This window comes from Paracidovorax avenae ATCC 19860, assembly GCF_000176855.2.
Classification (GTDB): domain Bacteria; phylum Pseudomonadota; class Gammaproteobacteria; order Burkholderiales; family Burkholderiaceae_C; genus Paracidovorax; species Paracidovorax avenae.
The window spans coordinates 1,909,916-2,369,887 of record NC_015138.1 but is presented as its reverse complement, the minus strand read 5'-3'; the positions used below and the strand labels follow the sequence as shown (position 1 = coordinate 2,369,887).

At 68.1% G+C, this 459,972-nt stretch carries 398 protein-coding genes, 10 tRNA genes, 1 other RNA gene, 6 pseudogenes and 2 riboswitches (2 of these 417 only partly in view); of the genes and pseudogenes, 192 read left to right on the top strand and 223 right to left on the bottom strand.

The features are described from left to right. Positions 1–902: pseudogene (gene aepX / locus ACAV_RS10480) on the bottom strand (phosphoenolpyruvate mutase); its annotated part reaches 13 nt to the left of the window's first position; the annotation flags it as partial. A gap of 806 nt (positions 903–1,708) precedes the next feature. Between aepX and ACAV_RS10475 the strand changes: the two are divergent. The 3 genes from ACAV_RS10475 to ACAV_RS10465 all read left to right on the top strand — a co-directional run bounded on the left by ACAV_RS10475 (position 1,709) and on the right by ACAV_RS10465 (position 4,511). Further along, positions 1,709–2,701 (top strand): ABC transporter substrate-binding protein, encoded by a 993-nt coding sequence (locus ACAV_RS10475; protein WP_013594546.1) that lies wholly within the window; start codon positions 1,709–1,711, stop codon positions 2,699–2,701. A gap of 117 nt (positions 2,702–2,818) precedes the next feature. Next, a complete protein-coding gene (locus ACAV_RS10470; RefSeq protein ID WP_013594545.1) occupies positions 2,819–3,703 on the top strand; it encodes an ABC transporter permease in 885 nt (294 codons plus the stop codon). Positions 3,704–3,716: 13 nt separating this feature from the next. Next, positions 3,717–4,511 (top strand): ABC transporter ATP-binding protein, encoded by a 795-nt coding sequence (locus ACAV_RS10465; RefSeq protein ID WP_013594544.1) that lies wholly within the window; start codon positions 3,717–3,719, stop codon positions 4,509–4,511. 91 nt (positions 4,512–4,602) lie between these two features. Here the strand turns inward: ACAV_RS10465 and ACAV_RS10460 are convergent, their stop codons facing one another. Then, the gene (locus ACAV_RS10460) at positions 4,603–5,061 is read right to left on the bottom strand and encodes an Lrp/AsnC family transcriptional regulator (RefSeq protein WP_013594543.1); all 459 of its coding nucleotides are present in this window, start codon (positions 5,059–5,061) and stop codon (positions 4,603–4,605) included. A gap of 240 nt (positions 5,062–5,301) precedes the next feature. Next, positions 5,302–5,400: riboswitch (glycine riboswitch) on the top strand. Between the two features lie 19 nt (positions 5,401–5,419). Further along, positions 5,420–5,549, top strand: a riboswitch (glycine riboswitch). Positions 5,550–5,606: 57 nt separating this feature from the next. On the opposite strand from ACAV_RS10460, the gene gcvT reads away from it, so the two are divergent. The 11 genes from gcvT to ACAV_RS10405 all read left to right on the top strand — a co-directional run bounded on the left by gcvT (position 5,607) and on the right by ACAV_RS10405 (position 20,353). Further along, positions 5,607–6,743, top strand: a complete 1,137-nt coding sequence (gene gcvT / locus ACAV_RS10455) for a glycine cleavage system aminomethyltransferase GcvT (RefSeq protein WP_013594542.1) — start codon at positions 5,607–5,609, stop codon at positions 6,741–6,743. A gap of 109 nt (positions 6,744–6,852) precedes the next feature. Next, on the top strand, positions 6,853–7,227 hold the full coding sequence (gcvH, locus tag ACAV_RS10450; protein ID WP_013594541.1) for a glycine cleavage system protein GcvH: 375 nt from the start codon (positions 6,853–6,855) through the stop codon (positions 7,225–7,227). Positions 7,228–7,325: 98 nt separating this feature from the next. Continuing rightward, positions 7,326–10,292, top strand: coding sequence for an aminomethyl-transferring glycine dehydrogenase (gcvP, locus tag ACAV_RS10445; protein ID WP_013594540.1), 2,967 nt, complete (start codon positions 7,326–7,328; stop codon positions 10,290–10,292). Positions 10,293–10,396: 104 nt separating this feature from the next. Continuing rightward, positions 10,397–10,858 (top strand): FKBP-type peptidyl-prolyl cis-trans isomerase, encoded by a 462-nt coding sequence (locus tag ACAV_RS10440; RefSeq protein WP_013594539.1) that lies wholly within the window; start codon positions 10,397–10,399, stop codon positions 10,856–10,858. Positions 10,859–10,872: 14 nt separating this feature from the next. Then, complete coding sequence (locus tag ACAV_RS10435; protein ID WP_013594538.1) at positions 10,873–11,898, top strand: MerR family transcriptional regulator; 1,026 nt, start codon at positions 10,873–10,875, stop codon at positions 11,896–11,898. 34 nt (positions 11,899–11,932) lie between these two features. Further along, positions 11,933–13,234 carry an MFS transporter gene (locus ACAV_RS10430; protein ID WP_013594537.1) on the top strand — a complete coding sequence of 434 codons (1,302 nt, stop codon included), beginning with the start codon at positions 11,933–11,935 and terminating at the stop codon, positions 13,232–13,234. Positions 13,235–13,370: 136 nt separating this feature from the next. Beyond that, positions 13,371–15,623 carry a PAS domain-containing hybrid sensor histidine kinase/response regulator gene (locus ACAV_RS10425; protein WP_013594536.1) on the top strand — a complete coding sequence of 751 codons (2,253 nt, stop codon included), beginning with the start codon at positions 13,371–13,373 and terminating at the stop codon, positions 15,621–15,623. After that, positions 15,620–16,345 carry an RluA family pseudouridine synthase gene (locus ACAV_RS10420; protein ID WP_013594535.1) on the top strand — a complete coding sequence of 242 codons (726 nt, stop codon included), beginning with the start codon at positions 15,620–15,622 and terminating at the stop codon, positions 16,343–16,345. The genes ACAV_RS10425 and ACAV_RS10420 overlap by 4 nt, the downstream gene beginning before the upstream one ends. 89 nt (positions 16,346–16,434) lie before the next feature. Then, on the top strand, positions 16,435–17,187 hold the full coding sequence (locus tag ACAV_RS10415; protein ID WP_041829131.1) for an SDR family NAD(P)-dependent oxidoreductase: 753 nt from the start codon (positions 16,435–16,437) through the stop codon (positions 17,185–17,187). Positions 17,188–17,259: 72 nt separating this feature from the next. After that, on the top strand, positions 17,260–18,255 hold the full coding sequence (locus tag ACAV_RS10410) for a Bug family tripartite tricarboxylate transporter substrate binding protein (RefSeq protein WP_013594533.1): 996 nt from the start codon (positions 17,260–17,262) through the stop codon (positions 18,253–18,255). Positions 18,256–18,478: 223 nt separating this feature from the next. After that, positions 18,479–20,353, top strand: a complete 1,875-nt coding sequence (locus tag ACAV_RS10405) for a potassium transporter Kup (protein ID WP_013594532.1) — start codon at positions 18,479–18,481, stop codon at positions 20,351–20,353. A 59-nt stretch (positions 20,354–20,412) separates the two neighbouring features. On the opposite strand, the gene ACAV_RS24605 is transcribed toward ACAV_RS10405, so the two are convergent. Further along, positions 20,413–20,808 (bottom strand): hypothetical protein, encoded by a 396-nt coding sequence (locus ACAV_RS24605; RefSeq protein WP_013594531.1) that lies wholly within the window; start codon positions 20,806–20,808, stop codon positions 20,413–20,415. A gap of 92 nt (positions 20,809–20,900) precedes the next feature. Between ACAV_RS24605 and ACAV_RS10400 the strand changes: the two genes are divergently transcribed. Next, positions 20,901–21,863: an IS5 family transposase gene (locus ACAV_RS10400; RefSeq protein ID WP_013594530.1), complete on the top strand. Its 963-nt coding sequence runs from the start codon at positions 20,901–20,903 to the stop codon at positions 21,861–21,863. A 404-nt stretch (positions 21,864–22,267) separates the two neighbouring features. Here ACAV_RS10400 and ACAV_RS10395 read toward each other — a convergent pair whose 3' ends face one another. After that, positions 22,268–22,705, bottom strand: a complete 438-nt coding sequence (locus ACAV_RS10395) for a universal stress protein (protein WP_013594529.1) — start codon at positions 22,703–22,705, stop codon at positions 22,268–22,270. A 79-nt stretch (positions 22,706–22,784) separates the two neighbouring features. Next, entirely contained in the window at positions 22,785–23,576 is a 792-nt protein-coding gene (locus tag ACAV_RS10390; protein ID WP_013594528.1) for a 2OG-Fe dioxygenase family protein, read from the bottom strand. A gap of 152 nt (positions 23,577–23,728) precedes the next feature. On the opposite strand from ACAV_RS10390, the gene ACAV_RS10385 reads away from it, so the two are divergent. After that, positions 23,729–24,136 (top strand): PilZ domain-containing protein, encoded by a 408-nt coding sequence (locus tag ACAV_RS10385; RefSeq protein ID WP_013594527.1) that lies wholly within the window; start codon positions 23,729–23,731, stop codon positions 24,134–24,136. Positions 24,137–24,173: 37 nt separating this feature from the next. Here ACAV_RS10385 and ACAV_RS10380 read toward each other — a convergent pair whose 3' ends face one another. Then, positions 24,174–25,895, bottom strand: a complete 1,722-nt coding sequence (locus ACAV_RS10380; protein WP_013594526.1) for a long-chain fatty acid--CoA ligase — start codon at positions 25,893–25,895, stop codon at positions 24,174–24,176. A gap of 384 nt (positions 25,896–26,279) precedes the next feature. Between ACAV_RS10380 and ACAV_RS10375 the strand changes: the two genes are divergently transcribed. Continuing rightward, positions 26,280–27,287, top strand: coding sequence for a D-2-hydroxyacid dehydrogenase family protein (locus tag ACAV_RS10375; RefSeq protein WP_041829129.1), 1,008 nt, complete (start codon positions 26,280–26,282; stop codon positions 27,285–27,287). A gap of 71 nt (positions 27,288–27,358) precedes the next feature. Here the strand turns inward: ACAV_RS10375 and ACAV_RS10370 are convergent, their stop codons facing one another. Beyond that, the gene (locus ACAV_RS10370; RefSeq protein WP_013594524.1) at positions 27,359–28,792 is read right to left on the bottom strand and encodes a CoA transferase; all 1,434 of its coding nucleotides are present in this window, start codon (positions 28,790–28,792) and stop codon (positions 27,359–27,361) included. Between the two features lie 103 nt (positions 28,793–28,895). On the opposite strand from ACAV_RS10370, the gene ACAV_RS10365 reads away from it, so the two are divergent. Beyond that, a complete protein-coding gene (locus ACAV_RS10365; protein WP_013594523.1) occupies positions 28,896–30,182 on the top strand; it encodes a citrate synthase family protein in 1,287 nt (428 codons plus the stop codon). An 80-nt stretch (positions 30,183–30,262) separates the two neighbouring features. Here the strand turns inward: ACAV_RS10365 and ACAV_RS10360 are convergent, their stop codons facing one another. The 5 genes from ACAV_RS10360 to ACAV_RS10340 all read right to left on the bottom strand — a co-directional run bounded on the left by ACAV_RS10360 (position 30,263) and on the right by ACAV_RS10340 (position 34,836). After that, the gene (locus ACAV_RS10360; protein ID WP_013594522.1) at positions 30,263–30,886 is read right to left on the bottom strand and encodes a LysE/ArgO family amino acid transporter; all 624 of its coding nucleotides are present in this window, start codon (positions 30,884–30,886) and stop codon (positions 30,263–30,265) included. Between the two features lie 138 nt (positions 30,887–31,024). Then, positions 31,025–32,155: a branched-chain amino acid ABC transporter substrate-binding protein gene (locus ACAV_RS10355; protein ID WP_013594521.1), complete on the bottom strand. Its 1,131-nt coding sequence runs from the start codon at positions 32,153–32,155 to the stop codon at positions 31,025–31,027. Positions 32,156–32,314: 159 nt separating this feature from the next. Continuing rightward, a complete protein-coding gene (locus ACAV_RS10350) occupies positions 32,315–32,836 on the bottom strand; it encodes a hypothetical protein (protein WP_013594520.1) in 522 nt (173 codons plus the stop codon). A gap of 3 nt (positions 32,837–32,839) precedes the next feature. After that, entirely contained in the window at positions 32,840–33,274 is a 435-nt protein-coding gene (locus ACAV_RS10345; protein ID WP_013594519.1) for a DNA polymerase III subunit chi, read from the bottom strand. Between the two features lie 35 nt (positions 33,275–33,309). Further along, a complete protein-coding gene (locus tag ACAV_RS10340) occupies positions 33,310–34,836 on the bottom strand; it encodes a leucyl aminopeptidase (RefSeq protein ID WP_013594518.1) in 1,527 nt (508 codons plus the stop codon). A gap of 23 nt (positions 34,837–34,859) precedes the next feature. On the opposite strand from ACAV_RS10340, the gene lptF reads away from it, so the two are divergent. From lptF to ACAV_RS10315, 5 genes are all read left to right on the top strand, one after another. Then, positions 34,860–35,957, top strand: a complete 1,098-nt coding sequence (gene lptF / locus ACAV_RS10335; protein WP_013594517.1) for an LPS export ABC transporter permease LptF — start codon at positions 34,860–34,862, stop codon at positions 35,955–35,957. Further along, the gene (lptG, locus tag ACAV_RS10330) at positions 35,954–37,051 is read left to right on the top strand and encodes an LPS export ABC transporter permease LptG (RefSeq protein WP_013594516.1); all 1,098 of its coding nucleotides are present in this window, start codon (positions 35,954–35,956) and stop codon (positions 37,049–37,051) included. The genes lptF and lptG overlap by 4 nt, the downstream gene beginning before the upstream one ends. Before the next feature lie 2 nt (positions 37,052–37,053). Further along, positions 37,054–37,458 carry a sirohydrochlorin chelatase gene (locus ACAV_RS10325; RefSeq protein ID WP_013594515.1) on the top strand — a complete coding sequence of 135 codons (405 nt, stop codon included), beginning with the start codon at positions 37,054–37,056 and terminating at the stop codon, positions 37,456–37,458. Between the two features lie 114 nt (positions 37,459–37,572). After that, positions 37,573–38,514 (top strand): CysB family HTH-type transcriptional regulator, encoded by a 942-nt coding sequence (locus ACAV_RS10320; protein ID WP_011796239.1) that lies wholly within the window; start codon positions 37,573–37,575, stop codon positions 38,512–38,514. A 19-nt stretch (positions 38,515–38,533) separates the two neighbouring features. Further along, entirely contained in the window at positions 38,534–39,703 is a 1,170-nt protein-coding gene (locus ACAV_RS10315) for a pyridoxal phosphate-dependent aminotransferase (RefSeq protein WP_013594514.1), read from the top strand. A 13-nt stretch (positions 39,704–39,716) separates the two neighbouring features. Here the strand turns inward: ACAV_RS10315 and ACAV_RS10310 are convergent, their stop codons facing one another. From ACAV_RS10310 to ACAV_RS10245, 14 genes are all read right to left on the bottom strand, one after another. Beyond that, a complete protein-coding gene (locus ACAV_RS10310) occupies positions 39,717–40,583 on the bottom strand; it encodes an alpha/beta hydrolase (protein WP_013594513.1) in 867 nt (288 codons plus the stop codon). A 16-nt stretch (positions 40,584–40,599) separates the two neighbouring features. Continuing rightward, positions 40,600–40,992, bottom strand: a complete 393-nt coding sequence (locus ACAV_RS10305; protein WP_013594512.1) for a RidA family protein — start codon at positions 40,990–40,992, stop codon at positions 40,600–40,602. A 55-nt stretch (positions 40,993–41,047) separates the two neighbouring features. Continuing rightward, positions 41,048–41,758, bottom strand: a complete 711-nt coding sequence (locus ACAV_RS10300; RefSeq protein ID WP_013594511.1) for an ABC transporter ATP-binding protein — start codon at positions 41,756–41,758, stop codon at positions 41,048–41,050. After that, positions 41,755–42,522: an ABC transporter ATP-binding protein gene (locus ACAV_RS10295; RefSeq protein WP_013594510.1), complete on the bottom strand. Its 768-nt coding sequence runs from the start codon at positions 42,520–42,522 to the stop codon at positions 41,755–41,757. Before ACAV_RS10295 ends, ACAV_RS10300 begins: the two co-directional genes overlap by 4 nt. Beyond that, positions 42,519–43,520, bottom strand: coding sequence for a branched-chain amino acid ABC transporter permease (locus tag ACAV_RS10290; RefSeq protein ID WP_041828713.1), 1,002 nt, complete (start codon positions 43,518–43,520; stop codon positions 42,519–42,521). Before ACAV_RS10290 ends, ACAV_RS10295 begins: the two co-directional genes overlap by 4 nt. Then, on the bottom strand, positions 43,513–44,433 hold the full coding sequence (locus ACAV_RS10285; RefSeq protein WP_013594508.1) for a branched-chain amino acid ABC transporter permease: 921 nt from the start codon (positions 44,431–44,433) through the stop codon (positions 43,513–43,515). Before ACAV_RS10285 ends, ACAV_RS10290 begins: the two co-directional genes overlap by 8 nt. A gap of 21 nt (positions 44,434–44,454) precedes the next feature. Beyond that, on the bottom strand, positions 44,455–45,657 hold the full coding sequence (locus tag ACAV_RS10280) for an ABC transporter substrate-binding protein (protein WP_013594507.1): 1,203 nt from the start codon (positions 45,655–45,657) through the stop codon (positions 44,455–44,457). A 79-nt stretch (positions 45,658–45,736) separates the two neighbouring features. After that, a complete protein-coding gene (locus ACAV_RS10275) occupies positions 45,737–47,356 on the bottom strand; it encodes an AMP-binding protein (protein WP_013594506.1) in 1,620 nt (539 codons plus the stop codon). Positions 47,357–47,432: 76 nt separating this feature from the next. Then, positions 47,433–48,602, bottom strand: coding sequence for an acyl-CoA dehydrogenase family protein (locus ACAV_RS10270; RefSeq protein ID WP_013594505.1), 1,170 nt, complete (start codon positions 48,600–48,602; stop codon positions 47,433–47,435). Between the two features lies 1 nt (position 48,603). Next, entirely contained in the window at positions 48,604–49,458 is an 855-nt protein-coding gene (locus ACAV_RS10265) for an enoyl-CoA hydratase family protein (RefSeq protein WP_013594504.1), read from the bottom strand. Next, positions 49,455–50,036: a MarR family winged helix-turn-helix transcriptional regulator gene (locus ACAV_RS10260; protein WP_013594503.1), complete on the bottom strand. Its 582-nt coding sequence runs from the start codon at positions 50,034–50,036 to the stop codon at positions 49,455–49,457. Before ACAV_RS10260 ends, ACAV_RS10265 begins: the two co-directional genes overlap by 4 nt. Before the next feature lie 29 nt (positions 50,037–50,065). After that, positions 50,066–50,830, bottom strand: coding sequence for an SDR family NAD(P)-dependent oxidoreductase (locus ACAV_RS10255; RefSeq protein ID WP_085944770.1), 765 nt, complete (start codon positions 50,828–50,830; stop codon positions 50,066–50,068). A 2-nt stretch (positions 50,831–50,832) separates the two neighbouring features. Continuing rightward, the gene (locus ACAV_RS10250) at positions 50,833–53,172 is read right to left on the bottom strand and encodes a bifunctional salicylyl-CoA 5-hydroxylase/oxidoreductase (RefSeq protein ID WP_013594501.1); all 2,340 of its coding nucleotides are present in this window, start codon (positions 53,170–53,172) and stop codon (positions 50,833–50,835) included. Between the two features lie 137 nt (positions 53,173–53,309). After that, on the bottom strand, positions 53,310–54,695 hold the full coding sequence (locus tag ACAV_RS10245) for a hypothetical protein (RefSeq protein ID WP_013594500.1): 1,386 nt from the start codon (positions 54,693–54,695) through the stop codon (positions 53,310–53,312). 311 nt (positions 54,696–55,006) lie between these two features. Between ACAV_RS10245 and ACAV_RS10240 the strand changes: the two genes are divergently transcribed. Next, the gene (locus ACAV_RS10240) at positions 55,007–55,810 is read left to right on the top strand and encodes an alpha/beta fold hydrolase (RefSeq protein WP_013594499.1); all 804 of its coding nucleotides are present in this window, start codon (positions 55,007–55,009) and stop codon (positions 55,808–55,810) included. Next, positions 55,804–57,327 (top strand): sensor histidine kinase, encoded by a 1,524-nt coding sequence (locus ACAV_RS10235; RefSeq protein WP_013594498.1) that lies wholly within the window; start codon positions 55,804–55,806, stop codon positions 57,325–57,327. Before ACAV_RS10240 ends, ACAV_RS10235 begins: the two co-directional genes overlap by 7 nt. Positions 57,328–57,666: 339 nt before the next feature. Here the strand turns inward: ACAV_RS10235 and ACAV_RS24085 are convergent, their stop codons facing one another. From ACAV_RS24085 to ACAV_RS24595, 3 genes are all read right to left on the bottom strand, one after another. Then, positions 57,667–59,364 carry an esterase/lipase family protein gene (locus ACAV_RS24085; RefSeq protein WP_013594497.1) on the bottom strand — a complete coding sequence of 566 codons (1,698 nt, stop codon included), beginning with the start codon at positions 59,362–59,364 and terminating at the stop codon, positions 57,667–57,669. A 69-nt stretch (positions 59,365–59,433) separates the two neighbouring features. After that, a complete protein-coding gene (locus tag ACAV_RS24600; RefSeq protein WP_157768756.1) occupies positions 59,434–59,973 on the bottom strand; it encodes a hypothetical protein in 540 nt (179 codons plus the stop codon). A gap of 24 nt (positions 59,974–59,997) precedes the next feature. Then, entirely contained in the window at positions 59,998–60,645 is a 648-nt protein-coding gene (locus ACAV_RS24595) for a hypothetical protein (RefSeq protein ID WP_157768755.1), read from the bottom strand. 339 nt (positions 60,646–60,984) lie between these two features. Here ACAV_RS24595 and ACAV_RS10225 point away from each other — a divergent pair. From ACAV_RS10225 to ACAV_RS10200, 6 genes and pseudogenes are all read left to right on the top strand, one after another. Continuing rightward, positions 60,985–61,859 (top strand): annotated as a pseudogene (locus ACAV_RS10225) (DUF6402 family protein). Then, complete coding sequence (locus ACAV_RS10220; RefSeq protein WP_013594494.1) at positions 61,859–62,266, top strand: hypothetical protein; 408 nt, start codon at positions 61,859–61,861, stop codon at positions 62,264–62,266. The pseudogene ACAV_RS10225 and the gene ACAV_RS10220 overlap by 1 nt, the downstream one beginning before the upstream one ends. Positions 62,267–62,304: 38 nt before the next feature. Beyond that, positions 62,305–62,712: a hypothetical protein gene (locus ACAV_RS10215; protein WP_013594493.1), complete on the top strand. Its 408-nt coding sequence runs from the start codon at positions 62,305–62,307 to the stop codon at positions 62,710–62,712. Positions 62,713–62,771: 59 nt separating this feature from the next. Then, a complete protein-coding gene (locus ACAV_RS10210; RefSeq protein ID WP_013594492.1) occupies positions 62,772–63,179 on the top strand; it encodes a hypothetical protein in 408 nt (135 codons plus the stop codon). Positions 63,180–63,217: 38 nt separating this feature from the next. Then, positions 63,218–63,625: a hypothetical protein gene (locus tag ACAV_RS10205; RefSeq protein ID WP_013594491.1), complete on the top strand. Its 408-nt coding sequence runs from the start codon at positions 63,218–63,220 to the stop codon at positions 63,623–63,625. 38 nt (positions 63,626–63,663) lie between these two features. Further along, entirely contained in the window at positions 63,664–64,071 is a 408-nt protein-coding gene (locus tag ACAV_RS10200; RefSeq protein WP_013594490.1) for a hypothetical protein, read from the top strand. A gap of 3 nt (positions 64,072–64,074) precedes the next feature. Here the strand turns inward: ACAV_RS10200 and rng are convergent, their stop codons facing one another. Together rng and ACAV_RS10190 are read right to left on the bottom strand one after the other, a co-directional pair. Further along, positions 64,075–65,562: a ribonuclease G gene (gene rng / locus ACAV_RS10195; RefSeq protein WP_013594489.1), complete on the bottom strand. Its 1,488-nt coding sequence runs from the start codon at positions 65,560–65,562 to the stop codon at positions 64,075–64,077. 101 nt (positions 65,563–65,663) lie between these two features. Continuing rightward, a complete protein-coding gene (locus ACAV_RS10190; protein WP_013594488.1) occupies positions 65,664–66,389 on the bottom strand; it encodes a Maf family protein in 726 nt (241 codons plus the stop codon). A 46-nt stretch (positions 66,390–66,435) separates the two neighbouring features. On the opposite strand from ACAV_RS10190, the gene ACAV_RS24080 reads away from it, so the two are divergent. Then, positions 66,436–67,068, top strand: coding sequence for a GNAT family N-acetyltransferase (locus ACAV_RS24080; RefSeq protein ID WP_013594487.1), 633 nt, complete (start codon positions 66,436–66,438; stop codon positions 67,066–67,068). On the opposite strand, the gene rlmH is transcribed toward ACAV_RS24080, so the two are convergent. From rlmH to ACAV_RS10160, 5 genes are all read right to left on the bottom strand, one after another. After that, on the bottom strand, positions 66,974–67,441 hold the full coding sequence (gene rlmH, locus ACAV_RS10180; protein ID WP_013594486.1) for a 23S rRNA (pseudouridine(1915)-N(3))-methyltransferase RlmH: 468 nt from the start codon (positions 67,439–67,441) through the stop codon (positions 66,974–66,976). The genes ACAV_RS24080 and rlmH overlap by 95 nt on opposite strands. An 80-nt stretch (positions 67,442–67,521) precedes the next feature. Continuing rightward, on the bottom strand, positions 67,522–68,340 hold the full coding sequence (rsfS, locus tag ACAV_RS10175) for a ribosome silencing factor (protein WP_013594485.1): 819 nt from the start codon (positions 68,338–68,340) through the stop codon (positions 67,522–67,524). Positions 68,341–68,536: 196 nt separating this feature from the next. Next, the gene (gene hemF / locus ACAV_RS10170; RefSeq protein ID WP_013594484.1) at positions 68,537–69,508 is read right to left on the bottom strand and encodes an oxygen-dependent coproporphyrinogen oxidase; all 972 of its coding nucleotides are present in this window, start codon (positions 69,506–69,508) and stop codon (positions 68,537–68,539) included. Continuing rightward, on the bottom strand, positions 69,508–70,788 hold the full coding sequence (gene purD, locus ACAV_RS10165) for a phosphoribosylamine--glycine ligase (RefSeq protein ID WP_013594483.1): 1,281 nt from the start codon (positions 70,786–70,788) through the stop codon (positions 69,508–69,510). The genes hemF and purD overlap by 1 nt, the downstream gene beginning before the upstream one ends. A 23-nt stretch (positions 70,789–70,811) precedes the next feature. Further along, positions 70,812–71,531 carry a YebC/PmpR family DNA-binding transcriptional regulator gene (locus ACAV_RS10160; RefSeq protein WP_011796273.1) on the bottom strand — a complete coding sequence of 240 codons (720 nt, stop codon included), beginning with the start codon at positions 71,529–71,531 and terminating at the stop codon, positions 70,812–70,814. A 236-nt stretch (positions 71,532–71,767) separates the two neighbouring features. Here ACAV_RS10160 and ACAV_RS10155 point away from each other — a divergent pair, with 236 nt between their 5' ends. Further along, positions 71,768–73,291 (top strand): helicase HerA-like domain-containing protein, encoded by a 1,524-nt coding sequence (locus ACAV_RS10155; RefSeq protein WP_013594482.1) that lies wholly within the window; start codon positions 71,768–71,770, stop codon positions 73,289–73,291. A 154-nt stretch (positions 73,292–73,445) separates the two neighbouring features. After that, on the top strand, positions 73,446–74,147 hold the full coding sequence (locus tag ACAV_RS10150; protein ID WP_013594481.1) for a glutathione binding-like protein: 702 nt from the start codon (positions 73,446–73,448) through the stop codon (positions 74,145–74,147). A gap of 34 nt (positions 74,148–74,181) precedes the next feature. On the opposite strand, the gene ACAV_RS10145 is transcribed toward ACAV_RS10150, so the two are convergent. After that, positions 74,182–75,057, bottom strand: coding sequence for a LysR family transcriptional regulator (locus ACAV_RS10145; protein ID WP_013594480.1), 876 nt, complete (start codon positions 75,055–75,057; stop codon positions 74,182–74,184). A 141-nt stretch (positions 75,058–75,198) separates the two neighbouring features. On the opposite strand from ACAV_RS10145, the gene ACAV_RS10140 reads away from it, so the two are divergent. From ACAV_RS10140 to upp, 4 genes are all read left to right on the top strand, one after another. Further along, positions 75,199–76,143 (top strand): AEC family transporter, encoded by a 945-nt coding sequence (locus tag ACAV_RS10140; RefSeq protein WP_041829125.1) that lies wholly within the window; start codon positions 75,199–75,201, stop codon positions 76,141–76,143. Between the two features lie 84 nt (positions 76,144–76,227). Further along, positions 76,228–77,079 (top strand): enoyl-CoA hydratase-related protein, encoded by an 852-nt coding sequence (locus ACAV_RS10135; RefSeq protein ID WP_013594478.1) that lies wholly within the window; start codon positions 76,228–76,230, stop codon positions 77,077–77,079. 128 nt (positions 77,080–77,207) lie between these two features. Further along, entirely contained in the window at positions 77,208–78,182 is a 975-nt protein-coding gene (locus tag ACAV_RS10130; RefSeq protein ID WP_013594477.1) for a threo-3-hydroxy-L-aspartate ammonia-lyase, read from the top strand. A gap of 34 nt (positions 78,183–78,216) precedes the next feature. Then, entirely contained in the window at positions 78,217–78,864 is a 648-nt protein-coding gene (gene upp, locus ACAV_RS10125; RefSeq protein ID WP_013594476.1) for a uracil phosphoribosyltransferase, read from the top strand. A 117-nt stretch (positions 78,865–78,981) separates the two neighbouring features. Here the strand turns inward: upp and ACAV_RS23815 are convergent, their stop codons facing one another. From ACAV_RS23815 to ACAV_RS10090, 10 genes are all read right to left on the bottom strand, one after another. Beyond that, positions 78,982–82,893, bottom strand: coding sequence for an SPM autocatalytic domain-containing protein (locus ACAV_RS23815; protein ID WP_157768754.1), 3,912 nt, complete (start codon positions 82,891–82,893; stop codon positions 78,982–78,984). A 359-nt stretch (positions 82,894–83,252) separates the two neighbouring features. After that, positions 83,253–83,705 carry a hypothetical protein gene (locus ACAV_RS24590; protein ID WP_157768753.1) on the bottom strand — a complete coding sequence of 151 codons (453 nt, stop codon included), beginning with the start codon at positions 83,703–83,705 and terminating at the stop codon, positions 83,253–83,255. A gap of 15 nt (positions 83,706–83,720) precedes the next feature. Beyond that, positions 83,721–84,359 (bottom strand): hypothetical protein, encoded by a 639-nt coding sequence (locus tag ACAV_RS10115; protein ID WP_013594474.1) that lies wholly within the window; start codon positions 84,357–84,359, stop codon positions 83,721–83,723. Between the two features lie 180 nt (positions 84,360–84,539). Then, the gene (locus ACAV_RS23810) at positions 84,540–88,052 is read right to left on the bottom strand and encodes a calcium-binding protein (RefSeq protein WP_049791086.1); all 3,513 of its coding nucleotides are present in this window, start codon (positions 88,050–88,052) and stop codon (positions 84,540–84,542) included. A 120-nt stretch (positions 88,053–88,172) separates the two neighbouring features. Next, positions 88,173–89,258: an IS5 family transposase gene (locus ACAV_RS10105; protein WP_049791218.1), complete on the bottom strand. Its 1,086-nt coding sequence runs from the start codon at positions 89,256–89,258 to the stop codon at positions 88,173–88,175. An 18-nt stretch (positions 89,259–89,276) separates the two neighbouring features. Next, positions 89,277–89,837, bottom strand: coding sequence for a hypothetical protein (locus ACAV_RS24580; protein ID WP_157768751.1), 561 nt, complete (start codon positions 89,835–89,837; stop codon positions 89,277–89,279). A 184-nt stretch (positions 89,838–90,021) separates the two neighbouring features. Beyond that, positions 90,022–90,864 (bottom strand): hypothetical protein, encoded by an 843-nt coding sequence (locus ACAV_RS24575; RefSeq protein ID WP_157768750.1) that lies wholly within the window; start codon positions 90,862–90,864, stop codon positions 90,022–90,024. Between the two features lie 283 nt (positions 90,865–91,147). Then, positions 91,148–91,795: a hypothetical protein gene (locus tag ACAV_RS10100; protein ID WP_167539389.1), complete on the bottom strand. Its 648-nt coding sequence runs from the start codon at positions 91,793–91,795 to the stop codon at positions 91,148–91,150. Positions 91,796–91,845: 50 nt separating this feature from the next. Continuing rightward, positions 91,846–93,366 (bottom strand): HlyD family type I secretion periplasmic adaptor subunit, encoded by a 1,521-nt coding sequence (locus ACAV_RS10095; RefSeq protein ID WP_013594469.1) that lies wholly within the window; start codon positions 93,364–93,366, stop codon positions 91,846–91,848. Beyond that, positions 93,363–95,666: a type I secretion system permease/ATPase gene (locus tag ACAV_RS10090; RefSeq protein WP_013594468.1), complete on the bottom strand. Its 2,304-nt coding sequence runs from the start codon at positions 95,664–95,666 to the stop codon at positions 93,363–93,365. The genes ACAV_RS10095 and ACAV_RS10090 overlap by 4 nt, the downstream gene beginning before the upstream one ends. A gap of 286 nt (positions 95,667–95,952) precedes the next feature. Between ACAV_RS10090 and ACAV_RS10085 the strand changes: the two genes are divergently transcribed. From ACAV_RS10085 to ACAV_RS10065, 5 genes are read left to right on the top strand one after another with little or no spacing between them, the layout of a single operon-like run. Beyond that, a complete protein-coding gene (locus tag ACAV_RS10085) occupies positions 95,953–96,963 on the top strand; it encodes a BMP family protein (RefSeq protein WP_013594467.1) in 1,011 nt (336 codons plus the stop codon). Between the two features lie 18 nt (positions 96,964–96,981). Continuing rightward, complete coding sequence (locus tag ACAV_RS10080) at positions 96,982–98,649, top strand: ABC transporter ATP-binding protein (protein ID WP_013594466.1); 1,668 nt, start codon at positions 96,982–96,984, stop codon at positions 98,647–98,649. After that, positions 98,646–99,707, top strand: a complete 1,062-nt coding sequence (locus tag ACAV_RS10075; protein ID WP_013594465.1) for an ABC transporter permease — start codon at positions 98,646–98,648, stop codon at positions 99,705–99,707. The genes ACAV_RS10080 and ACAV_RS10075 overlap by 4 nt, the downstream gene beginning before the upstream one ends. Then, positions 99,704–100,627 carry an ABC transporter permease gene (locus ACAV_RS10070; RefSeq protein ID WP_013594464.1) on the top strand — a complete coding sequence of 308 codons (924 nt, stop codon included), beginning with the start codon at positions 99,704–99,706 and terminating at the stop codon, positions 100,625–100,627. The genes ACAV_RS10075 and ACAV_RS10070 overlap by 4 nt, the downstream gene beginning before the upstream one ends. Positions 100,628–100,659: 32 nt before the next feature. Further along, complete coding sequence (locus ACAV_RS10065; RefSeq protein WP_013594463.1) at positions 100,660–101,286, top strand: GNAT family N-acetyltransferase; 627 nt, start codon at positions 100,660–100,662, stop codon at positions 101,284–101,286. A 22-nt stretch (positions 101,287–101,308) separates the two neighbouring features. On the opposite strand, the gene ACAV_RS10060 is transcribed toward ACAV_RS10065, so the two are convergent. After that, positions 101,309–101,695: a VOC family protein gene (locus tag ACAV_RS10060; protein WP_013594462.1), complete on the bottom strand. Its 387-nt coding sequence runs from the start codon at positions 101,693–101,695 to the stop codon at positions 101,309–101,311. 178 nt (positions 101,696–101,873) lie between these two features. Here ACAV_RS10060 and ACAV_RS10055 point away from each other — a divergent pair, with 178 nt between their 5' ends. Continuing rightward, entirely contained in the window at positions 101,874–102,497 is a 624-nt protein-coding gene (locus ACAV_RS10055; protein ID WP_013594461.1) for a DUF4230 domain-containing protein, read from the top strand. A 102-nt stretch (positions 102,498–102,599) separates the two neighbouring features. Then, the gene (locus ACAV_RS10050; protein WP_013594460.1) at positions 102,600–103,877 is read left to right on the top strand and encodes an amidohydrolase family protein; all 1,278 of its coding nucleotides are present in this window, start codon (positions 102,600–102,602) and stop codon (positions 103,875–103,877) included. Between the two features lie 37 nt (positions 103,878–103,914). On the opposite strand, the gene ACAV_RS10045 is transcribed toward ACAV_RS10050, so the two are convergent. Then, positions 103,915–105,456, bottom strand: a complete 1,542-nt coding sequence (locus ACAV_RS10045; protein ID WP_013594459.1) for a winged helix-turn-helix domain-containing tetratricopeptide repeat protein — start codon at positions 105,454–105,456, stop codon at positions 103,915–103,917. A gap of 385 nt (positions 105,457–105,841) precedes the next feature. On the opposite strand from ACAV_RS10045, the gene ACAV_RS10040 reads away from it, so the two are divergent. Together ACAV_RS10040 and ACAV_RS10035 are read left to right on the top strand one after the other, a co-directional pair. Next, complete coding sequence (locus ACAV_RS10040; protein WP_049791083.1) at positions 105,842–106,258, top strand: hypothetical protein; 417 nt, start codon at positions 105,842–105,844, stop codon at positions 106,256–106,258. Positions 106,259–106,293: 35 nt separating this feature from the next. Continuing rightward, entirely contained in the window at positions 106,294–106,587 is a 294-nt protein-coding gene (locus ACAV_RS10035) for a hypothetical protein (protein ID WP_013594457.1), read from the top strand. 64 nt (positions 106,588–106,651) lie between these two features. On the opposite strand, the gene ACAV_RS10030 is transcribed toward ACAV_RS10035, so the two are convergent. From ACAV_RS10030 to ACAV_RS10005, 6 genes are all read right to left on the bottom strand, one after another. Next, positions 106,652–107,287: a LysE family translocator gene (locus ACAV_RS10030; RefSeq protein ID WP_013594456.1), complete on the bottom strand. Its 636-nt coding sequence runs from the start codon at positions 107,285–107,287 to the stop codon at positions 106,652–106,654. A gap of 97 nt (positions 107,288–107,384) precedes the next feature. Next, complete coding sequence (locus ACAV_RS10025; RefSeq protein WP_013594455.1) at positions 107,385–108,218, bottom strand: helix-turn-helix transcriptional regulator; 834 nt, start codon at positions 108,216–108,218, stop codon at positions 107,385–107,387. Next, positions 108,215–109,510, bottom strand: coding sequence for a hypothetical protein (locus ACAV_RS10020; RefSeq protein ID WP_013594454.1), 1,296 nt, complete (start codon positions 109,508–109,510; stop codon positions 108,215–108,217). The genes ACAV_RS10025 and ACAV_RS10020 overlap by 4 nt, the downstream gene beginning before the upstream one ends. A gap of 16 nt (positions 109,511–109,526) precedes the next feature. Then, the gene (locus ACAV_RS10015) at positions 109,527–110,282 is read right to left on the bottom strand and encodes a hypothetical protein (RefSeq protein WP_013594453.1); all 756 of its coding nucleotides are present in this window, start codon (positions 110,280–110,282) and stop codon (positions 109,527–109,529) included. A gap of 5 nt (positions 110,283–110,287) precedes the next feature. Further along, positions 110,288–110,875, bottom strand: a complete 588-nt coding sequence (locus ACAV_RS10010; protein ID WP_013594452.1) for a hypothetical protein — start codon at positions 110,873–110,875, stop codon at positions 110,288–110,290. After that, positions 110,872–111,153, bottom strand: coding sequence for a DnaJ domain-containing protein (locus ACAV_RS10005; protein WP_011796297.1), 282 nt, complete (start codon positions 111,151–111,153; stop codon positions 110,872–110,874). Before ACAV_RS10005 ends, ACAV_RS10010 begins: the two co-directional genes overlap by 4 nt. A gap of 373 nt (positions 111,154–111,526) precedes the next feature. On the opposite strand from ACAV_RS10005, the gene adh reads away from it, so the two are divergent. The 4 genes from adh (at position 111,527) to ACAV_RS09985 (ending at position 115,151) form a co-directional block, all read left to right on the top strand. Beyond that, positions 111,527–113,047, top strand: a complete 1,521-nt coding sequence (gene adh / locus ACAV_RS10000) for an aldehyde dehydrogenase (RefSeq protein ID WP_013594451.1) — start codon at positions 111,527–111,529, stop codon at positions 113,045–113,047. 119 nt (positions 113,048–113,166) lie between these two features. Next, entirely contained in the window at positions 113,167–114,201 is a 1,035-nt protein-coding gene (gene adhP, locus ACAV_RS09995) for an alcohol dehydrogenase AdhP (RefSeq protein ID WP_013594450.1), read from the top strand. Between the two features lie 121 nt (positions 114,202–114,322). After that, a complete protein-coding gene (locus tag ACAV_RS09990; protein ID WP_013594449.1) occupies positions 114,323–114,745 on the top strand; it encodes a DUF779 domain-containing protein in 423 nt (140 codons plus the stop codon). 10 nt (positions 114,746–114,755) lie between these two features. Next, complete coding sequence (locus ACAV_RS09985) at positions 114,756–115,151, top strand: hypothetical protein (protein WP_013594448.1); 396 nt, start codon at positions 114,756–114,758, stop codon at positions 115,149–115,151. Between the two features lie 16 nt (positions 115,152–115,167). Here ACAV_RS09985 and ACAV_RS09980 read toward each other — a convergent pair whose 3' ends face one another. The 3 genes from ACAV_RS09980 to sbcB form a co-directional block, all read right to left on the bottom strand. Continuing rightward, positions 115,168–117,291, bottom strand: coding sequence for a sigma-54-dependent Fis family transcriptional regulator (locus tag ACAV_RS09980; RefSeq protein WP_013594447.1), 2,124 nt, complete (start codon positions 117,289–117,291; stop codon positions 115,168–115,170). 112 nt (positions 117,292–117,403) lie between these two features. Beyond that, positions 117,404–118,309, bottom strand: coding sequence for an NAD-dependent protein deacetylase (locus ACAV_RS09975; protein ID WP_041828707.1), 906 nt, complete (start codon positions 118,307–118,309; stop codon positions 117,404–117,406). Beyond that, positions 118,281–119,717: an exodeoxyribonuclease I gene (gene sbcB / locus ACAV_RS09970; RefSeq protein ID WP_013594445.1), complete on the bottom strand. Its 1,437-nt coding sequence runs from the start codon at positions 119,715–119,717 to the stop codon at positions 118,281–118,283. Before sbcB ends, ACAV_RS09975 begins: the two co-directional genes overlap by 29 nt. Positions 119,718–119,796: 79 nt before the next feature. Between sbcB and ACAV_RS09965 the strand changes: the two genes are divergently transcribed. The 3 genes from ACAV_RS09965 (at position 119,797) to ACAV_RS09955 (ending at position 123,176) form a co-directional block, all read left to right on the top strand. Next, entirely contained in the window at positions 119,797–121,212 is a 1,416-nt protein-coding gene (locus tag ACAV_RS09965) for a lytic murein transglycosylase (RefSeq protein WP_013594444.1), read from the top strand. A gap of 111 nt (positions 121,213–121,323) precedes the next feature. Then, positions 121,324–122,190 (top strand): AraC family transcriptional regulator, encoded by an 867-nt coding sequence (locus ACAV_RS09960; protein WP_013594443.1) that lies wholly within the window; start codon positions 121,324–121,326, stop codon positions 122,188–122,190. Next, positions 122,187–123,176 carry an alpha/beta hydrolase family protein gene (locus ACAV_RS09955; RefSeq protein ID WP_013594442.1) on the top strand — a complete coding sequence of 330 codons (990 nt, stop codon included), beginning with the start codon at positions 122,187–122,189 and terminating at the stop codon, positions 123,174–123,176. Before ACAV_RS09960 ends, ACAV_RS09955 begins: the two co-directional genes overlap by 4 nt. A 104-nt stretch (positions 123,177–123,280) precedes the next feature. Here ACAV_RS09955 and clpA read toward each other — a convergent pair whose 3' ends face one another. The 3 genes from clpA to dnaE form a co-directional block, all read right to left on the bottom strand. Beyond that, the gene (gene clpA / locus ACAV_RS09950; protein ID WP_013594441.1) at positions 123,281–125,629 is read right to left on the bottom strand and encodes an ATP-dependent Clp protease ATP-binding subunit ClpA; all 2,349 of its coding nucleotides are present in this window, start codon (positions 125,627–125,629) and stop codon (positions 123,281–123,283) included. 58 nt (positions 125,630–125,687) lie between these two features. After that, on the bottom strand, positions 125,688–126,047 hold the full coding sequence (gene clpS / locus ACAV_RS09945; RefSeq protein ID WP_404821595.1) for an ATP-dependent Clp protease adapter ClpS: 360 nt from the start codon (positions 126,045–126,047) through the stop codon (positions 125,688–125,690). 200 nt (positions 126,048–126,247) lie between these two features. Next, positions 126,248–129,793 carry a DNA polymerase III subunit alpha gene (dnaE, locus tag ACAV_RS09940; protein ID WP_013594439.1) on the bottom strand — a complete coding sequence of 1,182 codons (3,546 nt, stop codon included), beginning with the start codon at positions 129,791–129,793 and terminating at the stop codon, positions 126,248–126,250. Between the two features lie 143 nt (positions 129,794–129,936). Between dnaE and ACAV_RS09935 the strand changes: the two genes are divergently transcribed. Continuing rightward, positions 129,937–130,734, top strand: a complete 798-nt coding sequence (locus tag ACAV_RS09935) for an outer membrane protein assembly factor BamD (protein ID WP_013594438.1) — start codon at positions 129,937–129,939, stop codon at positions 130,732–130,734. Here the strand turns inward: ACAV_RS09935 and ACAV_RS09930 are convergent. Next, positions 130,697–132,928, bottom strand: coding sequence for an ATP-dependent DNA helicase (locus tag ACAV_RS09930; RefSeq protein WP_013594437.1), 2,232 nt, complete (start codon positions 132,926–132,928; stop codon positions 130,697–130,699). The two genes, ACAV_RS09935 and ACAV_RS09930, sit on opposite strands and share 38 nt — an antisense overlap. Positions 132,929–133,056: 128 nt before the next feature. On the opposite strand from ACAV_RS09930, the gene ACAV_RS09925 reads away from it, so the two are divergent. Continuing rightward, positions 133,057–133,860, top strand: coding sequence for a PP2C family protein-serine/threonine phosphatase (locus tag ACAV_RS09925; RefSeq protein ID WP_013594436.1), 804 nt, complete (start codon positions 133,057–133,059; stop codon positions 133,858–133,860). A 49-nt stretch (positions 133,861–133,909) separates the two neighbouring features. Here ACAV_RS09925 and ACAV_RS09920 read toward each other — a convergent pair whose 3' ends face one another. The 5 genes from ACAV_RS09920 to ACAV_RS09900 form a co-directional block, all read right to left on the bottom strand. Further along, a complete protein-coding gene (locus ACAV_RS09920; protein ID WP_013594435.1) occupies positions 133,910–134,659 on the bottom strand; it encodes a hypothetical protein in 750 nt (249 codons plus the stop codon). A 23-nt stretch (positions 134,660–134,682) separates the two neighbouring features. Then, positions 134,683–135,780: a cell division protein ZapE gene (zapE, locus tag ACAV_RS09915; protein WP_013594434.1), complete on the bottom strand. Its 1,098-nt coding sequence runs from the start codon at positions 135,778–135,780 to the stop codon at positions 134,683–134,685. Positions 135,781–135,900: 120 nt separating this feature from the next. Next, entirely contained in the window at positions 135,901–137,328 is a 1,428-nt protein-coding gene (lpdA, locus tag ACAV_RS09910; protein ID WP_013594433.1) for a dihydrolipoyl dehydrogenase, read from the bottom strand. A 252-nt stretch (positions 137,329–137,580) separates the two neighbouring features. Beyond that, positions 137,581–138,858 carry a 2-oxoglutarate dehydrogenase complex dihydrolipoyllysine-residue succinyltransferase gene (gene odhB, locus ACAV_RS09905; RefSeq protein WP_013594432.1) on the bottom strand — a complete coding sequence of 426 codons (1,278 nt, stop codon included), beginning with the start codon at positions 138,856–138,858 and terminating at the stop codon, positions 137,581–137,583. Positions 138,859–138,932: 74 nt separating this feature from the next. Beyond that, positions 138,933–141,812, bottom strand: a complete 2,880-nt coding sequence (locus ACAV_RS09900) for a 2-oxoglutarate dehydrogenase E1 component (RefSeq protein ID WP_013594431.1) — start codon at positions 141,810–141,812, stop codon at positions 138,933–138,935. A gap of 225 nt (positions 141,813–142,037) precedes the next feature. Here ACAV_RS09900 and ACAV_RS09895 point away from each other — a divergent pair, with 225 nt between their 5' ends. Together ACAV_RS09895 and ACAV_RS09890 are read left to right on the top strand one after the other, a co-directional pair. Further along, entirely contained in the window at positions 142,038–143,090 is a 1,053-nt protein-coding gene (locus ACAV_RS09895; protein WP_013594430.1) for an AI-2E family transporter, read from the top strand. A gap of 75 nt (positions 143,091–143,165) precedes the next feature. Next, positions 143,166–145,478, top strand: a complete 2,313-nt coding sequence (locus ACAV_RS09890; protein WP_013594429.1) for a diguanylate cyclase domain-containing protein — start codon at positions 143,166–143,168, stop codon at positions 145,476–145,478. 55 nt (positions 145,479–145,533) lie between these two features. On the opposite strand, the gene ACAV_RS09885 is transcribed toward ACAV_RS09890, so the two are convergent. The 4 genes from ACAV_RS09885 to ACAV_RS09870 all read right to left on the bottom strand — a co-directional run bounded on the left by ACAV_RS09885 (position 145,534) and on the right by ACAV_RS09870 (position 151,416). Beyond that, complete coding sequence (locus tag ACAV_RS09885) at positions 145,534–147,243, bottom strand: ABC transporter ATP-binding protein (protein ID WP_013594428.1); 1,710 nt, start codon at positions 147,241–147,243, stop codon at positions 145,534–145,536. Further along, positions 147,240–148,331, bottom strand: coding sequence for an ABC transporter permease (locus ACAV_RS09880; RefSeq protein WP_013594427.1), 1,092 nt, complete (start codon positions 148,329–148,331; stop codon positions 147,240–147,242). Before ACAV_RS09880 ends, ACAV_RS09885 begins: the two co-directional genes overlap by 4 nt. A 4-nt stretch (positions 148,332–148,335) precedes the next feature. After that, on the bottom strand, positions 148,336–149,379 hold the full coding sequence (locus tag ACAV_RS09875) for a microcin C ABC transporter permease YejB (protein WP_013594426.1): 1,044 nt from the start codon (positions 149,377–149,379) through the stop codon (positions 148,336–148,338). Positions 149,380–149,604: 225 nt separating this feature from the next. After that, entirely contained in the window at positions 149,605–151,416 is a 1,812-nt protein-coding gene (locus ACAV_RS09870) for an extracellular solute-binding protein (RefSeq protein WP_013594425.1), read from the bottom strand. 146 nt (positions 151,417–151,562) lie between these two features. Between ACAV_RS09870 and fabI the strand changes: the two genes are divergently transcribed. Next, entirely contained in the window at positions 151,563–152,360 is a 798-nt protein-coding gene (fabI, locus tag ACAV_RS09865; protein WP_013594424.1) for an enoyl-ACP reductase FabI, read from the top strand. 159 nt (positions 152,361–152,519) lie between these two features. Here the strand turns inward: fabI and ACAV_RS09860 are convergent, their stop codons facing one another. Continuing rightward, positions 152,520–153,080, bottom strand: coding sequence for a fasciclin domain-containing protein (locus ACAV_RS09860; protein WP_013594423.1), 561 nt, complete (start codon positions 153,078–153,080; stop codon positions 152,520–152,522). A gap of 176 nt (positions 153,081–153,256) precedes the next feature. Continuing rightward, a complete protein-coding gene (locus ACAV_RS09855) occupies positions 153,257–155,638 on the bottom strand; it encodes an arginine/lysine/ornithine decarboxylase (protein ID WP_013594422.1) in 2,382 nt (793 codons plus the stop codon). A gap of 154 nt (positions 155,639–155,792) precedes the next feature. On the opposite strand from ACAV_RS09855, the gene ACAV_RS09850 reads away from it, so the two are divergent. The 3 genes from ACAV_RS09850 (at position 155,793) to ACAV_RS09840 (ending at position 157,495) form a co-directional block, all read left to right on the top strand. Then, positions 155,793–156,233 carry an NfeD family protein gene (locus ACAV_RS09850; RefSeq protein ID WP_013594421.1) on the top strand — a complete coding sequence of 147 codons (441 nt, stop codon included), beginning with the start codon at positions 155,793–155,795 and terminating at the stop codon, positions 156,231–156,233. Between the two features lie 137 nt (positions 156,234–156,370). Next, positions 156,371–157,285, top strand: a complete 915-nt coding sequence (locus ACAV_RS09845; protein WP_013594420.1) for an SPFH domain-containing protein — start codon at positions 156,371–156,373, stop codon at positions 157,283–157,285. A 120-nt stretch (positions 157,286–157,405) separates the two neighbouring features. Next, a tRNA-Ser gene (locus ACAV_RS09840) sits at positions 157,406–157,495 on the top strand. A 76-nt stretch (positions 157,496–157,571) separates the two neighbouring features. Here ACAV_RS09840 and ACAV_RS09835 read toward each other — a convergent pair. Next, entirely contained in the window at positions 157,572–158,471 is a 900-nt protein-coding gene (locus ACAV_RS09835; protein WP_013594419.1) for a LysR family transcriptional regulator, read from the bottom strand. A 103-nt stretch (positions 158,472–158,574) separates the two neighbouring features. Here ACAV_RS09835 and ACAV_RS09830 point away from each other — a divergent pair, with 103 nt between their 5' ends. The 3 genes from ACAV_RS09830 to ACAV_RS09820 all read left to right on the top strand — a co-directional run bounded on the left by ACAV_RS09830 (position 158,575) and on the right by ACAV_RS09820 (position 161,675). After that, positions 158,575–159,549 (top strand): Bug family tripartite tricarboxylate transporter substrate binding protein, encoded by a 975-nt coding sequence (locus ACAV_RS09830; protein ID WP_013594418.1) that lies wholly within the window; start codon positions 158,575–158,577, stop codon positions 159,547–159,549. Between the two features lie 49 nt (positions 159,550–159,598). After that, a complete protein-coding gene (locus ACAV_RS09825) occupies positions 159,599–160,438 on the top strand; it encodes a substrate-binding domain-containing protein (protein ID WP_013594417.1) in 840 nt (279 codons plus the stop codon). Between the two features lie 172 nt (positions 160,439–160,610). Next, a complete protein-coding gene (locus ACAV_RS09820) occupies positions 160,611–161,675 on the top strand; it encodes a porin (protein ID WP_013594416.1) in 1,065 nt (354 codons plus the stop codon). A gap of 31 nt (positions 161,676–161,706) precedes the next feature. Here ACAV_RS09820 and ACAV_RS09815 read toward each other — a convergent pair whose 3' ends face one another. From ACAV_RS09815 to ACAV_RS09805, 3 genes are all read right to left on the bottom strand, one after another. After that, positions 161,707–162,723, bottom strand: coding sequence for a Bug family tripartite tricarboxylate transporter substrate binding protein (locus ACAV_RS09815; RefSeq protein WP_049791080.1), 1,017 nt, complete (start codon positions 162,721–162,723; stop codon positions 161,707–161,709). A 132-nt stretch (positions 162,724–162,855) separates the two neighbouring features. Further along, positions 162,856–164,373 carry a tripartite tricarboxylate transporter permease gene (locus ACAV_RS09810; RefSeq protein ID WP_013594414.1) on the bottom strand — a complete coding sequence of 506 codons (1,518 nt, stop codon included), beginning with the start codon at positions 164,371–164,373 and terminating at the stop codon, positions 162,856–162,858. A gap of 18 nt (positions 164,374–164,391) precedes the next feature. Then, positions 164,392–164,814 (bottom strand): tripartite tricarboxylate transporter TctB family protein, encoded by a 423-nt coding sequence (locus tag ACAV_RS09805; protein WP_013594413.1) that lies wholly within the window; start codon positions 164,812–164,814, stop codon positions 164,392–164,394. 158 nt (positions 164,815–164,972) lie between these two features. Between ACAV_RS09805 and ACAV_RS09800 the strand changes: the two genes are divergently transcribed. Further along, positions 164,973–165,665 (top strand): response regulator transcription factor, encoded by a 693-nt coding sequence (locus ACAV_RS09800; protein ID WP_013594412.1) that lies wholly within the window; start codon positions 164,973–164,975, stop codon positions 165,663–165,665. Then, positions 165,655–167,097, top strand: a complete 1,443-nt coding sequence (locus ACAV_RS09795; RefSeq protein WP_013594411.1) for a sensor histidine kinase — start codon at positions 165,655–165,657, stop codon at positions 167,095–167,097. The genes ACAV_RS09800 and ACAV_RS09795 overlap by 11 nt, the downstream gene beginning before the upstream one ends. Before the next feature lie 3 nt (positions 167,098–167,100). Here ACAV_RS09795 and ACAV_RS09790 read toward each other — a convergent pair whose 3' ends face one another. The 5 genes from ACAV_RS09790 to ompA form a co-directional block, all read right to left on the bottom strand. Next, complete coding sequence (locus ACAV_RS09790; RefSeq protein WP_013594410.1) at positions 167,101–167,679, bottom strand: SGNH/GDSL hydrolase family protein; 579 nt, start codon at positions 167,677–167,679, stop codon at positions 167,101–167,103. 465 nt (positions 167,680–168,144) lie between these two features. Further along, positions 168,145–168,523, bottom strand: a transfer-messenger RNA (tmRNA) gene (gene ssrA / locus ACAV_RS24070). Between the two features lie 12 nt (positions 168,524–168,535). Then, on the bottom strand, positions 168,536–169,219 hold the full coding sequence (gene gph, locus ACAV_RS09785) for a phosphoglycolate phosphatase (RefSeq protein ID WP_013594409.1): 684 nt from the start codon (positions 169,217–169,219) through the stop codon (positions 168,536–168,538). After that, entirely contained in the window at positions 169,219–169,935 is a 717-nt protein-coding gene (gene ubiG / locus ACAV_RS09780; protein ID WP_013594408.1) for a bifunctional 2-polyprenyl-6-hydroxyphenol methylase/3-demethylubiquinol 3-O-methyltransferase UbiG, read from the bottom strand. Before ubiG ends, gph begins: the two co-directional genes overlap by 1 nt. 82 nt (positions 169,936–170,017) lie before the next feature. Continuing rightward, positions 170,018–170,677, bottom strand: a complete 660-nt coding sequence (ompA, locus tag ACAV_RS09775; RefSeq protein ID WP_013594407.1) for an outer membrane protein OmpA — start codon at positions 170,675–170,677, stop codon at positions 170,018–170,020. A gap of 234 nt (positions 170,678–170,911) precedes the next feature. Between ompA and gyrA the strand changes: the two genes are divergently transcribed. The 15 genes from gyrA (at position 170,912) to ACAV_RS09700 (ending at position 189,319) form a co-directional block, all read left to right on the top strand. Further along, complete coding sequence (gyrA, locus tag ACAV_RS09770; RefSeq protein ID WP_013594406.1) at positions 170,912–173,566, top strand: DNA gyrase subunit A; 2,655 nt, start codon at positions 170,912–170,914, stop codon at positions 173,564–173,566. Positions 173,567–173,663: 97 nt separating this feature from the next. Further along, positions 173,664–174,773, top strand: a complete 1,110-nt coding sequence (serC, locus tag ACAV_RS09765) for a 3-phosphoserine/phosphohydroxythreonine transaminase (protein WP_013594405.1) — start codon at positions 173,664–173,666, stop codon at positions 174,771–174,773. A gap of 55 nt (positions 174,774–174,828) precedes the next feature. Beyond that, positions 174,829–175,929 (top strand): prephenate dehydratase, encoded by a 1,101-nt coding sequence (gene pheA, locus ACAV_RS09760; RefSeq protein ID WP_013594404.1) that lies wholly within the window; start codon positions 174,829–174,831, stop codon positions 175,927–175,929. Continuing rightward, a complete protein-coding gene (locus ACAV_RS09755) occupies positions 175,926–176,822 on the top strand; it encodes a prephenate dehydrogenase (protein WP_013594403.1) in 897 nt (298 codons plus the stop codon). The genes pheA and ACAV_RS09755 overlap by 4 nt, the downstream gene beginning before the upstream one ends. 13 nt (positions 176,823–176,835) lie before the next feature. Beyond that, a complete protein-coding gene (locus ACAV_RS09750) occupies positions 176,836–178,875 on the top strand; it encodes a bifunctional 3-phosphoshikimate 1-carboxyvinyltransferase/cytidylate kinase (RefSeq protein ID WP_013594402.1) in 2,040 nt (679 codons plus the stop codon). 156 nt (positions 178,876–179,031) lie between these two features. After that, a complete protein-coding gene (gene rpsA / locus ACAV_RS09745; RefSeq protein WP_013594401.1) occupies positions 179,032–180,717 on the top strand; it encodes a 30S ribosomal protein S1 in 1,686 nt (561 codons plus the stop codon). A 186-nt stretch (positions 180,718–180,903) separates the two neighbouring features. Beyond that, entirely contained in the window at positions 180,904–181,233 is a 330-nt protein-coding gene (locus ACAV_RS09740) for an integration host factor subunit beta (RefSeq protein WP_041828702.1), read from the top strand. An 84-nt stretch (positions 181,234–181,317) separates the two neighbouring features. After that, the gene (locus tag ACAV_RS09735) at positions 181,318–181,650 is read left to right on the top strand and encodes a LapA family protein (protein WP_013594399.1); all 333 of its coding nucleotides are present in this window, start codon (positions 181,318–181,320) and stop codon (positions 181,648–181,650) included. Then, a complete protein-coding gene (gene lapB, locus ACAV_RS09730; protein ID WP_013594398.1) occupies positions 181,640–182,797 on the top strand; it encodes a lipopolysaccharide assembly protein LapB in 1,158 nt (385 codons plus the stop codon). Before ACAV_RS09735 ends, lapB begins: the two co-directional genes overlap by 11 nt. Before the next feature lie 111 nt (positions 182,798–182,908). Further along, on the top strand, positions 182,909–185,929 hold the full coding sequence (locus tag ACAV_RS09725) for a monovalent cation/H+ antiporter subunit A (RefSeq protein WP_013594397.1): 3,021 nt from the start codon (positions 182,909–182,911) through the stop codon (positions 185,927–185,929). Further along, positions 185,929–186,294, top strand: a complete 366-nt coding sequence (locus tag ACAV_RS09720) for a Na+/H+ antiporter subunit C (protein ID WP_013594396.1) — start codon at positions 185,929–185,931, stop codon at positions 186,292–186,294. Before ACAV_RS09725 ends, ACAV_RS09720 begins: the two co-directional genes overlap by 1 nt. Before the next feature lie 76 nt (positions 186,295–186,370). After that, positions 186,371–188,170 carry a monovalent cation/H+ antiporter subunit D gene (locus tag ACAV_RS09715; protein WP_013594395.1) on the top strand — a complete coding sequence of 600 codons (1,800 nt, stop codon included), beginning with the start codon at positions 186,371–186,373 and terminating at the stop codon, positions 188,168–188,170. Beyond that, on the top strand, positions 188,167–188,661 hold the full coding sequence (locus tag ACAV_RS09710) for a Na+/H+ antiporter subunit E (RefSeq protein WP_013594394.1): 495 nt from the start codon (positions 188,167–188,169) through the stop codon (positions 188,659–188,661). Before ACAV_RS09715 ends, ACAV_RS09710 begins: the two co-directional genes overlap by 4 nt. Continuing rightward, positions 188,658–188,948 carry a K+/H+ antiporter subunit F gene (locus ACAV_RS09705; RefSeq protein ID WP_013594393.1) on the top strand — a complete coding sequence of 97 codons (291 nt, stop codon included), beginning with the start codon at positions 188,658–188,660 and terminating at the stop codon, positions 188,946–188,948. The genes ACAV_RS09710 and ACAV_RS09705 overlap by 4 nt, the downstream gene beginning before the upstream one ends. Further along, a complete protein-coding gene (locus tag ACAV_RS09700) occupies positions 188,945–189,319 on the top strand; it encodes a monovalent cation/H(+) antiporter subunit G (RefSeq protein WP_013594392.1) in 375 nt (124 codons plus the stop codon). Before ACAV_RS09705 ends, ACAV_RS09700 begins: the two co-directional genes overlap by 4 nt. 51 nt (positions 189,320–189,370) lie before the next feature. On the opposite strand, the gene ACAV_RS09695 is transcribed toward ACAV_RS09700, so the two are convergent. Next, the gene (locus tag ACAV_RS09695) at positions 189,371–193,030 is read right to left on the bottom strand and encodes a hydantoinase B/oxoprolinase family protein (RefSeq protein WP_013594391.1); all 3,660 of its coding nucleotides are present in this window, start codon (positions 193,028–193,030) and stop codon (positions 189,371–189,373) included. Positions 193,031–193,158: 128 nt separating this feature from the next. On the opposite strand from ACAV_RS09695, the gene ACAV_RS09690 reads away from it, so the two are divergent. From ACAV_RS09690 to ACAV_RS09660, 7 genes are all read left to right on the top strand, one after another. Then, positions 193,159–194,967, top strand: a complete 1,809-nt coding sequence (locus ACAV_RS09690; protein ID WP_013594390.1) for a M14 family metallopeptidase — start codon at positions 193,159–193,161, stop codon at positions 194,965–194,967. Positions 194,968–195,166: 199 nt separating this feature from the next. Beyond that, a complete protein-coding gene (locus tag ACAV_RS09685; RefSeq protein WP_013594389.1) occupies positions 195,167–196,168 on the top strand; it encodes a TRAP transporter substrate-binding protein in 1,002 nt (333 codons plus the stop codon). 7 nt (positions 196,169–196,175) lie between these two features. Continuing rightward, positions 196,176–196,709 (top strand): TRAP transporter small permease, encoded by a 534-nt coding sequence (locus ACAV_RS09680; RefSeq protein ID WP_013594388.1) that lies wholly within the window; start codon positions 196,176–196,178, stop codon positions 196,707–196,709. Positions 196,710–196,766: 57 nt separating this feature from the next. After that, complete coding sequence (locus ACAV_RS09675; protein WP_174270271.1) at positions 196,767–198,080, top strand: TRAP transporter large permease; 1,314 nt, start codon at positions 196,767–196,769, stop codon at positions 198,078–198,080. 40 nt (positions 198,081–198,120) lie between these two features. Further along, complete coding sequence (crcB, locus tag ACAV_RS09670) at positions 198,121–198,501, top strand: fluoride efflux transporter CrcB (protein WP_013594386.1); 381 nt, start codon at positions 198,121–198,123, stop codon at positions 198,499–198,501. 73 nt (positions 198,502–198,574) lie between these two features. Then, the gene (locus ACAV_RS09665; protein WP_013594385.1) at positions 198,575–199,438 is read left to right on the top strand and encodes an LOG family protein; all 864 of its coding nucleotides are present in this window, start codon (positions 198,575–198,577) and stop codon (positions 199,436–199,438) included. Between the two features lie 436 nt (positions 199,439–199,874). Beyond that, on the top strand, positions 199,875–200,924 hold the full coding sequence (locus ACAV_RS09660) for a hypothetical protein (protein WP_157768747.1): 1,050 nt from the start codon (positions 199,875–199,877) through the stop codon (positions 200,922–200,924). A 20-nt stretch (positions 200,925–200,944) separates the two neighbouring features. Here ACAV_RS09660 and ACAV_RS09655 read toward each other — a convergent pair whose 3' ends face one another. From ACAV_RS09655 to pncB, 4 genes are all read right to left on the bottom strand, one after another. Further along, entirely contained in the window at positions 200,945–202,144 is a 1,200-nt protein-coding gene (locus tag ACAV_RS09655) for an MFS transporter (protein ID WP_013594383.1), read from the bottom strand. Position 202,145: 1 nt separating this feature from the next. Next, positions 202,146–203,570, bottom strand: coding sequence for a DNA recombination protein RmuC (locus tag ACAV_RS09650; protein ID WP_013594382.1), 1,425 nt, complete (start codon positions 203,568–203,570; stop codon positions 202,146–202,148). Positions 203,571–203,680: 110 nt separating this feature from the next. Next, complete coding sequence (locus ACAV_RS09645) at positions 203,681–204,661, bottom strand: 2-hydroxyacid dehydrogenase (protein ID WP_013594381.1); 981 nt, start codon at positions 204,659–204,661, stop codon at positions 203,681–203,683. Positions 204,662–204,733: 72 nt separating this feature from the next. Then, on the bottom strand, positions 204,734–205,942 hold the full coding sequence (gene pncB / locus ACAV_RS09640; RefSeq protein ID WP_013594380.1) for a nicotinate phosphoribosyltransferase: 1,209 nt from the start codon (positions 205,940–205,942) through the stop codon (positions 204,734–204,736). 293 nt (positions 205,943–206,235) lie between these two features. On the opposite strand from pncB, the gene ggt reads away from it, so the two are divergent. Then, entirely contained in the window at positions 206,236–208,245 is a 2,010-nt protein-coding gene (ggt, locus tag ACAV_RS09635; RefSeq protein ID WP_013594379.1) for a gamma-glutamyltransferase, read from the top strand. Positions 208,246–208,307: 62 nt separating this feature from the next. On the opposite strand, the gene ACAV_RS09630 is transcribed toward ggt, so the two are convergent. Next, positions 208,308–208,793 carry an acyl-CoA thioesterase gene (locus ACAV_RS09630; protein WP_041829113.1) on the bottom strand — a complete coding sequence of 162 codons (486 nt, stop codon included), beginning with the start codon at positions 208,791–208,793 and terminating at the stop codon, positions 208,308–208,310. A 225-nt stretch (positions 208,794–209,018) separates the two neighbouring features. On the opposite strand from ACAV_RS09630, the gene ACAV_RS09625 reads away from it, so the two are divergent. From ACAV_RS09625 to hemP, 6 genes are all read left to right on the top strand, one after another. After that, the gene (locus ACAV_RS09625; RefSeq protein ID WP_013594377.1) at positions 209,019–209,597 is read left to right on the top strand and encodes a phasin family protein; all 579 of its coding nucleotides are present in this window, start codon (positions 209,019–209,021) and stop codon (positions 209,595–209,597) included. A 228-nt stretch (positions 209,598–209,825) separates the two neighbouring features. Next, entirely contained in the window at positions 209,826–210,101 is a 276-nt protein-coding gene (locus ACAV_RS09620) for a (2Fe-2S)-binding protein (RefSeq protein ID WP_013594376.1), read from the top strand. 120 nt (positions 210,102–210,221) lie between these two features. Then, positions 210,222–210,923 carry an energy transducer TonB gene (locus tag ACAV_RS09615; RefSeq protein WP_013594375.1) on the top strand — a complete coding sequence of 234 codons (702 nt, stop codon included), beginning with the start codon at positions 210,222–210,224 and terminating at the stop codon, positions 210,921–210,923. 36 nt (positions 210,924–210,959) lie between these two features. Further along, the gene (locus tag ACAV_RS09610; protein WP_013594374.1) at positions 210,960–211,676 is read left to right on the top strand and encodes a MotA/TolQ/ExbB proton channel family protein; all 717 of its coding nucleotides are present in this window, start codon (positions 210,960–210,962) and stop codon (positions 211,674–211,676) included. 6 nt (positions 211,677–211,682) lie between these two features. Continuing rightward, entirely contained in the window at positions 211,683–212,090 is a 408-nt protein-coding gene (locus ACAV_RS09605) for an ExbD/TolR family protein (protein WP_013594373.1), read from the top strand. A gap of 94 nt (positions 212,091–212,184) precedes the next feature. Next, positions 212,185–212,403 carry a hemin uptake protein HemP gene (gene hemP / locus ACAV_RS09600; protein ID WP_013594372.1) on the top strand — a complete coding sequence of 73 codons (219 nt, stop codon included), beginning with the start codon at positions 212,185–212,187 and terminating at the stop codon, positions 212,401–212,403. A gap of 194 nt (positions 212,404–212,597) precedes the next feature. Here the strand turns inward: hemP and ACAV_RS09595 are convergent, their stop codons facing one another. Next, positions 212,598–213,005, bottom strand: coding sequence for a GlcG/HbpS family heme-binding protein (locus tag ACAV_RS09595; protein ID WP_013594371.1), 408 nt, complete (start codon positions 213,003–213,005; stop codon positions 212,598–212,600). Between the two features lie 236 nt (positions 213,006–213,241). On the opposite strand from ACAV_RS09595, the gene ACAV_RS09590 reads away from it, so the two are divergent. Then, positions 213,242–213,934: a Bax inhibitor-1/YccA family protein gene (locus ACAV_RS09590; RefSeq protein WP_013594370.1), complete on the top strand. Its 693-nt coding sequence runs from the start codon at positions 213,242–213,244 to the stop codon at positions 213,932–213,934. 139 nt (positions 213,935–214,073) lie between these two features. Then, positions 214,074–214,484: a hypothetical protein gene (locus ACAV_RS09585; protein ID WP_013594369.1), complete on the top strand. Its 411-nt coding sequence runs from the start codon at positions 214,074–214,076 to the stop codon at positions 214,482–214,484. Positions 214,485–214,588: 104 nt separating this feature from the next. On the opposite strand, the gene rlmD is transcribed toward ACAV_RS09585, so the two are convergent. The 4 genes from rlmD to ACAV_RS09565 all read right to left on the bottom strand — a co-directional run bounded on the left by rlmD (position 214,589) and on the right by ACAV_RS09565 (position 217,760). Continuing rightward, positions 214,589–216,061, bottom strand: coding sequence for a 23S rRNA (uracil(1939)-C(5))-methyltransferase RlmD (gene rlmD, locus ACAV_RS09580; protein WP_013594368.1), 1,473 nt, complete (start codon positions 216,059–216,061; stop codon positions 214,589–214,591). 44 nt (positions 216,062–216,105) lie between these two features. Beyond that, the gene (locus ACAV_RS09575) at positions 216,106–216,795 is read right to left on the bottom strand and encodes a hypothetical protein (protein ID WP_013594367.1); all 690 of its coding nucleotides are present in this window, start codon (positions 216,793–216,795) and stop codon (positions 216,106–216,108) included. A 56-nt stretch (positions 216,796–216,851) separates the two neighbouring features. Beyond that, the gene (locus ACAV_RS09570; RefSeq protein ID WP_013594366.1) at positions 216,852–217,181 is read right to left on the bottom strand and encodes a hypothetical protein; all 330 of its coding nucleotides are present in this window, start codon (positions 217,179–217,181) and stop codon (positions 216,852–216,854) included. A gap of 96 nt (positions 217,182–217,277) precedes the next feature. Then, a complete protein-coding gene (locus tag ACAV_RS09565; RefSeq protein ID WP_013594365.1) occupies positions 217,278–217,760 on the bottom strand; it encodes an Lrp/AsnC ligand binding domain-containing protein in 483 nt (160 codons plus the stop codon). 129 nt (positions 217,761–217,889) lie between these two features. Between ACAV_RS09565 and putA the strand changes: the two genes are divergently transcribed. Then, positions 217,890–221,633, top strand: a complete 3,744-nt coding sequence (putA, locus tag ACAV_RS09560; RefSeq protein WP_013594364.1) for a trifunctional transcriptional regulator/proline dehydrogenase/L-glutamate gamma-semialdehyde dehydrogenase — start codon at positions 217,890–217,892, stop codon at positions 221,631–221,633. Positions 221,634–221,656: 23 nt separating this feature from the next. On the opposite strand, the gene ACAV_RS09555 is transcribed toward putA, so the two are convergent. The 7 genes from ACAV_RS09555 to ACAV_RS09525 form a co-directional block, all read right to left on the bottom strand. Next, positions 221,657–222,379 carry a DUF2325 domain-containing protein gene (locus ACAV_RS09555; RefSeq protein WP_013594363.1) on the bottom strand — a complete coding sequence of 241 codons (723 nt, stop codon included), beginning with the start codon at positions 222,377–222,379 and terminating at the stop codon, positions 221,657–221,659. A 252-nt stretch (positions 222,380–222,631) separates the two neighbouring features. Continuing rightward, on the bottom strand, positions 222,632–223,618 hold the full coding sequence (locus ACAV_RS09550) for a FecCD family ABC transporter permease (protein WP_013594362.1): 987 nt from the start codon (positions 223,616–223,618) through the stop codon (positions 222,632–222,634). 41 nt (positions 223,619–223,659) lie between these two features. Further along, complete coding sequence (locus ACAV_RS09545; protein ID WP_013594361.1) at positions 223,660–224,652, bottom strand: ABC transporter substrate-binding protein; 993 nt, start codon at positions 224,650–224,652, stop codon at positions 223,660–223,662. After that, on the bottom strand, positions 224,649–225,422 hold the full coding sequence (locus ACAV_RS09540; protein ID WP_013594360.1) for an ABC transporter ATP-binding protein: 774 nt from the start codon (positions 225,420–225,422) through the stop codon (positions 224,649–224,651). The genes ACAV_RS09545 and ACAV_RS09540 overlap by 4 nt, the downstream gene beginning before the upstream one ends. 14 nt (positions 225,423–225,436) lie before the next feature. After that, positions 225,437–227,650 carry a TonB-dependent receptor gene (locus ACAV_RS09535; RefSeq protein WP_013594359.1) on the bottom strand — a complete coding sequence of 738 codons (2,214 nt, stop codon included), beginning with the start codon at positions 227,648–227,650 and terminating at the stop codon, positions 225,437–225,439. Positions 227,651–227,754: 104 nt separating this feature from the next. Next, on the bottom strand, positions 227,755–228,522 hold the full coding sequence (locus tag ACAV_RS09530) for a coniferyl-alcohol dehydrogenase (protein WP_013594358.1): 768 nt from the start codon (positions 228,520–228,522) through the stop codon (positions 227,755–227,757). Between the two features lie 28 nt (positions 228,523–228,550). Beyond that, positions 228,551–230,032 (bottom strand): aldehyde dehydrogenase family protein, encoded by a 1,482-nt coding sequence (locus ACAV_RS09525; protein WP_013594357.1) that lies wholly within the window; start codon positions 230,030–230,032, stop codon positions 228,551–228,553. Between the two features lie 248 nt (positions 230,033–230,280). Between ACAV_RS09525 and ACAV_RS09520 the strand changes: the two genes are divergently transcribed. From ACAV_RS09520 to ACAV_RS09500, 5 genes are all read left to right on the top strand, one after another. After that, the gene (locus ACAV_RS09520; RefSeq protein ID WP_041828696.1) at positions 230,281–232,077 is read left to right on the top strand and encodes a sigma-54-dependent Fis family transcriptional regulator; all 1,797 of its coding nucleotides are present in this window, start codon (positions 230,281–230,283) and stop codon (positions 232,075–232,077) included. 285 nt (positions 232,078–232,362) lie between these two features. Next, on the top strand, positions 232,363–232,995 hold the full coding sequence (locus ACAV_RS09515) for a glutathione binding-like protein (protein ID WP_013594355.1): 633 nt from the start codon (positions 232,363–232,365) through the stop codon (positions 232,993–232,995). Positions 232,996–233,044: 49 nt separating this feature from the next. Further along, the gene (locus ACAV_RS09510; protein WP_013594354.1) at positions 233,045–234,013 is read left to right on the top strand and encodes a Bug family tripartite tricarboxylate transporter substrate binding protein; all 969 of its coding nucleotides are present in this window, start codon (positions 233,045–233,047) and stop codon (positions 234,011–234,013) included. A gap of 20 nt (positions 234,014–234,033) precedes the next feature. Then, on the top strand, positions 234,034–235,020 hold the full coding sequence (locus ACAV_RS09505; protein ID WP_013594353.1) for a Bug family tripartite tricarboxylate transporter substrate binding protein: 987 nt from the start codon (positions 234,034–234,036) through the stop codon (positions 235,018–235,020). Positions 235,021–235,045: 25 nt separating this feature from the next. After that, complete coding sequence (locus ACAV_RS09500) at positions 235,046–236,038, top strand: Bug family tripartite tricarboxylate transporter substrate binding protein (RefSeq protein WP_013594352.1); 993 nt, start codon at positions 235,046–235,048, stop codon at positions 236,036–236,038. A 21-nt stretch (positions 236,039–236,059) separates the two neighbouring features. Here the strand turns inward: ACAV_RS09500 and ACAV_RS09495 are convergent, their stop codons facing one another. The 3 genes from ACAV_RS09495 to ACAV_RS09485 form a co-directional block, all read right to left on the bottom strand. Beyond that, positions 236,060–236,863 carry an IclR family transcriptional regulator gene (locus ACAV_RS09495; protein WP_157768746.1) on the bottom strand — a complete coding sequence of 268 codons (804 nt, stop codon included), beginning with the start codon at positions 236,861–236,863 and terminating at the stop codon, positions 236,060–236,062. Between the two features lie 232 nt (positions 236,864–237,095). Next, on the bottom strand, positions 237,096–238,004 hold the full coding sequence (locus ACAV_RS09490; RefSeq protein ID WP_225981526.1) for a GGDEF domain-containing protein: 909 nt from the start codon (positions 238,002–238,004) through the stop codon (positions 237,096–237,098). A 136-nt stretch (positions 238,005–238,140) separates the two neighbouring features. Next, on the bottom strand, positions 238,141–238,365 hold the full coding sequence (locus tag ACAV_RS09485; RefSeq protein ID WP_013594349.1) for a hypothetical protein: 225 nt from the start codon (positions 238,363–238,365) through the stop codon (positions 238,141–238,143). Positions 238,366–238,702: 337 nt separating this feature from the next. Here ACAV_RS09485 and ACAV_RS09480 point away from each other — a divergent pair, with 337 nt between their 5' ends. Next, positions 238,703–240,319, top strand: coding sequence for a hypothetical protein (locus tag ACAV_RS09480; RefSeq protein WP_013594348.1), 1,617 nt, complete (start codon positions 238,703–238,705; stop codon positions 240,317–240,319). Positions 240,320–240,376: 57 nt separating this feature from the next. Here the strand turns inward: ACAV_RS09480 and ACAV_RS09475 are convergent, their stop codons facing one another. Then, on the bottom strand, positions 240,377–242,245 hold the full coding sequence (locus tag ACAV_RS09475; protein ID WP_013594347.1) for an amidohydrolase: 1,869 nt from the start codon (positions 242,243–242,245) through the stop codon (positions 240,377–240,379). Positions 242,246–242,717: 472 nt separating this feature from the next. Between ACAV_RS09475 and ACAV_RS24570 the strand changes: the two genes are divergently transcribed. Both ACAV_RS24570 and ACAV_RS09470 read left to right on the top strand, forming a co-directional pair. Then, complete coding sequence (locus tag ACAV_RS24570) at positions 242,718–243,098, top strand: hypothetical protein (RefSeq protein WP_013594346.1); 381 nt, start codon at positions 242,718–242,720, stop codon at positions 243,096–243,098. 218 nt (positions 243,099–243,316) lie between these two features. After that, on the top strand, positions 243,317–243,898 hold the full coding sequence (locus ACAV_RS09470) for an NUDIX domain-containing protein (protein WP_013594345.1): 582 nt from the start codon (positions 243,317–243,319) through the stop codon (positions 243,896–243,898). A 17-nt stretch (positions 243,899–243,915) separates the two neighbouring features. Here ACAV_RS09470 and ACAV_RS09465 read toward each other — a convergent pair whose 3' ends face one another. Continuing rightward, positions 243,916–246,081: a hybrid sensor histidine kinase/response regulator gene (locus ACAV_RS09465; protein ID WP_013594344.1), complete on the bottom strand. Its 2,166-nt coding sequence runs from the start codon at positions 246,079–246,081 to the stop codon at positions 243,916–243,918. 323 nt (positions 246,082–246,404) lie between these two features. Here ACAV_RS09465 and ACAV_RS09460 point away from each other — a divergent pair, with 323 nt between their 5' ends. The 3 genes from ACAV_RS09460 to ACAV_RS09450 are packed head-to-tail and all read left to right on the top strand — an operon-like array spanning position 246,405 to position 248,461. After that, positions 246,405–246,848: an Rrf2 family transcriptional regulator gene (locus tag ACAV_RS09460; RefSeq protein WP_013594343.1), complete on the top strand. Its 444-nt coding sequence runs from the start codon at positions 246,405–246,407 to the stop codon at positions 246,846–246,848. A 6-nt stretch (positions 246,849–246,854) separates the two neighbouring features. Continuing rightward, positions 246,855–247,757 carry an NAD(P)/FAD-dependent oxidoreductase gene (locus ACAV_RS09455; RefSeq protein WP_013594342.1) on the top strand — a complete coding sequence of 301 codons (903 nt, stop codon included), beginning with the start codon at positions 246,855–246,857 and terminating at the stop codon, positions 247,755–247,757. Between the two features lie 17 nt (positions 247,758–247,774). Then, positions 247,775–248,461: a class I SAM-dependent methyltransferase gene (locus ACAV_RS09450; RefSeq protein WP_013594341.1), complete on the top strand. Its 687-nt coding sequence runs from the start codon at positions 247,775–247,777 to the stop codon at positions 248,459–248,461. Positions 248,462–248,547: 86 nt separating this feature from the next. On the opposite strand, the gene ACAV_RS24565 is transcribed toward ACAV_RS09450, so the two are convergent. The 9 genes from ACAV_RS24565 to ACAV_RS09425 form a co-directional block, all read right to left on the bottom strand. Then, positions 248,548–248,940 carry a hypothetical protein gene (locus ACAV_RS24565; protein ID WP_157768745.1) on the bottom strand — a complete coding sequence of 131 codons (393 nt, stop codon included), beginning with the start codon at positions 248,938–248,940 and terminating at the stop codon, positions 248,548–248,550. A 37-nt stretch (positions 248,941–248,977) separates the two neighbouring features. Beyond that, positions 248,978–249,439 carry a hypothetical protein gene (locus ACAV_RS24560; RefSeq protein ID WP_157768744.1) on the bottom strand — a complete coding sequence of 154 codons (462 nt, stop codon included), beginning with the start codon at positions 249,437–249,439 and terminating at the stop codon, positions 248,978–248,980. 7 nt (positions 249,440–249,446) lie between these two features. Beyond that, positions 249,447–250,001, bottom strand: coding sequence for an RHS repeat-associated core domain-containing protein (locus ACAV_RS25070; protein WP_157768743.1), 555 nt, complete (start codon positions 249,999–250,001; stop codon positions 249,447–249,449). A gap of 236 nt (positions 250,002–250,237) precedes the next feature. Then, the gene (locus ACAV_RS09445; RefSeq protein ID WP_049791218.1) at positions 250,238–251,323 is read right to left on the bottom strand and encodes an IS5 family transposase; all 1,086 of its coding nucleotides are present in this window, start codon (positions 251,321–251,323) and stop codon (positions 250,238–250,240) included. A 192-nt stretch (positions 251,324–251,515) separates the two neighbouring features. Continuing rightward, on the bottom strand, positions 251,516–251,869 hold the full coding sequence (locus ACAV_RS24550; RefSeq protein WP_157768742.1) for a hypothetical protein: 354 nt from the start codon (positions 251,867–251,869) through the stop codon (positions 251,516–251,518). Between the two features lie 14 nt (positions 251,870–251,883). Continuing rightward, positions 251,884–256,638 carry an RHS repeat-associated core domain-containing protein gene (locus ACAV_RS09440; protein WP_013594340.1) on the bottom strand — a complete coding sequence of 1,585 codons (4,755 nt, stop codon included), beginning with the start codon at positions 256,636–256,638 and terminating at the stop codon, positions 251,884–251,886. Between the two features lie 52 nt (positions 256,639–256,690). Further along, positions 256,691–257,122, bottom strand: coding sequence for a DcrB-related protein (locus ACAV_RS09435; RefSeq protein WP_013594339.1), 432 nt, complete (start codon positions 257,120–257,122; stop codon positions 256,691–256,693). Between the two features lie 70 nt (positions 257,123–257,192). After that, positions 257,193–259,739, bottom strand: coding sequence for a type VI secretion system tip protein TssI/VgrG (gene tssI / locus ACAV_RS09430; protein WP_013594338.1), 2,547 nt, complete (start codon positions 259,737–259,739; stop codon positions 257,193–257,195). Positions 259,740–259,933: 194 nt separating this feature from the next. Further along, positions 259,934–260,488 (bottom strand): TetR/AcrR family transcriptional regulator, encoded by a 555-nt coding sequence (locus ACAV_RS09425; RefSeq protein WP_041829106.1) that lies wholly within the window; start codon positions 260,486–260,488, stop codon positions 259,934–259,936. A 97-nt stretch (positions 260,489–260,585) separates the two neighbouring features. Here ACAV_RS09425 and ACAV_RS09420 point away from each other — a divergent pair, with 97 nt between their 5' ends. After that, on the top strand, positions 260,586–261,776 hold the full coding sequence (locus ACAV_RS09420; protein WP_013594336.1) for an FAD-dependent oxidoreductase: 1,191 nt from the start codon (positions 260,586–260,588) through the stop codon (positions 261,774–261,776). Positions 261,777–261,795: 19 nt separating this feature from the next. Here the strand turns inward: ACAV_RS09420 and ACAV_RS09415 are convergent, their stop codons facing one another. After that, positions 261,796–262,245: a VOC family protein gene (locus ACAV_RS09415; protein ID WP_013594335.1), complete on the bottom strand. Its 450-nt coding sequence runs from the start codon at positions 262,243–262,245 to the stop codon at positions 261,796–261,798. Between the two features lie 81 nt (positions 262,246–262,326). Next, entirely contained in the window at positions 262,327–263,043 is a 717-nt protein-coding gene (locus tag ACAV_RS09410; protein WP_218918162.1) for a helix-turn-helix domain-containing protein, read from the bottom strand. A gap of 291 nt (positions 263,044–263,334) precedes the next feature. Between ACAV_RS09410 and ACAV_RS09405 the strand changes: the two genes are divergently transcribed. From ACAV_RS09405 to ACAV_RS09390, 4 genes are all read left to right on the top strand, one after another. Then, entirely contained in the window at positions 263,335–264,186 is an 852-nt protein-coding gene (locus tag ACAV_RS09405; RefSeq protein WP_013594333.1) for an AraC family transcriptional regulator, read from the top strand. Between the two features lie 144 nt (positions 264,187–264,330). Further along, on the top strand, positions 264,331–266,616 hold the full coding sequence (locus ACAV_RS09400) for a TonB-dependent siderophore receptor (protein ID WP_013594332.1): 2,286 nt from the start codon (positions 264,331–264,333) through the stop codon (positions 266,614–266,616). 43 nt (positions 266,617–266,659) lie between these two features. Continuing rightward, positions 266,660–267,115 (top strand): hypothetical protein, encoded by a 456-nt coding sequence (locus ACAV_RS09395; RefSeq protein ID WP_013594331.1) that lies wholly within the window; start codon positions 266,660–266,662, stop codon positions 267,113–267,115. Continuing rightward, the gene (locus ACAV_RS09390; protein ID WP_244875532.1) at positions 267,108–267,506 is read left to right on the top strand and encodes a hypothetical protein; all 399 of its coding nucleotides are present in this window, start codon (positions 267,108–267,110) and stop codon (positions 267,504–267,506) included. Before ACAV_RS09395 ends, ACAV_RS09390 begins: the two co-directional genes overlap by 8 nt. A gap of 84 nt (positions 267,507–267,590) precedes the next feature. Here the strand turns inward: ACAV_RS09390 and ACAV_RS09385 are convergent. After that, positions 267,591–268,047: pseudogene (locus ACAV_RS09385) on the bottom strand (oxidoreductase); the annotation flags it as partial. Between the two features lie 255 nt (positions 268,048–268,302). Between ACAV_RS09385 and ACAV_RS09380 the strand changes: the two are divergent. Further along, on the top strand, positions 268,303–269,091 hold the full coding sequence (locus tag ACAV_RS09380; RefSeq protein WP_013594328.1) for an SDR family NAD(P)-dependent oxidoreductase: 789 nt from the start codon (positions 268,303–268,305) through the stop codon (positions 269,089–269,091). Positions 269,092–269,145: 54 nt separating this feature from the next. Further along, positions 269,146–269,964: an oxidoreductase gene (locus ACAV_RS09375; RefSeq protein WP_013594327.1), complete on the top strand. Its 819-nt coding sequence runs from the start codon at positions 269,146–269,148 to the stop codon at positions 269,962–269,964. Here ACAV_RS09375 and ACAV_RS09370 read toward each other — a convergent pair. Genes ACAV_RS09370 through ACAV_RS09360 form a run of 3 tightly spaced genes read right to left on the bottom strand, consistent with a single transcriptional unit; the run spans position 269,940 to position 271,763 of the window. Beyond that, positions 269,940–270,875 (bottom strand): MBL fold metallo-hydrolase, encoded by a 936-nt coding sequence (locus tag ACAV_RS09370; protein ID WP_013594326.1) that lies wholly within the window; start codon positions 270,873–270,875, stop codon positions 269,940–269,942. The genes ACAV_RS09375 and ACAV_RS09370 overlap by 25 nt on opposite strands. A 1-nt stretch (position 270,876) precedes the next feature. Then, positions 270,877–271,203 carry a hypothetical protein gene (locus ACAV_RS09365; RefSeq protein WP_013594325.1) on the bottom strand — a complete coding sequence of 109 codons (327 nt, stop codon included), beginning with the start codon at positions 271,201–271,203 and terminating at the stop codon, positions 270,877–270,879. Between the two features lie 11 nt (positions 271,204–271,214). Continuing rightward, positions 271,215–271,763, bottom strand: coding sequence for a hypothetical protein (locus tag ACAV_RS09360; protein WP_013594324.1), 549 nt, complete (start codon positions 271,761–271,763; stop codon positions 271,215–271,217). Positions 271,764–271,867: 104 nt separating this feature from the next. Between ACAV_RS09360 and ACAV_RS09355 the strand changes: the two genes are divergently transcribed. From ACAV_RS09355 to ACAV_RS09330, 6 genes are all read left to right on the top strand, one after another. Further along, positions 271,868–272,782 (top strand): LysR substrate-binding domain-containing protein, encoded by a 915-nt coding sequence (locus ACAV_RS09355; protein WP_013594323.1) that lies wholly within the window; start codon positions 271,868–271,870, stop codon positions 272,780–272,782. 137 nt (positions 272,783–272,919) lie between these two features. Continuing rightward, positions 272,920–273,420 (top strand): MarR family winged helix-turn-helix transcriptional regulator, encoded by a 501-nt coding sequence (locus ACAV_RS09350; RefSeq protein WP_013594322.1) that lies wholly within the window; start codon positions 272,920–272,922, stop codon positions 273,418–273,420. Between the two features lie 43 nt (positions 273,421–273,463). Further along, positions 273,464–275,608 carry an FUSC family protein gene (locus tag ACAV_RS09345; RefSeq protein WP_013594321.1) on the top strand — a complete coding sequence of 715 codons (2,145 nt, stop codon included), beginning with the start codon at positions 273,464–273,466 and terminating at the stop codon, positions 275,606–275,608. Next, positions 275,605–275,823, top strand: coding sequence for a DUF1656 domain-containing protein (locus tag ACAV_RS09340; protein ID WP_013594320.1), 219 nt, complete (start codon positions 275,605–275,607; stop codon positions 275,821–275,823). Before ACAV_RS09345 ends, ACAV_RS09340 begins: the two co-directional genes overlap by 4 nt. After that, positions 275,820–276,734 (top strand): efflux RND transporter periplasmic adaptor subunit, encoded by a 915-nt coding sequence (locus ACAV_RS09335; protein ID WP_013594319.1) that lies wholly within the window; start codon positions 275,820–275,822, stop codon positions 276,732–276,734. The genes ACAV_RS09340 and ACAV_RS09335 overlap by 4 nt, the downstream gene beginning before the upstream one ends. Next, positions 276,731–278,254 (top strand): efflux transporter outer membrane subunit, encoded by a 1,524-nt coding sequence (locus ACAV_RS09330; protein ID WP_013594318.1) that lies wholly within the window; start codon positions 276,731–276,733, stop codon positions 278,252–278,254. Before ACAV_RS09335 ends, ACAV_RS09330 begins: the two co-directional genes overlap by 4 nt. Before the next feature lie 101 nt (positions 278,255–278,355). Here ACAV_RS09330 and ACAV_RS09325 read toward each other — a convergent pair whose 3' ends face one another. Next, on the bottom strand, positions 278,356–279,303 hold the full coding sequence (locus ACAV_RS09325) for a LysR family transcriptional regulator (RefSeq protein ID WP_013594317.1): 948 nt from the start codon (positions 279,301–279,303) through the stop codon (positions 278,356–278,358). 137 nt (positions 279,304–279,440) lie between these two features. On the opposite strand from ACAV_RS09325, the gene ACAV_RS09320 reads away from it, so the two are divergent. After that, positions 279,441–280,658 carry an FAD-dependent monooxygenase gene (locus tag ACAV_RS09320; protein ID WP_013594316.1) on the top strand — a complete coding sequence of 406 codons (1,218 nt, stop codon included), beginning with the start codon at positions 279,441–279,443 and terminating at the stop codon, positions 280,656–280,658. Positions 280,659–280,849: 191 nt separating this feature from the next. Here ACAV_RS09320 and ACAV_RS09315 read toward each other — a convergent pair whose 3' ends face one another. After that, the gene (locus ACAV_RS09315) at positions 280,850–281,245 is read right to left on the bottom strand and encodes a hypothetical protein (RefSeq protein WP_013594315.1); all 396 of its coding nucleotides are present in this window, start codon (positions 281,243–281,245) and stop codon (positions 280,850–280,852) included. Between the two features lie 416 nt (positions 281,246–281,661). On the opposite strand from ACAV_RS09315, the gene ACAV_RS09310 reads away from it, so the two are divergent. The 3 genes from ACAV_RS09310 to ACAV_RS24055 all read left to right on the top strand — a co-directional run bounded on the left by ACAV_RS09310 (position 281,662) and on the right by ACAV_RS24055 (position 283,486). Continuing rightward, entirely contained in the window at positions 281,662–282,381 is a 720-nt protein-coding gene (locus ACAV_RS09310) for a hypothetical protein (protein WP_013594314.1), read from the top strand. After that, positions 282,299–283,000 (top strand): hypothetical protein, encoded by a 702-nt coding sequence (locus ACAV_RS24545; RefSeq protein ID WP_157768741.1) that lies wholly within the window; start codon positions 282,299–282,301, stop codon positions 282,998–283,000. The genes ACAV_RS09310 and ACAV_RS24545 overlap by 83 nt, the downstream gene beginning before the upstream one ends. Before the next feature lie 111 nt (positions 283,001–283,111). Continuing rightward, entirely contained in the window at positions 283,112–283,486 is a 375-nt protein-coding gene (locus ACAV_RS24055; RefSeq protein WP_244875556.1) for a helix-turn-helix transcriptional regulator, read from the top strand. A 294-nt stretch (positions 283,487–283,780) separates the two neighbouring features. Here the strand turns inward: ACAV_RS24055 and ACAV_RS09305 are convergent. The 3 genes and pseudogenes from ACAV_RS09305 to ACAV_RS09295 all read right to left on the bottom strand — a co-directional run bounded on the left by ACAV_RS09305 (position 283,781) and on the right by ACAV_RS09295 (position 289,343). Continuing rightward, a pseudogene (locus tag ACAV_RS09305) lies at positions 283,781–284,868 on the bottom strand (IS5 family transposase). Between the two features lie 132 nt (positions 284,869–285,000). After that, positions 285,001–286,938 (bottom strand): ATP-dependent helicase, encoded by a 1,938-nt coding sequence (locus ACAV_RS09300; protein ID WP_013594312.1) that lies wholly within the window; start codon positions 286,936–286,938, stop codon positions 285,001–285,003. After that, positions 286,935–289,343, bottom strand: coding sequence for an AAA family ATPase (locus tag ACAV_RS09295; RefSeq protein WP_013594311.1), 2,409 nt, complete (start codon positions 289,341–289,343; stop codon positions 286,935–286,937). The genes ACAV_RS09300 and ACAV_RS09295 overlap by 4 nt, the downstream gene beginning before the upstream one ends. Before the next feature lie 355 nt (positions 289,344–289,698). Between ACAV_RS09295 and ACAV_RS09290 the strand changes: the two genes are divergently transcribed. Continuing rightward, positions 289,699–290,904: a hypothetical protein gene (locus ACAV_RS09290; RefSeq protein WP_218918160.1), complete on the top strand. Its 1,206-nt coding sequence runs from the start codon at positions 289,699–289,701 to the stop codon at positions 290,902–290,904. A gap of 29 nt (positions 290,905–290,933) precedes the next feature. Here the strand turns inward: ACAV_RS09290 and ACAV_RS09285 are convergent, their stop codons facing one another. The 7 genes from ACAV_RS09285 to guaB form a co-directional block, all read right to left on the bottom strand. Continuing rightward, on the bottom strand, positions 290,934–291,458 hold the full coding sequence (locus ACAV_RS09285) for a helix-turn-helix transcriptional regulator (RefSeq protein ID WP_013594309.1): 525 nt from the start codon (positions 291,456–291,458) through the stop codon (positions 290,934–290,936). 4 nt (positions 291,459–291,462) lie between these two features. Further along, on the bottom strand, positions 291,463–291,738 hold the full coding sequence (locus ACAV_RS09280) for a hypothetical protein (protein WP_013594308.1): 276 nt from the start codon (positions 291,736–291,738) through the stop codon (positions 291,463–291,465). A 58-nt stretch (positions 291,739–291,796) separates the two neighbouring features. Next, positions 291,797–293,053 (bottom strand): tyrosine-type recombinase/integrase, encoded by a 1,257-nt coding sequence (locus ACAV_RS09275; RefSeq protein WP_013594307.1) that lies wholly within the window; start codon positions 293,051–293,053, stop codon positions 291,797–291,799. 300 nt (positions 293,054–293,353) lie between these two features. Continuing rightward, positions 293,354–294,979 carry a glutamine-hydrolyzing GMP synthase gene (guaA, locus tag ACAV_RS09270; protein WP_013594306.1) on the bottom strand — a complete coding sequence of 542 codons (1,626 nt, stop codon included), beginning with the start codon at positions 294,977–294,979 and terminating at the stop codon, positions 293,354–293,356. Positions 294,980–295,034: 55 nt separating this feature from the next. Next, positions 295,035–295,475 carry a type II toxin-antitoxin system VapC family toxin gene (locus ACAV_RS09265; RefSeq protein WP_026431879.1) on the bottom strand — a complete coding sequence of 147 codons (441 nt, stop codon included), beginning with the start codon at positions 295,473–295,475 and terminating at the stop codon, positions 295,035–295,037. 2 nt (positions 295,476–295,477) lie between these two features. Beyond that, complete coding sequence (locus ACAV_RS09260; protein ID WP_013594304.1) at positions 295,478–295,741, bottom strand: type II toxin-antitoxin system Phd/YefM family antitoxin; 264 nt, start codon at positions 295,739–295,741, stop codon at positions 295,478–295,480. A gap of 275 nt (positions 295,742–296,016) precedes the next feature. Continuing rightward, on the bottom strand, positions 296,017–297,486 hold the full coding sequence (gene guaB / locus ACAV_RS09255) for an IMP dehydrogenase (RefSeq protein WP_013594303.1): 1,470 nt from the start codon (positions 297,484–297,486) through the stop codon (positions 296,017–296,019). A gap of 107 nt (positions 297,487–297,593) precedes the next feature. Between guaB and ACAV_RS09250 the strand changes: the two genes are divergently transcribed. Both ACAV_RS09250 and ACAV_RS24050 read left to right on the top strand, forming a co-directional pair. Next, a complete protein-coding gene (locus ACAV_RS09250) occupies positions 297,594–298,112 on the top strand; it encodes a DUF4124 domain-containing protein (protein WP_041829098.1) in 519 nt (172 codons plus the stop codon). 405 nt (positions 298,113–298,517) lie between these two features. Further along, complete coding sequence (locus tag ACAV_RS24050) at positions 298,518–300,149, top strand: hypothetical protein (RefSeq protein WP_157768740.1); 1,632 nt, start codon at positions 298,518–298,520, stop codon at positions 300,147–300,149. A gap of 115 nt (positions 300,150–300,264) precedes the next feature. On the opposite strand, the gene ACAV_RS09245 is transcribed toward ACAV_RS24050, so the two are convergent. Next, on the bottom strand, positions 300,265–300,615 hold the full coding sequence (locus tag ACAV_RS09245; protein WP_013594300.1) for an RnfH family protein: 351 nt from the start codon (positions 300,613–300,615) through the stop codon (positions 300,265–300,267). Further along, positions 300,608–301,048, bottom strand: a complete 441-nt coding sequence (locus tag ACAV_RS09240) for a type II toxin-antitoxin system RatA family toxin (protein ID WP_026431883.1) — start codon at positions 301,046–301,048, stop codon at positions 300,608–300,610. Before ACAV_RS09240 ends, ACAV_RS09245 begins: the two co-directional genes overlap by 8 nt. 122 nt (positions 301,049–301,170) lie before the next feature. Here ACAV_RS09240 and smpB point away from each other — a divergent pair, with 122 nt between their 5' ends. The 4 genes from smpB (at position 301,171) to ACAV_RS09220 (ending at position 303,757) form a co-directional block, all read left to right on the top strand. Continuing rightward, positions 301,171–301,644 (top strand): SsrA-binding protein SmpB, encoded by a 474-nt coding sequence (gene smpB / locus ACAV_RS09235; protein WP_013594298.1) that lies wholly within the window; start codon positions 301,171–301,173, stop codon positions 301,642–301,644. Positions 301,645–301,757: 113 nt separating this feature from the next. Beyond that, positions 301,758–302,153, top strand: a complete 396-nt coding sequence (locus ACAV_RS09230) for a COG4315 family predicted lipoprotein (protein ID WP_013594297.1) — start codon at positions 301,758–301,760, stop codon at positions 302,151–302,153. Positions 302,154–302,310: 157 nt separating this feature from the next. Beyond that, complete coding sequence (locus ACAV_RS09225; RefSeq protein ID WP_013594296.1) at positions 302,311–302,856, top strand: RNA polymerase sigma factor; 546 nt, start codon at positions 302,311–302,313, stop codon at positions 302,854–302,856. A gap of 16 nt (positions 302,857–302,872) precedes the next feature. After that, the gene (locus ACAV_RS09220) at positions 302,873–303,757 is read left to right on the top strand and encodes an anti-sigma factor family protein (protein WP_013594295.1); all 885 of its coding nucleotides are present in this window, start codon (positions 302,873–302,875) and stop codon (positions 303,755–303,757) included. A gap of 1 nt (position 303,758) precedes the next feature. Here ACAV_RS09220 and ACAV_RS09215 read toward each other — a convergent pair whose 3' ends face one another. Beyond that, complete coding sequence (locus tag ACAV_RS09215) at positions 303,759–304,850, bottom strand: enoyl-CoA hydratase/isomerase family protein (protein WP_013594294.1); 1,092 nt, start codon at positions 304,848–304,850, stop codon at positions 303,759–303,761. A gap of 249 nt (positions 304,851–305,099) precedes the next feature. Between ACAV_RS09215 and ACAV_RS09210 the strand changes: the two genes are divergently transcribed. Then, a complete protein-coding gene (locus ACAV_RS09210) occupies positions 305,100–306,692 on the top strand; it encodes a TerC family protein (RefSeq protein ID WP_013594293.1) in 1,593 nt (530 codons plus the stop codon). Positions 306,693–306,808: 116 nt separating this feature from the next. Here the strand turns inward: ACAV_RS09210 and typA are convergent, their stop codons facing one another. The 13 genes from typA to ACAV_RS09145 form a co-directional block, all read right to left on the bottom strand. Next, positions 306,809–308,635, bottom strand: a complete 1,827-nt coding sequence (typA, locus tag ACAV_RS09205; protein WP_013594292.1) for a translational GTPase TypA — start codon at positions 308,633–308,635, stop codon at positions 306,809–306,811. Further along, complete coding sequence (gene truB / locus ACAV_RS09200) at positions 308,632–309,630, bottom strand: tRNA pseudouridine(55) synthase TruB (RefSeq protein WP_013594291.1); 999 nt, start codon at positions 309,628–309,630, stop codon at positions 308,632–308,634. The genes typA and truB overlap by 4 nt, the downstream gene beginning before the upstream one ends. Then, a complete protein-coding gene (gene rbfA, locus ACAV_RS09195; protein WP_013594290.1) occupies positions 309,627–310,004 on the bottom strand; it encodes a 30S ribosome-binding factor RbfA in 378 nt (125 codons plus the stop codon). Before rbfA ends, truB begins: the two co-directional genes overlap by 4 nt. Before the next feature lie 167 nt (positions 310,005–310,171). Then, positions 310,172–313,012: a translation initiation factor IF-2 gene (gene infB, locus ACAV_RS09190; protein WP_013594289.1), complete on the bottom strand. Its 2,841-nt coding sequence runs from the start codon at positions 313,010–313,012 to the stop codon at positions 310,172–310,174. A 25-nt stretch (positions 313,013–313,037) separates the two neighbouring features. Then, positions 313,038–314,522: a transcription termination factor NusA gene (gene nusA / locus ACAV_RS09185; RefSeq protein ID WP_013594288.1), complete on the bottom strand. Its 1,485-nt coding sequence runs from the start codon at positions 314,520–314,522 to the stop codon at positions 313,038–313,040. Between the two features lie 81 nt (positions 314,523–314,603). Beyond that, a complete protein-coding gene (rimP, locus tag ACAV_RS09180; protein ID WP_013594287.1) occupies positions 314,604–315,209 on the bottom strand; it encodes a ribosome maturation factor RimP in 606 nt (201 codons plus the stop codon). A gap of 223 nt (positions 315,210–315,432) precedes the next feature. Continuing rightward, positions 315,433–315,837, bottom strand: a complete 405-nt coding sequence (locus tag ACAV_RS09175; RefSeq protein ID WP_013594286.1) for a thioredoxin family protein — start codon at positions 315,835–315,837, stop codon at positions 315,433–315,435. Positions 315,838–315,900: 63 nt separating this feature from the next. Beyond that, positions 315,901–317,223 carry a cytochrome c gene (locus tag ACAV_RS09170; protein WP_013594285.1) on the bottom strand — a complete coding sequence of 441 codons (1,323 nt, stop codon included), beginning with the start codon at positions 317,221–317,223 and terminating at the stop codon, positions 315,901–315,903. Then, positions 317,220–317,942, bottom strand: coding sequence for a c-type cytochrome (locus ACAV_RS09165; protein ID WP_244875555.1), 723 nt, complete (start codon positions 317,940–317,942; stop codon positions 317,220–317,222). The genes ACAV_RS09170 and ACAV_RS09165 overlap by 4 nt, the downstream gene beginning before the upstream one ends. A gap of 312 nt (positions 317,943–318,254) precedes the next feature. Beyond that, positions 318,255–320,414, bottom strand: a complete 2,160-nt coding sequence (locus tag ACAV_RS09160; RefSeq protein WP_013594283.1) for an alpha/beta hydrolase domain-containing protein — start codon at positions 320,412–320,414, stop codon at positions 318,255–318,257. Positions 320,415–320,582: 168 nt separating this feature from the next. Then, complete coding sequence (locus ACAV_RS09155) at positions 320,583–321,575, bottom strand: Bug family tripartite tricarboxylate transporter substrate binding protein (protein WP_013594282.1); 993 nt, start codon at positions 321,573–321,575, stop codon at positions 320,583–320,585. Positions 321,576–321,627: 52 nt separating this feature from the next. After that, the gene (locus ACAV_RS09150) at positions 321,628–322,020 is read right to left on the bottom strand and encodes an AtuA-related protein (protein WP_013594281.1); all 393 of its coding nucleotides are present in this window, start codon (positions 322,018–322,020) and stop codon (positions 321,628–321,630) included. Positions 322,021–322,033: 13 nt separating this feature from the next. Beyond that, positions 322,034–323,386, bottom strand: coding sequence for an acyclic terpene utilization AtuA family protein (locus tag ACAV_RS09145; RefSeq protein WP_013594280.1), 1,353 nt, complete (start codon positions 323,384–323,386; stop codon positions 322,034–322,036). Positions 323,387–323,522: 136 nt separating this feature from the next. Between ACAV_RS09145 and ACAV_RS09140 the strand changes: the two genes are divergently transcribed. Further along, the gene (locus ACAV_RS09140) at positions 323,523–324,419 is read left to right on the top strand and encodes a LysR family transcriptional regulator (RefSeq protein WP_013594279.1); all 897 of its coding nucleotides are present in this window, start codon (positions 323,523–323,525) and stop codon (positions 324,417–324,419) included. 45 nt (positions 324,420–324,464) lie between these two features. Further along, positions 324,465–326,072 (top strand): sensor domain-containing diguanylate cyclase, encoded by a 1,608-nt coding sequence (locus tag ACAV_RS09135; RefSeq protein ID WP_013594278.1) that lies wholly within the window; start codon positions 324,465–324,467, stop codon positions 326,070–326,072. Between the two features lie 19 nt (positions 326,073–326,091). On the opposite strand, the gene ACAV_RS09130 is transcribed toward ACAV_RS09135, so the two are convergent. The 4 genes from ACAV_RS09130 to ACAV_RS09115 all read right to left on the bottom strand — a co-directional run bounded on the left by ACAV_RS09130 (position 326,092) and on the right by ACAV_RS09115 (position 329,373). After that, positions 326,092–326,406, bottom strand: a complete 315-nt coding sequence (locus ACAV_RS09130) for a hypothetical protein (protein ID WP_013594277.1) — start codon at positions 326,404–326,406, stop codon at positions 326,092–326,094. Between the two features lie 126 nt (positions 326,407–326,532). Beyond that, entirely contained in the window at positions 326,533–327,546 is a 1,014-nt protein-coding gene (locus tag ACAV_RS09125) for an expansin EXLX1 family cellulose-binding protein (protein WP_013594276.1), read from the bottom strand. Between the two features lie 382 nt (positions 327,547–327,928). Further along, positions 327,929–328,885, bottom strand: a complete 957-nt coding sequence (locus ACAV_RS09120) for a phytanoyl-CoA dioxygenase family protein (RefSeq protein WP_041828678.1) — start codon at positions 328,883–328,885, stop codon at positions 327,929–327,931. Positions 328,886–329,079: 194 nt separating this feature from the next. Beyond that, a complete protein-coding gene (locus ACAV_RS09115) occupies positions 329,080–329,373 on the bottom strand; it encodes a DUF2789 domain-containing protein (RefSeq protein WP_013594273.1) in 294 nt (97 codons plus the stop codon). Between the two features lie 161 nt (positions 329,374–329,534). Between ACAV_RS09115 and ACAV_RS09110 the strand changes: the two genes are divergently transcribed. The 4 genes from ACAV_RS09110 (at position 329,535) to ACAV_RS09095 (ending at position 333,115) form a co-directional block, all read left to right on the top strand. Further along, complete coding sequence (locus ACAV_RS09110) at positions 329,535–330,401, top strand: DNA/RNA non-specific endonuclease (protein WP_041828676.1); 867 nt, start codon at positions 329,535–329,537, stop codon at positions 330,399–330,401. An 82-nt stretch (positions 330,402–330,483) separates the two neighbouring features. Beyond that, the gene (locus ACAV_RS09105) at positions 330,484–330,792 is read left to right on the top strand and encodes a hypothetical protein (protein WP_013594271.1); all 309 of its coding nucleotides are present in this window, start codon (positions 330,484–330,486) and stop codon (positions 330,790–330,792) included. Between the two features lie 69 nt (positions 330,793–330,861). Next, on the top strand, positions 330,862–331,800 hold the full coding sequence (gene lhpI, locus ACAV_RS09100; protein WP_049791076.1) for a bifunctional Delta(1)-pyrroline-2-carboxylate/Delta(1)-piperideine-2-carboxylate reductase: 939 nt from the start codon (positions 330,862–330,864) through the stop codon (positions 331,798–331,800). A gap of 175 nt (positions 331,801–331,975) precedes the next feature. Beyond that, positions 331,976–333,115, top strand: a complete 1,140-nt coding sequence (locus ACAV_RS09095; protein ID WP_013594269.1) for a branched-chain amino acid ABC transporter substrate-binding protein — start codon at positions 331,976–331,978, stop codon at positions 333,113–333,115. Positions 333,116–333,196: 81 nt separating this feature from the next. On the opposite strand, the gene ACAV_RS09090 is transcribed toward ACAV_RS09095, so the two are convergent. Then, positions 333,197–333,631, bottom strand: a complete 435-nt coding sequence (locus tag ACAV_RS09090) for a DUF1810 domain-containing protein (protein WP_013594268.1) — start codon at positions 333,629–333,631, stop codon at positions 333,197–333,199. A gap of 297 nt (positions 333,632–333,928) precedes the next feature. Beyond that, positions 333,929–334,167, bottom strand: a pseudogene (locus ACAV_RS24375) (transposase); the annotation flags it as partial. Positions 334,168–334,781: 614 nt separating this feature from the next. Between ACAV_RS24375 and ACAV_RS24540 the strand changes: the two are divergent. After that, complete coding sequence (locus ACAV_RS24540; RefSeq protein ID WP_013594266.1) at positions 334,782–336,497, top strand: hypothetical protein; 1,716 nt, start codon at positions 334,782–334,784, stop codon at positions 336,495–336,497. 638 nt (positions 336,498–337,135) lie between these two features. On the opposite strand, the gene ACAV_RS09080 is transcribed toward ACAV_RS24540, so the two are convergent. The 5 genes from ACAV_RS09080 to tolB form a co-directional block, all read right to left on the bottom strand. Further along, positions 337,136–337,211 (bottom strand) — tRNA-Lys (locus ACAV_RS09080). A gap of 45 nt (positions 337,212–337,256) precedes the next feature. Further along, complete coding sequence (locus ACAV_RS09075; protein WP_013594264.1) at positions 337,257–338,156, bottom strand: tRNA threonylcarbamoyladenosine dehydratase; 900 nt, start codon at positions 338,154–338,156, stop codon at positions 337,257–337,259. Further along, on the bottom strand, positions 338,153–338,959 hold the full coding sequence (gene ybgF / locus ACAV_RS09070) for a tol-pal system protein YbgF (protein WP_013594263.1): 807 nt from the start codon (positions 338,957–338,959) through the stop codon (positions 338,153–338,155). The genes ACAV_RS09075 and ybgF overlap by 4 nt, the downstream gene beginning before the upstream one ends. Next, entirely contained in the window at positions 338,959–339,504 is a 546-nt protein-coding gene (gene pal, locus ACAV_RS09065) for a peptidoglycan-associated lipoprotein Pal (protein WP_013594262.1), read from the bottom strand. The genes ybgF and pal overlap by 1 nt, the downstream gene beginning before the upstream one ends. Positions 339,505–339,569: 65 nt before the next feature. Then, complete coding sequence (gene tolB / locus ACAV_RS09060; protein WP_013594261.1) at positions 339,570–340,889, bottom strand: Tol-Pal system beta propeller repeat protein TolB; 1,320 nt, start codon at positions 340,887–340,889, stop codon at positions 339,570–339,572. A 136-nt stretch (positions 340,890–341,025) separates the two neighbouring features. Between tolB and msbA the strand changes: the two genes are divergently transcribed. Further along, complete coding sequence (gene msbA / locus ACAV_RS09055; RefSeq protein ID WP_013594260.1) at positions 341,026–342,828, top strand: lipid A export permease/ATP-binding protein MsbA; 1,803 nt, start codon at positions 341,026–341,028, stop codon at positions 342,826–342,828. A gap of 17 nt (positions 342,829–342,845) precedes the next feature. Here msbA and ACAV_RS09050 read toward each other — a convergent pair whose 3' ends face one another. The 6 genes from ACAV_RS09050 to mltG form a co-directional block, all read right to left on the bottom strand. Then, positions 342,846–343,541: an ankyrin repeat domain-containing protein gene (locus tag ACAV_RS09050; protein WP_013594259.1), complete on the bottom strand. Its 696-nt coding sequence runs from the start codon at positions 343,539–343,541 to the stop codon at positions 342,846–342,848. After that, entirely contained in the window at positions 343,538–344,347 is an 810-nt protein-coding gene (locus tag ACAV_RS09045) for a TatD family hydrolase (RefSeq protein ID WP_013594258.1), read from the bottom strand. Before ACAV_RS09045 ends, ACAV_RS09050 begins: the two co-directional genes overlap by 4 nt. A gap of 165 nt (positions 344,348–344,512) precedes the next feature. Then, complete coding sequence (locus ACAV_RS09040; RefSeq protein WP_013594257.1) at positions 344,513–344,872, bottom strand: PilZ domain-containing protein; 360 nt, start codon at positions 344,870–344,872, stop codon at positions 344,513–344,515. Positions 344,873–344,891: 19 nt separating this feature from the next. After that, on the bottom strand, positions 344,892–345,893 hold the full coding sequence (locus ACAV_RS09035) for a DNA polymerase III subunit delta' (protein ID WP_013594256.1): 1,002 nt from the start codon (positions 345,891–345,893) through the stop codon (positions 344,892–344,894). Continuing rightward, positions 345,890–346,555 (bottom strand): dTMP kinase, encoded by a 666-nt coding sequence (gene tmk / locus ACAV_RS09030; protein WP_013594255.1) that lies wholly within the window; start codon positions 346,553–346,555, stop codon positions 345,890–345,892. Before tmk ends, ACAV_RS09035 begins: the two co-directional genes overlap by 4 nt. Before the next feature lie 41 nt (positions 346,556–346,596). Next, entirely contained in the window at positions 346,597–347,631 is a 1,035-nt protein-coding gene (gene mltG / locus ACAV_RS09025; RefSeq protein ID WP_041829091.1) for an endolytic transglycosylase MltG, read from the bottom strand. Positions 347,632–347,678: 47 nt separating this feature from the next. On the opposite strand from mltG, the gene ygfZ reads away from it, so the two are divergent. Next, positions 347,679–348,593, top strand: a complete 915-nt coding sequence (gene ygfZ, locus ACAV_RS09020) for a CAF17-like 4Fe-4S cluster assembly/insertion protein YgfZ (RefSeq protein ID WP_013594253.1) — start codon at positions 347,679–347,681, stop codon at positions 348,591–348,593. Between the two features lie 181 nt (positions 348,594–348,774). On the opposite strand, the gene ACAV_RS09015 is transcribed toward ygfZ, so the two are convergent. From ACAV_RS09015 to ACAV_RS09005, 3 genes are all read right to left on the bottom strand, one after another. Further along, positions 348,775–349,659, bottom strand: a complete 885-nt coding sequence (locus ACAV_RS09015) for a YbgC/FadM family acyl-CoA thioesterase (RefSeq protein ID WP_013594252.1) — start codon at positions 349,657–349,659, stop codon at positions 348,775–348,777. Further along, entirely contained in the window at positions 349,646–350,602 is a 957-nt protein-coding gene (locus ACAV_RS09010; RefSeq protein ID WP_013594251.1) for an alpha/beta hydrolase, read from the bottom strand. Before ACAV_RS09010 ends, ACAV_RS09015 begins: the two co-directional genes overlap by 14 nt. A gap of 196 nt (positions 350,603–350,798) precedes the next feature. After that, positions 350,799–351,668: a 2-keto-4-pentenoate hydratase gene (locus tag ACAV_RS09005; protein ID WP_013594250.1), complete on the bottom strand. Its 870-nt coding sequence runs from the start codon at positions 351,666–351,668 to the stop codon at positions 350,799–350,801. 81 nt (positions 351,669–351,749) lie between these two features. On the opposite strand from ACAV_RS09005, the gene gbd reads away from it, so the two are divergent. Continuing rightward, positions 351,750–352,886, top strand: coding sequence for a 4-hydroxybutyrate dehydrogenase (gene gbd, locus ACAV_RS09000; RefSeq protein WP_013594249.1), 1,137 nt, complete (start codon positions 351,750–351,752; stop codon positions 352,884–352,886). A gap of 28 nt (positions 352,887–352,914) precedes the next feature. Here the strand turns inward: gbd and ACAV_RS08995 are convergent, their stop codons facing one another. The 3 genes from ACAV_RS08995 to ACAV_RS08985 are packed head-to-tail and all read right to left on the bottom strand — an operon-like array spanning position 352,915 to position 357,290. After that, positions 352,915–354,048, bottom strand: a complete 1,134-nt coding sequence (locus ACAV_RS08995) for a patatin-like phospholipase family protein (protein ID WP_013594248.1) — start codon at positions 354,046–354,048, stop codon at positions 352,915–352,917. Beyond that, a complete protein-coding gene (locus ACAV_RS08990) occupies positions 354,045–354,872 on the bottom strand; it encodes an HDOD domain-containing protein (RefSeq protein ID WP_013594247.1) in 828 nt (275 codons plus the stop codon). The genes ACAV_RS08995 and ACAV_RS08990 overlap by 4 nt, the downstream gene beginning before the upstream one ends. Positions 354,873–354,923: 51 nt before the next feature. After that, a complete protein-coding gene (locus tag ACAV_RS08985; protein WP_013594246.1) occupies positions 354,924–357,290 on the bottom strand; it encodes a Tex family protein in 2,367 nt (788 codons plus the stop codon). Positions 357,291–357,576: 286 nt separating this feature from the next. On the opposite strand from ACAV_RS08985, the gene ACAV_RS08980 reads away from it, so the two are divergent. Together ACAV_RS08980 and ACAV_RS08975 are read left to right on the top strand one after the other, a co-directional pair. Then, positions 357,577–358,149 (top strand): hypothetical protein, encoded by a 573-nt coding sequence (locus ACAV_RS08980; protein WP_157768739.1) that lies wholly within the window; start codon positions 357,577–357,579, stop codon positions 358,147–358,149. 50 nt (positions 358,150–358,199) lie between these two features. Beyond that, entirely contained in the window at positions 358,200–359,408 is a 1,209-nt protein-coding gene (locus tag ACAV_RS08975; RefSeq protein ID WP_013594244.1) for a DUF72 domain-containing protein, read from the top strand. Positions 359,409–359,450: 42 nt separating this feature from the next. Here the strand turns inward: ACAV_RS08975 and ACAV_RS08970 are convergent, their stop codons facing one another. From ACAV_RS08970 to folC, 15 genes are all read right to left on the bottom strand, one after another. Further along, complete coding sequence (locus tag ACAV_RS08970) at positions 359,451–360,959, bottom strand: MFS transporter (protein WP_013594243.1); 1,509 nt, start codon at positions 360,957–360,959, stop codon at positions 359,451–359,453. Continuing rightward, a complete protein-coding gene (locus ACAV_RS08965) occupies positions 360,956–362,176 on the bottom strand; it encodes a multidrug effflux MFS transporter (protein ID WP_013594242.1) in 1,221 nt (406 codons plus the stop codon). The genes ACAV_RS08970 and ACAV_RS08965 overlap by 4 nt, the downstream gene beginning before the upstream one ends. Before the next feature lie 87 nt (positions 362,177–362,263). Beyond that, the gene (locus ACAV_RS08960; RefSeq protein WP_013594241.1) at positions 362,264–363,472 is read right to left on the bottom strand and encodes an acetyltransferase domain-containing protein; all 1,209 of its coding nucleotides are present in this window, start codon (positions 363,470–363,472) and stop codon (positions 362,264–362,266) included. 120 nt (positions 363,473–363,592) lie between these two features. Continuing rightward, positions 363,593–363,669: transfer RNA gene (locus ACAV_RS08955), tRNA-Asp, on the bottom strand. Positions 363,670–363,720: 51 nt separating this feature from the next. Then, positions 363,721–363,796: transfer RNA gene (locus ACAV_RS08950), tRNA-Glu, on the bottom strand. A gap of 33 nt (positions 363,797–363,829) precedes the next feature. Then, positions 363,830–363,905, bottom strand: a tRNA-Ala gene (locus ACAV_RS08945). A gap of 73 nt (positions 363,906–363,978) precedes the next feature. After that, positions 363,979–364,055 (bottom strand) — tRNA-Asp (locus ACAV_RS08940). A gap of 52 nt (positions 364,056–364,107) precedes the next feature. Beyond that, positions 364,108–364,183 (bottom strand) — tRNA-Glu (locus tag ACAV_RS08935). A 32-nt stretch (positions 364,184–364,215) separates the two neighbouring features. Next, positions 364,216–364,291 (bottom strand) — tRNA-Ala (locus ACAV_RS08930). 67 nt (positions 364,292–364,358) lie between these two features. Then, the gene (gltX, locus tag ACAV_RS08925) at positions 364,359–365,798 is read right to left on the bottom strand and encodes a glutamate--tRNA ligase (protein WP_013594240.1); all 1,440 of its coding nucleotides are present in this window, start codon (positions 365,796–365,798) and stop codon (positions 364,359–364,361) included. After that, positions 365,795–367,030, bottom strand: a complete 1,236-nt coding sequence (locus tag ACAV_RS08920) for an O-succinylhomoserine sulfhydrylase (protein WP_013594239.1) — start codon at positions 367,028–367,030, stop codon at positions 365,795–365,797. The genes gltX and ACAV_RS08920 overlap by 4 nt, the downstream gene beginning before the upstream one ends. An 11-nt stretch (positions 367,031–367,041) precedes the next feature. After that, positions 367,042–368,547: an amidophosphoribosyltransferase gene (gene purF, locus ACAV_RS08915; RefSeq protein WP_013594238.1), complete on the bottom strand. Its 1,506-nt coding sequence runs from the start codon at positions 368,545–368,547 to the stop codon at positions 367,042–367,044. 100 nt (positions 368,548–368,647) lie between these two features. Further along, the gene (locus ACAV_RS08910; protein WP_013594237.1) at positions 368,648–369,136 is read right to left on the bottom strand and encodes a CvpA family protein; all 489 of its coding nucleotides are present in this window, start codon (positions 369,134–369,136) and stop codon (positions 368,648–368,650) included. 20 nt (positions 369,137–369,156) lie between these two features. Then, entirely contained in the window at positions 369,157–370,062 is a 906-nt protein-coding gene (locus ACAV_RS08905) for an SPOR domain-containing protein (RefSeq protein ID WP_013594236.1), read from the bottom strand. Between the two features lie 32 nt (positions 370,063–370,094). Continuing rightward, positions 370,095–371,420, bottom strand: a complete 1,326-nt coding sequence (gene folC / locus ACAV_RS08900) for a bifunctional tetrahydrofolate synthase/dihydrofolate synthase (protein WP_013594235.1) — start codon at positions 371,418–371,420, stop codon at positions 370,095–370,097. A gap of 35 nt (positions 371,421–371,455) precedes the next feature. Here folC and ACAV_RS08895 point away from each other — a divergent pair, with 35 nt between their 5' ends. The 4 genes from ACAV_RS08895 (at position 371,456) to argG (ending at position 374,554) form a co-directional block, all read left to right on the top strand. Continuing rightward, positions 371,456–371,854 (top strand): ArsC family reductase, encoded by a 399-nt coding sequence (locus tag ACAV_RS08895; RefSeq protein WP_013594234.1) that lies wholly within the window; start codon positions 371,456–371,458, stop codon positions 371,852–371,854. A 132-nt stretch (positions 371,855–371,986) separates the two neighbouring features. Beyond that, positions 371,987–372,640: a glycine zipper 2TM domain-containing protein gene (locus ACAV_RS08890; RefSeq protein ID WP_013594233.1), complete on the top strand. Its 654-nt coding sequence runs from the start codon at positions 371,987–371,989 to the stop codon at positions 372,638–372,640. Between the two features lie 195 nt (positions 372,641–372,835). Then, a complete protein-coding gene (gene ppnP / locus ACAV_RS08885) occupies positions 372,836–373,153 on the top strand; it encodes a pyrimidine/purine nucleoside phosphorylase (RefSeq protein WP_013594232.1) in 318 nt (105 codons plus the stop codon). Between the two features lie 57 nt (positions 373,154–373,210). Continuing rightward, complete coding sequence (gene argG, locus ACAV_RS08880) at positions 373,211–374,554, top strand: argininosuccinate synthase (RefSeq protein ID WP_013594231.1); 1,344 nt, start codon at positions 373,211–373,213, stop codon at positions 374,552–374,554. A 106-nt stretch (positions 374,555–374,660) separates the two neighbouring features. On the opposite strand, the gene murB is transcribed toward argG, so the two are convergent. Next, positions 374,661–375,734: a UDP-N-acetylmuramate dehydrogenase gene (murB, locus tag ACAV_RS08875; RefSeq protein ID WP_013594230.1), complete on the bottom strand. Its 1,074-nt coding sequence runs from the start codon at positions 375,732–375,734 to the stop codon at positions 374,661–374,663. A gap of 66 nt (positions 375,735–375,800) precedes the next feature. On the opposite strand from murB, the gene ACAV_RS08870 reads away from it, so the two are divergent. From ACAV_RS08870 to ACAV_RS08860, 3 genes are all read left to right on the top strand, one after another. Beyond that, positions 375,801–376,286, top strand: a complete 486-nt coding sequence (locus tag ACAV_RS08870) for a YajQ family cyclic di-GMP-binding protein (RefSeq protein WP_011794984.1) — start codon at positions 375,801–375,803, stop codon at positions 376,284–376,286. An 85-nt stretch (positions 376,287–376,371) separates the two neighbouring features. After that, positions 376,372–377,016 carry a retropepsin-like aspartic protease family protein gene (locus tag ACAV_RS08865; protein ID WP_041829088.1) on the top strand — a complete coding sequence of 215 codons (645 nt, stop codon included), beginning with the start codon at positions 376,372–376,374 and terminating at the stop codon, positions 377,014–377,016. A gap of 14 nt (positions 377,017–377,030) precedes the next feature. Next, complete coding sequence (locus ACAV_RS08860) at positions 377,031–378,080, top strand: HD-GYP domain-containing protein (RefSeq protein WP_013594228.1); 1,050 nt, start codon at positions 377,031–377,033, stop codon at positions 378,078–378,080. Here ACAV_RS08860 and plsY read toward each other — a convergent pair whose 3' ends face one another. From plsY to ACAV_RS08845, 3 genes are read right to left on the bottom strand one after another with little or no spacing between them, the layout of a single operon-like run. Next, positions 378,081–378,713: a glycerol-3-phosphate 1-O-acyltransferase PlsY gene (gene plsY, locus ACAV_RS08855; RefSeq protein ID WP_013594227.1), complete on the bottom strand. Its 633-nt coding sequence runs from the start codon at positions 378,711–378,713 to the stop codon at positions 378,081–378,083. Between the two features lie 55 nt (positions 378,714–378,768). Next, on the bottom strand, positions 378,769–379,272 hold the full coding sequence (gene ybaK / locus ACAV_RS08850; protein ID WP_013594226.1) for a Cys-tRNA(Pro) deacylase: 504 nt from the start codon (positions 379,270–379,272) through the stop codon (positions 378,769–378,771). Beyond that, positions 379,269–380,330 carry an aldo/keto reductase gene (locus ACAV_RS08845; protein ID WP_013594225.1) on the bottom strand — a complete coding sequence of 354 codons (1,062 nt, stop codon included), beginning with the start codon at positions 380,328–380,330 and terminating at the stop codon, positions 379,269–379,271. Before ACAV_RS08845 ends, ybaK begins: the two co-directional genes overlap by 4 nt. Positions 380,331–380,402: 72 nt before the next feature. Here ACAV_RS08845 and ACAV_RS08840 point away from each other — a divergent pair, with 72 nt between their 5' ends. The 14 genes from ACAV_RS08840 to ACAV_RS25230 all read left to right on the top strand — a co-directional run bounded on the left by ACAV_RS08840 (position 380,403) and on the right by ACAV_RS25230 (position 395,841). After that, a complete protein-coding gene (locus tag ACAV_RS08840) occupies positions 380,403–381,152 on the top strand; it encodes a DNA-formamidopyrimidine glycosylase family protein (protein WP_013594224.1) in 750 nt (249 codons plus the stop codon). 61 nt (positions 381,153–381,213) lie between these two features. After that, positions 381,214–382,140, top strand: coding sequence for an alpha/beta fold hydrolase (locus tag ACAV_RS08835; RefSeq protein ID WP_013594223.1), 927 nt, complete (start codon positions 381,214–381,216; stop codon positions 382,138–382,140). Positions 382,141–382,263: 123 nt separating this feature from the next. After that, a protein-coding gene (gene prfB, locus ACAV_RS08830) for a peptide chain release factor 2 (protein WP_013594222.1) occupies positions 382,264–383,368 on the top strand; the annotation gives its coding sequence in 2 pieces (ribosomal slippage) (positions 382,264–382,344 and positions 382,346–383,368; 1,104 coding nt in all). A gap of 7 nt (positions 383,369–383,375) precedes the next feature. Continuing rightward, positions 383,376–384,605: an AAA family ATPase gene (locus ACAV_RS08825; RefSeq protein WP_013594221.1), complete on the top strand. Its 1,230-nt coding sequence runs from the start codon at positions 383,376–383,378 to the stop codon at positions 384,603–384,605. Continuing rightward, positions 384,602–385,195 (top strand): DUF4276 family protein, encoded by a 594-nt coding sequence (locus tag ACAV_RS08820; RefSeq protein WP_013594220.1) that lies wholly within the window; start codon positions 384,602–384,604, stop codon positions 385,193–385,195. The genes ACAV_RS08825 and ACAV_RS08820 overlap by 4 nt, the downstream gene beginning before the upstream one ends. A gap of 60 nt (positions 385,196–385,255) precedes the next feature. After that, entirely contained in the window at positions 385,256–387,967 is a 2,712-nt protein-coding gene (gene pepN, locus ACAV_RS08815) for an aminopeptidase N (RefSeq protein ID WP_013594219.1), read from the top strand. A gap of 51 nt (positions 387,968–388,018) precedes the next feature. Continuing rightward, entirely contained in the window at positions 388,019–389,026 is a 1,008-nt protein-coding gene (locus ACAV_RS08810; RefSeq protein ID WP_013594218.1) for a class 1 fructose-bisphosphatase, read from the top strand. An 11-nt stretch (positions 389,027–389,037) separates the two neighbouring features. Continuing rightward, positions 389,038–389,113 (top strand) — tRNA-Thr (locus ACAV_RS08805). A gap of 233 nt (positions 389,114–389,346) precedes the next feature. Then, complete coding sequence (locus ACAV_RS08800) at positions 389,347–389,865, top strand: sigma-70 family RNA polymerase sigma factor (RefSeq protein ID WP_013594217.1); 519 nt, start codon at positions 389,347–389,349, stop codon at positions 389,863–389,865. 67 nt (positions 389,866–389,932) lie between these two features. Next, positions 389,933–391,093 carry a FecR family protein gene (locus tag ACAV_RS08795; protein WP_081463123.1) on the top strand — a complete coding sequence of 387 codons (1,161 nt, stop codon included), beginning with the start codon at positions 389,933–389,935 and terminating at the stop codon, positions 391,091–391,093. Between the two features lie 116 nt (positions 391,094–391,209). Beyond that, positions 391,210–393,639, top strand: coding sequence for a TonB-dependent receptor (locus tag ACAV_RS08790; RefSeq protein WP_013594215.1), 2,430 nt, complete (start codon positions 391,210–391,212; stop codon positions 393,637–393,639). Next, on the top strand, positions 393,640–393,951 hold the full coding sequence (locus tag ACAV_RS08785) for a hypothetical protein (RefSeq protein WP_013594214.1): 312 nt from the start codon (positions 393,640–393,642) through the stop codon (positions 393,949–393,951). It begins immediately after the preceding gene. A gap of 32 nt (positions 393,952–393,983) precedes the next feature. Beyond that, positions 393,984–395,489, top strand: coding sequence for a PepSY-associated TM helix domain-containing protein (locus tag ACAV_RS08780; protein ID WP_041828672.1), 1,506 nt, complete (start codon positions 393,984–393,986; stop codon positions 395,487–395,489). 1 nt (position 395,490) lies between these two features. Then, positions 395,491–395,841: a DUF3325 family protein gene (locus ACAV_RS25230; protein ID WP_353611305.1), complete on the top strand. Its 351-nt coding sequence runs from the start codon at positions 395,491–395,493 to the stop codon at positions 395,839–395,841. A gap of 73 nt (positions 395,842–395,914) precedes the next feature. Here the strand turns inward: ACAV_RS25230 and ACAV_RS08775 are convergent, their stop codons facing one another. The 16 genes from ACAV_RS08775 to rpsB form a co-directional block, all read right to left on the bottom strand. Continuing rightward, positions 395,915–396,709, bottom strand: coding sequence for a TrmH family RNA methyltransferase (locus ACAV_RS08775; protein WP_013594212.1), 795 nt, complete (start codon positions 396,707–396,709; stop codon positions 395,915–395,917). Beyond that, a complete protein-coding gene (rnhB, locus tag ACAV_RS08770; RefSeq protein WP_013594211.1) occupies positions 396,706–397,428 on the bottom strand; it encodes a ribonuclease HII in 723 nt (240 codons plus the stop codon). The genes ACAV_RS08775 and rnhB overlap by 4 nt, the downstream gene beginning before the upstream one ends. Then, positions 397,397–398,548, bottom strand: coding sequence for a lipid-A-disaccharide synthase (lpxB, locus tag ACAV_RS08765; protein WP_013594210.1), 1,152 nt, complete (start codon positions 398,546–398,548; stop codon positions 397,397–397,399). The genes rnhB and lpxB overlap by 32 nt, the downstream gene beginning before the upstream one ends. 16 nt (positions 398,549–398,564) lie before the next feature. Next, positions 398,565–399,353, bottom strand: a complete 789-nt coding sequence (gene lpxA / locus ACAV_RS08760; RefSeq protein ID WP_013594209.1) for an acyl-ACP--UDP-N-acetylglucosamine O-acyltransferase — start codon at positions 399,351–399,353, stop codon at positions 398,565–398,567. A gap of 18 nt (positions 399,354–399,371) precedes the next feature. Then, positions 399,372–399,812, bottom strand: coding sequence for a 3-hydroxyacyl-ACP dehydratase FabZ (gene fabZ / locus ACAV_RS08755; RefSeq protein ID WP_013594208.1), 441 nt, complete (start codon positions 399,810–399,812; stop codon positions 399,372–399,374). Next, entirely contained in the window at positions 399,809–400,810 is a 1,002-nt protein-coding gene (gene lpxD, locus ACAV_RS08750) for a UDP-3-O-(3-hydroxymyristoyl)glucosamine N-acyltransferase (RefSeq protein WP_013594207.1), read from the bottom strand. The genes fabZ and lpxD overlap by 4 nt, the downstream gene beginning before the upstream one ends. 39 nt (positions 400,811–400,849) lie before the next feature. Next, the gene (locus ACAV_RS08745) at positions 400,850–401,377 is read right to left on the bottom strand and encodes an OmpH/Skp family outer membrane protein (protein ID WP_013594206.1); all 528 of its coding nucleotides are present in this window, start codon (positions 401,375–401,377) and stop codon (positions 400,850–400,852) included. Beyond that, positions 401,377–403,674 carry an outer membrane protein assembly factor BamA gene (gene bamA / locus ACAV_RS08740; RefSeq protein WP_013594205.1) on the bottom strand — a complete coding sequence of 766 codons (2,298 nt, stop codon included), beginning with the start codon at positions 403,672–403,674 and terminating at the stop codon, positions 401,377–401,379. Before bamA ends, ACAV_RS08745 begins: the two co-directional genes overlap by 1 nt. Positions 403,675–403,717: 43 nt before the next feature. Beyond that, complete coding sequence (gene rseP / locus ACAV_RS08735) at positions 403,718–405,085, bottom strand: RIP metalloprotease RseP (protein ID WP_013594204.1); 1,368 nt, start codon at positions 405,083–405,085, stop codon at positions 403,718–403,720. A 34-nt stretch (positions 405,086–405,119) separates the two neighbouring features. Further along, positions 405,120–406,298, bottom strand: a complete 1,179-nt coding sequence (ispC, locus tag ACAV_RS08730) for a 1-deoxy-D-xylulose-5-phosphate reductoisomerase (protein WP_013594203.1) — start codon at positions 406,296–406,298, stop codon at positions 405,120–405,122. Then, entirely contained in the window at positions 406,295–407,149 is an 855-nt protein-coding gene (locus ACAV_RS08725; RefSeq protein WP_013594202.1) for a phosphatidate cytidylyltransferase, read from the bottom strand. The genes ispC and ACAV_RS08725 overlap by 4 nt, the downstream gene beginning before the upstream one ends. Positions 407,150–407,160: 11 nt before the next feature. Continuing rightward, positions 407,161–407,895, bottom strand: a complete 735-nt coding sequence (gene uppS / locus ACAV_RS08720) for a polyprenyl diphosphate synthase (RefSeq protein WP_013594201.1) — start codon at positions 407,893–407,895, stop codon at positions 407,161–407,163. 34 nt (positions 407,896–407,929) lie between these two features. Then, complete coding sequence (gene frr, locus ACAV_RS08715) at positions 407,930–408,490, bottom strand: ribosome recycling factor (protein ID WP_013594200.1); 561 nt, start codon at positions 408,488–408,490, stop codon at positions 407,930–407,932. A gap of 70 nt (positions 408,491–408,560) precedes the next feature. Continuing rightward, positions 408,561–409,283: a UMP kinase gene (gene pyrH, locus ACAV_RS08710; RefSeq protein ID WP_013594199.1), complete on the bottom strand. Its 723-nt coding sequence runs from the start codon at positions 409,281–409,283 to the stop codon at positions 408,561–408,563. Positions 409,284–409,333: 50 nt separating this feature from the next. Then, positions 409,334–410,230 carry a translation elongation factor Ts gene (gene tsf, locus ACAV_RS08705; protein ID WP_013594198.1) on the bottom strand — a complete coding sequence of 299 codons (897 nt, stop codon included), beginning with the start codon at positions 410,228–410,230 and terminating at the stop codon, positions 409,334–409,336. A gap of 103 nt (positions 410,231–410,333) precedes the next feature. Continuing rightward, entirely contained in the window at positions 410,334–411,086 is a 753-nt protein-coding gene (rpsB, locus tag ACAV_RS08700) for a 30S ribosomal protein S2 (protein ID WP_013594197.1), read from the bottom strand. A 310-nt stretch (positions 411,087–411,396) separates the two neighbouring features. Here rpsB and ACAV_RS08695 point away from each other — a divergent pair, with 310 nt between their 5' ends. From ACAV_RS08695 to ACAV_RS08685, 3 genes are all read left to right on the top strand, one after another. Continuing rightward, the gene (locus tag ACAV_RS08695; protein ID WP_013594196.1) at positions 411,397–412,644 is read left to right on the top strand and encodes an FAD-dependent oxidoreductase; all 1,248 of its coding nucleotides are present in this window, start codon (positions 411,397–411,399) and stop codon (positions 412,642–412,644) included. Positions 412,645–412,676: 32 nt separating this feature from the next. After that, positions 412,677–414,248 carry an NAD(P)H-hydrate dehydratase gene (locus tag ACAV_RS08690; protein WP_013594195.1) on the top strand — a complete coding sequence of 524 codons (1,572 nt, stop codon included), beginning with the start codon at positions 412,677–412,679 and terminating at the stop codon, positions 414,246–414,248. Between the two features lie 169 nt (positions 414,249–414,417). Next, the gene (locus ACAV_RS08685; protein WP_013594194.1) at positions 414,418–414,603 is read left to right on the top strand and encodes a hypothetical protein; all 186 of its coding nucleotides are present in this window, start codon (positions 414,418–414,420) and stop codon (positions 414,601–414,603) included. A gap of 66 nt (positions 414,604–414,669) precedes the next feature. Here the strand turns inward: ACAV_RS08685 and ACAV_RS08680 are convergent, their stop codons facing one another. The 4 genes from ACAV_RS08680 to ACAV_RS08665 form a co-directional block, all read right to left on the bottom strand. After that, entirely contained in the window at positions 414,670–415,383 is a 714-nt protein-coding gene (locus ACAV_RS08680) for a hypothetical protein (RefSeq protein WP_013594193.1), read from the bottom strand. Continuing rightward, positions 415,380–416,399: an MlaD family protein gene (locus tag ACAV_RS08675; protein WP_013594192.1), complete on the bottom strand. Its 1,020-nt coding sequence runs from the start codon at positions 416,397–416,399 to the stop codon at positions 415,380–415,382. Before ACAV_RS08675 ends, ACAV_RS08680 begins: the two co-directional genes overlap by 4 nt. A gap of 29 nt (positions 416,400–416,428) precedes the next feature. Then, positions 416,429–417,229, bottom strand: a complete 801-nt coding sequence (locus ACAV_RS08670) for an MlaE family ABC transporter permease (RefSeq protein WP_013594191.1) — start codon at positions 417,227–417,229, stop codon at positions 416,429–416,431. 78 nt (positions 417,230–417,307) lie between these two features. After that, a complete protein-coding gene (locus tag ACAV_RS08665; protein WP_013594190.1) occupies positions 417,308–417,772 on the bottom strand; it encodes a Cd(II)/Pb(II)-responsive transcriptional regulator in 465 nt (154 codons plus the stop codon). A gap of 94 nt (positions 417,773–417,866) precedes the next feature. Here ACAV_RS08665 and ACAV_RS08660 point away from each other — a divergent pair, with 94 nt between their 5' ends. The 12 genes and pseudogenes from ACAV_RS08660 to ACAV_RS08610 all read left to right on the top strand — a co-directional run bounded on the left by ACAV_RS08660 (position 417,867) and on the right by ACAV_RS08610 (position 430,192). Next, positions 417,867–419,984 (top strand): heavy metal translocating P-type ATPase, encoded by a 2,118-nt coding sequence (locus ACAV_RS08660; protein ID WP_013594189.1) that lies wholly within the window; start codon positions 417,867–417,869, stop codon positions 419,982–419,984. A gap of 294 nt (positions 419,985–420,278) precedes the next feature. After that, positions 420,279–420,911 carry a YitT family protein gene (locus ACAV_RS08655; protein WP_013594188.1) on the top strand — a complete coding sequence of 211 codons (633 nt, stop codon included), beginning with the start codon at positions 420,279–420,281 and terminating at the stop codon, positions 420,909–420,911. A gap of 34 nt (positions 420,912–420,945) precedes the next feature. Beyond that, on the top strand, positions 420,946–421,371 hold the full coding sequence (locus ACAV_RS08650) for a hypothetical protein (RefSeq protein ID WP_013594187.1): 426 nt from the start codon (positions 420,946–420,948) through the stop codon (positions 421,369–421,371). A 109-nt stretch (positions 421,372–421,480) separates the two neighbouring features. Beyond that, positions 421,481–422,014, top strand: coding sequence for a hypothetical protein (locus ACAV_RS08645; protein WP_013594186.1), 534 nt, complete (start codon positions 421,481–421,483; stop codon positions 422,012–422,014). Next, complete coding sequence (locus tag ACAV_RS08640) at positions 422,011–423,498, top strand: TolC family protein (RefSeq protein ID WP_013594185.1); 1,488 nt, start codon at positions 422,011–422,013, stop codon at positions 423,496–423,498. The genes ACAV_RS08645 and ACAV_RS08640 overlap by 4 nt, the downstream gene beginning before the upstream one ends. Positions 423,499–423,501: 3 nt before the next feature. Further along, the gene (locus ACAV_RS08635) at positions 423,502–424,941 is read left to right on the top strand and encodes a multicopper oxidase family protein (RefSeq protein WP_013594184.1); all 1,440 of its coding nucleotides are present in this window, start codon (positions 423,502–423,504) and stop codon (positions 424,939–424,941) included. 84 nt (positions 424,942–425,025) lie between these two features. After that, positions 425,026–425,553 (top strand): annotated as a pseudogene (locus ACAV_RS25065) (DUF411 domain-containing protein); the annotation flags it as partial. Further along, complete coding sequence (locus ACAV_RS25060; protein WP_244875552.1) at positions 425,539–425,853, top strand: copper-binding protein; 315 nt, start codon at positions 425,539–425,541, stop codon at positions 425,851–425,853. The pseudogene ACAV_RS25065 and the gene ACAV_RS25060, both read left to right, overlap by 15 nt. 191 nt (positions 425,854–426,044) lie before the next feature. Next, positions 426,045–426,398 carry a cupin domain-containing protein gene (locus ACAV_RS08625; RefSeq protein ID WP_013594182.1) on the top strand — a complete coding sequence of 118 codons (354 nt, stop codon included), beginning with the start codon at positions 426,045–426,047 and terminating at the stop codon, positions 426,396–426,398. 264 nt (positions 426,399–426,662) lie between these two features. Further along, positions 426,663–429,029, top strand: a complete 2,367-nt coding sequence (locus ACAV_RS08620; protein WP_013594181.1) for a S1C family serine protease — start codon at positions 426,663–426,665, stop codon at positions 429,027–429,029. A gap of 2 nt (positions 429,030–429,031) precedes the next feature. Then, complete coding sequence (traT, locus tag ACAV_RS08615) at positions 429,032–429,751, top strand: complement resistance protein TraT (RefSeq protein WP_013594180.1); 720 nt, start codon at positions 429,032–429,034, stop codon at positions 429,749–429,751. Between the two features lie 15 nt (positions 429,752–429,766). Continuing rightward, positions 429,767–430,192 carry a hypothetical protein gene (locus ACAV_RS08610; protein WP_013594179.1) on the top strand — a complete coding sequence of 142 codons (426 nt, stop codon included), beginning with the start codon at positions 429,767–429,769 and terminating at the stop codon, positions 430,190–430,192. Positions 430,193–430,210: 18 nt separating this feature from the next. Here the strand turns inward: ACAV_RS08610 and ACAV_RS08605 are convergent, their stop codons facing one another. From ACAV_RS08605 to ACAV_RS08595, 3 genes are read right to left on the bottom strand one after another with little or no spacing between them, the layout of a single operon-like run. After that, positions 430,211–432,733 (bottom strand): flavin-containing monooxygenase, encoded by a 2,523-nt coding sequence (locus tag ACAV_RS08605; RefSeq protein WP_013594178.1) that lies wholly within the window; start codon positions 432,731–432,733, stop codon positions 430,211–430,213. Beyond that, positions 432,720–434,378 carry a GMC family oxidoreductase gene (locus tag ACAV_RS08600; protein WP_013594177.1) on the bottom strand — a complete coding sequence of 553 codons (1,659 nt, stop codon included), beginning with the start codon at positions 434,376–434,378 and terminating at the stop codon, positions 432,720–432,722. Before ACAV_RS08600 ends, ACAV_RS08605 begins: the two co-directional genes overlap by 14 nt. A 29-nt stretch (positions 434,379–434,407) precedes the next feature. Continuing rightward, positions 434,408–435,838: a coniferyl aldehyde dehydrogenase gene (locus ACAV_RS08595; RefSeq protein ID WP_013594176.1), complete on the bottom strand. Its 1,431-nt coding sequence runs from the start codon at positions 435,836–435,838 to the stop codon at positions 434,408–434,410. Between the two features lie 180 nt (positions 435,839–436,018). On the opposite strand from ACAV_RS08595, the gene ACAV_RS08590 reads away from it, so the two are divergent. The 3 genes from ACAV_RS08590 to ACAV_RS08580 all read left to right on the top strand — a co-directional run bounded on the left by ACAV_RS08590 (position 436,019) and on the right by ACAV_RS08580 (position 439,537). Then, positions 436,019–437,050, top strand: a complete 1,032-nt coding sequence (locus tag ACAV_RS08590) for an AraC family transcriptional regulator (protein WP_013594175.1) — start codon at positions 436,019–436,021, stop codon at positions 437,048–437,050. A 67-nt stretch (positions 437,051–437,117) separates the two neighbouring features. Then, positions 437,118–438,164, top strand: coding sequence for a P1 family peptidase (locus tag ACAV_RS08585; protein WP_013594174.1), 1,047 nt, complete (start codon positions 437,118–437,120; stop codon positions 438,162–438,164). Next, positions 438,161–439,537, top strand: coding sequence for a TAXI family TRAP transporter solute-binding subunit (locus ACAV_RS08580; protein ID WP_013594173.1), 1,377 nt, complete (start codon positions 438,161–438,163; stop codon positions 439,535–439,537). Before ACAV_RS08585 ends, ACAV_RS08580 begins: the two co-directional genes overlap by 4 nt. Positions 439,538–439,553: 16 nt before the next feature. Here the strand turns inward: ACAV_RS08580 and ACAV_RS08575 are convergent, their stop codons facing one another. From ACAV_RS08575 to atpC, 3 genes are all read right to left on the bottom strand, one after another. Next, positions 439,554–441,956, bottom strand: coding sequence for a DUF1631 family protein (locus ACAV_RS08575; RefSeq protein ID WP_013594172.1), 2,403 nt, complete (start codon positions 441,954–441,956; stop codon positions 439,554–439,556). A gap of 83 nt (positions 441,957–442,039) precedes the next feature. Continuing rightward, positions 442,040–443,701: an energy-dependent translational throttle protein EttA gene (gene ettA, locus ACAV_RS08570; RefSeq protein WP_013594171.1), complete on the bottom strand. Its 1,662-nt coding sequence runs from the start codon at positions 443,699–443,701 to the stop codon at positions 442,040–442,042. Between the two features lie 138 nt (positions 443,702–443,839). Beyond that, positions 443,840–444,295: an ATP synthase F1 subunit epsilon gene (gene atpC, locus ACAV_RS08565; protein WP_013594170.1), complete on the bottom strand. Its 456-nt coding sequence runs from the start codon at positions 444,293–444,295 to the stop codon at positions 443,840–443,842. Positions 444,296–444,659: 364 nt separating this feature from the next. Between atpC and ACAV_RS08560 the strand changes: the two genes are divergently transcribed. Both ACAV_RS08560 and ACAV_RS08555 read left to right on the top strand, forming a co-directional pair. Continuing rightward, positions 444,660–446,477 carry a DEAD/DEAH box helicase gene (locus ACAV_RS08560; RefSeq protein ID WP_013594169.1) on the top strand — a complete coding sequence of 606 codons (1,818 nt, stop codon included), beginning with the start codon at positions 444,660–444,662 and terminating at the stop codon, positions 446,475–446,477. A gap of 211 nt (positions 446,478–446,688) precedes the next feature. Continuing rightward, complete coding sequence (locus ACAV_RS08555) at positions 446,689–448,545, top strand: M14 family metallopeptidase (protein WP_013594168.1); 1,857 nt, start codon at positions 446,689–446,691, stop codon at positions 448,543–448,545. Between the two features lie 44 nt (positions 448,546–448,589). Here the strand turns inward: ACAV_RS08555 and ACAV_RS08550 are convergent, their stop codons facing one another. Further along, a complete protein-coding gene (locus tag ACAV_RS08550; protein ID WP_013594167.1) occupies positions 448,590–450,347 on the bottom strand; it encodes a cation:proton antiporter domain-containing protein in 1,758 nt (585 codons plus the stop codon). 185 nt (positions 450,348–450,532) lie between these two features. Here ACAV_RS08550 and ACAV_RS08545 point away from each other — a divergent pair. Further along, positions 450,533–450,609 (top strand) — tRNA-Arg (locus tag ACAV_RS08545). Between the two features lie 241 nt (positions 450,610–450,850). Next, positions 450,851–451,273, top strand: coding sequence for a hypothetical protein (locus ACAV_RS08540; RefSeq protein WP_013594166.1), 423 nt, complete (start codon positions 450,851–450,853; stop codon positions 451,271–451,273). A gap of 28 nt (positions 451,274–451,301) precedes the next feature. Here the strand turns inward: ACAV_RS08540 and ACAV_RS08535 are convergent, their stop codons facing one another. Continuing rightward, the gene (locus ACAV_RS08535) at positions 451,302–451,517 is read right to left on the bottom strand and encodes a hypothetical protein (RefSeq protein WP_013594165.1); all 216 of its coding nucleotides are present in this window, start codon (positions 451,515–451,517) and stop codon (positions 451,302–451,304) included. A gap of 159 nt (positions 451,518–451,676) precedes the next feature. After that, on the bottom strand, positions 451,677–452,129 hold the full coding sequence (locus ACAV_RS24535; RefSeq protein WP_013594164.1) for a hypothetical protein: 453 nt from the start codon (positions 452,127–452,129) through the stop codon (positions 451,677–451,679). Between the two features lie 486 nt (positions 452,130–452,615). Between ACAV_RS24535 and ACAV_RS08525 the strand changes: the two genes are divergently transcribed. Continuing rightward, entirely contained in the window at positions 452,616–453,356 is a 741-nt protein-coding gene (locus tag ACAV_RS08525) for an IclR family transcriptional regulator (RefSeq protein ID WP_013594163.1), read from the top strand. 78 nt (positions 453,357–453,434) lie between these two features. On the opposite strand, the gene ACAV_RS08520 is transcribed toward ACAV_RS08525, so the two are convergent. From ACAV_RS08520 to ACAV_RS08505, 4 genes are all read right to left on the bottom strand, one after another. Then, on the bottom strand, positions 453,435–454,805 hold the full coding sequence (locus tag ACAV_RS08520; protein ID WP_013594162.1) for an aspartate aminotransferase family protein: 1,371 nt from the start codon (positions 454,803–454,805) through the stop codon (positions 453,435–453,437). Between the two features lie 143 nt (positions 454,806–454,948). After that, positions 454,949–456,508 carry a methyl-accepting chemotaxis protein gene (locus tag ACAV_RS08515; RefSeq protein ID WP_013594161.1) on the bottom strand — a complete coding sequence of 520 codons (1,560 nt, stop codon included), beginning with the start codon at positions 456,506–456,508 and terminating at the stop codon, positions 454,949–454,951. Between the two features lie 30 nt (positions 456,509–456,538). After that, the gene (locus ACAV_RS08510) at positions 456,539–458,011 is read right to left on the bottom strand and encodes an APC family permease (RefSeq protein ID WP_013594160.1); all 1,473 of its coding nucleotides are present in this window, start codon (positions 458,009–458,011) and stop codon (positions 456,539–456,541) included. A 270-nt stretch (positions 458,012–458,281) separates the two neighbouring features. Next, complete coding sequence (locus ACAV_RS08505) at positions 458,282–459,250, bottom strand: helix-turn-helix domain-containing protein (protein WP_013594159.1); 969 nt, start codon at positions 459,248–459,250, stop codon at positions 458,282–458,284. 374 nt (positions 459,251–459,624) lie between these two features. Between ACAV_RS08505 and ACAV_RS08500 the strand changes: the two genes are divergently transcribed. Next, positions 459,625–459,972, top strand: the start of a protein-coding gene (locus ACAV_RS08500) for an aldehyde dehydrogenase family protein (protein ID WP_434799803.1). Its footprint extends 1,110 nt past the window's final position; only the first 348 of its 1,458 coding nucleotides appear in the window; it begins with the start codon at positions 459,625–459,627; its stop codon lies off the right edge, out of view.

Below are 459,972 nucleotides of genomic sequence, written 5' to 3'. Positions count from 1 at the left end.
AGGTAGCGATGCTCGGCCTGCGTGAGTTCATCCTGCTCGACGAGATCGAAGATCTCCTTGACCCGCGGCAGATCGTTCTCGATGTCCTTGAGCGATCGCTCGCGGTAGATGGTCTCGCAAACGCGCCTCATGCTCGCCACCGAGGCGCGCAGGTTGTGGTTGGCCCAGATGATCGCGGCGATCTTTGCGTCGATGAAGCGCTCCGTCGGCACCGCGTAGTACATGGTCGGAACGATGATCAGGGGGCCCCGGTCCTGCCAATGCTCTGCGAACTGCAGGATCTCGGCAGCATCGCTCTTTTTCGAATGGATGAGGATCGCATCCGCCCCGGCCGCGTGGTACTTCTCTGCCCGCTTGAGGGCCTCCGTCAGGCCTCGTCCGGCAATCAACGCCTCGACACGCGCAACGATGCAGAACGCATCGTTGAGCTGGCTGTCCTTGGCGGCCTTGATCTTTCCTGCGAACTCGTCCGGATCCGCAAGCTCCTGGCTTTCACCAATGAAGGAGTTCGTTTTCGGAAAGATCTTGTCCTCCAGGCACACGCCCGCCACATTGCGCTGGCACAGCTTGCGCACGAGGCGGCGCACGCTGTTGAAGTTGCCATACCCCGTGTCGCCGTCCAGCAGCACGGGCAGATCGGTGCTGTCGGTCATGAATTCCACCACCTCCAGCGTCTGGGTCCAGGACGCCTCGTTGGCATCGCGCACGCCCAGCGAAGCGGAGATCGACAGGCCCGATGCCCAGATCCCCTTGAAGCCGGCCTCCGCCACGATGCGCGCGGACAGTCCGTTGTGCGCCTCCATGAGAAATCCCGTTTGCGGGCCGGAGATGAGGGCACGCAGTTTGGAAGCCAGTACCTCATCGCGACGTTGCAACGCGTTGCGCTCGATTGTCAGAGTCATTTCACCTCCTTCGGCTGTTGGAACCGCTATCCGACCGGCAGACCGCTGCCGCCATGCAGGACGCAGCCCATCCCGCAATGAAACATCAGCTCGGCCCAGCGCCTCGCCAAGTAGTCTCAACCACAAAAGCGTTGCAATAATATTTCAATTTCTTGAAATTCCTCATTACGGAATTTCTCACTATTCATAACGCTAACACTTACCAGAGAAGGGAACTTATCCAAGCTTCCAGACTCGCGCCCTTCAACCCCATAACTTATTGATTTACATATATCCCAAGCGATCTACGTGGAAGTTTCGAGGAGCTTCCGGAAGCACTGACACACCCTGAATACGATAGAAATGACCTAAAAACCCGGTCTACAGACCCGTACTGGAGCCTCCACAATTTCACGACCCAGCAGTAATTTCCTGAACCAGTTCATCTCTTATTGACCTTGCAGATCAGGAAAGCAAGAAAGTTGCGCAATCCCGTGAAGTTCGATGGACCGACCCGGCGCTGGGCAAACAAACCCTGCGCTCGCGCGACCCCGGATCCGGGCGCCGAACACGCGCCGCAGAACCAGCGAACCGGCGGCCCGCCACGGGGATTCCGCACCGCCGCGCTGCGCCATCGGGGCACGCGTGCGAGCCCGCGGGCGACACAGTCGCTAGACTCCCGGGCTCCAGGCAGCGGCCTCCGTCCCTGCACGCGTCTGGTCCATCTCTGCAGGGACGATCACACCGGCGGGCCGCCTTCGGGCCGCCCGTGCACGCCACCGCCCATGGCGCGCCCCGCGCGGCCGGGCGGACAGGAAATTTCGAGCATGAAGCATTCGTTTGGCGCGCCCTGGGGCGCTCTCGCGCTGGCCGTGGCGGCTGTCGTCGCCGGCACCCCGCCGGCCGTCCTGGCCCAGCAGGCCTCCACCCCCAAGTCCGTGGCAGTGACGGCCATCGTCGAGCACCCGGCACTGGACTCGATCCGCGACGGCGTGAAGGCCAGCCTGCAGGCCGCCGGCTACGAAGAGGGCAAGACGCTCAAGTGGCAGTACCAGAGCGCCCAGGGCAACACCGGCACGGCCGCGCAGATCGCGCGCAAGTTCGTGGGTGACCAGCCCGATGCCATCGTGGCCATCGCCACACCCTCCGCGCAGGCCGTGGTGGCCGCCACCAAGAACGTGCCGGTGGTGTTCTCCGCCGTGACCGATCCGGTGGCCGCCAAGCTGGTAGCGAACTGGGAGCCCTCCAAAACCAACGTGACCGGCGTGTCCGACGTGCTCGCGCTCGACAAGCAGATGGAGCTGGTCCGGCAGGTGGTGCCCGGCGCCAAGCGCGTGGGCGTGGTCTACAACCCCGGCGAGGCGAACTCCGCCGTGGTGGTGAAGGAGCTCAAGACCCTGCTGCCCAAGCTGGGCATGACCCTGGTGGAGGCCGCCGCGCCGCGCTCGGTGGACGTGGGCGCCGCCGCGCGCAGCCTCGTGGGCAAGGCCGACGTGATCTACACCGGCACCGACAACAACGTGGTCTCGGCCTACGAGGCGCTGGTGAAGGTGGGCCAGGAGGCCAAGCTGCCGCTGGTGGCCGCGGACACCGACAGCGTGAAGCGCGGCGCCATCGCCGCCTACGGCATCAACTACCGCGACCTGGGCGAGCAGACGGGCCGCATGGTGGTGCGCATCCTCAAGGGCGAGAAGCCCGGCGACATCAAGCCAGAGATCAGCACGAAGATGGAGCTCTTCGTGAACCCCGGTGCCGCCGAGAAACAGGGCGTGAAGCTGTCCGACGCGCTGGTGAAGTCGGCCGCGCAGGTCGTCCGCTGACGCCCGGGGGGCGCACGCGCCCCCTCCCCGCCCTCGCCATCCCCCTGCCCGCGGGCCGCCGCGGCGCGGTGGCGGCGAGGGCGCTTTCCTCCCTCCACGCCGTTTTTACGCCGCGCCATGTCCCTGTTCTCTTTCCTGGGCGCCATCGAGATCGGGCTGATCTTCAGCCTCGTCGCGCTGGGCGTCTTCATCTCGTTCCGCCTGCTGCGCTTTCCCGACCTGACGGTGGACGGCAGTTTCCCGCTGGGCGGCGCCGTCTGCGCCGTGCTGATCGCGGGCGGCCACGGCCCGGCCGTGGCCACGGTGGCCGCGACGGCCGCGGGCGCGGCGGCGGGCCTCGTCACGGGCTGGCTCAACGTGCGCCTGAAGATCATGGACCTGCTCGCCAGCATCCTGATAATGATTGCGCTCTATTCGATCAACCTGCGCATCATGGGCGGGCCCAACGTGCCCCTCATCACCGAGCCCACGCTGTTCACGCAGCTCCAGCCGGGGGGCATGGCCGACTACGTCGCGCGGCCGCTGCTGCTGGCCGTGATGATCGTGGCGGCCAAGCTGTTCATGGACTGGTTCTTCGCCACCGAGAAGGGCCTGGCGATCCGCGCCACGGGCTCGAACGCGCGCATGGCGCGCGCCCAGGGCGTGAACACCGGCGCGATGGTGCTGCTGGGCATGGCGGTATCGAACGCGCTGGTGGCGCTGGCCGGCGCGCTCTTCGCGCAGACCCAGGGCGGCGCCGACATCTCGATGGGCATCGGCACCATCGTGATCGGGCTGGCGGCGGTGATCGTGGGCGAGAGCCTCCTGCCCTCGCGGCGGCTGGCCTGGGCCACGCTGGCGGTGATCGTGGGCGCGATCGTGTACCGCTTCTTCATCGCGGCGGCGCTCAACAGCGATTTCATCGGCCTGAAGGCGCAGGACCTGAACCTCGTCACGGCCGTGCTGGTGACCATCGCGCTGGTGATCCCGCAGCTGCGGCGCAAGCGGGCCTCGCGCCGTTGAAAGGACACGCACCATGCTGAGCGCACAAGACCTGCACATCACCTTCAACCCCGGCACACCGATCGAGACGCGCGCGCTGCGCGGCATGTCACTGGACATCCCGGCCGGGCAGTTCGTCACCGTCATCGGCTCCAACGGGGCCGGCAAATCCACCTTCCTCAACGCCATCTCGGGCGACCTGGGCGTGGACGCGGGCCGCATCGCCATCGACGGCGAGGACGTCACGCGCCTGCCCGTGTGGGAGCGCGCGCCGCGCGTGGCGCGCGTCTTCCAGGACCCCATGGCCGGCACCTGCGAAGACCTCACCATCGAGGAGAACATGGCGCTGGCCCGCCAGCGCGGCGCGGGCCGGGGCCTGCGCGGCGCCGTGAAGGCGACCGACCGCGCCCTCTTCCGCGAGCGGCTCGCCACGCTGGGCCTGGGGCTGGAGAACCGCCTGGCGGACCGCATCGGCCTGCTCTCGGGCGGGCAGCGGCAGGCCGTGAGCCTGCTCATGGCCGCGCTGCAGCCCTCGCGCATCCTGCTGCTGGACGAACACACCGCCGCCCTCGACCCGCGCACGGCCGACTTCGTGCTGCAGCTCACCGCGCGCATCGTGGCCGAGAGCCGGCTCACGGCGATGATGGTCACGCACAGCATGCGGCAGGCGCTGGACGTGGGCGACCGCACGGTGATGCTGCACCAGGGCCAGGTGGTGCTGGACGTGTCGGGCGAGGAGCGCAGCCGCCTGGACGTGCCCGACCTGCTGCGCATGTTCGAGACCGTGCGCGGCGAGAAGCTGGCGGACGACGCGCTGCTGCTCGGCTGAACTCGTCCACCGCCAGATGCTACTTATTTAATAGCGAACAACATAGCAAATACGGCGACATGGAGCATCCCCGGCTCCCAAAAGGCCCGATTCAGTCCGTGCGCAGCGGCAGATCGGCCTTCTTGAGCGTGCGCAGCACGAAGCTGGAGCGGCTGTGGCGAATGCCCTTGATGCGGTAGAGCTTCTCGCGCAGCAGGCGCTCGTAGTCGCGCGTGTCCTTGACCACCACGCGCAGCAGGTAGTCGTAGTCGCCGGAGACGAGGTGCGCCTCGATCACCTCGGGAATGCTCGCGAGCGTTTCGCCGAACTTCTCCAGGGTGTTGTCGGAATGGCTGTCGAGCGTGACCTGCACGAGCACGGTATCGGCCAGGTCGAGCGCCTGGGCGTTGAGGCGCACGGTGTAGCCCTCGATCACGCCGGCCTCTTCCATCTTGCGGATGCGGCCCCAGCACGGCGATGGGCTCAGGCCCACGGCCTGCCCGATTTCCTGCAGGCTCGCGCGCGCGTCGGCCTGCAGGACGGCCAGGATTCTTCGGTCGATGCGGTCCATGGATGCATTGTGCGCGTGGCCGCGCGGCGGCAGAAGAATTTTCTGCAGCAGCGCCCATTCCCCGCAAATTCAAAAAATCCATCGGCGCCCCGCCCCGCATACTTTCCGCCACGGGACGCCCTTACCCGGGCGCACGCAACGGGCAAGGCCCCGGCCGGTTACCGCCGGCCGGGGTGCTTGGCACCAGGATCGGAAAACATCCGCGCGAACGACCCCGCCCCCCGCGCGCTGCCGTTAGAATCCGCCCCGTCAGGAGAGAGCGCCGCGCCCGCAACGGGCCGCCGGCGCCGCCGAAGGCGCAGGGGATTCCCGAACGCTCAGGCAAAAGGACTGGCAAGGCGCCCGCAGGGATGCGGGCGTTCCCCCGGCTGGAGAGAGGCCCGCCCCGTGCGGGTCCACCGAAGGAGCAAGCCCCACCCGGGCGCCGCGATGTCCGCGAGCGCCCAGGCGGCGTGAATCTCTCAGGTAAAGCGGACAGCGGGCAGATCGCGTGGCGCACCGATGGCGCCGCGCGTGCCCCATTGCCCTTGCCCGAAAGCCCGCCCATGTCCGCCGACGCCTCCCCCTCCGCCCTGCTTTCCACGCCCCTGCACGCGCTGCATCTCGAACTCGGCGCCCGCATGGTGCCCTTCGCGGGCTATTCCATGCCCGTGCAGTACCCCGCCGGCCTGATGGCCGAGCACCTGCACACGCGGCAGGCCGCCGGGCTGTTCGACGTCTCGCACATGGGCCAGCTGCGCCTCGTGGGCGCCGACGCCGCCGCCGCGTTCGAGACCCTGGTGCCCGTGGACGTGATCGGCCTCGGCGTCGGAAAACAACGCTACGGCCTGTTGCTGAACGACGCGGGCGGCATCATCGACGACCTGATGTTCGTGAACCGGGGCGACGACCTGTTCGTGATCGTCAACGGCGCCTGCAAGGCCGGCGACATCGCCCACATCCAGGCGCGCATCGGCCACCGCTGCGAGGTGGTGCCGATGCCCGAGCAGGCCCTGCTGGCGCTGCAGGGCCCGCAGGCCGCCGCGGCGCTGGCACGCCTCGCGCCCGCCACCGCCGCGCTGGTGTTCATGACCGGCGGGCGCTTCGAGATCGCCGGCTGCGACTGCTTCGTGACCCGCAGCGGCTACACGGGCGAGGACGGTTTCGAGATCTCCGTGCCCGCCTCCCAGGCCGAGGCGCTGGCCCGCGCGCTGCTGGCCCAGCCCGAGGTGAAGCCCATCGGCCTGGGCGCGCGCAATTCCCTCAGGCTCGAAGCGGGCCTGTGCCTCTACGGCAACGACATCGACACCACCACCACACCGCCCGAGGCCGCGCTGAACTGGGCCATCCAGAAGGTGCGCCGCACGGGCGGCGCGCGCGCGGGGGGCTTTCCCGGCGCGGACCAGGTGCTGGCGCAGATCGACGACCCGGCCCGGCTCGCGCGCCGCCGCGTGGGCCTCGTCGCCCGCGAGCGCGTGCCGGTGCGCGAGCACACGGCCCTGCAGAGCCCCGAGGGCGCGGCCATCGGCGAGGTGACCAGCGGCCTGCTGGGCCCGAGCGTGAACCAGCCCATCGCGATGGGCTACGTCGCCCCGGCGTTCGCCGAACTCGGCACCGTGGTGCACGCCATCGTGCGCGGCAAGGCCGTGCCGATGGAAGTGTGCGCCCTGCCCTTCCTGCCGCCGCGCTACCACCGCGGCTGAAAAAGGCCGCGGCCCGCGGCTACAGTCGCCATTCCCTGCCGAGGGATTTCTTTTCTTCCCTGTTTTCGTCCGCCCCGGCGGACACCCACTTTCTCATCCAGGAGCCCCCATGACCATCCAGTATTCCCGCGACCACGAGTGGATCAACGCCGCCGATGCCGGCGCCGCCGTCGTCGGCATCACCGTCCATGCGCAGGACGCGCTGGGCGACGTGGTGTTCGTCGATCTGCCCGAGGTGGGCAAGACCTTCGCGCAGGGCGAGGTGGCCGGCGTCGTCGAATCGGTGAAGGCCGCCGCCGACGTGTACATGCCCGTGTCCGGCGAGATCGTGGAGGTGAACGAGGAGCTGCGCGCCGACCCCGCGCTCGCCAACTCCGACCCGCTGGGCGCGGGCTGGTTCTTCAAGGTGCGCCTCTCCGATCCGTCGCAGCTCGCATCGCTGATGGACGAGACGACCTACACCGAGTTCGCCAAGAACAGCTGAGCCCCGCGCCGGTGCGCGGCGCTCCGCCCGACGCCGCGCACCCTTTTCCTTTTTCCTTTTTCCTTTCCCTTCCCCGCCCGCTGAACGGGACCCTCCCCATGCCGACGCCCACCTTCCCGCCGCTTGGCGCGCTTGAAAACGCCGCCGAATTCCAGCCCCGCCACATCGGCATCGATGCCGCGGACGAACAGCGCATGCTCTCGGCCATCGGCGAGGCCTCGCGCGCGGCGCTGGTGGAGAGCATCGTGCCGCGCTCCATCGCCCGCACTGCGCCGATGGAGTTGCCGCCCGCCACGACCGAGGCGGTGGCGCTCGCGGAACTCAAGGCCATCGCCTCGAAGAACCGCGTGCTGCGCAGCTTCATCGGCCAGGGTTACTACGGCACGCACACGCCGGGCGTGATCCTGCGCAACATCCTGGAAAACCCCGCCTGGTACACCGCCTACACGCCCTACCAGGCCGAGATCTCGCAGGGCCGCATGGAGGCCCTGGTCAACTTCCAGACGATGGTGTGCGACCTCACGGGCATGCCCATCGCCAACGCCTCGATGCTGGACGAAGCCACGGCCGCGGCCGAGGCCATGACACTCGCCAAGCGCTCCGTCAAGTCGAAGAGCCAGACGCTCGTCGTCTCGGGCGACACGCATCCGCAGACCATCGAGGTGATCCGCACGCGTGCCGAACCCCTGGGCATCACGGTGGTGGTGGCGGACTCCGAGGCCGAATGGAACGCCGCGATCGAGGGCGACTTCTTCGCCGCCGTGATCCAGTACCCTGCCAGCAGCGGCTGGCTCGCCGACTGGAGCGCCGACGTGGAGAAGATCCACGCGAAGCAGGCTGCCGCGATCGTGTGCGCCGATCTGCTGGCGCTCACGCTGCTGGTGCCGCCCGGCGAATGGGGCGCGGACATCGTCGTGGGCAGCACGCAGCGCTTCGGCATGCCGATGGGCGCGGGTGGCCCGCATGCCGCCTTCATGGCCTGCCGCGACGACTTCAAGCGCTCGCTGCCCGGCCGCCTCGTGGGCGTGAGCGTGGACGCGCACGGCCAGCCGGCCTACCGCCTCGCGCTGCAGACGCGCGAGCAGCACATCCGCCGCGAGAAGGCCACCTCCAACATCTGCACGGCGCAGGTGCTGCCGGCGGTGATCGCCAGCATGTATGCCGTCTACCACGGGCCCGAAGGCCTCAAGCGCATCGCACAGCGCGTGGCGAGCTTCACGGCCATCCTGGCCAAGGGCCTCGTGGCGCTCGGCCATACCGCGCACCACCACGAGTCGGCCTTCGACACGCTGTGCCTGCACACGAAAGAGCAGACCGGCGCGCTGCTGGCGCGCGCCGTGGAGCGCGGCGCCAACCTGCGCGTGGCCTGGAACGACTACCTCTGCATCTCGCTCGACGAAACCACGACCCGGGCCGACATCGAACTGCTCTGGTCGATCTTCGCCACCGACGGGCAGGCCCTGCCCCGCATCGAGGATTTCGCGGATGGCGTGAACCCGCTGATCCCTGCAGAACTGCTTCGCAAGAGCGCCTTCCTCACGCACCCGGTGTTCAACACCCACCATTCCGAGACGGGCATGCTGCGCTACATCCGCCAGCTCTCGGACAAGGACCTGGCGCTCGACCGCAGCATGATCCCGCTGGGCAGCTGCACCATGAAGCTGAACGCCACGAGCGAGATGATCCCGATCACCTGGCCGGAATTCGCGCAGGTGCACCCGTTCGCGCCCGCCGACCAGCTGGAAGGCTACCGCCAGCTCGACGAGCAACTGCGCGCCTGGCTCTGCCAGGCCACGGGCTACGCCGGCATCAGCCTGCAGCCCAACGCCGGGTCGCAGGGCGAATACGCGGGCCTGCTGGCCATCCGTGCCTACCATGCGGCGCAGGGCCAGGGCCACCGCAACATCTGCCTGATCCCGAGCAGCGCGCACGGCACCAACCCGGCCAGCGCCCAGATGGTGGGCATGCAGGTGGTGGTGACGGCCTGCGATGCGAACGGCAACGTCGACATGGACGACCTGCGCGCCAAGTGCGAGCAGCATGCCGAGAAGCTCGCCTGCGTGATGATCACCTACCCCAGCACGCACGGCGTGTTCGAGACGCAGGTGAAGGAACTCTGCCAGCTCGTGCACCGCCACGGCGGCCGCGTGTACGTGGACGGCGCCAACATGAACGCCATGGTGGGCGTGGCCGCGCCCGGCGCCTTCGGCGGCGACGTGAGCCACCTGAACCTGCACAAGACCTTCTGCATCCCGCACGGCGGCGGCGGCCCCGGCGTCGGCCCCGTCTGCGTGGTGGAAGACCTCGTGCCCTACCTGCCGGGCCATGCCACTGCTGGCGCACAAGGTGCGCTTGAGCCAGCGCCGGGCCGCCCCAAGCTGGCGAAGGCCCCCCTGGGGGGCAGCGAACCACACGCAGTGGGTAGCGTGGGGGCTGTCAGTGCCGCCCCGCTGGGCAATGCCGCGGTGCTGCCGATCAGTTGGATGTACATCCGCATGATGGGCCCGGACGGCCTGCGCGCCGCCACCGAGACGGCCATCCTCTCGGCCAACTACATCAGCGCGCGCCTGAAGGACCACTATCCCACGCTGTACGCGAGCGCCAACGGCCATGTGGCGCACGAGTGCATCCTGGACCTGCGCGGCTTCAAGGAGACCAGCGGCGTGATGGCCGAGGACGTCGCCAAGCGGCTGATCGACTACGGCTTCCACGCGCCCACGCTCTCCTTCCCCGTGCCCAACACGCTCATGGTGGAGCCCACCGAAAGCGAGACGCTGGCCGAGCTGGACCGCTTCATCGACGCGATGATCGCCATCCGCGGCGAGATCCGCCGCATCGAGCAGGGCGAGTGGCCGCAGGACGACAACCCGCTCAAGAACGCGCCCCACACCGCGCACAGCCTGCTGGGCGGCGAGTGGACGCATCCCTACCCGCGCGAGGCGGCGGCCTATCCGGTCGCGGCGCTGCGGCAGGCCAAGTACTGGTCGCCCGTGGGCCGGGTGGACAACGTCTACGGCGACCGCAACCTGTTCTGCAGCTGCGTGCCGGTGTCCGACTTCGCGTGAGCCAGAGCCGGAGCCAGAGCGTGGACCGTGCCTGTGCACGCCGGCAGCGATGCCCGGCGGCGCAGGCCGGCTACCATCGCGTCTTTTGACCGGAGACCCGAACCGTGAAGAAGACCTTCCTGCCCGCTCTCGCCGCCGTCCTGCTGGCCGGTACCGCCTGCGCACAGAAGCCGACCGCCGCCCCTGCCGCACCCGCTGCACCCGCCGCTTCGGCCGCTGCCGCACCGGCACCCGTCACCACCGCCAGCGGCCTGGTGTACGAGTCGATCAAGGAAGGCACGGGCGAATCGCCCAAGGCCACGGACGTGGTGAAGGTGCACTACCGCGGCACGTTCCTGGACGGCAAGGAGTTCGACAGCTCCTACAAGCGCGGCGAGCCCACCGAATTCCCGCTCAACCGCGTGATCCCCTGCTGGACCGAAGGCGTGCAGCGCATGAAGCCGGGCGGCAAGGCCCGCCTCACCTGCCCGCCCGCCATCGCCTACGGTGCGGCCGGCGCCGGCGGCGTGATTCCGCCCAATGCCACGCTGCGCTTCGAGGTCGAACTGGTCTCCGTGCGCCGCTGAGCGGAGCGCGTGCCATGCAGCGGCTGCGGGTGGGCGAGCTGGCCCGGCGCACCGGCCTGACGGTGCGCGCGCTGCACCATTACGACGAGATCGGGCTGCTGCGGCCCTCCGCGCGCTCGGAATCCGGCTACCGCCTCTACAGCGAGGCGGACGTGCAGCGGCTGCATGCCATCCAGACCCTGCGCCACCTCGGCCTGGCGCTCGGCGACATCGCAGGCCTGCTGCAGGGCGGGGGTCCGGACCCTGAGTCCATCATCGCGCAGCAGATCCAGGCGCTGGACCGGCAGATCACCCAGGCCACCGAGCTGCGCGGCCGGCTGACCCTGTTGCGCAACGGGCTGGTGGCCGGCCCTGCGCCCGGCATGGGGGACTGGCTGGAGACGCTGGCCCTGATGGGCACGTACGGCAAGTATTTCAGCGCCGCCGAGCTCCAGAAGATCTTCGGCAACTGGAAACGCATCGAGGCCGACTGGACCGTGGTACGCGACCTCGTGCGCGCCGCGATGGACCGCGGCCTGCCGCCCCAGGATCCGGAGGTGCAGCGGCTGGCCTACCGATGGATGGGGCTGATGCTGCACTGGATGGACGGCGACATGGCGCTGCTGGACCGCTGGGGCCACATGTTCCGCACCGAGCCGGGCACCCAGGGCCGCAACCATGCGCCTTCCGGCGACATGATCGCCTACATCGAATCCGCCATCCAGTTGCGCGTGGCGCTGCTCACCCGCTACATCGACCTGCCGGACCTGTACCGCCTGGGGCACGTTCCCTACACGGACTGGGCGGCGCTCGATGCGCAAGTGCAGGCCCTGGTCGCACGGCAGGTACCGCCGGACAGCGCTGAGGCCCGGGCCGCGTGCCGTCGCTGGAGCGAGCTGCTGGACACTCTGACATGCCGGGACCCGGAATTGCGGCGCAGGCTGCTCACGGCCGCGGCCAGCGAGCCCCTGCTGCGCGCGGGCACCCCCTTGAGCGAGGTGGCGCGCGCCTACCTGGAATCCGCGCAGGCATTCGCACAACAGGCGCCAGGGCCCGCTTGACCCTCACGCAACGTGAGGCTTCACAGTCGGGGCCATGGCTACTGAATCGAATTCCCCATCCTCCGCGCCCCTGCCGCCCGGCACGCCGCTGTCGCGCAACGCCGGCTTCCGCTGGCTCACGGCCAGCTCGGCGCTGTCCTTGCTGGGTGACCAGTTCTCGCTGATCGCCATGCCCTGGCTGGTGCTGCAGACCACGGACGACACGCGCGTGCTGGGCACCGTGCTGGCCCTCATGAGCGTGCCCCGCGCCGTCTTCATCCTCGTGGGCGGTGCCATCGTGGACCGGCATTCGCCGCTGCGGGTGCTGCGCCTGACGCGCTGGCTGAACGCCGCGCTGACCGGGCTGCTGGCCGCACTGGTACTGGCAGGCCACTGCCCGCTCTGGGCGCTCTACGCGCTGTCGCTGGCGCTCGGTATCTCCACCGCGTTCAGCATCCCGGCCGCTACCTCCATCACGCCGCGCGTGGTGGGCCGGGCGCAGTTGCATGCGGCCAACAGCATCGGCATGGGATTGCGGCAGGTCGGCATGTCCGTGGGCCCGCTGCTCGCCGGCCTGCTGATCGCGGGCTTCGGCGGCGCGGGCACGAAGGCGGCGGACCGCACGGGGATCGGCTTCGCCTTCGCGGTGGACGCGCTCAGCTTCGTGGTGTCCGCATGGATGCTCGGCCGGGTGCGGCTGCATGCACCCGCGCCTGGAGCGGTTCCGGGCGGGGGCGCGGTGCTGGCGGCCGTCGCCCAGGGTCTTTCCCATGCCTGGCGCGACCGGCCGCTGCGCACCTGCTTCCTGTACTGGGGGCTGCTGTCGATCCTGGTGATGGGACCGACGCAGATCGCCCTGCCCGTGCTCACCCACGGCCAGCCGCAGCTCGGCGCCGCCGCGTTCGGCATCCTGGTGGGCATGCACGGCGCGGGCACGCTGGCGGGCATGGTGGCAGCGGGCGCGCTTCCGCGCCTGCGGCTCGTCAACCTGGGCACCACCCTGCTGGCGGTGGATGCCGTGGCGGGCCTGCTGATCGCGCCGCTGGGAAGCATCTCGGCAGTCTGGCAGGGGGCTCTGCTCCTGGGCAGCGTGGGCCTGCTGGGCGGTTTCATGCAGGTCGGATTGTTCACGTGGATCCAGCAGCGCGTGCCGCCCGCGCTCCTCGGGCGCACCATGGGCCTGTTCATGTTCATTTTCATGGGCCTGCAGCCGGTGGCCGCGGCGGCGACGGGCTGGCTGCTGCAGGTCGTGCCGCCGGGCCGGCTCTTCCTGCTCTGCGGCGGCACCCTGGTGCTGCTGGCCGCCCTGGCGGCGGTGGCCACGCCGATGCGCCGCATGCAGGACGCCGCGCCCTGACCGGCCCACCGCCCTGCCCGGACCATGGCCGCGCCGCTGTACCGTTGCAGGGGCGCGTACACTGAAAGGCTCGCCCGCGGCACCGCCGCGTTCCGCACACCGCCCGGCATGAACCGCCGGGCCGCCCGAGCCGCCCATGAGCCGCCCCGACCTGTCCTTCCTGCTGCCACCCGACCCGGAGGATGACCGCGGGGCCGCGTCCGGCGGCGAGCCTGCGGGCACGGCCGGCGAGCCCGCCGTGCCGTCCGGCGAGGGCGGCGGCCACCGCCGCCAGCCGCCCCACCCGGAAGGCCCCGTGGCCGCGCTCATCGCGGAACTGCGCGCCTACCAGGCCGAGCTGGAGGTGCAGAACAAGGTGCTGCGCTACAGCCAGACCGCCGCGGAGAGCGCATCCGAACGATTCGAGACGCTGTTCGCCAGCGTGCCGCTGGCGCTCATGGTGCTGGACGAGCACGACATGGTGGTGCAGGCCAATTCGATGGCGCACCGCTGGTTCCAGCCCACCGAGTCCGACCGCCCCCTGACCTCGCTCATGCCCTTCGTCAGCGCGGCGGATGCCGCCCGCGTGCGCGCCACGTTCGAGCAGGCCCGGGACCATGGGCACGGCGAGGCCAGCGAGGTGCTGTTCCCCATCGGCGACGGAGACGCGGGCATCACGGGCGACCTGTACATCGCGCGCATCGAGGCCCCCCAGGCCGATGGCGCACCGGAGCAGTGGCAGTTCCTCTGCGCCGTGGTGGACCAGGGCCCGCTGGTGGCCGAGCGCCGCGCACTGCAGCACAGCGCCACGGCCCTGCAGGAGCGCAACGCCCAGCTGTACGCCAGCGAGCGCCGCCTGGAGGCCGTCATCAACTCCGCGCTGGACGCCATCATCTGCGTGGACCAGAACCAGCGCATCACCGTCTTCAACCCCACGGCCGCAGCCCTGTTCCAGTGCGCCACGGCCGACGCGCTGGGCAGCCCGCTCGACCGCTTCCTGCCCGATGCCGTCCAGGCCCTGGCCTTCGCCCAGCTGGCCACCCAGGCCGTGCTCGGCGAGATGGTGGCGCTCACCGCCAGCGGCAAGGAGCTGGCGGTGGAGGTGAGCGTGTCCTTCGAGCGGCATGCCGAGGGCGAGACCACCACCGTGTTCGCACGCGACCTCACCGGCCGCAAGAAGGCCGAGGCGCACCGCAACGAACTGGAGGCGCAGCTGCGCGAATCCCACAAGATGCAGGCCGTGGGCACCATGGCCGGCGGGATCGCGCACGACTTCAACAACATCCTGAGCGCCATCCTCGGCAACGTGGAACTGGCCAAGGCGGACTGCGCTGCCGGCTCACCGGTGCTGGAGAGCCTGCGGGAGATCGAGAAGGCCGGCCGGCGCGCGCGCGACCTCGTCCGGCAGATCCTCACCTTCAGCCGCAACGAGCCGCCCCGGCGCACCGCCGTGCCGGTGGCCGAGGCCATCCACGACACCGAGCGCCTGCTGCGCGTGACCCTGCCGCCGGCCATCGAGTTGCGCCTGCACCTGGACCGCGATCTGCCCGCCCTGCTGGCCGATGCCACCCAGGTGGAGCAGGCCCTGCTGAACCTGTGCACGAATGCCATCCATGCCCTTGGCGATGCGCGCGGCACGGTGTGCGTGGAGGCGTCGGCCATGCAGCCCGACCACCGCCTGTGCGAGCGCCTCGCACTGCCGCCCGGCGAGTACGTGGCCATCAGCGTGGTGGACAACGGCCCCGGCATCGATGCCGCCACGCAGCTGCGCATCTTCGAGCCGTTCTTCACCACCAAGCCCGTCGGCCAGGGCACGGGACTGGGACTGGCCGTGGTGCACGGCGTGATGCGCACCCACGGCGGCGCGGTGGACGTGCAGAGCGCGCCCGGCGAGGGCAGCCGCTTCACACTGTATTTCCCGGCGGCGGAGGCCGAAGCCGCACCGGCGCCAGCCGCCGCGCCCGCGGGCGATACCGCACCGGCGGCCGGGGCGGCCAGCCCCGCCGCGCCTGCCGCAGGCGTGCCCGACGAACGCCAGCGCCACGTGATGTACGTGGACGACGACCAGGCCCTGGTCTTCCTCGTGCAGCGCCTGCTGCGCCGCCGCGGCTACCGCGTGACCGGATTCACGGACCCGCGCGAGGCCGCCGTGGCGCTGGGCGCGGACCCGCAGGCCTACGATCTGGTCGTGACCGACTACAACATGCCCGGCTACTGCGGCGTGGACCTGGTGCGCGAGGCCAAGCGCATCCGCGCCGACCTGCCCGTGGCGCTCGCCTCGGGGCACGTGACGGCGGAGATCGAGCGCGATGCGCTGGCCGAAGGCGCGAGCGCGCTGATCCACAAGCCCAACGATGTGGACGAGCTGTGCGCCACGGTGGACCGCCTGGTCCACGGCGGTCCGGCGTGAGCGCGGCCCTGCCGGCGCAGGCACCGGCCGATGCCGACGCCGATCCCGGCGCGTCCCCTGCCTGCCTGCATGCGGACGATGACCTGCTGGTGCTGGCCAAGCCTTCCGGCCTGCTCTGCGTGCCCGGCCGCGGTCCGGACAAGCAGGACTGCCTGAGCGCCCGCGCCGCCCTGCACTGGCCCGGTGCCTGCATCGTGCACCGGCTCGACCAGGCCACCTCCGGCATCGTGGTCATGGCGCGCCACGCCCAGGCCCAGCGCGCGCTTGGCGACGCCTTCGCCGCGCGCCAGGTGCACAAGCGCTATGTCGCGGTCGTACATGCCCCGCACCCGGCCGGGGACGGCGCGGCCTGGCGGGAGATCGACCTGCCCATCGCCGCCGACTGGGAGCGCCGGCCGCTGCGCGTCGTGGTCCCGCACGGCGCCCCGGGCGGCAAGGCCAGCCTGACGCGCTGGCGTCCCGCCGCGCCCGGGGACGGTGCCGTAACCTGGCGGGCGACGGAAGGCACTCTGCGCGTGCTGCTGGAGCCCGTGACCGGCCGCACGCACCAGTTGCGCGTGCACATGGCGGCCGTGGACCAACCCATCCTCGGCGACACGCTCTACGCCCCGCCTGCCATTCAGGCGCTCGCGCCGCGGCTGCTGCTGCATGCGCAGCACATCGCCTTCGCCCATCCGCGCACCGGAACGCCGCTCGCCTTCGACCTGCCGGCGCCGTTCTGATCGCCATGCCGCAGTACCATCGCGACACCATGCAGGACACCTCCGCTTCCCCCTCTTCCTCCCCCAGCTTCGCGGCCGCGCCCGGGCCGATGCCCCTGGTCGTTCTCACCGGCGCCTCGCGCGGCATGGGCCTGGCCATGGCCCGGCAGTTGCTGCAGGGCGGGCATGCGCTCGTCACCCTGTCGCGCGGCACGAGCAGCGAACTGGAAGACGTCGCGCGGCACGCCGGCATGCCGCTGGCGCAATGGCCGCAGGACCTCGCCGATGGCGCCCAGGCCGCCGCGCGGCTGCGTGCCTGGCTGGAAAGCCAGCCGGCCAGCCGCTACGCCAGTGCCACCCTCATCAACAACGCAGGCGTGGTGCCGCGCATCGCCCCGCTGGCCGACAGCGACCCGGCCGATCTCGCCAGCGCGCTGCGCATCGGGCTGGAGGCGCCCATGCAGCTCACCGCCGCGTTCCTGGCCGCCACGCGCGGCTGGGGCGTGCCGCGCAAGGTGCTCAACATTTCCTCCGGCCTCGGGCGGCGGCCGATGGCCTCGCAATCGGCCTACTGCGCGGCCAAGGCCGGCATGGACCATTTCACGCGGTGCCTGGCGCTGGACGAGGCACGGCAGTCCGGAGGCGCCCGGGTGTGCTCGCTGGCACCCGGCGTGATCGACACGGACATGCAGGTCCATTTGCGCGGCGCCGACCCCGGGGCGTTCCCCGATGTCCAGAACTTCGCCCAGTTGAAGGCGACCGGCATGCTCACCTCGCCCGACGAGGCCGCGGCGCGCGTGCTGGCCTGGCTCGCGCGGCCCGATTTCGGCGACGCGCCGGTGGCCGACGTGCGCGAGGCCTGAGCGCCCCGTGCATGAGAAACTAGGCCACCTGTCCGTCCGCAGCAGGCGTTCCTTTCCCGGAGACAAGCACCCATGATCCGTTCGCTGATTTCGTTCACCGCCCTCGCCTTCGCGCTGGGCACCGCCATGGCCCAGACCGCGCCGGCCGCCTCCGCGCCCGCGGGCGCCGCCTACCCGGCCAAGCCGGTGCGCCTCATCGTGCCCTTCCCGCCCGGCGGCGGCACCGACATCCTCTCCCGCCTCGTGGCGACCAAGCTGACGGAGACGCTGCACTGGACCGTGGTGCCCGACAACCGTGCCGGCGCGGGCGGCACCATCGGCATCACCGAGGCCGTGAAGGCCGCGCCCACGGGCTACGACCTCGTCATGGGCCAGAAGGACAACCTCGTCGTCGCGCCCTACCTCTACAAGAACCTGCCGTGGGACCCCACGAAGGATCTCGTCGCCATCGCCCACGTGGCCTATACGCCCGTGATCATCGCCACGGGCGCCAACTCGCGCTTCAAGACGCTGGCCGACGTGGTGGCCGCAGCGCGCGCCGAGCCCGGCAAGATCACCTACGGCTCGCCCGGCAACGGCACCACCATCCACCTGGCGGGCGACCTGTTCGAGAAGGCCGCGGGCATCAAGCTCAGCCACATCCCCTACAAGGGCTCCAACCCGGCACTGATGGACGCGCTGGCCGGCAACGTGGACCTGCTCGTGTCCTCCGTGCCGTCCGCCATGGCGCAGATCAAGTCCGGCAAGCTGCGCCCGCTGGCCGTCACCTCGATCAAGCGCAGTTCGTCCCTGCCCGACGTGCCCACCGTGGCCGAGTCCGGCTACAAGGGTTTCGACGTGAGTTCGTGGTACGGCATCCTCGCCCCCGCCGGCACGCCCGCCAACGTGGTGACCACCATCAACACCGAGGTCAACAAGCTGCTCGCCCAGCCCGACATGCGCGCCGCCATCCAGGCCCAGGGCGCCGAGGCCGAAACGATGACCAGCGCGCAGTTCTCCGCCCTGATCAAGGCGGACTATGCCAAGTGGAAGGGCATCGTCGAGGCGTCCGGCGCGAAGATCGAGTAAGGGGCCGGGGCCGCCCCCCGCCCTGGCGGGCGGCACCCGCCCCCGTCCGCCTGGAGGGCCCGACCCACCGGTCGGCCACGGCCGTGCCTTACCTGGCCGTCGGGTCCCCGCTCGCAGCCCCTGGGGAAGATTGCCCTCCTCATGGCTCTGCCATGATGTGTCGAAATGTGTTCTGATGCGGTCCTGTCCACCCGTCGCCGACCCAGACACTTTCCCATCCGCCATGGCAGACACGAAAACGCCGACTTCGCTCACCGCGCTCACGATCGCCGCGATCGGGGTGGTTTACGGAGACATCGGCACCTCGCCGCTCTACGCCTTCAAGGAGGTGTTCGCCGCCGGCCGGCTGGAGATCACGCCGGCGAACGTGATCGGCATCCTCTCGCTCTTCTTCTGGACACTGACCGTGATCGTCTCGGTCAAGTACGTGGCCCTGATCATGCGGGCCGACAACCATGGCGAGGGGGGCCTGATGGCGCTGCTGGCCCTGGCCACGCAGTCGGTGCAGGACCAGCCCCGGCTGAAACGGGCCCTGATGACCCTCGGTGTCTTCGGAGTCGCGCTGTTCTTCGGCGATGGCGTCATCACGCCTGCGATCTCAGTGCTGTCGGCCGTCGAGGGCCTGGAGGTCGTCACCACGCGGGCCACGCCGTACATCCTGCCGATCTCGCTCACCGTGCTGCTCGCGCTGTTCCTCGCCCAGCGGTGGGGAACGGCGCGGCTCGGGCGGTTCTTCGGCATCGCCATGCTCGTGTGGTTCGCATGCCTGGGGCTCGCAGGCATTCCCCACATCGCCGCGCGCCCGGAGGTCCTGACCGCGCTCCTGCCCCACCACGCGCTGGCGTTCTGCCTGGATCACTACGGCATCGCGTTCATCACGCTGGGCGCGGTCTTCCTGTGCGTGACCGGCGCGGAGGCGCTCTATGCGGACATGGGGCATTTCGGCGCCCGGCCCATCCGGCTGGCGTGGTTCCTGCTGGTCATGCCCTGCCTCACGCTCAACTACCTCGGCCAGGGGGCACTGGTGCTGGATACGCCTTCCGCCGCCGCCAACCCGTTCTTCCTCATGATGCCCGGCTGGGCCACGCTGCCGATGGTGGTACTGGCCACGGCCGCCACCGTCATCGCGTCGCAGGCATTGATCTCCGGCGCATTCTCCGCGGCCAAGCAGACCATCCAGCTGGGATACCTGCCGCGCCTGTCGGTGCGCCATACCTCGGAGAACGAATCCGGGCAGATCTACGTGCCCATGGTGAACTGGACGCTGCTCGCGGGCGTGGCGCTGGCCGTGGTGGCGTTCCGCAGCTCCAACGCCCTCGCCGCGGCCTACGGCATCTCGGTCAGCCTGGTCATGGTCATCACCACCACGCTGACCTTCTTCGTCATCCGCCATGGCTGGAAGCTGCCGCTGCCGCTATGCATCGCCGCCACGGGCGCATTCCTCTGCGTGGACGTGGCCTTCTTCGCCTCGAACTCGCTCAAGATCGCTGAAGGCGGCTGGTTCCCCCTGCTCATGGCCGGTGTGCTGTACCTGGTCATGTCCACGTGGCACGACGGCCGCGGACTGCTGCGCCAGCGCCAGAACGCCGAGGCGATCGAGCTCCTGCCCTTCCTGCAATCGATCCTCGCGGCCGGAACCACCCGCGTGGACGGCACCGCCGTCTTCCTCACGGCCCATGCCGGCGTGGTGCCCGGGGCCATGCTGCACAACCTCAAGCACAACAAGGTGCTGCACGCCCACAACCTGTTCGTCCATGTCAAAGCCGGAGATGTGCCCCGCATCCCGCTGCGGGAGCAGGTGGCTGTCCAGCCGCTCGCCGACGGGGCCTGGAACGTGCGGATCCGCTTCGGCTTCATGGACGAGCCGGACATCCCCCGGGCCCTCCAGCAGGCCGGGGAGCTGGAAGGCCTGCTGGATCCCATGCGCACCAGCTACTTCCTGGCGCGAGAGACCGTCGTTCCCACGCTGGGTGCCGCCATGGCCGTCTGGCGGCAGAAGCTCTTCGCCCAGATGCACCACAGCGCCAGCTCCGCGGCGGATTTCCTGAAACTGCCGAACAACGCGGTGGTGGAGATGGGGTCGAAGACGGAGATGTAGCCCGGAGACACGGCACGGACAGGATGCAGGCGCTCGGCCAGGGGAGCGCCCGGAATGTGTCAGCAGCTGACCTTTCTCGACGTGGGGACCAGCACGTTGTTGCTCCCCCATAGCTCGAAGCAATGGTCCGTGCCCAGCGGAAGATTGAGGTACTCGAATTGGTTGACCCCCGTGGGATGGATCCACACGTAAAGCCTGCCATTATCATGGCCATCGCAATATTCCCAATACGTGCTGCTTCCGTATGGTTTGTCGGTTTCTTCCCAGTGATATACCTTCACTCCGTTGCCAGCCGCCAGATCCGCAAAGACAGACCATTTATAGCCGGTCTGGCCGGATGATGAAACCTTGATGTAATGCTTGGTCTGCCCAGCTCCGCAATTCACTGCATAGGCATTGCCGGACATGAGTGCCACGAGCACACCGAGTCCGGCGAGGTGTTTTTTACCGATCATGAATTTCCTTGCATCGATTCTTAGGGAAGGTCTGCATAAACCGCCCCGCGACGTGCTTGGCATCGACGTGAAGCCCTGAGACGATACGGCACATGAAGCAGCACAGCCTGGGCTTGGGAATGACGGCGAAGCGAACGCGGCGCCGGGAGTTTCTGGATGAGATGGAGAAGGTCGTACCGTGGGCCGAGCTGGTGGCCCTGGTGTCGCCGTACCTACCCGAAGGCAGGCGGGGACGTCCTCCATTCCCATGCGAGACCATGCTGCGCATCCATTTCATGCAGCAGTGGTTCGCGCTGAGCGACCCGGCCATGGAGGAAGCGTTGCACGACATGCCGGTGTTTCGTGAGTTCGCAGGGCTCGGAGGCTGGGATGAGCGGTTGCCCGACGAGAGCACGATCCTGCGGTTCCGGCACGTGCTGGAGAAGCACAAGCTGGCGGTGCAAATCCTGCAGACCGTCAACGATCTGCTCAGCGCCAAGGGCATGATGCTCAAGAGCGGCACGGTGGTGGACGCCACCTTGATCGCAGCACCCAGCTCGACCAAGAACAGCAGCGGCGAGCGCGACCCGGAGATGAAGCAAAGCCGCAAGGGGCAGCAGTGGTACTTCGGTATGAAGTGCCACATCGGAGTGGACGCCGACTCGGGCCTGGTGCATACAGTGCGCGGCACCAGCGGCGCGGTCAATGACGTGATCGAGGCCAACAGTCTGCTGCGTGCAAGCGACCTCGATGTTTATGCCGACGCTGGCTACCAAGGCGCCGGCCAACGTCCTGATTCCAGGCGCGACGTGAGCTGGCACATCGCCATGCGGCCCGGCAAACGCCGCCTGCTGGATCCGTCCAAACCGATCGAGGCCTTGACCCGGCAACTCGAGCGCGTGAAGGCCGGCATCCGGGCGCGGGTCGAACACCCATTCCGAGTGCTCAAGCGCCAGTTCGGGCATGCCAAGGTACGCTACAGAGGACTGGCCAAGAACACCGCGCAATTGCACACGCTGTTTGCGCTGGCCAATCTCTGGCTGGTACGGCGCAAATTGTTGGCTGCCTTGGCATGAGTGCGCCCGCAGTTCACCAAGCAGGTCACCTCGGCTGCCAATCCGCAGCCGCGGACGCTTGAACTGGGGTGAAACAGGCCTTTGCCGCGTTGCAGATCGATAGGTTCAGACGTCAGCACGCTTATGCGTGTGTTGTGCAGACCTTCCCTAGCAAATCAAATTACGCACACGCAAAAAACACCGGAAAATCATCTCCGGTGAATTAACGCGCCGAGAATACCTCCGCAGCGCATCCGGATTATTCATGAACAAAACCCCACCCACCGCCAGGAACAATTATCCAACGCATAAACAAACCGCCGAACCCTGTATCGGTAATCGCGCCGTGCGCGGGCCCACGAAAAAGCGGCTCCACGAGGGAGCCGCTATCTGCCGCAGCGCGATGCTGCTGCTGCCGGGGCGCGTCAGTCGCGCACGACGAGCACCGGCACGTGGACCACGCCCAGCACGCGCTGGGTGACGCTGCCCAGCACCAGCTTCTCGAGCCCGCGGCGGCCATGGGAGCCCATGACGATCAGGTCGGCGCCGGTGCTCTCCAGCGCGCGCAGGATGCCGTCGTGCACGGCGTGGCCCTCTCCGATCACGGTGGTCACGGCCACCCCGGCTTCTTCCAGGGCCTTGCGCGTGGCGTCCAGCGCGGTGTTGGCCTCCGAGGTGGCGGCATTCATGTACTGGGACTGGCCGTAAGCGAAGTCCGCGCCCACGCCGGTGAAGGGATAGGGATCCACCACGTAGACGGCGGTGACCTGGGAGCCGAAGGTCTTGGCGAGGCCGGCCGCCTTGATGACGGCCATCATGGAAGTGGGCGAACCGTCCACGGGAATGAGGATGTGCTTGAACATGAACTTCTCCTTCGTCGATGGTGGTGTGGAACCGATGGGACCAGTGTGCCGCAATGCGCCGGCCACGGGTTGATTCGCATCAAGCAGCAGGGGTTGTTGCGGCCTTGTCCCCCGCCTTGTCCCCGCCCTCTTCCTGGAACCCGCCGCGCCGGCAGGTCACCACCAGCGTGTCGCGGTAGCCCGGCGCATCCCCCAGGGGCTGGATGGGCGTGGTCTCGTGGATCATGCGGGCATCGTCCAGCAGCATGAGCGACCAGGGCTCGCTGAGGGTGAAGCGGTGGCCGCTGGGGCCGGCCGCCTCGAAGATGCGGGTCTCGCCGCCCTTCACCCCCTCGCGCCCCACCAGGAACACGGCCACGAGGTCCACGCCGTCGCGGTGCGCGCCCTCGGGCGTGGGCCGCCCGATGCCGTCGGTGGTGTCGATACGGAACTGGTGGGCCTCCAGGAACCAGCGCGCCGGGGCGTCCGCCAGCGCCTGCTGCGACAGGCCGGCCAGCGCAGCCAGCAATTGCTGCCAGGCAGGCTGCGCCACGGTCGCATCCTGCATGGGCGCGAACCAGCGCTGCATTCCGCCATGCAGGGCGTTGTAGTCCAGCGGCTGCCAGTGGGCGCGGTGGGGCACCTGCCGCAGTCCGGACTCGTCGGCCACGAAGCAGGAATGCCGCCGCCGGCGGTAGCGTCCGCCATCCTTGAGGAATTCATCGGGCGGCAGCGAGGGCCAGTCCGCATGCAGCGCCTGCAGCGCCGCGAGCGGCACGCCGATCCAGGCAGCGGTGTCCTCGGGCCGCAGCACGGCGTAGCCCGTGCTGCGCAGGTGGTCGGCGACCTGTTCGGGCCGCAGGTAGGGAGGGGGAAACGTGATGTGCGCCATGTGGCGCGAGCTTACCCCCGCCCGGCATGCCGTGCGCGCACCGGAAGAACGCGGTGCCGGAATTTCAGCGGCCGGTTGCGCCGCGGCAAACCCGGCTGCAGTAGCATCCGTGGGCGCCGCGCCGGCAGTGGCGCGCGCACCAGGAGAACACCATGGCCCATGAACGCCGCCACTATGTCCGAGTCGCCTTCGAGGCGCCCGCGCGCCTTGCCGTGAGCGGCCACGGCACCTTCGACGTGCAGGTGCTGGACGTGTCCCTGCGCGGCGCGCTGCTGGAGCTGCCCGCCGGCCAGGCCCTGCCGCCGGGCGCCCCCTGCGCGCTCTCCATTCCCCTGATGGCGGGTGAGGAGCAGATCGCGATGTCCGGCGAACTGGTGCACGTGGAAGGCCACTGCGCGGGCCTGCAGGGCCACACCATGGACCTCGACAGCGCCACCCACCTGCGCCGCGTGATCGAGCTGCAGCTCGGCGACCCGGCCCTGCTGGAGCGCGACCTGCAGACGCTGGTGTCGGCGCACCGCGGCCGGGGCGTGCCGGCGCAGCCGGCGACCGGGCACTGAACCGGCCGCCCGGCCCCGCCCTTTTCCCGGGTGTTTTTCAGGCCGCCGGGGCCTCCGAGGTGGCCGGCGCCGCGCCCCGTTCCGCCTCCTGCAGCTGCCGCCACATCACCTTGCCGCTGCCGCTCTTGGGCAGCGCATCGGCGAACTGCACGATGCGCGGCACCTTGTACACGGCCATGTTGTCGCGGCACCAGGCGATGATGTCGGCCTCGGAAACCTGCCCCCGGTGCGATGGCCGCAGCACCACCACGGCCTTCACCGTCTCGCCGCGGTAGCTGTCGCGCGCGGCGATCACGCAGGCCTCCTGCACGGCGGGGTGGCGGAACATAAGCGCCTCCACCTCGGCCGGCCAGACCTTGAAGCCGCTGGCGTTGATCATGCGCTTGAGGCGGTCGGTGATGAAGAAATAGCCATCCTCGTCCACGCGGCCGAGGTCGCCCGAGCGGAAGAACCGCTTGCCGTCGATCTCGATGAAGGCAGTCTCCGTGGCGGCAGGCTGCTTCCAGTACCCGCTGAACACGCCCGGGCCGTGTATCACGATCTCGCCCTGCTCGCCCACGGGCACCTCCCGCAGGGTGTCCGGGTCGATCACGCGCGAATCGGTGCTGATGAACGGCACGCCCAGGCACTGCTGCTTGGGGTGGTCCGGCGGGTTGGTGTGCGAGGGCGCGGCCGTCTCCGTCAGGCCGTAGCCTTCGCAGAAGCGCAGGCCGAACTGCTCCAGCAGCCGCTGCGCCACGGCCTGCGGCATGGCGGCCCCGCCGCCGCCGATATAGACCAGGCTGGAGAGGTCGTACTCCGAGAAGCGCGGGCTCGCCATCAGGTCGATCACCATCGTGGGGATGTTGGTCCAGTTGGTCACGCGGTAGCGGGAGATGAGGCGGCCGGCGAGGTCCCGGTCCCAGCGCGGCATCATGACCAGCGTGGCGCCGGCATAGATGGACGAATGCATGAGGCTCACCATGCCGGTGATGTGGAACATGGGCACCACCGCCAGGGTCACGCTTTCGGAGGTGGCCGTGCCCCAGAGCGCGCTGGCGACGGCGTTGTGCATGATGCTGCGGTGCGGGTGCATGCAGCCCTTGGGCAGGCCGGTGGTGCCGCTGGTATAGGGCAGCACGGCCAGGTCTTCCGGGCCCACCTCGCAGGCCGGCGGCTCGGCGCTGCAGGCCACGGCCTCGCTCCAGGCATGCACGGCGCCGCCTTCGAGCACGGGCAGCGGGCGCACCGGGCAGAGCCAGTCGCGCCAGGCCTCGGGCATGGCCTGGGCCTCGGGCGAAGCCGGGTCGAAGGCGTCGGTGAACTGGGAGACCACGAGGTGCTGCAGGCGGCGGTCCGGCGGCAGCGCATCGCTGGCGGCGGCCAGCTCGGGCGCGAGATCGGCGGTGGTGATGGCCACGCGTGCGTCCGGGTCCGTGATGTAGTGCTTGAGCTCCTCGGCACGGTTCATCGGGTTCACGGGCACCACGACGGCGTTGGCGCGCAGGATGGCGAAATGGGCGGCGACGAGCTGCGGGCAGTTCTGCATGCACAACAGCACGCGGTCGCCCCGGCGCACGCCCAGGGCGTGCAGGTGCGCGGCCAGCCGCTCGGCCGTGCGCGCCAGTTCCCGGTAGCCCAGCGCCGTGCCGAAGAACACCGTCGCCGGCTTGTCCGGGTAGCGCTGGGCGCTCACGGCCAGGTTGGTCCAGAGCGAGGTGGCGGGCGGAGTGAGGGCGGGCGGCAGGCGCTTGGGCCAGAAGGCGTGGTGTGCGGGCATGGGAAGGCGATGGTTTTCCGTGGATCGGTACGAACCCGCATCCTGCGGCCCACGGGCCGGGCACGTATTGGGGATGGTCCCAATCGCCCGTCACCCATGCGACGCCGCGGCGGCCGCCAAAAGCCTGTGCTCCGGGGCACGGGCAGCAGCCCGGGTTTTTGTAACGGCTTGTCCCGGCAGGGGGGCTTTGGGGGCCCTGCGCGCGCCGGGCGGCCCCACCATGAACGACAATGGCGGCTACGCCTGCACGCCGCCCGGGCCCGGCGCCCCTGTCGAGCCCTGCCCGGCCGGCGCAGCACTTCCCTTTTCTCGCACCTGCATCGCCATTTCGTGCCGGTCCGCGCGGCGCCTGCGCGCGGCCACGGCCTGCGGCCCATGGACTCCATGAACATTGTCATCCTCGACGACTACCAGGACGCCGTCCGCAAGCTCCATTGCGCCGCGCGTCTCGACGCCTACTCCGCCAAGGTCTACACCAACACCGTCAAGGGCCTCGGCCAGCTTTCCGTGCGGCTGCGGGATGCCGACATCATCGTGCTGATCCGCGAGCGCACCCAGATCACCCGCCAGCTCGTGGAGAAGCTGCCGCGGCTGAAGCTCATCGCGCAGACCGGCAAGGTGGGCCCGCACGTGGACGTGGCGGCCTGCACCGAGCGCGGCATCGCGGTGGCCGAGGGCGTGGGCTCGCCCGTCGCCCCGGCCGAACTGACCTGGGCGCTGATCATGGCGGCCATGCGGCGACTGCCGCAGTACATCTCCAACCTCAAGCACGGCGCCTGGCAGCAATCGGGCCTGCGCGCGGCCTCCATGCCGGCCAATTTCGGCATCGGCACGGTGCTGCGCGGCAAGACGCTGGGCATCTGGGGTTACGGGCGCATCGGCCAGATCGTGGCGGGCTACGGCCGCGCCTTCGGCATGAACGTGCGCGTGTGGGGCCGCGAAGCCTCGCGCGCCCAGGCGCTGAGCGACGGCCTGCAGGTGGCGACCACGCGCGAGGAGTTCTTCTCGCAGTGCGACGTGGTGTCGCTGCACCTGCGGCTCAACGACGAGACGCGCGGCATCGTGCGCCTGGAGGACCTCTCCGCCATGAAGCCCAACGCCCTGCTGGTGAACACCTCGCGCGCGGAACTGATCGAGCCGGACGCACTGATCGCCGCACTGAACCGCGGGCGCCCCGGCATGGCCGCGGTGGACGTGTTCGAGAGCGAGCCCATCCTGCAGGGCCATGCGCTGCTGCGCCTGGAAAACTGCATCTGCACACCCCACATCGGCTACGTGGAGCAGGACAGCTACGAGCTCTATTTCGGGGCCGCGTTCGACAACGTGATCAACTACATCCGCGGGACGCCGACGAACATCGTGAACCCGGGCGCGCTGCAGGTGCGACGCTGACGGGAACGGCCTGCGCCGCTACCGCCCTCGCTCCGCGCCGCCGCTGACCTGTTCAACGCTCCTCACCGCGCTCACAGTTCTTCGTTCGAAGACAGCCATTCAGGTGCATCCGTGCCCAGCGCGCGCGCCGGATAGTGCCATGCGAGCGGTGCCCCCTCGATCTCCAGCGGAGGCAGCAGCCGGGCGGCCGGCCCCCAGGACGTTTCCTCGACGTGCCCGGAACGATCGCCGGGCGCATCCGCCGCCAACCTGACCACCTCGCTCATGCGCCCGGGGCGCAGTTGCAGAACCGCGGCGGTACGTCCCAGCGAGGCGCGCGCCTCGGTTCCGGCCCCCTGCACCATCCGCGTCGTCAATCCGCGCAACGCTGCCGCCGCCATCAGGTAGCCCGTCGCATGGTCGATCGCCTGGACCGGCAGGTTGAGCGGCTCATCGCGGTGCACCGCGCGCATGCCCGCCTCGGCGATGCCCGTGCTCATCTGGATGAGGCTGTCGAAACCACGCCGGCAGCGCCACGGCCCGGACCAGCCATACGCATCGAGCGATACGTCGATCAGCGCAGGATTCAGCGCGCGCCGCTGTGCGGCATCGAGACCCAGCCGGGCGAGCGCATCGGACCGGTAGCCGTGGACAACGATGTCCGCGCTGCGCAACAGCCGCCGGAGCGTGTCGAGATCCGCGGCATTCTTCAGGTCCAGCCGCGCACAGCGCTTGCCCAGGACGACTTCGGGCACCGTGCCCGGCTCTTCCCAGCCGTGGGGATCGATCCGCAACACCTCGGCACCCAGGCCAGCGAGGAATCGCGTCGCAACGGGCCCCGCGAGGATGCGCGTCAGGTCGAGCACGCGAATGCCGCGCAGCGGACGGTCCGGCGACGGCTGCCAATCGCGCGCCGCGACGCGGCTCTCCGTGTGGATGTGCAGCAAAGGCTCGGATGCGACGGCCTGGCCTTGCGGATGATCGGCCCATTCCTGCCGCGAGTACATGACGGCGGCACAGCCGCCGCGCGCGACCACTGCGTCCTCGAGTGCAGCGGCCTCCCAGCCGCTCACCGCCTGCGCGACGGATTGCGCATCGGTGGCGCAGCCGAGAACGGACAGCGCGGCATCGCGATGGTGCGGCGCGTTGGTGTGCAACCGGATCCAGCGATCGCGCGCCCGGTAGTTGCCGGCGATCGGGTCCCATTGCGGCGGCAGCGTCCATCCCTGCGGACGCAGCGACGTGCCGAACCACAGCGACGCCATGCGCCGGTCGACCCGGACGGACGGCAGCCTGCCGGTCGAGGCCTGCAACAGCTCAGCGACCGCGGTTCCCGCCGCGCCGATGGCCGCCGCTGCCAGGTCGGTCACGCGAAACGGAGAAAACAGTTCCCCCGTTCCGGCAAAGCTGCAGGCGTCGAGGAACCGGGACGCCCCGCCCAGCGACGCCCAGAACTCCCGCAAATGGTCCGGCGCCGGACTCTCATCGCCCACGACGGTACTTTGTGGCACTTGATCGACACGCATGTTCACCTCGGATGGTTCAGGTGGAGCGAAGATCGGCGGGCTGGCATGGATTGTCAATGTTGATTATCTTGATCAACCCATCGAACGAATCCCCCCGATTGCCATGCCGAATTACCTCAATTCATCCGAAGCCGCGGCAAGGCTCGGGGTGTCGCGGCAAACGCTCTACGCGTACGTCAGCCGCGGCCTGCTGCATGCCGAGCACGGCGACAATCCACGCGAAAGCCGTTATCTCGCGGCCGATATCGACAGGTTCGCGGCACAGCGCGCACGCGGCCGCAAGCCGAAGGAAGTGGCGAAGGCTGCACTGAACTGGGGCACGCCCGTGCTCGAATCGGGCATCACGCTGATCGATGGCGGGCGGCTCTTCTATCGCGGCGTGGACGCACTGGGGCTCGCCGACCATGCGAGCCTCGAGGACGTCGCGGCGCTGCTCTGGCAATGCCACAGGCAGGCGGCCTTCGGCCCCCGGGCTGCCGCCGCGCCTGCCGTCTTGCGATCGCTCTTCAGGCACTACCAGGCTCAGCGTGCCGAGGAAGCCCTCCTGCCGCTTTTCGCCGTCGCGAGCGACGACGCGTCCACCGCCATCTGGCAGAAGGCGGCCGGGCGGCAGGCGCAAGGCTGCGGAGATCTGGTGCGGATCCTGGCTGCCTGCCTGTTGCGCACCCGTCCCGACACGAGGCCGATCCACGAGCAATGCGCGCGGGCATGGGGTTTGGACCCTGCGGGCGCCGAGCTGATCAGGAAGGCCCTCGTGCTGGGCGCGGACCACGAACTCAATGCATCCACCTTCACGGGCCGTTGCGTGGCCTCGACCGACGCGAGCCTGCGGGCCGTCGTGATCGGCGGCCTGGCCGGGCTGTCCGGAGGACGGCACGGCGCGACCACTGCGCGCGTCGAGGCGTTGTGGGATGAGCTCGGTACGCGGGATATCGAACGCAGGATGCGGGACCGGCTTTCGAGGGGCGACGATTTGCCGGGCTTCGGGCATTCGCTCTATCCCGACGGCGATGCGCGCGCGGCTTACCTGCTGGCGCGCCTTATGCCGCGCCATCCCCCATGGGCACGCATGATCGATGCCGGGACGGCGCTGGTGGGCCAGAAGCCGTCGATGGACCTCGCACTCGTGGCGTTGCGCAGGCATCTACGGCTCCCCATGGGTGCCGCGTTCGGCCTTTTCGCGCTGGGCCGCTCGATCGGGTGGATTGCCCACGGACTGGAGCAACGCGGGCAACCCGGACTGATCAGGCCCCGCGCCGTGTATGTCGGCCCCCCTGTCGAGCTGGGGAAGCCTCGAGCCCATGGACGATCGCCCCAGCGGCCAACGCCGCCGCATGCGGCGCCAGGCAACGACCTGGCGGCCGCTTTCTTCAGGCCCCGATCGCCTTGATGGACGGCCGCGCGCCTTGCCGCCTGCACCGGCGCGAGTCCAGGTGGGTGGGGCGCGGCCCATGCGCGGCTCCAGGGCGGTCAGAGCCCGGCAACGAGGTCCGCGGCCAGCCAGAGCGCCATGCCGAGCATGGCGATCGCCGTCACTGCATCCACGATCCGCCAGCTCCTTGGCGAAGCCAGCCAGTGGCTGGCACCTCTGGCCAGCGAGACCCACGCGGTGAACCACACGATGGACGCGCATACGGCACCGGCGGAGAACGTCACGCTGGCCGAAGCAGGAAGCGTGGCCCCCACCGATCCCAGGATGACCACGGTGTCGAGCCAGGAAGCAGGATTGCCCAGGGACATCACCAGGAGGCGACGCACCCAGCTCCCGTCGCCGGCCCGGGCCGCAAGGACCGGGGCACCGGCAGACCCTCTGGATGCCGCACGCGCCGCGTGCACGGCGTGGCCGACGAGCAGGACGACACCTGCGGCCTGCAGGAGCACCTGGAGAGCGGGAAAGGCCTTGAGCGCAGCGGAGACACCCGAAACGCCCACGGCAATCAGGACCAGGTCGCTGCCGCTGCCGATGGCGACGAGCACCGTCCGGGAGCGTCCCAGGAGTGCCTCGCGAAAGACCAGAACGTCCTTGGGGCCAGGACAAATGAAAAGGCCCAGGGCCAGCAGGAAGCCTTGCGCGGCAGCGGAGAGATCGGGCATGTCGGGAAAACCGACAACCTCTCAAGCTGAACCGGGTGAGTCAATGGATGCCCGCATCTTATCTGCAGCGGCGCCCCTGCGGAAATGAAAAAAGGCCTCCGCGCGCGGAGGCCTTGTCGCTGAAACGGGCGTGCAGTATCAGTTCAGGGGCGTCTTCTTGCCGTCCTTGTACGTGTACAGGGTGATGGCGGGGTTCTTCAGCTCGCCGTTGGGCTCGAAGGCGATGTTGGCCGTCACGCCCTTGTAGTTCGACTTCTGCAGCTCGGGGATGTACACCTTCGGATCCCAGGAGTTGGCACGCTTCATGGCATCGACCAGCAGCATGGTGGCGTCGTAGGTGTAGGGGCTGTACACCTGGAACTGGCCGGGGTACTTGGCGTCGTACTTGGCCTTCCAGGCCGTGCCGCCGGGCATCTTGGCCAGCGAGGCGCCGCCTTCGGCGCAGATCACGTTCGCCAGGGTCTTGGCACCGGCGGCCAGCTTGGCCACTTCGGCCGTGCAGATGCCGTCGCCGCCGAAGTACTTCACGTTGGCCATGCCCAGCTGTTCCATCTGGCGCAGCATGGGGCCGGCCTGCGGGTCCATGCCGCCGTAGAAGATGGCGTCGGGGTTCTTGGACTTGATGGCCGTCAGGATGGCCATGAAGTCGGTGGCCTTGTCGGTCGTGAACTGCTCGTCCACCACCTTGATGCCCTTGGTGGCGGCGGTCTTCTTGAACACGTCGGCCACGCCCTGGCCGTAGGCCGTGCGGTCGTCGATGATGGCGACGGTCTTGAGCTTCAGCGTGTCGGCCGCGTAGGCGGCCAGGCCGGCGCCCAGCGCGTTGTCGTTCGCGATGATGCGGAACGTGGTCTTGTAGCCCGGCTTGGTCAGGTTGGGGTTGGTGGCGGCGCCGGTGACGTGCGGGATGCCGCAGTCGTTGTACACCTTCGATGCGGGGATCGTGGTGCCGGAGTTCAGGTGGCCCACCACGCCGGCGACCTTGGCGTCGCACAGCTTCTGGGCAGCGGCCGTGCCCTGCTTCGGATCTGCAGCGTCGTCTTCAGCCTGCAATTCGAACTTGATCTTCTTGCCGCCGATCGTGACTCCCTGGGCATTCAGTTCCTCGACGGCCATGCGGGCGCCGTTTTCGTTGTCCTTGCCGTAGTGAGCCTGAGGGCCAGAAACCGGTCCCACGTGGCCGATCTTCACCACCTGTTCTTGTGCAGAGGCGACACCGGCAAACGCCGCGATAGCGGCAACCACGGTCAGTTTCAACTTCAATTGCATATGAATCTCCATAAAGGGTGATCGCTGAGAACCTTTGTTTTTTCCCCCAGCGCCGGAAACATATCGCAATTTATGGGCCAGGGCACCCGTAGATGCGAGGGAAAGTGACCGAAAACCACAGGGAGTTACCCCTAGGGACGCGCCCAAGGGCGCCCGGCCTCAGCGTTGCGAGGGGCTGCCGGGCGAGGCCAGTTCGTCCGCCACGGCTTCGTACACGGCATGGCGCACGACGGATTCCACCTCTTCGCGCAGGCGCGGCACCATGGAGCGGGTCTGCTCCTGGACCACCGTGGCGATGGCCTCGCGCAGGCGCTGGTCCAGCACCACGTCCACGCGCTGAATGATGCGGTGGATGACCACCTCCTCGATGCCCGAGAAATCGGGGGCCGGCACGGACTGCGAAGACGGGGGAGAGGATGGAGGCGCTGCAGGCACCGGCGCGGCGAGTACCGGGCCGGGAGCGGCGGCCAGGGCGGCGGCGGGAAGATGGCCCGCCGGGGCCGTGGCAGGAACCGGTTCGCCCACTGGCGGCATCGCCGGCCACGGCACCATGGCCGGAACAGGAACCGGCGACTGCGCGCCCGGCAGCGGGCCGCCCCCGGGCACGGCGGCCTCGGTCACCTGCACCACATCGGTGAGCGTCGGCACGAATCTGGGGGGCTGCTTCGGCGGCACGGGCATGGCTCAGCCTCCCTTCAGCACCAGGTCATGGCGGACGATGCCGTAGCCCCGCTGCGCGTAGTGCCGCCAACGCTCGCGCGCGCCGGCCCGGTCCCCCTCGTCGTGCGCGCTCACCACCTCGACGAGCCGCGCGAAGCGCTCGAACCCCTCGGGCACGGAGGCCCCGAGGTTCAGCAGGACATCGGGGCGCGCGACGGTGCGCGGGTCGGCCGCCAGCAGGACGGGCGAGGCCTCGCGCAATTCGGGCTCGTCTTCCTGGCGGCAGTGCGCCAGGAAGTCCTGCGGGCTCAGGGCCCACAGCGCGCGGTCCATCGCGTCGAGCACGGGCGCGGGCCCGGTGATCACCAGGAGCGCGTCGTTGCGCAGGGCCTTGCGCGCAAACCGGCACGCATAGGCCAGCTTGTCGGGCGCGTTGAAGTGGAAGGCGATCTCGGTCATGCCGGGATCCAGGGGCGCGGCGGCGGCATCCGCGTTCAGGCGGCGCGGGCCGCGCTGCGTGCCCGGCCCGCGCCGGAGGCCGGCGCCACGGCCGCACCGGAGCGCGCACGGGACGCCGAGGCCTGCGCGGAGTCGAGCAGGAACTGCACCAGCAGGCCCACGGGGCGGCCGGTGGCCCCCTTGGCGCCGCCGCTCTTCCACGCCGTGCCCGCGATGTCCAGGTGGGCCCAGGGCTTGCCGTCCACGAATTTCTGCAGGAACTTGGCGGCCGTGACGGCCCCGGCCGCGCGCCCCGCCACGTTGCCCATGTCGGCGAAGTTGCTCTTCAGGCCTTCGGCATATTCGTCGTCCAGGGGCATGCGCCAGCAGGGGTCCAGCGCTGCCTCGCCCGCGGCCTGCAGGCGGGCCGCCAGGGCCTCGTCGTTGGCGAACAGGCCGCTGCGCACCCCGCCGAGGGCGACCACGCAGGCACCGGTCAGCGTGGCGATGTCCACCATGGCCGAGGGCTTGAAGCGGGCGGCGTAGGCGATGGCATCGCACAGCACCAGGCGCCCTTCGGCGTCGGTGTTGAGCACCTCGATGGTCTGGCCGCTCAGGCTGGTGACCACGTCGCCCGGCTTGACGGCGCGGCCATCGGGCATGTTCTCGCAGGCGGGGATGAGGCCGACCACGTTGATGGCGGGCCGCAGTTCGGCCAGCGCGCGGAACACGCCCAGCACGCTGGCGGCACCGCCCATGTCGAACTTCATCTCGTCCATTTCGCCGGCGGGCTTGATCGAGATGCCGCCGGTGTCGAAGGTGATGCCCTTGCCGATGAGCGCCACGGGGGCCTCGGAGCGGCTCGCGCCCTGGTAACGCAATTCGATGAAGCGCAGGGGCTCCTCGGAGCCCCTGGCCACCGCCAGGAAGGCGCCCATGCCGAGCTTCTGCACTTCCGCGGGGCCCATCACCTTGACCTGGATGGGCCCGTGCTTGGCGAGCGCCTTGGCGGCGCCGGCCAGCAGGGTGGGCGTGGCGTGGTTGCCGGGGCGGTTGGCCCATTCGCGGGCGTATTCGATGCCCAGCGCCAGCGCCGTCCCGCGCGCGAAGTCGGCCTTGGCCGCCGCGGCGTCGGCCACGCCGATCACCACGCGCGAGAGCGCCCGCGGCTCGGCCTGCGACTTGGTAGCCGTATAGACATAGCTGGCTTCCGCCACGGCCTGCACGGCCGTGCAGGCTGCCGCGCCGCCGTCGGCCAGGGCCGCGAGGCACACGGCCGCGCGCTTGACCTGGGGCGCCTTCCAGTGCGCCGCCGCACCGGCCAGCGCCTGGCGCACGGCGCGCGCGCCGCCGTCGCCGGCCCCCAGCAGCAGCACGCGCCGCGCCGCGACGGCGGGTGCCTGGTAGAGCGCGAGGCTCTTGCCGGGCTTGGGTTCGAAGTCCCCCTGGCGGATCGCCAGCGCCACCAGGGCGGAGAGCGCGTCGCCGCCGGGCTTGAAGCCTTCGGGCACCAACACGGCGAGCAGGTCGCATTTCTCGGCGGCGGTGGAGGCCAGGGACAGGGTCTTCAGATCGAAGTTCATAATCGGCGTTTTCCTTCGAGCCAATGTTATTCGATTCATCCATTCGCAAGGAACTGGCCCGCAGCTTCGGAGCGACGCTGGTGGTGCTGGTCACCGTGGTCATGACCATGATGCTGATCCGCACGCTCGGCCAGGCGTCGCGCGGCAGCGTGAACCCCTCGGACGTGATGCTCGTCATGGGCTTCACCGTGCTCGGCCAGTTGCCCACCATCCTCACCCTCAGCCTGTTCGTGGCCGTGGTCGGCGCCCTGGCGCGCATGTACCGCGAAAGCGAGATGGTCATCTGGTTCGCGAGCGGGCGCGGCATGCTGCACCTGCTGCCGCCGCTGCTGCGCTTCGCCTGGCCGGTGATCCTGGCGATCGCCACGCTGGCGCTGCTGATCTGGCCCTGGGCCAACCAGCAGATCCAGGAGCTCAAGGTGCAGTACGAGCAGCGCAGCGACGTCGACCGCATCGCCCCGGGCGAGTTCCAGGAGTCGGCCAACGGCGCCCGCGTGTTCTTCATCGACCGCGAGACGCCTGACAACCAGCAGGCCACCAACGTGTTCATCGCCTCCAGCGAGCACGGCCGCGAGACCGTCACCTCGGCCCGCAGCGCGCGCCTGGAAACGCAGGGCAGCCAGCGCATGGCCCTGCTGAGCGACGGGCAGCGCCTGGAGACCACGCTGGACAAGCCGGGGCTGAAGGTGAGCGAGTTCACCGAGTACGGCACGCGGGTCGGCGGCGCCGCCAGCAGCTCCAGCGACGACGCCGCGGTGAAGACCCGCAGCACGGCGCAGCTGTTCGCCTCCAGCGACCCGGTGTTCCGCGCCGAACTCGGATGGCGCTTCGGCCTGGCGTTGGCCGCGCTCAACTTCGTGGTACTGGGGCTGGCCGTGGCCAGCGCCAACCCGCGCGCCGCGCGCAGCACCAGCCTGGTGTTCGCGCTCTTCGCCTTCGTGGTCTATTACAACCTCATGACCTTCGGACAGAACTGGGTGGGGGCGGGCCGCCTGAGCCTGGGCGCCTTCATGGTCGCGCTGCACGGCGGCACGCTGGCGCTGGCGATGCTGCTGCTCGTGGCACGCCACAACCGGTGGTCGCCGCGGCTGCCGTCCCTGCGCGCGCGGAGGCCTGCATGAAGACGATTCGCGGACTCATCTACCGCGAGGCCCTGGCCGCCGTGGGCTTCGTCACCCTGGGCTTCCTGGCGCTGTTCTTCTTCTTCGACATGGTGGACGAGCTGCGCTACGTGGGACGCGTCCAGGCCTACCAGATGTCGCACGCGCTGCTGTACGTGTCGCTCGGCATCCCCAGCCACCTGTACGAGCTGCTGCCGATCACCGTGCTGATCGGCACGATCTTCGTGATGGCGCGCTTTGCGCAGAGCTCCGAATTCACCATCATGCGCACCAGCGGGCTGGGGCCGTGGCGCGCCCTGCGCACGCTGCTGGTGCTGGGCCTGGGCTTCGTGATGCTCACCTTCACCGTGGGCGACTACCTCGCGCCCGCGACGGACCGGCTCGCGCAGCTCGTGCGGGCCCGCTACCTGGGCCAGATCACCACCGGCGCGACGGGGGCCTGGCTGAAGGAGCGCCAGGGCGACCGCTCCGTGGCGGTGAACGTGCGCGCGCTGCGGCACGACGGCGGCATGAGCAATGTGCGGATCTTCGAGTTCGACGGCGACGGCCGCCTGGCCTCCACCCTGCAGGCAGCAGCGGGCGAGTTCGGGACGGACGCCTGGGAGCTGAGCGATGTCAAGCGCAGTGTCTTCCACCGCCGCGGCGAGGCCGAGGCGCACGTGGAGCGGCTGCAGGAGTCCCGCTTCCGCTGGCCCACGCACATCAGCGCCGACATGGTGGCGGCGTCGCTGCTCAAGCCCGACCGCATGGCGACGATCGACCTGTTCCAGTACATCCGCCACCTGGAATCCAACGGCCAGGCGGCGCAGAAGTACGAGATCGAGTTCTGGCGCAAGGTCTTCTATCCCCTGAGCTGCCTGGTGATGGTGGTGCTGTCGCTGCCCTTCGCCTACCTGCACTTCCGCTCCGGCGGCATCGCCGGCTACGTGTTCGGAGGGGTGATGGCGGGGATCAGCTTCTTCCTGCTCAACAACGTGTTCGGCTATGCGGGCAACCTGCAGAACTGGTCGCCCTGGCTCACCGCGGCCGCGCCGGGCATCATCTATTCGCTGCTGTCCCTCGGGGCATTCGGCTGGCTGGTGCTGAGGCGATGAACATGGCACACGACACATCCGGGGCCGATGCCCTCCGCGGCGTGGTGCTGTTCGCCCACGGCTCGCGCGACCCGCTCTGGCGCGCCCCGATCGAGGCCGTGGAGGCCCGCATGCGGCAGCAGGCGCCCGGGCTGGAGGTGCGCTGCGCCTACCTCGAACTCGCCGAGCCCGACCTGCCCACGGCGGTGCGCGGGCTGGCGGCGCGCGGCGTGCGCCGCCTCACCGTGGTGCCGATGTTCCTGGGCACCGGCAAGCATGCGCGCGAGGATCTGCCGCAGCTCGTGCAGGCGCTGCGCGCCGAGCACCCGGACATGGCCATCACCGTGCAAGGAGCCATCGGCGAGGATGTGCGTATGACGGCGCTGATGGCGGAGATCGCATCGGCCGAGACCGCCACGCAGGGGTGAAGCGCTGCCAGTGGGCGCCCCCACGGCGCAGCGCAGCGCATTTTTGCGAGCGGGTCACGCCAATGGCTTAGACGATTGCCGCATAATCAAAGAAATCCTTAGCAGCAATCAGATATGAACCTGCACCAGTTCCGCTTCGTCCAGGAAGCCGCCCGCCGCAACCTCAACCTGACGGAAGCCGCCAAGGCGCTCCACACCTCGCAGCCCGGGGTGTCCAAGGCCATCATCGAACTGGAAGACGAGCTGGGCGTGGACATCTTCGCGCGCCACGGCAAGCGGCTCAAGCGCATTACCGAGCCGGGGCAGCACGTGCTCAAGAGCATCGAGCTGATCATGCGCGAGGTGGGCAACCTCAAGCGCATCGGCGAGCAGTTCAGCGCGCAGGACAGCGGCACGCTGAGCATCGCCACCACCCACACGCAGGCGCGCTACGTGCTGCCGGTGCCCGTGGCGAAGCTGCGCGAGGCCTATCCCAAGGTGAACGTGAGCCTGCACCAGGCCACGCCGCACGAGGTGGCGCGCATGGTGATCGACGAGGTGGCGGAGATCGGCATGGCGACCGAGTCGCTCGCCGACTACCCGGACCTCGTCACCCTGCCCTGCTACGAATGGCAGCACGTGCTGGTGATGCCCTCGGGCCATCCGCTGGCGCAGCAGGAGCGCATCAGCGTGGACGACATCGCCCACGAAGCCCTCATCACCTACCACCCCTCGTTCACGGGGCGCGGCAAGATCGACCAGGCCTTCGCCGCGCGCAAGCTGCAGCCGCGCATCGTGCTGGAGGCCATCGATTCGGACGTGATCAAGACCTACGTGCGCCTCGGCCTGGGCGTGGGCATCGTGGCCGAGATGGCGATGCGCGACGACCCGCTGGGCGACCTCGTCGTGCGGCCGGTGGGCCACCTGTTCGGCCAGAGCGTGGCGCGCGTGGCGTTCAAGCGCGGCGCCTACCTGCGCAACTTCGTCTATAAATTCGCGGAGCTGCTCAGCGACCGGCTGAACCGCGAACTCGTGGCCCGCGCGATGACCGGGCACGTGAACGACTACGAGCTTTGATTCCTTGCCTTCCTCGCACATGACCACCACCGCTGCCGCGCGTACGCCAACCCTCCCCAGCAAGCTGCCCCAGGTGGGCACGACGATCTTTGCCGTGATGTCCGCCCTGGCGGCGGAACACGGCGCCGTGAACCTGGGCCAGGGCTTCCCCGATTTCGACTGCGACCCGGCCCTGGTGGATGCTGTGGCGGGCGCCATGCGCGCAGGCCACAACCAGTACCCGCCGATGCCGGGCGTGCCGGCGCTGCGCCAGGCCGTGGCGCGCAAGATCGAGGCGCTGCACGGCCGGGCCTATTCGCCGGACACCGAGATCACCGTGACGGCGGGCGCGACGCAGGGCATCCTGACGGCGATCCTGGCAGTGGTGCAGGCGGGCGACGAGGTGATCGTGCTGGATCCCTGCTACGACAGCTACGTGCCCAACGTGGAGCTGGCGGGCGGCACGGCGGTGCGGGTGCCCCTCACGCCCGGCACCTTCCGGCCGGATTTCGGCCGTATCGCCGCCGCGCTCACGCCGCGCACGCGCGCGATCATCATCAATACGCCGCACAACCCGTCCGCCACCGTGTGGACGGACGAGGACATGCGGGCGCTGGAGGCGCTGCTCGCCCCCACCGACGTGGTCGTGGTCAGCGACGAGGTGTACGAGCACATGGTGTTCGAAGGTGCGGAGCACCAGAGCGTCGCGCGCTTTCCCGGGCTGGCCGCGCGGGCCTTCATCGTGTCGAGCTTCGGCAAGACCTTCCACGTCACGGGCTGGAAGGTGGGCACGGTGGTCGCGCCCGCGCCGCTCATGGCCGAGTTCCGCAAGGTGCACCAGTTCAACGTGTTCACGGTGAACACGCCCGTGCAGCACGGGCTGGCGGCCTACCTGGCCGATCCGGCGCCCTACCTGCAGCTGCCGGCGTTCTACCAGGCCAAGCGCGACCTGTTCCGCCAGGGGCTGGAAGGCTCGCGCCTGAAACTGCTGCCGAGCACGGGCAGCTACTTCCAGTGCGTGGACATCTCGCAGGTGAGCGACCTGGGCGACGTCGAGTTCTGCCAGTGGCTCACGCGCGAGATCGGCGTGGCCGCCATACCGCTGTCGCCGTTCTACGGCGACGGGTTCGACCAGCGCGTGGTGCGCTTCTGCTTCGCCAAGCGCGACGACACGCTGCGCGAGGCGGTGCAGCGGCTGCGCAGGCTCTGACCAGAGCCCTTCCCTACCCTTGCGCCATGCGCGCGAGGGCACGGCATGGCAGGCTGGCCGGGTCCTCGAACGCCCGGACGGCATCGAAGTGGTCGGCTCCCGGCATCGGATGCAGCTCGGCCGCATTGCCGGCCGCACGCCATGCGGCATGGAAGTCCTGGGATTGCTGCGCGAAGGCGTCCTGCTCGGCCCCGCCCCAGCAGAGCGTGACGGGCGTGGCGCTGGGCCGTGCATGCAGCACGGGCGAATTGCGGCGCACCATGCCCTCGTCCAGCTGGATCGCCGGCTGCAGGTAGCCGTAGCGCAGCGGCGCGATGTCGTAGAGGCCGCTCACCAGCACCGCGCCCGCGAAGGGATCGGCAGGCAGGCCGTAGTCTTCCGCCCAGGGTGTGCACAGCAGCATCGCGCCCAGGTGCCCGCCCGCGGAATGCCCGCCGACGACAATGCGCGCCGGGTCGCCGCCGTGCTCGCCGATGTGGCGCACCACCCAGGTCGCCGCGGCACGCACCTGCCGCACGATCTCGTCGATCGTGACGGCCGGGCACAGCGCGTAGTCCACCACCACGGTCGTGAAGCCCAGCGCATGCGGGCCCCGCGCCACGCAGCTGAAATCGCGTGCGCTGCGGGCACGCCAGTAGCCGCCGTGGATAAAGAAGAACACCGGCGCGCCGGGCCGGTCGGCCGGGAAGATGTCCAGCGTTTCCGCCAGCGTCGGGCCGTAGGGCACGGCAGGCCGGTACGGCAGCGCCTGCCGCGTGGCCTCGCTGCGTTCGGCGAAGTGCCGGTTCGAGGCGGCGGCATCGTGCGCGCGCTTCAAGGGGTCGTAGGCCTTGTCGATCGCAGCCTGGCTCGCGAAGCCGTGCGGGAAGGTCATCGCCATCGAGGGCTCCCGCGCATCAGTCCGGCACCACGGCCGTGACCTCGATCTCCACCTTGGCGCGGTCCTCGATCAGCGCCGAGACCTCCACCGCCGTCATCGCCGCGTTGAAGTTGCCGATGATCTCGCGGAAGTCCTGGCCGATCTGCCGCAGCGAGGCCACATAGTCTTTCTTGTCCGTCACATACCAGGTCATGCGCACGATGTGCTCGGGGCGGGCGCCGCCTTCCTTGAGCACCTCGACGATGTTCTGCAGCGCCTGCCGCACCTGTCCGCACAGCGTGTCGGTGTGGAAGACGCCCTGCGCGTCCCAGCCGATCATGCCGGCCACGAAGACCATGCGGCCGCGCGCCGCGACGCCGTTGGAATAGCCCTTGGGCCGGGGCCATCCGGGGGGAAGAAGGACTTGCATGCGAATCTCCTGTCCGTTCGGTTCTCGAAAAATCGGTATCGTTTTTGCGCGAGGGTCACACGCCCACGTAACGCTGCCACAGCGCCGGGTCGGCCGCGAGCGCGCCCGAATCGCCCTGCCACACCACGCGGCCGCGCTCGATGATGGTGTGGCGGTCGGCGAGCCGGACGAGGCGGCGCACGTATTTGTCGATGACCAGGATGGTCTGCCCCTGCGCGCGCAGGGCGTCCAGGCAGCGCCAGATCTCCTCGCGGATCAGCGGTGCCAGCCCTTCCGTCGCCTCGTCGAGCACGAGCAGGTGCGGGTTGGTCATGAGCGCGCGGCCGATGGCCAGCATCTGCTGCTCGCCGCCCGAGAGCTGCCCGCCCATGTGCGAGGCGCGCTCGGCCAGCCGCGGGAACAGCGCGTGCACGCGGTCCAGCGTCCACGGATCGGCGGCGCCGTTGCGGCGTGCGGCGAATGCCACGAGGTTCTCGCGCACGGAGAGGTTGGGGAAGATCTGCCGGCCCTCGGGCACCACCGCGAGGCCCATGCGCGCGATGCGGTCCGGCGCCAGCCGCTCGATGCGCTCGCCGCGGAAACGCACGGATCCGGCCTTGGCGCGCGTGAGCCCGAGCAGCGCACGCACCGTGGTCGTCTTGCCCATGCCGTTGCGGCCCAGCAGCGTGGCGACCTCGCCGGCGCGGATGTCGAACGCGATGCCGAACAGCACCTGGCTGCTGCCGTAGGCGGCCTCCAGCCCTTCGACTTCGAGCAATGCGCTCATGGCGTGGCCTCCTCCAGTTCGTCGCCCAGGTAGGCGCGGCGCACGTCCGGATGCTGGCGGATCTCCTGCGGGGTGCCGGTGGCGATCACGCGGCCCGAGACGAGCGCGGAGATGCGGTCGGCCAGACGGAAGACGGCATCCATGTCGTGCTCGACCAGCAGCAGCGTCACCTCACCGCGCAGCCCCTGCAACAGGCCGACCATGCGCCCGGATTCCTCCGGCCCCATGCCGGCCATGGGCTCATCGAGCAGCAGCAGCCGCGGCCGCAGCGCCAGCGCCAGCCCCACTTCGAGCTGCCGCTGCTGGCCGTGCGACAGCGCCCCGGCCAGTTGCGACGATTGGTCGCCCAGGCCGACGCGCTCCGCCACGGCCTGCGCCTCGGCATAGCGCTCGCGCTCCGCGCGCGCCGGGCGCCAGAAGCCGCGGGCGCCGCCGGTGCGCGCCTGCACGGCGAGCGCGAGATTGTCCAGCACCGGCAGCCGGGGAAAGACGCTGGTGATCTGGTAGGAGCGCACCAGCCCGCGCCGCACCCGCGCATGGATCGGCAGGCCGGTGACGTTCTCGCCATCGAAATGGATGTGCCCGCTGGTGGGCGCGAGTGTGCCGGAGAGCTGGTGGATCAGCGTCGTCTTGCCGGCGCCGTTGGGGCCGATGAGCGCATGCACTTCGCCTTCGAGCACCGACAGCTCCGCATGGTCGGTGGCGAGCAGGCCGCCGAAGCGGCGCACCAGCTGCTCGGTCCGCAGGAGAACGCGCGCGCTCATGGCCGCCCCGCTTTCACACTGCGGGCCCGTGCGAGGCTCAGCAGCCCGTTCGGCGCCACCAGCACCACGGCGAGCAGCACCGCGCCCAGGCCGAACTGCCAGTGCATGGTGTGGGCCGCGAGCACCTCCTCGATCAGCAGGAAGGCCACCGCGCCCACGAAGCCGCCGTAGAGCCGCCCCACCCCACCCAGGATCACCATCACCATCAGCATGCCCGACTGGCTCCACTGCAGCGCCGCGGGGCTGACGAAGCCGGCCTGGTTGGCCAGCAGCGCGCCTGCGAGGCCGGCGATGGCGCCCGCGAGCGTGAAGGCCGCGAGCTTGGTGCGATAGACGGCAAAGCCCAGCGCGGCCATGCGCGTCTCGTTCTCGCGGATGCCCTGCAGCGCATGGCCGAAGCGGGCATTGAGCAGCCGCGCCAGACCCACGAAGACCAGCACGCAGATCGCCAGAACGCAGTAGTAGAAGCGCGCGTCATCCGCCAGATCGAGCCAGGGGCCGACCTGCGAGCGCGATGCGAGCGAGAGGCCGTCTTCGCCGCCATAGGCCTTGAGCGACACCATCAGGTAGAACAGCATCTGCGCGAACGCGAGCGTAATCATGATGAAGTACACGCCCTGCGTGCGCAGGCTGACCCAGCCGATCACGAGGGCGAACAGCGCGCCCGCGGCGATGGCGGCCGGCCAGGCGATCCAGGCGGAGGCGATGCCCTCCTGCATCAGGATGCCCACCGCGTAGGCGCCCACGCCCACGAAGGCCGCGTGCCCGAAGCTGACCATGCCGCCGAAGCCGAGGATCAGGTTCAGGCTGGTGGCGGCCAGCGCGAAGACCAGGATGCGGCTCGCGACGCCGATGTAGAAACCCTCGTCCAGCGCCTGCGCGATGGTGGGCAGCAGTGCCAGCAGCACCAGCAGCGGGATGCTCCAGCGCGGATGCAGGCCGTGGTCCAGCAGGCTGGGGGGCTGAGAGGGATTGGGTGGCATGGTGCTTTCAGCCATGGGAAGGGAACAGGCCGCGCGGCTTCCAGAACAGCACCGCCGCCATCAGCACGTAGATCAGGATCGAGGCCACGGCCGGGCCCGCGCCCGCCGCGGCGGCGGGCCCCAGCAGGCGCTCGGCGAGCAGCGGCACGAGGGTGCGCCCGGCGGTGTCCACCAGCCCGACCAGCAGCGCCCCCACCAGCGCACCGCGGATGGAGCCGATGCCGCCGATCACGATCACCACGAAGGCCAGGATGAGAATGCTCTCGCCCATGCCCACCTGCACGGCCAGCAACGGCCCGAGCATGCCGCCCGCGATGGCGCAGAGCGCAGCGCCCAGCGCGAAGATGCCGGTGAACAGCCGGCGCACATTGGTGCCCATGGCCATCGCCATCTCGCGGTTGGAGGCGCCGGCACGCACCTGCATGCCGACGCGCGTGCGCGTGACCAGCACATAGAGCAGCAGCGCCACCGCCAGCCCGACGCCGATGATGAAGAGCCTGTAGGCCGGGTAGGAAAAGCCCGGCAGCAACTCCACCGGGCCGGCGAGCGCGGGCGGCGGGTTGAGCGGCACCGGCTGCGAGCCCCAGACCATGCGCACGGCCTCGTTGGCCATCAGCAGGATCGCGAAGGTGCCCAGCACCTGCGAGAGGTGGTCGCGCCGGTAGAGGCGCCGCAGCACCGACACCTCCAGCAGCACGCCGATCGCCGCGGTGGCCAGCGTGCCGCCCGCGAGGCCGATCCAGAACGAGCCGGACGCCGTGGCGATGGCCGCGATCAGGTAGGCACCCACCATGTAGAGCGAGCCGTGTGCTAGGTTGATCATGTCCATGATGCCGAACACCAGCGTGAGGCCGGCGGCCAGCAGGAACAGCATCAGCCCGAACTGCAGGCCGTTGAGCGATTGCTCGAGAAGCAGGAGCCCCGTCATGCGCGCGACCGGCCCGCGGCCTCAGGAGGGCATGCGGCATTCGCCGGCGTAGGCATCGGCATGCGCCTCGAACACGCGGCCGACGGTCTTGTTGGTGATGCGGCCCTGCCCGTCCTTCACCACTTCGCGCAGGTAGTAGTCCTGCACCGGATAGTGGTTGGTGTTGAAGCGGAACGGCCCGCGCACCGATTCGAACGGCGCGGCCTCCAGCGCCTTGCGAAGTGCGGCCTTGTCCTCCAGCTTGCCGCCCACGCGGCGCACGGCGCCGTCGATGAGCCGGGCAGCGTCGTAGCCCTGCGCGGCGTAGAGCGTGGGCAGGCGGCCGTATTCCTTCTGGAAGTCGGCCACGAAGCGCTTGTTGGCGGCATTGTCCATGTCGTGCGCCCACTGCGAGCTGTTGAAGATGCCCACCATGGCATCACCCACCGCGCGGATCACGTCCTCATCGGCCGAGAAGCCCGGTGCGAAGAGCTTCATTTCCTTGCCCAGGCCGGCGCCGGTGAACTGCTTGACGAAGTTCACGCCCAGGCCGCCCGGCAGGAACACGAACACCGCGTCGGCACCGGAGGCGCGTATCTTGGACAGCTCCGCGCCATAGTCGAGCTGGCTCAGCGGCGTGTAGGCCTCCATCACCACCTCGCCCTTGTAGAACCGCTTGAAGCCGGCCAGCGCGTCCTTGCCCGCCGGGTAGTTGGGCGCGAGCAGGGCCACCTTCTTGAAGCCGCGGTCCTGCACGGTCTTGCCCACGGCCTCGTGCATGTTGTCGTTCTGGTAGGAGGCACTGAAGAAATACGGGTTGCACTGCGCACCCGCATACTGCGACGGCCCGGCGTTGGCGCTGATGTAGAAGGTGCGGGACTGGAACACCGGCTGCCCGACGGCCAGCATCACGTTGGAGAACACGATACCGGTCATGAAATCCACGCGCTCGCGCTTGACCAGCCGGTCGGCCGTCTGCTTGGCGGCGTCGGGGCTCTGCTGGTCGTCCGCCACGGTCACTTCGGCCGGCAGGCCGCCGAGCTTTCCGGCGCCCTGCTTCACGGCGAGCTGGAAGCCGTCGCGGATGTCGATGCCGAGGCCCGATCCTGGGCCGGACAGCGTGGTCAGCAAGCCGACCTTCACCTTGTCCGCCGCCTCGGCGCCACCGGCGAGCAGGGCGATGGCCGCGCCGATGGCGGCGGCGAATGTCGAGGAACGGTGCGCGCGGGACGGGAGGAATGGCATCGAAGGCTCCTTGGCAGTGGGCGGGAGACGGTGGATGGAAGGGATGGGTGGCGCGCGACGGCAGCCCCGCGCGCCGGCATCATGCCGGGGCGTGTAGCTTAAAGCGCTGCAGCTTCCCCGTTTGCGTGCGCGGCAGCCGATCGGTGAATTCCACGGCGCGGGGGTACTTGTACGGAGCGACCGTGCGCTTGACGAAATCCTGCAGCAGCTGCACGGTGGCATCGTCCGCCGCGGTGCCGGGACGCAGCACCACGAAGGCCTTGACGATCTGGCCGCGCTGCGCGTCCGGCACGCCGATCACGGCGCATTCCGCCACCGCGGGGTGGGCCAGCAGCGCCTCCTCCACCTCGGGCGCGGCGATGTTGTAGCCGGCCGAGACGATCATGTCGTCGGTACGCGCCTGGTAGAAGAAGTAGCCGTCCGCATCCATCAGGTAGGCGTCGCCCGTCAGGTTCCAGCCGTCCTGCACATAGGCCCGCTGCCGCTCGTCCGCGAGGTAGCGGCAGCCCGTCGGCCCCTGCACCGCCAGCCGGCCCACGGTGCCCGGCGGCACCTCGCGGCCCGCCTCGTCCACCACACGGGCCCGGTAGCCCGGCACGGGCCTGCCCGTGGCACCGGGCCGCGCGCCGGCCTCGTCGTGGGAGATGAAGATGTGCAGCATCTCGGTGGCGCCGATGCCGTCGATCAGCTCGATGCCGGTCGCTTCCTTCCACAGCGCGCGCGTCGAGGCGGGCAACGCCTCGCCGGCGGACACGCACTTGCGCAGCGGCGTGCCGCGCAGCAGCGCACCATCGGCCGCCAGCGCGCGGTACGAGGTGGGCGCCGTGAACAGCACCGTCGCCCCGAACTGCTGGATGGCCTCCAGCAACTGCGGCGGCCCGGCCTTTTCGAGCAGCACCGTGGAGGCGCCGATGTGCATCGGAAAGAGCAGCAGCCCGCCCAGCCCGAAGGTGAAGGCCAGCGGCGGACTGCCGATGAAGACGTCGTCCGCACGCGGACGCAGCACATGCGGCGGCCAGCAGTGGCAGATCGCCATCACATCGCGGTGGTAATGCATCGTCGCCTTCGGCACCCCCGTGGTGCCGGAGGTGAAGCCCAGCAGACAGCAGTCGTCGGAGGCGGTGTCGACGTTCGTGAAATCGGCCGAGGCCCCGGCCATCAGCGCCTCCAGCCCCTCCGGCCCGGCGTCATGGAAATGCCGCACCGCGCGCAGCGGCGAGCCGGGCTCCTGCGCGGCCAGCGCCAGTTCCTCGGCCAGCGACGCGTCGCACAGCGCATGCGTGACCTGGGCGATGTCGATGATGGCCTTCAATTCCTTGGCGCGCAGCAACAGCATGGTGGCCACGGCGATGCCGCCAGCCTTCATCACCGCGAACCAGCAGGCCGCGAGCATGGGATTGTTGGGCGCGCGCAGCAGCACGCGGTTGCCGGGCTGCAGGCCCATGCGGTGCACCAGCACGTTGGCGATGCGGTGGGCCTTGTCCTGCAGGTCGGCATAGGTCCAGGCGACACCGCCCGGCGCCCGGATGCACAACCGCCCGCCCCGCCCTTCGCGCACATGCACGTCCAGCAGCGGATCGGCGCAGTTCAGGCGCTCGGGGAACTGCAGTTCCGGCAGTTCGAACAGGTACTCGGGCTGCTGCGCGGCCGGCGGAAGGCGGTCGCGCGCGAAGGTATCGGCGTGGGCGCTGGCATGCATGGCGTCTTCCTTGTCCTTTCCGGGGTCCGGATCGATGGGCCGTCGTGCGTAAAGGCCGTCGTACGACAGGGCGGCGTCAGCCGGCGGCGGCCCCGGCAGCCGCTGCGGACTTGAGCAGGTCGCGGCCGATGATGAGCTGCTGCACCTCGGTCGCCCCTTCGTAGATGCGCAGTGCGCGGATCTCTCGGTAGAGCCGTTCCACCGGCTGCCCGCTCACGACGCCCAGCCCGCCGAAGAGCTGCACCGCCGCATCGATCACCTGCTGTGCGTTCTCGGTGGCCGTCATCTTGGCCATGGCGGCCTCGCGCGTGACAGTCGCGCCGCGGTCGCGCAGCCAGGCGGCGCGGTAGGTGAGCAGCGCCGCGCTGTCGATGGCCGTGGCCATCTGCGCGAGCTTCGCCTGGGTAAGCTGGAAGTCGGCCAGCACGCCGCCGAACATGCGGCGCGTGGTGGCGCGCGACAGCGCCTCGTCCATCGCGCGCCGAGCGAAGCCCAGCGCCGCCGCGGCCACCGAGGTACGGAACACATCCAGCGTGCGCATGGCCACCTTGAAGCCCTCGCCGGGCGCGCCCAGGCGCTGCGCGGCGGGCACGCGGCAGCCGTCGAAGCGCAGCCGGGCCAGCGGGTGCGGTGCGATCACCTCGATGCGCTCGGCAATCGAGAAGCCCGGCGTGTCGGCATCGACGATGAAGGCGCTGATGCCGCGCGCCCCGGGCGCCTCGCCAGTGCGTGCGAACACCACGTAGAAGTCCGCGATCCCGCCGTTGGAGATCCAGGTCTTCTCGCCGTCGAGCACATAGTCGCCGCCTTCCGCGCGGGCCGTGCAGCCCATGGCCGCGACATCGGAGCCGGCCTCGGGCTCCGACAGCGCGAAGGCGGCGATTGCCTCGCCGCGCGCCACGCGCTCCAGGTAGCGCGCGCGCTGCTGCGGCGTGCCGTGCAGGCTGATCGCACCGCTGCCCAGGCCCTGCATCGCGAACGCGAAATCCGCCAGGCCCGCATGGCGCGCCAGCGTCTCGCGGATCAGGCAGAGCGTGCGCGTGTCGATGGCGGCGCCGGATTCGCCCACGGCGTGCCGCAGCCAGCCGCCATCGCCGAGCGCGCGCACCAGCGCGCGGCATTCGGCGTCCACGTCGGGGCCGTGCTGTGCATGCAGATGGGCCCGTGCCCAGGCGTCCAGGTCGCGGGCCAGCTGCGCGTGCCGCGGCTCGAAGAACGGCCAGTCGAGGTAGGTGGTGTCCGCCATGTCAGTTCCCCTCAAAGCGCGGTTTCTGTTTTGCGACGAACGCGTGGTAGGCGCGCGAGAAGTCCTCCGTCAGCATGCAGATCGCCTGCGCCTGCGCCTCGGCCTCGATGGCCTGCTCGATGGTCATGGCCCACTCCTGGTGCAGCATGGTCTTGGTGATGCCGTTGGCAAAGGCCGGCCCTTCGGCCAGCTGCGTGGCGAGCGCCTGCGCCTCGGGCAGCAGCGCGTCCGATTCGCAGAGGCGGTTGAAGAAGCCCCAGCGCTCGCCCTCCTCCCCGCCCAGGCTGCGGCCGGTGTAGAGCAGCTCGCTCGCGCGGCCCTGGCCGACGATGCGCGGCAGCATCGCGCAGGCGCCCATGTCGCAGCCCGCCAGCCCCACGCGATTGAAGAGGAAGGCCGTCTTGCTGCGCGCCGTGCCCAGGCGCAGGTCCGAGGCCATCGCCATGATCGCGCCCGCACCGGCGCACACGCCATCCACCGCGGCCACGATCGGCTGCGGGCAGGTGCGCATGGCCTTCACCAGCTCGCCCGTCATGCGGGTGAACATCAGCAGTTCGGGCGCCTTCAGCGCGACCAGCGGCCCGATGATTTCGTGCACGTCGCCGCCCGAGCAGAAGTTGCCGCCCGCGCCCACCAGCACCACCGCCCGCACGTCGTCGGCCAGCCGCAGCCCGTGGAACAGGTCGCGCAGCTCGGCATAGCTGTCGAAAGTGAGTGGGTTCTTGCGCTCGGGCCGGTTCAGCGTGATCGTGGCCACGCCGGCCTGCACGCTCCACAGGAAGTGTTCGGCCTGATAGCCGGCAAGCGGCCGGCGGTTGCCGGCGACGAGCCGGGGATCGATGCGGGGTTCGGTCATGGGAGGGATTTCCTGCTGCGTTTCGATGGGGTGTCGGGAAGGCCGGCCGCTTCGCCCGGGACTGGCCGCTGCACGAGGTGCACGCGCAGCAGGCCGAGGTGTTCGTAGAGCGCGTCCTTGCTGGCCGACGGCAGGCCGTCGAACAGGCCGGAGAGCCAGCGCTCGTGCTCCGCCGCCATGGCCGCGAAATCGGTCCGGCCCTTGTCCGTCAGGCGCACGCGCCAGGAGCGGCGGTCTTCCGGATCTTCGGCGCGCTCGACCAGCCCTTCCTTCACGAGCTGGTCCGTCAGGCCCGTGACGTTGCCGCCCGTGACCATGAGATAGCGCGAGAGCACGTTCATGCGCAGCCCGTCGGGATGCCGGTCCAGCTGGGCGAGGTAGTCGAAGCGCGGCAGCGTGGTGTCGAAACGGGTGCGCAGCCACTGCCGCACCTGCTGCTCGATCTGCGTGCTGCAGGCCAGCAGCCGCAGCCAGATCTTGATGTCCAGGTGGTCGCCGGCCTGGGCGCGCGCCTCCAGGCCGATGTGCTCGTCGCCCAGTGCCTGCACGAGGCGGAAGCTCTGCTTGCGGGTGGCCATGGTGCGGTTCGTTCTTTCCGGCCGGCTGCTCACATGACCTCGCCGCCGCTGACCGAGACGGACTGCCCGTTCACCGACCGCGCACCATCGGTGCACAGCCAGGCCACCGCGTCGGCCACCTCGTCGGGTGCCACCAGCCGGCCCTGCGGATTGGCGCGCACGAAGCCTTCCCGCGCGGCCTCGGCGCTGCGGCCGGTCTTGGCCACGATGCGGTCGATGCTCTCGCGCACGATGTCGGTATCGGTGTAACCGGGGCAGACGGCATTCACCGTGACGCCCTTCGCGGCCAGCTCCAGCGCCAGCGCCCGCGTGAGGCCGATCACGCCGTGCTTGGCCGCGCAGTAGGCCGCCACGTAGGCGTAGCCCACCTGCCCCGCCGTGCTCGCCACATTGACGATGCGGCCCCAGCCGGCCTCCAGCATGCCGGGCAGCACGGCCTGGGTACAGACCATGGTGCCGGTCAGGTTCACATCCAGCATGCGCTGCCACAGCCTCGCGTCGGTCTTGAGGAATGGGGCGCTCTCGGCCTGGCCGGCGTTGTTCACCAGCACCTGCACCGGGCCGAACCGCTCCCGGGCGGACGCCAGCGCCTGCGCCACCTGCCGCGCATCGGCCACGTCGGCGGCCACGCCGTGCAGGTGTGCCGCATCGCTGGCGGCGAAGTCCTGCGCGGCCTGCGCATCGCGGCCGAGCACCGTCACCTGCAGGCCATCGGCCGCGAGCCGCCGGGCGATGGCGGCGCCGATGCCGCGCGTGCCGCCCGTCACCAGGGCATGCCGTCTGGATTGGTCCATCATCAGCCCTTTCCGCCCGCGGCGGCCGCCATGGATTTTTCGCGCTCGAAATGCGCCTCCAGCTGCTGCTTGCCCGAGCGGTATTGCCGCGGCCACTCCACCGCGGTGTAGCCGATGCGCGCGGCCTCGGTCAGCGTCCAGGCCGGGTTGGCCAGGTGGGGCCGCGCCACGGCGCACAGATCGGCGCGGCCGGCGGCCAGGATGCTGTTGGCATGGTCCGCCTCGCTGATCGCACCGACGGCGATGGTGGCGATGCCCGCCTCCTGCCGGATGCGGTCGGCGAACGGCGTCTGGAACATGCGGCCATACACCGGCTTCTCGCGCTTGCTCACCTGGCCCGAGGAGCAATCGATCATGTCCGCACCGGCCGCCTTGAACGCCCGGGCGATTTCCACCGCATCCTGCGGCGTGGTGCCGCCCTCCACCCAGTCGTGGGCGGAAATGCGCACCGACAGCGGCTTGTCCTGCGGCCAGGCGGCGCGCACCGCGGCGAACACCTCCAGCGGGTAGCGCAGGCGGTTCTGCAGCGGACCGCCGTACCCGTCATCGCGCTGGTTGGTGAGCGGCGAGAGAAAGCTCGACAGCAGGTAGCCGTGGGCGCAGTGCAGCTCCAGCCAGTCCGCGCCCGCGGCATCGGCGGCGCGCGCGGCCTGGGCGAACTGCTCGCGCACGGCATCCATGTCGGCGCGCGTCATCTGCCGCGCGCGCTGGCTCACGCCTTCGAGGTACTGCTGCGGCGAGGCGGACACGATGGGCCAGTTGCCTTCGGGCAGCGGCTGGTCGATGCCCTCCCAGGCCCGGCGCGTGGAGGCCTTGGCGCCTGCATGGCCGATCTGGATGCCGAACTTCGCGTCGGTGTTCGCATGGATCCAGTCGGCGATACGGCGAAATGCCACCGTGTGTTCGGGCCGGTACAGGCCCGGGCAGCCCGGGGTGATGCGGCCTTCGGCGCTCACGCAGGCCATCTCGGCGAACACGAGGCCGGCACCGCCCATGGCGCGCGCCCCCAGGTGCACCAGGTGGTAGTCGCCCACCAGGCCGTCTTCCGCCGAATACTGCGCCATGGGCGAGACCACGATGCGGTTCTTCAGCGCCACGCCGCGCACGGTGAGCGGCGTGAACATGGGCGGCGGCGGCCGGCTGCCAGCCGGCACGTCGATGCCCGCGCGGTGCGCGAACCAGCGCTCGTAGCCTTCCAGCCAGCCCGCGTCGCGCAGCCGCAGGTTCTCGTGGCTGATGCGCTGGCTGCGCGTGAGCATGGAATACATGAATTGCTCGGGCTCCAGCTGGTCGCAGTAGCGATCGCCGCACACCTCGAACCATTCCATCGCGTTCCAGGCCGCGTTCTGGATGCGCAGCGTCTCCACGCGGCGCGCTTCCTGGTAGGCCGCGAGCACGGCGGGGATGCCCTCGCGGCCACCGCCCAGGCGGCCGAACTGGCGCGCGAGCTCGATCGCATCCTCGATGGCGAGCTTGGTGCCCGAGCCGATCGCGAAATGCGCCGTGTGCACCGCGTCGCCCATCAGCACCACGTGGCTGCCGCGGGGGTTGCGCAGCCACCACTGCGCGCACACCACGCGCTGGAAGTTCAGCCAGGCCGAGCCGCGCAGGTGGCGCGCATTGCTCATCAGGGGCGCTCCGCCCAGCGTGTCGGCGAACACCCGCTCGCAGAAGGCAATGGACTGGTCCTGGTCGGCCCCGTCCAGGCCATGCGCCTTCCACACCGCCTCCGGGCACTCGACGATGAACGTGGTCGTGCGGTCGTCGAACTTGTAGATGTGCGCCTGGAACCAGCCGTGCTCCGTACGCTGGAAATCGAACGTGAAGGCATCGAACAGCTTGTGCGTGCCCAGCCAGATGTAGCGGTTGGGCCGCGTGACGATGTCGGGCTGGAACACGTTGGCGTAGCGGCCCCGGATGCGGGAGTTCACGCCGTCGCAGGCGACGACGAGATCGGCGTCGGGATAGTCCTCGTCGGAGGCGGCCTCGGTCTCGAACACCAGCTTCACGCCCAGGCGCTCGCAGCGCGCCTGCAGGATGTTGAGCAGCTTCTTGCGCCCGATGCCCACGAAGCCATGCCCGCCCGAGCGGATCGTGCGGCCCTTGAAGCGCAGCTCGATGTCGTCCCAGTGGTTGAAAGCCTCCTGGATCTCGTCGGCAGTCTCGCGGTCCCACGTGCGCATGTGGTCCATGGTGGCGTCGGAAAACACCACGCCCCAGCCGAAGGTGTCGTAGGGCTTGTTGCGCTCCACCACGGTGACGTCGTGGGCGGGGTCCTGCTGCTTCATGAGCAGCGCGAAATACAGGCCCGCCGGGCCGCCACCGATGCAAACGATCTTCATGCGCAGGTCTCCAGGGCCGTCCGGGCCTGCAGCAACTTTAGGAATAGATGATTTAGATGTCAACTAATTGCGTGAACATCTTCCTCGGGGAAAACGCGCAGACCGCAGGCCCGGGGCCGGGCCGCGCGTCACCCGCCCTACCGCGGCCGGCCCGCTTCCAGGTCCGGCTCCGCGGCGCCGAAGCGGGCCTGGGCCCAGGCCATCAGGTTCGAGGACGTCTGCTGCAGGCCCTGGTGGATCGTGCGGGCCACATAGGCACCGCCCCGAGCGGCATAGGGCGCGCCCAGCTCGATCGTGCCGGACATCAACCCCATGATCAGCACCGACGACGCCCGCTTGCCCGAGAGCATGCCGGCGTCCGCCCGGTCCGCCGGCAGCCCTGCGGGCGACCCGGCGCGGTCGATGGACGCATTGGCCGCGAACAGCTCGGCGATGAAGCACCCCACCGTGGCCACCACCGCCACGGGCACGGGAGAGGTCACGAGCGACTTAGCGCCCTCGAGCGCCGCGGAGCCGACGCCCTGCAGGGATTCCTTCCACGGGCGCCGGGTCTGGTCGATGACCTCGCCCAGGTCGCTGCGCAGCAGCATGCGCGCATCGTAGGGCACCGCCTGCGAAAGCCTGTGCACGCCCCGGGCGCCTGCGGCCAGCATCCCTCCGAAGCCGTCGAGCAGCGACGCATCGATGCGGTCCGCCCACACGCGGCTCACGCTGTTGTCGCCCCGGCCCTCGATCGCGGCCTGCACGAACGGCTCCACCACGCGCGGCAGGTTCTTCGCGACGTTGAACCCTGCTGCCAGGCCGGCATTGCGGATCTGCTCGGCATGGGGATCCGGACGCAGCGCGGCGGGCAGGCGGTCCAGCCCGGAAGGGCCGTTGTAGAGGCGCGGCGCGACCACCGCATTGCCGACCGCGCTCACCAGCACGTCCAACGCGCCGACGCCCAGGCCGACCACGAAGCCCAGCCGCGGCGTATTCCGCAGCAGGTCCGTGGGCAGCAGCGACACCAGCTTCTCGTTGGCTGCCGTGATGCCGGCCATGTACCCCGCCCCGTTGCTGAAACCCAGCCCCGCGAAGCCGAGCACCGCGTCGTGGCGCCAGGCAGCGGAGAGAAAGCGCTGCAGCTTTTCCGGGGTGTCGATGCCCTTGTCCAGCAGCACCTGGGTATTGCGCTGCAGCCGCTGAACAACCTCCGCGTCCCGCGCCTGCGCGGGTGCTATCAGGGCATGGACCAGCCCCTGCGCAGCCTGCAGCACCGGCAGCGCCTGTGCCGGCAGCGCGACGGCATCGCTGGCGGGGCGCGTGGGCAGGGACGCCCGCAACAGGGCGTCCGCGGCCTGCGGCGACGGCATGGAATTCGCGCGCCGCAGGCTGCGGAGGGACCCCGCATCCAGGGCCGGCAGGGAGCCATGTGGGGTTTCGGGCGCCGCTCCGGCCGCGCTGTCGTCGCCCCCGTGGGGCAACAGCGCTGCAGCGGCGTTGGTGGGTGACGCGGTAGCGTTACGCAGGGATGAAATGGGCATGGCTGCAAGGAAAGGATGGGTGTGCAGGAACGGCCTCCCGCGTTCTCGGGGGAGGCCTGCGATCAGCCCAATCTACGGACCAGGGCCGCCGCCGCGCGCCGTGCCCGCGAAGCGGATCGGACAGGCACGAAACACCCCGCGGAAAAAGCCGCCATCGCGCACCCGTGCGGCCCCTTTTCTGCCGGATTCCACGGCGCGCGCCGTTTCACCCACGGCCCCACTGGTCATGCCCCCTCGCCAACTGGACAGATGTCCCATAATGGTTGCGTCGTACCGCGGCTGGCATCGCCCGGGCATTACCAGGAGCTTGCATGTCGGTCGGGCGCAGAAACAATGTGAAGGTCCAGGGCCAGGGCACCGGATGCCTCGTGTTCGCCCATGGCTTCGGCTGCGACCAGAACATGTGGCGGCTGCTGGCACCGCGCTATGCAGCGCGCTGCCGCACCATCACCTTCGACATGGTGGGCAGCGGCCTGTCCGACCTGGGCGCCTACGATCCCGGCAAATACGCCTCGCTCCACGGCTATGCGGACGACGTGCTGGAGATCATCGACGAATTCGCGCAGGGCCCCGTGGTCTTCGTGGGGCATTCGGTGGGCGCCATGATCGGCCTGCTGGCCGGCACCCACCGCCCCGGAAGGATCGCCGGCCACGTCATGGTCGGCCCCTCCCCCTGCTACATCGACGACGGCGACTACGTGGGCGGTTTCTCCCGCGAGGACATCGATTCCCTGCTGGACACCCTCGACTCCAACTACCTCGGCTGGGCGAGCCAGATGGCGCCCGCCATCATGGGCGCGCCCGACCGGCCCGAGCTGGGCGAAGAGCTCACGGCCAGCTTCTGCCGCACCGATCCCGACATCGCCCGGCAATTCGCGCGCGTCACCTTCCTCTCCGACAACCGGGCCGACCTGCACCGTTTGAAGGAGCCGGCGCTGGTCATCCAGTCCAGCGATGACATCATCGCGCCGCGCCCCGTGGGCGACTACATGCTCCGCCACCTGCCCCGGGGCATGCTGCGGGTGATCGAGAACGTAGGGCACTGCCCGCACCTCAGCGCACCCGGCGCCTGCAGCGTGGTGATGGACGAATTCCTCGGCTCGATCGGATGGTAGAAGCGGAAGAACTCTTCGACCGCATGCCCTGCGGGCTGCTGGTGACCAGCACGTCCGGCCTGATCCTCAAGGTCAACCGGACCCTGTGCCAGTGGACCGGCATCCCCCCGCACGAACTGGTACGGCAAAAGAAGCTGCAGGAGCTTTTCACCGTGGGCGGCCGGATCTTCCACCAGACCCACTGGCAGCCCATGCTGGCAATGCAGGGCGCCATCTCGGAGGTCAAGCTCGACATCCGCCGCGGCGACGGCAGCACCTTCCCCGCCCTGCTCAACGTGGTGCGCCGCACCAGCGGCGAGGACGCCTTCGACGAGATCGCCGTGATGGTGGCCGAGGAGCGCAACAAATACGAGCGCGAACTGCTGGCCGCCCGCAAGCGCGCCGACGACATGGTGGCCAAGGAGCGGCAGGCGCAGCAGGCCCTGCAGGCGTCCCGCTCGCGCCTGCGGCAGGCCATGCAGTCCGGGGCCATCCATATGTGGGACCTGGACCCCGCCACCGGCCGGCGGCGCTTCGGCACCGACGTCGCCGTCCTGCTGGGCCTGGACCCGGAGCGGCCCGTGGGCGAGGACGACTTCGTGGCCCACGTGGTGCCCGAAGACCGCGCCGCGGAACGCGCCGCACTCGACCGCGCCCTGCGCACCGGCGAGCCCTACCAGTTCAAGCACCGCATCACCGACGCGAAGGGACACCGCCGCGTGCTCGTCTCCTCCGGCCAGGGATTCCGGGGCGAGGACGGCATGCTCACGGAATTCGTGGGCATCTTCAGCGACATCACCGAAGCCGAACAAGGGCGCGCCCTCGCGGAAGACCGCGCCGTGTTCGCCGAGCAGATGATCGGCATCGTCAGCCACGACCTGCGCAACCCGCTCACCACCATCCTCCTGGCCGCCGACATGCTTACACGGCAGGCGGCCTCGCCCACGCCCACCCCGCCGGAGACGGCCGCGCGCATGCTGGGCAACATCACCCGTGCCGGGCAGCGCGCCAAGCGCCTCATCGCCGACCTGCTCGATTTCACGGTCGTGCGCCTCGGCGCGGGCCTGAGCGTCTCGCGCCGCCCCACGGACCTCCACCAGCTCGCGGCGCGGATCATCGAGGAGCTCTCGGTGGCCTTCCCCGGCCGCACCATCGAACACATCGCCACGGGCGGCGGAGAGATCAGCGCCGACCCGGACCGCATCGCCCAGCTCCTGGGCAACCTCGTGGGCAATGCCATGGCCTATGGCACGCCAGGCAGCACCGTCACGGTCGCCACCGCGGTGGAATCGGGCACCGCCCGCCTGGCCGTGCACAACCATGGCGACCCCATCCCCCGGCACACCCTGGGCCGCCTCTTCCAGCCCATGGTGCGCGGCGTCACCGCGGAAGACACCTCCGCGCGCAGCGTCGGGCTCGGCCTGTTCATCGTGCGTGCGATCGCGCAGGCGCACGGCGGGCAGGTGGTCGTGCAGTCCAGCCACGAGCACGGCACCGAGTTCGCGTTCTCGTTCCCGGTACGGGCCACGGACCCTTAGCCGATGGTTCGCCATGGCGCTCTTCCAGGGCTCATGCCACTGACGTGCTCCCCGATAGCCGTACCAGCTGGATGGAAGTGAAGTCCGTCAAATTAGAAAATGACGAAAATAAGGAAGAATCAAGTCACCCCCCTCAACTCCTGTAACACCGCTTGGGCCATGAATAGCGGATAGCAATTTGAATTTATGCAATCACTCAGGATGCGACATTAACGCTGATATTCATATCAGTCAGACGAACTTTGCGGCCTTATTCAAATGACACCATGAGAGACACCCAGTTGTACACATAGCTCGAATTCCAGCCCGACCTGTAGTGGCGCGTCAATGGCATTCGTACTACGACCACGCCCTCGCCTCCATCCGCAGCGTTGCGCTAATCGCGCCAATCCCACCATGCATGTCATCCGTATGCAGAGGAATATCTAAAGAAAATGGTTTGGAAATTTCGTTGACCGGGAATACCTTTTCACTACCCCGTTCTGCGGGCGCAATGCGCGCATTGTTCTGCCGCTTCGCCCAGCTGTAGCGCACCAACCAGTCGCTGGTAACTGTGTTTATCTCTTCGGAATGCGCCTTCGGATCAAAAATGGTCACGATGAGAGAGTCATTAAAAAGTGAAACTCCCTCGTAGTGGCCATCACGCCAAAACGCTCGCTCCACTTCGTAGTCCGGCACCTTAATGCCGAGCGTGACGGCGTAGGAGAGGCCAGGCCGATCAGGTTGAACCTTTGCCGAATTCATAAGAAAAACCGTTGAAAGATGTATGGGCTCCGAAACACCTTTCTTGATCTCCTGATATGTTCTGCACGCCGGCGAGTCCTCCTCCGATTTGCGTCGACTGAGCGCCCAAGATTTTCCACGAGGGGCTGCGACCAATTCCACCTGATAGATTGCATCCACTTTCCGCCCTTGCCACTCCTGCTTCTGCACATCCAGCGGCAGGCGCACGTCATGAATATCCAGCCAAAGCTCGACACGAAAATTTCCGAAAAGAAATCGGCGCAGGCACTGATATGCCTCTTCACTGTTCACGATTCCGAAAGGGCCAGAATGTGCACGGTAGGCATACGCGCACGCAACAGGCATATCCCTGAGTGTGGCTGAGTCCGTCCTTGCCTCCTGATACCAGAGCTTTGCGTTGTCGATGCGCACGAGACCATCGCTACCCCGTCCTACGAATGTGCGCGACAGTCCTGCCGCGACGTCATAGTCCAACCGATTTGTTCCGACCATGGTGAACCAGTGCGATGGAGGCGGAATAATGTCTGCAGGGAGATAATTTACTTTTCCATCGATCGGAGCATTATTCAGATAAGCCTGCATTTTTTCTCTATTGAAGTTGCTGACATCCTTCAAGAACTCCGGAACATTTACCCCAGCAAACTCAATCCCGTTATGGGGCGTAGCGTAGGTAAAAACCTTGGCTACGCAGCTTCGAACAGGAGATACCTTTCTGCGCTGCCCTGAGAAATCAATTTCGGAGACATCATTCCCAGGGTCCTGCAGTAAGGCTCGTACGATCAGTCCGCCCATGGAGTGAGCCACAAGATAACATTTGAATTGTTCATCCGTGTAGCCTGCGAGACTCTTTTCAGCTTTTGGCCGCACCAATTCACGCACTCTTGCAATTAGTATGCCGAGCTCCTTCGCATAATCTACGATCGAAGAAGACTTCCCGCCACCCCTCAGATTTGAGCCAGCGTCGTAGAAACGATGAACAATAATGGAAGCGAGATCAATGCCTTCTGCTGCACGCCTTTCACCCTCAGCGCCGCTGGTCCAAGCGGGGTCTGCGATCTCCAATCCATCACGATATAGCACTTTGTAACCATGATCCGACGCGAGGCGGACTAATGGAGATTCAAAAAAGAACGACTTTGCTTTTTCTTTGTCCACCGTCGCTCGGTAGACCGTTGAGCCGACATTGAATCCACAGTATGGATCTGCAGCGGTAGCGTCTCTCTCACTCGCCGAGAAAGCAAATCCTCTGACATAAATAATCGGCCAATTTATTGAATCATTTGTGTTTGCCATTTTCCATCCCCTCCAAAGGTAAGTAACCTATAGCCTCGTACCTTCGTCAAACGAAGATCAATCAACAAATTATTTTGCCTTGTTTTCCGTAAAAGCTGCTTCGACCGCCGCGCACATATTTGTCTTTAACTCGCCGCCCGCGATCAGTCGCTTCTGCTCCTCTAGACACAGCGGAATAGCCAACTGGGTGAAATAAATAGCGTAGCGCTCCTCGGATTTTTGAGCCACCTCGAATCTCTTCTTGTACACACCTCCGATAAGCAATCCGAGCAGGATTGCCGACAGCAGCGCGATCAGTGCAATCGATGAAAAAGTACGCAATCCTTGTGACTTCATGCTGTCCTTGGTATGCACGTAAGCAACCAACCCCGTTATGAGCCCAATCATTGCCGTCAACAGTGACTCAATGATGGGGGATCGGCTGTTTCCCGCTACCACTCCAACGACATACCCACAAAAGCTAAGCCCGATGATGAGAATTGAAGATTCCTTCCTGGGTACTGGCGACAGTCTTCCTATCGCCATTGACGATGGAAATGCCAACAGCAAAACCACCAGAAATCCCGGGAGATAGAGGTAAAGCAGACTAATGATGAGATCGTTTAACATATTTTTACCCCAACCTTCCCGGTTTTATTTTTGCAACTCGCGATACGCATCAATGGAACGACGATAGCTTTCCATATCCCTCACATACTCCTCCTTTGTGATATTTTTGTCGCGTCTATCTTGCTCCAGAGTACGCCGGGCCTGCTCCATCGCAATGCGGAAATCCTCCAGATTTTTCTGCGGATTTTCAGAATTTCTAATATGAAATTTTATCTCAGCGGAGTCCGTGATAAATCGATCCTTGGCAATTATCAACCACGGCAATCCCCCTATGACCGGATCAGGCGGGGAAATGACTGGAAGGGTTCCCGACTTAGATGTCATCGGCGCAACAGGAAAGGATGCCGGCTCAGATGTTGACTGGGCCTTCGGTTGTGCGATCACGCTACAAGATGCCAAGAGCAAGACAAGCCACAAAAAGCAAAGCCCGTCGCTGTGCCCACGCATTTTCATGGAAATATGCATACCAATCCTCCCCCGAGCCTTGGTTTGTAATTTGGCGGCAGGAACTCTTTCCCGCGGCAGCCATTTCTCATCATTTACCCTATACTTGGTTGCAGACTCCTCTGGCCCACGCCGCCTACCTTCGGCAACACGTGGAATGCGGCGCCGCATGGCAAGAAGAGTGCGGACAAAGCCACGGCCATGGCGCCGTGGCGACAGTTCGCCCATGCCTTGAACTGGTTCATCGGGACCCCTCCCAAGAGTTTTCTTATGACGGGCCTTGTAGCCCTTTGTGAAAACTATTGCCGTATTCGCGGCGATTTGCAACCCCGTTTTTACGCGTACGGTAAAAAAATCTGGTTAGGCGGCCGTCCAGCAGTGACGGACCTTCGCTGCACGCACGGGACTTCGGACCCCAGTGAGGCACCGCCCCGTCCCTGCAGGCGGGGAGGTTCGTCAGCGCGGCAGTTGCGCTTCGTAACCATACCGCAACCCCACTTTTGTGGCACCCGCAGATGTTTGCCTCCAGAATCCGGCCCCAAGAAAAACAGCAGAGGGAAGGGACACATGAACGGCATCGTCCATGTCGATACGGAGCGCCTGCGTGCGCAATTGGAAGACAAGCTGCCGCCGAAGGTACGGCGGTTCCGGCTGGATGACATTCCGGGCGTGATGCGCTCGCGCCTGGGGTGGCCGGTGGCGGCAGCGTTGATGGAGCGGTGGTTCAGGGGCGCGGCGTTTGAGATCACGCTGCCGATCAAACTCAGTGCCCCTCCTCAGCGGCTACACCCGCTTCGCAGCTGGAAGAAAACACGGTCACCATGCAGTGGGCGCTGGGCTTCACCCGTGTGCAGACTGCAGTGTCGAGATTGCAAGCGCAATGGAGCAGCCATGCCGGGATAGAACAGTTGCAACGGAAGGTTGCACAACAAGCAGTCGGACAAATCCAGCCATGGCGTTTCGGAGACTTGAACCCACCGGCCAAAGTCTTGGACAGCACCTGCCAGGTGAATTTCCTGGACGTAGGCCGGTTCGGCGACCCCATGGATGATTTCTACGGCGCCATTGGCGAGGCCACGCTCAAGATCGCCGTCTCAGGCATGGTGACACCTAATGGGCATGGCAAGGCTGCCATCGCGGTCGATGAGTTGGCCTTCTACCTGCGCGATTCCTATGACTTCAATGACGATTCCTTCATATCTCAGCCGCTGGGCTTCTGGGGGCCGCATGGTGTGGGCCGCGCCCCCCGGTCCGCGATGGACGTCCCCCTCAACGAGCGATGGATGTATGCCGATGCCGACGACGCAAGCCTCCAGAGCTACTTGGTGCAGAACCGGCATTTCAGACAATGGCGCGCCCTGCACGGGCGAGGTGGAGATTTCATGATCGTCTCAGACGTGCATCGTGTTCGCCTTCCTTTTCCGATCAAGCTGGAGTGGTAATGAAGCTGTCCGATCTCAAGAACGTGCCCTGCATCGTCTGGTGTCTCGCGTTGAATGTTTGCGTGGTACTGGGCTGGTATGCGACCACGCCGACGCTCTTCAACAGCTACAACAGCCCCCACTACGTCTATCGGCTGGAGCTCTATCACGCATCTCTGTGGCAGCGCATCTTGCATTACGACCAGAAGGCTCCTTTCATTGTCCGGCTGCACCGGGTCGATCCCAAGGAGCTGCTGGGCGAAAGCCAAGTGGTCGATCTTCGGAGCGGGATCGATATCGATTGGCAACTCGATCCACCCGTACAAGCCAACAAAGTCTATGTGGGCAGGGATGTCATCTTCAAAAACATCCAGTCGGAATGCACGGAAGCGGCACAGATACCAGGTTGCCCCAACACCAGGCCCTGAAGATCTCTCCCGACGGCACGACATCGCACGCACCGGCAATGAAACTTTCCAATCTCAAGAAAGTGCCCTGCATCGTCTGGTGTCTGGGCCTGAACGCGTTGTTCCTGGCGGTATGGGCTCTGGCAACGCCCACCTTCGCAGATGCCGAAAACAGCCCGCACCGGGTGTACCGCCTGGAGTTCCACAAAGCCTCTTTCCTGCAGCGCATCACGCACCCGAGCTTCAAGATGCCCTATGTGGTGCGGTTGTATCGCATCGAGCCCAAGACCTTGCTGGGCCAGAGTGAAGTGGTCGATCTCTGGCTGAACGGCGAAATCCAGTGGTACTTGGATCCGCCCGTAGAACTGAACCGGGTACACGTAGGCCAGGATGTCACCTTCGAGAACATTCCACCGGAATGCACGAAAGAGGCGCAGATACCGGGCTGCCCTGATACCAAGCACTGAATATTGCGCCCAGGTACGCACCACGTGAGCTACCCACTCCTGATCCCAGTGCAGTGGTGATGAAACTGCCCAACCTCAAGAATGTGCCTTGTCTCGTCTGGTGCCTGGCGTTGAATGCCTGCGTGGTATTGGGCTGGTATGCGACCACGCCAACGCTTTTCATGACCCACAACAGCCCCCATTCCGTCTATCGATTGGAAATTCACCGTGCATCGCCATGGCAGCGCATCGTGCATCGCGACCAGGAAGCCCCTGCCATCGTCCGCCTGTACCGGGTTGATCCCAAGGAGCTCCTGGGTGAAAGCAAGGTGGTCGATCTCATGGATGGCAGCGAAATCGACTGGCAACTCGACCCGCCTGTGCAAGCCAACAAAGTCTATGTGGGCCCGGGAGTCGTTCTCGAAAACATCCCGTCGGAGTGCACAGCGGCAGGCGATATGCCAGGTTGCCCCAACGCCAAGCCCTGATGCTCGCTTCCCACGGCGCCACATCGCATGGAGCGGTAATGAAGCTATACAACCCCAAGAAAGTGCCCTGCATCGTCTGGTGCCTCGGCCTGAACGCGTTGTTCCTGGCGAGCTGGGCCCTGGCAACGCCCACTTTCGTCGATGCGGAAAACAGCCTGCATCGGGTGTACCGCCTGGAGTTTCACAAAGCATCCTTCCTGCAGCGCGTCACCCATCCACGCTTCAAGATGCCCTATGTGGTACGGCTTTATCGCATCGAGCCCAAGACCTTGCTAGGTCAGAGTGAAGTGGTGGATCTCTGGTTGAACGGCGATATCGATTGGCAACTCGATCCGCCCGTACAAGCCAACAAGGTCTATGTGGGCAGAGATGTCATCTTCAAAAACATCCCGTCGGAATGCACGGATGCAGCACAGATACCGGGCTGCCCCAACACCAAGCCCTGACGATCGCTCCCGTTGGCACCACATCGCACGGAGCGGTAATGAAGTTTTCCCACCTCAAGAACGTGCCCTGCATCCTCTGGTTCCTCGGCCTGAACGCGTTGTTCCTGGCGGGATGGGCTCTGGCAACGCCCACCTTCGCAGATGCCGAAAACAGCCCGCACCGGGTGTACCGCCTGGAGTTCCACAAAGCCTCTTTCCTGCAGCGCATCACCCATCCGCGCTTCAAAATGCCTTATGTGGTCCGGCTCTATCGCATCGAGCCCAAGACCTTGCTGGGCGAGAGTGAAGTGGTTGACCTTTGGCTGAACGGCGAGATCCACTGGTATTTGGACCCGTCGGTTGACATGAACCGCGTACGCGTAGGTCGCGATGTACTCTTCGAAAGCATCCCGCCGGAATGCACGAAAGAGGCGCAGATACCAAGCTGCCCCGACGCCAAGCCCTGACCCTCACAACAACACGATGTCGTACTGCTCCTGCCCCAACCCACTCTCCGCCTGCAGCGATATCGGCTTGCCGATGAAATCCGACAGCCCCGCCAGGTGCTGGCTCTCCTCGTCCAGGAACAGCTCCACCACCTTGGCGGAGGCGACCACCCGGAACTCGCGCGGGTTGAACTGGCGGGCCTCGCGCAGGATCTCGCGCAGGATGTCGTAGCAGACGCTGCGGGCGGTTTTCACTTGCCCCGAGCCCTGGCAGTGCGCGCAGGGCTCGCAGAGCATGTGGGCCAGGGATTCACGGGTGCGCTTGCGCGTCATCTCGACGAGGCCGAGCTGGGAGAAGCCGCCGGTCATGGTCTTGACGCGGTCGCGGGCGAGCTGCTTGCGGAATTCGGCGAGCACGGCGTGCTGGTGGTCTTCACGCGCCATGTCGATGAAGTCCGCGATGATGATGCCGCCCAGGTTGCGCAGCCGCAGCTGGCGGGCGATGGCCTGGGCGGCTTCCAGGTTGGTCTTGAAGATGGTGTCGTCGAAGTTGCGCGCGCCGACGTAGCCGCCGGTGTTCACGTCGATGGTGGTGAGCGCCTCGGTCTGGTCCACGATGAGGTAGCCGCCGGATTTCAGGTCCACGCGCCGGCCCAGGGCGCGGGCGATCTCCTCGTCGATGCCGTAGAGGTCGAAGATGGGCCGCTCGCCCTTGTACAGCTGCAGCTTGGGCACGGCGGCCGGGGTGAACTCGCGGCCGAAGGCCTGCAGCAGGGCGAACTGCTCGCGCGAGTCGATGCGGATGCTGGCGGTTTCCTCGCCCACGAGGTCGCGCAGCACGCGCTGCAGCAGGTTCAGGTCCTGGTGCAGCAGCGAGGCAGGCGGCTGGCGCATCGCGGCCTCCTTGATGCGCGCCCAGGTCTTGCGCAGGTAGGCGATGTCTTCGGCCAGTTCCGCATCGGACGAATCCTCGCCGTTGGTGCGCAGGATGAAGCCGCCGCCCCCGCCCGTGGCCTTGTCGCCCACCAGGGCCTGCAGGCGGGCGCGCAGCGCGTCGCGCTCGGCAGCCGGTATCTTCTGCGATACGCCCACGTGGTCGTCCTGCGGCAGGAAGACCAGCAGACGCCCGGCGATGCTGACCTGGGTGGACAGCCGCGCGCCCTTGGTGCCGATCGGGTCCTTGATGACCTGCACCATGAGCGCCTGCCCTTCGAACACCTGCTTCTCGATCGGCACCGGAGGTTCGCCCTTGCGCGCGAACATGGGCGCCTCGCCGCCCTCCTGCCGGTGCCACACGTCGGCCACGTGCAGGAAGGCCGCGCGCTCCAGACCGATGTCGATGAAGGCCGACTGCATGCCCGGCAGCACGCGCGAGACCTTGCCCAGGTAGACATTGCCCACCAAGCCCTGCTCCAGCGTGCGCTCCACGTGCAGTTCCTGCACGGCGCCGTGTTCGACCACGGCGACGCGGGTTTCCTGGGGGGACCAATTGATGAGGATGTCTTGTTGCATGGCGGGCGGCGCAGGTCGAGGGCGGGCGGGATGGGAGGGGGTGCTCGGGAACCGATGATGCCTCAACGGCCCCCTGTGCGCCGGGAGCGGGATTCACGCCCTCAGCCGGGCAGGCCGGCCTGCCGCAGCAGCTGCGCCGTCTCGAACAGCGGCAGGCCCATGATGCCGGTGTAGCTGCCCGCGATGCGCTCCACGTAGCGGGCCGCCGGGCCCTGGATGCCATACGCACCGGCCTTGCCCAGCGGATCACCACTGGCGGCATAGGCCGCGATCTGCTCCGTGGTCATCGGCGCGAAGCGCACCTGCGAGACCGACAGCGCCGCGTGGCGCGCGCCGCCCGGCACCTGCACGGCCACGGCGGTGAGCACGCGGTGGGTGCTGCCGGACAGGCGGGCGAGCATCTGCCGTGCATGCGCCTCGTCGTCGGGCTTGCCGAGGATGTCGCGGCCCAGGGCCACGGTGGTGTCGGAGCACAGGATGGGCGCGGGCTCCAGGCCGCGCCGCGCATGCCGCGCTACGGCCGCATCCAGCTTGAGGCCGGTCACGCGCTGCACGTAGCGCGCGGGCGCCTCGCCGGGCCGGGGCGCCTCGATGGCCTCGGCGTCTTCCACGACGGCATCGCCATCGGCATTGGGCAGCAGCAGCACGTGCCGCACGCCGATCTGGTCGAGCAACTGGCGGCGGCGCGGGCTCTGCGAGGCCAAGTACACGAAGGACGGCGCGGTGGCCTGCGTGGCAGAGGTGTCTGGGGAAGGGGAAGATGGGTTCGGGTTCACGGCGGCAGGATAGCGGATGCCGGAGCCGCTTCGCGCGGCGGTGCATGGCATCGGATGGCCGCGCGGGCACGCCGCCGGCCGGCACGAAGATGCCGGCATGTCCGATGGTCTTCCCAGCTTCCACACCGAGCGCCTGCGCCTGCGCCCCGTCGTCCTGGAGGACGCCCCTGCCCTGCTAGCGATGAGCGATGCCCGCGCGCCGGGCACCTGGATCGGCTATGCGCCGCTGGCCGACCTGGAGGCCGCCGAGGTGTTCGCTGCGTGGATGGTGATGGTCGGCCGCAAGCCGGTGCCCGACATCTGCTGGGCGATCGAGCGGCGCGATGTGCCGGGCCTGATCGGGCTTTGCCAGCTCAAGGGCTGGGACCCGGTGGAGCGGACGGCGCAGGTCGGCTACGAGATCGCCCGCACCCACCAGCGGCACGGTTTCATGCGCGAGGCGCTGGAGGCGCTGCTGCGCGGTTGCTTCCAGGGCTTCGGGCTGCGGCACCTGGATGCGCACGTGCATGCGGACAATGCCGCCTCCCTGGCGCTGCTGCGGCATGCGAGCTTCGTCCTGCAGGGCGACCTGCCCGGCGGCGAAACCTGCGGCGGACAGACGCACGCGATGCAGGTCTGGCGCCGCTGCGCGGAGGCTACTCCCGGTGGTAGGGATGGCCCGCGTTCACGGACCATGCGCGGTAGAGCTGCTCGATCAGCAGCACCCGCACCATCGCGTGCGGCAGCGTGAGGTCCGAGAGGCGGATGCGCTCGTGCGCGGCTTGGCGGAAGGCCGGGTCGAGCCCGTCCGGGCCGCCGATGACCAGCGCCACGTCGTCACCGCCCAGTTGCCAATCCTTGAGGCGGGCGGCCAGGGCCTTGGTGGTGAGCGAGGTGCCGCGCTCGTCGAGCGCCACGATACGGGTGCCGCGCGGGATGGCGGCCTCGATGCGCTCGCGCTCGGCGGCGTAGAGGGTTTCCAGCGTCTTGGAGCCGCGCGGCTCGGTCTTGACGGCCTTGAGTTCGACCTTCAGCTCGGGCGGGAACCGCTTGGCATAGTCGTCGTAGGCAGTCTGCGCCCAGTCGGGCACGCGCTGGCCCACGGCCACGATGAGCAGCTTCATCGATCAATGCTCCGCGGATGTTCCGCCGGGGCCCGGTTCACGCACCAGGCTTTCGGCGGCACACCTGCCTGACGGTTCACTCAGCCGGCCTTCTTGCGGGCCGGGGCCTTCCTGGCGGCAGCCGCACGCGGTGCGGCGGGACGGGCCGAAGGCGCTTTCTTCGCAGCGGCGGACTTGGCCGCGGGCTTGCGGGCCACCGGCTTCACCACCACCGTCTTCACCTTCGGTGCGGCCGACTTGGCTGCGGGCGACTTGCCGGCAGCGGTCCTGGCCGTGGTCTTTGCGGGGGCCTTGGCCGGGGCTTTCGCCGGGTTCTTCGCAGCCGCGGCCTTCACGGGCGCGGCCTTGCCGGCCGCCTTCCTCGCGGGAGCCGGAGCGGGGGCAGCGGCAGCGGCCTTGCTGCGGCCCGGCTTGCGTGCCGGCACTTCCGCTTCGGCCTCGGTCGCCTTCTTGCGCGGCGCGGCCTTCTTCTTCGCAGGGGCGGCATCGCTGGATTCGGCGGCCTTCACGGGCTTGGCGGCGCCCAGCTTCAGGCGCACCGGCGTCTCGCCCCAGATCTCCTCCAGGCGGTAGTACTGGCGGATGGCCGGCTGCATGATGTGGGCCACGGCGGCGCCGCAGTCCACGATGATCCACTCGCCGTTGTCCTCGCCCTCGGTGCGCGGCTTGGGGAAGCCCGCTTCGCGCACGGCGTCGCGCACGCTGGCGGCCAGGGCCTTGGTCTGCCGGTTGGACGTGCCCGACGCCACGATGACCCGCTCGAAGAGCGGCGACAGCTTCTCGGTGTTGAACACCTGGATGTCTTGCGCCTTGACGTCCTCCAGGCCATCGACGATGGCGCGCTGGAGTTTCGTGACGTCCTTCTTGGCGGCGGATTCCGAACGGGTGGAGGTGGTCATCAGGGACGGGAAGTGTTGGGGGTGAGAGGCAATATAGCGCGCAACCCGCGCGGGAGCCAATGGAGCGCTGCAGCAACGGGATGCGCCACCGCAGCGGGGTTGGAGGGTGTTTCCTGCCGGTTGCCTGGGCGAGGCGGACGCAGGCAGCTATTGAAATTATAGCTTTGCGCCCTCCGCGGGGGCATGTGGCGGCGGCTCACAGCCAGTCGCGCCGCACGAGGAAGCGCCGCGTGAGCTCGGCTTCGGGCGTCCCCGGGGCGTCCTGCCGCTGGTAGGCCCAGCCCGCCAGGGGGGGCATGGAGAGCAGGATCGACTCGGTGCGTCCGCCGGACTGCAGCCCGAAATGCGTGCCGCGGTCCCAGACGAGGTTGAACTCGACGTAGCGGCCGCGCCGGTAGCACTGGAAGGAACGCTCGCGGTCGCCGAAGTAGATGCCCTGGCGCCGCTGCACGATCGGCAGGTAGGCGCCCAGGAAGGCATCGCCCACCGACTGCATCATCGCGAGGCTGCGGTCGAAGCCCAACTCGGAGAAGTCGTCGAAGAAGATGCCGCCGATGCCCCGTTGCTCGTCGCGGTGCTTGAGGTAGAAGTATTCGTCGCACCAGCGCTTGAAGCGCAGGTAGAGCCCTTCGCCAAACGGATAGACCGCGTCGCGGCAGCTGCGGTGGAAGTGCACCGCGTCTTCCTCGAAGCCGTAATAGGGCGTGAGGTCCATGCCGCCGCCGAACCAGCACACGGGCGGCTGCCCGTCGCGCGCCGCGGCGATCATGCGCACGTTCATGTGCACGGTGGGCACGTAGGGATTGATCGGGTGGAACACCAGCGACACGCCCATGGCCTCGAACGGCGCGCCGGCCAGCTCGGGCCGGTGCTGTGTGGCCGAGGGCGGCAGCGCAGCTCCGCGCACGTGCGAGAAACCGCAGCCGGCGCGCTCGAACACGCGCCCGCCCTCGAGGATGCGGGTGATGCCGTCGCCCTGCAGCGGCTCGCCCGGGGCCTTGCTCCAGGCGTCGGAGAGGAAGCGCGCACCGCCCTGCCCCTCGACGCTCTCGATGGCGTTGGTGATGCGCGACTGCAGGTCCACCAGGTAGGCGCGCACGCGCTCGGCCGCGTCCGGCGGCGGGGCGGAAGCGCCCGGGACGCGCCCCGGTCCGGATGCCGTGGCCATCAGCTCTTCACCGCCCGGTGGCCGATGTCGCGGCGGTACTGCGCGCCGTCGAAGTGGATGCCGCGCGCCACGTCGTAGACGCGCTGCTGCGCCAGCTTCACGCTGTCGGCCAGCGCCGTCACGCAGAGCACGCGGCCGCCCGTCGTGCGCACCACGCCGTCCTGCAGCTCGGTGCCGGCATGGAACACCATGGCGTCGTCCGCGTCCGCCGGCAGGCCGGTGATGGCGTCGCCCTTGCGGGGGCTTTCCGGGTAGCCGTGGGCGGCCATGACCACGCCCAGCGCGGGGCGGCGGTCCCACTGCAGCTCGACCTGGTCGAGCTTGCCGTCCACGCCGGCGCCCAGCACATCCACCAGGTCGCTCTTGAGGCGCATGAGGATGGGCTGGGTCTCGGGGTCGCCCATGCGGCAGTTGAACTCCAGCGTCTTGGGATGGCCCTTGGCGTCGATCATCAGGCCGGCGTACAGGAAGCCCGTGTAGGGGATGCCGTCCTTTTCCATGCCGCGGATGGTGGGCAGGATGATCTCGCGCATGGCGCGCGCATGCACGTCGGCCGTGACCACCGGCGCGGGCGAATACGCGCCCATGCCGCCCGTGTTCGGGCCCTGGTCGCCATCCTTCAGGCGCTTGTGGTCCTGGCTCGTGGCCAGCGCGGCGACGTTCTTGCCGTCGCACAGCACGATGAAGCTCGCTTCCTCGCCTTCGAGGAACTGCTCGATCACCACGCGCGCACCGCCCTCGTTGTGGCTCACGCCGTACTTGTTGTCCACGAGCATGAAGTCCACCGCGTCGTGGGCCTCCTGCGCGGTCATCGCCACGACCACGCCCTTGCCGGCAGCCAGGCCGTCGGCCTTGACCACGATGGGCGCGCCCAGGCGGTCGATGAAGGCATGGGCCAGCGCCGGATCGGTGAAGGTGTCGTAGTCGGCCGTGGGGATGCCGTGGCGGCGCATGAAGGCCTTGGAGAACGCCTTGGAGCTTTCCAGCTGCGCAGCGGCCTTGGTGGGGCCGAAGATGCGCAGGCCGTGCGCGCGGAACTCGTCCACCACGCCGGCGGCCAGGGGTGCCTCGGGGCCGACCACGGTGAGCTGGATCTTCTGCTCCTGCGCCCAGGCACGCAGCGCGCGCACGTCGGTCACGGGAATGTTTTCGAGCTTGGAGTTGAGGGCGGTGCCGCCGTTGCCGGGGGCCACGTAGACCTTGGTGACCTTGGGAGACTGCGAGAGTTTCCAGGCCATTGCGTGTTCACGGCCGCCGCCTCCGATGACAAGAACTTTCATGGGGTGTCCGGGTGCGTCGCCCTTCAGAGCGCGGCGTTGTGGTAGACCTCCTGCACGTCGTCGAGGTCTTCGATCACGTCCAGGAGCTTCTGCATGCGCTCGGCGTCCTCGCCGGCCAGGTCGATGGTGACGTCGGGGCGCATGGTCACGTCGGCGGCGTCGGGCGTCAGGCCCGCGGCCTCCAGGGCGTTCTTCACGGCCTCGAAGTCGCCGGGCGCGGTGAGCACCTCGATGGCGCCGTCCTCGTCCGTCACCACGTCTTCGGCGCCGGCCTCCAGGGCCACTTCCATGACCTTGTCCTCGCTCGTGCCGGGGGCGAAGATGAGCTGGCCCACGTGCTTGAACTGGAAGGCCACCGAGCCTTCCGTGCCCATGTTGCCGCCGTACTTGCTGAACGCGTGGCGCACCTCGGCCACGGTGCGCACGCGGTTGTCGGTCATCGTGTCCACGATGATGGCCGCGCCGCCGATGCCGTAGCCCTCGTAGCGGATTTCCTCGTAGGTCAGGCCTTCGGCATTGCCGGTGGCCTTGTCGATGTTGTACTTGATGCGGTCGGCCGGCATGTTGGCGGCCTTGGCCTTGTCGATGGCCAGCCGCAGGCGCGGGTTGGCGGAGACGTCGCCCCCGCCGGCGCGCGCGGCGACGGTGATCTCGCGAATGATCCGGGTCCAGATCTTGCCGCGCTTTTCATCCTGCCGCCCCTTGCGGTGCTGGATATTGGCCCATTTGCTGTGTCCTGCCACAGGGAGTCCTTGCTGTTGTGTCTATCGATTAATCTAGGGAACCTCTGCACGAATCACCGCGCCGTGTGCATCTGCGGATCGGGCGGTCTGCGGCGTTGCAAATCCTCGCAATAGCCGGGCTATTGCTCCGGTGTGCGCCTTGCAGCCCATCCCGATCCACAGCGCACACTTTCCGCTCGATTCGTCCAGAGGTTCCCGAGCGATTGCCGCGATTTTACTTTTGACTCTCCCCAGCCATGGCCGAACCGATCCTGATTGCGAAGCACGACACTGCCGAATGCCACCTGCTGCCCGCGCTGGCCAACCGCCACGGGCTCATCACGGGGGCCACCGGCACCGGCAAGACGGTCACCCTGCAGACCCTGGCCGAGGGGTTTTCCCGCATCGGCGTGCCGGTGTTCATGGCCGACGTGAAAGGCGACCTGACCGGCATCAGCCAGCCCGGCCGCATCGGCGAGAAGATGGCCGCCACCCTGGCCGAGCGCGGCCTGCCCCAGCCGGAGCCCCTGGCCTGCCCCACCACGCTCTGGGACGTGTTCGGCGAGCAGGGCCACCCGGTGCGCGCCACCATTTCCGACATGGGGCCGCTGCTGCTCGGCCGCATGCTGGGCCTGAACGAGACGCAGCTGGGCGTGCTCAACATCGTCTTCAAGATCGCCGACGACAACGGCCTGCTGCTGCTCGACCTGAAGGACCTGCGCGCCATGCTCGCCCACGTGGGCGAGAACGCCAAGGAGTTCACCACCGAGTACGGCAACATCAGTGCCGCGAGCGTGGGCGCCATCCAGCGCGGACTGCTGCAGATCGAGGCGCAGGGCGGCGACAGGTTCTTCGGCGAGCCCATGCTCGACATCAACGACCTGATGCAGGCCGTGGATGGCCGAGGCGTGGTGAACATCCTCGCCGCAGACAAGCTGATGCAGTCCCCGCGGCTCTATGCCACCTTCCTGCTCTGGATGCTGTCCGAACTCTTCGAGCAGCTGCCCGAGATCGGCGACCCGGACCAGCCGAAGCTGGTGTTCTTCTTCGACGAGGCCCACCTGCTCTTCAACGAGGCGCCCAAGGTGCTGGTCGAGCGCATCGAACTGGTGGTGCGGCTGGTGCGATCCAAGGGCGTGGGCGTGTATTTCGTGACCCAGAACCCGCTGGACATTCCCGACAGCGTGCTCGCCCAGCTGGGCAACCGCGTGCAGCATGCGCTGCGCGCCTTCACGCCGCGCGACCAGAAGGCCGTGAAGGCCACGGCCACCACCATGCGCCCCCAGCCCGGGCTGGACATCGAGGCCGCCATCACCGAGCTGGCCGTGGGCGAAGCACTGGTGAGCCTGCTGGACGCCAAGGGACGCCCCGGGCCCACCGAGCGCGTCTTCGTGCTGCCGCCCGGCAGCCAGATCGGGCCGATCACCCCGCAGCAACGCCAGGCGCTGATGGCGCAGTCGCTGGTGGCAGGCGTCTATGAAAAGATGGTGGACCGCGAATCGGCCTACGAGAAGCTCAAGGGCAGGACGGAAGGCGCTGCCAACGGGGCCCCCGGCCAGGCCCGGGCCGGCACCGCAGGCCCGGCGGGCACGGGCGATGGCGGCGGCCTGCTCGGAGGGCTGAACGATGTGCTGTTCGGCTCCACGGGCCCGCGCGGGGGCAAAAAGGACGGTCTGGTGCAGACCATGGCCCGCTCGGCCGTGCGCACCATGGGCACCTCGCTGGGAAAGGAGATCCTGCGCGGGGTGCTGGGCAGCGTGTTCGGCGGACGCAAGCGCTGACCATCCTGGCGCCTGCCTGGAAGCGCAGAGGGGTCTTCGCGGTGGCACCCTGCGAGGCTGGGAAGCAGCCGCTAAAGTGGTCCGCTGAACCCGACGGCGCCCGGCCCATCCAGGCCGTGCGCTGGCAACCGATCCCCCTCCCTGGAGACCCCGCATGATCGACCTGCATTACTGGACCACCCCCAACGGCCACAAGATCACCATGTTCCTGGAGGAGGCCGGCCTGCCCTACCGGCTGCTGCCCGTGAACATCGGCCGCGGCGACCAGTTCCGGTCCGAGTTCCTGCGCATCGCGCCCAACAACCGCATCCCCGCCATCGTGGACCACGCCCCGGCCGGCGGCGGCGAGCCGGTCTCCGTCTTCGAATCCGGCGCCATCCTGCTCTACCTGGCCGACAAGACCGGCCGGTTCATCCCGCAGGACCTGCGCGGCCGCACCGAGGCCCTGCAGTGGCTGTTCTGGCAGATGGGCGGCCTGGGCCCCATGGCCGGGCAGAACCACCATTTCACGCAGTACGCGCCGGAGCCCGTGCCCTACGCCATCGACCGCTACGTGAAGGAAACCGGCCGCCTCTACGGCGTGCTGGACAAGCACCTGTCCGACGGGCGCGAATACATCGCCGGCACCTATTCGATCGCCGACATGGCGAGCTACCCCTGGATCGTGCCGCACGAGCGGCAGCGCCAGGACCTGAATGACTTCCCCCACCTGGCGCAGTGGTTCGCGCGCATCCAGGCCCGGCCCGCCACCGCGCGCGCCTATGACCTGGCGAAGACCATCAACACCGCGCCGACCGTGGACGAGGACGCGAAGAAGGTGCTGTTCGGGCAGGACGCCGGCACGGTGCGCCGCTGAGTCAGCGTTCCCCCCGGGCCCGCCGGGGGGGCGATCAGGCATCCGGTGCCAGGGCCAGCAGGTGCTGCAGGCAGGGGTTGCTGTTCGCAGTGCGCCAGACCAGGTCCTGCGCCAGTTCCACCACGGGCGGCACGGGCCGGAACACCACGGCATCCGGCTGCACCTTGCGCATGGAGGCCGGCACCAGTGCCACGCCCACGCCCTCGGCCACCAGGCTGAGGATGGTCTGCTGCAGCTGCACTTCCATGGCGATGCGGGGCGCGAAGCCGGCCTGGCGGCACTGCGCCAGCACCGCCGCGTGCAGAGAGGGTGCCACGTCCGGCGGCGTGGCGATGAAGGGCTCGCCCGCCAGCTCCACCACCGGCACGCTGCGCCGCGCCGCCAGGCGGTGGCCGCGCGGCAACGCCAGGCACAGCGGCTCGCGCACCACCGTGCGGTGCGAGAGCCCGGGCGGCAGCGGCTGGGCGAAGACGATGGCCGCGTCGATGCGCCCCTCGGCCACCTGGGCCACGAGGTCGTTGGACACCACCTCCCGCAGCGACAGCTCCACCTGCGGATGCCGGGCGGCGAAGCGCCGCGCATAGCCGGGCACCACGCTGTAGGCCGCGCACATGGTGAAGCCGATCGCCAGTCGCCCGGCCTCGCCCGCAGCAGCCGCGCGTGCATTGAGCTCCGCGCGCTCGACGGACGCCAGGATGCCGCGCCCGTCCGCCTGCAGCTGCCGGCCCGCGGCCGTGAGCGCCACGCCGTGGGCATCGCGCTCGAGCAGTTGCACGCCCAGCTCCTCCTCCAGCGCCGCGATCTGCCGGCTCAGTGGCGGCTGGGAGATGTGCAGGCGCGCGGCCGCCCGCCCGAAATGCAGCGTATCCGCCACGGCCAGGAAGTAACGCAGGCGCCGAAGGTCCAGCATGATGCCTAAAAGGTATTGCCAAAGGCTTCCGATGATATTGGATGGTATGGCCGTACCTGCCTACTCTGGCGCATCGGCTGGGGAATGCGCGCGTTGCCCCGGCATCCCTCCGACGCCCAGAAACCTGCCGCCTCCCGCACCGTGACCTCCGCCCTCTCCATCCTGCTGCCCCTCTTCGCCCTCATCGCCGCCGGCTATCTCTCGCGGCGCGCCCGGGTGTTCGATGCCTCGGCCTCCAGCACCATCAACCGGTTCGTGGTGTGGCTGGCCCTGCCCGCGGCCCTTTTCGGCATCATGGCCCACAGCACCTGGGCGCAGCTGTGGCAGCCGCGGTTCATCGCCGCCTTCGGCATCGCCACGCTGGCCGTGTTCATCGCCGTGCTGGCGCTGCGGCTGCACGGCGGGCGCCACCTGGCGGACGCGAGCGTGGATGCGGTGGCGGCGTCGTACTCCAATACCGCCTACGTCGGCCTGCCGCTGTGCCTGCTGGTGTTCGGCCACGCGAGCCAGATGGCGGCCACCGTGGCCACCATCCTCGTGGTCTGCATGCTGTTCTCGCTGGCCGTGGTGCTGGTGGAAGTGGGGCTGGGCAGCGACGGGCCGGGCCTGCGCACCGTCGTGCAGGCCCTCGCGCGATCGCTGCGCAACCCCATCGTGCTCGCTCCCCTGCTGGGCGCGGCCTTCGCGGCCACCGGCCTGCCCCTGCCCGGCGGCGTGGACACCTTCCTGCACATGCTCGGCCAGGCCGCCACGCCCTGCGCCCTGGTCGGCCTGGGCGCCTTCATGGCCGACCGGCCCGCGCAGCCGCACGGCCAGGCCCGCGGCCACCGCACCTCCCTGTCGCTCACGGCCGCCAAGCTGCTGGCCCTGCCGGCACTCACGTGGTGGCTGGCGCAGTCCGTGTTCCTGCTGCCCGCGGCGCAGGTGCACATGGCCGTGCTGCTGGCCGCCCTGCCCACCGGCACGGGGCCGTTCATGCTGGCCGAGTTTTACCGCCGCGAGGCGGCCGTGACCTCCGCCACCACCCTGCTGACCACGGCCGGATCGGTGGTGACGCTCAGCGGCCTGCTGATGCTCTTCGCCTGACGGCCACCCCACCGCCCACCGCCCTCGCTGCCCCGTCGCGCAGGTGACGGCCGGCAGTGCCGCGTCCCGCCTAGAGTGCGCCGCATGACCGACACCGCCCCCCTCACCTGCTTCCGCCTGACCGTCACGGACCATGTCGCGCACCTGGTGCTCGACCGCCCGGAGGCGCTCAACACCATGCACCCCACCTTCTGGCGCGAGCTGGACACCGTGCTCGCGCGGGTCCACCGTTCGGGCGATGCGCGGGCGCTGGTCATCAGCAGCACCGGCAAGCACTTCTCGGCCGGCATGTCGCTGGACACCTTCGGCGGCGCCGTCGCCATGGACGACCAGAGCCCCGAAGGCCGCGCCGCCATCTTCGACCTGCTGACCGACATGCAGGCCACCTTCACCCGCATCGAATCGCTGCGCATCCCGGTCATCGCCGCGATCCACGGCGGCTGCATCGGCGGCGCGGTGGACATGGTGACGGCCGCCTGCATCCGCTACGCCACCGAGGACGCATTCTTCTGCATCCAGGAGATCAACATCGGCATGGTGGCCGACGTGGGCACGCTGCAGCGCCTGCCCAAGCTGATCCCGCTGGGCATCGTCAAGGAACTGGCCTACACCGGCCGGCGCCTGCCCGCGGCCCGCGCCCTGGCCTGCGGGCTGGTGAACGAAGTGTTCGCCACGCAGGAGGCCATGCTGGAAGCGGCCCTGGCCTGTGCGCGCGAGATCGCCGCCAAGCCGCCCGTCGCCATCTGGGGCACCAAGCAGGCCGTGCACTACGCACGCGACCACTCCGTGGACGACAGCCTGCGCCAGATGGGCTGGCTGCAGGGCACGGTGTGGAGCAACCGCCACGTGGGCGAGTCCGTGGCCGCGATGCGCGAACGGCGCGCGGGCGACTTCCCCGACCTGGCGCCGGTGCAGCGCTTCAGCGAACTGGGCTGACCGGCGAACTGGGCTGGCCGGGGCTGCGGACTCCGGCGGCCGCAGCCGGTGGACGCAGAAACCGGCCTGACGGGTCTATGATGCGGCAACCCTTTTCCGGACACCGGCACGCTTCGCGAGGACGCTCCATGGAAACGCATTCCCCGGCCCCGCCCACCTACGACGATGTCGCAGCCGCGGCCCGGCGCCTGGCGGGCATCGCCCACCGCACGCCCGTGCTGCGCTCGAGCACCGCCGACGAGGCCCTGGGCGCCCAGCTTTTCTTCAAGTGCGAGAACCTCCAGCGCATGGGGGCCTTCAAGTTCCGCGGCGCCTACAACGCCCTGGTGCAACTGGATGCCGCCCAGCGCGAGCGCGGCGTGCTGGCCTTCTCCTCCGGCAACCATGCCCAGGCGATCGCGCTCTCGGCCCGCCTGCTCGACATGCCCGCGGTGATCGTCATGCCCGAGGACGCGCCCGCCTCCAAGATGGCCGCCACGCGCGAATACGGCGCCCAGGTGGTCACCTACGACCGCTTCCGTGAAGACCGCGAGGCCATCAGCCGGCGCCTGGCCGAAGAGCGCGGCATGGTGCTCGTGCCGCCGTTCGACCATCCCCACGTCATCGCGGGCCAGGGCACGGCCGCGGTGGAGCTGCTGGAAGACGTGCCCGGGCTGGACTATCTCTTCGTCTGCCTGGGCGGCGGCGGCCTGCTGTCGGGCTGCCTGCTCGCGGCCGAACAGCTGGCGCCGGACTGCAAGGTGGTCGGCGTGGAGCCGGAGGCCGGCAACGACGTGCAGCAGTCGCTGCGCGCCGGGCACATCGTGCGCATCGAGACGCCCCGCACCATTGCCGACGGCGCGCAGACCCAGGCGCCCGGCGAGATCACCTTCCCCATCATCCAGCGGCTGGCGCACGAGGTCGTCACCGTGGCCGACGCCCAGCTCGTCCAGGCGCTGCGGTTCTTCGCCGAGCGCATGAAGATGGTGGTCGAGCCCACCGGGGCGCTGGCGCTGGCCGGCGCGCACCACGGCGGCATCGACCTGCGGGGCGCGCGCGTGGGCATCGTGGTCAGCGGCGGCAACGTCGATCTGCCGCGGTATGCGCGGTTTCTGGCAGACTGAAGGGTTGTCCCCATCCCCCTTTTTTCCCACGCCCATGAGCACCGAGAACCCCTCCGGCAACGTCCACGTCATCACGCACCCGCTGGTGCAGCACAAGCTGACCCTCATGCGCCGCAAGGACGCCAGCACCAACAGCTTCCGCCGCCTGCTGGGCGAGCTGAGCACCCTGATGGCCTACGAGATCACGCGCGACATGCCGTTGTCGGACATCGAGGTCGAGACCCCGCTGGAGACCATGACCGGCAAGGTCATCGACGGCAAGAAGCTGGTACTCGTCTCCATCCTGCGCGCGGGCAACGGTTTCCTCGACGGCATGCTGACCGTCGTGCCCGGCGCCCGTGTCGGCCATATCGGCCTCTACCGTGACCCGCAGACACTGCAGCCGGTCGAGTACTACTTCAAGATGCCCTCCGAAATGGAAGAGCGCGACATCATCGTGGTGGACCCGATGCTGGCCACCGGCAACTCCGCCGCCGCCGCCGTCGCCAAGCTCAAGGAACTGAAGCCCCGTTCGGTGAAGTTCATGTGCCTGCTGGCCGCGCCCGAAGGCGTCGCCACGCTGCAGAAGGCGCATCCGGACGTGCCGATCTTCACCGCCGCCATCGACCGTGAACTCAACGACCACGGCTACATCCTGCCGGGGCTGGGGGATGCGGGGGACCGGATTTTCGGCACCAAGTGAGGGCCTGAGCCGCCCGCGGTAGGCCAGCGCGCACGGGCATGCTTGCACGCTGCAGTGCGCGGACCGCCTCTCCCGCGCCCGCCGGGGCGGGTGCGAGAGAGTCCTGGCCGCCAGCGATCAGGTCCAGTTGGTCGCGATCACGTTCGACAGGCTGCTGCGGTAGTCAGGCGGCAACGTCGTCTGTCCGGCGGCTGGAGGCGCGAAGCCTGCCATGGCCGACACCAGAGCATCCACCTGGCTGTCCAGCAGCACCTTTCCGTCGGACGTCTGGATCTTCTCCAGATGATTGGCGCTGCCCGCGTACCAGTTCGCGATCGTGGCCCGGTCTTCCGTACCGATGATGCTCACCTCCAGGTCGTTGTCTTCCCGGCGGAACCAGAGCTGATCGGTCGCGACTCCCGGTCCCACGGAGAGCACATCGACATTGCCGGATGTGGAGTCTTCATCGACGATCCGGTCAGCCTGCGAGCCGCGACTGAACAGGTAGGTGTCGTTACCCGAGCCGCCCACCAGCAGGTCCTGCCCTGCTCCGCCTTCCAGGGTGTCGTCACCAGCGCCCCCGTAAAGGGTGTCGTTGCCCGTTCCTCCCAGCAAAGTGTCGGCGGCTTGGGTGCCGTACAAGGTGTCGTCTCCTGGAGTTCCAGTCAGAGCCCTATTGGAAAGCTCGGCTACATCCCAGACCGTGCCGTCATCGAAGCGCACCTGCTGGATCGGATTGAAGAGGTTGGCGGGCGAGTCCTCATAGAAGAACGCCGACACTGTCACCTTGTCCGTCGTGCCATCGATCGACAGCACCAGGTCATTGCCCGAGCGCCGTACCGTTACCCCATCCTTGGACACGCCGGCCTTGAACTGCAGTACGTTGTGCTTGCCCACCGCCGTGTCGTGGTAGTGGTCGATGCGGTCCTGGCCGTCACCACGCCCGAAGATGAACGTGTTGTTGCCGAAGCCGCCATGCAGGTAGTCGTTGCCCGCGCCGCCTTCGAGTACGTCGTCACCCTCGTCGCCGCGCAGTTGGTCGTCGCCTTCTCCGCCCTTGAGCGTGTCATTGCCCTGACCACCGTACAACTGGTCGTTGCCCGCGCCTCCCGAGAGCGTGTCGTTGCCGTTCTGGCCGTAGATCTGGTCATCGCCTGCCAGGCCATCGATCACGTCGTCACCGACAAACCCCTGCAGCGTGTCGCCTTCAGCCGTCCCGATCAGCACCTTCCTGGCCAGTTCGCTCACATCCCAGACCGTGCCGTCGTCGAAACGCACTTCCTGCAACGGGCTGAATGCATTTCCCGGCTCGTCCTGGTAGAAGAACGCCGATATCGTCACCTTGTCCGTTGTGCCATCGATCGACAGTACCAGGTCATTGCCCGAGCGCCGTACCGTTACCCCATCCTTGGGCACGCCGGCCTTGAACTGCAGCACGTTGCGCTTGCCCACCGCCGTATCGTGGTAGTGGTCGATACGGTCCTGGCCGTCGCCTCGCCCGAAGATGAACGTGTTGTTGCCGAAGCCGCCATGCAGGTAGTCGTTGCCTGCGCCGCCTTCGAGCACGTCATCGCCCTCGTCGCCACGCAGTTGGTCGTCGCCTTCTCCGCCCTTGAGCGTGTCATTGCCCTGGCCGCCGTACAACTGGTCGTTGCCCGCGCCTCCCGAGAGCGTGTCGTTGCCGTTCTGGCCGTAGATCTGGTCATCGCCTGCCAGGCCATCGATCACGTCGTCACCGACAAACCCCTGCAGCGTGTCGCCTTCAGCCGTCCCGATCAGCACCTTCCTGGCCAGTTCGCTCACATCCCAGACCGTGCCGTCGTCGAAACGCACTTCCTGCAACGGGCTGAATGCATTTCCCGGCTCGTCCTGGTAGAAGAACGCCGATATCGTCACCTTGTCCGTTGTGCCATCGATCGACAGTACCAGGTCATTGCCCGAGCGCCGTACCGTTACCCCATCCTTGGACACGCCGGCCTTGAACTGCAGTACGTTGTGCTTGCCCACCGCCGTATCGTGGTAGTGGTCGATACGGTCCTGGCCGTCGCCTCGCCCGAAGATGAACGTGTTGTTGCCGAAGCCGCCATGCAGGTAGTCGTTGCCTGCGCCGCCTTCGAGCACGTCATCGCCCTCGTCGCCACGCAGTTGGTCGTCGCCTTCTCCGCCCTTGAGCGTGTCATTGCCCTGGCCACCCTGCAACTGGTCATTACCAGCGCCTCCCCGCATCAGATCATCTCCGGCTCCTCCGGCAAAAACATTGGCAGTCTCATCACCCAGGTAGATGTCATCGCTCGATGTTCCCTGGGCCACTCCGGCCAGATAGACATGAAACGCCTGGATCTCTGCCCTCAAGGCACTCCCTTCCGGGAGGGCATACACCCAATCCGACAGAGATTTCGCAACATCGAATCCCACGGCATCGAGCACCTTGCCCTGGTACCGGTTCAACTCCACCAGATCGATGATGGCATCGCGCTCGCTGGCCCCCTTCTTCGCCTCCAGCATCGACGACAGCGCCGACGTATCGAAGCGCACCCCCTTCTCGTCCACCACCAGTTCCACGCTGTCCAGGTACGGCCTGAGCCGCGTCTGTGTCACCAGCGCCGCATACACGCTCTCGCGCAATTGCTCATAGCTCTGTGCCAACAGCTCCAACTGGGTCGTGGAAAGGCGGGCGGACACCCGGTAGGTCAGGTCGGCTTCCGCGCCACTGCCCCCGCCCCCACTGCCCGAGCCGCCGCCTACCGGCGTGCCACCACTGCCTTCGCTGGAATCCGGACGCACGTTGCGATCGAAGGTCACGAAGCGCGTGCCGTTGAACACCTCCAGCGCATTGAGCTTCTGGTACAGCGCCGTCCGGTCTTCCTCCGTCAGCGGCCTTTGCTGCCCCGTCGCCGGATCCGTCCACAGCGTTCCCACATCGGGCATGTCCACCGACAACGTGCCCTCCGTGCCGGGCAGGTGGCGTGGGTCGATGGGGGTGTCGGGCGTCGCGATGTCCCACTGGTGCGTGGCCGCATCGAAATACAGGCTGTGGAAACGCAAGGTCTCCACGAGCTTGCCCGAAGACCGCGCCCACTCGGTGATCAGCCCATCGACCGCCGCCATCTGCGCGTCGCGCGTCGTGCCCGCCGCAAAGGCCTGCACCTTCTCCTGCAGCGCCTGCGACTTGTCGTTGCCCAGGCTCATGGCTTCGCGCAGGTCGCGTGCCCACCCCGCGCCGCCCATCTGCGGCAGGGCTTGTGCCGCGGCGGTCGGCACCGGGTCGTCGGGGAACTCCCGATAGAAGTTGTTGCTGGCCAGCAGCAGGCTGCCCGAGACCTCTGCCACGCCGCTCATGCCCTGGCTGCCGTCCATGCGCGTGAAGCTGCCGCTCCAGGGCTGGGTGTTGCCGTTGCCCAGGTCGATGCTGCTGCGCTGGCCCTTGACGTTGAGGCGCGCGATGCCCAGGTCGGACAGCGTGTGCAGCTCGCCCACCTGGCTGATGCCGTCCTGGTTCACGTCCTTCCAGATCCGCAGCTGGCCATAGGCCGTGTCCGCCGCGTCGATCACGCCGTCGCCATTGCCGTCCTGCCCTGCCAGGGCTTCGTAGCCGTTGGCATAGAACATGCCCTGGCCCGCCTGCGCTCCCTCGCGCAGCGTCTGGTCGCCGAACAGCTCGCGACCCGAATCGATCAGGCCGTTGCCGTTGCGGTCCAGCACCACGATGCCGTCTTCGCCCTTGATCCAGCCCGTGGCGTTCCTGGTGCCATCGCCGTCGTGGTCGAAGAGGATAGGCCGGGAGGGGTCGATGCCGATGGCTTCTATGCCGTCGCCGTCTAGGTCCAGGACCAGAGGGTCTGTTGGCGCAATCCAGTTACGAGCTTGAATATATAAATCGTTTACCGACTTCTTTACTTTATCCCAAATACCATTATTTTCTAAGTGCAACTCTCTGTTGAACTCCGGCCGTCTATAAAAACCATAATAAATATCATCGACAAATTTATTATTCCATTCCGGATATATCGCACCATCAAAGAAGCTGTCATGCAAGCCGGCTTCCCGCATGGCATTCCATGCAAAGTCGACACATGAATTAGTCAGTGGATTATAGTGACCCCACGGCTTAGACACATCACCAGACTGATCCACTGCCCCATCAAAAATCTTCTTTAACCTAAGATACTCCGAATCGGATATATAAAAATCTCTTGCGACATCCGGAGGATGCGAAGAGTTGGTCTCATACCTACCCAAATCATGCCTTAGAACAGCTCCTGGACCTATATACGAGGGGGCGTTGTCGTTATCAGGATAAAAGCCATATGAATTTTTTTGTCCGTCTTCGCTTATCAACACCACATACATATGCCCATGATCTGCCGAACCTACGCTATTTACAATTCGAATTCCAATTGCAGCCATCATTATCCTTTTGCTTGGTTATAATATTTACAAATTTCATCTTTTTTCTTATATTTTTCCGATGGGCAGATCATATATATTTTAATGCATTGTTCTTTCAAACATAGAATACCTTTTTCACGATCGACAATCACATCGAAACGATCATGATATATACCCAAATCAAAGCCAGACTCAACATTTTCCGCTATGGAAACAAGAGGCAAGCCATCAGGATTCAGCCCCATAGCCTTAAAAAACACCGTTTCCCGACTACCCAAAAACACTGCATCTAAGTCGAACTTCTCCGGAGCCCTGCTTCTCATGTAAACAACAGCATCTTCTTTTTTTGCATTACTCCCAGCCGTCACCACCGGTTTCTCCTTGGGCAACGACGCAGGCTTATCACAACCCAAAAAAGATAAACAAAACGCTAGGACTATAGGAAAGTATAATTTTTCAAAATTAACACCCATATAATCTCCATTAATTTAAATCTGCGAGGGCGCGATCAACGAAACCATCAGATCCGGCAGCGAAGCGCCTGGAGTCACCTGCCCCGCCCCTTGCGGCGAGAACCCCGCCATCGCCTGCACCAACTGCTGCACGCTGCCCTCGAGCACTGCAGAGCCGCCCACCGTGGAAATCGCCCCGCTCAGGGCTCCGAGGAGCGCAGACCTGCCAGCTACACCAGCGTCCGCCGCGGCGCTCATCAACGCCTTTGCGAGATCGGCTCCGGCATTCGCCGTCCCCGTAGCCGTAGCCGTCGGATAGGCATCACTCCCCGACTCCAACATCCAGGGCTTCGTTTCGTACACACCCGTCTGCCCCTCTTCGCCTTGACCGGGCTGCAACAGCATCGGCCGCGTGCTTGCCCATCCGTCGTCGATGGCGTCCGACAAAGCGATAGGTTTGACTTGCGCCACTTCAACGTCCCGCATCGATGGCAGGCCGGAGTCCTGTGGCCATGCGGCCATCACCGCAGCGAGTGCATCGCGCAGTGATCCGTGCCGTCCTACCGCTCCAGCGGTGCCCCGCGCCGCGGTGTCGTCCTCATCGCCCGTCGTGTCGCGCACATGGGCCTCACGCAATGCGGCAGCGATGGCGTTCTCCAAGCTTTCCTGGTTCATGCTCTTCGTCCCTTCTTTCGTTCTTTATTTACTTATTTATCGATTGGCTGATTGATTGATCAGCGCTCGCGCAGGCTCTCGTTACCGGCCTTCTGGATCGGGCTCAGCAGGTACTCGATGACCCGGCGCTGGCCCGTCTTGATCTCCGCGGTCAGGTTCATGCCCAACGCGAGCTTCCGGTCACTGCCAGTTGGCTGCAATTTTCGGCTGCAGTGTGGTGGCGTAGTCGTTGGGCAAGGTCGTCTGCCCGGCAGCGGGAGGCGCAAACGCCGCCATGGCCGACACCAGAGCATCCACCTGGCTGTCCAGCAGCACCTTTCCGTCGGACGTCTGGATCTTCTCCAGATGATTGGCGCTGCCCGCGTACCAGTTCGCGATCGTGGCCCGGTCTTCCGTACCGATGATGCTCACCTCCAGGTCGTTGCCTTCCCGGCGGAACCAGAGCTGATCGGTCGCGACTCCCGGTCCCACGGAGAGCACATCGACATTGCCGGGCGTGGAGTCTTCATCGACGATCCGGTCAGCCTGCGAGCCCCGGCCGAACAGGTACGTGTCGTTGCCCGCCCCCCGAAAGCTGCCGTTCCAGGTGTCGTACACGCCGCCGGCCAGGATGTCGTTGCCCGCGCCGCCATCGAGCACGTCGTCTCCGTCGCCGCCTTGCAGCACGTCCGCACCATCGCCGCCCAGCAGCCGGTCGTTGCCTGCCTGGCCATAGAGCGAGTCGTTGCCCGCGCCACCTTCGAGCAGGTCGTTGCCGCCGCGCCCTTCCAGCGTGTCGTTGCCGTCCAGCCCCTGCAGCGTGTCGTCGCTCGCATAGCCCACGATGCGGTTGCCACCCGCCGTGCCCTGCAGCGCCATCAGCTTCACGTCCTGCACGCTCCAGAGCGTCTGCGCATCGTCCTCGAAGCCGATCCCGCCCAGCGCCCAGCCACCAGCCGCATCGTCCAGGAAGTAGTTGATCACGCGCACCTGGTCATCGCTGCCGGCAATGCGCAGCACCAGTTCGTTGTCCTGGCGCTCGATCTGAACGTCTGCGGGCTTCACGCCCGCCTTGAACACCAGCTTGTCCAGGTGGCCTGCGGCAGCATCGTCGTTGTAGATCGTGTCCTGGCCGTCGCCCCGGCCGAACAGGTACGTGTCGTTGCCCGCCCCTCGGAAGCTGCCGTTCCAGGTGTCGTACACGCCACCGGCCAGGATGTCATTGCCCGCGCCGCCATCGAGCACGTCGTCTCCGTCGCCGCCTTGCAGCACGTCCGCACCATCGCCGCCCAGCAGCCGGTCGTTGCCTGCCTGGCCATAGAGCGAGTCGTTGCCCGCGCCACCTTCGAGCAGGTCGTTGCCACCACGCCCTTCCAGCGTGTCGTTGCCGTCATCCCCGTTGATGGTGTCCGCCGTGGCGTAGCCGATGATGGTGTCGTTGCCTGCGGTGCCGGTGAGCATCCGGGCTTTGATGTCTGCCAGCTTCCATACGGTGGTGGCCGAGTCGGTGAAGCGTATCTCCTCGATCTGCCGGTTGTTCATGCCGTCGTTGCTGAAGTAGCTGTCGATGCGCACTTGGTCGGTGGTGCCGTTGATCTTGAGGATCAGGGCGTCGCCGTCGCGCACGGCCAGCACGTCGGCCACGGCCACGCCGGTCTTGAAGACGAGTTTGTCCAGGTTGCCCACGGTAGCGTCGTCGTCGATGATGATGTCTTGCCCATCTCCCCGGCCGAACAGGTAGGTGTCGTTGCCCGCGCCGCTGTAGTTGCCGTTCCAGGTGTCATACACGCCACCGGCCAGGATGTCGTTGCCCGCCCCCCCTTCGAGCACGTCGTCTCCATCGCCGCCTTGCAGCACATCCGCGCCTTCGCCACCCAGCAGTCGGTCGTTACCCGCCTGGCCCTGCAGCGAATCATCGCCCGCACCTCCTTCGAGCACGTCATTACCGCTGCCAGCAGCCAAATGGTCGTTGCCCTCCAGGCCCCTAAGCCAATCATCTCCAGCTCCGGAAGAAAAACTATTTGCGCCGTTATCTCCCAAGTAAATGTCGTTCCGGTCGGAGCCTGTCGTCGCAGTGGCCATGAAAACCCTTAGGGCGGGCAACTCCGACCGTAATGGCGCATCGGCTGGCAAGGATTCAATCCAACGCGAAAGAAGTCCGACCCCGTCGAATCCAACAGCGCCAACCACTGGCCCCTGATATTCAATGAGTTCAACCAGATCAATCAAACCATCACGCTCGCTGGCCCCCTTCTTCGCCTCCAGCATCGACGACAGCGCCGACGTGTCGAAACGAATCCCCTTCTCGTCCACCAACAGCTCCACGCTGTCCAGGTACGGCCTGAGCCTCGTCTGCGTCACCAGCGCCGCATACACGCTCTCGCGCAGTTGCTCATAGCTCTGGGCCAGCAGTTCCAACTGGGTCGTGGAAATGCGGGCGGACACCCGGTAGGTCAGGTCGGCTTCCGCGCCACTGCCCCCACCACCACTGCCCCCACCACCATTGCCACTGCCTGAGCTGCCACCTACCGGCGTACCACCACTGCCTTCGCTGGAATCAGGACGCACGTTGCGGTCGAAGGTCACGAAGCGCGTGCCGTTGAACACCTCCAGCGCATTGAGCTTCTTGTACAGCGCCGTCCGGTCCTCCTCCGTCAGCGGCCTTTGCTGCCCCGTCGCCGGATCCGTCCACAGCGTTCCCACATCGGGCATGTCCACCGACAACGTGCCCTCCGTGCCGGGCAGGTGGCGTGGGTCGATGGGGGTGTCGGGCGTCGCGATGTCCCACTGGTGCGTGGCCGCATCGAAATACAGGCTGTGGAAACGCAAGGTCTCCACGAGCTTGCCCGAAGACCGCGCCCACTCGGTGATCAGCCCATCGACCGCCGCCATCTGCGCGTCGCGCGTCGTGCCCGCCGCAAAGGCCTGCACCTTCTCCTGCAGCGCCTGCGACTTGTCGTTGCCCAGGCTCATGGCTTCGCGCAGGTCGCGTGCCCACCCCGCGCCGCCCATCTGCGGCAGGGCTTGTGCCGCGGCGGTCGGCACCGGGTCGTCGGGGAACTCCCGATAGAAGTTGTTGCTGGCCAGCAGCAGGCTGCCCGAGACCTCTGCCACGCCGCTCATGCCCTGGCTGCCGTCCATGCGCGTGAAGCTGCCGCTCCAGGGCTGGGTGTTGCCGTTGCCCAGGTCGATGCTGCTGCGCTGGCCCTTGACGTTGAGGCGCGCGATGCCCAGGTCGGACAGCGTGTGCAGCTCGCCCACCTGGCTGATGCCGTCCTGGTTCACGTCCTTCCAGATCCGCAGCTGGCCATAGGCCGTGTCCGCCGCGTCGATCACGCCGTCGCCATTGCCGTCCTGCCCTGCCAGGGCTTCGTAGCCGTTGGCATAGAACATGCCCTGGCCCGCCTGCGCCCCCTCGCGCAGCGTCTGGTCGCCGAACAGCTCGCGCCCCGAATCGATCAGGCCGTTGCCGTTGCGATCCAGCACCACGATGCCGTCGTCGCCCTTGATCCAGCCCGTGGCGTTCCTGGTGCCATCGCCGTCGTGGTCGAAGAGGATGGGGCGGGTGGGGTCGATGCCTACCGCTTCTATGCCGTCGCCGTCCAGGTCGAGGACCAGGGGGTCCTTTGGCGCAATCCAATTAAGTGCTTGGAGGAACAGGTCATTAACTGTGCGAATGATGTCGTTGCCCCACCCCTCCAGGGAGCCTCTCACAACCGCCACCAGCCAGTTTTTCCGGCGTGTCGTCAGATTCCAGCGCCCCGAATGCGCTCGGACACCTGCTCGGTGGGTGGGACGCAGCCCATGTACAGGGGCCTTTGCCCCCCGCAAGGCTCACGCTTTTGACGGTTGCAGGCGCACCCGTGCCTTGGCAGCCGATGGCTTGAAGAACGCATCCACTTGCCGATGCAGGAACGACGCCAGGCGCTTGAGGTTGTAGCAGGCAGCCATCATCGTCATCGCCACCGTGGCGCGGGTCTGCCCGATCGTGCGAACGAACTTGCCGCCCAGGTGACGGAGACCGGCAAACACATGCTCCACCTTGGCACGCTTCTTTGCGATGCGCTGGTTGCGCCTTTGCTGGCACTCGCTCAGTGGCTTGCCCGGCCGAGCCCTGCGTTGCATCGCGTCCACCAAGCCCAGCACCTTGAGTAGCTGCTGGCGCTGCCGGCTCGCGTAGGCCTTGTCCGTATGCACTGCACGCCCGGTGTTGTGCAGGTCCAGCACCTCGTCGAAGTGGTGTCCGTCATGCTCGCTGGCCGTGCCCGTGGCGATCCTGCGGATGAAGCCGTGCTTGAGGTCCACGCTCACGCTGAGCTTGTAGCCGAAGTAGCCCTTGCCGTGCTTCTTCGTGTGCGTGGCGTCCACATCCTTTTGCCGGCGCTCGGCCTCGCTCCAATCGGGCGTTCTGCCTTCGGCCAGGGCCTCGCGCTCCTGCCTGTCCAGGCGCTGGCGGGGCGCGGGCACCAGCGTGGCATCGATGGCCTGTCCGCCACGGGCGATGTAGCCATGGCGGTGCAGTTGCGCATCCACACCCTGGAACAACGCCGTCGCCCCGTCAACGCCCAGCCGCTCGCCGAAGCGCCAGATCGTGTTGCGGTCCGGCACGTTCATCGCGTCTTGCAGCAGACAAAAGCGCTGATAGCTCGCCCGGTCCAGCAACTGGTATTCCATCTGCTCGTCCGACAGGTTGTACAGGCGCTTCAAGACCAGGATGCGCACCATCACCTCGATGGGATAGGCCGGCCGACCACCCTTGCGGCCATCGCCGCGCTCGATGAGTGCATCCACCAGCCGCGCCAGCTCGGCGAAGTCGATGTGCCGCGCGATCACCTGCAACGGATCGCCCACTTCATCTCTCTTATGCTGGCGCGACGCCTCGGCAAACAGATCGAACTTCAAGGCGCTGCGAGGAGAGATCATGGCAAGGAGGACGGCTCAGGTCTTGTCGGTGAACAAGGGAGTGGCCGGGTTTTGAGAGGTTCCCTCCAGGGTCAGCTTCCACGAACTGGAAAAGACGTCTATGAACCGTGATATCTGATTCCAGTTAGCGACGCCAGGTACCTTGTCAATCCACTCCTGGGCAATTTGTCGAAGTCCAGCATCCGAGGAGAACGCTGCATGGCCCACCGCATTGGCCAAACTGGTGCTGATGACCAGAGCATCGATGCCATCGCCGCCGGTTTCTCTAATGCGAGCCCACAAATCTTCCACAGCTTTGTCGCCTTTTTCTCGGCGGATAATCTCCATGGGCACATTGAGGGTCCAATTTTCGAGAGTCAGGCCATTCTTCTCAAAGGCTTGTTGATGGAAATTGGATGTTTCAATGAAATTCACATCCCGATCTACAATTCCATTTTTTCTTCCAGCAATGTCAATCAGGGTATTTATATATCCAATAGACATGTCGACACGAATACTATCAATCTGCGCTGGCGTCAAGTTGCGGCAAGCATCACCACCAAGTCCGATCATTGCCGTGCCGCCGAGGTAATCCAAAGCAGATTGCCCAGTAATGGTGTCCCCGGTGGCAACACCTAAAGCCCAACCTGCATAATTATATCCTTTCGCATAAATATCGGATTATACCTGCCTAGCAGCCTCAACACCTCCAGCCCCGATCTGCGCTTTATACGTCGTCAACTGCGATATGGTTAAAAGTTCCACAATTCACTCCCAAGCTTTAGTATCTTCCAGTAACAGAAAAACCCAACACCGTCTTTTTCACACTCTCCTGAATACCTTGCCAATCCGAAATCAAGCCACGCCGATAACTCACAGTCACCGATACATGCATTTCCGGTTCTAGATCAAAATATTGACTACAAGGTGCGGATGGTACTTGTCTGTTGCTACACTTTATGAAAGTCACCACCCGATCCTCGCCGTTTCTTTTTACAAAAACATCATCGGCATGCGGGAGTTCACGATAAGGCTTTCCATTTTTAGGATTCACACCAGCAAAAGCATACACCTCCAAACCATGCTGATTTTTACTTAGTTTTTCATATTTCCCCATCCCAGCACCGGGGTTTGAATCAATATTCTGCCGCGCCAGACGATCAGTGGAATAAAGGCCTGGATATATTTCACCAGAAATTAAAACCACGCGAATCCACTGGCTATCCGATAACTTCCTTTTTCTGTAATCCCCCCATAATTCAGGCGTACTCTTTCCAGCCATGTCTGGATAGCGCACATCAAAACCAAAGCTAGCTATTTTTGAATCTAACGTCCTCACAGGTCTCGCTCTACCCTTATCTCTCCACCCAGGATCACCATCGTATTCCAAATACTCTACAAAATATGAAGGAATAGCTACAAAAATTCCACCCAAATTTGCCCGCACCGTTTGGTCGGCATATTGCACAGCAGCCATTTCTTGCGACTGAAATCCATGTGCAAATGCAAACGTCCCCGGGATCAAACGCCATAACAAATAACCCGCCCCCAGGCACATCAGAACAAAAACCACCAAGATCCGCCTGCCTTTATGCATGCCGCTTCCATTTTTTAATTTCTCCACGCATCCTCCATCACATCACCTGCCGGAATTTAACGAACGATCTCACCACCTCATTCACCTGCTTACGATTATTACAGAGCCTCTGTATCCCTCAAAAAATCTCCTGGAAAATCACGACCACCATATCGAGTCCCTTCAAATTTTGAGCCATTAATTTTTATCGCGCCGATTCTTAATTCGGGCCTTACTGGAGCATGCACAAAACCCAGCGATTTTTCGACAGCTTAATACAAGAAAGAAAAAACGTTTATTGATGTGCTGCCATACGAAGCAAATCTCAATACTATGCTTGCGGATTCGTGATCAGTGAAACCATCAGATCCGGCAGCGAAGCACCTGGAGTCACCTGCCCCGCCCCCTGCGGAGAGAACCCCGCCATCGCCTGCACTAATTGCTGCACGCTGCCCTCGAGCACTGCAGAGCCGCCCACTGTGGAAGTCGCCCCGCTCAGGGCTCCGAGGAGCGCAGAACTGCCAGCCCAACCAGCGCCCGCTGCGGCGCCCAACAATGCCTTTGCGAGATCGGCTCCGGCATTCGCCGTCCCCGTAGCCGTAGCCGTCGGATAGGCATCACTCCCCGACTCCAACATCCAGGGCTTCGTTTCGTACACACCCGTCTGCCCCTCTTCGCCTTGACCGGGCTGCAACAGCATCGGCCGCGTGCTTGCCCATCCGTCGTCGATGGCGTCCGACAAAGCGATGGGTTTGACTTGCGCGACTTCAACGTCCCGCATCGATGGCAGGCCGGATGCCTGCGGCCATGCGGCCATCGCCGCAGCGAGTGCATCGCGCAGTGATCCGTGCTGTCTTACCGCTCCAGCGGTGCCCCGCGCTGCGGTGTCGTCCTCATCGCCCGTCGTATCGCGCACATGGGCCTCACGCAATGCGGCAGCGATGGCGTTCTCCAAGCTTTCCTGGTTCATGCTCTTCATCCCTTCTTTCGTTCTTTATTTACTTATTTATCGATTGGCTGATTGATTGATCAGCGCTCGCGCAGGCTCTCGTTGCCGGCCTTCTGGATCGGGCTCAGCAGGTATTCGATGACCCGGCGCTGGCCCGTCTTGATCTCCGCGGTCAGGTTCATGCCCGGCGCGAGCTTGATGTCCTTGCCATCCACGTTGATGAACGCCTGGTCGAGCTTGAGCAGCGCGGGGAAGATCGCTCCGCGCTTTTCGTCGTTGACGGCGTCGCGCGTGACGGTTTCCACGTGCGCGGGCACCGTGCCATAGCGCGTGAAGGGGAAGGTCTCCAGCTTGATGGTCACGTCCTGGCCAGGCTCCACGAAGCCGATGTCCTTGTTCTCCAGCGTGACCTCGGCGCTCACGTGCGCTCCGTCGGGCACGATGACCATGAGCGCCTGCGCTTCGGTCACCACGCCGCCCTCGGTGTGCGCGGCCAGCTGCTGCACGGTGCCGCTCACGGGCGCCACCAGGGTGGCCAGGCGCTCGCGCAATGCGGCCTTGTTCCACTCCTGCGCGCTCTGCAGGCGCTTGAGTTCGGCCTGGGACTGCCGCTCGCTCAAGGTGCGGCGGGTTTCTGCCAGGTAGGCATCCCGCGTCTGCTGCGTTTCCTGCAGGGCCGCCTGCGCCTCGTGCAGCCGCGCCTGCTGCGTGCCCAGGTCGCGTTCGAGTTCGATGCGCTCGCGCATGCGGTCCTGGTTGGCGTGGCCGGACATGAAGCCCTGGTCCGCCAGCGCCTGGAAGTCGCGCTCGCGCTGCCGCACAATGGGCAGGGTGGCATCGAGCTTGTCGATCATGGCGCGCACGGTGGCGATCTCCGCTTCGCGGCGGGCCCGCTCGGCCGCGAACTTCGAGAGGCGCGCCGTGACGTCGCTCCACTCGGCGGCCAGCTGGGCCCGGGCGTTGTCCGCATCCTCGGCGCTCCATTCCCTGGGCACCAATGTTTTGGGCAGCGCAGCTTCCGCACCGCGCAGGCCGCCCTCTCCCCGGGCAGCGCGCGACACCAGGTCTCCCAGCACGCGCGTGCGCAGCCATTCGGATTGCGCCGAGCGCCGGGTTTCGTCGAAGCTGGTCTTGTCGGCCTGCGCTGCGGTGGGGTCGAGCTGCACCAGGGCCTGCCCCGCCTCCACATGGTCGCCCTCGCGCACCAGGATGCGCCGGATGACGCTGTTTTCCAGCGGCTGCACGAGCTTGGTGCGGTCGCTCACGATGATGCGGCCGGACGCGACGGCAACGATGTCGATCTTGCCGAAGATGGACCAGGCCAGCGCAATGAGTAAGAGCGCGATGAGCGCCCAGGCAAGGCGCCGCGGTGCGGGATGGACGGGGGTTTCCTGCAGGCTCAATGCGGCCGGCAGGAACGCCTGCTCGTCGGCCAGCCGGCGCGGCCCGGCGAGTTCGTGGCGATGCGCCCAGGCCACGCGCAGGATGTCCCGGTAGCGTGCGAGCAGTTCGATGGCGGGGTGGCGCGGGGCTGGCGTGTGTGCGGGTTCGTGGGGGATGGCCGGCTCGTTGGCGCTGTGCATGGGGGTGCCCGCGCTCATGCTGCCGCTCCCTGCGCGGCTTGCGCACCAGGCTGCAGCGGCGGCACGTTGCCCGCTCCGCCGCCCTGCATGCGCCAGAGGTGCGCATACAGGCCCTGCGGCCGCTGGATGAGCGCATCGTGGGGACCGGCTTCGACGATGCGGCCCTTGTCCATGACGATGATGCGGTGCGCATGCCGCACGGCCGAGAGCCGGTGGGCGATGATGATTACCGTGCGGCCCTTGCAGATGTGCGCCATGTTGCGCTGCACGATCGCCTCGCTTTCGTAGTCCAGCGCGCTCGTGGCCTCGTCGAGGATGAGGATGCGCGGGTTGGTGAAGAGCGCGCGGGCGATCGCGATGCGCTGGCGTTGCCCGCCCGAGAGGCCCGCACCCTGCTCGCCGACGATGGTGTCGTAGCCCTCGGGCAGTTCGCTGATGAAGTCATGGGCCCCGGCCAGGCGCGCAGAGTGCACCACCGCCTCGATGGGCGCCGCGGGGTCCGCGATGGCGATGTTCTCGCGCACGCTGCGGTTGAACAGCAGGTTCTCCTGCAGCACCACCCCGACCTGCCTTCGCAATTGCGCGGCGTCGATCAGGCTGATGTCGATGCCGTCCACGAGGATGCGGCCCTGCTCGGGCACGTACAGGCGCTGCACGAGCTTGGTGAGCGTGCTCTTGCCGGAGCCCGAGCGGCCCACGATGCCGATCACCTCGCCCGGGCGGATGTCCAGGCCCACGCCGTGCAGCACGGGGGGCGCTTCCGGGCGGTAGCGGAAATGCACGCCGTCCAGCGTGACCCGGCCCTTGATGGGCGGCAGTTGCGCCGCGCTGCTCGGCGGCACTTCCGTGCGGGTGTTGAGGATGTCCCCCAGGCGGGCCATGGAGATGCCGGTCTGCTGGAAGTCCGTCCACAGCTGCGCCATGCGCATGATGGGCTGCGAGACCCGCTGGGCGAACATGTTGAACGCCACGAACTGCCCCACGGTCAGCCCGCCGTCCATCACGAGGTGGGCGCCGTACCAGAGCGTGGCGGCGTTGACGAGCTTGCCGATCAGGCCGACACCCTCGTGGGCCCAGGCCGCCAGGTTCTGGGTCTTGAAGCTGGCGCTGACGTAAGCGGCCAGCTGGTTGTCCCAGCGGCGCGCGAAGGACGGCTCCAGCGCGCTCGCCTTCACGGTCTGGATGCCCGTCACGGTCTCCACCAGCATCGCCTGGTTCTCCGCGCCGCGCGCGAACTTGTGGTCGAGCCGCCTGCGCAGGACGGGCACCACGGCCAGGCTCAAGCCCACGTAAAGCGGCAGGCTGACCAGCACGATGAGCGTGAGCGGCACGCTGTACACCAGCATCACGCCGATGAAGATGATGGAGAACAGCACGTCGAGCACCACGGTGAGCGCGTTGCCCGTGAGGAAGCTGCGGATGTTCTCCAGCTCGCGCACCCGCGCCACGGAGTCCCCCACCCGCCGGGCCTGGAAGTAGGCCAGGGGCAGCTGGACCAGGTGCCTGAAGAGGCGCGCACCCAGTTCCACGTCGATGCGGCTCGTCGTATGGCTGAAGACGTAGCTGCGCAATCCGTTGAGCAGGCTCTCGAAGACCACCACCACGACCAGCCCCGCGACCAGCACGTCCAGCGTGGTGAGGCCCCGGTGCACCAGCACCTTGTCCATCACGACCTGGAAGAAGAGCGGGCTCACCAGCGCGAACAGCTGCAGCATCAGCGAGATGAACAGCACTTCGCCCAGCAGCTTGCGGTGCTTGACCAGGCTGGGGATGAACCAGGAGAAATCGAACTTGGCGAGCTCGCCCGCCAGGCTGGCGCGGCTGGAGACCAGGATCAATTCGCCGGTCCAGCGCCTGGCGAAATCTTCCACGGATTCGATGGTGGGGCGGCCCTGCTCGCCGGCACCGGATGGATCTTGAAGCAGCACCCGCTGGCCATCGCATTGCGCCACCACGACGGCCTTGACCGTTCCGGATTGCCGGGCCGACGGCGCATCGTCGGCCACGAGCGCCATGGCGGGCAACGGGCTGAGGGGCAGCCGCGCGGCGCTGGTGCGGACCTTCCTGGCCTTCAGGCCGATGAGCCTGGCGGCCTGCAGCAATTCCTGCGTGCCGATGCGGTCGTTGGCCGCCAGCCCCAGCCGGTGGGCCAGCGTCGCAGGATCGCAGGCAATGTGGTGCAGCCGGGCGACCAGGCACAGGGCATGCAATGGGCCATAAGCCGTCCCCTCTCCCGCCTCCTGCTGTTCTTTCAAATCGAGCGCACTCGTAGGCAGCGCGCGCGCTTCCGCCTCCGCTCCGCGGCTATTTCCGTTCATTCAACCCCCACCCCGAACTATTTCAGATTCCCTAGAACGGAACGATGTTATGTGCAAACAGCTTGTTTCAGTTAAGTGAAAGAAGGCCAAGTAACGTATTTTTTTGTAAAAAATTGAACTCTGCTCCGACCAAGGGATAGCCTGGTTGCTCGCAGAGTAAAAAACCCGCTATACACCCAAGGCACCAAACAAGGGACCGGCGCCCAGCCCAAGTGGCATGCATCCTGCTTGAGTCCGCCGACCCTATCGTTACGTCACTTCTCTCTCTCGACCCAAGGAACCCGCGATGACCACCCGCCGCCTCTTCACCGGCCGCCTGCTCTGCACCTCACTGGCCATCTCGGCCACCCTGGGCCTTGCACCCATGGCGGCCTTCGCCCAGGCCAAATTGAAGGTGGCGGGCATCTACACGGTGCCGTATGAGCAGCAGTGGGTGAGCCGCATCCACAAGGCGCTGAAGGCGGCCGAGGCGCGCGGCGAGATCGAGTACAAGAGCAGCGAGAACGTGGCCAATGCCGACTACGAGCGCGTGATGCGCGAGTACGCCAACGGTGGCAACCAGTTGATCTTCGGCGAGGTGTTCGGCGTGGAGTCCGCCGCCCGCAAGGTGGCCAAGGACTTCCCCAAGACGGCCTTCGTGATGGGCTCCTCGGGCAAGCCGCAGGCACCCAACTTCAGCGTGTTCGACAACTACATCCAGGAGCCCGCCTACCTGACCGGCATGATCGCGGGCGGCATGACGAAGACGAACAAGATCGGCATGGTCGGCGGCTTCCCGATCCCCGAGGTCAACCGCCTGATGCACGCCTTCATGGCTGGCGCGAAGGAAGTGAACCCGAAGGTGGAGTTCACCGTCACCTTCATCAACAGCTGGTTCGATCCCCCGAAGGCCAAGGAAGCCACCTTCGCGATGATCGACAAGGGCGCGGACGTGCTCTATGCCGAACGCTTCGGCGTGAGCGACGCGGCCAAGGAGAAGGGCAAGCTGGCCATCGGCAACGTGATCGACACCCAGCCGCAGTACCCCGACACCGTGGTCGCCTCCGCCCTGTGGCACATGGAGCCGAGCGTGGACCGCGCCATCGGGCTGGTGAAGGCCGGCAAGTTCACGGCCGAGGACTACGGCCCGTACTCGATGATGAAGCACAAGGGTTCGTCCCTCGCGCCCCTGGGCACGTTCGAGAAGAAGGTGCCGGCCGATGTGGTGGCCAAGGTCAAGGCGCGCGAGGCCGAGATCCTTGCCGGTAAATTCACCGTGAAGGTGGACGACAGCCAGCCCAAATCCACGGCCAAGTAAGGCGGAGCCCCGCCTCCCATGTCCGCTCCCCTGCCGGCCGCTGCGCCGGACACCGTGCTGCGCCTTTCCGGCATCACCAAGCGCTTCGGCAGCCTGGTGGCCAACGACGGCATCTCGCTCACGCTCGCGCGCGGCGAGGTGCTGGCGCTGCTGGGCGAGAACGGCGCAGGCAAGTCCACGCTGATGTCCATCCTGTTCGGGCACTACGTGGCGGACGCCGGCAGCATCGAGGCATTCGGCCGCCCGCTGCCCCCCGGCCAGCCGCGCGCGGCGCTGGCGGCGGGCATCGGCATGGTGCACCAGCATTTCACGCTGGCCGACAATTTGAGCGTGCTGGACAACGTGCTGCTGGGCAGCGAGCCGCTGTGGCAGCCGTTCTCGCGCCGCAGCGCCGCGCGCGCCCGGCTGCTGGAGGTATCGCGGCGCTTCGGCCTGCCCGTGGTGCCTGATGCCCGCGTGGGCGATCTTTCCGTGGGCGAGCGCCAGCGGGTGGAGATCCTCAAGGCGCTCTACCGCGGGGCGCGCATCCTGATCCTGGACGAGCCCACGGCGGTGCTCACGCCGCAGGAGAGCGAGGCACTGTTCGCAACGCTGGGGCAGATGGTGGCCGAAGGCCTGTCGATCATCTTCATCAGCCACAAGCTCGGCGAGGTACTGCGCGTGTCGCACCGCGTGGCCGTGCTGCGCCAGGGCCGGCTGGTGGCCGAAGCGCCCGCCCAGGGCACCACGCAGGCGCAGCTCGCGCAGTGGATGGTGGGGCACGCCGTCGAGCGCGCCGAGCGCCGGCCCGCGCAGCACGTGGGTGATGCCGTCTGCACTCTCGACGATGTCCATACCGCCGGCGGGCGCGATGCGCTGCACGGCGTGCACCTCGTGCTGCGCGCGGGCGAGATCACGGCCATCGCGGGCGTATCCGGCAATGGCCAGGTGGCCCTGGCCGACGTGCTGTGCGGCGTGCGCGTGCCCACGCGGGGCAGCGCCCTGCTGCAGGGCCGGCCGCTGCCGGCGCAGCCCCAGCGCCTCGTCGCCCAGGGTGTGGCCCGGATTCCCGAGGACCGCCATGCCGTGGGCGTGGTGGGGGACCTGCCGGTGTGGGAGAACGCCGTCTCCGAACGCCTGGGCAGCCGCTGGTTCTCGCACCCCTGGTTCACCGCCGGCTGGATCAGGCGCCGCGCCGCACGCCAGCATGCGCGCCGCGTGGCCGAGACCTTCGACGTGCGCGGCGGCGGGCCCGATGTGCCGGCACGCTCGCTGTCGGGCGGCAACATGCAGAAGCTGATCCTCGGGCGGGCGCTGCTGTCACCCGATCCACACGACCCCGAATCTCCGCGGCTCATCGTCGCCCACCAGCCGACCTGGGGCCTGGACATCGGCGCCGTCACCTTCGTGCAGCAGCAGCTCATCGCTCCGCGGCTCATCGTCGCCCACCAGCCGACCTGGGGCCTGGACATCGGCGCCGTCACCTTCGTGCAGCAGCAGCTCATCGCCGCGCGCGACGCGGGGGCGGCCGTGCTGCTCATCTCCGACGACCTGGACGAGGTGCTGCAACTGGGCGACCGCGTGGCGGTGATGCACGGCGGGCACCTGACGGAAGCGTTGCCTGCCGGGCAATGGACGCGCGAGGCCATCGGCCTGGCCATGGCCGGCGAAGGCACCGGTGCGGGCCCTGCACAAAAGACCCCATGAGACTCGAAAAACGCCACCGCACTTCCGCCGCAGCCTACGTGGCCGCGCCCATCGGCGCCGTGGCCTTCACGCTGCTCGTCTCCGCGCTGCTGGTGCTGTGGGCCGGCGCACCCGTGGGCCGGACCTATGCGCTGTTGGCGCAAGGCGCGTTCGGCTCGGTCTTCGCGCTCACCGAGACGCTCACGCGCGCCACGCCGCTGATACTGACCGGCCTCGCCGCGGCCGTCGCCTTCCGTGCACGCCTCTTCAACATCGGTGCCGAAGGACAGCTCTATGCCGGGGCGATCGCCGCCGTGGCCGTGGGCGGCATGCATGGCGGCACGGGCCTGGAGTGGTCGCCGTGGGTGCTGTTCCCGCTGATGATGCTGGCCGCGGCGCTGGCCGGCGCCGCGCTGCTGCTGGGCCCGGCGCTGATGAAGGCGCGGCTCGGCGTGGACGAGGTGGTGACCACGCTGCTGCTGAATTTCGTCATGTTGCTCCTGGTCTCGGCCCTGCTCGACGGCCCGATGAAGGACCCGCTGGCGCTGGGCTGGCCGCAGAGCGTGGCGCTGCAGGGCGACCTGGAGCTGTCGCGCCTGGTGCCGGGCTCGCGCCTGCACACCGGCCTGCTGTTCGCCGTGGGCCTGGCCGTGCTGCTCTGGGCACTGCTGGCGCGCACGGTGCCGGGCTTCGACATCCGCGCGGCCGGCGCGAATCCGCGGGCCGCGGCGTTCGCGGGCGTGCCGGTCACGCGCACCGTGGTGCTGGTGGCCCTGCTCTCGGGCGGCCTGGCGGGCCTGGCCGGTGCGATCGAGGTCGCGGGCCGCACCAGCTATGTGACGCTCGACATGTCGCCGGGCTACGGCTACAGCGGCATCGTGATCGCGATGCTGGCAGGCCTGCATCCATTGGGCGTGGTGGCCGCAGGCATCTTCGTGGCCGGCGTGCTGGTGGGCGCAGACAGCATGAGCCGCGCCATCGGCGTGCCCACCTACATCGCCGACGTGGTCGTCGCCGCCTCGCTGATCGCGGTGCTGGTGGCGGGCCTGCTCGCGCAATACCGTGTGCGCTGGAAATGACCGAACTGCTCGACATCCTCGCCAATCCGGCCTTCTGGATCGCGACGCTGCGCGTGGCGACGCCCCTCATCCTCGGCACGCTGGGCGTGCTGCTGTGCGAACGCGCGGGCGTGCTGAACCTGGGCATCGAAGGGATCATGGTGGCGGGGGCCTTCACGGGCTGGCTCACCGTGTATGGGGGGCACGGCCTGTGGGCGGGCGTGGCGGTGGCGGCGCTCACGGGCGCGGTGTTCGGCCTGCTGCATGCCTGGCTGACCGTGGGGCTGGCGCTGTCGCAGCACGTTTCGGGCCTGGGCATCACGCTGCTGGCGACGGCGCTCAGCTACTACGGCTACCGCGTGGGTTTCCCCAAGGTGAACACGCCGCCCACCATCACGCCGTTCGCGCCGATGGAATGGCTGGGCGTGCCGATTCTCTCGGCGCAGACGCCGCTCACGCTGCTCGCCCTGCTGCTGGCGCCGCTGCTCGCCTGGGCGCTCTACCGCACGCCCTTGGGCCTGGCGGTGCGCATGGTGGGCGAGAACCCGCAGGCGGCCGAAGGCCAGGGGATTTCGGTGGCGGCCACGCGCACCGGCGCCATCGTGGCAGGCTCGGCGCTGATGGGCGTGGCGGGCAGCTTCCTCACGCTCTCGGCGTTCAATGCCTTCTTCTTCAACATGGTCAACGGCCGCGGCTGGATCTGCGTGGCCCTGGTCGTGTTCGCCTCGTGGCGGCCCGGCAAGGCACTGCTGGGCGCGCTGCTGTTCGCGTTCTTCGATGCGCTGCAGCTGCGCCTGCAGCAGGCCGGCGACGCCTGGCTGCCCTATCAGGTGTACCTGATGCTGCCCTACCTGCTGTCCATCCTGGCGCTGGTGCTGGTGGCCCGCAAGGCCGCGTATCCGCAGGCGCTGATGAAGCCGTACCGCAAGGGCGAGCGCTGAGGAACGGGCACGCGACGCACTACCATCGGTGGATGTCGAACCGCACTCCGGACGCACCCGCCTCCATCGACCCCGCCCTGCTCTGCTCGACCCGGCTGCGCCTGCGCCAGTGGACGCCCGCAGACCGCACACCGTTCGCCGCGCTCAATGCCGACCCCGTGGTCATGGAGCATTTTCCCGCCCCGCTGGACCGCGCCCGGAGCGACGCCATGGCCGACCGCATCGAGGCGCTGATCGACCGGCAGGGATGGGGATTCTGGGCGGCAGAATGGCTGGAACGCCATGACGGCGCGGGCGCGCCAGGTGGAGCGTTCATGGGCTTCATCGGCCTGCACCGGCCCACGGCGCCGCTGCCCTTCGCGCCCTGCGTGGAGATCGGCTGGCGGCTCGCACGGCCTTTCTGGGGTCGCGGACTGGCCACGGAGGGGGCGCGGCTGGCACTGCGTGCAGGCTTCGATGCACTGGGCCTGGAAGAGATCGTCGCCTTCACCGCGCAGCGCAACCGGCGCTCGCAGGCGGTGATGGCGCGCCTGGGCATGCGCGAGTCACCCGCGGAGGCGTTCGAGCACCCGTCCGTGCCCGAGGGCCATGCGGTGCGCCCGCACGTGCTCTACCGGCTCACGCGGATGGCGTGGCGCGCGTCCCCACAAGCGGCCTGAACACCGCCGGGCGCGCAGGATCTCAACCCGCCTGCACGGGCGTGCAGAGCTCCACCAGCACGCCGTCGCCGTCTTCCACATAGGCGATGGTCTGGTCCCAGGGCATGCGCTCCGGCGCGCGCACCTGCCGGGCTCCGGCGGCCACGGCGCGCGCCAGGGCGGCGGGTACGTCGTCCGTGGTCAGGGCGATCTCGAAGCTGGGCGCGTCGGCGCTGGCGCGGCGCGGGTTCTTGCCCAGTTGCGCCGTGAGCTGATGGGACGAGAACGCCAGCGTGGTGGCGCCCGTCTCCATCTCGCCGTAGTCGCCACCCTCGTGCAGGAAGCGGCGCTGCAGGCCGAAGGCGGCTTCGTAGAAGGCGATGGACCGGGCGACGTCCTGGACGTAGAGGATGGTGTAGGCGAATTGCATGGGATCGAACTCCGCAAAGTGAGACACAACAGGGCGACGGCTCGGTACCGCTGCACCCTAGAAGGAAGAGCTTACGCTCCCGCGGCATGGCGCTCGGCCGCCCCCGCCGCCCGCGCTCCGGGTTCTCGCGGAAAGCCCCGCCCTGGCGCCCGCTCGACGCGCGGGGCCACAATGGGGCATGCGACGCGTCTCCCTTTCCGCCCTCCTGCTCGCCGCCGCCCTTGCGGCCGCAGCGGCCTGGACCGTGGGCCGCCGGCAGGCCGCTCCCGCAGCCCCTCCGGCCCCGCCCATGGTCGCGGTCGAATCCCTGGGGGACCTCGTCTCCGTCCGCGTGCGCTACGCCAACGTGATCGAATTCCACCGCACGATGACGCAGGGCATCCCCTGGACCCGCTGGGAGCTGCCGATCGGCGAGACCCGCGTGCTGCTGGTGGCGCGCGGGGACTGCCTGGTGGGCACGGACCTGCGTGCCGCCCGCTACGAACAGGTGGACACGGCCGCCCACACCGCCGTGCTGGCGCTGCCCGCGCCGCGCACCGTGTCGGCGCGCGTGAACCACGGCCCGCGCGACCAGGGCGGCTCGTACTTCTATGCGCTGCACGGCAGCGGCCTGGAGCCGTTGGTGCCCGGATCGGAGCACCGCACCCAGGCGATCGAGGCCGCACTGCGCATCGCGCAACAGGATGTCGAGCAGGCCTGCGCCACGCCCGAGACCTTGCGCGAAGCGCGGACGAACACCGAGTGGGTGCTCAAGCCGCTGCTGTCGGCCTCCGGCTGGAACGTGGCGGTGCGCTGGCCGTGACCGCCACATGCGCACGGGCGGCTGGCCCAGAATATGCAATCCGGCAGGCTCCGTCCCTGCCTCGTCCCCAACGACGCCCGATCTACGAACCCCGGTGACCCCATGCTCGACCTGCTGATCCACGACGCTACCCTGCCCGACGGCCGTACCTCCATGTCGGTGGCGGTGCAGGACGGCCGCATCGCCGAGATCACCGAAGGGCTGCGCGCGCCCTCCCACGAGACGGTGGATGCCGCCGGAATGCTGCTGAGCCCGCCGTTCGTGGATGCGCATTTCCACCTCGATGCCGCGCTCTCCTACGGCCTGCCGCGCGTGAACGCCAGCGGCACGCTGCTCGAGGGCATCGCGCTCTGGGGCGAACTCAAGCCGCTGCTCACGCAGGAGGCCATCGTGGAGCGCGCCCTGGCCTATTGCGACTGGGCGGTAGCACGCGGCCTGCTGGCCATCCGCAGCCACGTGGACACCAGCGACCCCAGCCTGCTGCCGGTGGAAGCCCTGCTGGAAGTGAAGCGCCGCGTGGCCCCCTACCTCGACCTGCAACTGGTGGCCTTCCCGCAGGACGGCGTGCTGCGCACGCCCGGCGGCCTCGACAACCTGCGCCGGGCGCTGGACCTGGGCGTGGACGTGGTGGGCGGCATTCCCCACTTCGAGCGCACCATGGCACAGGGCGCCGAGAGCGTGCGGCTGCTGTGCGAGCTTGCCGCCGAACGCGGCCTGCGCGTGGACATGCACTGCGACGAGAGCGACGACCCGCTGTCGCGCCACGTGGAGACCCTGGCCCACGAAACGCACCGCCTGGGACTGCACGGCCGCGCCACGGGCTCGCACCTCACGTCGATGCACAGCATGGACAACTACTACGTGAGCAAGCTGATCCCGCTGATGGCCGAGGCGCAACTGGGCGTGGTGGCGAACCCGCTCATCAACATCACCCTGCAGGGCCGGCACGACACCTACCCCAAGCGCCGCGGCATGACGCGCGTGCCCGAACTGCTCGCGGCCGGGCTGACCGTCGCCTTCGGCCACGATTGCGTGATGGACCCGTGGTACGGCGGCGGCAGCGCCGACATGCTGGAGGCCGCGCACATGGGCCTGCATGTGGCGCAGATGACGGGCCAGGACGCGATGCGGCAGTGCTTCGACGCCGTGACCGGCAACCCCGCCCGCCTGCTGGGCCTGGAGGGCTACGGGCTCGCCCCGGGCTGCCACGCGGATTTCGTGCTGCTGCATGCACGCACGCCCGCGGAGGCCATCCGCCTGCGCGCCACGCGGCTGGGTGTCTGGCGGCGCGGACGCCGGCTGGCAGGCAGCCCCGTGCCCGCGGCCACGCTGTCGCTGCCGGGCCGGCCCGCGCAGGTGGACTTCCTGCACGGCCGCTGACGGAGGCTCACCCGGCCCCCGGGGGCCGGCCCTCCGGCTATCCCCGCCATCCGGCCTGCCGCAGGCAGCCCGTGTAGTGCGCCAGCACGGCCCCGTCCACGAACGGATGGCCGGCCCGCAGCGCCTCGGCCGGATAGGGGCCGAAACGGCGGGCCTGCTCCAGGGTGCGGCGTCCGTCGGCCCCATGGCCGGCGGCGGTCTGGCAGGCCGCCAGCAGGTAGTGGTTCAGCAGCCAGTCCGGCCGCTGGGCGAGCGCCTGCAGCGCGAAGGCCTCGGCTCCGAGGTAATCGCCCTCCACGAACCGGGCCAGCGCCCGCGTGCGCATCCACAGGCTCATCTGCGGGTCCAGCGGGCTGGCCTCGCAGGCCTGCCGGGCACGGTCGTCCGCCTCGCGGGCGCGCCCGCTGAAAGCCAGCAGGCGCCCGAGTTCGCCGGTGGCGGCCGCGAACTGCGGGCAGATGGACAGGGCCAGTTCCTGCTCCGACATCGCCTGCGCGAAATGGCCGGAGAACGACAGTGCGGTGCCGAGCGTGAAGTGGGCGAAGGCATCGGTATCGTCGCTGCCCACCGCGCGCAGCGCCAGGCGGCGCGCCTCGGAAGCGTCCACGCGCACGCATTCCGAGCGTCCCGCCCACACGCGGGCCATGTGCACGAAGGCCAGCAGGGCCAGGCTGGGGGCATCGTCGGGCCGCGCCTGCAGCGCCCGGCGGGCGTAGTGTCCGGCCTGCCGCAGGTGGTCGCGGCCGGAGCGCCAGAAGTGCCAGCGCGCCCGCATGAGCAGCGGCCAGTAATCGCCATCCTGCGGCGGCGCGGCACTGTGCAGGCATTCCTCCCGGCGCAGGTGGACGGGCTCCACCGCGCTCGCGATGGCCGCGGAAATCACGCACTGCGCCGCCGCCAGGTCATCGGCCGGGCGCTCGTAGCTCTCGGTCCAGATGGTCTCGTTGCGGGTGGCATCGATCAGGTCGGCCGTCACGCGCACCCGCCCCGCATGGAAGCGTGCCTGGCCGGCCACGAGGTAGCGCACGCCCAGTTCGCGGGCGATCACCGCGTTGGGCGGCAGGGGGTGGCCGTAGCGCTGCGTCGCATTGCGGGCGATCACGCTCATCCAGCGCGACCGGGACATCCGCTGGATGACGTCCTCCGCCAGGCCATCGGCGAAGTGGCGCTGGGCGGCATCGGGGCCCGCACCGAAGGGCAGCACCGCGATCGACCGGCCCGTGGACGCATCGTGCAACGGCGCATGAGGGGCCTGGGGGGCCTCCTGTCCCGGCTCCGGAGGCCGGGCCACGCGCGCCACGAACCGGTAGCCCTGGCCGGGGATGGTGACGATGCGGTCCGCGCCCACGAGCTTGCGCAGGGCGGACACGTGGACCTGCAGGTTGTTCTCCTCCACGACCATGCCGGGCCACACCTGCCGGAACAACTCGGACTTGGTCACGAGCATGCCGGCGCGGTGCACCAGCGTGCACAGCACGTCGAAGGCACGGGTGCCCAGGGCGACCGGGCACCCGTGCGAGAGCAATTGACGCTCCCGCACCTTCAGCACGAAATGGTCAAACGCGAATTCTGGGGCCATCGTTTTCTTTCTTGCACAGGCTCTGCGGTTTCCTCCCCCGCGTCCTGCACTCTACCCCCGGCCCTTGCAGCGAACGATGTCGATGTAATCGGATGCAATCGCATCCTCACTCGCCCCCAGCAGGGATAGCGGCCGCCCGGTCCAAAACCTATAAATAAAAATTAACCAACCATAAAAATAAGAAATATCTGATTTCGATCGGTTCGACGTTTTTTCGCATTGCATGGAATTAAGGATTCTTCAGAAGAATAAAGACGCAGTTAAAGGCTGAAGACGCCGCCGGCTCACAGAATCCGCCTGCCTTCCGCCCCGTTGTCGATTCCGTCCCCCACGGTATCGCGAACGAAGCGAAGGCACCCCCTACGGCCGGAAGCAGACAAGTTGCATGGCTCCGGCCGACTTCAACAGCAACGAATCGAGAGAGGAAAAAACCATGTCCGACTGCAATTGCAATCAAACCAAGGCATCTGGCGGCGATGAGCATCTGCCGAACTTCGCGGTGGCCGGGTTCTCCGACGCGGCCTCGGCAGACAACTTCGACAACCTGCGCGCCCAACTGCCGGATGTGGACGCGCTGCGCATCCAGGTCTGCGTGGGAGCGTCGTACGATCCGGCCACCCGGAAGGTCTGCGTCCAGGTTCCTGTCCTGGGCAAGATTTGCTTCACCCTGCCCATCCCTATCCCCGTCGGAGCGCAGCTGAAGGCCTGCGTCGATACCTGCGGCATCATCCCCTGCGGCGCAAAGATCACCGTCTTCCTCAACGGTGCCGCGATCTACACCTACAAGTTCGGCTGCTGCTGAGCCTGGACGCCCCACCTCCAGGAAGGAGCACCCCCATGGCATCCTGCCCTCCCTTCAGCGTCGATTTCACCGGCAGCGCCCAGGAGCTGTTCGTCAAGATCGCCACCATGATCCATGAGCACGGCGGCACGATCACCGGCGGCCCCAGCGGTGGCGCGTTCACCGTGGGCACCCCGCTCGGCCCCGTGGCGGGCACCTTCATGGTGAGCGGCCAGACCTGCACGATCACGATCACGCAGCGGCCGTTCCTGCTGCCGTGCAGCGTGATCCAGAACTTCATCAAGAGCCACCTGCCCGCGGTCGCCCAGGCGCAGTTGGGCGAACTCTGATGCCATCGCGGCCCGTGGGCCGATGACAAGCCGCCCCGGCACCGCCGGGGCGGCTTTCTTTTTTTCATCCCCCGCGCACGAGCATCGCGATCACGAGGCAGCCGGCCAGGACGAGGACGGCGCCCGACACCCGCTCCAGCCAGGGCAGCGCCCGCGCGAAGCGGTGCAGCACGGCCCGGTTGCCGATCGCGACGGCGACCGCCAGGTCCCACAGCAGCACGGCGCAGAACATCCACGCGCCGTAGAACACCTTCCATCCCGGCGTGGCCTGCGGTCCGGCCAGCATGGCCGCGAGGCTCGCATAGAACAGCGCGTTCTTCGGATTGAGCGCGGCCGAGACAAACCCCATGCCTGCGGCCCGCCACCGGGCCCCGCGCCCTGGCGCGAAGGCGCCCGCGGCCGCGGAGACGTCCAGGCGGCTGCGGCCCGCATGGCGCATGAACAGCACGCCCAGGTAGAGCAGGTAGGCAGCACCGGCCAGCTGGATGCCGGTGAACCACGGGCTGCCCACGCGCAGCGCGGACAGGCCGGCGAACGCCGCCACGATGAACACGCCGTTGGCGAGCGCGATGCCCACGCAGGCCCCGCCAGCCGTCCGCCATCCGGCCGACAGCGAGGTCCGGGCGATCAGGAAAAAGTCCGGCCCCGGCGACAGCAGGGCGAGGAAATGCGCGGCGGCGATCAGGAGGAACTGTTCCATGCGGGTGGCAGGCGGGCTGAGGAAGGCCGCCACTGTGCCGGCCGCCGGGCGCGCCGTATTGAATGAAATTGCGCCCCGGGCCCCACCCGGAGGAAAGCTAGGCGCGGAACCGCCCCGGGGTCACGCCCGCATGCGCCTTGAACATCCGCTGGAAGTGGGCCTGGTCGGCGAAACCCAGGCCATGGGCCACGTCCGCGAGGCTGTCCCCGTCCTGCAGGCGCGCCCGCGCGCAGTTGATCCTCAGGTTCATTTGCCAGGCATGGGGCGTCATGCCGGTGGCGGCCTTGAACGCCCGGATCAGCTGGTAGCGGCCCATGCCGGCCAGCCGGGCCAGTTCATCGAGCGGCGTGCTGTCGGCGGGCGCGTCGCGCAGGCGCTCCATCGCCGGTCGCAGCCGCTCCTGCAGGCCAGGGCCGGCGGCGGGCGCCGGGATGCGCAGGCCGTGCATTGCGTCGCTGTCGCCGACGAATTCGATCAACGCGGCCTCCTTGTCCTGCGGCGCGGCCTGGGAAAACAGCAGTGCGTTCAGGCGCGCGAAGCGCGCATGGCAGGCCGGATCGTCCACGATGCGCACCGGGCCGCCGCCTTCCGGCACGGCTGCGGCGGCCTCGCTGCGCACCGCCTGGAGCCATTCCGCATCCAGGTGCAGCATCTGGTAGCTCCACGCGGAGCCCGGCACCGGGTTGCAGGCATGCACGCGCCCGGCCGGCACGAACACCAGCATGCCCGCACGCAGCGGGACGGGGCCGCCTTCCGCACCCGTGAACACGCTGCGTCCACCGTCCACCGCGCCGATCGAGAACGTGGGGTGCAGGTGGGGCCGGTAGCAGGCCCGGCTGCGGCAGGCACGGCGGCTTTCGGCGAAGGGCAGCGCCGGGTCACGCCAGAAGGCCTCTGCCGGCCCGGCGTCCGGTGCCGGCTCCGCGTTCACTCCGCGCCGTCCGCCACGTGGCACTCGCGGCGCAGCAGCGCGCGCGCTTCTTCCAGGCGCTCGTCCCGGTGGTTGAGCAGCGTGGTGGCAGACTCGTCCACGAAGGACTTCCAGAGCGCCAGGTAGCTTGCCTGGCGCACGCTGGCCGCATGCGCGCGGATGAATTCCTCGGCGAGCTCCGGTTGCCAGCCGTGTTTGCGCACGCGGCGCACCAGGCTCGCGGCGGCCTTCTCGGTCAGCACGGTCTTGCGCGGCACGCCGGCCGCCAGGCACAGCAAGAGCGTGAGCAGCGAATGCTCGTCCTCATGGCCCTGCGTGAGCCGCTCCCAGGTCCGGCTGGCCGGCGCGGGCGCTGCGTCCGCGTCGTCCCCGGCTTCCAGCAGGGCGTCCAGCCCCTGGTGGTAATCGTCCGCCTCGGCGAGCGGATCGTCCTCCAGGAAGTAGCGCGCGCGGAAGCTGCCCATGGGCCGCAGCAGCGCGCGGGGCGCCGTGGCCGCGTCGAGGATGCGCGCAGCATCCGCCAGCACAGCCGCGACGTGCGCGTCCGCGACGGCAGCCACTTCGACCGGCATGCCGCCGGGCAGCGGCAGGCGCGACGGCGCGGGAATGCCCTTGCGCCGCATGGCGGACAGGCGCTTCTCGAACGACACGGCATGCGGCCAGGCCTCGGCTGCCGGATGCATCCAGTGCCACAACAGGCCCATGCGGACGACGGCCTCGGCCTCGGCGCCGGCCGCCTCCAGCGCGTTTTCGTCCAGGTCCAGGCGTTCCGCAAACCAGCGGGCGGCCTCGATCGCGGCGGCGATGCCGGTGCGGCGCTCCAGCTCCGCGCGGTAGTCGGCATGGCTGCGCAGCGACCAGACCGACAGCTGCTGCACGTCCGGCTCGCCGGTGGTCGAAAGGAACCCGAAATTGCTGCTCTGCGGCAGCGCGATCAGGCGGCGCAGCCGGTCCGATCCCGCCTTGGAGCGCGACAGGAAACTGTGCTCGCGCAGGCTCTGCGCCGCGCGGCCGAGGTCGCCGCCGCTGTCCTCGATCAGGTCGAGGCTGACGAGGTTCACCATGCGCTCGCGCGCACGCTCCAGGTCGGGCCGCAGGAACTCCGTGCCGAAGTAGCGGGCGATCTGTACCATGCCCTTGGGTGCCTCGGCCGCGATGGCCTCCACCCGCTCGGCCGGCACGATGCCATGGCGGATGCCATGCACCAGGGCCTTCTCGAAGAACGGGCGGCCGTCGTGCAGCGAGAGCGCCGTCGCGCCCCCTGCGGCCGGGCTGGAATCGGAAACGCTCATCGCGGCGGCCTCCGGCTCAGATCGCCGACTCTTCGTCGGACGCCCGCGCAGCCGGCGTGGCCTTGCCGCGGTCGGTCTCGCTGGTCTCGAACCTGCCGTCGTCGTCCTCGTCCGTGCCGGTCTCGTCGTCGCCCAGTCCTTCGTCGTAGGCTTGCGCCTTGGCGCGCAGCACCAGCAGGGTCTCGATGAACAGATCCGGACATTGGTAGCGCAGCAGCCAGGCCATCTGCATCCAGTCGCGGTCGGCCACCTCGTCCTGGTCCACCTTCGGGGGGGCGTAGGCCACGTTGAAGAGCTGGTCCTCGGTCAGCGCCGGGCCGTAGTCCTCGGTGGCGTCGAAGAGGCCGGTGCGCGCGAAGGCCTCCAGCCGGCTCCACTTCTCCGCGAAATAATGGGCCAGGGCCTCGCTGCCGCCTTCCAGGTCGCCGATGGCGGTGAGGAACTTTACCGGCTCCACGTCGCCGCGGAACACGACGGCGTTCACCATGCTGCGCAGGTAGGTGTGGGTGGCGTCCTTGTACTGCTTCTCCAGCACCAGCGCGCGCGCGAACTGCTGGGGCGTCACCAGCATGTTGACCACCGAGGCGCGGGATTCGTCGTATTCGCGCATGACGGCCAGCACGTCCTTGGGCGCGAGCTCGTCCAGCACCTCGACCAGGGCGCGGTCGCCCTCGTCGTCGGCGAGCTGGGACAGGGCGGACTCGGCGCCCACGATATCGCCGGCGGCGATCAGGGCCTGGGTCTGGGTGATGAGGGCGAGATGTCGGGACATGGCGGTTACTCCTTGCGGTCGAATCCGAGGTCGGCCATCCAGTCGGCGGCAGCCTCCTCGCGGTCGGCATGGCTGCGGGGCTCGCTGGCGTCGTCGGCGCTCCAGCGGGCCTCGTCGTCGTCGCCCTGCTCCGCCTCGTCCCCGCCTTCTTCCTCTTCGCCCTCCCCGGCCTCGGCACTGCCGGTGCCCTGGCCGGCGAAGCGGGCATGCTGGCGCTGGTATTCGAGCAGCGCTGCCAGCGACAGGAAGCGCGCGCCCGACGGCTCCGCCAGGACCACGTCCGCCAGCGGCTGGGCCCAGGGCTCGAGCGCCACCGCCCCGCCCAGCGCGGACCATTCCGGCAGGTCCGACGCCCCGCCCCGCCCCAGCAGCGGATCGAGCGCGGCCGGCCGGTGGAAGCGGAAGCCCTGGTGGAAGGCCACCGCGACCATCTCGGGGCTGAAATCGATCATCTTGGCCAGGAAGGCGATCTCGCCGCGCTTCTGGGCGAGGCGCTTGCGCAGCACGTCCTTGCCTTCGGAATCCTGGGCAAGGTCGTCGAGCTCGGCCTGGTAGGCCGAACGCAGGTCATGGAAGAAAGGAGAGGGTTTCACGAGGAAAGCACGTTCTTGAAATAGGACTGCCAGATCTCCCGCGCCGTCTGGAGCGGATCGTCGAGCAGGTTGCGGCGGCGGTTGTCGTCGTAGGCCTGGCGCGCGGCGTCGTCCGACAGCACTTCGTAGGCCTTCTGGGCCGCGCGGAAGCGCTCGGCCGCATCCGGCGAGGGATTGCGGTCGGGGTGGTAGAAGGCCGCCTTCTGGCGGAACGCCTTCTTGATATCGGCCAGGCTCGCGGTCGCGCTCAGACCGAGGGCGGCGTAGTGGTCAGTCATGCTCGGGGGATGGGTCGGTGGTGCCGGCAGGCGCGGGGCGCGGCGCCGCGGGTGTCCGGGGAGGCGCGGTTATACACCAAGAGCGGCGCAGGTGCCCGGGGACCGCGGGCTGCCCCTTCCGGGCAAGCGGGCGGGCCGGGCGGCACGCCTGCGCTCCCGGCAAGGCCGGCGGCGCCCGCCGGCCGCCCTGTTCCGCCACGCAACACGCCTGCGCAGCCACTGTTCCAGAACGGAACACATGGAGCACCCGGACGGGCTCTGCGGTGCAGGGAACACGGGGCGCATGCGCTGGCATGCGGCTTGCGCAATGTCCTGCACCGGAGAGCGCACGGTGCGCCGCCCGGACATTCCACCACCACAGGAGACAAGCACCATGGACATGGCAGAAATCGCCAACCTCGGCATCGCCAACCCCTACAAGAAGCAGTACGGCAACTACATCGGCGGCCAGTGGGTCCCCCCGGTGGACGGCCAGTACTTCGAGAACAGCTCGCCCATCAACGGCCAGGTGTTCACCTCGGTGCCGCGTTCCAACGACAAGGACGTGAACGCCGCGCTGGACGCCGCGCACAAGGCCAAGGCGGCCTGGGGCAAGACCTCCACGACGGACCGGGCCAACATCCTGCTGAAGATCGCCGACCGCATGGAAGCCAACCTGCTGACCATCGCGGTGGCCGAAACCATCGACAACGGCAAGCCGCTGCGCGAGACCATGGCGGCCGACATCCCCCTGGCCATCGACCACTTCCGCTACTTCGCGGGCGCGGTGCGGGCGCAGGAAGGCGGCATCAGCGAGATCGACCATGACACGATGGCCTACCACTTCCACGAGCCGCTGGGCGTCGTGGGCCAGATCATTCCCTGGAACTTCCCCATCCTAATGGCTGTCTGGAAGCTGGCACCCGCCCTGGCTGCCGGCAACTGCGTGGTGCTCAAGCCCGCGGAGCAGACGCCGGCCTCCATCCTGGTCCTGCTCGAGATGATCGGCGACCTGCTGCCCGCCGGCGTGCTGAACGTGGTCAACGGCTTCGGCCTGGAGGCCGGCAAGCCGCTGGCCTCCAGCAACCGCATCGCGAAGATCGCCTTCACGGGCGAGACCACGACCGGCCGGCTCATCATGCAGTACGCCAGCCAGAACATCATCCCGGTCACGCTGGAGCTGGGCGGCAAGAGCCCCAACATCTTCTTCGAGGATGTGATGAGCGCCGACGACGCCTTCTTCGACAAGGCGCTGGAAGGCTTCGCCATGTTCGCGCTGAACCAGGGCGAAGTATGCACCTGCCCCAGCCGCGTGCTGATCCAGGAATCGATCTACGACCGCTTCATGGAACGTGCCCTGAAGCGCGTGGCCGCCATCACCCAGGGCCACCCGCTCGACAAGGGCACCATGATCGGCGCGCAGGCATCGCAGGAGCAACTGGAGAAGATCCTCTCGTACCTCGACCTGGGCAAGAAGGAAGGCGCCGAATGCCTCATCGGCGGCGAACGCAACATGCTCGGCGGCGACCTGGCCGGAGGCTACTACGTCAAGCCCACGGTGTTCAAGGGCCACAACAAGATGCGCATCTTCCAGGAAGAGATCTTCGGCCCGGTGGTGTCCGTCACCACCTTCAAGACCGAAGAGGAAGCGCTGGAGATCGCCAACGACACGCTCTACGGCCTGGGCGCCGGCGTGTGGAGCCGCGACGGGGCGCGCGCCTTCCGCATGGGCCGCGGCATCCAGGCCGGCCGCGTGTGGACCAACTGCTACCACGCCTACCCCGCGCATGCGGCCTTCGGCGGCTACAAGCAGTCCGGCATCGGCCGCGAGAACCACAAGATGATGCTCGACCACTACCAGCAGACCAAGAACCTGCTCGTGAGCTACAGCCCGAACAAGCTGGGCTTCTTCTGACGGCTTGACCTGCATCAGCAGCGACCGAGGGAGGGCGGCATATGGTGGAAGCCAGCCCTCCCCGTTGAGAACCTTCTCGAGGTTCTAACCCTTCCGACACAAGAAAGGATTCCCGTTCCATGCTTCCCAAGACCATGAAAGCCGCCGTCGTGCGCGAATTCGGCAAGCCCCTCACCATCGAGGAAGCCCCGGTACCGACGCCCGCCGATGACCAGATCCTCGTGAAGATCGAGGCCTCCGGCGTCTGCCACACCGACCTGCACGCCGCCGAAGGCGACTGGCCCGTCAAGCCCAACCCGCCGTTCATTCCCGGCCACGAGGGCGTGGGTTTCGTCGCGGCCATCGGCAGGAACGTGAAGCACGTGAAGGAAGGCGACCGCGTGGGCGTGCCGTGGCTGCATTCGGCCTGCGGCTGCTGCACCCACTGCCTGGGCGGCTGGGAAACCCTGTGCGAATCGCAGAGCAACACCGGCTATTCGGTCAACGGCGGTTTCGCCGACTACGCGCTGGCCGACCCCAACTTCGTGGGCCACCTGCCCAAGGACGTCGGCTTCGTGGACATCGCTCCCGTGCTGTGCGCGGGCGTGACCGTGTACAAGGGCCTGAAGGTGACGGACACCAAGCCGGGCGACTGGGTGGTCATCTCCGGCATCGGCGGCCTGGGCCACATGGCCGTGCAGTACGCCAAGGCCATGGGCCTGAACGTGGCGGCCGTGGACGTGGAAGACGACAAGCTCGAACTGGCGAAAAAACTCGGCGCCAGCGTGACGGTGAACGCGAAGACCACCGACCCGGCCGCCTATCTGCAAAAGGAGATCGGCGGCGCCCATGGCGCGCTGGTCACGGCCGTCTCGCCCAAGGCCTTCGAGCAGGCGCTGGGCATGGTGCGCCGCGGCGGCACCGTGTCGCTCAACGGCCTGCCGCCCGGCAACTTCCCGCTGCCCATCTTCGACATGGTGCTGCGCGGCGTCACCGTGCGCGGCTCCATCGTCGGCACGCGCCTGGACCTGCAGGAATCGCTGGACTTCGCGGCCCGCGGCCAGGTCAAGGCCACCGTGGCGACCGAGAAGCTGGAGAACATCAACGACGTGTTCGCGCGCATGCACAAGGGCCAGATCCAGGGCCGCATCGTGCTGGACATGGCGGCCCACTGACGACCGCGGCAGACACACGCCCTGCGCACTGGCACAGGGCGTGGGCTGCCGCAGGGCGGGCGCCGCTGCTGCACTTCGGGCACACTGCGGGAAGCGCAGACCCCATGACAGGAGACACCGCATGACGACGACCGCGCCCCCCGTTTCCGCACCTCCCGGTTCCGCAACCCGTGTCTCGGCCACGCCCGAGGCCGTCGCCCTCATCGAGCGGCTGCAGGCGCAACACGGCCCGCTCATGTTCCACCAGTCCGGCGGCTGCTGCGATGGCAGCGCACCCATGTGCTTCGCCCGCGGCGAATTCATGCTCGGCGATTCCGACGTGCTGCTCGGCGAGATCGCGGGCACGCCCTTCTACATGAGCGAATCCCAGTTCGCCTACTGGGAACACACGCACCTGATCATCGATGCCGTGCCCGGCAACGGCGGCATGTTCTCGCTGGAGCGGCCCACGGGGCTGCGGTTCCTCACCCGCTCGCGGCTCTACGGCGATGCCGAATGGGCGGCCATCGAGGCGCTGGGGCCGCCGCCGCGCGGGGCGGTTTGACGGAAGTCCCATGCGGTATCTGCTCGGATGGGCGGGCCTGGCCGTCGGGATCGTGGCATGGGGCATCGTCCTGAACCTCTCGGCAAGCGGACTGCCCTACGTCGGTGAAGGCAATGCCCTGCTGGCCTGGCTCATCTACAGTCCCGCCCTGCTCTGCCTCGTGCCGCTCGCCTGCCTGAAGCTCCAGCACGACGGGGTGGCCGCGATCTGGCTGTTCGCCATTGCGCCCATCGCGGGGCTGCTCAATGCCGCCGTCGCCGTGTTTGCGAGCACGGGCGATCGCGGATCGCTGATCGTCGTGGGGGTCTTGTCCATCCTCTGGGCCTGCCCGGTTGGACGCCTGGCATGGGGTGCGCTCGTGAAAAGGAAAGTATCGGGACGCCAGGCCGAGCAATGGCCCGACTGACACCGTAGCCCGGCCATCAATGATGGGCGGCCGTCCCGTCCATGGCCTTCAGCCGCCGGTACACCGTATTGCGCGACACCCCCAACGCCCGCGCCACGGCGGACACGTTGCCGCCATGCACCGACAGCGCATGGCGCAGCGCATCTTCCACGGTCTCGTCCCATGAACGCACCGCGGCCGGCTCGGGCCGGCGTGCAGCGCTGCGGCCCGGCGGGCATGGCCCGGTACCCCACACCGACGCCCCGGCATCGCCCTGGGGACCTGCGGGCACCGGGGCCGCGGAAGCGGCAGCAGGAGGAACTTCATCGAACAGGTCCTCCGGCAGATGCCCGATGTCGATCTCGTCCGCATCGCCGGCCATCAGCGCCGCCGTGCGCAGCGCATTCGAGAGCTGGCGGAGGTTGCCCGGCCAGCAGTGCCGCAGGAACAGCTCCATGGCCCGCGGCGAGACCCGCAGGGGCGCCGTCCGGCGCGGCCGCGGCCACCCGGGCGCGGAGCCTTCGGCAGCCCGCTCGCGGTCCTGCGCCTGCAAGAGGCGCTGCACGATGACGCGCAGGTCCGAGCGCTCGCGCAGCGCCGGCAGGCGCACCACCAGCCCGTTGAGCCGGTAGTAGAGATCGTCGCGGAACACCCCCCGGGCCATCATGTCGCGCAGGTTCCGGTGGGTGGCGCAAAGCACGTGCACATCCACCGGGATCTGCCGCGCCGAGCCGAGCGGCGCCACGGTGCGCTCCTGCAGCACGCGCAGCAGCCGGGCCTGCATGGCCAGCGGCATGTCGCCGATCTCGTCCAGGAACAGCGTGCCGCCGTGGGCCTGGGCGATCTTGCCCACGCTGCCCTTGCGCCGCGCGCCCGTGAAGGCGCCCTCCTCGTAGCCGAACAGTTCCGCCTCGATCAGAGTTTCCGGGATGGATGCGCAGTTCACCGCCACGAAGGGCCCGCGCGCGCGCGGGCCGTCCTGGTGGATGGCGCGGGCCAGCAGTTCCTTGCCCGTGCCGGTCTCGCCGAGGATGAGCATGGGCACGTCGCTGCCCAGCACGCGCGAGACGCGGTCGATCACCTGCGCCAGCTGCGCATCGCCCGTATCCAGGTAGCGCAGGCCGGACAGGCGCGGACCGCCGGCCGGCACCGGGGCGACGGGCCGCGGCCGGGTGGCCGTGGCGGAAGCTGGGGCAGCGGGCGCGGCCGTGGGCGCATCCTCGTCGCGCCCCTGCACCATCCAGCCGAGGGCCGCCGCCCCCTTCGGGCGGAATTCCACCATCGCATTGACCACCACCCCGCCGGGCAGCGCGAGCTGCAGCGGCCGGGGCATGGCGCCGCGCGCATGGGCCAGCAGCGCGCTCATCGGCATGCCGAAGAGCGACGGGAAGGTCTGCGCCTGCAATGCGTTCGCCGACATACCGAGCTGGAACTGCCCGCTGCGGTTGGCCGCGAGGAAGCGACCCTCCGGCGTGAACGCGGCCAGGCCCTCCACCAGCGTGCCCAGGAACTCCGGGCGCGCATGGAAGCGCAGCCGCACGGCGTCCTCATAGACCTTGCCGAAGAGATGGTTCTCGACCATGCGGGCGGACATGCGCACCAGGGCCAGCGTGTGCGCACTCTGCTGGTGGCGGTCGCCGCTCACGTCCAGCGCGCCAATCACCTGGCCCAGCGGATCGCAGATGGGTGCGCAGGAGCAGGTGAGGAACTGGTTGGCGGCCAGGAAATGCTCGTCGCCGTTCACCTGCACCGCATCGCCCAGGGCCAGGGCCGTGCCGATGGCATTCGTGCCCTTGCTGCGCTCGGACCAGGTGCCCCCGGGCCGCAGCGCGACCCGGTGCGCGCGCCCGAGGAATTCCTCGTCGCCCAGGGCGTGCAGCACCACGCCCTGGGCGTCGGTGAGCAGCACCATGCTCTGCGTGCCCGCGATCTGCGCAGAGAGGGTTTCCATGACCGGGAGCGCATGCGCGCAAAGCGCGTCGTTGCGCGCCACGGCCCAGGCGAGCGCGTCGGGCGCCAGGGGCTGGAGGTCGGCGGACGCGTGCCGTTGCAGGCCGAAGGAGCGGGAGCGCTCGTGCGACTCGGCGATCACGCGGGCCGAAGGCAGCGGCGCGAAGGCGGCGGCCTGCGCCGCCTCCCCGCCATGGAGGGAGCTCTGCATGGGTTTGTCTCCTCAGGGCCCCGGCTCGCGCTCTCGGCGCGGCCCGGGCGTTATCCGGCCACCATAGCACCATCGGCGGGCGCCGTCGCGCAAACCCGCCCGTGCCACCGGGTCATGCGCCCGGCGGCATCCCTCCGGCCGGTGCCAGCGCCTGCGCCAGGGCCCCCAGCACGCGGCCCACGTCGTCCTCGACCTTGACCGCGATCAATCCGTCGGCGCGCGTCACGCCCCGGTTCACGGCCGCCACCGGCAGCCCGGCGTCCGCGGCCGCCTGCACGAAGCGGAAACCCGAATACACCATCAGCGAAGAGCCGGCCACGAGCAATCCGTCGGACCGGGCCAGCGCCGCCCGCGCGGCCTCCACGCGTTCGCGCGGCACGCTTTCACCGAAAAACACCACGTCCGGCTTCAGGGGACCGCCGCCGCAATGGGGACAGGCGGGCAATTCGAACGCGGAAAAGTCGCGGCCGTCCAGGTCGGCATCGCCGTCCGGCGCAGCGGCCGCCTCCAGCACCGCCCAGGCCGGGTTGCGGGCCTCCAGCCAGGATTGCAGGTCCGCACGCGGCATGCGCGCCTCGCAGGCCATGCAGCGCACCGTGTCGATGCGCCCGTGCAGGTCGATCACCCGCTGCTGCCCCGCGGCCGTGTGCAGGCCGTCCACGTTCTGCGTGAGCAGCATCTCCACCCGGCCCATCGCCTCCAGCGCGGCCAGGGCATGGTGCGCGGCCCCGGGCGCGGCGCCGCCCATGACGCGCCAGCCGATCATGCTGCGCGCCCAGTAGCGCCGGCGCACCGCCTCGTCGCCCATGAAGGCCTGGTAGGTGACCGGCGGGGAGCGCTTCCAGGCGCCGCCCTCGTCCCGGTAGTCCGGGATGCCGGACGCCGTGCTGCAGCCCGCGCCGGTGAGCACGAAAAGCCGCGGGCAGGCACGCGCCCAGGCCAGCAGGGCATCCAACCCGCCCGCAGAGGCCGGCAGAGGCACGGGCCCGTCAGAAATCGGGAGCGATGCTTTCTGCATATTCATACAGCGCTCCCAGGATCGCCTCGCCACGCTCGTCCGCCGTCTCGCCCAGCGTGTCCAGCCGCGCGAACAGCGCATCGAAGGTCAGGCCACCGCCCTCGCCCTCCATGAGGCGCGCCACGCGCAGGGCTTCCCAGCGCTCGCGGTCCGCCTCGTCCAGCGTCTCGGGGAAGTTGCGTGCGCGGAAGCGCCAGGCCAGCTCCTCCAGGCGCTCGTCGTCGAAACCCGGCCGGGCCAGCGCCAGCTCCTGCGGCGGCAGCGTGCGCAGCCGCTGCAGGCGGCGCCGGTCCTCGTTGCCGACGAAGCCCCCGTACAGGTCCTGGTCCACATCGGCCGGCGCGTCCTTCGGCCGTGCGAACACCTCGGCCCAGATCGCGCTCATGTCGGGCAGCGCCCGTGCGATCTCCGCATGGGCTGCGGCACGCTCCATGTCGATGCCCCAGCGCTGCGCCATGGCCGGCGTGAGGGTGTTCACGTTGCCCACCACCATGGGGGACTTGTTCAGGTGCACGCTCTTGACGGGCAGCCGCGCCACGCCCTCGGGCAGGTCGGCGGTGCGCGTGAAGAGCCGCTCGCGGATGCGCGCGGCATCCAGGCCGGCCAGTTCGGACGGGTCGTGCGCCAGGTCCCACGCGATCAGCTCGTTGCGGTTGGTCGGGTGGCTGGCGAGCGGCCACAGGATGCCCAGGCAGCCCCGGTCCGCCGGGAACATGCCCGATGCGTGGAGGAAGGGGCGCGCGGTATCGGCCGTGGCGGGCAGGCGCAGTTCCGCGGCCACGCGGTCCTTGCGGCGCAGGCCGAGCGCGAACTCGAACAGCTTCGGCTGCCGCTGCCGGATCAGCCTCGCCAGCGCGATCGTGGCGCGCACGTCCGACAGGGCATCGTGCGCCGCCTCGTGCACCAGGCCGTTGGCGCGCGACAGGTGCTCGAGCTTCAGGCTGGGAGACCCGTCCTCCTTGCGCGGCCACTCGATACCGTCGGGGCGCAGCGCGTAGGTCAGGCGCACCACGTCCAGCAGGTCCCAGCGGCCGCATTCGTTCTGCCATTCCCGCGCATAGGGATCGATCAGGTTGCGCCAGAACATGAAGCGCGTGATCTCGTCGTCGAAGCGGATCGTGTTGTAGCCCACGCCGATGGTGCCGGGCCGGGCCAACTCCGCCTCGATGCGCGCGGCGAATTCGTGCTCGGGCAGGCCGCGCTCCAGGCACAGCTGCGGCGTGATGCCCGTGAGCAGGCAGGACTCGGGATCAGGCAGGTAGTCCGGCGCCGGGCGGCAATACATCATCACCGGCTCGCCGATCTCGTTCAGGTCCGCGTCCGTGCGGATGCCCGCGAACTGCGCGGGGCGGTCGCGCCGCGGGTCCGCGCCGAAGGTCTCGTAGTCGTGCCAAAAAAAAGTATGCATGGATCGATGAAGCGCAGCGATGCGTAAAACTCCAGCCCGCAAGTATGCCGGCACCGCTGCAGCCCGTGGACAATGGGGCATGCAACGAAGAAACACGACGCCCGCCTCCGCCCTCCGTCCGTCCTTCAGCGTCCACGCTGCTCCCGCCAGGCCGTGGTGGCCCGCCGCCGCCGGGGCAGGCCTGCTCTGCGCCCTGCTGGCCGGTTGCGCCGCCACGCCGTCCGCTCCCCCGGCGCAGGCCGCGCCGACTGCGCCGGTTCCCGCCAACCCGGCACTGCCGGCCGTGCCCGCACCGGGCACGCAGGCCACGCCTGCACCCGCCCAGCCCACCGCGCCGGCAGCCGATGCCGCCCCGCTGTCCGCCGAGGCCGAACAGGCCGGCTTCGCGCAGTGGATCGCGGGATTCCGGCAGGAGGCCCTGCAGGCCGGCATCCGCCCGGAGACGGTCGCTGCCGCCCTGGACGGCGCGCAGTGGCTGCCCCAGGTGATCGAGCTCGACCGCTCCCAGCCCGAATTCACGCGCACGCCCTGGGCCTACCTGGACAGCGCCGTGTCGCCCACCCGCATCCAGCGTGGCCGCGACGTGCTGGCCGAGCAGCGCGCCGCCCTGGACTCGGCAGCCGCGCGCTACGGCGTGCCTGCCGAGGTCATTACCGCCATCTGGGGCATGGAAAGCAACTACGGGTCGAACTTCGGGAGCTTCCGCACCGTCGATGCGCTCGCCACGCTGGCCTACGAGGGCCGCCGCCGCGACTGGGCGCGCGGTGAACTGCTGGCCGCGCTGCGCATCATCGACCAGGGCGACATCGCCGCCGACCGCATGATCGGCTCCTGGGCCGGCGCCATGGGCCACACCCAGTTCCTGCCGTCCGTGTTCCTCGGCTACGCGGTGGACGCCGACGGCGACGGCCACCGCGACATCTGGGGCAGCGTCCCGGATGTCGCCGCATCCACCGCCAATTTCCTGTCGCGCATGGGCTGGCAACCCGGCCAGCCCTGGGGCGTGGAAGTGCGCCTGCCGCCGGGCTTCGACTACGAGCGCGCGGAACTCGCCGTGCGCCACCCGTCCACGCAGTGGGCGGCCGAGGGCGTGCAATCCATCGATGGCCAGCCCCTGCCCGCGCTGGACGGCGCCTCCATCCTCGTGCCTGCGGGCGCGCGCGGCCCGGCCTTCATGGTGGGGCCGAATTTCCGGGTGATCCTGCGCTACAACAACTCCATCAACTACGCCCTGGGCGTGGGCCTGCTCGCGCGCCAGATCGCCGGAGGCCCCGGCGTCACGGCCCCATGGCCCCGCGACCTGCAGCCGCTCACGCGCACCCAGACCCGCGACCTGCAGAATGCCCTCAACGCCCGCGGCTTCGCGGCCGGCACCGCCGACGGCGTGATGGGCCCGGCCACGCGCGCCGGCCTGCGCCGCTTCCAGCTGAGCATCGGGCAGGTGGCCGATGGATACCCGACGCTGGAGCTGCTGCAGCAACTGCAGGCGCCCTGATGCCGGCACGGCCCGCGGTCGATCGGCGCCCCGACCGCGGCGCCGTCTCCACCGGGTGATTTGCGCAAACCCGGCTAAGCACCGCGGACCGCCGGCCGGCAGAATGCGCCCATGAAGACAAGCCGGGCGGAGGCCCGATACAGGGCGCGGGTCGCGCGCGTGGTGGCGCACATCGTGGCGCACCCGCTGTCCACGCACCGTCTCGAGGACCTGGCCGCCCTGGCCCATTTCTCGCCCTGGCACTTCCACCGCCTCTATGCGGGGGTTACGGGCGAAAGCGTGGCCGTGACGGTGCGGCGCGTGCGCCTGGCCCACGCGGCCAGCCTGCTGCAGGAAGGCATGCTGAGCGTGACCGAGATCGCGCTGGCCTCCGGCTACGAGAGCCCCCAGGCGTTCTCGCGGGCCTTCAGCCAGTTCAGCGGGCAGGCGCCCAGCGCCTTCCAGGCCGCCATGCAGCGCCTCGCGCCGGACGCGCCTGAGGAGCGGCTTGCCGCCAGCAGCCCTGCGACCACCGTGCGGCTCATCGAGCAGCCCGCGCAACAGGTGCTCGCCCTGCGGCACCGCGGCCCCGCCGCCACGATTCCCCACACGCATCGGCGACTGCGCTGGCTGATCGGCGAACTCCCCGGCACGGTGTGGCTGGGCATGTGCCGGGAGGATGCCGGGGACCCCGGCTCCGGGCTGTGCTATCACGCCGCGGCGGCTCTGGCAGAGACGCTGGCCCACGCCATGCATCCGGACATCGAACGGATCGACATTCCGGCGGGCCTGTACGCCTGCCACCGCCTGGCCGGGCCCTACACCCGCATCAACGCGGCGTTCAATGCGCTTTACGCCCGCTGGCTGCCGGCCAGCGGCTACGAGCCCGATGACCGGCCCGCGCTGGAGCATTACCTGAACTCGCCGCGCAACGCGGCCCCTGCAGAACTGCGCACCGACCTGCTCGTTCCGGTGCGCCCTACCCCGGCAACCCCATGAAAAGACTGCTCCCTGCGCTGCTGGCCAGCCTCTGCGCCGTGCTCGCTCCCGCCGGCCATGCCGCGGGCCTTGCATTCATAGATGTACCTGCCGATGCACAGGGCCCCGCACTGCGGGGGGCCGTCTGGTCACCCTGCGCCACGCCGGCCGCACCCATCGCGCTGCCGCCCCTGGTGCTGCAGGGAGTGCGTGATTGCCCCGTGGCGGGCTCGCGCCTGCCGCTGGTCGTCATGTCGCACGGCACCGGCGGCTCGGCGCTGGGCCACCACGACACGGCGCAGGCGCTCGCCGACGCAGGATTCGTCGTGGCGGCGGTCCACCATCCCGGCGACAACTTCCAGGACCTGAGCCGGCAGACAAAGCTTTCGGCCTTCACCACCCGGCCGGAAGACATGCGCCGCCTCGTGGACTACATGCTGGGCCGATGGCCGGGCCGCGCGGCGCTGGCGCCGCAGTGGGTGGGCATCTTCGGCTTCTCGCGCGGCGGCTACACGGCGCTGGCCCTGGCCGGCGCCCAGCCGGACTGGGCGCTGCGGCGGGACCTGTGCCCGGCAGGCTCCCCCTTGCCGCTGTGCCGCGAGATCGCCAGCGGTGCCTTGCCGCCCGCCACACCTGCCGACCCGAGGATACGGGCCGCCGTGGTCGTGGACCCGCTCAGCGTGTTCGACGCCCGGGGGCTGCGGACTGTGCGCATCCCCCTGCAGCTCTGGGCCTCGGAACTCGGCGGCGACGGCGTCACGCCGGAGAGCGTGAGGGCCGTCCGCGACGGCCTGCCCACGGCGCCCGAATGGCATGTGGCCCGCGGTGCGGCGCACTTCGCCTTCCTGGCGCCCTGCTCCGACGGCATGGCACGCCAGGCGCCGGAGATCTGCCGGGATGGCCCCGGCTTCGACCGCACCGCGTTCCATGACGGCTTCAACGCGGCCGTCGTCGCCTTCTTCCGGCGGGAGTCCATGGCGGCCGCCGCGGCGCCGCCACCGCGCTGACGGACCGCCAGGCCACCCGCCAAGGAAAAAGCCCGCGAGCCCCTGTCGGGACTGCGGGCTCGGCGCGGTGCCGTGGGGCACCGGCGCATGGCGGGCGGGGGCCGTCAGTCCGCGGTCGCCTCTTCGGGTTCCGCGGGCTCGGACTTGGCCGAGCGGTCCTTCTTCGGCAGCGGCTGGATGTCCAGCAGCACGTCGGGCGTTTCCACCCCCTTCTCGTCGGTCTTGACCTCGATGTCCACCGTCAGGCGGCCACCTTCGGTCAGGCGTCCGAACAGCAGTTCGTCGGCCAGCGCGCGGCGGATGGTGTCCTGGATCAGGCGCTGCATCGGGCGCGCGCCCATCAGCGGATCGAAGCCCTTCTTCGCCAGGTGCTTGCGCAGCGCGTCGGTGAAGGTGACTTCCACCTTCTTCTCGGCGAGCTGGGTCTCCAGCTGCAGCAGGAACTTGTCCACCACGCGCAGGATGATCTGCTCGTCCAGCGCCTTGAAGTTGACTATCGCGTCCAGGCGGTTGCGGAACTCGGGCGTGAACAGGCGCTTGATGTCGGCCATCTCGTCGCCGGCCTGCCGCGGGTTGGTGAACCCGATGGTGGCCTTGTTCATGGTCTCGGCACCCGCGTTCGTCGTCATGATGATGATGACGTTGCGGAAGTCGGCCTTGCGCCCGTTGTTGTCCGTCAGCGTGCCGTGGTCCATCACCTGCAGCAGCACGTTGAAGATGTCCGGGTGCGCCTTCTCGATCTCGTCGAGCAGCAGCACTGCGTGCGGCTTCTTCGTGATGGCCTCGGTCAGCAGGCCGCCCTGGTCGAAGCCCACGTAGCCCGGGGGCGCGCCGATCAGGCGGCTCACGGCGTGGCGCTCCATGTACTCCGACATGTCGAAGCGGATCAGCTCGATGCCCAGGATGTAGGCCAGCTGCTTGGCCGCCTCGGTCTTGCCGACGCCGGTCGGGCCGCTGAAGAGGAACGAGCCGATCGGCTTGTCGCCCTTGCCCAGGCCCGAGCGCGCCATCTTGACAGCGGAGGCGAGCACTTCCAGCGCCTTGTCCTGGCCGAAGACCACGCTCTTGAGGTCACGCTCGATGGTCTGCAGCTTGCTGCGGTCGTCGTTGGAGACGTTCGCGGGCGGGATGCGCGCGATCTTCGCCACGATTTCCTCGATCTCGGCCTTGCCGATGGTCTTCTTGCGCTTGCTGGCCACCAGGATGCGCTGGGCAGCGCCGGCCTCGTCGATCACATCGATGGCCTTGTCGGGCAGGTGCCGGTCGTTGATGTACTTGGCCGACAGCTCCGCCGCCGCCTGCAGGGCCGCGGTGGCGTATTTCACGCTGTGGTGCTCCTCGAAACGGCTCTTGAGCCCCTTGAGGATGTCCACCGTCTCGGCCACGGTCGGCTCGACCACGTCGACCTTCTGGAAGCGCCGCGACAGGGCCGCGTCCTTCTCGAAGATGCCGCGGTACTCGGTGAACGTGGTCGCGCCGATGCACTTGAGCTGGCCGCTGGAGAGCGCCGGCTTGAGCAGGTTGGACGCGTCCAGCGTGCCGCCCGAGGCGGCGCCCGCGCCGATCAGCGTGTGGATCTCGTCGATGAACAGGATCGCGTTCGGCTTGTCCTTGAGCGACTTGAGCACGCCCTTCAGGCGCTGCTCGAAATCGCCGCGGTACTTGGTGCCGGCCAGCAGCGCGCCCATGTCCAGCGAATAGACCGAGGCCTCGGCCAGGATCTCGGGCACGTCGTTCTGCGTGATGCGCCAGGCCAGGCCCTCGGCGATCGCGGTCTTGCCCACGCCGGCCTCGCCGACCAGCAGCGGGTTGTTCTTGCGGCGGCGGCAGAGGATCTGGATCGTGCGCTCGACCTCGTAATGGCGGCCGATCAGCGGATCGATCTTGCCCTCCTTGGCGGCGACGTTCAGGTTCTGCGTGTACTGCTCCAGCGGCGAGGCCTTCTCGCTGCGCTCGCCGCCAGCGCCCTCTTCGGCTTCCGAGGGGTTCTCGGCCTTCGCGGGCTCCGGCGGCTCGCCCTTCTTGATGCCGTGGGCGATGAAGTTGACCACGTCCAGGCGGGTGACGCCCTGCTGGTGCAGGTAGTACACGGCGTGCGAATCCTTCTCGCCGAAGATCGCGACCAGCACGTTCGCGCCGGTCACTTCCTTCTTGCCGTTGCCGGTGGACTGCACGTGCATGATGGCGCGCTGGATCACCCGCTGGAATCCCAGCGTGGGCTGCGTGTCCACCTCGTCGGTGCCTGCCACCTGGGGCGTGTTGTCCTTGATGAAATTCGCCAGCGACGAGCGAAGGTCCTCGACGTTGGCAGAGCATGCGCGCAGCACCTCGGCTGCGCTGGGGTTATCAAGCAGTGCAAGCAACAGATGCTCCACGGTGATGAACTCGTGGCGCTGCTGGCGGGCCTCGACAAAGGCCATGTGCAAGCTGACTTCCAGTTCCTGGGCAATCATGTGAACTCCTTTGTGCTTGCGGGGGAAGGGATAACGATAGATCGGGACCCGGGACCGGTTATTCAACCGGCTCGCTCAGGCATTGCAGCGGGTGGCCCGCCTTGTGCGCGGCTTCGCGCACCTGTTCGACCTTGGTGGCGGCGACGTCGCGCGAATACACACCACATACGCCTTTACCGTCCAGGTGGATCTTCAGCATGATCTGCGTGGCCGCTTCGCGGTCCTTGCCGAAGAACTCCTGCAGCACGACGATCACGAACTCCATGGGCGTGTAGTCGTCGTTCAGCATCACCACCTGGTACATCTGGGGCGGCTGGGTCCTTTGCGTGCGCCTCTCGAGCACGACCGAGCCGCCATCGTCCCGCGACGGCACTCCCGTGGGAGGCGTCGGGGTCATGGAAGGTGGTTTAGTTGCCATGCGGACCATTCTAGAGCGTCCGGGACAGTTTGCCCCAGAGCGAAAAAGCCCATTGCGGGGGTGCAAATTCCGGTCTTGCGACACGGTTTCGCATGCCGCGCGGCATGGGCGGGAATCCGCCGGAGAAAGACGCGACGTTCCAGTTGCCGGCGCGCGCCGGGATTTCAAGCCCGCACCGTGGAACGCGCCCGCCAGGCATCTCAGCCGGCGTCGTACACGACGTTCACCACCCCGCTGCCGGCCTCCGCGCTCCAGGCCGCCAGGGCCGCGTCCGAGGGGAAGAACCGGCTGCCCTCCCCGAGCTGCAGTTCGGCCACCGCCTCCTGCCCCTCGGAGCGGCAGCGCACGCCCATGCGCACGCGCAGGCCGTGCACCAGCACCTCGCCCTCGGGCGTTTCCTGGCGCTTCGGGGGGAATTCGCGCACGAGGCGCTGCACGTCCGGCGCGCAGTCGCCCACCGCCACCTGCAGGTAGCGGCCGAACTTGGCGCGCGCGCTGGCGAGATCCCAGCCCTGCATCACCTTGACGCGCAGGCCGCCGCTGAAATGGTCGAGCTGCAGGCGCCCCAGCAGCACCACGAATTCATCCTCCTTGAGCAGGTCGCGGTGGGCATTGATCACGTTCTCGTCGGCCGAAGCCTCGATCATGGCGGACTTGTCGTCCAGCTTGAACAGCGCCAGGCGGCCCCGCTGCCCGTTGATCACCCGGAAGTCGCTCACGATGCCCGCCATGATCTGCGGCTCCCGGCTGTCGGCCAGCTCCTCGATCGGGGTGCGTATGAAGCGGCGGACCTCCTTTTCCACCTCGTCGAACAGGTGGCCCGACAGGTAGAAGCCGACGGCGGTCTTTTCCTGGGTGAGCCGCTCCTTCACGCCCCACGGCAGCATCTCCACCAGGGCCGGATCCTGGGTGCTGGAGCCGTGCGAGTCGTCGCCCATCATGTCGAACAGGCCGCCCTGGTTGGCGTTGGCGATCAGGGAGTTGGCGAAGTCGAAGGCCCGGTCGATCGACGCCACGAGCGACGCGCGGTTCATCTCGATGGCGTCGAACGCGCCCGCCTTGATGAGCGCCTCCAGCGTGCGCTTGTTGAGCCGGGTGCGGTCCACCCGCGCGCAGAAGTCGAACAGGCTGGCGAACGGACCTTTGGTGTCGCCCCGCGGGCCCACGCCGCGGCCCTCGCGCGCGGCGATGATCGCCTCGATCGCCTGCTGGCCGGTACCCTTGACCGCGCCCAGCCCGTAGCGGATCACCTTGTCCGTCACCGGCTCGAAGCGGTACATGCCGCGGTTCACGTCCGGCGGCTCGAAGGTGAGCCCCATCTTCATGGCGTCTTCGTACAGCACCTTCAGCTTGTCGGTGTCGTCCATTTCCACCGTCATGTTGGCGCAGAAGAACTCGGCCGTGTAGTGCACCTTGAGCCAGCCGGTGTGGTAGGCCAGCAGGGAGTAGGCGGCGGCGTGCGACTTGTTGAAGCCGTAGCCCGCGAACTTCTCCATCAAATCGAACACCTCGTCGGCCTTGTCCTGGCCGATGCCCTTCTCGGCCGCGCCCTTGCGGAAGATCTCGCGGTGCTCGGCCATCTCCTCGGCCTTCTTCTTGCCCATGGCCCGGCGCAGCATGTCGGCGCCGCCGAGGCTGTAGCCGCCCAGCACCTGGGCGGTCTGCATCACCTGCTCCTGGTAGACCATGATCCCGTAGGTCTCGGCCAGCACGGGTTCCACCAGCGGGTGCGGATACTCCACCGGCTCCTTGCCGTGCTTGCGGTTCACGAAGGTGGGGATCAGGTCCATCGGGCCCGGGCGGTAGAGCGCGTTCAGGGCGATCAGGTCTTCCAGCCGGCTCGGGCGCGCTTCCTTCAGCATGCCCTGCATGCCGCGCGATTCGAACTGGAACACGGCTTCCGTCTTGCCTTCGGAGAACAGCCGGTAGGTCGGCGCGTCGTCGAGCGGGATGTTCTCGAACGCGAAGTTCTCCTGCCCCTTGTGGCGCTTCATGATGAACTCGCGCGCGATCTCCAGGATCGTCAGCGTGGCCAGGCCCAGGAAGTCGAACTTCACGAGGCCGATCGCCTCCACGTCGTCCTTGTCGTACTGGCTCACGGCCGACTCGCTGCCCGGCTGCTGGTAGAGCGGGCAGAAATCGGTGAGCTTGCCCGGCGCGATCAGCACGCCCCCGGCGTGCATGCCGATGTTGCGGGTCATGCCCTCGAGTTTCTGCGCCATCTCGATGACGGTCTTGACGTCCTCTTCCTTGCGCACGCGCTCGTAGAGCATGGGCTCCAGTTCCAGCGCGTAGTTGTTCTTGTCGCCTTCCTTCTTCACTTCGGGCGGATAGGCCAGCGTGTAGGACATGCCGGGCTTGCCGGGCACCAGCTTGGAGATGCCGTCGCAGAAGGTGTAGCTCATGTCCATGACGCGGCCCACGTCGCGGATGGCGGCCTTGGCTGCCATGGTGCCGAAGGTGGCGATCTGGCTCACGGCGTTCTTGCCGTACTTGTCCTTCACGTAGTCGATCACCCGGTCGCGGTTGGACTGGCAGAAATCGATGTCGAAGTCGGGCATGGACACCCGCTCCGGGTTCAGGAAGCGCTCGAACAGCAGGTTGTACTGCAGCGGATCCAGGTCGGTGATCTTGAGCGCATAGGCCACGAGCGAGCCGGCGCCGGAACCCCGGCCCGGGCCCACCGGGCAGCCGTTTTCCTTGGCCCACTGGATGAAGTCGCCCACGATGAGGAAGTAGCCCGGGAACCCCATCTTCAGGATGGTGTTCAGCTCGAACTCCAGCCGCTCCACGTAGCGCGGGCGCTGCTTGTCGCGTTCGGCCTCGTTGCGGAAGAGGTGCTTCAGGCGCTCCTCCAGCCCTTCGAACGAGGCGTAGCGGAAATACTCGTCGATGGGCATGCCGTTGGGTGTGGGAAAGTCCGGCAGGCGCGGCTTGCCGAGCACCAGTGTCAGGCTGCAGCGCCTGGCGATCTCCAGCGTGTTGGCGATGGCCGTCGGCACGTCGGCGAAGAGCGCCTCCATCTGCGCGCTCGACTTGAAGTACTGCTCGCGGGTGAAGCGGCGCACCCGGCGCGGGTTGGCGAGGATCTCCCCTTCCGCGATGCAGACCCGGGCCTCGTGGGCTTCGTAGTCGTCGGCGGTGAGGAACTGCGTGGGCTGGGTTGCCACCACCGGCAGGTTGAGGCGTGCCGCCAGCTGCACGGCCGCCACCACCTGGGACTCGTCTTCCGGGCGCCCCGCCCGCTGCAGCTCCAGGTAGAAGCGGTGCGGGAACAGCCCGGCCAGCCGCAGCGCCACGCGCGCCGCGCCGGCATCGTCGCCGCGGGTGAAGGCCTGGCCCACGGGCCCCGCCTGGGCGCCGGACAGCGCGATCAGGTCGCCACCCAGCTCTTCCAGCCATTCCCACGTGCACAGCGGCACGTTCTTCACGACATTGCGCGTCCAGGCGCGCGCCAGCATCTCGCAGAGGTTCAGGTAGCCCTGCCGGCCCTGGGCCAGCAGGAGGATGCGGCCGGGCGGGTTGCCGGCGGTCTCCGGCTCGATGCTGACTTCCGCGCCCAGCACGGGCTTGACGCCCTTGCCGCGGGCTTCCTTGTAGAACTTGATGGCGCCGAAGAGGTTGTGGAGGTCGGTGATCGCGAGGGCGGGCTGGCCGTCTTTCGAGGCCGCCTTGGCCACTTCGTCGATGCGGGTGGTGCCGTCGACGACGGAAAACTCGGTGTGCAGGCGCAAATGGACAAACATGGGGGCTATTGTAGGAATCCGCCCCATCCCGGGCCCGCAGTGGGGTGCTGCCCGGCCGGTACAATGGCCCGTTGTCCGCAGCCCGCCGCACCGCGCCGGGCGTGCGCCGGCCTCCCTTCACCGATTGTCAGAAAGCCGCTGCCATGCCGCGTTTTTCCCTGCCGCTCTTGACCACCCTGCTTGCCGCAGGCGTGCTCGCGGGCTGCTCCAGCACCACCGAAGACAAGACCGCGGGCTGGAGCCCCAACCGCATCTATTCCGAGGCGCGGGACGAGCTGAACAGCAACTCCTACGACAAGGCCGTCCCGCTGTTCGAGAAGCTCGAGGGCCGCGCCGCCGGCACCCCGCTCGCGCAGCAGGCCCAGCTGGAAAAGGCCTACGCCCAGTACAAGGGCGGCGAGAAGGCCCAGGCGATCGCCACGCTGGACCGCTTCATGAAGCTGCACCCCGCGAGCCCGGCCTACGACTATGCGCTCTACCTGAAGGGGCTGGTCAACTTCAACGACAACCTCGGGCTGTTCTCCTGGCTGTCGCGCCAGGACCTGTCCGAGCGCGACCAGAAGGCTGCCAAGGATTCGTTCGAATCCTTCCGCGAGCTCGTCACCCGCTTCCCCGATTCGCGCTACGCGCGCGACGCGCAGCAGCGCATGACGTACATCGTCAACTCCCTCGCGCAGTACGAGGTCCATGTGGCCCGCTACTACTACCAGCGCGGCGCCTACGTGGCCGCCATCAACCGCGCACAGATCGCCCTGGCCGACTACAAGGACGTGCCCGCGCTCGAGGAAGCGCTCTACATCCTCATCAAGTCCTACGACGCGCTCGGCATGACCCAGCTGCGCGACGACGCGCAGCGCGTGATGGCCGCCTCCTACCCGCAGAGCGAATACATGCGCAACGGGTTCAAGGCGAAGGAAGAACCGTGGTGGAAGGTCTGGTGACGGCCGCCAGGCCGCGCAGCGCCTCGTCCCACTCCGCCTCGTCCTGAATCCTGCGCATGGGCGGCAGCGCGGCCAGCAGCCGCTTGCCGTAGCCCATGGTCACCAGCCGGGCATCGGCAACCGCCAGCAGGCCCCGGTCCTGCTCGTTGCGGATCAGCCGCCCGGCACCCTGCTTGAGCGCGATGGCCGCATCCGGCAGCGCGAAATGCCGGAACGCGCTCTTTCCCTCCTGCTCCAGGCGCTGCGACCGCGCCTCGACCACCGGATCGCCGGGCGGCGGGAACGGCAGCTTGTCGATCACCACCAGCTGCAGCGCATCGCCGGGCACGTCGAAGCCTTCCCAGAACGAGGCGGACGCCACCAGCACGCAGCCCGGGCGGTCCCCGCCGGCATCGGCCTCGCGGAAGCGCTCCATCAGCCGGCGCTTGGGCCAGTCGCCCTGCACCAGCACCTCGATGCCGGAACCGTCGGGAAAGCGCTCCCGCAGTGCGTCGCCGATCGTGCGCAGGGCCTTCAATGTAGTCGTCAGCACCAGCGTGCGCCCGCCGAGTATGCGCGCGGCATCGCCCGCCCAGCGCGCCACCGCGGCCCCGTGGCCCGGATCGGACGGGGAAGGCAGCTGGCGCGGCACGTAGAGCGCGGCCTGGGCTGCGTAGTCGAAGGGGCTGGGGACCTGCAGCACGCGCGCGCCCTCCAGCCCGCAGGCCGCCGTGAACCATTTCAGCGAGGCATCGTCGCCCAGCGTGGCCGAGGTGAAAACCCAGGCACGCGGGCGCCCGCCCCCCTCGCCGGAGCCCGCACCAGGGAGCGCCGCAGCCCCCGGGGCCGGCAGCGCGGAGCCGGGGACGGGCGCTGTCCACGGATCGGGGGCGCCGCCCTCGTCGCTCCAGGGCAGGTCGTCCGGCGAGTCATGGGCCGGCCCGGGCCCGGTGCCAGCATCGGCATCGGTGGACGGCCCTGCAGTCTCTTCGTGCGGAAACCACAGCCTGCGCAGCGGCTGCGCGATGTCCAGGGGCACCAGATGGGCGCGCACCTGGTGCTGCCCGGCCTCCACCCAGCGCACGGCATCCGGCGGGGCCGGGTCCAGGAACAGGGCGAGCCGCTCCATCAGTTCCACGCAGCGTTCATGCAGCCGCACGAAGTCGGGTGCGATCTCGCTGACCGTGTCGAGCGCCGCCAGCGCCTCGCGCGCCGCGGCCGACAACCGGCCGAGTGCGTCGTCCCAGGCTGCACGCTCCACACCGTCGGGCACGGGCCCCGACCAGCGCAGGCGCGTTCCCGGCGCACGCGCTCCCGCAGCCATGCGCCAGTCGCGCGCGGCCCGCTCCAGCGCGGCGGCGGCGCCCTGCCAGTCCGCCAGGCCCCGTGCGAACTGCAGCCCCGCGGCCAGCACGTCGCGCGCGAGATCCAGCCAGTGCGAGGAACCCATCTGCGTGCCCATGAACTGCACGCCCGTCTCGTTGAGCTGGTGGGCCTCGTCGAACACCACCACGCGCACGCTGGGCAGCAGTTCCGCCACGCCCGATCCGCGGATGGCGTGGTCCGCGAAGAAGAGATGGTGGTTGATGACCACCACGTCGGCCGCCATCGCCTCGCGCCGGGCCTGGTACACATGGCATTCGCGAAAGCGCGGGCAGGACGAGCCCAGGCAGTTGTCGCGCGTGGAGGTGAACAGCGGCGTCGCGGCCGACCGCTCGTCCCAGCCCGGCAGTTCCGCGAGATCGCCCGTGGCGGTGGCATGGGCCCACACTTCCGCACGTGCGAGCACGCGGGCGACGGCCGGGTCGGCCGCCGAAGGATGCTGCCGCGCGATGCCCAGCCGGTGCAGGCACAGATAGCTGCCGCGCCCCTTGAGCAGGGCCGTGCGCGCGGGCAATGCCAGCGCCTGCAGCAGCCGGGGCAGATCGCGGCTGTGGAGCTGGTCCTGCAGCGCCTTGGTGGCGGTGGAGATCAGCACGCGCTCCCCGCTGAGCAGCGCGGGCACCAGGTAGGCGAAGGTCTTCCCGACACCCGTGCCGGCCTCCACGACGAGCGCCCCGCCCCGGTCGATGGTTTCCGCGACGGCCGCGGCCATCGCGGCCTGCCCCGCCCGCGGCTGGAAGCGCGCCTGCGCGATCGCCAGCGGCCCGTCTTCCGCGAAAGCGGCCGACACCGCCTGCAGGAGCGTGCCGGGGTGTTCCGCCCCGGCGCTCAACCGCGGCTCCGCGGGACGCCGCAGGCGCGAGACAGTTCACAGAAAACGCGGTCCATCCCTCGATAATAGGGCTCCCGGCCCGCTCCCCGGCCCACCGCCGCCTTTTTCCCGCCCCTTCCGATACCGCCATGACCAAACCGTTTCGTCTCACTGCGTCGACCGGTATCCATAAAGGCGACCGCGACTACCAGCAGGACCAGGTGGCGCTGATCGCGCATCCCCGGCACAACGGCTGCGTGCTCGGCGTGGTGGCCGACGGCATGGGTGGCCGCAGCGGGGGGCGCAAGGCCTCCGACCAGGTCATGATGACCGCGCGCCAGCTCTTCGAACGCTATGCGCCGGACAGCGACGATCCGGTCGCCATGCTCCGGCACATGGTGGAAGAAGCGCACATCGTGATCCGCCTGACGGCCATTTCCGCGGAGCAGGAGCCCCACAGCACTGTGGCGGCCTTCCTCATCCATCCCCGCGGCGACTGCTACTGGGCGCATGCGGGCGACTCGCGCATCTACCACTTCCGGGGCTCCCAGCTCATCCACCGCACCAGCGACCACTCCTACGTCCAGGCGCTGGTGGACCGCGGCGAGATCACCGAGGCCGAGGCCAATACCCATCCGCACTCCAACATCCTGGTGGGGTGCCTGGGCACCGAGAGCGACCCGCCCGTGGCCATCCACACCATCCCGCAACTGGTGCCCGGCGACACGCTGATGGCCTGCAGCGACGGGGTGTGGCATTACTTCTCACCCGCGGAACTCGGCTCCGTCGTGGACTCGCTCACCCCGCGCGAAGCGACGGAATTCCTCATCGAAAAGGCACGCAGCCGCGCACGCGGAGGCGGCGACAACCTGTCGCTCGCCATCGTGAAGATCGAGGCGCTCGTGGAGGCCGCCGCATCGGGAGGCGTGCGGCCACCGCCCGCCCAGCGATGAGCTGGACCGGGCGCATGCCGGCAGCCGGGAATGCGGCCCGTCCGCCCGGTCAGCGGGCCGGCGCGGAACCGGCCGGCGCCGGCGGGGGAGCGGGATCGGCCGGCTCCGGCAGGGGAGCCGCCGGTTTGCGGCCCGAGGCCGCCGCTTCGGCATTGGCGCGCTCGCGCTTTTCCCGTCGCTCCCGTGCGGCCTGCTGCTTGGCCTCATAGCGCGCCCGCGCCTCGGCGGAGCGTGCCGGCTGCGAGGCGGCGCGCTCGGCCTCGGTAGTGCGGTGGGATTCTTCGCGTGCCCGCTGCTGCGCCGCACGGGTACGCGCTTCCTCCTCGCGCCGTGCGCGGTCCTCGGCCTGGTTCTGGGAGCGCGACTCGGCGCGCATGGGCGCCGGGCGTTCCCCGCTTTCGATCTTCTGCCGCTGCTCGGCCTGCTTCTGCTCGATGGACTGCATCCGCAGCGCGGCCTTCTCGCGCCGCTCCGCGTTGTTCAGTTCCACCTCCCGCTTGCGCAGCACCGCCTCCGCATCACGCACCTGGGAGCGCACCGTCTCCAGGCAGTCCTCCACGGAAAACCGCTGGTAGCAGACCGCCTCTTCCTTCTTCTTGCGCGCCTCGAGCGCGGAACGCTCCTGCTGGATGCGCTTGCGCTCCGCGGTCCTGGCCGTTTGCGCCGCCTCGAACGCGGACCGGGCCTGCTCGGCATCGTCCTGGGCTGCGGCCGCCGCCGGGCCGGCCACGGCGAGGAGCGCCCAGGCCGACATCAGTGCGAAGGGGCGGAGAAAGGAAGACGGGGAAGAGTTCGGCATGCGGAAATCCTTTGCGGGCGACTTCAGGTCAGCCCCGTGTCCACCACCCGGCGCTCGAGCGCCAGGAATTCCTTGGACTGCATTTCATTGAGGCGTGACACGGTGCGGGGAAACTCGTGCGCGAGCGGCCCTTCGGTGTAGAGCTGTTCGGGCGGCACGGCGGCCGACAGGATGAGCTTGACGCGCCGGTCGTAGAGCACGTCCACCAGCCAGGTGAAGCGCCGGGCCGGGGATGCCATCGCCACGGGCATGTAGGGCACATTGGACAGCAGCACGGTATGGAACTGCGACGCGATTTCCAGGTAGTCGTTCTGCGAGCGCGGGCCGCCGCACAGCACGTCGAAATCGAACCACACCACGCCGCTGGCCTTGCGGCGGGCGCGGATCTCGCGCGCCTCGATGTGCAGCACCGGATCCTCGTCGCGGCTTTCGGCGAGCTGGTCGAAGGCGGCCTCCATCTCGGCCTCGGCCTGCGGGCCCAGCGGGCAGTGGTAGAGCCGGACCTGCTCCAGCGTGCGGCGCCGGTAGTCGGTACCGTTGTCCACGTTCACCACCTCCAGCTTTTCGTTGAGCAGATCGATGGCCGGAAGGATGCGGTCGCGGTGCAGGCCGCCCGGGTACAGGTCGTCGGGTTTGAAGTTGGACGTGGTGACGAAACCCACGTCGTTGTCGAACAGCGCCGCCAGGAGGCGGTGCAGGATCATCGCGTCCGTGATGTCCGCCACATGGAATTCGTCGAAGCAGATGAGCTTGTAGCGCTTGGCGATGCGCTCGCCCAGCACGTCCAGCGGGTTCACCGTGCCCTGCAGGCCCGCCAGTTCGCGGTGCACTTCGCGCATGAACTCGTGGAAATGCAGGCGCACCTTGCGGCGGATGGGCACGGCGTTGAAGAAGCAGTCCATCAGGAAGCTCTTGCCGCGGCCCACGCCCCCGTACATGTACACGCCGCGCGGCACATCGGGGCGGTGGATGAGCTTCTTCAGGGCGTTGGAGCGCTTTTCCTTGTACGCCGCCCAGTCGTCCGCGCAGCGCTGCAGCGCCTCGACCGCCCTCAGCTGGGCCGGGTCGCTGCGGAACCCCTTGGCGGCCAGCTCGGCCTCATACGCCTGCTTCACGTTCACGGACGTCTCTCCCGCGCAATCATCGACCGCGCATCCACACGAAAAACAACGGCTGCCGGCACACGGATGTGCGCGCCGGCAGCCCGGGGGGAGCGCGGCGCGCTCCCGATCGGCGCACGGTCAGAAGTTGAGCGTGCGCTTGTCCACGGCCAGTGCCGCTTCCTTGGTCGCCTCGGACAGCGAGGGATGGGCGTGGCAGATGCGCGCGATGTCCTCGGCGCTCGCCTTGAACTCCATGGCCACCACGGCCTCGGAGATCAGCTCGCTGGCCATCGGGCCCACGATGTGCACGCCCAGGATCTCGTCCGTCGTGGCATCGGCCAGGAACTTGACCATGCCGGTCGTGTCGCCCAGCGCGCGGGCGCGGCCGTTCGCCAGGAACGGGAAGGTGCCGGCCTTGTACTGCACGCCGTCGGCCTTGAGCTGCTGCTCGGTGCGGCCCACCCAGGCGATCTCGGGGCTGGTGTAGATGACCCAGGGGATGGTGTTGAAGTTCACGTGGCCGTGCTGGCCCGCGATGCGCTCGGCCACCGCCACGCCCTCTTCCTCGGCCTTGTGCGCCAGCATCGGGCCGCGCACCACGTCGCCCACCGCCCACACGCCGGGCAGGTTGGTCTTGCAGTCGGCATCGACCACGATGGCGCCGCGCTCGTCGAGCTGCAGGCCCACGGCTTCCGGGTTCAGGCCGATGGTGTTGGGCACGCGGCCGATGGAGACGATGAGCTTGTCCACCGCCAGTTCGCGGGCCTCGCCCTTGGCATCGGTGTAGGCCACCGTGACGCCCTCGCCGCCCGTCTTGATCTCGCCGATCTTCACGCCCAGCTCGACCTTCAGGCCCTGCTTGTCGAAGGCTTTCTTGGCTTCCTTGGCGATCTGCTCATCGACCGCACCCAGGAACGTGGGCAGTCCTTCGAGCACCGTCACGTCGGCACCCACGCGGCGCCACACGGATCCCATCTCCAGGCCGATCACGCCGGCGCCGATCAGGCCCAGCTTCTTCGGCGTGGCGCCGATGCGCAATGCGCCGTCGTTGGAGAGCACCTTCTCTTCGTCGAAGGGCACGCCGGGCAGCGCGCGAGGGTTGGAACCCGTGGCCACGATGATCTGCTTGCCCACCAGGGTTTCCTGCGCGGCGCCCGCTACCTGGATCTCGTAGCCACCCTCGGCGGCCTTCACGAAGGAGCCGCGGCCATGGAAGAAGCTGACCTTGTTCTTCTTGAACAGGTACAGGATGCCGTCGTTGTTCTGCTTCACGACGGCGTCCTTGCGGCCGATCATCTTCGCCACGTCGATCTTCACGTCGGTGGCCGTGATGCCGTGCTCGGCGAAATGCTTGGTGGCATGCTCGAAATGCTCCGAGGACTGCAGCAGCGCCTTGGAGGGGATGCAGCCCACGTTCGTGCAGGTGCCGCCGGGCGCGGGGCCGCCCTTCTCGTTCTTCCACTCGTCGATGCAGGCCACGTTGAAGCCCAGCTGGGCCGCGCGGATGGCGGCGATGTAGCCGCCGGGGCCGCCGCCGATGACGATGACGTCGAATTGTTTGCTCATGTCGTTCTCACTGTGTCAGTTGGAGAAAGACCCACCGCCGGCTGACCCGAGGCCAACCGTGCATGTGGGTCTGTCAATGGATTTCGGTATTCACGGCGCTGTGTAACACCCCAGCCCGCGCCATGCGCGGGGCCCGGGCCAGCAACCGCCGCGCAAGGGCCGCCCCGCAGCGCTGGCGGTGTCCCCCTTCCCGGATTGCGCAGCAATCCGAGAGAAGGGGGAAGGCGCGCAGCGCCTCAGGGGGGTGGTCCATCAAATATCGAACAGCAGGCGGGCCGGATCTTCCAGCGCGTCCTTCATCGCCACCAGGCCCAGCACGGCTTCGCGGCCGTCGATGATGCGGTGGTCGTACGACATCGCCAGGTAGTTCATCGGGCGCACCACGATCTGGCCGTTTTCCACCACGGCACGGTCCTTGGTGGCGTGCACGCCCAGGATGGCCGACTGGGGCGGGTTGATGATGGGGGTGGACAACATGGAACCGAAGGTGCCGCCATTGGAGATCGAGAACGTGCCGCCCGTCATCTCCTCGATGCCGAGCTTGCCTTCCTGGGCCTTCTTGCCGAACTCGGCGATCTTCTTCTCGATGTCGGCGAAGCTCATCTGGTCGGCGTTGCGCAGGATCGGCACCACCAGGCCGCGGGGCGAGCCGACGGCGATGCCGATGTCGAAGTAGCCGTGATAAACGATGTCGTTGCCGTCCACCGAAGCGTTCAGCACCGGGAACTTCTTGAGCGCGTGCACGGCCGCCTTCACGAAGAAGCTCATGAAGCCCAGCTTGGTGCCGTGCTCCTTGGTGAAGCTGTCCTGGAACTTCTTGCGCAGCTCCATCACCGGGGCCATGTTCACCTCGTTGAAGGTGGTCAGGATGGCGTTGGTGGACTGCGACTGCAGCAGGCGCTCGGCGATGCGGGCGCGCAGGCGGCTCATCGGCACGCGCTGCTCGGGGCGGTCGCCCAGGTTCGGTGCGGCGGGGGATGCCACCTGCGGCAGCGCCTTGGTGGGCACGCCCGTGGGGATGGCGGCGGGGGCAGCGGACGGCTTGGCGGCAGCGCCACCGGCCACGGCGGCCAGCACGTCGCCCTTGGTCACGCGGCCATCCTTGCCGGAGCCGGACACGGCCGACACGGACAGGTTGTTGTCGGCCAGCAGCTTGGCGGCGGCCGGCATGGCCACGTCGCCCTTCGAACCGCCTGCAGGGGCGGCGTCGGCCGCTGCGGCGGCCACGGCGGGCGCCTGGGCGGCGGCGGTCGGAGCGGACTGAGCGGGCGCGGCGGCGCCGGCCTTGCCTTCGGTGTCGATCCTGGCGATGACCTGGTCGGCCACGACGGTGGCACCGTCGCCCTGGACGATCTCGGCCAGCACGCCGGCGGCCGGCGCGGGCACTTCGAGCACGACCTTGTCGGTCTCGATCTCGATCAGGATCTCATCGATGGCGACGGCCTCGCCGGCCTTCTTCTTCCAGGAGAGCATCGTGGCCTCGGCCACGGATTCGGACAGTTGGGGGACTTTGACTTCTACGATAGCCATGACGATTCTTTCGATTCTTTCAGAACGTGTTGTGTCGCTGTGGGAAGCGGTTCGCGGGATCGGGGTTCACGCGCTCACTTGGCGAGGACGAAGCCCTTGAGCTTGCCGAACGCGCCATCGACCAGTGCCTTCTGCTGCTCCTGGTGCAGGTGCGAATAGCCCACGGCCGGCGATGCGGACGCCGCGCGGCCGGAGTAGCCCAGCTTCTGCCCGTCGAGCATGTTCTCGTGGATGTAGTGCTGCACGAAGAACCAGGCGCCCTGGTTCTGCGGCTCGTCCTGGCACCACACGATCTCGGTGGCGTGCGGGTACTTCTTGATCTCGGTGGCGAAGGCCTTGTGCGGGAACGGATAGAGCTGTTCCACGCGCAGGATCGCGACGTCGTCGGCACCCTTTTCCTCGCGCTTCTTCACGAGGTCGTAGTACACCTTGCCCGAGCAGGCGATCACGCGCTTGACCTTGTCGGCCTTCTTGTCGATGGCCTCGTTCTGCTCCGGGATCACCGTCTGGAAGCTGCCCTTCGTGAACTCGGACAGCGGCGAGGTCGCATCCTTGTTCCGCAGCAGCGACTTCGGCGTCATGATGACCAGCGGCTTGCGCAGGTGGCGCACCATCTGGCGGCGCAGCACGTGGAAGATCTGGCTGGCCGTGGTGGGCTGCACGATCTGCATGTTGGCGTCCGCGGCCAGCTGCATGAAGCGCTCCAGGCGGGCCGAGCTGTGCTCGGGGCCCTGGCCTTCGTAGCCGTGCGGCAGCATCAGCGTGATGCCGTTCACGCGGCCCCACTTCACTTCGCCGGAAGCGATGAACTGGTCGATCACCACCTGCGCGCCGTTGGCGAAGTCGCCGAACTGCGCTTCCCAGATCACCAGGGTGTTGGGGTCGTTGGAGGCATAGCCGTACTCGAAGCCCAGCACCGCCTCTTCGGACAGGATGGAGTCGATCACGACGAACGGGGCCTGGTTCTCGCTGACGTTCTGCAGCGGCACGTAGGTGCCCTCGTTCCATTTCTCGCGGTTCTGGTCGTGGATCACGGCATGGCGGTGCGTGAACGTGCCGCGGCCGCAGTCCTCGCCCGACAGGCGGACCGGGAAGCCGCTGGCCACGAGCGACGCGAAGGCCATGTGCTCGCCCATGCCCCAGTCCACGTTGACTTCCCCACGGCCCATGGCGGCGCGGTCGTCATAGACCTTCTTGACCAGCGGGTGCGGCGTGACGCCTTCGGGGATGGTCGCGATGCGCTCGGCCAGGCGCTTCCACTCGGTGAGCGGGATCGCGGTGTCGCCGGCATCCGTCCACTTCTTGCCCAGGAACGGACTCCAGTCCACGGCGTACTTGCTCTTGAAGTTGGTCAGCACCGGATCGACCGTGTGCTTGCCGGCGTCCATGGCGGCGCGGTAGGCCTTGGACATGTCGTCGCCCAGCGTCTCGCCCAGGCCCTGCGTGGCCAGCTTGTCGGCGTAGAGGCGGCGCGTGCCGGGGTGCTGGCCGATCTTCTTGTACATCAGCGGCTGCGTGAGCGCCGGCGTGTCCTGCTCGTTGTGGCCCAGCTTGCGGTAGCAGATGATGTCCACCACCACGTCCTTCTTGAATTCCATGCGGAACTCGAGGGCCAGCTGCGTGGCCAGCACCACGGCTTCCGGATCGTCGCCGTTCACGTGCAGGACGGGCGACTCGATCATCTTGACCACGTCCGTGCAGTACAGCGTGGAGCGGCTGTCGCGCGGGTCGGAGGTGGTGAAGCCGATCTGGTTGTTGATCACGATGTGCACCGTGCCGCCCGTGGAATAGCCGCGGGTCTGGGCCAGCGCAAGGGTTTCCTGGATGACGCCCTGGCCGGCGAAGGCCGCGTCGCCGTGCACCAGCACCGGCAGCACCTGCTGGCCGTGCGGGTCGCCGCGGCGGTCCATGCGTGCGCGCACCGAACCTTCCACCACGGGGTTCACGATTTCCAGGTGGGAGGGGTTGAAGGCCAGCGACAGGTGGACCGGGCCGCCGGGGGTGGACACGTCCGAGCTGAAGCCCTGGTGGTACTTCACGTCGCCGGACGGCAGGTCTTCCGGGGCGGTGTGGTCGAACTCGGCGAACAGGTCCTTGGGCATCTTGCCCAGCGTGTTCACCAGCACGTTCAGGCGGCCGCGGTGGGCCATGCCGATCACGATTTCCTGCACGCCGCGCGAGCCGGCCGACTGGATGAGCTCGTCCATGGCAGCGATGAAGCTCTCGCCGCCTTCGAGCGAGAAGCGCTTCTGGCCGACGTACTTGGTGTGCAGGAAGCGCTCCAGGCCCTCGGCCGCGGTCAGGCGGTCGAGGATGTGCTTCTTCTTCTCGGCGCCGAAGCTGGGCTTGCTGCGGATGGTCTCGAGCTTTTCTTGCCACCAGCGCTTCTGGTTCTGGTCGGAGGCGTACATGTACTCGACGCCGATCGTGCCGCAGTACGTTTCGCGCAGCGCGTTGATCAGTTCGCGCAGCGGCATCGATTCCTTGCCGAAGAAGGTGTTGCTGGTATTGAACACGGTCTCCTGGTCGGCATCGGTGAAGCCGTAGAAGGAGGGTTCCAGCTCGGGAATGGAGGGGCGCTCGGTGCGCTTCAGGGGATCGAGATCGGCCCAGCGCTGGCCGACGTTGCGGTAGGCGGAGATGAGCTGCTGGACGGCGGTGCGCTTGCGGCCGAGCTCGGAATCGGCGCCGGTGGCCACCACGACCTGGGTGCCGCCCTGCTTGGCGCGCTCCGCGAAGGCGCTGATGACGGGCTGGTGGGGGACGTCCTTGGCGTTGGAGCCATCCACGGCGGGCACGTGCTGCAGCGCGTCGAAGTACTCGCGCCACGTGTCGGGCACGCTGCCCGGGTTGACGAGATAGCTCTCGTACATCTCTTCGACATAGGGCGCATTGCCGCCGAAGAGGTAGGTATTGCCCTGGTAGGCTTGATAGACGGACGTCGTCTCGCTCATTTCCGCTGACCTCCGCTTCCCTGGGGGAAGCATTAGCTGGTTGGTAAAACCTTCCGCGACACGGCTGAACCGGTTGGCGGATGCGACTGTGGCTCGGGGAAGGGCCTTGAATCTTGCGCCCACGATTGTGCCACCGATCGCAGGACAGCGCCTACACGGCCGTGTCCCACAGGGCGCGGCCGCCACCGTCGCGTACATTTGCGCCAACTTCGCCACCGCCCTGCCATGAAGACCACCCTGCTGCAGAACCGCACTTTCATCGCCCTGCTGATCGCCGTCAGCCTGGCCTTCCTGGCCATCCTCTGGCCGTTCCACGGTGCGGTTTTCTGGGGAATCATCCTCGCGATCCTCTTCGCGCCCATGCACCGCCGCCTGCTGCGGTACATGCCCCGCCGGGCCAACCTCGCGGCGCTGTGCACCCTGTCGCTGTGCCTGCTGGTGGTCATCCTCCCGATGACGCTGATCACCGTCTCGCTGGTGCAGGAAGCCAGCCTGGTCTATGAACGCATCCGCTCCGGGCAGCTGGATTTCACCGCCTACTTCCACCAGGTCATGCAGGCCATGCCGTCTTGGGCGATGCAGATCCTCGACCGGCTCAACCTGACCACGGCGTCTGAACTGCAGGCGCGGCTGTCGTCCGTCACCGTGCAGGCCACGCAGTTCGTGGGCAGCAAGGCGATCGACTTCGGCCAGAACACGCTGCAGTTCGTGGTGAGCTTCGGCATCATGCTGTACCTGCTGTTCTTCCTGCTGCGCGACGGCCCGGCCCTGGCGGCGCGCATCCGCGAAGCCACGCCCCTGGACGAGGGCCACAAGCGCCAGCTCGCCACCAAGTTCACCACCGTGATCCGCGCTACCGTGAAGGGCAACATCGCGGTGGCCGCGGCGCAGGGCGCCCTGGGCGGACTCGCCTTCTGGTTCCTGGGTATCCAGGCCCCCGTGCTCTGGGGCGTGCTCATGGCCTTCCTGTCGCTGCTGCCCGCCGTGGGCGCCGGGCTCATCTGGGCGCCGGTGGCGATCTACCTGCTGGCCACGGGCGCCGTCTGGCAGGGCGCGGGCCTGGCGGCCTTCGGCATCGGTGTCATCGGCCTGGTGGACAACGTGCTGCGGCCAGTGCTGGTGGGCAAGGACACCAAGATGCCCGACTACATCGTGCTGATCTCCACGCTGGGCGGCATGTCCCTCTTCGGGCTCACGGGTTTCGTGATCGGGCCGGTCATCGCGGCGCTGTTCATCGCGACCTGGGACCTGTTTGCGCCGCACACCCACGGGCGGTGACAATACGGGGGAGCCCGCAGCGCCGCGGGCCGCCCTCCCTGCCGTTTCCGCGCGGACCCGTGCCGCCCGCTGCACATGTCCCTGCGCCTGACTCCGCACTACCGAATGCTCCTGCTGGCCGTCGCGCTGTCGGTCGGCATCGGGGCGCTGTTCGCGCGGGCCATCCTGACCATCCGCGACGACGAATGGAACTATGCGCGCGACGCCAATGCGGCGCTCGCGCGCACGCTCGAGCAGAGCATCGGCCGCACGCTCGACAGTTTCGACCATTCGCTGGCAGGCGTGGTGGAAACCCTGGCCCGGCCGGACCTCGCCGGCCTGCCGCCGGACGTGCAGCACGCCATGCTGTTCGACCACTCGCTGCGCACCCGGGGCCTGGGTTCCGTGGCGGTGATAGACCCCGGGGGCAACGTGGTGGTGTCGGCCGGCGTCACGCCCGCGAAGAAGATGCCCAACCTCGCCGACCGGGACTACTTCCAGTTCCACATGCGCGAGAAGGACCGGGGCGTGTACATCGGCCGGCCGATCCAGGGGCGGGTGACGGGCGAGTACAGCCTGGCGATGAGCCGCGCCTACTTCAACCAGGACGGCAGTTTCGGCGGGGTGGTCGTCGGCACGATCCGGCTGAGCTACTTCAACGAACTGTTCGCATCGCTCGGCCTGGGGCCCCAGAGCCTGGCCGAGATCGTCCGGGCGGACGGCACCGAGATCTCGCGCTTCCCATCGCGCCCCCACGGCATCGGCGAGCCGGTGGGCATCCATCACCTGGAGCACCTCGTGCAGGAGCGCGAGGGGCACTTCACCGAGCCGCAGGAAGAAGCTCAGGATGGCATCTCCAGGCTCTACGCCTTCCGCCGCGTGGGCGACTATCCGCTCGTGGTGTCGGTGGCTCAGTCGGTGGAGAGCATCCTCTCGAAGTGGCAACGCAACGCGGTGATCCTGGGGACCTTCGCCGCGCTGCTGATGGCGGCATGCATCGGCCTCGCCCTGCTGTTCGCACGCGAACTGGCACGCCGGCAGAACGTGGCCGCGCAGCTGCAGCGCGCGCAGCACGACATGCGCACCATCCTCGACAACCTGCCCTCGCTGGTTGCCTACTGGGACCGCAACCTGCGAAACCGCTTCGCCAACCAGGCCTACCTCGACTGGCTCGGCATGACCCAGGAAGAAATCCAGGGCCGCCCCATCGAGGAACTGCTGACTGCAGAGGCCTGCGAGGCCGCGCGGCCTTACCTGCGGCGTGCGCTGCAGGGCCGCAGGCAGGTCTATGAACGGTCGGTGCCGATATCGTCGGGCGAAGTCCGGCACATGATGGTGTCCTGCATTCCGGACATGGACGGGGAGCAGGCCCAGGGCATCTTCGTGCAGATCGACGACCTCACGGAGCGCAAGCGCATGGAAGACCTGCTCTTCGAAGAGAAGGAACTGGTCCGCCTCACGCTGCAGTCCATCGGCGACGCCGTGCTATGCACGGATGCCTCGGGCCACGTGACCTACATCAACCCCGTGGCCGAGAAGATGACGGGCTGGCAGGCCTTCCATGCCGCCGGCCGGGACATCGACGAGGTCGCCCCCCTCTACACCCCCAACGGCGTGCACGCGGAGCATCCGGCCCGCAGCGCGCTGTCCGGTGCGCAGGCCCTGCCGCCGGGGCGCGGCCTCGTGCTGTTCTGCCGCGATGGCCGCCGCATGGACGTGGAAAACAGCGTCAGCCCCATCACCGACAGGCATGGGCAGGTCACCGGCACGGTGATGGTGCTGCGGGACGTGACCGAGGCCATGGCGCTGGCGCGCCGCATGGCACACCTGGCCCAGCACGACATGTTGACCGACCTGCCCAACCGCGTGCTGCTGCAGGACCGGGCCCAGCAGGCCATCGCCCAGGCGCGCCGCGACGGGCACGGCCTCGCCCTGATGTACATCGACCTCGACGGTTTCAAGCAGGTGAACGACACCCTGGGCCACGACGCCGGCGACCTGCTGCTGGTCCAGGTCGCGCGGCGCTTCACCCGCTGCGTGCGCCGCTCGGACACCGTGTGCCGCCAGGGCGGCGACGAGTTCATCGTGCTCCTGCCCATCGTGGAGCATCCCGGGCAGGCATGCCATGTCGCCCGCAAGATCGTGGCCGTGTGCGACGCCCCCTTCGACCTGGGGAGCGAGTCGCGGCAGATCGGCCTCAGCGGCGGAATCGCGCTGTTCCCCCAGCACGGCTCCACGTTCGAGGAACTGGCCCGCAGTGCCGACGTGGCGCTCTACACCGCCAAGCGGGCCGGCAAGCAGCATTTCCGCATGTACGCGGGGCCCGAACAGGAACCCGAACCGGTGCCGCCCGCAGCGCCCCCGTCCGTGCCTGCTGCGCCCCCAGGCGACGCATCGCCGCCCCATTGAACGCCAGGCCGCCCCGGCTCCAGCGCCAGCGGGCGCGTCATCGCGGCGCAGCAGCTCAGGCCGCGCCGCCCTCCCCTGCTGCCGCAACCAGCCGCTGCGTATAGGGGTGCCGCGGCGCGTCGAGCACCTGGGCCATCCGGCCGGACTCGACCACGTCGCCATCCTTCATGACGAGCACGTCGTGCGCCATCGCGCGGATCACGGCCACATCGTGGGTGATCAGCAGGTAACTCAGCCCGCGTTCCTTCTGCAGGCGCTGCAACAGCACCAGCACCTGCTGCTGGATGGTCACGTCCAGCGCACTCGTGGGCTCGTCGAGCACCAGCAGGCGCGGTTCCAGGATCAGCGCCCGCGCGATCGCGATCCGCTGGCGCTGGCCGCCTGAAAACTCGTGCGGATAGCGCCCCAGCAGCCCCGGGAACTGCGTATGCGTCAGACCCACGTCCGCCAGTGCCGCCTCCACGCGGGCGCGCCGCCCGGCCCCGCTCTCCTGTGGTGCATGCACCCGCAGGCCCTCCCCGACGATCTCCTCCACCGTGAGACGGGGGGACAGCGACGAGAACGGATCCTGGAACACGACCTGCACGCTGCGGCGCAGCGCCTGGTTGGCCGCGCTGTTGCGCTGCACCGGCAGTTCCCATGCCCGGCCGGCGATCTGCAACTCGCCGCTGAACGGCAACAGGCCGAGCAGCGCCTGCGCGAGGGTGGACTTGCCCGACCCCGACTCGCCGACCACGCCCAGCGTCCGGCCAGGATGGACCACCAGGTCGGCACCTTTCACCGCCAGGAATTCGCCGCGCCGGAACCAGCCCCGCAGGCCGGGCAGCGGCGTGGCGTAGGCCACGCGCAGGCCCTTTGCACTCGCGGCCGGCGGCTCTGCCTGCGCAGCGTCTGCGGCCGGCCCGGAGGCCGCGTCCGCCCCCGCGTCCTCGACCACATCCTCGATGACATCGCGCCGCGGTACGCTGCCCAGCAGGCGCCGGGTGTAGGCATGGGCGGGCGCGGAAAAAACCTCCGCCACGCTCCCCTGCTCCAGGAGTACGCCGCGCTCCATCACCGCCACCCGGTCGGCGAAGCGCCGCACCAGGTTCAGGTCGTGCGTGATAAGCAGCACCGCCATGCCGGTCTGGCGCTGCAGGTCCGAAAGCAGTTCCAGGATCTGGCCGCGCAGCGTCACGTCGAGCGCGGTGGTGGGCTCGTCCGCCAGTAACAGGCGCGGCCGGCTGGCCAGTGCCATGGCGATCATCGCCCGCTGGCGCTGGCCCCCGGAGAGCTGGTGCGGATAGGCGCCCGCGCGCCGCGCCGGCTCCGGCACGCCCGTCGCGGCCAGCAGCTCCACCGCCTGGACGGCGCTCTGCGCCCGCGACAGCCCCTGCTTGAGCTGCAGCACCTCGGCGATCTGCCGGCCCACGGGCATCAGCGGGTTCAATGCCGTCATCGGCTCCTGGAAGACCATCGCGATGTCGCCGCCGCGCAGGCCGCGCATCTCGCGCTCCGGCAACGCCAGCAGATCCTGCGCCGGCGCGCCGGCGCGTCCCTGCAGCAGGGCCCGGCCCGACACTTCCGCATCCGCGGCCAGGCGCAACAGGGACAGCGCCGTGATGGTCTTGCCCGAACCCGATTCGCCCACCAGCGCCAGCTTCTCGCCCGCGCCGATATCGAAGCCCACGCCATGCACGACCGCCTTGCCGCCGAAGGCCACGCGCAGGTCCTCCACGCGCAGCAGCGGCGCAGCGGAGGGTGAAGAGGAAGGTGCGATGCTCATTGCTTCCTCGGATCGAGGGCGTCGCGCAGCGCATCGCCCATGAAGGTCAGCAGCAGCAGCGTGCTCACCAGGACGGCGAACGTGAAGATGGAAATCCACCAGGCATCGATGTTGTTCTTGCCCTGGTTCAGCAGCTCGCCAAGCGACGGAGTGCCGGGCGGCACGCCCAGGCCGAGGAAGTCCAGCGACGTGAGCGAGAGGATGGCCGCGCTCATCCGGAACGGCAGGAAGGTGACGACCGGCGTCATGCTGTTGGGTAGGATGTGGCGCCAGATGATCTGCCGGTCGGGTACGCCCAGGGCGCGCGCGGCCTTCACGTAGTCCAGTTGCCGGTTGCGCAGGAACTCCGCGCGCACGTAGTCCGACAGCCCCATCCAGCCGAACAGGCTGAGCAGGATCAGCAGCAGCGCCAGGCTCGGGGAGAACAGCGCGCTGAAGATGATCAGCAGGTACAGCTCGGGCATCGACCCCCAGATCTCGATGAAGCGCTGGAAGGCCAGGTCCGTCCGTCCGCCGAAGAACCCCTGGATCGCGCCCGTCACCAGTCCCAGCACCACCCCGGTGATGGTGAGCGCCAGCCCGAACAGCACGCTCACGCGGAAGCCATAGAGCAGTTGCGCGAGCATGTCGCGGCCCCGGTCGTCCGTGCCCAGCCAGTTGTCGGCGGTCGGCGCGGACGGGTTGGGTGATTTCGCGAAATAGTTCAGCGTGTTGGGCCCGTACCGGTTGATCGTGTAGAGCGCCCAGTTGCCGCCCGCGCTCAGGCGCTCCTGGATGAAGGGGTCCAGGTAGTCGGTCGGCGTGTCGAAATCCCCGCCGAAGGTGGTCTCGGGGTAAGTCTTGAACAGCGGGAAATACGTCTGGCCCTCGTAGTGCACGATGAGCGGCTTGTCGTTGCTCACCAACTCCGCCGCCAGGCTGATGGCCACCAGCACGCAGAAGACCACGAGGCTCCAGAACCCCAGCCGGTTGCGCTTGAAGCGCATCCACGCGCGGCGGGAAGGTGAAAGCGAGACCGGCGCGGGTGGCGGTGCCGCCGGGGACGGCATGGCGGCCGGAGCGGAGAGGTCGGGGGATGGAATACTCATGCGTTCAGTCGAACTTCACGCGGGGATCGACCCACACATAGCAAAGATCGCTGACGAGCTTGGTGACCAGCCCGATCAGCGTGAACAGGTAGAGCGTGCCCAGCACCACGGGATAATCGCGGCGGATCACGCTCTCGTAGCTCAGCAGGCCCAGGCCGTCGAGCGAGAACAGCGTCTCGATCAGCAGCGAGCCCGTGAAGAACGCGCCGATGAACGCGGCGGGAAAGCCCGTGATGATGGGGATCAGCGCATTGCGGAACACGTGCTTCCAGAGCACCTGCCGTTCCGACAGGCCCTTGGCGCGCGCCGTGAGCACGTACTGCTTGCGGATCTCTTCCAGGAAGGCGTTCTTGGTAAGCATGGCCGTCACCGCGAAGCTGCCCGCCACCATCGCCGTCACCGGCAGCGTGATGTGCCAGAGGTAGTCCACGATGCGCGCGCCCCAGTCCATCTGCTCCCAATTGGACGACACCAGCCCGCGCAGCGGGAACCACTGCAACTGGCCGCCGAAGACCACCAGCAACGCCACCCCCAGCACGAAGCCCGGGATCGCATAGCCCACCAGGACGAGCAGCGTGGTCACGAGGTCGAAGCGCGAGCCCGCGCGCACCGCCTTGGCCACGCCCAGCGGCACCGCCACCAGGTAGCTGATGAAGAAGGTCCACAGCCCGAGGCTGATGGAGACCGGCAGCTTTTCCTTCACCAGCGCCCACACCTCCTTGTTCTGGAAGAAGCTGCGCCCCAGGTCGAAGCGGGCGAACTGACCCAGCATCTGGAAGAACCGCTCGTGCGCGGGCTTGTCGAAGCCATACAGCGCCTTGATTTGCTCCAGCCGCTTCGGGTCCACGCCCTGGTCGCCGCGGTAGCGCATGCCGCCCGACTCCAGCCCGCCGGCCGCCCCGCCCTTGCCTGCCGCCGTGCGGGCCTCCGCCAGGTACTGTTCCACCGGGCCGCCGGGCACGAACTGGATGACCACGAAGGTGAGCAGCAGCACGCCCAGCAGCGTGGGCAGCATGAGCAGCAGGCGTTTGGCGATGTAGGCGAGCATGCAGTCAGTCAGGAGATTTCAGGCTTCGGCACCCTGCGGCGGCATGCGCCACCCACGCCCGCTGAAACCGGCGCGGCATCACCCATCCGATGGCCGCGGAGCAGGCCATGCCAGCAGGCGCCGTGGAACTGGCTTCGCCAGGCCACCGGCGTCGTCCCCCTGCCCGCCGTGCGCAGCACGGCGAGAGCGAGGGGATGGCGCGCAGCGCCTCAGGGGTGTGATCCCTCACTTGCTCCACCAGGAAAACATTGCCCACTCCTCGGCTTTCGCATAGGGCGGCATGGGTGCGTGGTAGGCCAGGCGCTGCTGGTTGTACACGATGCGGTGCGCGGACAGCTGCCACTGCGGGATGAGGTAGTGGCTGTGCATGATGACGCGGTCCAGCGCGCGGCAGGCGGGCAGCAGTTCGGCCTTGGATTTCGCCCGTGTCAGCGCGGTCGCGAGCGCATCGACCGCCGGGCTCTTCACGCCCGCATGGTTGCTGCTGCCCTCCGCGTCGGCGCGCTGGCTGCCGAACAGCTCCAGCATGTCCTGCCCCGGGTTGTAGGTACCGGGATAGGCCAGGGTGATCATGTCGAAATCGAACTTGTCCAGCCGCTGCAGGTACAGCGCGAAATCCACCGAGGTAAAGCGCAGGGTGATGCCCAGCTTCTCGAGGTTGCGCATCCAGGGCGTCACCGTGCGCGCGCCGACCTCCTTGCTGTCGAGGTAGTCGATCACCATGGGCTCGCCCTTCGCGTTGCGCAGCGCGCCGTCGCGGTAGGTCCAACCGGCGTCGGCCAGCAGCTGGCGGGCCCGGCGCAGGTTGTCGCGCAGGGAATGTCCCACCCCTTCGGTGACCGGGGGCGTGTACATCGGCCCGAACACGCTGTCCGGCACCTTGCCGCGCCACGGCTCCAGCAGCGCCAGCTCCTCCGGGCCCGGCGTGCCGGTGGCCTGGCAGTCGGTGTTGCCGAACAGGTCCACCACGCGCGGGTAGCCGCCGTAGAACATCTGCCGGTTCATCCAGTCGTAGTCGAGCGCCAGCCCCAGCGCTTCGCGCACCCGCGGGTCCTTCAGCATCGGCCGCCGCGTGTTGAGCACGTAGCTCTGGAATCCCGCAGGCAGCCGGTGCTTGAGTTCCATCTTCACCAGCACGCCCTGCCGGAACAGCTTGCCGTCGATGCGGCGCGCCCAGTCGCCGGCCGAATACACGGTCATGAAATCGAACTCGCCGGCCTTCACGGCCTCCAGCCGCGCGGTGTTGTCCTTGTAGATCTTCACCGTGATGCGGTCGAAGTTGTAGGCGCCCCGGTTCACGTTCAGGTCACGGCCCCAGTACTGCGGATCGCGCACGTAGGTGATGTCGCGGCCGAACGCCACCGGGCCGATGCGGTACGGGCCGCTGCCGATGGGGATGTCGGTCACGATCTCGTCGAACCGCTTCACCTTGCCATCCGCCTGGCGCCCCCAGGCGCGGCTGAAGATCGGCAGGCTGCCCACGGTGAGCGGCAGTTCGCGGTTGGGGTGCTTGAAGCGGAAGCGCACCGTGCGCCGGTCCAGCACGTCGGCCCCGGCCACCTCCTGCAGCAGCGTCGCGTAGCTCGGCGACGCGTGGGGTCCGACCAGGGTCTCGTAGGTGTACTTCACGTCGGCGGCCTCGACCGGGCTGCCGTCGTGGAATCGCGCCTCCGCCCGCAGGCGGAACGTGGCACTGAGCCGGTCCTCCGGCACCTGCACGTCCTCGGCCAGCAGCCCGTAGCCCGAGGCCGTCTCGTCCATGGAACCCGTGAGCAGGCTCTCGAACAGCAGGTCCGAGAGGTAGGCCGGCGGCGAGCCCTTCATCGTGAACGGGTTGTACTTGTCGAAGGTGGAATAGCGCAGGTTGCTCACCATGCGCAGCTCGCCGCCCTTGGGTGCTTCGGGATTGACGTAGTCGAAATGGGCGAAACCCGCCGGGTACTTGAGGTCGTCCCACAGCGCATACCCATGCGCGGCCCAGGCCGGCGCCGCGCACAGCCAGCTTCCCCAGAGCAGACAGATCATCCAGAACCGCATGCGACAATTCTGCACTACGGTGGCGGGCCGTCCACGCCTGCCGGGGATTTTCCCCGGCCGGGTGCCCGGCCGCCGCATCTTTCCGCCACGGGCCGCGCCGCGCCCCTCCGGCATTCCACCCCTACCGCATTCACTGGAGAACAACAATGGGTTTCCTGACCGGCAAGAAGCTGCTCATCACCGGCGTGCTGTCCAACCGTTCCATCGCCTACGGCATCGCCAAGGCCTGCCACGCGCAGGGCGCCGAGCTGGCCTTCAGCTACGTGGGCGAACGCTTCAAGGACCGCATCACCGACTTCGCGGCCGAGTTCGACTCCAGGCTGGTCTTCGACTGCGACGTGGCGAGCGACGAGCAGATCGAGCGCATGTTCGCCGACCTGTCGGCCACCTGGCCGAAGTTCGACGGCTTCGTGCACAGCATCGGCTTCGCGCCGCGCGAAGCCATCGCCGGCGACTTCCTCGAAGGCCTGTCGCGCGAATCCTTCCGCATCGCGCACGACATCAGCGCCTACAGCTTCCCCGCCATGGCCAAGGCCGCCCTGCCCTACCTGAACGACAAGGCTGCCGTGCTCACCCTGAGCTACCTGGGCGCCCTGCGCACCGTGCCCAACTACAACACCATGGGCCTGGCCAAGGCCAGCCTGGAAGCCAGCGTGCGCTACCTGGCCGAATCGCTGGGCCCGAAGGGCATGCGCGCCAACGGCATCAGCGCCGGTCCCATCAAGACCCTGGCCGCCAGCGGCATCAAGGACTTCGGCAAGCTGCTGGGCACCGTGGCCGACGCCTCGCCCCTGCGCCGCAACGTGACCATCGAGGACGTGGGCAACGCCGCGGCCTTCCTGCTGTCGGACCTCGCCAGCGGCGTGACGGCGGAAATCATGTACGTGGACGGCGGCTTCAGCCAGACCGGCGGCATCAGCCGCGACAGCGCCAACCTGGCCTGACCGCCGGGCCGCATCGGCAAGCCGGCAGGGCCGCGCCGGTGCCCCTGCAAGAAAAGCCGCAAGGTCCTTCGTGGAGAGGCCCTTGCGGCTTTTGCGCATCCAGGCCCGTCCTGCTCCGTCGGGCGATGCAGACGCGCCTCGCGGCATGCGGGCCTGCTGTTACTTGGGCAGCAGCACCTTGTCCACGACGTGGATCACGCCGTTGGACTGGTACACGTCGGCGATGGTCACGTTGGACATGCCGCCCTTTTCATCCGTCAGCGCGATCGACGAGCCGCTGGCCCTGGCCGTCAGCGTGCCGCCGGCCACGGTCTTCAGGCTGGCCGAGCCCTTGCCGTCGGCGATCATCTTGGACAGCGCGGCCGCATCGACCTTGCCCGGCACCACGTGGTAGGTCAGCACCTTGGTCAGCGTGGCCTTGTTCTCCGGCTTCAGCAGGGTATCGACCGTGCCCGCCGGCAGCGCGGCGAAAGCCGCGTTGGTGGGCGCGAACACCGTGAACGGGCCCGGTCCCTTGAGCGTATCGACCAGGCCCGCAGCCTTCACGGCAGCGACCAGCGTGGTGTGATCCTTCGAGTTCACCGCGTTGTCGATGATGTCCTTGGTGGGGAACATCGGCGCGCCACCGACGGTCACCTGGGCGATGGCAGGCATGGCGGCTGCGGACAGGGCGAGCGTGAGGCTGGCGGCTGCGAGGCGGGCATTCAGGCGAAAGGTCATGGAGGTCTCCGTTGGATCGTTGGGTGGAAGGCCGCCCGAAGATTCGCGCGGCTGCACACTCATACGGGCCACGGCGCCGCCTGGATTCAGCGCCACGTCCGCTCCATGCAAAAAAAGCCCGGAGGCGCTTGCGCGCCGCCGGGCTTCCAGGGCCGAAGCGACCTGCCTCGCGGCGGTCAGATCTTCCGGCCGAACGGTCCGTCGCTGCCCACCTGCACGATGTCCTCCGCTTGGGGTGCATCCTTGCGGCCACCGCGGCGGCCGGGCTTGGGCTGCTCCACCCGCGTCACGCAATCGGCGTAGTAGCGCACGTGGCCGTTGTCGTCCTCGATCTCCACCAGGCCGTGGATGTCGGTCTCGAAGCCCGGGCACAGCTTGGCGAACTCCCGCGCGAACTTGAGGTAGTCCACGATCTTCTTGTTGAAGACCTCGCCCGGGATCAGCAGCGGGATGCCCGGCGGGTACGGCGTGATCAGGCTGGTGGTGATGCGGCCTTCCAGGTGGTCGATTTCCACGCGCTCGGTCTTGCGGTGCGCGATGTGGGCATAGGCGTCGCTGGGCTTCATCGCCGGCGTCAGGTCCGACAGGTACATCTCTGTCGTCAGCCGCGCGATGTCGTACTTGGCGTAGAGCGCATGCACGTGCTGGCACAGGTCCTTCAGGCCCATGCGCTCATAGCGCTTGTGCTGCTGGCAGAACTCCGGAAGGATCCGCCACATCGGCTGGTTCTTCTCGTAGTCGTCCTTGAACTGCTGCAGCGCGGCCAGCAGCGTGTTCCAGCGGCCCTTGGTGATGCCGATGGTGAACATGATGAAGAAGCTGTAGAGCCCCGTCTTCTCCACCACCACGCCGTGCTCGGCCAGGTACTTGGTCACGATGGACGCAGGAATGCCGGTCTTGTCGAACTTGCCGTCCAGGTTCAGGCCGGGCGTGACGATGGTGGACTTGATCGGATCCAGCATGTTGAAGCCATCGGCCAGCTGGCCGAAGCCATGCCACTTGCTGCCGTTCTTCCGGCCCTTGCCATCGCTGCGGATGATCCAGTCCTCGGCGCGGCCCACGCCCTCGTCGGCCATCTTCTCGGGGCCCCAGACCTTGAACCACCAGTCGTCCTTGCCGAACTCCTCTTCCACCTTGCGCATGGCGCGGCGGAAGTCCAGGGCTTCGAGCAGGCTCTCTTCCACGAGGGCGGTGCCGCCGGGCGGCTCCATCATGGCGGCCGCCACGTCGCAGCTGGCGATGATGCTGTACTGCGGGCTGGTCGAGGTGTGCATCAGGTACGCCTCGTTGAAGAGCGGGCGGTCCAGCTTCACGGTCTGCGAATCCTGCACCAGCACGTGGCTGGCCTGGCTGATGCCGGCCAGCAGCTTGTGGATGGACTGCGTGGCATACACCACCGAATGCTTCGGGCGCGCGCGCTTCTTGCCCATGGCGTGGTAGCTGCCGTAGAACGGATGGAAGGCCGCGTGCGGCAGCCAGGCTTCGTCGAAATGCAGGTTGTCCACGTAGCCGTCCATCATCGACTTGATGGTCTCGGTGTTGTAGAGCACGCCGTCGTAAGTGGACTGCGTGATCGTCATCACGCGCGGCTTCACCGTCGCCGGGTCCACGCCCTTGAGCAACGGATTGGCGCGGATCTTCGCCTGGATCGCATCCTTCTCGAACTCGGCCTGCGGGATCGGACCGATGATGCCGAAGTGGTTGCGCGTGGGCTTCAGGAACACGGGGATCGCCCCGGTCATGATGATCGAGTGCAGGATCGACTTGTGGCAGTTGCGGTCCACCACCACCACGTCGCCCGGCGCCACCGTGTGGTGCCACACCATCTTGTTCGAGGTGCTCGTGCCGTTGGTCACGAAGAAGCAGTGGTCGGCGTTGAAGATGCGCGCCGCGTTGCGCTCGGATTCACCGATGGCCCCGTTGTGGTCCAGCAGCTGGCCCAGTTCCTCCACGGCGTTGCACACGTCCGCGCGCAGCATGTTCTCGCCGAAGAACTGGTGGAACATCTGGCCCACGGGGCTCTTGAGGAAGGCGACGCCGCCGGAGTGGCCCGGGCAGTGCCACGAATAGGAGCCGTCTTCCGCATAGTCCAGCAGCGCCTTGAAGAACGGCGGCTGCACGCTCTCGAGGTAGCTCTTGGCCTCGCGGATGATGTGCTTGGCCACGAACTCCGGCGTGTCCTCGAACATGTGGATGAAGCCGTGCAGCTCGCGCAGGATGTCGTTGGGCAGGTGGCGCGCGGTCTTGGTCTCGCCGTGCACGTAGATCGGCACGTCGGCGTTCTTGCGGCGCACCTGGGTGATGAAGTTGCGCAGGCTCAGCACGATCGGGTCCAGCCCCGAGCCCAGCGTGAACTCCTCGTCGTCGATCGACAGGATGAAGGCGCTCGCCCGGCTCTGCTGCTGCGCGAACTGCGACAGGTCGCCATAGCTCGTCACGCCCAGCACCTCGAACCCCTCGGACTCGATCGCCTGCGCCAGGGCCCGGATACCCAGGCCCGATGTGTTCTCGGAACGGTAGTCCTCGTCGATGATGACGATGGGAAAGCGGAATTTCATGCACAGCCTCCGAGCAAGCGGGCCCAAAAAACGAAATAGGCGCGAAGTGTAAGGAATAACGATGTCATCCCTTTGAAGACATCGGCATTTGACCCAGAATGGACGGGAAAGCACCGGCCCCGCCGGGCACGGACATGCGAGGAGGACACCCGTGATGCAGCATTCCACCCTCTGGTGGCTGATGGCCGGCGCGATGGTCGCCGCCGAACTCGTGACGGGCACCTTCTACCTGCTCATGCTGGCTGTCGGCCTCGTGGCCGGCGCACTGGCGGCCCATGCCGGCCTTCCGATCACCGCGCAGCTCGTGGCAGCCGCCTGCGTGGGCGCGGGGGGCGTCATCGCCTGCCACCAGCTGCGCCGCCGCCGCATGGCCGCCGTGCAGCCCGCCGCGAGCAACCGCGACGTGAACCTCGATGTCGGCGAAACCGTGCAGGTGCCCGCCTGGAACCCTGACGGCACGGCCCAGGTGCGCTACCGCGGCGCGCAGTGGACCGTGGTGCTGCGCAGCGGCCCGGTCGGCGTGGCCACCGCCCTGCCCGGCACCTACCGCGTGGCGGAGGTGGTCGGGAACCGGCTGGTGGTGGACGCGGCCTGAAGCGGCGCGCGGCGCGGTCGCCCGAGCCCCGCCACGCGGCCGCCTTGCCGCTCCTGTGGTTTTCCCTCCGCCTGCGCTCCGGCGCAGGGTTCCTTCAACCCTCTTCCACACCCGTCTCCCGGGCAGCAAAGGACTCCATGGAAATCGCCCTCATCCTCTTCGTCATCGCCGGCATCTTCGTCGCACGCTCCATCAAGGTCGTGCCCCAGCAGAACGCCTGGGTCAAGGAGCGGCTGGGCAAGTACGCCGGCACGCTCACGCCCGGCCTCAACTTCCTGGTGCCCTTCGTCGATCGCGTCGCCTACAAGCACAGCCTCAAGGAAATCCCGCTGGACGTCCCCAGCCAGGTCTGCATCACGCGCGACAACACCCAGCTGCAGGTGGACGGCATCCTCTACTTCCAGGTCACCGACCCGATGCGCGCGAGCTACGGATCGAGCAACTACATCATGGCCGTCACGCAGCTCGCGCAGACCTCGCTGCGCAGCGTGATCGGCAAGCTGGAACTCGACAAGACCTTCGAGGAACGCGACATGATCAACGCCCAGGTCGTGGCCGCCATCGACGAGGCCGCCCTCAACTGGGGCGTGAAGGTGCTGCGCTACGAGATCAAGGACCTGACCCCGCCCAACGAAATCCTGCGCGCCATGCAGCAGCAGATCACCGCCGAACGCGAGAAGCGCGCCCTTATCGCCGCATCGGAAGGCCGCCGCCAGGAGCAGATCAACATCGCCACCGGCGAGCGCGAGGCCTTCATCGCCCGCTCCGAGGGCGAGAAGCAGGCGCAGATCAACAACGCTCAGGGCGAGGCCGCCTCCATCACCGCCGTGGCCGAGGCCACCGCCCAGGCCATCGAGCGCGTGGCCGCCGCCATCCGCCAGCCCGGCGGCGAGCAGGCCGTGCAGCTCAAGGTGGCCGAGCGCGCCGTGGATGCTTACAGCCGCGTGGCCGCAGATGCGACCACCACCCTGGTCGTGCCGAGCAACATGACCGAGGTCTCCACCCTCATCACCTCCGCGATGAAGATGGTGCAGGGCGCGCAGCGGCCCTGAGCGCGGATCGCTGGCCGCGGGTCGCACGCGTGGATCCCGGCAATGCGGCAGGCCGTATGAAAAATTCCTGCTACGGCTCGCCGGGAGGCCCCGGAATCGCTGCTATACTTGCGGGCTTCCGGAGAGGTGGATGAGCGGTTTAAGTCGCACGCCTGGAAAGCGTGTGTGGGCTAATCCCCACCGCGGGTTCGAATCCCGCCCTCTCCGCCAGATGCAAAGCCCAAGTAGTCCGCTACTTGGGCTTTTTTCGTTGTGCAGGCCTCTTACCTGTGTCCGGGGTCGCAGTTCACGCTACGCGGTACGCCTGCACCAGCCTTCTCCGCAACCCCTCCGCCATGGGCCCCAGCACGCGGTCCCGCCGCTGCAGCAAGCCCAGCGTTCGCCAGACCGGGGGGTCGGTGAGCGGCACGCCGCAGAGTTCTGGATGGGTTGGCCGCAGCGCCAGTTGCGGAATGGCCGCGAGCCCCATCCCGGCCTCCACCAGCGACAGCGTGCCGGCCAGGTGGTTGCATTCGTGCCAGGCCACGGGCTTTTCCGGCAGGTCGGCCACGGCCTGGTCCAGCAGCAGGCGGTTGCCGCTCTGCTGCGACACCGACACCAGGCGCTGCCCCGCCAGTTCCGGCCAGCCGATCGCCTCGCGCGCCGCCCACGGGTGGCTTCTCGGCATGGCCAGCACATAGCGTTCGCGCATCAAGGCGTCGAAGCGCAGCGCGGGCTCCTGGCTGCCCATGAACCCCAGGCCGAAATCCACGTCGCCCCGCAGCACGGCGTCCAGCACCTGCTGGGCGCTGTCTTCCACCAGATGCACCTGGACCTCCGGCTCGCCGGCCGCGAACTCCCGCAGGACCGGGGGCAACAGGTTCGACGCGACGGACGGTATGCAGGCGATCGCGACCCGCCCCCGGCGGCGCTGCAACTGGTCGCCCACGCGCTGCACCGCGTCGTCCAGGCCTGCCAATGCGGCCTGGGCCTCGCGCAGGAAGTCGTGGCCCACGGCGGTCAGCTCGACGTGCCGCGTGGTGCGAGCCAGCAACTGGGCGCCCACGGCCGCCTCCAGCCGCTCCACCCGCCGACTGAGCGCGGAAGGCGATACGAACAGCGCATCGGCCGCCAGCCGGAAGCTCTGTTTTTCGGCCGTGACCACGAAGGCCATCAGCTCGCCCATGTCGAATTTGATGCGTCGCATGCAACAGTCACTCTGTAAATTGCAATTCACAGAATATTACCGACTCCCTAGCATGGCGGTCTTGCCGAGTTGAGCGGCTACAGACAGATATCCAGGAGACAACATGCAAAGACGCACCATGACCGTGGCCGCCGCATTGGCCGCCGGACTTTCCCTCATCGCCACCACCGCAGGCGCCCAGGATTTCCCCCCGAAGAAACCAGTGACGCTGGTGGTCGGCTTCGCGGCTGGCGGCTCCGCCGACATCGCCGCGCGCGTGATCGCCAAGAAGCTCGGCGAGAACATCGGCCAGACCGTGGTCGTGGACAACAAGCCGGGCGCTGGCGGCAACCTCGCCCATGCCCAGGTCGCCAAGGGCCCTACCGACGGATCCATGCTGCTGTTCGGCTCCATCGGGCCGCTGAGCATCTCGCCCCACTTCATGAAGGTCGGCTACGACCCGCTCAAGGACCTCGCCCCCATCACCATGGGCGTGACCTTCCCCAACGTGCTGGTCGTGCCTGCCAGCACCGGCATCAAGACCCTGGGCGAATTCGTGGCCCGCGCCAAGCGCGAGCCGGGCAAGCTGGATTTCGCATCCACCGGCCCGGGATCGGCCTCCCACCTGGCCGGTGAACTGCTCAACGACATCGCGAAGATCAACACCGTGCACGTGCCCTACAAGGGCGGCGCGCCGGCCCTGCAGGACGTGCTGGGCGACCGCGTGACCTCGTTCTACGCGGCACCGCCCACGGCCCTGCCCCACCTGGAATCGGGCAAGCTGGTCGCGCTGGCGACCACCGGCCTGACCCGCCCGGCCTACCTGCCCAACGTGCCCACCGTCGCCGAGACGTACCCCGGCTTCAACGCCACCAACTGGTACGCCTTCGTGGCGCCCGGCAAGACGCCCAAGGCGCTGCTGGACCGCTGGAACACCGAACTCGTGAAGGTGCTGAATGCGCCCGACGTGCGCGACAACCTGCTGAAACACGGCCAGACCGCCGCCCCTGGCAGCCGCGAGGAACTGGCCAAGTTCATCGCCGCGGAAAACGAGAAATGGGCCCGCATCATCCGCGAGCGGAACATCACCGCGGACTGACGCCGGCAGGCACCACGCATTCGCACCAGAAACATAACGGAGACACACCATGCAAGCCCCCCTCTCGACCTCCCTGCCCGCTTCCGGCCAGCGCCGCCGCACCCTGGGCTCGCTGCTGGGCGCTGCGGCCCTCACGCTGGGCCTGGCACTGGGCGCAGCGGCCCCTGCGGCCGTGCAGGCCGCGGAAATCCGCGTCGTCACCTCCGGTGGCTTCTCGGCCGCCTACGACCAGCTCGTGCCGCTCTACGAGCAGGCCACGGGCAACAAGGTCACCACCGCGCGCGGCGCCTCCATCGGCAACGCGCCGGACTCGATCCCCAGCCGCATGGCGCGGGGCGAGCAGTTCGACATCGTGATCCTGGCCGACTCGGCGCTGGACAAGCTGATCGAGCAGGGCAAGGTGCAGGCCGGCAGCCGCGTGGACCTGGCGCGCTCCATGATCGGCATGAGCGTGCGCAAGGGCACGCCCAAGCCCGACATCAGCACGGTGGACGCCCTGCGCCAGACCCTGCTGAATGCCAAGAGCATCGCCTATTCGGCCAGCGCCAGCGGCACCTACCTGTCCACCGAACTGTTCCAGCGCCTGGGCGTGGCCGAGCAGATCAAGGCCAAGGCCAAAAAGATCTACAGCGAACGGGTCGGCGCGGTCGTGCTGCGCGGCGATGCCGAGATCGGCTTCCAGCAGGTCAGCGAACTGCTGCCCTTCAAGGAGCTGGATTTCGTAGGACAGCTGCCGGACGAAGTGCAGCAGCGCGTGTTCTTCTCGGCCGGCGTGGCGACCGGCTCGCCGGAGCCGGAGGCCGCGCGCCACCTGATTCGCTTCCTGGCGGCACCGGCGGCGGCAGCCATCGTGCGCAGCACCGGCATGGAGCCTGCTGCGGCCCGTTGACCGCGCCTGCCGGACTCCCCGGGGCATAGGCAGCACTTCCTGCGCGCCCTGCCCCGCCTCCCGGCCCTCCCCTCCTCTTCCACAGCCCTGCACGGCATCGCAGGGATGCATCGCTGCGCGCGCACGCGTGGGCGATGTGCTCCTGCGCGGCCCGTTTTCCTGAAAGCACCCCATGAAACTCCACCGCATCGCGATGGCGGCAGCCGCCTGCGCACCGTTCCTGGCCTCCGCGCAAAGCAGCGTCACCCTCTACGGCATCGCCGATCTCGGCATACGGCACACCTCCGGCATGACGGCGGCCAACGCGCCCAGCCCGTCATCGGCCACGGGCATCGCGAGCGGCGTGGACAACACCAGCCGCTTCGGCCTGCGCGGCCGCGAGGACCTGGGTGGCGGCCTGCATGCCGTGTTCAACCTGGAAACCGGGCTCAACCTCGATACCGGCACCCAGGCCAATGCCACGAAGTTCTTCGACCGCGCGGCCACCGTGGGCTTGGGCGGCGCCTGGGGTACGGTCACTGCCGGCCGCCAGACCAACCTGCTGGCCGATGCCATCAGCCCTGTCGATCCGGTCGGCATGCGCTTCGCATCCTTCAATCCGAACATCGCGACCACGGCGCTCAGCAGCCACGGCCTGGGCATCGAATACGGTTCCGCGGGCGCCACCAATGGCTCCTACCGGCTCGACAACGCGCTGAAATACGTCGGCCGCTTCGGCCCGGTGACGGCGCGGGCCATGTACGGCTTTGGCGAGAACGCCGCGGGTGCCAACCTGCAGTCCTCCCGCGGCGCGGGCCTGGCCTACGCGGCGGGCGGCCTGACCGTGTCCGGGGCCTACCAGAACTTCAAGTCGCCCGCCGGACTCGCGCTGGACGCGGCCACGCTGGGCGTCGCCTACCAGTTCGGCAGCGTCAGGCTCATGGCGAACACCGGCCGCAGCAAGGCGGAAACCTCGGCCACCGCACGCACCGTGCATCGCGTGCATTCGGTCGGTGGCACCTGGGCCGCGACCCCGGCCGTCGACCTGACGGCTTCGGTGTACCGCCTCGATCGCGACCGCAGCGGCCTGCAAGGCGACGGCTACACCCGCGCCATCCTGTTCGCCGAGTACAAGCTGTCGCGCCGCAGCCGGCTGTATGCCGAGCTGGACCGCACGAACTGGCGCGACGGCTACCAGGGCGCGGCCAACAAGAGCGCGGCGACCGGCATCACGGCCGGCGTGATACATACGTTCTGACCCGCGTGCGCCCCTGCACGCACGGCATCGCTCAGTCGGGCTTGATCTGCGCCCGCGCGATGACCTTCTTCCAGCGCTCCTGCTCGGTGGCGATGAACTGCGCGAATTGAGCCGGCGTGCTGCCGATCGCCTCGGCGGCATCGCCGGACAGCCTGCGCTGCGACTCGGGCGCCTTGACGGCTTTCATGGTTTCTGCGGCAAGCTTGTCGATATGGTCCTGGGACATGCTGGCGGGCGCGAGCATGCCGTACCACTGGGTCATCTCGAAACCCGGGAAGCCCTGCTCGGCCACGGTGGGCACGTCGGGCAACTGCGGCAGACGCTGCGCCGACCCGGTGGCGATGCAGCGGACCTTGCCGGACTTGATGAACGGGATGATGGCGGCGGCCCCGATGGCAGAGGCATCCACGCGGCCCGACAGCAGGTCGGTCAGCATCGGGCCGGTCCCCTTGTAGGGCACGTGCAGCATGAAGACCTCGGAGGTCATCTTGAGGTACTCGAACGCCAGGTGCCCGGCGCTGCCGTTGCCGGCGGAGCCGTAGCTCAGCTTGCCGGGATTGCGCTTCGCATACGCGATGAACTCGCGCAGGTTCTTCGCGGGCACGTCCGGATGCACGACGTAGAGGCTGGGCACCTTGGCCAGCAGGCTCACGGGCTTAAAGTCCTTGGGCGACCAGGGCAGCTTGTCGAAGATGTACGGGTTGACGGCCAGCGTGCCGATGTGCCCCAGGATGACCGTGTGCTGGTCGTCCGCGCGCGCCACCTCGGACATGGCGATGTTGCCGGCGGCGCCCGGCTTGTTGTCCACATACACGTTCTGGCCCAGCGTCTTGGACAGCTCGGCCGCGGTGGAGCGCGCGACGATCTCGGAACTGCCGCCCGGTGCGAACGGCACCACGAACCGCACGGACTTCGAAGGCCATGCCGCCTGCGCCCCGGCGAGGCCGGGCCACAGGCCCAGGCCGCCGGCAGCGGCCCCTGCGACCAGCAATTGCCGGCGACCGGCCACGAAGGGGCGGGACTCCGCCTGGAAATGGAAGGAGGTCATGGGAAATCCCTGCGCGTTGTCGAAAGCGCCGATCATGCCGCCGCCACGCGCGGGTGGCGCCGCCCCGCCGCCCCCTGTTTACCCTGATGGACGCCCGCGCAAGACAGGCGCCACCGGACACCGGACGCGGTGTCAGGCCCCCGGCTCCGCCGCTGGTACGGGCAAGGCCTGCGGCTGCTTGCGCTGCCGGAAGAAGGCCACCACCTGCCACAGGATGAAGGCACCTATCAGGCTGAGCAGCGTGCCGCTGATCGGCCGCGACATGAACACGCCGAAGCTTCCGCGCGACAGCAGCATGGCACGGCGGAAGTTCTCCTCCAGCATCGGCCCCAGGATGAAGCCCAGCATCAACGGCGACGGGTCCAGCTCCAGCCGCATGAACAGGTAGCCCAGCACGCCGAACACGACGGTGATGTAGATGTCGTCCAGGTTGTTGTTGATGCTGAAGGTGCCGATGCAGCAGAAGAACAGGATCGCCGGGAACAGCACGTTGTACGGAATCTTGAACACCGACAGCCAGTAGCGCACCAGCGGCACGTTCAGGATCAGCAGGAAGCAGTTGCCGATCCACATGCTCGCCACCAGGCCCCAGAACAGCTCGGGGTGGCCCGCGATCATGTTGGGACCGGGCTGGATGCCCTTGATGATGAACGCGGCCATCATCAGCGCCATCACCGCGTTCTCGGGAATGCCGATGCTCATCAGCGGGATGAAGCTGGTGCGGGCGGCGGCCTCGTCGGCCGCGGCCTGGCCGGCCACGCCCTCGATGCAGCCGGTGCCGATCTCGTGCTTGTACTTGCTGACCTTCTTGTCCAGCGCGTAGGCCGCGAACTGCGCGATTACCGGGCCGCCCCCGGGCAGGATGCCAAGGGCCGAGCCGACGACGCTGCCGCGCAGCGCGCTGGGAACGATGCGCTTGAATTCGGCCCAGGTCGGGATCAGCTTGATCTTGCCGTTGAAGGGCGAGCGCTCCTCGCGCGAATCCAGGTTCTTGGTGATCTCCGCGATGCCGAAGCAGCCCAGCGCGATGCTCACGATGCCCACGCCGTCGGCCAGGAACGGCAGGCCCAGCGTGAAGCGCTCCGCGCCGCTGTTCACGTCGGTACCCACCGATCCGAGCAGCACGCCCACCAGGCACATCGCCAGGCCGTTGAGCAGGCTGCCCGTGGTCACGAAGCTCACGCACACGAAGCCCACGAGCATCAGTGCGCAGTAGTCGGGCGGCCCGAAGAGGAATGCCACCTCGCCCAGGCTGGGCGCCAGGAAGGCCAGCACCACGATCGCCACCGTGCCGCCGATGAAGCTCGACACCCCGGCCGTGAACAGCGCCAGCCCGGTCTTGCCCTTGAGCGTCATCGCGTAGCCGTCGATGCACGCCACGATGCTGCTGGCGTGCGGTATCTTCATCGTGATCGCGCTCACGCTGTCGCCGTACTGCGCGCCGTAGTAGATGCCGGCGAGCATGATGAGCGCGCCGGTCGTGTCCATCGAATAGGTCAGCGGCAGCAGCAGGCTGATGGTGGCGAGCGGCCCCAGGCCGGGCAGCAGCCCCACCAGGGTGCCCACCGTGCAGCCCAGCGCGCAGAACATCAGGTTCTGGATCGTGAGCGCGTGGCCGAAGCCGAACGCGAGGTTGTGCAGGACGTCCATGTCGGTGCTCCCTTCGGCTCAGTACAGCGGCAGGCTCAGGCCCAGCAGCTTCTGGAACCCGAAGGCGATCGCGATCAGCACCGCCGCGATCTTCACGTTGCGCGCCACCGAGTACGACGTGCCGGCGAACCCGGAACAGAACACCAGGAAGACGATGCCCGCGATCATGTTCACGAAATGGGAGATGAGCGCGAAACCGCACAGGCTCGTCAGGATGATGGCGATGTTGCGCGGGTTGAAGTTCAGCGGCACGGGCGCCACCAGCCGCGCGCGCAGCACCGTGATGCCGCCGACCACGAACAGCATGCAGCTGACGATGAACGGGAACAGGCCCGGCCCCGCATGGCTGAGCGAGCCCAGCGAGTAATGCACCGACGGCAGGCCGAAGGCCAGCGCCAGCGCCATGAGGACGAAGCCCCGGACGAGATTGCGGTTGTTCATGATCGAAACGGTCTCCTGTGTGGTTCAGCCAGCCAGCGCCTTCCACGCGGCAGCACCGGTGGCTGGGGTATGCTGGCAGTGGCACTATTGCCACCCAACCTGATCGCGGGCTGACCCTGCCCGTGCGTATTTCCACGTAGCCCTGCCCTGTTCCCGCGATGCGCATCCTCCTGGTGGAAGACGATCCCGTCCTGAGCCGCACCATGGCCCAGGGGCTCGAACGCGCGGGCCACCGCGTCGAACTCGCCCAGAACGTGGAAGACGCCCAGCACTGGTGGGCGGTACAGCCCTTCGATGCCGTGCTGCTGGACCTCAACCTGCCCCACGGCCCGCAGGCGCGCAGCGGCCTGGGCAACGGCCTCACGGCGCTGCGCAGCGCGCGGGCGCGCGGAGACCGCACGCCCGTGCTGGTGCTGAGCGCCCGCGACAGCACCGAGGAACGCATCGCCGGCCTGGATGCAGGTGCCGACGACTACCTGGGCAAGCCCTACGAACTCAAGGAAGTGGAAGCCCGCCTGCGCGCGCTGGCGCGCCGTGCCACCGGCTCCGGCGACCTCGTCACCGTGGGCCGCCTGCAGCTGGACCGGCAGGCGCGGCGCTGCAGCGTGGATGGGCAGGCGCTGGAACTGCCGGCGCGCGAATTCGAACTGCTCTGGGAACTGATGACGCCACCGGGGCGCGTGCTGAGCAAGAGCGACCTGTCGCAGCGCCTGTCCGACGCAGGCGAGGCGCTGGGCGACAATGCGCTGGAGGCCTTTGTCTCGCGCCTGCGCCGCAAGCTGGCCGGCAGCGGCGCGGCCATCCGCACCTTGCGCGGCCTGGGCTACACCCTCGGGGAAGATGCCTCCTGAACCGCGCCCTGCCGCCCGGCCGGCGCTGCGCCAGCGCATCGGCCGCCACGTGCTGCTGTCACTGCTGCTCATCTGGGGCCTGGGCAGCGCCGTCGTGCTCGTGGTCGGCAGCCACTTCGTGGCCGAGGCCTTCGACCGCGCACTGCTCGATGATGCCCATGCCCTGGCAGTGCACGTACGCGGCGGTGCGCAAGGCCCCCTGCACCTCGACCTGACACCCCGCGAAGCGGAACTGCTGCGCTTCGACCAGCATGAGTCCGTGCGCTTCGCGGTGTGGAACGACGACGGGCAATTCGTGGGTGGCGACGCCAGCCTGCCCGCAGACCCCCTGCCCGGCGGCACCAGCGGAGGCATCCGCGGCGGCGATCACCGCTACCGCTTCTCGGACATCGTGCTGGACGGCCGCGAACTGCGGCGCGCCACGCTGCGCGTCGAAGGCCCGCCCGCCTATACCGTGGTGATGGCCCAGACCACGTCGCAGCGCGCTCAGTTGCTGGGCCGGCTGCTGCTGTTCTCGGTACTGGCCCAGCTGTGGCTGCTCGTGGCCCTGGGTTCGTGGCTGCTGCGCGGCATCGAGCGCGACCTGCGGCCGCTGGCCGAACTGCAGGACGCCATGGCGCAGCGCGATGCGGCCGACCTGCAGCCCCTGCCCGGCACGCTGACCGCACAGGCACGCACCAGCGACGTACAGCGCCTGGGCGAAGCCCTGGACGGCCTGCTGGCCCGCGTGCGCCAGGGGCTGCAGGCGCAGCGCGAATTCGCCGGCAACGTGGCCCACGAACTGCGCACGCCGCTGGCCGGCATCCGGGCACAGGCCGCCAACGCGCTGGCCCAGGACGACCCCGCCGTCTGGCGCAGCGAACTGCAGGGCATTGCCGACGCCGAACAGCGCGCGAGCCGCACCGTCAACCAGTTGCTCGCCCTCGCGCGCGCGGCCGAGGGCGAGATCGCCCTGCCCCTGCAGACCGTGGCGCTGGAAGCCCTGGTCCGCAAGGTGCTGCTGCGCTACCTGCCACGCGCCGACGAACTCGGCGTGGACCTGGGCGCCGAAGGACTGGACCAGCCCGTGGCCGTGCGCGGCGAGGCCGGTCTGATCGAGGGCATCCTGAACAACCTCCTGGACAATGCACTGCGCTATGGCCGCGGCCAGCCGCCGCGCATCACCGTCACCCTGGAGCAGTCGCTCCCCTGGGCCGTGCTGCGCGTGGCCGACAACGGCCCGGGAGTGGATGCCGGACCGGACCTGCACCAGCCCCAGCGATGGACGCAGGGTGAGCAAGGCCTGCGGCTCGGCCAGGGCGCCGGGCTGGGCCTGGCAATCGTGGCCCGCTACGTGGAACTGATGAAGGGCCGCGTGCAGGTGGAGCAGACGCCCGGAGGCGGCCTCACGGCATGCGTGTACCTGCCCACCGCAGCGCAACCGGAAGCGTAGGGACTACCTTGCGCGCTCGATGGCCGCGACCAGCAACTCGGCAAAACGGTCACTGGCCTCCTGCGAGCGATGGACGAAATCGGGCTGCAGATCCTGCTCACCGCGGTAGTCGGCATCCCAGCCCGCGTGCTCGATGCCATCCCGCTGCGCGATGTCGTGCATCACGGCATTGAGCGCTTCCCAATTGGCGATCCACTCTGCCGGGAAACGGTCGGCAGGCATGCGCGCCAGTCCCGTGAAAACCGGGCGGCCCCCGGCCGCGCGCACCACACTCACGGCCTTCTCGAGATCGGCGCGATAGGTTTCGGCAGGCACCATGCCGAAAGCATCGTTGGCGCCCAGGGCGATCACGATGATCTTCGCCGTGTGCGGCTCGGAAGGAAACGTCTGGATGGCGGTCTCCATGCGCAACCCATTGGCCGTGCGGTCATCCAGCTTCCACCGCGGCCGGGCGGCCTGGATGCGCTGCACCGGCGTGACCGGGACCCCATAGCCGTGCAGCAGGCTATCCCCATTGAGCTCGACCGTCAGCGGACAGCGGTAACCGAACACACGGCACAGGATGTCGTCTAATTTGCCCATGAACTTCCTCATGCAGTCGGCTGGGACGGCAATCAAGATGAAGGGAGGGGTGGCTTCGAGCCATCTGCCGATGGCCTCGTCCGCAGCCTGCCGGGGACGGCTGCCCCAATATACATGGAAGCCTGCAGCACGGCCACCGAAGCGCCATCAGGAGCCGAGCCCCCAATGCGTTGCGGGGCGCCGCCTCAATCACAACCCAGGGTTTTCAATCAATGCAGCCATGAGGCAAGGCGGTCTCGACGGTAATACGCCGAATGCGACCGCCCCCCGGCGTCTGGGCGCCTGAGGCAACCGGGCAATTCGCACTACCGCCAAAAGATCGCCGACCCATCCGGCTGCCAGGCAGCAGCAGAGGAGATCGCTGAAACTGAACGCGCTGCAGCGGTTTGGCGCAAGGCCGGCAGCACAGGGCATAAAAAAAACCGCCACACGCTGGGTTTTCCAGTGTGTGGCGGTGCCTTTGAGTGGTGGAGCTGGCGGGAATTGAACCCGCGTCCGCAAGCCTTCTTCGGGCAGATCTACATGTTTAGCGGTCTGTTTTGGATCTCACCTTCCAAGCCGCGCAGTCGCACGCTGCGAGGAAGGCCAGCACCCTTGGATCTCGCCCCATGCCAAGGTACCCGGCAGGAGGCCAGCTGACGTGAATAACCTTGCAGCCGGGAGGCCTTGCGGCCCCCTTGCCCAGCCCGTCAGCGTGCTGTTGCAAGGCTCACCGGTGTTTAAGCGGCGAGTGCGAAACGTTCGTCGTTTGCAGTTGGTTTGTTGAATGCAGATTTACGAGCGCCAATCAAGCTCGACATGCACCACACCGATTCCGAACCCACGTCGAAACCAGGGCAGCCCCAGACCTCCCATTTTAGGCCTTGGGAAGCCATTGCAAGAGGTCGAGGGGAAATTTAATAGCGCAGTGGGCACCCCAGAGCTCCGGCTCCTTGTGCTTGCCGAGATACCCGTAGAGCGCCGCCACCGTTCCCATGCCGGCGGCATTGCCCGCGACGATGTCGCGCTCATCGTCGCCGACATAAAGGCATTCCCCGGGTGGCACGCCCAGCCGGGCGGCAGCTTCGAGCAACGGAGCGGGATGCGGCTTCGCATGCGGCGTGGTATCCCCGCTCACCAGCGCGCCGGAGGTCCGGAACATCGGGATCGCCTCGGTCAGCGGCACCGAGAAACGTGCCGCCTTGTTGGTGACCACACCCCAAGGCACCCCCGCCCGGGCCAGCTGCTCCACGAGCGCCTCCACGCCGTCGAACACGGTCGTGCGGTCATGGATGCAGTCCTCGTAGTTGGCGAAGAACTCTTCGCGCAACGCCGGGAAATCGGGATGGTCGGGCGCCATGCCGAGCGCCACGGCGAGCATTCCGCGCGCACCAGCGCCGGCCATGGGCCGGTACTCTGCCAGGGGCAGGGACGGCAGGCCGCGGTCCGTGCGGATCTTGTCGGCGGCCGCAGCGAGATCCGGCGCGCTGTCCACCAGGGTGCCGTCGAGGTCGAACAGCACCGCGCTGACGCGCGACGGAAAGGGGGGAATGTCCGCCATCACGCATCCACCCGGCGGCATGCCATGAGGTAATTGACGCTGGTATTCCCGCTCAATGCATAACGGCGCGTGAGGGGGTTGTATTCCATGCCGCGGGTCTGCAGGACATCGAGCCGCGCTGCACGGCACGCCGTGGCCAATTCACTGGGCTTGATCAGATTCGCATATTCATGCGTTCCACGTGGCAGCATGCCCAGCACATATTCAGCACCCACGATGGCCAGGAGAAATGCCTTTGCATTGCGGTTGATGGTCGAGAAAAATACCCACCCGCCGGGCTTCACCAGCCGGGCGCATGCCTGCACCACCGATGCCGGATCGGGAACGTGCTCCAACATCTCCATGCAGGTCACGGTGTCGAACGATGCCGGCGACTCTTCCGCCAGCGCCTCGACGCTGACCTCGCGGTACTGGATATGGGGCGTGCCGGCCTCGAGCGCATGGAGCTGGGCCACCTTCAGCGACTTGGTCGCGAGATCGATGCCCGTCACCGTCGCACCCTTGCGGGCCATGGCGTCGGCCAGGATGCCCCCGCCGCAGCCGACATCCAGCACCCGCTGCCCCTGCAGTGGGGCCAGGCCGTCGATCCAGCCCAGCCGCAGCGGATTGATCTCGTGCAGGGGACGGAATTCGCTTTCGAGGTCCCACCAGCGGTGGGCCAGTTCGGAGAATTTGGCCAGTTCGGCCGGATCGACATTGGCAGTGGAGGAGCTCATTGGCAAATTGTGCCCGCAATTGCAGCAGGCATAAAAAAAGCCCCGGAGACCGGGGCTTTCAGGGAAGGGAAACTGACCGAAATCAGTTGGCGCGGGTGCCAACCACTTCGATTTCCACGCGGCGGTTCTTCGCGCGGCCTTCCTTGGTCTTGTTGTCGGCGATCGGCTGCTTCTCGCCCTTGCCTTCGGTGTACACGCGGTTCTTCTCGATGCCCTTGGACACGAGGTATGCCTTCACGGCTTCAGCGCGGCGCACGGACAGCTTCTGGTTGTAGGCATCGGTACCGATGGAGTCGGTGTGACCCACGGCGATGATGACTTCCAGGTTCACGTTCTTGACCTTGGAGACCAGGTCGTCCAGCTTGGCCTTGCCTTCGGGCTTCAGCACGGACTTGTCGAAGTCGAAGAAAGCGTCGGCGGCGTAGGTCACCTTGTTGGCCACGGGGGCTGCCGGTGCGGGGGTGGGTGCAGCGGGAGCGGCAGGTGCCGGAGCAGCGGCAGGAGCCGGTGCCGGAGCCTGGGCCACCAGGGCGCCGTCGCAGCCTGCTGCGGCGGTGGCGGGCGTCCAGTTGGCATCGCGCCAGCACAGTTCGTTCGTGCCGTTCTTCCACACCAGCTCGCCGGTGCCGTTTTGCCAGTTGTCGATCACCTTGCCGCCATCAGCGGCCTTGACTTGGGCACCAGCCGAGGTAGCCAGCACGGCAGAGGCCAACAACATCGCCACTTTGTTCAGTTTCTTCATGGTTCTCCTCTTGGGGAAAAAGCCGCAGCCGCGCTGCGAATATGGACGTCGTCAGTGACCATCACCAAAAACGCTGAATTGATTGTGCCATACGTAACAAGGCAAAGTGACCGCCCCCCAACCCTCAACCGTAGGACAAAAGCGCTTTACCCCCCGATCTGTTGCGCACTTGCGACAAGGCGTTGCGCCTAGAATGTCCGACCTCCGCCGCCCTGATCCCGCATCCCCGATCCCATGACCCAGTTCGCCAAAGAAACCCTGCCCATCAGCCTCGAAGAGGAGATGCGGCGCAGTTATCTCGATTACGCGATGAGCGTGATCGTCGGCCGCGCGTTGCCGGATGCGCGGGACGGCCTCAAGCCGGTGCATCGCCGCGTCCTGTTCGCGATGCACGAACTCAATAACGACTGGAACCGCCCTTATAAGAAGTCGGCCCGTATCGTCGGGGACGTCATCGGCAAGTACCATCCCCACGGCGACAGCGCCGTGTACGACACGATCGTGCGGATGGCGCAGGATTTCTCGCTGCGGCACATGCTGGTCGACGGCCAGGGCAATTTCGGCTCCGTGGACGGCGACGGCGCGGCCGCCATGCGGTACACGGAAATCCGCCTGTCGAAGATCGCCCACGAGATGCTGGCCGACATCGACAAGGAAACCGTCGATTTCGGCCCCAACTACGACGGTAGCGAGAAAGAGCCGCTGGTGCTGCCCAGCAAGCTGCCCAACCTGCTCGTGAACGGCTCGGCCGGCATCGCGGTGGGCATGGCGACGAACATCCCGCCGCACAACCTCAACGAGGTGGTGGACGCCTGCCTGCACGTGCTGCGCCACCCGGACGCCACGGTGGACGAGATCATGGAGATCATTCCCGCGCCGGACTTTCCCACCGCGGGCATCATCTACGGCATCAACGGCGTGAAGGAAGGCTACCGCACCGGCCGCGGCAAGGTGGTCATGCGGGCGCGCTGCCACTTCGAGGACATCGACCGCGGACAGCGCCAGGCCATCATCGTCGATGAGCTGCCCTACCAGGTCAACAAGAAGACGCTGCAGGAGCGCATGGCCGAACTGGTGCACGAGAAGAAGATCGAGGGCATCAGCCACATCCAGGACGAGTCCGACAAGTCGGGCATGCGGCTGGTGATCGAGCTCAAGCGCGGCGAAGTGCCCGAGGTGGTGCTGAACAACCTCTACAAGCAGACGCAACTGCAGGACACCTTCGGCATCAACATGGTGGCCCTGGTGGACGGCCAGCCGCGCCTGTGCAACCTGCGCGACCTGATCGTCGTGTTCCTGCAGCACCGCCGCGAGGTGGTCACGCGGCGCACGGTGTTCGAGTTGCGCAAGGCCCGCGAGCGCGGCCACGTGCTGGAAGGCCTGGCCGTGGCGCTGGCCAATATCGACGAGTTCATCCGCATCATCCGCGAATCGCCCACGCCGCCGATCGCCAAGACCGAGCTGATGAACCGTGCGTGGGACAGCCAGCTGGTGCGCGAGATGCTCACGCGCACCCGCGCGGACGGCGGCGTCGTGAACGCCGACGACTATCGCCCCGAGGGCCTGGAGCGCGAATACGGCATGGGCCAGGACGGCCTGTACCGCCTCTCCGAAACGCAGGCCCAGGAAATCCTGCAGATGCGCCTGCAGCGCCTGACAGGCCTGGAGCAGGACAAGATCGTCGCCGAGTACAAGGACATCATGGCGGTCATCGAAGACCTGCTGGACATCCTTTCCAAGCCCGAGCGCGTCTCGGTCATCATCGGCGACGAGCTCACCGCGATCAAGGCGGAGTTCGGCCAGCACAAGCTCGGCATGCGCCGTACCCTGGTCGAGCACAGTGCGCAGGACCTCTCCACCGAGGACCTCATCACGCCCACCGACATGGTCGTGACGCTCTCGCACACGGGCTACATCAAGAGCCAGCCGCTGTCCGAGTACCGTGCGCAGAAGCGCGGCGGACGCGGCAAGCAGGCCACGGCGACCAAGGAAGACGACTGGATCGACCAGCTCTTCATCGCCAACACGCACGACTACATCCTGTGCTTCTCCAACCGCGGCCGGCTGTACTGGCTCAAGGTCTGGGAAGTGCCGGCAGGCTCGCGAGGCTCGCGCGGCCGGCCGATCGTGAACATGTTCCCGCTGCAGGAAGGCGAGAAGATCAACGTGGTGCTGCCGCTGACCGGCGACATGCGCACCTTCCCCGCCGACCGCTTCGTCTTCATGGCGACCAGCATGGGCACGGTGAAGAAGACGGCGCTGGACGAGTTCAGCAACCCGCGCAAGGGCGGCATCATCGCCGTGAACCTGGACGACGGCGACTACCTCATCGGGGCTGCGCTCACCGACGGCCAGCACGATGTGATGCTTTTCTCCGACGGCGGCAAGGCCGTGCGCTTCGACGAGAACGACGTTCGGCCGCTGGGCCGCGCCGCGCGCGGCGTGCGCGGCATGATGCTGGAGGACGGCCAGAGCGTGATCGCCATGCTGGTGGCGGAGGACGAGACGCAGAGTGTGCTCACCGCCACCGAGAACGGCTACGGCAAGCGCACCAGCATCGTTGAATACACCCGCCACGGCCGCGGCACGAAGGGGATGATCGCCATCCAGCAGAGCGAGCGCAACGGCAAGGTCGTCGCGGCCACCCTGGTCCACGCGGAAGACGAGATCATGCTGATCACCGACAAGGGCGTGCTGGTGCGCACGCGCGTGGCGGAGATCCGCGAACTGGGCCGCGCGACGCAGGGCGTGACGCTGATCGCCCTGGACGAAGGCGCGAAGCTGAGCGGGCTGCAGCGCATCGTCGAGAACGACGCGAACCCGCCGGCCGCGGACGACGACGCGCCCTCTTCCACCACGCCGGACGCGGACGGATCCGCGACCGAATGACGGCACGGCGCGCCTGCGGAAAGCGCACGGCGCGCCGGAATGCTCCCTCCACCGGCCAGCCGTCCGGAAACGGCATGGCCTCCGACCGCTTGAATCGATGAACCGCCCGTACAACTTCTCCGCAGGCCCCGCCGCCATTCCCGCCGAAGTCCTCCAGCAGGCCGCGTCCGAAATGCTGGACTGGCATGGCAGCGGCATGGGCGTGATGGAGATGAGCCACCGGGGCAAGGAGTTCATCTCGATCTACGAGCAGGCGGAGGCGGACCTGCGCGAACTGCTCGCCGTTCCGCAGCATTTCAGGATCCTGTTCATGCAGGGCGGCGGCCTGGCCGAGAACGCGATCGTGCCGCTGAACATCTCGCGCGCCGCGACGGTGGACATGGTGGTGACGGGCAGCTGGAGCCAGAAGTCGCTCAAGGAAGCGCGCAAGTACGCTTCCGAGGTCCACGTGGCCGCATCGGCGGAGGACAGCGGTTTCACCACCCTGCCCGACCCGGCGAGCTGGCAGCTGAGCCGCGGCGCGAGCTACCTGCACCTGTGCAGCAACGAGACGATCCATGGCATCGAGTTCCACGAGCTGCCGGACCTGCGCGCGCTGGGCAGCGATGCACCGCTGGTGATCGACTTCTCGTCGCACGTGGCCTCGCGCCCGGTGGACTGGTCGCGCGTGGGCCTGGCATTCGGAGGGGCGCAGAAGAACCTCGGCCCCGCCGGGCTCACGCTGGTGGTGGTGCGCGAGGACCTGCTGGGCCACGCCCTGCCGGCCTGTCCGAGCGCCTTCGACTACAAGGTGGTGGCGGAGAACCAGTCGATGTTCAACACCCCGCCCACCTGGGGCATCTACATGGCAGGCCTGACCTTCCAGTGGCTCAAGCGCCAGCGCGAGGGCGAGCTCTCCGGCATCGCGGCCATGGAGCAGCGCAACATCGCCAAGGCCCGCCTGCTCTACAACTTCATCGACCAGTCGCAGTTCTACGTGAACAAGGTGTCGCCGAACGCACGGTCGCGCATGAACATCCCCTTCTTCCTGCGCGACGAAACGCGCAATGAAGCCTTCCTGGCAGGCGCCAGGGAGCGGGGGCTGCTGCAGCTCAAGGGCCACAAGTCGGTGGGCGGCATGCGTGCGAGCCTCTACAACGCCATGCCGCTGGCCGGCGTGGAGGCACTTGTCGCCTACATGCAAGAATTCGAACAGCGCAGCGCCTGAAACGGCGCGCGGCGCCCTACCGCCTGCTGACCGCAGACCGCAGACCGACCGATCCATGTCCCAATCCCCACAAGCGTCTCCCGATCTCGCCAGCCTGCGGGTGCAGATCGACAACATCGACCAGCAGCTCCTGACCCTCCTGAACCAGCGCGCGCTGGTGGCCGAGCGCGTCGGCGAGGTCAAGAAGCGCGAAGGCTCGCCCTTCTTCCGGCCCGACCGCGTCGCGCAGGTGATCGAGAAGATCCAGACGGCCAACCCGGGCCCGCTCAAGGGCCCGCACGTCGCGGCGATCTGGCGCGAGATCATGTCCGCCTGCCTGGCCCTGGAATCGCCCCAGCGCGTGGCAGTGCTGGGCCCGGCCGGCACGTTCTGCGAGCAGGCGGCCGTGGAATTCTTCGGCGGTGCTGCCGACCTCATGTACTGCGCCAATTTCGACGAGGTGTTCCATGCCACGGCGGCAGGCAGCGCCCAGTATGGCGTGGTAGGCGTGGAGAATTCGGTGGAAGGCGTGGTCACGCGCTCGCTCGACCTGTTCCTGCACACGCCCTGCCACGTGGTGGGCGAGGTGAGCCTGCTGGTTCGCCACAACCTGCTGCGCCTGTCCAATTCGCTGGATGGCATCGAGGCCGTGCTGGCCCACCCCCAGGCACTGGCCCAATGCCAGGCCTGGCTGTCGAAGCACCTGCCGCACGCGGAGCGCCGTCCGGTGTCCAGCAACGCCGAAGGCGCACGCCTGGCCGCGGGGAACCCGGCCTGGGCAGGCATCGCGAGCGAGCGCGCCGGCGCGCAGTTCGGCCTGCACCTGGTGTCGCACGCCATCCAGGACGACGCCTACAACCGCACGCGCTTCGCTGTCATCTGCCTGCCGCACACACTGCAGACGCCGCCGGCCTCCGGCAAGGATTGCACCAGCCTCGTGGTGTCGGTGCCCAACCGCCCGGGCGCGGTGCACGACCTGCTTGTGCCGCTCAAGACGCACGGCGTTTCCATGACCCGCTTCGAATCGCGCCCCGCGCGCACGGGCCAGTGGGAATACTATTTCTACATCGACCTCGACGGCCATCCCAGCCAGCCCCACGTGGCCAAGGCCCTGGAGGAGTTGCGCTCGCTCTGCGCGTTCTACAAGGTGCTCGGCGCCTATCCGGTGGCGCCGTGACGGAAGCAGGCACTCCGGTTTTCGAGCAGCTCGGCCTGCTGGGCTGCGGGCTGATGGGGGGGTCGTTCGCGCTGGCGATGAAGAGGGCCGGGCTCGTCAAGCGCGTGGTCGGCTACAGCAAGTCGCCATCCACCACCGACCGTGCACGCCAGCTCGGGGTGATCGACGTCGAGGCCCCTTCCGCGCTGCTCGCGGTCGCGGGCGCGGACATCGTGCTGCTGGCCGTGCCGGTGGCGGCGACGGAATCCACGCTCAAGGCGATCAAGCACCTGGTCACTCCCAGGATGCTGGTCATGGACGTGGGCTCGACCAAGGCCGACGTGGTGCAGGCGGCTCGCGGCGCGCTGCGCGACCAGTTCGGCTCCTTCGTGCCGGCCCACCCGATCACCGGCAGCGAGTCCTCCGGCGTGGAGCACGCACAGGCGGATCTCTACGCGGGGCGGCAGGTGATCCTCACGCCGACCGAACGCACGCTCACCGACCAGCTGGGCAAGGCCGAGGCCGTCTGGAGCGCGCTGGGCTGCCGCGTGCGCAGCATGTCGCCGGAGTCGCACGACGCGGCCTTCGCCGCCGTGAGCCACCTGCCGCACTTGCTCGCGTTCGCGATGATCAACAGCATCAATACGCAATCCGAGGGGGATATGTTCCTCTCGCTCGCCGGCCCGGGTTTCCGCGACTTCACGCGGATCGCGGCCAGCGATCCGAAGATCTGGCGCGACATCCTGCTGGCCAACCGCACCGAACTGCTCGCCCAGTCGCGCCATTTCATCCAGGCGCTCCAGCAGATGGAGCAGGCCATGCAGCAGGGCGACGGCCAGGCGCTCGAAGACCTCATCACCCTGGCCAGCGAAACCCGGGCCCATTGGCGCATGGGCGCGCGCCGCACCTCCTAGATTCCCGCAGCCGATGTACAGCACCGCGTTTCTCGACCTCCCCCCCATGGACACCGCCGGAGGAGCCGTGCGGCTGCCGGGCTCCAAGAGCATTTCCAACCGGGTCCTGCTGCTGGCCGCCCTGAGCGAAGGGACGACGGAGGTCCATGACCTGCTGGCTTCCGACGACACACGCGTGATGCTGGATGCGCTGCGGGAGATCGGCTGCGGCGTCGATGAAGGCGCCGCGGCACGGGGCACGGTGCGCATCACCGGCCTGGGCACGACCCCGGCACGCTCGCCAGCGAAGCTCTTCCTCGGCAACGCGGGAACGGCCATGCGGCCGCTGACGGCGGCGCTGGCCCTGCTGGGCGGCGAATTCGAGCTTTCCGGCGTCCCGCGCATGCACGAGCGGCCGATCGGCGACCTGGTGGAAGCCTTGCTTCAGCTCGGCTGCCACATCAGCTACCTGGGCAACCCCGGCTTCCCGCCGCTGCGCATCGCGCATGCGGGCGGCGTCCCGCCGCTGGCGCTGGACGCTCCCGTGCGGGTGCGGGGCGACGTATCCAGCCAGTTCCTCACCGCCCTGCTGATGGCCCTGCCCCTGGTGACACGCGAGCAGGACGTGGTGATCGAGGTGGTGGGCGAGCTGATCTCGCGTCCCTACATCCACATCACGCTGCAGCTGCTGGAGCGCTTCGGCATCCCGGTGCGGCACGACGACTGGCAGCGCTTCACCATACCGGCCGGCAGCCGCTACCGCTCCCCGGGCACCATCCATGTCGAGGCCGACGCCTCCTCGGCCAGCTATTTCATCGCCCTGGGAGCCCTGGCGGCCCCGGCCCCCGGCCAGGAGCCGCTGCGCATCCTCGGCGTGGGCCTGGATTCGATCCAGGGGGACATCCGCTTCGCCGAAGCGGCCCGCGCCATGGGCGCGGAGGTCACGGGCGGCCCGAACTGGCTGGAGGTGCGCCGCGGCGCCTGGCCGCTGCGGGCGGTCGATCTCGACTGCAACCACATTCCCGACGCGGCCATGACGCTGGCCGTGATGGCGCTGTACGCGAAGGGCACGACCACGCTGCGCAACATCGCGAGCTGGCGCGTGAAGGAAACGGATCGCATCGCGGCCATGGCGCAGGGATGCCGGCGCCTGGGCGCCACCGTCGAGGAGGGCCCGGACTTCCTGCGCGTCACCCCGCCCGCCTCGCCGGCCGATTGGCGCGCAGCGAGCATCCACACCTACGACGACCACCGCATCGCGATGTGCTTTTCGCTGGCGGCGTACAACCCGGCGAAGCTCCCGGTACGCATCGAGGATCCGAAATGCGTGGCCAAGACCTTCCCGGACTACTTCGAGGCCCTCTTCTCGGCCGCCGGAACACCCGTGGAGCACGTTCCCGTGATCTGCATCGACGGTCCCACGGCATCGGGCAAGGGCACGGTGGCGGCAGCGGTGGCACAGCGGCTGGGCTACCGCTTCCTCGATTCGGGCGCGATGTACCGCATCACGGCACTGGCGGCGCTGCGTGCCGGGCTGTCCATCGACGCGGCCCACCAGGACCGGATCGCGGCCCTGGCGCGCACCCTGCCGGTGCGGTTCGAGTCCGGCCGGATCTGGCTGGGCGAGGACGATGTGACGGACGCCATTCGCACCGAGGAGGCCGGCATGAACGCTTCCCGCGTCTCGGCCCTGCCGCCGGTGCGCGAGGCCCTGGTGGCGCTGCAGCACAGCTTCCGGCGCCTGCCCGGCCTGGTCGCGGACGGCCGCGACATGGGCACGGTGATCTTCCCGGGCGCGGCGTTGAAGGTCTATCTCACGGCGAGCGCGGCCTGCCGGGCGGAGCGGCGCCATAAACAGTTGATTTCAAAGGGAATTTCCGCTAATATCGACGACCTTCGCGCAGATCTCGAGGCGCGTGACATCCGGGACAGCACCCGGCCGGTCGCGCCCCTGAAGCCTGCGCAGGATGCGCTGGTGCTGGACAACTCCCTGCTCTCGGTCGAAGAAGCCGTCGAGCAGGTGCTTGCCTGGTGGCAGCAGCGACAGCCCTTCGCGCACCCCGCGCAGGACTGAACCGGGCCCGCAAGGCCTCCTACCGCGCCTGCAGCGCACGGCCTTGCGATGTGTTCAACCCCAACCGTGGCCAACCGCCACACAACCTTCCGCAGGCAACGATAGAAACGCCGGCAATGGTGCCGGCGGAAACGCGCCTGCGGACCTAGGAAATACATGTCTGAATCTTTTGCCGCCCTTTTTGAAGAGTCCTTGACGCGCACCGAAATGCGCCCGGGCGAAGTCATCACCGCAGAAGTCGTGCGCGTCGAGCACAACTTCGTCGTGGTGAACGCAGGCCTCAAGTCCGAAGCCTACGTGCCCCTGGAAGAGTTCAAGAACGACAAGGGCGAGGTCGAAGTCCAGGTGGGCGATTTCGTCTCCGTGGCCATCGGCTCGATCGAGAACGGTTACGGCGACACGATCCTGTCGCGTGACACCGCCAAGCGCCTGGCCTCCTGGCTGGCGCTGGAAAAGGCCCTGGAATCCGGCGAGTTCGTCACCGGCACGACCAGCGGCAAGGTCAAGGGCGGCCTCACCGTCCTGGTCAACGGCATCCGCGCATTCCTGCCCGGTTCGCTGATCGATACGCGTCCGATCAAGGATCTGACGCCGTACGAGAACAAGACCATGGAATTCAAGGTCATCAAGCTCGACCGCAAGCGCAACAACGTGGTGCTGAGCCGCCGCGCCGTGGTGGAAGCCTCCATGGGCGAAGAGCGCGCCAAGCTGATGGAAACCCTGAAGGAAGGCTCCATCGTGCAGGGCGTGGTCAAGAACATCACCGAATACGGTGCGTTCGTGGACCTGGGCGGCATCGACGGCCTGCTGCACATCACCGACATGGCATGGCGCCGTGTCCGCCACCCTTCCGAGGTGGTGCAGGCTGGCCAGGAAATCACCGCCAAGATCCTCAAGTTCGACACCGAGAAGAACCGCGTCTCCCTGGGCCTGAAGCAGATGGGCGACGACCCGTGGCTGGGCGTGTCGCGCCGCTACCCCTCGGGCACGCGCCTGTTCGGCAAGGTCACGAACATCGCCGACTACGGTGCGTTCGTGGAACTCGAGCCCGGCATCGAAGGCCTGGTGCACGTTTCCGAAATGGACTGGACGAACAAGAACATCGCCCCGTCCAAGCTCGTGTCGCTGGGTGACGAAGTCGAAGTCATGGTCCTCGAGATCGACGAAGACAAGCGCCGCATCAGCCTGGGCATGAAGCAGTGCAAGGCCAACCCGTGGCAGGAGTTCGCGCAGAACACCAAGCGCGGCGACCGCGTCAAGGGCCCGATCAAGTCGATCACCGACTTCGGCGTGTTCGTGGGCCTGGCTGCCGGTATCGACGGCCTGGTGCACCTGTCCGACCTGTCCTGGAACGAGCCCGGCGAAGCCGCCGTGCGCAACTACAAGAAGGGCCAGGAAGTCGAGGCGATCGTGCTGGCCGTGGACGTGGACCGCGAGCGCATCTCCCTGGGCATCAAGCAGCTCGACGGCGACCCGTTCACCACCTTCGTGACGGTGAACGACAAGGGCCAGACGGTGACCGGCAAGGTCAAGACCGTCGATGCCCGCGGCGCCGAGATCGACCTGGGCGAAGACATCGTGGGCTACCTGCGTGCTTCGGAAATCTCCCGCGACCGCGTGGAAGATGCCCGCAACGTGCTGAAGGAAGGCGACGAAGTCACGGCCGTGGTGGTGAACGTGGATCGCAAGACCCGCAACATCCAGCTGTCGATCAAGGCCAAGGACATGGCCGACGAGCAAGGCGCCATGGCGTCGCTGTCGCAGCAATCGGCCCGCGAAAGCGCCGGCACGACCAGCCTGGGCGCCCTGCTGCGCGCCAAGCTGGACAACTCCGACAAATAATCGGAGCCTGAGCCCGCAAGGCTGAGAAAGGCCGTGCCTGCACGGCTGCAAGCGGCGGGCGCCTCGTGCGCCCGCCGCTTTTTTCCAAGTGCGCATTCCAGACCCATGCCCCTGCGCCGCGCGCAAATGCCGGCATCCGGCATGGACCACTTTTTTCGCCGACCCTGGCGCCACAGACCGGACCCCATGACCCGATCAGACCTCGTCGAAGAACTTGCCGCCCGCTTCGGCCAGCTCACGCAACGCGATGCCGAAGCCGCCGTCAAGACCATCCTGGATGCCGTGGGCGATGCGCTGGTGCGTGGCCACCGCATCGAAGTGCGTGGGTTCGGCAGCTTTTCGGTCAACCGCCGGCCGCCGCGCATGGGACGCAATCCCCGCAGCGGCGAGGCCGTGCACATTCCCGAGAAGCGCGTTCCGCATTTCAAGCCGGGCAAGGCCCTGCGCGAGGCCGTGGACCGGCGTACCGCCGAGATGGGCATCGGCGCCGCAACCGACGCATCCGACGCCGCCTGACGGAGCGCGCCGCACCATACCCGGCACGCGCCCGGGGGACGGGCCTGACCGTAGAATCCTCCCACCATCGAGGAGACGCATGGCATGAAGTATTTCCTGTGGCTGCTCAAGGCAGCCATTTTTTTCACCCTCTTCGCCTTCGCACTGAACAACCAGCAGGACGCGACGGTGCATTTCTTCTTCGGCACCCGCTGGACCGCGCCGCTGGTGCTGGTGGTGCTGTCCGCGTTCGCCCTCGGTGTCGCCGTCGGCGTGCTGGGCATGGTGCCCCGCTGGTGGAAGCACCTGCGCGCCGCGCGCCGCGCCGAGGCCGCGCTGCCGCCCTCGCCTGCTTCCGCGCCTGCGTCCGCCTCCCCGGCGGGCAGTGCCACTCCCGTGACCGACCTGCAGCAGCAGCCGCCCATCCATGGAATTTGACCTGAGCTGGCTCCTGCTGGGGCTTCCCCTGGCATTCGTGCTGGGATGGCTCGCGTCCCGCTTCGATCTGCGCCAGCTGCGCCAGGAAAATCGCCGGGCGCCCAAAGCCTATTTCAAGGGGCTGAACTACCTGCTCAACGAGCAGCAGGACCAGGCGATCGATGCGTTCATCGAGGCGGTGCAGAACGACCCGGACACGTCGGAGCTGCATTTCGCGCTCGGCAACCTCTTCCGCCGGCGCGGCGAGTACAACCGTGCGGTGCGCGTGCATGAGCACCTGCTGTCCCGCGGCGACCTGGGCCGGGCCGACCGCGAGCGCGCCCAGCACGCACTCGCGCTGGACTTCCTCAAGGCCGGTCTGCTGGACCGCGCCGAGGATGCGCTGCAGCGGCTGGAAGGCACGCCCTTCGAGGGGCAGGCCCGCATGGCGTTGCTGGCCATCTACGAACGTTCGCGGGACTGGCCGCAGGCCACGGCGATCGCGCGCAAGATGCACGGATCCCACCAGGGCGATTTCAGCGCCCGGCAGGCACACTACCTGTGCGAGCAGGCGCTGGCGCACGCGGCCCAGGGCGACCTGGATGCGGCGCAGGCGCAGTTCGAGGAAGCGCGGGCCGCCGCGCCGGATGCGCCGCGGCCGCGCATCGAACTCGCGCGGCTGCAGCAGCGCCGCGGCCACGCCGAGGCGGCGCTGGCCACGCTCCAGGAACTGGCGCGGCAGTCGCCCAGCGCGCTGCCGCTGGCCGCTCCGCTGCTGATCGAACTGGCGGCTGCGACCGGGCGCCAGGGCGATGTGCTGCAGTTGCTGCAGGAGCACTATGCCCGCGCGCCGTCCCTGGACGTGCTCGACGCGATCGTGGCCATGGAAGCGGCCGCGGGCGATCCCGCGCGGCCGCCACGCGACTGGTATGTGCGCCACCTGGACAAGGAGCCTTCGCTGGTCGCCGCTGCCAAGTGGCTGTCGCAGGAGAAGCTCGAACACGAGGACTTCCATCCGCAGGTGCAGCGGGCGCTCGACCAGGCTGCGAAGCCGCTCACGCGTTACCGCTGCGCGGCTTGCGGATTCGAGGCGCGGCAGCACTTCTGGCAATGCCCCGGCTGCCAGAGCTGGGACAGCTATCCGGCCCGGCGCGTCGAGGAGCTGTGAAGGCATGCTCGCCATCCAGGTCGCCCCCTTGGAGGGGTGCGCCGATTCACCGTAGCCTGCTCGGGTTTTCATAGCGGCGCAGGCGGACCTTCCCCGTAGAATGGTCCGCACATGCCCCTGATCCTCCTCGTCCTCCTGCCATTCGTCGGCAGCGTGCTCGCGGCGCTGCTGCCCGCGAACGCGCGCAATGCCGAATCGACGCTCGCCGGCGCGGTGGCACTGTTCTGCGCGGTGCAGGCGGCGCTGTATTTTCCGGAGGTGGCGGCGGGTGGCGTGGTGCGGCAGGAGTTCGCCTGGCTGCCTTCGCTGGGCCTGAACCTCGTGCTGCGCATGGACGGGTTCGCCTGGATGTTCTGCATGCTGGTGCTGGGCATAGGCTCGCTGGTGGTGCTGTACGCGCGCTACTACATGTCGCCCGCCGATCCGGTGCCACGGTTCTTTTCGTTCTTCCTGGCCTTCATGGGCGCCATGAGCGGCGTGGTGCTCTCGGGCAACCTGGTCCAGCTCGTGTTCTTCTGGGAGCTGACCAGTCTCTTTTCCTTCCTGCTGATCGGCTACTGGCACCACCGCAAGGACGCCCGCAGCGGCGCCCGCATGGCACTCACCGTCACCGGCACGGGCGGGCTGTGCCTGCTGGCAGGCGTGCTGGTTCTGGGCCATATCGTGGGCAGCTACGACCTGGACCGGGTGCTGGCGGCAGGCGACCTCGTCCGCGGCCACCCCCTCTACCTGGCCGCACTGGTGCTGGTGCTGCTGGGTGCGCTGACCAAGAGCGCGCAGTTCCCCTTCCATTTCTGGCTGCCCAATGCCATGGCGGCGCCCACGCCTGTGTCGGCCTACCTGCATTCCGCCACCATGGTGAAGGCGGGCGTCTTCCTGCTGGCGCGCATGTGGCCGGTGATGGGCGGCACCGAGCCGTGGTTCTGGATCGTGGGCGGAGCCGGCCTGCTCACGCTGCTGGTCGGGGGCTATGCGGCCATGTTCCAGCATGACCTCAAGGGGCTGCTGGCCTACTCCACCATCTCGCACCTGGGGCTCATCACCCTGCTGCTGGGCCTCAACAGCCCGCTGGCGGCCGTGGCCGCGGTCTTCCACATCATGAACCACGCCACGTTCAAGGCGTCGCTGTTCATGGCCGCCGGAATCATCGACCACGAGAGCGGCACGCGCGACATCCGGCGCCTGTCGGGCCTGCGGCGCATGATGCCGGTCACCACCACCCTGGCCACGGTGGCGAGCGCGGCGATGGCCGGCGTGCCGCTGCTCAACGGCTTCCTCTCGAAGGAAATGTTCTTCGCCGAGACCGTGTTCCTCGAAGCCTCGCCGTTCGTGGCCACCGCGCTGCCCGTGGCGGCCACGATCGCCGGTGTGTTCAGCGTGGCCTATTCGCTGCGCTTCACGGTGGACGTCTTCTGGGGACCGAAGGCGCAGGATCTGCCGAGCGAGCCGCACGAGCCGCCGCACTGGATGCGCGTGCCCGTCGAACTGCTGGTGCTGGCCTGCCTCGTGGTCGGCATCTTCCCGGCCTGGTCGGTCGGCCAGTACCTGGCCGCCGCCGCCCTGCCGGTGGTAGGCGGTGACCTGCCCGAATACAGTCTCGCGATCTGGCACGGCTTCAATACGCCGTTCGTGATGAGCCTGATCGCGCTGGCGGGCGGCGCCGCGCTCTATCTGCTGCTGCGCCGCCAGCGCGAGGCGGGCCGGATCGACGCCCCCCCGCTCATCTACCGCGTGAGCGGCAAGCGCATCTTCGAGGTGCTGCTCACGCTGCTTACGCTGGCCGGGTACCGTGGCCGCCGCATGCTCGGCACGCCGCGGCTGCAATGGCAGATGCTGTGGCTGGTCTGCGCGGCGCTGGTGGCGGGGGCGCTGCCGCTGTGGTCCCGCGGCCTGCAACTGGGCGACCGCGGCACGCTGCCGCTGTCGCCGGCCTTCGTCGCGATCTGGATCGTCGGTTCGGTCTGCGCCGTGGCCGCGGCCTGGCAGGCGAAGTACCACCGGCTGGCCGCGCTCACCCTGCTGGGCGGCGCAGGGCTGTGCACCTGCATCACCTTCCTGTGGTTTTCCGCGCCCGATCTCGCGCTGACGCAGATCGTGGTGGAAGTCGTCACCACGGTGCTCGTGCTGCTGGGGCTGCGCTGGCTGCCGCGGCGCGACGAGCGGCTGCGGGAGGTGGCGCCTGTCGTCGGCCTGCCGAGGCTGCGCCGCGCGCGCGACCTGGTGATCTCGCTGCTCGCCGGTGGCGGACTGGGTTGGCTGGCCTACGTGATGATGAGTCGGCCGTTCCCCGAGAGCACGTCCACCTTCTTCCTGGAACGTGCGCAGTCCGAAGGCGGCGGGACCAACGTCGTGAACGTGATGCTGGTGGATTTCCGCGGCTTCGACACCTTCGGCGAGATCGTGGTGCTGGGCATCGTGGCGCTCACGGTGTACGCGCTGCTGCGCCGCTTCCGCCCCGCGCGCGAGGCCATGGACCTGCCGGAGCAGCAGCGCAACATGCCTGCCGACCTGCAAACCGACCTGCTGAACCCGCGCCACGCGACGGACACCGCCGTGGGCTACCTGATGGTGCCGGCCGTGCTGGTGCGGCTGCTTCTGCCGTTCACGCTGCTGGTCTCGTTCTACATGTTCATGCGTGGCCACAACCAGCCCGGCGGCGGCTTCGTGGCGGGCCTCGTGCTCTCCGTCGGCCTGCTGATGCAGTACATCATCTCGGGCACGCAGTGGGTCGAGGCCCACCTGTCCCTGTACCCGCGCCGCTGGATCGCCACCGGGCTGCTGTTCGCCGTGGGCACGGGCGCGGGCGCACTCTTCTTCGGCTACCCCTTCCTCACCAGCCACACCGCCCACCTGCACCTGCCGGTGGTGGGCGAGATCCACGTGGCCAGCGCCCTCTTCTTCGACATCGGCGTGTTCTCGCTCGTGGTGGGCGCCACGCTGCTCATGCTGACGGCGATCGCCCACCAATCGGTGCGAGGCCACCGCTATCACGCGCGCCTCGCGGAAGAGCGCGAGGCGGAAGAATCGGCGCAGTCCGCGCAGGCGGCCCACGCCGCCGGGAGCAAGCTGCCGGTGGCATCGGAGGGCGCCCGCGGCGGAGCCGCCGCCACGGCACCGGGAGGGAGCCCCTGATGGAAATCGTTCTGGCCGTCGCGATCGGCGTGCTCACGGGATCGGGCGTGTGGCTGGTGCTGCGCCCCCGCACTTACCAGGTCATCATGGGGCTGGCGCTGCTGTCCTATGCGGTGAACCTGTTCATCTTCAGCATGGGCCGGCTGGGCCTGGCCGTGGGCAAGGAGCCGGTGCTGGTCGACGGCGTGCCGAAGGACCTGCTGCACTATGCCGACCCGATGCCTCAGGCGCTGGTTCTGACGGCCATCGTGATCGGCTTCGCCATGACGGCGCTGTTCCTGGTGGTGCTGCTCGCCTCGCGCGGCATGTCGGGCACCGACCACGTGGACGGATCGAACTCGCGCGACGTGCAGGAGATGCCATGACCTGCAGGCCCATCTCCCCCCATCGCCGCATGGGGCACCGCTGCACCGCAGCCGGGAGCCGCCCGTGAGCGCGGCCATGCAGGCACAGTTCTCGCACTGGATGTCGGCCGCCATGCCGCACCTGATGCTCGCGCCCATCATGCTGCCGCTGCTGACGGCGGCGCTGATGCTGCTGCTGCGCGAGGAGCGCCAGCGGCTCAAGCTGGGCATGAACCTGCTGTCCACGCTGGCGGGCCTGTGCATCGCGCTGGCGCTCCTGTTCTGGACCCACCTCGGCGGCAAGCCCGTCACGATGGGCGTGTACCTGCCGGGCAACTGGCCCGCACCCTTCGGCATCGTGCTGGCACTGGACCGGCTGTCGGCGCTCATGCTCGTGCTCACGAGCTTCGTCGCGCTGTGCTCCATCGTCTTCGCAGCGGCGCGCTGGCACCGTGCGGGCGTGCATTTCCATCCGCTGTTCCAGTTCCAGCTCATGGGGCTGGCGGGCGCCTTCCTCACGGCGGACCTCTTCAACCTGTTCGTGTTCTTCGAGATCATGCTGGCAGCGTCGTACGGCCTGCTGCTGCACGGCTCCGGTCGCACGCGGGTGCAGGCGGGGCTGCACTACATCGCGATCAACCTCGCGGCGTCGTCGCTGTTCCTGATCGGCGTGTCGATGCTCTATGGCATCACGGGCACGCTGAACATGGCGGACCTCGCGCAGACCATCCCGCATGTGGCCGATGCCGATCGCGGCCTGCTGCATGCGGCCGCGGGCATCCTGGCCACGGCCTTTCTCATCAAGGCGGCGGTGTGGCCGCTGAACTTCTGGCTCGCGCCCGCCTACAGCGCAGCCAGCGCGCCCGCCGGGGCGCTGTTCGCACTGATGACGAAGGTGGGTGTGTACACCATCCTGCGCCTGTGGACGCTGATGTTCGGCGCGGAGGCCGGGCCGTCGGCGCTGTTCGGCAGCCTGTGGCTGATCGGGGGCGGTCTCGTGACCATGGCATTCGGCGCGATCGGCATGCTGGGATCGCAGCGCATCGGCGTGCTGGCCGGGTATGCGGCCATCCTGTCGTCGGGCACGCTGCTGGCGGCCGCGGGTTTCGGGCAGAACCTGCTCACGGCGGGCCTGCTCTTCTACCTGCCCAGCTCCACGCTGGCCATCAGCGCCCTCTTCCTGCTCACCGACCTGATCGACCGCTGGCGCAACGACGGTGCCACGCTCGCACCCCACGAACTGGACGACGATGCTCCGTTCCTCACACCCGAGCTGGTGCCTGCCCAGCGCCTGAACCTGGACGAGCAGGAAATGGTGCTGGTCGGCCGTGTCATCCCGGCGGCGGCGGCCTTCCTGGGCCTGTCCTTCCTCATGTGCACGCTGGTGATCGCGGGCCTTCCGCCACTGTCGGGCTTCGTCGGCAAGTTCGCGATGCTCACGGCACTGCTCAATCCCCTGGGGCTCGGCACGTCGGCCGGCGTGCATGCGTCTTCGGTCGGCTGGTTGCTGTTCGGCATGCTGATCGCCACCGGGCTCATGGCACTGCTCGCACTCACCCGCACGGGCATGCGGCATTTCTGGACCACGCATGACCGCCCTGCCCCGCAATTGCGCGTGCTCGAAGGCATTCCGATCGCCCTGCTGCTGGCCTGCTGCGTGGGCCTGACGCTGCAGGCGGGCCGGGTCATGGACTTCACGCAGGCGACGGCGAATGCGCTGCATGCGCCAGGCGGTTACATCGATGCGGTGATGTCGGCCCGGCCGAAGCCGGGGCCCGCCACGCCCGAAGGCGCGGGCGCCACCGCACGGAGGCTGCCGCCCGCGCCTGTGCCCGCAGGCCCTCCGGTGGCCGGCGCCGCGGCGGGGGCCCTGGTCGAAACCAAGGCCCTGCCATGATGAAGCGCCTCTTTCCCGCCCCGCTGCTGTCCTTCGCCCTGGCCGGCATGTGGTTGCTGCTCAACCACTCGATGAGCGCAGGCCACCTGATCCTCGCGGCCATCGTCGGCGTGGCGATTCCGCTGCTCACGCGCGGGCTGCGCCCGTTGCCGGTGCGCGTGCGCCGTCCCGGCGCGATCCTGCGCCTGGCGCTGTCGGTGATGGTGGACACCTCGCTCTCCAACCTGAACGTGGTGCGCTTCCTCCTGTTCAAGTCGCAGCGCAAGCATCCCCCGGGCTTCGTGCAGATCCCGCTGGACCTGCGCGATGCGAATGGACTGGCCGTGCTGGCGGTGATCGTCTGCATCACGCCCGGAACCTCGTGGGCCGAACTGTCACTGGACCGCTCCGTGCTGATGCTGCACGTGCTGGAACTCGACAGCCACGAGGCCGTGATCGGCCACATCAAGCAGCGCTACGAACGCCCCCTGATGGAGATCTTCGAATCATGACGATGACCACCAGCCCCGTGCTCTCCTGGGCCCTGCCCCTCGCGCTGGCCATGCTCGCGCTGGCGATCGTGTTCGCGCTCGTGCGCATCCTGAAAGGCCCCTCTGCACAGGACCGGGTGCTCGCGCTGGACTGCATGTACCAGAGCGGCATGCTGGCGATGCTGGTGCTGGGCATCTACTACGGCAGCACCCACTATTTCGAGGCGGCACTGCTCATCGCGCTGCTGGGGTTCGCCAGCTCCACGGCCATGGCCAAGTTCCTGCTGCGCGGCGAGGTGATCGAATGACGCAGTCCATCCCGCTCTGGGCCGAGATCGCCGTGGCCGTGCTCGTGCTCTTCGGGGCCGCCATCGCGATGCTGGGCTCGCTCAGCCTGCTGCGGCTCAAGACCTATTTCGAGCGCGTGCACGCCCCCTCGATCATCGCCACGATGGGATGCTGGTGCATCATGCACGGCACGCTGCTGTATTTCTCGGTCGCGGGCCACGGCCTCGCGCTGCATCCGCTGCTGATCGCGCTGTTCGTCGCGGTCACTGTGCCGGTGACCAACATCTTCCTGATGCGCGCCGCACTGTTCCGCGCACGGCGCGCAGGCCGGGACGTGCCGCCCAGCCTCAGCCGCCGGACGGACGCCACCGCCTCGCAGCGCGATTCCTGAAGGCTCCGGGCGGCGGCCCCGTGCAGGGCCCCCGCTCACGCCGCGGCCGCCTCAGGCTGCGCCGCCGAACCCGCCGCCACCGGGCGTGTGGATCTCGAACACGTCGCCCGCCCGCATGTCCACTTGGCCGATATTGCCCAGCGCCTCCGCGCTGCCGTCCGCCCGCACGACCCGGTTCACGCCCGGCATGCCGGCCGCGCCGCCAGCCATGCCGAATGTCCCGGCCTTGCGCCCGTTGGAAAGGATGCTTGCCGTCATCGGCTCCAGAAAGCGGATGCGGCGTACCCCGCCGTCGCCGCCGCGCCAGCGTCCGGCACCGCCCGAGCCGGGCCGCAGCGCGAAGCTCTCCAGCCGCACGGGAAAGCGGAACTCCAGCACTTCCGGATCTGTAAGCCGAGAATTGGTCATGTGGGTCTGCACCACGCTGGTTCCGTGGAAGCCCCCGGACAGCGCACCCGCAGCATCGAAGAGCCCGCCCGCGCCGCTGCCGCCGGCAACGGTTTCGTAGTACTGGAACCGCTCGTTGCCGAAGGTGAAGTTGTTCATGGTGCACTGGCTGCCCGCCGATATGCCCAGGGCGCCCAGCAAGGCATTGGTGATGCAGGTGGAGGTCTCCACATTGCCGGCCACCACCGCGGCCGGGGGCAGCGGGTTCAGCATGGAGCCCGGCGGGATGATGACCTGCAGCGGCTTGAGGCAGCCCGCGTTCAGGGGAATGTCGTCGTCGACCAGGCAGCGGAAGACGTATAGCACCGCCGCCATGCACACCGCGGTGGGCGCGTTGAAGTTGTTGGGCTGCTGCGGCGAAGTGCCGGTGAAGTCGATCACCGCGCTGCGCTGCGCGGCATCGATGCGCACCGCGACCTGGATGCATGCGCCGTTGTCGAGGGCCAGCGTATAGGCGCCCTCGGGAACGCGCGCGGCCAGCCGTGCGATGGCCCGACGCACCGATTCCTCCGCGTTGTCCTGCACATGGCCCATGTAGGCCTGCACGACGAGAAGGCCGAACTGCGCGACCATCCGGCGCAGTTCCTGCGCGCCCTTCTCGTTGGCGGCGATTTGCGCCTTCAGGTCGGCGAGGTTCTGCTGCGGGTTGCGGGCCGGGTACTCGCCGCCGGACAACAGGTCGAGCATCCCGGCCTCGCGCAGCACGCCGTCCTCCACCAGCTTGACGTTGTCGATCTGCACGCCCTCTTCCTCGATGCGCGTGGAGAAGGGCGGCATCGAACCCGGAGTGGCACCGCCCACGTCCGCATGGTGGCCCCGGCTGCCCACGTAGAAGGAGGGCCGTCCGGGCGCCTCCGCCCCCTCCTCCAGGTACACGGGCGTGATCACGGTGATGTCCGGCAGGTGCGTGCCGCCATGGTAGGGGTCGTTCAGCACGTACACGTCGCCGGGCCGCATGCGGCCGGCGTTGCGCGCGATCACCGTGCGGATGCTCTCGCCCATGCTGCCCAGGTGCACGGGCATGTGGGGCGCGTTGGCGATGAGATGGCCTTCGGCGTCGAACAGCGCGCAGGAGAAGTCCAGGCGCTCCTTGATGTTGACCGAATGGGCGGTGTTCTGCAGCTGCAGCCCCATCTGCTCGGCGATGTTCATGAACAGGTTGTTGAAGACCTCCAGCAGCACCGGATCCACCATGGTGCCTGCCGCATGGCGTTCCGCGCGGGGCACGCGGCGCTCCAGCACGAGATGGTCCTGCGCGGTGAGGCGGACCTCCCAGCCCGGCTCCACCACGGTGGTGGAGGTGCGCTCCGCGATGATGGCCGGGCCCTGCAGCACGTCGCCCGGGCGCATGTCGCCGCGCACGACCAGTGCCGCCTCGTGCCAGCGCGCACCGCCGTCGGTACCGTCGGTATAGACGCGCACCGTGCTGCGGCGCGGTACCTCGCGCGGCGGATGGAGCGGTTGCAGGCTCTCGGCCGGCGCTTCGCCGGGAGCGACGGCTTCCACCGACACGGCCTCCACCACCATTGCCCGGCCCGCCATGAGAAAGGCGAAACGCTGCCGGTAGGCGGCCTCGAAGGCCGCCCGGACTTCCACCGGGCTGCCGAAGGGCACGGCCAGGGCAGTGTCCGACCCGGCATAGCGCACGTGCATCCTGCGCAGCACGCAGGGCGCACCCGCCTGCACACCCGGCCCCTGGGCACGCAGTTCCTCCTGCGCGCGGGTGGCCAGCAGCGCCAGGGAGGCTTCCACCGCCGGCCATTCCTGCGGGTCCAGCGGCACTTCGAGCGCCTGTTCACGGATCACGCTCTGGTCCGCCAGGCCCATGCCATAGGCCGACAGCACCCCGGCCAGCGGATGCACGAAGACGCGCTGCATGCCCAGTGCATCGGCCACCAGGCACGCATGCTGCCCGCCCGCCCCGCCGAAGCACTGCAGCGTGTACGCGGTGATGTCATAGCCGCGCGCGACCGAGATCTTCTTGATGGCGTTGGCCATCTGCTGCACCGCGATCCGGATGAAGCCGTGCGCCACGTCCTCGGGTGGCCGGCCCGTGCGGGCTGCCCATTCGCCGAAGCGCTCGCGCACCACGTCCGCATCGAGCGCCGCATCGCCGGACGGACCGAACACCCGGGGAAAGTGCGCGGGCTGGATCTTGCCCACCATGACGTTGGCGTCGGTCACTGCCAGCGGACCACCGCGCCGGTAGCAGGCCGGGCCCGGATGCGCGCCGGCGCTCTCGGGGCCCACGCGGAAGCGCGCTCCGTCGTAGTCCAGCAGGGAACCGCCGCCCGAGGCCACGGTATGGATGCCCATCATGGGTGCACGCATGCGCACGCCGGCCACCTGCGTCTCGAACTCCCGCTCGAATTCGCCCGCGTAATGGCTCACGTCGGTGGAGGTGCCGCCCATGTCGAACCCGATCACCCGGTCGAAGCCGGCCGCAGCGGCGGTGCGTGCCATGCCCACGATCCCGCCCGCCGGGCCGGAAAGGATCGCGTCCTTGCCCTGGAAGCGGCGCGCATCGGCAAGCCCGCCGGACGATTGCATGAAATAAAGCGGCACGCCCGGCATCTCGGCCGCGACCTGTTCCACATAGCGCCGGAGGATGGGCGACAGGTAGGCGTCCACCACGGTAGTGTCGCCGCGGCTGACGAACTTCATCAGCGGGCTGGTGGCATGCGAGGTGCTCACCTGCGTGAAACCCGCCTCGCGCGCGAGCCGTGCCGCGGCAGCCTCGTGCGCGGTGAAGCGCCATCCGTGCATGAACACGATGGCCACGCTGCGCAGCCCGGCGTCGTACGCCGCCCAGAGACGCTCGCGCAGGTGCGCTTCGTCGAGCGGCTGCTCGACCTCGCCGTGCGCGCCCACGCGCTCCTGGGCCTCGATGACGCGGCTGTAGAGCAGCTCGGGCAGCACGATGTGCCGGTCGAAGAGGCGCGGCCGGTGCTGGTAGGCGATGCGCAGCGCGTCGCGGAAACCGCGCGTGGTCACCAGCAGCGTGGGTTCACCCTTGCGCTCCAACAGGGCGTTGGTGGCCACCGTGGTGCCCATCTTCACGCACTCCACCCGGTCGGGCGTGACTGGCGCGCCGGCCGGCAGTCCCAGCAGATGGCGGATGCCCGCCACCGCCGCGTCGCGGTAGTGCTCCGGGTTTTCAGACAACAGCTTGTGCGTGGCCAGCGAACCGTCCGGCCCGCGCCCGACGATATCGGTGAAAGTGCCACCGCGGTCCACCCAGAACTGCCAGCTGTTTCCTGCCATGTCGCGTCCTCGTCCAGAATTGCGTTCTGCGGGCTGACGCGCATGCGCGCCTTTCCGCCAGTTCCCATAATGTAGGGGCGACCCGTATCGGGCACCGTCCAGCCAGCCACCGAATCTTCGCCCCTCCCATGCACACCGCCCACCCGGACACGCCCCGAACGCTCCTCCTGCTCGATGCCACCGAGCCCCGCACGCTCGATGAATGGATCGAGCGCTTCACCGCTCCCGGCTGGCGCGGCTGCTTCGTGGAGGGCTGGCTTTTCGAAGGTGCCGAGGCCAGGCGCACGGCCGAACGGCGCCTGGCAGAGGCCGGCGTGCAGGCACGGCTGCGCAGCGCCTACAAGCCGCTCGTGCACTGGTTCATCGAAGAACTGCCGGCCTGCTGCGGCAGCGAGCGCCCGGTCAGCGCGCGGGTGCGTTATCCGGTGCATCCCGATGCAGGCGCACAGCGTTTCCGCCTGGAAGCCTATCCACTGGCCGCCCTGGTTCCGGGCTGCGAAATGGCATTCGAAACCGGTGGAAGCGATCTCCACTACGAAGTGACGCTGGCTTTCGCCGGTGGGGCGACACAGACGCACCGGGTATTCGCACCCAACCACTTGCGGCCCGATGTGCTGGGCACGCCGCAACTCTGCGCCACCGGCTGGCTGCGCGCAGGCCGCTCGGAGGGTGCGGGCGATCTCCTGGACACCGCGCAGGCAACGGAGTTCGAGCGCCTGTTCTGGCGTGCCGTGCAGGCCGTGGAATCCCATCCCTGGCCGCGGCAGGAGCCCTACTTCGAACGGCTGGACCTGCGCGTGGACCTGCCGGGCTACGAATGCCCGCTGACTGCGTCCAACGAGTGCATCAGCACCTTCGAGGCGCTGCACGAGGACCTGTACTTCGGGTTGCTCGAGCTGTTCCAGCGGCACTCGGGCCGCGCGCAGGGCAGCCGGCTTCTGCAGCCTGGACAGCTCGTGCCAGATGTGCGCCCCTGCGCTCCCGGAGCCCCGCCGCGGGTGCGGGTGGAAATGCGGCCTTTCGACACCGTCGCACAGGATGCCGCCGCGTGGCCGGACACGGACACCGGGAAGGTCCTGGAGGATCTCGACAGGGGCCCCGCGCCCGCACGCATCGCGCAGGAACTGGAGCGGCTGGGCGGCGAGCCTTTCGGAGCACACTCGCGCCAGGGACGCAGCGTGTGGGGGCGCTACCTGCACGGCAGCCGGGTTCCGGTCCTCGTCAGCGGTGGACAGCATGCCAACGAGACATCCGGCGTGGTGGGCGCGCTGCGGGCCGGCCAGGCGCTGGCGGCGCAACCCGGAGCGCATTTCGCGCTGCTGCCGCTGAAGAATCCCGATGGCTACGCGCTGCATCGGGAGCTGGGAGCGCACCATCCCCACCATATGCACCATGCTGCACGCTACACCGCGCTCGGCGACGACCTGGAATGGCGCGAGAGCGCCCCATGGTACGAACGGCAGGCGCTCGAGCAGGGGCTGGCACTCTCGGGCGCGCAACTGCACCTCAACCTGCACGGCTACCCTGCCCACGAGTGGACGCGCCCGCTGACCGGCTACGTGCCCCGCGGCTTCGATCTCTGGACCATTCCGAAAGGCTTTTTCCTGATCCTCCGCTACCACGCGGGTTGGGAAACGCGTGCCACGGCGCTGCTGGAACGCGTGGCCGCGGAGCTCGGCAACGTGCCCGGGCTGGTGGAATTCAACGCAGCGCAGATCGCTCTCTACGAGCGCCATGCCGGTGCCCTGCCGTTCGAGCTCGTCCACGGCACGGCCTGCACCCGCTCCGAGGTGCAGCGCGGCGCCCCGGTCACGCTCATCACCGAGTTTCCCGACGAAACCATCCACGGGGATGCATTCCGTTTCGCGCACACGGTGCAATGCGCCACCGTGCTGGCGGCGGAACGGGCCTGGCAGGACATCATCGCCGGCGGCTGATACCCCTGCCGGGCCCGCAGCGTGCCTGGCACGGGACATGCATAGCACCAGCGCGGAGGTGGGGGCATCGGGGTCGCACCCGGGGTGCCCCTCCCCGGTACCCCGCTTACATTCGATGCGCCCTGGCGGCCTGCGTCGGCGTTCGCGCGGTGCCGGGCCGCACAGCCCTTCCTGGATGACCTTTCCTTCCGGAGCACCTATGCAGCGCAGAGCCTTTCCCCTCCTTGCCCTCGCCCTGGCCGGCGTCCTTTCCGTGGCGCCCGCCGCCGCGCAGGTCCGCTGGGACCTCGCGGCCGCGTATCCGGCCACCAACTTCCATACCGAGAACCTGATGCAGTTCGCCAAGGACGTGGAAGCCGGGACCGGCGGCAAGCTGCGCATCACGGTGCATGCGAACGCCTCGCTCTTCAAGGCCAACGAGATCAAGCGCGCGGTCCAGGGCGGCCAGGCGCCGGCCGGGGAGATCCTGCTGCCCAACTTCGAGAACGAGAACGCCGTCTTCGGCGCGGACGGCATCCCGTTCCTCGCCACCTCGTACGCCGAATCCCGGCGCCTGTACGAAGCCCAGAAGCCCGTGCTGGAGCGCCTGCTCGGCGCGCAGGGGCTGCGCCTGCTCTACACGGTCGCATGGCCGCCGCAGGGCATCTACAGCAAGAAGGAGATCACCTCCGTGGCGGACCTGCGCGGCATCAAGTGGCGTGGCTACAGCCCTGCCACCGCCAAGATCGCGGAACTCATCGGCGCGCAGCCGGTGACCATCCAGGCCGCGGAACTCTCGCAGGCCATGGCCACCGGCGCGGTGGAATCGATGATGACCTCCGGCTCCACGGGCTACGACAGCAAGCTCTACGAGAGCATCAAGTACTTCTACGACACGCAGGCCTGGCTGCCGAAGAACGCGGTCATCGTGTCGCGCAAGGCCTTCGACGCACTCGACAAGCCCGCACAGGACGCCCTGCTCAAGGCCGCCGCGGAAGCCGAGGCACGCGGCTGGAAGCTGAGTGCGGACAAGAACGAGTGGTACAAGAAAGCGCTGGCCGACAAGGGCATGAAGATACTGCCGCCGCCGGCCAAGCTCACCGCCGACCTGCGCCAGGTGGGCGACGTGATGCTGGCCGAATGGCTGCGCAAGGCCGGACCGGACGGCGAAGCGATCATCGCGGCCTACCGCAAGTCCGCCCCCGCCGCCGCGGCCAAGTGAGGCGTCCGTGCGTCGCTTCTTCGACCGGCTGTACCTCGCTGCAGGCGCCCTGGGCGCCGCCTGTGTCGCGCTGATCTGTGCGCTGATGATCGCCCAGAGCATCCTGCGCGAGGCGGGCGTGCGCACCGGCGCGCTCAACGATGTGGTGGCCTGGCTCTGCGCGGCCGCGGCCTTCTTCGCCATGGCCCATGCCTTCAAGCACGGGGACTTCGTGCGTGTCACCCTGCTGCTGGAAAAGCTGCCGCCGCGCCCGCGCCGCGCACTGGAACTGGCGGCGCTCGCCATCGGCACGGTGGCGACGGCCTACCTCGCCTGGTCCGCCTGCATGTTCACGTACGAGAGCTGGGAATTCAACGACGTGGCCCAGGGCCTGCTGCCGCTGCCGATGTGGATTCCCCAGTTGAGCTTCGCCATCGGCTCGGTGCTGCTGCTGGTGGCCGTCATGGACGAATTCCTCATCGTGCTGCGCGGCGGAACTCCGAGCTTCGTGCGCGCGGTCGAGGAGCGCCACGCGCGCGGGGACTTCTCCGCCGACATCTGAGGCGCCGCCGTTTCCGAGAATCCACGCTGCGCCGTGCGCGGCAGAAAGACCTGTGCCATGGACATCCTGATGGTGGGCGGCATCCTGCTGCTGCTGATGATCGTGCTGCTCGCGGGTGGCGTCTGGATCGCGATGACGCTGGCCATCTGCGGCTGGGTGGGCCAGGCCTTCTTCACCAGCACCCAGCCCGGCAAGAACCTGTTCTCGGCCTTCTGGGAGAGCAATGCAAGCTGGGAACTGGCCGCGCTGCCCCTCTTCATCTGGATGGGCGAGATCCTGTTCCGCACCCGGCTGAGCGAGGAGATGTTCGAAGGCTTGCGGCCCTGGCTCAACCGGGTGCCGGGCCGGCTGATGCACACCACCATCCTGGGCTGCGGCATCTTCGGCTCGGTGTCGGGATCCTCGGCCGCCACCTGCGCCACCATCAGCAAGGTCGCCCTGCCGGAGCTGCTGCGGCGCGGCTACGACGAGCGCCTGGCCCTCGGCTCGCTGGCCACGGCCGGCACGCTGGGCATCCTCATCCCGCCCTCCATCACCATGGTGGTGTACGCGGTGGCCGCCGATGCCTCCATCATCCGCATCTTCCTGGCGGGCTTCCTGCCGGGGCTGCTGCTCATGCTGCTGTTCTCGGGCTACATCGGCTGGTGGAGCCTGCGGCATCCCGACCGGGTGCCGGCGGCCGATCCGCCCACCACGTTGCGCCAGAAGATCCGGCAGTCGGGCCACCTCATCCCCGTCACGGTGCTGATCGTGTTCATCGTCTGGGTGCTGGTGGCAGGCTATGCCACGGCCACCGAGTGCGCGGCCTTCGGGGTGGTGGGATCGCTGGGCCTGGCGCTCTGGAGCCGGTCCTTGACGTGGCGGAATTTCTGCGAGGGCCTGATGGGCGCGACCCGCACCAGCTGCATGATCATGTTCATCCTCGCGGGCGCGGCCTTCCTCACCAAGACCATGGCCTTCACCGGCATACCGCGCGAACTGGCCGAATGGGTCGAATCCATGCACCTGCCACCCTATGCCCTGATCGCGGTGCTGACGATCGTGTACCTGGTGCTGGGCACGGCGCTCGACGGCATCAGCATGATCGTGCTCACCAGCGCGGTGGTGCTGCCGATGATCCAGAAAGCCGGCTTCGACCTGGTGTGGTTCGGCATCTTCATCGTGCTGCTGGTGGAGATCGCCGAGGTCACGCCGCCGGTGGGGTTCAACCTTTTCGTGCTGCAGAACATGACGGGCAAGGACAGCAATACCATCGCCCGCGCGGCGATTCCCTTCTTCCTCTGCCTGGTGGTCTGCATCGCGCTCATCACCCTCTTCCCGCAGATCGTCACCGTGCTCCCGGACCTGGTGATGGGCAAGGACGGGGGGTGACCCCCTCCGGGTGCCCTCGCGTCCTGACATACTCGGGGGCATGCTGCTCAATATCGCCGTCATCTGCCTGGCTGCCTGCGTCGGCGCCCTGATGCGCTGGGGCTTCGCGCTCTGGCTCAACCCGGGCGGTCTGATCCCCTGGGGCACGCTGGCCGTGAACCTCATCGGCGGCTACTGCATCGGCATCGCGCTGGCGGTGTTCACCAGCCGCCCCGACATCGATCCCGCGTGGCGCCTGCTGGTGATCACCGGCCTCCTGGGAACACTCACCACGTTCTCCAGCTTCTCCGGCGAAGTGGTCACCATGCTCATGCAGCAGCGTTACGGACTGGCTTTCGGCACCATCGCGCTGCACCTGGGCGGCTCCCTGGCCCTCACCTGGGCCGGCATGCGCTCGGCACTGTGGTGGCTGGCCCGCTGATCTGTCGCACACTCGCCACTGTCTCCCGCCATGGCCACGGCCATGCCATCTTCCCTTTCGCACCATCGCTTCCATGGAATCCAATACCGAACTCAACGAAAGCCGGCTGGCCAACGCCTGGGCCGAGCTGCACAACCATGCCGTGAACGGCAACCCGCTGCATGCGGATGCCTACCGCCTCGCCTTCGCGGACCCGGAATTCATGCTGCGCCGCGAGACCCGCGGCATCCGCTTCCAGCTCGAGATGCTCAAGCCCGACCTCGGGCAGACGGCCCAGGGCATCGAGAACACCGTGGTGGTGTACGGCAGCGCGCGCTTCCTGGCGCCCGAAGACGCCGCGCAGCAACTGGCCGATGCCGAGGCCAGCGGGGACGCTTCCCGCATCGCGCGCGCACAGCTGGCCGTGCGCAACGCCCGCTACTACGACCTCGCGCGCCGCTTCGCCGGCGTCGTGGCGAATTACAGCCAGCAGCTTCCGCCCTCCGACCGGATCTACATCTGCACCGGCGGCGGCCCGGGCATCATGGAGGCCGCCAACCGTGGGGCGCACGAAGCCGGGGCACTCAACGTCGGCCTGAACATCGCCCTGCCGCACGAGCAGAGCGGCAACCGCTACATCTCGCCGTCGCTGTCCTTCAAGTTCCACTACTTCGCGCTGCGCAAGATGCATTTCATGATGCGCGCGAAGGCGCTGGTCGCCTTCCCCGGCGGCTTCGGCACGCTCGACGAGCTGTTCGAGGTGCTCACCCTGGTGCAGACCGGCAAGGCCAAGCCGGTGCCGATCGTGCTGTTCGGCACCGAGTTCTGGAAGAGCGTGGTCAATTTCGAGGCACTGGTGGAACAGGGAACGATCTCGGCGGCCGACCTGAACCTCTTTCACTACACGGACGATCCGGAAGAAGCCTGGGGGTTCATCAAGGCGTTCTACAAGCTGTGAAGTGATCCGGAGGGCGGCAGCAACACGATTGCCGCACATACCCTTCGTCGCACCGGGAGGCCGTTCGCATACGCGGGACGGATGCAGGATGTGTGCAGTGCAGTATGACGGCCTGCACAGGTGCTGCCCCATGACCATCAATGCCACACCTCCCCGCTCCCCGCGACCGAGAACTGACTCGCCCTTCGCAACCGCCACGCCTTTGCCAGCGGAAAGCACCCGTGCCCCGGCAGCGGGCATTCCGCTGGCGCCGCGCACGAACGCTCTCTCCCCTCAGGGCGAAGGGAGTTCACCAAGGCCGCGGGCCGGGATGGAATCCCTGAAAACCCTTCGGCAACGTGGTGCAAAGGGCGCGCCAGGCACTTCGCGATCCCCACCCCCCGCAGGGAGAGCAAGCCCACCCGCCACGCCCGCCCCCCCGGCACAGCGCAGGACCTTGGCAGCCAGCGCCGTGGACATGGCGTACCGGGTCGCCAGCTATGCGTTCAAGGGGTATATCGGCTTTTCCGCGATCTATGTGCCTGCGATGGCCGGGTCGATGCTGTACCTGGGTGCCCGCCATCCAAAGGACCTCCTGTCCCATCCGGGGCAGACGCTCATGGGCGGTGCGAGCTTCAGCAACCGAGTCACCAAAGAAACGGTTCAGGAAGGCAGAGCGAATGTCATGGCTGCCTTTGGCTCCCACATTCCGGCAGACAGCGCCTGCCACAGCATCGTTCCGGTCATCGGGTTCCAAAGCCCGGATGCCTCCACCCGCGACTCCCATCTGATCCGCGAGAGGAACGGCCAACCCACCACCATGTACCTGTACCCTTTCGCATCCAATGCAGGGGCGCTGCACACGGTGCACCATGAATATGTGCATTGCGTAACCCATCCGGGCTTCGACAAGGCGATAAGGAAAAGCGAGCATTGGCGAACCCTCAACGAAGCACTCACCGAATATTTCGCCGACCAGCTCCCCGGCAGTTGGATCGGTAAACTGGGCGTTTACGATTTCAGCAAGCTGGCAAATGGCAAGCGATTGAAAGCTGCGGCGGCGGAACTGGAGGCCACCGTCGGCAAGGAAGTGCTGCGCAAGGCATTCTTCGCAGGAGATCCGCAGGCCATCTCGCAAGTAACGGATGTGGTATTGGACATCTGGCCCAAGCGGCCGAATTTCAGTGCCTGGCCCATGGTGCGGTGGCTACCCAGGCACCAGCAGCAAGCATTGGGAGAATGCTTCGTGGGCCTGTCCCTGCTCGACCAGCAAAAACTCCCGACCACCAGCCATAGCGTCTGGGCCTCCCAGTTGCTGCCGGTATGGACTTTCGACAGCATCTCGAAACAGCAGGCGCAGAGGATGCAGGAGCAGGCCGAGGAAGCCAGGAACCGGTTCGGACGCCCGTTCGACAGGGCGTTCTGCCACACCGACCCGGAAGTCCAGGCAGCCGCGATGCAGACGATCGGGGAGGAACTGGCGCGCTGGTGGAAGACCGTGCTCTAGTACAGCTGGTCGCAGAAACCTCAATGATGCGGTCCGGGTGCGTTGGCTTGGTGGTTGTCCGAAAGCCCGAGCCGCCTCGCAGACCGCGATCCGATTCCGACCACGCCCCCCACCACCCAGAACAACCCGGCCACGCCGATCAGCGCACCAGCCGAGCCGAACAGCACGGGCATCGCCACGCTGGATGCGTTGATCGCCATCAGGCGCAGGCCGAGCGCCTCGCCGTGGCGGTGGTGGGGCGTGATCTGGTGCAGCATGCTCATGATCATGGGCTGGACGGAGCCCAGCGCGAAGCCCAGCAGCACCGAGCACAGGCCCAGCGCCCAGGCGGTGGGCAGCAGCGGATAGACGGCGAAGAGGCAGGCTGTCGCCACCATGGCCCACATCACCACGGTGGCCTCCTTCAGGCGCGCGGCCACGAGCGGCATGAGCACGCGGATGGCCGCGGCGGCGATGGCGAACGCTCCCAGGATGGAGCCGATGACCGAGGCGGACAGCCCCCGCTCATGTCCCAGCAGCGGCACCACGAAGGTATGCACGTCCCAGCAGGACGACAGCAGCCAGTTCACCAGCAGCAGGCGGCGGAAGCCCGTGTCGCCCAGCAGGTCCCATGCACGGGGGCGCGGACCGCCCTCCGCCGCCGCGATGGGCGGCAGCTCCACCGTCGCACGCACCCAGAACCATGTGGCCACCGGCAGCAGCGCCGTGAGCGCGAAGGCTGCCCGATAGCCCTCCGTGCTGCCGGGCACCGGCCCCGCATGGTCGATCAGCAGGCCGGTGAAGAACGGCCCCACGAAGTTGGAAACGGCGGGCCCGATGGCCAGCCAGCTGAACACCCGCCGCAATTGCTCGGAGCCATGCGCAGCGCGGCCGACGTGGCGCTGCAGCGCGATCATCGCCGCACCGGAGGCTCCGCCGGTCAGCAGCGCGGCCAGGCAGAGCATGGGAAAGGACGGCCAGACGAGCGCGCCGGCCGCCCCTGCACTGGCCACGCCCACCGCCCAGCCGACCGGCCGCTTCAACCCGTGGCGGTCGGCATACCGGCCCGCCGGCAGGGAAAGGAACACCTGGGTCAGCGCGAACAGCGCCAGCAGGGCACCGACGGCCGCGGCGCTGTAGCCCTCGCGCAGTGCCAGCAACGGGGCCGCCAGGCGCATGCCGGTCATGCTGGCATGGATGCATATCTGGCCGGCGATCAGCCGTGCGAGCGCGGTGTCCATCTCAGTTCGACGCCTCCGGGCGATGGCCGGCGGGCGCTTCCACGGCCGGCGCCGCGCCGGCTTCGCCAGCGGGCAGCTCCTGCACGTCCCGCAGCCGCCGCTGGATGGCACGCGTGCGCACGCCCACCTCGTCGAAGCGCTTGGCGGCGGCGTCGATCGACTTGCGCGTGGCCTCCACCACATCGCCGAACTTGGCGAACTCCGTCTTCACCGCGCCCAGCAGCCCCCACACCTCGGAAGACCGCTTCTCGATCGCCAGCGTCTTGAAACCCATCTGCAGGCTGCTGAGCATCGCCGCGAGGTTCGCGGGCCCGGCCACCATCACCCGGCATTCGCCCTGCAGCGCCTCCACGAGGCCCGGACGGCGAACCACCTCGGCGAACAGCCCTTCGGTAGGCAGGTACAGCACCGCGAAATCCGTGGTATGCGGCGGCGACACATACTTGGCAGCGATCTTGCGCGCCTCGAAGCGGACCGCGGCCTCCAGCGCGTTGCCCGCCGCCAGGACGGCCGCCTTGTCCGCCGCGTCATGCGCGTCCAGCAGGCGCTGATAGGACTCCACCGGAAACTTCGCGTCGATGGGCAGCCAGACCGGTTCCTCCTGGCCCCGCCCCGGCAGGCGGATGGCGAACTCCACCATTTCGTCGCTGCCCGGCACCGTCTTCACGTTGCGCGCGTACTGCTCCGGCGCCAGCACGTTCTCGATGATGGCGCCCAACTGCAGTTCGCCCCAGGTGCCGCGCGTCTTCACATTGGTCATCACGCGCTTGAGATCGCCCACGCTGGCGGCCAGCGTCTGCATCTCGCCCAGGCCGCGGTGCACCTGCTCCAGCCGGTCGCTCACCATCCTGAACGACTCGCCCAGCCGCTGCTCCAGCGTGGCGTGCAGCTTCTCGTCCACGGTGCGGCGCATCTCCTCCAGGCGGGCCGCGTTGTCCGACTGGATGGCCGCAAGGCGCTCGTGCAGCGCGGTGCGCAGCGACTCCGAGGTCTGCGTCAGCTCGGCGCGGAAGGCGCCCAGCGCTTCCGCCAGTTCGCGGCGGGCCACGGCGGCATCGGCCTGTGCCTGGGCCATCCGCTGCCCCAGCCGTGCCTCGAAGGCATCGAAGCCTTCGCGCAGTTCCGCACGGCCCGAGCGGGCATCGTGCACTGCCTGGGCAAGCCGTTCATCCAGCACTTCCCGCTGGCCCTCCAGGTGCGCGTGCGTGGCCTGGGTAAAGCCGCGCAATTGCTGGGCCATGCCTTCCAGCGCGCCATCGTTCTTGGCGACGGCGAGTTGCGTGGCCTGCGCCACCTGCTCCAGGCGCTGCAGGCGCATGGCCCACTCGGGAGGAAGCTCGGGGCGAGGGCTGCGCAGCAGCAGCACTGCCAGGAGCACGATGATGGCCACGAGCATCGCGATCACCACCAGCCATTCGATCGACATGGAACTCCAGATGTTTCGGTTGCTATGCGTTCAGGTAAGAAGGTCGGCCCCGCAGGGCCTGCAGGCCGCGTGCCGAACGGGCGGCCGCAAAGCCGGAAAACGGAGGGCCGTCAGCGGGCCCTGGGCGTGTTCACGGGCGTGAGCGGGCCGCGGCCGTCGAAGAACGCGATCAGGTTGTCCGCCGCGAGGTTCGCCATGGCACGGCGCGTGGGCACCGTCGCGCTCGCGATGTGGGGCGTGAGCACCACGTTGGGCACCTTGAGCAGGTCCGGATGTACCTTCGGCTCGCCCTCGAACACGTCCAGGCCTGCCGCGGCGATGCGCCGCTCGCGCAGCGCCTGCGCCAGCGCGGCGTCGTCCACGATGCCGCCGCGTGCGATGTTGATCAGGTTGGCCGTGGGCTTCATCCGCGCGAGTTCAGCCGCGCCGATGGCATGGTGCGATTCGGGCGTGTAAGGCAGCACGAGCAGGAGGTGGTCGGCCTCGCGCAGCAGCTCTTCCTTGGACACATACCGGGCCTTGCATTCGGCCTCGAGCTCCGGCGAGAGGCGCGAACGGTTGTGGTAGATCACGTTCATGCCGAAGCCGTGCGCGCCGCGCCGCGCAATACCCTGGCCGATGCGCCCCATGCCGAGGATGCCCAGCGTGGAGCCGTGCACGTCGGAACCCGCGAACATGTCGTAGCTCCATTTGCTCCAGCGGCCTTCGCGCAGGTAGATCTCGCTCTCGGTCACGCGCCGGGCCGTGGCCATGAGCAGCGCGAAGCCGAAATCGGCCGTGGTTTCGGTGAGCACATCGGGCGTGTTCGTGGCCTGCACCCCTGCGGCCGTGAGCGCATCCACATCGAAATTGTTGTAGCCCACGGCCATGTTGGCCACGATGCGCAGGCGCGGGCAGGCCGCGACGAGCGCCGCGTCGATGCGCTGGCTGCCGGTGGTCAGCGCGCCGTCCTTGTCGGCGAGGCGCCGGGCCAGTTCCTCGGGGCTCCAGATCGCATCCTCGGGATTGGCCTCGACGTCGAAATGCCGGGCGAGGCGGTCCACCACGTCCGGGAAGATGGCGCGGGCAACGAGGATGCGGGGTCGGGTCATGGAGCGTGGGTTCCTGGTGAAGAAAGAGACAAGGCCGAAACGCCTGCGGCGGGCGGCGTGCGCCGGGCGGTCTCAGGCCGGCGAGGGAATCTCGAAGACCTGGCGCAGGTAGGCGAGGTATTTCTCGTCATCGCACATGCCCTTGCCGGGCGTGTCGGACAGCTTGGCGACGGGCTGCCCGTTGCAGCGCGTCATCTTGATGACGATCTGCAGCGGCTCGCAGCCCAGGTCGTTGGTCAGGTTGGTGCCGATCCCGAAGGCCAACTGGCAGCGGCCGTGGAACTGCCGGAACAGCTCGATCGTGCGCGGCACCGTGAGAGCATCGCTGAAGATCAGCGTCTTGGTGAGCGGATCGACGCGGTTGCGGCGGTAGTGCTCCAGCAGCCGCTCGCCCCAGGCGAACGGGTCGCCGCTGTCGTGCCGCGCGCCGTCGAACAGCTTGCAGAAATACAGGTCGAAATCGCGCAGGAAGGCGCTCATGCCATAGACATCGGACAACGCGATGCCCAGGTCTCCGCGGTATTCGCGCGCCCACATCTCGAAGCCGTAGATCTGGCTGTCGCGCAGCCGCGGCCCCAGCGCCTGGCAGGCCTGCAGGTATTCATGCGCCATGGTGCCGAGCGGCGTGACCCCGAGCTTCATCGCATAGAGCACGTTGCTCGTGCCCGCGAACTGCCCGGGTCCGGCGCGGCCGTCGGTGCGACGGTCGCCCGTGCCCAGCCGGGCCAGCAGCACGCGCAGCACCTCTTCGTGCCACGCGCGGCTGAAGCGCCGCCGGGTGCCGTAGTCGGCGATCTTCAGCTCCCCCAGCCCGTCTGCCTGCAACTGCGTGATCTTGGTGTCCAGCCGGCGGCGGCCCTCGGGGAAATCCGGCACCTTCTGCGTGTTGCGGAAGTACACCTCGTTCACGATCGCCAGCACCGGGATCTCGAACAGGATGGTGTGCAGCCACGGCCCGGCGATCCGGATGTCGATCTCTCCCGAGGCCAGCGGCATGACGGTGATGTATTTCTCGTTGAGGCGGAAAAGCCCCAGGAAATCCACGAAATCGCTCTTCACGAAGCGCAGCGAGCGCAGGTACATCAGCTCCGCGTCCTGGAATTGCAGGCTGCAGAGCGAGCGGATCTCGTCGCGGATCTCGGCCGCATAGGGCGCGAGCTGCACGCCGGGGTTGCGGCACCGGAAGCGGTACTCCACCTGCGCTCCGGGAAACTGGTGCAGCACCACCTGCATCATGGTGAACTTGTACAGGTCGGTATCGAGCAGGCTGGTGATGATCATGGAAGAGGCATCGGCGCGCGGACCGGCAGAGGGAGCCGGGGCGCGGAAGGGAAAGCTGCAGGCGCGCCGTGCATTGTGTCACCAAGCGCGCCATCGCGTACGCGCACCCCGGGACCACGGCCGCGCCCTGCATGCCCGCGCCGGCTGTGCAGTTCCACGATGCGGGCCGGACGTCCCCGGCCTCCCGCAACCCCGGCGAACCACCTATGCTTGCGGGGCGCCCCGGGAGAGGGAGACTCCCGGCTTTCCGCGCACCTCCTACACATCCTCCACCAACAAGAAAGCGACTCCGGATGCACAGCCTCGGCAAGCCTCACTCACCATATTCCCCACCCCCCGCATGGGGCCTTCCCGCAGCGCTGGCCGCTGCGCTGCTGGCCCTCTCGGGCTGCGGCGGGAGCGGCAACGGCGGAACGGCCCTCATGCCCAGCCAGGACAACGCCTGCGCCGTGACCAGCGACAACGGCCTGGTCACCGTCGGCTCCGGCCTGCCCGGCGATCCGGCCGCGCCCGAGCCAGCCTCCGGCTACCGTGTCGGCAAGACGGCGGTCTATGCGAAGCAGTACATGGTGACCACGGCCAATCCGTATGCGTCGCGTGCCGGGTGCGAAGTGCTGAAGAAAGGCGGTTCGGCCGTGGACGCCGCCGTCGCCGTGCAAATGGTGCTCGGGCTGGTGGAGCCGCAATCCTCCGGCCTCGGAGGCGGCGCCTTCATGCTGCACTACGACGCGGCCCAGAAGAAGGTCCAGGCCTACGATGGCCGCGAGACCGCCCCGGCGGCCGCGACCGCCGACTACCTGCGCTGGGTCAGCGATGCCGACCGCACTGCGCCCCAGCCGGGCGGCGCACGCGCCAGCGGCCGCTCCATCGGTACGCCCGGCGCCGTCCGCATGCTCGAACTGGCCCACCGCGACCACGGGCGGCTCGCCTGGGGCGACCTGTTCCAGCCGGCCGAGCAACTGGCGCGTGGCGGCTTCCCAATCGGCGGCCGCATGGCCGCGGCCATTTCCGGCTCTGCCTCCGGCCTGGCGCGCGACGCAGAGGCCGTGGCCTACTTCTTCAATGCCGACGGGACGCCCAAGGCCCTGGGCACGGTGCTGAAGAACACCGCCTATGCCGACACGCTGTCCGCCATCGCCCGCAACGGCGCCGATGCCTTCTACACGGGCCCGATCGCCCAGGGCATCGTCGCGAAGATCCAGGCCACCAGCGGCGGCTCGCCGGCCGTCGCCATCACGCCGGGCCTGACACAGCTGAGCGACCTGGCGGACTACCGCGCCAAGCGCCGCGACCCGGTGTGCACCACCTACCGCGACTACTGGGTGTGCGGCATGTCGCCCCCCTCTTCCGGCGGCATCGCCGTGGCCTCTGCGCTCGGCATCCTGGAGAACTTCGATCTCTCGCAGTACAAGCCCACGGCCATCGACCTCGAGGGCGGCAAGCCCACGGTGATGGGCGTGCACCTGGTCAGCGAGGCCGAACGCCTGGCCTATGCCGACCGCGACAAGTACGTGGCCGACACCGACTTCGTCCCACTGCCCGGCGGCTCCCCCGCACGCATGCTCGACAAGTCGTACCTGCGCACGCGCGCCGGCCTGATCAGCACCACCCGCAGCATGGGCACCGCCGCGGCAGGCGACTTCGGCACCGGCGCGGCCGGCGTCGTGCCGCTCGAGGAACGCGGCACCACGCACTTCACCATCGTGGACAAGGACGGCAACGCCGTCGTCATGACCACCACGGTCGAGGCCAGCATGGGCTCCTTCCACATGACCCAGGGCTTCCTGCTCAACAACCAGCTCACCGACTTCGCCTCCACGCCCACGGATGCCTCCGGCGCGCCGGTCGCCAACCGCGTGGAGCCCGGCAAGCGCCCGCGCAGCTCCATGGCGCCGACCCTGGTGTTCCGCAAGGCGGCCGACGGCAGCATGGGCGATTTCGTGATGGGCACGGGCTCGCCCGGGGGCGGCACCATCATCCAGTACGTGGTGAAGACCGTGGTCGGTGCGCTCGACTGGGGCCTGGATGCCCAGCAGGCCACCTCCCTGGTGGACTTCGGCGCCAGCAACAGCGCCACGACCTCGGTGGGCGGCGAGCACCCCAACGTCAACACGGCGAACAACGGCAACGATGATCCGCTGGTCACGGGCCTGCGCGCGCTAGGCCATACGGTCTCGACCTCCGCCCAGTCGAGCGGCACGGCCACGATCCTGCGGGTGAACCGCAACGGCGCCAGCGTGCTCCAGGGCGGAGCCGATCCGCGGCGCGAAGGCGTGGTGCTGGGCGACACCTTCAAGCCCTGACGCGCCGCCATCCGGTGCCGGCGATGCCGGTGCCGGATGCGGCTTAGGCGGCGCCGCCCGCCTCAGCGGACCGCGGCGTTGGCCTGGCCGAGCGGCGCCAGCGCCCGGCGCAGCGGCTCCGGCAGCGTCCGTGGCCGGCGATCCTCCCGGCCCACGTACACATGCACGAAGTGGCCTGCGGCGGCCGAGAGCGGCTCGCCCTGGGCAAACAGCCCCACTTCATAACGCACGCTGCTCGATCCCAGGTGCGCGACACGGATACCCGCCTCGATGGTCTGCGGGAAAGCCAGCGGCGCGAAGTAATTGCACTGCGTTTCCACCACCAGCCCGATGGTGTCCCCGCCATGGATGTCGAGCGCGCCCTGCTCGATCAGGTAGGCGTTCACGGCGGTGTCGAACCAGCTGTAATAGACGACGTTGTTGACGTGTCCGTAGATGTCGTTGTCCGCCCAGCGGGTGGTGATGCTGCGGAACACGGGATAGCGGTCGCGCGCCTCGGGCGCGCGCCGCGGCGCCGGCGGGGCGGCGCGAGGCGTGGCGATGGTCATGGCGGCCCATTCTGCCAGCCGCTCCATCCGGGCCGCCCGCGGGATGGTGCCCCAGGTTTTGGAGGGATGACTCTAAACATGCTGCAGTGCAGCAAAAAGGCTTGCACCAACAGGCAAAGTCTCTAGAATTCGTTCCATGCTGCACTGCAACATGAACATGGCGTAGCGCGGTTCCATCCACTTGGCTTAGGTCCGGCCACCGGACTGTTTTCAGAGGAGATACCTATGTCGCTGACCCCCGAACAACTCATCGCTTCCCAGAAGGCCCACCTGGACACGCTGTTCGGCCTGACCAACAAGGCCTTCGAGGGCGTCGAGAAGCTGGTCGAACTGAACGTGACCGCATCGCGCGCCACGCTGAGCGAAGCCGCCACGCATACCCAGGCCCTGCTGTCGGTCAAGGACCCCCAGGAACTCCTCTCGCTGCAAGCAGCCTTCTTCCAGCCCCTGGCCGAGAAGACCGCCGCCTACAACCGCCACCTGTACGAAATCGCCTCCGGCACCACCGCCGAGTTCGGCCGCGCCTTCGAAGCCCAGGCCGCTGAAATCCAGCGCAACTTCACCAATCTGGTGGACACCGCCGCCCGCAATGCCCCCGCCGGCACCGAAACCGGCGTGGCCGTGTTCAAGAGCGCCGTGTCCGCCGCCAACAATGCTTTCGAAACCGTCCAGAAGGCCGTCAAGCAGGCCAGCGACGCGGCTGAAGCCAACTTCAACGCAGTGACCAACACGGCCACTGCCAATGCCGCCTCGGCCACCAACGCCGCCGCAGCAGCCACCTCGGCTGCCCTGCGCAAGCGCTGAGCCGCGGGCCCACCCGTTGTCTCCTTGGATCCTCCCGAACGCCACGTTCCTGGATCCATTTCAAAGCCCGGCGCCCGCCGGGCTTTTTTTTGCCTGCATGCAGCAGGACCTGCAGGATGCACCACGGACCGGGAACATTTCTCGCGGTGCCGGACTCCAATGATTGCAAATGCGATGAATTCGCATTTATAATGCATTGTCGTCCACACCAGCCATAACTGCAGCCCCATGATCGTTTGTGTATGCCGCCGGGTTTCTGACCGGGAAATCGCACGTCACGCGCATGCGGGGTTGAGCTTCGACGAGATCCAGTTCGAGCTCGGCGTAGCCACCCAGTGCGGCCGGTGCGAATCCTGCGCACGCGACGTCGTCGCCCGTTGCGGCACCAAGCATTCGGTGGCCGCCCTGCACAAGGAAGAGATCGCGCCGCAGACCATCCAGCTTGCCCCCGCCATCCTGGAAAGCAAGGCATGGAACTCCTCTTCATCCTCGCTGGCAGCCTGATCCTCGTCGTGGGATCCATGTGGTGGATCTTCCGCAAGTAAGCAACTCCCCTTTGCCTCTGCCCTGCACGGTGCGCCCGCACCGGCCTTCCCTCCACTGCGCAGGCAAATACCTTTTCCTATGTCCCAGTTTGATCGCTATGGCTCCCCCGGGGGCGTGAGCCGCAATGCGGTGATCGCCGGTTCGGTCGTATTGCTCCATGTGGCGGGCCTCTGGGCCCTGCAATCCGGCCTGGTACGCAAGGCGGCCGAGGTCATCGTCCCCGCGGAAGTGCTGAGCGAGTTCATCACGCCCCCCGCGCCTCCGACGCCACCGGCTCCGCCGCCCCCCCCGAAGCCGGCCCCTCCTCCCCCCAAGCCCGCACCGCGCACGCCGGCCCCGCGTCCGGCGCCCATGCCCGTGGCCATCCCGGATCCCGCACCGGCGCCGAATGCGCCGGTCGGCATCGCCGAGCCGCAGCCGCCTGCGCCCCCGATCGCGGCGCCCCAGGCGCCGCCCGCACCGCCACCGGCCCCGCCGGCCCCTCCCGCGCCCCCGAAGGTCGAGTTGCCTTCCAGCGATGCGGCCTACCTGAACAACCCCAAGCCCTCCTACCCGGCGATCAGCCGCCGGCTGGGCGAACAGGGCAAGGTGGTCGTGCGCGTATTGATCGGCGCGGACGGCCTTCCGCAAAAGGTGGAGCTCAACAAATCCAGCGGTTACGACCGGCTGGACCGCCTGGCGATGGAAACGGTGATGCGCTACAAGTTCGTGCCCGGCAAGCGCAACGGTGTCCCCGAAACCATGTGGAACCTGGTTCCGTTCAATTTCGTCCTCGATTAAACGTCTCGAATATCTCTTTCAGCTTCAGGAGTTCTCATGGAATCGCATTTCGGCATTGCCAACGTCTGGATCCAGGGTGATTTCGTCACCCGGGCCGTCGCCGTGCTGCTGCTCGGCATGTCGCTCGCCTCGTGGATCGTCATCCTCATCAAGGCGCTGGACATCATCAAGTTCAAGAAACACGCCCGCGCCGCACGCGACTTCTGGCACAGCGAGGATTTCGCCGCGGGCATGGAAAAGCTCGGCAGCGATGCCGACAATCCGTTCCGCCACCTCGCGCTCGAAGGCCGCGAGGCCACGGCCCACCACCGCAATACCAAGGCGCACCTGCACGACAGCCTGGACGTCAGCGACTGGATCACGCGCAGCCTGCGCAACTGCATCGACGAATTCACCGCCCGCCTGCAATCGGGCCTCGCCATCCTGGCGTCGGTCGGCTCCACCGCGCCGTTCATCGGCCTCTTCGGCACCGTCTGGGGCATCTACCACGCCCTCGTGGCGATCGGCACCTCGGGCCAGTCCACCATCGACAAGGTGGCCGGCCCGATCGGCGAAGCACTCATCATGACCGCGCTGGGCTTGGCCGTGGCCATTCCCGCGGTGCTGGGCTACAACGCGCTGGTGCGGGGCAACAAGTCCATCCTGAACGGCCTCAACAGCTTCGCGCACGACCTGCATGCCTACTTCGTGACCGGCGCCCGCGTCAGCGCCCCTGCCGACCAGGGCAAGGTCCTGCCCATCAAGAAAGGCTGACGCGCCATGGCATTCGGAACCCAGGACGACGCCGACGAGGTGATGAACGAGATCAACATGACGCCCCTGGTGGACGTCATGCTGGTGCTGCTCATCATCTTCATCATCACCGTGCCGGTCATGAAGCATGCGGTGCCGGTGGACCTGCCGCGCGCCTCCGCCGAGCGCGAAAACGTCAAGCCCGAGACCATCCGCCTGAGCGTGACGGCCGACGGCAAATACCACTGGAACGAGACGGACATCAGCGACGAGGAGCTGGAGCCGCGCCTGAAAGCCGAGGCCGCCAAGGACCCGCAGCCCGACCTGCACATCCGCGGCGACAAGAGCGTGCGCTACGAGCGCGTGGCCCAGGCCATGGCGGCCGCGCAGCGCGCAGGCGTGCGCAAGATCGGCTTCGTCACCGATCCGCAGTGAGGCAACAAATATTTGCAATAAAGCCAGGCACGGCCTTGACGCTCAATTGAGAATGGTTATCATTAATTCATTGCCAACGCACCGAGGATCCCCCATGCACGCCAGCCTGACCGCCCTGTCCCCTTCCGCAGCCTTCTTCGGCGCCCCGGGCTCCGACCGGCAGGCCGAGGCCCACGGGCGCGCGGCGCCTTCGGCCCCCGCGGTGGACAGCAGCGAACTGCTCAAGGGGCAGAAGACCGTGGCGATCTTCCACAACGGCTCCATCTACCGCCTGCAGGCCACGAAGCTCGGCAAGCTGATCCTCACCAAATAGGTTTCATCGTGGGGCGACTCCCGGACCGCCTGCCGGTCCGCCGGGTCGTATTCGCCAGCCAACGGTTCGCCCGCGTAGCCAGGCTTTTTTTCCCACTGCATCTCCCAAAGAAAAACCGGCCTCCCGAGGCCGGTTTTTTTGCTTCTGGCCTGCACCTCGAGGGTGCGGGCGTCGGCAGATGCCGGATCGCCGGATCAGAGGCCGATGGCCGCGATGCCGGCACGGGCGATCTGTGCGTCCTCGCTGGATTTGACGCCGCTCACGCCCACGGCGCCCAGGCACTGGCCGTCCTTCAGGATCGGCACGCCGCCCTCGAGCATGCCGTCGATGAACGGGGCCGTCAGGAAGGCGGTGCGGCCGCCGTTGATGATGTCCTCGTATACCTTGCTCTCGCGGCGGCCCAGGGCCGCCGTGCGGGCCTTGCCGGGGGCGATGTGGGAAGACAGGGGCGCGGCACCGTCCAGGCGCTGCAGCGACAGCAGGTGGCCGCCGTCGTCCACGATGGCGATGGTCACCGCCCATCCGTTGCGCAGGGCTTCGGCCTCCGCGGCTGCGGCGATTTTCTTGACGTCGGCGAATTCGAGCTCGTGTTTGGTCTTCATGGGATCGGTGGAATGGAAAACGGATGGAGGAACGGCAGGCCGCAGCCGCGTCTGCCGGTACGGAACCTGCGGAGGATATCGCCCGCATCGCCCGCCACCGGGCTGTCCACGGCAAAACACTGCATCCCAAAAGGTCGGGAGTGGCAAAGGTTATTTGAAAGCTGATTGAAAGCCACCACCTAGAATTTGCCGGTCTGCACTTCGCAGGCCTCAACAGGCAAAGGGAGCAAGAGAAGATGAATGACCAAGTCACCGTTCTGGGCTCTGCGGGCTACGGCGTCTCGCAGGAGCAGCGGCAGCGCGTGCTGCGCAATACCTACTGGCTGCTCGCACTGAGCATGGTGCCCACGGTGCTGGGCGCCTGGCTGGGAGTGGCCACCGGCATCACACAGTCCCTGCGGGGCGGCGTGGGCCTGATCGTCTTCCTGGGCGGCGCCTTCGGCTTCATGTTCGCCATCGAGAAGACCAAGAACTCGGCGGCCGGCGTGCCGGTGCTGCTGGGCTTCACGTTCTTCATGGGCCTCATGCTCTCGCGCCTGATCGGCATGGTGCTGGGCTTCAAGAACGGCACCGACCTCGTCATGACGGCCTTCGCCGGCACAGCCGGCGTGTTCCTGGTCATGGCCAGCCTGGCCACCGTGATCAAGCGCGACCTCTCCGGCATGGGCAAGTGGCTCTTCGTGGGCGCCATGGTCCTGCTGGTGGGCTCGGTCATCAACGTGTTCGTGGGCTCCTCGGCCGGCATGATGGCCATCTCGGTGGCGGCCATCGGCATCTTCAGCGCCTACATGCTGTATGACCTGAAGCAGATCATCGACGGCGGCGAGACCAACTACATCAGCGCCACGCTGGCGCTGTACCTGGACCTCTTCAACGTGTTCCAGAGCCTGCTGGCCCTGCTGGGCATCATGGGCGGCGAGCGCGACTGACGCCGCGGCATGCTCCGGAGGGCCCCGGCCCTTCCGGCAGGAAAAGAAGGCCTCCCGCGTGGAGGCCTTTTTGCTTTTCCTCAGGGCGGGCGCACACGGGCCTCAATGATCCGGCGCAGCGGCCGATAATGACGGGAAGATGCCACACCGCCGCACAGCCCTCCCCTCCGCCCGGCCGGCCGGCCGCCGGCTTTCCTGGCTCGTGGCATGCGCGGCGGCCCCGCTGCTGCTGTCGGGCTGCGACATTCCCGGGCTGGGCCCCGATCCACGCGCAGTGCAGAAGGAAGCCGAGGCCAAGGCCATCGGCGGCGCCTGCCGGCACGCCCTGCGGGGCCTGGAGGACTGCTTCACCCTCAACCCCAAGGCCTCGAAGGCCCAGGTGTTCGCCGGTTGGAAGGAAATGGACCAGTACATGCGCGAGAACAAGCTGGAGGGCGCGCCCTCGGTGCTGGGCAACCTGGAGAAGCCCCCAGCCACCCCGGCCCGCCGCACGGAAGAAGGCCGCGCCGACGAAACCCGCGAAGGCGGATCCGGCCGCAGCCGGAGCTGAAGCCGCCTTCACCCGGCAGGCGGTCTGCTCCGTCGGCCCGCAAACCCGGGCCCGCGGGCCGCTCAAGCAACGGCGCCGCCCGGCTCCCGAATTCCGTCCAGATCTCAGGCGCGCTCGAACACCGCCATGCTCTCGACGTGCGCCGTGTGGGGGAACATGTTCACCACCCCGGCCGCCACGCAGCGGTAGCCCGCCTGGTGCACCAGCAGCCCTGCGTCGCGCGCCAGCGTGGCCGGATTGCAGCTCACATAGACGATGCGCTGCGGCGGCGTCCAGCCCTCGGCCGAAGCGGGCAGCGCCGGCGCATCTTCCGTACCGATGCGTGCCTGGTGGATGTCGGCCAGGGCCTTGGCGAGCGCGAAGGCCCCCTCGCGCGGGGGATCCACCAGCCACTTGTCGGCCACGCCGTCGGCGATCAGCATCTCGGGCGTCATCTCGAACAGGTTGCGCGCCACGAACGTGGTGGGGGCCAGCGCCTGCCCCTGCGGCCGGTCGTCCTGGTTCTTGCGGTAGTTCTCTCGCGAGCGGGCGACGAGCGCCTCGCTGCCCTCGATGCCGACGACTTCGCGGGCCTGCGTGGCGATGGGCAGCGTGAAATTGCCCAGGCCGCAGAACCAGTCGATCACCCGGTCGGCGCGGCCCGCATCCAGCAGGCGCAGCGCACGCGTGACCAGCACGCGGTTGATGTGCGGGTTGACCTGCGTGAAGTCGGTGGGCTTGAAGGGCATGGTGATGCCGAAATCCGGCAACGCGTAGTTCAACTGCGGACCGCCTTCTTCGAGCAGGTGCACGGTGTCCGGGCCCTTGGGCTGCAGCCACCACTGCACGCCATGCGCGGCGGCGAAGGCGCGCAGCCGGTCCAGGTCGGCTTCGGAGAGCGGCTCCAGGTGGCGCAGCACCAGCGCGGTGACGTCGTCGCCGCAGGCCAGCTCGATCTGCGGGCAGGTGTCGCGCGCGTCCATGGACGCGATCAGTGCGCGCATGGGCATCAGCAGGGCACTCACGTGGGGCGGCAATACGGGGCAGACTTCCATGTCGGCGATGTAGCGGCTCTTGCGCTCGTGGAAGCCCACCAGCACCTTGCCCTTCTTGGCGACGTGCCGCACGGCCAGGCGCGCGCGGTAGCGGTAGCCCCAGGCGGGCCCTTCGATGGGCCGCATCACGGTTTCCGCCTTCACCTTGCCCAGGTGCCAGAGGTTGTCCTCCAGCACGCGCTGCTTGACGGCCACCTGGGCGCCGACGTGCAGGTGCTGCATCTTGCAGCCGCCGCAGGCGCCGGCATGCAGCCCGAAATGGGGGCACCCCGGGCGCACGCGCTGGGGAGATTCGCGATGGATGGCAGTGAGGCTCGCCTGCTCCCAGTTGTTCTTCTTGCGGTGCGTGTTGGCGCTCACCCATTCGAAGGGCAGCGCACCGTCGATGAAGACGACCTTGCCGTCGGGCCTGCGGGCCACGCCCTGGGCGTCCATGTCCATGGAGGTGACGTCCAGCCAGCCGGGCGGGAGGTCGGTGCGCCCCTGCACGGGCGTGGAGGAAGGGTCCTGGAGGATCTCGGGATGTTCTGTGGGGTCGCTCATCCCCCGATTGTCTCAGGCCGGCCGTGCCTCGCTCGCAGGCGGGCTCAGCGGATGCCGCTGACCAGGCCGCTGCGCCCGTCCTTGTGCAGGCGCAACGGCGGCAACGAAAAATGTTCCAGGTCCTGCTTCGTGGCCGCGATGTCGATCCCGATGACCGCGGACGTGTCCGGGTCCACCTCCAGGCCCAGCGGCATCGCAGCGAACTGGACATAGTCGCGGCTGGCATTCCACCGGGGGTGGCCTCCGACCGCCTGGAGTTGCGTACCCACGTCCGCCCCCAATGCCAGCCCCGGAAGTCCGAAGCCGGGCAGCTTGCCATGCGGGCCGAAGGCGATGATGTTGACCACGCGGCCGTCGCGGAAACGGATCGCCAACTCTCCATGGTCCAGCGATCCGGGGGGCAGCGGATGGCGGGCCAGCCGCTCGTTCAGTCCGCGCGGATACAGGTACACGAGGACCGTGTCCGGTCGTGCCGCACCATGCCGGGTGGCATCCGGCTTGCCGAGCGCGTCTACCACATCCTGCTGGCGCATGCCCAGTGCCACCGGCCCGAGGCGCCGGCATGCCTCAGGAAGCGCTGCGACCGGGTCCTGCGCCGAGAAAGCCTGGCCGAGGGCCTCCCTGCACTCGGCACCTGCCTGCACGCCATCCGGCGCGGGAGCCGCCTGCGCGACGCCCAGGAAGACCGCTGCGCACAACAGCAGGCAGGCGAAAGATGGGGGCCTGGTAATCATCGGGCGCTCCTTCGTGGACCGCGATCGGAAAGGACAGGGACGAGAGTGCCCGGCAGTCAGCTGCGTGCGGGGCGCACCAGCCGCGGCACGGGATCGGAAGGCGGCAGGCCCACGCGGGAGCCGGGCACCAAGGCACCGGCGGGAAGGCGGTTGAATTCGATCTGGCAATCGCCGCTGTCCAGCGAGAAGACGAGGGTCGAACCCGGCGCGATGCGCGGCAGCGTCTGATGGATCTGCTGCGCCAGGTCGACCGGCGGCGTCTGCGACCGGTAGATCACCTGCTGGCTGGAGGAATAGACCACGTAGCACGCGGCGGAGGCCGAGGCACTCCACAGTCCCGCGGACAGCGCGGCGGCGGCGAACAGGGCGGATCGGCAGGCAGGCATCGGCGAAGCTCCTGGATGGGTGTGGCTGGGCCCGGAAGCGGGTAGCGCGAGGCCGATTATTGCGGACTTTGCGGCATGCATGGCCCGCCCGCCGGGTCAGGAGCGCACGGAGCGTTCATCCAGCGCCAGATGGAAGGAGTGCTTGACCTCCTCCATCACCGCATAGGTGCGCGTCTCGCGCACGCCCGGCAGTTGCCAGAGCACCTCTCCGGCGAACTGGCGATAGGCGTTCATGTCGGCCTGCCGGGTCTTGAGCAGGTAGTCGAACCCACCCGCCACCATGTGGCACTCCATGATGGCTGGATGGACTTGCACCGCGGCCTTGAACTGGTCGAACACGTTGGGCGTCGTGCGGTCCAGCAGCACCTCGACGAACACGAGCATGCCGGCGCCGAGCTTCTGCGGATTAAGCCGGGCCTCGTAGCCCAGGATGTAGCCCTCGCGCGTGAGCCGCTGCACCCGCGCGAGCACGGCCGTGGGCGACAGCGCGACGCGCTCGGCGAGCTTGAGGTTGGAGATGCGGCCATCGTCCTGCAGGATTGCCAGGATCCTGCGGTCCACTCTGTCGATTTCATCCACGACATGTCCAATTCATAGTGAAAAATTCATTCATGCCCGGCATTTTTGCGCATTAATTCAATCGCCTCGGCGAGATGATCGCAGGCATTCCCTCCACCTTCCTTCGTCCCGCCCCCGGACCGCACCGCCATGAACGCCCCGCACCCCTCCCTGCATACCCGGCCTTTCGCAGCCTTCGCACCGCGGCCCGCTGCCGCGGCCGCGCCGCTGCGCGACGCGATCACCGCGGCCTGCCGCATTCCAGAGCCGGAAGCCATCGCACCGCTGCTGGAACAGGCGCGCATCGAAGGTGCCGCGGCGCAGCGCGTGCATGCCCTGGCACTGCGGCTGGCGAGCGGGCTGCGCGAACGCAAGGGCGCGGGCGGCCGGGCCGGCTGGGTGCAGGGCCTGCTGCAGGAGTTCGCCTTGTCTTCGCAGGAAGGCGTGGCGCTGATGTGCCTCGCCGAAGCCCTGCTGCGCATTCCCGACAGCGCCACGCGCGACGCGCTGATCCGCGACAAGATCGGCGGCGGCGACTGGGAAGCGCACCTCGGCAAGAGCCCGTCGCTGTTCGTGAATGCGGCCACTTGGGGCCTGCTGCTCACCGGCAGGCTCGTGGCCACGCACAGCGAGCAGGGCCTCGGCGCTGCGCTGCGCCGCATCACGGCGCGCGGCGGCGAACCGCTGGTGCGCAAGGGCGTGGACGTGGCGATGCGCATGATGGGCGAACAGTTCGTGACCGGCGAGACCATCGCCCAGGCGCTGTCCAATGCCCGTCCGCGCGAGGCCCAGGGCTTCCGCTATTCCTACGACATGCTGGGCGAGGCCGCGCTCACCGCGGCCGATGCCGAACGCTACCTGCAGTCGTACGTGGACGCGATCCATGCCATCGGCAAGGCGTCCGCGGGCCGCGGCGTATACGAGGGCCCCGGCATCTCCATCAAGCTGTCGGCCCTGCATCCGCGCTACAGCCGGGCACAGCACGGCCGGGTGATGCAGGAGCTGCTTCCCCGCGTGCTGGGGCTCGCGGAACTGGCGCGCGGCTATGACATCGGGCTGAACATCGACGCCGAGGAAGCCGACCGGCTGGAGATTTCGCTGGACCTGCTCGAAGCGCTGTGCGCGGCGCCGTCACTCGCGGGCTGGAACGGGATCGGTTTCGTGATCCAGGCCTACCAGAAGCGCTGCCCGTTCGTGATCGACCACGTGATCGGTCTCGCGCGCCGCACCGGCCACCGCCTGATGGTGCGGCTGGTCAAGGGCGCCTACTGGGACAGCGAGATCAAGCGGGCCCAGGTGGACGGGCTGGAGGACTACCCGGTCTATACGCGCAAGGTGCACACCGACGTGTCCTATATCGCCTGCGCACGCCGGCTGCTGGCGGCGCCGGATGCCGTCTATCCGCAGTTCGCCACGCACAACGCGCACACGCTGGCCGCGATCCACGAACTGGCCGGCCCGGATCGCTACACGCCAGGCCAGTACGAATTCCAGTGCCTGCACGGCATGGGAGAGCCACTGTACGAGCAGGTCGTGGGCGCTGCAGGGTTGAACCGGCCCTGCCGGGTCTATGCGCCGGTCGGGACGCACGAGACGCTGCTGGCCTACCTGGTACGCCGGCTGCTGGAAAACGGCGCCAACACCTCGTTCGTGAACCGCGTGGCCGACGCCACGCTGCCGCTGGACAGCCTCGTGGCCGACCCGGTGGCGGTGGTGGCTGCGGAACCCGTCCCGGGCCGGATGAACCCGCGCATTCCGCTGCCGCCCGCGCTCTATGGACCGGCGCGCCGCAATTCCGCGGGGCTGGATCTCGCGAGCGAGGCGGTCCTCGCGCCGCTGGCCGATGCCCTGCACCGCCACGCGCAGCAGGATTGGGAGGCCGTGCCGCTGCTCGCCGGGCCGGCGCCGGAAGGCCCTCGCCTGCCGGTGCGCAACCCTGCCTGGCATGCGGACGTGGTGGGCACGGTGCAGGAAGCGAGCGCTCGCGACGTGGACCAGGCGCTGGAATGGGCGCAGGCAGAGGCCCCCGCCTGGGCCGCGACGCCCCCCGTGGAACGGGCTGCCGCGCTGCGGCGCGCCGCCGACGCGCTGGAGCAGCGCACGCCTGCCCTGCTGTCGCTGCTGGTGCGCGAGGCGGGCAAGACCTGCGCGAACGCCGTGGCGGAAGTGCGCGAGGCGGTGGACTTCCTGCGCTTCTATGCGGCCCAGGTGGAGACACTGTTCGGAGGGGGCACGGACGCATGGACGCCGCTCGGCCCCGTGGTGTGCATCAGCCCCTGGAACTTCCCCCTCGCCATCTTCATGGGGCAGGTGGCGGCCGCGCTCGCCGCCGGCAACGTGGTGCTGGCCAAGCCCGCCGAGCAGACGCCGCTGGTGGCGGCCGAGGCGGTGCGCATCCTGCACGGCGCGGGCGTGCCGCGCGGGGCCGTGCAGTTGTTGCCCGGCCAGGGCGAGACCGTGGGTGCCCGGCTGGTGGGCGACGGGCGCGTGATGGGCGTGCTGTTCACGGGCTCCACCGACGTGGCCCGCATCCTGCAGCGCAGCGTGGCGGGCCGGCTGGACGCCACCGGCCGGCCGGTGCCGCTGATCGCCGAGACGGGCGGCCAGAACGCGATGATCGTGGACTCCTCCGCCCTGGCGGAGCAGGTGGTGGCGGATGCCGTCGCCTCGGCCTTCGACAGCGCGGGCCAGCGCTGCTCCGCGCTGCGCGTGCTGTGCCTGCAGGACGACGTGGCGAACCGCGTGCTGGAGATGCTGCGCGGCGCCATGGAGGAACTGCGCATCGGCCGCCCCGACCAGCTCGCCACGGACGTGGGGCCCGTCATCGACGCCGAAGCGCGCGATGGCATCCTGCGCCACGTGGCCACCCTGCGCGAGCGTGGCCGCGCGGTGCACCAGGTGCCGGTGCCGCCGCAGGCCGGGGCCGAGGGCACCTTTGTGCCGCCCACGCTGATCGAGCTGCAGGACCTGTCGGAACTGGAGCGCGAGGTCTTCGGCCCGGTCCTGCACGTGGTGCGCTATCCGCGCAGCGGGCTGGACACGCTGCTGGACCGCATCGCTGGCACCGGCTACGGGCTCACCCAGGGCCTGCACACGCGCATCGACGAAACGGTGGAGCGCGTGCTGCGCCGTGCCCGCGCGGGCAATCTCTATGTGAACCGGAACATGGTGGGCGCGGTGGTCGGGGTGCAGCCCTTCGGCGGCGAAGGCCTGTCGGGCACCGGGCCGAAGGCCGGCGGCCCGCTGTACCTGCTGCGGCTGTTGACCCAGGCGCCCGGCGGCGCCATGCGAGCCGCCATCGCAGCGATGGCGGCCCCGGGCACCGGTGAAGGCGATGCGCCCGCCGCTCCGGCCCCACTGCAGGCGCTGCGGGAATGGGCGGGCGGCGCTGGCCAGGGCACGCTGGCGTCGGCCTGCCGCCAGTTCGCGCAGGACACGCCGGTAGGCAGCCTGCGCACGCTGCCCGGCCCCACGGGGGAGCGCAACCAGTACGGCGTGGCACCGCGTGAACGCGTTCTTTGCCTGGCCGATGCCGATGCGGACCGGCTGGTACAGCTGGCTGCGGTGCTGTCCGTGGACGGGCACGCTGTCTGGCCGTCGGCCGCAGCCGCGCTGCGTGCCAGCCTGCCTCAGGTCGTGCAGGAGCGCATCGTGCTCGTGGCGGACTGGCGTGCGCCCGCGGTGGCCGTGGATGCCGTGCTGCACCATGGCACCGAAGCATCGTTGCGGGAGGTGTGCCAGGCCATGGCAACGCGACCGGGGCCGATCGTGGGCGTCGCGGGCCATGCGCCCGGCGATGCCGCAGTGCCGCTCGAACGCCTGGTCCTGGAGCGCGCGGTCAGCATCAACACCGCGGCGGCCGGCGGCAACGCCAGCCTGATGACCATGGAGTGAGCCGGCAGCCGGCCCGGGCGGAATCAGCCTTCGGTCACGGCTGGAGCGGCCCGCGCCAGGCCGCGCATGACGTGCACCACCTGCGGCTGGTCCACCAGCACGCAGGGCTTGCCGGTACGGCGGCAGTGATCCTGCACGCGCCAATAGTCGTCGTGGCCCACGCAGCCGGTCTGGCAGATCACGAAATCCGCGGCCCGCAGGCTGGCCTCGAAGGCCGCCGCGTCGCCGGGCAGGCTGGAAGCCGCACCGGCCTGTACTGCATCGCAGGGAGCAGGCAGCTCGCCCGGGCCGAAAGGCCGCGCCACCAGCGCCCCGCCCGGCCCGCGCGCGATGCACACCACCGCCTGGGGAGCCGCCACGTCCGGCTGCGACCGCCGGGCCGCTCCCTTTCCTGCTCCGGCGGCATCGGCCGCTCCGGCGGGCGCGGCCGCGCGCCACTGCCAGTGCAGCACTTCCCGCATCAGGCCCTGCAGCCGCTGCGTGAGCCCCTCCACCTGCCGGGCCAGGGCACGGCGGCGGCGCAGGCCGGGCAGTGCTTCTTCCTGGCAGCGCCGATCCTCCCGTGCATACGCCAGCGCGGTTTCCGCCACGATCGCGCGCGCCCGCAGCCTCACCACTTCGGCCTGCAGGGCCTCGATCTGCCTCGCCTGCTCCGCCAGGTCACGGCTGCAGCGGCGCTGCGCGCGCCCGTACTCCGCCAGCAGTGCGCGGTGCTCATCCAGCACCGGTCCAGGAAAACCTTCCATGCAACGTCCCTCCAGAAGGCATGACCGGCGGCCACGGCAATGACCATCCGGCAAAAGAATGTATTGATAAGCATTCTCATTTAATGCTACACTGCCGTCAATCGCTGCCCCACACCACTTGCGGTGTGGCAGCCGCCCAGACAGGTTTCATCGTGGGGCGACTCCGGGCCTGAACCAGGTCCCATGGGTCGTTTTTGCCAGCCAACGGTTTGCCCGCGTAGCCAGGCTTTTTTTGCGATGCCCTGTCGAGGCTCACATGCTGCCGCTGCCGCGCCGCAGCAGCACGATCACGAAACACGCCCCCAACCCCGAGGTCACGATGCCCACGGGCAGTTCCTGCGCGCCCAGCAGCGACCGGGCCGCGAGGTCGCTGGCCAGCAGCAGGGCAGCACCCGATACGGCGGCGGCCACGGAGGAGGCCCGGTGCAGCGGCCCGGCCAGGCGGCGCGCCAGATGGGGCACCATGAGGCCGACGAATCCGATCAGGCCGGAAAGCGCCACGCAGCAGGCGGTGGCGAAGGCCGCCACCACGAATGCCTGGCGGCGCAGCCGCTGCGGCTCCACGCCCAGGCTGTGGGCGGTATCGTCGCCCGCCAGCAATGCGTCCAGCGCCCGGTGGCGCCGCGCGATGAACAGCGCCGGCACCAGCAGCCCGGCACCGGCCAGCCAGAGGTTGTCCCAGCGGGCGAGGCCCAGTCCACCCAGCGACCAGAACACGACGGAATGCGCGGCGCGCTGGTCGCCCGCAAAAATCAGCACATGGGTCAGGGCCCCGAAAAGAAACGACACCGACACACCGGCCAGCACGATGCGCGCGGGCCCCTGCCCCTGGCCACCCTGCACGATCAGCAGCACGGCCCCGGCGGCGACCAGGGCCCCCGCGAACGTGGCCAGCGGCAGCGTCCACATGCCCAGCGCGCTTCCGGCCAGGGTGATGACGGCGACCGCGCCGGCGGACGCGCCGGACGACAGCCCGAAGAGGAACGGGTCGGCCAGGTCGTTGCGCGTCGTCGTCTGCAGCAGGCTGCCCACGAGGGCGAGTGCCGCGCCCACGGCCATGGAAAGCAGCACGCGCGGCAGGCGCAGGTCCCGCACGATGGCCTGCGCCATGGTGCCCGTGCCGTCAGGCGCGCCAGCCCCCAGGGCGGAAAACACGTCCTGCCAGCCGACCGCCACCCCGCCGAACTTGAGCGACAGCAGCACCAGCGCCGCGAGCGCCAGCCCCAGCAGGCCAGGCATCCAGCGCCGCCAGCGCGCCGGATGCGCGGGTTCCGGCACGTTCACCGCACACCCCGCAGCGCCCGCGCGATCTTCTCGATAGCCCCGATGTTGGCCGGCCCGGGCGTGAGCTCCGCATAGCGCAGCACGATGAAACGCCCGTTGCGCACGGCATCCGTGAGGCGCATGGCGGGATGCTCCCGCAGCACGCGTTCCAGATGGTCCGGCCCCTGCCCGTTCTGGTAGTCCAGCAGGATCACGAACTGCGGATTGCGCTGCGCTACGGCTTCCCAGGCGGCCGTGCCCCAGCTCATGGGCAGGTCGTCCAGAATGTTGCGACCACCCGCGGCATCGATGAGCGCGGTGGGCATGGCGGCCCGGCCGGCGGTGAAGGGTTTGTCTTCGCCGGAGTCATAGACGAAGACACCGGGCCTGTGCGCCAGCGCGGGACGGTCGGCCGCGGCCACGCGCGCGCGCCAGCCATCCACGAGGCGTTGCGCCTCGGCGGTGCGGCCGAACACCTGCCCCAGGCGCAGCACGTCGCCATAAAGCAGGTCCATGGTCGCGCGGGGCTTGTCGGCCTGGTTCTGCGCGCAGCTTTCGGTCAGCACCAGCGTCTGGATGCCGCGCCGCGCGAGCGTGGTGGGGGTCACCTCGCCACCGGGCTGCATGCCGTAGTACCAGCCTGCGAAAAACAGGTCCGGCCGTGCCGCGACCAGTGTTTCCATCGTGGGGTATTTGGGTGCCAGTTCGGGCACCCCGTCGAGCGTGCGCAGCAGCGCCTCGCCCGTCTGCTTGTACCAGCCGGTGATGCCCGTCACGCCGACCAGCGCCGGGCGCAGGCCGAGGGCGAGCGCCATTTCGGTCATGTTCAGGTCGTGCACGACCAGCCGGCGCGGCGGCCGTTCGATGCGCAGCGGCTCCCCGCAGTTGGACACCGTCACGGGGAATGCAGCACCGGCATCCGGCGGGGCGGCGCCCGCCGCCGCCGCGGCAGCCTGCCACAGCGCCATCGGCAGCGCCCACCCGGCGATCCGGCGCAACCAGCCCGTCATGCGGCCTCCCGCTCGAAGGACCACAGCGTGCCGCCGTGCCGGGGGTGCCGCGTGTGCACCAGCTCCATGCCGAACACCTGCGCCACACATTCCACGCCCAGCGCCCGGGCGGGCGGCCCCTCGGCAACCAGGCGGCCGGACTGCAGCACCCAGGTCCGGTCGGCGAACGCCGGCACCAGCGCCAGCTCGTGCAGCACGGCCACCACGGTGATGCCAAGGCCGCGCACCAGGGCCAGCACGTCGGCGCGCGCCGCCAGGTCGAGGTGGTTGGTGGGCTCGTCGAGCAGCAGGAGTTCCGGCGCCTGCGCGAGCGCCCGGGCCAGGTGCATGCGCTGGCGCTCGCCGCCCGACAGGCTGCCCAGCGGCCGCTCCGCCAGGGCCTGCACGCCGCAGGTGCGCAGCGCGCCATTCACGGCGTGCGCGTGGTCGGCGGCTGCCACGCGGCCTTCGTGCGGCAACCGGCCGAGCGCCACATAGTCCCGGGCCCGCAAACGGCCCTGTGCCACGTCATCCTGCCCCAGCACCGCCACGCTGCGGGCGCGCTCGGCCGCCGGCCAGCGGGCCACGTCCCGGCCGCACCAGCGCACCGAGCCCGCAGAAGGCGCCATGCGGCCGGCGAGCAGTTTCATCAGCGTGCTTTTGCCCGCGCCGTTGGGGCCGACCAGCGCCACGCACTCACCGCGCATGGCCTCCAGGCCCACGCCCTGCAGCAGCCAGTCGCCGCGCGGCGACTTCCATCCGAGGCCCTCGGCCTGCAATGCCACGACCATGCCGCCGTCCGCGATCAGAGCGTCCAGCGCAGGGCCAGCTCGAAACTGCGCGGCGCGCCGAGCAGGATCTGGTCCGGATAGAACGGATCCGCCCAGGCGGCATAGACCTTGTTCGCCAGGTTGCGGCCCCGCAGGGTGAGCTGGGTGCCCGGGGCCACGTCCACGCTCCAGGCCGCATCGATCACGCGGTAGGCAGACAGGCGGACCGTGTTGGCGTCGCTGTGGAAGCGCTCGCCCACGTGCCGCAGCGAGGCCGAGACCTGCATCGGCAGGCCCGCGGTGAAGCGGTAGGCAGCGCCCACGCTGGCCATCACCTTCGGGGTGTTGGGGGGCGTGTTGCCGGAGAATGAAGTGCCATTGGCGAGCACGAAATCGTCGTAGCGCGCGCGGTTGAGGGCGAGCTGTGCCCAGACGCTCAAGGCGGCCGCGGGCCGCAACGCCAGGGAGAGCTCCGCGCCGCGGGAATGCAGCGCCCCTGCGCGCGCCAGCGATTGCCCGCCCTGCCCCGCATAGACATTGCGGCGTTCGGCATCGTAGAGCGCCAGCGTCCATTCGCCGCGGTCCTGCCAGAAGCCCTGCTTGACGCCCACCTCGGTATTGCGCGCCCGGGTGAGCTCCAGCGGCTGGGAGGGGCCGAGCAGGAAGATGTTGTTGGCGGCCACGTCGGCGCCCGTCGCAGCCTGGGCGTAGAGCATGGTGCCCGCCGCGGGCTCCCAGGTCAGGCCCAGCCGGCCGGTGGTCGGGTGCCAGGTCTTGCCGTAGGGAAAGCCGCGCCGCGCAGCGCCGGCCGCGTCGGTGGAGGTGCGGTCGAGCTCGATCGATTCGTGCCGCAGGCCCGCGATAAGTGCCACGGCCGGCGTGATGCGCAGCCGGTCCTCCAGCGCGACTGCCGCATTGCGCAGTTGCGTCGTCTGCCGCTGCTGCACCAGCGGGCCGTAGAAGCCGCGGTCGGGCGACAGCAGCGACACGCTGTCGCCGGGGAAGTTGGCGGCGCCGGGGCGGTCCAGGTCGGTATCGCTCAACTCCAGCGCGGCGACGAAGCGGTTTTCCCGGCCGGCGAGCCGGCCATCCCACTGCACCTCGGTCTTGTTGCCGGTGGTCGTCTGGTCCTGCGCCACGAAGAAACGCTCGCGGTCCACCAGGCCGGTGCCGGTATTGAACGCGAGCACCTCGTTGTTCAGCCACGAGCGCGTGGCGGTGTAGCGATAGAACTGGCTGCGCAGCGACCACGCCCCGTCGATGCGCCAGTCCACGCCCGTGCGCAGCCAGGTCTCGCGCGCCTCGTTGCGGTTGTCCAGCACGTTGTAGTTCGTGCGCAGCGTGCGGCGATCGATGGCCACCGGTGCGAGCACGCTGCCGTTGAAGCCCGAGACATAGGTGCCGGACACCACGCCCGGCTCCGGCTGGATGCCCGGCACCGACGCGGAAACCAGGGGCGTGCCCCAGTACGGATGGCCGCGATCACGCTGCACCTCCGCCGCCACGAACAGCTTGAGCCCCGGCTGCAGGTGCCAGTCCAGGCCGCCCGACAGGTGCCACAGGCGCTGGCCCGTGTCCCGCACGAAGCCGTCATTGTCCGAACCGCTCGCGTCGAGGCGGAAATCCACATCCTTCCAGGCCGTGGTGCCGCCGGTGCCGACGGACAGGCGCCGCTCGCCGAAGGATCCGGCCGCGGCGGTCACCTCGGTCTCCACCGGGCCGCGGTGCGGGGCGCGCGTGACGAAGTTCACCGCGCCGCCGGCCGCGCCCTCGCCCGACATCAGCGAGGCGGGCCCCTTGAGGAACTCCACGCGCTCGAGGTTCGCCGTACCCATGACGCGCGAGGTCATGTTCGGCGGGCCGATCTTGATGCCGTTGTAGAGGGTGTTGATCTGGCTGTTGGCGAAGCCGCGCATGGAGAACGCGGCCGGCTCCGCAGGGAAATCCCCCGCCAGCACGCCGACCGCGGCCTGCGCGGCTTCGGACACCGTGCGCAGCCCGCGCTCGGCGAGCATCTCGCGCGGCACCACGTCGATGGAGGCCGGCGTCTCGCGCACCGCCAGCCCGAGGCGCGAGGCCGCGGCGGCCGGCTGCGCGAGGCGCGGCGTTTCCGCGCGTTCGCGCACCTCCACCGCCGGCAGCTGGGTGGGCGACGGCCCGGAAGCGGACGACTGTGCCATGGCAGCCACGGGCACGGTACCCAGCAGGACAGCCCACGCGCGGGGCCCGGAAACGGAACAGAGAGGCATGGAATATTGTCGGCGACGCGCGGGCACGAACTGCCGTGCCGCTGTCGCCGATGTTAACGCAATCGTGTTGCATTAACAAAAATGCACGACTCCCGTGCAATGCGTCAGATGTAGGTCGATGCCAGCCCGCCGTCCACGGGCAGGTTCACTCCGCTCACCCAGCGCGCCGCATCGCTGCACAGGAAGCTGATGGCGGCCGCCACTTCGTCGCTGAAGGCGGGCCGTTTCATGCGGTGGGCATCCTTGCGCACGCGCTCGTCGCCCAGCATCCGCACGAAGTCGCCCAGGATGGGCGTCATCACCGGGCCCGGCGCCACGCAGTTCATGCGCACGCCGCGCCCCAGGAAGATCGCCTGCGACTGCGTCAGCGTCCAGACGATCAGCGCCTCCTTGAAGTACTGGTAGCACGTTTCCTGGGGCACGGGATGCTCCGCCAGCCAGGCCTGTCCCGCCGCGAAGTCCGGCGTGGCCGCGAGCGCGCGGTGCGGTTCCAGCCGCTGCGGCCACTCGGCCCCCAGGATCGAGGCCACGTTCACCACGCTGCCGCCTTCGGGCATGCGGGGCAGCAGCGCCTGCGTGAGGTGCCGCAGCCCCAGGTAGTTGATACGGGCCACGAGGTCGGCCGGCGCGGTGCCCGGCACCCCCGCGATGTTGCACAGCGCATCGATGCGGCCGGGCAGTTGCGCCACGGCAGCATCGATGGCCTCCGGCCCGGACAGGTCGGCCTTCACGAAGCCGTCCAGCGTGAGCGCCGGATCGTTGCGGTCGATGCCGATGACGCGGGCGCCCTGCCCTCGCAGCAGCTTGGCGGTGTCGCTGCCGATGCCGGAGCTCACGCCCGTGATGACGATGGTCCTGCCGTGGAATTGCATGGTGTCTGTCTCCTGGTCGTTATGGTGGTCAGAAAGGGAATGCGGGCGGCGCGGACTTGACGGTCAGCCATTGCCAGCGGGTGTATTCGTCGAGGTCCGCGGGCCCGCCGACGGAACTGCCGTTTCCGCCCAGGCCCGGGCCACCGAAGGGATTGGTGCATTCGTCGTTCACCGTCTGGTCGTTGACGTGCACCATGCCGGCATGGAGCCGCTGGGCCAGCGCCATGGCGCGCGCCACGTCGCGGCCGATCACCGCCGCGGCCAGGCCGCCCTCGCTGTGGTTGGCCAGGGCCACGGCCTCGTCGTCGGACTGGAAAGTGACGAGATTCACCAGCGGCCCGAAGGGCTCTTCGTCGAAGCTGCGCATGCCGGGCCGCACACCGGAGAGCACCGTGGGGCGGTAGCACAGGCCTTCGTGCGTGCCGCCGGCCTCCAGCGTGGCGCCTTGCCCCACGGTGTCCTGCACGATGGCGTCGAAGCGCGCCAGCTGCCGGGCATCGATCATCGGCCCGAGGGCCACCTGCCCGCTGGCCCCGTCGCCCACCGGCAGGTGCCGGGCCTTGGCCACGAGGCGCTCCTGGATGGCTGGCGCGATCGAGGCATGCACCAGCACGCGGTTCGCGGCCATGCAGATCTGGCCCTGGTGGAACCAGGCGCCGAAGGCGGCCGCGCTCGCGGCGGCATCCAGGTCCGCATCCTCCAGGATCACCAGGTTGTTGGCGCCGCCCAGTTCCAGCGACACCTTCTTGAGATGGCGCCCCGCCAGTTCGCCGATGCGCCGGCCCACCGCGGGCGAGCCGGTGAAGGCGATCATGGGCACGCGCGGATCGGCCACCAGTGCTTCGCCGGCTTCCGCATGCCCCGGAAGCACCTGCAGCAGGCCGGCGGGCAGGCCCGCATCCTCGAACACGCGGGCCAGCAGGTAGCCGCCGGCGGCCGGGGTCCGCGGGTCGGGCTTGAGGACCACGGCATTTCCCAGCGCCAGCGCCGGGGCGACCGACCGCAGCCCCAGCACCAGCGGGAAATTGAACGGCGAGATCACGCCCACCACGCCGTGCGGGACGCGCCGCGCGATCGACAGCCGGCCGGGCGTGGACGGCAGCACCTGCCCCTGCGCCTGCAGTGGCAGCCCGCCGGCGATGCGGCACAGGGTGGCCGCCTCGCGCGCTTCGAGCTGGCCCTTGGGCAGGATGCCGCCGGTTTCCCGGGCGACGGCCAGGGCCAGTTCGTCGAGATGCCGCTCGAACAGGCCGGCGGCGGCGAAGAGGATGGCGGCGCGTTCGCGCGGCCCGGTGGCGGCCCAGGCCGGCTGCGCGGCGTGGGCGCGGCCGATCGCGGCCTGCATGTCGGCGGCATCCGCGATCCCCGTGCCCCACAGCGGCTGGCCGGTCGCCGGCTCGACGACCTCCTCGCGTCCGGCCAGGCGGGTGGCCCAGCTGCCATCGAAGGCGGCGCCGTCCCAGCACTCCGGCCGGGCCCAGGCCAGGTGCGCATGTTCGGATGAACCCATGTCTGTCTCCTCTGAAGATGGAAAAAGCGCGGCTGGAACCGTCCGCGCCGCCCTGCATGGCGCAATCCGCGTACCAGCACGGCCCGCGGCAGGCCCGGGCCGGACGCAAGGCGGCCTTCGCCGCGAGGCGATCTCGGGGGTTTCCCTGATGCACAGGCAGCATCGGACCATGCACTCCACCCCGCCCCCAAAGTTATGCTGGCATGCATTCCTGGATGTCGAAAATGGATGCAGACAGACAAAAACAGATGAATCCGCCCACCCGCGTTTCACTTGCGGAACTGGCGAAAGTGGCTGGCGGGGACACGGGCTGGCGTTTCGACCTGCGCGAGGTCGATGCCGACAGCCACCCCACGGTGGCGGACCTGAGCGAATGCCTCTTTTTCTCGCCGGGCGACGGCCGCATCTGGCTGCAGGACCAGCGCATGGTGCTGATGCATGCCCAGGCGCTGGGCTCGCTGCGGCGGGAACTCATCGAAACCATCGGCCTCGACGCCGCCAGGGGCCTGCTCACGCGCACCGGCTATCTATCGGGCGTGCGCGACGCCGAACTGGTACGGCGGCAGTGGCCGGATGCCGATCCGGCGGTGGCCGCCGTCGCGGGCACGCGCCTGCACTCCCTGGAAGGCGTGGTCCAGGTGGAGGTCGTGCATGTGCGCTATGACGCGGCCACGGGCGACTACGACGGCGAATTCCTCTGGCACAACGCGAGCGAGGACGACGGCCACATCGCCGCCTACGGCGTCACCGGCTCGCCGGCCTGCTGGATGCAGACCGGCTACGCGACCGGCTACGTCAGCACCCTGTTCGGCCGGTTGATCCTGTTCCGGGAAACGGAGTGCCGCTCGGCGGGCGATGCTCACTGCCGCGTGGTAGGCCGCACGCTCGAACGCTGGGGCGGCGGCGTGCAGGACGAACTGCGCCACCTGCAACTGGGTAACCCGGAAGCGGCCGCCCCGGGTGCGGCACCGCCGGCATGGCGTCCGCCCGCCAGCGCCGTGGCGGCCACTGCAGTGCCGGGAGACGGCACCCTGATCGGCGCATCGTCCTCCTTCAATGCGGCCTTCCACATGGTGCGCCGCGTGGCGCCCACGCAAGCCACCGTGCTGTTCACGGGCGAATCGGGCGTCGGCAAGGAGATGTTCGCACGCGCCCTGCACCGCGCCGGTGACCGCGCGCAACGCCCGTTCGTGGCCCTCAATTGCGCCGCCATTCCGGACACCCTGGTCGAGGCCGAACTCTTCGGCGTGGAGCGCGGCGCATACACGGGTGCGGGCGCCTCACGGCCCGGTCGCTTCGAGCGTGCGGACGGCGGCACCCTGTTCCTGGACGAGATCGGCACCCTGGGCCTGGCGGCCCAGGGCAAGCTGCTGCGCGCACTGCAGGAGGGCGAGATCGAGCGCGTGGGCGGCACCCGCACGCTGAAGGTGGATGTGCGCGTGGCTGCAGCCACCAACGTGGATCTGCGCGAGGCCGTGCGCGCCGGGCAGTTCCGCGCCGACCTGTTCTACCGCCTCAACGTGTTCCCCATCCACCTGCCGCCGCTGCGCGAGCGGCGCGACGACATCCCGCTGCTGATGCAGCACTTCCTCGCCCACTACCGCGAGCGCCACCGGCGCAACGCGCCCGGGTTCACCCAGCGGGCGGTGCAGGCGCTGTTCCACTACGGCTACCCAGGCAACATCCGGGAATTGCAGAACCTGATCGAGCGCGCGGTCATCATGGTGAACGACGGCGAGGCCATCGACGTGCACCACCTCTTCCGGGGCGGGGAGGCGCTGCCCACGGGCGTGCTGTCCCTCGGGGACGACGGCCGGCCGGATGCCGGGGGCCGGCTGACCGGAGGAAGGGCCGCAGCCCGGGAAACGGCTGCCGCGCCCGCCGCCAGCACTTTGGAGGAAGCCGAGGCCACGCTCATGGCCGATGCGCTGCGACGGACAGGCGGCAATGCAGCCGCCGCCGCGCGGCTGCTCGGCATCACCCGGGCGACGCTGCTGTACCGCGCCCGGCGGCACGGCCTGGCTGTGGGCCGGCAGCAGCGCTGAACTGCCGGGCCGCGCACCTCCCGCCCAGGCAAGCTCGCCAGTCCCTTGCGCCAGCGCGAAACAGGCAATCCAGCTTTTACCGCAATACAGAAAAATCACCACCCCGGTGCAGGCAGCCCATCCGCGCGCCACCGTGGCACGCCCACCGCGCCTGCAAGCACCGACATGGCGCGAAACAGCGGTTTTCTCGGTGTTTACACCAGTATTGCCCACCCCCATTGATTGGCACATTTATCGCATAGCAGTAATTCAACAATTTTTAGTTCATCCAGAAGGCCATTCACCATGAAGCTTTATCACGAAGTCCGGGGATGCTCGCTTGCAGTGGACATCGTCGCGAGGGAACTGGGCCTGCCGCTCGATCTGGAATGGGTGGACATGAAGACAAAGCGGCTGCAGGACGGCACGGACTACCTGGTCATCAATACCAAGGGCACCGTGCCCACGCTGGAGATGCCGGACGGCCAGCACCTGAGCGAGGGCTGCGTCATCACCCAGTGCCTGGCGGACCAGTGCCCCGGCAACACGCTGCTGCCCGCTGCCGGGCTGGCGCGCTACCGGGTGCTGGAGTGGATGAGCTTCGTCGCCGCGGACCTGCACAAGGGCGGTTTCATGCCCCTGTTCAAGGCCGTCACCCCGCCGGAGTACAAGGCGATCGCACGCGGCTACCTGCAGGCCAGGCTGGGCTGGCTGGACAGCCGGCTCGAAGGCCGCGACTACCTCACCAGCAGCACCTTCACGCTGGCCGACGCGCACTGCTACACGATCGCGATGTGGACGCGGGCGCACGCCATCGACACCAGTGGCTGGCCGCACCTCGAGGCCTACCTGGCACGCTGCGGCCGGCGGCCCGCCGTCCTGGCGGCCGAGGCCGCTGCGGCGGCCCAGGGCGAGCGGGAACGGGCGGCCGTGCGCTGATCCACCGCCTCGTACGCGACAGCCCCGCTCCACCGACAGGACCGACACCATGCGCCCTATCCGCCGCCTGCTGCTCCTCGCCTGCCTGGCCGCCGCACAGGCTACCGCCGTGGCCGGCGGCTATCCCGACGCACCCCTGCGGATGGTGGTGGCGTTCCCGCCGGGCGGGGGTACCGATGGCGCGGCACGGCTCATCGCGGAGAAACTGGCAGTGGAACTGGGCCAGGCCGTGATCGTCGAGAACCGGGCGGGTGCCGGCGGGGTGATCGGAGCGCAGTCGGTGGCCCGCGCCAGGCCGGACGGCTACACCCTGTTCTTCGGCACCGGTGCCGAGTTGGTGATCAATCCCGTCACCCGCAAGGCGGCGCCCTACGACCTGCTGCGGGATTTCGTGCCGATCACCGAGGTGGGCAGTGTGGGCTTCGTGCTGGCCGTGCCGGGCGCGTCGGCGGCACGCAATGTGCCCGACCTCGTGGCCGCGGCGAAGGCGCAGCCCGGCAAGCTCAATTACGCCTCTTTCGGGATGGGCTCCACCAACCACCTGATCGGCGAGCTCTTCCTCCATGCCACCGGCACCCGGGCCACCCATGTCCCGTTCCAGGGCAGCCAGCAGGCGATGGGTTCGCTGCTGGCGGGCGATGTGGATTTCACCTTCGATACCGCCGCCGTGGTGCTGCCCCAGCTGAAGGCCGGCAAGCTCCGCGCGCTGGCCACGCCTTCGCCCCGGCGGCTGCCCTCCCTGCCGGACGTGCCCACGCTCCAGGAGCTTGGATATGGCGCCGTGGTCGCCGAAGGATGGATGGGCGTGTTCGCTCCCGCCGGCACCCCGGCCGACATCGTGAAGACGCTGGCCGCTGCACTGGACAAGGTGGTCCGCACGCCCGACATGCAGGCCCGCCTGGACGCGCGCGGCGTGGCCGCGAGCGCTGCCGACGGCGCGCAGTTCACCCGCAAGCTGCAGGCGGAACTGGAGAAGTGGCGGCGCGTGGCCCGCCAGGCCGACGTATCGCTGGACTGATCCACCACACGGGAAACCCCATGAACCGCAGACTCCTCTCCGCCGCACGTCCGGCCGGCCTGCTCCTCGCAGTGGTCGCGGCCCTGTCCGGTCCGTCGCCGGCCACGGCGCAGGGCTACCCTTCGCGCCCCATCACCCTGATCGTCTCCTTCGAGCCCGGAGGGTCCACCGACGTGTCGGCACGGGCCGTGGCCCAGGAACTGGGCGCGCAGCTCGGGCAGCCGGTGATCGTCGAAAACCGCCCCGGCGCGGGCGGACGCATCGGCACCAAGGCCGCGGCCCAGGCCCGGCCGGACGGCTACACGCTGCTGTGGGGCAGCGGCAGCAGCCTCACGGCCGCGCCGGCGCTCTATCCCCAGCAGGAGCATGTGGCCACGCTCGTGCCGGTGAGCCTGGGCGCCACCCAACCCTTCGTGTTCGCCACCGGGCCGGCAGTCGGTGTCCGGTCGGTGCGGGAGTTCATCGCGCTCGCCCGCAGCCGCCCGGGGCAACTGAATTTCGCCTCGGCCGGCATGGGTTCCAGCAACCACCTTCTGGGTGAGATCTTCATGGCCGTGAGCGGCATCCAACTGGCGCATGTGCCCTACAAAGGCGCCATCATGGCCAAGGACGCGGTGATACGGGGCGACGCCCAGCTCATGGACGAGGCGACCGGCCCCCTGCTGGGCGCCCTGCGGGCGGGGCAACTGGTGCCTCTCTTCACCACAGGCGAGCAGCGCGACCCCGCCCTGCCCGACACGCCCACCGCTGCCGAGGCCGGCCTGCCCGAACTGACGATACAGGGCTTTTTCGGCCTGCTGGCGCCGGCAGGCACGCCCGCGGACATCGTGGCCCGCCTCAACGTCGCGATGCGCTCCACGCTGGCGTCCACGGCCGTGGCGCGCGCGTTCGGCCCCCTGGGCTTCACGCCGGCCTACAGCACGCCCGGGCAGATGGCTGCGCGCATCGCCGAAGGCCGTGCCACCTATGCCCGCATCGTCAGGGAGCGGCAGATCCGCCCCGAGTGATTCCCAGCCCTCTACCGGACACGCCATGCCGTCTTCTCCACCGACCGTTCCCCGCCGCCAGGTCCTCGGCGCCCTTGCCGCGCTGGCCGCAATGCACGCCGCGCCGGCGCGGGCCGCGCACTGGCCGGAGCGCCCCGTCAGCCTCGTCGTGCCCTTCGCCGCAGGGGGTGGCACCGACACCATCGCCCGACTGATCGCGCAGAAGCTCCAGGCCCCGCTGGGCGTCCCCGTGGTCATCGACAACCGGCCGGGGGCGAACGGCCTGATCGCCGCGCGCAGCGTGCTCCAGCAGCCCCCGGACGGACACACCCTGATGTTCGGCAGCAATTCCACCCACGTGATCGCGGCCCTGGCATCCCACCAGCCAGTCGCCCCGGGAAAGTCGATGCAGGACAGCTTCTCGATCGCCAGCGTGCTTGCCAATGCCCCGCTGGTGTGGGCCGTGCGCGCCGCCAGCCCCGCCCGGGACCTGCCGGACTTCCTGCGCCGCGCAAAATTGGGCCGCCTGAGCTACGGCAGTTTCGGCGCAGGGTCGTCCGCCCACGTGATGGGGCAGACCCTCGCGGAATCGGCGGGCGTGGAACTGCTGCATGTTCCCTACAAAGGCTCCGCCCCGGCGCTGACGGACCTGCTGGGCGGCCAGGTGGATACGGTGTTCCTCACCGTGGCCGCCATCGAGGGCATGGTGGCCTCCGGCGCGGTGCGCCCGCTGGCCGTGACGGGCGAGCGGCGCGTGCGCTCCCTGCCGTCGGTACCCACCTTCGAGGAACTGGGTGTGCGCGACATGGGCAATGCCGGCTGGTTCGCGGTGTTCGCCGCCGCCGGCACGCCCGCGCCGACGATCACGGCACTCGCGAAGGCACTGCGCGACATCGTCGCCCAGGCCGATGTCCAGGCCCGCATGGTGGCGCTGGGGCTGGAACCGGTGCTGAGCACGCCGGAGCAGGCGGCGGAGATCTGGCGCCGCTCGCTGTCGCGCGCCGCACCGATCGTCCGGCGAGCGAACATCACCCTCTGACGGGCGGGCGGTGCTTCCTGCCTACAGGTGGCCGTCGGCCGAGAGGCGCACGCTGACCATGTGGGCCGTGCGCTGCACCAGTTCGGCGATCGCCTCCTCCTTGAAGAGCGCCATCCGCGCATCGCTGCCCAGCGCCGTGACGCTTGCCACCACCAGTCGCCCGCGTCCGAAGATCGGCGCCGACACGCCTGTGCGCCCCTCGTTCAGTTCGCCCGACGTGCGGCAGTAGCCGTCGCGCCGGATACGCTGCGCCATCTCGTAGAACATCTCCCAGGAAGGCAGTTCCCCGGATTCGCCAGCCAGTTCCTGGTGCAGCCGCCGCAACCGCGCGGCAGGCAGGAACGCCACCAGCGCCTTGGAACTGGCCCCCTGCAGGACGGGCACCGGGCGGCCCCGCCCATAGCGCAGCCGTGGCTGCGGATCATGGGACTCAGTATGCACCGTGATGATCGAGTGGCCGTAGAGCTTGGACAGGAACACGTCCAGCCCGGTCTGCTCCGCCAGTTCGCGCATCGGCGGCACCGCAGCGCGGATCACCGGATCGGACTCCCGGATGCAGCGGTCCAGTTCGATGATGCGGGGGCCGAGCGTGATGCTGCGGTCCAGCCGAACCAGCAGCCCGACCTTCGTGAGCTCCTGGATGTACCGATAGGCCGTGCTCTTGGGCACGCCCAGCTCGGCAGCGATCTCGTCGGCCATCAGCGACGGCCTGGCCGTGGAGAACAGCCCCAGGGTCGCGAGCAGGCGCGACAGGCTGGACTCGGATGAGCGCCCCGCGCCATCCGATCCCGTGCCGCCATCGGCCTCCTCTTCGGGCCCGGCCATGGACTCCGCCACGGCAGGCCTGCGAACACGGCCAGCGGCCGGCGGAACGGCATCCGTCTCGGCGCGCGCGCCTCTACCCTTGTGCCGGCCTCTTTCCTGCGGCGACGTGCGCCCCGCTGTCTGCGCCATGAAAACTGTGCCTCCCTCGAATGCGATGACCAGCCCGCATGTTAGCGAAGCACGGATGGCCGGAGGATGGGCGCGGATGGCAGGGGCCCTCCTGCAGCATCACTCAGAGGTACGCGACCGCGGTCCGGTTGCGGCCCTCCCGCTTCGCGCGGTAGAGCGAGGCATCCGCAGCCTCGAGCAAGCCATCCGGCGTCTGCTGTGCGGCATGCAGACAGCACGCCGCGCCCACGCTGGCCGTCACCCGGCCGGAGGCCGCTGCGGCGTGGGGAATGGCCAGCGCCTCGATCGCGCGGCGGAGCCCCTCGGTCATGTCCGATGCTTCGTCCAGGCCGGTGGCCGGCAGGATGCAGGCGAACTCCTCCCCGCCATAGCGCGCCGCCAGATCGCAGGGCCATCGCATGCGGGTGTCGATCGCGGCGGCGACGCGCTGCAGGCAGCTGTCTCCGCCCGGATGCCCGTAGTGGTCGTTGAAGGCCTTGAAATGGTCGATGTCGATCAGCACGACACACAGCGGCTCGCCGCTGCGTGCATGGCGCGCGAACTCGCTGCCCAGCATTTCGTCGAACCGGCGCCGGTTCGCGATGCCCGTCAGGCTGTCGGTGATGCTCAACTGGTAGATGCGTTCGTTGAGCGCCTGGCGCTCCGCTTCATTTCGGCGGCGCTCCGTGATGTCGCGCACCACCGAACAATTGAACAGGGAGCCATCGAACACCACCAGGCTGGCGGTGACCTCGATGGGAACGCTGGTGCCATCCTTGCGGGTGTTCACGGTTTCCAGCGTGACCGAGCCCAGGCGCTCCAGGTCGGCCCAATGGCTGCGCCAGCGCTCCTCGCTGAACAGCGGATCCACATCGCACACGCGGAGGCCGCGGAACTCCTCGGGCGTGTACCCCAGCAGTTGCTGCGCCGCCCGGTTGACCGTGACATACCGACCGTCGCGGTCGGTCCAGATGATCATGTCGGCGATGGCATCGATCGAATAGAGCGCCAGCCGGGCGTTCAATTCGAGCAAGGACGCACTCGTCGTTCGGTCATCGGTGAGCTCGGCCATGCGGTGGATGATAGCCGCGGGGCCCTCGCGCATGCGCAGGCGCCTCCCGGCCCGGGGCTGCTGCGGCTGGCCCAGGCGGGATGGCCTGCGAGAGTCCCTAGATGTCCTGCCCGCCGCTGGCAGACACGATGGCCTGGGGAGCCCCCTCGCCCGGCTCGCCCGACGCGGGCTGGCCATTGCCGCCCGAAGGGCAGCACGAATCCGCCGCCATCGCGGGCCATGCCAGGAGCATGCAGGCGGCCACCACGGCGCTCCGGCAAACCAGTGCCGCGTGCTGCGACGGTGCCTTGGCCATCCGGCCTTGCATATAGGTACGGTGCATTGGAATCTCCTTGTGTTCTGTGAAGTGGAAAGCTTGGCACCGAGGCATTCCCTGCATGCAACGGAAAGTAAACAGCTTGGGCTGATTGCATGGCGAATCGAAACCAGGTGTTACGCTAGACCGACCCAGGGGGGGACTGGCACGGCGTTGCCCAGAGATACAAACAGCCAGGCACCATGGCGAAGGCCCTCATCGGGCCCGTGCAGGTGCGATTGCCGCGCCCTCCCACCTCGGCCATTTTTTGCCGCCCGTCCGCGGCCGCCGCTGCCGCATTCCAGGCCACAGGCTTGCGCAGGCACGCCGTCGCCCGGACGCCCCATCCATGCAAGGAGAAACCATGAAAAGAATCCACCTCGTTCCCAGGGCTGCAGCAGCCCTGCTCGGCACGCTGGCCGTCGCCGGCGCAGCCCATGCGGGCGTCATCGCCGGAACCGGCGCCGTCCCCTCCGGCGCGCAGCTGGGCTATACCAATGCCGCCGCCACCCGGGTAGTGGAAGGCAAGACCGGCCATGCACTGCTGGTGCCCTACTTCACCGCGCAGAATGGCCAGATGTCCGTGCTGCACCTGGTGAACATGGATCGGGACAACGGCAAGGTGGTGAACGTGCGCTTCCGCGGCGCCAACAACGGCGACCGGCTGCTGAGCATGCATGTGCTGCTGGGGCCCGGCGACATCTGGACGGGAGCGGTGACGGCCGGCGCCGACGGCACCGCGCAACTGACCACGGACGACACCACCTGCACGATGCCGCAACTGGCGCGCAACGTGCCACAGCCCTTCTCCACGGACCGCCTGGATCCCGCATGGAGCGCGGCCACCAAGGCCGCCCAGACCCGGGAAGGCAGCATCGAAGCCATCGTGATGGCCGACGTCCCCGGAGCCCGCGCATATGGCGACGATGGGGCCAGCAACTCGACCCTGTTCACGTTGATCAAAGCAGTGAATGGCGTCCAGCCCTGCACCAACAGCTACGACAGGCTCAACACGATACTGTTGGACGACATCAGCGGTGAACCCGCCGCCGCCTCCCGCGGGCTCGCCACCCCGACGGGACAGGTCGCGGCCACGTGGTACATCATCGACGTGCCGGGCTCCACCACGTTCTCCGGCACGGCCACCGCCATCCAGGCCATCGATATCGCCGGCCAGCCCGCGCGAGGCAACTACATGCTGTTCCCGCCCACGGACGGGGTGGTGGGGCTGCCCGAGCTCTACACGGCCGACCCCCTGCTCGTATCCGCCGGGCAGGCCTACCGCTACAAGGATGCCCAGGGCAGCACCGCGCAACCCACGGTCGCACCCGTGCTGGCGGCCCGGTTCAACGACCTGCCCGACCTCTCCACCCCCATGTACCTGCCGGCTTCCGCCGAGAACGCCCGCCGGACCGCCGGCGATCTCTCCCGGCTGATGGCAACGCGCGAGGTCAGGAACCAGTACGTGCTCGACCAATCGATTTCGGCGCTCACGGACTGGGTATTGGCCACCCCCACCAAGCGGTACAGCGTCGCAAAGGACTACAGCCAGTCGGACACGGCAAGCCAACGTGTGTATTCCGTCGTTCCTCCCGCCGGCTCGGGAACGCAGTATTTCCATGCAGCCAACACGCAGGTCGGCCAGAGCGTCTGCAGCCTGTCCAGGAGCTGGGGCATGCTCACTTTCAGCCGGCAATCTATGATGGCCGACCACTCCGTACCTCCAACGAACGTCCAGTATGAAAGCTGCGGCGCCGTCTCGGTATTGAGCTTCGGTCAAAAGAGCGCACTGGCGTCTTCGATCAACCAGCAATACATATTCGGCGATTTCACCAGCGGATGGGCCAGCATCCTGGTGCCGGATGCCCAGGGCCTGCCGATCATCGGCACTTCGGTCATGAAGCTGAGCAACCCCAACGCCACGCCCGGCATCGCCGCCAACTACGGCATGAGCTACCCCCACCTCTTCAAGACGCCCTGAGAGCGCCCGATAGAGCACTGCCGCCCGCCCATCGGCGCGGGCGGTGTAACCCGGGCTTCAGTGCCCGGCGGCGAACACCCTGCTGCCGTTCACCCAGGTCTCCAGCACCCCGATGTCGCGCATGCCGGCGGCGTGGGGTGCCGACCACTGCAACGGGTTCTTCGCCAGGATGACGAGGTCCGCCTGCTTGCCCGTCAACAGCGAGCCGACCTGGTGGTCCAGATGGCACTGCCAGGCCGCGTCGATGGTGACGGCGCGCAGCGCCTGCGGCACGTCCAGGCACTCCGGCGCATTCAACACCTTGCCTTCGCCGTTGGCTGGAGCGCCGCTGGCCGGGTGCTTCACGGTGGCTTCCATCACGCGCCCGACCGCCTGCTCCATGCAGCGCAGCGGCCCGAGCGGCGTCACGAAATGGTCGCTGTGAAGGCTGATCCGCAGGCCGGCCTGCAGGGCGGAGGCGCAGCGGTCCAGCAACAGGGTGCGGTCCTTGCCGAGGATCGTGTCCTGGAACGCCTTGCCCCAGTAGCCCACGTGGCCGATCAGGAAGCTCGGCGAAATCTCCATGCGCCGCATCAGGCCGATCGTGTCGTCGTGCAGCAGCGAGGCATGCTCGATACGGTGCCGCTGCCGTGCCCAGGCCGGCGCCTGCGGCAGGGACGCCGCGGGCGCGTCCGTCGGCGCCGGGGGCGGCACCTTGCTCAAGGCCATCTGGTAGGCGGCCAGCACATTGGTGATGGCCTCGTCGCCATTGGCATGCGTGAGGATCGGCCAGCCCGCGGCGGCTACCACGGCCATCACCTCTGCCAGCTTGCGCGCCGGATCGAAGTTGAACAGCCCCCAGGCACCGACCCCGGGCACCTGATGCTCGTTGCAGCACTGGTACGGCCGGCTCTGGAATCCGGTCAGGCCCTGGTTGGAGCCATCGGAAATCAGCTTCAGCGCGCGTATCGTGAACAGGCTGTTGCCGTCGCTCGACAGCTCCGGCTGGTAGCAGTTCACCCAGGTCATCAGGTCATTGCTGTTGCCGTAAAGCGCGCCACCCATGCGAACGGTCATGGCCGGCGTCTGCGCCAGCGCCTTGAGCATGGTCACTTCCGACGGCCCGTTCAGCAGCCCGACACTCGCCTCGAACACCGTCGTGATGCCGCGCTGGTTCGCCTGCTGGAAGACGCGCTTCAGCCCGTCGAGCATCTGCTCCGGGGACACCTTCGGCATGGCCACCAGCATCGCAGCGGACTGCTGCTCCGTCAGCACGCCGTCCGGAAAATCCTTGTCGAGCTTCGCCGCCTGCAGCGCAGGCGTGTTCGCATAGCTGATGTGGCCCGAGGCATTGAGCAGGAACATCTTCACCTCGGTGCTGATGCCGTCGAGGAACTTCGCATCGATGTCCGTCCAGACCTTCATCAACGAGGGGTCCACGCCGAAGCCCATCACCCAGGGCATGGGCGGCGTCGCCTGCTGCGCCTTCTTCACCGCGGCTCGCAGCCGCTTCTCGATCAGCTGGATGTCGTAGTGCGTGTTGAGGTTCTGCCCCTCGAACGGCGACAGGTCCGTCCAGTCGATGATGAGCGCGCTGGTCAGCGTGTGCGCATGCGCGTCGATCAGCCCGGGCAGCAGCGTCTGCTCGCCCGACAGCGGCCGCTCCAGCGGCTCGAACACGGTCATGGCCTTGCGCACGTCGTGCAGCCTGCCGCTCACGATGACCTTGCCGTCGGCGATGCCGATCGCCTCCACCTTCCTGCCGGGATGCTCCGGGTCCGGATGGATGTGCCCGCCATGGAAGATCACGGCCTGCGGCGCCCCGCGGGCTCCCTCCTGCGCAGCGGCATCCGCGAGCAGGGATTGCCATGCCCCCTGGTCATGCTGGTAAGCAGGCAGCATGCGGGGGCTGCAGCAGGCGCAGCCGAATGAAACGCTATCGGACATGGTGGTTCCCTCTCTGTGATAGTGGTTGTGTGATCCCTGCAATCGCCCGCGGCGGCCCGCATCCCTCATGGCCTCCAGAGCCGTCGTCCGAACCTCCACCGGCCGCCACGATACCGCACGCATGCTCCACGGGAGGCTGGGTTTGGCTACACCGCATTACACGACCGGGTGTCCGCCGAAGGAAGCCGAGCCATTCATCGCTTCGCTTGCGCCCGGCACCGCAAACCGAGGTCGATGATCAAGCGCCGACATCTGCCTTGTGCCATCAGGCCGACTCCGCGTACGGGCCGAACAAGGCGGGTACGCCCGCGGGCAACAGCACAGGCTTCAAACAAAAATTTATTGCGTACATAAGTTTTTAGCGGATATAGAACGCAATTTCCATGGTTGAGTCATTGCAGTATTGGCCGCCCGAAAGCAAGGGCTTGGCCAACTGGCTTCGCTCACCCTGAATAGATAAGGATCCGCATCGATGAAAAATTCTTCCCACCTCCGCAAACTCTTCGCCTTCCTGGCGTATGCCACGCTCCCCCTAGCAGCGACAGTGCCTGCCTCGGCAAATGCACAGCAGGTACTTCATACAGACCTCATCAACCACGTTCCGGCGGCCAAGTCCCTCTCGGTGCGCGGCCCCAACTTCAGTGGTTGCTACACGTTGCAACTGGGACGATCGGTTCTCGGGCCGGATATCTTCACCAACACCAGCGGTATGTACACCATAATCGCCATGCGGGCGCCTGGCTGTGCTGGCGGTAGCGGCATGGCCGGGCTGTACAGAGATTTCGCCATCTCCGGAAACAACGGTGGACGACTGACCATCGAGATCACCAACCAGGGCATCGCCATCCATTGAAGCGTGCCACGGCGCCTGCGCCTGCCGGTGCGAAGCCAGCAGGCACGCCGGCGCCACCGACGTCCGCGGCGGCATGCGCAGAACCGGTCGGCGGCCACGCCATCCCATCTACATTGGCATCTCCGGAGCGAAGTGCGTACCCTGTGCCGTACAGGCCTTCAACGGCGCGGTATCTGCGCCCGGGCTCGCATCACTTTCGCTGACACCAGGAGACCCCATTGAGCATCGCCCACCGCATCCGCATCGAAGACGTCACCACCCTCTCGGACGACTGGTACGTCCTGAAGAAGACCACGTTCTCCTTCCAGCGCAGCGACGGCAGCTGGCAGCGCCAGTCGCGCGAAACCTACGACCGGGGCAACGGAGCGACGATCCTCCTCTACGACCTGCAGCGCCGCACAGTCATCCTCACCCGGCAGTTCCGCTACCCCGCATTCGTGAACGGCCACGACGACCTGCTGATCGAAACGCCTGCCGGCCTGCTCGACGACGCCGCGCCCGAGGACCGCATCCGCGCCGAAGTGGAAGAGGAAACGGGTTTCCGGGTGCGCGAGGTGCGCCAGGTGTTCGATGCGTTCATGAGCCCGGGCTCGGTGACCGAGCGCCTGCATTTCTTCGTCGGCGCGTACCAGCCCGGAGACCGGCAGTCATCGGGTGGCGGCATCGCGGCCGAAGGCGAGGACATCTCCGTGCTGGAGACCGGCATCGACGAGGCGCTGGCCATGGTCGATGCGGGAACGATACGCGACGGCAAGACGATCATGCTGCTGCAGTACGCGGCGCTGCACCTTTTTTCCTGAGGGGGCAAGCCGGAGGCTCATGCCAGCCCGGCGAGCAACCCGTTCAGTTCTGCGAACCCCACCGGCTTGACCAGGTGGGCATCGAAGCCCACCCTCTCCGAATGCCGTCGATCGCCGTCCTGCCCCCAGCCGGTGAGGGCGACGATGGTGATGCTTCTTCCCCAATCGAGTTCGCGCATGCGTCGGCACGCCTCGTGGCCGCTCATGCCGGGCATCCCGATGTCCATCAGGACCACCTCAGGACACATCTGCCCGCCAGCCTCCAGGGCTTCCGCGCCTCCTGCGGCCGTTCGCACCTCGTGCCCGTCCAGTTGCAGCAGGGTGGCCAGCGCCAGCGCGATATCCTCGTTGTCATCGACGACCAGGATCCGGCGCGCCACCGCCGCAGGGTGGGAATTTCGCGCCGCCAACACCTCAGCCGATACCACCCCGGACGGAAGCCGGACGATGAACTCACTGCCCTTGCCGGCCCCCTCGCTGCGCGCCTGGACGGTGCCGCCATGCATTTCGACCAACCGCCGGACCAGCATCAGGCCGATGCCCAGACCTCCCTGGGCGCGGTCCAGCGTCCGGTCCACCTGCGTGAACAGCCCGAAAATCTCGTCGATCTGGTCCGGGGGAATACCGGAGCCGTTGTCCTTCACCACCACCTCGACGCTGTGGCCCGCCGGTTCGACGCGGACCTCGATGTCTCCACCGGACGGGGTGTACTTGCAGGCATTGGCGAGCAGGTTGCCGAACACCTGCGTCAGGCGCGCGGAGTCTCCTAGCAACGGCACAGGCTCATCCGGCAGCACGAGCCGCAGGCGATGCCGCTGCTGGTCCAGCGCAGGGCGGCAGACCTCCACGGCCTGTTGGATCACCTCCGCCAGCAGCAGGGGCTCGCGCCGCAGTTCCAGCTTGCCCTGCTTGATGCGGTTCACATCGAGCAGATCGTCCACCAGCCGCACCAGTTGCAGCACCTGGCGCTCCATGACATCGCGGGCCCTGCGCGACAGTGCCTCGTCGCCGTGCGCCCGCCCCATCACCTCCAGCATGTTGCGCAGCGGCGCCAGGGGATTGCGCAGTTCGTGCGCGAGTATCGCCAGGAACTCGTCCTTGCGCCGCCGCTCCTGCGCCAGCTCCGCCTCGATCTGGTGACGCTCCACCAGCTCGGCGGCCTGCCGCGCCAGCAGGTCGATGTAGCGCAGTGCGTCCGGGGCGGGGCCGCCTGGCCAGCGGTAGTGGTTGTTGAGCATGCCCAGCAGTCGTCCGTCCCGGCTGAGCAGCGGCGTGCACTGGATGGACCGGATCCGGTCCTCCAGCACGATCTCGAGCCCCAGGGTTCCCTGCAGTCCTCCGAGCCTTTCCACGTCGGGAACGACAAGGCGCCGGATCTGCCTGGCAGCCTCTCCGCAGCTCGCGTCCCACCCATCTTCCAGGAAATGCTCGACCAGGCGGGCTCCCAGCCCCTGGTGCACCACGATCCGCAGCGTCTTCCGGACCGGATCGAAGATCTGGATGTTGCCCTTGTCGGTCCCCGAGATGTCGGCCGCCGCCGCGAGGATCTTCTGCAGCAGCGGCTCGAACTCGCCCGGCCCCACCAGCTCGGCACTCAGTTCCTGCAGCCGTGCAAGCGCCGCCATTTCCTTGCGCAGGTGCGCGGCGGCACGGTCCCGCTCCACCACGATGCTGGTCGCCAGCGAGCCGAATTCGGCCACCTTGCGCTCCCAGGCATTGGCCTGCCGGGCTTCGGAAAGGCACAGGAAGAATGAGCCGACCGCCCTGCCCCCCTGCCCGATGGCCGGGTGCGAATAGCAGGCCAGGATGCCGTTGTCCAGACACAGTGACCGCCAGGATGCAGCCCATTGGGCGGAGTGCTCCACGTCCGCGCACTCCACGGGCTCGCCTGCGTGGATGGCGGCACCGCAGGTGCCGATGAGCGCCTCGCCGATGGGCAGGCCCCGGATGGCGGCCGCGAAGGTGGGCGGAAAGTGCGATGAATAGCCGTCGCCCATGGTGCGGCGGTCCTCGCTCGCCAGCAGCACGCACGCACGTGTATCGGGTGCGAGCCGCCCGACGGCATCGGTGAGCGCATCAAGGCACTCATCCATGGGCGCGCCGGACGCGATCATGAGCAGGGCTTTCCTCTGCTCCTCGTCCAGCCGCGCATCGCGCTGAGCTTGTGCCAATTCTCGGTACACGGGCACCTTGCTGCTGAATTGCCCGTGGCGGTCGCGAACGGCGCACCGCAGACAAAGGGGTCCTGAAGCGAACCGATCGACCGCGTGCATGGAGGAAAACGGCCCGGCGAAACACCATGTTCGCATATGTAGCGGCAGATACAGTTGCCACTTGTATCACGATTTGCGCCTAACTCATCATTAAAACTGCACATTCCTCTCCTATCCCGCATCTTCGGGTCCCGCGCACCGGCATCACTGGAAGTGTCCCGGGTCGCACCCGGCAAGAGCCTCGCTCCAGGCCCTGCTTGACATGCCGCCCATCAAGCAACATCATTAGTTACATGAAACGCGACAGCCGCCTGTCCTCCGTCCTGCATGCACTGCTGCACATGGCCGAACACGAGGGCCCCATGACATCCGACGCCCTCGCGCAATGCCTGGGCACCCATCCGGTCGTCGTCCGGCGCACCATGGGGTACCTGCGGGATGCGGGCATCGTCACGTCGGACAAAGGCCATGGGGGCGGATGGCGCATCCATGCAGACCTGGGCACCGTCACCCTGCGCCAGTTGCACGAAGCCCTGGGCGAGCCAGCCATGTTCGCCATCGGCAACCGCAACGAATCGCCGGAATGCCTGGTGAAGCAATCAGTGAACGCGGCGCTGGAAGGCACGTTCGCAGAAGCCGAGGCGCTGCTGCTGAAGCGGTTTTCAGAAATCACCCTCGCCGACCTGGCCGCCGACTTCGCGCGCCGGCATGCGGCGGCACGGCGCACAAGGAGTTAGTTGACCATGCGATATGACGCCATCATCGTCGGCGGAAGCTATGCAGGAATGGCTGCCGCCCTGCAATTGGTAAGGGCGCGCCGCTCCGTGCTGGTGATCGACGCGGGCCAGCGCCGCAACCGCTTCGCCAGCCATTCGCACGGCTTCCTGGGCCAGGACGGCGTGCCCCCGGAAGACATCGCGGCGAACGCGCGCCGCCAGCTCGCCCTCTATCCGTCACTGAACTGGCTGCAAGGGCATGCCACGGCCATCACGGGGTCCGCGGACGCCTTCGCGGTCACTACGTCCGACGGCGGGTCGCACCACGCACGCCGCATCCTGCTGGCCACCGGCGTGGCCGACCAGCTTCCCGCCGTCGCGGGCCTTGCCGAACGCTGGGGCACGGCCGTCTTCCATTGCCCGTACTGCCACGGCTATGAACTCGGCCAGGGCCGCATCGGCATCGTCGGCGCCAGCCCGATGTCCGTCCACCAGGCCGAACTGCTCACCGACTGGGGCGACGTGACCCTGCTCGCCAACCGCGCCCTGGACCTGACCGACGCGTCCCGCACCACCCTCGCGCACCGGGGCGTGGCCATCGAGGAGACCCCCATCGACAGGATCGAAGGGCATGCCGACGTGGTACTGGCCGACGGACTGCGGCTGCGCTTCGCGGGCCTGTTCACGGCGACGCGTACCTCCCCCTCCAGCCCGCTCGCCGAAACCATGGGCTGCGCGCTGGAAGAGACACCGATGGGCTTCCAGGTCTGCACCGATGCAGAGAACAAGACATCGGTGGCCGGCGTGTTTGCTTGCGGAGACGTGGCGAGGGCGGCCCATTCGGTGTCGCTGGCCGTGGGCAGCGGAGCCATGGCCGGCATCCAGGTCCACCGGTCGCTGAAGTGGCCTGAAACCCTTGCCCCTCAGTAAGTGGAAAGCAGCCGTCGATGGCCCCTTTCTCCGATCCCGCCGCCGTATCGGGCTATGCCGAAAGAACCGCGAGGCTGGTGCCCGGCCTGGAGGGCCTGCACAGGATGGCCGGCGTCCTGCTGGCCGAACAGGCCCCGGCCGACGCCCGCATCCTGGTGCTCGGCGCCGGCGGCGGATTGGAACTGAAGGCCTTCGCCGAGATGCAGCCGGTGTGGCGTTTCGATGGGGTGGATCCCTCCGCCGAGATGCTGGGCCTTGCCCACACGACTCTCGGCCCGCTCGCGGCGCGCGTGCACCTGCACGCAGGCTATATCGACAATGCGCCGCCAGGCCCTTTCGACGGCGCGACCTGCCTGCTGACACTCCATTTCCTGCCGGCGGCCGAGCGCCTGCGGACCTTGCAGCAACTGCGCGCACGGCTGAAGCCCGGAGCGCCCCTGGTCGTCGCGCACCACAGCTTTGACAGCGAAATTCCTGCGGGGGACCGCTGGCTCGCACGCAATGCGGCGTTCGCTGCGGCATCTGGCGTGCCCACAGCACAGGCCGAAGGCAGCATCGCGGCAATCCGGCAGCGGCTGCCGGTGTTGTCCCCGCAGCAGGACGTCGATCTGCTCCGCGAGGCCGGGTTCACGGACATCGAACTGTTCTATGGCGCGTTCACCTTCAAGGGGTGGGTTGCCTATGCAGGGAGTACTGCGGCCTGAAGAACAGGCATGGCCGCCGCCAGCTTGTTGAGGTCCTGAAGCCAAAATCCGAGATGTTTCCGACCACGCTCACCTGCGTAATCAGATCAATCTCCGTCGGCAATTAATACCTCTTGCTGTTCAACAACCAATTTCAGGAAATCAACAAATTCAGAGACTATATCGCTGCTTTTGCCCTCAAGTGTCTTTATTATTATTTTCAAATGATCTGGATAAATTTTGCACTTGCCATATGGATCAATGAATACGCCTGTATCCTTTTGCAGATCAGAAAAGCTTTTTTCAAATAGATGAAGATCCGATCCCTTGACCTTGAAAGATTCGGTTTTACCTGTTTTCTTGGAATGGAAATAAAAATCCAGTGCCATTTTAAAAATCAATACGTGTATTTTCTTACTGCTTGAATCCGCCCGTCCGTCGGCCAACCCCATATCATGGCCAAACTCTTGACTGCCCCCCAGTAGAGCTGTACCGATCATTGGAGAGAGAGGACCAAGGCTTTGCAGCAGATTTATCTCACATGTTCTGCCGATATGAAACCAACATTCTTTGTAGCTTGTTTTTTTTTAAAATTAGCTCACCAGCAGCTTTTTCATTCGCGCGTAATTTTTGAACTTTTCGCACGAGCGCATTGGACGCAGAGATTATCGATCGACTGAATTGCAATAAATCAAAATTTTCCGACCACACGACGATCGACCGCTCCTTCAGTCTTACAGAAAAATCGCCATTTTTTATATTTTTTATTTCAAAAGAAAAATCACCATCCATAAATCTAAAAACAGCACTCTCATCATGCAGGAACAAATTAATCACCCCATCAATCCACCAACCTAGAATAATTTCCGCAAAATCATCCCAACCCAACTCCGGAAAGTAGTTGCCACAGCCATATTCCAAGTATATACGCGCAAATACAACATCAGATAGTTTACTATCGGATAGCCTGACCGAATCCTCTTCCAGAATTACCAACATAACAGCTTCAGTTTTTAGGATAAGCGGTTTCAATCGTCTTGGTTTTTGTGTTGACCCACATCTCTATCGTTTGCCTACCTGATTTCCCTTGAACCAGCGCCCGCTCACCTTGAGTCTGAATTCTCTTGGAGTTAGCGTACGCTTCTCTGATAGAACGTTCAATTTGCTTGGAATTCATCCCTTCCGGGAAAAGGTCTTTCTTCCCGCTCTGCTGAGCTGTTTTTCCTGTTGATGTATGTCGATCCAAAATGTGCGCCATATCAACTTTGGTCTTTCTGACTCCGGGGAGACTTACAGGCTTGGGACGCCCTTTTTGCCGACAATAAGGCGCCCAACCCCAAGGGTCAACCCAAGCAATGGGATTCAGCGCATATTGATGCAGATTGATGCCCCCGGCTAGCCCGATAGGATCAGGCGTGGTGAAGGCCCCCAGATCCGGGTCGTAGTACCGGAAGGTGTTGTAGTGCAGCCCCGTCTCGCGGTCGAGGTACTGCCCCTGCATGCGCAGGTTCTGCGGTATCAGGACGAAGCTCTGTTGCGGTCGATGGCCCGTCTCGGCCACCGGCGCATCCACGGGCCGGCCCGCGGCGTCGAACGCCTGCCAGTGCTCCTGGACCGTCGCGCCCCAAGTAAGGTACCGGGCCTGCCACACCAGGTTGCCGTATGGGAGCCTCTCACAACCGCCACCAGCCAGTTTTTCCGGCGTGTCGTCAGATTCCAGCGCCCCGAATGCGCTCGGACACCTGCTCGGTGGGTGGGACGCAGCCCATGTACAGGGGCCTTTGCCCCCCGCAAGGCTCACGCTTTTGACGGTTGCAGGCGCACCCGTGCCTTGGCAGCCGATGGCTTGAAGAACGCATCCACTTGCCGATGCAGGAACGACGCCAGGCGCTTGAGGTTGTAGCAGGCAGCCATCATCGTCATCGCCACCGTGGCGCGGGTCTGCCCGATCGTGCGAACGAACTTGCCGCCCAGGTGACGGAGACCGGCAAACACATGCTCCACCTTGGCACGCTTCTTTGCGATGCGCTGGTTGCGCCTTTGCTGGCACTCGCTCAGTGGCTTGCCCGGCCGAGCCCTGCGTTGCATCGCGTCCACCAAGCCCAGCACCTTGAGTAGCTGCTGGCGCTGCCGGCTCGCGTAGGCCTTGTCCGTATGCACTGCACGCCCGGTGTTGTGCAGGTCCAGCACCTCGTCGAAGTGGTGTCCGTCATGCTCGCTGGCCGTGCCCGTGGCGATCCTGCGGATGAAGCCGTGCTTGAGGTCCACGCTCACGCTGAGCTTGTAGCCGAAGTAGCCCTTGCCGTGCTTCTTCGTGTGCGTGGCGTCCACATCCTTTTGCCGGCGCTCGGCCTCGCTCCAATCGGGCGTTCTGCCTTCGGCCAGGGCCTCGCGCTCCTGCCTGTCCAGGCGCTGGCGGGGCGCGGGCACCAGCGTGGCATCGATGGCCTGTCCGCCACGGGCGATGTAGCCATGGCGGTGCAGTTGCGCATCCACACCCTGGAACAACGCCGTCGCCCCGTCAACGCCCAGCCGCTCGCCGAAGCGCCAGATCGTGTTGCGGTCCGGCACGTTCATCGCGTCTTGCAGCAGACAAAAGCGCTGATAGCTCGCCCGGTCCAGCAACTGGTATTCCATCTGCTCGTCCGACAGGTTGTACAGGCGCTTCAAGACCAGGATGCGCACCATCACCTCGATGGGATAGGCCGGCCGACCACCCTTGCGGCCATCGCCGCGCTCGATGAGTGCATCCACCAGCCGCGCCAGCTCGGCGAAGTCGATGTGCCGCGCGATCACCTGCAACGGATCGCCCACTTCATCTCTCTTATGCTGGCGCGACGCCTCGGCAAACAGATCGAACTTCAAGGCGCTGCGAGGAGAGATCATGGCAAGGAGGACGGCTCAGGTCTTGTCGGTGAACAAGGGAGTGGCCGGGTTTTGAGAGGTTCCCGTATGTGTCACTCATCTCCTCGGGCAGGCCATTGGGCTGGACGTGGAAGTAATAGACCTGGACCGTGGGCGCCGATGTGGCGCGTGCGCACCGCCATTGTTGGCGGCTGACGATATTAATATAAATTATCTACAATAATAAATCCAACCTTCGTCGTGGAAATAAAATGCGATCTTTTCTTTCTCAAAAACCAGCAAAGAGTTACTTGAAACTTTATCCAAAAAAGGTGGCGGCAATATCAATTCCTCAACCCTGAAATCAATATATTTACCAGATGAGAAATTAAATTCTCGTATCTTCTGTGCTGCAAAATCAATAGTATTCTTTTGTATGAGGATTGTTTTTTTTCGATCCAATTGATTTTCAAGCTGACCCAAGTTTTTACGAACCCTGGCCCAGCCCTTGGCTCTAAAAAAATGCCATCTTTCACGATGTTCTTTTTCGACAAAATTGTCAACAAAAAAATCAAATCCATCCATTTTTTTCCTCGAATTCAATTGCGTTGTCTAGCTGCTCTGCCCCAGGTGTGATGGTTATTGACGGGGTTATTTATTGGCGCAGGCTTAGTGATATCGGGCTTATTGCCAGTGTGATAATGTGACTCAGGATAATCACTATTTGGATGCCGATCTGGATTTCTGTATTTCTGCTGCTGCTCGTATCTTTCTTGTTTTGCTTTCAGAGCTGCCCTCTGGGCATCCGTTGCATTTTCTGGCAACGCCTTTTTGGGTTGGGGCAGTTTTTTCCCCCCATGGGCATGAGCGGCAGCTTCTTTAGCTCTTTTGCGGGTTGAATGAGTGGTCGTTTTATTTTGTACCTTGCCACAATATGTGGTGCGGTTCCACCCCCAAGGATCAATCCAAGCAATAGGATTGGGTGCATATTGATGCAGATTGATCCCGCCGGCCAGCCCGATAGGATCAGGCGTGGTGAAGGCCCCCAGATCCGGGTCGTAGTACCGGAAGGTGTTGTAATGCAGCCCCGTCTCGCGGTCGAGATACTGCCCCTGCATGCGCAGGTTCTGCGGCATCGGGGCGAAGCTCTGCTGCGGGCGATCGCACGTCTCGGCCAGCGGCGCATCCGCGGGCCGGCCCGTGGCGTCGAACGCCTGCCAGTGCTCCTGCACCGTCGCGCCCCAGGTGAGGTACCGGGCCTGCCACACCAGGTTGCCCCGCGTGTCGCTCATCTCCTCGGGCAGGCCATTGGGCTGGACGTGGAAGTAATAGACCTGGGCCGTGGGCTCCATGGGTGCCGATGACGGGGCCGATGTGCCGGATACGCTGCCGCCAGCGTTGGCGGCTACCGCGTTGAAGCGGCTGCTCCAGTCCGGGTTCGTATCGGGCACGGACGCCTGCTTGCCTGCCCGTGCATCGGGCCCGAACGCATAGCGCGCGGCCGGGTGCTCCTCGATGGCCCCCGCGCCGTCGATGCGGGCCAATGGAACGTAGCTCTCCGGCTCGTAGAGGTACGTGCTGCTCTGCCCTCCCCGGCACTCCTGCAGCAGGCGCATCCCTTCCCAGGTAAAGAGCGTCGCGCCGAAATCGTCCTCCTTGGCAATGCGCCGCCCGATGGCATCGTAGTGGTAGCGGAACACCTGCCGCAGGGGTTCGCCGTTCTGGCCGGCGCGGATCACCGACGCGTGCGTCATGCGGTGCTGCGCGTCGTAGCGAAAGTGCAGTTCGGTGTGCCCGCCGATGCGCTTGCGGATCAGCCGCCCGAAGCCGTCGTAGTCGTAGCGCTTGTCCTGCAGCACCTTCACCCGGTTGTGGCGCACCCAGCCACGGCCCTGGCTGGACAGGGCCTGGGCTTCCAATGCACCGATGCGGTTGCCGGCCGGATCGAAGTGGAAGGCTTCCTGCAGCGCCGGGTGGCGCTCGGCCAGGCTGGCCACGATGCGGCCGGCCTCGTCGTAGCGCCGCACGGTTGCCCCATGGCGGCTGTGTTCTTCGTGCACGAGTTCGCCGTTGGCGTCGTGGCCGTAGCGCTTGAGCAGGGTGTCCTCCAGGCCCGGGTGGCGCAGACGCCGCATCCAGTCCGCATCGCCCGGGCTCCAGCCGCCCGCCCCTCTGGCTGTGCCCATGCGCAGCACGGCCGGGCGCACCCAGGTGGCGCTGCGCCGGCCCGCGCCGTCGTAGGCGAAGCGGCTCGCCAGCCGGCCCTGCGTGCGTAGCACCTCCCGGTGCAGCCCGTCGCGCTCAAAGTCGCTCACGACGATGCCGTCCAGGTTGATCTGGTGCAGGTGCCCGCTGCCATAGTGCAGGTAGTTCACCGTGCGTCCGTCGGGCAGTACAGTGGCGATCCGCTGGCCCAGCGCGTCGTAGGCGTGGCGTACCACGCTGGCGTGTTCCGTATCCGTACCATGGCCACCGATGGTGCAGTCGCTGTGCTCGCGCAGCATCTGCCCCAGCCGGTCGTAATGCCAGGCATGCCGCGACAGCCGCCGGCCGTCGGGCGCGTATTCCTCGGCACCGGCGAGTTCGCCCGTGGGCGTGTAGCGGTAGGCCAGCCGCGTCTGCAAGGCCATTGCGGGGGCGTGCGCTCGCGCATCGGCAGACGCATCCGCTTTCATGGTGAAGATGCGCTTGCTCACCAACTGCCCCGCAGCATCGCGCTCCAGGCGGGCATGGATGGGCTGCACGGGCGCGTGGCCGGGCACATCGTCCCAGGCGCCCGGCGGCATGGGATATTCGGTGACGCCGACCACTTGCCCTGCCGTATCCCGCTCCAGTACATGGCGCGAACCGTCGATGCGCGTCTCGCCCACCTGCTGGTCGGCCGCGTCGTAGGCGAACTGGTAGGTCTGGCGGTTCTCGTTGACCAGCGCCGCAAGGCGGTGGGCTGCGTCGTAGCCCAGGTGGATGGTGCTCGCCAGCCCGCCGACGTTGCGCGTTCGCCCGAGCAACTGGCCGCGCGGGTTGTAGCTGTAGTGGGTGGTGTGGCCCAGCGCGTCACGGGCCTGCACGCACTGCCCGGCCGCGTCATAGCGCCAGGCATGGCTGGCGCCATCCGGGAAGGTGATACGCAGCAGCCGGCCCAGCGCGTCATGCTCGGTGCGCGTGGTCTGGCCCAGAGCGTCGGTTTCCTCCAGGGGATGGCCCCGGTGGTCGTAGCTCAAGCGCGTGGTCTGGCCAGAGCAGTCGGTGAAGGCCGTCGGCAGGCCCCGCGCATCCCACTGCAGGCGCTTGCGGCCCCCATGCGCATCGGTGATGACGATGGGCAGGCCCCGGTCGTCATTGGCGTAGGCGGTGCGGTGGCCCAGGGGATCGGTTTCTTCGAGCAGGTTGCCGTTGTCGTCGTAGCGGTAGCTCCAGGCGTCCCCTGCGGGGCCGATGCTCGCCTGCATCAGGCTTGCGGGCACGGGCGTCCATCGCCAGCGCTGCGTTCGCCCCAGGGGATCGGTTTGCGCGATGGGATTGCCTGCGTCATCGTAGACCCAGGTGGTGGCGTGGCCCAGGGGATCGACATGGCGCAGACACTGCCGCAGTTCGTTGTACTCCTGCGTCCAGGTGGCGCCGAGCGCGTCGGTGTAGGCCGTGATTTCGTGGTCGCCGTTCCAGCACCAGCGGCGTGTGCGGCCCTGCGCATCGGTGACCTGGGTGGTGCGGTGCGAGAGATCGTAGTCGAAGCGGTAATCCGCGCCATCGTCCGTCCAATGGCGCACGACCCGCCAATGGGGGCCGGCACGGTGGCCAAGGTCCGCATCGAAGCGCTGCCAGGCGTAGTGGCAGTTCAGGCCCGCGGGCAGGCGGTGGTGCACGAGAAGCCCGTGCTCATAGGTGAAGCGGCGCACGACCTCGCCGCAGCGGTCGGTGACCTTCGCCAACTGGGCTTGCAGGCTCTGCAGGTCCCCGTGGTGCTCGTAGCGTGCCAGTACCTCGGGGGTTTCGCCCTCCACCCCGGTGCGCAGCACGATCTGGCGCAGGCGGCGGCTCTCCGGGAAGTATTCGAAGGCCAGCAGGCGTCCCGCGCTGTCGGCCAGGTGCGCGAGGCGGTGGTGTGCGTCGTAGCGCAGCGCATGGAAATTGCCGTTGCGGTCCTCGACGCGCTGCAGCTGCAGCACGCCGCCGCTTGCCACGCCGCCCGGCAGCGCGTCCTGCGCGTTGCCGAACCACTGGTAGTGCCCCTGCGCGGTAACGGCGAGGTAGTCGCCACCCTCACTGCAGAGGATGCCCATGCCCTCGGCCACGCTGAACTGGCCCTCGCCGGGCCGCGGTGCCTCGAACACGATATCGCGCCCGTCGCTGTCGAAATAGGTGATCGTGGCCACGCCATCCGCGCCGGTCCCGAGATGCAATTGCTGGCAGTAGGGCGTGCTCCAGCCCTGCCCGAAGGGGCCCTGGGTGCGATGGTCCAGGCTGTTGTACGTGCGCTGCCAGACGATGGGCAACACGCCGGGCAACACGAAATCCAGGTCCTCGTCACCACCCAGCAGCTTGGCGCCGCAAGCGACATGCACCGGGTTGCCGAGGATGGCCGGCAGCGTCATCGCCGCGGAGCCGGCTGCCTGAGCGGCCTGCAGAATGCACTGCACGCTCTGGAGGACCCCCTTGGGGTTTCGCGCCAGTTTCCACAGGCACTTGATGTTCTTGTAGAAGCGGCGCACCTCCAGCACGAAGAGCAGCCCGCGCAGCCAGATGCTGGCCTCCTCGTCGTAGTCGCGCACAGTTTCCGGTGCGCCGCCGATGAAGACGTTCGGCGAACCTTCGTGGATGACCGCGCCGCATACCACCTTGTCGCCCTTGCGCGCGGCCAGTGCATCGTTGATCAGCGTCTGGCGAGGCCCTTGCGCGGCTCCCTGGGCGATGAGGTTGACGGGCTGGATTTGGTGATCGCTGCAATGCACTTCGTCGAGTGGCACGGCATCGGTGGCACGGGCGGCCGGGCGACCATTGATGAGCACGTCCGCCGAGCCCGACGTGATCTCGCCTTTGACCTCCCAGGTTTCCGGCACGAGGTAATCGGCGATCTTCTCGCCGATGTTGCCTCCCACCACACTGACGGTGAGCGATGCCAGCGCCCCGGTGAGGATCACCGCACCCACCAGGATGGGGGCGGCCAGCCCGCCGGAGACGACCGTCCCCACGGCCGACACGCCCGCGGCCACGCCCGCGGCGATGGTGCCGGCGCAGACCGCGGTCAGGACCGCTGCGCCGGCAGCGATGCCCACCACCTTGGCCAGCAGCCGCGAGTTCGCGTTGCTGTGCGCGATCGGGTCGTGGATGCGGGCGGCGGCGGGATGGGAGCTCATGGCGAGGGGTCGTCAGGAAAGGAAATCCACTGGAGGGCCAGGATGAGGGTGGTCATGCACGCGGTTGGAAGCTGTCGCAGATGGCGCGCCAGCGTGTCTTCTGGGCTTCGGTGAGAGGTGCCATGGAGGCGGCCGTCAGCACCAGCACGGTGCACTGGTCGGCGAGCAGCCAGGTGCGCTGGCGCTGGTGGACGGTCTGACCGTTCTGGCGGAATGTCTGCGCGTACTCCAGCGATGCCAGTCCCTTGGCGGGAATGGCCGTGTCGCCCAGCCGTTCGCCCATCTTGAAGTCCTTTACCTGCATGGCGACCGACTTGAATTGGCGCTCCATGTATGCGCCAAAGCTCTCGCCGGCCTCCAGACGTTCTCGCGTGGCGATAAGGCTCATGTCCAGGCCGCTGTTACCCGTCATGAACATGTGCATGCTGTTGTCCTGAAGTCCATCGGGCAGCTCGAAGCTGCCTTCCTGCATCTGGTAGCGCATATCGTGCTTTCTTTGGAAGGGAGTGGATGCGCCGCGCCCGGCGCCTGACCGGAGGAGGCAGGGCGCGCGCCTATTCAGGCGCGGCACCCGAGCAGTTGAGCTGAATCGGCACGCCGTAGAGGTCGAGCAGTTCCGAGAGCTCGATGAGCCCGTTCTTGCCGCGGATCTCCACCTTGCCGTCGCTGGTGAGGGTGATGGAGGCCCCCTCGCCCGCGGTGAGCGTGATCGTCGCGCCCGCCTGCAGGCGGATGTGCTGCCCGGCCTTGACGAGTACCGAGTCCTCGGTGGCCTGCAGGTTGACGTTCTGCTGGCCCACGACGGTGGCGGTGTCCGTGCGCGAGGCCAGGGTCGCGTTCTGCTGCGCGGTGAGATTGAGGTTGCCCGTCTGCGCATCGGTGGCGATGTCGCCTGCGCCCACCGTGGTGCGCTGCCCGCCTTCGGAGACGTGCGTCAACATGCCGGCCTTGGCGAGCTGCGTGAGCTGCGCGCCGCTGGAGACGGTGATGTGCTGCGTGGCGTGCATCGACGCGCTCTGGCCCGAGCTGATGACGATCGGCTTGGGACTGACCATCGTGTGGCCCTGCGGGCTGACGATGGAGACGATGGGCTGCGTGATGTCGCGCGAGAGTTCGCGCAGCGCCTGCGACTGCGGCATGGCCGGATCGGTGTCGGACGGCAGGGCCGCTTCCGGCGCACCACCACCGCCGCCCTGGAAGGCCGAGAGTGCGGCCGCGGCCTTGGAGATCGATGCCGATGCCGCCTGCGCGCCGGTCATGGCCGCGATGCCCGCGCCCAGTTCCATCATGTGCGAGGTCTTGAGCGAGTTGAGTGCGCCAAGATTCGCGTCCAGCGTCTGCGCCGCCTGGCTGGCCTGCTGCATGAGCGACGCCGTGCCGGCGAGGCCCGCGCCCAACTGGTCGAAGCCGTCCGGGTTGAAGTTGGCCACCATGGACGTGAAGTCCTGCGGATAGGTGGTGATGAGCAGGCCCTTGTCCGCCCGGATCGAGCCCCACAGGTCCGTGCGCAACTCGAAGCCATACCCCCGCTGCGAGCCCGTGCCCTGGTGCATCAGGTACCCCATGTTCAGGTACGTGTTGCCGTACGTGTTCGACAGCTCCAGGTGCTCTATCCCCTTCTGGTCCTCGAAGCGCAGCATGCTCGCCCCGCCACCTCCCTTGCTCCAGCGCGTGAGCGTGCCCGACTGCGTCTTGTGTTCCGGCAGCTTCCACGGCGGCATCTGGTCCGCGTTGTACACCCGCCCCGTGATGATCGGCTGGTCCGGGTCCCCGGAGAGGAAGTCCACGATGACCTCCTGGCCTATGCGCGGCAGGTAGATGCTCCCGTAGTTCTGCCCCGCCCAGCCCTGCGATACCCGGATCCAGCAGCTGGACTGCTCGTCGAACTTGCCCTGCCGGTCCCAGTGGAACTGCACCTTCACCCGCCCGTACTGGTCCGGCCAGATCTCCTCGCCCGGCGGGCCCACCACCACCGCGGTCTGCGGCCCCGTCGTCTTCGGCTTCGGCGTCACGCGCTGCGGCGTGTACGGCAGGCTCGTGGGCTGCGCCTGCAGCGTGAACCGCTGGAACGAGCCCTCTTCCTGCACCGTACCCTTGCCCCCCGGGTTCGCCGCGCTGACCCGTGGGTTCTCCTTGAAGTGGTACTGCAGGCCGGTGATCAGGTACTGCTGGTTCTGGTCCCCACGCGGGTAGTTCTCCAGCGTGAAGAGGTAGCCCGTCGCCAGCGACCGGTGGCGCGATTCGCCGCGCACCGTGCTGCGCCCGCTCAGGTTCTCCTGCAGCCGCACCCGCGCATAGGCTTCTCCGTCGCCGAACTCCGTGTAGCCCCCGGGCCACTCGTAGGTTTCGTAGGCGTCGTGGCTGTGCCCCGGCGGCATCTGCCGCATGTTCGCCAGGTCCGCCTTGGGCTTCTTGAAGTCGTAGTCGTCGTTGTAGAAGCGGCCCGAGTGGATCTCCTCGTGCAGCTCCCAGGCGTGGATGTTCTCGCGGTCCGCCGTGGCCGACTTCTCGGGCGGATAGAACGGAATCATGGCCGCCCCGGGCAGCGGCTGGTGCGAGGCCACGATGTCGTCGGCCAGCGTCAGCGTGTGCTGGCCCTGCGCATGCTGGTGGTAGTAATAGATGCCCTCGTGCTCCATCAGCCGCGAGACGAACTGCAGGTCGCTCTCGTCATATTGCACGCAGTATTCCCACGTGCGGTAGCTGCGGCTGAGTTTCTTTTCCATCGGATATCCGTACGCGCCCAGCACCTCTTCGATGATGTCGGGCACGCTCTTGTTCTGGAATATCCGGAAATCGCTCTTGCGCGAGGCCAGCCAAAGCCAGGGCTGCAGCCGCAGGCGGTAGGCGTAGAAGCGGTGGTCCTGCCCCTGCGTGCCGAAGCGCGTCACGATCCCGTCGAGGTAGCGCCGGCCTCCGCCTTCGGTCTCCACCACCACCGTGGCGCTCTTGCCCAGCAGGGCCTTGGGGTCGATGCTCTTGTCTTCGCTCAGCAGGTCGATGTCGAGGCTGAAGACCTGGCTCAGTTCTTCTCGCCCCTGCAACTGCCGGAACTGCAGTTGCTCTCCCAGGGGCGTCTGTATGGTGACGCGGCGTGTCATGGTGCATGGCCGCGCGCCATGAGGCTGCACGGACGAGTCAAAACGGCCGAAATCATAGGCCCACAGACAATGGGTTGAATATCCGACAGATGGGTAAATTTGTTTACAAATGTAGGCAGATCACACGATGCCCACACCATCGCTACCGCTTTGATGCTCCGTCAGGTCACTGATGGCCGCCGCCCATACGCCCATCAAATAGGTTCAACCAGGTACCGCTGGAGCGTCGCGCCCAGCGCTCGCACGGCCATCTGCCGGCTCATCCCCCTGGCAGAAAACTCCAGCACGTATCGCACGAGCGCGAATCCGAGCATCTGGGACGCGATGAGCGCAGCACGCACATCGGCATCGGCAGCGGGCGCCGCCAGCTTGCGCACGGCCGCCCGCAACTGCCGCTCGAAAATGTCCTGCATCCGGGCCCTCGCATCCGCATGCGTCGCGGCCGCCCTCAGCAATGCGACCAACTGGCGTCCCGAAGGGCTGTCCTCCCAGATCGTGAAGAAATGCGCAGCGAGCCGTTCGCCCAGACTGTCCCTGGAAACGCCTGCAAGGTCCGGCAACTGCAGATCGAACTCGGCCGCCGCCAGGAAGAGCGCCTCCTTGCTGCCGTAGTACCGGATGACCAGCGCGGGGTTGGTCTGCGCGAGCGCCGCGACCTCGCGCACCGTGGTGCCGTCATACCCTTGCGACGCGAACAGCGTCCGTGCAGCGTCGAGGATGCGGTCTTTCGTGGCTTGCGAGCGTGTCAACGGAGTGCCTTCCGGGAACATGGATTAGTAAACACCAGTTTACTCTCCGGACCATCGGGAGCAGAATGAAAACACCTGTTTACTTCTGGAGATCGCCATGGACGCAGCAGCCGATGGACCGGTTGTCACGGAAGTGCTCATCGTGGGGGCCGGCCCGACCGGCATGGCATTGCGGCTGGCACTGGACCGTCTCGGCATCGCCTCACTGCTGATCGACCAACATGCGGCAGGGCTTAACACATCGCGCGCGGCCGTCATCCACGCCCGCACCCTGGAAGTGCTCGAGCCACTGGGCGTCGTGCCTGACCTGCTCGCTGCCGGCATGCAGGCCACGGACTTCCGCGTGCGCGAAGCCGATAAGGTGCTCCTCCACATCGGTTTCCAGGGCCTGCCCTCCCGCTACCCCTATGCCCTGATGTGCCCGCAGAACATCACGGAAGCGATCCTGGCGGGCCGGATCGGCGACGGGCTCGGCAGCGTGTGGCGCCCCGCGCGGCTGCTGTCGTTCACGGAAGCCAGTGATCGCATCAGCGCCGAGCTGGCGCGGCCGGATGGCAGCGTACAGCACGTGCAGGCGCGATGGATCGTGGGATGCGATGGCGCCGACAGCGTGGTGCGGCAGCAGGCCGGCATCGATTTCGTGGGCGGAAACTATGCCGAGACTTTCGTGCTGGCCGACCTGCGGATGGCCTGGCCCCTGCAGCGCACCGAAGTGAGCCTGTTCTTTGCACCCGAAGGCCTGATGGTGGTGGCTCCGCTTCCCACATGTGCGGGAGAACCGGAGGATCGCTATCGCATGGTCGCGGCAGTGGCCGGCCCGGCAAGCCCTCCCAACCTGGATACAGTCGAAGCACTGCTCGCTGCACGCGGCTTCCCTTCGCCCGGCCGGCGCGTGAAGGACATGCCCTGGAGTTCCAGCTTCCAGCTGCAGCACCGCGTGGCCGCACAGGTCCGCCGCGGGCGCGTGCTGCTCTGCGGCGATGCCGCCCATGTGCACAGCCCTGCCGGCGGACAGGGAATGAACACGGGCATCCAGGATGCAGTGTCCCTCGCGGAACCGTTGCGACAGGCCTTGCGCGATGGCAACTCTCACGGGCTCGACGCCTGGGCCCGGCACCGCCACCGGATCGCGCGCGGCGTGGTCCGCATGACCGACGCCATGACGCGCATCGCCACGGTGTCCTCGCCGCCGGGCCGCATGGTCCGCGGCTCGCTGCTCGGCTTGGTGGGCCGCGTTCCATCCCTGCAGAGAAAACTGGCCAGGCGATTGGCGGAACTGGACCGTTAGTCCACCGGGTCCGGCGTCATCACGCCTTCGGCGTATCGAACAACGCCGTGTAGCGACGCTGCATCTCCTGGGGCGTCACCGACTCGATCGCATGGCCGATCAGCCAGCGATGGCCGAACGGATCACGGACGGTGCCGGAGCGCTCGCCGTAGAAATGGTCCTGCATGCCGCGCTCGAGCGTGCCGCCTGCGGCGACGGCGCGCGCCACCAGCGCATCGGCATCGTCCACATGCAGGTGGAGCGTGACCGGCGTGGCGCCGAGGTGCTCCGGGCTGCGCACGCCCATGTCCGGATACTCCTCCGACAGCAGCAGCGTGTGGCCGCCGAGATCCACCTCGGCATGGCCGATGCGCCCATCCGGCTCGGTGAGCCGGAACAGCTCGCGCGCGCCGAAGGCGCGGGCATAGAAATCCATCGCTGCGGCGGCATCGCGCACGCACAGGTAGGCATAGAGTTCGTGGATCGCCATGGCAATTCCTCATGTGGTGTATGCACCCATTCTGGATGCCCTCCCCCGCGCCGTCTTGCAGGCATTTGACCTGCGCCGCGCTCAGCGTGGCACATGCCGCGGCGCGGCGGGATCGGCCGCCTGGCGCCATGCGGACGGTGTGACGCCAGCCATGTGGCGGAAGGTATTGGCCAGATGTGCCTGGTCCGCGAAACCGCTGGCAGCCGCGATGTCGGCCCAGCCCAGTGACCGATCGCCGGCCAGTTCCAGCGCATGCGAGAAGCGCTGCAGGCGCAACCACGCGTTCGGCGCGAGACCGGTCGCCTGCCGGAACACGGCAATGCAGTGCCGGTGGCTGAGTCCGCTGGCGCGCACCATGTCCTCCACGCACGCGTCCGGGTGCCAGGACCGCTGAAGCACCGTCTGCAGCGCCGGATGCAGCCGCAGCGGCCGTCCAGTTGCGCGGTCGGCCAGCCAGCGCTCGAACACCGACAGCCGCGCCGGCGCGTCGGCGCACGCATGCAGGTGCGCCAGCAGCGCGTCGACCTCGCCGGCAGGCAGCAGCAGTTCCAGCGGCGTATGGTGCCCGGCCAGCGCGGATTCGGGCACACCGAGCAGCACGGCGGCAGCGCCGGGACGCAGCATCGCGCCGACCGAGACCGCAGGCTGTGCGATATCGCGCACATGGTATGCCGTGCGAGCTCCGCCCACCACCGCATGGCCCAGGCAGTGGCCGCGCAGGTCGGCCGCGTGGTCGAACACCCTCAGCGGTGCGCCGCCGATGCGCACGGCAAGATGGGTGGCACCGGTCGGCAGCACGTGTTCGCGCGGGCGGCCGCCCCACCACCGGCGCGGGATCGTGCGCCCAGACGGATGCCACCAAGCCGCGCAATGCGGGTGCGGGATGCCGATGCAGCGAGGCCATGGCGCCATGTTAAGCGGCCGCCAGGCCCGGTCAGCGCTGGCCTGCCGGCAGATCGGCCCGAAAGAGCTTCACCGGGAAGCGGATGGTCGACTCCTGCGCAGCGCTGACCGGCAGGACAAGAGCGCCGGCGCGACCGGCGGCCATAAGACAATGCCTCATCTTCAACACGAGGCCCAATACGCACCATGTCGAGCGTTGCCATCACCGATGTGACTGCGCCCAGGGATGTCGACAACGTCCCTCGACCCGTTGTGGCCCTGAGCGCGACATCGGTGGCGAGGGACTGGGAGAATGCGAGGCACCAGCACCACAAGGCCCAGTTGATCTACTCCGTTCGCGGCATCCTCCACTGCGAAATAGAAGACGGCGTCTGGATCGTGCCGCCACAGTGCGCGATATGGATACCCGGAGACCTGCCCCACTCGGCCCGGGGGTCGGGTGAAACGGAAATCCATTGCCTGTTCGTCGAACCGGACGCCGCACCCGATCTTCCCAAATCCTGTTGCACGATTGCGGTCTCGCCATTGCTGCGCGAATTGCTGTTGAAGGTGGCAGGCTTTCCTGGGTTGTACGCGCTGGGAGGGCGGGAAGACCGGCTGATTGCGGCATTGCTCGACGAGCTGGTGGAGGCGCCGGTGGAGGACCTGCACCTGCCCATGCCGCGCGATCCCCGATTGCGCCGCCTCGCGGAAATGCTGCTGTCCGACCCCACGGACAAAACCTCGAAAGCCGATTGGGCCACGCGCATCGGCATGAGCGAGCGCAGCATGAGCCGCCTGCTTCTGCATGAACTCGGAATGGGCTTCGGGCGCTGGCGCCGGCAGTTGCACGTGATCCTTGCACTGCAGCGCTTGACCAGGGGCGAAAGCGTGCAGACGGTGGCATGGGAACTGGGGTACGAAAACGCCAGCGGGTTCGTCACCATGTTCCGCAAGGCGGTGGGCAAACCGCCGGCACGCTACCTCTCGGATCGCACGCACGGCGCCGAGCCGGCGCCCACGGCCGCCATCAGGCTTGCCGACGAGACCTCGCCCTGACCGGATCGGACCTCGTCCTCCACGGGCTACTTTACCTGTCCAGGCGATTGGCCTGATTGAATAACACTCTGGCCTGACTTCGCTATCGGGCCATCCTCCCTTCGCCGTCAAATGACGCATACAAACGTTAATGAGTATTATTTGATGCGCGATTTCAAGGGTGCTGAAGGGCTCCAGTGGCAAATCGGTATGCGCGCCATGCGCTTCGCTCCTCCCGGGCTGGACGGGCCCACCCGGGGCACCCGCAGGATCGCTCCACGCAGCGTGCTGGGCTCGGCAGTCGCGGCGGTCGCTTTCGCCAGCGCGCAGGGTGCATGCGCCGCCGAGCCGGCGCAGCCGCAAGAGACCACCCTGCCGGCCGTCTCCGTCACGGGCCGCTTGGATGCAGCGACCACCGAGGGCACGGACTCCTACACCACCGGCGAGACGGCAGCGGCCACGCGCCTGCCATTGTCGCTCAAGGAAACGCCGCAGTCGGTCACGGTGATCACGCGCCAGCGCATGGACGACCAGCAACTGAATTCGGTGCAGGGCGTGCTGGAGAACACCACGGGCATCGCGGCGTACCAGTCCGACAGCGAGCGCACGAGCTTCTATTCACGTGGCTTGCTGATCAACAACGTCCAGTACGACGGCATCCCCACGGTGGTCGGCAACATCATCAACGGGAGCGGCATCGGCTCTCTCGACACCGCGTTCTACGACCGTGTCGAGATCGTGCGCGGCGCCTCCGGCCTGCTGACCGGCACCGGCAATCCCTCGGCTGCCATCAACCTGGTGCGCAAGCGGCCGACCCGTGATTTCTCGGCGTCTGCCTCGCTCGGCGCGGGAAGCTGGGACACCTACCGGGGAATGGCCGACGTCTCGACGCCGCTGACCCAGGACGGCCGCATCCGCGCACGCGTGGTGGGCACGTACGAGGACGGCCATTCCTACATCGACGGCTACAAGCCGCAGCGCAAGTCGTTCTACGGCATCGTCGAGGCGGACCTGACTCCGGATACGACCGCGAGCCTGGGCTACGGGTACCAGGACATCACGCCGAAAGGCGCCACCTGGGGCGGCCTGCCGCTATGGTTCAGCGACGGCACGCAGGCGGAATACTCGCGCGGCAGGACTTACGCGCAGGACTGGAGCCATTGGGACACCAACCTCAAGACCGCGTTCGCCGGGATCGAGCACCGCTTCGACAACGGCTGGAATGTGCGGGCCACTGCCAACCAGTACCGTACCGAGCAGGATATGGAACTGCTCGGCCTCATTGGCCGCCCCGATCATGCAACGGGACTGGGCAGCTTCCCCAGCGGTGCCCTTCCAATAGCTTTGGCATCCGAGGGGCGCAGCCGCCAGAACACCTTTGACGTGATGGCCTGCGGCCCCTTCGAACTGCTGGGCCGCCAACACGACCTGGTGGCAGGCGCGACCCGTTCTCGTCGCACCGCTGCCCAGGACGATGTGCCGCCGTTTATCGCGGGTGTCATGCCGGTCAACGTCTACACCCTGAGTCCCGGCTTTGCCCGGCCCAACTTCGATGCCATGGCCCGGATACCGACGCGCACTCGAATCAAGCAGAGCGGTGTCTACAGCGCAGCCCGGTTTTCGCTGGCCGACCCGGTGAAGCTGATCGTCGGCGGGCGTTTCAGCAGCTATGAAATCGACGATACCGCCGGTGGAGCGTCGTTGCACTACAAAAAGAGCAGCCAGTTCACCCCGTATGCAGGCCTGGTCTATTCCATCAACAAGACCTATTCGGCCTATGCCAGCTATACGGGCATCTTCAATCCGCAAACCGACTACCGGGACAGCCTGGGCAACGTACTCACGCCGTCCAAGGGCAAGACCCGGGAAGTCGGCTTGAAAGGCGAGTACCTCGACGGGCGGCTGAATGCGTCGGTCGCCCTGTTCGATACCGAGTTGGACAATGCGGCGCAGATCGTCGCCGGGGTCCGTACGCCCAGCGGCGCCCAAGCCTATCGCGGCGCCGATGGGACCACGTCGCGCGGGATCGAGCTGGACCTGCAGGGCGAACTGGCGCGTGGCTGGAACATTTCCGCGGGGATCGCCCACTTCACGGCGGAGGATGGCGCAGGCGTCCGCTTGAATTCGCAGATTCCACGCACCACCGCCCAGCTTTTCACCACCCACCGGTTGCCGGGAGAGTGGAGCCAGTGGACGCTGGGCACTGGCGCCAGGTGGCAAAGCCGCTTCTACCAGGCCCCCAATACGGGCACCAGCTCATTGGGTGGGGAACAGAGGTCCTATGCCTTGGTGTCGCTGATGGCGCGCTATGCCGTCACGAAGGAAACCAACGTGACGGTGAACGTCAACAACGTGTTCGACAGGAAATACGCGCTGCAGAAGGGCGATTTCGACACCGTGAGCTATGGCGCACCACGCAACGTGATGGTGACGCTGGACTACAGGTACTGATTCGCCCGCAGACATTCATCCATTGATCTTCGAGAAAGCTCCCATGCCCCTTCAGCCTCCCCTCCGCCCCGTCCAGGACCTGGCCACTGGCAATCCCAACAAGGTCGCCCTGTTCTGGTTGACGACAGCCGCTGGCGCCGTGCTTTTCGTCACCTTCCAATTGTTCTTCTACGTCAACGACTTCGTGAGGGCACAAGGAGCGACGCCGGCAATCACCTTCGATCCCGGTGTGCTGTGGATGTTTTCCGCCTTCTATGGCTGCTGGTTCGTCACGGTGCTCATCGCACTGATCGGGACCCGCAAGGCCCAGTGGGCTGCCCTGGTCCTCGGCAGCCTGCTCGTCATCCTCAATACGCTGGGCGGGGTATCGGACGGTCTGCGCGACGGCTGGTACGTGGCCTTCTCGGCAGTGTTCTTCATCACGCTGCCCGGAGTGTTCGCCATCGCGACCACCTGGCGGCACATCAAAAACAAAGGAGTAGGCCATGTCCATGAATAGCTCGAACTTTCCCCTGGTCTGGATGAATCTTTCGCGAGAACCCGGACATGACCACGAGAAGGACTTCGACGAATTCGAGGCCAATCTGCAGCGCGGCGAGCCCTTCGTGATCCTGAGCGATTCCGCACCGGAGGGCGACGACCATGAGCACACGCCGGAAGAAAAGAAACGCACCGCGCTCTGGATGAAAAAGCACAAGGTGGAATTGCGAAGGCTCGTCCGGGCAATGATCCTCATCGAACCCAATGCGGCAAAGCGCCTGGGATTCAAGGCTTTTGCGGTGGTTTTTGCCAAGTTCTGGGGCTACCCCCTCCTGCTGGCTTCTTCGCGTGAGCAGGCCATCGAGATGGCAATGGAACTGCTGGCAACGGACGGGGAACCCTCTCGCTGACGGCCGGAGCCGGCCGGTCCTCCAGGCCACCCCGCCGCCAGGCCTGTAGCGGCGAGCGGCGGCCACCGAACATCCAGCCCGTGGCTACAGAGTGGGAACGGAGTCGCCGTCGATCCGGTACTCGGCCCCGGCGATCGAAGCGGCCCGCGGGGACGCCAGGAAGACAATCAAATCGGCCACCTCGCGCGGTGTGGCGGGCCGGCCCATCGGGATTCCGCCCAGCCAATCCATCACGATTTTCTTGCCGCCCTCGTAGTCCGTTCCCGCGTCTGCCGCCATCCGCTGCGCGAACGCCACGGAAGCCTCGGTCTCGATCCAGCCCGGTGCGACGCTCAGCACGCGAACGCCCTTGGGCGTCACCTCTCTGGCCAGCGACTTGCTGTAGGTCGTGAGAGCCCCCTTGGCCGCGGCATAGGCGGTGGTGGACTCGGGCAGGGGCAGCACGCTGGATGGAGCTGGCGTGGATGACGACGCCCGAGCCCTGGGCCAGCATCGCTGGAAGCGGCGCACGTTCCAGCCGTACATGTGGAGCGCAGCGGAGTTTTCCACGTGCTGTGGCCAGCGAGCAGGCACCCCTCGCCCAAGGTCCGGGCGCTCGTCGATTTCCTGTGCGCGCGGGTGTTTCCGGAGCGCCGGGGCGATGGAGACCGAACGGCTGGCTGTGGGAGTTGCTGAACGCCTGATGTGCCGGACCGTGGTTGCCGGGCCATATTTTGATTTCACCCATCATCAAAACTATTGACTTTTTGATGATGAACGACATCATTAAGGCCATCCCAACAACGGAAGTTCCCACATGGCCCCCACTCCCGCCGTCCTCATCACCGGTTCATCCACCGGCATTGGCGCCACCTACACGGAGCGCTTCGCGCAGCGCGGCCATGACCTGGTGCTGGTTGCACGGGACGAGGCCCGCATGGAAACGCTCGCCGCTCGCCTGCGCACGGAGTTCGACGTCACGGTGGACGTACTACCCGCCGATCTGACGAACGCGTCCGACCTGGCGAGCGTCGAAGCCCGGCTTCGGGACGACACACGCATCGGCATCCTCATCAACAATGCCGGCGCAGCCCAGTCCGGCGGCATCCTGCAGCAGACCCCGGACAGCATCGAGCGCCTCATCGCGTTGAACACCACGGCGCTCACGCGGCTTGCCGCCGCCGTTGCACCGCGCTTCGCACAGGCCGGCAGCGGCGCGATCGTCAACATCGGCTCGGTCGTAGGCTTCGCGCCCGAATTCGGCATGTCCCTCTATGGCGCGACCAAGGCCTTCGTGCTGTTCCTGTCGCAAGGCCTGGGCGTGGAGCTGTCACCCAAGGGGGTCTATGTGCAGGCCGTACTGCCGGCTGGCACGCGCACCGAAATCTGGGAGCGTGCCGGCATCGATGTCAGTACGATGAGCGAAATGATGGATGCCGGCGAGCTGGTCGATGCGGCGCTGGTGGGGTTCGACCGCCGCGAGGCAGTCACGATTCCTCCACTGCATGCCGCCGGGCGCTGGGACGCGCTGGAGAGCGCACGCCAGGGCCTGATGTCGGACATCCGGCAGGCCCACGCCGCCGAGCGCTACCGCAGCGCCTCCTGATGACCCCGTGCCCCAGGCCCCTCCCCCCCCCCCGCAGCATCACTGGATACAGGCATGAACAGCAACGACAAAGACAGGCGCGTGGCCCTCGTGACGGGCGCATCATCAGGCATCGGAGAGGCTGCCGCCAGGCAATTGCTCGCGGCCGGCTTCATCGTCTATGGCACCAGCCGCCGCGGCGCTGCGAGTGGACAGCGCGCCTTCCCGCTGCTTGAGCTGGACGTGACGAGCGACGCTTCCGTCACCGCTGCCATCGGCGCTCTGGAGCACCGCGAGGGGCGCATCGACCTGCTGGTCAACAACGCCGGCATCGGCGTCACCGGCGCAGCGGAGGAGAGTTCCATCGAACAGGTGCGAGCGCTCTTCGAGACCAACTTCCATGGCGTCGTCCGGGTGACCAATGCGTTACTGCCGCTGATGCGCCGCCAGGGCCGCGGCCGCATCCTGAACGTCGGCTCGGCCCTCGGATTCATTCCCGCCCCCTTCAGCGCCTATTACTCGGCCACCAAGCACGCACTGGAGGGCTACTCCGAATCGCTGGACCACGAGGTACGCGGTTTCGGCATCCGCGTGGCGGTGATCGAGCCCGGCGCGACCAGGACCTCGTTCGAGTCGGCCACGGTCGCCTCCGACAGGCCATTGGCCGCCTACGACACCCTGCGCGCGAGCTATCTGAAGGCCTATGAGCGGGCGATGGCCGATGCAGGCACTCCAGACAGCGTGGCCGAAACCATCGTGCGCGCAGCGCAGGACCGGCAAACGCAATTGCGCTATCCCTCGGGCAAATCTGCTCGCCAGGGGGCGTTCGCTCGCCGTTTCCTGCCGCGCTCGCTGTTCGACAAGGCGCTTCACACGCAGTTCGGCCTGGGGTAGCAGGACTGCAGGTGCGCCCGGCCCGAACTGTGATGCCCATCCTGGCCGAAGCCCTCTCCAGGTTGGTAATCGATCTCATAGCCACCGCCAGCCCGCTCGATGCGCGCGAAGCCCAACTCGCCCAGATGCATGCCGGCGACCATCATCCGCTCTGCACTGACGAGATCCAGCACGCGCGCGCGCGTGCTGGCCGAACGCATCGGATCCTGGTCGAACGCGATCGACACCTCCGGCCGGGCGACCTGGATGTGCGGGAAATGGACGATATCGCCCCAGACAAGCAGGCTGCGGCCTTCGGAGTCGAACCGGTAGCCTGTGTGTCCCGCGGTGTGGCCCGGCAGCGGCACGGCCTCGACTCCGGGAACGACTTCGCCGGCGCCGATGGGGCGCAGCGCGGCGCGGTAAGCGTCGAAGGCCCGTCGCGCCACCAGAAAGTTGCCGCGCCCCCGCTCGCTGGCGCGCCCCAGGTGGTTGTCGTCCTGCCAGAAGTCGAGCTCTGCCCGGTGCACCACCAGTTCCGCGTTCGGGAACACGCAGGCGCCGGACCCATCGACCAGGCCACCGACGTGGTCCGGGTGCGCATGGGTCAACAGCACGGTGTCGATCTCCGATGGCGCCACGCCCGCCAGCGCCAGGCGCTGCGGCAACTGGCCGCCCCATCCCTTGAACCCTCCCGCGCCGGCATCGATCAGCACCGTGCGTCCACGGCCCCGGACCAGGTAGGTATTGATGTGGACCGCCGACGGCTCCTGCCGGCGCGCCGCCTGCAAGCGGGCCGCCTCTGCCGGATCGATATCGGAGAGCAGGTCCAGGCTGGCAGCCAGGTAGCCATCGCTGAGGGCCGTGATGGAAAACTCACCCACTTGCTGACAGGGAAACACCGGGTTCGTCGCCGTGCGTACGGTCTCCATGTCAGTTGCGCGCATGCAGGTTCGACGCCGCATAGCCGAAGCATCGAATGCGGGGCACCAGCCGGAGGGTCTGCAGGATGGCCTCTTCCAGACCTTGCATGAATGCCTCCATGACAGCGGGCGTGCGGAACGGCTCCAGCCGGTAGCGGACGTCGGCGAAGACGGGATGCCCGCAGCCAGGGTGAACCGCGACGCAGGCGACATGCACATTGGCGAGGGCTGACTGGAGCAAGCCCGTGCACAGCAGCGCGCATCGATCGGAAAGTTCTGCGACGGCCTCGCCCGACGGCATCGCAGCAGCCGGAATGAACAGCGTGATGTTCGGCATGGGGCGCTTCGTCAGTCGGCTGCAATGGCCGCGCGGATGGAAGTGAGCTGGGCCGTCATGGGGGCGTAAGCGTGGACACCCTCCGGCCATGCAGCGGCACCCGTCCAGGCGATGACGTCGGACATCCGGGCCGTCGCCAGCCAACGGCGCTCCGGCGATCGGTCGAGCGCGACCGCCTGCAGGGCCTGCGGAGCCAGGCCGCGGTGCACGAGGGGCTCCGGCCCGGCGGAGCTCATCACCAGGCAGGCATCGCTTTCCACCGCCGGAGCACGGTCCGCTCCTGCATAGAGATTGCGGTGCCAGTCGGTGATGCCCGCCTGCCAGCGTGCGAAGCTGCCGCCGCCCTTGCGCCGGTATTCCTCGCCCAGCAGCACATCGATGCCATCGATCGTGTGCAGTGCCAGGTAGGTCGGGCATCCCGGGCGCAGTGCCTTGAAGCGCTGGGAGGTATGGAACCCCCTCACCGAAATCAGGGCCGGCAACTTGTCCAGGCTGTAGAAATCATTCCAGGCGGCTTCGCCGTCAGGGTCCGTGAAGCTGCATTCCACCGTGTAGATCATGGATACGCCCATGCAAGTTGATGTTCATGCATGGTATTGGCGTGGAAGTGGCGGGTAAAACGATTATTCGGCACACTGCCTTGCACAAACATCAAGCTGACCCCATGCGCAAGAAAATCCCGAGCAGCTCCGCACTCCAGGCCTTCGAGGCTGCAGCCCGGCATGGCAGCTTCGCCCGCGCGGCGCACGAGCTGTCGCTGACCGAGGGCGCGATCAGCCGCCAGATCGCACGGCTGGAATCCTTCCTGGACGTCACCCTGTTCGAGCGCATCGGCAACCGCGTGCGACTCCTTCCCAACGGGGAGCGCTACGCAGCCCAGGTCCGGCAGGTGCTGGAACAGCTCGACCGCGAGAGCCAGTACCTGATGGGCCAGCCGGAAGGCGGCGCCAGCCTCGACATCGCCGTCCTTCCCACGTTCGCGACGCGCTGGCTGATTCCCCGCCTGGCCGGCTTCCAGCGCAGGCACCTGCACATCACCGTGCACCTGTCCGAGCGGATGGAGCCGTTCGTGCTGGCCGGCAGCGGCTTCGACGCCTGCATCCATTTCGAGCACCCTGCATGGAGCGGCGCGCACACCTTTCCCCTGTTGCAGGAAACGCTGGTGCCCGTGTGCCATCCTCGGCTGCTGGACGGCATGGGCCCGGTACCGCCTCTGGATCGGCTGCCGCGCCTGCACCGGCGCCAGAACCCAGAGGCCTGGCAGCGCTACGCGGAAGAAACCGGCACGGCGATGGCCAGGCCGGCCACCGGAGCCCGCTATGACCTGCATGCCATGCTGATCGAGGCCGCGCTGTCGGGCCTCGGCGTGGCCCTGGTACCGCGCCTCTATGTCGAGGCCGAGCTCGCACGGGGCCATCTCGTGGCACCCTGGCCAGAGGGCAAGACGGTATCGAAGACGTTCTGCCTCGTGCTGCCCGGTCCCGCGGAGCTCTGCACTGAGCCGATCAAGGTCTTCGCGCAATGGCTGGTCGAGGAAGCGGCCTCCACCGCCGATGGTTCCCGGTGCGCGGGCGGCTGAAGCCGACCTCCGGTCCATCACGCCAGCCCTACCGACAACCTGCCGTGCGGGCTGGCCACCGGCCAATCCCGAGACGGATGAAAGGTCAAACCTGAAACACCAAACATAAAGATAGCTAGCTAACTAAACTTCCAACCATGCCTGACGCCCCACCTGATGCCTCACGCCCCGCTCCGGCCGATCCGGCGGAACTGCGCAACCTCACCTTCACGCTCAACCTGCTGCAGCGCGCCTACCGCGCCGCGGCCGACCGGGCGGTCGCGCACCTGGGCGTGTCGCAGGCGGCCGGCTGGGCGGTGGTGACCATCGGCCGGCAGGGCGACGGCACCCGCCAGGGCGTGATCGCCGACCTGCTGGGCATCGAAGGGCCGACGCTGATCCGCACGCTGGACCAGTTGGTCGCCGCAGGCCTCGTCGAGCGCCGGGACGATCCGGCCGACCGCCGCGCGCGCACGCTGCACCTGACCGAAGCCGGCAAAGCCATCCTCGCCCGCATCGAGGAAGCCCTGAACGACCTGCGCTCCGAGCTGTTCCAGGACATCCCGGCCGAAGACGTACGTGCATGCCTGCGCGTCTTCGGAACGCTCTGGACGCGCCTGGGCAAGGCCGACCGCGGCGGAGCCGCCACGGAAGGCTGACGTGCCACTGCCCCGCCTGCTGCCGCGCTTCAGCCCGGCCGAAATGCTCTTTTCCGCGAAATGCTTCGCCGCCGCCATGCTGGCCATGGCCGTCGCAAGCTGGGCCGGCCTGCCGCGGCCCTTCTGGGCACTGATGACCGCCTACATCGTGGCCAACCCGCTGGCGGGCGCCGTACGGTCCAAGGCCGTGTTCCGCCTGGGCGGCACGCTGCTGGGCTGCGCCGCCACGCTGATGATGGTGCCGGCACTGGTCGATGCGCCCGAGCTGCTCACGCTGGCGCTGGCGCTGTGGGTGGCGCTGTGCCTGTTCGTCTCGCTGCTCGACCGCACGCCACGCTCCTACCTCTTCATGCTGGCCGGCTATTCGGCGGCGCTGATCGGCTTTCCGGCCGTGAGTGCGCCCGCGGGCATCTTCGAGACGGCGTCTGCACGCGTACAGGAGATCGGCATCGGCATCGTCTGCGCCGGGCTGGTGCACAGCCTGGTGTGGCCGGTGAGCATGGGCCCGACGCTGGTCGGCATGGTGGACCGCACCCTGGCCGATGCCGGCGCGTGGCTGCGCGCCATGCTGCAGCCGCCCGCCCCCTCCGAGGGTGGCCGGCCGGCCACGTCCACGCAGCAGGCCGCCCGGCGCAAGCTGGCGGGCGACATCTCCCAATTGCGCGTGATGGCCACGCACGTGCCCTTCGACACCAGCCACCTGAAGTGGACGGCGGAAGCCATCCGCGCGCTGCAGCACGAAGTGGCAGCGCTCACGCCTTTCGCCTCCGCCGTGGACGACCGGCTGCGCGCCCTGCGCGATGCCGATGGCCGCCTGCCGGCGGACGTGGAGCGCACGGTGGGCCGGGTGCTCGCACGCCTCGCCGACAGTGGCCGCGCGGCACCGGGCCATGCCGGCCTCCCCCTCGCCGCCGCCGACGTGGCCGAATTGCGCTCGGCGGCCCGTGCGCTGGCCGATGGCGCACCGCCCTCCGCGGATGGCTGGTCCCTGGCACTGAGCACGGGCCTGGCCGTGCGCCTGGAAGAGCTGATCGATGCCTGGGCCGCCTGCGTGCAACTGCGGGACCACATCGACGCCGGCCTGGCCGGCCGCCAGCAGCCGCTGTCGGTGCCCGGCCACCGGAGGGCGGTGCCTGCAGCGCGCGACGTGCTGCACCGCGATGTGGGGATGGCCGCGTGGTCGGCCGTGGCAGCAGCCGTGGCGATCTGCCTGTGCTCGGCCTTCTGGATCCTCACCGGCTGGTCCGGCGGCGCAGCCATGCCCATGATGGCGGCGGTCTTCTCCTCCTTCTTCGCCGGCATGGACGACCCCGTGCCGGCGATCTACTCGTTCCTCAAGGCGCTGCTGCTGTCGCTGCCGCTGGGCGTGCTCTACGTGCTGGTGCTGATGCCGCTGGTGGTGGACCTGCCCACGCTGGCCGTGGTGTGCGCGCCGGTCTTCCTGGTGCTGGGCGCCTACATGGCGCGGCCCGCCACCACGCTGATGGCCATGGGGCTGCTGCTGTCGGGCGTGATCGGCACCCTGTCGCTGCACGACACCGGCCAGGCGGACTTCGCCAATTTCGTCAACGGCTCGGTCGGCCAGGTGCTGGGCGGGGCCGCCGCCGCGGTGGTCACGGCGCTGATGCGTTCCGTGAGCGCCGAATGGAGCGCCCGCCGCATCCAGCGCCGCACCTGGCGCGAACTGGGGCAACTGCCCCGCAATGCCGACCCCGCCCAGGCCCGCCTGCACGCGGCCCGCGTGCTCGATCGCATCGGCCTGCTGGCACCGCGCATCGCCCAGGCCGGCGGCACGGTGGCGGGCGTGAATGCCGACGATGCGCTGGTGGACCTGCGCATCGGCACCGACCTGCACGCGTTGCGCCGCCATGCCGCGCTGCTGCCGGGCCGGCTGGGGCCGGACATCCTGGCGCAGGTGGCACGGCTGTTCCGCGAACATCCGGCACGGTCCACCACCGAGCAGGCCGCGCAGGCGCAACCCCTGCTCGCCGAGCGCATCGACGAGGCGCTGCAGGCTCTGCTGCCTGCGGCACCGGCCACGCAGCCCTGCCCGGCCAGCAGCACCGACACCGACCACATCCACGAGCGCCGCCGTGTGCTCGCCGCCCTGGTGGGCCTGCGCCGCAACCTGTTTCCCTCGCGGCCCTGGCCGGCTGCCCCCAGTCCCACGCAGGAGGCCATGGCATGACCGGCGAAGCAACGTTCTATGGCGTGTATGTGCCCTGGCTGCTGCTGCTGGCCATCGTGGCCTGGGCCCTGTGCTGGGGCGCGCGCCGCCTGCTGGGCAGCCTGGGTGTCTACCGGTGGGTATGGCATGCCGCCCTGTTCGACACGGCGATCTACGTGCTGATCCTGTTCCTGCTCACCCGGCTTACCGCGCCGGGAGGACTCTTCTTCCCATGACCTCGACAACGACAAAACCGATCGCGACGCGCACCCGCGCCTTCGCTGTGCAACTGGCCCGCGTGCTGCTGACGCTCGGCATGGTGGCCCTGGCTGCGTGGGCCGCACTGCGCCTGTGGGACCACTACGAACTCGCGCCCTGGACCCGCGACGGCCGCGTACGCGCCAACGTCGTGCAGGTGGCCCCCGACGTCTCGGGGCTGGTGCACGCGGTGCAGGTGCAGGACAACCAGGCCGTCAAGGCGGGCCAGGTGCTGTTCGAGATCGACCCCGCGCGCTTTTCGCTCGCCGTGCAGCAGGCGCGCGCCGGCGTGCAGTCGGCCCAGGCCACCCTGGCGCAGGCGCGCCGCGAGGACGCCCGCAACGACAGCCTGTCGGACCTGGTGCCGCGCGAGGCGCGCGAGCAGACCCGGGCGCGCGTGGAAGCCGCCGCCGCCGCGCTGGCCCGTGCCGAGGTCGATCTGCGCACGGCCGAACTCAACCTGCAACGCGCCACGGTGCGCGCGCCGGTGGATGGCTGGGTCACCAACCTCGACCTGCGCACGGGCGCCTACGCCGCCGCCGGCCGCGGCGCCATGGCCATCGTCGATCGCGGCTCCTTCTACGTCGAAGGCTATTTCGAGGAGACCAAGCTGGCGCGCATCCATCCCGGCGATGCCGTGCGGGTCACGCCCATGGGCAGCCGCGTGGCGCTGTCCGGCTCGGTGCAGAGCATCGCCGCCGGCATCGCCGACCGCGACCGCTCCACCGGCGCCAACCTGCTGCCCAGCGTCAGCCCCACCTTCAACTGGGTGCGCCTCGCGCAGCGGGTGCCGGTGCGGGTGCAACTGGATGCGCAGCCGGACGCAGCCGGACTCGTGGCCGGCCAGACCGTGCTGGTCGAAGTAGTGGCTCCGGGAGGCCGGACATGAGACGCCGCGCCGCCCTGCCCCGCTCCGCTGGCCTTGTCCAGCGCGCTGTGCCGCTCCTCGCTGCAGGCCTCGCCCGCCGGGCCACGTCGCTGCTCACCGCACTGCTCCTGGCCGGTTGCGGAAGCCTGGCCGTCGGGCCCGACTACCACGTACCCGCCGAGGCGGCCATGCGTGATCCGGCCGCGGCTGGCCCGTTCCAGGAAACGCAGGCGCAGGCCCGGTCGAACGCACCCGGCGCCGATGCAGCCCTCTCCACCGATCCCCTCCCGCCGCGCTGGTGGCACCTGTTCCGCGACCCGACCCTCGACGCCCTGGTGCAGGAGGCGCTGGCGCACAACACCGACCTGCGCGTCGCCGCCGCCAACCTGGAACTGCAGCAGGCCGCACTGGCCCAGGTGCGCGCCGCCGAACAGCCGCAACTGTCGCTCTCCGGCGGCCCGGGCTTCGGCCACGTCTCGGGCCTGTCTGAACTGGCACCCGGCCTCAGCCCCTCCAACCAGTTCGCCTACAGCGTGGAAGCGGGCCTTTCCTACCAGGTCGATGTGGTGGGCGAACTGCGGCGTGCGGCCGAAGCGGCGCAAGCCGACTTCTCGGGCGCGGCGGCCGCGCTCGACCTGGCCCGCGTGAACGTGGCCGCGGGCACCGCACGCGCCTATGCCCTGGCCTGCGCCACGGGCCAGCAACTGAAGGTGGCCGAATCCTCCGTCAGCTTGCAGAAGGAGCAATTGGGTGTGGTGCAGCTGCTGCACGACGCAGGCCGCGCCGGTGCCACCGACCTGGCACGTTCGCGCGCGCTGCTCGCCCAGTTGGAAGCCTCGCCCCCCGCGCTGCAAGCGCAGCGCCAGGCCGCGCTGTACCAGCTGGCGGCCTGGCTGGGCCGCACGCCGGGTGCGCTGCCGGCCGCGGTGCAGCAGTGCGCCGCCGTGCCGCAGGTGGCCGGCGCGCTGCCGGTGGGCGACGGGGCAGCGCTGCTGCGCAGGCGGCCCGACCTGCGACGCAGCGAGCGGCAACTGGCCGCCGCCACCGCCCGCATCGGCGTGGCCACCGCGCAGCTCTACCCCAAGGTGTCGCTGGGCCTGTCGGCCAGCTCGACCGGGCCGGCCGGCGACTTCCTGGGCCGCGACACCTTCGCCTGGAACATCGGGCCCCTGATCCGCTGGAGCCTGCCCAACACGGGTGCCGTCCGCGCGCGCATCGCCGGCGCCGAGGCTGGCACCCGCATGGCCCTGGCAAGCTTCGACGGCGCCGTGCTGCAGGCGCTGCGCGAGACAGAGACTGCGCTGTCGGCCTACCGGCAGGAGCTGATCAGCGTGGAGGCACTGAAGCGCGCCCGGGACGACAGCGCCCAGGTGGCCCGGCAGGCCCAGCGCCTCTACGTGGGCGGCCGCAGCGCGTACCTCGATGCGCTAGATGCGCAGCGCTCGCTGGCCACGGCGGAGGCCAGCCTCGCGGCCGCGCAGGCGCGGGTGGCGCAAGAGCAGGTGGCGGTGTTCATGGCGCTGGGTGGGGGGTGGGAGTGAGGCCGGAATCGCAGTCACCCAGACGCAGCGGAGGACATGGCCTGACGCGCCTTGACGGCATATGGCTGCGGGCTAAAGTCAGACTTGGGAGAGCGCCCCCCTCAAGGAAGACTTGATGTTGCGAGTTGGCCCTGAACTTGAATTGCGCCGCGCCGCTGCAACTGCTCCTGGATGAACTCCAACAAAGCACGAACCCGCGCAGTGACAGAATGACGGTGACTGTAGGCACCAAGCAATTGCAGCGGCGCAGGGCTCAGATCCAACTGGACTTCCTGCAACCGGCCCGCGGCAAGATCGTCTTGGCACGGGTGGGCTGCAACTATTGCGAAGCCCAGTCCCTGGCGCGCTCCCGCTACCGCCAGCTCCCCGCTGTTAACACGGTAGCGGCTACGCACAGGCACCTTCACGATCTCGCCCGCCGCGTCGAGAAACTGCCAGGGCTGGCCCTTCAGTGCGCTCATGGTGGTAATGCACGGCAAGGACTTGAGTTCGCGCACCTGGCGTGGGATCCCCGTTTGAGCGAGCAGTGCGGGCGCGGCGACCACAATGCTTGGCAATGTCGCGAGTTCGCGGGTGATGAACGCACTGTCATCTTGACGTCCCCGGTGGAAGACGATGGAGAGGTCCATGTCTTCCCGCAGCACTTCCAGGCCTGCCATGCGTGTGTCGCACTCCAATTCAATGCCTGGATGCAGACTGCAGAATTCGGCGAGGATAGGAGCGAGCAACCTGGGCGCTTCGTTTGGCATGCACATCCTGAGAGGCCCCTTCAATTCGCGCTGCACCGCGCCGAGTTCCTCCTCTGTGGAGAGCAAGGCGTCGAGTAGCGGTTTGGCACGCTCGTAAACCAGCCTCCCGGCCTCCGTCATGCGCAGATGGCGAGTGCTGCGTTCCAGCAAGCGAACGCCCAGCCTGCGCTCCAGCGCCGCAACGTGGCGGCTGACGTTGGACGATGGCAGGGCTAGCAGGCGCCCCGCCCCGGAAAAGCTCTGCTCGTCTACGACGGCCACGTAGACACGGACGGTATTCAGGTCGAGGTTGTTGCGCACAATTATCCCATTCAAGGTATCAAAGTAGGCCGCTAGCGCATGCTAGTTCTCCAAGATGGCGGAGTCTAGGATGCACTCCCGTCCAATGGACGCCCCTCAACGGCGTACCTGGACTCATTGAATAGGGATGCATCGGGATGGAAATCGGAATACTTGGTGGCGGAATCGCAGGCTTGAGCGTGGCCCTTGCTCTGCACAAGCAGGGGCACACCCTCCGCGTCTATGAACGTCGGAACGCGCCGGCGACCATGGGAGCTGGCGTAACGCTTTGGCCCAACGCTGGCTTTGTGCTGCAAGAGCTGGGGCTGTTGGAGGATGTCGGGGCGGTGGGCGGTCGGCCGTTGTCAGTGCACCGCAAAGACGCAACGGGGACCTCGCTGGGAGGTCTGGACATCACGATGCTGGACCAGCTCATGGGCTACCCAACCCATACGATCCTGCGTCGGGACTTGCAGTCGGTACTCCTCGACCACGTGGCACGCGCGGGTATCCAGGTGGAGTTCGGACATCGGGCGGTAGCGATTGACCTGGATGCCGGCCATAAGGCCGTGGCGAGGTTCGAGAACGGGAAGAGTATCTGTCCGGATCTGCTCATTGGTGCGGATGGCCGCATGGACTCGGTGGCGCGCAGGTTCGTCGCAGGTGACAACACCCCCATCTACCAGGGGTTTGTGAACTGGATCGGTGTTGCACAAGGGAATGGCCCGTTGGTGAGCGACATCGCCATTCAGGACTACTGGGGGTCTGGCGATCGTTTCGGTTGCGTCCCGATCCGGACAGATTTGGTGTACTGGGCGGCCGCGCAGGCGCGGCCATTGCCTGGCGCGACGCCCGCAGCGGACATGCATAAAGAGGTGATGGACCTGTTTGGGGAATGGCCCGATCCTATCGCCCGCCTCATCGAAGCCACGCCGGCGCACTCCATCCAGCTGATTGCCGTGCATGACGTGGAGCCGCTGCAAACCTGGAGCCGAGCCAATGTGCTGCTCGTCGGAGACGCGGCGCACGCGCCACTGCCGACCTCGGGTCAAGGCGCCTGTCAGGCGTTGGAAGACGCTTGGCATCTGGCAAGATGCCTCGATGGGGCCAACGGCGGCCTGGATGAAGCACTGACGCGCTTCGCCACGGTGCGCGGTCCAAAGACCACCAAACTGGCGGAGCAGGGCCGAATGTTCGCGCGCGGCCTTTTTGCCCAGGACCCCGAAACCTGCCGCATTCGCAATGAGCGCGCCAAGGCGTCCGTTCCATTGCGTGACGCGCAAGCGATGGCGGCTGGATGGTCGCAGGGTTTGCCAATGGCCAATTGCACCGACGAGATGTCTGGGAACGGCGTCGGGAGCTTGTACCGCCTATAGCCGTCGGCAACTTCTGCCGTCAGCGTCTCGCGCAAGCTTGCACGCACCGACGACAGACCACCTAGCACGTGCCGGGAACTTCGCGCTTGAGCAAGCCATCTGCAGTGCGCGCAGTGCCCATTTTGCCATTCACCGCACGTCTGCGAAAAAGGCGCCGCCCGCCTCACGGCAGGCAGCGCCCATGACTTAGATCAGGTGGCCTCGCGCTTCAGCAGCGACTCCAACTGATCGATCAGCCCGACCTCGACGAACACGCAGTCCTGGCAGGATTCCAAGGGCACATCGAACAGCTTCGCGAACACCTCTCGCCGCAGATGCGCAACGTGCCCCGTCCGGTACGCATGCTCCGGCTTCAGGCGCTCTGCATTGGTCGCCAACGCGCTGCGCTCAGGGTCACACTCGATCAACGCGATGAAGCCATCGTCGGCGAACTTCCGGTGCTCGGGACACAGCCCCCAGCCCGTCCTCGTGTGGCGCTCCATGCTGGCGCGCAGGCGCTTGTCCAGCAGGAGGGAGCCGGTCTCGAACGCGCTGCCACAGACCAGGCAGACGTGTTGTTCCAGCGAAACGTGCGATTTCTCGTTCATGGCGATCTCCGGTTGCTCGGGCGAAATTGCCCGGCACCGCCGCCATCACGGCGCAGCGCAAGCTGTCAGGGGTCGCAGACGGCCGCAGGCCGCCAGCGTGCCGAACAGGTACGCGCAGCCCTTGACGGCGAGAACGCCGTGGTACGTTCGAGGGAACGGCAACTCCGCCCACCCCGGCCCCAAACGAAGCCAGGACCGGCAAGCGAAGCGCGCAGGCGTGGCCTGCAGGGCCGCGCCGTAGGCGTCAGCCGAGTGCAGCGAGGGAACGATGGATGCCCGCCAGGGGCGAGACCCGCGCACAGCGGGGCTCGATGCGCAGCACGACAGCGCGGCCCGGCGTTGCCGGGAGACGCCCACTGCCTATCTATGACCATCCAGGGAGATACCATCTGGCAAAAGGGCAAGGGAATCGCACGATGCCAAGAAAGAAAAGGAATGCACCAGCCGAATACGGCGGCTTCATCCTGACATTCGAACCTGGGCGTACCCAGTGGCTGCAAGAACGTTTGCATCCACAGGTGGATTTTTCGGACTCGTTCTCCGCGCTCGACTGGGACATCGAATCGCGAGAATTGGTCGCCCTGGCGCTGCAACAGGAACAGCTTCAAATCCATGCGTTTGCCATGATGGAACACATGCATGGCAGCGGCGGCTCGGGCAAGCGCAAGATGCGCATGGTTAAGCCATTGCTTGTCTTCGATCGGCCCATCACCTCAAGAATGCTGGCGCCACTGAACCTGGAATCGCTCGTGAGCACTCCGGAGCGATTGACACGATTGGACGGGCAGACCTGGAACCAGTTCATAGAGCGGCTGCAACAAGCGCGCCCGGCTGATGCAGAGCGCATCAACGACATCATTGCCCTGCGCACCTTGCAGCATCGCTTGCCAGAAACCAGCGAGCGCGAGCTTCGCTTGAATGAGCAGCGAGACGGCCTCGGCCTGGCCTTGGACATTGGAGGGCTGGACCGGGCGGAAGTCCTCAAATCCATGAACATCGAGCGCGCCCCGAACGCCACGTCGGTGCTGGATCTGTTGGACGCCCTCCCTGTTCATGAGCGCACGCTACTGGAGCACGACAGCAGGATCTTCAATAGCCTTCTCGGAGAACGACCAGTCAGGGTCGCAACTTTTTGACAACGGCGATCGCTCGGTTCGAGTAATCGTCACCGACCAGACAAATCTGGAGGCCGTACTGGGCATCGACCTCCTGATCTACAACAGCTGCTACGACAACTACATCCTCTTGCAGTACAAGCGCATGCGCAAGGAATCTGAGAGCTGGAGCTATCCGATTCCGCCATCGTCAGACCTTCTTACTCAGTTGCAGAAGACCAAGAACTTCAAGGCCGCCGCCGCCCGCCTAAACCTCGCGCCATCGCCATCGCTATGGAGCTACAGGCTGAGCCACGAGCCCTTCTTCTTCAAATTCTGTGAGCAATTCCGCCCCAATGCACGCGACGAAAGCCTGATCTCTGGCATCACGATGTCAGCCGATCATCTGGACGAGTTTCTTCAACTTCCTGAAGCCAGGAACAAGAGGGGGAGCACATCCGTTGGCTATCACAACTGCCCGCGCTACTTGAACAATTCGGAGTTCATCCAGTTGGCAAAGTCCGGCTGGATTGGCACCAGTGCTCAGTCAGCCGCACTATTAAAAGACGTCCTGAGCGCCAACCAAGAAGGTGGCCGACAGGCCATGCTCGCCATCATCGATCCGTCGCAAGAAAAGTCAGCAGCCGGCCGACGCCGATAGTGGACCGGCACATCGGCACGATGTTGCTCGCCGCATGCTTTCTACGCCCCAACTGGTTGTGCCGATAGCCCCCGAAAACCACTATACCTCCCTGCAGCAAAACCGACGGAGATCCAGGTGGAACAACGATCACAGGCACCGGTTGAGGACAGCAACACAGCCCAGCCCCTCCCCGTCCCAGGCACGCACGCCTATGAGGCAATGCCGCAGTTTCCCCAGCGCAGTCCCCTTCCCTTCCGCCGCACCATCCGACGCCACGAATTGCATCAGATGGTCCCGCTGGCCGAAACGACGATCTACGAAATGGAGCGCCGCGGCGAGTTTCCGCGCCGCTTCAACCTGACGCCCCGCTGCGTCGTGTGGGACTTGGCCGAAGTGGAAGCGTGGATCGAACAATGCAAGCAGGCACCTCGCACAGCCACCCTCAAGCCCGATGTCCGCCAACGAAAAACCCGTCCTGTACGGACGCGCTCATTAAAAGCCTAGGGCCTATTAACACAAAACGTAAGCCATCGAGTCTCGCTACCTCATGGGACCGACCCATGAGTAAATGCAATGCGATGACAAGAACGATACAGCCGTAAATATGCTCGCGGCGAGCAGGCGATCTTGGTGTGCAACATTTGCGCGAACTGTAGCTGAGCGAAGGGAACCTCTCACAACCCCTGATCCGAGCCCAGCATCAAGGCTATCCGCACACATTCACCTGCTTCGGGAGCGCGATAGCGACTGCCCTGGGGGGCCGATCCCCGTACTCAGGGGCCTTTCGGCCCCAGCGGCTCATGCGTTCGCCGTACGCGGGCGCACCTGTGCCTTGCAGGTGCCGCTTTCGGGTTTGAAGAATGCATCCACTTGCCGATGCAGGAACGACGCCAGGCGCTTGAGGTTGTAGCAGGCGGCCATCATCGTCATGCCCACCGTGGCGCGGGTCTGTCCGATCGTGCGAACGAACTTGCCGCCCAGGTGACGGAGACCGGCAAACACATGCTTCACCTTGGCACGCTTCTTTGCGATACGCTGGTTGCGCCTTTGCTGGCACTAGCTCAGGGGCTTGCCCGGCCGGGCCCTGCGTTGCATCGCGTCCACCAAGCCCAGCACCTTGAGTAGCTGCTGGCGCTGCCGACTCGCGTAGGCCTTGTCCGTATGCACTGCACGCCCGTTGTTGCGCATGTCCAGCACCTCATCGAAGTGGTGCCCGTCGTGCTCGCTGGCCGTGCCCGTGGCGATCCTGCGGACGAAGCCGTGCTTGAGGTCCACGCTCACGCTGAGCTTGTAGCCGAAGTAGCCCTTGCCGTGCTTCTTCGTGTGCGTGGCCACATCCTTTTGCCGGCGCTCGGCCTCGCTCCAATCGGGCGTTCTGCCTTCGGCCAGGGCCTCGCGTTCCTGCCTGTCCAGGCGCTGGCGGGGCGCGGGCACCAGCGTGGCATCGATGGCTTGTCCGCCCCGGGCGATATAGCCATGGCGGTGCAGTTGCGCATCCACACCCTGGAACAACGCCGTCGCCCCGTCAACGCCCAGCCGCTCGCCGAAGCGCCAGATCGTGTTGCGGTCCGGCACGTTCATCGCGTCTTGCAGCAGACAAAAGCGCTGATAGCTCGCCCGGTCCAGCAACTGGTATTCCATCTGCTCGTCCGACAGGTTGTACAGGCGCTTCAAGACTAGGATGCGCACCATCACCTCGATGGGATAGGCCGGCCGACCACCCTTGCGGCCATCGCCGCGCTCGATGAGTGCATCCACCAGCCGCGCCAGCTCGGCGAAGTCGATGTGCCGCGCGATCACCTGCAACGGATCGCCCACTTCATCTCTCTTATGCTGGCGCGACGCCTCGCAAACAGATCGAACTTCAAGGCGCTGCGAGGAGAGATCATGGCAAAGAGGACGGCTCAGGTCTTGTCGGTGAACAAGGGAGTGGCCGGGTTTTGAGAGGTTCCCCGAAGGCTTTGTCCAGTAAGCTGGACTTTGCCGAGCTGTTCAGGCACGTATAAATGGTGTACCAGCTACCGAATGGCTTGGGCAGCCAGCGCATCCTGCGTGAAGACCGCGCTCCTCGGCAGAATCCCGCTCGACACAACGTTTTCTACGGCGGTCGCCGGGTCGGCAACAAAAAAAGTCAGCACCAGTCCTCGCTTGGCGCGAGTACAACAGACATACAACAACCGCAGCGTTCGGCTCCAAGTGTTTTCATCACCATTCTGGGCTTGTGCACGATCTGCAGCACGGGCATCAGCGTTGGCAAAGACCCGCTCGTAGTTGTACGTTCGATAGTCGCTCTCGTCCTCGTCCATCACCACAACAACGCGGTCGAACTCAGCGCCCTTCACGCCATGCTGCGTAGCAAAGGGTGAGTCTTCAGAGACGTATCGTTCGTATGGGCGAAGCTCTTGTGCTGCGCACCGTAAGAACTTGACCATCGCCGCGTCCAAGGACCGTCCCTCGACAGGGGCTGTATCGGCGGCTTCTGCTTCTTGAGCAACGTCACTAATGTCCTGGACGAAACCAAGCACCCGCTCATAACGCTCGTCAAAATCGAATAGGCCTGAGTCGCGGAGATGGATGGCTATGTCCCCAACAGTGGTTCCGGCCTCATCCAGCATAGCGACTAGTCTCAAAACGGCTGTGCGCAGCTCACGCAAAACGCCCGCAACACGCCGGCCGGTCAGCGTGCCAGGCTTTAGGCGAGGGCTGAATTCCCGGAGCAGATTCATCGCGGCGAACTCGTTGCCGGCGCTCATCGCTGCAACTATTGGCAGCGCGAAACTGAGGAAGGGCCGAACGGGCCAGCCGGTACCGTCCTGCATCCCCTGCTTCATGGCATCCGACGTCTTGTCGTTCAGAGCCGAGTAGATGCCGCCAAAACCCAGCCGGCTTGCGGCCATTCGGTGCACGATAACAAGGATCTTGACCGCAAGATCTGGGGTAGTCCATCCCTCGTCGTTGTTCGCTGCCGCACTCCATTCTCGGACCCTTGCCAGAGCCTCATTTCGGTTCAACGTGTTCGGCAAGACGAACATTCTGGCCGAGCCCTCCACGAGCTTGAGCTCACCATCGATCTTTTCGTGCAGCCCGCGGACTTGCTTCATGCCGTCGCCATGCGCGCGCACGGCATTGGCGACGTCCAGGATCTGCTTGGCGCAGCGGAAGTTCTCCGGCTTTGTAATGGCTCGCCAATGGTCTTCGCGCGCGATGTCCCCAGCGCCTCTCATGAAGATCGACTGCATCGGGTCACCAAAAAAACCGAGGCAGAATTTACCCCGCATCTGGGCCTCAACTTCCCTGAAGGACTTGACCACGCTCGGGAATGTGTCCTGACTCTCGTCAATGAACACAAACGGGTAATTCAGCGCTACGACACGTCGGAACAGTGGGCGATTCTGGAGTAGGAAATCAGCGAACTGAAGGATGTCTTCGTGGCCAAGTATGCCCTTCGCATAGTCACTGCCGACGCCGTAATTGAACGTCTTGACGCTGCCCAGGGCTTCCAAGTTTCGGGCATAGCGATCTTGATCCGCCTGGTTCCTGTCTCGCGTGGCCTGCCGAACGCGCGAACTGTAGTTTTTAGAATCTTCTTCCAGTTCAGAAATCCGCCTGCGGATTTCGTTATTCAGCCAGATCTTGATATCGGCCTGAAACGTCTTGGCAATGGCCCAATAGAAGCTATGGATAGTCGAAACATGAGCCAACGGATTGGAGTTGACGTCCGCCAGCATTTCATTCGCAGCGAGGTCTGTGTAGGTGATACAGGCGACCTTCTGCTTCTTTGCCCGCATGCTGGCGCCGTGCTCAGACACCACCCAGTCCAGCGCCTTGATGAGAGAGGTGGTCTTGCCAGAACCTGCGCCTGCACGAACAACGAAGGGCTGCGGAGGCATTGCCGCAATGCAGGCGTGGATCTCGCGATCCGCATCGGTATCCGGGCTATCGACTCGCCTGCTCATGCTGTCTGCTCCGCGCCAGCAATAACAGAGATAGTACCGGCCGCATTCGGCTCGATTGTCGCAACCTCGCTGGCGATGGCCGCATCCGCCTCAAGCTCATGGGCCACTTTCGCCTCAAGCCAGGCCAAACCTTCGGCGATGTACGTGGGAACCTTCCAGCCATTGAGCGGCCCACTTGCGAGGACCTCCAGCGCAAATCGGGTCTTGTCGAAGTTCTTGCCGACCACCCTGTCATGCAACTTTTCAGCCAGTTCCTCGGGACTGTTCGGTGCGCACTTCAGCTTGAGGCCGACGGCCCGGTTCGCCTCAGCCTGACACCAATCGGCGTTCTCAAGGCCAAAGGCCTCCTCAAGCGTACGGCCGCAGAGCTGCGCAGTCACCGAACCCACCGTCACCGAGACCTTTGTCTGATAGGCCACGCGGACCGCTGCACTGGACCCTTCTGCCAGCGACAACGTCTTCTGCTCCGCTGTAACTTCCCAGAGCTCGGCTACGGAGCGCTTCCTTGGAATCCAGCTGATGAGGGTCTGGTTGGACGTTACAGCACCATCCACGTGCGCGTGACAGGTGCTGCCGCGCTTCTTGGACTTCTTCTTTCCGCTTGGTTGTGTTGCGTCGTCGTCCTCGACCTCGAATGGTTTCAAGTCGTCGTCATCGTCCACGGTGTCGCCAGCGCCGATGGTTTGTGCGGCGGCGTTCTCGTCATCCGCCTTGACTATCACACTGTCAAGGTCTGTCACGACCAATGTCGTGAGCCCAATGAAGGCGATAAGTTCCTGGAAGCGGTGCGCGAACGCGCCTCCGACTTCGAGAATGGTCAGGGCAGAGGAACGCAGGCGCTTGGCAGCCAACTCAATCATCGCAGGCAAGAGCAAACGCTCGACGTTGCCTTCCACCAGGATGACCGCATCGGAAAAAAATAGGTCACAGTGTGTCAGCTTCAAATACCGTTGCAGGAACTCGCGTCCTGGAGCGTCGGTATCGCTCGTCTTGAAGAGGGACAGATTTCGTACGTTCGTTTGATGATCCAACTGGTCGCTGACGCGGCGGAAGTACCGGATGGACGAGAAGCCACGCTCGTAAAGTATGTGCGGGGAATGCGTGGTGATGACGAGTTGCGTATGGAAAAACGTCGAATGGTCGTTGGCATCCTCAAGCAAACGCAAAACATTTCTGATAAATACCTGCTGAATCTGCGCATGCAAGTGGGCTTCAGGCTCTTCAATAAAGAGCAAATGTAGCGGAGCCCGCTTGTCTTCGTCAGCTTTCCACTGCTCGTGCAGATCGAGCAATTCAACCACCATGTAGACCAAGTTCTTGAACCCAAGACCATTATAGCTGTCAGGAAGATGAGCGGTTGCAGCGCCTGGAACCATATAGTGAACCTTGGCGTTTTGCCCCATGACAGTGGTCGGATCCAATGCAGCCCGAATAACGATCTCGGGGTTATTAACTCCTGGATAACCGAGCTTAGCTAGGCGCTTGAGAGTATCACTGAAAACCTCCTTCAGGTGGAAGTTCAACTCCCTCTCCGAGGTATCAAGTGCTTCGAGAGCAGCGTGGTCGTCGCCACGCTTCTCAAGATTACGGTGGTAGAACCGACTTAGGCGCCGCGAAAGGCTTTCGGCGCGGTCGGAACTGCCAGCATCCGGATCATCAAGGTGCCGCTGCGCCCGTAGAAAGTCCACCTTGACTAGCGACTTGAGAATGGCCGCGCCGCCGGGCTCTTTTCCTAAGGGGAGTGGCTCGTAGTTGGCGTCTACGGGCAGACAACCGTCGAAGGCCCGCTCATCAAGTACGTAGTAACGAAAGGTGTACTCCTTGCTAAGTTCTTTTGTGAGGTACTTCGTCAGGCTTTCCGGCCAAGGCTTGTATTCGCTGACCTCTGCCGATCCCTCGACCCCATGACCTGTCTCCACGTCGGCTCCAGAGGAACCAGCGGCTTTACGTTTGGCAGCCATCGCAATCGCCGCGTTGTTAGCCTTCTGATGCAAATCATGGAACCGACCGACTAGCTCGTGATCATCACGAGGCTCGAACGCCACACGGATTCCAACACACTTGCCGTCCCACTCAGTACTCGGAAGCAGCGGCATCGCAGTGGCGAGATCATCTTCATCGACGCGGAACCAAAGATCCAAGAGGATGCATGGCAACTTCTTTGGCGCCTCCTCATCCCCTGGGTTCGACACTCCGATTGCGTCGATTTCAGCCCATAGCGCCGCACTAAAATCAAAGATTTCGAATTTCTTGGCATCGCCACGGAGCATCGAATACAGCCCTTGGACAGCAGACGTCTTCCCGCTGTTGTTGGCGCCGACAAAGATAGATATCTCATCATCGAGTTCGATGACGACGTCACGCAGCCTGCGATAGTTTTGTAGCCGATAGGCCTGTAGCTTCACGATGAACTCCCTTTAATTTTCGCTGGCCATTCATGGCATCGAGCTGCTTAGCTGGCGTCGACTGCATTCCCGTCGATCGAAAACAGCGCGTCGAATTTGAACGCCCCCTTGATGTCAGGATAGCGCTGATTCCGCGCGAACAGCTGGATGGATTCGTAGACACCAATCGTCTAACCTCAACTTGTATGTTGTAGGATAGCCGAGGAATTAAGGATCACTTCCAGCCTAGGAGGACATAAAGAAGTCGGCGCGACCACCGCCTTGGCACCGCCGGTCGCCGACGATCGGGGATGAAAACATGCCACCTAAGACTCCCTACGACCACATATCGGCTCAACTACCGGCCATGCGCCTCATGGCCAGGGTCGCCGGCCTCTTCAGCCCCAAGGTGCGAGAAAGCTGGCGCGAAGTGGAATCCCGATTCGCGATCGTCCAGGAAATAAAAATGAATATTTCGCTGTTCTCCGAGCGTTACGTGCCGCTCGGATGGGCGAACTACGACCGTATGTCGTCGCAGGTTCTCGCAGAACTAGCCAAGTGCGGTGTTGAGCACGGAGAGCAACTCCTCACTCAGCACCATCTCGACGAGCAAACCTTGCAGGTGTTGGGCTACAGATTCCATTCGGCCCAGTTCCAACCCTGGGCAGCGATCTACGAGCGCGCCATCGAGCGGTGCAAGGTAGAGGATTGGCTCAGCACCGTTGCTCTCACACTCATCATCATCGACGGGATTTGCACTACAAATTCTGGTAAGCATCCGTTTTCTGGCGGCGCAGACGCAGAAGTCTTTGATACCCAGACTAGCGGTACAGGCGGGTTAGCAGAAGCGCTGAAGGTTCTCGGAGCGACGCGACGTAAGCTCAGTGAGGACGCTATAGACGCCCCGTTTAGGCATGGCGTAGTCCATGGACTGAACCCGAACTACGGACATCCCATCGTCGCGGCGAAGGCGTTCAATCTGCTACAGGCTACAGTGGACTACTTCGTCAGCATGAAGGACGAAGCACAGCGGCTTGCCCGGGCAGAAGAGGAGCAGCGGCCCGGCAGCTTCAGTGAGATTGCCGCCTCCATGCGCCGAACAGCAGAGCTCAGGGCGGCGTTCGAATCGTGGCAACCCAGACCTGACCGCACCAGCTTGGCCATAGATGAAACATGCGCAGATCTGGGCGACGAAACGATTCCTGAAGCGATTGCCGCCAAGTACTTGCAGCTTTTGAAAAAATCCAACTACGGAGCGCTTGCTGCGCTAAACGTCGACTACCCTCAACGCTCGGTAGCCTATCGTGCGGGGCAACTTCGCAAAGAACTAAAGGGGCTACGCGTGCTGCATTGGACTATCAGCAGCATCCGTGACACATCCGCGAGCAGCACCACGATCAAGGTGGATCTCCAGGTCGAGGTCGCCGGCTGTCGCGACGAGTTCTCTGGAGAGATAAGAACGATGTACGCGGACCCTTCCTTCGAACCGATGGTACGAGGCACGGCCGGAGGCCAGTGGTTTGTCATGCCCAATTTGACGACCGATCTATGGGTCAAGAGCGTGCAACTCGGGGCACAGTAGGGTAACGAACTAGTCGAGCGCCGAGCCGTTCATCCCACCAAGGCATCCAGTTCCTTCGCTGCTGCCTTCGGCAGTCGCAGACGCTCCTTCACCACATTTGCCTGCATTGCCACACGCGCCACGTCCAGCACATTCTCCGCCAGCGCATAACCTCCGCGATCCTGCAGCCAAGCCAGCACGTCGGCCAGATGCCAGATCGACGTGCTGCCCTCATGCACCGGGGCCGGGAAGCTTCCAGGATGCGCAAGCATCAGCTTGCGCATGTTCTGCCGCGACACGCCCACGATCTCGGCCACGTCGGTCAACCCCACTAGGTCCGGAGCCACCTCGATCAGCCGCGCTGAAGGCACCGCGGCGCGCACATCGGCCAACGCGCTACGCACCGCCTCGCCGGCATCGGCCGCCTCGCGCGTGAACTCCAGCGCCAGGCGCCCCGGCTGCCCAATGCCGACCAGCGCATCGTCGCAGCCGGCCTCGCCCAAGCGCTCGACCAGCGCATCGATGCCGCGGTCCTCGTCAGCCAGTTGGTACTTCAGGGTGAAGGTGTATTCCATTGCGTTACTCCTGGACACCCACGCCAGCATCGCGCTGGCGGCGGTGCGTGGTGCAGTTGTCCACGACGCGCCGCAAGGCGCGTGCGTGGTTACCAGGATTCTTCGGCGTGCTCCACACGCTGGTGATGCAGAACTCGCCGCAGCGGCACTCCTGGTCGTTGTAGGGGCAATAGATCCGCCCCCACGCATGGCTTCCGCCAACCTCGACACGCCAGCCCTGCCCCTCGGCATGCCGGAGCGCCTCCTCGACTTCCTTCTTCGGATGGGAGGGGCGGACCATCAACGGCCTCCAGTGTGGTGGCGACAAACAAAGTTGTCAAGTGACAACCAAGACACGATCATGCCACTGCACTCAATCCGGGCACGACCACGTTCCTCGGGACTAGCTTCGGAACGTAGTCCTGTCCCTGTTCCCAGGCACCGACCAGGTTGGCCCACTCCTGCAGCATGTGACGCCGCTGTTCGGCGTACTCGGCCTTGTTGTAGACGGACCGCGACGAGCGCCCATCCTCGTGCGCAAGGCACTTTTCGATCCAGTCGCGGTTGAATCCGATTTCGTTCAATAGCGTCGAGCCTGTCCGTCGAAGGTCATGAACGGTGAACGGCTGCAACGGCAGGCCCTTGCCCCTGGCTTCTTCGACGATGAGTTGCGTCACCCGGTTCAACGTCGCATTGGACATGCAGCGCTCCGCATCGTATCGGGACGGGAAAACGAACCTCGAACCCGCCGCGCACGCATGCAACGTCACGAAGATGTCGAGCGCTTGTTTCGACAGGTAGACCACGTGCGGATTGCGCCCCTTCATCCGCGCCTTGGGAATCGTCCAGGTCTTCCGCTCGAAATCCACCTCGTCCCAGGTGGCATGGATCAGTTCGCTCTTGCGAACCAGCGTCAGGAGAACCAGACGCAACGCCAGCCTGATCGTCGGATAGGTCGCCACCGACTCCAGTTGTTGCAGCATCAGCCTGATCTCCAGCGGCGACAAAGCGCGGTCCTTGGGTGTGAAGGTGGCGATCGATGAAGCGCTGACGCTATCCGTCGGGTTCTCTACCTTCTCGCCCTGGGCGATGGCATAGACATAGACCTGCTTGACGATGTCCCGGATCTGGACCGCGGTCGCCGGCGCACCACGCTCCTTGACCTTGTTGCACAGAGCCCGCAGGTCATCCGCCTGGATCTCGGTCAGCAGGCGGTGGCGGAAGACCGGCAGGATGTCCCGGTCGATGATGTGCTTGCGCATGGCGCGCGTGCTGTCGGCCAACCTGGCATTGGCCAGCCACGCATCCATCGCCGCCCCAAAGGTCTTGATGGCGGTAACCCGCCGCTTGGCCCGCTGCTTCTCGATCGCAGGCGAGACGCCTGCCTGAACCGATTTGCGCGCCTCCAGCAGCAGTTCGCGCGCCATCGCCAGCGAGATACCGCCAGCGCCATAGCGCCCCAGGGTCAAGGTCTCGCGGCGGCCATTGAGGCGGTAGTCGTAGCGGAAGGTGACGGTACCACTCGGCAATACCGTCACGTAAAGCCCATCGCGGTCAGAAGCCTTGTAGGGCTTGGCCTTGGGCTTCAAATTTCGTAGCGCAGCATCGGTCAGCATCGACGTTTTCTCCGGTTTTTCCGACGGCTTTTACCGTCAGGGACCTGGAGGCCTGCTGATGCCCGGAAAGCCGCATGAAACAAGCTTTTCCGAGAAAACTTTTACCGTCAAAGACGGTATAAGTCTGGATAGTGAATGAGAACGACTGAATCCGGCCGCTTTTTTTACCGTCACCTATACCGTCAAATTTTTCTGCTAGGCGGCGATAGTCACCGATAGCAGCCACAACTTTTAACCTTTCAGATCAACATGTTGCGGCGATTTTTCGATAGCTGGCGATAGTCCGCGAAGGACCCGATTTCACTCCCATTCAATCGTCGCCGGCGGCTTGCTCGACACGTCGTACGTCACCCGGTTGATCCCGCGCACTTCGTTGATAATCCGCCCCGACACCTTCTTGAGCAGCGCGTACGGCAGCTCGGCCCAGTCGGCGGTCATGAAATCGCTGGTCTGCACGGCGCGCAGGGCGACGACGTAGTCGTACGTGCGGCCATCGCCCATCACGCCGACGCTCTTCACGGGCAGGAAGACGGTGAAGGCCTGGCTGGTGAGGTCGTACCAGGTCTTGCCGGTTTCGGCGTCCACGTGGTTGCGCAGTTCCTCGATGAAGATCGCATCGGCGCGGCGCAGCAGGTCGGCGTATTCCTTCTTCACTTCGCCCAGGATGCGCACACCCAGGCCCGGGCCGGGGAAGGGGTGGCGGTAGACCATCTCGTGCGGCAGGCCCAGGGCCACGCCGAGTTCGCGCACTTCGTCCTTGAACAGGTCGCGCAGCGGCTCCAGCAGCTTGAGGCCCAGTTGCTCCGGCAGGCCGCCGACGTTGTGGTGGCTCTTGATGGTGACGGCCTTCTTGCTCTTGGCGCCGCCGGATTCGATCACGTCGGGGTAGATGGTGCCCTGGGCCAGGAAGGTGGCGCCCTTCTCCTTCTTCGATGCGCCCGAGGCGGTGAGCTTGGCGGCTTCGGCCTTGAAAACGTCCACGAACAGCCGGCCGATGATCTTGCGTTTCTGCTCCGGGTCGCTCACGCCGGCCAGTTCGCGCAGGAAGAGCTCGCTCGCATCCACGCGCACGACCTTGGCGTGCAGCTTGCCCACGAACATGTCCATGACCATGTCGCCTTCGTTCAGGCGCAGCAGGCCGTGGTCCACGAACACGCAGGTGAGCTGGTCGCCGATGGCGCGGTGGATGAGTGCGGCGGCCACGCTGGAATCGACACCGCCCGAGAGACCGAGGATGACTTCCTCATCCCCCACCTGGGCGCGGATGGATTCGACGGCTTCGGCGATGTGGTCCTTCATGACCCAGTCCGGCTGCACGCCGCAGATGCCCAGCACGAAGCGGTCGAGCAGCGCCCGGCCCTGCACGGTGTGCGTCACCTCGGGGTGGAACTGCACGGCGTAGAAGCGGCGCGCCTCGTCGGCCATGCCGGCGATCGGGCAGCTGGGCGTAGAGGCCATGAGCTTGAAGCCGGGCGGCATCTCGGCGACCTTGTCGCCGTGGCTCATCCAGACCTTGAGCATGCCGTGGCCTTCGGCCGTGGTGAAGTCGGCGATGTCCTTCAGCAGCGCGGTGTGGCCGTGGGCGCGCACTTCCGCATAGCCGAATTCGCGCTTGTGGCCGCCCTCGACCTTGCCGCCGAGCTGTTGCGCCATGGTCTGCATGCCATAGCAGATGCCCAGCACGGGCACGCCCAGTTCGAACACGGCCTGCGGCGCGCGGTCGGTGGTCTCCTCGTACACGCTGGCGTGGCTGCCCGAGAGGATCACGCCCTTGAGCGCGCCGTCGGCGGCGTATTCGCGCACCCAGGCGTCGCTCACGTCGCAGGGATGCACCTCGCAGTACACATGGGCTTCGCGCACGCGGCGCGCGATGAGCTGGGTGACCTGGGAGCCGAAGTCGAGGATGAGGATCTTCTGGTGTTGCATGGTGGTCGGGGGAGAACGGTGGGCGGAAAGGGAAAGGGTGGGAAATCGTGAGGGATCAGAACGTGGACAGGTCGAGCAGCGCCACGCCGGTGCGCGTTGCGGCCTCGGCCTGGGCGGTATCGAACGTGGCCAGCGGCAGGCGCAGCGAGCGCGCGAGCCAGAGATAGGCGGCGTCATAGACCGGCAGGCCGGTGTCCAGCGCGACATCGAGCACGGCCTTGTGCTGCGCGGGCGCCAGTTCGTGCAGCTCCACCCGGTGGCGGATGGCCTCGAGCACGGCCCAGAGCCCCTCGACGGAGCCTGCAGGAATGCGGCCGGCATGCACGCCGCTCGCGATCAGGTTGCCGCATTCCCACTGCCAGAGATTCGGTGCCTGCGGCTCGACCTCGTCGCGGCGGATGCGGGCATAGAGGCGCCGCGTATGCTCGCTGGCCGCATCGGGCAGCAGCCAGGCGGCGGTCACGGAGGCGTCGAGCACGAAGGCAGTGGTGGACATGGTCATGCGGCGGTGCTCCGTCCGCTGCGGCGCAGGGCCGGCGCCGCCGTGTCCTGGGTCGCTGCACGGATGCTGGCATGCAGCGCATCGATCTGCCCCAGCTCGCGCGCGATCTGCTCGTCGGTGATCACCGGCCGGCGCCGCACCGGCAGCATGCGCACCACCTCCTTGCCATGGCGGGTGATGCGCACCTCCTCGCCCTGCTCCACCGCCTCGATGAGCGCGGAAAAGCGGGTCTTGGCTTCGTAGATGCCGACGGTCTGCATGCGCGAAAGGCTTCCGGAAAAAAGAAAAGTCTGGCCTGAACAAGAATTCAGACCAGACTTTACCAAACCGACCAGACCCTGGCAATCAGACCAGAATAGCCCAGAGCCGAGAGCCCAGAGCCTTGAATTCGTCATGGCACCCGAAGCCCCCGCGGCCCCAGGCCAGAGCAGCCGTGCAAGGGCCGCCCCGCCGCACCGGCTGCGTCCCCCTTCCCGAACGGCGCAGCCGTTCGAGAGAAGGGGGAAGGCGCGTAAGCGCCTCAGGGGGTTGTGCTCTAGTCCGCTCTGTAGTTCGGAGCTTCCTTCGTGATCTGCACGTCGTGCACGTGGCTTTCACGGATGCCGGCCGTGGTGATCTCGACGAACTCCGCCTTGTTGTTCATCTCTTCGATGGTGGCGCAGCCGCAGTAGCCCATGGAAGCGCGCACGCCGCCGGCCATCTGGAACACGATCGAGACCATGGAGCCCTTATAGGGCACGCGGCCTTCGATGCCTTCGGGGACCAGCTTGTCGGCGTTCGGGTTGCCGGTGCTGGATTCCTGGAAGTAGCGGTCGGCCGAGCCCTGCTGCATGGCGCCGATGGAGCCCATGCCGCGGTAGCTCTTGTAGCTGCGGCCCTGGAACAGGATGACCTCGCCGGGCGCCTCTTCGGTGCCGGCGAACATGCCGCCCATCATGACGGTGCTCGCGCCTGCAGCCAGCGCCTTGGCGATGTCGCCCGAGTAGCGGATGCCGCCGTCGGCGATCAGCGGCACGCCCGTGCCGCGCAGGGCCGTGGCCACGCTGTCGATGGCCATGATCTGCGGCACGCCCACGCCCGCCACGATGCGGGTGGTGCAGATGGAGCCGGGGCCGATGCCGACCTTGACGCCGTCCGCGCCGGCCTCGACCAGCGCGAGCGCCGCCGCGCCGGTGGCGATGTTGCCGCCGATCACGTCCACCTGCGGGTAGTTCTGCTTGACCCAGCGCACGCGGTCGATCACGCCCTTGCTGTGGCCGTGGGCCGTGTCCACCACGATCGCATCGACACCGGCCTTGACCAGTGCCTCGACACGCTCCTCGGTGCCCTCGCCCACGCCGACGGCCGCGCCCACGCGCAGGCGGCCATTGCTGTCGCGCGCCGCGTTGGGGAAGCTGGTCTGCTTGGTGATGTCCTTGACGGTGATCAGGCCCTTGAGCTCGAACGCGTCGTTGATGACCAGCAGGCGCTCGAGCTTGTGCTTGTTGAGCAGCGCCTTGGCCTCGGAGGCGGTCGCGCCCTCCTTCACCGTGATGAGCTTCTCGCGCGGCGTCATGATGTCGCGCACCTTGACGTCGTAGCGGGTCTCGAAGCGCAGGTCGCGCCCCGTGACGATGCCGATCACCTTGCCCGCGTCGCACACGGGGAAGCCCGAGATGCCGAGCTGCTCGGACATCTGCAGCACTTGCAGCACCGTGTGCTCGGGGGTGATGACGACGGGGTCGCGCACCACGCCGGATTCATAGCGCTTGACCTTGGCGACGTGGGCCGCCTGCTCCTGCGCCGTGAGGTTCTTGTGCACGATGCCGATGCCGCCCTCCTGCGCGATGGCGATGGCCAGGCGCGCCTCGGTGACGGTGTCCATGGCGGCGGACACGAGGGGAAGGTTCAGGGAGATATTGCGGGAGAGTCGCGTCGCGAGGGACGTGTCCTTGGGCAGGACCTGGGAGTACGCCGGCACCAGCAACACATCGTCGAAGGTGAGCGCTTTTCCTAGAAGGCGCATGAGATTCGCTCCAAAAAAACGATTGTACCTGCCGGGCCGCGTCCCCTGCCGCGCCGGGTCTTGCCGGCGCGATGGCGCGGCCGGAGGCCGGGCGCTACACTGGCCGCATGAAACTCCACCGGCTTCTCGTGCTCGCCTGCGCCTGCTCCTGGGCGCTGGGGGCTTCGGCGCAATGGCAATGGATCGACAAGGACGGGCGCAAGGTATTCAGCGACCGACCGCCACCGACCGACGTGCCCGCAAAGAACATCCTGAAGCAGCCGGGGGGCGCCCCGCCGCCTCCCCGCCCGCAGGCGGCCAATGCCGCTGCCGACGCGCCCGGCGCACCGGCATCTGCCTCCGCAGCAGCGGCGCCGCGGCTGCCGGCCTCCGACCCGGAGCTGCAGCAGCGCAAAGCACAGGCGGACGCCGCCGAGGCCGCTCGCAAGAAGGCCGACGAGGAACGCCAGGCCAAGGCCCGCACAGAGAACTGCCAGCGCGCGCGCCAGCAGCAGGCCATGCTGTCGTCGGGCCAGCTCGTGAGCCAGGTGAACGCCCAGGGCGAGCGCGCCTTCATGGACGACGCGACCCGCGCCGCGGAGATGCGCCGTGCGGAAGCGGCAATCGCCTCCGACTGCGCGCGTTGATTGAAAGCAGGCGGCAGAAGACTTCTGGCGCTATTGGCTACACCGTCACCATGCAGCATGACTACGCGGGAAGGTGATGCGTTCCCTGCCTGCCTTCCTTCACAACTGAACCACGGCGGCCGCCAACACAGCGTGCCTGAAACGATGAGGCTGGCTTCCACAGGCTGGTGTCCTGCGGACGCAGGGGCGTTAGAACAGCGGCAACCGCCTCCCCCGATCAACTCCGTCGGCCCGTTCCTTCAACGGTGAATTGCGCAGCCACCTGCTGAAAAATCGGCTGCGCCAAGCTACAACTGGTTGGGATCGTTATTTGCTCGCGAAAATCGGCCGACATTTTCCTCACAAGATGATACATTTGTCGAGCCCCGGCCGAGCATGCGCGGCTGCATCACGCCAGCACCCATCATGAAGTTTCTTATAAACGCTTTCTTCAGCATTCTTGTTCTTTACGCCAGCGCGATGGGCGCTTCAGCGACACCAGTTTTCATCCAGAGCGGTACCTGGATCGTAGATTCCGAGTTGAATGGCAAACCCGGGAGAGGGATGGCCATCGACATACAAAACCAGCATCTGGTAATGCAGGTTTACAACTACACCGCCACGGGGCAACCTACCTTTCATCTGGCGTCCGGCCCGCTGGATGGAATGCAGTTCCAGGCCCCACTGAAGCAGTACAGGGGTGGCCGATTCTTTGGCAGCGGCGACCGAACAGCGCGGGAGGAGCAATCTCCTGGCGATGTTCGCATCCGCTTCGAAAGCTCTACAACAGGATTCATCCAATTTCCAGGGGAACCCGAGGTCGCCATGTCCCGCCTCAAGTTCGACGAGGCGCCACAAGGTTCATTGCTCAAGCCGAACTTCCGGGAAAGCTGGATAGTTGCAGAGTTTGATGAAAGGTACCCACTCAAACCCATGCGGAAAATTGAGATATACAGAGACCCCAACAATGGGAACAAGGAATCTCTGCAAGTGATTGGCAGCCACGCGTATGAATCCACTTTTCAATCCTCCGCCCCCTGTTCCGCCATGGAGGCAGATGGATGGATACGATGCGATGCCACCTTCGACAGCGTGCCCCCTGAAAAGGCGGTCTTTGAAATACGTAGATCATTGAATGGTCTTGAGGGCTTCATAACCCGGCAGGATGCACCAGGCAGACGCAACAAACTACGCGGAAGCAAATATTCAAACTTCAACCAGTCGAACTTCACGTCCTACAGGATGGCGAATATTGGCGAAGACAGAATCACCGACTATAGAGGGGTCATATACGAGAATGGCATCGATGTATACACCCCCGAGCCGGGAACATGGGTGATAAGCCAGGAGCTGAATGGAACACCAGGGCGGGGCATGGCCATCGATGTGCAAAATGACGTGCTGGTCATGCAAGTATTCAACTACGAAAGCAATGGAGACCCGACCTTCCATCTTGCAGTGGGAAAAATGAAATACGGCACCTCCAACGTCGTCACTCAACTCAAACGCTATGCGGGAGGGCGTTATTTTGGCGGCCCGCCATTGACTGGGCATGAAGCCGCTGATTCTGGAAAAGTGGAATTGGCTTTCGACTCGACTTTGGCAGGCTGGGTGAAGTTTCCGGGTGAAGACTGGCTCGCAATCGAAAAATTTCAATTTGGTTATGGAAAGAAGAACCCAGAGGCACTACTGGGGGAGTGGAGCTTTGGAGCGTTTGATGACTGGGATTATGGAGTAACCCTGGACAGGGTGGAAGGCAACGAGGCCAAAGGCAGAAATGCAAGCTGCCACTACACCGAAGGCAGAACCAATCCATATTTAGAGTACAACGGAACCATATTATGTACTCTTTATGTTTTTGGCAGCGGCAGCACCACCTTTCAGGCTGTGTCATTCGATGCAACCTCAGAAATTCGAGGCGTTCCCGCCATGTCACGCACCGTGGATAAACCAGATCTCTACAGATGGAGAAGAGGATTCGCCATGCAAATCCGCGACAAAAATGGAACCCCCGTAGGTTTGGGACAGCTTCCCAAAACAGGAGGAAATGCCGACTGATTCAGTTGCTTCGCCTTGTACGATGTAGGTCACGGATATGACAAGGCAGAACCTTCTTATGCCAGGGTTTTCTTGATTGCACAAAAACCCGCCCACCAGCCCCCGTTCAGGATTCTCAGTACCCGGCCTTGGCACCCGGGCGCCGCGCGGCGAACAGCCCCGTGGCCCGGGCCCCCTGGCGCGCGAAGCGCTCGCGCCGCGCCTTCTTGGGATCGATCCGCAACGGGCGGTACCACTCCACGCGGTCGCCGTCCTGCAGCACACGGTCCAGCGCCACGGGGCGGCCCCAGATGCCGCAGGTGGCCGATCCATCCTCCGGGCCGCCGCAGGCCGCGAGCGCATCGCGCACCGTGGCGCCGGCAGGCAATTCCAGCACTGTTTCTCGCACCTCACGCGGCCCGGGTGACCACGCGACGGTCACCGCCACGCGGCCCGTGGTGGCGGCCACGACGCCTGCCTCAGCCATAGACCTGCTCCGCGCGCTGGATGAACGCATCCACCATGCTGCCCGCGATGCGGTCGAACACCGGGCCCACCAGCGCGGCCAGCGCGATATTGTCGAAACCGTAGTTGAGCTGCAGCTCCACCTTGCAGGCGCGCTGGCTGCCATCGCCCACGGGATGGAAGCGCCAGTCGCCGTCGAGCTGCGAGAAAGGCCCTTTCACGAGCCGCATCTGCACGCGCCGCCCGGGCTCGTGCTGGTTGCGCGTGACGAAGGACTTGCGCAGGCCGCTGAAGGCGATGCCCACCTCGGCGGTCATGCCGTGCTCGTCCTGTTCCAGCACCCGCGCGCTGTCGCACCAGGGCAGGAATTCCGGGTACTTCGCCACGTCGGTGACGAGGGCGAACATCTCTTCGGGGCTGTACCAGATCAGGACGGACTTGTTGACGTTTTTCATGGAAGGACGGGCATGGCGGGCCGCGGCGGAACGGAGCACTAGAATCCCCGGATAGCGCACGGCCGATCGTCCGATTGTAGGGAGGGCTTTCAAACGCCTCCATGTGCCGCATCTGATTCCCCATGGCCAAGAAACCCGAGACCCTGTCCCGCATCGCCGACAACAAGAAGGCGGCCTTCAACTATTTCTTCGAGGAACGCCACGAGGCGGGCATGGTGCTGCACGGCTGGGAGGTCAAGGCCCTGCGCGAGGGCAAGGTGCAGCTCACCGACGGCTACGTGGTGATCCGCGAAGGCGAGCTCTACCTGATCGGCTGCCAGATCAATCCCCTGAAGACGGCCTCCACCCACGTGAGCCCGGACGCGGTCCGCACCAAGAAGCTGCTGCTGCACAAGGACGAGATCAAGCGCCTGATCGGCAAAGTCGAGCAGAAGGGCTATACGCTGGTGCCGCTGAACCTGCATTGGACCAACGGCCGCGCCAAGTGCGAGATCGCGCTCGCCAAGGGCAAGGCCGAGCACGACAAGCGCGACACCATCAAGGAACGCGAGGGCAAGCGCGAGGTGGAGCGCGCGATGAAGAGCCGCCACCGCTGAGGCGGCCGCAAAAAAATTTTCGGACGGTGCGGAATAAACCGATCGCGCCCGGTGTTCTATCCTGCGTGGGGCCGGCATGTCGCCGCCACCCGCGCCTACAGGAGCACACACCGATGACCCGACTCTCCACCCTCTTCGCGACCTCCGCCCTGGCACTGGCACTGGCACTTGCCGGCTGCGCCTCCATGTCGTCGTCCCGCATGCCCGGCGGCGTGGCCGAGAAGAACGGCGCCCTCGTGGGCCCGAACGGCATGACGCTCTACACCTTCGACCGCGACCCGGCCGGCGGCGGCAAATCGGTCTGCAACGGCCCCTGCGCGAAGAACTGGCCGCCGCTGCTGGCCGGCAGCGACACGCCCACGGGCGAATTCAGCGTGGTGGAGCGCGACGACGGCGCCAAGCAACTGGCCTACAAGGGCAAGCCGCTCTACTACTGGGTGAAGGACACCCAGCCCGGCGAACGCACGGGCGACGGTGTGAATCAGGTCTGGCGCACCGCCAAGCCCTGATACGGATTCGCCATCCCAGCGAGAACTGCGTTGCTTCGCCTTGCCGTGCTACAGCACTGTCTGCGGCTGCGCGCCTTGCTCTCGCTGGGATGGCGAACCCGTATACGACGGCATGAACGTAGTCGACGTGCCGTGACTCCCCCCAAGTAACCGCCGCATGGACGACATCGCTCCGCATCTGCCCGGCCTGCGGCGCTATGCGCGGGCGCTGACGGGCAATGCCTGGGCGGCGGACGACCTGGTGCAGGACACGCTCGAACGCGCCTGCCGCAAATGGCTGCTGTGGCGCCCGGGCAGCGACCTGCGCGCCTGGCTGTTCACGCTCATGCACCGCGTGTACCTGAACCAGTTGCGGGCGGTGCCGGCCCAGCCGCCGCTCGACCTGGAATCGGTGCAGGACCACCTGCAGGCGCCGCCCGCGCGCACGGACGACGCGCTGGACCTGGACCGCTGCCTGCAGCGCCTGCCCGCCGACCAGCGCGCGGTGCTGCTGCTGGTGACGCTGGAAGACATGGATTACGCCGCCGCCGCGAAGGTGCTGGACGTGCCGGTGGGCACGGTGATGTCGCGCCTCTCGCGTGCCCGGCAGCGGCTGCGCGAACTGATGGAGCCGCATGCCCGCACGCCCGGCGCGGCGCCGGAGACCGTGGCACGGCGGCCGCCCTCGCCGCCTGCAGCACCGCGGCTGCGGCGGCTGAAATGACGATGGACCGCAGGCCATGATCGACCCGCGCACACCTTACCCCGGCGGTACTCCGCATGGCGCCCCACCCGGCGCTCCGGCCACCGGCCTGGACGACGACCACCTGCATGCGCTGGTGGACGGCCGGCTGCCGCACGAGGAAGCACAGGCTCTGCGCCGGCAGTTGGAGGACGACCCTGCGAACCGGGAACGCGTGCAGGCCTGGGAAGCCCAGCGCAAACAGCTGCGCGGGCTGCATGCCCACTGGGAAGAGGCACCGGTCCCGCCCCTGCTCGCCCAGGCGGCTCAGGACTTCCGCAACCGCCGCCTGCAGGCGTCACGGGCCTGGAGCATGGCGGGTCTTGCAGCGTCCCTGGTGCTTGCCTTCGGGCTGGGGTGGACGCTGCACGGCACGGTCCGGCCCGCCGATCCGGCATCCGCCACGCTGGCAAGCCCGGCACCCTCGACCCTGCCCCCCACCCAGCGTTTCGCGCTGCAGGCCGCCGCGGCCCATGCGGTGTACCAGCCCGAGCAGCGCCACCCGGTGGAGGTGGGCGCGGCGCAACAGGAACATCTGGTGCAATGGCTCTCCCGGCGCCTGGGCCGGCCGCTGCACATTCCGGACCTGCAGCCCCAGGGCTATGAACTCGTGGGCGGGCGCCTGTTGCCGGGCGATGCCAGTCCGGGTGGCGCCAGCGGCGCGCGGGCACAATTCATGTACCAGAACGCCGCGGGGCAGCGCGTCACCCTGTACCTCGGCGCGCTGCCTGCGGCTCCGGCGGAAACCGCGTTCCGCTACGAAGGCGATGGCCCCGTACCCAGCTTCTACTGGGTGGAGGATGGTTTCGGCTACGCGCTGAGCGGGCCGCTGCCGCGCGATGCACTGCTGGCCATCGCGACGGCCGTCCATCCGCAGCTGTGATCTACCGCAGAGCGGCCAGCGGATGGGAATGCGCGGGCCAGGGGCTGTCGAAGAAGGGCTGCCACATCGCGGGCATGACGTCCTCGATGCGCGCCGGGTTCCAGCGGGGCGCATGGTCCTTGTCCACCGCGAGCGCGCGGATGCCCTCCACCGTCTCGCTCTGGCCGGGCCGCAGGTAGAAACAGTGCCGCACCATGTCGCGCTCCATGCGCAGGTCGGCGGCCAGGTCCATCCCACGGGCACGCCGGACCTGCTCCAGCACCACGTGCAGCATCAGCGGCGAGCGCTTGCGCAGCGTGGCCACCGTGGTGCGGGCCCAGTCGCTGCCGTCGGCCTCCAGCGCCGCGACAATGGCCGGTACGCTCTCCTGGCCGAAGGCCGCGTCGATGCGCGCGCGGTCGGCCGTGGCAGCGGGCGTGGTCGCGACGAAATGCGTGGCCACCCAGCGTTCGATGGCGGCGCCATCGTCAAAGCGCTGCGTGGCCAGGCCGTCCCACACGCCGTGCTGGGCTTCTGCGGGCATGCAGCCATCGGCCAGGCCCAGCGCGACCGCATCGCCCGCGCCGATGGTGTCACCCGTCAGCGCCAGCCATTCGCCGGTGCGGCCGGGGCAGCGCGACAGGAAGTAGCCGCCGCCCACGTCCGGGAACAGGCCGATGGCCGTCTCGGGCATCGCCATCTTGGTGCGCTCCGTCACGATGCGCAGGCTGCCGCCCTGGCTGATGCCCATGCCGCCGCCCATGACGATGCCGTCCATGAAGGCGATGTAGGGCTTGCCGAAGGTGTGGATCAGGTGGTTGAGGGCGTATTCCTCGGTGAAGAAGTCTTCCAGCTGCGGGTTGCCGGTGCTGCCGGCCTGGTGCAGGAAGCGGATGTCCCCGCCCGCGCAGAACGCACCGAAGGCACCCTCCTTGTTCGTGCCGCGGATCGCCACGGCGAGCACGGTCGGGTCCGACTGCCAGCGCAGCAGCGCTTCCATGAGTTCGCGCACCATGCCCAGCGACAGGGCGTTGAGCGCGCGCGGGCGGTTCAGCGTGATGAAGCCCACCTGTCCGCGCACCTCGGCCAGCACGTCGCGTTGCGTTGCATCCATTCGATAGTCTCCTTGGAATCCGGTATTGGAACGTGCCGGAAATTGTGCCGCAGGCCGCGCGGTGTGCCCGGTCTCCTACAGGACCTGCCTGGAGTGCTGCCTAGAATGTTCCGGCATGCCCCACCCCGCCGCGGCACCGCGGCCCTCCCCTGTCTCCTCCACCACGCCGCCCCGCATGCTGCCCCACGCTGAGGGCCGCTTCGCTGCGGGCCAGGCGCCGCAGCGCACCAGCCCGCAGGGAGACCCGCCATGGAATGGCTGAGCGACCCCTCGGCCTGGGCGGGCCTGGCGACGCTGGTGGTGCTGGAAATCGTCCTCGGCATCGACAACCTCGTCTTCATCGCCATCCTGGCCGACAAGCTGCCGCCGGAGCAGCGTGACCGCGCCCGGCTGGTCGGACTGTCCCTCGCGCTGGTGCTGCGGTTGTGCCTGCTGGCCGCCATCGCGCACCTGGTGCGCCTCACCACGCCGGTCCTCGAATGGGGCTGGCTGTCGCTGTCGTGGCGGGACATCATCCTGCTGGCCGGCGGCATCTTCCTGCTGTGGAAGGCCACGACCGAATTGCACGAGCGCCTGGAAGGCGTGGATGCGACCGGGCCGGAGCGCCGCGAGCACGCGGCTTTCGGGGTCGTGCTGGTGCAGATCGTGGCACTGGACGCGGTGTTCTCGCTCGACTCGATCATCACCGCCGTGGGCATGGTGCAGCACCTGCCGGTGATGATGGCCGCCGTGGTGATCGCGATGGGCGTCATGATGGTGGCGTCGCGCGCGCTCACCGCCTTCGTCAACCGCCATCCCACCGTGGTGGTGCTGTGCCTGAGCTTCCTGCTCATGATCGGGCTCAGCCTGGTGTCCGAGGGCATGGGCTTCCACCTGCCCAAGGGCTACCTGTACGCCGCGATCGGCTTTTCCATCCTCATCGAGTTCTTCAACCAGTGGCGGCTGCGCAATATCGCGCGCCATGCCGCGCGGCTGCCGCTGCGCGAGCGCACGGCGCGCACGGTGCTGCGCCTGCTGGGCGGCCAGGACGCGGGCGTATCCGGAGGCAATTCTGCCGCCGCCAGCGCGGAAGCCGCGCTCAGGGGCGCCTTCCGCCAGGAGGAGCGCAGCATGGTGCGGGGCGTGCTCTCGCTGGCCGAGCGCTCCGTGCTCTCCATCATGACCCCGCGCGCGGATGTGGACTGGATCGACATCAGCCAGGACAAGCCGTCGCTCTACCGCCAGCTGCAGGCGCAGCCGCACGGGCTGTTCCCGGTCTGCGACCGGGGCGGACTGGACGCGGTGCTCGGCGTGGGCCGCGCCAAGGACCTCATGGCCGACCTCGTCGAGCGCGGCACCATCGACCGCCAGCGCAGCCTGCAGCCGCCGCTGATCGTGCCCGAAACGGTGAGCATCCTGCGCCTCATGGAGAACCTGCGCCGCACGCGCAACCACCTGGCGCTGGTGAGCGATGAATACGGCACGATCCTCGGCCTCGTCACGCCGATGGACGTGCTGGAAGCCATCGCGGGCGAGTTCCCCGATGCGGGGGAAGACCTGCTGGTGCAGCCCGTGGGGCCGGACCACTGGCTGGCGGATGGACTGGTGGACCTGCACACGCTCGCGCGTACGGTGCGGGTGGAGCGGCTCGCGCACAGCGCGCACGATGCCAGCACGCTGGCCGGGCTGCTGCTGGAGACTCTCGGGGAACTGCCCGAGCCCGGCCGCGCCATGGTGCTGCACGGCCTGCGCTTCGAGGTGGTGGCCCTGCAGGGACGGCGCATCGCCCGCGTGGACGTGCGCCGCGACGACAACACCGATCCGGCGTTGGCCGGCCCGGCATCGCCACCCGCAAGCCCCTGAGGCCCTGCCCTCTGTGCAGCGGCGGCACAGGGCTCCCAACGGATCCTGCAATGAAAACGCGCCCCTCGGGGCGCGTCGTTCCATGCGGGAAGCCAAGGCCCCGGCCGGGGCCCCGGTCACATGCCGCGGGCAGCGCGCTTGCGCTCGTTTTCCGTCAGGTGGCGCTTGCGCAGGCGGATGCTCTTGGGCGTGATTTCGACCAGCTCGTCGTCCTCGATGAACTCCACGCCGTATTCCAGCGTCAGGTCGATCGGGGGCGTGATCTTGATCGCGTCTTCCTTGCCGGAGACGCGGAAGTTGGTCAGTTGCTTGGTGCGCGTGGCGTTCACGACGAGGTCGTTGTCGCGGCTGTGGATGCCGACGATCATGCCTTCGTACACCGGATCGTTCGCCTTCACGAACATGCGGCCGCGGTCGTCGAGCTTGCCCAGGGCGTAGGTGAAGATTTCACCGTCGTCCATGGAGATCAGCACGCCGTTCTTGCGGCCGCCGATGTCGCCCTTGTGCGGCTCGTAGCTGTCGAAGATGTTGGAGATCAGGCCCGAGCCGCGCGTCAGGTTCAGGAATTCGTTGGTGAAGCCGATCAGGCCCCGCGCCGGGATGCGGTATTCCAGGCGCACGCGGCCGCGGCCGTCGGATTCCATGTTGACCAGCTCGCCCTTGCGCTCGCCGAGGGCCTGCATCACGCCGCCCTGGTGGCCTTCCTCGATGTCGGCCGTCACCAGCTCGATCGGCTCGTGCTTCACGCCGTCGATGTCCTTGAACACCACGCGCGGCTTGGAGACGGCCAGTTCGTAGCCTTCGCGGCGCATGTTCTCCAGCAGGATGGTCAGGTGCAGTTCGCCCCGGCCCATCACTTCGAAGATGCCTTCCTCGTCGGTTTCCTTCACGCGCAGGGCCACGTTGTGCTGCAGTTCCTTCTGCAGGCGGTCCCAGAGCTGGCGGCTCGTCACGAACTTGCCTTCGCGGCCCGCCAGCGGCGAGGTATTCACGCAGAAGTTCATGGTCAGCGTGGGCTCGTCCACCTTCAGCATGGGCAGCGGCGCGGGGTTGGCCGGGTCGGTCACGGTCACGCCGATGCCGATGTCCTCGATGCCGTTGATCAGCACGATGTCGCCGGGGCCGGCCAGCGGGGTCTGCATGCGGTCCAGGCCCTGGAAGGTCAGCACCTGGTTCACGCGGCCCTTGACGCTCTTGCCGTCGGGGCCTTCCATGACCAGCACGTCCTGGCCGGGCTTGAGCGTGCCCTGGCTGATGCGGCCCACGCCGATGCGGCCCACGAAGGTGGAGAAGTCGAGCGCCGAGATCTGCAGCTGCAGCGGGGCAGCCGGGTCGCCCGAGTTCGGGGGCACGTGCTTCAGGATGGTGTTGAACAGGGCCGACATGTCGGGGCCCCACTGCTCGCCCGGAGCGCCTTCTTCCAGCGACGACCAGCCGTTGATGCCCGAGGCGTACACCACGGGGAAGTCGAGCTGCTCGTCGGTAGCACCCAGCTTGTCGAACAGGTCGAACGCGGCGTTCACGACCTTGTCGGGGTTGGCGCCCGGCTTGTCCACCTTGTTCACCACCAGGATGGGGCGCAGGCCGAGGGCCAGGGCCTTCTTCGTCACGAAGCGCGTCTGGGGCATGGGGCCTTCCTGCGCGTCGATCAGCAGCACCACGCTGTCCACCATCGACAGGGCACGCTCCACTTCGCCGCCGAAGTCCGCGTGGCCCGGGGTGTCCACGATGTTGATGTGCGTGCCTTCCCAGCTCACGGCGCAGTTCTTGGCCAGGATGGTGATGCCGCGTTCCTTTTCGATCGCGTTGTTGTCCATCACGGTATCGACAACCTTCTCGTGGTCGGCGAAGGTTCCGGACTGGCGCAGCAGCTGGTCCACCATGGTGGTCTTGCCATGGTCAACGTGCGCGATGATGGCGATGTTGCGGATTTGTTTGCTCATAGAGTGGGTTCCAATGTGCCGCGCTCTGCCCGCGGCGTGCTTTCCAGAATCTGTGCGATCTCCTGGGGGCTCAGGAGGCGCTCGGGGATGAGTTCGCCGGCCGCCACGCGGCCGACGCCCAGCAGGGCACGGGGTTCGTCGCCGAACACCGCCACGGCGGGCGCATCGGGCCAGGGCCCGCGGCGGCGCACGCCGGAGAGGAATCGCGCCGTATTGTCATGGTCCAGCGTGACAGCCGCATGCCCTGCGAGCAGCGTCTCCACCGGCTGGACACAGGCCATCCGCGCGGCCTCGTCCATCGCCTCGAGCGCGGCGAGCGTGACGCAGCGCTCCACGCCCAGCCCGCCCGTGTCGATGCGGCGCAGGAAGACGAGGTGCGCGCCGCAACCCAGTGCGGCGCCGACGTCCTCGCCCAGCGTACGGATGTAGGTGCCCTTGCTGCAGGTCACGACCATGCGCACGGCGGGCGCGCCGCCCTGGTCCTCGACCAGCGACAGCTTGAGCGCATGGATGACCACGTCGCGCGCCTTGCGCTCGACGGCGATGCCCGCGCGGGCGTATTCGTAGAGAGCCTTGCCGTCCTTCTTGAGGGCGCTGTGCATCGGCGGCACCTGGCGGATGGGGCCGGTGAACTGCCGCTGCACCTCGGCCAGGCGCGCAGGGGTGAGCTGCGAGGCATCTACCTCGCGGTGATCCACCACATCGCCTTCCGCATCGCCTGTGGTGGTGGTCACGCCGAGCAAGGCCACGGCCTCGTAAGTCTTGGGCGCGTCGAGCTGCAGCTGGCTGAACTTGGTGGCCGCGCCGAAGCACAGCGGCAGCACGCCGCTGGCGAGCGGATCGAGCGTGCCCGTATGGCCGGCTTTTTCAGCGCGCAGCAGCCACTTGGCCTTCTGCAACGCGTCGTTGCTGGAAAGGCCCAGGGGCTTGTCGAGCAGCAGCACTCCGTGCACCGGGCGCCGCTGCACCCGGATGCGGGGAGCGCGTGCGGTCATGCTTCGTCGTCGTCTTTGGAACGGGAAGCCACGGCGCGCGCGATCAGCGCGTTCATGTCCGACGCGCGCTCGGTGGTGCGGTCGAACATGAAGTGCAGCGTCGGCACGGTGTGGATGTGCAGGCGCTTGAAGAGGCCGTTGCGGAGGAACCCCGCGGCCTGGTTCAGCGCGTCCTGCGTCGCATCGGCGTCGCCCACGAGCACGCTGAAGAACACCTTCGCGTGCGCGTAGTCGGGCGTCACTTCCACCGCCTGCAGCGTGCACATTCCGATGCGCGGGTCCTTCAACTCGCGGATCAGCTCGGTCAGGTCGCGCTGGATCTGGTCCGCGACCTTGAAGCCGCGGTTGGGCGTGGAGGATTTCTTGGCTGCCATAGGGTCTCAGAACTCCGCAGGATCACCGCACCTCGCCAGCACCCTGCCCTCAACCCTCGAAGGGCCGCGGAGCAGGCCATGCCAGCGGACGCCGTGGAACTGGCTTTGCCAGGCCACCGGCGTCGTCCCCCTGGAGGGGGAAGGCGCGAAGCGACTCAGGGGGTGCATCACAAGGTCCTTGCGATTTCCTTGATCTCGAAGAACTCCAGCTGATCACCTTCCTTGATGTCGCTGTAGTTCTTGAGCTTGATACCGCACTCGAAGCCTTCCTTGACTTCCTTGACGTCGTCCTTGAGGCGGCGCACCGACTCGACTTCGCCCGTGTAGATGACCACGTTGTCGCGCAGCAGGCGGAAGCGGCAGTTGCGCGTGACCTGGCCCGACGTGACGTAGGAGCCGGCCACCGTGCCGATCTTCGAGGCCACGAACACCGTGCGGATCTCGGCGGTACCGATTTCCTCTTCGCGCTGCTCGGGCGCCAGCATGCCGGACATGGCCGCCTTCAGCTCGTCCACCGCGTCGTAGATGATGTTGTAGTAGTGCAGGTCCACGTCGTTGGCTTCGGCCGTCTTGCGCGCGCCAGCATCGGCACGCACGTTGAAGCCGATCACGATCGCCTTGGAGGCGATGGCCAGGTTGACGTCGGACTCGCTGATGCCGCCCACGCCCGCATACACGAGCTGCACGCGGATCTCGTCGGTCGAGAGCTTGAGCAGCGAGGCGGCCAGCGCTTCCTGGGAGCCCTGCACGTCGGCCTTGATGATGATGGGCAGGTTCTTCACCTCGCCCGCCGTCATGTCGGCGAACACGTTCTCCAGCTTCGCAGCCTGCTGCTTGGCCAGCTTGGTGTTGCGGAACTTGCCGGCGCGGTAGGTCGCGATCTCGCGGGCACGGCGCTCGTCGGACAGCACCATGAACTCGTCGCCGGCCTGGGGCACGTCGGACAGGCCCTGGATCTCCACCGGGATGGAGGGACCCGCGGACTTGGTCGCCTTGCCGTTCTCGTCCAGCATGGCACGCACGCGGCCGGAGGTCTGGCCTGCCAGCACCACGTCGCCCACCTTCAGCGTGCCGGACTGCACCAGCACCGTGGCCACGGGGCCGCGGCCCTTGTCCAGCTGCGCTTCGATGACCAGGCCCTTGGCCATGGCTTCGACGGGTGCCTTGAGTTCCAGCACTTCGGCCTGCAGCAGCACCTGCTCGAGCAGGTCGTCGATGCCCATGCCGGTCTTGGAGGACACGGGCACGAAGGGCGACTCGCCGCCGTACTCTTCGGGCACGACTTCCTGGGCCACCAGTTCCTGCTTGACGCGGTCGGGGTTGGCATCGGGCTTGTCGGCCTTGGTGATGGCCACGACGATCGGCACCTTCGCCGCCTTCGCGTGCTTGATGGCTTCCTTCGTCTGCGGCATGACGCCGTCGTCGGCCGCCACCACCAGGATGACGATGTCGGTCGCCTGGGCACCGCGGGCACGCATGGCCGTGAAGGCCTCGTGGCCGGGGGTATCCAGGAACGTGACGATGCCGCGCGGCGTCTCGACGTGGTAGGCACCGATGTGCTGCGTGATGCCGCCGGCCTCGCCCGCCGCCACCTTGGCGCGGCGGATGTAGTCCAGCAGCGAGGTCTTGCCATGGTCCACGTGGCCCATGACGGTGACCACGGGAGCGCGCGGCAGCGCCTCGGCCTGCTGGCCGGACACGTCCTCGTCGGTGAATGCTTCCGGATCGTCCAGCGCGGCCACGACGGCCTTGTGGCCCATTTCCTCGACCACGATCATGGCCGTGTCCTGATCCAGCGGCTGGTTGATGGTGACCATCTGGCCCATCTTCATCAGCGACTTGATGACCTCGGACGCCTTGATCGACATCTTGTGCGCCAGCTCGGCCACGGTGATGGTCTCTGGCACGTGCACTTCGATGATGCGCGCCTCGGCGGGAGCGGAGGCCTGGTGCGAATGCTCGTCGCGGTCGTTGCGGCGGCCGCGCGGGCCGCTGCGCCAGTTGTTGCGGCCCACGCCGCCGCTGGCGTCGCCGCGGGTCTTGATTTCCTTCTTCTTGGCAGGATCGCCAGCCCAGCTGGAAGACAGCTTGGCGGACTTCACTTCCTTGCCGCCACCGGCCGGCGCACCGGCCGCGGGACGCGCGCCCGGCGTGGCCGCGGGCTTGTGCAGCGTGCCCTTCTTGGCGTCGGCCGCGGTCGCGGGCTTCGGAGCCGGCTTCGGCTCCTCGGGCTTCTTGGCGACCAGCACCTTCTTGGGCGCGGCCATCATGGCGCGGATCGCCTCGGCCTCGGCCAGGGCCTTGCGGCGGCGCTCGTCCAGGTCGGCGGCACGCGCGGTTTCCTCGGCCGCACGGGCCTTGGATTCGGCTTCGGCCTTGGCGCGGGCCTCGGCCTGCGCGGCATTGCGGGCAGCAGCCTCGGCAGCGGCCTCGCGCGATGCTTCCTCGCGCACGGCGGACTCCTGCGCCTTCTTCTCGGCCTGCTGGGCGGCGTAGGCGGCTGCACGCTCTTCGGCTTCGCGCTCGCGGCGCTCACGCTCCTCGCGCTCGCGGCGCGCTGCGCTCAGCTCTTCCTCCTGCCGGCTGATGAGGTCGGCCTGGCGGCGGGCCTCTTCCTCGCGGCGTGCGAGGTCCTGGTCCTCGGCGGACGGCGCGACGGTGTCCTCGGACAGGGTGCCCTGGCCCTCGGCGGCACCTTCGGCCGCGTCATCGCGCTTGATGAAGGTGCGCTTCTTGCGCACTTCCACCTGGATGGTGCGTGCCTTGCCCGTGGCATCGGCCTGCTTGATCTCGCTGGTGGACTTCTTGGTCAGCGTGATCTTCTTGCGGTCGGCCGTGGCGGTGCCGTGGCTGGCCTGCAGGAAAGCGAGCAGCTTCTGCTTGTCCGATTCGGTCAGGGCATCGGACGGGGTAGCCTTGGACACGCCAGCGGACTTGAGCTGGTCGAGCAGGGTTTCCGGCGATTTCTTGAGTTCGCTGGCGAACTCGGCGACAGTGTTACTGGACATATTCGGTTCGTACCTCCCCTGACCCTTACTCTTGCCCCGCGAACCAGTGTTCGCGCGCCTTCATGATCAAGGCCTTGGCTTCTTCCTCAGACTGGCCGGTCAGGGCGGTCAGTTCGTCGATGGCCAGGTCGGCCAGATCATCACGGGTGTGGACGCCGCCCTCGGCCAGCTTGCCGATGAGCTCGGACGTCATCCCGTCCAGGTCCCGCAGGTTCTGCGAGACACCTTCCACGCTTTCCTCGCGGGCGATCTCCATGGTGAGGAGGGCGTCCTTGGCGCGGGCGCGCAGTTCGTTCACCGTGTCCTCGTCGAAGCTCTCGATCTCGAGCATCTCCTGCAGCGGCACGTAGGCCACTTCCTCGAGGCTGGCGAAGCCTTCCTCGATGAGGATGTTGGCGATTTCCTCGTCCACGTCGAGCTTTTCCATGAACAGGCGGCGGGACGCATCGGTCTCGTTGGCCTGCTTCTGGGCGGACTCGGCCGCGTCCATGATGTTGATCTTCCAGCCCGTCAGGTCGGAAGCGAGGCGCACGTTCTGGCCGCCGCGGCCGATGGCGATCGCGAGGTTCTCCTCGTCCACCACCACGTCCATGGCATGCTTTTCCTCATCGACCACGATGGAGGACACGTTGGCCGGCGCCAGCGCGCCGATCACGAACTGCGCCGGATCCTCGGACCACAGCACGATGTCCACGCGCTCGCCGGCCAGTTCGTTGGTCACGGCATTGACGCGCGTGCCACGCACGCCGACGCAGGTGCCGATGGGATCGACGCGCTTGTCATGCGACAGCACGGCGATCTTGGCACGGCTGCCGGGGTCGCGGGCGCAGCTCTTGATCTCCAGCAGGCCCTGCTCGATCTCGGGTACCTCGTTGCGGAACAGCTCGATCATGAACTCGGGCGCGGAGCGCGAGAGGATGATGGGCGCGCCGCGCAGCGTGAGGTCCACCTCCATGATCATCGCCCGCACGCGGTCGCCGTTGCGCAGGTTTTCCTTGGGGATCATCTCACTGCGGCGCAGGCGGCCTTCGACACGGCCGGACTCGACGATGATGTCGCCCTTGTCCATGCGCTTGACGGTGCCGGTGAAGATCTTCTCGCCGCGCGACATGAAGTCGTTCAGCAGCATCTCGCGCTCGGCGTCGCGGATCTTCTGCAGGATGACCTGCTTGGCGGCCATGGCGCCGATGCGGCCGATGGGCACGGACTCGATGCCTTCCTCGATGTATTCGCCGACCTCGATGTCGGCGATGCGCTCCTGCGCATCCATCAACAGTTCCTCGGCGTCCGGGTTCTGCAGGCCGGCGTCGTCGGGCACGACGAGCCAGCGGCGGAAAGTCTCGTAGTTGCCGCTGTCGCGGTCGATCGCCACGCGGATGTCCACCTCGCCCGGGTAGAGCTTCTTGGTGGCCTGGGCCAGCGCCAGTTCCACGGCGCCGAACACCACGTCGCGCTCCACGTTCTTCTCGCGCGAAATGGCTTCAACCAACATCAACAGTTCGCGATTCATCGACGACTCTCCTATTTTTCAATCCCTTGAAGGCCCGCGCCCTGCGCGGCGGCCCTTGCTTCGAATCCGCTGCGGCCCGATTCAGTCCGGGGCCGGCCCGCCTTTCGGCCCGCGCCCCTTGAAATCCACGATAGGCGCCAGCCGGGCGTCGCGCAGCTCGTCGAGCGTGAAGCCCAGGGCCTGCAGCGGCGGGGGCACCCGCTTCTTGCTGACCTTCTGGCCCGGCTTCGGCGGAGGCTCGTCGCTCCAGACGATCTGCCAGCCTCCGGCCTCGGTACGCTCGAGCGTGCCGCGGAATTTCTTGCGGTTGGCGTTGACCTGGCCGGCGGCGGCATCGCCGATGGGAGCCTTGAGCGTGATGTCGACCACCTCGCCGGCAAAGCGCTGGAAATCCTGTTCATGGCGCAGCGGGCGGTCGATGCCCGGCGAGGAAACCTCCAGGCGCTTGTAGTCCACGCCATCGACCTCCAGCGCGAACTGCAGCTGGCGCGTGACCTTCTCGCAATCCTCGACCGTCACGAACGCCTCGGGGCCGGCAGGAGCGGCATCGGAGGCAGCGCCTTCCACGGGCGGCTGCCAGGGCAGATCGATGGTTATGCGCAGCAGTCCGCCGGCGGAGCGTTCGATCTCCACCAGGTCGTAACCCAGGCCCGCGACGGTTTGTTCGACGATCTGCTGCAATGCCACGTGTCGTTCAGTTCTGTTCCAGAAGTGCAAAAAACCCGATAACCGCCGAGGAATCTCCCCGACAGCTTCGAGCTCGAAGAAAGCGAACGGCCAAAAAAAACGGGCGGTGGGGACCCGCCCGTTTGGCCGTGAAGCCCTTATTGTAGCCTGCTGCGCGCTGCTTTGCCAAGCCGGCGGCATGCAATTTGCATTGCAGGCGCGCCACAAACGTGGCGGCGCAGCGTCAGTTTCCGGCCGCAGCGCGCGCCTGGCGGATGCGCTCGAATACCGCCTGTGCCTGCGCATCCACGGGAGGTGCGCCCCCCTCCTGCCGCAGGGCGGCGAGCATGCGCGCGAGCACGCCGGACTGGGGCAGCACGGGGCCGAGGAAACGTGCATGGATGCCGTCGGCCACGAGCACGGTGGGGAAAGTCTCCACATCGAGGTCTCCGGCCAGGTCTTCCTCGTCCTCCACATCCACCCATTCGAAGCGGACATCCGGATGGGCGGCACGCAGCGCCTCGAAGACGGCACCGTATTCACGGCAGACGCCACACCAGGCGGCGCACAGGCAGACCACCCACCAGCCCGGGACCACGGGGAGGTCGCCGGCGGAAAGCGGTGCTGGTGGAGAAGTGGTGTCCGGCATGGATTTTTCAACAGGCTTGGAAAAAGGAACGCGAGGGACGGAGGACGGGAAGGGGGGAGTGCCTCAGCGCCCCCGGCGCTCCCGCGCACGGTACACGTCGATGGTACCCACGCCGGGCGCCCGGTTGCCCCAGGCATTGCGAACGAAGGTGGCCACGGCGGCCACGTCGTCGTCGCCCAGCACCTGGGTGAAGGGCGGCATGCCGTGCGGCCGCGGATTGCCGGGCGTCACCGGAGGATAGCCGCCCTGGAGGATGGTGCGCACCACGTTCACCGGCGATTCGAGCAGCACCGCGCGGTTGCCGGCCAGTGGAGGGAATGCCCCGGGCCGGCCCAGCCCGCCATCGCCGTGGCACTGCGCACAGTGGCGGGCATACACCGCCCCGCCCCGTTCCATCACGGGCCGGGACGGCGGCGGCGGTGCCGCGGGCGCGGGACCTTCCGGCGCGGGCAGCGCACGCAGGTAGGCCGCGATGGCGCGCAGGTCCGCGTCGTCCAGGTACTGGGTGCTGCGGAAGACCACCTCGGCCATGGGCCCTGTCACCGTGCCGCGTGGCGCGGTTCCGTCGCGCAGCAGGGCGACGACCTCGTCCACGGGCCAGTCGGCGACGCCGGCCTCTCGCACCGTGTCCAGGGCCGGCGCATACCAGTTCTGCACGGGAATGAGCCCGCCACGCAGGGCGCCGGCATCGCGCGTGGCGCCCAGGGCATTGCGCGGGCTGTGGCAGGCCGCGCAATGCCCCAGACCCTGCACGAGGTAGCGGCCGCGGTTCCAGTCCGCAGGCCGTTCCGGCACGGGCGCGAGGCCGCCGGGCCGGAAGAACAGCGCCCGCCACACGGCGAGCGCGGCCTGGGTGCCGTAGGGGAAGCCGAGCGCGTGCGGGCGGGCGGCCTGGCGCACCGGCGGCAGGCTGCGCAGGTAAGCGTGGATCGCGTCGGCATCCTCCCGCGTCACGTGCGTGTAGCTGGGATATGGGAATGCCGGGTAGAGCAGCCGCCCGTCCCGCGAACGGCCATGGTGCAGGGCGCGCCAGAAGGCCGCATCCGACCAGCGGCCCAGCCCGGTGTCGGGGTCGGGCGTGAGGTTGGTGCTGTACACCGTGCCGAACGGCGTCTCGATGCCGCGGCCGCCCGCGAACGGCGCGCCGCCCGGCTCGGTATGGCAGGCCATGCAGTTGCCGGCCCGCGCCAGGTATTCGCCCCGGGCGATGGCCTGCGGCGTGGCAGGCGCGGGCGGGCCGTCGTCCTGCGGCAGCGGGGTTTCGCCCCAGCGGTTGAGCACGGCCACGAGCACCGCGCAGGCCGCCAGCGCGCCCAGCAGGACCGCGCCCACGCGCGCAGGCCAGCGCCGCCAGAAGCTCCGTGCATGCAGTGGCGGCCCGTTCATGGCGCGCTCCCCGAGGCGGACACGTCCACGCCGCCGCAGGGCATGGGCAGCGGGCCTGCAGGTGCGTCGGCGGGCTTGCCGCTGCCGGCCACCGGCTGGGCGGCCAGCCAGGCCGAGATGGCGCTCACGTCCTCGGCCGTGAGCTGCCGCGCCACGCGGGCCATGCAATCGGGTGCCTGCGAGCGGCGCTGGCCGGTCTGCCAGGCCCCGATCTGGCTGTTGAGGTAGTCGCGCGGCAGGCCGACGAGCGCGGGGATGGCCGGCTGCACGCCGGTCATGGCGCCGCCGTGGCATTGCACGCAGGCGGGTATTCCACGGGCGGCATTGCCCTCGCGCACCAGCCGGCGGCCCCGTTCCAGCGTCGCCGGGGGGGCCTGGGGCGGAGGCGGCGCGGCATAGGGAAGCTCCAGCGCGGAGAAATGCCGGGCGATCTCGCGCAGATAGTCGTCCGTCATGTGCTCGAGCAGGTAGGACATCTGCGGGTAGCTGCGGCGCCCGTCACGAAAGTTCAGGAGCTGGTGGTACAGGTAGCCCGCGGGTTTGCCGGCGATGCGCGGAAAGTAGCCCTGCTGGATCGCCCTGCCCTCCCGGCCGTGGCAGGCCGTGCAGGCGATGACCCGGTCGGCCATGCCGGAGGCCGGCGCCGGCGCGGCAGGCACCTGGGCATCGACGGGTGCCTGTGCCGCGGCAGGGCTGGTGGCGCCCACCATCGCAGCCATCGCCACGGCCGCCGCCCAGCACTCCGCTTTGTCTACCCGTCTGGCCCTGCGGATGAGTGCGGCCCCAGCGGCCCGGAACCGGGCGGTGCAACGGTGCAGCAGGGAAGAAAGGAATGCAGGCCAGGGCGGGCCTGGGGGTATGGGCGGCATGGGGGGGTCTGTCTCTTCGTTCGTTATATGGGCGGGGCGCCCTGCCCCGCCACTCTACGCACCCCCGGCCGGCACGTACAGCCCGCCGCGTCACACCGCCGCACTCCACGCCACCCGCGCCCCGAGGCGCACAGGCGTCCCCGGGCGCAGGTGGCGGTCAGTTCAGGGCAGGATGTTGGCCGCCCGCGCCTTGGCCACGATCGCGTCGGCGTCGCGGCGCAGCAGCAGGCGCTGCGCCACCAGCCCGTCGGCGGCGCGGGACACGGCGGCCACGTACCCCGCCTGCGATCCGTACAGCTCCTCCAGCGACGGCCGCCCGTCGCCCGCGGCCAGGCGCGCAGCGCGTGTCTTGTGGAACGGGATGAAGCTGCCCGTGAGGTTGGCGAGATCGACGATACCGGGTGTGGCCACCTCGTTGAACTCGATGCTCGTGCCCAGCGGCGCCTGGGCTTCCACGCTCTGGATGCCGGCCCGCGCCAGCCCGGTCGCCGGATCCACCTGCGGCACCAGGATGGCATAGTCGCGCCCCACCGTCCGTGGAGGCAGCACCGTGGCGATGCCCGACTCGTCCTGGGGAACATATTGCGGACCGAAGTCCAGCAGGGTGAAGCCGTTGTAGCGCGCCTGGTAACGGAATTCCGGAATCGGTGTCTGCACGCCTCCCGCGCTCCAGGCCAGTCCCTTCATGGCCGGATAGGCGACCTGGGCCGGGCGCACCAGCGTGCCGTCGGCGATGCGGGGCACCTGGCTGGCCGGCGGCTCCGTGCCGCGCACCACCCAGTCCTCCAGCGCGAGGAACAGCGCCCGGAAGGTGTCGTTGAAATGCACCACGGTGCCGGCGGGATAGACAGTGCGCGAGGGTGTGTAGCTGATGCTTTCCACCCCGCCCGCCCCGCCGTGCTGCGTGCTCGCGTAGTAGTAGATGCGCGCGTTGGCGGGCTGGGCGATGTCGCGCTGGCCCTGCGCATCGGTGAGCACGGGCGAGCCCTGCAGCTGCCAGAACTCGGTGCCCGACAGGCCTAGGAAGAAACGCGGGCAGGTGCCGGTCGCGCTGCAGCGGCGCATCACGCCACCCTCGCGGCCGCTCACGGCATCCACGTAATCCGCCGCCAGGCCGCGCGGCGCCGTCTGCCCGAAGGCCGTGTGGTCGGTGCGCAGGCCGCCGCCGCCGCCGGGTACGGCGAAGCGGGTGTTGACGTTGGTCTGGCGCGCGGCGACGTGGGCGTAGATGCCGTCGAACACCATGCCACCGTCCAGCCGCTGGTTGAAGCCCAGGTGCAGGAAGGTCTTCATGGCATTGCCCGACTGGGACGTGCCCTGCCCGATGACGTGCGTGATGCGGCCCGCCAGCGGATTGGCCCGGCCATCCGCATCGGCGGCCCTGCCGCGGAAGAAGCCCACGGTATCGCGCAGCGCGGCAAGCCCCACGCCCATGACCTTCGGATCCTTGGCCACATAGACCAGTTCGTACAGATACTGCGGATCGAACCCGCCGCGCAGGCAGACGCTGGCGGGGCTGGGCGTGCCCGGGAACGGGTTGGCACCGGTATCGCAGGTAGCGAACTTCCAGTCCGCGGCGGGTATGGCTTCGCGCGCGTCCGTCTCGTTGCGGCGGCGCGTGAGCGAATAGCCCGGCTGCGTGTTGTCCAGGCCCGCGGGCTCGTAGGGAATCATGGTGCCGTTGAAGACGCCTCCGGGCAGCGCCATGGCCGCGGCCGCGGCGGTGGGGACCAGCTCCGTGCGGTACGGGCCGGTGATGCTGCTGCCGTCGGCATTGCGGGCCACGGGCACGGTGGCGGTGAGCCGCGCGGGCGAACTCTTGGGCACGTCGCCCTGCCATGCGGAATAGAGGAAGGTGTAGCCCCGCTCGAAGTACACCGCATCGCCCGGTACGGCCGCCGGATTGGGCAGCGTGAGGATGTTGCCGCGGTTGGGCGCGTCGTAGCGCAGCACGCCCCCGGCCTTGGACATGTCCTTGGGCTTGAGCAGCACGAAGTCGGCGCTGTACACCACCATGCCGCGGCTGTTGCGTGGAGCGAGCTGCAGGTCCTGGATGACCGCGTTGCGCGGGTCCGCCGGATCGAGTTCGCCCTGCACCGTGCCTGACACCTTTTCATAGGCGCCCACACTGCCGAAGCTGCCCGGAAAGTCTTCCGTGGCAGCGATGGTCAGGCGCAGCTTCGGCGCACCCTCTGCCAGAGTCGATGAACCGCCGCCGCCGCATGCGGCCAGCAGCGCGGTGGCCGCGAGCGCCACGGCGGCCGCAGCGGGGAATGGGCGCCGCGGACGGGCGCGCCGGGAAAGGGCTCGAGAAAAATGCATGGCGATGTCTCCAGTGTTGTCGTTGTGGAATACGAAAGCGCCACCAGAAACGCAGGAGTCCAGGACGCGACCACCCCTGGCGATGCGCGACGCCATGCGTTCCGGGCACGAAGCGCCCCGTGCGGACTGCCGGGCGGGCAACCGGCACAGCAGGCGCGGATACGGGGCCTATTCCGGATCGATGCCGGCGGCCTTGATCACCTTGCCCCACTTCTGCGTCTCGGCCGCCTGGAAGCGGGCCAGCTCGGCCGAGGTGGTGGTCCAGGGCTCGGAGCCGGCGGTGTCGTAGAACGACTTCGCCGCGGCGCTCTGCGTGGCTGCGGTCAGCAGCTCGTTCAGCCGCGACACCACCGGTGCCGGCGTACCGGCGGGCACGTAGGCCGCGAACCAGTAGCCCATGTCGTAGCCCTTGACGCCTGCCTCCTCCAGGGTCGGCACGTCCGGCAACTGCGCGCTGCGCTTCTGCGTGGAATAGCCCAGCGCGCGCAGCTTGCCCGACTTGATCTGCGGCACGCCGGTGGAGGTGTCGGTGATCATCATGTCGATCTGCCCGCCCAGCAGGTCGGTGATGGCGAGCGGATTGCTCTTGTAGGGCACGTGCAGGATGTCCACGCCCGCCAGCTGCTTGAGCATTTCCCCGGCCATGCGGCTGGAGGAACTGCCGCTGCCGAAGCTCAGCTTGCCCGGGTTCTTCTTCGCGGCGGCCAGCAGGTCGGCCACGCTGCGGTAGGGAGCACCGGCATTCACCACCAGCACCTGGCCGCCCTTGCCGAGGCCCGTGACGGGCACGAAATCCTTCACCGGGTCATAGGGCAGCTTGCGGTACAGGTGCTCGTTGGCCGCATGGGTGGTGTTCGTGGTGATGAGCACCGTGTAGCCGTCCGGCGGCGCCTTGGCCACCGCCTGCGCGGCGATCATGCCGCTCGCGCCGGCCTTGTTGTCCACGACCACGGGCTGTTTCGTATCGGTGGTGATCGCCTGCCCCAGGGCGCGCGCGAGCTGATCCGTGGCGCTGCCGGCGGCGAAGGGCACCACGAAGGTGAGGGGCTTGGACGGATAGGCGGCCGGCTGGGCCATGACGGATGCGGCCGGGCCGAACAGGGCGAATGCGGCGGCCAGGGCCACGCGGCGGCGCAACGGGCGGGAGGCGGAATGGTTCATGGTGGCTTTGTCTCCTTGTGGATTTATGTGGGAAGGTGCGTGCGCTCCGCCGTCAGGGCGGGCCGGCCAGGTGCGGCGCCAGAGCGGCGGGCACCTGCAGGGGCAGGTCCAGCAGCAGGTAGGCGAGCGCCTTGCCGTGGCTGTCGAGGTTGAGGGAATCGTTCACGCCGCCGTCGAGTACGTCGTCGATCACGAAGTTCATCGCGTGCAGTTGCGGCAGCAGGTAGCGGCGCACGCGGCTCGGCCGGCGCTGGTCGAAGCGGCGCGCCACGGCGTCCTCGGTGACCTGCTCCACCAGCACATCCCAGAGCGCAGGATGCCAGGCGATCACGCTGATGTTCGAGCGGTTGCCCTTGTCGCCCGTGCGCCCGTGCGCGAGCCGGTAGAGCGGCACGGCGATGTGCTCGCCGGAGGCCGCCGGGGCGGCCGAATGCGGAATATCCATCGCGTCCGTCCTTTCAATCCAGGAAGCGGTGCCCCGTCGGCACCGACTCGCGCGGCACCAGGCACGACACCATGCCCAGGCGCGGCCGCATGGCGGTGCGCACGCCACCGCCGCCCGCCGGGCCGCAGCAATACAGGGCCGTGACCTCCCGCACCAGTTGCCGGGCCGCAGCATGGTCGCGGTGCTGCAGCGCTGCGCGCAGGCGAACATCGCGGGCGTCACCCTGGGGTGCCAGGTCCAGCCAGCGGCTGGCGTCGTCCCCGAACACGCTGGTCACGCCGATGAGGTCCAGGCGCAGCGGCGCGACGCCGGCCAGGCGCTCGCGCAATGTCTCGCCCGCCAGCCGCGCCCGCGCCTCGGCCCGGGGGCCGGCGTAGGAGATCTCGCCCTCGGCGAACCAGCCGGCCTCGAAGCACACATTCACCTTCAGGGCCGCCGGCCGCGGATGCCCGCGCACGCCCTCGAGCCGCACGCGGCCCGGAGCGATCTCTTGCACCGTGGCGGCGGTGATGTCCGCCACCACGTCGGGGGTGAGATAGGCCGCCGGATCGTGCAGTTCGTACAGCAACTGCTCCTTCACCGTGCGCTCGTCGATGCGCCCGCCCGTGCCCTCCGGCTTGGACAGCGTGCAGTGGCCGTCGGCATCGATCTCGGCGATGGGATAGCCCAGCTGCGCCATGCCGGGCACGTCCTTGTAGCCCGGATCGGCGAAATATCCGCCAGTGACCTGCGCGCCACATTCGAGCAGGTGCCCGGCCATGGTGGCGCGGGCCAGGCGATTCCAGTCGTCCAGCCTCCAGCCGAAATGCGCCAGGGCGGGCCCGACGACGAGCGAAGGATCCGCCACCCGCCCGCACACCACGATGTCGGCCCCATCGCGCAGCGCCCCGGCAATCGGCTCTGCGCCGATGTAGGCATTGGCGCTCACCACCGGCTCGGCCCGCAGCGCGGCACCCAGGGCGCCGGACAGCAGCGGCTGGTAGCCGGGGCCGCTCAGGTCGTCGCCCTGCACCACGGCCACGCGCGGGCGCCGCAGGCCGAGTTCCGCGGCGAGTTGGTGGATGCGGCGCGCGGCGCCCTCCGGATTCGCGGCGCCGAAATTGCTCACGATGCGGATGCCGTGCTCCAGGCAGAGCGCGAGCACCGGGCGCAGCAGTTCGTCGAGCAGCGGCTCGAAGCCGGCCTGCGGATCCGTCCGGCGAGCCAGTTGCGCGAGGGCCAGCGTGCGCTCCGCGAGCGTCTCGAAAATGAGCACGGCCGGGCCGCCACTGCCGATCAGCGCCCGCACCACGGGCAGTGCCGCGTCGGTGCGGTCGCCCGAAAAGCCGGCCGCGCAGCCGATGCGCAAGATGTCTCCATTCGCCATGCGTTGTGGTCTCCTGGGCCCAATGTAGGCGCCGCGGCTTGTTTCGTGAAATAGATTGTTAAGATGGATTCATCCGTTTTTCCGATCAATCACCGACCGCATCCGCTACGGCACGCCACGCCGCCCTGCCCCACCCATGCATCTTTCCAGTCGCCACATCGATGCGTTCCTGGCCCTGGCGCAGGAGCGCAGCTTCACGCGCGCAGCGGGCCTGTGCCATCTGTCACAGCCGGCGTTCAGCGCCCTCGTGCGCTCGCTGGAGGAAGGTCTCGGGCTGCGCCTGTTCGACCGCAGCACCCGCCATGTGGAGCTGACGCCGGAAGGCCTGCAGTTCCTCGAGTCCGCGCGGCGCCTGCGCGCGGAGATCGACAGCGCGATCGGCATGGCCCGCGATGCGGCGCAGTTGCGGCGCGGCCGGGTGTCCCTGGCGCTGCTGCCCTCGCTGGCCGCAGGCTGGCTGCCCGGGATCCTGGCCGGCTTCCGGGCCGACCACCCCCGTATCGAACTCGACATCGCCGATGTACTGTCCGAGCCCTGCATCGAGCGTGTGGCGTCGGGCCGCGCGGACTTCGCGCTGGCAGCCATCCGCGCCGATACACCGTTCCTGCAGGCCGAGCCGTTCTGCAGCGACGGCTTCCATCTCGTGTGCCGCGCCGACCACCCGCTCGCGAAACGCCGTCCCCGCGGCGGCCTGCAGGTGCAGGACCTCGCGCCCTGGCCTTTCGTGCACCTTGCGCGCACCAGCAGCGTGCGGCAGTACCTGGAGGCCGCCATCCATCCCCACGCCATGAACACGCTGATGGAGGTCGAGCAACTCGCCACCGTCATGGGCATGGTGCGCGCGGGCATCGGCATCAGCGTGGTGCCCACGCTCACGCTCTTCCATTTCTCGCAGCCCGGCCTCGTGACCCGGCCGCTGTCGCTGCCGGCGCTGACGCGCCAGATCTTCCTGGTGCGCCGCCGCGACCGGGAACTGTCCGTCGCTGCCCGGGAGCTCTATCGCAGGGTGATGGAGTGTCGCCCGGCAGTGTGAGAATGGCCAGACACAGCCCAGATCCCGCCAGCGCCCCGCCCGCCCATGTCCAGCACTCCCCCGGAACCGTCGTTGCCTTCCGCTCCATCGCAGGGATCCGGACCGGACCGCTCCCTGCCCCTCGCCATCGGCTTCGTCGTCCTGGTGGCCTTGCTGCTGATCGGCTCGAACGTGTGGCTGGCCTGGCGCGCCCGGCAGGCCGAATGGCAGCAGGCGCAGGTCTTCGCCCAGAACCTGTCGCGGGCGGTGGCGCAGCAAATGGACGGACTCGCCACGGAGGTGGGCCGCGCGCTGGTCTCCATCGAGTACGAACTGGAGCGGGACGAGCTGTCTCCCGAGCAACTGGACGCTCTGCAGCCCGTGCTGGTCAACCAGGTGTCCCTGGCGGAACACCTGCATGGGCTGTTCGTTTTCGGAAAAAATGGCGAATGGCTGGTGCACAGTCTGCCGATACCGCCTCCGGCCGCCAATAACGCGGACCGCGAATACTTCGTCCACCACCGCGACAATCCCAGCACCCTGACCTACGTCAGCAGGCCCCTGAAGAGCCGGACAACCGGGGAATGGGTCATCCCGCTGTCCCGCCGCATCAACGATGCGCAGGGCGGATTCGCGGGCGTGGTGCTTGCCACGCTCCGTGTCCGGCATGTGCAGCAGGTGCTGCAGGGCTTCGACGTGGGACACAAGGGCGCCATCGCACTGCTGCGGGCGGACGGCACGGTGCTGACGCGCGAGCCCTTTCGCGTGGAGGACCTGGGCCGCACGCTCCCGGCCTCGCAACTGCAGCAGTTCCTGCAGTCCCGCTCGGGACTCGCCATCATGCCGTCGCCCATCGACGGCGTGGTGCGTCTCGTCAGTTTCGAGCACGCGCGCAATGTCCCCCTCGCCGTGGCCGTGGCGCTGTCCGAGGATGAAATCTTCACGGAGTGGCGCAGGGCCACGGCCGTGCAGATCGCAGGCATCCTGCTGCTGCTCGCCGTAATCGGCCCTGCAGGCGCCTACCTGATCCGCACCGTGAAGTTGCGGCGCGACGCCGATCTCCGGCTGCGCACGACCCACGAGGCGCTGGTCGAAGCACACGCGCGCATGGAGCACATGGCGGAGCACGACGGACTCACCGGGGTGCACAACCGGCGCGCCTACGACCGGCGCATCCGCGAAGTGATGGCGCAGTGCCGGCGGTACCAGCGGCCTGTCTCGGTGGTGATGTTCGATGTCGATTTCTTCAAGCGCTACAACGACGCCCTGGGGCACCCGGAGGGGGACGAATGCCTGCGCCGTGTGGCGAACGCACTGGCTGGATCGATCCGCCGGCCCGGGGACTTCATCGCCCGCTATGGCGGCGAGGAATTCGCCATCGTCCTGCCGGAAACCGATGCGCCGGGCGCCCTGCAGGTGGCCCAGGCCGCCCGTTCCGCGGTCATCGCCCTGCGCCTGCCGCACCCTGGCAGTCCCTTCGGCCACGTCACCGTGAGCGGAGGTGTCGCCTGCAGCCCGGGGCAAGAACCTGAAACGCCGGAAGAACTGCTGGGCCGCGCCGACACAGCCCTCTACGAGGCCAAGCAGCAGGGCCGTGACAGGATCGTGGTGGCGAACGGTCCACCGCCCGGCGACAACCCGTCCGGCGCCGGCCACCGAGACCCGCCGGAATAGCGGCCGGGCCGCTCCCTGTTCACCGCGAAGCGGCGGCCTCTGCCGGCACGGCCCCCGCCGGGGCGCCCACGCCCTCCCGGCCGGAAGGTGTCGGGGTATCCGATCGCTGCGGTGCCGCGCCCTGCACGGAACCGTCCGGCGCCGGCCCGCCGCTCTGGGCCGCCCCTTGCGAGGCCGGGGTCTTATGTCCATCGCCGGGCGGACGCGCGGGATTCTTCGGCCCCAGCAGGTTGAACGCGATCACGGCCGCCAGCACAATGGCTGCCGTGGCGACGGCCATCCACCACCCGCGGCGGTTGTCCCGGTTGCTCCGGGTGTCGGTCGATGTCTGCATGGCGAAGGCTCCAGGCGGTTGCGGAAGTACCACCATAGAAGCGCGGGCGCCCCGGACCTGTCGGACAGCATGCCAGCGCCGGAAGCATCCGTCACCGCCGGGAAACAGGCCGGGGCCGGACAACGCTCAGCGGTTGGCGCAGAAGCCGAACTGCACGCTGGCGCCGGGCTGCAGGGTGCGGTTCCAGGCCGCGCCCTGGGCCAGAAGCTCGTTGCCTGCCTGCGTCACCTGGGAGTCCCAGGCGTTATAGACCGTCCCCGCCACGGGGATGCGCACGGCCCAGTCCACCGGACCGGCATTGGGGTTGGTCACCATCACGTTCAGGCAATAGCCCTGGCCCCAGTCACTGTTGACACTGGTGGCGTAGGTGACCGGGCCGGTGGCGGGTGCAGGTGGCGTGTCATCCGGCACGGACCAGGCCGAGCCGGGTGCGGGCAGCACCGCGGGGAACTGCACGCCCAGCGGAAGCTCGGGCCCCACGCTCAGCGGCACTCCGGACACTTCCAGCACCTGGCCGAACACATCGGTGATCTTCAGGTCGAAAGGCCCCGGCCCCATGCCGCCGGGCGCGAGGAAGTAGTTGTACATCTGCCGCTCCAGGGGCACATAGGTGCCGCCCGAACCGGTCGTGCGATAGGCGAGCGAAGCGACTGCATTGCGCTGGTTGCGCACCTGCAGGGCACTCCACGAAGCGCTGGAGCCTTCCTTGAAAACGACGGACGCCTGCGCATCGGGGCCCGAGACGTAGCGCCAGCGCAGCGAGACGATGCCCGCTTCCAGCGGGGCGATCTGCGCGAAGGCCGGTATGGCCAGGTCCAGCCCGCGCGGCGGGCAATCGGGACAGCGATTGTCCACGCGCACCACCACCTTCTTCGACGTCGCGGGATTCAGCACCTCGAGGTAGGCGCCGCATGCCTGCGACCCCTGGTAGTCGGCATCGTTGATGGCCACGGTCAACACCTGCTCCGGAAACGGCAGGCTGCAATTGCCGCCGCCGCTGTAACCATAGTTCGTGCCGCGCCCGGTATAGGTTTCTCCCGGAGTGACCTGTGCAGCCACCGGCAGCGCGACCGCCAGCGCGAGCCAGCCCAAGGCCTGCGCGCAGCGCCGGCCGAATACGTAAAACAGAGATTTCGACATGGGTCCCTCCCGACATGGTGCGGCGCCTGGCGACCATCGCCGGCGTCCGCCGTCGGCCCGGACAGACGGAGCTGCCATCGCGCTCCACCCTGCCCGGGCCTCCCATGCCGGTTGTACCCGGGGGGCGATTACCAGGGGATCATGAATACGAAGAGAATGACCGCCAAAGCGATGCCGGCCACCCACAGGGTGCGGGCACTGGCGTAGCGGTTGCGGCTCGAGGACGTGGGAACGGCGCCAGCCGAGTTGCGTGGTGCATTCATGGGATCTTCTCCATCGACGGTTTATGAGACTCCCAAGGTAACCCGCCGTGCCCCGCGCCCCGCGTCGGACAAGGCCATGCGAGCGGGTCGCGCAATGCCCCGATGCACCGCAACGCCGCTCAGATCCACTCGTCCTGTGCGGGCGCTTCGGCGGGAAAGAAGTTCATGTACTGCACCAGCCGGGGCCGGTCAGCCGTATTGGGCCGGCTGCCATGCGGCAGGGCGTGGTGCCAGATGATGAGATCGCCGGCACGCCCTGCGATGGGCACCGCGCCCAGTGCCTGGAGGTCCTGCGTGCGCGCGGAGGCCGGTCCCCCCGGCAGCCCGTCCAGCCATGCCCCGAGCCGCTGGTGGAAGCCGGGCACGAGGGTGAACGCCCCCTGCTCCGCCCGGGTGTCCGCCAGGTACAGGATGCCCTGGGTCCCGAAGGGAACTGGCATCCGCAGGCTGACGTCCCAGTGCAGGTGCGGGCCGCGGAAGCGGTGCGCTGGCGTCTCCGGCGCGTTGAACCCCACGCGGTCGGTGGTGCACCACAGGTCCGCCGTGCCCCACAGCTGGGCGAATGCCTTGTGGATGCGCAGGTTGCGCCGGTTGCGCTCCAGGGCCTCGTGCTGGAAGAGCTGCACCATGATGCCGTGGTCGTTGAAGGGATACCAGGTGGCGGAATCCTCCGGCTGTGCGCCGATGAACTCCCAGATGGCCCTGGCCGCGGCAGCGACATCGTCCGGCGGCGCGGCGTCGTGCAGCACCACATAGCCCTGCGCATCCCAGAAAGCCAGGTCCTCCCCGGACAACACCGGCTCCATGCGGTCCACCTCAGCGATCAGCCGCTGCGCGTCGGGCGGCAGGGGCAGTCCTGCCAGCACGGTCTCGAGCCGCGCCAGCCGGTCCGCAGGCGGATCCCCCGCGGTTTCCTGCAGCCACCGCGCGAAGGCGGGGAAGTCCGTTGCATCGGTCCGGCCGAACCAGGCATGGAACGGTTCGATCCCGATGCCCAGGGCATGCAGCACCCAATGGTCCTCGCGCCATTGCCGCATCGGTACCTCCGGCGCATGCCCCAGGCGCGCCCGCGCCATGCGCGACCACGCGCCTTCCAGCGCGGCAATGCCTGACCAGCCACCGGGCTGCGCAGCTTCCTGGCCATCGCGGCCATTATTCCCACCATCCCTCATCGCCGTCCCTCCATGTCCCTCGTCCGCAAGATTGCCTGCACATTCTCTCCAGATGCGCAGCGCATGGAAGGGGGACCGGTACTCCGGCGGCGTGGCGATCAGCGCGAGGGCACGGCCTCGGCGGTGCCCGGCACTTCCGCTTCGGTGCGCCGCTCGACCGCATCGGCGTGCAGCGCCTCGTTGAACTGGTCCACCACCATGGCCCAGGGCGCATCGGCCTTGAGCTGCTCCGCCAGGAACTGGCGCTGCGCATCGTTCCAGAACGGCGCATCGGCCACCTGCACTCCGGCGCCGAGCTGGTGGGTGTGGATGAAGCGGGTGATGGCGTCCGGGCTCTCCTCCAGGCCCAGTTGCAGGAACAGGTTGGTCATCGTGGGTTCGGTGGTGATCATGGGAAGGCTCCTGGTGTGCGATCGATGCACCGACCTTAGGGCGTGCCGGCGGGCCGGCGCGTCGGACAACGCAGCATTGGCCGGTCAGGACGGACACGGCCGGCAGCATCTGTTGCGTGCGCAAGCCCCGGCGGGGCGCCCGCGCGGGTTCTAATCCAGGGATGGCCCAGCAGAAGCAATCGCGCAGAAAGAAATCCTCCCGGTCCCCGTCCATCGCCCTCCTGCACCGGTCCTCCGGCCGCATGCGCCGGCTGCTGGTCTCCCTGTTCACCTCCGCGGTCGTAGGCCTGCAGGTTACGAGCTGCGGCGTCCACCCCACGCAGGGCCCCTGGTCCGGCAGCGCCGCCCAACCCACGCGTGCCGGCCAGTTCACGGAATGCCGGCAGCATTTCGCGGGCGGCGTGCCGCCGCTCACACCCGACGCCCCCAGGCTGCGCGAGCTGTGCTTCGATGCCTTCGCGGTGCTGCACAGCGGCAACACGCGCACCCCCGTGTATGTGGCCGAGCGGCTCAATCGCCAGATCCTGCAGCAGGCCCGGCAACAGCACCGCACCGACCACTTCTATGCGGATGCGCGGCTGCCGCGCGGCGAGCGCGCCGAACTCGAGGACTACCGCGGCTCGGGCTATGCCCGCGGACACATGGCGCCCGCGGGCGACATGGGCACGCCCGAAGCCATGGCGCAGTCCTTCAGCCTCGCCAACATGGTGCCGCAGGACCCGAAGCAGAACAGCGGCCCCTGGGCCCGCATCGAGGAGGACACGCGCCGCTACGCGATGCGCGCGCGCGGCGACGTGTATGTCATCACCGGCCCGGTCTTCGAGCCAGGCGCCAAAGCCATCGGTTCCGGACAGGTGGCCGTGCCATCGCACCTGTTCAAACTGGTGTACGACGCCGAGACCGGGCGCTCGTGGGCGCACTGGCAGCAGAACGCGTCCGATGCCACCGCAGGCCCGCCGATCACCCTGCAGGAGGTGGAGCGTCGCACCGGCATGCGGCTGCTGCCCTCGCCAGCGCCCGCGCACTGATGCGTTTTCGGGAACGTCCCTTCCCACCTGCATGGTAATGGCTGTATATTCATACAGTCATTGCTACTTCAGGAGAAACGGCATGTCCGAAACCGCCACCCTCGCCTATACCGTCGCCCTGTGCGATTTCCCCGAACTGCCGCAGCGCGAGCGCACCGCCGCCGAAGCCCGCTACGCCCGGGTGCTGGAGCGCCAGCTCGGCGGCCCGGAAGGCGTGGCCGGATCGCTCGCCGCGGTGCAATGCCTGCAGGATGGCGACGAAGCCCCCGAGGGCATGGACTCGATGGCCACCATCAACCGCTGGGCCCGTGCGGCGGCGGCTGCGCGCACCGCCGGCATGCAGGGCCTGGGGGAGTCGGAAGGAGCGTATTTCGAGGTGCGCATGGCCTGACGGTCCGCGGGGCTCCCACCGTGCGGGGGGACAATGCCGGGCTCCGTCCCCTCCTACCGGAGCCACGACATGACCTCCGCTCTTCCCGCTCAGGCCGCGGCCTTGCACGCCTGTGACCAAGCCGCCACGGCCCACGCCCTGCCATTCGCAGCGCTGGTGCCGGCCATCGAGGCCGCCGCCATCGAACTCCACCGCGGCGAGATCACCAGCCCGGAACGCCTGGCGCTGCCGCTGGGCCAGGGCGGCGTGATGCTCAGCATGCCGGCGGTGGCGCACGACCTGGGCATCCACAAGCTGGTCACCGTGCAGCCGGGCAACGCCGCCCGGCAGTTGCCGACACTGCACGGCATCGTCACGGTGTGCGATGCGCCGTCCGGCCGGCCGCTGTGCCAACTCCATGGCCCGGAACTCACGGGCCGCCGCACGGCGGCCGTCTCGATGGTGGCGCTGGGCCGGCTGCTGGGGCATGCGCCACGGCAGGTGCTGCTCATCGGCACGGGCGTGCAGGCCCGGCACCACCTCCAGGCGATACGGGAACTGCATCCCGCCTGCACGGTGCTCGTGCGCGGCCGGACGCCCGTGGCAGCGCAGGCTTTCTGCGCGCAGTCCGCAGCACCCTCCGCCGTCCAATCCTGCCCCGGGGCCATTCAGGAGTCGGTCGATGTGGTCATCGCGCTCACCACCGCCACGGATCCCATCTACGACGAGCCGGCCCGTGCCGGGCGCGTGGTCATCGGGGTCGGAGCCTTCCGGCCCGGCATGGCCGAGATCGGTGCCACCACCCTACAGGGCAGCGACCTGTACGCCGACGACCCCGCGGGCGCCCGGCACGAGGCCGGCGACCTGATCCGCGCGCAGGTGGACTGGAGCAGTGTCCGTCCGCTCGCGTCGCTGATCGCGGCCGGGCCCGACCGCAGCCGCCCGGCGGTCTTCAAGAGCGTGGGCACGGCCGCCTGGGACCTCGCGGCCGCGCGGGTCGCCATCCGGTCGCTCGGCATCGCCGTGTGATCTGCACCACCCCGCTTTCGGCGGGCACTGCGCGTCAACGCACCGAAAGCGTGCGCACAATCGGGGGTTTTTGCCGGTCCGCCCAGCCACGAGCCAGGCGGGCCCTTCCCGCCTGCCGGGGCACCAGGCCCATCCGATCGTCGTGCCCCATCCCTGCATCACAAGGAACATGCCAATGAGCAAGACCCAAACGATATTCCGCCTGACCGCGATGGCCCTGGGACTGGCCTGCGCGGCCGCCCATGCCCAGGCACAGGAACGTGTCCGCATCGGCTTCATGAGCCCCGTGACGGGCCCGCAGGCGGCCAACGGAGGAGACAACCGCGACGGCGCCCTGCTCGCCATCAAGGAACTGAACGCCAAGGGCGTCAAGGTGGCCGGCAAGCCCGTGGTGTTCGAACTGGACATCAACGACGACGTGGCCGACCCCAAGCAGGGCGTGCAGGTCGCCCAGACCCTGGCCGACAAGAAGATCCGCTTCGTGCTCGGCCCCTACAACTCGGGCGTCACGGTGCCCGCCGCACGGGTGCTGAACGACTCCGACATCCTCACGCTCACCGTGGCCTCCAACCCGAAGATCACCGAACTCGGCTACGGCACGCTGTTTCGCATCGGCGCCAGCGACAACCAGCTGGGCACCAAGATGGCCACCTACGCGGCGCAGGACCTGAAGCTCAAGACGGTGGCCGTGATCGACGACCGCACCGCCTACGGCCAGGGCGTCGCCCGCGAATTCACGGCGCAAGCCAAGCGCCTGGGCCTGCAGGTCGTGGCCACCGAATTCACCACCGACAAGGCCACGGATTTCAGCGCCATCCTGACCAACATCCGCGGCGCCAAGGCCGAGGCCGTGTTCTACGGCGGCTATTCGCCCCAGGGCGGCCCCCTGCTCAAGCAGATGCGCGCCTTCGGCATCACCGGTCCCCTGCTCGGCGGCGACGGCATCTGCTCTACCGAAACCGCCAACCTCGCGCAGCTCACGGGCGACCTGAACGTCTTCTGCACCCAGGGTGGCTCGATGCTGGACAAGAGCGACAAGGGCCAGAAATTCGCCGAGCGCTACCGCGCCGAATACAAGCGCGACCCGCTCACCTACGCCGCGGCCTTCTACGACGGCATGCACCTGCTGGCCAACGCCATGGAATCCGCCCAGTCCACCACTGACACGAAGAAGATCGCCCAGGCGATCGCCAACGGCAAATACGCCGGCGTGACGGGCGAGTTCTCGTACGACGCGAAGCACGACCTGAAGTCGTCGGCGGTGACGGTGTACACCTTCAAGGGCAAGGACGTGGTGCCGCTGAAGAGCCTGTGAGCAGGACGGCCCCCGGGGCCACCCGGGCTCCGCGCCTGCTGGGGCAGCCTTCCGGCAATGACGCCTGACGCCGTTGCGGCGTCAGGCACTTGGGCCGAGCAGATCCAGCGTGCGCGCATCCTTGCCGCCACCGAAGTACCGGGCCAGCACGGCATCGAAACAGCTGCCCGGCCCGGCCACCTCGGCGAACAGCGTCATGCTGGAGCGGAGCTTGATGTCGTCCGGGGAACCGAAGATCCCATGGGCGGACAGGCCCTCGTCCAGGCCGAGCAGGACGCGGCAGGCCTCGCGCAGGCGCTCGCCGAGCACGGGATGGTCCAGGTAGGCCGCGGCCTCCGCCCGGGACTGGATGGCGTAGCGTTGGGCCATGCCGCTGCGGCCCAGGCCGTGGACCTGGGGAAAGATGAACCACATCCAGTGGGAGCGCTTACTCCCTGCTTTCAGTTCGGACGATACCCGGCTCCAGACAGGCTCCTGGGCATGCATGAAGCGTTCAAGGGCGACGGATGTGGGCATCGGCCCATTCTAGAAGCGCGCCAGGGAAAACGGCTTCATGGTAAGTAATGCCAAGGCAGCCTTGATCGGACGAGGGACGCGCAAAAGCAGCGAGAAACAGCTTCAAGCAAGGCGCCCGGTCGCATGAGGCGCGCGCACTCCTTATGGAATTGCACGGGTTGACGATTAACTGGCCCCGTGGAGTCGTGGCTAACGACAGACCTGCGTCCTTTGGAAGAAGTGCGCTTGAAGATGCGAAACGCGCTCACGTTATGGTGGCAGCCTGAACAGAACAGATCTTCAACAGGACTCCAGTTGGGCTTCGAGATCCAGGTGGGCCTCAGCCAGCAGCTTCTTGAGCCGGGCATTCTCGACCTCCAGCTCCTTCAGGCGCCGCGCTTTCCTCGGCATCCATGCCGCCTTACTTGGCACGCCACTTGTAGAACGTGGGCTCGCTGAAGCCGCTCTGCCGGCAGACCTCCTTGACCGCCAAGCCCGCCTCAGCCTGCTTCAGGAAACCGATGATCTGCTGCTGCAGTGAATCGACTCTTCCTCATGTCCGTCATTCTCCGAGTTGACGGACCTCACTTCCATTCGGGTGATACGGCTATCGGGGAGCACGTCAGCACGACCCTCTCGGGCTACAGCAAGGCCCAGCTCGATGCCATCGTCGATGAGTTCAACGGCCGACCCCGCTATGCCTGGGCTTAGATCTCCGCTGGCTGCCTACCGGGAGTTACGCATCCGTAGTTCGCAGCATGCTACTCTCGTTCATTCACAACACATGTGTTGCGCTTCTGGCTTTAGTCCAGCTAGGGAACCTCTGCACGAATCGAAACGAAATATCATGAACCACCGCTGCGGCCCCTATCAGTCTTTTTATAGCTTGTATGTCGTTGATTTCTTGTGGTTCGCGCTGGAATTCGAACACTTGGGAAGCAGGTCACCAAAGTCCGGTGCAATTCGTGCAGAAATTCCCTAAGTATATCACAGCAGATTATGGTATCGAACCGGCGGGTTTTTATCGATGCAATCATTTTGTTAGCTTTTGCTTTGGGTGAGATTATTCATATGGACGGCATAGAGCAAACAAGCACCGTTACTGAAAGCGTTCCCATTTAAGTGCCGATCTAGATCAAAAAATAACTCAGCGGAAATTCTGGAGCCACCAATGAAAAATGATGTATTGAACGACCTACAAATAATTGAGCAAGCTGAAAATTCGATTGACACGATTTTTCAATCTACTGATTTTCCTTCAACCCGCTACAGCTCTTCGCTTTGGCACCTTCTAACTTGCTACGAAGATCGACTAAGATTAAGTCTGATGCAGGTAGAAACTCCGCAACAGTTAATGAAATTCTCCAGCTTTGGAGGTAGAGATATTTACGCGCTCCGAAATGCAATATCGAGAGTAAGAGAACAATACAACGACGACAAAAATCAATTATGCCCTCGAAAAGTAGACGCTCCCTCATATCTTCGGTCCCATGAGCTTTTAAATGCTGGCGAGGTCTACGCAACGGCACAGAAAATTTTTGGATCTTTCCGTGGCAAATCCGTCAGTTTAAATTGCAATGGAACAAACATTAAGGTACTGCACCAGCCCGATGTAGAAGCCAGGTACGCCGCATTTGAGCTATTAAGCCATGGTATTGAAGGCATAACTTTCATCCCAAGACTGTTATCTTGGATGAAAGGGGATCATCCGCCAACGGTAGACCTAATAATTAAAAAAGTCTCTTATAAGAAATTATTGATTTCTTATGATTTTCATCCTGGGTATGCTTATGGTCTTAGCCTGAGTTTAGCAAGCGAAGGGGGCATATTGCCGCCTGATTGGATTTTCGATTGGGGAGGAATTAAAAATACTGAGCTACTGATTAACGCTCTTCATATTCGCTGCATTTATCATTTTATAGTTATTCAATTCTGGGCCTCCAAAGTAGGATTAAAAGGCGGCGGCTTAGAAAGTTTGGTTTTAAAAATAAGTAAAGCCGATCTTTTGCGCGATATTTCCAGCATGACGCAGCTGGACAATTCAATAATATTGAAATTTATAAAGTTTTTGACATTTGGAAATAACACAAAATTTCCGGATCCGGCTTTGCAGCCTATAATTCCTATTGGTGAATTTTATCTTTTACCCACCCTGCTCTTCATGCTTAGCAATCACAGGCGAAACCTCCTTTCTCTGCAGGCTCGCGTAGATGCAAAAAATTTTGATGATCAAAGCAAAGCCTTTGAATCAGCGATGACCGCTTCGATAAAAAAAGATTTTCAAAATAAATGGAGATATTTAAAAACCAATTGCATAATTTCTTTTGGCAGCAAGAAACGTGAGTTAGATTTGCTAATAGTCGACGAGGTCAGCTCAACAATTTTAATTGGAGAATTGCGCTGGATGATTCAACCTGGTGACGTGCGAGAGATATTAAATAGAGCAAATGAGTGCAGGAAAAAAGTTTCGCAATGCACAAGCGCATTGATATTCTTCAAAAACAACCTTAATTATTTTCTGGAAAAAATATTCAGCCATGAAATTCCGGCCCCTAAAAATGGGGAGTGGCATGTAGTTGGATTGGTATTGATTGAAGGCTACTCTGGCATAGAATCACTTAATTCTGAAATTCCCATAATAAATAGAAATATCTTTGACGTGGGCATGTCGGAGTTCAACGACTTATCAGTCCTCCATGAGTGGTTAAAATCACTGGACTGGCTTCCAAAAAACGGTATAGATTTTGATGAAGCGGACTATATAACCACCATAGGCGAGTACAAAATAGATCAGCCAGGAATATCTTTAAGAACCACTCCAAATGAATATGCTGCTCGGGCCAAAAAATCCGCAAGCACATTTATAAAATCACGGTTTTTTAATTAGTGAAGCCGTTACAATCAACCTCGGCGATCCCAGACCTGAAGTGGGCGGTCTCAAACCTGATGTGCTACACCTGAACTTGGATACACGCATTTACAGCCCGAAGAACGCCTCACGCTGGCCACGCTGGTCCAGCAAGGAGGGGGCAGGTCACTCTATGCCTGCATCGGCCAACTGCTCGGTGTAGCGGATGTTGACGTATTGCGAGCCCCGGTCCGTGTAGCAGACTACGCTGCCATCAGGGTTAACGTTGGCGGAATGTGGTTGATGGGCGACGCCCTGAAGACAGGGGTGGTGGATAGACTCGTTTTGAGCTCGGAGCTTGCGATTGATGCGACGAATGTCAGATAGCGAGCCGCCTTCAGCGAGGTTGAGAGGCTAGCCAGTTCCTCGTCAGAGGACTTGTCGTTGGTTGGATTCTTGTTGCCTCGGCGGGATGGGTCGTCCGTGGTTTCCTTGGAGTCCCTCGTGGACATGACCGATGTCCCACGCAAAAGATCCCCTTGACTGAGGCCACGTGATGTCTTTTGGGCGCTTGGGCCCTACCCCGACGCCACGCTTTAAAAAATTGCCGATGGATTGCTACCAGCAACAGAAAAAACCCTGCTACGTTGTGCATAGCAGGGTTTCCTGGATTTTCCTGGTAGGACGTACAAGATTCGAACTTGTGACCAACGGATTAAAAGTCCGCTGCTCTACCAACTGAGCTAACGTCCCAACATTGCTGCCACGGCCCGGAAGCCGCAACAGCAAAGACTCAAATTATAGCGCCACTTTGGGGCCCGAACCAGATTCCGCGAGCCGGTCGAGCACCCAGCCGGCGGCACACTGGCCGAAGGTGGCGGTAACCGACACCACCGAGCCGTAGCCGTGGCAATTCAGGGTGCCGTCGGCACCAGTCTCCATCGCGCAGGAAGCATGCGGCGGGGCCACGGCCTCGCGGCTGAACACGCAGGTGATGCCGATGCGGCGCCCCTCGCGTGCGGCGCCGTGCTGCTTGCGCAGGCGATAGCGCAGCTGCGCCAGCAAGGGGTCGTGCGTGGTCCGGGACAGATCGTCGATGTCCACCTTGTGGGCCAGGCGCTTGCCGCCCGCCGCACCCACGCTGATGAAGCGGTGGTGGCCGCGGCGCAGCCTCAGGGCCCAGGCGGCCATGGCGGTCTTGGCGTGGACCTGGTCGCACGCGTCGATCACCGCATCCACGCCCTCGGGCAGGATGGCGGGCCAGTTGCCGGGCTCGACGAATTCCTCGATGCAGTGGACCTCGCAGCCCGGATGGATGAGCGCGATGCGGTCGCGCATGGCCTCCACCTTGGCCTGCCCCACGGTGGTGGACAGGGCGTGGATCTGGCGGTTCACGTTGGATTCCGCCACGTTGTCGAGGTCGATGAGCGTGAGCCGCCCCACCCCGCTGCGGGCCAGGGCCTCGACGGCCCAGGAGCCGACACCGCCCACGCCGATCACGGCCACATGGGCCGCGCGGATGCGGGCAGCCCCCTCCACGCCATAGAGGCGCTCCAGGCCAGCGAAGCGGCGGGCCAGGTCGGCATCGAGGGGAAAGGTATTGTGCTCCCCCGGGCCGGGGCCCGGGGGAGGGAGCGCGGAGGGCTGCGCCGTCTCGGGCGGCTCCCCCAGCACATGCTGCTGCACCGGCGTGCTCACTTGAGCCGCGCGAGGCGTTCCTTGGCCGCGGCAGCGGCTTCGGACTGCGGATAGGCGCGCAGCAGGTCTTCCAGCGTCTTGCGCGCAGCGCGCGTGTCCTTCAGCTCGATCTGGCAGTTGGCGATCGACAGGGCGGCTTCCGGCGCGCGCGCATGGTCGGGCGACGCGGCCAGCAGGGCCTTGAAGTTGTTGATCGCTTCCTTGTAGTCGCGCGTGGCGTACTGGGCGTTGCCCAGCCAGAACCGGGCCGAGGGCATGTAGCCGCTGCGGGGGTACTGGCGCAGGAAGTTGCCGAAGGCGGACACGGCATCAGGGAACTTGCCCGAGCGGAACACGGCCAGCGCGGCTTCGAAGTCGCGCTTTTCCGCAGGATCGGCCTGGAATTCCTGGCCGTCCATGGTCACCTTGGCCGGCTCGAACTGCTTGAGGCGTTCGTCCACGCCCTGGGCGATGTCCTTCTGCCGGCGTTGCAGGTCGGCCACGTCGCGCTGCAGTTGCTCGTTCTGGCCGCGCAGGCTGGCCTGCTCGGAGCGCAGGGTTTCGATCTGCGATTGCAGGTCGATGAGGCTGCGGCGCATCTGGGACGTTTCGTCCGAGCTGCGGCGCTGGTCGCCGCCCAGTTGCTGCTGGAGCGCATCGACGCGCTGGCGCAATTCGAGGATGGCGCGGCGGGCCTCGTCGTCCTCGAAGAGCGCGGCATGGCTGGCCGTGGCACCGAAGCCGGCCGCCAGCGACAGCGCGGCGAGCGCCGCCGCCTTGCGGACGCGCTCACGCGTCCGCTGCTGCACGGTGGGAATGGCCATCAACGGTAGGACAGTTCAACGCGGCGGTTCTGCGAGAAGGCGTCTTCCGTGTTGCCTTGCACCGCAGGCTTTTCCTTGCCGAAGCTCACGGCTTCCATCTGGCCATCGGGCACGCCCAGCAGGCCCAGTGCGCGGCGCACGGCCTCGGCACGCTTCTGGCCGAGGGCCAGGTTGTATTCGCGGCCGCCACGGTCGTCGGTGTGGCCTTCGATCATGACCTTGCGGCCCTGGCTGGCCTTGATGAACCGGGCGTGCTGCTCGATGAGCGACTGGTATTCGGGCTTCACGACGTAGCTGTCGAAGTCGAAGTACACGATGCGGGCCACGCCGACCGGGCCGGCAGCGTCGCGCGCCGACTGGTTCAGGTCCACGGGAGCGACGCCGCTCTGGGAATTTCCGTTGGAATTGGCACCGTTGGGCGCCGTGGAGGTCGCACCCTTGTTCTCGACGGGCACGTCCTCCAGCTTCACGCCGGAGCTGCAACCGGCCATCAGGGCGGCGACGGTCAGGGCCAGGGAAATGCGTTTGAAGGGAAGATTGATCATTGGGATGGTTCTCCTAGTCCGGATAAGGCGTTACTGTCGAGTCTGAAAAACGAAAAAGATTCAAATTATTGTTTCTGGAACGGACCCCAGTCCGGCTCCCGGATGTCGCCGCTCTGGCCCGCCAGGCGGGCCTTGATCTTGCCATCCAGCGTGGTGGTCATCAGCGCTTCACGGCCTTGTTGCTGGGTTGCATAGACGATGAGTTTGCCATTGGGCGCGAAGCTCGGGCTCTCGTCGGCCGTGGTGTCGGTGATGGCGGTCACGCTGCCGGACGTCAGATCCATGACGTGCAGTTTGAAAGCCCCTCCTACGCGGGAGATGTAGGCCAACCACTTGCCGTCCGGACTGATGCTCGGAGAAATGTTGTAGGCGCCCGTGAAGGTGACGCGCTCGGCGCTTCCGCCCGTGGCGGGCACGCGGTAGATCTGGGGGGCGCCACCGCGGTCGCTCACGAAGTAGATGCTGCGGCCGTCGCTGGAATAGGTGGGCTCGGTGTCGATGCCCGAGCTCTGCATGAGACGGCGCGGCTCGCCGCCGTTGGCGTCGATGGTGTAGAGCTGCGAGCTGCCGTCGCGGCTCAGGGTGACGGCGAGCGTGCGGCCGTCCGGCGACCAGGCGGGCGCGCTGTTGGAGCCGCGGAAGTTGGCGATCAGGCGGCGCCGGCCGGTCGAGACGTCGTGCACGTACACCACGGGCTTGCGCGACTCGAACGACACGTAGGCGAGCTGCGTGCCGGAAGGCGACCAGGCGGGCGAGATGATGGGCTCGGGGCTGGAGAGCGCCGACTGGGCGTTCTCGCCATCGGAGTCCGCCACCCACAGGCTGTAGCGGCTGCCGGCCTTGGTGACGTAGGCGATGCGGGTCGAGAAGATGCCGCGCTGGCCGGTGAGCTTCTCGTACACGTAGTCGGCGATGCGGTGGGCGACGAGGCGCAGGTCGCCCTGCGTGACCACGAAGCTCTGGCCACCCAGGTCCTCGCCGCGCACCGTATTCCAGAGCCGGAAGCGCACGTCGTAGCGGCCGTCCGGCAGGCGCGTGACGCTGCCCGTGGTGAGCGAGTCGGCGCCTTTCTCCTTCCAGAGGGCAGCGTCGGGGCGCGAGTTCTCGTCGAGCTGCGGGCCGGACCCGTCCACGACGCGGAACTGGCCGCTACGCTCCAGGTCCGCCTGGATGATCGCAGAAATCTTCTGGGGGGAGCCGGCCTCGCCGCGGAACGGCGCGATGGCAGTGGGGTACTGCGTGGTTCCCACGCCCACGATATCGAGGCGGAACTGCGCCAGCGCAGGCAGCGCGGTGGCGGCGGAGGCGAGGGCCACGATGGCGTGGCGGCGCGTGACGTGCGGCAGGGCCGCGGCGAGGGGATGGGATGGGCGGTCTGAAGTCATTGACAGCGTTGGGATACCGGGCCATTCGCCGGAGGAAAACCGGAAAGGTCAGGGGCCGAATGTTACACACAGGGCGGACAGCCCTGTGACAAACTGTGCAAGTTGCCGGCGCGGTCCTACGTAGAATCCGCCCTTCATGCAAGCCTCCGCCCCCCAGGGAGCCCCCGCGACGGACACCGCCGCAGCTCCCGCATCCGCCCCCCCTTCCCTGTTCGCGCGCCTGCGGCGCATGTCCTCGTACTTCGGGGGGCAACGCCTCGCCTGGTCGCTGGCGGTGCTGGCCACCGTGGTGGCCGCGGTGACCGAGCCGCTGATCCCCGCGCTGCTCAAGCCCCTGCTGGACCAGGGCTTCACGGAAGGCTCGCTCAAGCTCTGGCTGGTGCCGGTGGCCGTCATGGGGGTGTTTTTCGTGCGCGGGCTGGCGCAGTTCGGCGGGCAGTACGCCCTGGCCCGCATCGCCAACGAAGGCATGCTGAAGCTGCGCGAGACGCTGTTCGAGCGCCTGCTGTCGGCGGAGATGGCGCTGTTTTCACGCCAGTCGGCGAGCACTCTGTCGAACACGGTGGTGTACGAGGTGCAGAACGGCGCCACGCAGCTGGTGCAGGCGTTGCTGGGCATCTCGCGGGACGGCTTCACGCTGGTGGCGCTGCTGGTGTACCTGCTCTACCTCAACTGGCAGCTCACGCTCATCGTCGCGTTCCTGGTGCCCGGCGTGGCCTGGATCATGAAGACGCTGTCGCGCCGCCTCTACCAGATCACCAAGAGCAGCCAGGAAGCCACGGACCAGCTCGCCTACGTGGTGGAGGAAAACGTGCTGGCCCACCGCATGGTGCGGCTGCACAGCGCCCAGCCCGGGCAGGCGCGCCGCTTCGGGGTGCTCAGCCAGAGCCTGCGTCGCCTGGCGATCAAGGCCACGATCGCCTCGGCCGCGATGACCCCGCTGACGCAACTGCTGGCCGCGGCGGCGCTGTCGGCCGTGATCTGCGTGGCGCTCTGGCAGAGCCACATCGGGCAGACTCGGGAAGTGACCGTGGGCGGCTTCGCGGCCTTCATGGCGGCGATGCTCATGCTGATCGCGCCCATCCGGCGCCTGGCGGACGTGGCCAACCCGCTGACACGCGGCGTCGCCGCGCTGGAGCGCGGCCTGGTGCTGCTGGAGAGCGCGCCTGCCGAGTCGGGCGGCCAGCACGCCCCGAAGGAGCGGGCGCAGGGAGAGCTGGAGCTCGAGGGCGTGACGGTGGCCTTCGGGGCCGAACAGGCGCCGGCGCTGGACCGGCTGCACCTGTCGGTGCGGCCCGGCGAGGTCGTCGCGCTGGTGGGCCCCTCGGGCGCCGGCAAGACCACGCTGGTGAACCTGCTGCCGCGCTTCCTGCAACCCACAGAGGGCCGCGTGCTGCTCGACGGCCGGCCCCTGGAGGAATGGAACCTGTCCGCGCTGCGCTCGCAGTTCGCCATGGTGAGCCAGGACGTGGTGATGTTCAACGACACCGTGGCGGCCAACGTGGCGCTGGGCGCGGACGTGGACGAGGCGCGCGTGCAGGCCTGCCTGGAGGCGGCCAACCTGTCGGCGCACGTGGCGTCGATGCCCCAGGGCATGCACACCCTGGTGGGCCACAACGCCATTCAGCTCTCCGGCGGCCAGCGCCAGCGCCTGGCGATCGCGCGGGCGCTCTACAAGGATGCGCCGATCCTGATCCTGGACGAGGCCACGTCGGCCCTCGATACGGAATCCGAGCGACTGGTGCAGGACGCCCTGCAGCGCCTCATGCGCGGGCGCACCACGCTGGTGATCGCGCACCGGCTCTCCACCATCGAGCACGCCGACCGGGTGGTGGTGATGGAGCGCGGCCGCATCGTGGAACAGGGCACGGACGCCGAACTGCAGGCGCGCGGCGGCCTCTATGCGCGCCTGAAGGGCTCCGCCCTCGCGGGCGGCTGAGGGCCGCTGCTACCTGTTCACCACTTGCCGCGGTTGGGCTGGCGGCGCTGCAGGGCCTGCGCGACGAGGTCCACCATGTCCTGGCGCGCCGCGCGCCGGGCAAAGTCCGCGGCGGTGAGGCCGAGCTGGTTCTTGATGGTGGGGTCCGCGCCCTGCTCCACCAGGAAGCGCGCCACGTCGGCCCGGCCATAGCTCACGGCCATCATGAGCGGCGTGGTGCCGTTGGGCGATTCGGCGTCGATGTAGGCGCTCTGGTCGATGAGCAGGCGGGCGATTTCCAGCTGCTGGTCGGTGGTGCCGGAGGCGGCATAGTGCAGCGGGGTCCAGCCGGTCTTGTTGACGTCGCCATCCTTGGCGATGAGGGCGCGCACCGCGGCGACCTGCCCGCGCAGGCAGGCGATCATGAGCGGGCTCTCGTCCTTGGCGTTGCGCGCTTCCACCTTGATGCCGGGCGCGGCCATGAGCGCGTCGAACGCTTTCATCGAGCCCTGCTGCAGGGCCAGCGTGAGGCCGACGTCGCCCTTCGGGTTGCGCGTATTGGGGTCGAATCCGCGCCGCACGAGCGCGGTGATGTCGTCGCCCTGGTCGCGCACGATGGCGGTGAAGAAATCGTCGTAGGCACCGGCGTGCGCGCAGGCGGCGCACAGGCCTGCGCCGGCCAGCGCCGCGGCGGAGACGAACAGGCGCCGCGACAGGTGGCGAAGCTGCGTCATGGAGCATCCTTTCGGAAAAAGAGCGTGTCGAAATTCCGGCTCGTGGCCTCGCCCACGGCCTCGGCCTCCAGCCCCCTGAGCGCCGCGATCTGCTGCGCCACGAAGGGCACGTAGGACGGGTTGTTGGTCTTGCCCCGGTAGGGCACGGGCGCGAGGTAGGGGCTGTCGGTCTCGATGAGCATGCGGTCGAGCGGCACGAAGGCCGCCACGTCGCGCAGCGGCTGGGCATTCTTGAAGGTGAGGATGCCCGAGAACGAGATGTAGTAGCCGAGATCCAGCGCCGCGCGTGCCACCTCGGCCGTCTCGGTGAAGCAGTGGAAGACGCCGCCCGCGCGGTTGCCCGCGCCGTCCTCGCCCTCCTCCCGCAGGATGGCCAGGGTGTCGTCGGAGGCGCTGCGGGTATGGATGACCAGCGGCTTGCCGCAGGCCCGCGCGGCGCGGATGTGGGTGCGGAAGCGCTCGCGCTGCCATTCCAGGTCGGCGATGCTGCGGCCGCCCTTGCGGTCTTCCATGCCGTAGTAGTCCAGCCCCGTCTCGCCAATGGCGATGACCCGGGGCAGCGCGGCGCGGTCCAGCAGGTCCTGCACCGACGGTTCGGTGACGCCCTCGTTGTCGGGGTGCACGCCCACCGTGCTCCAGAAGTTGTCGTGGGCCAGGGCGAGCGCGTGCACGTCGCCGAATTCCTCCATGGTGGTGCAGATGCACAGCGCGCGGGTGACACGCGCCTCGTCCATGGCCTGGCGAATGGCGGGCAGTTGCGCGGACAGCTCGGGAAAGCTCAGGTGGCAGTGGGAATCGGTGAACATGGCAGCAGGTATGTTAGGCGGCGCGGAGCGCCACGGCCGTAGGAGAACGGCGGCACGGCCGGGTTCCGGCCGGGGAAGGAGATCAAGGTCGGCGCCGGGCCACGGAGACGGCACGAGCGGCGCCGGCCGCCTCGCCCAGGGCGGCGCGGACGGAAGCGGAACGGCTCAGATGGTCTGCGTCGGCCGCTCGGAGGCCAGGGCCGTGCCCAGGATCTCTTCGATCCGGGCCTTGAGCACGCGGGACTTGTCGTCCTTGGGGAACTGGATGCCGATGCCCTGCGTGCGGTTGCCGGCGGCGCGCGCCGGCGTGACCCAGGCCACGCGGCCGGCCACGGGGTAGCGCTGGGTGTCCTCCGGCAGCGTGAGCAGCACGTACACGTCGTCGCCCAGGCGGTACTCGCGCTGGGTCGGCACGAAGATGCCGCCTTCGGAGAAGAACGGGATGTACGCCGCGTAGAGTGCCGCCTTTTCCTTGATGGCCAGCTGCATGACGCTGGGACGGGGGGCGCTGGGAGGGGTACTCATGTGGAGGCGGGCCGGTCGTTCAATGGCGGGAGTTTAGGGCGTTTCGCGCCTGGGCAACAAGCGACTCCAGCATCAACCCCGGGTTGAAGGGATGGTCCGCGGTGCGGGCCTCCTTCGCGAGCGCGCGGGCCCAGCGGGTGAGCGGGCCGACACCGGGTGGCGACGGCAGGTCGGCCTCGGCGAAGTAGCGTGGCGCGGCGCCCACGCGCCGGGCGAGCAGGTCGTGGCAGAGCTTCTGCAGGGCATCGACAGCATCGGCGGGCGACAGGTCCGACAGCGCCGTCGCGTCGCCGCGGGCCACCGCGCGCGGAATCTGCGACCAGGCCTGGGGGCTGCGCCCGCCCTGGGCGAAGGCCAGAGCGTCCTCGGGCCGGCCGCCGGCCGCCCGCAGCAGGGATGCGGCGGCATCGGCCGCGACGCCCTGCCCCGCGAGCCAGGCCAGCGACTCCTCCTCGCCGGGCCACTGCATGGTGTGGCCCAGGCAGCGGCTGCGGATGGTGGGCAGCAGCTGGTGCGCGGCCTCGCTCGCCAGCACGAAACGCACGTCGCCCACGGGCTCCTCCAGCGTCTTGAGCAGGGCGTTGGCGGTGACGGTGTTCATCTGTTCGGCCGGATAGACGAGCACGGCCTTGCCCCGCCCGCGCGCGGAGGTGCGCTGCGCGAACTGCACCGCATCGCGCATCGCCTCGACCCGGATCTCGCGGCTGGCCTTGCGCTTCTTGTCGTCGATCTCGGCCTGCGCCTTCTCGGGCAGCGGCCATCCGCGCCCGATCATTTCGGTTTCGGGCATGAGCACGCAGAGGTCGGCATGGGTGCGCACCTCGATGGCATGGCAGCTGCCGCAGTGTCCGCATGCGCCGTCTTCGGTCGGCGCTTCGCAGAGCCAGGCGCGTACCAGTTCGAGCGCGAGTGTGTACTGGCCCAGTCCCGAGGGCCCGCTGAGCAGCCAGGCATGGCCGCGCTGGGCCAGGAGCCTGCGGCGCTGGGCAGCAATCCAGGGGGACACGCCGGCCACGCTCATGCGCCCTCCTGCGCCGCATCCAGCACGCCATGCCGGTGGAGGATGTCCATGAGCTGGGCACGCACCGCTTCGCGCGGCTGGTCGGCATCGAGCCGGGCGAAGCGCCCGGGGTCGGCCGCCGCCCGGTCCGCATAACCCTGCGCCACGCGCCGGAAGAACTCCACGGGCTGCGCCTCAAAGCGGTCCGGCGCGCGCGCGCCTTCGAGCCGTGCGGCGGCCACGTCCGGAGCCAGGTCGAACCAGAGCGTCAGGTGGGGATGGAGGATGGCATCGGAGCCTTCCTGCAGGCCCGACTGGGTGATGCGCTCGAGCTGGGCGAGCACGGCCCGGTCGAAGCCCCGCCCCGCCCCCTGGTAGGCAAAGGTGGCGTCGGTGAAGCGGTCGCACAGCACGACCTCGCCGCGCACCAGCGCGGGCGCAATCACAGAGCGCAGGTGGTCGCGCCGGCCGGCGAAGACGACCAGCGACTCGGTGAGCGCGTCCATGGCCTCGTTCAGCAGCAGCGCGCGCAGGGTTTCGGCCAGGGGCGTTCCCCCGGGCTCGCGGGTCACGGTGACCGTGCGGCCCCCGCGCCTCAGCGCCTCGGCCACGGCCTCGATATGGGAGGACTTGCCCGCCCCGTCGATGCCTTCGAATGTGATGAACCAACCCCGTCGCTGCATGGAAGAAAGACCTTTGTGGTGCGTAGCGCTGCCGGTGCGGCTTACTGCCCCTGGGGCGCCGGCTGGCCGCGCTGGTAGCGGTTCACCGCGCGGTTGTGCTCGTCGAGCGTGGGGCTGAAGTGGCTGGTGCCGTCGCCCCGCGCCACGAAATAGAGGGCCTGCGTGCGCTCGGGCTGCACGGCGGCGATGAGCGAGGCCTTGCCTGGCATCGAAATGGGCGTGGGCGGCAGGCCGGCACGGGTGTAGGTGTTCCAGGGCGTATCGGCCAGCAGGTCGCGGCGGCGCAGGTTGCCGTCGAACTTCTCGCCCATGCCGTAGATGACCGTGGGATCGGTCTGCAGCATCATGCCCGCCCGCAGGCGGTTGACGAAGACGCCGGCGATCTGGCCGCGATCGGAGGCGCGGCCGGTTTCCTTCTCGACGATGCTCGCCAGGATGAGGGCCTCGTCGGCGCTCTTGAGCGGCAGGTCGGCCGAGCGCTGCGCCCATGCAGCTTCCAGCCTGCGATCCATGGCGCGCAGGGCCCGCCGCATCACCGCGAGATCGCTCGTCCCCTTGGCAAACGTGTAGGTGTCGGGGAAGAAGCGACCCTCCGGCGGTACCCCGGCGCGCCCCAGGCGCTCCATGATGGCGGCGTCGGCCAGGCCCTGGGTATCGTGGCGCAGCGCCTCGTCGCGGTCCAGCGCGGCGCGGAACTGGCGGAAGGTCCAGCCCTCCACGAGCGTGACGGCGCGCAGTGCCTCCTCGCCGCGCACGAGTTTCTGCAGCAGGCCGAAGGGGGTGGTGCCCGGCGGGATCTCATAGTTGCCGGCCTTGATCAGCCGGTCCTTGCCCGACAGGCGGAACCAGGCATAGAGCAGGCGCGGATCGGTATCCACGCCGGCCTCCACGGCGGCCACGGCGACACCGCGCGGCGTGGTGCCGGGCTCGATCTCGAGTTCCAGCACGCCCGGGGTGCCGCCGGCCGAGGCGGCGCCCGCGGCCGCCCGCTGCGGCAGCGGATGGTGGAGCCACCAGAAACCCAGGCCGGCGGCAGCGAAGGCCACCAGCACGATGAAAAGGAAGAAACGGCGCACGAACCGGAATGGAGAGAGGGGAAAGAGCCGGGCATGATAATTCACCCATGACGTCCCCCCTGAATGGCCTGGCCCCCCTCAACGGGCTCGGCGTGATCCGCGTGCAAGGAGAAGACGCCGCGCAATTCCTCCATGGCCAGCTCACGCAGGACTTCCTGCTGCTGCCGCCCGGACAGGCGCGGCTGGCGGCCTTCCTCTCGGCCAAGGGCCGCATGCAGGCCAGCTTCATCGGCTGGCGCGCGGGCGATGCCGAGGTCCTGCTGGTCTGCAGCCGCGACGTGCTCGCCACGGTGCTCAAGCGCCTGTCGATGTTCGTGCTGCGCGCCAAGGCGCGGCTCAGCGACGCCACGGCCGACTTCGCGCTCTGGGGCCTGGCCGGCGATACCGTCGCCGCGGTGGCGGGCGAGGCCCTGCCGCCCTGGAGCCGGCAGGATACCCCCCAGGGCACCGTGGTGCACCTCCATCCCGGCGCCGGGCAGCCGCGTGCCCTGCTGGCGCAACCCGCGGGCCAGCCTGCACCGGCCGGCCCGGCCCTGGCGCCCGGCCTCTGGGAGTGGGGCGAAGTGCAGAGTGGCGTGCCCACGCTGACCGCACCGCTGGTCGAATTGTTCGTGCCGCAGATGCTCAACTACGAATCGGTGGGCGGCGTGAATTTCAAGAAGGGCTGCTACCCCGGCCAGGAGGTGGTGGCGCGCAGCCAGTTCCGCGGCACGCTCAAGCGCCGCACCTACCTGGCCCACGCCCCCGAGCCGATCGCCGTGGGCGCCGAGGTGTTCGCCGCCAGCGATGCCGAGCAGCCCTGCGGCACGGTGGTCCAGGCCGCCGCGGCACCGGGCGGCGGCTTCGATGCGCTGGTGGCCCTGCAGGTGGCCTCCACCGGCGAGGCACTGCGCGTGGGCGGCCCGGAAGGCGTGCCCCTCGCCCTGGGCGACCTGCCCTACGCCCTGCTCGACGATATTTGACGCTGCCCTGATCTTCAGGCTACCTAAGCGGGCGCCTTGAAGATGTCCGATACCGCAACGGCCTCTCCCGTCAGATGGCCGCGGAGCAGGCCAGGCCAGCAGACGCCGTGGAACGGGCTCCGCCCGGCCACCGGCGTCGTCCCCTTCCCGCGCGCCAGCGCGAGAGAAGGGGGAAGCGGCTTCAGCCGCCCAGGGGGATGTCACCCCTATCCAGGGGGATGCCCATATCCACATGCGGCAATCCCGCTTCCTCGTAGCGCTCGCCTTCCACCTCGAAGCCTGCACGGCGGTAGAAGTTCTCGGCGGTGCACTGCGCATGCAGCGTGACCCGCCTGTCGCCCCGCGCCCGCGCGGCATCGACCAGCGCATCCAGCACCGCCCTGCCCCACCGTTGCCCGCGCACCGCACGGTCCACGGCCATGCGGCCGATGCGTGCCTCGCCCGGCGCGGGCTGCAGCAGCCGGCCGGTGGCCACGGGCAGTCCGATGCGGTTGTAGGCCACCACATGCACCGCGTCTGCATCGAGCGCATCGGCCTCCAGCGCCGGATCGATGCCCTGCTCCTCCACGAACACGGCCATGCGCAGGCGCATCGCATCCGGCCCCAGCGTGGCCCAGTCACCCGTGCGCAGTTCCACCATCTCGTGGCCGCCTTCGTAGGCCTCGATGAGCGCGCGCAGCGCGGCGGGCACGGGCCGCGAGGTCTGCGTGGCCGGGTCGGCGAACACATAGACCAGTTCGCCCGACACCAGCAGGCGGTCGCCCGCGAAGATGCCGGCCTCGAAGCGCAGCGAGCTGTTGCCGATGCGCGCACAGCGCAGGCCCACGTCAAGCATGTCGTCCAGCCGCGCGGAGCCGTGGTATTCCAGCGTGGCCTTCTTCACGTACAGCTCGCCGCCGAGCGAGCGCATGCCCTCCTCGTAGGGCATGGCCAGGGCCCGCCAGTAGGCGGACATGGCAGTGTCGATGTACATCAGGTAGTGGCCGTTGAAGACGATCTTCTGCATGTCCACCTCGGCCCAGCGCACGCGCAGGCGTTCGGTACAGCGGAAATCAGCGCGTCGCATCGGGGTTCTCCTCGTCCAGGGGTTCGGGCAGGCCGAAGGCCGCGCGCAAGGCGGCAGCGGCATGGCCGTGGGCGGTGCGCGCCTCGGGGATGGCGCGGCCCATCTTGATGAATTCGTGGGTGACGCCGCGGTAGATCTCCAGGTCCACGGCAACGCCCGCGGCACGCAGCCTGTCGGCGTAGGCAATGCCTTCGTCCACGAGCGGATCGCATTCGGCCAGGCCGACCCATGCGGGCGCCACGCCGTCCACGTCGGGTGCATGCAGCGGAGCGAAGCGCCAGTCATCGCGCTGCGCGTGGGTCACGTAGTGGCTGAAGAACCAGGTGATGGCCGCTTCTTCCAGCACGAACCCGTGCGCGTAGAGCGCATGCGACGGCGTGTCCTGGTGGGCTGCACAACCCGGGTAGATCAGCAGTTGCAGCGCCACCGGCAGGCCGGCATCGCGCGCCTGCAGGGCCGCCACGGCCGCCTGCGTGCCGCCCGCGCTGTCGCCGCCCACTGCAATACGCGAAGGGTCGGCGCCGATGCCGTGGCCCTCCGCGGCCAGCCAGGCCAGGGCATCCCAGGTGTCCTCCACCGCCGTGGGGAACCGGTGTTCCGGTGCGAGCCGGTAGCCCAGCGACACGACCATGCAGCCTGCACGGCGCGCCAGTTCGCGGCACAGCGTGTCGTGCGTGTCGATGCTGCCCACGGTGAAGCCACCGCCGTGCAGGTAGAGCAGCACCGGCAATGCGCCGCCCCCCGCGTGCGGCGCGTACAGGCGTGCCGGCAGCGCATGGCCATCGCGCGCCGGGATGCTCAGCGGCTCCACGCGCGGCAGCGCAGGCTTGGGAATCTCGAGCACGCCCGCACCCAGTTCGTAGGCGGCACGGGCCTCCTGCACGGACAGGGTCTCCAGCGGCGGACGGCGCGCGCGGTGCATGCGGTCGATCACGCTACGCATCTGCGGCGTGAGACGGTGCGGTTGGGGTGTGGAATTCGGAGGCGGCGAAAAAGTTGGAGCAGTCACGGGATTCACGAAACGGGGGGCGATCAGGGAGCACGCACTGCGGCGTATCCGCCGATCATCCCCGAAACCGGTGCCGCCTGCAGCGCACTGCACGACCGGGGCGCAGGACGCAGCCGCGGCCCGCCTTTTTTTACTTGAAACGCACCTCCACGGACGCGGCCCCCGGCAGTCCGGTGAACGTAGCGGTCACCGCAAGGCCCGGCCGTGGCGACAGCAATGCGGAGAACGAGCCCAGGCTGACGATATCGCCTGGCTGGAGCGCGGCATCTTCCTTCTGCAGCGCACCGGCCAGCCACACCACGGCCTGCAGCGGATGCCCCAGGATGTCGCTGCCGCGACCGCCGCCGAGCCTGGCGCCCGCGCCGTCGGTGAGCGTGACCGTCATCGCAGCCAGCGCGTCGAGCAACGCGTAGCGCTCGGCCCGCAGCGCCGGCACGGCAATGGGCGCGCCGGCCACGCCCAGGCGCGCCCCGACGTTGATCGCCGCCACACCTGCTCCGTCGAGCTGGGGCGGCACCTGCACCAGCAAATCGGGCAGTTCGATGAAGGGAATCACCTGGTCGATAGCGTCCAGTACCTCCAGCGGCGTGCGCGCATGGTTGATGGCCGCGCTCTTCACGCGGACCAGCATGTCGGCCTCATAGAGCGGCCGTGCGCCGAAGGCGGCATCCACGGTGCTGCCGGAGGGCAGCACCATGCCCGGGTAGAGTCGGCCCCAGACGGGCTGGTCCGTGCGGAAGCGCTGCTGCACCGCCGGGTTGGTGAGGCCGGCCTTGTAGCCGGCGGGCTTGCCCAGGCGCTGCTCCAGCAACGCATTGAACTTGCCGCGGGTGCAGGCGGCATCGGCGGCGTCCATGGGCGGCGGATTGGCCGCGGGCGTGCGGGCCATGTAGTGCGCCGCGAGATCGGCCACCTGCGCATCGTCCAGGCACGCGGCCCGCGCTCCTGTAACGCAGGCGACGGCGGCCAGCGCCGCGATGAGGGTTTGCTGCAGGGCCATGGAAAGCTCCGGGGTTGTAGATTGTCGTGATCAGACCACCAATGCGCCAGGGCGCGCATCCTGGCAACTCCCATCACCACCATGGCCCTCATCCACTACATCACCCAGATCCAGATCGAATTCGGCGCAGTGCGGCTGCTCGCCCAGGAATGCGCACGCGCGGGCATCACGCGCCCGCTCGTGGTCACCGATCCCGGCGTCAAGGCCGCCGGCGTGCTGCAGCCCGCGCTGGATGCGCTCGCCGGCCTGCCGGTGGCGGTGTTCGACCAGACGCCCGCCAACCCCACCGAAGCCGCGGTGCGCGCGGCCGTTGAAATCTACCGCGCCCATGGCTGCGACGGCCTGATCGCCGTCGGCGGCGGCTCGGCCATCGACTGCGCCAAGGGCATCGCCATCGCCGCCACGCACGACGGGCCGCTCACCCACTACGCGACCATCGAGGGCGGCTCGCCCCGCATCACGGAGCGGGTGGCGCCCCTGATCGCCGTTCCCACCACGGCAGGTACGGGCAGCGAGGTGGCGCGCGGCGCCATCCTCATCGTGGACGACCACCGCAAGCTGGGCTTCCACTCCTGGCACCTGGTGCCCAAGGCCGCCATCTGCGACCCGGCCCTGACGCTGGGCCTGCCGCCCCACCTGACGGCCGCCACGGGCATGGACGCGATCGCGCACTGCATGGAAACCTTCATGTCCTCCGCCTTCAACCCGCCGGCCGACGGCATCGCGCTCGACGGCCTGGCCCGCGGCTGGGCCCACATCGAGCGCGCCACGCGCGACGGGCAGGACCGCGATGCGCGGCTGCACATGATGAGCGCGAGCATGCAGGGCGCCATGGCCTTCCAGAAGGGGCTGGGCTGCGTGCACTCGCTCAGCCACAGCCTGGGCGGCATCAACCCGCGCCTGCACCACGGCACGCTGAATGCCGTGTTCCTGCCCGCGGTGGTGCGCTTCAATGCGCAGGACGAGGCCGTGCGCCGCGACCGCCGGCTGGAGCGCATGGCCCAGGCCATGGGCCTGGCCAGCGCGGACGATATTCCCGATGCGATCCGCGACATGAGCGCGCGCCTGGGCCTGCCCACCGGGCTGGCCGCCATGGGGGTCGGAGAAGAGGTATGGGACGGCGTGATCCGCGGCGCCATGGCGGACCACTGCCACAAGACCAATCCGCGCGAAGCCAGCGTGGACGACTACCGGGCCATGCTGGAAGCGTCGATGTAGCCGCAGCAATCCCCCGGTGGAGCCCGGCCTACAGCGGCTGGACGGCATCCGGGGGACAGCCCCGGGCGAGCCATCGCGCGAACTCGTCCGCGAGTTGGCGGCTGGCCGCCACCGCCGCGCTCCATGCGCGGGCCCGTGCGGCCGTGTCGGTGCCGTAGCGCAGGAAGTCCTGGCGGTCGGGCAGCTTGCCGTCGGGCAGCGCTTCGCGCACCCAGGCCGGATCGGGCGAGAGCAGCACCATGGCGTCCAGCGCCCGCGTGGCGCGGTGCCGCCAACGCAGTCCCTTGTCGAGCCATCCCGGCACCACCTGCTGCTGGAAATGCGGGTACAGCACCAGGCCCCCTCCCCGGCGGGCCGGCCCATGGCCTGCATAGCGCAGGTGCAGGTGGTAGTCGGTGATGCCGCCGTCCCAGTACGCACCGCGCGGCGCGCCGGGAATGTCATGCACGGCCTGCAGAACGAACGGGATCGAACAACTCGCCTGCAGGGCCGGCAGGAAGTTGCCGCCATCCAGCGCCACCTGGCGCGTGGGATAGTCGCGCCCCTCGAACGGCAACGGGGCCGGAGCGCCGTCCCCTCCAGGCGACGAAAACACCACCCGCTCCAGCCACAGGCCCAGTGCGCGCCGGTGCACGGCATTCGCCGCGAAGGCGCCCAGATAGCCCAGCGGCGTCGCCACGCGGTGCTCCCGCGCGAGCAGATGCCGCCCACGGGACGCCACGATATGCAGCCGGTAGCGCGGGTGCGACAGCACCTCGTCCACGCGCCCGCCGTAGAAGGCCTGCAAGTTCTGGCCGAACCGCTCGCTCACATGCGCCGGATCGGGCCGCCTGCGGCCCTGCGGAAGGTCGTAGGTCTGGTGGATGTAGGCGTGCTCCAGCCGCTCGAACGCCTCCACGGGCCTCCCGAGGCAGGCCGTGGCCATGCGCCAGGCGCCGATCGACGCGCCGACCAGGTGGACAGGCTCCGTGCCTTGCGCGAGCCAGTCGCCGAAAAGGAAACGGTCCATCGGCCCCAGCACCAGCCCCTTGGGGCCTCCCGCGGCGGCGGGCACCACCGCCACGTCCGCGGGCGACAGCCCCTCCCGCGCGATGTGCCGCAGCGCGGCCGGGCCGGCATGGATGCGCAGCGCGCGCCCGGAAGCGGGCCGGGGCGCCGTCACACCAGGTAAGCGCCCGCGTCCACGGGCGCCGTCCAGTCGATCGGGTCCTGCTGCAGCACCATGTCGATGTCCAGGCCCAGCGGCAGGCCGACTTCCGCCGGAAAGGACACGGCCAGTTCCTTGTCCCCCCAGCCGGCTTCCCGGGCCCAGGCCCGCCAGGCGGCCAGGTGCAGCACGCCGGCCAGCGGTTCATAGACGCTGTTCTCGAAGGGTGCATGCTGGTACTGCAGTGCATCGACCACCACCTGCGGCAACTGCCAGCGCCGCGCCATCGCCGCGCTCACCGCGCCGAAGCCATAGCCCAGCAGGCGGTGCTCCAGGGACGCGCGGCGGGGATCGAAGGTTCCGACCACGGAATCCACCGAGGCCAGCCGTTCCGGATGCCCCAGGTGGATGAGCAGCTCGCCCAGCCCGTGCAGCAGGCCGGCCGTGTAGCCCGCCATGGGGTTGTGCCGCACCACGCCCGCAAGTGAGCGCGCCATCTTGGCCGTGTGGAGGCTGTAGCGCCAGAACTGCTGCAGGTTCACGCCCGGCACCGAGCGGGAGGTAGTGCCCAGCGGGGCGGAGCCCACCAGCGCACGCACCTGGGGAATGCCGACCAGCGCCAGCGCTTCCGGCACGCCGCAGACCGCGCGCGGCATGTCGAACTCCGGCCCGTTGGCCAGTTCCAGCAGGCGTGCGGCGAGGGCCGGATCGGTGCCGAAGATCTGCGTCAGCCGCCGCAGGCTCGGCTCGGCGTGCGACAGCTCGGCCATCAGCAGCGCCACCGCGCGCGGATGGCTCGGCAGCGCCACGGGGATTTCCAGCAGGGCGTTGAGTTCCATGGCGTGGGCAGGCGGGGCGTTCGCCCCATTATCCACGCCTGAAAACGTTTCTTACCGTTTGTGACCCTGCAGCTTTGCGAAGGCCGACGCCATGGCCGACTGCGGTGCCGGGTCGGCCGCGCGGCGCGCAGGCTGGGCGTAGCCGCGGCCGGCGCCTTCGAAGCGGTTCTCGCGCGGGCCCCGGCCATCCTGGTCCCGGCGCGCCGGCGCGGCGTCGAGCTTCATGGTCAGGCTGATGCGCTTGCGCACCGGGTCCACCTCGAGCACCTTCACCTTCACGATGTCGCCGGTCTTCACGATCTCGCGCGCGTCCTGCACGAACTTGTGGCTGAGCTGGCTCACGTGGACCAGGCCGTCCTGGTGCACGCCCAGGTCCACGAAGGCGCCGAACTGGGCAACGTTGCTCACGGTGCCCTCGAGCACCATGCCCTCCTTCAGGTCGGCGATGTCCTCCACGCCGTCGTTGAAGCGTGCCACCTTGAAGTCCGGGCGCGGGTCGCGGCCGGGTTTCTCGAGTTCGGCGAGGATGTCCCGGACCGTGATCACGCCGAACTTCTCGTTGGCGAACAGCTCGGGCTTGAGCTGCTTGAGCATGTCGGCGCGGCCCATGACCTCGTTCACCGGCTTGGCCGTGTGCGCCAGGATGCGCTCCACCACCGGATAGGTCTCCGGGTGGACGCCCGTCATGTCCAGCGGGTTGTCGCCCCCGCGGATGCGCAGGAAGCCGGCGGACTGCTCGAACGTCTTCGCGCCCAGGCCCGCCACCTCCATGAGCTGGCGCCGGCTGCGGAAGGCACCGTTGGCCTCGCGCCAGCGCACCACGGCCTTGGCCACGCTGCCCGACAGGCCCGATACGCGCGAGAGCAGCGGCGCGCTCGCGGTGTTCAGGTCCACGCCCACGGAGTTCACGCAATCCTCGACGACCGCGTCCAGCGTGCGCGCCAGTTCGCTCTGGTTCACGTCGTGCTGGTACTGGCCCACGCCGATGCTCTTCGGGTCGATCTTCACCAGCTCGGCCAGCGGGTCCTGCAGCCGGCGGGCGATGCTTGCCGCACCGCGCAGGCTCACGTCCACGTCGGGCATTTCCTGGCTCGCGTACTCGCTCGCGGAATAGACGGAGGCACCCGCCTCGCTCACCACCACCTTCTCGAAACTGAGCTCGGCCTTGGCCACCAGCTTGAGCAAGTCGGCAGCCAGCTTGTCGGTCTCGCGGCTCGCGGTGCCGTTGCCGATGGCCACCAGCTGCACGCCGTGCTTTTGCACGAGGCGCGCCAGCGTGTGCAGCGAGCCTTCCCAGTCGCGGCGCGGCTCGTGGGGATAGACCGTGGCCGTCTCCACCAGCTTGCCGGTGGCATCCACCACCGCCACCTTCACGCCGGTGCGGATGCCCGGGTCCAGGCCCATCACGGCACGCGGGCCGGCAGGTGCGGCCAGCAGCAGGTCGCGCAGGTTGTCCGAGAAGACCTTGATCGCCACCTTCTCGGCCTCCTCGCGCAGGCGGGAGAACAGGTCACGCTCCGTGGACAGGCTGAGCTTCACGCGCCACGTCCAGGCCACGCACTTGCGGAGCAGGTCGTCGGCCGGCCGGCCCGCATGGCTCCAGCCCAGGTGCAGCGCAATGCGGCCCTCGGCGATGCTCGGCTTGCCGGGCTCGGGCTCCACGGGCAGCACGAGCTTGGCCTCCAGGATCTCCAGCGCCCGCCCGCGGAACACGGCCAGCGCGCGGTGCGACGGCACGCGGCCGATGGGTTCGTCGTAGTCGAAATAGTCGCGGAACTTCGCCACCTCCGGGTCGGCCTCGTTCTTCGACTCCACCTTCTTGCTGCGCAGCAGGCCTTCGGTCCAGAGCCATTCCCGCATCGACTGCACCAGGGCGGCATCTTCCGCCCAGCGCTCGGAAAGGATGTCGCGCACGCCGTCCAGCACCGCGCCCACGGTGGAGAAATCGGCGCCCGGCTTGCCGTCGTCCAGCACCTCGGGCGGGCGCAGGAAGGCCTGCGCCTCCACGGCCGGGTCGAGCGTCGGGTCCGCGAACAGGCGGTCGGCCAGCGGCTCGATGCCGAACTCCTTCGCGATCTGCCCCTTGGTACGGCGCTTCTGCTTGTAGGGCAGGTAGATGTCTTCCAGTTCCTGCTTGGTGGGCGCGGCGGCGATGGCGGCCCGCAGCGCATCGGTCAGCTTGCCCTGCTCGTCGATGGCCTTGAGCACCGCGGCACGGCGGTCCTCCAGTTCGCGCAGGTAGGCGAGCCGCGCCTCCAGTTCGCGCAGCTGCACATCGTCCAGGCCACCCGTGGCCTCCTTGCGGTAGCGCGCGATGAAGGGCACCGTGGCCCCGCCGTCCAGCAGATCCACGGCCGCACGGACCTGCTGTTCCCCCACCCTGATTTCCGTGGCCAGTTGCCGGATGATCTGCTGCATATCCCTTGCGAACGAACGATGAAAACTCGAAGCGGGCGAGTGTGCCATAGCGGGCGCGGATGCCCGGCGCGCAGGCGCCGATGTCACCGGCACCCCCACACTTCGTGACAATTGCAACGATGCCCAGATGGAGGCATGCCAGGAGAATCGGCGCGTCGTCGTCATCGCCGCCGCCTGCATGCCCCTCCAGATTCCACCGGAAAGCAAAACCCGCACGGCGCCCCGCCCCGTCCGCCCTTCCGGGTGGCATGCCGCAGCAACGGCTGCCCTGGTCCTCGCCGCCACCATGGCACATGCCCAGCTGCCGTCTTCCCCGCAGGCCCATGGCCGTGCCCGCGCGCATGCGGATGCGGATGCGATCCGCAAGGTGGACTTCCGCGCCTATCTGCTCGCGCGCGGCGGGTTGGGAAAGCAGCTCGCTGAAGAATTCTGCGAAAGGGATCCGATCAGGCACATCACGGTGCAGTACGCGGACCTGCTCGGACACGGCGACGAGCAGGCCATCGTGGAGGCCACCACCTGCGCGATGGGCAACGGCGGTGCGGACATCACCGAAGTGTTCCGCAGGCTGCCCGACGGCGGGCTGGCCCCGTTGCCACTGGACGACACCGGATACCGGGATGGCAACCTGTATGAAGGCCAGCGCCGCACGCCGCGCCTGGAAGTGCGGCATGGGCGGCTCACCCGCTGGTTCGTCCGATACGGCGAGGGCCCTGAAGGCGGCGCGCCACAGATCCGCCGTACCATCATCTACCGCTGGTCGCGCGACCGCTTCGTCATCGATTCCGTGAAGGATGACGCCATCGGCGACAGCAGCCCTGGCACTGCGCCCCGCCGCGCGACCGTGCCGCCCGGATAGCCACCGATCCCCGTTTTGAACCGCGCCGGTGCTTCCGGCAGACTCCACCCATGCAAGAGTCCCTCTTCGGCGACGACGACCTTCCTCCCCCGCCTGCACCGGCGGCAGCGGCCCAGTCTCCAGCAGCAGAGGAAGCCCCCGCCAAGCCCCGCCGCCCGCCCAGGACTGGTGGTGGCGTCCACCCCATCGAGCCCGACCCCGGCCTGCTGGCCCTGGCCGCCGCCCTGCCCCCGCAGCTGCGGCTCGGCGGCTCTTCCTGGAGCTACCCCGGCTGGAGGGGCCTGGTCTGGGAGGGCGAACACTCCGAATCCACCCTGGCGCGCCAGGGACTGGCCGCGTATGCGCGGCACCCGCTGATGCGCACCGTGAGCATCGACCGCGGTTTCTACAAACCCCTCACCGTGAGCCAGTACGCGGGCTACGCCTCGCAGGTGCCCGACGACTTCCGCTTCATCGTGAAGGCGCCCAGCCTCGTCACCGATGCGCTGGTGCGTGCCGAGGACGGCCGCGGGCGCGCGCCGAACCCGGCCTTCCTCGACCCCGCACTGGCACTCCAGGAATTCGTGGCGCCCGCGCTGGAAGGACTGGGCGCCAAGATCGGGGCCCTGGTGTTCCAGTTGAGCCCCTTGCCGCTGGCGCAGCTCCATCGCCTCGAAGGCACCATCGCCCAACTGGGCTCCCTGCTGCGCGCGATGCCGCCGCTCGCCCCCACCGCACCGGACGGCGTGCTGGCCGTGGAGGTGCGCGATCCGGAGTGGCTTTCGCCGGAATACGAGCCGCTGTTCGCCGAAGCGCTGCTCTCGGCCGGCGCCACCTATTGCCTGGGGCTGCATGCCAAGATGCCGCCGCTCGAAGAGCAGTTGCGGCTGCTGCGCAGGCTCTGGCCGGGCCCGCTGGTGTGCCGCTGGAACCTCAACCCCGTGCATGGCGCCTACGGCTACGAAGAGGCCGAAGCGCTCTACAATCCGTTCGACCGCATCGTCCATCCTGCGCCGGAGGTGCATGCTCTGCTGGCGCGCACGCTGGCGGGCATCACCGGCAAGGGGCAGAACGCGTTCGTCGCGATCAGCAACCATGCGGAGGGCTGCGCACCGATCACCATCCGCACCCTGGCGGGTCAGGTGGCAGCATTGCAGGGCTATCGTCCGCCGGCCGATGTCGATGGGGACAGCGGCGCGGACCGGAATGCGGGCGCAGGCGCCGAACCGGAATCCGGTGACCACTCCGACCACGAATCCGGCAACGATTCCACGACCTGAAGACGCGCATGACAGCGGCGGCCTCACCAGCCGCGAGCACCGTCAGTGGCCTGCGCCGCGCCCTCCGGCAGCCCTCGCCGGCCCCAGGCGCAGCACGCTGCATACGCCTGCCACCACAGCGCTGCCCGCGGCGAGCCAGAACGCCACCGTCTCCGCATGGCCGCCATGCGTGCCCTGGATCGCGAAGATCACCGCGAGCAGCACGGCCCCCAATGTCTGGCCCGTGAGCCGGGCCGTGCTCAGCATGCCGCCTGCGGCACCCGAGCGCTGCAGCGGCGCGGACGTGACGATGGTGTGGTTGTTGGGCGACTGGAACAGCGCGAAGCCCACGCCGCACAGCGCCATGCGCCACACCACGCCGAACGCACCTGCATCCTGCGGCATGCCGGCCAGCGCCGCCAGCCCCAGTGCCAGCACGGCCATGCCGATGCCGCCCAGCAGGCCGTCCGGCACGCGCCCGATCAGCCGGCCGGCGAGCGGCGCGACGGCCACGATGGCCAGGGGCCAGGGCGTGATCAGCAGGCCGGCCTCGGCATGCGAGCGGCCGTGCGCTTCCAGCAGCAGGAACGGCAGCGCGAGGAACGCCAGCATCTGCGCACAGAAGGCCGCGATCGATGCCCCCATCGACAAGGAAAACACCGGGATGCGCAGCAGGTCCACCGGGAAGAGTGGCGTCTCCCCGCGGCGGTCGGCCCGCACCTGCCTGCGCACGAACACCACCCCCACCGCCAGGCCCGCAAGCAGCGTCAGCGCGGGGCCCAGCGGCAGCCCGCCCGCCCCGCCGTGCACGCCCAGCTGGTCGCCGCCGATGAACACCAGCGCGAACATCAGTACGTTGAGCGCCACGTCGATCACGGAAAAGCGCGCACCCGCTTTTGCCCCGTGCGCAGGCGGAGCAGGATTGAACGGCAGCGCGCGCCGGCCGAGCCAGAGCGTCGCCAGCCCCAGCGGCAGGTTGATCGCGAACAGCATCGGCCAGGACGACACCGAGAGAATGGCGGCCGCCACCGAGGGCCCGGCCACCGATGACGCCGCGACGACCAGCGAATTGAGCGCCAGTCCCTGCCCCAGCCGCGCCCGCGGATAGATCATGCGCACCAGCGCCGCGTTCACGCTCATGATCCCCGCCGCGCCCAGGCCCTGCACGGCGCGCGCCGCGATCAGCACCTCCAGCGACGACGCCAGCATGGCGCCGAGCGACGAGACGGCGAACAGGCCCATGCCCAGCAGGTACACGCGCCGGTAGCCGATGCGCTCCCCGAGCGCGGCCAGCGGCAGCAGCATGCCCAGGGTGGCGATCTGGTAGGCGTTCACCACCCAGATGGCCTGTGGCGCGCCGGCCTGCAGTTCCCGGGCGATGGTGGGCAGCGCCAGGTTCATGATGCTGCCGTCCAGCACCGCGACGGCGATGCCGAGGATGATCACCAGCATCGCCCGCCCGCGCTCCGGCGGCTCCAGTCCGTCCGCCACGCCTGCAGGCCGCGACGCGGCGGCTCCCGTGGTGCCGCCCTCCCCCGCTCCGGGCGTCGTGCCAGGTGCTGCGCCGCTCATGCACGGGCTCCCCGGCGGCCCCGGCCGGGCGCCACGCGGGTGCGGCCCAGCGTGGTCCAGCACAGCGCCGTGCCGAGGAATGCGCCGGTCGCCATCCCCGCGACCATCGGCAGCGGCCGGCCATCGGCGAACAGCCCCACCAGCCCCATCGCCACGGCGCCCGTGAGCATCTGCAGCGTCCCCATCAGCGCGGAGGCCGTGCCCGCGATTGCGCCGTGCTCCTCCAGTGCCAGCACCGAGGTCGTGGGAATCACCAGTCCCATGAGTGCGCTCGCCATGAAGTACAGGCCGATCAGCACCGCGAGCCGGTCACCGCCCAGCAGGTAGTACCCCAGCATCACGGCCATCACCGCCGACGAAGCCGTGGCCGCCACCTTCACGATCGGCTCCAGCCCGAAGCGGGCGGCCAACATGCCGTTGAACTGCGCCATGGCAAAGAACGCCGCAGCATTGAACGAGAAGGCCAGGCTGTACTGCGTAGGCGTGAGCCCATAGTGGTTGATGAGCACGAACGGCGAGCCCGCCAGGTACACGAAAAAACCCGCCATCGCGCAACCGCCGATGAAAACCAGGCCCAGGTAATGCCGGTCACGCAGCAACAGGGCATAGCCCCGCAACGCGCTGCCCAGGGTGCTGTGCGTCCGCTCCGCGGCGGGCCGGGTCTCGCCAAGCGCGAAGCGCACCAGCAGCAGCCCGGCCAGCGCGGCGATGGCCACGGCCCAGAACACGCCACGCCAGCCGGCAAGGGCGATCACGCCGCTGCCCGCCAGCGGCGCCAGCAGCGGCGACACGCTGAACACCAGCATCAGCAGCGACATCAGCCGCGCGGCCTCGTGGCCCGTGTGCAGGTCGCGCACCACGGCGCGCGGCACCACCATGCCAGCGGCCGCGCCCAGGCCCTGCAGGAAGCGCAGCACGAGCAGGGCTTCGATGCTGGTGGCCAGCGCGCAGCCGACGCTCGCCACGGTGAACAGCGCCAGCCCGAAATACAGCGGTGGCTTGCGCCCGGCCATGTCCGACAGCGGGCCGTAGAGCAACTGGCCCACGCCGAGCGAGAGGAAGAAGGCCGTCAGGCTCCACTGCACCGCGCCCACCGGCGCGCCCAGGCCATGCCCGATCTCGGGCAGCGCGGGCAGATACATGTCGATCGCGAAGGGACCGATGGCGGAAAGCAGGCCCAGCACCAGGGCCATGCGCAGGAAAGGCGAAGAAGGCATCCCGCATTGTCGCCAGGAGCAAAGGCCCGTGCAGGCCCTCGCCGAAGAGCGCGCGCGGATGCCCCTGTGCGGAAAGCGTGGCCGGCTCTACAGGAACCGCAGCCAGGCCAGGTCTTTTCGCCGCGCCTTGAAGGCCCCGAACGCGCGCACCGGCCCATAGAGCAGCGCGGCCAGCACGGCCGTGCAGAGCCACACCTGCCACACCGCGTCGAACCCGAAATAGCGTCCCTGGTTGGGCCCCCAGAGTCCCAGCGCGCCGAGGTAGAGCACCTTCAGCACGTACAGGTGAAGCACATAGAAGAACATGGGTGCGGCCCCGAAGGCCACCAGCACCCGCAGCCACCCCGCCCGCGCCGGCACGCGCTCGAAGGCGGCGAGCAATGCCAGTCCGAGGCCCAAGGTCAGCGCCACGAAGAGCAGCGAGGGCGGGTACTTCGTCACGTTCAGGAAACCCATCACGGTTTCCAGCGGCGTGGCACCCAGCGCCCGGGGATGGTCACCATAGGCGTTCAGCCACCGCAGCGCGAAGAACAACGCCAGTGCCCCCACCGACCAGGCCACCAGGCAACGGTGCCGCTGCCCCGCATCTGCCCCGGCGGTGAACCACGGGCCGGCGGCATACCCCAGCGCGATCACGCCGATCCAGGGCAGCAGCGGATAGGACGTGCGCATCCGCAGGCCGTCTCCCACGGCGAGCCATCCCCGGTCGTGCAGGATGGCCCAAGGCACGTGCAGCACATGCCCCGCGGGAAAATGCACGCCATCGAGCAGGTTGTGGCCCGCCACCAGCAGCAGCCCGACCGCCACCAGCACGCCGCGCGGCAGCCACAGCAGCAGGGCCAGCGCCAGCATGCTCAGGCCGATCACCCAGATCACCTGCAGATAGACCACCTGCGGCGGCCACTGGAAGGTCCACGCGAAATTCACCACCGTGAGTTCCAGCAACACCAGGAACAGCCCGCGCTGCACGAGGAACACCGTGGCGGCCCGGCGCCCGTCCGGCTGGCGGCTGCCGTAGAGGAAGGCGGACAGCCCCGCGAGGAAGATGAAGACCGGCGCGCACAGGTGTGCCAGGACACGGTTGAAGAACAGGGCTGGCGGTGTGTCGGCCAACGCCATGGGGTCCGTGACCTGGTGGTGCATGAAGAACGTCTCGCGCACGTGGTCGAGCAGCATGAAGACGATCACCAGGCCGCGCAGTGCGTCGATGGACACCAGGCGGGATGTTGCGGATGCCGCTGGCCCGGCAGATGGTGCGGAGGACGGCGGCGGAGCGGATGTGAGGGAAGACGGCATCGGCGGAGGCACGCGGTGATGGAAAAATCGCATGGACCGGAGGCAAGAAAAAAAGCCGCAACGATTGCTCGCTGCGGCTTTTCATGCTTTCAAGCGCGGAATGGACCGGCTTGAATGAGCTGGCGGAGTGGACGGGACTCGAACCCGCGACCCCCGGCGTGACAGGCCGGTATTCTAACCAACTGAACTACCACTCCTGGCAGACAGCGTTTCACCTGCATTCTCATGCAGGCCAAGTGCCGTGAACTTGGCGACCCTACGGGGATTCGAACCCCGGTACTCACCGTGAAAGGGTGATGTCCTAGGCCTCTAGACGATAGGGTCAAAACCTGGGAACTTCCGTTTTCAAAAAAGGTTTGGTGGAGGTAAACGGGATCGAACCGATGACCTCTTGCATGCCATGCAAGCGCTCTCCCAGCTGAGCTATACCCCCGTATCCCGGCAAAGCCTTGCGGCATCACCAAAATATCGACCTTTGCGCGAACCACCTGCAAAGGCTTTGAATCTGGCGGAGTGGACGGGACTCGAACCCGCGACCCCCGGCGTGACAGGCCGGTATTCTAACCAACTGAACTACCACTCCTGGCAGGCGGCTGTTTCGCTTGCACATCCATGCAAGCCAAGTGCCACGAACTTGGCGACCCTACGGGGATTCGAACCCCGGTACTCACCGTGAAAGGGTGATGTCCTAGGCCTCTAGACGATAGGGTCAAAACCTGGGAACTTCCGTTCTTGATTCAGTTTGGTGGAGGTAAGCAGGATCGAACTGCTGACCTCTTGCATGCCATGCAAGCGCTCTCCCAGCTGAGCTATACCCCCACTTCGATGCCGTCGATATTGTTATTTATCGTCGTCATCTCCTGAGCCTTGAATTATAGACAGGTTTTCAGGCCGTTCGCAATCTCGCTGCAATTTTTTCGCGTCCGAGCAGTTCGAGCACCGCATCGACCGACGGCGTGTGCGCCGTGCCCACGGTGAGCACGCGCACCGGCATCGCCAGTTGCGGCATCTTGAGGCCTTGGGCCGTGAGCACTTCCTTGAAGGCCGCGGCGATGCTGGCCTTGTCCCAGGCGCACCGCGCGAGCGCTTCCGACAGCGCGGCGATCGCGGGCTTCACCGCATCGACCACGTGCCTGGCGCGCTCCTCTTCATTGGGCGTCACCTCGCCGTAGAACACATGGGCCCAGTCGGCCAGCGCCAACAGCGTGTCGCAGCGGTCCTTGAAGAGTGCGCAGATGCGCGGCAGGCGTCCGTCTTCCAGATCGGCCTGCGCGATGCCGCGGGCCGCGAGGCGCGGCGCCACCAGTTGGGCGAGTCGCTCGTCGGGCATGGCCTTCAGGTGCTGGGCGTTCACCCAGCGTAGCTTGGCTTCGTCGAACTGCGCAGCGCTGCGGCCCAGGTGGTCCAGGTCGAACCACTCCAGGAACTGCTCGCGCGAGAAGATCTCGTCGTCGCCGTGGCTCCAGCCCAGGCGCGCCAGGTAGTTCACCATGGCTTCGGGCAGGTAGCCTTCGTCGCGGTATTGCGTGACGGGCTTGGCGCCATTGCGCTTGCTCATCTTCTCGCCCTGCTCGTTGAGCACCGTGGGCAGGTGGGCATACACCGGCGGCTCCTTGCCGAGCGCGCGGAAGATGTTGATCTGGCGCGGCGTGTTGTTCACGTGGTCGTCGCCGCGGATCACGTGGGTGATGGCCATGTCGATGTCGTCCACCACCACGCAGAAGTTGTACGTGGGCGTGCCGTCGGGGCGCGCGATGACGAGGTCGTCGAGCTCGTCGTTCTGGATCTCGATGCGGCCCTTGACCTTGTCCTCCCACGCCACGGCACCGCCCACGGGGTTGCGGAAGCGCAGCACCGGCTGCACGCCCTCGGGCACCGGAGGCAGGGTCTTGCCCTCTTCCGGGCGCCACGTGCCGTCGTAGCGCGGCTTCTGCTTGGCCTGCATCTGGCGCTCGCGCAACGCATCGAGCTCCGCCACGCTCATATAGCACGGATAGACCAGGCCCTGCGCCTGCATCTGCGCCAGCACTTCCTTGTAGCGGTCCATGCGCTGCATCTGGTAGAACGGGCCCTCGTCCGGCTCCATGCCCAGCCACTGCATGCCTTCCAGGATGACATCCACGGCGGCCTGGCTCGAGCGCTCCACGTCGGTGTCCTCGATGCGCAGGATGAAGTCGCCGCCCGTGGCACGCGCGAAAGCCCACGGATAGAGCGCCGAGCGGATGTTGCCCAGGTGGATGAAGCCCGTGGGGGACGGCGCGAAACGGGTGCGCACGCGCTGCTGCGCGCCGCTGGAGGAGGAAGCGGGAGAAAGGCTTTGGCTCATTGCAGGGTATCCAGGCCGCGCGCGAGGTCGGCCTTCAGGTCTTCGATGTGTTCCAGGCCCACGGCCACGCGGATCAGCCCCTGGCCGATGCCGGCGGCCTGGCGCTGCGCCTCGGTCAGGCGCCCGTGCGAGGTGCTCGCGGGATGGGTGACGGTGGTCTTCACGTCGCCCAGGTTGGCGGTGATGCTGCAGACGCGTGTGCTGTCGATCACGTGGAAGGCGCTGCGGCGCGCGGCCTCGGCACCCTCCTGCGACTTCACGTCGAAGGAGAGCACCGCACCGCCCAGGCCGGATTGCTGGCGCATCGCCAGCGCATGCTGCGGGTGCGAGGCGAGGCCCGGGTAATAGACACGCGCCACGCCGGGGTGCGACTGAAGCCACGTGGCCAGGCGCAGGGCATTGTCGGCCTGGGCGCGGACGCGGATGGACAGGGTCTCCAGCCCCTTGAGCACCACCCAGGCGTTGAAGGGCGAGAGGTTCATGCCCGCGCTGCGGATCATGGGGCCGAGCTTGTCGTCGATGAGCGAGCGCGGGCCGCACACGGCACCGGCCATGACACGGCCCTGGCCGTCGAGGAACTTGGTGCCGGAATGGATGACGAGGTCCGCGCCCCACTTCGCGGGCTGCTGCAGCGCGGGCGACGCGAAGCAGTTGTCCACGGCCAGCAGCACGCCGGCCTCGCGCGCGATCGCCGACAGCGCGGCGATGTCGCACAGGTCGGTGAGCGGGTTGGTGGGCGTCTCGGCGAACATCAGGCGCGTCGTGGGGCGCAGGGCCGCCTTCCAGGCAGAGGCATCCGTCTGCGGCACGAAGGTGGTCTCGACGCCGAAGCGCGAGAGCTCGCCGCCGATCAGCTTGATGGTGGAGCCGAACATCGACTGCGAACACACCACGTGGTCGCCGGCCTTGAGCAGCGCCAGGCACATCAGCAGGATCGCGGACATGCCGGTCGCCGTGCCGATCGCCGTCTCGGTGCCTTCCATGGCGGCCAGCCGGCGCTCGAAGGCCGTCACCGTGGGGTTGCCGGTGCGGGTGTAGGTGTAGCCATCCTCTTCGCCCGCGAAGCGCAGCGCGGCGGTCTGCGCGTCGGGCTGCACGAAGCTGCTGCTCAGGTAGAGCGCTTCGGAGTGCTCGCCGTACTGGCTGCGCGGGATGGATTCCCGGACGGCGAGCGTGTCGGGATGCAGGCCTTCGGGGAGTCCCCCGGCGCCGTTCGTTCTGTCATGGGCCATGGCGTCTCCCCTCAGGCGTCCTGGGCGTTCGGCAGGGCCAGGCGGGAAGTGTCCTCTTCCTGCTCCTCCTTGCCGACGCGGCCCTCGTTCAGGCGGGCGATGTCCTGCGCAGTGATGTCGCCGGTGACGTACACACCGTCGAAGCACGAAGCGTCGAAGCCCTCGATGCTGCCGTTGAGCGAACCCACGGCCTTCTTCATGGCGTTCACGTCCTGGTAGATCAGCGCGTCGCAGCCGATCGCCTGGCGGATCTCTTCCACCGTGCGGCCATGGGCGACCAGCTCGTTGCTGGTGGGCATGTCGATGCCGTACACGTTGGGGTAGCGCACCGGCGGCGCGGCGCTGGCGAGGTACACCTTGCGCGCGCCGGCGTCGCGGGCCATCTGCACGATCTCGCGCGAGGTCGTGCCGCGCACGATGGAGTCGTCCACGAGCAGCACGTTGCGGCCCTTGAATTCGCTGGCGATCACGTTGAGTTTCTGGCGCACCGACTTCTTGCGCACGCCCTGTCCCGGCATGATGAAGGTGCGGCCCACGTAGCGGTTCTTGACGAAACCCTCGCGGTACGGGATGCCGAGCAGGTGCGCGAGCTGCGTGGCGCTCGGGCGGCTGGACTCGGGGATCGGGATGATCACGTCGATCTCGCTGGGCGGCACCGTGGACACCACGCGCTTGGCCAGGGCCTCGCCGAGGTTCAGCCGCGCCTGGTACACGGAGATGCCGTCCAGCACGGAGTCGGGCCGTGCGAGGTAAACGAACTCGAAGATGCAGGGGTTGAGCTGCGGAGCCTGCGCGCACTGGCGGGCATGCACGGTGCCGTCGGGCGTGATGAACACGGCCTCGCCGGGTTGCACGTCGCGCTCGAACACGTGGTTGGTGCCTTCGAGCGCCACCGATTCGCTGCCCACCATCACGGTACCGTCGGCGCTGCGGCCGAGGCACATCGGGCGGATGCCGTGCGGATCGCGGAACGCCAGCAGGCCATGGCCCGCGATCAGCGCGATGACGGCATAAGAGCCCTTCACGCGCCGGTGCACGGCGGCCACCGCGGTGAAGACGTCCTCGACCTGCAGCGGAACGCCGCGCGTGGCGCGCTCGAGCTCGTGCGCGAACACGTTGAGCAGCACCTCGGAATCGCTCTCGGTGTTGGTGTGGCGATGGTCGGTGGAGAACAGCTCGGCCCGCAGCGACTGCGCATTGGTGAGGTTGCCGTTGTGCACCAGCACGATGCCGAACGGCGCGTTCACGTAGAAGGGCTGCGCCTCTTCCTCGCTGTAGGCATTGCCGGCCGTGGGATAGCGCACCTGGCCCAGGCCCACCGTGCCGGGCAGCGCGCGCATGTTGCGGGTGCGGAACACGTCGCGGACCATGCCCTTGGCCTTGTGCATGAAGAACTTGCGTTCCTGCTGCGTGACGATGCCCGCGGCATCCTGCCCCCGGTGCTGCAGCAGCAGCAAGGCGTCATAGATCAGCTGGTTGACGGGAGCCGTGCTGACCACACCGACGATTCCACACATAGTTAGCGTTCCATCCAGATGCGGGCCGTGCCCGCTATATCCCCAAAACCCGCCGCGGCGTCCTTTGCAGGGATGGCCGCCGCGCACGAAACAAACACCTTCACCCGGGCAGGTGCCGCCCGAGCGTTTCCGGCAGTGCCGGCTTCAGCACCGACAGCATCCCGGTCCATATGGGGACCGTTGCGGACTCTTTCCACCACACGGCCTCGTGGATCGGTGTCCACAGGGCCACGAGCGTGGCGGCCAGCAGCAGCACCAGGCCGCGCAGCAGGCCGAACGCCGCGCCGAGCGTCCGGTCCGCCGGCCGCAGGCCCACCGCCTCGATCAGCTTCTTGGCCAGCCACGCGACGAATCCGCAAGCGAACACCGTGCCCACGAAGACCAGCAGGAAACCCGCCGCATGGCGGATGGAGCCGGCCGACTCCGAGATCGGCAGCAGCGCCGCCGCATCGGCCGCCCACCACTGCGCAACGAAAAAAGCGACCACCCAGCCGGCCAGCGAAAGCACCTCGTACACCAGCCCGCGCCAGGCCCCCAGGAGCAGGGAGGCCAGCAACGCCGCCACGAAGATCCAGTCCAGCGCCGCCATGCCGCCCCGCTCCACGCGGGCTACAGCGCAAGCACCGAGGCCGAGAGGCCCAGGCCCTTGATGCGCGCCGCGGCCTTGTCCGCCTCCGCCTTGCTGGCGAAAGGCCCGACCCGCACCCGCGTGCGCTTGCCGTCCTTGGTATCCACCACCTGGGTATAGGTCTTGAGCCCCGCACGCTCCAGCGACTGGCGCACTTCGCGGGCCTTGTCGCCGTCCGCGAAAGCACCGACCTGCACGATCAGGCGCGCGCCGTCGTCGCCCTTGGGCGCGGCAGCAGATCCTTCCCGTCCTTCGAGAAGAGCTCGGGCGCGCGCCGCGTCGTCGCGGGATACGGCAGCAGGGGACGCCGCGGACGGGCGCGTCTCGGCCACTGCGGGCTTGGTGTCTGGCTTGGTCTCGTGGACGGGCTTCGCCGGCCTGGCCTCGGGCTTCGAGGCAGCGGCACGGCTCTCGGCATGGTGCGTTTCCTGCCGCGGCGCCGCAGCGGGTGACGGGACGGGAGCGGGCGCCTGGGGCGCCGGCGCAGCGGCGCTGCGCGACGGCTGGATCACCTCCTCGCCATCGGACAGCCCTGCCGTGGCCGGGGGAGCCGCCGGGGGCTTGGCTGCAGTGCCCGTGGCAGCCGGAGTGGACGCTGCCTGCGCCGCCTCGGGCACCACCAGGGGCGCCACCTTGTTGCGGTCGGGAATGTCGATCGGGATGTCCACGGGGATGGGCCGCGGCTGGGTATCGAACAGCATCGGGAAGCCCACGATGCCGGCCAGCACGAGGACGGCCGCGCCGATCAGGCGATGGCGGGCGCGCCGCCGCATCGCCTCGATGCTTTCCGCGGCCTGGGCGGCGCCTCCGCGTGACCGCTTGGCGGGCTTTGCGGGCTGCTCGGGCTGCTCCTTGCGGCCGGGCCAACGAAACTTGAAAAATGCCATGGATGCAGTGCGGGGAGTGCGCTGTCGGATGCTCAAGTGCCCAGGTGCTTGGCCTGCAGGCGGGGCGTTCCGTGGTGCAGCACACCGCCGACCGTATAGAAGGAGCCAAAGACCACGATTCTATCAGTCGGCTCCGCAGCGCCCACGGCCGCCTGCAGTGCCTGCCAGGGGTCCGGGTGCAGGCTGGTGCGCACTTCGCGGCGCCCGCCCGCGACGATCTGCAGGGCATTCCACTTCTGCTGCAGGGCGGCAGCGGTTTCGGCGCGTGGCGTCGGCAGGTCGGTGAAGTACCAGCGGTCCACCAGCGGGCCGATGCGGGCCAGCATGGGAGCGAGGTCCTTGTCTGCCATCGCACCGAAGACCGCGTGCGTGGTCGGGAAAAAGCCCATGGCGTCGAGGTTGGCGGTGAGCGCCGCCACCGAATGCGGGTTGTGGGCCACGTCCAGTACCAGCGTCGGCTGGCCCGGGACGATCTGGAAGCGTCCCGGCAGCTCCACCATGGCCAGGCCGGTGCGCACGGCCTGGGCAGTGATCGGCAGCCGGTCGCGCAGCGCCTCCAGCGCTGCCAGCACACCCGAGGCATTGACGAGCTGATTAGCGCCCCGCAGTGCCGGGTAGGCCAGCCCGGCATAGCGGCGGCCCCGTCCCGCCCAGGCCCACTGCTGCTTGTCGCCGGAAAAATTGAAGTCCTGGCCGAACTGCCACAGGTCGGCGCCGAGCGCGCGCGCGTGGTCCAGCACGCTCTGCGGTGCCATGGGGTCGCTCACGATGGCGGGGCGGCCCGGCCGCATGATGCCGGCCTTCTCCCGTCCGATGGATTCGCGGTCCGGCCCCAGGAATTCCGTGTGGTCGATGTCGATGCTGGTGATGACCGCGCAATCGGTATCCACGACGTTGGTGGCATCGAGCCGGCCGCCCAGGCCCACTTCCAGGATGGCGACGTCCAGGCCCGCCTGGCTCATGAGGCGCAGGATGGCGAGCGTGGTGAACTCGAAGTAGGACAGCGACACCTCCGCGCCGTCCTGCGTCCTGGCCGCCTCCACGGCCGCGAAGTGCTCCACCAGATCGTCCGCACCGACGCTCTCGCCGCGGATGCGGCAGCGCTCTTCGAACTTCACGAGGTGCGGGGAGGTATAGACACCGGTGCGGTAGCCCGATTGCAGCGCCACCGCCTCCAGCATGGCGCAGGTGGAGCCCTTGCCGTTCGTGCCGGCCACCGTGATCACGGGGCAGGCAAAGTGCAGCCCGAGCCGGCGCGCCACCTCGCCCACCCGCTCCAGGCCCATGTCGATGGTTTTCGGGTGGATGCGTTCGCAATGGGCCAGCCAGCCGTCCAGGGTGTCGAAAGTGGTGTGCATAGAGCCCGCGATTGTCGCCGAGGCGGGCTTGCAGGATGATCGGGCGCATGAGTACCCCCACCCCCATCGTCTATGGCATTCCCAACTGCGACACGGTCAAGAAGGCCCGCACGTGGCTCACGGAGCACGGCGTCGAGTACCGCTTCCACGACTTCAAGAAACAGGGCGTTCCGGCGGAGCGCCTCGCCGCCTGGATGGCGTCGCTGGGCTGGGAGCCCCTGGTGAACCGCCAGGGCACCACCTGGCGCAAGCTGGACCCGCAGGCCCAGGCCGCGGTGCGCGACCCGGCCAGCGCCGCCGCGTTGCTGCAGGCGCAGCCCAGCGCCATCAAGCGGCCGGTGGTGGAATGGACGGGTGATGCCGGCGGCGAGGTGACGGTGGGCTTCCAGGACGCCCGATGGAACGAACGGCTCGCAGCCGCCTCCAAGCGGTGACACGGCAACCGCTCCGCCGGAAAGACACCGAACTTTACGGAGTTTTACGTCCCTCCTCCGGCGGCTTCACGGCCGGCGCCTAAACTTTTCTACAGGCCGGAGCGTTGTATGCCGACCGAAAGGAGCTTCTCCATGAAAAAGATCATCGCCTGGACCGCCCTCGCCGCCATGGCGACCGCCGCAGCCACGAACGCGAGCGCCCAGGAACAGGGCCGGGTGCTCTCCGCGACGCCGGTCACCCAGCAGGTCGCCATCCCGCAGCAGGTGTGCGGCAACGAGACCATCTATTCAGAATCCCGCCCCACGGGGGCCGGCGCCGTGCTGGGCGCGGTCGCCGGCGGTGCCGCCGGCAATGCCATAGGCCATGGTGGCGGCCGGGTCGCCGCCACCGCCCTGGGCCTGATCGGCGGCGCGATACTGGGCAACAACATCGAGGGCAGCCGCCCCGAGTACCAGAACGTCACGCGCTGCTCCAACCAGACGCACTATGAAAACCGCGTGGTGGGCTACGACGTGCTGTATGAATATGCAGGCCGCCAGTACACCACGCGCACCCAGCACGATCCGGGCGCCTGGATTCCGCTGAGCGTCCAGCCCCTGGCGAGCGCACCGCAGCGCGCGCCGGTGTACAGCAGCACCACGACGACCTATGTGCAGCCCGGCGTGGTCGTGTCCACGCAGCCCGGCCCGCCGGCCTACGTGACGCCCCCGGCCGCCACGGTCATCGAGTACCGCGACGCCTACGGGCGGCCCTACGGCCCGCCGCCCGATCCCTACTGGCGCTGAGCCGGCGCGCACGGCATGCCATACCATGCCACGCGCCGCACCGCGACGAGGAGCCTCCGGGCTCCTTTTTCATGCCCGGGCCGCGGGCGGCCTGCGGGGCCCTGCCGGGGCATGCCGTGTAGGACGCGGCCGGACACGCTCTAGAATCTTCGGCTTCCGCCCTCTTCCTTCCCCCTTTCAGAGAACAGCGCATCCATGACGACCGAAAAGATCGACGGCGTGTCCGTCACCACCCGAGCCAACGTGTACTTCGACGGCAAGTGCGTGAGCCACGGCATCACCTTCCCCGACGGCACGAAGAAGTCGGTCGGCGTGATCCTGCCCGCCACCCTCACCTTCAACACGGGCGCGCCGGAGATCATGGAATGCGTGGGCGGCGCCTGCGAATACAAGCTGGACGGCACCGACGCGTGGGTGAAGTCCGGCGAGGGCGAGAAGTTCAGCGTGCCCGGCAACTCGAAGTTCGAGATCCGCGTGACCGAGGCCTACCATTACATCTGCCATTTCGGCTGAGCCGCGGCCGACACTGCTCCGCTGCCACCGACGCACCCGACAAGACCCGAGATTTCCATGGCGACCATCCTCCAGAACCTCCCCGCCGGCCAGAAGGTCGGCATCGCCTTCTCCGGCGGCCTCGACACCAGCGCGGCCCTGCGCTGGATGAAGAACAAGGGCGCCCTGCCCTACGCCTACACCGCCAACCTGGGCCAGCCGGACGAGCCCGACTACGACGCCATCCCGCGCAAGGCGATGGAATACGGCGCCGAGAAAGCCCGCCTGATCGACTGCCGCACGCAACTGGCCCACGAAGGCATCGCAGCCCTGCAGGCCGGCGCCTTCCACGTGCGCACCGCCGGTGCCACCTACTTCAACACCACGCCGCTGGGCCGCGCCGTCACGGGCACGATGCTGGTGGCCGCCATGAAGGAAGACGATGTCCACATCTGGGGCGACGGCTCGACCTTCAAGGGCAACGACATCGAGCGCTTCTACCGCTACGGCCTGCTGACCAACCCGTCGCTCAAGATCTACAAGCCCTGGCTCGACCAGCTGTTCATCGACGAGCTGGGCGGCCGCGCCGAAATGTCGGCCTTCATGACGAAGGAAGGCTTCGGCTACAAGATGAGCGCCGAGAAGGCCTACTCCACCGACTCGAACATGCTGGGCGCCACGCACGAGGCCAAGGACCTGGAGTTCCTCAACAGCGGCATGCGCATCGTGAACCCGATCATGGGCGTTGCGTTCTGGAAGGACGACGTGGTCGTCAAGGCCGAGGAAGTCTCGGTGCGCTTCGAGGAAGGCCAGCCCGTGGCCCTGAACGGCGTCGAGTTCAACGACCCGGTGGAGCTGTTCCTGGAAGCCAACCGCATCGGCGGCCGCCACGGCCTGGGGATGTGCGACCAGATCGAGAACCGCATCATCGAGGCCAAGAGCCGCGGCATCTACGAAGCCCCGGGCCTCGCGCTGCTGCACATCGCCTACGAGCGCCTGGTGAGCGGCATCCACAACGAGGACACGATCGAGCAGTACCGCGTGAACGGCCTGAAGCTCGGCCGCCTGCTCTACCAGGGCCGCTGGTTCGACCCGCAGGCCATCATGCTGCGCGAGACCGCCCAGCGCTGGGTGGCCCGCGCCGTCACCGGCACCGTGACGCTGGAGCTGCGCCGCGGCAACGACTACTCCATCCTGAACACCGAATCGCCCAACCTGACGTACGCGCCCGAGCGCCTGTCGATGGAAAAGGTGGAAGACGCGCCGTTCAGCCCGGCGGACCGGATCGGCCAGCTGACCATGCGCAACCTGGATATCGTGGACACGCGCGCCAAGCTCGGCGTGTATGCGCAGGCGGGCCTGCTGTCGCTGGGCGGCAATGCCGCGCTGGCGCAGTTGGGCGACGACAGCGACCGGAAATAACGCAGCGGCCCTGCCGTCCGCGGCAGGCCCGCTCCCGCAGAAACCGCTCCGCCGCGAGGCCGGGCGGTTTTTTTTTACGCCCGGCGGCACGGACCTTGCGGCTGGCTCAGACCACCACGGGCTCGGGCTCGAGCCGGATGCCGAAGCGCTCATAGACGCTCGTCTGGATGGCCCTGGCGAGCGTCATCACCTCGCCGCCCGTGACACTGTCGCCGCCGCGGCCCCGGTTGACCAGCACCAGGGCCTGCTTCTCGTACACCCCGGCCTTGCCCACCGTCTTGCCCTTCCAGCCGCAGGCATCGATGAGCCAGCCGGCCGCGAGCTTGATGGTGCCGTCCGGCATCGGGTAGTGCACGATCTTCGGGTCGCGCGCGATGATGTCCGAGCACTGCTCGGGCGTCACGGTCGGGTTCTTGAAGAAGCTGCCCGCATTGCCGAGCACGGCGGGATCGGGCAGCTTGGCGCGGCGCACCTCGCACACCCAGTCGAAGATCTGGCGGGCCGTGGGCTGCTCCACGCCTGCCTCCTGGCGCTTGCGCTCCAGGTCGAGGTAGCCCAGCTCCGGCCTCCAGGGCTTGGGCAGGCGGAAGCGGACATGGGTGATGACCGCACGGCCCGCCAGGCCCATCCCCCGGGGCAGGCCGGTGTCGGCACCGGTGCCGGCGGGTGCGTGCTTGAAGACGGAATCCCGGTAGCCGAAGGCGCACTGGGCCGAGTCCAGCGAGAACGAGCGCCCCGTGGCGAGGTCGATGGCGTCCAGCGAGTCGAAACGGTCCTGCAGCTCGACGCCGTACGCGCCGATGTTCTGCACGGGAGCGGCCCCCACGGTGCCGGGGATGAGGGCCAGGTTCTCCAGCCCGGGAAAGCCGTGCTCGAGCGTCCAGGCGACCGCGTCGTGCCAGCGCACGCCCGCGCCGGCCTCCACGATCCAGGCGCGCGGGGTTTCCTCGACCAGCCGGATGCCCGGAATCTCCATCTTGAGCACGACGGGCTTCACGTCGCCCGTGAGCACGATGTTGCTGCCCCCGCCCAGCACGAACAGGGGGCCGGCACCGAGCTGCGGATCGGCGAGCAGCGCCCGCACGTCGTCGGCCGAGCGCGCGCGCACCAGCGTATGGGCGCGCGCCACGATGCCGAAGGTGTTGCAGGCCTGCAGGGGGACGTTTTTCTCGACTAACATCCACCGGATTGTCGCATTCGGGCCTCGCCGGCGAGGCCCCCCACCCGAGATACCGAGAGCGAAGCCATGCCTTCTTTTGATACCGTCTGTGAAGCCAACCTCGTGGAAGTGAAGAACGCCGTGGAGAACTCGGCCAAGGAAATCGGCACCCGCTTCGATTTCAAGGGCACCTCCGCCGCGATCGAGATCAAGGACAAGGAAATCACCCTCTTCGGCGATGCCGAGTTCCAGTTGCAGCAGGTCGAGGACATCCTGCGCAACAAGCTCACCAAGCGCAACGTGGACGTCCGCTTCCTCGACAAGGGCGACGTGCAGAAGATCGGCGGCGACAAGGTCAAGCAGGTCATCAAGGTGCGCAACGGCATCGAGAGCGAGCTGGCCAAGAAGATCCAGAAGCTCGTCAAGGAGAGCAAGATCAAGGTGCAGGCCGCGATCCAGGAAGAGAAAGTGCGCGTGACCGGCGCCAAGCGCGACGACCTGCAGGCCGTGATGGCACTGATCCGCAAGGACATCACCGACGTGCCGCTGTCCTTCGACAACTTCCGCGACTGACGGGTTGCCAGCGCCCGCCCACACCGCCATGCCCCCCCTTCCCGACGCCCAGACCCAGACCCAGACCCAGGCCCTGGCGCCGCGCATGGTGCGGGCGGCGTGCGCCGCCTGTGCGCTGGCATGGCTCGCGCCGCTTCCGGCGGCATCCCAGTCGATCGCGCTCACGGGCATCCTGGGCGCCAAGGCGCTGCTGGTGGTCGATGGCGGCGCGCCCCGCGCGCTGGCCGCGGGGGAATCGCTCGGCGGCGTGAAGGTGGTGTCCGTCGGCCCCGACGATGCCGTGCTGGAAACCTCCGCTGGACGCCGCACCGTGCGGCTGGGCGAGGCGCCGGTGAGCGTGGGCAGCCGGGGCGCGGGCACGGGGCGCACCGTGGTGCTCATCGCCGACGGCCGCGGGCATTTCTCGGGCACCGGCACGGTCAACGGCCGCAGCATGCAATACCTCGTGGACACGGGCGCGAGCATGGTGGCCATCGGCCAGCCCGATGCCGATCGCCTGGGCCTGGACTACCGCAGCGGCCAGCCCGTGACGGTAGGCACCGCCAACGGCACGGCCCGCGGCTGGCGCCTGCGGCTCGACTCCCTCCGGCTGGGCGACGTGGAGCTGTTCGGCGTGGACGCCATCGTCACGCCGCAGGGCATGCCCTATGTACTGCTGGGCAACAGCGCCCTCAACGAATTCCAGATGAACCGGTCGGGTGACCGGCTGGTGCTGGAAAAGCGGCACTAGGGCCTGTCGACGCGATGCCCTTCCCCCCGCCCTCGTCATCCCGCCCCGCGGCGCTCCATGCGGAGGGCCCCGACAGCGAATACGAAGACCTGCTCGGCCTGTGGTCCGACCTGGAATCGGCGCTGTCCGTCCTGCTCTCCCGGCCCGGCAGCGTGGTGGGCTTCCCCGCCAAGATGCGCCAGTGCGACGCCTGGCTGCAGGACCTCGTCGCGCACGACACGGACGCGGCGCTGTACCTGATGTTCCAGCTCGCGGCCACGTCCAGCGTGGGCTACAGCGCCTCGCACGCGCTGGTGTGCGGCACGCTCTGCCACATCCTCGCGCACGAGCTGCAGCTGCCGCCCGCCGAACGCGACAGCCTGGTGCGCGCGGCGATGACGATGAACATCGGCATGACGGCCCTGCAGGACGAACTGGCCAACCAGCGGGAGCGCCCTTCGTCCACCCAGCAGAAAGCCATCGACGAACACCCCCGGCACAGCCGGATCCTGCTGGAGCAGTTGGGCGTCGGCGACGCGCTGTGGCTCGAAGTGGTGGGCCACCACCATGCGCCGCTCGCCGAGGGCGATGTGCGCGCGCTCGCCACCCTGCCGGCGGCGCGGCGGCTCACCCGCATCCTGGGCACGATCGACCGCTACGCGGCCATGATCAGCCCCCGCAAGTCCCGGGCGGGGCGCAGTGCCACGGATTCGGTGCGCGCCATCGTGGGCCACGACGACGAGCGCCGCGACGAGGTCACGTATGCGCTGGTGCGCTCGGTCGGGCTGTGCCCGCCGGGCACGTTCGTGCGGCTGGACAATGGCGAGACCGCGCTGGTGCTGCGCCGCAGCGAGAAGATCAATTCACCGCTGGTGGCCAGCGTGATAGACCGCGAGGGGGAGCAGAGGCGCCAGCCCGCGCTGCACCAGACGGCCACCGGGCGCCCGCGCATCCAGTCGGCGCTGGCACGCTCGGCCGTGCAGGTGGAACTGGACCACCGCCTGCTGGTGCGCCTGGGCCTCTATGCCGCCCGCCAGTACCGGGGCATCGCCGGCCTGGTGGGCGCGCCCGGCGCCCCCCGCTGATCAGGACTTGCCCTTGCTGCCCAGGCGCGATTCGGTGCCGGCGACAAGGCGGCGGATGTTCTCGCGGTGGCGCCAGACGAGCAGTGCCGACATGGCGGTGATGGCCACGCCCACCGGTGGCTCGGCATACCAGGCCACGCCGCCGCCGAGCACGTAGTAGAGCGGCGCGAAGACCGCCGCGACCAGCGAGGCCAGGGACGAATAGCGGAAGAAGAACGCGATGATGATCCAGGTGAGCAGCGTGGCCAGGCCCAGCCAGACGCTCACGCCCATCAGCACGCCCAGGGCCGTGGCGACGCCCTTGCCCCCCTCGAAGCGGAAGAACACCGGCCAGAGATGGCCGAGGAAGGCGGCCAGCCCCACGAGCGCGACCGTGCCGTCCCCCAGCCCGTAGCGCGGGCCGAACGCCTGGGCCAGCACCACCGGCAGCCACCCCTTGAGTGCGTCGAACAGCAGCGTCACCACCGCGGCCGCCTTGCTGCCCGAGCGCAGCACGTTGGTGGCGCCCGGGTTCTTGCTTCCGTAGGTGCGCGGATCACTGAGCCCCATCGCGCGGCTCACGATGACGGCGAAGGAGAGCGAACCCAGCAGGTAGGCGGCGAGCGTGGCCAGGAGGGAATAGACGGCGGTCAAGATCGTGTCCTTGTGGTGGAGCGGAGCGCGGCGTCGGCCGCCGCGCACGGGCCGGCTATTCTGCCAGCGCGCACTGCACGGCCCGGGCGCCCAGGGCCTGCACGCAGACCGCGGGATCGAGCTGCACCAGGAAGCCCCGGCGCCCGCCGTTGATCGCGATGCGCGGGAGCGCCAGGATGGTCTCCTCCACGTACACCGGCATCTCGCGCCGCGTGCCGAAGGGCGAGGTGCCGCCGACGAGGTAGCCGCTGTGGCGGTTCGCCACCTCGGGCTTGCAAGGCTCCACCGACTTGGCGCCGATCTGGCGGGCCAGGTTCTTGGTGGAGACCTTGCGGTCGCCGTGCATGAGCACGATCAGCGGGCGGGCATCCTGGTCCTGCATCACCAGCGTCTTGACGACCATGTGCTCGTCCAGCCCCAGTTGCCGCGCCGACTCGGCCGTGCCCCCATGCTCCACGTATTCGTAGGGATGCTCGGTGAACGCCACCCCGTGGCGGCGCAGGAACTGCGTGGCCGGCGTTTCGCTGACGTGGGCGCCGGCCCGGTCCTTGCGGCTCACAGCGCCGGGTCCCGGATGTCCCAGCGGATCGCGTCGATGGCCGCCAGCAGTTCGGGCGAAAGCTGCGTGTTCCAGGCGGCGATGTCCTCCTCCAGCTGGGCCAGGGAAGTCACGCCGATGATGGTGCTGGCCACCCGCCAGTTGCGGTAGCAGAAGGCCAGCGCCATCTGCGTGGGCGTCAGGCCGTTGTCGCGGGCGAGCTGGTTGTAGCGGCGCGCGGCGGCCAGCGCTTCGGGCCGGCCCCATCGCTGCTTGCGCACCGACTCGTAGCGGGCGATGCGCGCGCCCTGCGGTGCGCCCGGGTCGGTCGGCGCGTGCTGGTCGTACTTGCCGGTCAGCAGGCCGAAGCCCAGCGGCGAATAGGCCAGCAGCGACACGCCCAGGCGATGGCAGGTTTCGTCCATCGCGTTGTCCCAGGTGCGGTTGATCAGGCAGTACGGGTTCTGCACCGTCGCCACGCGCGGCAGGCCGTGCTCCTCGGCCAGCCGCACGAATTCGTGCACGCCATAAGGCGTCTCGTTGGACAGGCCCACATAGCGCACCTTGCCGGCCTGCACCAGCTTCGCGAGGGCTTCGAGCTGCTCGCGGATGGGCGTCGTGGAGGTTTCCTTCTGCGGGTCGTAGTACAGGGTGCCGAAGGCGGGCACGTGGCGCTCGGGCCAGTGGATCTGGTAGAGATCGATCACGTCGGTCTGCAGGCGGCGCAGGCTGCCCTCGCAGGAGGCCTGGATGTCGGCCGCCGTCATCCCCTTGCCCTCGCGCACCCAGGGCATGCCGCGCGAAGGGCCGGCCACCTTGGTGGCGAGCACGACCTTGCCGCGGGCGCCCGGGTTCTTCGCGAACCAGCGGCCGATGATGGACTCGGTGGCGCCGTAGGTTTCGGCGCGCGCCGGCACGGCGTACATCTCGGCCGTGTCGATGAAGTCGATGCCGGCCGCCAGCGAGCGGTCGAGGATGGCATGGGCGTCGGCTTCGCCCACCTGCTCGCCGAAGGTCATGGTCCCGAGGCAGATCGGGGAGACCTGGAGCGCGCTCGCGCCCAACGTGACTTTTTGCATGGAATAAGGCCTACAAGCTGCGAAAGTGGCTGGGGAGAATAATGGATTTTCACGAACGCCGCAGACCGCCCCATGCCCGAAGGCCCGTCCCTCGTCCTGCTCAAGGAAGCCGCCCGCCCGCTCGCCGAGGGCCGCAGGATCGAGCGGGCGTCGGGCAACACCACCGCTATCGATATGGCGGCCCTGACCGGGCGCCGCGTCGTCTCCGTGCGCACCTGGGGCAAGCACTTCCTGCTCGAGCTGGACAGCGGCTGCACGGTGCGCGTGCATTTCCTGCTCTTCGGCTCCTTCCGCATCGATGATCCAAAGGACACTCCCGCCCGGCTCAGCCTGGGATTCGAGGGCGGGCATGCGATCGACTTCTATGCGTGCTCGGTCCGGCCGGTCGAGGGGCCGCTGGACGATGCCTACGACTGGCGCGCGGACGTCATGTCCGACGCCTGGGACCCGGCGCTCGCCCGCAGGCGCCTGCGGGCCCGTCCCGAGCTTCTCGCCTGCGACGCGCTGCTCGACCAGGACGTGTTCGCGGGCGTGGGCAACATCATCAAGAACGAGGTGCTCTTCCGCATCCGCGTGCATCCGTGCTCGCCCGTGGGCGCCCTGCCCGCCGCGCGCCTGCGCGAGCTCGTGGCGCAGGCGCGGGACTATGCGTTCGAGTTCCTGGAGTGGAAGCGCCAGGGCGTGCTGCGGCGCCACTGGCTGGCCCACCGCCAGTCCGAATGCCCGCGCTGCCACATACCCTTCGAAAAGCGCAAGCTGGGGCGCACCGCGCGCATCGCCTACTACTGCGAACGCTGCCAGGAACTGTTCGGCCCGACTTAGGGTGCCGCGCCTTGTCCCAGCCTTGACTGCCGCGCCCGCCCGGCATGCCAATAATCCGGGCATGTACCAGCCCCTCCGAACCTCGCGCAGCGAACGGTTGCCCATCCGCACCCTCCAGTACCACGTCCGGCTGTGGGAGGCTGCAGATACCGCGGCGACGGCGCCGCCGCTGGTGATGGTGCACGGCTGGATGGACGTGGGCGCGTCCTACCAGTTCGTGGTCGATGCCTTCGGCGCGGAATTCGCGAGCGCGCGGCGCATCATCGCGCCCGACTGGCGCGGCTTCGGGCATAGCATGCCGCCCGGACGATGCGACCACTACGCCTTCGCCGATTACCTCGCCGACCTGGACCGGCTGCTGGACCACTATGCGCCCGACGGCCCGGTGGACCTCGTCGGCCACAGCATGGGCGGCAACGTGGCGATGGCCTATGCCGGCGTGCGGCCCGGCCGCATCCGGCGCCTGGTCAACCTGGAAGGCTTCGGCCTGCCCGCTACCGAGCCCGCGCAGGCGCCCGCGCGCTACGCCCAATGGCTGGACGAACTGCGCACGCTGGAGGCCGGCGGCATGGAGCTCAAGCGCTACGAGAGCGCAGAGGCCGTCGCGGGCCGCCTCATGAAGACCAATCCGCGTCTCGGCCGCGACCAGGCGCAATGGCTGGCGCGCGAGTGGGCGGAGCCGGACGGCGCCGGCGGGTGGCGCATCCTGGGCGATGCCGCCCACAAGGTCGTCAACCCCCTGCTCTACCGGGTGGAAGAAGCCCTGGCCCTGTATGCCGGCATCTCCGCCCCCGTCCTGGCGGTGGAGGCGAGCGACGACAGCATGGGCCAGTGGTGGAAGGGCCGCTATTCGCTCGAGGAATACCACCGGCGGCTGGAGCACGTGCGCGACTGCCGCACCGCGGTGGTGCAGGATGCCGGCCACATGCTGCACCACGACCAGCCGGCCGTGGTGGCGCGGCTCATCGAGGACTTCCTGCAGGCCTGACGCCCAACCCTGCCCTGCCCCGCGATGCGCGGCGAGGGAGTGCGAAGGGACATTGGAGGCCCGGCCCCGCGCCCATGAGAAAATCGCCGGTTACACCAACGAACCGCAAGACAGGACAGCACCATGGACGCAGAACGCATCAACCTCATCGGCACCACCCTCGAAGACCTCTCGCAGCGCACGCAAGAGTTACGGAGGTATCTTTGACTTCGATGCCAAGTTCGAACGCCTGCGCACGGTAAACGCCTCGCTGGAAGACCCGTCCGTCTGGAACGACCCGAAGAAGGCCCAGGAACTGGGCAAGGAACAGAAGTCCCTCTCCGCCGTCGTGGTCACGCTCGACAAGCTCACACGCGAGCTTGCGGACAACGCCGAGCTCTATGAGATGAGCAAGGAAGAAGGCGACGAGGCCGGCCTGCTCACCATCGAGGCCGAAACGGCCAAGCTGCGCCCGCTCATCGAGGAGCTGGAATTCCGCCGCATGTTCAGCAACGAGGCCGATCCGCTGAACTGCTTCGTCGATATCCAGGCCGGCGCCGGCGGCACCGAGGCCTGCGACTGGGCCGGCATGCTGCTGCGCCAGTACCTCAAGTACGCCGAGCGCAAGGGCTTCAAGGCGACGGTGGAAGACGAGACACCGGGCGACGTCGCCGGCATCAAGAGCGCCACAATCAAGATCGAGGGCGAGTACGCCTACGGCCTGCTGCGCACCGAGACCGGCGTGCACCGCCTCGTGCGCAAGAGCCCGTTCGATTCGTCCGGCGGCCGCCACACGAGCTTCGCATCGCTCTTCGTCTATCCCGAGATCGACGACTCGATCGAGATCAACATCAACCCGGCCGACGTGCGCACCGACACCTTCCGCGCATCGGGCGCGGGCGGGCAGCACATCAACAAGACCGATTCGGCCGTGCGCCTCACGCACATCCCGACCGGCATCGTCGTGCAGTGCCAGGACGGCCGCAGCCAGCACAGCAACCGCGATGTTGCCTGGCAGCGCCTGCGCTCGCGCCTCTACGACTTCGAGATGCGCAAGCGCATGGAAGAGCAGCAGAAGCTGGAAGACACGAAGACCGACGTGGGCTGGGGCCACCAGATCCGCAGCTACGTGCTCGACAACAGCCGCATCAAGGACCTGCGCACCAACGTCGAAGTCTCCGCCACCCAGAAGGTGCTGGACGGCGACCTCGACGTGTTCATCGAAGCCTCCCTCAAGCAGGGCGTTTGAGGCCAGCATGAAGTTGACTCGCGTGGAGGCACGCCATTGTTTCAGTCTGGAAGACGTGGGCGTAGCCCTGTCTCCTGGCGTGACGGTGCTCGTGGGGCCAAACGCGACGGGCAAGACCAACTTCGTGCGCACGCTGGAGTTCCTGCGCGATGCCGTGCGCGACGGATTGGACCATGCTGTCGCAGCGCGCGGCGGCATTGGTCGCCTGCGACAGCACAGCGGAGAAGCGGACATACCCGGTTTGGTGGAAATTGGTATCCATGCCACGCAGTCTTTCAGGAAGAACGCGAATCGGCACGCGCACTATGTACTGAAAATCGACAGCGCCGCCGATGGTAACTACCGTGTGGCCAGCGAGGATGCAACCTACCACCACGAAGAACTCTTCCCGCAGGACGATTCGCAGCAGGTATGGGACTGGGAAGTGTACGAACTTGGTTTCACCCGGGATGGGGCGGGACAGATCCTGAGGAAGAACATCTCCCCCAATACCCCCATCACAATCGAAGATCAGCAGCGCTTGGCGCTAGGCGCCCTGCTGGAAGAGACCAGGATGTTCGGCCTCGATGAGTTGGGAAAGCCGCTGGAGCGGCACATCCTGCGCTGGAGATTTTCCTCGCTCTATCCCAACATCCTGCGGCAAGTCACCACTCTGCACGCAGACACGAGCCTGCGCGAAGACGGCAGCAACTGGGTCTCCGTCATCCGATCCGCACAACGCACGGAAGAAGGTCGCCAGATGCTGGAGCGCATCTACGAAATGATGCGCGTAGTGCTGCCCGATTTCAGGGATGTGGCGGTCACGCCCGTGGGTAGCTACCTCATCCCCTTTTTTCGCTTCGGCAAGAACGGGGAAACGGAGCGGCAATTCGATCCGGCTCAGCTCTCCGACGGCACGCTGCGAGTCTTTGGCATCCTGCTCTCGCTTTATCAGGCGCCCACGCCCTCACTGATCGTGATAGAGGAACCCGAGCAGACTGTGCATCCGGCTGTTCTTTCCATGCTCGCCGAAGCCTTCAAGGAGGTGGCGGAACTGACGCAGATCGTCGTCACCACACACAGTCCGCAATTGATTGAGCATTTTGAACCAGACAACATCCGCATCGTCACCATGCAAGACGGCGTCACGCACATCGCCCCTATCAAGGCGTCGCAGCGGGAGGCCGTACAACGCGGCCTCATGACGCTGGGCGAGTTCATGGCGGCTGAAGGCCTTCAGCCGGAAGAAGCTCCATGACCGCGATCCGCCAAAGGCTGCTGCCCATCGTGGAAGGCGAAGGCGACGAGCGCGCAGTCCCCGTACTGCTGCGGCGCATCCTTGAACACCATGGACGTTATGACGTACAGGTATTGAAACCGCAGCGCCGGGGCGAACTGCCCAGGGTGAAGGCCAATTTCGCCCGGTTTTTCGAAGCAGCCATTCTGGAAGATGCGGCCGTGCTGTGCGTTCTGGATTTCGATTGCGAGTGGTGCATCGACGCGGAGCATGAAGAGCGGAACCTCAAGGCCATGGCGCATGACATCCGAGCTGATCATCCTTTCGAGGCCTGTTTTATCGTCAAGGAGTTCGAATCGCTGTTCCTGTGCGATGAGGCGACCACACGCCTGGCCCTGCCGGCCATCTCGTCCGAGGCCGCCTTCCCGACCGATCCTGAGGGTGTAAGAGACGCCAAAGGCTGGCTTTCCGCCGCCCAACCCAAGGGCATGGCCTACAAACCCACCACGCATCAGGCAAAAATAGCGTCCCAGCTGAACCTGACGCACCTCGCGCAGCATTCGCCGAGCTTCCAGCGCCTCGACCGCGCAGTACTGAATCTCGTCCAATGACCCTTACTTCCCGCACGCTTGCCGTGAAACGGCTCGTGCCCTATTTGGAGACTACGCCCCATGCGTGAAGGACAACCCGCCACGGCCATCCACCGTGCCGACTACATCGCCCCCGCGTTCTGGATCGACAGCGTGGACCTCACGTTCGACCTGGACCCCGCCAAGACCCGCGTGCTCAGCCGCCTGCGCGTGCGCCGCAACGCCGACGTGCCGCCGGGCCCCCTGCGCCTGGACGGCGAGGATCTGAACCTCGCGCGGGTGCTGGTCAACGGGGCGGGCACGTCCTTCAAGCTCGAAGGCGCCCATCTGGTGCTGGAGAACCTCCCCGAAGGCGAAGAGCCCTTCGATCTGGAGATCTTCACCACCTGCTGCCCCGCCAAGAACACGCAGCTGTCGGGGCTCTACGTGAGCCAGGGCACGTTCTTCACGCAGTGCGAGGCCGAGGGCTTCCGCCGCATCACCTACTTCCTCGACCGCCCGGACGTGATGGCGAGCTACACCGTCACGCTGCGCGCCGACAAGGCCGAGTACCCGGTGCTGCTGTCCAACGGCAACCTGGTGGACCAGGGCGGGCTGGACGATGGCCGGCACTTCGCCAAGTGGGTCGATCCGCACAAGAAGCCCTGCTACCTGTTCGCGCTGGTCGCGGGCAAGCTGGTGGCGCGCGAGCAGCGCATCCGCGCACGCTCCGGCAACGACCACCTGCTGCAGATCTTCGTGCGCCCGGGCGACCTGGAGAAGACCGAGCACGCGATGAATTCGCTCATGGCCAGCATCGCCTGGGACGAGGCGCGCTTCGGCCTGCCGCTCGATCTCGAACGCTTCATGATCGTCGCCACCAGCGACTTCAACATGGGCGCGATGGAGAACAAGGGCCTGAACATCTTCAACACGAAGTACGTGCTGGCGAGCCAGGCCACGGCCACCGACGCCGATTTCGCGAACATCGAATCGGTGGTGGGCCACGAGTATTTCCACAACTGGACCGGCAACCGCGTTACCTGCCGCGACTGGTTCCAGCTGTCGCTGAAGGAAGGCCTCACGGTCTTCCGAGACCAGGAATTCAGCCAGGACCTCTCGGGCAGCCCCTCGGCGCGCGCCGTCAAGCGCATCGAGGACGTGCGCGTGCTGCGCACCGTGCAGTTCCCCGAGGACGCCGGCCCGATGGCACACCCCGTGCGCCCGGACAGCTACGTCGAGATCAACAACTTCTACACCGTCACCATCTACGAGAAGGGGGCCGAGGTCGTGCGCATGATGCACACGCTGGTCGGCCGTGACGGTTTCGCCGCGGGCATGAAGCTCTACTTCGAGCGCCACGACGGCCAGGCCGTGACCTGCGACGATTTCGCGCAGGCCATCGCCGACGCCAACCCGGGCAGCGAGCTGGCCCGCCTGCTGCCGCAGTTCAAGCGCTGGTACGCCCAGGCCGGCACGCCGCGCGTGCGCGCCCGCGGCGCCTACGACGCCGGCGCCCGCACCTACACGCTCACGCTCGAGCAGAGCATCGCCCCCACGCCCGGCCAGCCGGTGAAGGAGCCGATGGTGATCCCCGTGGCGCTGGGACTGCTCGGCGCCGACGGCGTCGCCCTGCCCCTGCAGCTCGAAGGCGAGGCCGAGGCCGGCGCCCCGGACCGCACCGTGGTGCTCACCGAGGCGGCCCACACCTACACGTTCGTGAACGTGCCGTCGGAGCCGGTCCCGTCGCTGCTGCGCGGCTTCAGCGCCCCGGTGCTGCTGGACATCGAGGCCACCGACGCGCAATTGCTCGCCCTGCTCGCACACGACACCGATCCGTTCAACCGCTGGGAGGCCGGCCAGCGCCTGGCGCTGCGCATCGCCATCCAGGCCATCGGCGACGCGTCGCTGGATGTACCCGCCGATGGCGTGCTGCAACGTGAACTGCTGCCGGCGAGCTTCGTCGCTGCGATGCGCGACGTGCTGCGCCATCCCGCGCTGGACGCCGCCTTCAAGGAACTGGTCCTCGCCCTGCCCTCCGAAGGCTACATCGCCGAGCAGCTCGACGTGGTCGATCCGCAGCGCGTGCACGCCGTGCGCGAGGCCATGCGCCAGCAGCTCGCCGTCGCCCTGCAGCCCGACTGGGAATGGACCTGGGATCAGCACCACGACACCGGCGGATACCGGCCGGACGCCACATCCTCCGGCCGCCGCGCGCTGGCCGGCATGGCGCTGTCGATGCTGTGCCTGGCGGCGCGCCGCACGGGCGACACCGTCTGGCCGGGCCGGGCCTACCAGCGATTCAAGGACGCGGGCAACATGACCGACCGCTTCAACGCATTGGCCGCCCTGGTGGCCAGCGGCCAGCCGCTCGCCGCGCAGGCCCTGGCGCGCTTCCACGCGATGTTCAAGGACGAAGCGCTGGTGCTGGACAAGTGGTTCGCGCTGCAGGCCGGCGCGCCGGACCGCGGCGGCGACGTGCTGCCTGCCGTGAAGGAGCTGATGAAGCACCCGGACTTCAGCCTCAAGAACCCGAACCGCGCGCGCAGCCTGATCTTCAGCTATTGCAGCGCCAACCCCGGGGCCTTCCATCGCCAGGATGCCGCCGGCTACGCCTTCTGGGCGGACCGCGTGATCGAGCTCGACACGCTGAACCCGCAGGTGGCAGCCCGCCTCGCGCGCGCCCTCGACCGCTGGAGCAAGCTCGCCGAGCCCTACCGGACGGCCGCGCGCGACGCCATCGCGCGCGTGGCCGCCAAACCCGACCTGTCCAACGACGTGCGCGAAGTGGTCGGCCGCGCGCTCGCAGACTGATCCGGCAGGCCGGACGCTCCTTCGAAAAAACAACCGAAAGATCCACCGAACATGGCACAACGCATCAGCCTCACCCGCTACCTCGTCGAGCAGCAGCGCGTCGATGGCCTCATCCCCTCGCAGCTGCGCCTGCTGCTGGAGGTGGTGGCCCGCGCCTGCAAGCACATCAGCCACGCCGTGAACAAGGGCGCCCTCGGCGGCGTGCTGGGCTCGGCCTCCAGCGAGAACGTGCAGGGCGAAATCCAGAAGAAGCTGGACATCATCGCCAACGAAGTGCTCATCGAAGCCAACGAATGGGGCGGCCACCTGGCCGCCATGGCGTCGGAAGAGATGGACAGCATCTACGTGGTGCCCAACCGCTACCCGCAGGGCGAGTACCTGCTGCTGTTCGATCCCCTGGACGGCTCCTCCAACATCGACGTGAACGTGAGCATCGGCACCATCTTCAGCGTGCTGAAGAAGCCCGAGGGCCACCCCGGCGTGACCACCGAGGACTTCCTGCAGGCCGGCTCCAGCCAGGTGGCTGCCGGCTACTGCATCTACGGCCCGCAGACCACGCTGGTGCTCACGGTGGGCGACGGCGTGGCCATGTTCACGCTCGACCGCGAGCAAGGCTCGTTCGTGCTGGTGGAAGAGAACGTGAAGATTCCTGCCGACACGAAGGAATTCGCGATCAACATGAGCAACATGCGCCACTGGGACGCCCCGGTGAAGCGCTACATCGACGAATGCCTGGCCGGCACGGAAGGCCCGCGCGAGAAGGACTTCAACATGCGCTGGATCGCCAGCATGGTGGCGGACGTGCACCGCATCCTCACGCGCGGCGGCATCTTCCTCTACCCCTGGGACAAGCGCGAGCCGAACAAGCCGGGCAAGCTGCGCCTGATGTACGAGGCCAACCCGATGTCCTGGCTGATCGAGCAGGCCGGCGGTGCGGCGACCAACGGCAAGGAACGCATCCTGGACATCCAGCCGAAGCAGTTGCACGAACGCGTCAGCGTGATCCTCGGATCGAAAAATGAAGTGGAACGCGTGACACGCTACCATTCCGGTATATAATTCAATTCTTCGCCGGTGTAGCTCAGTCGGTAGAGCAGCTCATTCGTAATGAGAAGGTCGGGTGTTCGATTCATCTCTCCGGCACCAAACAAAAAACCCCTGATTCGCAAGAGTCAGGGGTTTTTTCTTGCACGCGTGCAAGCCCACCTGTTCCGCGCTGCCAAGACAAGCCGCCCTCCCGCGACCGATTCCATGCCTCGGTCTCCGTCACTCCGGCCTCTGCACGCCAGTGCCATAGAATGATTCCCATTTAGCCCGCGTAGTTCCTGCCGCCATCGCATGCCGGGGCTGTACCCGTCGCCGCCACGCCGTTTCCCGCCATGCTCGAGCGCTTCTACCGCGAACTGCTGAACTTCCTTCACCGCCAGGTGAATGACCGGGACACAGCAGCCGATCTGGCCCAGGAGAGCTATGCACGTGTCCTCGCAGCCCAGCATGCAGGGCCTCCCGTGCTGGACGGGCGTGCCCTGCTCTACCGCACGGCCCGCAACCTGGTCATCGACCAGCACCGCCGCGCGCAGGTACGGCACCACGAAAGCCTGGACACGGTGGCCGAGGCCGGAGATCCGCCGGCACCACGGTACCTGCAGCCCGAAGAGGCCCTGGCCAGCCGGCAGACCGTGGGAGCCTACGTGCAGGTGATCGAGAACCTGCCGCCACGCTGCCGCGAAGCTTTCGTGCTGCACATCATCGACGGACTTCCCCAGGCCGAAATCGCGCAGCGGATGGGCATTTCCGTCAGCATGGTCGAAAAACACGTGGTACGAGGCACGTTGGCCTGCCGACGCCATGCGCAGGCGAGCGACGGGCATCCGCACGCACCTGCGCAGAGGCACTAGCGCCCCGCACGACGTGGCGAGCGCCGACGGCGGCCCGCATCCATCTATAGTCCCGGTTTCTTCGCGCATGCCTCTTCCTCCTTCCCTTCCAGAAAACGATCCTGGCGCCCTGCCCGGAGGGGAGGATGCGCATGGCGGGGAGACGGCTGGCGAGATGACGATGGAGCAGGAAGCGGCGACCTGGGCGGTCAGGCAGCACGGCGGACTGGACGCCCACGGCCACGCCGAACTCCAGGACTGGCTGGCAGCGGATCCCAGGCACGCCGCAGCGCTCGATGTCATGGCCCGGACGCTGCAGGAGGTGCGGCAGATCGCGGTGGAGGATGCGTCCAGATTGCGCGCCGGGCTTCCGGACCGCGCGGCGCCCATCCGGCAGGCACGCACGAGTACGCCACGCCGTTGGCGCCTGTCGCTCCGGGGAGTGCAGGTCCGGCATTTCCTGCCCCATGCAGCCGTGGCCCTGGGCGTGGCGTTCGTGGTGGGCGCAGGAGGGGTCCATTGGTGGATGCAGCCCACGTTCGTTCAGGCCTATGCTTCGCAACGCGGGCAGCAGATAGTCGCGACGCTGCCGGACGATGCGGTCGCGGGCAGTACCGTGCAACTGGACACGGCCACCCGCATCCAGGCACGCCTCTATCGCAACCGGCGCGAGGTGGAGCTCGGCGACGGCGAAGCCATGTTTTCGGTACACCCCGACCCTGCGCGGCCATTTCACGTACTTGCCGGGGACCTGCGCATCACGGTGCTGGGCACGCGGTTTTCGGTGAGGCATACGGCATCGGGCATCGATGCCGGGCGCACGGTCGTCGCGGTCGAAGAAGGCCATGTGCGCGTGGAGCGCCACACGGTCCCGGCCAGCCCGGCGGACCCGTCCCAGGGCAGTGCGTCACCGGCGGTGGAACTGTCGGGCGGTCAGATGCTGGAAGGGCCGGCCCGCGGCAACAAGGAGACGGACATCGGCACCGTGACCTCCGTCGCCCCCGCTTCCGTCGCCCAGTGGCGCAGCGGCCGCGTCAGCTTCGACCGCACGCCGCTGGCCCAGGCGCTGGCGGAATTCGAGCGCTACGGCCCCACCGGCCTGGTGGTGCGCGATCCCGCCGTGGCCCGCCTGCCGGTGAGCGGCAGCTACGGCCTGCGGCAGCACCAGCGATTTGCCGAATTCCTTCCCCACCTGCTGCCCGTGCGGCTGGTGCAACGGGGGAGCACCACGGAAATCGTGGCGCGCTGATTTTCTTTTCAGGAAATTTCTCCGGGCACGTGCGGGTTTGCCAGGCTCGCGCGTCTACATGGGGGAGAAAGGTGCGCGGAGCGCACACGCCCATTCATTGAAGACCGAGGAATTCCATGGCCCTGCGCATTGCGCCCCGTTTCCGTTTGACCCCCCTGTCCCTGGCTGCGGCCGTCACGCTCGGCTTCGCGATGGCCCATCCCGGAGTCGCCCAGGCACAGGTCGCAGGGCCGGCAGCGAGCTCCCACACTTTTGCCATCGCCGCGCAGCCGCTGGCCAACGCACTCAACGAACTGGCGCGCCAGGCCGATCTTCAGCTGGGCTTCTCGGCCGAACAGGTAGCGGGCAAGGCCGCCCCAGCCGTGTCGGGCCGCTATACGGCCCAGCAGGCGCTGGACCGCCTGCTGGCAGGCAGCGGACTGCAGGGAACGGTGAAAGATCGGTCCGTGCTGGTGCGGCCCGCCATCGCCGTCCCGGCTGCCGCCCCAGGCAGCGCAGCGGTGCTCCCCACGGTTTCAGTGACTGCCTCGGCGCCGGATGCGCTGCCCCGCCCGTACGCCGGAGGCCAGGTGGCCCGCGGGGGAAGGGTCGGCATGCTGGGCAATCGCGACGCGCTCGACACCCCGTTCAGCGCCACCCAGTACACCGCCAGGCTGATAGACGACCAGCAGGCGCGGACCATTGGCGACGTGCTGGTCAACGACCCCTCGGTGCGCAACACCTATGGGCGCAACTCGGGCCGCGAGGAGTTCAACATCCGCGGCTTCACGGTGTTCAACTACGACGTGTCGTACAACGGGCTGTACGGCTTGTCGCCGCGCAATGCCGCATCGCTGATCGGGGTGGAGCGGGTGGAGGTGCTGCGAGGACCCGGCGCACTCCTCAACGGCATGGCACCTGCCGGTTCGGTGGGTGGCTCCATCAACCTCGTGCCGAAGCGCGCAGGTGCCGAGCCACTCAACCGGGTGACCACCTCGTATGCCGATGACAGCCAGTTCGGCGTGCATGCCGATATCGGCCGCCGCTTCGGTGCCGACCAGGAATGGGGCGCGCGCCTGAATGTGGCCAGGCAGTCGGGCGACACGCCCATCGACGGCTCGAGCGAGCGGGTGGATGCCCTGGCCCTGGGGCTGGACTACCAGGGAGAGCGCGTGCGCCTGGAGGCGGACGTCAACTACCAGAAGCGCGTGACCCATGGGCGCAGCAGCCTGCTCTTCCCGCCTGCGGCAGGAACGCCCATTCCACGGGCCCCGGACAACCGGATCAACTTCCAGCCGGAGTGGAGCTACTGGGATGCCGACGAGCGCGCAGCCATCGTGCGCGGCGAAATCGACATCGCTCCCGACCTCGTGGCCTACGGTGCGCTGGGCGCCATGCGCTACGAATTCGACAGCCTGCAGACCACATCGCAGTTGCAGGATGCACAAGGCGCGCTCCTGGCCCGGCCGTACCGGCTCAAGGAGTACGTGAACACGCGCACGGCCGAGGCCGGCCTGCGCGGCAAGCTGCAGACCGGCACCCTGCGCCATGAATGGGTGCTCAGTGCCAGCGGCTACGCGCAGGACAATGGCCTGCGGCGCCAGAACGGCACGGTGTATGCCTCCAGCATCTACACCCCGGCCGACGTGGCCATGCCCGCCATCTCTCTGGACAGCAATGTACCCCGCGTGGGCGAGACGCGCATGAACAGCCTGGCCCTGGCCGACACGGTATCCACCGCCGACAAGCGCTGGCAGCTGACCCTGGGCGCACGCCACCAGGAGGTGCGCACGCGCACGCTGGATGGCGCCACCGGTGCGCAGACGGCACGCTACGGCAAGTCCGCCGTGACGCCCATGGCCGCCCTGCTGTTCAAGGCCACCGAGGGCATTTCGCTGTACGGCAACTACATCGAAGGCCTGTCGCAAGGCCCTACCGCGCCCAGCGGCGCAGCCAACGCAGGCCAGATGTTCCCGCCCTCCAAATCGAAGCAGGTGGAACTGGGCGCCAAGTTCGACACCGGTCACCTCATCACCACGGTCAGCATTTTCCAGATCGACCGTCCGAGCAGCGTGCTCGATGCATCGACCACGCCCCCGACCTTTCGCATGGACGGAAAGCAGCGCAACCGCGGGCTCGAGATCGTCTCCCAGGGCGAAGTGCAACGCGGCATCCGCATGCTGGCCGGCGTGGCCTGCACGCAGGGCAAACAGACCCGGACCGAGGATGGTGCCAATGACGGCCGGCCTGCGCCTGCCACGCCCCGGGTGCAGATCAACCTGGGTGGTGAATGGGATACGGCCTTCGTCCCCGGCCTCACCTTGACTGCGCGCGCACTGCACACCGGCAGGCAGTACGTGGACGTGGCCAACACCCAGCAACTGCCCGCGTGGAACCGGCTGGACATCGGCGCACGCTATCGCTTCACCGCCGGACGCACACCGGTCACGCTGCGTGCCACCATCGAGAATCTGCTCGACAGGAATTACTGGCAGTCCGCCGCCCGCGAAGGCCTGACCATGGGCGCACCCCGCACCCTGCTGCTTTCGGCCACCGCGGATTTCTGAGTGCGCGCGGGCCAGCCTGACACGAAGGCCCACCGCGGGCACCGTGGCGCGCGCCGCGACGTGGCATCGCGCCTGCTCGCCGGCTGCCTGGGCGGCTACGTGCTGGCCCAGACACTGCCGGTCGCCATCGTCGCAGCCGCCGCGCCGGCGCTGCCGCGCGAAGAGGCGGTGCTGGCGGCCATGCAGCTCGGGATCGCGTTTTACCCGGTGGCGTGCATGGGTGCGTTCGCGGCACGCAGCGCACGCCGGGCCTGGGCGGTGATCGGGCTGGGCGTGCTCGGCAGCGCCGCCCTGGCATGGGCGATGCTGTGACGCCCACCCCGCGGCGCCCGTTGCGCCCTGCCATGGCCCCATTGCACACCTGGGTGGGCGTGCTGTTCGGCTGGCTGCTGTACTTCATGTTCGTCACCGGAACGGCCGGCTACCTCGACACGGAGATCGACCGCTGGATGCGCCCCGAGCTGCCCGCCACGCATGTCCCCCTGCCCCCTGAAGCCCAGGCCGCGAACGCCATCACCTATCTGCAGGCGCACGCCCTCGGCGCGCGGCGCTGGACCATATACCTGCCTGTGGACCGCAACGAGCCCCATCTGCGGGTGGACTGGTCACCGCGGGCAGGCGACTCGCCGCAGCCGGTGTGGCTGGATGCGGCAACCGGCCGATCCATCGCCGTGCGCGAGACCACAGGCGGACAGGGCCTCTACCAGATGCACTGGCGCCTGCATTACCTGCCGCAGGCCTGGGCCGAAGGGGTGGTGACCATCGCCTCCACGGCCTTGCTCCTGGCCCTGCTCACCGGCATCGTGGCGCACCGGCGGTTCTTCGCCGACTTCTTCACCTTCCGGCCCGGCAAGGGGCAGCGCTCGTGGCTGGACGCGCACAACCTGGCCAGCGTGGCCAGCCTTCCCTTCCAGCTCATGATCAGCTACTCAGGCCTGGTCTTCGTGATGTTCTCGTTCATGCCGCTCATCGCCAGCGCCTGGTACGGCCTGCCACCCGGCAGTGCGGGCCGCGCGTTCTACGGCGAGTTGTTCCCGCCCATGGCCGCCACCCAGGCTTCAGGCAGACCTGCCCCGCTGGTGCCGATCGCGCAGGTGCTGGAACGGGCGCGGCCCCATGGAGGCGCCGTGGCAGTGATCGACATCCAGCACCCGGGGGACGCCAACGCGCGGATCACCACCACCGGCAACTTCGCTGCGGGACCGGTGCGCTCCGCCGGCATCCTCGTTTTCGAGGGCACCAGCGGCAGGCTGCTGGCCGAACGGCTGGCCGGGCAGTCTGCTCCGCGCACGGCGCGCGACCTGTGGCTGGGCCTGCACGAGGGCCTGTTCGCAGGCCCCTTGCTGCGCGCCCTGTACCTGCTGTCGGGCTTGCTGGGCTGCGCGATGATCGCCACCGGGATGGTGCTTTGGACCGCCAAGCGGCGAGAGCGTGCGCGGCGCGAAGGCAATACGGCACCCTGGGGCCACAGGCTCGTCGAACGGCTCAACGTCGGGGCCATTCTGGGGCTTCCCATTGCGATGGCCGCCTACTTCTGGGCCAACCGCCTGCTGCCGCCCGGCATCGCCCAGCGCGCGCAGCTCGAAGTCGATGTGCTGTTCGTGGCCTGGCTCGCCGCTTTCATCCATGCGGCATTCACCGCCCCCGCTACCGCCTGGCGCATCCAGGCCTGGTGCGCCGCGCTGGGATTCGGTGCGATTCCCCTTCTGAACGCCGCCACCACCCACCGGCACCTGGGCCAGTCGTTGCCGGCGGGCGACTGGGTGATGGCCGGGTTCGACCTGGGCGCATTGGCGCTGGGCATGGCATTCGCCCTGTGGGCCATGGCCGCAGCGCGGCGTGGGCATTGACATGGCGGCCCTGGCGTTCGTGACCATGCTGGGGGGGCTGGCCGCCCTGGCGCTGTCGATGGACAGGCACGCCGCACACCTCCCGCGGGCCGTTGCCCATCTTCGCCGGGGATGGACGTTGCGCACACTGGGATGCGCGGCGCTGGCCGCCTCACTGGCTTGCACGCTGGCCTCCGGAGGCCCCGCGGCCCTCATCCTCTGGATGGGCCTGCTCGCACCAGGCACGCTCACCGTGGCAAGTGCCCTGTCCCTCGCAGACCGGCTCGCAAATCGACCTTCAGGCCGCAGCCATAGAGCCGATGCCGCGAAGAGCGGCAGTGCTTCCGCCAGGGCATCCCGGAGTGGAGACTAGGGCGACAGGCAGCTGCCCACGCGGGCAGGATACCGGTGCGATGCATGAACGCGCAGCATGCGGCAACGCCGCGTCACCCGCGTTCAGCGGCACCGGCATCCGCGTGCGCCGCGCTGGCATGCAGGCAGATGGCCGCGGCCGCGCCCACATTGAGCGACTCCTCGCCGCCCGGCTGCGCGATCCGGATCAGGTGCGTGGCACGCTGCTGCAGGGCCTCGGACACGCCCTGCCCTTCGTGGCCCAGGATCCAGCCGCAGGGCCAGGGCAAGCACGCGCGGTGCAGCAGGTCGCCACCGTGCGAACTCGTGGCCAGCAGCGGCAGGCGCAGCGTGTCGATGTCATCCACCGACAGTCCCTCCACCAGGTGCAGCGCGAAATGCGCACCCATGCCCGCGCGCAGCACCTTGGGGCTCCACAGGCCGGCCGTACCCTTGAGCGCCGCGACCTGCCGGAAACCGAAGGCCGAGGCGCTGCGCAGGATGGATCCCACGTTCCCGGCGTCCTGCAGCCGGTCCAGCACCACCGTCGGCAGGCCGGCTTGCAGCACCGGCGCCTCGGGCGCAGGCACCACGAAGCCCATGCGTGCGGGTGACTCCAGCCCGCTCACGTCGGACCAGAGCGCATCGGCCAGCACCACATTGCGAGCGGCCGCAGGCCCCCACTCGTGCTCCCATGCCGGCCAGGCGGATTCGGCATAAACCCCGATCGCCGGCTGCACGCCGCGCTCCAGCGCGGCGCGGCAGAGATGGTCGCCCTCGAGCCAGACACGGCCCTGGCGGCGGTAGGCTCCGCTGTCCTGCGCCAGCCGGCGCAGGTCCTTCACGAACGCGTTGTCGCGCGACTGGATGAAGGTCGGCCCGGCCGTCATGCGTGCAGCCCTTCCGCGGCCCGGGGCGCCGCCGGACGCACGGATACGGTGGTTTCCACGGTGGCCCCGGTGGTGGCGGTGGCCTGCAGGATCACGGTACGCTGCACCGCCGCCTCGACCGGTGCGAAGGACCGGCGGTGTTCCGGGCATGCACCGTGGACCTGCAGGGCTGCCATGTGCTCCGCCGTGCCGTAGCCCTTGTGCGAGGCGAAACCGTAGTGCGGATAGGCCTGGTGCAGCTGCGCGCACCAGCGGTCGCGCGTGACCTTGGCCAGGATGGAGGCAGCAGAGATGGCCTGCACCAGCGCGTCGCCCTTGACGATGGCCTCGGCGGGCACGTCCAGCGGCGGCAGGCGGTTGCCGTCCACGAGCACGCGCACCGGCTTGAGCCGCAGGCCGGCCACGGCGCGGCGCATCGCCAGCATGGTGGCCTGCAGGATGTTCAGCGTATCGATCTCTTCCACCGTGGCCTCGGCCACGCTGCAGCACAGCGCCTTGGCGCGGATCTCGTCGAACAGCGCCTCGCGGCGAGCGGCGGTGAGGGTCTTGGAATCCGCCAGGCCGTCGATGGGCTGCAGTTCGTCCAGGATGACGGCCGCGGCCACCACGGGCCCGGCCAGCGGTCCGCGGCCCGCCTCGTCCACGCCCGCGACGAGCCCCGGCGGATGCCAGGGCAGATGGGCCTGCTCAACGCGCGGCAAGGATTTTCTGGATCGCATCGGCGGCCAATCTCGGGGTATCGCGGCGCAGTTCCTCGTGCAGCGCGGTGAAGCGCCGCGCCAGCGCGTCGCGCTGGCCGGCAGGTGCATCCAGCCACTGCAGCACGGCCGTGGCCAGGGCCTGCGGCGTGGCCGCGTCCTGCAGCAGCTCGGGCACCACGAAATCGCCACACAGGATGTTGGGCAGCCCCACCCAGGGCTGCAACTGCTTGCGGCGCATCAGGCGCCAGCTGATGGGGTGCATGTGGTAGGCGATGACCATCGGGCGCTTGAACAGCGCCGCCTCCAGCGTGGCGGTGCCGCTGGCGATCAGGGTGCAGTCGCAGGCCGCCAGCACGGTATGCGACTGCCCCGCCGTGATCTGCAGCGCATCGCGCACACCGCACTCGGTGGCGAGCTGCTCGATGCGCTCGCGCAGCGCCGGCACTGCGGGAACGACCATCTTCAGGCCGGGCCGCGCCTGGCGCAGCAGTGCCGCCGCCTGGAAGAACGGCCGGGCGATATAGGCGACTTCCGCGGAGCGGCTGCCGGGCAGGATGGCCAGCACCTCGTCGTCCGCCCCCAGTCCCAGTTGCGCGCGGGCTGCGAGGCGGTCGGGCTCCATCGGAATGACCTGCGCCAGCGGATGGCCCACGTAGGTCGCGGCGATGCCATGGCGCGCCAGCAACTCGGGCTCGAAGGGGAAGATGCACAGCACATGGTCGGCGCTGCGCCGGATCTTCTCGACCCGCTCCGCGCGCCAGGCCCAGATGGAGGGGCAGACGAAATGCACGGTCCTGATGCCGGCGGCACGCAGGTCGGCCTCCAGGCCCAGGTTGAAATCCGGGGCATCGACGCCGATGAAGAGGTCAGGCCGCTCCGCCAGCAGGCGGCTGCGCAATTGCCGGCGGATGCGCACGATGCCCCAGAGGCGGCGCACCAGCTCGACGCTGTAGCCGTGCACCGCGAGGCGCTCGCTCGGCCACAGGGACTGGAAACCCCGGCGTTCCATCTGCGGCCCGCCGATGCCCTGCGCGGACACCGCCGGCCACTGCGCATGCAGGCCGTCCAGGAGCAGTCCGGCGAGCAGGTCGCCGGACGTCTCGCCGGCCACCATCGCGATGCGAGGGGCGTCTTGCATGGCTGAACGCTCCCCTTCAGCGCGCGATGCCGCGCGTCGAGGAGACGATGAAATCGCGCAGCAGGGCGATGTCGCCCGCGGCCTCGGGGTGCTCGGCCGGAAGCTCCTCGATCGCCTTGGCGGCTGCCTCCAGGGTCAGCCCCTGGCGGTACAGCAGGCGGTGCATCTGCTTGACCGCGGCGAGGCGGTCCGCGGAGAAGCCGCGGCGTTTCAGGCCGACGATGTTGAAGCCGCGCACGCCCATCGGATTGCCATCGACCAGCATGAAAGGCGGCACGTCCTGCGACACCGCCGAGGCGAAACCCACCATCGCATGCGCACCGATCTTCACGAACTGGTGGATGCCCACCAGCCCGCCGACGGTCACCCAGTCGCCCAGCTCGACATGGCCGGCCAGCGTGGTGTTGTTCGACAGCGTGGTGTGGTTGCCCACCAGGCAGTCGTGCGCGATGTGGCAGTAGGCCATGATCCAGTTGTCGTCGCCCACGCGCGTGACGCCCCCCGCGCCCGGCACGCCGAGGTTGAAGGTGCAGAACTCGCGGATCGTGTTGCGGTCGCCGATCTCCAGGCACGTGTCTTCCCCGGCATATTTCTTGTCCTGGGGGACCGCGCCGAGCGAGGCGAACTGGAAGATCTGGTTGTCACGCCCGATCGTCGTGCGGCCCTCGATGACGCAGTGCGGCCCGACGCGCGTCCCGGCCCCGATGCGCACCTTGGGGCCGATGACCGCATAGGGGCCGACGGTGACCGAGCTGTCCAGCTCGGCGCCCGGATCGACGATGGCCGTGGAATGGATGCTGCTCATGCCCACGCCCTCAGCCCATCAGGCGACGGTCCGCATGGTGCACATGATCTCGGCTTCGCATGCGGTGCTGTCGCCCACGCGCGCCACGCCGACGAACTTGTAGATGCCGCCCTTGATGCGGTCGAGCTTCACGTCGAGGATGAGCTGGTCGCCCGGCTCCACGGGCCGCTTGAAGCGCGCGCCGTCGATTCCGACGAAATAGAACACCTTGTCGTCGCCGGGGGCCTCGCCCATCATGTCGAAGGACAGCAGGCCTGCCGCCTGCGCGAGCGCCTCGAGCATCAGCACGCCGGGCATGACCGGGCGGCTCGGGAAGTGGCCCGTGAAGAACGGCTCGTTGATCGTGACGTTCTTGATCGCCTGGATGCGCTGGCCCCTTTCGAGTTCGACGACGCGGTCCACCAGCAGGAAGGGATAGCGGTGCGGCAGGAGCTTGAGGATTTGGTGGATGTCCATCATTGGATGTGTGCGGTGGGACCGTCTTTTCGTATCTGTTCTTCGAGGGCCATGATGCGCGCGCGCAGCCCGTGGAGCTGGCGCAGCGTGGCCGCGTTCTTTTCCCACTTCGCATTTTCGTCGAAGGGAAACATGCCGGAGTAGAGCCCGGGCCGCAGGACGGACCGCGTGATGGCCGTGCCCGGAGACACCTGCACGCCGTCGGCGATCTCCAGGTGCCCCAGGATCATGGCGGCGCCGCCGATCATGCAGTGCGCGCCGATGCGCGTGCTGCCGGACACGCCGGTGCAGCCGGCCACGGCCGTATGCCGCCCGATGCGGACGTTGTGGCCGATCTGCACGAGGTTGTCGAGCTTGACCCCATCCTCGATGACGGTGTCGTCCAGCGCGCCGCGGTCGATGCAGGTGTTGGCGCCGATCTCCACGTCGTTGCCGATGCGCACCGCGCCGAGCTGCTCGATCTTGGTCCAGGCGCCGCCGTCGGGCGCGAAGCCGAAGCCGTCCGCACCGATCACCACGCCCGGGTGCAGCAGGCAGCGCTCGCCGATGCGGCAGCCCTCGCCCACCGTGATGCGGGAAGTCAGCACCGTGCCCGCGCCGATGTGCGCGCCGCGCTCGACCACGCAGAGCGGGCCGATGCGCGCCGAGGGATCGACGAAGGCGTCCGGATCCACCACCGCGGACGGATGGACGCCCGCGGCGGGCGTGCGGCCGTGCAGGCGCTTCCAGAGTTGCGTCGCCCGCGCGAAATAGGCGTAGGGATCCTCCGCCACGATGCACGCGCCGCGCGCCAGCGCTTCCTCGCGCATCGCGGGCGCCACAATGACACAGGCCGCCCGGGAGGCGGCCAGTTGTTGCCGATAGCGCGGATTGCTCAGGAAAGCCAGGTCGCCCGGTTCCGCCGAGTCGAGCGGGGCGATGCGAAGAATCTCGGCGTCGCCGTCGCCCCCTTCGATCGTTCCGCCCAGCGCCTCAACAATCTGCCTGAGACGCACGCTCACGCGGGATGCCCCGCGCGCGCCGCCCGGCTGCCGCTGCGATCACTTCGCACTGGCGCCCGCGCCTGCATTCAGCGCCTTGATCACCTTGTCGGTGATGTCGTGCTTCGGGTTGATGTAGACGGCTTCCTGCAGGATGACGTCGTACTTCTCGGCCTCGGCCACCTGCTTGACGGCCCGGTTGGCGCGCTCCAGCACCTGGCCCAGCTCTTCGTTCTTGCGCGCGGCCAGGTCGTCCTGGAATTCGCGGCGCTTGCGCTGGAAGTCGCGATCCTGGTCGGCCAGCTGGCGCTGGCGGGCCGTGCGCTGGCTCTCGGCCATGGTGGGGGCCTCGCGCTCGAACTTCTCGGTGGCGGCCTTGAGCGCGGCGCCCTGGTCGACGAGGTCCTTCTCGCGCTTGGAGAATTCCTGCTCCAGCTTGGCCTGTGCGGCCTTGGCCGTGCTGGCTTCGCGGAAGATGCGGTCGGTATTCACGAAACCGGCCTTGAACTCCTGTGCCTGCGCAGGCACGGCTGCGCCGAGCGCGCCGAGCAGAAGGACCAGGGGAATATGGCGGGAAAGGGATTTCATTAGAAAGACGTTCCGATCTGGAATTGCAATTTCTGGATTTTATCGCCGGCGAACTTGCGCACCGGTTGCGCGAAAGCGAGGCGAAGCGGACCGAGCGGGGAAATCCAGCTCAGGCCCAGGCCTGCAGAGACACGCATGTCGCTGAAGGTGACCTTCTCGTCTTCGCCGTAAACGTTGCCGGCGTCCACGAACGTGAACACGCGCAGCGTACGGTCGTTGCCCGCACCGGGGAACGGCGCGATGAATTCGGCATTGAGCGTGACCTTCTTCGGACCGCCCAGGGATGCGCCGGTGACGTCGCGCGGGCCCAGGGTGCCCTGGTCGAAGCCGCGCACCGAGCCGAGGCCGCCCGAGTAGAAGTTTTTGAACACCGGATAGGGCCGGCCGTTCAGGCCCTTGCCCCAGCCCAGCTCGGAGTTGAATGCCAGGGTGAACTTCTTGTTCAGCGGCACGTACTGCTGGAACTGGTAGTTGGCCCGCACGTAGCGCGCATCGCCCGCCACAGACCAGTCGGAGTTCAGGCGCTGGTAGCGGCCCGAATTCGGCGCCAGGGCGCTGTCGCGGTCGTCACGCGACCAGCCGACGGTCAGGGGAAGGGCCGTGCTGCTGGTGCCGTACGTGTTGGCGTAGGAGAGGTAGGCCGCGGGAATGTTCGTGCCCAGCTTGATGCGGGTGTTCTCCAGCCCGCCGCCGAAGAACACGGTGTCGGTCTCGCTGAACGGGATGCCGAAGCGCACGCTCGTGCCGGCGGTGATGAGCTGGTAGTTGCCGCCCTGGTCCTGGTAGGGCTTGTCGGTGCGGTAGTAGAGGTCCAGCGTGCGGGAGATGCCGTCCGGCGTGAAGTACGGGTTGGTGGTGCTGAGCACCAGCGTGCGGCGGTATTTGCTGGTGTTCACGTCCACGCCCAGGTAGTTGCCCGAGCCGAACACGTTCTCCTGCTTGATGCTGAACGACAGCGACACCTTCTCGGCGCTGGAGAAGCCCGCGCCCAGCTGCAGGGAGCCGGTGGGTTTCTCGGCCACGTTCACTACCAGATCGACCTGGTCGGGCGAGCCCGAGACCTCCTGGGTCTCGACGTTCACCTCGGTGAAGTAGCCCAGGCGGTCCACGCGGTCGCGCGACAGCTTGATCTTGTCGCCGTCGTACCAGGACGCCTCGTACTGGCGGAATTCGCGGCGGATCACTTCGTCGCGGGTGCGGTTGTTGCCGCTCACCACGATGCGGCGCACGTAGGCGCGGCGCGATGGCTCTGCACGCAGCACGAGGGCCACCCGGTTGTTCTCGCGGTCGATCTCGGGCACGGCCTCCACGCGGGCGAAGGCGAAGCCGAAGTTGCCGAAGTGGTCGGTGAAGGCCTTGGTGGTCTCGGTGACCTTGTCGGCGTTGTAGGGCTCGCCGGGCTGGATGGTGATGAGCGACTTGAACTCGTCGTCGCGGTCCAGGTAGTTGCCTTCCAGCTTCACGCCGGAGACCACGTAGCGCTGGCCTTCGGTGATGTTGATCGTGATGCTGATGTCCTGCTTGTCCGGCGACACCGCCACCTGGGTGGAATCGATGCGGAACTCGAGGTAGCCGCGCGCGAGGTAGTAGGAGCGCAGCGTCTCCAGGTCGGCGTTGAGCTTGGTGCGGGAATAGCGGTCGGACTTGGTGTACCAGCTCAGCCAGCCACCGGTGTCCTGGTCGAACAGGCCCTTGAGCGTGGATTCGCTGAAGGCCTGCGCACCGTTGATGTGGATGTCCTTGATCTTGGCGGGCTCGCCCTCGGTCACCGTGAAGGTGAGGTTGACGCGGTTGCGCTCGATGGGCGTCACCGTGGTCACGACCTCGGCGCCGTACAGGCTCTTGTTGATGTACTGGCGCTTGAGTTCCTGCTCGGCCCGGTCGGTGAGGGCCTTGTCGTAGGGCCGGCCTTCGGTCAGGCCCACGTCCCGCATGGCCTTCTTGAGGGTGTCCTTGTCGAACTCCTTGGTGCCGGCGAAATCGACGTCGGCGATGGTCGGGCGCTCTTCCACGACCACCACGAGCACGTTGCCGCTGGCTTCCAGGCGCACGTCCTTGAACAGGCCCAGAGCGAAGAGCGAGCGGATGGCGGCCGCGCCCTTCTCGTCGTTGTAGTCGTCGCCCACGCGCAGCGGCATGGAAGCGAACACCGTGCCCGGCTCCACGCGCTGCAGGCCTTCCACCCGGATGTCCTGGACCTTGAAGGGTTCAAGGGCCCAGGCAGCCTGCGCGACGAAGACCATGGCGGCAACGGCGCATGCCGTACGCACGCCCAGGCGGTTGATGTGTTTTTTCATGAGTGAACTGGTGCCGACATGGCGGATTCATGCGGCGGTAGGTTTAGCCAAAAAGCCGGGTGACGTCGTTGAAGAGGGCGATGGACATCATCACGAGGAGCAATGCGACGCCGCCCCTCTGCAATCGCTCCATCCAGGCGTCGGACACGCCCCTGCCGGTCACGCCTTCCCAAAGATAATACATCAGGTGGCCCCCATCGAGGACCGGCAGCGGCAGCAGGTTCAGCACCCCGAGGCTCACGCTGATGAGGGCGAGGAACACGAGATACTGGGTGAATCCGAGGCTGGCCGAACGGCCTGCGTAATCGGCGATGGTGAGCGGGCCGCTCAGGTTCTTGAGCGAGGCTTCGCCGATCACCATGCGGCCCATCATGCGCAGCGTGAGTGCGGAGACCTCCCAGGTGCGCGTCACGCCCTTCCAGAGGCCTTCGAACGGGCCGTGGCGCACGGTGACCATCGCGGGCTGGGCGCCCACGTAGGCGCCGATGCGGCCCGCGGGCGCCGCGCCGTCCTGTCGCACCACGTCGGGCGTCACCTGCAGATCGACCGCGCGCCCTGCCCGGTCGATGCGCCAGGCCTGCGTGGCGGCCTTGCCGTCCCGCACGGAGGCGCGGATCAACTCGCGCAGCTGCTGGCCGTCCACCACGGGCGTGGCACCCACCTGCAGCACCGTGTCCCCTTCACGCAGGCCGGCGCGCTGCGCGGCGCCGCCGGCAACGACTTCGCCGATGACCGGACGGGTCCACGGGCCCAGCACCCCGATCTTGCGGAACAGCTGCGCGTCGGCCTCGCGCGCATCGAAATTGTGCAGTTCCAGCACCAGCTCGCGTTGCGGCGCGCCCGGATCGGATTCGACCTGCAGGCGTACGTCCTGCCCGTCGAGGGCGCCACGCGTGAGCGCCCAGCGCAGATCCTCGAAGGAGCGTACCGGCTCCGGCTCCTCGGCGCCGATGGCGGCGCCCACCACCAGTTCGCCGCCGCGCAGCCCGGCGTCGTAGGCCACGGAGCCGGCAGCGGGGCTGGCGAGGATGGCGCGCGGCTCCTGCACGCCGATCCAGTTGACCGCCGCGTAGAGCACCACGGCCAGCAGCAGGTTGGCGACCGGGCCGGCGGCGACGACGGCCGCGCGCGCGCGCAGGGGCTTGTTGTTGAAGGCGAGGTGGCGCTCGGCAGGATCCACCGGCGCCTCGCGCTCGTCGAGCATGCGCACGTAGCCCCCGAGCGGGAAGGCGCCGATCACGAATTCGGTGGAAGACCCGCGCGGCTGCCAGCGCAGCAGCGGCTTGCCGAAGCCCACGGAGAAACGCAGGACCTTGACGCCGCACGCCACGGCCACGCGGTAGTGCCCGTACTCATGGACCGCGATGAGCAGGCCCAGGGCGACGACGAAGGCGACGATGGTGAGAAGCATGGGGGCACTCCCGTACGGTGAAGGAACGCGGCGGTCAGGCCGCGAGCCGCTCTGCCCGGTGCCGCGCGACCGAGCGCGCCTGGGCGTCGAGGTCGAGCAAGGCGCCCAGCGAGTCCGGGTTGGAGGGCGATACCGCCTCCAGAGTTGCAAGATTCAGCCGGTGGATCTGGTCGAAACGGATGCGGCGCTCCAGGAACGACGCCACTGCCACCTCGTTGGCCGCATTGAGCACCGCGGTGGTACCCGGCGCGGCGCGCAGGGCCTGCCATGACAGGTGCAGCCCGGGAAAGCGCGTGGCGTCGGCCTCCTCGAAGGTCAGGGCGGCCAGGCTGCGGAAATCGAGCCGGGGCGTGCCGCTCTCGATGCGCTCGGGCCAGGCGAGGCCGCAGGCGATGGGAACGCGCATGTCGGGCGTGCCCAGCTGCGCCAGCACGGAGGCATCCTTGAACTGCACCATCGAATGGATGATCTGCTGCGGATGGATGACCACCTGGATCTGCTCCGGCGCCAGATTGAACAGCCAGCGCGCCTCGATCACTTCCAGCGCCTTGTTCATCATGGTCGCGGAATCCACCGAGATCTTGCGCCCCATGGAGAAGTTGGGATGGGCGCAGGCCTGTTCGGGCGTCACGTCGCGCAGGGTGGCGGGCTCGCGCGTGCGGAACGGGCCGCCGGACGCGGTGAGCAGGATGTGGTCCACGCGCCGCGGCCAGGAGGACGCATCCTCCGGCAGGCACTGGAAGATGGCGGAATGCTCGCTGTCGATGGGCAGCAGCGTGGCGCCGCCCTCGCGCACCGCGGACATGAACACCTCGCCGCCCACGACCAGCGCTTCCTTGTTCGCCAGCAGCAGGCGCTTGCCCGCGCGCGCTGCGGCAAGGCACGGAGCGAGCCCGGCGGCGCCGACGATGGCCGCCATGACCACGTCCACCTCGGGATGGGCGGAGATCGCCTGCAGCGCATCGGGAGTGTCCATCACCTCGGTGGACGAGCCCTGGGCGGCCAGTGTCTCCCGCAGCGCGCGGGCATGCTCCGGGCTCGCCATGACCGCGTAGCGCGGACCGAAGCGCAGGCACTGCGCCGCCATGGCGTCCACCTGGGTGGCGGCGCTCAGCGCGAAGATCTCGTAGCGGCCGGGGTGGCGCGCGACCACGTCCAGGGTGCTGGTTCCGATGGAGCCGGTGGAACCCAGGACGGTAAGGCGTTGTTTCATGGGACAGCGAAATGGGTGAGCATCATGGCCAGGGGCAGCGTGGGCAGCAGCGCATCCACGCGGTCGAGCACGCCGCCGTGGCCGGGCAGCAGCCGGCTGCTGTCCTTGGCGCCCACGCTGCGCTTGACCAGCGATTCGACGAGATCACCCACCACGCTCATGCAGGCCATGAACACCGCGCCGATGACCAGCAGCCACCAGCCCTTGGCGGCCAGCCGCGTGTAGAAGCTCGGGACCAGGGCCTGCGAAGCGCCATCGGCCGCTGCCCAGGCCACGGCGAGCACGATCACGCCGGCCATGCCGCCCCAGACGCCTTCCCAGCTCTTGCCGGGGCTGATGGACGGTGCCAGCTTGGAACGCGTGAAGCGCAGGCCGAACGCCCGGCCGGCGAAATAGGCGAAGATGTCCGCGACCCAGACCAGGACCAGCACGGACAGCAGGAAGTTGATGCCGATGGTGCGCGCCTGCACGGCGGCCAGCCACGCCAGCCAGAGGGCCAGCACCCCGCCGGCCAGGCGCACGGGATGCGGGATGCGCGGCCAGCCCTCCACGCCATGGCGCAGCAGCCAGGCGCCGCACAGCACCCAGCCAGCACCGGCGGCGGCCCAGAGCCAGGGCAGCGGACGCTCCGTCCAGCCTGCCGCCCAGCTCGCGGCGCAGAGCAGCACGCAGGCCGCGCCTACCGCCAGGGACGCCGGCTGGCCCAGGCCCTGCAGCCGCCCCCATTCCCAGCCGCCGGCGGCAATGAGCACCAGCACCACAGCCGCGAAAGGCACGACCGAGCCGGCGAAGAGTGCCGGCAGCAGGATGGCCAGCAGGACGATGGCCGTGAGGATGCGCGTCACCAGCATGGGAAACCCCTTCAGGCGCACGCCGACGAGGTCGGGGAGGCCAGCAATTGCTCGGATGTCTTGCCGAAGCGGCGCTCGCGCGCCCCGTAGGCGGCAATGGCCTGGTCCAGGGCGGCACCGTCGAAATCGGGCCAGAGGCGGTCGCTGAAGTACAGCTCGGAATACGCGCACTGCCACAGCAGGAAATTGCTGATGCGCATCTCGCCGCCCGTGCGGATCACCAGGTCGGGATCCGGCACGTGGGCCAGGCCCATGGCAGTGTGGAGGCTGGCCTCGGTGATGGGCTCGCCGCGGGCCGCGAGCGCGGAGGCCGCCTGGGCGATGTCCCAGCGCCCACCGTAGTTGAAGCACACGTTCAGCACGAGGCGTTCGTTGTGGGCCGTGGACGCCTCGGCCTGCGCCAGCCCGGCGCGGACCTTCTCGGACAGCGTGGACTTCTCGCCCACGAAATGCAGGCGCACGCCGTCCTTCTGCAGTTGCGGCACCTCGCGCGCGAGGGCCTTGGCCAGCAGGTCCATGAGACCGGACACCTCCTCGGCGGGACGGTTCCAGTTCTCGGAGGAAAAGGCGAACACGGTCAGCACGGCCACGCCGCGCTCCACGCATTCGCGGGCGCAGCGCTTGAGCGACTCCACCCCCTGCTTGTGGCCGGCCAGCCGCGGCAGGAACCGGCGCGTGGCCCACCGGCCATTGCCATCCATGACGATGGCAATGTGGTGGGGAATGGCTGGCGAGGCAGTGGACATGGAAGGCATCGATCGAACCCGTGCAACGGGCCGATCAGACCGCCATGATTTCCTGTTCCTTGGCGGCCACGAGCGCATCGACTTCGGCGATGTGCTTGTCGGTCACCTTCTGGATGTCGGCTTCGGCGCGCTTTTGCTCGTCCTCGGAGGCGAGCTTGTCCTTCACGAGCTTCTTGACCGACTCGTTGGCGTCGCGGCGCAGGTTGCGCACGGCCACCTTGGCGCCCTCGCCTTCGTTGCGCGCGAGCTTGGTCATCTCCTTGCGGCGCTCCTCGCTCATCGGCGGCATCGGCACGCGGATGAGGTCGCCCATGGAGGCCGGGTTCAGGCCCAGGTCGCTTTCGCGGATGGCCTTCTCGATCTTGGCGCCCATGCCCTTTTCCCAGGGCTGGACGCTGATGGTGCGCGCGTCGATCAGCGACACGTTCGCCACCTGCGAGAGCGGCACCATGGAGCCGTAGTACTCGACCTGGACGGAGTCGAGCAGCGCCGGATTCGCACGGCCGGTGCGGATCTTGGCCAGGTTGTTCTTGAAGGCCACGATGGACTGGTCCATCTTGGCTTCGGTGTTTTTCTTGATGTCGGCAATCGTCATGTGTTCTCCTGTGCGCGCATCCGTCGCCCGGGCCGGCGCCAAGCCGCCGCGGGCGCGGTGCAGTCGGGCGTCAAGCGTACACCAGCGTTCCTTCGTCCTCGCCCATCACCACGCGCTTGAGCGCGCCGTGCTTCACGATCGAGAAGACCCGGATGGGCAGCTTCTGGTCGCGGCAGAGCGCGAACGCCGTGGCATCGAGGATGCCGAGGTTGCGCGACATGGCCTCGTCGAAGGTGAGCTTCGTGTAGCGCGTCGCCGTCGGGTCCTTCTTGGGATCGGCGGTGTACACGCCGTCCACCTTGGTCGCCTTGAGCACCACCTCGGCACCGATCTCGGCGCCGCGCAGCGCGGCAGCGGTGTCCGTCGTGAAGAAGGGGTTGCCGGTGCCCGCGGCGAACACCACGACCTTGCCCTCTTCCAGGTACTGCAGCGCCTTGGGCCGCACGTAAGGCTCCACCACCTGCTCGATGCCGATGGCCGACATCACGCGGGCGATGAGGCCCTGCTTGTCCATGGCATCAGCGAGCGCGAGCGCGTTCATGACCGTGGCCAGCATGCCCATGTAGTCGGCAGTGGCGCGGTCCATGCCGACGGAGCCTCCCGCGACGCCGCGGAAGATGTTCCCGCCCCCGATCACCACCGCGACCTGCACGCCCATGCGCGTGACCTCGGCGATCTCCTCGACCATCCGGACGATGGTGGCGCGGTTGATGCCGAAGGAGTCGTCACCCATGAGAGCCTCTCCAGACAACTTGAGCAGAATGCGCTTGTGGGCTGGAGCGGCGAGGGACATGGGCGTTTCTCTTCGGGTGGTGGAATCGGGGGACTGTACGGAACCAGGGATCAGGCTGCGGCCTTGGCGGCAGCCACCTGCGCGGCCACTTCCGCCGCGAAGTCGTCCACCTTCTTCTCGATGCCTTCGCCCACGACGTAGAGCGTGAAGCCCTTCACGTTGGTGTTGGCGGCCTTGAGCATCTGGCCCACGGTCTGCTTGCCGTCGGCGGCCTTCACGAAGACCTGGTCGAACAGCGAGACTTCCTTGAGGTACTTCTGCACCGAGCCTTCCACCATCTTGGCGGCGATGTCGGCAGGCTTGCCGGATTCGGCAGCCTTGGCGGCAGCGACGGTACGCTCCTTCTCGATCAGCTCGGCGGGCACGTCGGCGCTGGTCAGGGCCACGGGCTTCATGGCGGCGATGTGCATGGCGACGTCCTTGGCGGCGGTTTCATCGCCGTCGAACTCCACCACCACGCCGATGCGGGTGCCGTGCAGGTAGGACGCCAGCTTGGAGCCCGAGAAGCGCTTGAAGCGGCGGAAGGACATGTTCTCGCCGATCTTGCCGATCAGGCCCTTGCGCACTTCTTCCAGCGTGGGGCCGAAGCTTTCCTGGCTGTAGGGCAGCGCGCCCAGGGCTTCCACGTCGGCGGGGTTGTGCTTGGCGACCAGCTCGGCCGCGGCCTTGGCCAGGGCGATGAAGCTGTCGTTCTTGCTCACGAAATCGGTTTCGCTGTTCACTTCGATCAGGGCGCCGGTCGTGCCCTCGATGAAGCTGGCGACCACGCCTTCGGCAGTGATGCGGGCGGCAGCCTTGCCAGCCTTCGTGCCCAGCTTGACGCGCAGCAGTTCCTCGGCCTTGGCCAGATCGCCGTCGGCTTCCGTCAGGGCCTTCTTGCACTCCATCATGGGAGCGTCGGTCTTGGCGCGCAGTTCGGCAACCATGCTAGCGGTAATTGCAGCCATCGGTAATTCTCCAGATTTCAGTTCGTTACAGGATTCAAGGCTAAAAAAAAGGGGGCTAACAGGAGCCCCTCTTTCATTCGCGACAGGTCGCGCGGCCGGGCCTTCAGGCAGCGGATTCTTCCACTTCGACGAATTCGTCCGAGCCTTCGGGAGCGGCGGCCTTGACCACGTCGTTCACGGCGTTGGCACGGCCTTCGATGATCGCGTCGGCGATGCCGCGGGCGTACAGCGCCACGGCCTTGGCCGAGTCGTCGTTGCCGGGGATCACGTAGTCGATGCCTTCAGGGGAGTGGTTGGAGTCCACCACGCCGATCAGCGGGATGCCCAGCTTCTTGGCTTCGGCGACGGCGATCTTGTGGAAACCCACGTCGATGATGAAGATGGCGTCCGGCAGGGCGTTCATGTCCTGGATGCCGCCGATGTCCTTCTCGAGCTTCTCGATCTCGCGGGTGAACGTCAGCTGTTCCTTCTTGCTCATGGACTCCAGGCCGGCTTCCTGCTGGGCCTTCATGTCCTTCAGGCGCTTGATGGAGGTCTTGACGGTCTTGAAGTTGGTGAGCATGCCGCCCAGCCAGCGCTGGTCGACGTAGGGCACGCCGGCGCGCTGCGCCTCGGAGGCCAGGATCTCGCGGGCCTGGCGCTTCGTGCCGACCATCAGGATGGTGCCGCGGTTGGCGGTGAGCTGCTTGGCGAACTTCTGCGCCTCCTGGAACATCGGCAGCGACTTTTCCAGGTTGATGATGTGGATCTTGTTGCGATGGCCGAAGATGAACGGGGCCATCTTGGGGTTCCAGAAGCGGGTCTGGTGGCCGAAGTGGACACCGGCTTCCAGCATTTCGCGCATGGTGACGGACATGGGTATTCTCCAAAGGTTGGGTCTAAAATCCGGCCCCGCTAACCGCCCGGCAACGATCGAATGATCGAATCGACCGGGGCGGCACCTTGATAGGGCCGGTTCGCATTTGCGTTGGCTTGCATGTTTCGCCGCTGCCGACGCCACTGACAAAAGAGGCGCCCCTCACAGCAAAACCCCGAGATTCTAGCATACCGGGCCGCTCGCACCTTCCGCCGGCGCTCCCCCGCGGCGGGGCCGCGGCGCCCAGCGGCCCTCCCAGAACCCCAGAAGCGGGTCCGCCCCGGCACACCGGAGGCGGCCCTCACCCACCATGCACATCGCCATCGTCGGTGCCGGAATCGTCGGCACCGCCACCGCTTATGAACTGGCCTGCGACGGACATGCCGTCACCGTCTTCGAGCAGCGCGGCGCCGCCGCCGAGGAGGCCAGCTTCGCCAACGCGGGCCTGCTCGCCCCCGCGCCCCTGATTCCCTGGGCATCGCCGGCCATCGGCGGCCCCGCGCGGCAGAGGCTCCTGGGCCGGCACGCCGCCGTCCGCCTGGCCCAGGGAGCCGGGCTCGCCGACCTGCGCTGGCTGTGGCGCCGCCGGCGGGCGGCGCGCGGCGGCATGGCCGAGGCCTCCATCGCCGCGCTGGCCCGGTTCGGGCACTACAGCCACCTCCGCATGCGGCAGGTGGCGCAGGCCCTGGAGCTGGATCCGGAGAGCAGCCGCGGCGTGCTGGTGCTGCTGCGCGCCCCCGCCGACCTGGACCGCGTGCAGCCGGCCGCACGCATCCTGCGGGAAACCGGGTTGAACGTGCTCGACGTGGACGCCGACACCGCCCGCCTCATCGAACCCGGACTGGCGTCGGACAACGAACTGGCGGGCGCGCTGCACCTGCCGGACGGCGAGTCCGGCAATTGCCGCCTCTTCGCCCAGATGCTGCGCTACGCAGCCCAGGAGCGCGGCGTACAGTTCCTGTTCCAGTCGCGCGTGGAGGCGCTGCAGGGCGGCCCGGCCGGCGTGCGGCTGGCCGGCGAACGCGACGCGCGCCGCTTCGACGCGGTGGTGGTGTGCGCGGGCGTGTCGGCCGCCGCCCTGCTGCGGGGCACGGGTACCGCGATGCCACTGGCGGCGCTGCATGGCTACACCCTGAGCGCGCCCGTGCGCGAGGACACCCACGCCCCGCAGGGCACGGTGATCGACCCGCTGCACCGCATCACCGTCACCCGGCAGGGACAGAGGGTGCGGGTGGCCGGCGGCGCGGAACTGGGCCCCGGCAGCGGCACGCCGCACGCCCCCACCCTGCAGACGCTCTACAACGCAGCCTCGGGCTGGTTCCCGGGTGGCGCGCAGTGGTCGTCACCGCAAGTGCAGACCTGGCGCGGGGCACGGCCCATGCTCCCGGACGGGCTGCCGGTGGTGGGCACCACCGGCGTGCCGGGGGTGTGGATCAACGCCGGGCACGGCGCATGTGGCTGGGCCCTGGCCTGCGGCAGTGCCCGCGCGGTGGCAGACCTGGTCGCCCAGCGGGTGCCGGAGACGGACCTGCAGCCCTTCGGGTTGCGCAGGTTCTGACCGGAGCGGCACGGGCCGCGGAGCGGTCCACAATGGCCTCCCGAAGGAAGGCCTGCCGCATGCCCATGATCCGTATCGAACCCGACCGTCCCCATCCGCTGTTCGACGTTCCGGCGACCCGCCGCATCGAGCAGGCCGCGCTGCGATCGCTGCCGGCCGGCACGCTGATGGAGCGCGCGGGGCTGGCGGTGGCGCGCCTGGCGCAGGCGGTGGCGCCGCATGCGCGGCAGGTGTGGATCGCCTGCGGCAGCGGCAACAACGGCGGCGACGGGCTCGAAGCGGCGGCGCAGCTGGCGCGCCGCGGCGTGCGGGTGCATGTGACCTGGCTCGGCCGGCCGGACACCGCCCCCGACGACGCACGCCGGGCCTGGGAACGCGCCCGGGGCGCGCAGGTGCCCTTCGTCGAACGTGCGCCCGCGGATCTCGGGCCGGACGATCTGTGCATCGATGCCCTGCTCGGCATCGGGGCGGCGGCCCGCTCCGGTGCTCCTTCGCAGGAGCTGGCAGCGCTGCTGCGCGCGCTGCAGGACAGCCGCGCCCCCCTCCTCTGCGTGGACGGGCCCTCGGGCCTGCAGGCCGATACGGGCCAGTACCTTCCCGGCCTCGCGCCGCCAGAGCACGCGCCCCCAGGCATACGGCATACGCTGGGGCTGCTGACCCTCAAGCCCGGGTGGTTCACCGGCCAGGGCCGGGATGCCGCGGGCACCGTCTGGCGGGACGATCTGGGCGTAGATACGCCGGCCGAGCCCCCGTCGGCGTGGCTGGCGGGGCCCGGTGTGCCCGTGCGGCGGGCGCATGCGTCCCACAAGGGCAGCTACGGCGATGTGGCCGTGGTGGGCGGCGAGGCCATCGGAACCCGGGGCCAGGGCATGACCGGGGCCGCGCTGCTGGCGGCCTCCGCCGCGCTGCACGGCGGCGCGGGGCGGGTGGTGGTTGCGCTGCTGGACGCCAGCGGGAAGGACACCCTGCCCGTGGACCCGCAGCAGCCGGAATGCATGCTGCGCCGCTTTGACGCCCTTGAACTGGACCGGGCCACCGTGGTCTGCGGCTGCGGCGGCGGCGAGGCCGTGCGGGACGTGCTGCCGCGCGTGCTGGCGGAGGCCCCCCGGCTGGTGCTGGACGCGGACGGGCTGAACGCCGTGGCCCGCGACACTGCCCTGGCGGAGCAGCTGCGCGGGCGCGCCCTGCGCCATGGCCCGCTGCCCACCGTGCTCACGCCCCATCCCCTGGAAGCCGCGCGGCTGCTGGGCAGCGACACGGCCGCCGTGCAGGCCGACCGGCTGGGTGCCGCCCGGGCACTGGCCGAGCGCTTCCACTGCACCGTCGTGCTCAAGGGTTCCGGCAGCGTGGTGGCCGCGCCGGACCGGCTGGTGCACATCAATCCCACGGGCAATGGACGCCTGGCCACGGGGGGCACCGGGGACGTGCTGGCGGGATTCCTGGGTGCCCTGTGGGCGGGCCGGCCCGAAGGCAGGGATGCAGCGTTCGAGGCGGCTACCGCGGCCTGCCACGCCCATGGGCGGGCAGCCGACCAATGGCCGCCGGGCAGTACCCTGACGGCGTCCACCCTGGCGCACCGGCTGGTCCCCGCGGTGGGCCTATAACCCCGTCGTCCTACAAGACATCCCGCAGGGCGAAACCAAGGGTAACTCCCGTTGCAGCACACGTCCGCGAGGACGTGTCCGACAGACGCGGGCGGCCGGCCGGCATGTAATGCATCCAGCACCACGCATTACCCCGCCCGCCCACCGATCCGCATCCAAGGAGACTGCCATGCAACGCAACCGCTACACCGGCCCCCGCGCGTTCATCGCGTTCACCACCACGGTATTGCTGGCGGTGGCCGCCACGGCGATGAACCTCGTACCGGACGAAGCCGTCCAGGCTGCGGATTCTCTGGTACGCATCCCGCAGGATCTGGAGCAGTTCCTGCCGGGCGATCCGATTTCCTCGCCCTGAGCGAGGTGGCGGGCGCCGCCTGCACCGTTCCGGCTCCCGGCTGGAAGGGAGCCGTCGGACAGCAGATTACCGCGCTCCTCCGGCGCCTGCCTTTTCGAGCACATCCAGCCTCTGCCTCAGTTGGTCTGCCCGCTGGGCGTCGCCAGACGCGCGGGCGTCCTGTTCTGCCAGCAGCAGCCAGGCCATCAGAGGCCTGCGCCATCCCTGGGAGGAGGCCGCATCGATGGCATGTCGCGGCACATCCGCACCGCCCTGCCCCCGTACATGCAGTACCGCGGCGGCCAGCAGCCGGGCCAGCGGATCTTCCACCCCGGCCAGCGCCGCAGCTCCACCGGCCAGCGCGGCCCGCTGGGCCGGTGGCAGAAGCTCCACCTCCGCCCCTCCGGCACGGCCTTCCAGATAATCCGCATACGCACGCTCGGCCTCGGCCGCGCCATCACGCAGTGGCGCGAAATCGGGGCACCCCACCTGCGCCAGGCTGGCGACCCGGGTTGCGCACTCCAGCAGCACGACCCGGGCCAGCAGGTCGGGCCGGGCGGTGCGGGCCGTTTCTTCCCGGGCGCGCCGCCATTCCTGTACAGCCACGCGGTCGTTGCCGGACAGGTAGGCCTGCGTGGCCCGGTCAGCGGCGCCACGGGCATTCATTTCCCATTCGGGTGCAGGCGGGCGCTGGGCGCAGCCGGCGGACAGCGCGGCAGCCAGCACGGCGGACAGCAACGCGCCGGAACGCCGGGGAAGCCGAGGCCGGCCAGGCCGGGGGAACAGGGGTACGGGGCTCATGGCAGCTGGATCCGGGTGTCGCGCGCGAACGGCCATTTGCGCTGGATCTCGTTGACCAGGCTCTCGACCTTGCGCTGGTTGCTTTCCACATCGGCGCGCAGGGCGCCGAGGTCGGTGGTGGCCTCGCGGGCGTTGGCCCCGATGGCCTGGGCTTCGGCCAGGACTGCATCCACCTTGGCCAGGCTCTGGCGCGTGTCCGCGAGCAGGCCGTTGAGCTGCACCACGGTGGCGCGCACATCGGTCACGAGGCCCGCCTCGCCGGCCGTGCCGAACACCTGCCGGTCCGCCTTGGCGGCCATGCCGTCGATGCGCGCCAGCAACTGGTTGGTGCGGTCGAGCGTGGTGGCAATCTTGCGCGCCTCGGCCTCGCTGCCCATCAGCACGCCAAGGGCTCCGCCGGGCGCGTTCAGCCGCTCGGTAAGGGTGCGCACATTGGCCAGGGTTCCGCCCAGCGCGGCGTCCTGCGCGGTGAGGGCCTGCAGGTTGGAAAGCAGTTCGCGCGCGGCCGACATGAGCTGGGGGATCTCGGCGGTGGCATCGCCGCGCAGCACCGGCCGCACCGCCCCGTCAGGCAGCGGCGGATCGGTCAGGATGCCGCTGTAGGCCTTGATGGTGGTGCCGCCCACGATGCCGCGCACCAGCGTGAACACGCTGGACTCCCGCAGCCAGTGCGCGTCCTTGCGCGGCACGTCGATCAGGATGCGCACATCGCCGTCCTCGGCCAGTTCGGTGCTGCGAACCCGGCCGATGGGGAAGCCCGAGAACGTCATGTCCATGCCGGCGACCACGCCCTCGGAGTCTTCGGCGGTGAGCACCAGTTGCTGCGTGGGCTCGAACACGCCGCGCGCGTAGAGCAGGTACAGGCCGGAGCCGATGATCAGCGCCAGGGTGAAGAGCAGCAGCGCGGCGGCCTTGCGCTCCAGGTGGGCCACGGGGCGCAGCAGCGCCTCGGCGGGCTCGGAGGCAGGCGCCCCGGCAGGATGTTGCTGCGGCGGGGGGGAGTGGTGGTCGTTCATCGGAAGCGGTCCGGGAAAGCGTCAATCAGTCAGTAGTAGTTGCCCATGAGCGAGGCGATCTCGATCAGCAGCAGCACCGCGAACATGCGCGCGAAGCCGCCGAGCTCGGAGCGGGCGCGCGGATCGCCCGTGGCATGCAGGCCGGCGGCCATGGGAATGAGCGCGACGGCCAGGCTGAACAGCAGGGTCTTGAGCGCGAACAGCAGGGTGACGGGCGGCGTGAACACCTGCCCGAACATGCGGGTGTAGGCGGGCACTCCCGCCGTGCTCGCGCCATAGACGCCCAGGTAGGCCATCACCAGGGCGACCACGCACGACAGCGCGGCGAGCGTGATGCTGGCATAGATGCCTGCCACGACGCGCGGCAGCAGCTCCACGCGGACAGGATCGGCGCCGCGCGCTCGCAACGCATCCCAGTGGCCCGACCGGCGCATGAGCGCCAGCTGCGTGCCTCCCGGGATCGTGGTGCGCAGCGCCACGAACAGCGCCGCCGTGAGCGGGATCAGCTCCAGCACGAGCACCCGCACCACCATCTGCAGCGCATAGTGGGACAGGCCGTAGCTGCGCGCCGTGACCACGACGATGTGCGTGACCACCAGGCAGATGAGTGCCACCAGCGCGGTGAAGCCCAGCAGCAGGGGCGCCGTGTCGATGTACATGTGGCGCGCCAGGCGCGCGCGGGTGGACCGCCCGTAGCTGGACGGCGACAGCATCAGCACCGCCACCACCGCGCCCAGATAGACGATGCGCCACCAGGCCAGCGCCCAGCCGCGCGCGGCGCGCCACAGTCGGTCGGTCCATGCGGGCAGGGTGCCGGCTCCGGCGCTCATGCGGCCTCCTCCGCCTGACGGCAGGCGGACGGGATTCCGGTCGAAGGAAACGGCTGCGCGGGCATGGGCAAAGGGCGATCACACATGCCGGCGCGCCGGCGGATCGGGCAGCGGCAGGGGGTCGGCATCGGCACGGTCATGGAGGGCCTCGATCACGTGGCAGCGGCTGCCGTCGGTACCGTCGCAGCGCCCGCGCAGCGACAGCAACTGGGCCTCCAGCGCCTGCAGCTCCCGCAGGCGGGTGCGCACGTGCAGCAGGTGATCGTCCACCGTGGCGCAGGCCGCATGGTCTGCGGCGGTGTCCGTGCCCCGGCCGAGCGAGAGCAGCGTGCGCACTTCGTCCAGCGACATGTCCATGGCGCGGCACAGGCGGATGAACCGCAGGCGGTGGATTTCTTCGTCACTGTAGAGGCGGTAGCGGTTGTCGGCGCGGGCCTGGGCGGGCAGCAGCCCTTCCTTCTCGTAGTAGCGGATGTTGGCGGTGGGCACGCCCGAGAGGCGGGCGGCATCGCCGATACGGTGGTGGGGACTTGCGGCGGACACGGCTTGACCTTGAAGCGGCTTGAAGGTTTCCAATGATGGCACGGTCCGGCTGCGGACCCCTGTCGGAATTCACCCCAAGCAAGGACAACACACCATGGCAAGCACGGCTTCCACCGATCGCTCTCCGGCGGCTGCCGCCCCGGGAGGCAAGGCACGCATCGACCTGGCCTGCGGATGCGGCAGCGCCTGCGGAGCGCCGCCCCGGGCCACGGCACCCGCATCGGCGCCTGCGGCGTCGCACGGCGACCACGACCATGGGGGCGGCAGCCACGACCATGCGCATGGCCCGGAGAGCGGGGCCGGCGGCGGCCATGGGCACGACCATGACCATGCCATGCTGCCCGGCTGGGGCCGGCTCGGCGCGTCGCTGGCCGCCGCGACCGCCGCCGAACTGCTGCACCTGCTCGCCCCCGACACCCTGCCCTGGCGGGCCGCCGGCATGGCCGTGGCGGCCGTTGCCATCCTGCTGGCCGGGCTGGGGGTGTACCGCAGCGGCCTGGGCTCGCTGGCGCGCGGCCGCCTGGACATTTCGGCGCTCATGGCCGTGGCCGTGACGGGCGCCTTCCTGATCGGCCAGTGGCCGGAGGCCGCCATGGTGATGGCCCTCTATGCCCTGGCCGAGCGCATCGAGGACCGCGCCGTGGGCCGCGCGCGGGACGCCATCGGCGCGCTGCTGGCGCTGAGCCCCGAGCAGGCCGAGCTGCGTGGCGAGGAGGGCCGCTGGCGGACGGTACCTGCGGCCGAGGTGCCGGTGGGCAGCGTGCTGCGGCTGCGCCCCGGCGCGCGGGTGCCGCTGGACGGCGTGGTGCTGGAAGGCCGCGGGGCGGTGGACGAATCCAGCGTGACCGGCGAAAGCCTGGCCGTGGACAAGGCGCCTGGCGACGGGCTGTATGCCGGCACGCTCAATGCGCAATCGGAGCTGCAGTTCCGCGTCACGGCCGCTGCCGGGAACACCACGCTGGACCGCATCATCCACGCGGTGGAAGAGGCGCAGGGCTCGCGCGCACCCATGCAGCGCTTCGTGGACCGCTTCGCCGCCATCTACACGCCCACGGTGTTCGCACTGGCGGCCCTGGTGGCCGTGGGGGCCCCGCTGGCCCTGGGCTGGGCCTGGCTGGACGCCCTCTACCGGGCCCTCGTGCTGCTGGTGATCGCCTGCCCCTGCGCGCTGGTCATCGCCACGCCGGTGACGGTGGTGAGCGGGCTCGCGGCGGGCGCCCGGCGCGGCATCCTGATCAAGGGCGGCCAGTGGCTGGAGCGGGCCCGCGGCGTGCGCGCCGTGGCCTTCGACAAGACAGGCACGGTGACGGCCGGCCGCCCCGTGCTGGTGGGCAGCGAACGCTTCGGCGGGGATGGTGCCACCGACGTGGCCGCCGCGCTGGCGGGGCGCTCGGACCATCCGGTCTCCAGGGCGATCGCTGCCGGCATCGGCGATGCGCCGGCCGACCTGCCGGAGGTGCAGGACTTCACCGCCCTGCCCGGCCGCGGCGTGGAAGGCCGCATCCACGGGGCGACCTGGTTCCTCGGCAACCGGCGGCTGGCGCAGGAGCGCGGCCTGTGGACGGACGCAGTGGAGACCGCCGCCGCGGCCCATGAATCCGAGGGCCGCAGCGTGACGCTGCTGGGTGATGCCCATGGCGTGCGGTCGCTGTTCGCCGTGGCCGACACCCTGCGGCCGCAGGCGGTGGAAGCCGTTGCCGACCTGCGCGCCCTGGGCATCGTGCCGGTGATGCTGACGGGCGACCACGCGGCAGCGGCCCAGGCCGCCGCGCGGGAAGCGGGCATCTCGGAGGTGCAGGCGGGCCTGTTGCCCGAGCAGAAGCTCTCGGCCATCGCCGCACTGCAGCAGAAGCACGGCATGACCGCCATGGCCGGCGATGGCATCAACGATGCGCCCGCGCTGGCGCGCGCCGACATCGGCTTCGCCATGGGTGCCGCCGGCACCGACGTGGCGATGGAGACCGCCGACGTGGTCATCATGAACGACGACCTGCGCCGCGTGGCCGAGACCGTGCGCCTCTCGCGCCGCACGCACGCGGTGCTGTGGCAGAACATCGCCCTGGCACTGGGCATCAAGGCCGTTTTCTTCGGCCTCGCGCTGGCGGGGCAGGCGACCATGTGGATGGCGGTGTTTGCCGACATGGGCGCCAGCCTGCTGGTGGTGGCCAACGGGCTGCGCATGCTGCGCGGGGTGGAACGGCCGGTACGCTGAGCAGCAGGCACCGCTGCCAGGCGGGAAAAGGGTACGGTTCTTGCAACTGGTGGGTATGACCGGGAACGCCCCATGCCCCATCGCAGCGCGGCCCCATGGATTCAGGGTTTACCCTAGAATTCATGAACTCTGCCTGCCTGCGGAAAACGGCTTGATGCACCGCAAGCCGCCGGGCACCGCCCCGTGCTGCAATCGCGGATCTTTCCGCCCGCCAGGGCATGCCATGCAGGCGCACAGAGCCACGGCGTCGGGACCCCATCCGTACAGCCTGTCACCCCTCCGTTTTCGCCAACCATGAGCCAGACCCTCAGCCCGCCCTCCGCCGCCCCCGCCATGGTCCCGCACAGCACCACCGAAGACACCCTGGCCGTGTTCACGGGCGTGCTGCTGATCTCGGTGGGCGTAGCCTTCTTCACCAGCGCGGGCCTGCTCACCGGCGGCACGGCGGGCATCGCCTTCCTGCTGCACTACGCCACGGGCATCGGCTTCGGCAAGTGGTTCTTCCTGCTGAACCTGCCCTTCTACTGGCTGGCGTGGCGCAAGATGGGACGCGCGTTCACCCTCAAGACCTTCATCGCGGTGCTGCTGCTGTCGCTGATGACCGAGGCGCAGTCGCGCTTCTTGCAGCTGTCGGCGCTGCAGCCGCTCTACGCGGCCGTGGCGGGCGGGCTCATCGTGGGCACGGGCTTCCTGGTGCTGTTCCGCCACCGCTGCAGCCTGGGCGGCGTCGGCATCCTCGCGCTCTACCTGCAGGACCGCCATGGCTGGCGGGCCGGCAAGGTGCAGATGGCCGTGGACTGCGCGATCGTGCTGCTGGCGCTGTTCACCGTCGAGCCGGGGCGGGTACTCTGGTCCATCGTGGGCGCCGTCGCGCTCAACCTGGTGCTGGCCATGAACCATCGCCCCGGCCGCTACATGGCCGTCTGAACGCGTCCGGAACGCACGCCGTATCATCGGGCCCATGCGCCGCCCCCTCGTCTTCTTCGCGCTGATCGTGCTCATGGCCCTGCGCGGGCTCGTGGGCCCGGCCATGGCCGCGCAGATGACGGGAGGTGCGCATGCCGGCAGTGCGGTTTCGGTGCACGCTCCGCATGCCATGGCCCATGCCGGGCACGACCCTGCGTCCCCCGCCTCCATCACCGGCGCACCCGCCTGCCATGGCGAATCCGCAGCGCATGCACAGCCTCCCACTGCCTGCGGCGCCGCATCCGGCGACCACGCGGCACATGCCGCCTGCGCCGATTGCGAGATCTGCCACACGGTGGTGATGGCACCTCCCGCACCCGCCCCGGGAGCGGTTTCCCACGGCGCCGGCCTGCGCGTGCCCGCCGCCGTCCGCTTCGCGAGCGCCCTGCCCGCGCGGGCCACCAAGCCACCCATTTCCTGAGCTCGACGCCCGAAGTGCGTCCGCCCCGCCCGTGCCGTTCGAGAAGAACCTGGCGCACGGTGGCGCGGCCGCGTTCCGCTTTCGCTTCCGAGTCCAGGAGAAGCTTTCCATGCACACCCCGGGGCCCTGCGCCCGTTCCCGACGTTTTTCATACCGTCTCCATCGTTCGTTCTTCCACCGCTGCGCGCTCGCCGCGGCGCTGATCGTGCCCGCCGCCGTGCCGGCGCAACCGCCTTTTCCGCCGGCCACGGCCGTCCAGGGCGATGCCGCGCTGCCGGATGTGCCCGTCGCGCCACCGCGCCATGCGGCACTGCCGCCCTGGCCCGCGGACGCCCCACTGGTGGACTGGCGCGACGCCCATGCAGCCGTCGCCACCTTCCCGCGCGGCCATGCCGACATCGCGGCCTGGGAGGCACGCCAGGGGCGCAGTCCCGCGGCTGGGGCATCCACCGCCACCAGGGCGCCGGACCACGCCGCGCATGCCCCGGCCGTGCCCGCCACGGCAGCGCCTGCAGTGGTCCCACCTGCGGTCGTCGAGCCTGCTCCGGCCATGCACCACCCCGGCCATGCATCCGTCCCGGGCCATCACCACGGAAGCGACCCCAACCACGGCGCAACGCCTGCCGGAGGGCACCAGCCATGACCGCAGCACCGATGCCTTCCCCGCGCACCATGCGCTGGCCGGCACTGGCCGCCGCACTCCTGCTGGCAGGCTGCGCCAGCGTCTCGCCCGACGGGCTGCGCGGCGATGTGCAGGCCACGTTGCAGGGCCGCACGGCCGGCGCCGACAACGCCGCCCTGCCTCCCACCGATCCCGCAGCGCAACGCGCCGCCGGAGAGGCCGTGGCCGGCTGGCTGGCCGCGCCGCTCACGCAGGACGCTGCCGTGCGCATCGCCCTGCTGCGCCACCCCGGCCTGCAGGCCCGCCTCGCGCGCCTGGGCGTGCAGGACGCCGAGCGCGTGCAGGCGTTGACGCTGCCCAACCCGGTACTGGGCCTGGGGCGGCTCGCGACCGCGCACGAGCGCGAGATCGAGCGTTCCATCACCTTCAGCCTGGTGGAACTGGTCACCCTGCCCTGGCGCAACCGCTGGGCCGGCAGCCTGCGCGAGCAGGACACGCTCGCCGCTGCGGCCGATGCGGCGCGCGTCGCCAGCGACGCCCGCATCGCCTGGCTGCGTGCCGTCGCCGCGCAGGAAACCCTCGCCGCGCACGAACGCATGCACGATGCCGCCGGGACCGGTGCCGAACTGGCGCGCCGCATGGCCGGCGTCGGCAACTGGAGCCGGCTGCAGGCCGCCCGCGAGCAGGCCGTGCTGGCCGATGCCCGGGCACGGCTGGCCCGGGCACGGCTCGCGGCGGCCACGGAACGCGAGGCGCTGGCGCTGGCGCTCGGACTCTGGGGCGCGTCGGCCGAAGCGATCACCCTGCCCCCGCGCCTGCCGGACCTGCCCACCGAGCCCATGGATGCAGCGGAACTGGAACAGCGCGCCCTTCGCGAGCGACTGGATGTGCGCGCGGCCCGCATCGGGCTGGACCGCGTGGCCGGCCAGCAGGGCTTCGCCCGCGCCGGCCAGCTCTTCGGCGACATCGGCCTCGGCTACCGGCGCGACACCACGACCGAGCGCGGCGGCGGTCATTCCGAAGTCAAGCGCGGCTGGGAGCTGGAACTGCCCCTGCCCCTGTTCGACTGGGGAGGTGCCGCAAACGCCCGATCCCGGGGGCTTGTGCAGGAAAGCGCGGCCCAGCTCCAACAGACCGCACTGCGGGCCCGCGCCGAAGTGCGCGTGCACTGGCGCAGTTACCGCACCGCCTGGGAGCTGGCGCAGGAGCAGGAAAAGCACGTCGTTCCGCTGCAGCAGCAGATCCAGGACGAAACCCTGCTGCGCTACAACGGCATGCTCGCCAGCGTCTGGGACCTGCTCGCCCAGGCCCGGCAGACCACGCAGGCCGTGGCCGATGCCGTCGCGGCCCGGCGCGACTTCTGGCTCGCCGACACCGACCTGCAGTTCGCGCTCGCGGTCGCTTCGCCCGGCGCGCAGCCCCCTGCCTCCGCAACGGCCACATCCTCCGCCCTGTCCTCCCCCACTTCCTCGTCCAGCGCGGCCCCGTCCGACGCGGGCCACTGATCCATGCAACGCAGACACTTCTTCGGCGGCGCCGCCACGGCCGTGGCCGCCCTCTCCGCCGCCTCGGTGGGCCGCGCGGCCCTCGCATCCCTGCCCGAGGCCGCAGCACCCGCGGGCGCCGGCACCCAGGTGCCTCCGCTCCCGCCCACGGGCCTGCCCTTCCACCCGGTCGTCACCCTCAACGGCTGGAGCCTGCCCTGGCGCATGAACGCCGGCGTCAAGGAATTCCACCTCGTCGCCGAGCCCGTGGTGCGGGAGTTCGCGCCCGGCTTCCACGTCAACCTCTGGGGCTACAACGGCCAGAGCCCCGGCCCCACCATCGAGGTCGTCGAAGGCGACCGCGTGCGCATCTTCGTCACCAACCGCCTGCCCGAGCACACCAGCGTGCACTGGCACGGCCAGCGGCTGCCCAACGGCATGGACGGCGTGTCGGGCCTCAACCAGCCGGCGATTCCCGCGGGCAAGACTTTCGTGTACGAGTTCACCGCGCGCCGGCCCGGCACCTTCATGTACCACCCGCATGCCGACGAGATGGTGCAGATGGCCATGGGCCTCATGGGCCTGTGGATCACGCATCCGCGCCTGGACGCGCGCGGCCGGCACCCGCGCATCGCCACGGCCGACCGCGACTACGCCTTCCTCCTCGGTGCCTTCGCGGTGGAGCCGGGCAGCCGCACGCCGCGCATCAACGAGATGACGGACTTCAACGTCTGGTCGTGGAACAGCCGTGTGTTCCCGGGCATCGACCCCTTCGTCGCGCGGCGCGGCGACCGCGTGCGCCTGCGCATCGGCAACCTCACCATGACCAACCACCCCATCCACGTGCACGGCCACGAGTTCGAGGTGACGGGCACGGACGGCGGCATCGTCCCCCCGTCGGCACGCTGGCCCGAGGTGACCACCGACGTCGCCGTGGGGCAGATGCGGCAGATCGAGTTCATCGCCGACGAACCCGGCGACTGGGCCGTGCACTGCCACAAGAGCCACCACACCATGGGCGCCATGGGCCACGACGTGCCCACCATGATCGGCGTGGACCACCGCGGCCTGGTGGGACAGATCCAGAAGATCGTGCCCGACTACATGGTGATGGGCGAACGCGGCATGGCCGACATGGGCGCCATGGAAATGCCCCTGCCCGACAACACCCTGCCCATGATGACCGACACAGGCCCGTTCGGCCCCCTGGAGATGGGCGGCATGTTCAGCGTGCTCAAGGTGCGCGAGGGGATCGCTGTCCGGGATTTCCGCGACCCGGGCGACTACGTGCAGCCACCTGGAACACGTGCGCATGAATGGCCGGGTGGCACAGATGCCCTGCCGCCTGCACCACGTGCCGCGGGTGCGCCGGCAGCGGATGCGGGCGCCGACGACGGCGCAGCCCGCGTGCGCAAGCCGGGCCTCGGACATGGGAGTCGCCAGGGCCATGGACACGACCACTGATCGCTCTGCCATTGCTGCCATCGCGCAGCGCCACCGCTTTCCCCACATCACTGCGGCATGCTCCGCACGAAAAGGAATCCTGCCATGAAGAACATCGCCACGCACCTCACCCACGCCCAGGCGCCCGTACTCTCCGCGACCGGCGCGACCCGCCGCGCCTGGCTGGGCACCGCGCTCTGCGCCACGGCAACTGCCGCCGCCAGCCTGCCCTTGCTCGCCCGCGCTGCCAGCCCCGGGCCCACGCCCGTCGAAGTCTGGAAAGACCCGAACTGCGGCTGCTGCAAGGACTGGGTGGACCACATGCAGGCCCATGGTTTCAAGGCGACCGTGCACGACACCGGCAACGCCGCCGTGCGCGAAAAGCTCGGCCTGCCGCAAAAGCTCGGCTCCTGCCACACCGCCCTCGTCGGCGGCTATCTGGTCGAAGGCCACGTGCCCGCCGCCGATGTACACCGCCTGCTGCGCGACAAGCCCCGTGCCCTGGGCCTGGCCGTGCCGGGCATGCCGGTGGGATCACCGGGCATGGACGGGGCCTTCTATGGTGGCCGCCGCGACGCCCATGACGTGCTGCTGGTCGCTCGTGACGGCAGTGCACGCGTGTTCACCAGCTATTCCGCGCAGCCGGCCGCTGCCGGCCCCGCGGACCATGGCGCCACTGCCAACACCGGCGACGCGCCGCAAACACCGGACCTGAGCGAGGGCGAAGTCGTGCGCTGGGACGCCGCCACCCGCCGCATCACGCTGCGGCACGGCGAACTGCGGAACCTGGACATGCCTCCCATGACCATGGTGTTCCGCGTGCGCGAGGCGGTTCCTGCGGCAGCCCAGGTGCCGGGAGCGCGGGTGCGCTTTCTCGCGGAACGCGATGCCGGCGGCTTCGTCGCGAGCCGCATCGAACCCGCCAGCCCCTGAGAACACGGGCGCGCCCAGGCCAGGACTGCATCCGCCGAGGGGGCGGCAGATTGCGCTGGCGGACACACTGCAAAAGCGCATTTGCCACTGCCGGCGCGCGTGTTTTCAGCACCTTACAGGCCCCCTACCCGCCTAGCATCGAAGCATCGCCCCCCGCGGGGGGTTCCTCCTCTTCCCTGCAGGACCTCGCCATGTCTGATCTGCTCGTGACCTTCCCCTTCGACAAGCTGGGCGAAGCCCCCGAATACCGCCCGCCCGCCGAGCGCGTGATCGAGGGCGACATCGTCTGCCGCAATTGGGACATCGACAGCGCCAAGAACGGCGCCGTCCGCGCAGGCGTCTGGGAAGCCACCCCGGGCCTCAACCACTCCATCAAGGGCGAGACCTGGGAGTTCTGCCTGATCCTCTCCGGCGTGGTGGAAATCACCGAGCGCGGCCACGGGCCGAAGATCTTCAGGGCCGGCGACTGCTTCATCATGAAGCCGGGCTACGTGGGCACCTGGCGCACCATCGAGACCGTGCGCAAGGTGTGGATCATGGCCTGACGGAATGTCCATCTCCAGGCTGCGGATGCCCGATCGGCCCAACCGCAGGACCGAGGCCCCGGATCGCGCCCTTCCGCTCCGCCAACGGAGCGTGTCCATCACATTTAGCTTCCTCAATTGATTGGGCTGAAGCCCATTGGCGATCTCCTATCCATCCCTTAAGATGTATCCAGTTGTATAAGGGGGTAGGGACGTTCCACAGGTTCGTGCTGTGGCGCGTGGCCCGCGGTATGGCGAGCCCCGGCCTGCAGGAGGAACGATCGAATGAACAAAAGCAGTGGACTGCTTCGCCTGGCATTGCTGGCATCGGGCCTGGCTCTCGGAGGCTGCGTCACCACGCAAGGGGGCAGCGCCTCCTCTCTTCCCCAGTTGCAGCTCGGCAAGCTGGGGCTGGAAGACATCAGCGGAACCATTGGCGATGCGTTCAGCCCGCAACTGCGCGAATTCAAGAAGTTGGTCGGAGAGCAGAAGTTCGACGAAGCGGACGCGTTCTTTCTCAAGGAGGCCGCCTATTTCGAGAAACGCTACAAGGGCAGCGAAAAACCTCTTCCACCTGAATTCGAACAGCTGGCCAACCAGGTATGGGAAACCCGCTACCGCAGCAAGGCGGACCTGGCGGTCAACGGGTTGAGGGGCATCCACAGCCTCGCCGACAAATCGCAATGGCCGCAGATTTCTCGCACCCTCAAGAACAGTGACCAGGTTCTTGAAGCCATTGCAGCGGACCGGCTGCTTGAATTGACCCATGTGGGCTCAGACAAGAGACAGCAACTGGAAGAACAAGCCGCGCGCGTGATACAGCTTGCCGAGGCCGGAAAAGCCCAGGCGCTGGAATCCACGTTCGAGGACACGTTAAGCCAAGGCAGGCACAGCGCAGAGTTCATCGGCAGGCACACATTCAGCGAAAGCGACTATGTCGGCTCTTCCAGGTTCCAGACTGCGGCGCTCGCCAAGCTGGCGTCCCATGGCAGCGACAAGGACGGCTATTACCGGCAAGCGGTCCAGCTCGGACCTTATCTGCACGAGCAGAGCCGCAAAAGCATAGACGACACCTATGTCGAGATGGTGCGCACGCAACTCATGGCCGATGGGCACATATCGCTCGATGAAGTGTCGACGCTCGGCAGCCTCCGGACCCCTTTCGGCAGCGGGGCGGAAGCGCTGGCGGGGCTCGCGACGATCGGCTATGTCGATCTGACCAGCGCCAGCTTCAAGGACCGCAACGTCTTTGACTTCGAGATTGCCTTCAAGCCGGATCTGGACTTTCGCTTCGCACCTGCGACAGAGTCCGTCTTCGCTTCCGGCGACATCTCCCGGTTCGACTACCTCTTCGTCACGGATCTTTCCATGGCGAAGGTATCCCGCGAATTCAAGAACAAGCGGGACAACAAGAGCCGCGCTCAGACGGGAACCCAGCAAATTCAGAATCCTGACTACGTCACTGCGATGGCGAGTTACCAGAAAGCCATGGCCGAATTCCAGCGCGCGCAGATCAGCAGCGCCATACCGAAGCTGTGCTCGGGCTGGGGTTGCGCGCTGCAAGGTCTCGCTGACGGCCTGGCGAACGCCGGTGCGCGTGCCGGCGTTGACCAGGCTTCGGCACGGCTCGCTGCCACCAGCCAGATGATCGACCAGCCCGTGTACTCGGAGTATGCCTATCAGTCCGTCGATATCAACACGACGAAAACGGCGGATGTGAACTACTACGTCATCGACGTCCGGAAGAAGCGCATCCTCCGCAACAGCTTCCAGATCAATGACAACGAGGTGTTCAACGTTGCCTACAACGTGCGGGATGCCGACCCGGAAAGGGCCAGCATCCAGCGCAACGTGAAAACGGAGGAAGAGGTCACGGCCTGGGAAAAGCGACCGATGACCATCCCGATCAGCACACTCTTCAGCGCCTCCAATCTGCGCGCAGCCGAATCCAGCACCTACACGAACATGCCGGCGTTTCTCAAAACGCTCAGCACGCGCAGTTATGCGTCAGCCGCACCGACTTACTCCGGGGTGAATGCACGCAGCACTGCGGCATTGGCCAGTGCACCTTCTGCCCGGGCGCCAGTGGGCGACACGATTGCAGATGGACGCTTCGACAGCGTCGTCGTGATACGCAACGCGAAAGCCACCGGCACGGGGTTCTACATCACCCCGGAACTGGTGCTCACTGCCTACCATGTGGTCGAGGGCCAATCTCTGGTGGAACTGACCTACTACGATGGCACGAAGACCTATGGCCGTGTAGTGGACCACGACGTGCGCCTCGATCTCGCACTGGTCAAGGCACAGCAGGCAGGCAAGCCGCTGGCCATTCACACCGGCCCGCTCAAGCTCGGAGAAACCGTCGAGGCCATCGGTCATCCAAAGGGCTATGAATTCACCATCACGCGTGGAGTCATCAGCGCGATGCGGCGCCAACGCAGCGCTGCCATTGGTTCCGACAACCTCGTGGAGTTCGTACAGACCGATACGCCCATCAGCCAGGGAAATTCGGGCGGACCGCTACTGCTCAAGGACGCCGTGATCGGAGTCAATGACTGGATCCGTGTGGACAAAGGCTCGCAGAACCTCAATTTCAGCGTCTCCTACAACGAGATCCGGTCGTATCTCGATCGATTCAAAGGCAAATGACCATGAGAACCCGACTTTTCCTGCCACTGGTGCTCATGGCCCTCGCTGGATGCGCCGCCCATGACACCCAGGTCAACGCATTCAAGATCGGAAGCGCCACATCGAAGAACGTGTTCGTCGATCCCAGCCAGTTCGCCAACCGGACTGTGAAGCTCCGCCTGCGCAATTCCTCCGGGGACCCATCCATCGACGTCTCTGCAATCCGGAGTGCAATGGAGTCTGGCCTGCGCGCTGCCGGCTACCAGATCGGCGAGCAGAACTTCGGCATCCTCGTTGACGTGAACCTTTACTTCATGAACTCGGTGGCACAAGGTCGCCAGCGTGCGTCCAATGAGTTGGGCATGCTGCTGGGGGGCGTGGCCGGCTACGAGATGGCCAAGCGCCCCGGTGGCATGGGGCCGGGCTCGGGGGCATTGCTGGGAGCCGTCGCGGGCGCGACACTGCAGGAAGTGCTGCGAGCCAACAACGAATACGACAGCTATCTCGTGCTCTCTGACGTCAATGTCGGTGTCGTGAAACAGGAGAACCGCAAAAAGGACTTCTTCGTGATCGGCGGAAACCGCATTGAACAACGCCAGGAAGACAACGGCACGTTCGAGTCTTTCGCGATGCGCGAAACAGTGAAAGTTGCCGTATATGCCGGAGATCGGCGCGAACGCCGGGGGCAGGTGATGGACGCCATCCAGGACCGCCTGGCCCGGGTTTTGTCCAACCTCCTCTGAAGTTTGCAGCCAGGCATGCCTGCGTTCGTACGAGCGTTCACCGATCTGCTGGCAGCAGGCGCCCTGTGGATTTCCCGGCCCGGAATTCGGGCCCCCGGGCCGTTCCGCGGCCGCCCGTGCCAGGGCCGCGCCTGGAGGCGCGCATTTCCGCATGCCGGCAAGGAGGAGATCCGCGACTTCCTGGACATGTTCGCAGGCAGCTTCCTCCTGCATGCCGGCGAACGGCTGCGGTTCGCCCCGGAAGACCGTATCCTGGATGTCTATGCCGCGCGCTACCCGCGCAAGGGCGGCCTGGGCGTGGATGCGATGGAACTCGAGGTCCTGGCGCTCGAGACCCGTGGCCGCTACGGCGTGGATCTCGAGGCGATATGGTCAGAACACCTGACGCTGGGCGAATTGTTCGCGGCTTGCCGCAGCGGGGAGCGCCTCCCGCCGCGGTGACTTCCGCACAGGCATGCTTCAAGGCAATGCGCAGGCGTCCTGCCGGCCCACGTCCCTTGCCGCGGTGCCGATGGAACGCGCCTGCGCGATGCTCGCGCCCCGTCCGCCCGCGCTCCGGACCCGCTCCCGGGCGAACACGCCCAGTTCACCAATGGCCAGGGCCGCAGACCGCAGCCAGGCCGATTGCAGATGGAATACGTGCCAGCGCCCCTGCCACACCTGCAGGCGGCACTCCACGCCCGCCTGCTGCAGCCGGTTGGCCAGCCGCAGCGAATCGTCCCGCAGTACCTCCTGCTCGCCCACCTGGATCATCACGGGCGGCAGGCCGGAAAGGTCCGCCCCCAGAGGCTGGTGCTCGCCAGCCGTGGCCGGGGCGCCATACCAGGCCAGCCCCTGGCGCAGCCAGCCTTCGCGGATCATCGGGTCTCCGGCACGCAGGTCCGCCAGGCTCGCCCCGCGCAACGCCGGATCGGTCACTGGCGAAATCAGCAGGCTGCAGGCCGGCAGCGGCTGGCCGGCACGCTTGAGCGACAGCAGCAGCGCCATGGCCAGCGCGCCGCCGGCCGAATCGCCGGCCAGCACGATGCGCCCGGGCGCCACGCCGCGCGCCAGCAGCGCCTGGTAACAGGCGCGGGCATCGTCCAGTGCTGCTGGGTACGGGTGCTCTGGCGCCAGGCGGTAATCCGGCACGGCCACCACGGCGCCGGCCGACAGGGCCAGCCGCGTGGTGATGCTGCGGTGCGTGTGCGGGCTGCCCAGGCAGAAGGCGCCGCCGTGCAGGTAGAGCACATGGGTGCGGCCTTCGCCCACGGCAGGCGATACGACCTGCATCGGAACACCGCCCCACTGCTCCCGGTACTGGATGGTGCCGCGCGCGCCGGGCATCAGCGGCGAGAGCAGGCCCACCACCGCACGCTGCCAGCCTGCGCCGAAGGGCGGGCCGATGAGGCGCTTGAAGCCCAGCCGCAGGAAGCCGCGCAGCAAGGCGGCCGAGAGGTTTTCCGCGACACCGGGCGGCGGTGCGATGCGCGTGGCCTCGGCGCCCGCCTGCGGGCCCTGCAGCCGGTAGGCGTCCAGGCCCGACCAGCGCGTGGCGGCGCGGTAGCTCAGCGTGAAGCCCGGCCAGTTGGTGCTGTTGTGGCCGTTGGCGTCCACGTACCAGCTCTTGCAGCCATTCCAGACGGTGTGGCGCAGGCGCTGCTGGATGTGGCGGTTGTAGCGATCGAAGCGCTGCGCATCCGGCTCGATGGTGGCCGCGCCCGAGCGCTCCATGGCGCGCAGGCAGCGCATGGTGTGGGCGATCTGGCTTTCGATCATGTAGACGATCGAGTTGTGGCCCAGGTTGGTGTTGGGGCCGTAGAGCATGAAGAAGTTGGGAAAGCCCGGAACGGTGATGCCCAGGTAGGCCGCCGCGCCGCGCTGCCACGCGGCGTTCAACTCCAGCCCGCCGCGGCCGGTGATCTTCATGGGCGAGAGGAACTCGGTGGCCGCGAAGCCCGTGCCGTAGACGATCACGTCGGCACGGTGCAGTTGGCCGTCGCGGGTGCGGATGCCGTCCGGCTCCACACGGTCTATGGCGCCGGTCTGCACATGCACGTTGGTGCGCGCCATGGTGGCCAGGTATTCGCTCGACAGCAGGATGCGCTTGCAGCCGATGGGATAGTCGGGCGTGAGCGCCTCGCGCAGCGCCTTATCGGGCACCTGCCGCTCCAGCATATTGTGGAAGGGCCGGCCCACGGCCCACTGCATCAGGCCCTTGAAGCGCGTGAAGGCCAGCGCGCGCGACTCGTATTTCAGGTAGATCCATGTGCGATGCAGCCGCATGGCGCCGGGCACGAAGCGGAACAGGGTCTTCTCCAGCCCGCTGTAGGCCCGGTCGGGGCGCGGCATCATGTGGCTGGGCGAGCGCTGGAAGACATGCAGCTCGCCCACCTTGCCAGCGATGGCGGGCACGAACTGGATGGCCGATGCGCCGGTGCCGATCACCGCCACGCGCTTGCCGGCCAGCTCCACGCCGTGGTCCCAGCGCGCCGAGTGGAAGCTGGGGCCGGCGAAGTTCTCGATGCCGGCGATGGACGGCAGCGCCGGCCGGCTGAGCTGGCCGGTACCGCTGACCAGGAACTGCGCGGACAACCGCTGGCCACCCTGCAGTTGCACCTGCCAGCGCTGGCCGGCTTCGTCCCACGCGGCAGAGGCGACTTCGCTGTGGAAGCGCACATGGCGCAGCAGGTCGTAGCGGCGCGCGCAATGGCGCAGGTAATCGAGGATCTCCGCCTGCGGCGCGAACACGCGGCTCCAGCGCGGGTTGGGCTCGAAGGAGAACGAATACAGGTGCGAGGGCACATCGCAGGCCGCTCCAGGATAGGCGTTGTCGCGCCAGACGCCGCCGACGTCGCCGGCCTTTTCGAGGATGGCGAAGTCGTCGATGCCGGCCTTGCGCAGCGCGATCGCCATGCCCAGCCCGGCGAAGCCGGTGCCGATGACGAGGAAGCGGAAGGACGTGGCGCCGGGAACCGCGGCAGGGGTCTCAGGCGATCGCATGGGCAGCCTCCTGCGGCATGGCTGGCGAAGCGGCGCCGTCCTGCGCAACGCGCCGGCGTCCAAGTATGAGGTCCACGGCCTTCTCGGCGATCATGATGGTGGGGGCGTTCGTATTGCCGCCGATCAGCGTCGGCATGACCGAGGCATCCACGATGCGCAACCGGTCCAGTCCGCGCACGCGCAGCTGCGGATCGACCACCGCGTTCTCGTCCGAGCCCATGCGGCAGGTGCCGATGGGGTGATAGACCGTATCGGTGCGGGCGCGCAGCACCGCGCGGATCTGCTCGTCCGACTCCACCCCCTGCGTGAACACATCCCGGCGCAGCCAGCGGGCCATGGCAGGCGCCTGCATGATCTGCCGCGTGATGCGGAAGCCCCGCACCATGTCCTCCAGGTCCTGCCCGTCGGCATAGAAGGCGGGATCGATCAGCGGCGCAGCCAGCGGGTCACGGCTGGCCAGGGCCACGCTGCCGCGGCTGCGCGGGCGCAGCAGGCAGACATGGCACGAGAGGCCGTGGCCCATGCGGAACCGGCGGGCGTGGTCGTCCACCATGGCGACGACGAAGTGCAACTGCAGGTCGGGCCGGTCCGCATCGGGACGCGAGCGCAGGAAGCCGCCGCACTCGGCGAAGTTCGAGGTCAGCATGCCCCGACGCTCCCGCCGGTAGCGCAGCGCCTCGCGCAGCATGCGCAGTCCGCCGGACAGGGAGACCCCCATGGCGGCGGTGCTGTCCACCTGGTAGCCGAAAATGAAATCGGGATGGTCCTGCAGGTTCTGCCCCACGCCGGGCAGGTGCATCACCACCGGCAGGCCTTGCGCGGACAGGGCATGGAGGGCGCCCACGCCCGAGAGCATCAGCAGCTGCGGCGTCTGCAGCGCGCCGGCCGCCAGGATCACCTCGCGCCGCGCACGCACGCTGCGCACCACGCCATCCTGCAGGTACTCGACGCCCACGGCGCGCCGGCCCTCGAACAGCACGCGCAGCGCCCGGGAATGGGTACGCACCTCCAGGTTCGGGCGCCGCCCCAGGTGCGGCAGCAGGTACGCGCGTGCCGCGCTGCAGCGCTCGCCGTGCTTCTGCGTGAGCTGATAGACGCCCACGCCCTCCTGCTCGGCCCCGTTGAAGTCGGTGTTCACCGCATGGCCCGCCTGCCGCCCCGCCTCCAGGAAGGCGGCGTGGAACGGGCTGTCCGTGCGCGGATCGGCCACCCACAGCGGGCCGTCGCTGCCGTGCCAGGCATCGTGGATGCGCTCGTTGTGCTCGGAGAGGCGGAAATACGGCAGCACCTCGTCGTACGACCAGCCCGTGGCCCCCATGCGCGCCCAATCGTCGTAATCGCCGCGGTGCCCGCGGATATAGACCATCGCGTTGATCGCCGACGAACCGCCCAGGGCGCGGCCGCGAGGCTGGTAGCCGCGGCGCCCCCCCAGGCCGGGCTGGGGCACGGTCTCGAAGGCCCAGTTGTTCAGATGGGTCGGGATCATCGTGACGGCACCGACCGGCATGCGGACCAGCGTGCCGTCGCCGCGTCCGCCCGCTTCCAGCAGGCACACGCTGCTGGACGGGTCCTCCGTCAGCCTCCCGCCCAGCACGCAGCCGCCGGAGCCGCCGCCCACCACCACGAAATCGAAGAGGTCGCTCATGTTGTTGTCTCCTTCATCATTACTTCAGGTCAGGCCAGCCGCTCCAGCAAGCCGAGCAGGCGCTCGAAGGTCTTGCCATAGGGTGGATGGAACATTGCCGTGCCATTCAACCGGGCCTGGCGGAACACGGGCTTGAGATGGCTCAGCCGGTCGAACCCCCAGCGGCCGTGGTAGGCGCCCTGCCCGCTCGACCCCACGCCGCCGAAAGGCTGGTGCTCCTGCGCGAGATGCCAGAGGCAGTCATTGACCGTGACGCCGCCAGCCAGCGTCCCGCCCAGCACCCGGCCTTCGGCCACCCGGTCGCGGCCGAACCAGTACAGGGCCAGAGGCGGGTCGCCTGCCCTCACGTGGGCGATCGCCGCATCGGTGCCGGCCACTTCCACGATGGGCAGGACCGGGCCGAAGATCTCTTCCTGCAGCAGGCGCATGCGCGGCGTGCAGCCCAGCACCAGGGCTGGCGGCAGCTTGCGCGTACCGGCGCTGAAATCCTCCTGCGCGGGGTTCACCTCGACGATGCGTGCTCCTTCGGCCCGGGCTTCGTCCAGCAGCGCGAGCAGGCGCTGGCGGTGGCGATCGCTGACGATGGCGGTGTAATCCGGGTTGTCGCGCAAACGCGGGTAGAGCGTGCCCATGGCGGCGGCCAGGCCGCGCGCCACCTCCTCGCCCCGGCCGAAGGGCACCAGCAGGTGGTCGGGCGCGATGCAGGTCTGGCCGGCATTGAGCAGCTTGCCGAAGGCGATGCGAGGCAGCGCCTCGCCCAGGTCGCAGCTGGCATCGAGGATGGCCGGAGACTTGCCGCCCAGCTCCAGGGTCACCGGCACCAGGTGCTTCGCCGCGGCCTGCGCCACCAGCCGTCCCACGGCCGTGGATCCCGTGAAGAACAGGTGGTCGAAGGGCAGCTCCACGAAGGCGCGGGCCACGTCGGCATCGCCGGTCACCACGGCCACTTCGGAAGGATCGAATGCATCGGATACGGCCCGGGCCAGCGCGTCCGCGAGGCGGGGCGTGAGTTCCGACGGCTTGATGAGCACCCGGTTGCCCGCCGCCAGAGCCGCCACGGCAGGTCCCAGCGCGAGCTGCAGCGGATAGTTCCACGGCGCGACCACGCCGACCACGCCCAGCGGCTGCGGCAGCAGGCGGTTGCTGCCCGGCAGGAAATGCACCTGCGTGGGCACGCGGCGCGGGCGCATCCAGCCGCGCAGGTGGCGCAGGGCATGGCGGATGCCGGCGCGCACCACGAACAATTCAGCCAGCCGGCTTTCGTGCGCGCTGCGGCCGCTGAAGTCGGCATCGATGGCCGCGATGAAGCGCGCCTCGCACCGGTGCGTCAACTCCAGCAGGCGGCGCAGGCGATCGACGCGCACCTGCCAGGAGGGCATCGGCTCGCTGTCGAATGCCGAGCGCTGGCGGGCCAGCATGCCGGCCAGCGATGCACCAGGGAGGGGGGCCTGCATCAGCATGGCTGCCTCCCGGCGGCTCCCGGGCACGGTCTCGTGGATGGGATTCGCACGCGCATCATGTCTCCGTATCGTCGTTATGCATGGGCCCATCATCGAATCCCGCTGCATGCGCCACAAGGCGCGGCCGGGCCAGCCACTTTAGAATTCAGGCCAAATCGGCGGCATCGAGGGTAAGTCTGGATGAGCTTTCTGGCATTCCGAAGAGGGGTCACGGGCGCGCGCCTGCTGGTGGAGTACGGCCGTGAAAAAGGGCTGGACTGCCCGTCGCTGCTTGCCGGCAGCGGCATCGCCGAGGCCCTGCTGGCCGATCCCGACGCCGAGCTGGAGCCTGAGCAGGAGCTGCAGGTGGCGCGCAATCTGTCGCGGCTGCTGGGGCACCCGCCCGGCCTGGGACTGGAGCTGGGCCTGCGCTACCGGCTGGGTAACTTCGGCATGTGGGGCTACGGCCTGCTGAGCAGCGCCACGGCCGGCGCGGCGCTGCAGGCGGCGATGCGCTTCCTGCCGCTCTCGTATGCGTTTTCGACCATCAGCACGCGGGTGCTGGAGGACTCCGTGGAAGTGCATTTCGGCGAGCCGGACCTGGCGCCCGGGCTCGGCCGCCTCCTGGTCGAGCGCGATCTGGCCGCCGCAGCCATGCTGATGCGGCAGGTGGCGGGCGACGGCTTCCGGCTGGACCGCATCGCGCTCAAGGCCCTGCCCGGCAGGATCGGGGCACCGCCCGCCGGCATCCACGACATCCTCGGGGCAGTGCCCGACTTCAAGGCCGGCGAATACCTGATCGCCTACGACCGCGCCTACCTCGCCCGGCCCCTGCCCCAGGCAGACCCGGCGACTGCGGCGATGTGCGAGCGCATGTGCCAGAAGCTGATGGAGCAGCGGCGCGTGGACATCGGCTGCGCAGCCATGGTGCGGCACCAGCTCGCCGCGCTGCCGCCCGGCGCTCTGCCCAGCCTGCACCACATCGCGGGCCTGCTGCATACCAGCGAGCGCACGCTCAAGCGGCGTCTGCAGGGCGAAGGAACGTCCTTCCGGCAATTGGTGGCGCAGTCGCAGGCCGCGTCCGCTGCGGCGCTGGTGGGCGAACATCGGCTGAGCCTGACCGAAGTGGCGGAACGCATGGGCTATGCCGACCTGTCGGCCTTCTCGCAGGCCTTCAAGCGCTGGCACGGCGTGTCGCCGGAGGGATTCCGCCGCACCCGCCGCACGGGCTGACGGAGCCTGCGCGCTTGCGCTATGGTGGCGCCCTCCGAGGCACGCCGGCAAACCGGCCCTTTTTTCCATGTCCCAGTTCTCGCAATCCCCTGGCCCGGCCGGCGACGCCGGCTCCATCACCCGCGTCGCCGGCATCGAGGTCGGCCACAGCACCGACGCCCGCCGGCCCACCGGCTGCAGCGTGGTCATCGCCCGCGAAGGTGCCGTGGCCGGCGTGGACGTGCGCGGGGCCGCGCCCGGCACGCGCGAGACCGACCTGCTGGAGCCCACGCACCTGGTCGATCGCATCCATGCCGTGATGCTGGCCGGTGGCAGCGCATTCGGGCTGGATGCGGCCGGCGGCGCCGTGCGCTGGCTGGAAGAGCGCGGCATCGGCCTGGACGTGGGCGTGGCCCGCATCCCGCTGGTGCCGGCCGCCGTGCTGTTCGACCTGCCCGTGGGCGATGCGCGCATCCGCCCCGACGCCGCCGCCGGCTACGCGGCCTGCGCCGCCGCATCGCGCGCGGACCCGGCCGAAGGCAACGTGGGCGCGGGCGCGGGCGCCTCGGTGGGCAAGCTCTTCGGCATGGAATACGCCATGAAGGGCGGCATCGGCAGCGCGTCTATCACCGTGCTGGGAGTGACGGTGGGCGCGCTGGTGGCCTGCAATGCGGCCGGCGACGTGGTGGACCCGGAGTCCGGCCGTCCGGTGGCCGGCGCCCGCAAGGCCGGCGGGCTGGGGCTGCGCGACACGCGCCGCGCGCTGCTGGCCGGGGATGTGCCGAACACGCTGCTCGCGGGCACCAACACCACGATCGGCGTGGTGGCGACCGATGCCACCATCACGAAGGCGCAGGCCCGGCGGCTGGCAGTGTGCGCGCACGACGGGCTGGCGCGCGCCATCAATCCGGTGCACACGCTGTCGGACGGTGACACGCTCTTCGCGCTGGGCACGGGACTGGCGGGCCGTTCGCCGGGCATGATGGTGCTGTCCACCCTGGCCGCCGAGGTCACGGCACGCGCCACGCTGCGCGCGGTGCTCGCGGCGCGCTCGCTCGCCACGCCGCAGGGCCTGCACCTGCCCGGCGCGGCGGAACTGGGCGGCACGGCACCCTGGGGAGCAGTCTGGCCATGAACATGCTCGCCGCCCGGTCGCGCACCGCCGCCCGGCGCCTGCGTACCGCCCTGCTGAATGTGCGCGACCTGCTGCTATCGGCCGGCCCGCTCGCCTTCCTGGCCGTGGGACTGGTGGCACTGGCCTACTGGTGGCTGCAGCCCAATCCGCCGCGCCGCGTCACCCTGGCCACCGGCCCCGCGCAAAGCGCCTATGCCGAGTTCGGCCAGCGCTATCGCAAGGCCCTGGCAGCGGACGGCATCGACGTGGTGCTGCTGGAGAGCGAAGGCTCCTCGGCCAACCTGCAGCTGCTGCGCGAAGGCCGGGCGGACCTGGCCTTCGTGCAGGGCGGCACGGGCGAACTGCGTCCGGAGGACGCCGGGAACCTGGAGTCGCTGGGCAGCCTGTTCGTGGAGCCGATCTGGCTGTTCTACCGGGACGACGCGGCGCGGCGCGTGTCCGCCAGCGGCCGCCTCACCAGCCTGGCGCAGCTGCGCGGACTGCGGGTGAACGTGGGCACGCCGGGCAGCGGCGTGCCGACCCTCATGGACACCTTGCTGGAGGCCAACCGGGTGGATCCGGCCCGCGTACACCGCACGCAACTGGGCCAGACGCCCGCCACGGTGGACTTCCTGGCGGGCCGGCTGGACGCGCTGGTGTTCGCCTCCGCGCCCGAATCGCTGATGGTGCAAATGCTGTTGCAGACGCCCGGCGTGCGGCTCATGGACTTTCCGCAGAACGAAGCCTACGCCCGGCGTTTCCCGTTCCTCACGCCCGTCACGCTGCCGCGTGGCGTGGTGGATCTCGCGGGCAACGTGCCTTCCTCCGATATACGCCTGGTGGCCTCCACCACCTCGCTGCTGGCGCGCGAGGGCACGCACCCGGCGCTGCTGCAGTTGTTCGCGCAGAGCGCGCAGACGCTGCACGGCGGGGCGGGCTGGTTCAACCGCGCGCGCGAATTCCCCAACACCCGCCACAGCGAGCTGCCGATCGCGGCTGAAGGGGAGCGGGCCATCAACGGCTCGCCACCGCTGCTGCAGCGCTACCTGCCGTTCTGGATCGCCAACCTCGTCGAGCGCATGTGGCTGGTGCTGGGCGTGCTGCTGGCGGCCATGCTGCCGCTGTCGCGCATCGTGCCGCCGCTCTACCAGTTCCGCGTGCGCTCGCGCGTGTTCCGCTGGTATGGCCGGCTGCGCGAGATCGAGGACCAGTTCGAGACCGGCGGCCTGCCGCCGCAGGAACTGCTGGCGCATCTGGCCCGGCTGGAAACCCAGGTCGAGAAGGTGAGCGTGCCGCTCTCGTACGCGGACGAGCTCTACGCGCTGCGCCACCACATCCAGATCGTGCGGCAGAAGGTGGCCGGCGGCATGCAGCCCCCCTCCGCTACTCATTAGCCCGGCCCGCGGCGGCTCAGCGTACCGGCTTGCGCGATCCGCCACGTGCGGGCCGGATCTTCCCCGGCGGCCCCGGCAGCACCCTGAGCGCGCCCTCGGCCATGAGCTTGTCCCGCACGCGCCGCGTCATGGACTGCGTGCTGCCGTCGGGCGCCGTGAACAAAAACAGCGTGTGGTGCGGGCTGGCCCAGGTGAGCTGCGTATGCACCGCGCGGTGATTGGTGGTGAGCTCCACCCACGTGCCGATGGAGAGTTCATCGCCGGAGCCGTTCGCCCGGTCCGTGGGCGTGGCTGCCTCTACGGCCCGGTCCTCGCCGGCCTCTCCGGGCCTTTCGGGCTCTTCGGACTCCTCAGGCTCCAGCAGGGAGTGGCCGGTCTGCGGCATGCCGGAGTCCTCGGCCTCCCCGGCACGGGCCGCGGCCTGTTCGGCGGCCGCCTGGTGCAGGGTCGCGACGCGCTCCAGGATCGCGGCGGTCATGCCCTCGTCGTGGCCCACGCTGTCCAGGCCGCCGCGCAGGGCGCCGAGGATGCGCGTGACCACGGGGGCCAGGCGCTCGGGCGCGCGGGCTGCCAGGTCGGGCTGGGCGAGCCAGAACAGCTCGGGCACGACCGCGAGGTAGCCGCCGGGGTCGTCCTCGCCGGGCCGGTCCGCCTGGGCGCGCGCCACCACGTCGGCCCAGGGACCCGCGGCGAATTCCACGATGTCCGGCGGTACGTCCTCGGTGCGGGCCAGCGCACGGATGTCCTGCGACACGCGCCGTGACAGCTCCTCGCGGCGCTTCAGCTCATGCGCCACGGCGCGCGCGGACTCCTCCCGCTCGCGGTGGCGCCGGTCCTGCTCGGACCAGCCGGCCTCCAGCCCCGCCAGGGCGGCCGCGAAGGTGTCGGCGCTGCGGGTGTCGCCCGAAGTCACGCTTTCCACGGCCCGCTCCATGAGGCGCGCGAAGCCGCTGAAGTCATGCGCGTCCTCGGAATCGAACGAGAGCGCCCGCTGGGTGAGCGCGTCCAGCAGGCGGCGCGCGGGATGCCGCTCGTCGGTGAAAAAGCGCGGATCGTGCCGCACCAGGCGCTGCAGCGCCGGTCGCAGGTTCTGCAGCGAGCGCTGCACCGGCGCCAGCAGGCGGTCATCCTGCGCGATGTTGTCCATCATGCGGCTGACCACCTCGCTGGCGGTGCGCGACCGGGACCGTGCGGGCGCGCCGGCCGGACCGGCTGCCGGCGGCGCGATGGGGACCGCTGCCCTGCCCGGATGCGCGGTTGCGGGCCCCATGGCGGCGAGCGGTGCGGGCAGGCTGCCGGACAGGCGGCCCACGATGCGCTCGAGCTCGGCGATGTCCTCCATGGCCTCGGCCGCAGCGGCGGCGAGACCGCCGTCCGGGGGGGCGGCCAGGGGCAGGCCGGCCACCGGCAGGCCGTCCAGCCCACCCGGGTGCGCCGCCAGCGCCAGATGCGCAGGCACGCCTGCGGCCACCGGGGTCGCGAGCGCCCCCATCGGCTGGGCCAGCATCTGCCGGAGCATGGCGACGGTGAGCAACGCTTCCTCGGCCTCGGGCGCCAGCACTGCCGGCCGGGAAGGCTGCAGCGGTGCGCCCGCCATGCCGCTCCAGTCAGTCACCGGCCCCCGCCATCCACCCTGCGCGGGATGCACATCTCCCAGGCCGGGGACGGGGCCGTATCCCGTGCCCCAGGCGCCGCCCTGCCCGCCGTCCACCTGGGCGGACGCCGGCCCCTGCCAGCGCCCGGCGGCGGCGCCCCGCCCCGCGGCATGGCCTGCGACCGCATAGCCCACAGGCTGCACGCCATCCTCGCGGAGCCGGGCGGCGGCGCTGCGGTAGGCGCCCTGGAGCTGGGTGCCCAGGGCGTTGCGCAGCGGCGCCATCCAGAGGGTGCGCACGTCGGATGAAACCCCTGTGGTGCCCACCACCTGCTGCAGGGCGCGGATGTAGTTCTCCGGTCGCAACGGATTGCGGTCGGGTCGCACGCTGGGCAGTCCCTGGGCCGCGCTCACCAGCGCGTCCAGCTCCGCCAGCACGGCTTCGGTGGCATGCAGCGCCACCTGCTGGGCGCGCGACAGTTCCACCTGCGCCATGACCTCGGCCTCGTCCATCAGGGACAGCTCGCCGAAGTCCAGCCCTGCGGGCTCGGAAGGCCTCGCCCGGGCGTCCGGCTCGGCGCCCGCGAAGATCTCCAGCAGGGCCATGGGAAAGCCCCGCACCAGCGCGGGCGCGTGCTGCGCCAGCAGCGCGCCGGCCCCCTCCAGCGCATCGCGCCGCCGTGGCTCGCGCGCCAGCGGCGCCTCTGCCTCCAGGGCATCGCGCGTTTGCGCCACCAGCGCCTCCATCATCGCCTCGCCGTCGCGGATGGCTGCCACGACGCAGGCACGGAAAGCCGACCGGGCGGTGGGGGCGATGGCGGACATGGCGCGGCGGCGTGGTTCGGCGCGGTGGGGATCGCGGCGGGAAAAAGGACGGAGCTACCGGGTGGGGTGGAGCCGTCCCGCGTTCACTTGAGCGCCTTGTAGCGCATGCGCTTGGGCTTGGCGCCCTCTTCGCCCAGGCGCTTCTTCTTGTCGGCTTCGTATTCCTGGTAGTTGCCGTCGAAGAACACCCACTGGCTGTCGCCTTCGGCGGCCAGGATGTGGGTGGCGATCCGGTCGAGGAACCAGCGGTCATGGCTGATGACCAGCACGGTGCCCGCGTATTCCAGCAGTGCGTCTTCCAGGGCGCGCAGGGTTTCCACGTCCAGGTCGTTCGAGGGTTCATCGAGCAGCAGCACGTTGCCGCCCGCGATCAGCGTCTTGGCCAGGTGCAGGCGCCCGCGTTCGCCGCCCGACAGGCTGCCGACCTTCTTCTGCTGGTCGCCGCCGTTGAAGTTGAAGCGGCCCGCGTAGGCGCGGCTCGCCATCTGGAACTTGCCGATGTTGATGATGTCCAGGCCGCCGGAGATGTCTTCCCACACGGTCTTCTCGTCGGACAGCGCATCGCGGTTCTGGTCCACGTAGGCCATCTTGACGGTGGAGCCGATCACCACCTCGCCGCTGTCGGGCTGCTCGCGGCCGGCGATCAGCTTGAACAGCGTCGATTTACCGGCCCCGTTCGGGCCGATGATGCCGACGATGGCGCCGGCCGGGATGTTCATCGACAGGTTGTCGATCAGCACGCGGTCGCCGAAGGACTTGGTGACGTTCTTGAACTCGATCACCTGGGTGCCCAGGCGGTCGGCGACGGGAATGAAGATTTCCTGCGTCTCGTTGCGCTTCTGGTATTCGAAATCGCTCAGTTCCTCGAAGCGGGCGATACGCGCCTTGGACTTGGCCTGGCGGCCCTTGGCGTTCTGGCGCACCCACTCCAGTTCCTTCTTCAGGGCCTTGGCGCGGGCTTCCTCGCCCTTCTGCTCGGATTCGAGGCGGGCCTGCTTCTGGTCCAGCCAGGTGCTGTAGTTGCCCTTGTACGGAATGCCGTGGCCACGGTCCAGTTCCAGGATCCACTCCGCGGCGTTGTCGAGGAAGTAGCGATCGTGGGTGATGGCCACCACGGTGCCGGGGAAGCGGTGCAGGAACTGTTCCAGCCAGTCGACGGATTCGGCGTCCAGGTGGTTGGTGGGTTCGTCGAGCAGCAGCATGTCGGGCTTGGACAGCAGCAGGCGGCACAGCGCGATGCGGCGCTTCTCGCCACCGGACAGCACGCCCACGTTGGCCTCCCAGGGCGGCAGGCGCAACGCGTCGGCGGCGATCTCCAGCTGGTGCTCGGAATCGGTGCCGGCCGTGGCGATGATGGCTTCCAGGCGGGCCTGCTCGGCGGCCAGCGCATCGAAGTCGGCATCGGGCTCGGCATAGGCGGCATACACCTCCTCGAGCTTGGCCTTGGCGGCGAAGACCTCGCCCATGGCCTCTTCCACGCTCTCGCGCACGGTGTGGCTGGGGTCGAGTTGCGGCTCCTGCGGCAGATAACCGATCTTCAGGCCCGGCATGGGGATGGCTTCGCCCTCGATCTCCTTGTCAACGCCGGCCATGATCTTCAGCAGCGTGGACTTGCCCGAGCCGTTCAGGCCCAGCACGCCGATCTTGGCGCCGGGGAAGAACGACAGGGAGATGTCCTTCAAGATCTGCCGCTTCGGGGGCACGGTCTTGCTGACGCGGTTCATCGAATAAACGTACTGGGCCATTGGCTTTCTTTCCTTGGAATGGGGGCGGCTCCGCCCGGACGGGAGGCAGCGGCGGGGAGCCGCGCGGCGGAGGCTTTGCCCTCGATTATCGGATGCTTTGCGCCGGGCGGGATGGCAGGCCCGGCCGGAGGGCGGGCGCTAGCGCCCGGAGAGCTTGCGCGCTTCGTGCGTCCACTGCGCCGCGGCGCGCGCGATCTCGGCGTGCAGCAGGGCGTGGTCGATATGGGCCAGCTCCCCGCCGAGCAGGCTGGAAGCCGCCTGCTTCGCGGCCTCGGCGCGCGCGGCGTCGAGGTCGGCATTGCGCACGGCAGTGTCGGCAAGCACCGTGACCCGTGCGGGCTGGATCTCCACGTAGCCGCCGGACACATACACCTCGATGCGCTCGCCGGCCGGGGTCTCGATGTGCACGAAGCCCGCGCGCAGCCGCGTGAGCAGCGGCGTGTGGCCGTGCAGCACGCCGAAGGCGCCCTCCGCGCCCGGCAGGCCCACCACGCGCACCGGGCCGGACCAGACCAGGCCTTCCATGTGGGCGATGTCGAGTTGCAGGGCGCCGTCCGGCGCTGCGGCGGGCGATGACGAGGGCGTTGAGGGCATGGGGCGGGTCCGCGGGCTGGCGTGGCGGCCATGGCAGCGCACCGGGTAAATCCCGATGGCGGCCTGGCCACCGCAACGTGAATGACAGGCCGCCAGTCTAAGCCCGGGACAGTCCGGCGCGGGCAACGGCCACGCCTGCAGTGTGTCCCTGCGCACGGTGTGGTGCGATCTCGTGCCACAATAGCGCCTCAGCCGCCGGCACCAGGAACCGGCGGCCTCAGCAACCTGCTGGGGACGAGGAAGCCGCCACGCGGTGTTCCGGCTCCCATTCGTGAATCCCATCTGCCTTGACTGGACGCAGCCCCCTCCCCCGGGTCCTGCGACAGGCCGATGCCTCCCGCGCCCGGAGAGGGCGCTTCCTTGAATGACTTTTGACGAACTGAACCTGGCCCCGGCCATTCTGAAAGCCGTGCACGAGCAGGGCTACGAGACCCCCACTCCCATCCAGGCCCAGGCCATCCCCGCCGTGCTCGCAGGGCACGACCTCCTCGCCGGAGCCCAGACCGGCACCGGCAAGACGGCGGCCTTCACGCTGCCGATGCTGCACCGCCTCACGCAGGGCGGCACCGCCCGGCCCGCCGGCGGCATCCGCGCCCTGGTGCTCACCCCCACGCGCGAGCTGGCCGCGCAGGTCGAGGAAAACCTCCGCGCCTACGCCAAGCACCTGGACGTGAAGTCCACCGTCATCTTCGGCGGCGTGGGCATGAACCCGCAGATCGACCGCATCAAGCGCGGCGTGGACATCCTGGTGGCCACCCCCGGCCGCCTGCTGGACCTGCAGCAGCAGGGCTTCCTGGACCTCTCCAAGGTCGAGATCCTGGTACTGGACGAAGCCGACCGCATGCTGGACATGGGCTTCATCCACGACGTGAAGAAGGTGCTGGCCCTGGTGCCCCGCGACAAGCAGAGCCTGCTGTTCTCGGCCACTTTCAGCGACGAGATCCGCGAACTCGCCAACACCCTGCTCAAGAACCCGCAGAGCATCCAGGTCACGCCGCGCAACACCACGGTGCAGCGCATCACGCAGGTGATCCATCCCGTGGGCCGAGGCAAGAAGAAGCAGGTGCTGCTGCACATCATCCAGGAACACAACTGGAGCCAGGTGCTGGTGTTCACGCGCACCAAGTTCGGTGCCAACAACGTGGCCGAATTCCTCACCAAGAACGGCGTCAATGCCATGGCGCTGCACGGCAACAAGAGCCAGAGCGCCCGCACCCAGGCGCTGGCCGGCTTCAAGAGCGGCGACATCCGCGCACTGGTGGCCACCGACATCGCCGCGCGCGGCATCGACATCGACGAGCTGCCGCACGTCGTGAACTACGAGATTCCCAACGTTCCCGAGGACTACGTCCACCGCATCGGCCGCACCGGCCGCGCGGGCGCCAGCGGCGAGGCCGTGAGCCTGGTCTGCATGGACGAGGAAGGCTTCATGATGGAGATCGAGCGCTTCACCAAGCAGGAGATCCCGGTGCAGGTGCTCGACGGCTTCGGCCCCGAGGAAGGCGAGAAGGCCGAGCCGATCGCCATGGGCCGCCAGACCATCTGGGGCGGCGCCGGCAAGCCGCCGAGCCGCGAGGTCATGCAGGCAGCTGCCAAGGCCGCGCGCAGCGAGATGATGGAGCGCATCCGCACCAACAAGGCCACCCAGGGTGAACGCAGCGGCGGCGGCAAGTCCGGCGGACGCGGCGCGCAAGGCCAGGGCGAAGGCGGCAGCAACGGTGGCCAGAAGCCCCAGCGCGGCCGCGGCGGTGCGCAAGGCCAAGGCCAGGGCCAGGGCAACGGCCCGCGCGCGGCCCATCCCGGCAACGGCGGCCATCCGCGCTCCGGCAACGGTGGCGGCGGCAATGGCGGCGGCCGTGGCAACCGCCCCCCGCGCAGCGAAGGCGGCCACCGCTCCGACGACCTGCAGCCGCGGCGCGAGAACGCCCACCTGGGCACGCAGCTCGGCACCCACCTGGGCCCCGCGCGCCATGGCAGCGGCAGTGGCGGCGGCCAGCCCGATCCGATGCGCACCAGCGTGGACAGCATGTCCAGCGGCCGGCGCGGCGGCGGCTTCCGCAGCGGTGGCGGTGGTGGCGGCGGCTATGGCGGCGGCGGTGGTGGTGGCTACGGCGGCGGCCGTGGCGGCAACCGCGGCCCCCGTGGCGGCGGTGGCGGCGGTGGCGGCGGCTACGGACGCTGAATCTCCGCGCGGCCCCTAACCGGGGGCGGCGCCTCGTGCCCACGGCGCGGCACGGGCGGTCTTCGGACCGTTCCGTGCCGCGCCGTTTCGTTTCCAGCCGTCCGGGCCCGAATGCCCCGGCACACGGGACTGCCACCGACACGGCGCGGCCCCGGCGCCGGGTAACATCGGCCCCGCCTGCCAACCCCGGCCGAACGCGGCCCGATCGACCATGAACCAGCCATTCGACGCCCTCCGCCCCTCCAGGACCGCCGCTCCCGGCCTGCCGCCCCGCGCGCTCGCTCCCCTGGTTCTGGCCATCGCCGTGCTGGCGGCGGGCTGCAGCAGCACGCCGCTGCCCCCCTGGCCCGCGAGCGCGCCGACGCCCCTGCCCTCCACCGCGCAGACGCGACCGGCTCCCGCACGCGCCGTGCCCCCGCCGCTGGGCACCACGCGCGCGGAAGTGGTCACCACCCCGATCACCGAAACCCCCATCGTGCCGCAGCCGGAAGGCGCGGCGCCGCCCTCCGCCGCCGCGCCGGCCGAGGCCCTGCCCTATTCCGCCGCCGTCGCGGCACGGTTCCCCGATCCCTCGGTGCGCTACGACACGCCCGGCCTGGCCGACGGCCGCCGGGCCTTCACCACCAACGCCGAGGCCTCGCAGTGGCTGCACAGCCTCGCGCCCCAGGCGGGCAGCGCGACGAAGACGGCGGTGATCGAGTGGGGCCGCTCGCAGCGTGGCGTCCCGCTCGAGGCGCTCGTGGCCACCCGCGGAGCCGGCACCTCGCTGCAGGACCTGGATGCCAGCGGCCGGCCCACCGTGGTGCTGATCGGCCAGCAGCACGGCGACGAACCCGCGGGCTCGGAAGCGCTGCTGGTGATCGCGCGCGAACTCACGCAGGGCCTGCTGGAGCCGCTGCTGGACCGCATCAACGTCGTCGTCGTGCCGCGCGCCAACCCCGACGGCGCGGAAGCCGGCACCCGCGTGACCGCGAACGGCACCGACATGAACCGCGACCACCTGCTGCTCACCACGCCCGAGGCGCAGGGGCTGGCCCGCCTGGTGCGGGACTACCGCCCCATCGCCATCGTCGATGCGCACGAATACACCGTGGTCGGCCGCTTCCTGCAGAAGTTCGGCGGCATCCAGCGCTACGACGCGCTGATGCAGTACGCCACCACCGCCAACGTGCCGGAATTCCTCACCAAGGCCTCGCGCGAGTGGTACTACCAGCCCATGTCGGCCGCCCTGCAGGGCCAGGGGCTGACCAGCGACTGGTACTACACCACCTCCACCGATCCGGCGGACATGCGCGTCTCCATGGGCGGCACGCGGCCGGACACCGGCCGCAACGTGAACGGCCTCAAGAACGCGGTCAGCCTGCTGGTGGAAACGCGCGGCGTGGGCATCGGCCGCACGCACATCCAGCGCCGCGTGCACACCCAGGTGACGGCGCTGACCAGCGCCCTGCGCAGCACGGCCGAGCGCGCCGCCAACCTGGAGCAGGTGCGCTCGTTCGTCGCGCGCGACACGGTCGCGCAGGCCTGCCGCGGCGAGGTCGCCGTGGATGCGGGCCCGACCGCCACGCAGCGCGACCTGCTGATGCTCGACCCGCAGACCGGTGCCGACAAGACCGTGCGCGTGGAATGGAACTCGTCGCTCGACCTGCGCATCCTCACCAGCCGCCCGCGCCCCTGCGGCTACTGGCTCGGCCCCTCGGCGGGCGAGGCGGTGGACCACCTGAAGATGATGGGCGTGCAGGTGATGCGCGTGGCCGAGCAGGGATCGCTGCTGGCCGACACCTACCGAGAAACCGCGCGCGACACCGCTCCTCGGGAAGACGTGCGCGGCACCGTGGCCGGCGCGACGGACACCGTGCGCGTGAAGGTCGAGACCGTGCGCACCGCCATCGATGCGCCCGCCGGCAGCTACTACGTGCCGCTCAACCAGCCCCTGGCGAACCTCGCGGTCGCCGCGCTGGAGCCGGACACGCAGAACAGCTATTTCGCGAACCGACTCATCGGCTCGCTGGGCGACACGGCCCGGGTGATGACCACGCCGACGCTGGTGTTCGAGGAACCGGACTGACCTGAACCGCGGCGCCCATGCGCCGCGCGGTACGCGCCGGCGGATCAGACGGACGCGTGCCGCTCGTCCAGGGCGCCCGGCACGGTGGCGGCCTGGCGCTCCTGCGCGGCCGCCATGGCCACCACGTGGGTGGTCATGGCCACGGCCAGCGCCTCCTCGCCCAGGAAGACCTTGCCCACGCCCTCGCTTTCGAGCAGTTGCGCCTCCTCCTCGTTGTGGGTGCGCACCACGGTCTCGATGGCGGGATTGAGGGTGCGGGCAGTGGCGACGATCTGCCGCACGTCCAGCGTGTCCGGCGTGGCGATCACCAGCATGTGGGCCCGCGCGATGTGCGCCTGGATCAGCACGGCCGGCTCCACGGCATCGCCGGCGACGGCGGCCATGCCCTGGGTACGCAGCCACTCGACCAGTTCCCGGTTCTGCTCGGCCACCACGAAGGGAATGTCGCGCGCCGCCAGGGCAGCGGCGATGCGGCGCCCCACCCGGCCGTAGCCGACCAGCACCACCTGGCGGGCCAGGTAGCGCTGGTGCGTGCTCTCGGGCAGTTCCGCCAGCGGATCGTCGCGCAGCTCCAGCTGCCGCGCCCAGGCCGAGCGCGCCCGCAGCCAGTCCTGCAGCGGCGCGATGGCGCGGAACAGGATGGGGTTGAGGGCGATGGAAAACAGCGCGCCCGCCAGCACCAGGCTCGCACCTTCCGGGGGCAGCAGCCCCAGCGACGCGCCCAGGCCCACGAGGATGAACGAGAACTCGCCGATCTGCGCCAGGCTGGCCGACACGGTGAGCGCAGTATTGAGCGGATAGCGGAAGGCCAGCACCAGCGCGGCCGCCGCGAAGGTCTTGCCGAAGATGATGATCGCCACCACGGCGAGCACCTGCAGGGGGCGCTCGAGCAGCACGCGCGGATCGAACAGCATGCCCACGGAGACGAAGAACAGCACGGCGAAGGCATCGCGCAGCGGCAGCGATTCCTGCGCGGCGCGGTGGGCGAACTCCGATTCGCGCATCACCATGCCAGCGAAGAACGCGCCCAGTGCGAACGACACCCCGAACAGCGCGGCCGAGCCGAAGGCGATGCCCACGGCCGCTGCCACCACGCACAGCGTGAACAGCTCGCGCGAGCCCGTGCGCGCCACCTGCCACAGCATCCAGGGAAAAAGCCGGCGCCCCACCAGCAGCATCACGGCCACGAAACCGCCCACCTGCGCCAGCGTCCAGCCCACGGTCTTCCAGAGCGGCGGATGGGCCACGGCATCGGCCGCGCCCTCCGGCGTGCCGCCGAGCCAGCCCGCCAGGGGCGGCAGCAGCACCAGCACGAGCACCATGGCGAGGTCCTCCACCACCAGCCACCCGACCGCGATGCGGCCCGTATAGGAATCGAGGATGCCGAGCGTTTCCAGCGCCCGCAGCAGCACCACCGTGCTGGCCACCGACAGGGCCAGGCCGAAGACCAGCGCACCGCCCAGGCCCCAGCCCCACCAGGTGGCCAGGCCCACGCCCAGCAGCGTGGCCACGGCCATCTGCACGATGGCGCCGGGCAGCGCGATCTTGCGCACGGCGAGCAGGTCGCCCAGCGAGAAGTGCAGGCCCACGCCGAACATCAGCAGCATGACGCCGATTTCGGCCAACTGGCTGGCCATGGCCCCGTCGGCCACGAAACCGGGCGTGTAGGGCCCGATCGCCACGCCGGCCAGCAGGTAGCCCACCAGGGCGGGCAGGCGCACCCGCGTCGCCAGGAAACCCAGCAGCAGTGCCAGGCCGAGGCCGACGGCGATCGTATGGATGAGGGCGACGCTATGGGGCATGTGTCAAAGGATGGGGCTTTGGCAGCGCTCAGCGCGCGGGAGGGGCGGTGGAAGCGATCTCGCTGCGTTCCGTTATAACCGCAAAGCGGCCCGGCGGCGATGCCCCCGCGCCACGGAGCTGCCTGCCGCGCGGGTATGATCACGGGCCTCGGAAGCGCCGCGGCAGCCGGCCTGCTTCCCACCATCTGCCCGTAGCTCAACTGGATAGAGCAATTGCCTTCTAAGCAATAGGTCGGGGGTTCGAGTCCCTCCGGGCAGGCCAAGGCTTCCCACGCACACCGACAAGCAACTTACCTGCCTTCACAGCACGTATCGGGATGGCGCCCCTATTCTGGTGGACGCGGGGTCTGGGCCGGTACCGTGGCCACTCTCGGTCCGGCGGCCGTGCGGGGTGTGAAGCAGCCCGGATGGTCACCCCGCACCCTTGCATGCCGGCAAGCCCATGGCACGATGGGGGTAATGCACGAATTGATCACAATGGTGCACCCTCTGGCGCCCCACCCATGCACGCTCTGATTGCCGGCGTCCTGCTGGCCACCCTTTCCCTGACATCCACTGCGGATGGCGGATGGTTCACCGTGTATGGGGACCCGGCGCTGGCCGAGCGGGACCTGATACAGATCCGCCCGGAGTCGGTCACGCACCTCGAGGGCGACCTGATCAGCGTGGAAGTGCGCGTCACCCGGGAAACCTTGCGCGATGCCTATGGCGGGGGCCCGTACCGCGGCCACGAGAGCCTGGTGGTGGTGGACTGCTCCCGGAGGGAGGCCTGGTACACCCGCATGCGCTTCTATGCCCTGCCAGGCTGGACGGGTGCGGCGTCCGCGGAACGGACCTTCCGGCAAGGGGAGGCACCCGTCACGTTCAAGGCCATACCGGACCAGGCCGACCGGCTGGTGCGGGCGGCCTGCCGGCTGCGCCGCTGAAGCGCATCACGGCCTCGGAACCATGGCCTCAACCCAGCCACTGCCGGTGGCGGGGCACGTCTTCGTCCGCGAACTGGGATTGCACGGTCTGGCGGCTGTCGGGAATGTCCTCGACATCCGGGCAGGGCTCGACGTCGCCGAGCTGGACCTGCCAACGCGGCAGGTCGCGCTGCCCCATCTGGCGCGCACGTGCACCTTCGGCGATGAAGAAGGCGGAGCCTCCCGAGCATTGGACGACGGACATGCGGCACCTCCTTTTCAAGCTGCGAGCCCCTATTGGGCTCCTGGCAGGAAGTGCGCGGGGTGGGACGGGCGAGGCAGGCGCTGTAGGACCGCGCCCGCCAGCGCCGGCGTAGCGCATCGGCGCACGCCCTTCCCGCCGCGCTGGCGCTGCAGGGCCTGCTCACCGGCCAGTGGCGCCTCCTGCACCGCCGCTGCCAGCACCGCTGCCACCGGTACCGCCACCGCTGGAGCCACCGGCTCCGGTGCCGCCGGGCCCCATGCCCGAACCGCCGGCACCGCTGCCCGTTCCCGTACCGGAACCGCCCGAGCCGTTGCTGCCTGCACCACCGCTTCCCGGGGTGCCGCCGCTGCCGCCCGAGCCGGTACCGGAGCTTCCGGAACCGCTGCCGGAATGCGCGCCGGAACTGCGGCCATCCGGATGGGCTCCGGAGCGCTTGCTGGCGCCACTGGCCCGGGGGGACGGGGCATCGGCGGTGCTGCCGCCCATGGCGCCGCCGGAAGACCCGCCCGCCGCCTGCGCCTGCGTCAGCGGGGCGCCCATCAGCAACGCGCCCGAGATCAGCGCACCGGCGCAGTACCGCAGCGTCTTGCGCATCTGTGGATTCCTGTTCATGGATGACTCTCCTTGTGTCGTGGTTGAGGACTGCAGGCCGTGCGCTCCCGGATGGGACCGCGGCAGCGGCAGCGCCCGCTACGGCTTGCCGGGCCTGGACGCCAGCTTCCTCCTGCGCCGGCTCGGCCGTTTGTAGGAATCGCAGCGGATATCCACGAGCACGGCAAATGCGGTTCACGGAAGTTGCAGCCACTACACGTCTGGCATCGGAACGTGACCATCGCGATGCGCACTGGCGCGCCCTCCTACGCACGCGGGGGCGTCAGTCTCTGCGCACGCGGCACCGGAACACGCGCAGCAGCCCCGGTGTTCTGCCGTAACATACATGCGGCGCGGGCGCCTCTGCAGCCCCTGCGGCGACGGGAGGCAGATGCATCCGGCCCCGGGGCCGCGGCCACCTTCCGGTGCCGCGCAGGTCCGAACCACCGCACGGCATGTGCCCCCCGGGCATGGCAGCCGGCACCGTCTCCATCTTTCGAAGAACCCATGAACAGCCTGCGCCGAATGCTCGCCGTGCTCGACCTCTTTCGCCCGGAACAGCCGGTGATCGACGTCGATACCATCTGCCGGGAACTGGACTACACCCCCGCGAGCGCGTACCGCTACCTGCGCGAACTCGGCGACGTGGGGCTGCTGGTGAGGCTGCCGCGCGGTTATGCGCTGGGCCCCCGGATCATCGCGCTGGAGCGGCAGATGACCGACTACGACCCGATGCTGGTGCGCAGCCGCGACCTGATCGACCGGCTGGTGAAGGAAACCCAGCTGGACGCGCTGATCAGCGAGCTGTATGGCGACGTGGTGATCAACGTGCTGCTGCAGCGCGGCAGCGATGCCGCGCCAGCGGACAGCGGGCGCGGCAAGCCCATCGACCTGTTCCACAGCGCGACGGCCCGCGTGGTGCTGGCCTATCTCTCGCCGCGGCAGATCCGCCGCATCTACGACGCGCATGCAGCCGGGCCCGAACTGGAGCATGTCGGCCTGCAGTGGAAGGATTTCTCCAAGAGCCTGCTGGCGATCCGCAAGCAGGGCTATTGCATCAGCGAGGGAGAGCTGCACCCCGAGCGCATCGGCATCGCGGCGCCGGTGTTCGACGAGAAGCAGCGCGTGCTGGGCAGCATCACGCTGGTGGGACGCAGCGAGCGCTTCAAGGCCTTCCAGGAAGGCTTCCTGTGCAAGCTCGTTACCGAGGCTGCGGCCGAGCTGACCGAGCGCATCGCCCGGCAATGAGGAGCGGCCGCTCCGTGGCCGCAGCCGCCGGCATCCTCCCCACCAGGCCAGGAGGACCACCGGCGGCCCGCACGGCGTTCAGAGCGACGCCAGCCCCCGGCCGAAGACGTCCAGCGCCTTGAACAGCAGCGAGCGCGGCACGGTGAGGGATGGCATGACGCGCATCACGTTGGTATGGCGGCCGCAGGGCACCATCAGCACCCCGTGGCTCAGCACGTAGCCCATGAGGCGCCCCAGCTTCTCGCCGGTCAGCGGGGCCCGCGTGGCCTGGTCTTCGACCAGTTCGATGCCGATCATCAGCCCGCGCCCGCGCACTTCGCCCACGTAGGGGCTGTTGAAGCCCCGGATGTACTCCTGCGCCTCCAGGCCCACATCGTGGGCGCGCTGGACCAGGTTCAGTTCCGGGTCCTGCAGCAGGCGGATGTTGGTGAGCGCCACGGCGGCGGAGAGGGCATTGGCCGCGAAGGTGTTGGGAGCGGAGCCGTCCGGGATCTTCGCGGCGAGGTCCGAGCGCATGACCAGGCCGGCCATGGGCACGTCGCCGCCCATGCCCTTGCCGAAGGTCAGCATGTCGGGCTTCACGCCGGAGTGCTCCACGGCCCACATCTTTCCGGTGCGTCCCGCGCCGCACTGCACCTCGTCCACGATGAGCAGCGCGCCGCTGCGATCGCAGGCCTTGCGCAGCAGTTGCAGGAATTCCGGGGCCGGAGGCACGTAGCCGCCCTCGCCCTGCACGGGCTCGACGATCACCGCAGCAACATCGTCGGCAGCGGTGTACGGGGTGTTGAGCAGGTAGTCGATGTACTCGCCCGCGATCTGCTCGGCGCTCTTGTGCGTGGTGTCGAAGGGGAAACGGTAGGCATACGGGTAGGGCGCATGGATCACGCCACCCATGAAGGGGCCGTAGCCCTTGCGGTAGGCCGTGCCCGTGGTGAGCGCGTTGGAAGCCTGCCAGATGCCGTGGTAGCCACCGTGGAAGGCGACGATCTGGTGGCGGCCGGTGACGCGCCTGGCGAATTTCACGGCCGCTTCCAGCGCGTCGCTTCCGCTTTGCGTGAAGAAGGTGATGCAGTCGCCGCGCAGTCCTTCGGGCGCAATCTCGGAGATCTTCGCCGCCAGTTCGGTGCGCCGCGTGTTGTTCACTTCCATGGCGTGCATCAGGTCGCCCGCCTGCTGCTGCATGGTCTTCACCACCTCCGGATGGCAGCGGCCCACGCTGCTCACGCCGACACCGGCGGACAGGTCCACGAAGACGTTGCCGTCGGGGTCCTTGAAGGTCACGCCGAAAGCGCGGTCCATCACGACGGGCATGCGGCCGCCGCCGCGCGCCATCGATTCCGTGCGCGCGGACAGGGCCAGCGCTTCGGCCGCCTTCGGGCCGGGAAAGGCGGTGGACACCATCTTCGGGGCATCGGCAAAGTTCAGGGCTTCCAGTTCAGCTTCAGTCATAAAAACGTACCTTGTTGCGTATCTGCGGGATGGCGTGCGGCGGATGCGCCGCACGCCGTGGAGCGCCAGGTGATGGTCATCCAAGCTGCGGAAGACGGGTTAGCCGGAATCGGCAACCGGAACTGCGGCCTGTTCCGGCGGCGCTATGCCTCGCGTTCCAGCGTGAAGGAGCGGACCACGCCGGCGAGGCGGGCGGACTGGTCGCTGAGGCTGCCCGCGGCAGCGGCGGACTCTTGCACCAACGCGGCGTTCCGCTGGGTCGCATGGTCGATCGACCCCATGGCCTCCGCGACCCGCACGATGTCCTGGTTCTGGGCGCGGCTGGCGTCGTCGATGCCGGCGGCCCGCTGCGCGATGCCCCCGACGTGGCGCACGACCGCTTCCATGGTGGCGCCCGCGCCCTGCACGAGCCGCGCCCCCTCGTCCACCCGGAGCGTACTGGCCTGCACCAGCGCCTTGATGTCCCGGGCAGCGGCGGTGGCGCGCAGTGCCAGCGCGCGGACCTCTGCCGCCACGACGGCGAAGCCCCGGCCATGCTCCGCGGCGCGGGCGCCTTCCACCGCCGCATTCAGAGCGAGGATGTTGGTCTGCCGGGCGATGCCGTCGATCACGCCCGTGATGTCGGCGATGCTGCGCGCGCCGGCAGCGATCTCGCCCATCACCGCGACCACTTCACGCACGGCCGCACCGCCCTGTTGCGCGGCGATGCGAGCCTCCTCCACGAGCGCGGCGGTCTCGCCCGCCACCCGCGCGTTCTGGCCGGACACCGCGGAGACCTGTTCCATGGCCGCAGCGGTCTGCCGCAGGCTGGAGGACTGCTCCTCGGTGCGGCGCGAAAGATCCAGGTTGCCCGAGGCGATCTGCGACGCACCGACCGCTATGGATTCGCTGCTCTCGCGCACCTGGCGGACGATGCCCGCGAGGCTTTCTGCCATGCGCTGCAGCGCGCCCAGCAGCTGGCCCGCCTCGTCACCGCGCCGGGTCTCCGTGCGCACGCTGAGATCGCCGCGCGCCACCGTCGAGGCCAGCGCCAGGGCCTCGGACAGGGGGCCGGTGATCGAGCGCGTCAGCACCACGGCGATGCCCGCGGCCAGCGCCAGGGCCGCAGCGGCCAGGACCGCCATGGCCGCCTGGGCGAGCCGCGCCGTGCGCAGGGCGTCGGCACCGAACTGCACCATGCCGTCCGCCTGGGCCCTGCCGAAGCGTTCGATGGCGGCCAGGTAGGCCTGCTGCGCCGGAAGCATGTGCTGCACCAGGAAAACCCCGCCTTCGTCCAGGCTCTGCGCCAGCACCAGCCGGGATAGTTCGGTCTTGCGCGAGGCGTAGGCCTTGCGGAGCTCCAGCACGCCGTCCAGCGTCGGCAGCCCCTTTTCCGCTGCGCCCGGCATGTCCTGCAGCGCGCGGACCGCAACGTCGATGGCGCGGTCCGCGGCATCGACCTTGTCCATTTCTGCACGCACCGCCTCCAGGTCGGTGGCGATGAGTGCCGTGCGCAGCGCGATGGCCTGCGCGTGCACCGCGTTCTCGATGGCGTGTGCCTGGGCCACCCTGGCATAGCGGTCGTCCACGATGCGCTCGGTATTGGCCGAGACCGCGGCCATCCGCTCGATGCCCACGGCCGCGAGGGCCATCAGCAGCGCGATCACCGCGCCGAAGCCGAGGCCGAGCCGGGCCCCGATCCGCATGTCGTTCATCCAGCGCATGCCGGTACCTGCCGTCGGACGGGCTGCGGGCTATGCCCGGTCCTGGCCCAGGTTCGCGAAGCGGCCGGGCTCGCGCCTGCGCAGCCGCCGCGCGGCCCACAGGCCCAGCAGCGCCGCCACCGGCACCGCGCCCACGAGCACGATGGACGCGCGGGGGCTGGCGCCCGTCAGGACGTGGAAGTTGGCCACCGCGAGCGCCAGGACCGCGCACAGGCCCAGGCAGGCCAGCAGCGGCAGCACCAGCACGCGCAGGCGGCCGTGGCCGCGTGGCCGGCCATGGAAGAACGCGATCACTGCGGCGGCAGTGCACACCATCAGGGCCAGTACGCAGACCGATGCGAGGTTGCTGAGCCAGGAGAACACCGACAGCACCGGGTCCGCACCGGCCACCGCGAAGCCGATCACGACCACCGCGCACAGTGCGGTCTGCAGCAGCGAGGCGACGTGCGGGCTCTTGTACTCGGGGTGCGTGCGGCCCAGGACTGCAGGCAGCAGGCCCTCGCGGCCCATGGAATAGAAATAGCGCGCCGTGGAGTTGTGGAACGCGATCAGGCCCGCATAGATGCTGACGATGAACATGCCGCGCAGCACCAGGGTGAGCTGCGGCCCGCCGTACTGGTCGGAAAGCAGGTAGAGGAAGTTCGTCGGATCCTCCAGTGCCGAGATGGCCGCCACGACTTTTTCGCTGCCCGCGCCGATCACGAGGCACCACAGCGAGAACGAGTAGAAGCAGCCCACCAGCAGCAGCGCCGCATACGTGGCGACGGGAATGCTGCGCCGCGGATCCTTGGCCTCTTCGCTGTAGATGGTGGTGGCCTCGAAGCCGATGAAGGCGGCGAAGCAGAACAGCAGGCCGATGAAGGGATTGCCGCTGGAGATGGCCTGCGGCGTGTAGGACCGCAGGTGGATGCCGTCGGCGCCGCCGTGCGCGAGGATCAGCACGTCCAGGCACAGCACGACGACGTACTCGGCCACCACGAAGCCCGCGAGCATCTTCGCGGAGAAGTCGATCTGGTGGTAACCGAAATAGGCCACCGAGGCCATGGCCGCCAGCGCGCACGACCACCACGGCAACTGCCACCCGGACAGCGCATGGATCGCCTCCGAGGTCACCGCCCCCAGCAGGCCGTACAGGCCGAACTGCAGCACGACGTAGCCGAGGATGGCCACCATCGCCACCGCCCCGCCCGCGTGGCCGCCCAGGCCGCGCGCCACCATCGAGTAGAAGCCGCCCGCGCTGGTGACGCAGGTGGCCATGGCGGTGTAGCCCGCCGCGAACATGAGCAGCAGCGCCAGCGCCACCAGCACCAGCGCGGGTGTTCCCGCCCCGTTGCCCAGCATGATGCCGATCGGGAAGCCCCCGGCCACCACGCTCAGCGGGCTGGCGGCGGAGATCACGAGCAGCGTGATGACTCCCGCGCCGAGCGTCGATCGCCGCAGGCCCGTCGAGGAGGGCGTACCGGCCTGCTGCGCTCCGGTCACATGGGGGTCTGTCCATTCCATACATTCATCTCCGTGCTCGGCGTGTCATGTCGGGACCCGGACGCCGCGCGAAGAGCGCAAGCCGGGCCCGGGCCGAAGCAGGCGCAGTCTAAGAACGGCCGGCCGGTACGCGATATCCCGGATCGGCAAGCCGGTTCGGCGGGCCACTGCGCGGCATGGTTTCCAGGATGCAGGGCATGCCCGGAGGCCGGCAGGAAAGGCACCCGGCGGTACTCCCTGCCGATGGCAGAGCGGGTGCCTGCGCTCGGGGAGAAGAGCCTGCAGGAACGTTCAGCTCGCCAGCCGGCGCGCGTCGGCGCGGCGCGTCTGCGACGGCAGTTCGCCGAACAGCTCCTGGTACTCGGCGGCGAAGTGGCTCAGATGGAAGAACCCCCAGGCCGAGGCGGCGTCGCCGATGGACAACTCCGACGCAGCGGTGGACATCAGTTTGCGGCGCACGCCGTTGAGGCGCACCGAGCGCAGATAGTTCAGCGGTGTGGTTTCCGCTACCGTGCGGAAGCTGTTCTGCACCGTGCGGCGGCTCACGTGAAGGCGCTCGCACAGGTCCATGACGCTGGGCACGTTGACCGCGTCGGACATCGCGAGCCGATGGCACTTTTCCACGATGAAACTGTGCGTGGAACTGCCGTGGCGCTGGGCCCGGTCGCAGGCGGGATCGGTGACGAGCCGCAGCATTTCATCGAGCATGGCCTGCTCCAGCGCCTGCGGCGGCTCCCCCTGCAGCGGCACGCCCGCATCGCCGGAGGCCATGGCCCTCGAGAAGATCGCGAGCAGCCGGCGGCGCGCCTCCTCGAGCCGCTGCTGCGGCACCTTGATCACCGGCTGCCGCAACAGCATGCCGATCTCCCGCTCCCACGGCGTGTCCGCGAGGGCCTGGTCGAAAAACGACTGCTCGAACGTGATGGCCAGCAGGTCCATGCCCATGGGCATGTGGAACATGAACTCCTCGCCACCCCGCAGCACGAAGATGCTCTTGTCGTCCGCCTCCCGGCCCTGCATGCGGATGGAGCCGGGAATGGCGATGGGCACGGCAAAGCACAGCTTGCCGCGGGGCGCCTCCCCATGCTGCACCACGCGCTGGTTGATGTGCTCGCGGAAGACATGGCAGCGCGCACTGTTCAACTGGATGAGCGAACTCTCCAACGCCCCCGCCGTGATCTGGCTGTAGGTCTGGTGCCATTCGCGCACTGCGGATGCATGCACATGGATATCTTGAAACCGATCGATCGACTGATTCATGGTCTGGCGGAACCTCTTGCGCGAGCGCGACCCGCGGGTGCAGGCCTGTCGGCTCTGCCACATTGCAAGAATTGTGCAAGCGCGAATTCCCACATACAGCCGGGAAAACCCGCCATCCGCACGCTGCCAGTGAGCCACGCACTCCCGCACCGCCCCATCACGGTGCGTTCACCCAGGCAGCAGAGAAGTCACCGGCCCGGTGCCTGTTCCGTTCTGCGCAAGCCCGCGCCGCGGCACATGCAGTTGCTGATTTGGGCTAACGCGGCCTGAAGGTCGAACCCGAAACTTCCGGCAACGTCACACAGCGCGGCAGTTCCGGAAACGGGTGATTGCGCGACATGTGCTTCCCCACTTTGCAGAACACACACCGCAACATGCCCATGAACCACTCCTTGAAGCACTACATCAATGGCGCCTCCGCAGAAGCCTCCGACGGAGGCCGGATGGCGCTGGTGGATCCCGTGAACGAGCAGGAATACGCAACGGCGGCGCTCGGTACCGCCGAAGACATCCGGCGCGCCGTTGCGGCAGCCCACGCCCAGTTGCACGGCGGCGCCTGGAGCAGGCTCGGCGGGGCCCAGCGTGCGCGCCTGCTGCTGCGCCTGGCAGACCTCGTGGAGCGCGACACGGAACTGCTGGCCGACATGGATGCGCACGCCATCGGCCGCTCGCCCATGGAGCCGCGCATGATGGACGTGCCCAATGCCGTGTCGCACCTGCGC

Coding starts and splice junctions, on each gene's coding strand:
- typA (WP_013594292.1), bottom strand. CDS start 308,635: ATGAGCAAACAAATCCGCAACATCGCCATCATCGCGCACGTTGACCAT.
- ACAV_RS10470 (WP_013594545.1), top strand. CDS start 2,819: ATGTCCCTGTTCTCTTTCCTGGGCGCCATCGAGATCGGGCTGATCTTC.
- ACAV_RS09570 (WP_013594366.1), bottom strand. CDS start 217,181: ATGCCTGCCTGCCGATCCGCCCTGTTCGCCGCCGCCGCGCTGTCCGCG.
- ACAV_RS09415 (WP_013594335.1), bottom strand. CDS start 262,245: ATGGCGATCCACGAACTCTATGCCTACCTGTGCGTGCGCGATGCCGCC.
- clpS (WP_404821595.1), bottom strand. CDS start 126,047: ATGGCAACTAAACCACCTTCCATGACCCCGACGCCTCCCACGGGAGTG.
- argG (WP_013594231.1), top strand. CDS start 373,211: ATGGCGACCATCCTCCAGAACCTCCCCGCCGGCCAGAAGGTCGGCATC.
- ACAV_RS09475 (WP_013594347.1), bottom strand. CDS start 242,245: ATGTCCGATAGCGTTTCATTCGGCTGCGCCTGCTGCAGCCCCCGCATG.
- fabZ (WP_013594208.1), bottom strand. CDS start 399,812: ATGATGGACATCCACCAAATCCTCAAGCTCCTGCCGCACCGCTATCCC.
- ACAV_RS08810 (WP_013594218.1), top strand. CDS start 388,019: ATGGCACAACGCATCAGCCTCACCCGCTACCTCGTCGAGCAGCAGCGC.
- ACAV_RS09260 (WP_013594304.1), bottom strand. CDS start 295,741: ATGCAGACCGTCGGCATCTACGAAGCCAAGACCCGCTTTTCCGCGCTC.
- ACAV_RS09355 (WP_013594323.1), top strand. CDS start 271,868: ATGCGCAAGAAAATCCCGAGCAGCTCCGCACTCCAGGCCTTCGAGGCT.
- ACAV_RS10405 (WP_013594532.1), top strand. CDS start 18,479: ATGGCAGACACGAAAACGCCGACTTCGCTCACCGCGCTCACGATCGCC.
- ACAV_RS08890 (WP_013594233.1), top strand. CDS start 371,987: ATGAAAAAGATCATCGCCTGGACCGCCCTCGCCGCCATGGCGACCGCC.
- ACAV_RS08625 (WP_013594182.1), top strand. CDS start 426,045: ATGTCTGATCTGCTCGTGACCTTCCCCTTCGACAAGCTGGGCGAAGCC.
- ACAV_RS10055 (WP_013594461.1), top strand. CDS start 101,874: ATGCGACGCGTCTCCCTTTCCGCCCTCCTGCTCGCCGCCGCCCTTGCG.
- ACAV_RS10320 (WP_011796239.1), top strand. CDS start 37,573: ATGAACCTGCACCAGTTCCGCTTCGTCCAGGAAGCCGCCCGCCGCAAC.
- ACAV_RS09585 (WP_013594369.1), top strand. CDS start 214,074: ATGCCACACCGCCGCACAGCCCTCCCCTCCGCCCGGCCGGCCGGCCGC.
- ACAV_RS08845 (WP_013594225.1), bottom strand. CDS start 380,330: ATGCAAAAAGTCACGTTGGGCGCGAGCGCGCTCCAGGTCTCCCCGATC.
- ACAV_RS08820 (WP_013594220.1), top strand. CDS start 384,602: ATGACCGCGATCCGCCAAAGGCTGCTGCCCATCGTGGAAGGCGAAGGC.
- ACAV_RS09420 (WP_013594336.1), top strand. CDS start 260,586: ATGGACGCAGCAGCCGATGGACCGGTTGTCACGGAAGTGCTCATCGTG.
- ACAV_RS24550 (WP_157768742.1), bottom strand. CDS start 251,869: ATGGATGGATTTGATTTTTTTGTTGACAATTTTGTCGAAAAAGAACAT.
- ACAV_RS08670 (WP_013594191.1), bottom strand. CDS start 417,229: ATGAGCGCCGGAGCCGGCACCCTGCCCGCATGGACCGACCGACTGTGG.
- ACAV_RS10020 (WP_013594454.1), bottom strand. CDS start 109,510: ATGAGCGTTTCCGATTCCAGCCCGGCCGCAGGGGGCGCGACGGCGCTC.
- ACAV_RS09405 (WP_013594333.1), top strand. CDS start 263,335: ATGTCGAGCGTTGCCATCACCGATGTGACTGCGCCCAGGGATGTCGAC.
- ACAV_RS09095 (WP_013594269.1), top strand. CDS start 331,976: ATGAGCAAGACCCAAACGATATTCCGCCTGACCGCGATGGCCCTGGGA.
- ACAV_RS08640 (WP_013594185.1), top strand. CDS start 422,011: ATGACCGCAGCACCGATGCCTTCCCCGCGCACCATGCGCTGGCCGGCA.
- ACAV_RS10375 (WP_041829129.1), top strand. CDS start 26,280: ATGAACATTGTCATCCTCGACGACTACCAGGACGCCGTCCGCAAGCTC.
- fabI (WP_013594424.1), top strand. CDS start 151,563: ATGGGTTTCCTGACCGGCAAGAAGCTGCTCATCACCGGCGTGCTGTCC.
- lapB (WP_013594398.1), top strand. CDS start 181,640: ATGGAATTTGACCTGAGCTGGCTCCTGCTGGGGCTTCCCCTGGCATTC.
- ACAV_RS09140 (WP_013594279.1), top strand. CDS start 323,523: ATGCATCTTTCCAGTCGCCACATCGATGCGTTCCTGGCCCTGGCGCAG.
- ACAV_RS09045 (WP_013594258.1), bottom strand. CDS start 344,347: ATGTTCACCGATTCCCACTGCCACCTGAGCTTTCCCGAGCTGTCCGCG.
- ACAV_RS10220 (WP_013594494.1), top strand. CDS start 61,859: ATGAAGCTGTCCGATCTCAAGAACGTGCCCTGCATCGTCTGGTGTCTC.
- gcvP (WP_013594540.1), top strand. CDS start 7,326: ATGCCGACGCCCACCTTCCCGCCGCTTGGCGCGCTTGAAAACGCCGCC.
- ACAV_RS10250 (WP_013594501.1), bottom strand. CDS start 53,172: ATGAAGATCGTTTGCATCGGTGGCGGCCCGGCGGGCCTGTATTTCGCG.
- gcvT (WP_013594542.1), top strand. CDS start 5,607: ATGTCCGCCGACGCCTCCCCCTCCGCCCTGCTTTCCACGCCCCTGCAC.
- ACAV_RS09655 (WP_013594383.1), bottom strand. CDS start 202,144: ATGGACACCGCGCTCGCACGGCTGATCGCCGGCCAGATATGCATCCAT.
- ACAV_RS09665 (WP_013594385.1), top strand. CDS start 198,575: ATGGAATCCAATACCGAACTCAACGAAAGCCGGCTGGCCAACGCCTGG.
- ACAV_RS09695 (WP_013594391.1), bottom strand. CDS start 193,030: ATGGCAGGAAACAGCTGGCAGTTCTGGGTGGACCGCGGTGGCACTTTC.
- ACAV_RS10325 (WP_013594515.1), top strand. CDS start 37,054: ATGGCACACGACACATCCGGGGCCGATGCCCTCCGCGGCGTGGTGCTG.
- ACAV_RS09825 (WP_013594417.1), top strand. CDS start 159,599: ATGCAAGCCCCCCTCTCGACCTCCCTGCCCGCTTCCGGCCAGCGCCGC.
- ACAV_RS09650 (WP_013594382.1), bottom strand. CDS start 203,570: ATGTCGATCGAATGGCTGGTGGTGATCGCGATGCTCGTGGCCATCATC.
- ACAV_RS08525 (WP_013594163.1), top strand. CDS start 452,616: ATGAACAGCCTGCGCCGAATGCTCGCCGTGCTCGACCTCTTTCGCCCG.
- ACAV_RS09870 (WP_013594425.1), bottom strand. CDS start 151,416: ATGCGGTTCTGGATGATCTGTCTGCTCTGGGGAAGCTGGCTGTGCGCG.
- ACAV_RS09040 (WP_013594257.1), bottom strand. CDS start 344,872: ATGAGTACCCCTCCCAGCGCCCCCCGTCCCAGCGTCATGCAGCTGGCC.
- ACAV_RS09900 (WP_013594431.1), bottom strand. CDS start 141,812: ATGAGCGAGACGACGTCCGTCTATCAAGCCTACCAGGGCAATACCTAC.
- ACAV_RS10030 (WP_013594456.1), bottom strand. CDS start 107,287: ATGGAACAGTTCCTCCTGATCGCCGCCGCGCATTTCCTCGCCCTGCTG.
- ACAV_RS10155 (WP_013594482.1), top strand. CDS start 71,768: ATGGCCGAACCGATCCTGATTGCGAAGCACGACACTGCCGAATGCCAC.
- ACAV_RS09725 (WP_013594397.1), top strand. CDS start 182,909: ATGCCCCTGATCCTCCTCGTCCTCCTGCCATTCGTCGGCAGCGTGCTC.
- odhB (WP_013594432.1), bottom strand. CDS start 138,858: ATGGCTATCGTAGAAGTCAAAGTCCCCCAACTGTCCGAATCCGTGGCC.
- ACAV_RS10040 (WP_049791083.1), top strand. CDS start 105,842: ATGGCTCCGGCCGACTTCAACAGCAACGAATCGAGAGAGGAAAAAACC.
- ACAV_RS10205 (WP_013594491.1), top strand. CDS start 63,218: ATGAAGCTATACAACCCCAAGAAAGTGCCCTGCATCGTCTGGTGCCTC.
- ACAV_RS10365 (WP_013594523.1), top strand. CDS start 28,896: ATGCCGAATTACCTCAATTCATCCGAAGCCGCGGCAAGGCTCGGGGTG.
- ACAV_RS09375 (WP_013594327.1), top strand. CDS start 269,146: ATGAACAGCAACGACAAAGACAGGCGCGTGGCCCTCGTGACGGGCGCA.
- ACAV_RS09050 (WP_013594259.1), bottom strand. CDS start 343,541: ATGACGCAGCTTCGCCACCTGTCGCGGCGCCTGTTCGTCTCCGCCGCG.
- ACAV_RS24085 (WP_013594497.1), bottom strand. CDS start 59,364: ATGGCAAACACAAATGATTCAATAAATTGGCCGATTATTTATGTCAGA.
- ACAV_RS10260 (WP_013594503.1), bottom strand. CDS start 50,036: ATGGCCACCCGCAAGCAGAGCTTCCGCCTCGTGCAGGCACTGGGCGAC.
- ACAV_RS09440 (WP_013594340.1), bottom strand. CDS start 256,638: ATGAGCTCCCATCCCGCCGCCGCCCGCATCCACGACCCGATCGCGCAC.
- ACAV_RS10235 (WP_013594498.1), top strand. CDS start 55,804: ATGGTAGAAGCGGAAGAACTCTTCGACCGCATGCCCTGCGGGCTGCTG.
- rlmD (WP_013594368.1), bottom strand. CDS start 216,061: ATGAGCGACCCCACAGAACATCCCGAGATCCTCCAGGACCCTTCCTCC.
- adh (WP_013594451.1), top strand. CDS start 111,527: ATGGACATGGCAGAAATCGCCAACCTCGGCATCGCCAACCCCTACAAG.
- ACAV_RS10290 (WP_041828713.1), bottom strand. CDS start 43,520: ATGGCTGAAAGCACCATGCCACCCAATCCCTCTCAGCCCCCCAGCCTG.
- ACAV_RS09215 (WP_013594294.1), bottom strand. CDS start 304,850: ATGGATGCAACGCAACGCGACGTGCTGGCCGAGGTGCGCGGACAGGTG.
- ACAV_RS08870 (WP_011794984.1), top strand. CDS start 375,801: ATGCCTTCTTTTGATACCGTCTGTGAAGCCAACCTCGTGGAAGTGAAG.
- ACAV_RS09300 (WP_013594312.1), bottom strand. CDS start 286,938: ATGAGCAGGCGAGTCGATAGCCCGGATACCGATGCGGATCGCGAGATC.
- ACAV_RS08990 (WP_013594247.1), bottom strand. CDS start 354,872: ATGGAACTCAACGCCCTGCTGGAAATCCCCGTGGCGCTGCCGAGCCAT.
- ACAV_RS08840 (WP_013594224.1), top strand. CDS start 380,403: ATGCCCGAAGGCCCGTCCCTCGTCCTGCTCAAGGAAGCCGCCCGCCCG.
- ACAV_RS09320 (WP_013594316.1), top strand. CDS start 279,441: ATGGAAATCGGAATACTTGGTGGCGGAATCGCAGGCTTGAGCGTGGCC.
- ACAV_RS09805 (WP_013594413.1), bottom strand. CDS start 164,814: ATGAACAACCGCAATCTCGTCCGGGGCTTCGTCCTCATGGCGCTGGCG.
- sbcB (WP_013594445.1), bottom strand. CDS start 119,717: ATGCATACTTTTTTTTGGCACGACTACGAGACCTTCGGCGCGGACCCG.
- ACAV_RS10345 (WP_013594519.1), bottom strand. CDS start 33,274: ATGACCGAGATCGCCTTCCACTTCAACGCGCCCGACAAGCTGGCCTAT.
- ACAV_RS08505 (WP_013594159.1), bottom strand. CDS start 459,250: ATGAATCAGTCGATCGATCGGTTTCAAGATATCCATGTGCATGCATCC.
- pncB (WP_013594380.1), bottom strand. CDS start 205,942: ATGATCATCACCAGCCTGCTCGATACCGACCTGTACAAGTTCACCATG.
- ACAV_RS09510 (WP_013594354.1), top strand. CDS start 233,045: ATGCGCCCTATCCGCCGCCTGCTGCTCCTCGCCTGCCTGGCCGCCGCA.
- ACAV_RS09450 (WP_013594341.1), top strand. CDS start 247,775: ATGGCCCCTTTCTCCGATCCCGCCGCCGTATCGGGCTATGCCGAAAGA.
- ACAV_RS09875 (WP_013594426.1), bottom strand. CDS start 149,379: ATGCTCGCCTACATCGCCAAACGCCTGCTGCTCATGCTGCCCACGCTG.
- ACAV_RS08965 (WP_013594242.1), bottom strand. CDS start 362,176: ATGCCTTCTTCGCCTTTCCTGCGCATGGCCCTGGTGCTGGGCCTGCTT.
- ACAV_RS09835 (WP_013594419.1), bottom strand. CDS start 158,471: ATGCGACGCATCAAATTCGACATGGGCGAGCTGATGGCCTTCGTGGTC.
- ACAV_RS10300 (WP_013594511.1), bottom strand. CDS start 41,758: ATGAGCGCATTGCTCGAAGTCGAAGGGCTGGAGGCCGCCTACGGCAGC.
- ACAV_RS24535 (WP_013594164.1), bottom strand. CDS start 452,129: ATGAACAGGAATCCACAGATGCGCAAGACGCTGCGGTACTGCGCCGGT.
- ACAV_RS09250 (WP_041829098.1), top strand. CDS start 297,594: ATGAAACTCCACCGGCTTCTCGTGCTCGCCTGCGCCTGCTCCTGGGCG.
- frr (WP_013594200.1), bottom strand. CDS start 408,490: ATGACGATTGCCGACATCAAGAAAAACACCGAAGCCAAGATGGACCAG.
- ACAV_RS09245 (WP_013594300.1), bottom strand. CDS start 300,615: ATGGCTGAGGCAGGCGTCGTGGCCGCCACCACGGGCCGCGTGGCGGTG.
- ACAV_RS24560 (WP_157768744.1), bottom strand. CDS start 249,439: ATGTTGGTAATTCTGGAAGAGGATTCGGTCAGGCTATCCGATAGTAAA.
- ACAV_RS09315 (WP_013594315.1), bottom strand. CDS start 281,245: ATGAACGAGAAATCGCACGTTTCGCTGGAACAACACGTCTGCCTGGTC.
- ACAV_RS09240 (WP_026431883.1), bottom strand. CDS start 301,048: ATGAAAAACGTCAACAAGTCCGTCCTGATCTGGTACAGCCCCGAAGAG.
- ACAV_RS08695 (WP_013594196.1), top strand. CDS start 411,397: ATGCACATCGCCATCGTCGGTGCCGGAATCGTCGGCACCGCCACCGCT.
- ACAV_RS08600 (WP_013594177.1), bottom strand. CDS start 434,378: ATGAGCGACCTCTTCGATTTCGTGGTGGTGGGCGGCGGCTCCGGCGGC.
- ACAV_RS08795 (WP_081463123.1), top strand. CDS start 389,933: ATGCCTCTTCCTCCTTCCCTTCCAGAAAACGATCCTGGCGCCCTGCCC.
- ACAV_RS24545 (WP_157768741.1), top strand. CDS start 282,299: ATGAGCGCACGCTACTGGAGCACGACAGCAGGATCTTCAATAGCCTTC.
- ygfZ (WP_013594253.1), top strand. CDS start 347,679: ATGACGTCCCCCCTGAATGGCCTGGCCCCCCTCAACGGGCTCGGCGTG.
- rpsB (WP_013594197.1), bottom strand. CDS start 411,086: ATGTCCGTCACCATGCGCGAAATGCTGGAAGCCGGTGTCCACTTCGGC.
- lhpI (WP_049791076.1), top strand. CDS start 330,862: ATGACCTCCGCTCTTCCCGCTCAGGCCGCGGCCTTGCACGCCTGTGAC.
- ACAV_RS08585 (WP_013594174.1), top strand. CDS start 437,118: ATGTCCCAGTTCTCGCAATCCCCTGGCCCGGCCGGCGACGCCGGCTCC.
- ACAV_RS09220 (WP_013594295.1), top strand. CDS start 302,873: ATGATCGACCCGCGCACACCTTACCCCGGCGGTACTCCGCATGGCGCC.
- ACAV_RS09105 (WP_013594271.1), top strand. CDS start 330,484: ATGTCCGAAACCGCCACCCTCGCCTATACCGTCGCCCTGTGCGATTTC.
- ACAV_RS10245 (WP_013594500.1), bottom strand. CDS start 54,695: ATGCCCATTTCATCCCTGCGTAACGCTACCGCGTCACCCACCAACGCC.
- ACAV_RS08985 (WP_013594246.1), bottom strand. CDS start 357,290: ATGCAGCAGATCATCCGGCAACTGGCCACGGAAATCAGGGTGGGGGAA.
- ACAV_RS09485 (WP_013594349.1), bottom strand. CDS start 238,365: ATGCACCGTACCTATATGCAAGGCCGGATGGCCAAGGCACCGTCGCAG.
- ACAV_RS09280 (WP_013594308.1), bottom strand. CDS start 291,738: ATGGTCCGCCCCTCCCATCCGAAGAAGGAAGTCGAGGAGGCGCTCCGG.
- ACAV_RS09590 (WP_013594370.1), top strand. CDS start 213,242: ATGAATGACCAAGTCACCGTTCTGGGCTCTGCGGGCTACGGCGTCTCG.
- ACAV_RS09480 (WP_013594348.1), top strand. CDS start 238,703: ATGAAAAGAATCCACCTCGTTCCCAGGGCTGCAGCAGCCCTGCTCGGC.
- ACAV_RS09685 (WP_013594389.1), top strand. CDS start 195,167: ATGCAGCGCAGAGCCTTTCCCCTCCTTGCCCTCGCCCTGGCCGGCGTC.
- ACAV_RS10080 (WP_013594466.1), top strand. CDS start 96,982: ATGTCCGCTCCCCTGCCGGCCGCTGCGCCGGACACCGTGCTGCGCCTT.
- ACAV_RS09335 (WP_013594319.1), top strand. CDS start 275,820: ATGACCTCGACAACGACAAAACCGATCGCGACGCGCACCCGCGCCTTC.
- ACAV_RS08510 (WP_013594160.1), bottom strand. CDS start 458,011: ATGGAATGGACAGACCCCCATGTGACCGGAGCGCAGCAGGCCGGTACG.
- ACAV_RS09340 (WP_013594320.1), top strand. CDS start 275,605: ATGACCGGCGAAGCAACGTTCTATGGCGTGTATGTGCCCTGGCTGCTG.
- nusA (WP_013594288.1), bottom strand. CDS start 314,522: ATGAATCGCGAACTGTTGATGTTGGTTGAAGCCATTTCGCGCGAGAAG.
- ACAV_RS10360 (WP_013594522.1), bottom strand. CDS start 30,886: ATGCCCGATCTCTCCGCTGCCGCGCAAGGCTTCCTGCTGGCCCTGGGC.
- ACAV_RS10270 (WP_013594505.1), bottom strand. CDS start 48,602: ATGGCGGACACCACCTACCTCGACTGGCCGTTCTTCGAGCCGCGGCAC.
- ACAV_RS09540 (WP_013594360.1), bottom strand. CDS start 225,422: ATGGTCGTGGCATTGCAGGCCGAGGGCCTCGGATGGAAGTCGCCGCGC.
- rseP (WP_013594204.1), bottom strand. CDS start 405,085: ATGCTTCTCACCATCGTCGCCTTCGTCGTCGCCCTGGGCCTGCTCATC.
- msbA (WP_013594260.1), top strand. CDS start 341,026: ATGCAAGCCTCCGCCCCCCAGGGAGCCCCCGCGACGGACACCGCCGCA.
- ACAV_RS08645 (WP_013594186.1), top strand. CDS start 421,481: ATGCACACCCCGGGGCCCTGCGCCCGTTCCCGACGTTTTTCATACCGT.
- ACAV_RS09275 (WP_013594307.1), bottom strand. CDS start 293,053: ATGCTGACCGATGCTGCGCTACGAAATTTGAAGCCCAAGGCCAAGCCC.
- ACAV_RS08660 (WP_013594189.1), top strand. CDS start 417,867: ATGGCAAGCACGGCTTCCACCGATCGCTCTCCGGCGGCTGCCGCCCCG.
- ACAV_RS09525 (WP_013594357.1), bottom strand. CDS start 230,032: ATGGGTTCATCCGAACATGCGCACCTGGCCTGGGCCCGGCCGGAGTGC.
- ACAV_RS08595 (WP_013594176.1), bottom strand. CDS start 435,838: ATGCTGATGCAGGCCCCCCTCCCTGGTGCATCGCTGGCCGGCATGCTG.
- ggt (WP_013594379.1), top strand. CDS start 206,236: ATGCACAGCCTCGGCAAGCCTCACTCACCATATTCCCCACCCCCCGCA.
- ACAV_RS09495 (WP_157768746.1), bottom strand. CDS start 236,863: ATGGCCGGGCCCGAAGAGGAGGCCGATGGCGGCACGGGATCGGATGGC.
- ACAV_RS09400 (WP_013594332.1), top strand. CDS start 264,331: ATGCGCGATTTCAAGGGTGCTGAAGGGCTCCAGTGGCAAATCGGTATG.
- ACAV_RS10460 (WP_013594543.1), bottom strand. CDS start 5,061: ATGGACCGCATCGACCGAAGAATCCTGGCCGTCCTGCAGGCCGACGCG.
- truB (WP_013594291.1), bottom strand. CDS start 309,630: ATGACCGCACGCGCTCCCCGCATCCGGGTGCAGCGGCGCCCGGTGCAC.
- ACAV_RS08775 (WP_013594212.1), bottom strand. CDS start 396,709: ATGACGGCCGGGCCGACCTTCATCCAGTCGCGCGACAACGCGTTCGTG.
- ACAV_RS09750 (WP_013594402.1), top strand. CDS start 176,836: ATGTACAGCACCGCGTTTCTCGACCTCCCCCCCATGGACACCGCCGGA.
- ACAV_RS09010 (WP_013594251.1), bottom strand. CDS start 350,602: ATGCGTAGCGTGATCGACCGCATGCACCGCGCGCGCCGTCCGCCGCTG.
- ACAV_RS09595 (WP_013594371.1), bottom strand. CDS start 213,005: ATGAAGACCAAACACGAGCTCGAATTCGCCGACGTCAAGAAAATCGCC.
- ACAV_RS08860 (WP_013594228.1), top strand. CDS start 377,031: ATGCCCTTCCCCCCGCCCTCGTCATCCCGCCCCGCGGCGCTCCATGCG.
- ACAV_RS09575 (WP_013594367.1), bottom strand. CDS start 216,795: ATGATTACCAGGCCCCCATCTTTCGCCTGCCTGCTGTTGTGCGCAGCG.
- dnaE (WP_013594439.1), bottom strand. CDS start 129,793: ATGTTTGTCCATTTGCGCCTGCACACCGAGTTTTCCGTCGTCGACGGC.
- ACAV_RS08635 (WP_013594184.1), top strand. CDS start 423,502: ATGCAACGCAGACACTTCTTCGGCGGCGCCGCCACGGCCGTGGCCGCC.
- ACAV_RS09225 (WP_013594296.1), top strand. CDS start 302,311: ATGGACGACATCGCTCCGCATCTGCCCGGCCTGCGGCGCTATGCGCGG.
- ACAV_RS09290 (WP_218918160.1), top strand. CDS start 289,699: ATGGCCAGGGTCGCCGGCCTCTTCAGCCCCAAGGTGCGAGAAAGCTGG.
- ACAV_RS09610 (WP_013594374.1), top strand. CDS start 210,960: ATGGAATCGCATTTCGGCATTGCCAACGTCTGGATCCAGGGTGATTTC.
- ACAV_RS09880 (WP_013594427.1), bottom strand. CDS start 148,331: ATGAGTATTCCATCCCCCGACCTCTCCGCTCCGGCCGCCATGCCGTCC.
- ACAV_RS10210 (WP_013594492.1), top strand. CDS start 62,772: ATGAAACTGCCCAACCTCAAGAATGTGCCTTGTCTCGTCTGGTGCCTG.
- ACAV_RS10060 (WP_013594462.1), bottom strand. CDS start 101,695: ATGCAATTCGCCTACACCATCCTCTACGTCCAGGACGTCGCCCGGTCC.
- ACAV_RS10215 (WP_013594493.1), top strand. CDS start 62,305: ATGAAACTTTCCAATCTCAAGAAAGTGCCCTGCATCGTCTGGTGTCTG.
- ACAV_RS08780 (WP_041828672.1), top strand. CDS start 393,984: ATGGCCCCATTGCACACCTGGGTGGGCGTGCTGTTCGGCTGGCTGCTG.
- ACAV_RS24605 (WP_013594531.1), bottom strand. CDS start 20,808: ATGATCGGTAAAAAACACCTCGCCGGACTCGGTGTGCTCGTGGCACTC.
- ACAV_RS08960 (WP_013594241.1), bottom strand. CDS start 363,472: ATGCCGTCTTCCCTCACATCCGCTCCGCCGCCGTCCTCCGCACCATCT.
- hemP (WP_013594372.1), top strand. CDS start 212,185: ATGCACGCCAGCCTGACCGCCCTGTCCCCTTCCGCAGCCTTCTTCGGC.
- gph (WP_013594409.1), bottom strand. CDS start 169,219: ATGGCGGACATTCCCCCCTTTCCGTCGCGCGTCAGCGCGGTGCTGTTC.
- ACAV_RS09855 (WP_013594422.1), bottom strand. CDS start 155,638: ATGAAATTCCGCTTTCCCATCGTCATCATCGACGAGGACTACCGTTCC.
- lpxA (WP_013594209.1), bottom strand. CDS start 399,353: ATGAGCAGCATCCATTCCACGGCCATCGTCGATCCGGGCGCCGAGCTG.
- ACAV_RS10265 (WP_013594504.1), bottom strand. CDS start 49,458: ATGACCGAACCCCGCATCGATCCCCGGCTCGTCGCCGGCAACCGCCGG.
- ACAV_RS09285 (WP_013594309.1), bottom strand. CDS start 291,458: ATGGAATACACCTTCACCCTGAAGTACCAACTGGCTGACGAGGACCGC.
- ACAV_RS08920 (WP_013594239.1), bottom strand. CDS start 367,030: ATGGCCCATGACAGAACGAACGGCGCCGGGGGACTCCCCGAAGGCCTG.
- ACAV_RS09630 (WP_041829113.1), bottom strand. CDS start 208,793: ATGACCATCGCCACGCCTCGCGCCGCCCCGCCGGCGCCGCGGCGCGCG.
- atpC (WP_013594170.1), bottom strand. CDS start 444,295: ATGCCCTCAACGCCCTCGTCATCGCCCGCCGCAGCGCCGGACGGCGCC.
- ACAV_RS09165 (WP_244875555.1), bottom strand. CDS start 317,942: ATGGCTGCGATGGTGGGCGCCACCAGCCCTGCCGCGGCACAGGCACCC.
- ACAV_RS09705 (WP_013594393.1), top strand. CDS start 188,658: ATGACGATGACCACCAGCCCCGTGCTCTCCTGGGCCCTGCCCCTCGCG.
- ACAV_RS09130 (WP_013594277.1), bottom strand. CDS start 326,406: ATGCAGACATCGACCGACACCCGGAGCAACCGGGACAACCGCCGCGGG.
- ACAV_RS09505 (WP_013594353.1), top strand. CDS start 234,034: ATGAACCGCAGACTCCTCTCCGCCGCACGTCCGGCCGGCCTGCTCCTC.
- ACAV_RS08980 (WP_157768739.1), top strand. CDS start 357,577: ATGGCACATGCCCAGCTGCCGTCTTCCCCGCAGGCCCATGGCCGTGCC.
- guaB (WP_013594303.1), bottom strand. CDS start 297,486: ATGCGCCTTCTAGGAAAAGCGCTCACCTTCGACGATGTGTTGCTGGTG.
- ACAV_RS10135 (WP_013594478.1), top strand. CDS start 76,228: ATGACCGACACCGCCCCCCTCACCTGCTTCCGCCTGACCGTCACGGAC.
- ACAV_RS09115 (WP_013594273.1), bottom strand. CDS start 329,373: ATGATCACCACCGAACCCACGATGACCAACCTGTTCCTGCAACTGGGC.
- ACAV_RS10385 (WP_013594527.1), top strand. CDS start 23,729: ATGGCCCATGAACGCCGCCACTATGTCCGAGTCGCCTTCGAGGCGCCC.
- ACAV_RS08680 (WP_013594193.1), bottom strand. CDS start 415,383: ATGAGCCCCGTACCCCTGTTCCCCCGGCCTGGCCGGCCTCGGCTTCCC.
- rsfS (WP_013594485.1), bottom strand. CDS start 68,340: ATGACCACCTCCACCCGTTCGGAATCCGCCGCCAAGAAGGACGTCACG.
- ACAV_RS09980 (WP_013594447.1), bottom strand. CDS start 117,291: ATGCAGAGCTCCCTCCATGGCGGGGAGGCGGCGCAGGCCGCCGCCTTC.
- ACAV_RS09740 (WP_041828702.1), top strand. CDS start 180,904: ATGACCCGATCAGACCTCGTCGAAGAACTTGCCGCCCGCTTCGGCCAG.
- ACAV_RS09365 (WP_013594325.1), bottom strand. CDS start 271,203: ATGCCGAACATCACGCTGTTCATTCCGGCTGCTGCGATGCCGTCGGGC.
- ompA (WP_013594407.1), bottom strand. CDS start 170,677: ATGAAGAAACTGAACAAAGTGGCGATGTTGTTGGCCTCTGCCGTGCTG.
- ACAV_RS09960 (WP_013594443.1), top strand. CDS start 121,324: ATGAAGACAAGCCGGGCGGAGGCCCGATACAGGGCGCGGGTCGCGCGC.
- ACAV_RS09530 (WP_013594358.1), bottom strand. CDS start 228,522: ATGCAATTCCACGGCAGGACCATCGTCATCACGGGCGTGAGCTCCGGC.
- ACAV_RS09555 (WP_013594363.1), bottom strand. CDS start 222,379: ATGGAAGGTTTTCCTGGACCGGTGCTGGATGAGCACCGCGCACTGCTG.
- ACAV_RS10145 (WP_013594480.1), bottom strand. CDS start 75,057: ATGCTGGACCTTCGGCGCCTGCGTTACTTCCTGGCCGTGGCGGATACG.
- ACAV_RS24595 (WP_157768755.1), bottom strand. CDS start 60,645: ATGGGCGAACTGTCGCCACGGCGCCATGGCCGTGGCTTTGTCCGCACT.
- clpA (WP_013594441.1), bottom strand. CDS start 125,629: ATGATTGCCCAGGAACTGGAAGTCAGCTTGCACATGGCCTTTGTCGAG.
- ACAV_RS08800 (WP_013594217.1), top strand. CDS start 389,347: ATGCTCGAGCGCTTCTACCGCGAACTGCTGAACTTCCTTCACCGCCAG.
- ACAV_RS08560 (WP_013594169.1), top strand. CDS start 444,660: ATGACTTTTGACGAACTGAACCTGGCCCCGGCCATTCTGAAAGCCGTG.
- ACAV_RS08685 (WP_013594194.1), top strand. CDS start 414,418: ATGCAACGCAACCGCTACACCGGCCCCCGCGCGTTCATCGCGTTCACC.
- ACAV_RS10390 (WP_013594528.1), bottom strand. CDS start 23,576: ATGGCGCACATCACGTTTCCCCCTCCCTACCTGCGGCCCGAACAGGTC.
- ACAV_RS08725 (WP_013594202.1), bottom strand. CDS start 407,149: ATGCTGGTGACGCGCATCCTCACGGCCATCGTCCTGCTGGCCATCCTG.
- pyrH (WP_013594199.1), bottom strand. CDS start 409,283: ATGTCCCTCGCCGCTCCAGCCCACAAGCGCATTCTGCTCAAGTTGTCT.
- ACAV_RS08970 (WP_013594243.1), bottom strand. CDS start 360,959: ATGAGCGGCGCAGCACCTGGCACGACGCCCGGAGCGGGGGAGGGCGGC.
- ACAV_RS10295 (WP_013594510.1), bottom strand. CDS start 42,522: ATGAGCGCGCGCGTTCTCCTGCGGACCGAGCAGCTGGTGCGCCGCTTC.
- ACAV_RS08575 (WP_013594172.1), bottom strand. CDS start 441,956: ATGTCCGCCATCGCCCCCACCGCCCGGTCGGCTTTCCGTGCCTGCGTC.
- ACAV_RS10095 (WP_013594469.1), bottom strand. CDS start 93,366: ATGAGCGCGGGCACCCCCATGCACAGCGCCAACGAGCCGGCCATCCCC.
- ACAV_RS10005 (WP_011796297.1), bottom strand. CDS start 111,153: ATGACTGACCACTACGCCGCCCTCGGTCTGAGCGCGACCGCGAGCCTG.
- folC (WP_013594235.1), bottom strand. CDS start 371,420: ATGCACACCACTTTCGACACCCTGGACGGCTGGCTGGCCCATTGCGAA.
- ACAV_RS09460 (WP_013594343.1), top strand. CDS start 246,405: ATGAAACGCGACAGCCGCCTGTCCTCCGTCCTGCATGCACTGCTGCAC.
- tsf (WP_013594198.1), bottom strand. CDS start 410,230: ATGGCTGCAATTACCGCTAGCATGGTTGCCGAACTGCGCGCCAAGACC.
- ACAV_RS10255 (WP_085944770.1), bottom strand. CDS start 50,830: ATGGACCAATCCAGACGGCATGCCCTGGTGACGGGCGGCACGCGCGGC.
- ACAV_RS08540 (WP_013594166.1), top strand. CDS start 450,851: ATGCACGCTCTGATTGCCGGCGTCCTGCTGGCCACCCTTTCCCTGACA.
- ACAV_RS09535 (WP_013594359.1), bottom strand. CDS start 227,650: ATGCCTCTCTGTTCCGTTTCCGGGCCCCGCGCGTGGGCTGTCCTGCTG.
- ACAV_RS09735 (WP_013594399.1), top strand. CDS start 181,318: ATGAAGTATTTCCTGTGGCTGCTCAAGGCAGCCATTTTTTTCACCCTC.
- ispC (WP_013594203.1), bottom strand. CDS start 406,298: ATGAAACAACGCCTTACCGTCCTGGGTTCCACCGGCTCCATCGGAACC.
- ACAV_RS09145 (WP_013594280.1), bottom strand. CDS start 323,386: ATGGCGAATGGAGACATCTTGCGCATCGGCTGCGCGGCCGGCTTTTCG.
- ACAV_RS08515 (WP_013594161.1), bottom strand. CDS start 456,508: ATGCGCTGGATGAACGACATGCGGATCGGGGCCCGGCTCGGCCTCGGC.
- ACAV_RS09710 (WP_013594394.1), top strand. CDS start 188,167: ATGATGAAGCGCCTCTTTCCCGCCCCGCTGCTGTCCTTCGCCCTGGCC.
- ACAV_RS09860 (WP_013594423.1), bottom strand. CDS start 153,080: ATGACCTTTCGCCTGAATGCCCGCCTCGCAGCCGCCAGCCTCACGCTC.
- crcB (WP_013594386.1), top strand. CDS start 198,121: ATGCTGCTCAATATCGCCGTCATCTGCCTGGCTGCCTGCGTCGGCGCC.
- ACAV_RS10315 (WP_013594514.1), top strand. CDS start 38,534: ATGACCACCACCGCTGCCGCGCGTACGCCAACCCTCCCCAGCAAGCTG.
- ACAV_RS09160 (WP_013594283.1), bottom strand. CDS start 320,414: ATGCATTTTTCTCGAGCCCTTTCCCGGCGCGCCCGTCCGCGGCGCCCA.
- ACAV_RS09935 (WP_013594438.1), top strand. CDS start 129,937: ATGCCGCGTTTTTCCCTGCCGCTCTTGACCACCCTGCTTGCCGCAGGC.
- ACAV_RS10395 (WP_013594529.1), bottom strand. CDS start 22,705: ATGTTCAAGCACATCCTCATTCCCGTGGACGGTTCGCCCACTTCCATG.
- ACAV_RS09350 (WP_013594322.1), top strand. CDS start 272,920: ATGCCTGACGCCCCACCTGATGCCTCACGCCCCGCTCCGGCCGATCCG.
- ACAV_RS09090 (WP_013594268.1), bottom strand. CDS start 333,631: ATGCCCACATCCGTCGCCCTTGAACGCTTCATGCATGCCCAGGAGCCT.
- ACAV_RS09395 (WP_013594331.1), top strand. CDS start 266,660: ATGCCCCTTCAGCCTCCCCTCCGCCCCGTCCAGGACCTGGCCACTGGC.
- ACAV_RS08690 (WP_013594195.1), top strand. CDS start 412,677: ATGGCCTCCCGAAGGAAGGCCTGCCGCATGCCCATGATCCGTATCGAA.
- ACAV_RS24540 (WP_013594266.1), top strand. CDS start 334,782: ATGAAAAATGATGTATTGAACGACCTACAAATAATTGAGCAAGCTGAA.
- ACAV_RS09975 (WP_041828707.1), bottom strand. CDS start 118,309: ATGCAGAAAGCATCGCTCCCGATTTCTGACGGGCCCGTGCCTCTGCCG.
- ACAV_RS09370 (WP_013594326.1), bottom strand. CDS start 270,875: ATGGAGACCGTACGCACGGCGACGAACCCGGTGTTTCCCTGTCAGCAA.
- ACAV_RS08555 (WP_013594168.1), top strand. CDS start 446,689: ATGAACCAGCCATTCGACGCCCTCCGCCCCTCCAGGACCGCCGCTCCC.
- ACAV_RS09990 (WP_013594449.1), top strand. CDS start 114,323: ATGACGACGACCGCGCCCCCCGTTTCCGCACCTCCCGGTTCCGCAACC.
- ACAV_RS10350 (WP_013594520.1), bottom strand. CDS start 32,836: ATGCCCGTGCCGCCGAAGCAGCCCCCCAGATTCGTGCCGACGCTCACC.
- ACAV_RS10305 (WP_013594512.1), bottom strand. CDS start 40,992: ATGCAAGTCCTTCTTCCCCCCGGATGGCCCCGGCCCAAGGGCTATTCC.
- ACAV_RS24590 (WP_157768753.1), bottom strand. CDS start 83,705: ATGGGTGTTAATTTTGAAAAATTATACTTTCCTATAGTCCTAGCGTTT.
- ACAV_RS10430 (WP_013594537.1), top strand. CDS start 11,933: ATGGCTACTGAATCGAATTCCCCATCCTCCGCGCCCCTGCCGCCCGGC.
- ACAV_RS09720 (WP_013594396.1), top strand. CDS start 185,929: ATGGAAATCGTTCTGGCCGTCGCGATCGGCGTGCTCACGGGATCGGGC.
- ACAV_RS09690 (WP_013594390.1), top strand. CDS start 193,159: ATGCACACCGCCCACCCGGACACGCCCCGAACGCTCCTCCTGCTCGAT.
- ACAV_RS10085 (WP_013594467.1), top strand. CDS start 95,953: ATGACCACCCGCCGCCTCTTCACCGGCCGCCTGCTCTGCACCTCACTG.
- ACAV_RS08655 (WP_013594188.1), top strand. CDS start 420,279: ATGAGCCAGACCCTCAGCCCGCCCTCCGCCGCCCCCGCCATGGTCCCG.
- gcvH (WP_013594541.1), top strand. CDS start 6,853: ATGACCATCCAGTATTCCCGCGACCACGAGTGGATCAACGCCGCCGAT.
- ACAV_RS10045 (WP_013594459.1), bottom strand. CDS start 105,456: ATGGCCCCAGAATTCGCGTTTGACCATTTCGTGCTGAAGGTGCGGGAG.
- ACAV_RS08650 (WP_013594187.1), top strand. CDS start 420,946: ATGCGCCGCCCCCTCGTCTTCTTCGCGCTGATCGTGCTCATGGCCCTG.
- ACAV_RS09955 (WP_013594442.1), top strand. CDS start 122,187: ATGAAAAGACTGCTCCCTGCGCTGCTGGCCAGCCTCTGCGCCGTGCTC.
- ACAV_RS09800 (WP_013594412.1), top strand. CDS start 164,973: ATGCGCATCCTCCTGGTGGAAGACGATCCCGTCCTGAGCCGCACCATG.
- infB (WP_013594289.1), bottom strand. CDS start 313,012: ATGTCCAGTAACACTGTCGCCGAGTTCGCCAGCGAACTCAAGAAATCG.
- ACAV_RS08590 (WP_013594175.1), top strand. CDS start 436,019: ATGAGCTTTCTGGCATTCCGAAGAGGGGTCACGGGCGCGCGCCTGCTG.
- ACAV_RS09135 (WP_013594278.1), top strand. CDS start 324,465: ATGTCCAGCACTCCCCCGGAACCGTCGTTGCCTTCCGCTCCATCGCAG.
- ACAV_RS10100 (WP_167539389.1), bottom strand. CDS start 91,795: ATGAAGAGCATGAACCAGGAAAGCTTGGAGAACGCCATCGCTGCCGCA.
- ACAV_RS09520 (WP_041828696.1), top strand. CDS start 230,281: ATGAATCCGCCCACCCGCGTTTCACTTGCGGAACTGGCGAAAGTGGCT.
- ACAV_RS09150 (WP_013594281.1), bottom strand. CDS start 322,020: ATGGATATTCCGCATTCGGCCGCCCCGGCGGCCTCCGGCGAGCACATC.
- ACAV_RS09170 (WP_013594285.1), bottom strand. CDS start 317,223: ATGAACGGGCCGCCACTGCATGCACGGAGCTTCTGGCGGCGCTGGCCT.
- traT (WP_013594180.1), top strand. CDS start 429,032: ATGAGAACCCGACTTTTCCTGCCACTGGTGCTCATGGCCCTCGCTGGA.
- ACAV_RS23815 (WP_157768754.1), bottom strand. CDS start 82,893: ATGCGGGAAGCCGGCTTGCATGACAGCTTCTTTGATGGTGCGATATAT.
- ACAV_RS09815 (WP_049791080.1), bottom strand. CDS start 162,723: ATGACCTCCTTCCATTTCCAGGCGGAGTCCCGCCCCTTCGTGGCCGGT.
- ACAV_RS09500 (WP_013594352.1), top strand. CDS start 235,046: ATGCCGTCTTCTCCACCGACCGTTCCCCGCCGCCAGGTCCTCGGCGCC.
- ACAV_RS24600 (WP_157768756.1), bottom strand. CDS start 59,973: ATGTTAAACGATCTCATCATTAGTCTGCTTTACCTCTATCTCCCGGGA.
- ACAV_RS09380 (WP_013594328.1), top strand. CDS start 268,303: ATGGCCCCCACTCCCGCCGTCCTCATCACCGGTTCATCCACCGGCATT.
- ACAV_RS08535 (WP_013594165.1), bottom strand. CDS start 451,517: ATGTCCGTCGTCCAATGCTCGGGAGGCTCCGCCTTCTTCATCGCCGAA.
- ACAV_RS10240 (WP_013594499.1), top strand. CDS start 55,007: ATGTCGGTCGGGCGCAGAAACAATGTGAAGGTCCAGGGCCAGGGCACC.
- ACAV_RS09675 (WP_174270271.1), top strand. CDS start 196,767: ATGGACATCCTGATGGTGGGCGGCATCCTGCTGCTGCTGATGATCGTG.
- lptF (WP_013594517.1), top strand. CDS start 34,860: ATGTTATTCGATTCATCCATTCGCAAGGAACTGGCCCGCAGCTTCGGA.
- pepN (WP_013594219.1), top strand. CDS start 385,256: ATGCGTGAAGGACAACCCGCCACGGCCATCCACCGTGCCGACTACATC.
- ACAV_RS10075 (WP_013594465.1), top strand. CDS start 98,646: ATGAGACTCGAAAAACGCCACCGCACTTCCGCCGCAGCCTACGTGGCC.
- murB (WP_013594230.1), bottom strand. CDS start 375,734: ATGTTAGTCGAGAAAAACGTCCCCCTGCAGGCCTGCAACACCTTCGGC.
- ACAV_RS10425 (WP_013594536.1), top strand. CDS start 13,371: ATGAGCCGCCCCGACCTGTCCTTCCTGCTGCCACCCGACCCGGAGGAT.
- ACAV_RS09625 (WP_013594377.1), top strand. CDS start 209,019: ATGTCGCTGACCCCCGAACAACTCATCGCTTCCCAGAAGGCCCACCTG.
- ACAV_RS09895 (WP_013594430.1), top strand. CDS start 142,038: ATGAAGACCACCCTGCTGCAGAACCGCACTTTCATCGCCCTGCTGATC.
- ACAV_RS10130 (WP_013594477.1), top strand. CDS start 77,208: ATGGAAACGCATTCCCCGGCCCCGCCCACCTACGACGATGTCGCAGCC.
- ACAV_RS10070 (WP_013594464.1), top strand. CDS start 99,704: ATGACCGAACTGCTCGACATCCTCGCCAATCCGGCCTTCTGGATCGCG.
- ACAV_RS09795 (WP_013594411.1), top strand. CDS start 165,655: ATGCCTCCTGAACCGCGCCCTGCCGCCCGGCCGGCGCTGCGCCAGCGC.
- ACAV_RS09120 (WP_041828678.1), bottom strand. CDS start 328,885: ATGGCGCGGGCGCGCCTGGGGCATGCGCCGGAGGTACCGATGCGGCAA.
- ACAV_RS08580 (WP_013594173.1), top strand. CDS start 438,161: ATGAACATGCTCGCCGCCCGGTCGCGCACCGCCGCCCGGCGCCTGCGT.
- ACAV_RS08910 (WP_013594237.1), bottom strand. CDS start 369,136: ATGGCGGCGCTGGACTGGATCTTCGTGGCGGCGTTGCTGGCCTCCCTG.
- lpxB (WP_013594210.1), bottom strand. CDS start 398,548: ATGCAAGACGCCCCTCGCATCGCGATGGTGGCCGGCGAGACGTCCGGC.
- ACAV_RS08605 (WP_013594178.1), bottom strand. CDS start 432,733: ATGCGATCGCCTGAGACCCCTGCCGCGGTTCCCGGCGCCACGTCCTTC.
- ACAV_RS09435 (WP_013594339.1), bottom strand. CDS start 257,122: ATGCGCTACCAGATGCAGGAAGGCAGCTTCGAGCTGCCCGATGGACTT.
- ACAV_RS10050 (WP_013594460.1), top strand. CDS start 102,600: ATGCTCGACCTGCTGATCCACGACGCTACCCTGCCCGACGGCCGTACC.
- ACAV_RS08745 (WP_013594206.1), bottom strand. CDS start 401,377: ATGAAATCCCTTTCCCGCCATATTCCCCTGGTCCTTCTGCTCGGCGCG.
- ACAV_RS10115 (WP_013594474.1), bottom strand. CDS start 84,359: ATGAACCAGGAAAGCTTGGAGAACGCCATCGCTGCCGCATTGCGTGAG.
- ACAV_RS09125 (WP_013594276.1), bottom strand. CDS start 327,546: ATGTCGAAATCTCTGTTTTACGTATTCGGCCGGCGCTGCGCGCAGGCC.
- uppS (WP_013594201.1), bottom strand. CDS start 407,895: ATGTCCACTGCCTCGCCAGCCATTCCCCACCACATTGCCATCGTCATG.
- ACAV_RS09715 (WP_013594395.1), top strand. CDS start 186,371: ATGCAGGCACAGTTCTCGCACTGGATGTCGGCCGCCATGCCGCACCTG.
- ACAV_RS10200 (WP_013594490.1), top strand. CDS start 63,664: ATGAAGTTTTCCCACCTCAAGAACGTGCCCTGCATCCTCTGGTTCCTC.
- ACAV_RS09455 (WP_013594342.1), top strand. CDS start 246,855: ATGCGATATGACGCCATCATCGTCGGCGGAAGCTATGCAGGAATGGCT.
- ACAV_RS08895 (WP_013594234.1), top strand. CDS start 371,456: ATGATCGGGCGCATGAGTACCCCCACCCCCATCGTCTATGGCATTCCC.
- bamA (WP_013594205.1), bottom strand. CDS start 403,674: ATGAAAAAACACATCAACCGCCTGGGCGTGCGTACGGCATGCGCCGTT.
- hemF (WP_013594484.1), bottom strand. CDS start 69,508: ATGGCCACGGCATCCGGACCGGGGCGCGTCCCGGGCGCTTCCGCCCCG.
- ACAV_RS09330 (WP_013594318.1), top strand. CDS start 276,731: ATGAGACGCCGCGCCGCCCTGCCCCGCTCCGCTGGCCTTGTCCAGCGC.
- ACAV_RS10190 (WP_013594488.1), bottom strand. CDS start 66,389: ATGCCATGCACCGCCGCGCGAAGCGGCTCCGGCATCCGCTATCCTGCC.
- ACAV_RS09175 (WP_013594286.1), bottom strand. CDS start 315,837: ATGCCGGACACCACTTCTCCACCAGCACCGCTTTCCGCCGGCGACCTC.
- ACAV_RS10415 (WP_041829131.1), top strand. CDS start 16,435: ATGCCCCTGGTCGTTCTCACCGGCGCCTCGCGCGGCATGGGCCTGGCC.
- ACAV_RS10380 (WP_013594526.1), bottom strand. CDS start 25,895: ATGCCCGCACACCACGCCTTCTGGCCCAAGCGCCTGCCGCCCGCCCTC.
- ACAV_RS08825 (WP_013594221.1), top strand. CDS start 383,376: ATGAAGTTGACTCGCGTGGAGGCACGCCATTGTTTCAGTCTGGAAGAC.
- ACAV_RS09360 (WP_013594324.1), bottom strand. CDS start 271,763: ATGATCTACACGGTGGAATGCAGCTTCACGGACCCTGACGGCGAAGCC.
- ACAV_RS08905 (WP_013594236.1), bottom strand. CDS start 370,062: ATGGCATTTTTCAAGTTTCGTTGGCCCGGCCGCAAGGAGCAGCCCGAG.
- ACAV_RS10150 (WP_013594481.1), top strand. CDS start 73,446: ATGATCGACCTGCATTACTGGACCACCCCCAACGGCCACAAGATCACC.
- ACAV_RS09845 (WP_013594420.1), top strand. CDS start 156,371: ATGGAAATCGCCCTCATCCTCTTCGTCATCGCCGGCATCTTCGTCGCA.
- rbfA (WP_013594290.1), bottom strand. CDS start 310,004: ATGGCAGCCAAGAAATCCTCCACGCCCAACCGCGGCTTCAAGGTCGCG.
- adhP (WP_013594450.1), top strand. CDS start 113,167: ATGCTTCCCAAGACCATGAAAGCCGCCGTCGTGCGCGAATTCGGCAAG.
- ACAV_RS09615 (WP_013594375.1), top strand. CDS start 210,222: ATGTCCCAGTTTGATCGCTATGGCTCCCCCGGGGGCGTGAGCCGCAAT.
- ACAV_RS09605 (WP_013594373.1), top strand. CDS start 211,683: ATGGCATTCGGAACCCAGGACGACGCCGACGAGGTGATGAACGAGATC.
- rnhB (WP_013594211.1), bottom strand. CDS start 397,428: ATGCGATCCAGAAAATCCTTGCCGCGCGTTGAGCAGGCCCATCTGCCC.
- ACAV_RS09790 (WP_013594410.1), bottom strand. CDS start 167,679: ATGGGCAAATTAGACGACATCCTGTGCCGTGTGTTCGGTTACCGCTGT.
- ACAV_RS09345 (WP_013594321.1), top strand. CDS start 273,464: ATGCTCTTTTCCGCGAAATGCTTCGCCGCCGCCATGCTGGCCATGGCC.
- ACAV_RS09110 (WP_041828676.1), top strand. CDS start 329,535: ATGGCCCAGCAGAAGCAATCGCGCAGAAAGAAATCCTCCCGGTCCCCG.
- ACAV_RS09810 (WP_013594414.1), bottom strand. CDS start 164,373: ATGGACGTCCTGCACAACCTCGCGTTCGGCTTCGGCCACGCGCTCACG.
- ACAV_RS08620 (WP_013594181.1), top strand. CDS start 426,663: ATGAACAAAAGCAGTGGACTGCTTCGCCTGGCATTGCTGGCATCGGGC.
- ACAV_RS09620 (WP_013594376.1), top strand. CDS start 209,826: ATGATCGTTTGTGTATGCCGCCGGGTTTCTGACCGGGAAATCGCACGT.
- ACAV_RS08835 (WP_013594223.1), top strand. CDS start 381,214: ATGTACCAGCCCCTCCGAACCTCGCGCAGCGAACGGTTGCCCATCCGC.
- ACAV_RS24565 (WP_157768745.1), bottom strand. CDS start 248,940: ATGATCGGTACAGCTCTACTGGGGGGCAGTCAAGAGTTTGGCCATGAT.
- ACAV_RS09645 (WP_013594381.1), bottom strand. CDS start 204,661: ATGACCCGACCCCGCATCCTCGTTGCCCGCGCCATCTTCCCGGACGTG.
- ettA (WP_013594171.1), bottom strand. CDS start 443,701: ATGGCCCAGTACGTTTATTCGATGAACCGCGTCAGCAAGACCGTGCCC.
- ACAV_RS09210 (WP_013594293.1), top strand. CDS start 305,100: ATGGAATGGCTGAGCGACCCCTCGGCCTGGGCGGGCCTGGCGACGCTG.
- ACAV_RS10285 (WP_013594508.1), bottom strand. CDS start 44,433: ATGACGGGGCTCCTGCTTCTCGAGCAATCGCTCAACGGCCTGCAGTTC.
- ACAV_RS24570 (WP_013594346.1), top strand. CDS start 242,718: ATGAAAAATTCTTCCCACCTCCGCAAACTCTTCGCCTTCCTGGCGTAT.
- ACAV_RS09830 (WP_013594418.1), top strand. CDS start 158,575: ATGCAAAGACGCACCATGACCGTGGCCGCCGCATTGGCCGCCGGACTT.
- ACAV_RS09230 (WP_013594297.1), top strand. CDS start 301,758: ATGACCCGACTCTCCACCCTCTTCGCGACCTCCGCCCTGGCACTGGCA.
- ACAV_RS24050 (WP_157768740.1), top strand. CDS start 298,518: ATGAAGTTTCTTATAAACGCTTTCTTCAGCATTCTTGTTCTTTACGCC.
- ACAV_RS08790 (WP_013594215.1), top strand. CDS start 391,210: ATGGCCCTGCGCATTGCGCCCCGTTTCCGTTTGACCCCCCTGTCCCTG.
- ACAV_RS10435 (WP_013594538.1), top strand. CDS start 10,873: ATGCAGCGGCTGCGGGTGGGCGAGCTGGCCCGGCGCACCGGCCTGACG.
- tolB (WP_013594261.1), bottom strand. CDS start 340,889: ATGACTTCAGACCGCCCATCCCATCCCCTCGCCGCGGCCCTGCCGCAC.
- ACAV_RS09850 (WP_013594421.1), top strand. CDS start 155,793: ATGCAGCATTCCACCCTCTGGTGGCTGATGGCCGGCGCGATGGTCGCC.
- purD (WP_013594483.1), bottom strand. CDS start 70,788: ATGAAAGTTCTTGTCATCGGAGGCGGCGGCCGTGAACACGCAATGGCC.
- ACAV_RS09390 (WP_244875532.1), top strand. CDS start 267,108: ATGAATAGCTCGAACTTTCCCCTGGTCTGGATGAATCTTTCGCGAGAA.
- ybgF (WP_013594263.1), bottom strand. CDS start 338,959: ATGGCCATTCCCACCGTGCAGCAGCGGACGCGTGAGCGCGTCCGCAAG.
- ubiG (WP_013594408.1), bottom strand. CDS start 169,935: ATGAGCTCCTCCACTGCCAATGTCGATCCGGCCGAACTGGCCAAATTC.
- ACAV_RS09035 (WP_013594256.1), bottom strand. CDS start 345,893: ATGAGCGTGGCCGGCGTGTCCCCCTGGATTGCTGCCCAGCGCCGCAGG.
- ACAV_RS10475 (WP_013594546.1), top strand. CDS start 1,709: ATGAAGCATTCGTTTGGCGCGCCCTGGGGCGCTCTCGCGCTGGCCGTG.
- ACAV_RS10280 (WP_013594507.1), bottom strand. CDS start 45,657: ATGCCATTCCTCCCGTCCCGCGCGCACCGTTCCTCGACATTCGCCGCC.
- serC (WP_013594405.1), top strand. CDS start 173,664: ATGAACCGCCCGTACAACTTCTCCGCAGGCCCCGCCGCCATTCCCGCC.
- ACAV_RS09920 (WP_013594435.1), bottom strand. CDS start 134,659: ATGCCGAACTCTTCCCCGTCTTCCTTTCTCCGCCCCTTCGCACTGATG.
- ACAV_RS10065 (WP_013594463.1), top strand. CDS start 100,660: ATGTCGAACCGCACTCCGGACGCACCCGCCTCCATCGACCCCGCCCTG.
- ACAV_RS09550 (WP_013594362.1), bottom strand. CDS start 223,618: ATGCCTGGCCTGCTGGGGCTGGCGCTCGCGGCGCTGGTGCTGCTGTCG.
- tssI (WP_013594338.1), bottom strand. CDS start 259,739: ATGACACGCCGCGTCACCATACAGACGCCCCTGGGAGAGCAACTGCAG.
- ACAV_RS09545 (WP_013594361.1), bottom strand. CDS start 224,652: ATGACGGGCTGGTTGCGCCGGATCGCCGGGTGGGCGCTGCCGATGGCG.
- tmk (WP_013594255.1), bottom strand. CDS start 346,555: ATGCAGCGACGGGGTTGGTTCATCACATTCGAAGGCATCGACGGGGCG.
- ACAV_RS08520 (WP_013594162.1), bottom strand. CDS start 454,805: ATGACTGAAGCTGAACTGGAAGCCCTGAACTTTGCCGATGCCCCGAAG.
- ACAV_RS08610 (WP_013594179.1), top strand. CDS start 429,767: ATGCCTGCGTTCGTACGAGCGTTCACCGATCTGCTGGCAGCAGGCGCC.
- smpB (WP_013594298.1), top strand. CDS start 301,171: ATGGCCAAGAAACCCGAGACCCTGTCCCGCATCGCCGACAACAAGAAG.
- ACAV_RS09015 (WP_013594252.1), bottom strand. CDS start 349,659: ATGCGACGCGCTGATTTCCGCTGTACCGAACGCCTGCGCGTGCGCTGG.
- ACAV_RS10310 (WP_013594513.1), bottom strand. CDS start 40,583: ATGGCGATGACCTTCCCGCACGGCTTCGCGAGCCAGGCTGCGATCGAC.
- ACAV_RS09155 (WP_013594282.1), bottom strand. CDS start 321,575: ATGAACCATTCCGCCTCCCGCCCGTTGCGCCGCCGCGTGGCCCTGGCC.
- purF (WP_013594238.1), bottom strand. CDS start 368,547: ATGTGTGGAATCGTCGGTGTGGTCAGCACGGCTCCCGTCAACCAGCTG.
- ppnP (WP_013594232.1), top strand. CDS start 372,836: ATGACGACCGAAAAGATCGACGGCGTGTCCGTCACCACCCGAGCCAAC.
- ACAV_RS09985 (WP_013594448.1), top strand. CDS start 114,756: ATGCGGTATCTGCTCGGATGGGCGGGCCTGGCCGTCGGGATCGTGGCA.
- ACAV_RS09820 (WP_013594416.1), top strand. CDS start 160,611: ATGAAACTCCACCGCATCGCGATGGCGGCAGCCGCCTGCGCACCGTTC.
- ACAV_RS08550 (WP_013594167.1), bottom strand. CDS start 450,347: ATGCCCCATAGCGTCGCCCTCATCCATACGATCGCCGTCGGCCTCGGC.
- ACAV_RS09700 (WP_013594392.1), top strand. CDS start 188,945: ATGACGCAGTCCATCCCGCTCTGGGCCGAGATCGCCGTGGCCGTGCTC.
- gbd (WP_013594249.1), top strand. CDS start 351,750: ATGGCCCTCATCCACTACATCACCCAGATCCAGATCGAATTCGGCGCA.
- ACAV_RS09965 (WP_013594444.1), top strand. CDS start 119,797: ATGCAACGAAGAAACACGACGCCCGCCTCCGCCCTCCGTCCGTCCTTC.
- lptG (WP_013594516.1), top strand. CDS start 35,954: ATGAAGACGATTCGCGGACTCATCTACCGCGAGGCCCTGGCCGCCGTG.
- ACAV_RS10370 (WP_013594524.1), bottom strand. CDS start 28,792: ATGCGTGTCGATCAAGTGCCACAAAGTACCGTCGTGGGCGATGAGAGT.
- gyrA (WP_013594406.1), top strand. CDS start 170,912: ATGACCCAGTTCGCCAAAGAAACCCTGCCCATCAGCCTCGAAGAGGAG.
- rng (WP_013594489.1), bottom strand. CDS start 65,562: ATGCAACAAGACATCCTCATCAATTGGTCCCCCCAGGAAACCCGCGTC.
- ACAV_RS08675 (WP_013594192.1), bottom strand. CDS start 416,399: ATGAACGACCACCACTCCCCCCCGCCGCAGCAACATCCTGCCGGGGCG.
- ACAV_RS10015 (WP_013594453.1), bottom strand. CDS start 110,282: ATGTCCCGACATCTCGCCCTCATCACCCAGACCCAGGCCCTGATCGCC.
- ACAV_RS09515 (WP_013594355.1), top strand. CDS start 232,363: ATGAAGCTTTATCACGAAGTCCGGGGATGCTCGCTTGCAGTGGACATC.
- ACAV_RS10355 (WP_013594521.1), bottom strand. CDS start 32,155: ATGCAATTGAAGTTGAAACTGACCGTGGTTGCCGCTATCGCGGCGTTT.
- ACAV_RS09890 (WP_013594429.1), top strand. CDS start 143,166: ATGTCCCTGCGCCTGACTCCGCACTACCGAATGCTCCTGCTGGCCGTC.
- lpdA (WP_013594433.1), bottom strand. CDS start 137,328: ATGAGCAAACAATTCGACGTCATCGTCATCGGCGGCGGCCCCGGCGGC.
- ACAV_RS24080 (WP_013594487.1), top strand. CDS start 66,436: ATGTCCGATGGTCTTCCCAGCTTCCACACCGAGCGCCTGCGCCTGCGC.
- pheA (WP_013594404.1), top strand. CDS start 174,829: ATGTCCCAATCCCCACAAGCGTCTCCCGATCTCGCCAGCCTGCGGGTG.
- upp (WP_013594476.1), top strand. CDS start 78,217: ATGAGCACCGAGAACCCCTCCGGCAACGTCCACGTCATCACGCACCCG.
- ACAV_RS09310 (WP_013594314.1), top strand. CDS start 281,662: ATGCCAAGAAAGAAAAGGAATGCACCAGCCGAATACGGCGGCTTCATC.
- ACAV_RS09925 (WP_013594436.1), top strand. CDS start 133,057: ATGACCAAACCGTTTCGTCTCACTGCGTCGACCGGTATCCATAAAGGC.
- ACAV_RS09265 (WP_026431879.1), bottom strand. CDS start 295,475: ATGTCCACCACTGCCTTCGTGCTCGACGCCTCCGTGACCGCCGCCTGG.
- ACAV_RS08865 (WP_041829088.1), top strand. CDS start 376,372: ATGGTGCGGGCGGCGTGCGCCGCCTGTGCGCTGGCATGGCTCGCGCCG.
- gltX (WP_013594240.1), bottom strand. CDS start 365,798: ATGAGCCAAAGCCTTTCTCCCGCTTCCTCCTCCAGCGGCGCGCAGCAG.
- rlmH (WP_013594486.1), bottom strand. CDS start 67,441: ATGAAGCTGCTCATCGTGGCCGTGGGCCAGCGCGTGCCCGACTGGGCG.
- ACAV_RS10275 (WP_013594506.1), bottom strand. CDS start 47,356: ATGCATGCCAGCGCCCACGCCGATACCTTCGCGCGCGACCGCCTTCCG.
- ACAV_RS10400 (WP_013594530.1), top strand. CDS start 20,901: ATGAAGCAGCACAGCCTGGGCTTGGGAATGACGGCGAAGCGAACGCGG.
- rpsA (WP_013594401.1), top strand. CDS start 179,032: ATGTCTGAATCTTTTGCCGCCCTTTTTGAAGAGTCCTTGACGCGCACC.
- putA (WP_013594364.1), top strand. CDS start 217,890: ATGAACGCCCCGCACCCCTCCCTGCATACCCGGCCTTTCGCAGCCTTC.
- ACAV_RS10465 (WP_013594544.1), top strand. CDS start 3,717: ATGCTGAGCGCACAAGACCTGCACATCACCTTCAACCCCGGCACACCG.
- ACAV_RS10035 (WP_013594457.1), top strand. CDS start 106,294: ATGGCATCCTGCCCTCCCTTCAGCGTCGATTTCACCGGCAGCGCCCAG.
- ACAV_RS10410 (WP_013594533.1), top strand. CDS start 17,260: ATGATCCGTTCGCTGATTTCGTTCACCGCCCTCGCCTTCGCGCTGGGC.
- ACAV_RS25230 (WP_353611305.1), top strand. CDS start 395,491: ATGGCGGCCCTGGCGTTCGTGACCATGCTGGGGGGGCTGGCCGCCCTG.
- ACAV_RS09885 (WP_013594428.1), bottom strand. CDS start 147,243: ATGAGCATCGCACCTTCCTCTTCACCCTCCGCTGCGCCGCTGCTGCGC.
- pal (WP_013594262.1), bottom strand. CDS start 339,504: ATGATCAATCTTCCCTTCAAACGCATTTCCCTGGCCCTGACCGTCGCC.
- ACAV_RS08975 (WP_013594244.1), top strand. CDS start 358,200: ATGCAAGAGTCCCTCTTCGGCGACGACGACCTTCCTCCCCCGCCTGCA.
- ACAV_RS09005 (WP_013594250.1), bottom strand. CDS start 351,668: ATGGCCCTGCAGCAAACCCTCATCGCGGCGCTGGCCGCCGTCGCCTGC.
- guaA (WP_013594306.1), bottom strand. CDS start 294,979: ATGCAACACCAGAAGATCCTCATCCTCGACTTCGGCTCCCAGGTCACC.
- ACAV_RS10340 (WP_013594518.1), bottom strand. CDS start 34,836: ATGAACTTCGATCTGAAGACCCTGTCCCTGGCCTCCACCGCCGCCGAG.
- ACAV_RS10090 (WP_013594468.1), bottom strand. CDS start 95,666: ATGAACGGAAATAGCCGCGGAGCGGAGGCGGAAGCGCGCGCGCTGCCT.